Origin of the sequence: Mesorhizobium sp. KR9-304, from assembly GCF_040049215.1 — a bacterium.
Taxonomy (GTDB): domain Bacteria; phylum Pseudomonadota; class Alphaproteobacteria; order Rhizobiales; family Rhizobiaceae; genus Mesorhizobium_K.
Genome location: NZ_JBDZDN010000002.1, coordinates 281,474 through 726,843, shown reverse-complemented (window position 1 = coordinate 726,843; position 445,370 = coordinate 281,474). Strand labels below are relative to the sequence as shown.

The following is a 445,370-nucleotide window of genomic DNA, read 5'->3' as shown; positions in this document are numbered from 1 at the left end:
ACGCACCTAAAAAGCTATGCGCCATGATCTTGATCATCTTGGCCGTCCGAACTGGCCCGAGGAGGCTCGAGTCGACATATCGAAGCGTCCACCTATCGGATCGCAAGTTTCTGTCGTCCGTGAAGCAGATGAAGTCGGTCCGGTCGTCCTTTTCATAGTGCTGATCCGAAAAGGCTTCCGAATAGCCGAATAGACAACTGAAGACGACGCGCCGAGGCTGCGTTTTTGCAGTCTTGCCGAGAAGGCGCAGCATCGATCTCATTGGCTGCCACCCTTGCCCTGTAGTCCGGTCGCCCATCTGATTTAGGCGTCATAGAACAGGTCAGGCCGGCTGTTAAGTGCCGCTTGGTAGGCGACTCCTTCCGCCCCTAAACCCTTCGTTAGGCTTAATGGAGGATAAAGCGGTGGATGCCCGCAAGCCCGTCTTCGCAGACGCTTTTCGGGGGTGTGTATAAGCTGTTCCCGTTGACGCCCATAGTGCCCCATGATATCCCATTCGCATAATCAAGTCCTTGTTCCGGTTACGGGTAGATCGAGCGCGAAACGGGCGGCCATCGGGCCGCGCGATATGCTGGCGCATGGTCCGGAGCGGAACAGGTTTTGCGGCAGGGGCCGCGCTGCGGAGGCGCGGACAAGATGAGCAAATGGGGCCAGGCGGAAACGGCTGTAACGAGTGATGAACCGGTTTCTGTCCAGCGCGGTGAACAGGATCGATGCGAAGGGGCGGGTATCCGTGCCGGCGCATTTCCGCGCGGTGGTGCAGCAACGCGGCTATTCGGAACTCTACGCCATTCGCCAGCTCGACGTGCCGGCGCTGGACGTCGGCGGGCTCGACCTGCTCGACCGCTACGAAGAGAGGATAGCGCTGGAAGACCCGTTCCTGCAGACGGCGGACGACATGTCCTTCTTCGTCCATGGCGACGGCGCCTTCCTCAAGCTCGACCAGGACGGACGCATCACGGTGACGGACTTCATCCGCGAGCATACGGGCATATCGTCGGAGGTGGCCTTCGTCGGCCGCGGCAATTTTTTCCAGATATGGGAGCCCAGCAAGCTCAGCGCCTATGGCGCGGAGGTGAGGGCGAGACTTTCGCAGCTTCGGCAGGGGACGAAGCCTGGGGAGAAACCGGAATGATGGCTGGCCACGGCGGGGGCGACCCCGCGGTTGGCGGACCGGCCCGCCACATTCCGGTTCTCCTTGCCGAGGTGATCGCCGCACTTGAGCCAGCCGAGGGGCAGACGATCGTCGACGGCACTTTCGGCGCGGGCGGCTACACCATGGCGCTGCTTACGGCTGGCGTTTCCGTCGTGGCGATCGACCGCGATCCCGGCGCGATCGAGGCCGGGCGCGCCTTGGAGAAGGAGGCCGGCGGGCGTCTCACCCTTGTGCAAAGCGCATTCTCACATCTCGACGAGGCCGCCGCCGAAGTCGACGGCGTCGTCCTCGACATCGGCGTCTCCTCCATGCAGATCGACGAAGCCGAACGCGGCTTTTCCTTCCGCGCCGATGGGCCGCTCGACATGCGCATGGCGCAATCGGGTCCGAGCGCCGCCGACGTCGTCAACCGCTTCAAGTCGGGTGACCTGACGCGCATCTTCGGCCTGCTCGGCGAGGAACGCCATGCCGGGCGCATCGCCCGCATGATCGAGAAGCGCCGCGAGGCGCGTCCTTTCCTGCGCACGCTCGACCTCGCCGATGCCATCGAGACTCATGTCGGTCGCAAGCCGGGCGAAAAAATCCATCCGGCGACGCGCGTGTTCCAGGCGCTGCGCATCTTCGTCAACGACGAACTCGGCGAACTGGCCAAGGCGCTGTTCGCCGCCGAGCGCGTGCTGAAGCCCGGCGGGCGGCTGGCCGTGGTGACCTTCCATTCGCTCGAAGACCGCATCGTCAAGCGTTTCATCGCCGATCGTTCCAGCAATCCGGCCGGCTCGCGCTTCCTGCCCGAGACGCAAGAGAAGGCGGCGACCTTCGAGAAGCGCGGCGGCGCGGTTTCTCCGTCCGAAGCCGAGATCGAGGCCAATCCTCGCGCGCGTTCGGCGAAACTGCGCGCCGCGGTGCGAACCGATGCGCCGGCCCGCGCGGCCGACCCCTCGATCTTCGGCCTGCCAAGGCTTCCCGAAATCCGGCTTCCGGCTGAGAGGTAGTACCAGTGTTTCGTACCAGCGACATCGTGCTCATCGCCGTCATGGTCGCGGCGGCGGCATTCACCTACAAGACCAAGCACGAGGCCGAGGACCGGCAGGCGTCGCTGCGCAAGATCGAGCAGCAGATACGCTTCGAGGAAGACACGATCGACCTGCTGAAGGCCGACTGGAGCCTGCTCACGCAGCCCTCGCGCCTGCAGAAGCTGTCGCACACCTATCAGGCCGAGCTCGCCCTGCAGCCGCTGGAGGCACACCAGATCGTCGGGCTCGACGAACTGCCGTCGAAGCCGCTCACCATCGAGGATCTGTCCAGCCAGCATCTGGGAGGCATGGCCGACAGCGGCGCTGCGCCGCCCGCGACGGATGGCATCGTCACCGGGGGTGTCGTGCAATGATCTCCTGGCTGCGCAGGCGCAAGATCGAGGCAGCGGCGTCCGCCGGGTCGATCGTCGTCGAGGGCGCCCGCAAGGCGACCGGCGGCAAGGCGAAGAATCGCGTTGTCATGACCATGGCCGTCTTCTTCGGCATCTACGCCACGATCGCCGGACGGCTGATCTATTTCGGCATGCAGGATCCGGCGGATTCGGGCGGCCCGGCGAGCCGCGTCACAGCCTCGCGGCCCGATATCGTCGACCGCAACGGCGAGGTGCTGGCGACCGACATCAAGACCGCCTCGCTGTTTGCCGAACCGCGCCGCGTCGTCGACGCCGATGAAGTCATCGAGAAGCTGGCGACCGTTCTGCCCGATATCGAGGTCGAGCAGACCTACCACAAGCTGAAGAGCGGCGCGGGCTTCGTCTGGCTGAAACGCCAGCTGACGCCCAAGCAGCAGAACGAGATCATCCAGCTCGGCCTGCCCGGCATCGGCTTCCGCACCGAGAAGCGCCGCTTCTATCCCGCTGGACCGACCATCTCGCATATCGTCGGCCTGACCAACATCGACAACCAAGGCATTTCCGGCCTCGAGAAATACATCGACGACCAGGGCCTCGCCGACCTCCAGGCATCCGGGCTCGCCATCGCCAAGGACCTGAATCCGGTCAAGCTGTCTATCGACCTGCGCGTCCAGCATATCGTCCACGACGAACTCACCCAGGCCATGGAGCGCTACCACGCGATCGCCGCGGGCGCCGTCGTGCTCAACGCCAAGACCGGCGAGGTCGTGGCGATGGTGTCTGTACCCGACTACGATCCGAACAATCCCTACAACGCGCATGAGAAGGACCGGCTGAACCGCATGTCGGCCGGCACCTACGAGATGGGCTCGACCATCAAGAGCTTCACCACCGCGATGGCGCTCGATTCCGGTCTTGCCAACCTCGAAAGCCGATTCGACGCCTCGCGGCCGCTGCGGATCGGCCGTTTCACCATCAAGGATTTCCACGGCAAGGGCCGGGTGCTCACGCTGCCGGAGGTGTTCATCTACTCGTCGAACATCGGCTCGGCCAAGGAGGCCGACATGGTCGGCATCGAGGGCCACCGCGAGTTCCTGAAGCGGATGGGCCTGCTCACCCGCATGCGCACCGAACTGCCCGAGGTGGCGACGCCGACCGAGCCCAAGGAATGGAAGAAGGTGAACTCCATCACCATCGCCTTCGGCCACGGCATGTCGACGACACCGCTTCAGACGGCGGTCGGCGCCGCCGCGCTCATGAACGGCGGCAAGCTCATCCAGCCGACTTTCCTGCCGCGCAGCGAGGCGGAAGCCGGCGCCGTCGCCGAACAGGTGGTCGAAGAGAAGACCAGCGCGGACATGCGGTATCTCTATCGGCTGAACGCCGAGAAAGGCTCCGGCAAGCGCGCCGAGGTCCCCGGTTTCCGCGTCGGCGGCAAGACGGGTACCGCCGAAAAGGTGGTCAACGGCCGCTATTCGTCGACGGTGCGCTTCAACGCTTTCCTGGCAGCGTTTCCGATGGACGACCCGCAATACATCGTGCTGTCGATCATCGACGAACCCAAGCCGGAAAAGCCGGGAATGGGCGCAACGTCGGGCCTGAACGCCGCGCCGATCGTGGCCAACATAATCCGCCGCTCAGGCGCCCTGCTTGGCGTGAAGCCGGAATTCGGCCATGAAAGCGGCGCTACGGTCGTGTCCTATCAGTGATTCTGCCGTCTCACGGGCGCAAGAGGGAGCGCCGCAGCCAACCACCGCGACTGGAACTCGATGAAGCTTAGGGACCTTGCCGGTTTGCTTTCCGCCGAAGGCGGCGCTTCCGCCGACGCCGAAGTCACCGGGGTGTCCTCGGATTCGCGCCGGATCGCGCCCGGCATGGTTTTTGTGGCCGTTGCCGGCAGCAAGGCCGACGGCGCGGCCTACGCGGCCGACGCGGCCCGACGCGGCGCCGCCGCGATCGTCGCGGCGAAAGGCGCCGGCCTCGGCGCCCAGACGGCGCCGCTGCTTCTCGTCGACGATCCGCGTCTCGCGCTGGCCAAGCTGGCGGCCCGCATCTTCCCGCGCCAGCCGGAGATCATGGTCGCGGTAACCGGCACGAGCGGCAAGACCTCCGTCGCTGCCTTCACCCGCCAGATATGGGAGCAGGGGGGGCACGCCGCGGCCAGCATCGGCACCACCGGCGTCGTCGCGCCAGGCCGCAACGAATACGGCTCGCTCACCACGCCCGATCCGGTCGAGCTGCACAAGCTCCTCACCGAACTCGCCGATGCCGGCGTCACCCACGCCTCTATGGAGGCCTCCAGCCACGGCCTCGACCAGCGGCGGCTGGACGGCGTCAGGCTTTCGGCCGGGGGCTTCACCAATCTCGGCCGCGACCACATGGATTATCACGCGACGGTCGAGGACTATCTTCGCGCCAAGCTGCGCCTCTTCGACACGCTGCTGCCGAAGGGCGCGCCGGCCGTCATCTTCGCGGACGACCCATGGTCGAAGCCGGCGATCGACGCCGCGAAAGCCGCCGGCCTCAACGTCCTCACCGTCGGCCGCCACGGCGATTTCCTCACCCTGAAGCGCGTCGAGCACGAGCGTTTCCGCCAGCGCGCCGAGATCGTCGCCAACGGCGAATTTTATGAGATCGACCTGCCGCTCGCCGGCGATTTCCAGATATTCAACGCACTGGTCGCCGCCGGACTTGCCGCCGCCACCGGTACGCCGGTCGCCAAGGCGCTCGCCGCGCTGGAGCATCTCAAGGGCGCGCCCGGACGCCTCGATCTGGTGGGCACCACGCCCGCCGGCGCGCCTGTCTATGTCGACTACGCCCACAAGCCCGACGCGCTGGAGAACGTGCTCGCTTCGGTCAGGCCCTTCACCACGGGCCGCGTCGTCGTCGTATTCGGCTGCGGCGGCGACCGCGATCGGGGAAAACGTCCGATCATGGGCGAGATCGCGACCCGGCTAGCCGACCTCGTCATCGTCACCGACGACAATCCGCGCTCGGAGCGCCCCGAGGACATCCGCAAGGCAATTCTCGATGCCGCGCCCGGCGCGATCGAGATCGGCGACCGCCGGCAGGCGATCCGCGAAGCGGTCGCGGCGCTTCATGCCGGCGACACGCTCGTGGTCGCCGGCAAGGGCCATGAGGAAGGCCAGACGGTCGGCGCCGAGACGTTCCATTTCTCCGACCACGAGGAAGTGCGCGAAGCGCTCCGGGAGCGCGGCAAATGAGTTCGCTCTGGCTCGCCGACGAGCTGATCGAGGCGATGGACGGCAGGCCGTTCGGCACGATGCCGAAAGCCGTCACCGGAATCTCGATCGACACGCGCAGCCTCGTTCCCGGCGACGCCTTCTTCGCCATCAAGGGCGAATTCATGGACGGCCACGACTTCGCCACCGCCGCCGTCAAGGCCGGCGCCGGCCTGCTCATCGTCGCCGAGGGCAAGCTGCCGGCGCTCGGCCGGCTTACCGCGCCGATGATCGTCGTGCCCGACGTGCTCGCCGCGCTGGAAAAAGCCGGCGCGGCCGCCCGCGCGCGCTCCGGCGCAAAAATCATCGCGGTCACAGGTTCCGCCGGCAAGACAAGCACCAAGGAGGCGCTGCGCCACGCGCTCTCCACGGTCGGCAAGGTTCATGCGTCCGCCGCGTCGTTCAACAACCACTGGGGCGTGCCGCTGACACTGGCGCGCATGCCGTCGGACTGCGACTACGCGATCTTCGAGATCGGCATGAACCATGAAGGCGAAATCCGGCCGCTGGTGAAGCTGGTCAGGCCGCATGTCGCCATCGTCACGCTGATCGCGGCGGCTCATCTCGGCCATTTCAAGACGCTCGACGACATCGCCGCAGCCAAGGCGGAGATATTCGAAGGCGTCGAGCCGGGAGGGGCGGCCCTCATTAACCGCGACGACCAGCGTTGGGGGCTGCTTGCCAAAATGGCCAAGGCTGCCAGCGTCGACAGGATCGCTGGATTTGGCGAGCATGCCAAGGCGGTCTACCGGCTGACCAATCTCGCGCTCCATCCCGACCATTCGCTGATCACCGCGCGCATCGGTGGCAAGGAGGTCAACGCCCGCATCGGCGCGCCGGGCCGTCACATGGTGCAAAATGCCCTCGCCGTGCTCGGGGCCGCGCACCTTGTCGGCGCAGACGTCGCCAAGGTTGCGCTGTCGCTCGAGAGCCTCAGCCCCGAGCCAGGCCGCGGCAAGCGTCACCTGCTTGGGCATCCGAGTGGCCCGATCACGCTGATCGACGAAAGCTACAATGCCAACCCCGCCTCCATGAAGGCAGCGATGGCGCTGCTCGACGCGACGCCTGTCACGGGCGAGGGTCGGCGGATCGCCGTGCTGGGCGACATGCTGGAGCTCGGCAGCCATTCGGAGAAGCTTCATTCCGCGCTGGCGGGCCTGATCGCGGGGACGCGGACGGACCTCATCCTGCTTGCCGGACCCGAGATGAAGGCGCTCGCCGAAGCGCTTCCCGAAGGGCTCAAGGTGGAGTACAGGGCCGGCGCCGAGGATTTGAAGCCGGTGCTGATGGATACCGTCCGTCCCGGCGACGTCGTCATGATCAAATCGTCTAAAGGCATCGGCTTCTCCAAACTCGTCGATGCGCTCATCCGCCGCTTTCCGGCCGACGCCGGCAACGCCAAGCCGTCCTGATCTGGTCCGGGGGGACTGAAGAATGCTAACCCTGCTTGTCGAATTCGCGGACGAAGTCTCGGTCTTCAACGTCTTCCGCTACATCACCTTCCGGACCGGCGGCGCGCTGATCACTTCGGCTCTGATCGTTTTCATCTTCGGCCCCACCATCATCGCCTCGCTGAGGGTCCGGCAAGGCAAGGGCCAGCCGATCCGCGCCGACGGCCCGCAGACGCACTTCAAGAAGGCCGGCACTCCGACGATGGGCGGGTTGATGGTGCTGTCCGGCATCGTGGTGTCATCCCTGCTCTGGGCCAATATTTCCAGCGTCTATGTCTGGGTGGTGCTGCTGGTCGCGCTCGGCTTCGGCATGATCGGTCTCTATGACGATTATCTAAAGGTCACCAAGCAGTCGCATCTCGGCTTTTCGGGCAAGGCGCGGCTCGCCATCGAGTTCCTGATCGCCGGCATCGCCGCCTATTTCATCATGCGCAACGGCCAGGAGCCGTTCTCCTCCTCTCTGACTTTCCCCTTCATCAAGGATTTCCTGGTCAATCTCGGCTGGTTCTTCATCCCCTTCGCCTGCATCGTCATCGTGGGCGCGGGCAATGCAGTGAACCTGACCGACGGTCTGGACGGCCTCGCCATCGTGCCGATCATGATCGCGGCCGCTTCCTTCGGCGTCATCGCCTATCTCTCCGGCAACGCGGTCTTCGCGGAATATCTGCAGATCCATTTCGTGCCAGGCACGGGCGAACTGGCGGTGATCCTCGGCGCCGTCATCGGCGCCGGCCTCGGTTTCCTCTGGTTCAACGCGCCGCCGGCCGCGATCTTCATGGGCGATACCGGCTCGCTCGCCATGGGCGGGCTGATCGGTACGATCGCGGTCGCAACCAAGCACGAGATCGTCCTCGCCATCATCGGCGGCCTGTTCGTCATGGAGGCGCTGTCGGTCATCATCCAGGTCGGTTTCTTCAAGATGACCGGCCGGCGCGTTTTCCTGATGGCCCCCATCCACCACCATTTCGAGAAGCTCGGCTGGACCGAGAGCCAGGTGGTGATCCGTTTCTGGATCATCGCCGTCATCCTGGCGCTCATCGGCCTGTCGAGCCTGAAGCTGAGGTGACCGTATGATCCCAGCCCGTTCCTTTAGCGGAAAGCGCGTCGCCCTCTTCGGCCTTGGCGGTTCGGGGATCGCGACGGCGCTCGCGCTCAAGGAAGGCGGCGCCGAAGTGCTGGCGTGGGACGACAATCCCGACAGCGTGGCCAAGGCGGCGGGCGAGGGCATTCCGACCGGCGATCTTCGCCCCGCCGACTGGCAGGGTTTCGCCTCGTTCGTGCTGTCGCCCGGCGTGCCGCTCACTCATCCGAAGCCGCATTGGACCGTCGAGCTTGCGCGCGGCGCAGGGGTCGAGATCATCGGCGATATCGAGCTGTTCGGACGCGAACGCGCGCTGAAGGCGCCGGATGCGCCCTTCATCGCCATCACCGGCACCAACGGCAAGTCGACCACGACCGCGCTGACCGCGCATATCCTGAAAGCCGCCGGCCGTGACGCGCAGATGGGCGGCAATATCGGGCGCGCGGTGATGACCCTCGACCCGCTGAAGCCTGACCGTTTTTACGTGGTCGAATGCTCCTCCTACCAGGTCGACCTCGCGCCCTCGATCAACCCGACGGCCGGCATCCTGCTCAACCTGACGCCCGATCATCTCGACCGTCACGGCACCATGCAGCACTATGCCTCGATCAAGGAGCGGCTGGTCGCCGGAAGCGAGACGGCCATCATCGGCGTCGACGACAGCTACTGCGTGCAGATCGCCGACCGGCTCGAGCGCGTCGGCAAGCACGTCATCCGCATCTCCAAGCGGCTGCCGCTGACCGACGGCTTCTTCGCCGACGGCACCGATCTCATGGAAGCGGAGCACGGTCGCTACGTGCGTGTCGGTTTCCTGGAGGGCATAGGTTCGCTGCGCGGCCAGCACAACGCGCAGAACGCACTCGCCGCCGTCGCCGCCTGCCTCAAGGTCGGGCTCGATCTCGGCGAGATCCAGTCGGGGCTCGAGAGCTTCCCAGGCCTCGCCCACCGCATGGAGCAGGTCGGCAAGAAGGATCATGTCCTCTTCGTCAACGATTCCAAGGCGACCAATGCGGATGCGGCCGCGCCCGCGCTCTCCTCCTTCCCGCGCATCTACTGGATATCAGGCGGCCTGCCCAAGGAGGGCGGCATCGAATCCCTGCGTGGATACTTCCCGCGCATCGCCAAGGCTTATCTGATCGGGGAAGCCGCGCCCGCCTTTTCGGCGACGCTCGGAGAGACCGTGCCCTACGAGATATCGGGCACGCTCGACGCCGCCGTCGCGCATGCGGCCAAGGACGCTGCGCTCGATACGACGGGCGAGGCGGTCGTGCTGTTGTCGCCCGCCTGCGCGAGCTTCGACCAGTTCAAGAACTTCGAGGTAAGGGGCGAAGCCTTCAGGCAAGCCGTGAATGCTATCGAGGGGATCAAGCCCATCGGAGGGATAAACTGATGTTGAGCCGTCTCGACACAAGCCCGGTCGCCAATTGGTGGTGGACCGTCGACCGCTGGTTCCTTGCCGCCTTCCTGTCCCTGATGGGGCTCGGCATCGTGCTCTCCTTTGCGGCGAGCCCGGCGGTGGCCGAGCGCATCGGCCTCGACAGCTTCCATTTCGCGACGCGCCAGATCGTCTACATGGTGCCGGCGCTGATCGCGCTCATCACCGTCTCCTTCATGACCGCCCGCCAGATCCGGCGCTTCTCGCTCTTCCTCTTGGGCATGATGCTGGTTCTGATGGTCGCCGTGCTCTTCGTCGGGGTCGAGGTGAAAGGCGCGCATCGCTGGCTCTCGCTCTTCGGCGTATCCATCCAGCCGTCCGAGTTCCTCAAGCCCGCCTTTGTGGTCATGTGCGCCTGGCTCTTCGCCGAGCACAAGCGCCAGCCCGATATCCCCGGCAACCTCTTCGCCATGATCCTGCTCGGCGCGGTCGTTGCGCTTCTGGTTGCGCAGCCCGATCTCGGCCAGACGATCCTTATCCTCGGTACATGGGGCGTCATGTTCTTCATGGCCGGCATGCCGTGGCTCTGGATCGTCGTCATCGGCGGTTTGGGTGCTGCCGGCGCCGTCGGCGCTTACACTGCCTTCCCGCATGTCGCCGGCCGCATCGACCGCTTCCTCACCGGCGAGGGCGACACGTTCCAGGTCGACATGGGCCGCGACGCGGTCATCCAGGGCGGCTGGTTCGGGGTCGGTCCGGGCGAGGGCACCATCAAGCGCCTCATTCCCGACAGCCATGCCGACTTCGTCTTCTCGGTCGCCGGCGAGGAATTCGGCATCGTGCTCTGCCTGCTCATCATGGCGATCTTCGCCTTCATCGTGCTGCGCGGCCTTGCCACGGCGCTGAAGGAGGAGGACGACTTCACGCGCTTCGCTGTCGCCGGGCTGGTCGTCGTCTTCGGCTTCCAGTCGGTCATCAACATGGGCGTCAACCTGCAACTGATGCCGGCCAAGGGCATGACGCTGCCCTTCATCTCCTATGGCGGCTCCTCGCTGATCGCCATCGCCATCTCCATGGGCATGGTGCTGGCATTGACGCGCCGCCGGCCGGAGAAGCGCAAGACGGTCGCCTTCGAGCGCATGCCTCGCGGCGTCCTACCGGCCGAGTAATGCCAAAAGGGACGATCCTTCTCGCGGCGGGCGGCACGGGCGGGCATCTTTTCCCGGCCGAGGCGCTGGCCTACGAAATGGTCGAGCGCGGCTGGAAGGTGCATCTCGCCACCGACGACCGCGCCGAGCGTTTCGCCGGTCATTTCCCCGCTGCCGAAGTGCATCCGATCGCTTCCGCCACCTTCGGGTCGAAGAATCCGTTCGCCCTGGTGCGGTCGTTCTGGACGATCTGGCGCGGCGTGCGGCAGGCCTCCGACGTCATCGTCCGCATCAAGCCGGAGGTCGCGGTCGGCTTCGGCGGCTATCCGACTATCCCGCCGCTTTATGCCGCCAACCGTCGCGGCGTACCTGTTATCGTGCACGAACAGAACGCGGTGATGGGCCGCGCCAACAGGGCGCTGGCAGCCAAGGCCGCGGCGATCGCCGGCGGCTTCCTGCCCGAAGGCAAGGGCCGATACGGCGCGAAGACGGTCGTCACCGGCAATCCGGTGCGCCCCGCGGTCCTGCAGGCTTCCGCCACGCCCTACGCCCCCTCGCAAGCGGGCGAGCCGTTCCGGCTGCTGGTCTTCGGCGGCAGTCAGGGCGCGCAGTTCTTCTCCGACGCCATCCCTGCGGCCATCGCAGCGCTGCCGGCGGAGAGCCGCACGCGTCTCCTCGTCACGCAGCAGGCGCGCGCCGACGATGTGGGACGCGTCAAGGCCGCCTATGCCGAGCTCGGCATGGTTCCGGAGGTGCTGCCCTTCTTCACAGATATGGCGGCGCGCATCGCCGCGGCGCACCTCGTCATTTCGCGCTCGGGCGCATCCACCGTTTCGGAGATCGCCGTCATCGGCAGGCCGGCCTTTCTGGTTCCCTATCCCTATGCGCTCGATCACGACCAGGCGGCGAACGCGGCCGCACTTGCGGAGGCCGGCGGCGCCGAGCTGCATCCTCAGTCGACGCTCACCACCGGGCGCCTAGCCGGCCTCATCGGCGATGCGATGGCCGAGCCCGACCGCCTGGCGGCAATGGCCGCGGCGGCCAAATCGGCGGGGAAACCGGACGCCGCGCGGTTGCTCGCCGATCTGGCAGAGGCTATTGCCTCAGGCAAGACCATTGCCCAGTTGAGGGAAGGAGCGCGGCCATGAAGATGCCGCAGACGATCGGCTTGGTGCATTTCATCGGTATCGGCGGCATCGGCATGAGCGGCATTGCCGAGGTGCTGAAGAATCTCGGCTACCGCGTGCAGGGGTCCGACCAGGCCGACGGCGCCAATATCCAGCGGCTGCGCGAGAAGGGCATCGAGTGCTTCATCGGGCACAAGCCGGAGAACCTCGGCGCCGCCGAAGTCGTCGTCGTCTCGACCGCGATCAAGAAGTCCAACCCCGAGCTCAAGGCCGCGCGCGAGAAGCTTTTGCCCATCGTGCGCCGCGCCGAGATGCTCGCCGAACTGATGCGCTTCCGCCAGGCGGTCGCCGTCGGCGGCACGCACGGCAAGACGACGACCACATCGATGATCGCCACGCTGCTCGATGCAGGCGGGCTCGATCCCACGGTCGTCAACGGCGGCATCATCAACGCCTACGGCACCAATGCCCGCATGGGCGCCGGCGAATGGATGGTCGTCGAGGCCGACGAGAGCGACGGCACCTTCCTCAAGCTTCCCGCCGACATCGCCGTCGTCACCAACATCGATCCCGAACATCTCGACCACTACGGCACCTTCGACAAGGTGCGCGAGGCTTTCCGCCAGTTCGTCGAGAACGTGCCCTTCTACGGTTTCGGCGTCATGTGCACCGACCATCCGGAGGTGCAGGCGATGGTCGCCCGCATCGAGGACCGCCGCGTCATCACCTACGGCGCCAATGCGCAGGCCGATGTGCGCTTCAGCAACCATCGCATGGAGGGGGCGTCGTCGCTGTTCGACGTGTCGATCCGCGACCGCAAGACCGGCGCCGACACGCTGATCGCCGATCTTCGCCTGCCGATGCCCGGCCGCCACAACGTCTCCAACGCGACCGCTGCAATCGCCGTGGCGCACGAACTCGGCATCTCCGCCGACGACATCAGGAAGGGCCTGTCCGTCTTCGGCGGCGTCAAGCGCCGCTTCACCCACACGGGGTCCTGGAACGGCGTCGAGATATTCGACGACTACGGCCACCATCCGGTCGAGATCAAGGCTGTGCTCAAGGCCGCGCGCGACGCCTCGTCGGGCCGCGTCATCGCGATCGCGCAGCCGCATCGCTACACGCGCCTGCACGACCTGTTCGACGAATTTTCCGCCTGCTTCAACGACGCCAACACGGTCGCCATAGCGCCGGTCTACGCGGCCGGCGAAGATCCGATCGACGGCGTCAATTCCGAGAAGCTCGTCCATCGCATCCGTTCGGGCGGTCACCGCGACGCGCGCTACATCGCCGAGCCCTCGGCGATCGCGCCGATGATCCGCGAGATCGCCAGGCCGGGCGACTTCGTCGTCTTCCTCGGCGCCGGAAGCATCACCCAATGGGCCTATGCACTGCCCAAGGAACTCGCCGGGGCGGACGAGGCCGCCGCATGATCAGGGGCGAAGCGCTTCTCGCCCGCCTCGGTGACCGGCTCGCTGGCATTCGCGGCCGCATCACGCCGAATGCGGAGATGGACAAGATCACCTGGTTCCGCGCCGGCGGTCCGGCCGAGGTGCTTTTTCAGCCCGCCGACGAGGACGACCTCGCGGCGTTCCTGACGGCCGTGCCCGAGGACGTGCCGCTCACCGTCGTCGGCATAGGCTCCAATCTGCTGGTGCGTGAAGGCGGTATTCCTGGCTTCGTCATCCGTCTCTCGGCGAAGGGTTTCGGCGACGGCGAAGTCGTCTCGCCAACGAAGATCAGGGCAGGGGCTGCCACGCCCGACAAGCGAGTCGCCGCGCTCGCCTACGAGGCCGGCATCGGCGGGTTCCATTTCTACCACGGCATTCCCGGCGGTATCGGCGGCGCACTTCGCATGAACGCCGGCGCCAACGGCGTCGAGACGCGCGAGCGCGTCGTGGAGGTCCGCGCGCTCGACCGGAAGGGCGAGGTCCATACGCTCTCCAACGCCGGGATGGGCTACGCCTACCGCCATTCGTCGGCGCCCACCGACCTGATCTTCGTCTCGGCTGTCTTCGAGGGCTATCCCGAGGATAAAGAGAAGATCAAGGAGGCGATGGACGCCGTGCAGCATCATCGCGAGACGGTGCAGCCAATCCGCGAGAAGACCGGCGGCTCGACCTTCAAGAATCCGGAAGGCACGTCGGCCTGGAAGGAGATCGACAAGGCCGGTTGCCGCGGCCTGATGATCGGCGGCGCCCAGATGTCGCCGATGCACTGCAACTTCATGATCAACACCGGCACCGCCACCGGCTACGACCTCGAATATCTTGGAGAAACCGTCCGCGCACGCGTGCTCGAACATTCGGGAATCCGCCTGCAGTGGGAGATCAAGCGCATCGGCCAGTTCAAGCCCGGCCGCGAGGTGCAGGAGTTTCTGGGGCTGCTGCTCTGACGTTCCGGATGACCTTGTTCGCAAAGTGATTCAGGGCCGCCGGCTAAAGCTCTGATACTGAATCGAAATCGCCAGCTTCACATCCTTTTCGTTGTTTTTCCCGTCTGAAAGGACGCCTGACTCATGATGCGGACGGCCCCTGTAAAGGGGCCGTCCGCATCGCCCGCTGTCCCGTTGCGAGTCAAAAAAGTCATAGTCGAATCAAGAAAATGCGGCTCGGCGATTTCCACGCTTGCCAGCGAATCAACTCTCTGATTCTTTGGGTCGAGAGCGTTTCCTGATTTTGAGTCGTGCGAGGCGTAGGCCGCGTGTCTGTCCGGGTGGCAGATTCGCGGAGGGGTCGGACTCAATCCGGATTCTGGTGAGTTGCCCGAGGGGAAATGGGGCATGAAGTCGAAGCACGTTGCGGTCTTGATGGGAGGGTTCTCTTCTGAGCGGCCGGTATCATTGTCGTCGGGAAATTCCTGCGCCGACGCTCTTGAAGCGGAGGGCTATCGCGTCACCCGCGTCGATGTGGCCCGCAATGTCAGCTCCGTGCTTTCCGAACTCGGGCCGGATGTCGCCTTCAACGCGCTGCACGGCCCATTCGGCGAGGATGGCACCATACAGGGCATCCTCGAATATCTCGCCATTCCCTACACGCATTCCGGCGTGCTCGCCTCGGCGCTGGCGATGAACAAGTCGCAGGCGAAGAAGATCGCCAAGGCCGCGGGCGTCCCCGTTGCGGAATCCAAGGTGATCGACCGCTTTGCCGTCAAGAACAAGCATCCGATGCCGGCTCCCTATGTGGTGAAGCCGGTGGCCGAGGGGTCGAGCTTCGGCGTCGTCATCGTCAAGGAGGATCAGTCGCATCCGCCGCAGATCATCGCTTCGCCGGAGTGGCGCTACGGCGACATGGTGATGGTCGAGCGCTACGTGCATGGCCGGGAGCTGACCTGCGCGGTCATGGGCGATGTCGCGCTCGGCGTCTGCGAGATCGTTCCGACCGGCCATTCCTTCTACGACTACGACTCGAAGTATGTGCCGGGCGGATCAAAACATGAGATTCCGGCTAAAATTTCACTAAATATTTACCAAAAAATACAGACACTGGCGCTCAAGGCACATCAAGCAATCGGCTGCCGGGGCGTTTCCCGATCGGACTTCCGTTACGACGACCGCCATTCGGAAAATGGCGAGTTGATCTGGCTCGAAGTCAACACCCAGCCCGGCATGACGCCGACGTCATTGGTGCCCGAGATCGCCGCCCACGCGGGGCATTCGTTCGGCGAGTTGTTGAGTTGGATGGTGGAGGACGCTTCGTGTTTGCGTTGAAGACAGGACAGAGCGGGAAGGCCGGCGCGCCGCGGCCCGCCTTCTTCGGCCTGTCCTTGGCGCCCGAATTCCTCTCGTCCGGACGCTTCGTGCTGCCGCGCTGGCTGCGCCGTCCGGCGCGCCTGATTTCGCGTCTGTGCGACGGCGAATACACCCCGCCGCGTCACGTCGGTCTCGTCGCCACCGCTGTCTTCCTGTCGTCGAGCGTTCTCTACGGCGCATGGCTCGGCGGACAAATCCCGGCTGCCGCGCAGGCCGTTACCGCGCGTTTTGGTTTCGCTGTCGACCAGGTCCGCGTCTCCGGCAACAAGGAGACGTCGGAAATCGATATCCTCGAGCAGCTCGATCTCGACGGCTGGACCTCGCTCATCGGCTTCGATGCCGACGCGGCGCGCCAGCGCATCGCCGCGCTGCCCTGGGTGAAGGTCGCCTCCGTCCGCAAGATCTATCCCGACGAACTTGAGGTCCGCATCGAGGAGCGCGAGCCCTTCGCTCTCTGGCAGCATGGCAGCCAGCTCGCCATTATCGAGCGCTCCGGCAATGTCATCGTGCCGTTCGACGGTGGGCGTCATGGCTTGCTGCCCCTGGTCATCGGCTATGGCGCGGCTGAGGGGGCGGAAGGCTTCGTCGGCAGGATCAGGCAGCATCCCGAACTCGCCTCGCGCGTGAAGGGTTTCATCCGCGTCGCCGAGCGCCGCTGGGATCTCCGCCTCGAAAACGGCATCACCATCCGTCTGCCGGAGACCGGCGAGGACGCCGCCATCGCGGAACTGCTGAAGCTCGATCGCGAGGACGGCCTGCTGTCGCGCGATATCGCCGCCGTCGATCTTCGCCTCGAGGATCGCCTGGTCATCAGGCTTACGTCGGAGGCGCTGGAGCGCCGCACCACCTTGCTCGCCGAACAGGCCAAGGCCGCCAAGAAGAAGCCGGGGAAGAGCATATGAGCTGGCTCGGCGGACAGAAGGATGCATCGCAGCGCCGCTCCGGCATCGTCACCGTGCTGGATGTCGGTTCGAGCAAGGTCTGCTGCGTCATCGCCAGGCTTCGCCCGCGCGGCGAGAGCCAGATGCTGCGCGGCCGCACCCACGAGGTGCAGGTCATCGGCATCGGCCACCAGAAATCGCATGGCGTGAAGTCGGGTGTGGTGATCGACCTCAACCGCGCCGAGCATGCCATCAGGCTCGCCGTGGACGCGGCCGAGCGCATGGCTGGCCTCACCGTCGACTCGCTCATCGTCAACCTGACGGCCGGGCGGCTGAAGAGCGAAAGCTATTCTGCAACGATCAACCTCGGCGGCCACGAGGCCGACACCGCCGACATCAAGCGCGTGCTTGCGGCCGGCGCCAAGCAGGCGCTGAAGGCAGAGCGCGAGGTCGTTCATTCGCTGCCGGTCGGCTTCTCGCTCGACGGCGAGCGCGGCGTGCGCGATCCGCGCGGCATGGTCGGCGAAACGCTCGGCGTCGACATGCATGTGCTGACCGGCGACTCCGCGCCGATGCGCAATCTCGAGCTGTGCATCAATCGCGCGCATCTTTCGGTCGAGCGCGTGGTCGCGACCCCCTATGCCAGCGGGCTGGCCGCGCTTGTCGACGACGAGCTCGAAATGGGTGCGGCCTGCATCGACTTGGGCGGCGGCACCACCACCATTTCGGTTTTCGCAGACGGCAAGTTCGTGCATGGCGACGCCATTCCCGTCGGCGGCAATCACGTCACGCTCGACATGGCGAAGGGGCTCTCGGCGCGGCTCGACCACGCCGAACGGCTGAAGGTCATGCATGGCTCGGCACTGCCCGGCAGCGCGGACGATCGCGAGACAGTCACGATCCAGCCGATGGGCAACGATGACGGCGAGGTGCCGCTGCAGGTGCCGCGCTCGGTCATGACGAGGATCATCCGCGCCCGCGTCGAGGAAACGCTGGAAATCATCCGCGACCGGCTCGGCAAGTCCGGCTACGGCAGCGTTGTGGGAAAACGCGTCGTTCTCACCGGCGGCGCCTCGCAGCTTGCGGGCCTGCCCGAGGCGGCGCGCAGAATTCTTGGCCGCAACGTGCGGATCGGCAGGCCGCTCGGCGTTGCCGGCCTGCCCGAGGCCGCCAAGGGACCGGCCTTCGCGACGGCTGTAGGCCTCCTGATCTATCCGCAGGTGGCGGGTTTCGAGAGCCGCGAGGGGAAAATGGCGTCGAGACTGCGTATGACCGGCACCGGCGGGCGGTTCAATCGTATGAGTCAGTGGATCAGAGACAGTTTTTAAAATCAGCGGGGGCAGCCCCATTGGCGGCCGTGGCGGCGACGCGGCAGGAAAGGCAAAGGACGAGGACAATGACGATCAATCTCAAGAAGCCCGACATCACCGAACTCAAGCCCCGCATCACCGTATTCGGCGTCGGCGGCGGCGGCGGTAACGCCGTCAACAACATGATCACGGCCGGGCTTCGCGGCGTCGAGTTCGTGGTCGCCAACACCGATGCGCAGGCGCTCACCATGTCCAAGGCCGAGCGGCTGATCCAGCTTGGGGCGCATGTCACCGAGGGTCTCGGCGCCGGGTCGCAGCCCGAGGTCGGCCGCGCCGCCGCCGAGGAATGCATCGACGAGATCATCGACCATCTCTCCAGCACGCACATGTGCTTCGTCACCGCCGGCATGGGCGGCGGCACCGGCACGGGTGCGGCTCCAGTGGTTGCCCGCGCAGCCCGCGAAAAGGGCATCCTCACCGTCGGCGTGGTCACCAAGCCGTTCCACTTCGAGGGCCAGCGCCGCATGAAGACGGCCAATGAAGGCATCGAAGAACTGCAGAAGTGCGTCGACACGCTGATCGTTATCCCGAACCAGAACCTCTTCCGGCTCGCCAACGACAAGACCACCTTCGCCGACGCCTTCGCCATGGCCGACCAGGTGCTCTATTCGGGCGTCGCCTGCATCACCGACCTGATGGTCAAGGAAGGCCTGATCAATCTCGACTTCGCCGACGTGCGTTCGGTGATGCGCGAGATGGGCAAGGCGATGATGGGCACCGGCGAAGCGTCGGGCGAGGGCAGGGCGATGGCCGCCGCGGAAGCCGCGATCGCCAACCCGCTGCTCGACGAATCCTCGATGAAGGGCGCCCGTGGCCTTCTGATCTCCATCACCGGCGGCCGTGACCTCACCCTGTTTGAGGTCGACGAGGCCGCGACCCGCATCCGCGAGGAGGTCGACCAGGACGCCAACATCATCCTCGGCGCCACGTTCGACGAGGAACTTGAAGGCGTCATCCGCGTCTCGGTCGTGGCGACCGGCATCGACAAGACGGCGGCCGAGATCGCCGCCGCTCCGATCTCGATCCGCCAGGCGCCCGCCAAGCCAGCCCAGCGCCCCGCTGCGGCCGCGGCCGGCGAAGCTCGCCCTGCCGCCGCGCCGATCGAGGCCCCGCGCGCCGCCGACCCTGTCGCCGACGCCATCCGCCAGGCCGAGATCAACGCGGCCGTCATGGCTGCCCGCCCGGCGCCGCAGCCCGTCGACGACTTCCAGCCGGTGAGCAAGTTGTTCCAGCAGCCGCAGCCGGTCCAGCAACAGCCGAGGCCCCCGGTCGCGCCCGTTGCCGACGTTCGTCCTGCCCCGGTGGCGGCGCAGCCGCAGCCGGCCATGGCTGCGCCGCGCATGCCCAAGGTCGAGGATTTCCCGCCGGTCGTGCGGGCCGAGGTCGAGGCCAAGCGCAACCCGGTCGACCACGAGAGCACCGGCCCGATGGGGCTGCTGAAGCGCCTGACGACGGGGCTCAGCCGCCGCGAGGAGGAGCCGGCGCGCCTGCAGCCCGCGGCGCCGCGCGAGCCCAAACTGCGTCAGCCGGCTCCGGAGGCCCGCCGCGTCGCGGCCCAGGACCCGCAGCTCTATGCGCCGCGCCGCGGCCAGCTCGACGAGCATGGGCGGCTTTCGCCGCAGCCGCGCAGCGTCCAGGAAGACGACCAGCTGGAGATTCCGGCGTTCCTTCGCCGGCAAGCGAACTGAGGTCCGGCCAAGTCGCCGGAACGTTCCCGGCGGGCAGAAAACGGTCTGTCCGCCGGCTTGAAAAAACCCGCAAATTCAGCTGGTTATGATTCGTTAAGGGTATGAGTGCGGTAACACAGAGTAAAAAAGCGTGATTTGTTGTCTCCCCTTCGCCCGACTATCTTGCCCTCAGACGAAAGTCGGCGCGTGGGCAGATTCGGGGATGAGATCAGCCCACCGCGTTCAGCAGGAACCGCACTTCGTCAACTGGGCAGCCAGTGGCTGGGAAGGCGGACAAGGCTGAAGGGCGCATGGGGATCGAGTTGCACGATTATCAGACAACAATAAAATCGCGTGTGTCGCTCGAAGGGTTCGGCGTCCACAGCGGCAAGCCAGTTTCGGTCAGCTTCCACCCTGCTGATCCCGATACCGGCATCGTATTCGTGCATTCCGACCAGAATGGGGCAACCCGCGAAATTCGTGCGCTGGTCTCCGAGATCGGCGCCACTGACCTGTGCACCGCGCTCGGCGACCCCGCCGGACATCATGTCGGCACGGTCGAACATGTCATGGCCGCGCTTTTCGGGCTCGGCATCGACAACGTTGCTGTCGAGGTCGAGGGCGACGAGATGCCTATTCTCGACGGCAGCGCGGCCGGTTTCGTCGATGCGATCGACCAGGCCGGCATCGAGACGCTCGACGTCAAGCGCCGCTACATCCGCGTGCTCAAGCCCGTCCGCATCGACAGCGGCGCCTCCTTCGCCGAATTCCTGCCCCATGACGGCACCCGCTTCGAGGTCGAGATCGACTTCGAGAGCCCGGCGATCGGCCGCCAGTCGTTCGACGCCGACATCGACGCAGGCACGTTCCGCCGCGACATCGCGCGCGCCCGCACCTTCGGCTTCATGAAGGATGTCGAGCGGCTGTGGGCCGCCGGCCACGCGCTCGGCTCGTCGCTGGAGAATTCCGTGGTGATCGGCGACGACAGCCGCGTCATCAACATGGAAGGCCTGCGCTTCGCCAACGAATTCGTCCGCCACAAGCTGCTTGACGCCATGGGCGACCTGGCGCTTGCCGGCGCGCGCTTCATCGGCTGCTACCGCTCCTATCGCGGCGGTCACCGGCTGAACGCTGCCGCCCTGCGCCATCTCCTGTCGGACCGCTCGGCCTTCGAGGTCGTCGAGACCAGCCGCCGCGAGCGCGGCCGCTCGGCCGAACTGGTCGCCGTCAGCGCCGCCGTCTACGCGCCCTGGGTGCTCTGATACCCTGTCCTTCGAGCAGGGTGCTCCAAAAGCCACACTTGCCGGTTTTCTTCGCCAACGGTTTGTTAGCGAAATCCGCGCCATAAAAATGCGCCATTGCCGGGCGATGGCGTTGTCGCTGAAAAGCGTTTATGTTTAATCGCCGCATATCGACGGGCCGGCACCGCGTCCTGGGGGACGAAAAGACGCCGGCAGTGGAAATGGCGACGCCGAGAAGGGCTTAATCCAACCATGTATTTCGTGAACAAGGCTCACGCGGGCAGGGCGGTACGGACGGCGTTGACTGTCGCTGCGATCGCATTCGCGCCCGCGCTCCTCGCCGCCTGCATGTCGAAGGAGCCCGACGTCGATCTCGCCACCTATGTCGAGCAGACCGATCCCGCCGACGCGCTCTACAATCAGGGCCTCGCCAATCTGAACGCCGGCCGCCTCAAGGAAGCCAGCCGCAAGTTCGACGCCGTCGACCGCCAGCATCCCTATTCGGAATACGCGCGCAAATCGATGGTGATGAGCGCCTTCACCAATTACCGCCAGGGTAATTACGAAGAGGCGATCAACGCCGGCAAGCGCTATGTGCAGCTTTATCCGTCCTCCGAGGACGCCGCCTACGCGCAGTACATTGTCGGCCTTTCCTATTTCCGCCAGATCCGCGACGTGACGCAGGACCAGAAGGAATCGCGCCGCGCCATCGAGGCGATGGACGAGGTGATCCAGCGCTGGCCCGAATCGCAATATGTCGAGGACGCCCGCACCAAGGTGCGGTTCGCGCGCGACCAGCTCGCCGGCAAGGAGATGCAGGTCGGCCGCTACTATCTCGAGCGCCGCGAATACATCGCCGCAGCCAAGCGTTTCCGCTATGTCGTCGAGAACTACTCCAACACCCGCCATGTCGAGGAGGCGCTGGCGCGCCTTGTCGAGACCTACTACGCCATGGGCCTGACGTCGGAAGCCCAGACGGCGGCGGCGGTGCTCGGCCACAACTATCCGGACAGCCAGTGGTACAAGGATTCCTACGCGCTGCTGCAGACCGGCGGGCTTGAGCCGCGCGAGAATTCGGGCTCCTGGATCTCCAAGGCCGGACAGCTTTTCGGGGGCGACAGCGGCGCCTGACGATCTGGAGCATGATTCCGAAAAGTGCTAGGCGGTTTTCGGAGAAGATCATGCCGAAGCAACTCCCCTAGATGCTGTCCCGCCTGTCGATCCGCGATATCGTCCTGATCGAGCGGCTGGACATCGATTTCTCGCCCGGCCTGTCAGTCCTCACCGGCGAGACGGGCGCCGGCAAATCCATCCTGCTCGATGCTCTTTCGCTGGCGCTCGGCGCCCGCGGCGACGCCTCGCTGGTGCGTCACGGCGCAGCGCAGGGCCAAGTGTCGGCGGTCTTCGACGTGCCGAAGAACCATCCGGCGCGGGCGATCCTCGCCGAGAACGCGCTCGACGACGACGGCGACATCATCCTGCGCCGCGTGCAGACCGCCGACGGCCGCACCCGCGTTTTCGTCAACGACCAGCCGTCGAGCGTCACGCTGATGCGCGACATCGGCCGTGCGCTGGTCGAAATCCACGGCCAGCACGACGAGCGCGCGCTGGTCGACGCCTCGGCGCACCGCGACTTGCTCGACGCCTTCGGCGGCCATGTCGGCGAGGTCGACAATTGTGCCAAGGCGTGGCGCTTCTGGCGCGACTGCGAGCAGCAACTGGCGCAGCACCGGGCCAGGGTCCAGGCGGCCGCGCGCGAGGCCGACTATCTACGGGCGTCGGTCGCCGAACTCGTCCGCCTCGACCCTCAGCCTGGCGAGGAAACCGAGCTTGCCGGCATCCGCACGACCATGATGAGGGCCGAAAAAGTCGCCGCCGAGATCAAGGACGCACAGGACGTGCTCTCCGGCCAGAACTCACCGCTGCCCCAGCTTGCGAGCCTGTTGCGCCGACTGCAGCGCAAGTCCAGCGAAGCGCCAGGCCTTCTGGATGAAGTGGTGAAGTCGCTCGACGAGGCGCTCGTTTCGCTCGACGCCGCGCAATCGGGCGTCGAGGCGGCGTTGCGCGCGGCGGAGTTCGACCCGCAAAGACTCGAGCGCGCCGAGGAGCGGCTTTTTGCGCTGCGCGCGGCGTCACGCAAATTCGCCGTGCAGGTGGACGACCTGACCAGGCTGCGCGATACGATGTCGGCCGACCTTGCCGATCTCGACGCCGGCGAGGAACGTCTCGCCGCACTGGAGAAACAGGCGGCGGCGGCGCGCGATGCCTATGACCGCGCCGCCGCTCGCCTCACCGGGCTTCGCGGCGCCGCGGCGATCGCGCTGAAGAAGGCGGTGATGGCCGAACTGCCGGCGCTGAAACTCGACCGCGCCGAGTTCCTGGTCGAGATTTCGACCGTATCCGACAGCCGCACGGAGACCGGCGTCGACCAGGTCGAGTTCTGGGTGCGCACCAATCCCGGCACACGTCCCGGCCCAATGATGAAGGTTGCTTCCGGCGGCGAGCTGTCGCGCTTCCTGCTGGCGCTCAAGGTCGCGCTCGCCGACCGTGGCTCGGCGCCGACGCTGGTCTTCGACGAGATCGACACCGGCGTCGGCGGCGCCGTCGCCGATGCGATCGGCCAGCGGCTGGCGCGGCTTTCCTCGCGCGTGCAGGTGCTCTCGGTCACCCATGCGCCGCAGGTGGCGGCCCGCGCGGCGACGCATTTCCTGATCTCCAAGTCGGGCGGCAAGAAAAGCGTCTCGACCGGCGTCGCCGAGATGGACCGCGCCGGCCGCCAGGAGGAGCTTGCGCGCATGCTCGCCGGCGCCACCATCACAGACGAAGCTAGGGCGGCTGCCGCACGGCTGCTTGGCGAGACCGGCTGATTAAACGATGACATGCCAACGGGGTCTGTGCCACCATCCCGGTTTCTGATCGGGGGAGGATGGCCATGGCTGGACGCTTGCAGGGCAAGATTGCGATCATTTCAGGCGGTGCGACCGGAATGGGCGAGGCTTCCTCGAAGCTTTTCGCTGCTGAGGGCGCGCGCGTTGCGATCGTAGACCGCAACGAGAAAGCCGCTGCGGAAACCGTCGCCGCGATCCGCGAGAAGGGCGGGGACGCCGCTTTCTGGGTTGCCGACGTTTCCGATGAAGCCGCCGTCAACGCGGCGGTGAAGGGTATCGAGAAGGCTTACGGGCCGGCCAATGTGCTGTTCAACCACGCCGGTACGATCGTCATCAAGCCATTCCTGGAGACGACCTTGGAAGAATGGGACTGGCTTCACGCCGTGAATGTCCGCTCCATGTTCCTGATGACCAGGGCGGTGCTGCCCGGCATGATTTCGACAGGCAAAGGCTCCATCGTCTGCACGTCGTCGATTTCAGCCGTTGCTGCGACGCCAATGGAAGTGCTCTACGACACGACCAAAGGCGCCGTGCATATGTTCGCGCGTGCGATTGCGGTCGAGTTCCGCGATCGCAACATCCGCTGCAACGCCGTTTGTCCCGGCTTCATCCGCACGCCGCACGGCCTGCGCGAGGTCAAGGAATTGCAGGCGCTCGGCGTCGATGTTTCCGACGCCGCGATGACGGCCCAGCAGGGGCGCATCGGCGAGCCGGAAGACGTCGCTCGAGCAGCGCTATTTCTGGCCAGCGACGAGGCGGACTTCATCACAGGCACGCATCTTTTCGTCGACAACGGATTCACCGCGATTTGATCCCGCCAAACGCCGGCGCCTGCATCACCGAGTAAGGTGCGAGTGGCTGAAAGGAACACGCAAAAGCTGGCCCTTGTCTCCGGCTTCAGGCGTTGCCGGCCAGGTAGGCGTCGGTTTTCATGACCTTCGCATAGGTGCCGTCGAGTGCCCCCATGATGGTGGCGTGCACCTGTTCGGGGTCCACCTCAATGCTGCCGAATAACACTTCCTTGGCACCGCAGGCGTCCTCGGCCACCGTCACGTCGAACCCGAAATCCGCCGCCGCGCGCGCCGTTGCGTCGATGCACATTTGCGACATGGCTCCGCAGATTGTCACGTTGCGGATCTTGTTGTCCTGCAGCAGCGTCAGCAAACCGGTCTCGCGGAAACTGTTCGGGTGATGCTTGAGGATTACCGCTTCATCCTTTTGCGGCGCGACAGAAGCATGAATACGGGCGCCGTCGGTGCCGGGGCGAAAGAAGGGCGCGTCGTCAGACGGTATTTCATGGTGAACGTGGACGACCATCTGGCCGGACTTGCGGGCGTGTTCGAGCAGCCTCGCAGCGTTGGTGCTCGCCGTGGCCATCTTGGCGACAGGCCAGTTGCCGTTCTCGAAATAGTCGTTCTGGATGTCGACCAGGATCAATGCGGTGTCGGTCATCTCGTCCTCATGTGTTGTCCCTGCTTCTTAAGCCGGGGCTAGGCGAATTTAGAGTCGCAAATTGCAATTTTCCCGAGTTAGGCGGTTCCGGCAAAGTTGTGCATCGCCTTGCTTAGGACGCAATGCCTGTTCTCGCCTCCGCGAGGCGGACGGAGAAGGATTGACGATGTGGCGACGATTAAGCGCGTGGAAAGATCGGAGGTGACAGCAGACCTCATTCCACCCCTTGAACCCAGGCCTTGGCTGCGCACATAGTCCCCGCCAAATCATCGGAAAACAGCATGGCCAGACCGGCAATATCAGTCGAATCGCTGACCCAGGAAGAGGCCGCCGCCGAGCTTGCGCGGCTGGCGGAGGAAATCGCCGGACATGACCGCCGTTACCATGCCGAGGATGCGCCGACCGTCTCCGATGCCGAATACGATGCGCTGAAGCTGCGCAACGCGGCGATCGAGGCGCGTTTTCCCAAGCTGATGCGCGACGATTCCCCTTCGCGCGCCATCGGCGCCGCGCCCTCCGGCGCCTTCGCGCAGGTCCGGCATTCACGGCCCATGCTATCCCTCGACAACGTCTTCACCGATGACGACGTGGTCGATTTCGTCGCCAGCGTCAGGCGGTTCCTCAGCCTCGCGCCCGAAGCAGAGCTGGTCTTCACCGCCGAGCCCAAGATCGACGGCCTGTCGATGTCGCTGCGTTATGAAAACAGGCGGCTGGTGACGGCGGCGACGCGCGGTGACGGAACCACCGGCGAGAACGTCACCGCCAACATCCGGACGATCGGCGAGATCCCGCAGCAACTGCCGAAGGACGCGCCTGACATCGTCGAGGTGCGGGGCGAGGTCTATATGCGCCGCGACGACTTCTTCGACCTGCAGAAGCGCATGGCCGAGACCGGCCAGACCTTCGCCAACCCGCGCAATTCGGCTGCCGGCAGCCTGAGGCAGAAGAACCCGGAAGTGACGAAGTCGCGTCCGCTCAAATTTTTCGCCTATGCTTGGGGCGAGGCCAGCGAGCCGTTGGGAACGACGCAATACGACGTCGTGCAGCGTCTCGGCGACTGGGGCTTCCGCATCAACGACAGGATGGTCCGCTGCGGGTCGACCGAGGAACTGCTCCGGCGCTACCACGAGATCGAGGCCGAGCGGGCCGAACTGCCCTACGACATAGACGGCGTCGTCTACAAGGTCGACCGGCTCGACCTGCAGGAGCGGCTCGGCTTCCGCTCGCGCAGCCCGCGCTGGGCGACCGCGCACAAATTCGCCGCCGAGAAGGCGATCACCGTGCTCAAAGCCATCGACATCCAGGTCGGCCGCACCGGCGCGATGACGCCGGTGGCGCGGCTGGAGCCGGTGACGGTGGGCGGCGTCGTCGTCGTCAATGCGACGCTGCACAACGAGGACTACATCAAGGGCATCGGCAACAGCGGTCAGCCGATCCGCGAGGGGCGCGACATCCGCGTCGGCGACACGGTGATCGTGCAGCGCGCCGGCGACGTCATCCCGCAAATCCTGGACATTCTGCCGGAGAAGCGTCCCCCCAATTCCGCGCCCTACGTCTTCCCCGATCGCTGCCCCGTCTGCGGCAGCCACGCCGTGCGCGAGGAAGGCGAGGCGGTGCGCCGCTGCACCGGCGGGCTCATCTGTTCGGCGCAGGCCGTCGAGCGCATCCGGCATTTCGTCTCCCGCAACGCCTTCGACATTGAGGGCCTGGGCGAAAAGCAGATCGAGTTCTTCTTCAACAGCGACAAGGCCGCGCTGAAGATTGCCGCGCCGGCCGACATCTTCACGCTGAGACGCCGCCAGGAAGCGTTGCCCGCAACGCTTGATGGCTCGCTCGAACGGCTCGAGAACATCGACGGCTTCGGCGCGGTCTCGGTGAAGAAGCTCTTCGACGCCATCGATATCCGCCGCGAGGTGGCGCTGTCGCGTTTCGTCTATGCGCTCGGCATCCGCCATATCGGCGAGACGAACGCCAAGCGGCTGGCGCGGCATTTCCTGAGCTTCGAGGCGCTGCGCAAGGCCGCGGAGGCGGCGAAAATGCCGGAAGGCAAGGGCGATCCCGGCAACGCCGAATGGCAGGAGATCGTCGGCGTCAACGGCATCGGGGGCATCGTCGCGGAGGCGCTCGTCGATTTCTTCGCCGAAGCGCACAACCGCGAGGCTGTGGACGCGCTGCTTGCCGCCGGCGTCACGCCGCTCGACGAGGAACCGGTCGCCGCCGTATCCTCGCCCGTCGCCGGCAAGACCATCGTGTTCACCGGATCGCTGGAAAAGATGTCGCGCGATGAGGCCAAGGCAATGGCCGAGCGGCTGGGCGCCAAGGTCGCGGGTTCTGTGTCGAAGAAGACCGACCTCGTGGTGGCCGGTCCCGGCGCCGGCTCGAAGCTCAAGCAGGCCACCGAATTCGGCGTCGAGGTCATCGATGAGGACCAATGGTTCGAGCGCATCGGCCACAATGCCTGAGGACCGGCTCAGCCGTGCTCCTGCTTGGCGAAACCGATCGACGCGCCGAAACCTCTTTCGGGTGGCAGCACCAGTCTCTCGCCGACCGCCGCAAGGCCCCTGCCGGCGAAGGCTTCGAGCGAGGCGCAGTCGATGGTGAAGCCGGCGAGGTGAGGGCCGTCCTGCGGATGCGGCGGCGCAACGCCGAAAGCCGCACGGAAACTCGCCGCATCGGCGAGCACGACAGTCCCTCTTGGTGTCCGGAAAGCGATGCGCCCTGGCGCTTCAACGGTGCCTGCGCCACCGATGAAGGCGCGCAGATGGTCGCTGAGGCCGAAAACTCCGTCGCCGGAAATCCAGACATCGCGGATGGCCCGCGCCGTGTTGGCGTGTTCCTGGTATTGCGGCTGCGCGAAATATTCCGGGGCATGGTGCTGGCAGGCGAAATGGCCAAGCCACGGGGCCGCCGGCGTCGAGGTGTAGGCAAGCGAAAAGCCTATCCTGCGCTCCTCGCCGTCAGGCATCTTCGCCATGCGCGAGAAGTCGAGCGGCTCGTAGGTCCGGAGCCCCGCCTCCCGCCATTTGGCGATCTCGGCGGAGGCGCTATTGGTGCCGAGCGCCAGCATCGAGAAACCCTCGTGCCGCGCCAGATAGTCCCGGTTGAAGGCCGAGAACGAGAACTGCCCCGGGCGAGGCTCGACGACATCCTCCGGCCTGGTGACCGCGAGCAATTCAAGATAGCCGCCATGAAGCTGGATCGCCGTGTTGCCCGTGCCGAACGGATGCTGCGCGCGCGGCGTCAGCGTGAAGCCAAGGCCGCCATAGACGTCGCGCATCGAGTCGAGGCCGTTGCCGGCAAGCACGAGATGGTCGATACCCTTCATCCGTTTCTCCACGCCATGTCCTGTCGGCATCGCATCACAAGCTTTGATCGTTGGCTCAAGCGAATTCATCGGACTCGACAGGCCTGCCTACCTATATCTCCGTGCTCAACCGGAACACTACCCATGTCAGCCGAGGTGATCTCCGAAAGCACGAGCGCGGCGGAATTCTGGGCAGGCGTGCGCGTGGGGTTCCCCGTCACCGTGGCCTCGGCGCCGTTCGCGGTGTTGTTCGGGGCGCTGGCGGTCGAGAACGGCTTTACTGTCGCGGAAGCGACGCTGATGAGCGCGGCGGTCTATGGCGGCGCAAGCCAGATGGTCGGCATCGAGTTGTTCGGCCAGAGCATAGCGCCTTGGCTGGTGGTGCTTTCGATCTTCGCGGTGAACTTCCGCCACGTCCTTTATTCCGCGGTACTCGGCCGCCGCGTCGGCCACTGGCCGATCCTCCAGCAGGCGGTCGGCTTTTTCGTGCTGACCGACCCCCAATATGCCGAGGCCGAGCGCAAGGGGGAGGCCGGCGAGACGGTTTCCTTCGCCTGGTACATGGGCATGGGTGCGATCATCTACGTGCCCTGGGTCATCGAGAGCGGGCTCGGCGCCTTCTTTGGCAGCCTCATTCCGGATCCGCATGCCATCGGCATGGATTTCCTGCTGCCGATCTATTTCATCGGCCTGGTGATGGGCTTCCGCACGCGCGCCTACTGGTTGCCTGTCGTGGCGATCAGCGCGGCGGTCTCGATCGTCGCCTTCAATGTCGTGGGGTCACCCTGGCACGTGTCGATAGGCGCGGCCGCGGGCATCCTGTTCGCCGCCGCCCTGCCTGTCCGGCCGGGTAAGCTGGAGGTCGGGCCCGGGGCTCAGGAGGGCGCCGACCTATGAGCGCCACGCTCTGGATCATTCTTTGCGGGGCGGTCGCGACCTACCTGACCCGCATCGGCGGGCATCTCGTGCTGTCGCGATTCGACCGTATCCATCCAAGGGTCGAAGCGGGGCTGAACGCCGTGCCTGCGGCCGTGCTCACGACACTGGTCGCTCCGACAGCGATGACGGCGGGCCCGGCCGAATGGGCCGCGCTCATCGTCGCAGTGCTGATGTCGCTGCGCTTCGGCATGCTGGCGCTGTTTCTGGTCTCGGCCGCCGTTCTCATCGCCGGACGGCAGATCTTCGGCTGAGCGTCAGTCCTTGTCGTCGCGCGGCAGCGGCGCGGTCGCCTTCTCCAGCCAGGCAAGCACCTCGCCGCCGACCATCGGCCCGATCTCGCGCATCACCCGCGCGTGGTACTCGTCGAGCCAGTGCAACTCGTCGCGGGTGAGCAGGCTGGTTCTCAGCAACCGCTTGTCGAACGGCGCGAGCGTCAGCGTCTCGAAACCGTGCATGGCGATGTCGCCGTCGGGTAGTTCTTCCGTCGGGGTGACGAGGATCAGGTTCTCCAGCCTTATGCCGTAGCTGCCCGGTTTGTAGTAGCCGGGCTCATTGGAGAGGATCATGCCGGCAAGCAGCTTTTCCGTGCCGGTCTTGGCCAGCCGCTGCGGCCCTTCATGCACCGACAGATAGGAGCCGACGCCGTGGCCGGTTCCGTGCGCATAGTCCAGGCCAGCCTTCCAGAGCGCCAGCCGCGCGACGGCGTCGAGCTCCGAGCCCCGCACGCCGGCCGGAAAGCGCAGCATCGAGATCTGGAACATTCCCTTGAGCACCAGCGTATAGCGGGTGCGCATCTCGTCGGTCGGCTTGCCGATCGGTACAGTGCGGGTGATGTCGGTGGTGCCGTCCTGATACTGGCCGCCGGAATCGAGCAGGAAAAGCTCGCCGTCCTTCAGCGGCCGGTTGGTAGCAGTGGACACGCGGTAGTGCATGATCGCGCCGTTGGGGCCGGCGCCGGCGATCGTGGCGAAGGAGACTTCGCGAAGCGGCATCTGCGTTTCCTCGCCGGTCGCGCGGCGCATCTGCTCGAGCTTGGTCACCAGGGCGATCTCATCGAGCGTGTCCGGCGCCTGGCCGTCGAGCCAGCAGAGCAGTTTGGCCACCGCCGCGCCGTCGCGGCGATGGGCCGCGCGCGCGCCGGCGATCTCGGCGCTGTTCTTGGTGGCGCGGGGAATGCGGGCCGGGTCGGCCGCGCTGACGACCACGCCGCCATGCTCGGCGACCAGCGTACGCAGCCTGTCGGCCGCCAGCACCGGATCAAGCGCGATCCTGGCGCCGTTCTTTGCCAGCGCGGTGATCTCGGACTCCAGCGCCGATGGTGGGCGCAAATCGGCGAGCTGCGTCAGATAGGCTTCGGTCTTCATCGGCAGCTTGCGCTTGTCCATGAAGAGAAGATGCGGTCCTTCGGCGGCGAGCACGGCGAAGCCGAGCGCAAGCGGCGTGTGGGGCACGTCGGCGCCGCGGATGTTGAAGGCCCAGGCAATCGAGGACGGGTCGGTCAGCACCGCATGCGTCGCGCCGTCCTTGGCGATTGCCGCGGCGAGCCGGGAAAGCTTGTCCCGGGCAAGCTCTCCGGCGAATGCGATCGGATGGATCTCGACCGGTGCAAGCGGCGGCGAAGGCCGGTCGGTCCAGAGCCCGTCAACCGGGTTGGCGGTCAAGGGAACAAGGTCCGCCCCGGATTTTTCAGCAGCCTTGCTCAGCGCCTTGACGTCGCCGATCGTATGCAGCCAGGGGTCGTAGGCGAGCCTGACGCCTTTGCCGAGATTGGCCTCGATCCATTTCGGCGGCGGATTGTCGATCAGGCTCTCGACCGCGAAGGTTTCGGGGTCGGTCTGATCGCGCACCTGCAGCGTGTAGCGGCCGTCGACGAAGATGACGGCGCGGCTGGCGAGCACGATCGCCACGCCGGCAGAGCCGGAGAATCCGGTCAGCCACTTAAGGCGTTCCGAACCGGGCGGAACATATTCGCCCTGGTGCTCGTCCGCGCGCGGCACGATGAAGCCATCGAGGCCGTTTGCCGCGAGCCATTGGCGAAGCTTTGCAACACGTTCGGGGCCGAGCGTCGGGTCGCTCACCTCGTCAAAATCCTGAAACATACGGTTCGGCTTTCGCATCAAAACTGGCCCGGAACCTATCTGTCCCGCGATGCCGTTGCAACGCGATCCGCTTGTGCCAAAACCCGCGGCGCATGCGCGAGGCGGATGGCAGGCATGCATTGTTGGACCTGTTCACCGGGCGGCGAAGCACTTAGCTTTGGGGTTGTGGAGGAGTTGCGATTTCTTTCCGAAAGGGAGAACGACTGTGGCTGCCACCAAGAGCGGATTTTTCCGCACCATCCTCGATACGTTCGTCGAAGCCCGTCAGCGCGAAGCCGACCGTTATGTAAGCGGCGTGCTCCTTTCGCTCGATGACGAGACGCTCCGCACCTACGGATACAGCCGGTCCGAATTGAGCAAGCATCCGAAAAGGTCATTCCTGTAACCGCTTTCAGCGTTTCAGATGGATGGTCACCCAGCCGTCGCGCCATAGGGTGCGGACGTGCCGGAAGCCCTGCCCGGCATAGGCGGCGACAACGGCGTTGCGCTGCCGCTCCAATATCCCCGACAGGATCAGCGAGCCGCCGAGCCTGACCGAGCGCGCCATGTCCGGCGCAAGCCGCATCAGCGGCCTCGCAAGGATGTTGGCCACGATGAGGTCGAACGGCGCACGTTTGCGGAAAACCGGGTCGTGGAAGCCCGCGGCCGTTCGCATCTCGATGTAGCGGGATACTTCGTTCAGCCGGGCATTGGCCGCGGCGACCTTGGTTGCCACCGGGTCGATGTCCGTCGCGAGCACAGGGATATGCGCGAGCTTTGCCAGCGCTATGGCAAGCACGGCGCTGCCCGTGCCGAGGTCGAGCGCATTCCTCGGCTGCTCCCGGCGCACAACCATCTCGATCATTTCGAGGCATCCGGAGGTGGTGCCGTGATGGCCGGTGCCGAAGGCGAGGCCCGCCTCGATCTCGATGGCGAGGTCGCCGGGCCGGCGCCTGTCGCGGTCGTGCGAGCCGTGGACGAGGAAGCGGCCGGCGCGGACGGGCTGGAGCCCCTCGAGCGACTTGGCGACCCAGTCGATGTCCGGAACGACTTCGCGGTCGATCGAAGCCGCGATACCGATCCGGTCCATGACCGCCCGCAGGCGATGTTCGACTTCGTCGACCCCGCCATCCGCGTATAGCGAGACATCCTTGATGCCTTTCGCCTCGTCGAGGTCGAAGACGGAGAGCGGCAGGCCGTCCTCCTCGAAAGCCGCTTCAAGCGCCGGAAACAGGCGATCGGCGCCGGCTGAATCGACCGCGACGTGGAGGCGCGTCTGAGGCATATCAGCCTTCGCCGGCCAGGCGCTTCAGCTTGGCCAGCGCGGAGTCCGGATTTTCGCCGTAGGCGATGGTGCCGGCGAACGCGCCGTCGGCGTCGAGCAGGATGACGGAGGCCGTGTGGTCCATGGTGTAGTCGCCGCCCTCAAGATCGACCTTGCGCCAGTAGATGCCGAACGCCTTGGCCATGGCATGGACCTTGTCCGGCTCGCCGGTGATGCCGGTGATGCGGTCCGAAACATTGCCCACATAGCTGTCCATGAGTTCGGCCGTGTCACGCTCGGGATCGATGGAGACGAAATAGGCGCGCAGATCCTTGCCTTCGTCGCCGAGCTTCTTCAGCCAACCGTCGAGTTCGAACAGCGTCGTCGGGCAGACTTCGGGGCAGTGGGTGAAGCCGAAGAACACCGCGCTCGGATGACCCCGGAAGGCGGCTTCGGTGATCGGCGCGCCCTTCTGGTCGACCAGTTCGAACGGCGCCCCATAGGGCTCGCCGCCGCTGGTCTGGCGATACCACTCGAAGGCCAGGAAGCCGATGCCAGCCGTCATCAGGACGAGGATGCCGACGAGAACGCTGCGCATCATGCTGGAAATCCGATCGGTTTGGGCGTTAGAAGCACCAGGCCAGCCCGGCCTCGACCGTGGCCATGAAGATGCCGGCGCCCTTGTCGATCCAGGAAGCGAAGGCCAAGCCCGTCGCCACGGCGAGCAAGGCCGCGCCGAGCGCGATCTTCGCGACGGTGGAAACCGGCAGTGGCGAAACCTGCTTCATGCGCCAGATATAGCCGTTCGGGGGCGGACAAAAAAGAGCCATGATGCCGCGTGCCCGCGCCAAGCCTTGCAAGACAGCGGCAAAAAACCCAAGTGAAGCCCGACCATTTCAGGAGATTTCGATGCGGCACATGATTTTCACCGGCCTTGCGGCGCTGGCGCTGACCGCGGCTCTGCCGGCGCACGCCCAGCAGGTGGGCGAGGTCGGGGTCGACTGGCTCGGCAACGACATCATCGTGGAGGCGGTGAAGGACCCGAAGGTCGAGGGCGTGACCTGCCATGTCTCCTATTTCGACCGCGGCGTGATCGACCGGCTGCAGAAGGGCAACTGGTTCGAGAACCCGTCCGACACCGCGATCTCCTGCCGCCAGACCGGGCCGATCAAGGTCGGCGACATCGACCTCGACGAGGAGGGCGAGGAGATATTCAACCAGGGCATCAGCCTGATCTGGAAGCAGCAGGTGGTGAACCGCATCTACGACCAGGCCAACGACACGCTGATCTATCTCGCGCATTCGCGGCAGGTGCAGGACGGCTCGGCCAAGATGTCGATGACGACCGTTCCGCTCTACGGCCAGGATGCCGTCTGGACGAACGGCAAGCCGCAATAGTCCGGCTTGCCGCGTGCCCGGCGCCGGCGTAAATCCGCAGGCATGGAACCATCCGAAGACCTGCGCTTCAAGGATCCGGAGCCGCGCATCCACGCGACGGCCGCGCTGAAAGGCTGCCAGCTCGGACGCTACGCCGCGATCGGCGAGCGCGTCGTGCTGCGCGAGGTGAATGTCGGCGATTTCACCTATTTCGAGCGCAACGCCGAGGCGATCTACACGACCATCGGCAAGTTCTGCTCGATCGCGGCCAATACGCGCATCAATGCGCTGGAGCACCCGATCGAGCGCATCACGCAGCACAAGGTCAGCTACCGGCCGAACGAATATTTCCGCTGGCTGGGCGTCGACGGCGACTTCAAGGCGCGGCGGCAGCACAAGAGGGTGCGCATCGGCCACGACGTCTGGATCGGCCACGGCGCCGTCGTCCTGCCAGGCGTATCGATCGGCAACGGCGCGGTGATCGGCGCCAACGCCGTCGTGACGCATAACATTGACGCCTACGAGATCATGGCGGGCGCGCCGGCGCGGCGGCTGAGGCAACGCTTTGCGCCTGAGATCTCCGAGCGCATCGAGGCGCTCGCCTGGTGGGACTGGCCGGTCGCCAAGCTCGCCGACGCCGTTCCCGACATGCAGGCGCTGCCGATCGAGGAATTTCTGGAGCGCTGGTCGGGCGACTGAAAGCACTCAGCCGCCCTTCATGAATTCCGCGAAGGCCTGGCCGTAGGCCGGGTGCCAGCGCGACAAAGCCGGGCGGTTCTCGATGATGTCGCCGATGGCCCAGGCCATGCGGCGCTCGTCGGTGTGGCGCGCGGTCTCGTTGTCGGGGCACAGGATGTAGAAATCGCCGCGGACGAGCGATTCCAGCATGAAGTCGACGACCTGCTCGCCCGTCCAGGCGGCGGGCGCCTTGGTCGTGCCGCCTCCGCTCATGCCCGTGAAGGTGAAGCCGGGGATCAGCAGATGCGCCGAGATTTTCGCGCCTGGCTCGTTGCGCAGCGCATGCGCGAGGCCTTCGGTGTAGGTCTTCAGGGCCGATTTGGAGACGTTGTAGGCGAGGTTGCCGGGCGGCGTGGTGATGCCCTGCTTGGAGCCGGTGTTGACGATCATCGCTGGCGTTTCCTGCTTGAGCATGCGCCCGCCAAAGGCCTGGACGCCGTGCACCACGCCCCAGAAGTTGACGTCGATCAGTTTTTTCCAGGCGTCGAGGTTCTCCCACGGCTTGCCCGGATTGTTGCCGACGCCGGCATTGTTCATCAGGAACGAGACCTCGCCGAATTTTTCGAAGGCCTTGTCGGCGAGCGCGGCGAGATTTTCGGGCGCGGCGACATCGCAAGCGACGGCAAGGGCCTTGCCTTCGCCGCCGGCCGCCTCGGCCGTGGCAAGCGCGGCCGCATCGAGTGCGCTGCCGGCGCGATCGGCGATCACGACATTCATGCCTGCTGCGGCGAGGCGTTTGGCAGCGGCCAGGCCGATGCCGCTAGCGCCTCCCGTGATGACGGCCGTGCGGCCGGGGGCAAGGGCTGGCAGGTTGGTGATCTCGGCAGTCATGGCGTTTCTCCTCGGCTGGGTCGGTTTCCTGATGGCATGGGACATAGGGAGTAGGGAATAGGGAGTAGGGAATAGGGAGTAGGGGTGCGCGCCGGCGATCCTCCCCTGCGAAGCGGGGAGGGGGACCATGCTCCGCATGGTGGAGGGGGCGCCCCCTTCCGTCGCTTCGCAGGGGAGGATCGAGGGCGCGTCATGACGTGTCGGGAGGCCGCAAAGCGTAGATGGCGAGCGCGTGGGCGTGGGCGAGGATCTCGTCGACCTCGCGGATGCGGCGGGGAGCGGTTCTTCCTTGGGCGCCTGCGGCGTCGCGGTAGGCGGAGGGATCGTAGCGCGTCAGACGTCCGCCGGGCGGGCGGCCGGGGCGCAGCGGCGCGGTGCGGCGGCCGGGGGTGGATTCTTTCCGAGTGGCGTCGTGGTTTTGATTTTGCGTGCCTGCGGCATCGCGGTTTTGGTTTTGCGCGCCTGCGGCGTCGCGGGCAGCCTTCCAGCGCGCGAAGCGTTTTGCCTGTCCCGGCAAATCGTCAAGCGCGGCGGCGAGAGCGGCGAGGCGCAAGGCAAGCCGCGAGGCGTCGATCGGGTCGTCGGGAGAGGGCGGCGGCGGCAGGCGGTGGGGCGTGGCGAGGCCGGGCAGAAGGATGCGCGGGGCGGCGTGCGCGGGGACCGTGCGGCGATGGGCGCGCGACGGACGTTTCAGGGGATCGAGGAGCGGCAGGCTCGGGGTGCGCGGGCCGCCCCCTCCACCACCTTCGGTGGTCCCCCTCCCCCGTGAATGGGGGAGGATCGCGGCGGCCGCGTGGTCGGCGGGCGACATCACGATGGCGATGCCGAAGCGGCGGAGCTGTGGCTCCACGGTCGCGGGCCTGGCCTCGCGTTTGCGCGGCGGCGGCAGGGTCACCGCCAGGCCGCGCGCGGCCGCGATGATCAGCCGCCGCGCAGCGGCTTCCGCCGGCCGCAGGAGGCGCAGGATGGCGAGGCGGAGATGGCGGGGCAGGGTGAAGCTGGACTTCACCTCCCCCTTGAGGGGAGGTCGACGCGAAGCGTCGGGTGGGGGTTGCGACGCCTCAGTTACCCCCACCCGGCGGTCTGACGACCGCCGACCTCCCCTCAAGGGGGAGGTGAAGGCGGCTCCGCCGGCGAGCCCGGCCATGCCGATGAGGCCCGCCAGGATGCGCCTCAGCGCCTCGAGATTGTGGTTGATCGCCACCGTTCCGTCCATCGCCGCCTCCTTTCAAGGCGACCGCATTGTCACTGGGGTGGAGAGCGCCGTGGATAAAGATTCTTTGCCGACCGCGCGGGAGCGCGCTATTGGACCTTTCCCGGCGCTTTTCTGTCCACGCGAAAGGCGCCCGAATACGGAGACGCCCGTGGCGGACTGGCTGAAAATCCTCGACGACGAAATCCGCGCCGGCAACAAGATGCGCAAGCTCGTGCCCAAGGTGCTGTCCGATCCCGATATCTCGCTCGACCAGGTGACGGCGCTGTTTTCGGAACTGGAGAAGCAGGCGCAGTTCGTCGAGAAGCTGAAGACCGTGCTCGAAGGGATGGGCCACGACTTCCCTGTGGTGGACAAGGCCCGCGCGCTGGAATCGCGCTACGCCGACCTCGCGGCGGCGGCAGCGGTCAAGCTGAAGGAGATGCGGCAATAGGGCGGGAAACGGTCCCGAAGGCGCGGCCCTACGCCCCGCGCCCCGCCGACACCATCTGCACCTTCGGCATTTTGGACATCGAGGGCACCACGACGATCTGCTTGACCTTGCCCTGCTTGAAGGCCTTCAGGAAACGCGGATAGTCCTTGAAGGCGACGCAGCCATGCGATTCCTCGCGGCCGCCGCGCAGCAGGTAGGAATGCGCCAGGATGCCGTCGCGGCCATGCATCTTGCCGCCGCCGACGGGGGTCATGCGGACCGCCTCGACCCCGTGGAAACGCTTTTCGCGCATCGACAGCCTGTAGGTGTTGGGCGGCGTCGGGCCGTTCATCTTCACATGCACGTAGCGCGGATTGTCGGCCATCTTGCCGATGCCGGAATGCGCCTCGAGCTTGGTGCCGTCGGGCATGTGGACCACGGCGGCCGAAATATCGTAGATCGCGACGCCGTTGCCGGCCTTCGGCGTGTTGAACAGATTCTTGAACGCTCCGACTGCCGGCTTGTCGGGCCGCGCATAGGCCAGCGCCTGCTCAGGCTCACGCCTTTCGGTCCTGGCTGGCTTGCGGGCGGGGGCGGCGGGCTCATCCGCCACTTTCGCCGGTTCGCGCGCAGGCCTGACGTCGGGCTTGGCGTCGAGCTTGGCCGGCTTGGCATCGGGCTTTGCCGGCGGCAGGTCGACGGCTTCCGGCATCTGGTCTTCGCTGGTCACCGGCTCGTCCTCGCCCATGGCGTACGGATCGACGGCAAGCGAGGCCAGCGCCAGCTGGACCGGATTGTTCCAGTCCGATTCCACCGCGGCGTAGGCGATCTGGACACCTTCGAGGCCGGGCGAGGCCGGGGCGACGTCCGCCGCGGCCTGTGTCGGTTGGGGAGCGGGAAGCGCGCTGACCGCCGGCTGGTAGAAACGCTCGGCGATGGGCGCGGCGAAAGCGAACTCGGCCGATCGCTCCGTGTCCAAAATGGCCATGCCGGCGCGCTCGAAGGCGGCGACCAGCTTCTCGCGCGACAGTTTTGCTTCGGCGACTACCTTGCCGAACGGGTCGGCCGGCGGCTGAACGGCTGGAGCTGCTTTCGGTTTCGGCCGCGTCGTCGAGAGGGTGGCGAGGCTTGCCGATTTTTGCGCCGGCGCGACAAGCAACGCGTGGGCGCTCTGCCCGGGCCGGGGCGATTCACGGGCCTGAGAGGGCGTCGGCAGGCCGGCCTGGACGAAGCTGCCGGCGGAGGCGCGCTCGGTCGCCGCCGAATGCAGGCTGGCCAGCGCCGCTACCGACCAGGACGCGAAAAATACCGCCACGCAGGGAAGCGCGACCCAGCGGACGGCGCCGAAAACCTCGCGCGAAAGACTGACTGTACCGCTGCCGGAATCGCTGTCCCCGATCCCCTTACTCACAAACGCCATACGCACTCTCAACCAATCCTGCAGCGCACGTTCCCACTCGCCGCGCGCCGCGACACGTTCCGACGCAGCCGGCGGCTGCGCCCGTTCCTGTTGCCGATCGATCAAAAGGATGGCGAAAGATGGTTAACCAACCTTTTCCCTGTCCCCGATATGCCGGCCTGATGGCCGTCCAAATGCATTTTTCGCGACGAAAATCGCGAGAGAAGCCTGGCTCGGAGCAATTCCAGCCAATCGGGGAGATAATGAGACGGAATCAAGGCGAGCTTGGGAAAGGCCGGTTCAGCTTCGGAAAACCGCCGGATCGGCAGCGGCTCAAGCGGCTCTCACGAACCCGTCCAGCACCTTCTTCTGGCCGGCCTTGTCGAAATCGATGGTGAGCTTGTTGCCCTCGACGGCGGAGACGTTGCCGTTGCCGAATTTCTGGTGGAAGACGCGGTCGCCGATGGCGAAGGGGGAGGGCGTGTCGGAGACGGATTTGGCCACCAGCTCGCCCTCGATGGTGCGCGACTTGACCGAGGTGCGGCCGGCGCCGTAGCCCGAATCGGTCTCGCCGTAGCCGATGCGCTCGACGGCATGGCCGGAGCGCGTGCCCCAGTTGCGGTCGGTCGCCTCGGTGCGGTTTTGCTGGGCGCGCGCCCATCCTGGAGTCGCATAGGTGTTGGAGAAGGCGCCGCCGCCCTTGTCGGCATCGGCGCCGACATTGTCGAAGCGCGACGCGCCGTAAGGGTTGCGGCGGCCCGCGCCCTGGCCCCCCTGGCCGCCGCGCCCGGATGCGAAAGAACCGCCGCCATAAGGATTGCCGTAGCCGCCGTAGGAATTGCCTGTTTCCGCGACCTCGACATGCGCCTCCGGCAATTCGTCGAGGAAGCGCGACGGGATCGTCGATTGCCAGAGGCCATGGATGCGGCGGTTGGAGACGAACCAGATGTGCAGGTGCTTTTTCGCGCGGGTCAGCCCGACATAGGCGAGCCGGCGCTCTTCCTCCAACCCGGAGCGGCCGCCTTCGTCGAGCGAGCGCTGATGCGGGAAGAGGCCTTCCTCCCAGCCGGGCAGGAAGACGGTCTCAAACTCCAGCCCCTTGGCCGAGTGCAGCGTCATGATGTTGACGGCGTCGAGCTCGGCGTTCTGCTCGGAGTCCATGACCAGCGCGACATGCTCGAGGAAGGAGCGCAGCGACTCGTATTCCTCCATGGAGCGGATGAGCTCCTTCAGGTTCTCGAGCCGGCCCGGTGCCTCCGCCGAGCGGTCGTTTTTCCACATGTCGGTGTAGCCGCTCTCCTCGAGAATGGTCTCGGCAAGCTCGGTGTGCGGCGTGGTTTCCAGCGCTGCCTGCCAGCGGGCAAAATTGGCGGCGACTTCGCGCAGTGCCGCGCGCGGCTTGGGCTTCAGCTCGTCGCTTTCGGCAAGCTGCGCGGCGGCGGCCAGCATCGGAATGCCCAGCGCGCGCGCCGTATCGTGGATCTGGCGGATGGTGGCTTCGCCGAGGCCGCGCTTGGGCACATTGACGATGCGCTCGAAGGCGAGGTCGTCGGCCCCTTGCGCGACGACGCGGAAGAAGGCCAGCGCATCGCGGATCTCAAGACGTTCGTAGAAGCGCGGGCCGCCGATGACGCGGTAGTTCAGCCCGATCTCGATGAAGCGGTCCTCGAAGGAGCGCGTCTGGAAAGACGCGCGCACCAGGATCGCCATGTCGTTGAGGTTGTGGCCGCGCCGTTGCGCCTGCTCGATCTCCTCGCCGACGGCACGCGCCTCCTCATCCGAATCCCAGGCGGAGTGTACGTTGACCTTGGCGTCCTCGGGGTCGTTGCGTTCGGTGAACAGCGTCTTGCCGAAGCGCCCCTCATTGTGTGCGATGAGATGCGAGGCTGCGCCGAGGATATGGGCGGTCGAGCGGTAGTTGCGCTCCAGGCGGATGATGGTGGCGCCCGGAAAATCCTTGTCGAAGCGCAGGATGTTGTCGACCTCCGCCCCGCGCCAGCCATAGATCGACTGGTCGTCGTCGCCGACGCAGCAAATATTTATTTGCTGCTCTTTGTTTTCGCTCACGGGCCGTATCGCCGCCTGCGGCGGCTGGCCCTCCGCGGGGGCGGCCTGGCCGGCCGACGCCCGGTCGGGCTTGCGGCCTTCGGCCGAAGGGAGACCACTTGGCCCAGCCTTCGATTGCGGCCTTTGCGAAAGCAGCCTCAGCCACAGATATTGCGCGGTGTTGGTGTCCTGGTATTCGTCGACGAGGATGTATCTGAAGCGGCGGTGATAGTCTTTCAGCACATCAGGGTTTTCGCGGAAGATGCGGATCGGATGGCACAAAAGGTCGCCGAAGTCGCAGGCGTTCAGCGTCTTCAGCCGCTCCTGGTAGGCCTTGTAGAGCTCACGGCCCTTGCCGTTGCCGAAGCTTCGCGCGTCGCCTTCCGGGATGTCCGCCGGGCCGAGCCCCTTGTTCTTCCAGCCGTCGATCATCATGGCGAACTGGCGCGCCGGCCAGCGCTTGTCGTCGAGGTTCTCGGCCTGGATCAACTGCTTGAGCAGGCGAACGACGTCGTCGGTGTCGAGGATGGTGAAGTCGCTCCTCAGCCCGGCGAGTTCGGCATGGCGGCGGAGCAGCTTGACGCCGATCGAATGGAAGGTGCCGAGCCAGGGAATGCCCTCGGCATTGCCTTCGCCGATCAGCGCCCCAATCCTGAGCTTCATTTCTCGCGCGGCCTTGTTGGTGAAGGTGACGGCGAGGATCTGCGAGGGGTAGGCGAGTCCGAGGCTGAGGATGTGGGCGATGCGGGTGGTCAAGACGCGCGTCTTGCCGGTGCCGGCGCCGGCAAGCACGAGCACGGGACCTTCGGTCGTCTCGACGGCGAGGCGCTGCTCGGGGTTGAGGCCCTTCAGGTAGTCGGCCGGCTGGTTGTGCCCCTGCCGCGCAGCCATGGCGCGCGCGGCGATACCGGAGCCGCCGGCCCGCGGCGCTTCGCCCGGGCGCGGTGCGCCCGCGCGAGGGGCCGGCTCCTCGTCGAAAAAAGGCATGTCGTCGGGAAAGTCCACCATTTGTTCCGAATGTAGTGATTCGGGCTGGAAAGACCAGCGGCGTCGCCGTTTTGTTCCGCTGGCGTTATCCACCGGTTTCAGCGGGTAAATGTGACCGAATTGACGCTTGCCGCCACGTCCTACTTGGTCACCGACCTGTTCGGTAGCCTCATCCGTTTCATGGAAGCGGGTTGGTCATCCCCTGGTCGCCAGCGAACAAAGAAATTAGTCCGTAGATCAACGCCAGAGCCGAAGCAGCAAGTAGCATATAGGACCAGCGTCGGGCCGAAATGTAGAAGAGCTTGTGGCTTCGCCGCAGCGTAAACTCGCGTCCCGTTTTCTTGTCTATGACGACCCGTCCCCGGCTCTTCTGCTCAAGATACAGGGCAACGAGATAGCAGCCGATCGCTGCGCCGAGACAAACAAAGAAATAGGAGAATTGCTCTGGGAGACTGAACACAAATCGCGAGGAGAGATCGTAGGTCGTATAACCCACGATGGTTCCGAAAATCGCCGCGAGCGCAATCAACAGTCCTTGGCCCGTCCAAATAACGAACATTCGCGCAGCCCATGCCTATTCAATGGAACTTCAGTCGAGCATCCCAACATGGAAAACGCGCCCGCAAGGGCGCGTTTGACTTCATTTGCCTTGGCGGCGACGGCTACATGCCGTCGTCGGGCTCGTCGCGCGTGTTGCGCAAATTGGTGATGACGCGACGGTTCTGGACCTTGCAGGCCCGCTCGGTGCATTCGCGCACGACGCGTTCCTTGCCGTAGCCCTTGGCCCAGAGGCGGCCGGGCGCGATGCCGCCTGCGATCATGTAGTTCATCACCGCGTCGGCGCGCTGCTGCGAGAGCTGCGTCATCTTGGCGTTGCCGCCCGGATCGTCGGCGAAACCCTGCAGCTTGGCGAACCACTTTGGATATTTCTGCAGGAAGGCGATCTGGTTGTTCACCGTCGCCTTGGCCGTCTCGTCGAGCGCCGCGGAGCCCTCGGTGAAGTAGATGCGGCGGCCGGCGGAAAGGATGAAATCCTCCTCCGAACCGGGTTTCACGTTCTCGAAACCGGCAGCGGGATCGTCGGTGGCGCCGCCGGACTGAGGCGGCAGCGTGTCGCTCGGGCCGGGCGTCAGCCCGCCCGGAGTGGAACAGGAAGCGGCAAACGCCAAAAGGCCGGCGAATACGCCGGCCCGCGCGATCTTCAGTGCAATCTTCATCGCGTCTGGCTCATCCGTTCTGGGCGTCGAGCTGGGGCATGCGGTCGGCGATGTGCGGCAGAACCTGGACGGCGGTGCCGATCGGGCAGCGCTGGTAGAGGTCGATCACATGCTCCGGGAACATGCGGATGCAGCCGGACGACACGTCCTTGCCGATGCTGCCGGGCTCAAGCGTGCCGTGCAGGCGATAACCGGTGTCTCCGCCATCGCCATGGAGATACATCGCCCGAGGTCCCAGCGGATTGGTCGGCGCACCGCCCGCTACGGAGGCCGGCAGGTCGGGCTGGCGCAGCAGCATCTCGGGCGGCGGCGTCCATTTCGGCCACAGCGACTTGCGGTCGATATTGGCGCGGCCGAACCACTGGAACCCGTCGCGGCCGACGCCGACGCCATATCGTATGGCGGTCTGGTTCTCGATAATCATGTAGAGAAAATGGTGCTGCGTATCGACGACGACCGTGCCTGCCGGCTCGCTCGACTTATACTTCACCATCTGCTTGTGCCACTTCTGGTCGATCACGGCGAAGTTGGTGAGCTTGAAGGTGACGCCGTTGTCGACGGCGGTCCCGGCATACCAGGAGGACTTCGATGTGGCCTTGGCAGCTTCGGCAGGCACGAGCCCGGCGCCCGTGGCCGCGCCGGCCAGTGCGCCAAGCATCAGCTCACGACGGTTCAGTTCCATGGGACCCCTCCACGGCAAGATCGGCCATCCGGCCGACGATAAGCCAGTTTCTGTGACACAGCATACAATAAGGACTTTTTTCCGGCAACTTACCGGATTTCGGGGTCGTGGGTCAGTCTGATTTCGCGCACGTGACGCAGGCGGCATTGTCGACTGGCGGTGCGCTTCTCGTTTAGGCCCAGGCCGGTATCAGGCGGCCTTCCGCCGCAGGAGACCCGCCAGAACCGTGCGCATTCCTGAATATGCGGGGCTACCGATTTTCACTTCCCAATCGGTTGTGCGCTTCCGTGGATACTTCACGCTGCGCAAAGCATCGCGGAACGCGTTCGGATCGACACCTACAGTGTGAGCCATGGCTTCGGCGGTTGTCTGTTTGGGGGGCATGACCACTCCTGTGCTTTTCCAGTAACTACATATAGGGACCGACCGTGCGACTCGCCATGAATCAGCCTCAAAGCTCAAACTGAGACGCTAGCTGATTGCGGCAAATCCCGTCCTCCCGCTGTCCTGCGCCGCGCCCGCTGGATGGGCGCATGCGTTCCTGACCTGCGCTTCGATCGCGAAAAAAACTCACCCAAGCGTGAATGGACCCGGCCAGCATTCGGGCTACTTCCTTGCGGTGAGGAAACTAGGAAGAGCGAAAATGACGGCACCTGCGATCACCCAGGCAATGATCGACGCCTATGACGAATACACGCATCTGACGCTCGACCGGCGCGGCTTCATGGAGAAGCTGACAAGGCTCGCCGGCTCGGGCGCCGCGGCGGCGGCCATCGCGCCGCTGCTCGCCGCCAATCCGGCCGCCGCCGAGATCGTGCCGGCCGACGATGCGAGGCTGAAAGGCGAGGATATCACCTGGCCAGGCTCGGGGCCGGGCTCAACCGGCGACATGATGGGCTATCTGGTGCGGCCCGCCGATACGAGCGGCAAGCTGGCTACGGTCATCGTCATCCACGAGAATCGCGGCCTCAACGCGCATATCAGGGATGTCGCGCGGCGCGTGGCGCTCGAAGGTTTCGTCGCGCTGGCGCCGGACTACCTGTCGCCGCTCGGCGGCACGCCGGCCGACGAGGACAAGGCGCGCGAGATGATCGGCCAGCTCGATCCCGCGCAGACGGTCGCCAACGGCGTCGCCACGGTGAATTTCCTGAAGGCCGACAAACTTGGCACCGGCAAGGTCGGCGCGATGGGCTTCTGCTGGGGCGGCGGCGCCGTCAACGATCTCGCGGCGGCGTCGCCGGACCTCGCGGCGGGCGTCGCCTACTATGGCAGGCAGGCCGATGCGGCGAAGGTTCCCGGCATCCAGGCGGCGCTGCTGCTCCACTATGCCGGGCAAGACGAGCGCATCAATGCCGGCATCGAAGCCTACAAGGCGGCTCTGGAAGCGGCCGGCAAGGACTTCACCATTTATGTATACGACGGCGCTCAGCACGCCTTCAACAACGACAGCTCGGCGGCGCGCTACGACAAGGAGGCGGCCGACCTCGCCTGGGGCCGGACGATCGCCTTCTTCAAGGACAAGCTGGGTTAGCCGGCCGCGCCGCGGCTCGGGCCTAGAGAGGCGAACGGAAACGCTTCGCCGCTCTATCTCTTTGTTTCAGCATCGGATTTGTCCGAAAACCGCTGCGCACTTTTCGGTCCGATACTCTAATGGAAGCCCCGTCTCGACCGGGCCTGCTTGATAATGGCGCGCCAGCGGATCATCTCCATCGGGATCGGCTGGTGGTCGCCGGACATGCGGTAGATCTCGTTGTCCAGATTCTTAAGCGCCCGCCAGAAATCATAGTCGCTGAGGCGGTGGTCCTCGGCGAGCCGGTGCGCAACTGCCCCGATATCCTGTTTCATTCGTCCCACGCCGCATCGTGCCCTGAGTATCCGTCCAGGCAATGCCCCTGCAGCGGCAGATTTCCGCCGAGTCGACGGCGCGGATCAATGGCGGTGCGCCCGCTTTTGCACGTTTACCGATCGTAAAGGTTAATTCGGCGCCCGAGTGTTGCACCGCGGCCATAGCGATGCACCGGCAAATCAGGCGGGCAGGGCGACCAGCTTGGCGAGGCCTCCGGAGGCGCGCGGGTTGCGCGGCCTTTCGCCGTGGCCGCGCAGGACAACCTCTACCCTGCCGACCGGCTGCATGGTGACCGCGGTGCGATAGCCGACCGGCATGTCGCGCGCGAGTTCGACCCGGCCGGCCGACAGGATCGTCGAAAGCGCGATCTTCACCATCTGCAAGCCGAAGACCACGCCCGGGCACATGTGGCCGCCGGCGCCGAACACGGGATACTGGAAAGGCGACGGCTTTATCGAGCGCCAGCGTTCCGGCACGAAGCGGTCGGGCTCGGGATAGAGTTCCGGGTCGCGGCCTATGAGATGGCCGCTGATCAGAACGCGTTCGCTATACCGCACCACCTGGTCGCCAAGCGCGGTTGGACGGACGGCCTTGCGCATCTGCAGCGGCACCGGGGGGATGAGCCGCATCCCTTCACGGATGACGCGGTCGAGCAGCAGGAGCTGGCCGATGCGGTCCATGGTCGGCAACTCGCCCTGGAGCGCCCCGTCGATCTCGGCGGTTAGCGCCTCCATGATTTCGGGATGCTGGGTGAGCAGCAGCAGCGTCCAGGTGATGCCGTTGAGGCAGGTGTCGTAGGCGGCGGCGTAGAGGAAGCAGATGATGCCGCAGATGATCGCCGGCGAGGGCGGCGATCCATCGAGATCGGGGTTGTTGACGAGGACGGACAGGAGATCGCGCGCATTGTGGTTGCCGCGCTTCTCGTTGGCCCATTCCATGATCACCTTTTCCTGCCGGTCGGCGTTCCAGACCCAGCGCAGATATTGCCGCCCGGGCAGGACGCGAAACGCCTTGAACTGGCGGGTGATGAGGTCGGTGATCGGCAAGGCGCGGTCGAAATCGCTGCCGAAGAGCAGCGCGACGGCGAGCTTGGTGGTCATCACCGTGACGGCGTGCTGCAGGTCGACCGGCCGGTTGCGCGGCCACGCCGCCATCTCCCCGGCGGCGACGCGCGCCATCTCCGGGCTCATCGCCGCGACGACTGGCCGCTTCAGCGGCGCGATGAACATCTTGCGGTAGTGCTCGTGGCGCTCGCCCCTGAGCCGCGTCATGCCCATCGACAGGCGGCTCGACGCGTGGTTTGGCAAGCCGCCCCAGGTGATCTGCACGTTCTGCCACAGATCGCTGTCGCTCATCACGGTCTTGTAGAGGTCGGCGTCGGCGATCAGACTGACGTGCGAGGCACCGCCCTTCATCCGGAAGGGCAATTCGACCCGTACGAACGGGCCATGCTCGCGATGCAGGGCACGGGTCGCCGAGATCGGGTCGCGGGCGATGCGCGCAAGGAGCGGCAACGAGCGCCATTTGTCGATGTCATGGGCTTTCATCCGCGATTTCACCCCGGCGATGGGTTTGGAGACCCGCCGGAGACGGGATTTGCGAATTAGACGCTTCGTCGCGCAGGAGTCCAGTCGCTGGAGTGGCGCCAAAATCCATCCCCCTGCCTTGCGTGCCCAAAAATGTTGCAGAATGGTGACAATGCAGGCGGAAGCGCGTTGGCGGGCGCATCTATTTGTTGACTCTCTAATATTCGGGAGCGCTTAATTCCTCAATCCAGACGAAAGCTGTGTCTCGGGCTTTGGTTCTGGCGGGGTTACGATCATGCGAGAGCGTTATGAATTTCCCACCGCCGGCTTCGATCCGATCGTCGACCTGCGGTCCATACCGTATGAATTTGGCGTGAACTATCGCTTCAATTGATCGATTTCGGCCGGGGGATCCCGGAAGCGGCCTCAAGGGGTGAATCCCGTGAGGCCGCTTTCTTTTCTTTGAGTCGGGCCTTTCGCCGGCTCAGGACTTGCGCCTGATGCCGATCGAGCGGCCGGCCCGTTCCGGCATGGCGAGCGAGGCGTGTGCGGCGCGCATCGCCGCGACCTTATCCATCACGTCGTCGGGGAAGGGCGCGACCTTCGGCCCGCTCATGTCGATGTGGAGCGACAGGGTCTCCGAGGTTGCCGCCAGCCATCCCTCGGCGTGGCGGATTTCCTGGTAGGCGCGCAGGCGCTTGTCGTCATGGTCGATGAGGTGGAAGCTGACCGTGACCTTGTCACCAAGATGCAGTTCGCGCACGTAGCAGACATGGGCTTCGGCCGTGTAGATGGTGAGCTTGCGCTCGCGCGCGTAGGCCGGACCCATGCCCATGATCTCGAAGGCGTCGTCCGAGCCGCGGTCGAACAGCACGTTGTAATAGGCCATGTTGAGGTGGCCGTTGTAGTCGATCCAGTCCTTCTCGATCTCCATGGCGCGGGATACGAAGGGTGCGGCTATGTTCATTTTCGATCCCGGTTCCGTTCTTCGGCGTGCTGGACAAGCCGCACCAGCCTGTGAGAGTACGCAGCTATAAGCGCTTCACAAGGGGCCGGGATGGCCCAGCCGCGCAGGAAAACGTCGCGCAGGAAATCATGGCTCTCAGCGACCTCAATACCCTGGAACGCAACGAGGCCGGCATCGCGACCGCGCTCGGCATATTGAAGCAGCGCTTCGGAGAGCGCTTCCAGACCGGCCAGTCGATCCGAGATCAGCACGCGCACACCACGACCTATATCCCGGCGCAGGCGCCGGACGGCGTGGCGTTCCCCGAAAGCACGGAAGAAGTGCAGGAAATCGTGCGCGTCTGCGCCGAGCACCGCGTGCCGGTCATTGCATTCGGAGCGGGCACCTCGCTGGAAGGAGCGGTCAACGCGCCGGGCGGTGGCATTTCCCTCGACACGTCGCGCATGAACCGCATCGTCGAGGTCAACGCACAGGATCTGGACTGCACGGTCGAGCCCGGCGTGACGCGGCACGAGCTCAACGACCATTTGCGTGACACCGGCCTGTTCTTCCCGATCGATCCCGGCGCCAACGCCAGTCTCGGCGGCATGGCCGCGACGAGGGCGTCGGGCACCAACGCGGTGCGCTACGGCACGATGCGCGACAATGTGCTGTCGCTGACCGCCGTGATGGCGGACGGCAGCGTGGTCACGACAGGCAAGCGCGCCAAGAAGAGCTCGGCCGGCTACGACCTGACCAGGCTGCTGATCGGATCGGAGGGCACGCTCGGCATCATCACCTCGCTGACCTTGAAACTCGCCGGCATCCCGCAGGCCATCTCGGGCGGGGTATGCCCGTTCCCCAGCGTCGAGCAGGCCTGCGAGGCGGTCATCGCGACGATCCAGATGGGCGTTCCCGTCGCCCGCATCGAACTCGTCAACGCGCTGCAGATGCGCGCCATGAAGAACTACTCCAAGCTCGACTATCCGGAGAGCCCGTGCCTTTTCCTCGAGTTCCACGGCAGCGACGCCGGCGTCGCCGAGCAGTCCCAGACCTTCGGTGAGATCGCCGCCGAGTTCGGTGGCGGGCCGTTCATCTGGACGAGCGTCGCCGAGGAGCGCAACAGGCTGTGGAAGGCGCGCCACGACGCCTACTGGGCGTCGCTGACGCTTCGTCCCGGCGCGCGCGGGCTCTCGACCGACGTCTGCGTGCCGATCTCGCGGCTCGCCGAATGCATCGCCGAGACGGAGGCCGACATCGCCGAAATGGGCCTGATCGCGCCGATCGTCGGGCATGTCGGCGACGGCAATTTCCACACGCTGGTGCTGATGGACACCAGCGATCCCAGGGATATCGATCTGGCGGAAGAGTTCGTCGGCAGGCTGAACGCGCGCGCATTGCGCATGGACGGGACCTGCACCGGCGAGCATGGCATCGGACAGGGCAAGATCGGCTTCATCGAGGGCGAGATCGGCCGCGAGGGCGTCGATGTGATGCGCGCCATCAAGGCGGCGCTCGACCCCGACAATATCCTTAATCCGGGCAAGATCTGGCCGCTGCGGCACGGGACATGACCGGCAGGGTCATCGGACACCATCGGAGGCGGGCCGACCGCTTTGAAAATCGCCACTTTATAGACACGCTGATGCAGATACACTGGCAGCAGGTTTCAGGCACCAATCAGGATCGATGCTGGCACGACTGTTCGTGATCTTCGGTGGACTTTTTGTGCTGGCGCTGACGGCGGCGCTGGTGGCGCCGTATTTTGTCGACTGGTCGACCTACCGCGCCGGCTTCGAGCGCGAGGCGAGCGCCATTCTCGGGCGCAAGGTCACCGTGAACGGCGAAGCGACGGCGAAGATCCTGCCGTTCCCCTCGGTGACCTTCTCCGATGTTGTGGTAGGCGGCGGGCCGAATGGCGAACCGGCGATGACCGCCGAGACCTTCTCAATGGACGCCGAACTGGCGCCACTCTTGAGTGGCGATTTCCACATCTTCGACATGCGGCTGGAGCGGCCGAAAGTGACGATCGACGTCGCGGCGGACGGCGCGGTGGACTGGGTCATGCGCCCGTCGGCGCCCTTCAACGCGAGCCAGATCTCGATCGAGAAGCTGACCATAACGGAAGGCCAGGTCAGCATCCGTCATGCCGCCAGCGGGCGGACCCATCGCCTGACCGAGATCAACACCGAGGTCTCGGCGAAGTCACTCGCCGGCCCGTGGCGCATGGTCGGCTCGATGCGCGTCGACGGCATGCGCACGGCAGTCACGGTCAATACAGGCCTCGCCGACACAGGCGGCGGCGCGATGCGGCTGAGGATCCAGGCCGAACCCGAACTGCAGCAGGTCTCGATCGAGTCCGACGGCGATCTTGGCTTCGACGGGGGCGCGGCGCTGAAATATGCCGGCGACTTCCGGCTCGCGGCGCGCCGGGACCAGGCTCAGGGCGAAAGCCCGCAGCCGCCGGGGTTCCGGATCAAAGGCAAGTTCGCGCTCGACAATGAGCGGCTCGCTTTCGACGAGTTCCTGTTCGAGACCGGGCCTCTCGACAATCCCTATTCGGCGGACGGCAGAGGTTTCGTCGATTTCGCTGCCGAGCCACGCTTCGCGCTTTCGGTCGACGGCGCGCAAGTGCGCTTCGACGAGGCGATCGGCGCCGATGATTCCGGCGGGGGGTTGACGCTGTCGCAACGGCTAGCCGCCCTGCAGGAGGCTCTGCTCGACCTGCCGAAGCCGTCGATACCGGGAACGGTCGAGGTCAATCTGCCGGCCGTGGTGGCCGGCGACACGACGGTCCGCGACGTGCGCCTCTCCGCCGAGCCGGCAACCGGCGGCTGGACGGTGAAGTCGCTTGCCGCGACTCTCCCCGGCCGCACGACGCTCGAGGCGGACGGTTCGCTGAGGACCGAAGGCGAGCTTGGCTTCAGCGGCTCGCTGCTGCTTGCCATCGGCCAGCCGTCCGGCTTCGCCGCATGGGTGTCGCAGGATGTCGACGACGCGATACGGCGGCTGCCAGCGGCGGGCTTCCGCGCCGACGTCGACCTGACCCAGGAGCGCCAGGCGTTCAGCAACCTCGAACTCGGCCTCGGCAGCGCGAGCTTCCGCGGCAAGGCCGAGCGCAGGCAGCCGCGCGACGCCAAGCCGGCGACGGTGCTGACGCTCGAGGGCGGGGCACTCGATGTCGACGGGCTTGCGGCGCTGGCCTCGCTCTTCGTCAGCGACCTCGGCGTCAACCGTTTCGCGGAGGGCGACCTGGACCTGCAGGTCAAGGCCGGGCCGGTGAGCGCCGCCGGGCTGACGGCGCAATCGGTGGACACCGCGTTCAGGCTGCGCGAAGGGTTGCTGGAAATCGACCGGCTGTCGATCGGCGACCTTGCCGGCGCGACCGTGAGCGCGACAGGCACGATCAGGGATTTCCCCGCCAGCCCGTCGGGCAATATCGACGCCTCCGTGGTTGCAGTCGACCTCGCGCCGCTGATCGCGGCGGCTGCCGAGCGCTACAAGGACAATGTCTTCGTCCAGGGCCTCCATTCACGCGCGACTGCATATCGCGGACTGTTCGAGGACGCCCGGCTCGACATCGTGGCGACGGCGGCGGCCAATGGAGACGGCACGACCGGCATTGCCGTCAGCGCGAATGGCAACGCCGGAGGCACGGCGCTGTCAGCGACCGTTTCGGGCAACGGCAACCCCGGACAGGCTGCAGACGGCGAGGTCTCGATCGCGCTGTCGGGACGCAACGAAGACGCGACAAGGCTGCTTGCGCTTTATGGCCTGCCGGTTCTGCCGCTCGGCTTGACCGGCCCGGGCGAGACCGGCTTCTCGTTGAAAGGCAAGCTGTCGGAAGAGCTTGCCGCCTCGTTCAACCTGACGGCCGGCGATTTCTCGGCGGGTTTCGCCGGCACCGCAAGGCTCGCCGAGGGCGGCGTCGCGGTGAAGGGCCGCGCCCGGCTCAACGCTTCCGATATCGAGCCCTGGCTGATGACGGCCAGCGTGGCGCTGCCCGCCATGGGCGCCGGCATCAGGGTCGAGATCGAAGGCGATGCGGACTATGCCGACGGGCTGCTCGTGGTGGACGCGCTGACCGGCACGGTGAACGAGGGTTCTGTCGGCGGCGGCATCAACGCCGCCATCAAGGACGGCAAGCCGCATCTGACCGGTCAACTCACGCTGGACGAGTTGAACCTCGAACCGCTGGCGGCGATGGTGCTCGGCGAGTCTGCGCTGGAGAGCACGGGCAATGGCTGGTCCTCGGCTCCCTTCGCGCCGATAGTGTCGGCGCCGTTCAGCGCCGAGCTCGGCGTGGCTGCGGCGACGCTGTCGGCCGGGCCGGCGGTCACCGCCTACGACGTAGCCCTGACGCTGAAGCTCGACGATGACAGCCTCAGGCTCAGCGACCTCATCGGCAAGCTTTTCGACGGCGAGTTGAGCGGCCTGTTCGAGCTGAAGAACAGTGGCGGCACGGGGCTGTTCTCCGGCCAGATGAAGCTCAGCGGCGCCGACATCAGGTCGGTGCTCGGCGACGCCGGCCTGCAGGGTTCAGGCGACATCTCGACCACGCTTTCGGCGAGCGGCAAGTCGGTCGGCGGGCTTGTCGCGACGCTGTCCGGCTCGGGCTCGGCGGCCTTCCGCTCGCTCACCATCGATGGAGTCAATCCGCTCGCCTTGCCGCAGTTCATCGCCCGCGCCGACCTGTTCGGCAAGGATATCGACGCCGCCAGGACGGCAAGCTTCGCGCCTGGCGTCGCGACGTCGGGCAGTTTCGCCGCCGATCCCGGCGAGGCGGCCTTCACGGTCGCCGCGGGCGTGTTGCGTGCGCCGCCGCTCAAGCTGACCAACCCGGCCGCCACGATTGAGGCAAACCTGCAATCCAACTTCAACACCGGAGAGGTGTCGATCGACGGCACGATCGGCTACGAGCCCGGACAGGAGGCGCTGGTCGGCTCCGATCCGGCCCTGCGCTTCAACCTGCAAGGCCGGGTGGGAGCGACGGTGCGGACATTCGACAGCGAGCCGCTGGCGCAGTTCCTGACGCAGCGGGCGCTGGAGATCGAGCAGGCTCGCGTCGAGGCGATGCAATCGGCGCTGCTCGAAAAGCAGCGGCTGCGGCGCGAGGTGCGCTACTACGCGGCGCTGCAGGAAGAGCACGACCGCGCGACCGAGCAATGGCGCAGAGAGCAGGAAGAAGCTCGCCTCGCCGCCGAGGCCGAAGCCGAGGCGAAACGCAAGGCCGAGGAAGAGGCGCGGCTGAAAGCGGAAGCGGAAGAGCGGGCGCGCCAGGCCGAGGCGGAGAAGGCGCGGCTGGAAGCCGAGGAGACAGCGAGGCGAGAGGCCGAGGAGCGCGCCCGGATCGCGGCCGAGGAGGCGGAGCGCCAGGCAGCGGAAGCGGCACGGCTAGAGGCCGAAGCCGCCGCCAGATCGGAGGCGGAAGAAAAGGCAAGGCTTGGAGCCGAAGCACAGGCGCAGCGCGCAGCCGAGGAAGCGGCGCGCGCGCAAGCCGAGGCGGCAGAGCGCGAGGCGGAAGCCGCGGCGCGTGCCGAGGCCGAAACGCGCGAACGTATCGAGGCGACGGAACGGGCGAGGCAGGAAGCCGAAGAAAGGGCAAGGCAAGAGGCCGCCGCCGCGGCTCTCGCGGCCGAAGCGGCTCGCCGCGCCGCGCAAGATGCCGCCTCGCCTGAACCGAGCGACGAAAGCCCGCCGCGGCCACAAGCCGATGTCGGCCGGCCGGCCGAGCCGGCGCCCAATCCGTTCGCCGATGACGGCTTCATGAAGATGTTGCAGGGAATACAATAGGCGAACCGGCCGGCGGAACCCGTGTGTGGAACCGGCTGGCCGACGGCGCGATCTTCGCCTATGCGTTGGCCGTGACCGCGGAAGCCAGCTTCGCCTGCGCGAGCACGAAAATCCTCAGCGCCGAGGAGAGGTTGGCCTCGCGCGGCCTTGCCGCGTCGACTTCCGCGATCAGTGCCGCAAAGGTGATCCGCCGCGCGGCCGCGATGGCGCGCAAATCGTCGAGGAAAGGCTGTTCGAGCGAAAAGCTGGTACGGTGGCCACGAATGGCGACCGAATGTTTGCGCACCTGGCTCACGGCTTGCCGCGATCGCTCCGTTCGAGCCTGTGGCCTTCGACGAAATCCGAAGCCTTCTCGGCCTGCAGCCGATCACGCAGCTTTTCGGCCTTGGACCGGCCGTGCAGCGCCCGGTTCTCGCCAGCGGCCTGCTCCCTGTCCGCCCGCGCCTTGCGCTTGCGCGCGGTGCGGAGATTGACCACGGTCGACATGGGGCGCGCTACTTCTTGCGGAACGCGTCGAGCGACACGACTTCGGCGCTCTTTGCCGCGGGCGTTGCAGGAGCCGCCGGCGCATCCTTGGCGGCTTCGGCCGACTTCTTCCTGGCGTCGGACTTCCTGGCGGGAGCCGCGGGTTTCGCGGCCTCGACCAGCGGCTTTTCAGGCTTGGCCTCGGTTTCCGTCGCCGTCTTCACATCGAACTCAAGCTCGAAATTGACCGAAGGATCGTAGAAGCCGCGCACCGCGGCGAAGGGGATTTCCAGCCGTTCCGGAACGTCGGAGAAGGACAGGCCGATCTCGAAGCCCGTGTCGTTGACCTTCAGGTCCCAGTACTGGAACTGGATCACGATGGTCATCTGCTCGGGATATTTTTCGCGCAGGCGCGGCGAGACGCGCACGCCGGGCGCGCCGGTCAGGAAAGTGATGAAGAAGTGGTGGTTGCCGGGCAGACCCGTCCGCGCGACCTCGGCCAGAACCTTGCGCATGACGCCGCGCAACGCCTCCTGGGCGAGAATGTCGTAGCGGATGTGGTCTTCGGCCATGCGGTCGAGCGTTCCGTGGAATCGTCCAATAGCTGTAATCAAGCTTGGGGCTGTCGTAAACAATTATAGGAACCGCTCAGCCAAGGGCCGGTTCCAAGTGGCAGGCGCGTAGAGATCATTCGCTCCGTGCTTCAACAGGGCGGAGCATATATCCGGTCGGCCGTTCAGATGGATTTGCGCTTGCCGTAGGCGCGCAGGAAGGTGCGCACGGCGTTTCGCGCTGCTTCGCGCACGCGCTCTTCGCCGAGCTGATCGCCAAGCACCATCGACACGTGCAGGTCGGCGTTGATCAGCGCCAGGAACTGGCGCGCGGCAACGTCCGGATCGTCGACGTCGAGATAACCGCCATGGGCGAGGCGGGCGAAGCGCGCCGCAAGCGCGGCCCACGTCTTGCTTGGGCCGTTCTCGCGCCATGTGTCGAAGAGTTCGGGATAACGCCGGCCCTCCGCCTCGATCAGCTTGCGCAGATATTTGCCGTCGCTGTTGCAGATGCAGTTGCGGTTCAGCCTCACCGCGAAGTCAACGAGTTCGGCTTCGAGATCGGCCGGGTGGTCGGGGAAGGTGGCGAGGGTGGCGAAAATGCCGGCGTTGGCCCGCTCGGTAAGCGCGCGCACGACGGCCACGAAGAGTTTCTCCTTGTCGCCGTGGTGGTTGTAGATGGTCTGCCTGGAGACGCCGGCTTCCGCCGCGATCATGTCGATATTGGCGCCCGCATAGCCCTCGCGGCAGAAGACGTCGGTGGCAGCTTCGAGGATCGAAACGCGTTTCGCCGCATGACCTCGCGGTAGAGGGATGTCAGGAGCAATCGTGGTCGGCGCCATGAATCGTTCATAGCATGGATTGACTAATTGGACAATGCTGTCTAAAAAATTGGACGAGAACGGTGTTCGCGTGGTTTTGCCGGGGGAGCGGCCAAGCGAGGCATCGAGCCTTCCAAGGCGTCGCCCCGGCTACAGATAAGACCTCGCCGGTTCAATTTTAAGGTTTGCAAGTCATGACATCCGGATTCCTCCGCATCGCGATCGTGCTCGGCCTGATCTCGGCCATCGGTCCCTTTGCCATCGACATGTATCTGCCGGCCCTGCCCACGATCGGCGCCGATCTCGGCGCCAGCCCGCTCGCCGTGCAGATGAGCCTGGTCGTCGTCTTCCTGTCGTTCGCCGTCGGGCCGCTGCTCGTCGGGCCGCTCGCCGACATGTATGGCCGCAAGCCGGTCATGTATTGGGGCCTGGCGGTGTTCGCCGCGGCCAGCGTCGGCGCGGCGCTCGCGCCCGACGTCGAGTGGCTGATCTTCTTCCGGCTGCTGCAGGGTCTGGGTTCCTCGACCGGCATGGTGGTGCCGCGCGCGGTCGTGCGCGACCTTCACACCGGGCCGGAGGCGACCAGGCTGATGTCGCTCTTGATGCTTGTCTTCAGCGTCTCGCCCATCCTAGCGCCGCTGACCGGCAGCATCATCATCGAGACTTTCGGCTGGCGCGCCGTGTTCTGGGCGGTGACGATCGCCTCGGTGCTCGCCGCCGTCCTGATGATGTTCGGGCTAGAGGAGACGCGGCCGGCCGAGCATCGCGGCGGCAGCTCCTTCGCCGCCGCCTGGGCCGGCTACAAGTTTCTCTCGGTCCACCGCACCTTCGTCGGCCTGTCGCTGATCGGCGGCTTCGGGATCGCGAGCTTCTTCGTCTATCTGGCGAACTCGTCCTTCGTCATCATCGACCACTACGGCTTCTCGCCGTCGGCCTACAGCCTGTTCTTCTCGGTCAACGCGGTGTCGTTTTTCGCCGTCTCCCAGATGAGCGGCTGGCTGACGCAAAGGTTCGGGCTGAACAGGGTCGTACGGATCGCGGTGTTCGGCTACGCGGCCGTGATCCTCGCGGGCTTCGCGGTCATGGCCTCGGGCTTGGAGTCGCTCGCGCTGATGAGTGTCACCCTTTTCGTCGGCTACGGGTTCCTCGGCCTCGTCATTCCGACCACCTCGGTGCTCGCCATGGAAGAGCACGGCGAGATCGCCGGCACGGCCTCGGCGCTGATGGGTACGCTCCACATGGTGACGGGCGTCGTCGCGATGACCGTGTCGGGCTTCTTCGCCACCGGCGAGCCGCTGCCGATGATGACCGGAATCGCGGTGTGCGCGGCGCTGGCGCTGCTTCTGACGCTCGTCACGCTGAAACGGGAAGGGCGCGTGGAGGCGGTTGCCGCGGCGGCGGAGTAGGCGCGCCACGCTGCCGTCCCCGCCAGGGTGCCGCCTCAGCTCTGGGCGGTAGGGTCTCAGCTTGAAATAAGGGGAATGATCAGCACGAGTACGATCTCGATGAGGGGGATTACGACCACGTAGATGACAACAAAACCCGCAATCCACATCCCGATCTTGACCAGCCAGGACGGATGAGGGGCGGCCTTCCAGGCGAAATATGCGGTCGCGATGCCCAAACACAGGGCGACGATGCCAATGACCGGAGACCGGGTCATTGGAAGCATCAGATCATCAAAAACAAGAAAGATCGCGCCAATGACGATTAGCTGGGCCGTGAGCCCGAATAGAAACGCGCGCTTCACGCGGCCCTCCCGTGCTATCTTCTGCCGGTATCAGGCGACGGCTTTCGTTTGGAGGGCCGCGATTTCCCGGCTTCGGAGCACCCATCATCTGGCAAAGATCGTCCATTGACCAGAGGGTCCTGGCAACGTTCAGGCGCTCGGCGTGCTGACGTGCGACTGCATCGGGATTACCTTCGATACAGGTCGTCCTTGCGCGCTGCGGAAGTAAGAAATCGTCGTGTGAGAAAGTGGAGGTTTCTGTTGCCAGGTACCTCCGAACCCCGCCTGGAGGGGCTAACCCCCAGGACTTGATTCGAGACTATCGCGCCGCATTAAGCAGCGAGACGTGCCTCAGCATAGTTGTCGTTTGCAACTACAAGGTTAGCCCGATAACGGTGGTACAATGCCGGGCAAAAGTACGATCTTTACACCTTCGTCGATCCTATTTCGCCCCCATCAGAAGCCGCCCGAAAGGGTCGGACGGCTTGTGGTGGAGGCGCCGGGTACCGCCCCCGGGTCCGAACGGCTTATTACATCGCCTGTTTATCGCCATAGTCAGACAAGCTGACCTGTCGAATATAGGGAGCAAGGAAAGGAATTGGAAGGGCGAATCCGGGTAGGTGGATAGCCGGGATAAGGCGTTTGCGGCGTGTTCGCCGCGCATGCCTTGCTATATGATGGGACAAACACCGAATCGACGGAACACCATGCGCCAATATCTCGATCTTCTCAGACACGTGCTCGACCACGGCGCCGATCGCAGCGATCGCACAGGCACCGGCACGCGCGGCGTGTTCGGCTACCAGATGCGCTTCGACCTGGCGCAGGGCTTTCCGGTCACCACCACCAAGAAGCTGCACCTGAGGTCGATCATTTACGAGCTGCTCTGGTTCCTGAAGGGCGAGACCAACGTCAAGTATCTGCGCGACAACGGCGTCACCATCTGGGACGAATGGGCCGACGAGAACGGCGATCTCGGCCCCGTCTACGGCAAGCAGTGGCGGTCATGGCCGGGCGGCGAGGACGGCAAATCCATCGACCAGATCAAGAACCTGCTCGTTCAGCTCGAGAAGAACCCCTATTCGCGCCGGCTGATCGTTTCGGCCTGGAACCCGGCCGAGGTGGACGCCATGGCGCTGCCGCCCTGCCACTGCCTGTTCCAGTTCTACGTCTCCGACGGCAAGCTCTCGTGCCAGCTCTACCAGCGCTCGGGCGATATCTTCCTTGGCGTGCCCTTCAACATCGCGTCCTACGCTCTGCTAACCATGATGATCGCGCAGGTGCGCGGGCTGGCGCTTGGCGATTTCGTGCTGACGCTAGGCGACGCCCATCTTTATTCGAACCACTTCGAGCAGGCCCGCGAGCAGCTCAAACGCACGCCGAAGCCGCTGCCGACCATGTGGATCAACCCTGATGTGAAGGATCTGTTCGCCTTCGAGTTCGAGGATTTCCAGCTGCGGAACTACGAAGCCGACGCGACCATCAAAGCGCCGATCGCGGTGTAGGATCTATCGAGATTCAGCTGATGCGGGCCTGCAATGGCGGCTTTCTGCGCTTCCGGTGCGCACCGAATGTACGCTCCGCTCCGGTTCTCGAAATCCACTATTTTCGGCTCCGCCTGAGCTGAATCTCGACAGATCCCTCTGCCTAGGGAGAGCACGGACCATGCGCATCGCGATCTATGTGGCGATCGCCGAGAACGGCGTCATCGGCAGCGAGGGCGGACTGCCCTGGCGGCTGTCGACCGATCTCAAGCGCTTCAAGGCGGGTACGCTGGGCAAGCCAATCATCATGGGCCGCAAGACTTGGGAGAGCTTTCCCAAGCGGCCGCTGCCGGGCAGGCTCAACATTGTGGTGACGCACGACAGGGCGTACGGTGCGGAAGGCGGCGAGACGGCCGGTTCGCTGCGCGATGCGATCGCCCTTGCCGGGATTCGCGCCCGCTGCATGGCGCCTGTCGATGAAATCTGCGTGATCGGCGGCGGCGAGATCTACGCCCAGGCGTTGCCGCTGGCGGACCGGCTCCATGTCACCCACGTGCTCGCAAAGGTCGATGGCGACACGGTTTTTCCGCCGATAGACCCGGCTGTCTGGCGGCTTGTCAGCTCGCAAGACGTGCCGGCGGGCGAGAAAGATACGCATGCGACACGTTACGCTGTTTACGAGCGGCGCACGTCAGTGCATTGAAATCCGCGGAAAAGCGGCGCGTTGAAAGCAAAGCCGCGCATCCCTATAGAGGGTGGAGTAGGGAGGCGCGACGGCTTTTGCCGGACGCGCGGGTCTAAAAGAGTACCGAAAGGACATTCATGCCCTGGAACGACAAGAGCGGCGGTGGCGGCCCATGGGGCAGCGGCGGCAATGGCGGCGGCCCCTGGGGGCAGGGTCCGCGCGGCCCCGGCGGCCCGCAGGGCGGCCCTCCCGACCTCGAAGACATCATCCGCCGCGGCCAGGACCGGTTGAAGAAGGCGCTGCCCGGCGGCGGCGCCAGCCCGGCTCTGTTCGGACTGATCGGCCTGGCGCTTGTCGCCCTCTGGCTGTTCCAGGCGATCTACACCGTGCAGCCGGACGAGATCGCGGTGGAACTGCGCTTCGGCAAGCCGAAGGAAGAACTGTCGCAGCCCGGCCTGCACTTCCACTGGTGGCCTGTCGAAACAGTCGAATTCGCCAATACCGCCGAAAAGCTCGTCGATCTCGGCGAGGTGCGCGGCAATACGTCCTCCGGCCTGATGCTTTCGGGTGACCAGAACATCGTCGACGTGAAGTTCTCGATCGCCTACCAGGTTTCCAACCCGGAGGCCTATCTCTTCAACGTCGCCGATCCCGACGAGATGGTGCGGCAGGTCGGCGAGAGCGCGATGCGCGAAGCCGTGGGCCGCAGACCGGCGCAGGACATCTTCCGCGACGACCGCCAGGGCATCGCCGATGCCGTGCGCGGCATCATCCAGACGACGCTCGACCAGTATGGAGCCGGCCTGACGATCAACGCGATCTCGATCGAGGACGCAGCGCCACCGCGCGAGGTCGCCGATGCATTCGACGAGGTGCAGCGCGCCGAGCAGGACGAGGACCGCTTCGTCGAGGAGTCCAACCAGTACTCCAACCAGAAGCTCGGCCAGGCCCGAGGCGAGGCGGCGCAGGTGCGCGAAGAGGCAGCCGCCTACAAGAACCGGGTCGTCCAGGAAGCCCAGGGCGAGGCGCAGCGGTTCGTTTCGGTCTATGACGAATATGCGAAAGCGCCCGACGTGACGCGCGAACGGCTCTTCCTCGAAATGATGGAGAAGGTCCTGAAGGACTCCAACAAAGTGATCGTGGGGCAAGGAAGCGGGCAGGGGGTCATCCCATACTTGCCGCTGCCTGAACTGCAGAAGAATGCGCCCGCGCCGGCGACGGGAGGCAACCAGTGATGGCAAACCGTCTTCCCTTCATCGCCGTCATCGCGGCGGTCATCCTGTTCCTCGTCTATTCGTCGATCTTCGTGGTCAACGAGCGCCAGCAGGCGATCGTGCTTCGCTTCGGCGAGATCGTGAAGGTCGAGACCGAGCCGGGCATCTATTTCAAGGCGCCGTTCAGCTTTTTCGAAGCGGACAACGTCCAGATCATCGACGACCGCATCCTGCGCTTCGATCTCGACGACATCCGCGTCCAGGTTTCGGGCGGCAAGTTCTACGAGGTCGATGCTTTCGTCACCTATCGCATCTCGGATGCCCGCACCTTCCGCCAGGCGGTCTCGGGCAGCATCGCGCTTGCCGAACAGCGGCTCCGCACACGTCTCGATGCGGCATTGCGCCGGGTCTACGGCGTGCGCGGCTTCGAATCGGCGCTGTCGGAAGAGCGCGCGGCGATGATGCGCGAAGTCGCCGACCAGCTTCGTCCAGACGCGACTTCGCTGGGCTTGCAGATCGAGGACGTCCGCATTCGCCGCACGGATCTGACGCAGGAAGTGTCGCAGCAGACTTTCGATCGCATGAAGGCTGAGCGTCTTGCCGAGGCCGAGAGGCTGCGGGCCCGTGGCCGCGAGGCGGCGCAGCGTATCCGCGCCCGCGCCGACCGCGAGGTGGTGGAGATCGTGGCCGAGGCGCGCAAGGAATCGGAAATCCTGCGAGGCGAGGGCGAAGCCGAGCGCAACGGGATTTTCGCCGAAGCCTTCCAGCGCGATCCGGGCTTCTTCGAGTTCTACCGCTCGATGATAGCGTATTCCAATGCGCTCATCGGCACCGGCACCACCATGGTGCTGTCGCCAGACTCGGAGTTCTTCCGCTTCTTCCGCAGCCCGAACGGCGGAGCGCCGGCCGGCGACGCGGTTCCGCCGGCAGCGCCGCAGGCGGGAACGGCGACCGGCGCGATCCCGGAACCCGGACCCGCCGCAGCGACGCCTGCCCAGTAGGCAGGACCGTTCATGCGGGACTTCATGGCCGCGATAGGCTTGGTCCTCGTCGTCGAGGGCCTGATCTATGGCGGCTTTCCCGGCCTGGCTAAGAAGCTGGCAAAGGAGGTTCTCGGCATGCCGGAGAACCTCCTGCGGATCGCCGGGCTGGTGTCGATAGCGGTTGGCGTCGGCATCGTCTGGCTGGTCAGAGGGTAACGGAGGATTTATCCTCGGTTGGTGGCCAAGGCCGCAAACACGCCTTATTTCTTGCGAACATGACGCCGCCCGCCTTGCCTGGCGGTTCCTCAGAGATGACCGGGAGCAGCCGCATGAAACGTCACCATCCGATGCCTGCGCTGCGCACCGCACTGTGTTGCGCGGCGATGGCTCTGCTGGCCGGCGCCTCGACCGTTCCGTCACTCGCTCAAACCACGCCCGAGGCCGACGCACCGGCGGCGGCCGCCGGGCCGCAGGTCACCCAGGCCGGCCCCGCCTCCGTGGCCGACCTCGCCGAGGGCCTGCTCGGAGCCGTCGTCAACATCTCGACGTCGCAGAACGTGAAGGGGAGCGAGGGCCAGGGCACGGTACCCCTGCCGCAGGCTCCCGAGGGCTCGCCGTTCCAGGACTTCTTCGATGAGTTCTTCAAGGACCGCCAGGGCGGCGGCGGGGGCCAGCAGAAGGTTCAGTCGCTGGGTTCGGGCTTCGTCGTCGACGCGGCCGAAGGCATCGTCGTCACCAACAACCACGTCATCGCCGACGCCGACGAGATCGAGATCAACTTCTCCGACGGCTCCAAGCTGAAGGCCGAGCTTGTCGGCACCGACACCAAGACCGACATCGCCGTGCTCAAGGTCGATCCGACGCTGAAGAAGCTGAAAGCCGTCAAGTTCGGCGATTCCGACAAGATGCGGATCGGCGACTGGGTCATGGCGATCGGCAATCCGTTCGGGCTGGGCGGCACGGTGACGGTCGGCATCGTCTCGGCGCGCAACCGCGACATCGACGCCGGCCCCTACGACGATTTCATCCAGACGGACGCTGCCATCAACCGCGGCAATTCCGGCGGCCCGCTGTTCAACATGTATGGCGAGGTGGTGGGCATCAACACCGCGATCATCTCGCCGTCAGGCGGCTCGATCGGCATCGGCTTCTCGATCCCAGCCGAGATGGCGGTCAGCGTCGTGTCGCAGCTTCGCGAATTCGGCGAGACGCGGCGCGGCTGGCTGGGCGTGCGCATCCAGCCGGTGACGGACGAGATCGCGGAAAGCCTCGGCATCAAGGTTGCCAAGGGCGCCCTCGTATCCGGCATCATCAAGGGCGGGCCGGTGGACAACGGGCTCATCGAGGTCGGCGACGTCATCGTCAAGTTCGACGGCAAGGACATCGACGAGAGCCGCGAACTGCCTCTGGCCGTGGCCGAAAGCCCGGTCGGCAAGGTGGTCGACGTCGTCGTGTTGCGCAAGGGCGTCGAAATGACCGTCAAGGTCACGCTCGGCCGCCTGGAGGAAGGCGAGAAGCTCGCCGAAGGCGAAAACGGCGCGCCTGCCGAAGAGGATGACGGGCCGGTCGCAACCGCGTCGATCCTCGGCATGACCGTCGGCGAACTGACCGACGAGGCGCGCACCAGGTTCGGCATCGAGGCCGATGTTTCCGGCGTGGTGGTCACCGAGGTCGCCGCGGATTCTGCCGCGGCCGAACGGGGCATCGCCGCCGGCGACGTCATCACCGAGATCGCGCAGGAATCCGTCGCGACGCCGAAGGATGTGCTCGACCGCATCGCCGCGCTGAAGGAGCAGGGCCGCAAGAACGCGCTGCTGATGCTGGCGTCGAAGACCGGCGAACTGCGCTTCGTGACGATCCGGATGGATTGAGTCCGGAAGATCGTTCAAGGCGTTGTATTGAAAGCAGAAAAAGGCAGCTATCGTGCTGCCTTTTTCGTTTTTTCCCAGTCTTTGCGGGACAACCTGTAAAGCGAATGCCGCTTCAGATGCGGATGCGTATCCGGGACGTGCGGGTGGTCGAAATCGTTGGCAGGATCGGCGATCATGCCGAGGCGCTGCATGACGGCCGTGGAACGGCGATTGCCGGGAACGGCGAAGGAAACAATCTCGCTGTTGCCCAACGTCTCGAAGCCGAAGGCGACCCATGCCCTGGCTGCTTCGGTCACATAGCCACATCCCCAATACTCCGGCGCGAGACGCCAGCCGATCTCGATCGTTCCATCAGGCAGGCCAGGCAGGTTTTCGGTTTCGAGCAGTCCCGCACAACCGATGCACGCGCCGTCGGCGGCATGCTCGACGGCGGCGAAGCCGTAGCCGTCCTGGTCGATCCAGCCGCGCCACTCGTCCATCCTTGCGTCGGATTCCGCACGGCTTCGACGGAAACCAAAGAACTCCATCACGCGGTCGTCGGAATTGATGCGATGGAAGAGATCGCGGTCGCGCTCCTGCCAGTTGCGCAGGACCAGGCGCTCGGTCCGGATGGGTATCACCGGGCGAATTCCTCCTCGCGGTAGCCTTGAAGATAGAGCAGGGCCGTGAGGTCTGAGTGGTCGATGCGCATCTTCGACTCGGCCGCCACCGCGGGCTTGGCGTGCAGCGCCACTCCCATGCCGGCCAGCCGGATCATGTCGAGATCGTTGGCGCCGTCGCCGACGGCGAGCACGTCCTGCGGGTCGGCGTCGTGGCTGATGGCGATGTCGGAGAGCGCCTCGGCCTTGGCCGCCCGTCCCAGGATCGGCTCGGCGACCTCTCCGGTCAGCCGTCCGTCCGCCACGACAAGCCGGTTGGCTCGGTTTTCGTGGAAGCCGAGTTTTGCCGCGATTTTCGACGTGAACACGTCGAAGCCGCCCGAAACAAGCGCCGTCCACGCGCCGTGCTCGCGCATGGTCCGCACCAGCGCGCGTCCGCCCGAAGCCAGCGTCAGCCGGTCGCGGATGATGCGGTCGACGATGGATAGATCGAGACCCTTCATCAGCGCGACGCGCTCGCGCAAGGCAGGCTCGAAGGCGATCTCGCCGTTCATCGAGCGCGCGGTGATGGCGGCGACACGCTCCTTCAGCCCGACCTCGTCGGCCAGTTCGTCGATGCATTCCTGATCGATCATGGTCGAATCCATGTCGGCGAGCAGTATCTTCTTGCGCCGCAGGGCGGCATCGTGGACGACGATGTCGATCGGCTCCGAAGCGAGCGTCTCGGCGAGCATCGCGGCAGCCTCGTTCCTGCCGAGGCCTTGCGGCAGCGCCAAATCGCAGGCGACATCCCGGCCCAGCCAGGAGATCGCGCTTGCACCGACCGCCTGGGACGCGATAGTCGCCAGCGGCCGCTTCAGACGGCGCGCGGCGGGATGGGATATCAGCGTGGCGACGAGCGGCATCGACAAATCCGGCGGGGAAGGACGCATCAGGAACGCGATCCTGATAGCGGGGCCGACCGCGAGCGGCAAGTCGCGGCTGGCGCTGGATCTCGCCGAGCGCCGCGGCGGCGCCGTCGTCAACGCCGACTCCATGCAGGTCTATTCCATCCTCGACGTGCTGACCGCGCGGCCGGGCGGGGACGATTTGCGCCGCGCGCCGCATCTGCTCTACGGCCACGTCGCTCCCGGCGTCGCCTATTCCACCGGCGCTTGGCTGCGCGATGTGATTTCGCTTGCCGACAGCGGCAGGCTTTCCGGATCGCCGCCGATCTTCGTCGGCGGCACCGGGCTCTATTTCCGCGCCCTGGAAGAGGGTATCTCCGAGATGCCCGACATCCCGAACCAGATCCGCGAACGCTGGCGCTACGAACTGGCCGACAAGGGCGCCGAAAAACTCCACCGCATCCTGATGCGCGAAGACCCGCGGGCCGCGATGATGCTTCGCGCGGGCGACGGCCAGCGCATCGTGCGGGCGCTCGAAGTGCTGGAAACGTCGGGCCGGTCGATCCTCGACTGGCAGGCGGAGCGCGGCAAGCCGCTGATCGACCGAGAGAGCGCCCGCTTCGTCGTCATCGAGCCCGATCGCGCCGATCTCGTCGCCCGCATCGACCGGCGCTTCGACGGCATGATCGAGGCCGGCGCGCTGGAGGAAGTGAAGGCGCTGGCGGCGCTGAACCTCGATCCGCAGTTGCCGGCGATGAAGGCGATCGGCGTGCGCGAAATCCAGGCGGCACTTGCCGGCGAGATCGCCATGGCCGAGGCGATCGAGCGCGCCAAGATCGCAACCCGGCAATACGCCAAGCGCCAGTCCACCTGGTTCCGCAACCAGCTCGGGCCGCACTGGCTCCGGATCGGCGGCGCCGACGCGCCGCAAGCCCGGGATTTGTAAGGTGTTCGCGAGCCTCCGGCAGGCAGGGCGGCCGATGGACGCAGGCTGTCCCGGCGCGGCGCCCATCGTGCCCCGGGTTAACGCTCCGTAAGGCGCATCGTGACATAACCGAGCGGGTATGGTCGGCGGGGAGAATATGCGCCTCCACAAGTCAGAAGCCGCGTTCTTTGTGTTCATCGCGGTCATTCTTGCGGCTGGCGTGATGATCTTCCACGCCTATGACGTGCTGTTTTCGATCGCCAACGGCCTGAAGGAGCCGGAGCGCTACGACGACATCGCCTATCTGTCGAAGCTGCTCTTCATGACGGGGCTGCTGCTCGCCACCACGCTGTTTTTCGGGCTGTTCTTCATCTTCCCGCTCATCCGCAAGCAGGTCAGGGAAGAAAACAAGCTGCGCGCCATGACCGAGACCCTGTCGGCCCGCTCGCTGAACCTCGAGCGCGCGGCGCTGACCGATGCCCTGACCGGCATGCAGAACCGGCGTTATTTCGACGACGCGCTGAAGGAATATCTCGGCGAGTTCCGCCGCATCGAGAAGCCGGTCGGGCTGATGGTCGTCGACCTCGACCATTTCAAGCAGATCAACGACACGCACGGCCACGATGTCGGCGACGAGGTCCTGAAAGCCGTCGCCGGCTGCCTCAAGGACATGACCCGCTACCACGATGTGGTGGCCCGCCTCGGCGGCGAGGAGTTCGCCGTGGTGGCGCCCAACATGGACACGGAACTGCTGGTGCGTTTCGCCGAGCGCATCCGCAAGGCAATCGCCGGCATGGCGATCGTGTCAGGTAACGTCCGGCTCAAGGTCACCGCGAGCGTCGGCCTGGCGGTCTGGGACCGCAAGGAAAGCGCGGAGTCGCTGTTTCGCCGCGCCGACCAGCACCTCTACGAGGCAAAGAAGACCGGGCGGAACCGGGTCTGCGCTTGAGCTTTCCCGCTCCTTCTGCTTGGATTGGGGTACGGGGGCAGCTCATGGAAAAACGTCTGCTGCGTTTAACGCCCGATCATATCGCGCGGGTTGTGGAGGACGCTGGAGAGATCGTCACCGGCCCTTTCGCATCCGGTCGGCGGCCCGCCACGGACGAGGATTACCTGAGGATCGCGGATGACATCCTGCGGGCCGCACAGGACCGGAACAACATATGGGTCTTTGCATACGGATCGCTGATCTGGAATCCCGCCTTCGACTTCGTCGAGAGGCGCAGGGCATTGGCGAGGGGGTGGCGCCGTTCCTTCTGTCTCGGCTGGGACAAGTGGTTTCGCGGAACAGAGCATCGGCCGGGCTTGATGCTGGCGCTCGATCGCGGCGGCAGCTGCAACGGGGTTGCGTATCGCTTGCCGGACGACTCGATCGAGACAAACCTGCTTTCGCTCCTGCGGCGTGAAATCCATGTCATTCCGCACTCTTTTCCCGCGCGCTGGATCACTGTTACGGTCGACGGCGGGACGTTCCCCGCGCTGACCTTTGCGATCGATCGGAATTCCGGCGCTTATGTAGGCAACCTGTCGGTGGAAGAAATTGCCGACGTTTTGGCCAAGGCGGTCGGCCGGTGGGGCTCGATGGCCGAGTATCTGCTCAGCACGGTCAGCCACCTTGAGAAACTCGATTTGCGCGATGCGTATCTGTGGCGGCTTCAGGAACTGGTGGCCGAGCGGATCGAAGCTTCGGCCGTTTCCGGACCCGAAGTCCGGAAACCGTAGTCGGTTCTACGACCCTTAGCTCCGCGAGCCGAACCTTCCGGGCTTCAGCCCGTAGCCGAAATCGATCTCGTCCTGGTCCGGCACCGGACGCGGGGCCGCGGCTTCCGGCTTGCGGTAGCCTGGATCGCCGGGCTGGAGCTGGGCGCTGACGGGCTCGGCGAAGGGAAGGTTGCTCGGCGCCTTCGGCACGTTCCGCAGCCGCTCGACGATCTCGATGAGGTCGACGTCGTTGCCGTCGCCGGCAGCGGCCTCCTCCTCGTGGCGCTTGGACGAGCCGGGCAGGAGACTGGCGTCGAGCCGCTCGAACTTCAGCCGCATGGTGGTGGCCACGCCTTCGCCGAAGGCGATCGCCTCGCGCTGACCCATCGACGACAGAAAGGCCAGGCTCGACGCGGAGGAGTCGGCGATCGCGGAGCGGATGATCGCTTGGTCATGTTCATTGGCCAGCCGCATGGCGAAGAAGGTCGAGCACTGCGACAGGATGGTGGGATCGAGTTCGCCGGGGCGCTGCGTCACCACGCCGAGATAGCAGCCGTATTTGCGGCCTTCCTTGGCGATGCGCGACAGGGCATGGCGCGTCGGCGCGAAGCCGAGGCGCGGGTCGGCGGGCATGTAGCGGTGGGCTTCCTCGCAGAGCACCAGGAGCCTGAGCCTGCCCTCGCTCCACAGTGCGAGGTCGAAGGCCAGGCGCGCCAGCACCGAGCAGACGGAATTGACGATTTCCGACGGCATGCCGGCCATCTCGAAGCAGGTGACCGGGCGGCCGCCATGCGGCACGCGGAAGATCTTGCCGATCGTCTCGTGGATCGTGTCCTCGATCAGCCGCGATGCGAACATGAATTTGTAGCGCGGGTCGGCGACGGCCGATTCGATGCGCGTCCTCAGCGACTTCAGCACCGGCCGCTCGTTCTTGCTCTCGAGGAGACCCATGCGCTCGTCGATCTGCTTGATCAGGTCGGCCATGCGGTAGGGCACCGGCGTGTCGGCGGTCAGCGCGTCGACGCCCCGGCGCAGGAAGGCGCCGCCGGCCGGATTGCGGTAGAGGTTCTTGGCCGTCGGGATCAGGTCGCGCAGCACGTCGACTTCCTCGGGCACCGCCTCGCGGCCGCGGAACAGCACTTCGGTGAACTCTTCCAGCCGGAACATCCAGAACGGCAGGTCGAGCGAACCGGCGTCGACGCGCACGCAATATTCCGGCAGCGAGGCGGCGAACTCGTTGTGCGGATCGAGGATCAGCACGCGCAGGTCCGGCCGCGCCTCGATCGCCTTGCGCAGCAGCAGCGACACGGCGGTGGACTTGCCGACGCCGGTGGTGCCGACGATCGCGAAGTGACGCGCCAGCGTGTCGTCTATGGCGATGCGCGCCTCGATCGTTTCGTCCTGGGAGAGGTTGCCGATGGTGATGGAGTGGCGGCCAGCCAGATCGTAGACGGCCTGAAGATCACGCGTCCGGATGCGATGCGCGATGGCGCCGACATGCGGATAGGAGGTGATGCCGCGGTCGAAGACCGGCGGCTGCGGCGCCTCGCGGTCGCGCACCTCGCCGACCAGTTCGACGCTGACCTCGATGGCGTTGCGCGCGCCTTGGTTCCAGGAGAGATCGGCCTTGCCGATGCCGTAGACGAGGCCCACCGTGCGCGTGCCGCCGAGGTTGATCGAGATCATGCGGCCGACCGTCCATTGAGCGGTGACGGTGCCGTCTTCCTCGTCGGCGAAGGCCGCGATCGTCGCCCGCGCGCCGTCGCACTGGACGACATGGCCGAGGATGCGCTTGTCGTTCTGGGCGGCGTCGCGCCGCTCCTGCGCAACCGCCTCGCCGCGGGAGGTTTCGTGTGCGTACATCCGGTCCTGTCCCTATGCGCCCTGTCCGTCGGATCAGGCTATCCAACCGCGGTTAAGGCCGGATGAGGGGGGATGGTTGAGGAGCTGTTGCGGAGATGGCTAAAATTGCGATGACCCTCGTTCGGCCCTCCCGTATCGGCCTGGGGCTAATCGGCAAAAAAACACGATTGACTCGCCGCGAAGTCCGCCTCTATTGTCCGCGCCCATGAAGAAGACACTCATTCTCGTAGTAGGACTGCGCATGGGCAAGGCGGCGTAACCGCCGGGCGACAGCACCCATGCGCAGACACAAGGCTCCCTCGGGGGCCTTTTTTATTGCCCGAAACAAGACTAAACGACCCGAAATTCGCTGCAGGCGAGCAGAAACGGAACCAGGCCGATGACAAACGGACAGAACGACCAGCGCGAAATGCCAAATCGCGAAATGACGGGCGCGGAAATGGTGGTGCAGGCGCTGAAGGACAACGGTGTCGTCCACCTGTTCGGCTATCCCGGCGGCGCGGTCCTGCCGATCTACGACGAGCTTTTCCAGCAGGACGCCATCCAGCATATACTGGTGCGCCACGAGCAGGGGGCCGGCCATGCGGCGGAAGGCTATGCCCGCTCGACCGGCAAGCCGGGCGTCATGCTGGTGACCTCCGGTCCGGGCGCGACCAACGCGGTGACGCCGCTGCAGGACGCGCTGATGGATTCCATCCCGCTGGTCTGCCTGACCGGCCAGGTGCCGACCTCGCTGATCGGCTCCGACGCCTTCCAGGAATGCGATACGGTCGGCATCACGCGGCCCTGCACCAAGCACAACTGGCTGGTGAAGGACGTCAACGAGCTTGCGGCGACGATCCACGAGGCGTTCCACGTCGCCACGACAGGGCGCCCGGGGCCGGTGGTCGTCGACATTCCCAAGGACGTGCAGTTCGCGAAAGGCATCTACACGCCGCCGCAGACCGCCCCGCGCACCAGCTACCATCCAAAACTCCAGGGCGACCTCGACAAGATCAAGGCCGCGGTCGAGTTGATGGCGTCGGCGAAGAAGCCGGTCATCTATTCCGGCGGCGGCGTCATCAATTCCGGGCCGGAGGCAAGCCAGCTGCTGCGCGAACTGGTCGACCTGACCGGCTTCCCGATCACCTCGACGCTGATGGGGCTCGGCGCCTATCCGGCGAGCGGCAAGAGCTGGCTCGGCATGCTCGGTATGCACGGCTCCTACGAGGCCAACATGGCCATGCACGACTGCGACGTGATGGTCTGCATCGGCGCGCGCTTCGACGACCGCATCACCGGCCGCCTCAACGCCTTCGCGCCGAACTCGAAGAAGATCCACATCGACATCGACCCGTCCTCGATCAACAAGAACGTGCGCGCCGACGTGCCTGTTATCGGCGATGTCGGCCGCGTGCTGGAGGACCTGGTGCGGCTGTGGCGGGCGACCGTGAAGACCGACAAGAAGGCGCTCTACCCGTGGTGGGAGCAGATCGCGAAGTGGCGCGCCCGCGACTCCTTCGCCTACCGGCCGAGCGACGACGTGATCATGCCGCAATACGCCATCCAGCGGCTCTACGAGGCCACAAGGGGCTACGATACCTACATCACCACCGAGGTCGGCCAGCACCAGATGTGGGCGGCGCAGCATTTCCATTTCGACCAGCCGAACCGCTGGATGACGTCCGGCGGGCTCGGCACGATGGGCTATGGGCTGCCGGCGGCGCTCGGCGTGCAGATCGCCCATCCCGACGCGCTGGTCATCGACATCGCCGGCGACGCCTCGGTGCAGATGACGATCCAGGAGATGAGCTGCGCGGTGCAGTACGAGGCGCCGATCAAGATATTCATCCTCAACAACCAGTACATGGGCATGGTGCGCCAGTGGCAGCAGCTGCTGCACGGCAACCGCCTCTCGCATTCCTACACGGAGGCGATGCCGGATTTCGTAATGCTGGCGCAGGCCTATGGCGGCCACGGCATACGCTGCGAGAAGCCCGGCGACCTCGACGACGCCATCAAGGAGATGATCGAGGTGAAGAAGCCTGTCATCTTCGACTGCCGCGTGGCGGCGCTCGCCAATTGCTTCCCGATGATCCCGTCGGGCAAGGCGCACAATGAGATGCTGCTGCCCGACGAGGCGACCGACGAGGCGGTGGCCAACGCCATCGACGCCAAGGGCAGGGAGCTGGTGTAAGTTATGAGAAAAGCAAGCGCGGCGCTGCAGTTAGTCAGAGTTTTTCAGATCGAGATTCAACCATGAACGCACAGCTTCAACCGACCGGCTCCGCCTACTTCATCGCCAAGGAAACCGAGACGCCGGAGAGCCACACGCTCTCGGTGCTGGTCGACAACGAGCCGGGCGTGCTTGCGCGCGTGATCGGGCTGTTCTCCGGCCGCGGCTACAATATCGAGAGCCTGACGGTCTCCGAGACCGAGCACGAAAAGCATCTCTCGCGCATCACCGTCGTGACGCGCGGCACGCCGCACGTGCTGGAGCAGATCAAGCACCAGCTCGAGCGTATCGTGCCGGTACACGGCGTGGTCGACCTCACCGTGCGCGCCAAGGAACTGGGACAGGAGCGGCCGCTGGAGCGCGAGCTTGCGCTGGTCAAGGTCGCCGGCACGGGCGATTCCCGCGTCGAGGCGCTGAGACTCGCCGACGCTTTCCGCGCCAGCGTGATTGACGCCAACACCGAGCATTTCATCTTCGAGATCACCGGCAAGGGTTCCAAGGTCGACCAGTTTATCTCGATCATGAAGCCGCTCGGCCTGGTCGAGATCTGTCGCACCGGGGTGGCGGCGATGAACCGCGGCCCGCAGGGGATGTAGGCCAGCGGTTGAAGTTCGACAAGTCGGGATGTATATACGCCGGATATACATTGCGAGGCCGCCATGACACAGGTGCAGATATCCAAATGGGGCAACAGCTCGGCCATCCGTCTGCCGAAGGCGGTGCTGGATGAACTCGGCCTGAAGCCGGGGCAGTCGGTCGAACTGACCGTCAAGGACGGCAAGGGCATCATCGAGCCGGCGCGGCCCAAGAAGATCACGCTCGAGTGGATCATCTCCGAGATGGATCGTCTCGGGCCTGAAAATTCGCCTGAAACCGTCGAGTGGGGACCCGATCGAGGCGAAGAGATCATAGACGACGAATATTCTCGGGGGGAGATAACGCTCGATGACCTCCTTAAGGGCCGGTGACATCGTCTGGATAGATCTGGATCCCGTCGTCGGCACGGAGCAGGGTGGCAGAAGACCGGCGATCGTTTTGACGGATACCGACTTCAACGCCCGCGAGCATCGCTCGGTCATCTGCCCTATCACGCAAAATGTATCGCCCTGGCCGACAAAGGTTTTTTTGCCCATCGGCATGAAAACACGCGGTGCGATCCTGACCGATCAAGTTCGAAGCGTGCATCGGGACCTGCGCGGTTTCCAGTTCATCGAACACGCACCTGACGATGTGCTTGCGGACGTCCGCGCGGTGGTCGGCGCGATCCTTGGCATAACCGCCTGACCTGGCATGGCGGCACCGGCGCCTGCTCGAACGCGATATAGGCCGCGTCCAACGAATTTGAGGCCGTCATGTCTCCCGATGTCTTCCTTGCGCTGCTCGTCTTCGCTTTCGTGACTTCGGTGACGCCTGGGCCAAACAATTTGATGCTGTTGGCGTCCGGCGTGAATTTCGGGTTCTGGCGGACGGTGCCGCACATGTTCGGCATAGCCGGCGGTTTCGCTACGCTGCTCTTCGGCGTCGGCCTGGGTCTCGGTGCGGTGCTGAAGGCTTACCCCGCGCTCGATCTGACCCTGAAGATCGCCGGCGGCGCCTATCTGCTCTATCTGGCCTGGAAGATCGCGATGTCGCGCTCGCTGGCGGCAAAGGGTGAAGCGAAGGCGGTGCCGATGACCTTTGTCCAGGCGGCCGCGTTCCAGTGGGTCAATCCCAAGGCGTGGGTGATGGCCGTGACGGCAATGGCCGTCTACACAAATCCCGAGGCTCCGTTCCTGTCGATGCTGCTGGTCACAGCCGCCTTCGCTGCGGTCAATTTGCCGTCTGTATCGGTCTGGGCAGGTTTCGGCATGGCGCTGCGCGGCTTCCTCGCCGACCCGGTGCGGCTCAAATGGTTCAACATCGCGATGGGGGTTCTGCTCGCCGCGACGCTCTGGCCGATGCTGCGGTAGGGGCTCAGAACAGCTCGGTCGACGGCCGGGTCAGCATCAGCCAGAAGATCGCGAGCACCGCGAAGAAGGCCGGGAAGCCGCAGGCGAACCAGATGCGGTAGAGCCGGAAATAGCGCTCGGGCAGGGGGCTTCCGGTAAGGGCCGCGTCCCTTGCGAGGTTGCGCAGGCGGATCTGTATCCACACGACCGGCAGCCAGAACAATCCCGTCAGCACATAGAGCGCGATGGAAAGCACGATCCATCCCTCATCGAGGGGCCACCCCACGAGATGGGCGAGCCAGATTCCGGTGATTGGCTGCAGCACAACGGCGGTCGCGGTGAACAGCGTGTCGGCTACGACCACAGTGCCGGCGACGTGGGCGATGGTGCGCGGATTGCCGGTGCGATGGGCCATCACCATGAAGAAGGCGATGCCGGCGCCGGTGCCGAAGAGGATCGCGGCGCCGATGACGTGGACCAGCCGGACGAGATCTTCCATTCAGCGCTCCTCGTAGATCGCCAATGCCGCCAGGGCGAGCGCCATCGAGGGCAGGACCTTGACCAGCGGGCCGAGGGGCTCGGCCCAGAGGCCGGGGACAAGCACGGTCGCGGCGGCGAGGTAGGCCAAGGAAACGGCCACCATGGCGACGAGAGCGGGCGCGGCGAAACCGCGGACCGTCACGGCAAACCCGAGCCCGATGTCGAGCAGGCCCGTCACCGCCGTCAGGACGGCGGCGGTCGCAGGCGACGCTCCGGCCGCTGTGAGATAGGCGGCGGAATCATCGAAGCGGGCGAGCGCAACAACCCCGGACACCAGCCAGAAGAGGCTGAGCGTGCCATAGAGGACCGGCTTGAGCAGATAGAGGCGGGCGAACCACAGGTCCTGCACGCCGGCCGGATTGGCGGCCAGGGTCTCGTCCAGGGTTGCCAGGCGGCGTCCGGCGAGTGTTGCGTGCCCGGCTATGCCTCCTGCCGCGGCGGCGAGCGCGGTGGAGCGGAGCGGCGAGCGCCAGCCGAGGTGGCCGAGAAGGTCGGCCAGCCGCGAGACCGCGCCCGCGACAAAGCCGGGCATTGCGACGGCGGGCGCCGGCGGAAGGCCAAGCCAGCGGCGGTGGCTGGCGATGGCCTCGGCAAGCGTCGCTTCGCCTTCCGCGGCGAGATTGATGTCGCTGCCGGGAGCGATCACGCCGTCGAGCGCGTCGAGCACGGCCTGCGCGACGTCGTCGAGAGCAACGAACTGCATCCGGCTGTCGCCATGGACGAGCGGCGTGACCAGCGGGAAGGCGGCGAGCGCGCGCAGCAGGGCCGAGCCGCCATGCGCATTCCGCCCGACGACGACGGCGGGCCGCAGGATGACGAACGGCACGCCCGAAACCGCCAGGGCAGCGTCCGCCTGCCGCTTGGTGGCGAGGAACGTCGTTCCCGACGCCGGACCGTCGGTGCGCGCCGATATCTGGACGACAAGGGGCGGGGCGGCTTCGTAGAGCGCCTTCATGGCCTTGAGCTGCACCGCCGTCACATCGTCGCGGGCGCCGTCCTGCAGGGCGCCGGCGCAATTGACCAACGCATCCACGCCCGCGAGCAGGGGGCGCCAGTCCGCCGGGGTCGAAAGGCTGGCGATATCGGCCTCGATCCGCTCAATGCCGGGCTGAAGGTCCCGGCGGACCGAACCGGGACGGGCGAGCGCGACGACCGAGTGGCCGCGCCGGGCAAGCAGGCTTGCCACTGCCGTTCCGATGAAACCGTTGCCGCCAAGAATCAGAACCCGCATGACCCACGATAGCGACCAGCGCCCGCAGGGGGCAATCCAGGGGAAAGCGCTCGCCTGGATCAAACGAAACGGGCGCCGGTTTGCTTGCGCGCCGGCCTGCGCGGGCATAGCCTTGCCTCATGTCGCACGATCATGACCACGACCACCATCACGACAACGAACTCGACCCGATGGCCGCGCGGGTGCGCGCGCTGGAGACGATCCTTACAAGCAAGGGGTTGATCGATCCGGCGGCGATCGACGTGATCGTCGATACCTACGAGACCAAGGTCGGTCCGCGTAACGGTGCCAGGGTCGTCGCGCGCGCCTGGACCGATCCCGCCTTCGCCGACTGGCTGCGCCAGGACGCGACCGCGGCGATTGCCTCGCTCGGCTTCGCCGGCCGGCAGGGCGAGCACATGCAGGCCGCGTTCAACACCGACGATACGCACAACCTCGTCGTCTGCACACTCTGCTCCTGCTATCCGTGGGCGGTGCTCGGCCTGCCGCCGGTCTGGTACAAGGCGCCGCCCTATCGCAGCCGCGCGGTCATCGATCCGCGCGGGGTGCTCGAGGAGTTCGGGGTGACGCTGCCAGCGACCAGGAAGATACGTGTCTGGGATTCGACCGCGGAGCTGCGCTATCTGGTCGTGCCGCAGCGGCCCGCCGGTACCGAAGGCTGGAGCGAGGACAGGCTGGCCGGGCTGGTTACCCGCGATTCCATGATCGGGACCGGGCTGGCGCTGGAGCCAGAAAGCGCATGAACGGCCCGCACGATCTCGGCGGCCAGATGGGACTAGGGCCGGTCGCGCCGGAGAAGGACGAGCCGGTGTTCCATGCCGAATGGGAGAAGCGCGCGCTCGGCCTCACGCTCTGCGCGGGTGCGATGGGCTACTGGAACCTCGACGAAAGCCGGCACGCGCGGGAAAACCGCCATCCTGTCGACTACCTGTCGTCCAGCTACTACGAGATCTGGATCAAGGGACTTGAGCGGCTGCTGACGCGCCACGGCTTTGTCAGCGAGCGCGACCTTGCCGAGGCCAGGGCGGTCGATGGCGCACCGCAGCCCAAGCGTGTGCTGAAGGCCGCCGACGTGCCTGCCGCGCTGGCGCGGGGCGGGCCCTGCGACCGGCCGGTCGGCACGCCGGCCCGCTTCAAGGCCGGCGACCGGATCGTGACGCGCAACTTCAGCCCGACGGGCCACACAAGGCTGCCGCGCTACGCGCGCGGCAAGCATGGCGTGGTCGAGGCGGTGCGCGAAGGTTTCGTCTTTCCTGACAGCAACGCCCACGGCAAGGGCGAGAATCCGCAATGGGTCTACACGGTCGTCTTCGACGGGCGTGAGATCTGGGGCGACGACGCCGACCCGACGCTGTCAGTCTCGATCGACGCCTGGGAGAGTTATCTTGAACCGGCGTGAGACGCCGCCCGGAATCGATGCGCCGGTCTTCGCCGAACCATGGCAGGCGGAGGCTTTCGCGCTGACTGTGGCGCTGCACGAGAAGGGCCTGTTCTCCTGGAGCGAATGGGCCGAGTCGCTGTCAACAGAGGTGAAGAGGCCGGATGCGGCAGCCGATGGCAGCGACTACTACGAGCACTGGCTTGCGGCGCTGGAGAAGCTTCTAGTCTCGAAAGGCATCGCTGCTACGCCAGAGGTCGACGCTGTCGCCGCGGCGTGGGAGCGCGCCGCGCATGCCACGCCGCACGGCAAGCCGATCCTGCTGGAGAACGATCCGCAGCGGCGGGCATAGCTGTGGGGGCATAGCCGCGCGCCGGCGAGCGGGCCTTACAGCACGGCTTGCCCGTTCATTCCCTGCAGCCGCCTGATCTCCTCGGCCACCAGTTCCTGCAGGTGCCAGAGGTTGCGGTCGTGGATGCCGTGTTCCGCAAGCTTGGCGACCGTGTTGTAGAGATACGCCGCATTCGACCCGAGATGGCCGCACGCCCGCGCGATGCGCCGTGCGGTTTCCTCCGGCGGAAGCTTCAGAAACGGGAAGCCCGGGGTGGGCGCTGCCCAGAAGGCGAGCGCCCGGATGTGGCCTTCTGCCGTTTCGGCGTTGAGCCAGCGCGTGGATTCGAGGTCGCCCTTGTACTCAGCCTCCCTGTAGAGCATGCGGTAGATGTGTCCGGCGCGGTCCTCGTCGGGCAGGCGGAAGGCGAGCCCGTGGCATGTGCCGCCGCGCTCGATCACCATCATCTGCCCGGGCTGTTCCGGCGAGCCGCGCCAGCGCGGCAGCTCCATGCTGAAGGAGCGGTGCCAGCCGCGCGCCGTGGCGCGCCGCGTCTCGGCCGCCTCGACCTCCGGCTTCCAGATCAGCGAGCCGTAGGCGAACAGCCACAGGGGCTCGCTCCCACATTCGGCATCGATCTCGGCCGCCTTGGCGGTGATCTCTTCGAGCGACAATTGCACCAGTCCAGGGGCCGGGCCGGGATCGGTCACCTCGCGTTCGCAAAGCGCGACAAGTTCGGGCGTGAGCGACAAAGCGCGCTGTTTCGGCATGGCAGCTCCCCGGCCAAGACAGACGGATGCTAGCAAGGAGCTTCGCCGTGTAAAGCGCTTGACACGCATGCCGGGTATGAGTTCACTGTTTGTTCATGGGCTAGGGCTAGGGCTGGGGCCGGTTTGACGACCGGCCTATTTCATGAGACTTTTCTAAAGTTCATGGGAGTTGGGGCAATGAAGAAGACCTACCAAAAACCCACGCTGGTTCGGCGAGAGACGCTGGGCAAGATAGCTGCTACCAATGGCAATGGCATAGGCTCCTTGGTCAGAGGGTCGGAACCATGAAGAAGACTTATGCGAAGCCGATCCTGGTTCGTCGCGAGCGCATGTCCAGCGTCACGGCTTTCGCGGTTGCCCTTTCCGAACAGTTGAACGGCGATAACGGCGGCGCGCAGACCGACTAGCCCAGCCACATAACCGGCCCCGCCACCACGGCAGCACAGGTCGCTCCAAACGCACGATCCCGTTGGGTTTATCAAATATACGATCGCCAGGGCTAGGCGTTGAGAGGCGGCACTTTGCGTCCTTGCCCCCGAAACCCGAATCCTGCCAGTCAGGCTCATGGAATTCTCTCCCCAGCAGGACGGCGCGCTCCAGGCGGTGGCGCGGTGGCTGAAGGCCGGCCGCCCGCAGATCTTCCGCCTGTTCGGTTATGCCGGCACAGGCAAGACGACGCTGGCGCGCTATTTCGCCGAGCATGTCGACGGCCAGGTGCAGTTCGCCGCCTTCACCGGCAAGGCCGCGCAGGTGCTGCGCTCCAAGGGCGCCACCAATGCGCGCACCATCCATTCGCTGATCTACCGCCCGCGTGGCGAGGAATCGGTGGCCGACGAGGTGACCGGCAAGACCTCGATGTCGCCGACCTTCGCGCTGAACCGCCAGAGCCCGGTCGCCCGCGCGAAACTCATCATCGTCGACGAATGCTCGATGGTCGACGAGCAGCTCGGCAAGGACCTGCTCTCCTTCGGCACGCCGATCCTGGTGCTGGGCGATCCGGCGCAATTGCCGCCGATCTCGGGCGGCGGGTTCTTCACCGAGCACGAACCAGACATATTGCTCACGGAAATCCATCGCCAGGCGCGCGACAATCCGATCATCCGGCTTGCGCTCGACGTGCGCGAGGGCCGCGAGTTCATGCGCGGCGACTATGGCACGGCGCAGGTGATCGGCAAGGAGGACGTGACGCAGGAACTGGTGCTCAAGGCCGACCAGGTGCTGGTCGGCACCAACCGCACCCGCCGCCGCTATAATGCGCGGCTGCGCGAGCTCAAGGGTTTTTCGGCAAGCTATCCGCAGGCCGGCGACAAGCTCGTCTGCCTGCGCAACGATCCGGCCAAGGGCCTGCTCAACGGCTCGCTGTGGAAGGTGATGACCTCCTCGCGCGAGACGGTGAAGCCGGGCATCAACCTCCTTGTCTCGCCCGAGGAGGACGATCCCGACCGCGGCGTCGCCAAGATCAAGCTGCTTAAAGCCGCTTTCGACGATCCGGACGAGGACATCCCCTGGCAGCAGAAGAAGCGCTTCGACGATTTCGACTACGGCTACGCACTGACCGTGCACAAGGCCCAGGGCTCGCAATGGAACGAGCTGGTGCTGTTCGACGAGAGCTATGCGTTCAAGGAAACGCGCCAGCGCTGGCTCTACACCGCGATTACCCGCGCCGCGGAACGGCTGACCGTGGTTAGGTGAATCGAATAGGACTATCGGCTTCGGAGCCTTGATGGTGTAGCCGAGCCAGCTCTGCTATTCCACCATTCACCATTCACCATTCACCCGGTCCTCCATGCCCGCAAAACTCTCCGTTAATCTCAACGCCATCGCCATGCTGCGCAACCGGCGCGACCTGCCGTGGCCGAGCGTGACGGGGCTGGGCCGCATCGCGCTTGCCGCGGGTGCGCACGGGCTGACCGTGCATCCCCGGCCCGACCAGCGCCACATTCGCTTCGCCGATCTGCCCGAGATCAGGGCGCTGATCGACGACGAGTTTCCCGCCGCCGAATTCAACATCGAGGGCTACCCGTCAGGCGATTTCCTGGCGCTTGTGGCGGCGGCGCAGCCGGAGCAGGTGACGCTGGTGCCCGACGATCCCGAGCAGCCGACGTCGGATCACGGCTGGGACTTCGTCGCCAACCGAGACATGCTGAAAGCCATCGTGACGCGGCTCAAGAAGTCCGGCGCGCGCATATCTCTGTTCAGCGACCCCGATGCGCCTGAGGAGCAGATTGCGGCGGCAAAGGCCACCGGCACGGACCGGATAGAACTCTATACCGGCCCTTACGGCAGCTGCCATGATGATTCCGGAAGAGCCGCCAAAGAGCTGGAAAAGCTGGGGAAAACCGCCGATGCCGCCCTCGCCGCGGGTCTCGCGGTCAATGCCGGCCACGACCTCACCGTCGCCAACCTGCCGGCTCTGGCGAAAAAAATCCGAGGTCTCGCCGAGGTCTCGATCGGCCACGGTCTCACCGCCGATGCGCTGGAATACGGCATGGCCGGCACTGTCGGGCGTTTTCTCAAGGCATGCGGGTGGTAGTGTCGGGAGGAGCGGAATTGCGTGTGCGCCGAAAGGCAGGTATTGCAACGCAGCATTTGCCAAAGGCGCCGCTTTTGTGTAGAGCCGCGCGCGCTTTGTCGGAGTAGCGTTTATGGTCCAGAAAACAGCCGATAGCGAAGCGATCGGCCAGACGGGACAGAAGGACGCCCCGACCAGGACCGGGCTCTTGATGCTCGGCGCTCTTGGCGTGGTCTATGGTGATATCGGCACCAGCCCGATCTATGCGTTCCGCGAAGCTCTGCATGCCGCGTCCGGCGGCGAGGCGGCCAGTCGCATGGAAGTGCTCGGCGTGCTGTCGCTCATCGTCTGGGCGCTCACGCTTATCGTCACGATCAAATATGTGGTGTTCGTCCTGCGGGCGGACAATGACGGAGAGGGCGGCACGCTTTCGCTGATGGCGCTTGCCCGCCGCGCCTATCCGCGCGCCAGCAGCGCGATCCTCGTCATCGGCATTTGTGGGGCGGCGCTCTTCTTCGGCGATGCCATCATCACGCCGGCGATCTCCGTACTTTCCGCCGTGGAAGGTCTGAAGGTGGCGACGCCGGCCTTCGATCCCTACGTCGTGCCGATCACGCTCGTCATCCTGGCGGTTCTGTTCGCCGTCCAGCGATTCGGGACGGGCAGCGTGGCGAGTGTCTTTGGGCCGGTCACGGCGGTATGGTTCGTTGCGCTCGCCATTTCCGGCATCTCGCATATCGCCGACGATCCGAGCGTCTTCCTCGCGGTCAATCCCTACTATGCGATCGCCTTTCTCGTCGGGCAGGCCGACGTCGCATTCGTCACCATCGGCCTTGTGTTCCTCGCGGTCACTGGCGCGGAAGCGCTCTATGTCGATCTCGGCCATTTCGGCCGCAGGCCGATCGTCATCGCCTGGGTCGCGATCGTGTTTCCTTCTTTGCTGCTCAACTATTTCGGCCAGGGCGCCTTCGTGCTAGCGCATGGCGGCACGCCGCAGAACCCGTTCTTCGAGATGCTGCCGGAATGGGCGCTTCTGCCGATGGTCGGGCTCGCTACCGCCGCCACCGTCATCGCCAGCCAGGCGGTCATTTCGGGTGCCTATTCGCTGACGCGGCAGGCGGTGCAGCTCGGCCTGCTGCCGCGCTTCGAAATCCAGCACACCTCGGAAATGCAGTCCGGCCAGATCTACATGCCGCGCGTCAACCTGCTCCTGGCGCTCGGCGTCATGCTGCTCGTAGTGGGCTTCGGCGCCTCAAGCGACCTTGCCTCCGCCTACGGCATCTCGGTCACCGGCGAAATGCTGGTGACCACGGCGCTGCTTTTTGTCGTCATGCGTCACCGCTGGAAGTGGCGGCTTGCCGCGACGATCAGCCTGATCGCAGTCTTTGCGGTCGTCGACACGGGCTTCTTCGTCGCCAATGCGGCCAAGGTCGCCGATGGCGGGTGGGTCTCGATCTGCGTCGCGCTCATGATGAGCATGATCATGTGGACATGGATACGCGGGTCGAGGCATCTCTTCGACAAGACACGCAAGAACGAGATTCCGCTCGATTTCCTCGCCGGCAACCTCGCCAAGAAGCCGCCGATCCTGGTGCCCGGTACCGCGGTGTTCCTGACCAGCGACCCGCAGAGCGCGCCGACCGCACTCATGCACAGCCTGAAGCACTACAAGGTGCTGCACGAGCAGAACGTCGTGCTCAGCGTGGTCACCGCCCAGAAGCCGGTGGTGCCGGAAAGCGACCGTGCGACCATCGAGACGATCAACGACCTTTTCATGCGCGTGACGCTCAACTTCGGCTATATGGAGCAGCCCAACATCCCCAAGGCGATGGCCATCTGCCGCAAGCAGGGCTGGAAGTTCGACATCATGACGACGTCGTTCTTCTTGTCCCGGCGATCGTTGAAAGCCGCAGCGAATTCGGGCATGCCGCTCTGGCAGGACAGGCTCTATATCGGGCTCGCCCGCACCGCCTCGGACGCCACCGAGTATTTCCAGATTCCAACCGGTCGCGTCGTCGAGATCGGAACCCAGGTTGCGATCTGACGCGGCAACGCGGCGTGCCCCATCGGACGCGCCGGGCTGCAATTCGAAATCCGCGCATGATCCCGAGATGGACTGGAGTCCGGCGCGGGGTCGGTTCAACTTAGCCGGGGAAGGCTGCCTTGTTGGCTTCCAGGAAGGCCGCGAGCGGCCGCGGCTTTCTGCCGGACAGCGTTTCGAGGTCACTGGTGACGGTTGCCAGCCCGCCGGTGCGTGCGGCCGTGTCGAAGGATACCAGGGTCGGGATGAACGGTTCGGGCACGCCGGCCGCCTTCATGCCGCCGGCGAGCTGTTCGTCCGTCACATGTACGACCTGGACCGTCTTGCCAAGGATCCCGCTCGCCAGCCCCGCGACCTCGTCGGTCGTCAGCGCCTCGGAGCCGGTCAGCGTATAGGTCGTGCTGACCGCCGGCGGGTTGGCGAGCGCCCCGGCGATCGCGGCCGCGATATCGTCGCGCGCCGCATGGGGAATGCGTCCATCGCCCGCGGAAGAGTACCACTGGCCGGAGGCGACGGCCTGCGGCAGCGCCATCAGGAGATTCTCCTGGTACCAGTTGTTGCGGAAGATCAGGTAGGGCAGTCCGGTTGCCTTCACGGCTTCTTCGGAACGCAGGTGATCCGGCGCGAAGCTGACCTTCGAGGTCTCCGGATCGGGCAGCGATGTATAGGCGATGCGCTTGGCGCCCGCCTTGGCCGCCGCCGCGATGGCCGCCCTGTGCTGGCGCAGGCGCGTGCCGGCGCCGTCGAGCGCGTCGGTCGAGATGACGAGCACGGTGCCGGCGCCCGCGAACGCCTGCTCGAGCCCGGCAGGATCGTCGAAGTCTGCCTTGCGCACGGTCACACCCTTGGCGGCGAGGTCGGAGAGCTTTTCCGGGCTGCGGGATCCCGCGATGACGCGGGCGGCCGGGACGCCCTGGGCGCCAAGCAGGCTGTCGATGATGGCGCGGCCGAGATGGCCCGATGCGCCGGTGACGAAGATCGTGTCTGTCATTGCCGGTTGTCCTTGCGTTGCGGTTCGGTACAAGCTCTCAAAATGAGACCAGCGCTAGAATAGTAATTGACTGCTCGCGGTAAAGAAGGCAGTTTGGAATGCGCTGGTCACAAAAAAGGAACCACCGATGGATGCCAGACCCGCCTCGGCCCGCCAGAAGATCGAGATCTACCGCGCCAACGCCGGCGAGGGCGGACTTGCGAACTGTCCGATCCGCAACGTGGTGCAGAACGTCTTCGGCAAATGGAGCGCTCTTCTCCTGATGGCGCTTGCCGAGCGACCCTATCGTTTCGGCGAACTACGCCGCCTGGTGCCCGACATTTCGCAGCGCATGCTCACCCAGACGCTGCGCGACCTGCAGCGCGACGGCTACGTGCACCGCGAGGTTTTCCCAACCAAGCCGCCGAGCGTCGAATACAGCCTGACCGACATGGGGCAGGCGATGTACGATTCGCTGCAGCACGTGCTCAACTGGGCGGAGAACAATTTCGACAAGGTACGCGCGGCGCGCCAACGTTTCGACGCCGTTTCCAACTGATTTCCGCCGCTTGCCGGCCGTTGCCGGTGCTGGCGTGCCGGTCGCCTATCGCCCGGGCGCAACGACGGGCAGGTGGGGGGTCAGCGCCGTCAAGCTGAGGGCGATTCCCGTTGACGCGCAAAGCCGTTCGGGATAGTTGACCGAACCGTAACGTACGGTACGGTTCACCCATTGTCAGCAGCAGATTCCGAACAGGCCCCCACCGAGCGCCAGCAGGCGGTGCTCGACGCCGTGCTCGACCTCCTGGTCGAGGGCGGCGACCAGATCACAATGACGGCGGTCGCCAAGCGCGCGAGCTGCTCCAAGGAGACCCTCTACAAATGGTTCGGTGACCGCGACGGGCTGCTTGCGGCGACCGTGCGCTGGCAGGCGTCCAAGGTGCGCGCAGGCAACTACGACCGGCAGAAGCTCGACGCCGAGGCGTTGCGCGACAGCCTGGAAGCGTTCGCCGCCAACTGGCTGAAAGTCATTTCAAGCCGCACCTCGATCGCGCTCAACCGTGTGGCGGTGAGCCACGCGGCTTCCGGCAAGAGCAATCTCGGCAGGATGGTGCTCGAGAACGGCCGCTTCGCCATCGGCGAGCGGCTGAAGCCGCTGCTCGAGGCGGGCAGGGCGGCCGGGCTGCTTGCCTTCGACGATGCGGAAGATGCGTTCCGCAGCTTCTTCGGGCTGGTCGGGCGCGATGTGCAGATCCGCCTTCTGCTCGGCGATCCGCTGAAGCTTTCTGCCGCCGCGATCGAGCGCGACTCAAAGCGCGCCGTCGACCAGTTTTTCACCCTTTTCGAGGCGGGAGGAACCCGCCCGAAAATCCGTTCGCTCTGATAACCAGGAAGGAAACGTATCATGCGTGTCTACTACGATCGCGACGCCGATCTCAATCTCATCAAGGGCAAGAAGGTAGCCATCATCGGCTACGGCAGCCAGGGCCGGGCGCATGCGCTCAACCTCAAGGAGTCGGGCGTCAAGGACATTGCGATCGGCCTCAAGGCCGGCTCGGCGACGGCCAAGAAGGTCGAGGCCGACGGGCTGAAGGTCATGTCGGTGGCCGAAGTCGCCAAGTGGGCGGACCTGATGATGATGGCGACCCCGGACGAGTTGCAGGCCGATATCTATCGCGACGAGATCGCGCCGAACATCCGCGACGGCGCGGCGATCGCCTTCGCGCACGGCCTCAACGTGCATTTCGGCCTGATCGAGCCGAAGAAGACCGTCGACGTGCTGATGGTCGCCCCGAAAGGCCCTGGCCACACCGTGCGCGGCGAATACCAGAAGGGCGGCGGCGTGCCGTGCCTGGTCGCCGTGCACCAGGACGCCTCCGGCAACGCGCTCGACCTCGGCCTTTCCTACGCCTGCGGCGTCGGCGGCGGCCGCTCGGGCATCATCGAGACAAATTTCAAGGAAGAATGCGAGACTGATCTGTTCGGCGAGCAGGTGGTGCTCTGCGGCGGTTTGGTCGAGCTCATCCGCGCCGGCTTCGAGACGCTGGTCGAGGCCGGCTACGCGCCCGAGATGGCCTATTTCGAGTGCCTGCACGAGGTGAAGCTGATCGTAGACCTGATCTACGAAGGGGGCATCGCCAACATGAACTACTCGATCTCCAATACCGCGGAGTGGGGCGAGTACGTTTCGGGCCCGCGCATCATCACCGCCGAAACCAAGGCCGAGATGAAGCGCGTGCTGAAGGATATCCAGACCGGCAAGTTCACCTCGGAATGGATGCAGGAATACCGCGCCGGCCTGTCGCGCTTCAAGGGCATCCGCCGCATGAACGACAGCCACCAGATCGAGGAAGTCGGTGAGAAACTGCGCGCAATGATGCCGTGGATCGGCAAGAACAAGCTGGTCGACAAGGCGAAGAACTGAGCGACACCTTCTGCCGCGCAGACCGGTCCAGGTTTCGATGCTTCGCAATGTGGCGGCTCCCTGCTTCCGAGCAGGGGGCTGTTTCATTCAACTCTGAATGCTGAAATATATATATAGATTTACATGTAAGCTATTCGAATTGAATTTGTTGATTGCTTGAGATTTGACGCGTAATCTTGTTCGCGGCCCAAGGGCCATAGAAACCTGTCACGCATTGCATGACCTTTGGTCGATTCGATCGACCGTTTTGAGGGAGGTAAGCATGCCCAGCAAGCAGGAAAGGCGGGCCGGCGACTTGGTCGAGGCCGGCATCAAAGAGGAAATTGCCAAGAAGGTCATCGAGAAAGTCGGCGAGAAGATTGCCGAGGAGATTGCCGCGGAAGCCTTGCGCAGGATGAAGGGAGACGGCGCCAAGGATTCAGGGGTCACCACCTCGCTGCCGTGCACTGCGACCAACGTCCAAACCCTCAGCGCCAGCAGCAGCGATTGGCAGTGGGAGTGGGAGTGGACAACCGCGGAGGAGGCGGCCTTCGATGTCAGCGGGGGAGCAACCGCCAAGCTTGCCGCGGACAAGCAGCTTGACGCGAAGATAGCCCAGATCAGCGTGAGTTGGGAGTGCGCGGGCGACTGTGTGCCGTTCCTCGAAATGACGAAACGGCAGTACACCTATACTACAACCTCGGCACGCAGCTTCGGAGGAGACACCAGGACTGTTACCTGCACGGCGCAGGTAACGGTATACAGCGGCTGCAAACTGCCGTCGCGCTTCTGACGGCCGCGCGGCGGCGTTCGCGTCTATCCGTAGTGCCAGTGCGGCTTCGGCTCGGTACCGGAGAAGCTGACGCCGCAGCGGTCGAGCTTTCGCCATTTCAGGGTCGAACGGTAGCCGATAGCGTCGGCGGGCACGTAGAGCAGGAATTCGGCCGGGACCCGCGCTTCGGCGGCCACGACCAGTTCCGCGCCATGCGCGTGCATGTTGCGGATCGTGCATTGCACCACCGAGTTCGTGATGCCGGAGAGGATCGCCGCGCCTTTGAGAACGCGCCGCCGGTGCTCCCGCGGCGAATTGGACTCGGCTGGCAGTGCCATCCTGTTTTTCCCTGCTGTTCGTGTGAAGCGGACACTAAGTGGATATGCTTCACGAGCCGTTAATTCCGGCTGCGCAAATCGTTGAATTCTCTGCAAAATCGGAAGGCTGCACGGAATGCGCGCAGCCTTCCCGCAACCGCTCAACTATAGGGCGACCAGCACTGCCGGCGTGGACCGTGATAGGGTTGGTAGGTGTTGTCCCACGCCCGGTACGAACGGTAGCGATCGTAGCACCACCGGACATGCGCCGAACCTCCGTCGCGATAGTACCTTCGCGGCTGCGCATAGTACCTGTATATCGGCACGCCGAGGCCTAGATAGATACCGGGATTGTAGTGGCGGTAGGGGCGGTAGTACCGATAGCGCCAATCGTTGCGACGGCCGTAATAGCCGCAACCGCCGAAGCGATAGCAGTCATACCGGCGATTGTAGCGGCGGTAGTGGATCTGCATCGTGTCCGCTTCAGCCGCCGCCGGCGCGATGGCCGTTCGGCTCGGACCCGAGAGCGGCGCCGCCGCCGCCGGAACGGAAAGGCCTGCCGCAACGCCGAGCGCCAGCATGCCGTTGCGGACATATGAGAAGAAGCGCGTTTTCATGCTCATCCTCCTGGAAACCCGGAAGGCCATTGGCTACGCCCGCCTTCCGGCGAAATGGCAGATTATCGGTCCTGCCGCCTGAACGCAGGATGAACGATGCCGGGATGGCTTCCCGGGATGGCTTGCCAGGGGCGGCCTTGTCATCGGACGCGCTTGCGGGCAAAGGTCGCGTCCATGTCGCTTCGCATCGCCACCTTCAATGTCGAGAACCTGATGAACAGGTTCGACTACTCGGGCTTCCGCAACGAGCTCCGGCAGGATCGGACGCTCGCGCTGTTCGAGATCAAGAACGAGGCGGAATACCGCCTGCTCGAGCAGGCTCGCACCATCGCGCATGCCGACGACACCCGCCAGCTCACGGCGCTCGCCATCGCCGCTGCCCGCGCGGACATCTTCTGCCTGCAGGAGGTCGACAATCTGGAAGCGCTGCAGGCTTTCGAATACGGCTATCTCTTCAAGATGATAGGGCAGGGCTACCGCCAGAAATACACGACGTCCGGCAACGATGCGCGCGGCATCGACGTCGCCGTCATGCTGCGCCCCGAGACCGCACACGGCCAACCGATCGAATTCGTGCGCATGACCAGCCACGCGCATGTCACCTATGCCGATTTCGGTCTGCACACGCCGGAACTCTCGGCGCTCGGCGAGGCCGAGAATGAGCGCATCTTCCGCCGCGACTGCCTGGAGATCGACGTTACGATCGCCGGCCAGCCGCTGACCATCTACTCCGTGCATTTCAAGTCGATGGGCAGCCCGCGCAACGGGCTCGACGGACGCGAGGCGACCATGCCGATACGCCTAGCGGAGGCGCAGGCCGTGCGCCGCATCATCGAGGACCGCTTCGGCAAGGACCACGTCGGCGACAAGCATTGGGTCATCTGCGGCGATCTCAACGATTACCGCGAGCGCGTGCTGATCAAGGGGGAGGCGCACGGCGGCTATGCTTTCGAGCCGGTCGGCGAGGAGCAGTCGAGCGTCAATGTGCTGCTCGACGGCGGCTTCTGCGAGAACATCGTGGAGCGGCGGCCCGTCCTCGACCGCTGGACGCTCTATCACACGCGCGGCCCGCAGGAGCGGCATCTCTGCCAGCTCGACTATATCCTGCTCTCGCCCGCGCTGGCGCGGCACAACGCCAAGGCCATCCCCGAAATCGTCCGCGGCGGCCAGCCTTGGCGCACGCCATTCCCGCCCGGACAGGAAGTCGAGCGCTATCCACGCACCGGCTGGGACCGGCCCAAGGCGTCGGATCATTGTCCCGTCGCCGTCACGCTCGATATGGGCTGAGGGGGCGTTCGGTGAGCACTGCGCTGCCGCTTGGCGTCATCCTGCCGGTCGACGAGATCGATGTCCGGCTCGATCCGTCGCCGCATCCCTTCGAACTCGGCAATGTCGAGGCGATCGCCGCGAACTGGCGTCGCGAGATCATCGAGCGGCCGGCGATTTTCGACGGCACGGTCGTGCTGCTGTCGGAGTTCGGCTACGCGGGCGGCCGGCTCTTCGGCCGCTGCCATGCGGTCAGCTATTCGGCCTTCATGTACTGGCGCAAGGACCGCGCCGGCACCGCCGCTCACGCCTTCGCGCATCCGATGCTGGTGACGCGCGACAACGCGCTGGTGGCGATCCGCATGGGCGCGCACACGGTCAATGCCGGCCGCGTCTATTTCGCCGCGGGTTCCTTCGAGCCGGAGGATTTTCCGAACGGTGTCGTCGATGCCCACGGCAACATGGTGCGCGAGGTGCTGGAAGAAACCGGCCTCGACATCTCGGAGGCGCGCCGCGGCGAGCGTCACTACGCGCTGGCGACCGAACGGGGAACGGTGATCTTCCGCCGCTATTTCCTTGACGGGACGGCCGACGAAATCGCCTCACGCATCCGCGACTTCGTCGCGTCGGAGGCGGAGCCGGAGATCGAGGAACCTGTCGTCATCCGCCATGCGAACGACCTGCCCGACGGCCTGATGCCGCATATGCCTGCCATGATCGGCTGGCATTTTTCCGGAGGCGCGAATTAGGCCGCGTCGCTCTTCGCGTCAGTTTCCTGCGCGGGCTTCACGCTGAGCCGCAGGCCGAGGCTCTTCAGCACGGCTCGGCTTACTCGTGCCGGAGCGCCTCGATAGGGTCGAGCCTTGCGCCGCGCAGCGCCGGGAAGAAGCCGAAGACCATGCCGATTAGCGCGGAAAAGCCGACGGCGAGCAGGATCACCGCCACGCTCGGCGCAAAGGGAATTGCCAGCGCCGCCGCCGCGGCGCCTGCAAGGGAAAGCCCCAGCGCTATGCCGATCAGCCCGCCGAGCAGCGACAGCACGGTCGCCTCGACCAGGAACTGCACCAGGATGTGGCGCTCATGCGCGCCGATGGCGAGCCGGATGCCGATCTCGCGCGTGCGCTCGGTCACCGATACCAGCATGATGTTCATGACGCCGATGCCTCCGACGAGCAGGCTGACGCCAGCCACCGCGCCGAGCATGCCGGTCATGGTGGTGGTGGCGCTTGCCATGGCCTCGGCGATCTGCGTCATGTCGCGAATGTCGAAATTGTCGTCGGCGTCCGGTGCGATGCGCCTGGTGTCACGCAGGATCGCCTCGATGTCGGTCTGCACGGCGGACGTCGCCACGCCGTCGGCGGCCGCGACGAAGATCGAATCGACGTCGCGGTTTCCGGCGATGCGCCGCTGGAAGCCTACGAGCGGCATCACGACGACATTGTCCTGATCCTGGCCGAAGCCCGACGTGCCCTTGGGCTCCAGAACGCCGATCACCCTGCAGGCCGAACGGTTGACGCGGATCGACTGGCCGAGCGGGTCGCCGGAACCGAAGAACTGCGTGCGCACGGTCTGCCCGATCAGGCAGACGTTGGCGCCGCCGCGCACCTCCGGTTCCGTGAATGTGCGACCGAGCGCCGGATTCCAGTCCCGCGCGACGAAATAGTCGTTGTCCGTGCCCGTCACCGGGGCCGAGATGTTCTGCGCGCCGTAGACGACCCGAACCGTCTTCTGCGCCGAGGCCGCGACTGCCTTGGCGTTGTCCAGTCCATGCTTCAGCGCGCTCACGTCGCCGGCGTCGAGCTGCCTTGGCGTGAACGCGGTCGATCCAGCCTGGTCCGGCCGGGCCGGACGGACGACGAGCAGGTTGCTTCCGAGCTTCGCGATGTCCCCGCGAACCTTTTCCGTGGTGCCCGACCCGATCGTGATCATGGCGATGACCGCCGCGACGCCGATGACGATGCCGAGCAGGGTCAGGAACGAACGCAGGGCGTTTCGCCACACAGAGAGCAAAGCGAGGCGCACGGTCTCCCGGAACATCAGGCTGCCTCCAGCTTCATCGTGTCCGAGGCCAGGCGGCCGTCGACGAAACGCAGCGTCCGGCTGGCATAGGCGGCGATATCCGCCTCGTGGGTCACCATGACGATGGTGAGGCCGAGCTCCACGTTCAGCCTTGCCAGAAGGTCCATGATCTCGTGGCTGCGCGCGGAGTCGAGATTGCCGGTCGGTTCGTCGGCGACGAGCAGAGTGGGCCTCGTCACGATGGCGCGGGCGATCGCCACGCGCTGCTGCTGGCCGCCCGACAGTTCGGCCGGCGTATGGGTCTCGCGCCCTTCCAGCCCGACATCGGCGAGGGCCTTCATCGCCAGCTTGCGCCGCTCGGACGAGCCCACGCCGCGATAGATCAGCGGCAGCTCGACATTCTCGACCGCGGTCGTCCTCGGCAGCAGATTGTAGCCCTGGAAGATGAAGCCGACATAGAGGTTTCTCAGCGTCGCGCGGCTGCCGCGGTCGAGCCGTCCAGCGTCGACATCCATGAAGCCGTAGCTGCCGGCGGTCGGCGTATCGAGGCAGCCGATAATGTTCAGCGCCGTCGATTTGCCCGAGCCGGACGGTCCCATGATCGCCACGAATTCGCCGCCGCCGATGGTCAGGTCGACGCCGGCGAGCGCATGGACCTGCGCTTCACCCCTGCCATAGGTCTTCCAGACCTTGTCGAAGGTGATGAGCGGCGTCGGTCTGAGCGCCACGTTCATCAAGACGTCGGCCCGGCGCCGGTTTTCGTGCCGGTGATCACCGTGTCGCCCTCGGATAGCCCGGAGACAATCTCAATGACCTCGCCATCGGTCGCGCCGGTCTTGACCTGCACGGCCTCCGGCGCGCCATCCTTCAGCACGTAGAGCGTGCGCATGCTGGTTTCCGCGTTCGTCCGCTGGCCGTCGCCGGACCGGCCCACGCGCATGCGCGGCATGAACATGTCGCGCAGGCTGAAGCCGCGCCGTTCGGTTGTCGCGGCCGGCGGACTGTAGCGGAAGGCGGCGGCCGGCACGGTCAGCACGCCCTTTGCCTCGCGGGTGACGATCGTCACCGTCGCCGTCATGCCCGGCCTCAGCAGCAGCTCCTTGTTGTCGACGTCGAGGCGCGCATCGTAGGTCACCACGCCCTCGGTGGTGACCGAAGCGAAGGAGATGTCGCGGATGTCGGCATTGAAGGTGCGCTCGGGGAAGGCGTCGACGGTGAAGCGCGCGGCTTGCCCGTCCTTGACACCGCCGATGTCGGCCTCGTCGATCGCCGCTTCCAGTTCCATGTTCTCGAGATTGGCCGCCAGAACGAAGAGTACCGGCGCCTGCATCGACGAGGCGACGGTCTGGCCGGGGTTGACCGAGCGCGTCAGCACGATGCCGTCGATCGGGGCATAGATCTTGCTCTTGACCAGATCGGCGTCCTGCTGCTTCAGCGTGGCCTGCGCGATCGCCAGATTGGCCTCGGCCATGGCGACGTTCGCATGGGCGCGGTCGCGCGTGGCGGTCGCCGTGTCGAGCGTCTGCTGCGAGGTCATGCCGCGCTTGAGCAGCTGTTCGGCGCGCACGAAAGCCTGCTCGCTCTCCTTGAGCGTCGTCTTGGCCTCGATCACCTTGGCCTCGGCCGACTTCACGGACGCTTTCGCGCCTTCGATCTGCGCGGAAAGCCTGGTCGTGTCGAGTTCGGCCAGCACCTCGCCCTCTCTCACGCGCTGGTTTTCCTCAACGGCGACGGAGCGCATGACGCCTGACAGTTCGCTCGAAATGTCGACCTGGATCAGCGGCTGCAGCGTGCCGGTGGCGGAAACCTCGACCGTGATGTCGCCGATCGCGGCCGGCGCCGTGACATAGCTTGCCGGGGTCGTCGATCCGCCGAACTGCCAGTAGCCGAGTCCGGCTGCGGCGATTGCGGCAGCAGCCAGCGCATACATCCAGCCCCTGCCGCGCCGGGGGCGCCGATGTCCGTCGCCCAGCCCCAGCGCCTGCTTCGCCGAGAGCGCGGGGTGTGCCCGAGGCTGGCCGTCCGCCAGCGCCGCGGCTCGATCGTCCTTCAGCTTTCGATCCCGCTCGACTATCTGATCCATTGCGCGCCCGTATCGTTTCCGACTATCCCTACGCGCCGGAAAGCAAGTCCCTACGGTCGACAGGTTGTGCCACGGGGCTGCGATTACAAGTTAAATTTCGCTCATGTTTGATTCGAGGCGGGCAGCAAGTCCATGAAATCGCGCAAATATCTCGTCTACGACGTGTTCACCGACACAGCACTCGCGGGCAATCCGCTGGGCGTCGTTCTCGATTGCGAGGGGCTGGACACGGCGGCCATGCAGGCGATCGCGCGCGAGTTCAACCTGTCCGAGTCGGTGTTCATCCTGCCGCCCGACAATCCGCGCCACCGCGCCAGGGTGCGCATCTTCACTCCCGACTATGAGATGCCCTTCGCCGGCCATCCGACCGTCGGCTCGGCGGTCGCGCTCGCCGAACAGGCGGCGAACGACGGCACCGCCGGCATGTTCGTGCTGGAGGAAAACATCGGGCCGGTGCGCTGCGCCGTCACCAAGGGCGGGGGCGCGACCTTCGCCGAGTTCGACCTGCCCAAGCTTCCGCAGCAGCTCGACCTTTCCATCGACGCCGCCGTCCTGGGCGCGGCGCTCGGTCTTTCGCCGCACGAGATCGGCTTCGAGAACCACCGCCCGAGCCTGTGGTCGGCGGGCGTTCCCTATGTGACCGTGCCCGTCGCCAACCTCGATGCCGCCGCGAGGATACGCTTCGACAACAACGCCTGGATGGATCTCGCGCCGTCCAAGGGCGAGGGCATCGTCGCCTCGGCCTATGCCTATTGCCGTGAAACCGTCCACCACGACAGCGCATTCCATGCGCGCATGTTCGTTCCCGGCAACCCCTCCTACGAGGATCCCGCGACCGGCTCGGCGGCTGCCGCCTTCGCCGGCACGATCCTGCATTTCGACGAGCCGGTCGACGGTCTCCAGCGCTACTGGATCGAGCAGGGCATCGAGATGGGCCGTCCGTCGCGCCTGAGGCTCGAGGTCGACGTCGAGAGCGGCAAGATGGCTGGCGCGCGCATAGGCGGCAATGCGGTGAAGGTCGCCGAGGGCGTGCTGTTCGCCTGAGCCTGGGCTGACGCAGCAACTTCCTGAAACAAATGAAACAATCCACGACGGCCGGCGAAATGCGCCGGACGTCTCCTTTAGCGATCTTGGCGCCAGTCGTCGATGCGACCTCTGCGAGCTCAGCCTATTTGCAGGTGTCCGGCGACGCCGATGTGCAACGAGCACTCCGCGCGCCGCGGGGCTCCCAGGATCGAGGATGGAACAGATGAAGAGCTTTCTCATGCTTGCCGCCACAGCCGCACTCGGCTTCGTTGCGGTCTCTGCGTCGACGGCACCCGCCGCCGCCGCTGGGTGCTATTATAAACTATACCAAGATGGTGTCGGGCTCGTGACCGGAAAACTTGCCATCCAAGGCTACGCCACGGCCATCAAGATGGAGAACGCCTGCGATCGTGCGCGCCGCGAATGCAATCGGCGTCTCGACCGTGCCCGCAAGAGGGGCGACGTCCCGCGTGCCGAGCCCCGCGAGTTGCGTTGCCAACGCAGGCCTACATGACGGGGATTTGCGGAAACCGGCTCCAGGGAGGCGCCGGTTCCGCTCACGATCGGCGAGGTTCCGCATCAAATCCAAGTGCAAGTGAACGTTGTCGGGAGCAGCGGCTGACTGATGATCGCAATGTGCTTAGGCGAGAACGGGCCTTTCGTCGCAGTGTCGGGGCTTTTCCCCAGTCGGTCGGTTAAGGGCTGGACAGGGCGGGGCGCGGTGGCTATATCCGCCGCGACCTCCGGTTCGCCGGGCGCACGGGTGCGTAGCTCAGTTGGTAGAGCAGCTGACTCTTAATCAGCGGGTCACAGGTTCGATCCCTGTCGCACCCACCAAAGCCGCGCAAAGCTCCCATCTCAATTCAGGTACGCAACGACGCCCGTCTTGAGATCGTAGATTCCCGCGGCGATCTTCAGCTTCCCCGCGTTCGCCAGGTCGGAGAGGACCGTGCTCGCGGCCGTCAGCCTGCCGGCGGTGCGTCTCGCGCTTTCCATGGCGGCATTGTCGACAAGGTCGCCGGGGGCTTCGCGCACCGCAAGCGCGGCCGGCAGGATCGGATCGATCATCGGGCCGATGGCGCCCGGGAAGGTCGCATTCTTCGTCATCACGTCGCAGGCCGCCTTGACGGCGCCGCAGCTCGTATGGGCGAGCACGACGATCAGCGGCGAACCGAGCACCGCGGCGCCGTATTCGACGGTTCCGAGCGTCGCGGTGTCCAAGAGATTGCCGGCGTTTCGCGCGACGAAGAGTTCGCCGACGCCGACCCCGCCGAAGATCAGTTCCGGCGGCACCCGGCTGTCGGCGCAACTGATGACCGTCGCCCAGGGAGCCTGGTGCCCGGCCACCGACCCGCGCTGCTTTGCGAGGTCGGTGGAGCAGAGCTCGGGATTGGCGACATAACGCTCGTTGCCGGATTTCATCGCGGCGAGCGCCTCATCGGGCGAAAGCGTGGTCGGTGCGCCATCGGCGGCGCGCGCCGGCCAGGACATGGCGTTGAGTCCGACGGCGAGAATGCCCCCGGCTGCGAATTTCAGCACATTCCGGCGACCGAGCTTTGCGCTTTCGCATTCGCGGCACATGACATTCCCCCCTCGTTTGCGCCCCGGATGGACGCGGCGCTTTCGTGCCAGTCTATCACATCTCGGGCCGTGACCTCCACTGGCCGCCGTCCTCGGCTGTCCGAGCTGAGCTCGATTGGGCGGGAGAATCGGCACGCGTGTTGGGCCGCGCCTTGACCGCCGCGTTGCTCTCCATTCATCTTGCGCTCGCGATGCACGGTCACCCCCACCCGTCGTCGCGCTGACATATCCTCCCACGATATTCGCCAGATCATTGACTGAAAGGATGTACCCATGGGCACCATCACCACCAAGGACGGCACCGAGATCTTCTACAAGGACTGGGGTCCGAAGGATGCCCAGCCGATCGTGTTCCACCATGGCTGGCCGCTCTCGGCGGACGACTGGGACAACCAGATGCTGTTCTTCCTGCACAAGGGTTTTCGCGTCGTCGCGCATGACCGGCGCGGCCACGGCCGTTCCTCGCAGGGCGACAGCGGCCACGACATGGACCACTACGCGGCCGACGCCTCGGCCGTCTTTGAGCATCTCGATCTCAGGAACGCCGTCCACATCGGCCACTCGACGGGCGGCGGCCAGGTCGCCCGCTATGTCGCCAAATTCGGCGAACCGCAGGGGCGCGTCGCCAAGGCGGTGCTGATGAGCGCGGTTCCGCCGATCATGATCAAGACCGACAAGAACCCCGGCGGCCTGCCGATCGAGGTGTTCGACGGGCTGCGCAAGGCGCTCGCCGACAATCGCGCGCAGTTCTACATCGATCTGCCGAGCGGCCCGTTCTACGGCTACAACCGGCCGGGCGCCAAGGCAGACCAGGGCGTGATCTACAATTGGTGGCGTCAGGGCATGATGGGCGGCGCTAAAGCCCATTACGACGGCATCAAGGCCTTTTCCGAGACCGACCAGACCGGGGATCTGAAGGCGATCTCGGTGCCGACGCTGGTCATGCATGGCGACGACGACCAGATCGTGCCCTATGCCGATTCCGCGCCGCTGTCGGCGAAGCTCCTGAAGAACGGCATCCTCAGGACCTATCCCGGCTTCCCGCACGGCATGCCAACCACGCATGCCGACATCATCAACGCCGACCTGCTGGCCTTCATCAAGGGCTGACGGCTTTCGCGACCCGCCCGTTCGCGGTTCGGGGGCCGCGGGCGGGAGGCGTCGTCGTCACCCGGCGGATCGGAATTCGGCCAGCCGCCGTTCGAGCCGCGCCATCAGCCCGTCGAGTTCGAGGTGGTCGGTCTTCCCGAGCTTGGGGCCGGGATGGCGCATCGCCGCCGAGCGCAACGCGCCGCGGCGGTGCAGCACCTCCTTGCGGATGGCGAGCCCGAAGCCAGTCTGCTGCTCGTGCCTGAGGATCGGCAGGTAGATGTCGAAGACGTCTTCGGCGCCTTCCGCATCGCCGGCATGAAACCTGTCGTACACCTCGACCAGCATCTCCGGGTAAGCGAAGCCGGTCATGGCGCCGTCGGCGCCGCGCCTCAGTTCCTGCGGCAGGTGCAGTCCGCCATTGCCCACCAGGATCGAGACGCGCCGCCGCTTGCCGTCGGCTGAAGCCGCGCGAAGCGCCGTGATCTTCGGCAGGCCGGGCGACTCCTCGTGCTTCAGCATCACGAAGTTGGGGAAGGCGTCGATCAGCCGGTTGAGCACGGCGGTCGAGGTGAAGACGCCGGTCGTCTGCGGATAATCCTGGTAGCAGACCGGGATCTCCGGTCCGAGGCGCGCGAGGATTTCCGCCCAATAGCCGTAGATCTGCTCGTCATGCTTGAGGCCCGGGATCGGCGCGATCATCAGCCCGGCAGCACCTACGTCCATCGCGGTCCTGGCGAAGCGCACCAGATTGTCGGTGCCGGGATTGCTAGCCCCGACGACGACCGGCCGGCGTCCGTCGACCCGCCGCAGAACCTTCAGCATGAAGGCGTGCGCTTCATCCGGCGTCAGCTTGGCGGCTTCGCCCAAAACGCCGAGTATGGTGATGCCGTCGACGCCCTTGTCGAGGAAGAATTCGACCAGCGCATCAGTGCCGTCGAGGTCGAGTTCCCCGGTGTCGAGAAAGGGCGTCGGCGAAATGATGAAGACGCCGCGCGTCGCCTCGCTGATCCTGTCCATCCTGTATCCCTGCCGTCTGCCGCACCGCGAGGGATAGGCCAAACCGTGGTTCCCGTGAAGGGCGCAGGATCAGGGCGACGAGCGCCGCAAGCAGGCGAGCCCGGAGGAATCGGAACGGTAACACGATTGAAACCGGCTGACATGAAGACGTTACATCGCCGTCAATAGTGTCGCCGCCTCTTCGCTTCCCCCAAGGAGACCTCCAATGAAATCACAACTCAAGACAATGGCGGCGGCAACCGCGGCGCTGATTTCCGTCGCCTTCCCCGCGGTTGGCCAGGAGCAGGTCGGGCAGGCGACGCTCGTGCGAACCGCCGTCACCGGCGACAGCGGGCCGATCGCCGTGAAATCCCCGGTCTATCGCGACGAACGAATACGAACCTCGGCCAACGGGTTGGGAGAGTTCAGGTTCGCGGACGGCACCAAGTTCGCCGTCGGCGGCAACTCCTCGGTCGTGATCGACCGCTTCATCTACGACAGTTCGAAAACCTTCAACAAGCTGACGCTGAACGCGGCGCGCGGCTCGTTCCGCTGGATCAGCGGCAAGTCGAAGTCGGAGGCCTACGAGATCGTGACGCCGGCCGGAACGATCGGCATCCGCGGCACCAGGCTCGAAATCTTCGTCGGCTCCGGCGGTGTCACCGCGGTCGTGCTTCTCTCGGGGGCCGCGCAGTTCTGCGGCTCCAATGGCTGCCAGGATCTGAGGCGCCGCTGCGATGTCGTCGTCGCCACGCCTAGGGGCGGCGTCAGCGAAGCCTCGCGCGTGAACCGCGACATCTTCGCCACCGTCGGGTCCGACCAGGCGTTTCCATTCCTGTCGGGCAGGCAGCAGCTGTCGAGTGGTTTTCGCAGCGCCTTCGGCGGCAATTGCGGCCTGTCCGCGGCATCGGGAAAGCGGACCGAGCGTGGCGACTCTGACCGTCCAGAACCGCGGAGTGCTCCCGAGCCCGAGCCCGAGCCCGAACCGGACTACGACAACTACTGAGGCCTGACGAACGACCAGGAAAATGAAGCCGGCGCGTCGAAAGGCGCGCCGGTTTCCTTTTGGCCGCTACTCAGGACGGGAAGTCGGTGGTGAGCCCTGCCACTTGCCAGACCGCGATCCGGGCTGCTTAAGCTTGTTGGTCACGACGTCCAGCCCCTGCGCGCCGCAGACGATGTGCAGCGAACGAGTCAAGAAGCGGGCTTCGGCCTGTTCGGAACGGCCGCGAAAATCTCGTCCGAATGCTCGCCGAGCTTTGGCGGCGGCGAAGCGGGGAGGGGAGCTTGCCCATCGACGAGAAAGCCGCCGCGCACCACCGTCAAGGCGCGGCCGTCGGGCAGCACGTCGTCGAAGCGCCGCGTCATTTCGCGCCCCGCCACCTGCGGCTCCGACAGCACCTCGGGGATCGTCAGCACGCGCCCGGCCGGTACGCCGGCGCGGTTCAGCATCTCCTCCCACGCGGAGGCCGGACGCGCCGAAAGCGCCTCCTCGATCGCGGCGTTGAGGTCGGCGCGGTTCTTCTTGCGCGTCTCGCGTTCGGCAAAGCGCGGATCCCTGGCAAGCTCCGGCCGCCCAATCAGCCCGCAGAGCGTGACGAACTGCTCCTGCTTGTTGGCTGCGATGTTGAGCACCCCGCCTCCGGTGCGGAACGTGCCGGAAGGCGCCGCCGTCATGTTCTCGTTGCCCATCGGTTGCGGATCGACGCCGGCGGTTAAAAAATTCGACACCGGCCAGCCGAGCGCCGACAGCGTCGCCTCCAGCATCGACACGTCGAGGAAGGCGCATTCGCCTGATGTCTTCTGCCTGAGCAGCGCCGACACGATGGCGAAGGCTCCGGCGAGCCCGCCGATCGTGTCGCAGACCGGATAACCGACGCGCAGCGGCGCGGTGTCGGCCGTGCCGGTGATGCTCATCACGCCCGACAGGCCCTGGATGATTTGGTCGTAGGCGGGGTTGTCGCGCATCGGCCCGGTCTGGCCGAAGCCGGAGATGGCGCAATAGACCAGACCCGGCCTGACTTCCTTCAGCCGCTCGTAGCCGAGCCCCAGCCGCACCATCACGCCGGGCCTGAAATTCTCCACCACCGCATCGGCCGTCGCCACGAGATCGAGGAAGCGCTCGCGGTCGGTCTCCTTCTTCAGGTCGAGCGTCACCGAGCGCTTGCCCGCATTCTGCGCCAGGAAGGATGCGCCCATGCCGGCGCGGTTCAGCTCGGGCGACGCGCCGAGCTGCCGCGCCAGATCGCCGCCCGAGGGCTGCTCGACCTTGATGACGTCGGCCCCGAGCAACGCAAGCTGATAGGCGCAATAGGGACCAGCCAGCACGTTGGTCAGGTCGAGCACGCGTATGCCGGCGAGCAGGCCGGCGGCCGGTCGAACCTGCTCAGGCATCGCCGGGCACGGGCTCCTGGCCGCGCAGCCGCCGCCGCTCGATATGGCCCCAGATATACGGCGCGACGAGCGCGACAAGAGCCAGCACCAGCAATGTCAGCGACAGCGGATGGGTGAAGAACACCGTCCAGTCGCCGTTCGAGATGGTCATGGCGCGTCGGAACTGCGCCTCGGCCAGCGGCCCAAGGATCATGCCGATGATGACGGGCGCGGTCGGGAAATCGAAGCGCCGCATCATGAAGCCGATGGCGCCGAGAATGTAGAGCAGCACGAGGTCGACCGGCGACTGCGAGATGCCGTAGCTGCCGACGGTGGCGAAGACCAGTATGCCGGCATAGAGCTGCGGCGCTGGTATCTTCAGGAGCTTCACCCACAGCCCGATTAGCGGCAGGTTGAGGATGACCAGGATGACGTTGGCGATGAACAGCGAGGCGATCAGGCCCCAGACGAGGTTCGCTTGCGTCGTCAGGAGCAGCGGGCCGGGGTTGATGCCGTAGCTCTGGAAGGCCGACAGCATGATCGCGGCCGTCGCCGAGGTCGGCAGGCCGAGCGTCAGCATCGGCACCAGAACGCCGGCCGCCGACGCATTGTTCGCCGCCTCGGGTCCCGCCACGCCTTCGATGGCGCCGGTGGTGCCGAATTCTTCCTTGTGTTTCGACAGCTTCTTCTCCATCGCATAGGACAGGAAAGTCGGGATTTCCGCGCCGCCCGCCGGCAGCGCGCCGATCGGGAAGCCGATTAAGGTGCCGCGCAGCCACGCCTTCCAGGACCGCCGCCATTCCTGCGCCGTCATGTAGAGCGAGCCTTTCAGGGGCACGATCTCGTCCTTGCCGGCATAGCGGCGCGAGGCGACGTAGAGCGTCTCGCCGACGGCGAACAGGCCGACCGCCACGATGATGACGTCGACGCCGTCGAGAAGTTCGGCCATGCCGAAGGTGAAGCGCGGCTGGCCTGTCTGGATATCGACGCCGATCATGCCGATGAAGAAGCCGAGGAAGAGCGAACTCAGGCCCCGCGCGGCCGATGAGCCCAGCACCGCCGAGACGGTGACGAAAGCCAGCACCATCAGCGAGAAATATTCGGCCGGGCCGAAGGCGAGCGCGAAGCCCACCACGACAGGCGCGAGGAAGGCGATGCCCAGCGTGCCGATCGTGCCGGCGACGAAGGAGCCGATGGCCGACGTGGCGAGTGCTGCGCCGCCGCGGCCAGAGCGAGCCATCTTGTTGCCTTCGAGCGCGGTGACGATCGTCGCGCTCTCGCCCGGCGTGTTGAGCAGGATCGACGTCGTCGAGCCGCCATACATGGCGCCGTAATAGATGCCGGCGAAGAGGATGAACGAGGCCTCCGGGGCGACCCGGTAGGTGATCGGCAGCAGAAGCGCGATGGTCAGCGCGGGCCCGAGCCCCGGCAGCACGCCGATCGCGGTGCCGAGCGTCGTGCCGAGCAGGCACCACATCAGATTGACCGGCGTGAAGGCGACGGCGAAGCCGCTGGCGAGCGAGTTCAGCGTGTCCATGGCTCAGCCCCCGATGATGGAATCGATGCCGGAATTCAGCACGTTCTCGATCAGGCCCGCGCCGATGTTGACGCCGAGCGCGCGGGCGAAGCCGAAATAGGCCGCCAGGGCCAGCACCAGCGCCATCAGCGCGTCGCGCAACGGATGCCGGCTGCCGAAGCCGAAACAGACCAGCACGAACATGACGACGGACGCACCGGTGAAGCCGAGCGGCTGGATCAGGACCACGTTGGCGACCAGTCCGGCGGCAACGAAGACAAGTGCCTTCCAGTCGGTCGGCGTTTCCTTCTCCTCGTCGGGCTGCCAGCCGCCGCGCGCCGCCGCCCCGATCAGCATCGCCGCAAGCACGGCGAGCCCCGTCGCCGTCATATAGGGGAACACTGTCGGCCCGACCTTTGAGTACATGGGCGATACGGGGATCGCCCATGTCTGCCACAGCACCGCCGCGGCGCAGGCGAGCATGCCGAGCCCGATCAGCAATTCGGGCAGCGCGGGGCGTGGCGGCGCCGGTCTTGTGTCTTCGCTGGTCATCTGTCCCCTCCCGCGGCAGCCGGCCCGCTGCCGTTCATTCCGCTGCAGCCGCACTTTCTCCTATGCAGAAAGGGCGGCCCGAAAGCCGCCCTTTGCTGGCGGACTATGCCAAGCCGAGATCCTTCAGGATAGTCTCGATGCGGGCGGTGTCCTCCGCCAGGAACTTCGCGTAATCGTCGCCCGTCAGCAGGATCGAGGTCCAGTTGCGGTTCTTGCACTCCGTCGCCCAGGCGGCGCTTTCGGCCATCTTGCCGACAAGTGCGACCATCGCGGCCTTGTCCGCGTCGGTCACGCCGGGAGGCGCGAACACGCCGCGCCAGTTGAACAGTTCGACGTCGATGCCGGATTCCTTCATCGTCGGCGCGTCGATGCCTTCCTGGCGCTTGTCGGCGGAGATCGCGAGCAGCCGCAGGCCGCCGGCCTTCACCTGTTCGGCGAATTCGCCATAGCCGGAGATGCCGGCCGCCACCTGGTTGCCGAGGAGCGCTGCCAGCGCCTCGCCGCCGCCCGCGAAGGGCACGTAGGACAGGCTGGTCGCAGGCACGCCGACCGTCTTGGCGATGAGGCCGAAGAGGATATGGTCGGAGCCGCCGGCCGAGCCGCCGGCGACGGGCACCTTGGCCGGATCGGCCTTGAGCGCGGCGACGAAATCCTGCGCGGTCTGGAAGGGCGAGGCAGCGGGCACCACCAGCGCCTCGAACTCGCCGGTCAGGCGCGCGATCGGCGTGACCTCGCCGAGGTTGTTGGCCGACTTGTTGGCGATGATCGCCCCGACCATCACCATGCCGCCCACCATCAGGGCGTTAGGCCGCCCCTTCCACTGGTTGATGAACTGCGGCAGGCCGACGGTGCCGCCGGCGCCGCCGACATTGGTGATCTGCGCGCCCGAGATCAGCTTTTCGGCTCGCATCACCTGTTCCATGGCGCGCGCGGTCTGGTCCCAGCCGCCGCCGGGATTGGCCGGCACGAAGATCTGCAATTGCGGGGCGTCCTGCGCCATTGCGGCGGTGAACGGGAAGGCCGTCGCGACGGCTGCCGCCGCGGTGGTGACCAGGAATTCGCGTCTGTTCAGCATAAGATTTCCTCCAAAATCGCGCCTTTGCGGCGCTGCCAATACGGGGCCGTCTACGAGCCGCCCCAAGCATTGCAGGGATTTTGGCGCGAGTCACCCGGAAAGGCGTTGTTCGAGGATGGACGCGCAGCCTGCGGGCCCTTGCGTCGCCCGTTGATCCAAGTCAACTCTCGCGTGCCCGGGATATGATGTGTTAGGAGTCGATAATACTGGCGGGCTCCGCGGCGCCCGGATGGTCAAGCTGGTTTGTGGGAGGATTGAGTATGAAGTGTCTGGCCAAGCTTTGCCTGACTTTAGGTTTGCTCGCCGTCGGTCCGGTGCAAGCCGCCGACGTGATCTCGGCGTCCGCGCCTGAGCCCGCGCCCGCGAGCGGCTGGACCTTCTCCGTGACGCCCTATTTCTGGGCGGCTGGCCTTTCGGGGCAGACCGCCGCGTTCGGCTCCCCGACCATCGACGTCGACGCCAGCTTCAGCGACATCTTCGACAACCTCGATTTCGCCGCGATGGCGATCGCGGAGGCGCGCAACGGCCCCTACAGTATCTTCGGCGACCTGATCTACACCAAACTTTCCGCCAGTTCGGACACACCACTCGGCATTCTGGCGGATAGCGCGGAGGTCGAGGCCTCGACCTTCGCCGGCCTGGTAGGCGCTGGATATTCCGTGCTCGACGGACCGTCGGGCAGGCTCGACATCGTCGGCGGCGTGCGCGTGTGGTCGGTCGACACAGACATTTCCTTCAGTGGCGGCGGCTTGGGTGGCCAGACTTTCAGCGACGGCGCGACCTGGGTCGACGGGCTGGTTGGCGTGCGCGGCAACTTCGCCTTCACGCCGCAATTCTACGCCATGGGCTGGGCGCTTATAGGCGCCGGCCAGGCGGACCTCGACTGGGACGTCGCGGCCGGCATCGGCTACCATTTCCACGACCGCTATTCGGCGACGCTCGGCTACCGCGCACTCGGCGTCGACTACAGCGATGACGGCTTCCTGTTCGACGTGGTGCAGCAGGGGCCGATCATGGGGCTGACAATCCGGTTTTAAACATGCAGCGACGCCGGCCGACGCGGCCGGCGCGCCATCCCCGGGAGGGAAACATGAAGACATACCGTGCAATCACATTCGTGGCGGCCGCGCTTGCCGGTTGCGCCTTCGCTCAACACGCACAAGCGGCGGGCGACGATATAGGCACGCTGACGCCCGAGAAGGCCGACAAGGCCTTCGCGAGCAAGCCGATCTACTCGCCCTATGCGGGGCGCAACTTTCCGACCCGGCCGCTGTTCGGCGACACGCACCTGCACACCGGGGCTTCTTTCGACGCCGGCGCTTTTGGCGCGCGGCTGACTCCTCGCGACGCCTACCGCTTCGCCCGCGGCGAGGAAATCACGGCGTCGAGCGGCCAGCCGGCCAAGCTGTCGCGACCGCTCGACTTCCTGGTGGTGGCCGATCACTCCGACAACATGGGCATGTTCCCCGACCTCTTCGCCGGCAAGCCGGAGGTGATAGCCGATCCGCAGGCCAGGACATGGTACGAGGAGATCAAGGCGGGACAGGGCGGCAAGGCGGCGCTGGAGATCATCTTCGCCTTCGGCCAGGGGAAGCTGCCCAAGGCGATGATCTACGGGCCGGACACGCGGCCCTACAAGAACGCCTGGCAGGACACGATCAAGGCGGCCGAGGAATACAACGATCCGGGACGCTTCACCGCCTTCATCGGCTATGAGTGGACCTCGAACACCGACGGCAACAATCTGCACCGCAACGTGATCTTCCGCGACAATGCCGACAAGGCCGACCAGGTGGTGCCTTACACCACGTTGAAGCCGCTCGGCAGCGACAATCCGCGCGACCTGTGGACGTGGATGCAGGGCTATGAGGACAAGACCGGCGGCAATGTGCTGGCGATCGCGCACAACGGCAACCTCTCCAACGGCCGCATGTTCCCTCTGATCGAGTCCTTCACCGGCAAGCCGGTCGACAAGGAATATGTCGAGCAGCGCTCCCGGTGGGAACGGCTCTACGAGACGACCCAGACGAAGGGGACCGGCGAGGCGCATCCGCTGCTCTCGCCCAACGACGAGTTCGCGGACTTCGAGCTCTGGGATTTCGGCAACCTCGACGCCAGCGTGCCGAAGACGCCCGACATGTTCGAATTCGAATATACCCGCTCGGCGCTGAAGAACGGCCTCAAGCTCGAAACAGAACTCGGTACCAACCCCTACAAGTTCGGGCTGGTCGGCAGCACCGACGCGCATACCGGCCTCGCCGCGGTCGAAGAGGAGAATTTCTTCGGCAAGACGACGCCGCAGGAGCCGAGCCCCGAGCGTCTGACGGCAACGTTCGTCAAGGACGCCAAGACCGGCATCACGGTGATGGACTGGGAGGTAGGCGCCTCCGGCTACGCCGCCGTGTGGGCGCAGGAGAACACCCGCGAGGCCATCTGGGACGCCATGCAGCGCAAGGAGACCTATGGCACGACGGGACCGCGCATGGCGGTGCGCTTCTTCGGTGGCTGGGACTTCGAGCCGGCCGATGCTGAGAACCGCAACCCCGGCGCCATCGGCTACGGCAAGGGCGTCCCCATGGGCGGCGACCTGACGGCGGCGCCCGAAGGCAAGGCGCCGACCTTCCTGGTCGCGGCGCTCAAGGATCCCATCGGAGCCAATCTCGACCGCTACCAGATCATCAAGGGCTGGCTCGACGACAAGGGCCAAACCCACGAGCAGGTCTACGACGTGGCGTGGGGCGGCGACCGTCAGCCTGGCGCCGACGGCAAGCTGCCGTCGGTCGGCAGCACGGTGGATGTCGAGAACGCGATCTGGACCAACACGATCGGCGCGCCCGAACTGATCGCGGTGTGGAAGGATCCAGGTTTCGATCCGAAGCAGAAGGCCTTCTACTACGGGCGCGTCATCGAGATCCCGACGCCGCGCTGGACGGCCTACGACGCCAAGCGGTTCGGGACGAAGCCGCTCGAAGGCACGCTCATGACTGTCACCGAACGCGCGTATACCTCGCCCATCTGGTACACGCCGTAACAATCTTGACGCCAACGCGTGACAATAAGGAATGATGAGATGATGGATCCAGGAAGAAGTCTGAACGGGACGTTTCGGACCGTTATTGCGGCGCTGGCGCTTTGCGGGCTGGCGGGCGTGACGGGCGCTCAGCCCGCCGCGGCCGATGAGGCCCAGGCGAAGCAAATGTTCAAGGCGATGACCGACTATCTTGCCGGGCAGCAGGCCTTCTCGTTCAAATATGACGCGACGCTCGACATCGTAACCGCCGACATGATGAAGCTCGGCCTCGCGAGTTCCGGCTCGCTGACGCTGCAGCGTCCGGACAAGGCGCGCATGACACGCACCGGCGTGGCCGATGTCGAACTGACCTATGACGGAAAGACCGTTTCGGCGATCGGGAAGCACCTCAACGTCTATACGAAGATTCCCCTGGAGGGCTCGGTCGACGACATGATCGATACGCTCCGCTTCGCCTACGGCGTCGAAGCGCCGGCCGCCGACCTTCTGTCGCCCAACGCCTTCGCGATCATGATGGAGAACGTCACGGCGGCCAAGGACCTCGGAAGCGGCGTGATTGGCGGAGAGGTCTGCAACCACCTGGCTTTCAGAACCGTGGACACGGACTGGGAGGTCTGGATCGCCGATGGCGATGTGCCGCGCCCCTGCCGTTTCACCATCACCAGCCGGATGATGGCCATGGCGCCTTCCTACACGGTGCAGATTTCCGACTGGAAGGCCGGCAAGGATGTAGCCGCCGACGATTTCCAGTTGCAGACGGGCGACGCCAAGGAAGTGAAGATCGAGGAGATGCGCGGGCTGGACGAACTCGCTGGCCTGCTTGAAGAAGGAAACGCAAAATGAGGTCGTCCACCAAGGCGGTCATTGCATCGCTCGCGCTGCTGTTCTGCGCCTCCGACTTCCACGTCGCCGACCGGCAGGTCGGCATGGGCATCTTCAGCCTGGTCTCCGATGCCCAAGCGCGCGTTGGGCGTCCGGCGACCCCCGGCAGCGTCGCCGGCGTCGCCCGCAGGACCACGCGCCGCGTGATCCGCCGCGGCGCCTATATCGGCGCCATTCCCGCCGGCTGTCCGTATGGCAGCTACTACGGCTATAGCCTCTACTACTGCGGCGGCGTTTATTATCAGAGGTCCGGCGGCGGCTACGTCGTCGTCTATTTCTGAGCAACGACGACGTAGAAGCATTGCAAGGGAGCCGCCCGTGTCGTAGGCGGCACCCGGCAATCGTGACCGGCGACGGGCAAACTCGCCGGAACTGATGGTGATCGGGCCAACCCCGGAGGAATGATCGATGGACCCGGCCAGATATTTCGAAAGATGGTTCCAGAGCTATTGCGAGTCCGAGCGTTCGCACTGGCTGAAGGGGACCATGAAGGCCGAACTCAAGATGGCGGCCTACGAAGCCTTCAACGAAGGCATCTCCTTCGAGAAGACCAAGCGGGAGGACGAAGACGATCTGGCCAATGACTGAGCATCGTCGCCGGTAGGCCATGGTGTCCGAGACCCGACCATCGCAACCCGTTCCCGGGCGCACCGACTGATGCTGAAATCGCTGCTGAAGGAGCCGCTCCTCCACTTCCTGCTCCTGGCGCTGGCGATCTTCGCGGTGCACGGGCTGGTCTCGGACGTTGACGAGAAGACGGACAGCATCGTCGTCACCGCGCCGAAGATCGAGCAGATGGCTACGCTGTTTGCCAAGACCTGGCAGCGCTCGCCGACGCCGGAAGAGCTCAAGGGCCTGATCGACGATCATGTGAAGGAGGAAATCCTCGTCCGCCAGGCGCTGGCGCTCGGGCTCGACAAGGACGACACGGTCGTCAGGCGCAGGCTGCGCCAGAAGATGGAATTCCTGAACGCGGCCGAAGCCGAGGCGCTCGAAGCGACGGATGCGGAGCTGCAGGCCTATCTCGACGCCAACCCTGACGCTTTCAGGATCGACGGCGCGCTTGCGTTCCAGCAGGTTTTCGTCAATCCACAGCGACGCGGCCAGGCGACCGGCCAGGACGCCGCATCGATCCTAGAAGTGCTGCTGTCCGATCCGGAAATCGACCGTTCTGGCCTCGGCGACCCCACACTGCTGCCGCCGGATCTGCCGCTTTCCACAACGACGCAGATAAGCCAGACCTTCGGGGCGGAGTTCGCCGAAGCGCTGTCCAAGGTTCCGCCCGGACCATGGACGGGTCCAGTGGCTTCCACCTACGGGCAGCACCTCGTGCGCGTGACGGAGCGCCTGCAAGGCCGGACGCCTGTTCTCGACGAGGTGCGCGAGGCCGTGGCGCGGGAGTGGACGAACGCCAGGCGGCAGGAACTTGAAGACGCGCGCCTGGCGGAGCTGCTCAAGGGCTATTCGGTCACCATAGAGAGCCCTGCCGGCATGGAAGCGCCTGAGTGAGACGGCTTCTTGTCGCGCTGATCTTCCTGATTCCGCTGCTGGCCGCCGCGCCTATGCATGCGCACGAGATCCGGCCGGCCTATCTCGAAATGCGCGAAACGGCGCCGGACGAGTTCGCCATCGTCTGGAAAGTCCCGGCGCTGGGCGAAATGCGCCTCGGGCTTCACGCCCGTCTGCCCGGATCGTGCGTGGAAAGAGCCGAACCGGTTCCCACGCTCGAGGGCGGAGCCTATCTGGAGCGATGGACTGTCGCCTGCGCCGGAGGGCTCAAGGGCGGCGAGATCGGCGTCGACGGGCTCGGCTCGACGATGACCGACGCGCTGGTGCGCATCCAGTACGCGACTGGAGACGCCGAGGTCGCTCGCCTCCTGCCGGAACGGCCCTTCTTCGTCGCGGCCGGAACGCAGACCAGCCTCGAAGTGGCGCAAACCTACTTCCTGCTCGGCGTCGACCACATACTGTCGGGCCTCGACCATCTGCTGTTCGTGCTTGCGCTGATGCTGCTCATCCGCGACCGCTGGATGCTGGTGAAGACGATCACCGCCTTCACGGTGGCCCACAGCATCACGCTTGCCGGCGCATCGCTCGGCTATTTCAGCTTGCCGCAGGCCCCGGTGGAAGCGACCATCGCGCTCAGCATCGCCTTCGTCGCCAGCGAACTGGTCAAGGCGAAGCCGGGCGAGAGGCGGCTTTCCGAAAGCTACCCCTGGGTCGTGGCCTTCGCCTTCGGGCTGCTGCACGGCTTCGGCTTCGCCGACGCGCTCAAGGAGATCGGCCTGCCGCAATCCGACGTTCCGCTCAGCCTGCTGGCCTTCAACCTTGGCGTCGAAGCCGGGCAATTGATCTTCGTCGCGGCGGCGCTGATCCTGCTCGCGGCGGCAAGCGCGCTGGTCAAGATACCGCAGGCGCGGGCACGACAGGTCGGCGCCTATGCGATAGGCACAGCAGCGATGCTATGGCTCGTTCCCCGTGTCATCGGCCTGGCGGCGTAGCCAAAGGCGTCCCGAGCCGTTTTACCGTACGGCCATGGTGGATTTGGCGGGGCGGACATATCGCAGCACGTTGCGGACCACCTGGTCGTGCAGCTCCGGACTGTCGTCGAGGTTGAAGTGGCCCATGCCCGGCTGAGTGGACATATCCTTGTTGTTCAAAGCGCCGGCAAAATCGCTTTCGCCCTTGAAGACATGGCCCCATCCGCCGGACTTGAAATAGAAGTTGACGACATTGCGCACATTGGAGGGCACCATCATAGGCGCGGTCGCGGCGAAGCTCACGATCAGGTCGACCCGGATGCCCTTCTTCTTCAAGGCATTCGCAATGAGGATCGCATTGTTTGCGCCCAGCGAATGACCGATGATCACAACCGGCGTGCGGCCATATTTTTGGCGATGCTCGACGATCGTCTGTGCGACCCCCCGCCAGCCCTGATAGCTGACCAGCGACGCCGTAACACCCTTCTCTTTCAGTTCCACCCTGAGTTTGTCCAGGCCGGCGGAGAAGACGCTGAAGCCGCCGCTAAGGATGTACACGTCGCCCTGGAAGGCGGCCTTAGCCGCCACGGCGTATGTGTCGTCGGCCACTGCCCGCTGGGAGGCATCGGCTCTGATGCCGGTACACAGGACGATTGCCAGGACAAGACAAAAACGAAGCGAAATGCTCGACGGGATCATCCGACTGCCCAGTTGGACTATTGCGGTCGGTTTCTACGAATATTTCAAATCCGGCTTTCTTGCCAGCCGCATCAGCGGTTAGAAAATACGGGGAACGACACGGCCGGTTCTTGCAGCGTAGGAACGGTATTCGTCGCCGAAGGACTTTTGCATCAGCGCCTCCTCCGCCCCGACACGTCCAAAATAGAGCAGGCCCACCCCAGCGATGCCGGACAGGCCCGCCACCCAGTTGGGCAGGAGGAAGGCCTGCGCAATCGCCCACAGCCAGAACGACGAATACATCGGATGACGGACATATCGATACGGCCCATCGGTGACCAGCCGATGCTTGTCCCGGATCTCCAAAGTCACCGACCAGTTGCGGCCGAGCTGGCGATGGCTGGCGTAAAACAGCGCCAGGAAAAGCACCTCCACGGCGAGCCCGCACCAACCCATCCAGGGCCGGAAACGATAGTCCGCAAATCCGAAAACGCCTGTGGCGAGATGGAACGCCGGAATCACCGAGAGGCCAATTCCCGCCGCCGGAAGCACCAGGCGTTCGGACAGCGTGCGCTGCGCGGCAACGATGCGAATCCTGCGCGCGCGCCGCTGGTAGGGGAGCCGTATCACGAACCAGGCAACGAGGCCTGCAAGCCAGATGAACGCCGCTGCGCCCTCGGTCATCGAACTGCTTCCCCATCTGAAAAGACGGCGACGCTCGGGTCGTTGGGTATCGCGGACACCGGATGCGGGCCGAAACAGATCAGGAAAAAGTCATAAAAATATTGGCGCGTGTTGGCTGAAACGAACTGATAGTGGATCCGGAAAAACCTGCCCCTTATGCGCCTGTACATTTCGCGCCCGATCATGCGGGGCAGGTGAATCTTGCGAACGATCGGAAAGGCGGACGGACTGCCCTGCGCTCGCGGCCTCAAGCCCATATCGACTACAGGGTTCGTCTTGTAGAAGTTGATCACGTCCATCAGGCACTGGAACTCTGCCCATTTGAGCGACGTTTCGTCGACCAGGCTCTGCACCTTGGTTCTGTAAGCCTCCGCCGCGGGATGCAGCCCAAACTTCAAGGCCGTCGAGCCCAGCGTCAGCAGGGCGACTTCGGCGCCGCGCCTCGCCATGCCGGGATCGGCCTGGAGGCTCCTTGCCGCAACGTCGAGGATCAAACCGCCGCCCGTGCTGTGCCCGACAAAAATGATCTCGTCGAACTGCCGGGCTTTCACCGTCTCGGTGGCGATTGTTGCATATTGCTCCATCAGCGCCTCGGCCTCCGGCCTGCTGCCCCGGACATACTCCCTGGAAAACGACCATAGATCCATCAGATGCGTGACCGACCATCGTTTACCCAGCGTCGCCAGAAGCGGAAAGAGGGCCAGCAGGGCGATCAGCGTCGGCAGTGCGGGGGTGTCTATGTTCGCAAACCGCAAGGCGGCTGACGCTGCAAGCAGCACCGCCAGGAAGAAGAAGGCGGTCACGGCAAACGGATAGAGAAAATACAGCCCGAACCGCCAGCTTTTTGCGAAAATCGAAAAGGCCGTGCCGCTGAGCCAGTAATCCAGGAAGGCGGCGAGATAGCGGAACACACGCACGGGCAGCCACCGGGCGGCGTCGGCGTCGACGATCGAATCGAGGCCGAAAAACTGGAAGTCCGTGGTCACCTGCCACGAGTCTGCCGCGGACGTCACCACCGTCACGCTGCCGACGTCGGCAAGGGGAAGGGCGATGTCCGTCGTCGATGTCTCGACGCCCCAGGTCGCTTCGAAACGGCGCATTTCGCGCGCAAGACGCTCGAAAAAACTCTTCGGCGTCTTCGGTTCGTAACCTCCGATGAAAAAAATGCATCGACGGGCTATCATGCCGTTCTGCTTGCCTGCGAAACTTTAATAGGTCTCTCCGTTCTATCCATCCAGCGCTACACTTGCACTTTGCATAACCGAAGATTGGCCGGCGCGACAGCCGGGGCGTGCGCTTCCCGGCGCCAAGCGCACAACGTTGGCCGCCGGCGCCGTGCCGACACCGAAGAGCGCGTGCGACCTACCCTTGCGACACGCCCGCTTCGGCAAAACTCGCCATGCCGGTATGGCAGGCAAGCGCCGAACGCACGACGTTGACCGCCAGGCAGGCGCCGGAGCCTTCGCCGAGCCGCATGCCGAGGTCGAAGAGCGGCGCCAGCCCGAGTGCTGCGAGCAGCCCGCGATGGCCGGCTTCCGCCGAGACATGTCCGGCCAGCGCATGCGCCAGCCCTGCCGGGTCGAGCCCTAGCAGGGGTGCTGCGGCCGCCGTGCAGACGAAGCCGTCGAGCAGCACGGGAACTTTTTTGTGCCGCGCGGCAAGCGTCGCGCCCATGATCGCGGCAAGCTCGCGCCCCCCGAGCGCTGCCGCTATCCTGAGCGGATCGCCGAGTGCGGCCTTGTGGAGCGCCAGGCCTTTTTCGATGGCCGCCGCCTTGCGCTTCAGGCCGGCGTCGTCGACGCCGGTGCCGCGCCCGACCCACTTTGCCGGCTCGCCGCCGAACAGCGCCGCGGCAATCGCCGCCGCCGTCGTCGTGTTGCCGATGCCCATTTCGCCGAAGCAGGCGAGGTCGGCATCTTCGGCGACGGCGGCGTAGCCCGCCGACACGGCTTTCAGGAAATCCGCCTCGTCCATCGCGGTCTCCTGCGTGAAGTCGCCCGTGGGACGCTCGACCTCCAGCGGCACCACGGAAAGTTCGGCGCCGGCCGCGCGGGCAAGCTGGTTGATCGCAGCGCCGCCGGCGGCGAAATTCGCCACCATCTGATGCGTCACCTCGGCCGGGAAGGCTGAGACGCCCTGCGCGGTGACGCCATGAGAACCCGCGAACACCACCACCTGCACCTTGTCCAGCTTCGGCATGGCGCGGCCCTGCCAGCGCGCCAGCCAGGCAGCGATCTCTTCCAGCCGGCCGAGGCTGCCTTGCGGCTTGGTCAGCGTGTCCTGGCGGGCGAGGGCGGCCTTCGCTGCCACCTCGTCGCCGGGCCAGAGGTTCGTGCAGGCCGCGCGCAGTTCATCGAAGGATTTGAAGGACATGGAAAAAATGGCTCCGGATTTGAGTCAATGCGTTGAGAGTTTGAATCAGGTGAGGATGGCCGCCGCGACCAGCAGCACGGCGATCTCGCCGAGCTGCTGAAGCGCACCCAGCGTATCGCCCGTCTGCCCGCCGATCTGGCGCAGGCAAAGCGCGCGAAAGCCGTAGAAGACGAGGGCGAGAAGGAAAGCGGCTGCGGCCAGCCCTGAAACCCCGAGCGCCAGCAGCGCCACCGCGCCGGTCGCCAGCGCTGTCATTGCCGTGTCCGCCGCCACGGTACCAGCGCCGGCGGCGAGCCCGTCCTGCCTGGCAGGCGGAACGAGATGCATGAAGGCTGGCAGTAGCGCGCGCGATGCCGCATGCGCCGCGGCGAGCCCGCAGAACACGAAAAACGGGTTGCCGAGCTGGACCAGCGCGCTCCAGCGGATCAGCGCCGACAGCATCAGCGCCGCCGCACCGTAGGCGCCGATGCGGCTGTCGCGCATGATGTCGAGCTTCTGCTCGCGCGTCTTGCCGCCGCCGAACCCGTCGGCCACGTCCGACAGCCCGTCCTCGTGCAGGCAGCCTGTCGTCAGCATCGCTGCGGCGAGCGCCAGCGCGGCCGCGACTTCCGGCGACAATCCGGCCGCGCTTGCAGCCGCATGCACCACGCTTGCCGCCACCGCCACCGCGACGCCGGCGAGCGGCGCCGCCCAGATCGCCTGCGCCAGCGTGCGCGCGCCGAACTCGAGGCGCGGCAGCGGCAGCCGCGTGAAGAAGACGAGGCATAAGGCGATGTCGTCGGCGATCCGGCGCGGCGTCATGTAGAGGTCCTCGCGATGGCGTGGAAGAATGTGCCGCTGACCAGCCCGCGCCGCCCGCCCGAGAGCCCTAGCGGATTGCCCTGGCCGTCGGCGATCTCGACGAGCGGCTCGTCCGTTCGCGGCTCGATCATCTGCGCGTAGTGGAACTCGTGGCCGCGCACTTGCGACCCCGCAGGGCCGAGCGCGGAGTCAGCCGTCAGCTTCGCGCGCCGGTAGCCGAGATTCATCTTGCGCCTGGCGAAGCTGGTTGCGTGGGAAAGCAGGCCGAGCATCTGGTGCCGCTCGCCATCCGCATCCACCAGCCCTTCACCTAGCACCATGAAGCCGCCGCACTCTCCATGCACCGGCCTGTTCTCCGCGAACTCCCGCAGCCCGGCGCGGAAATTCCCGGCGGCTGCGAGTCGTCCGGCATGCAGTTCGGGATAGCCGCCCGGCAGCCAGCAGACGTCGCAGCTTTGATTCGGCCCTTCGTCGGCGAGCGGCGAGAACGGCACGATCTCCGCCCCGGCCTTGCGCCAGTGCCTTGCCACATGCGGGTAGAGGAAGCTGAACGCCTGATCGTCGGCCAGCGCGATGCGTTGACCCGGCGGCGGCAGCGCGGCGGAAAAATCGCCGCCCTGCGGCTCCAGCGGCATCATCAGGCCAAGCACCCTGTCGATATCCAGCGAGCGCTCCATGACATCCGCCAGCCGCTCGATATGCGTGTCGATGTCCGCGTGCTCGCCCGCCTGCACCAGCCCGAGATGCCGTTCGGGCAGGGTGAGGGTAGGGTCGCGCATCACCGCGCCGACCACGGGAATGCCCAGCGCCTCGATCGCATCGCCGGCCAGCTTGCGATGCCGCTCGCTGCCCAGCCGGTTGAGCACGACGCCGGCGATCCTCACCTGAGGATCATACGTGGCAAACCCCTTGGCGATGGCCGCCGCAGTCTGCGACTGTCCGGACACGTCGAGCACCAAAAGCACCGGCAGGCCGTAGAGCCTGGCGAGGTCGGCCGCCGCGCCCGAACGCCCCGGCTCGGCCGGGATGCCGTCGAACAGCCCCATCGCGCTTTCGATCACAACCGCATCCGCATCGTTTGCCGCCTCCGCAGCCAGGGCGCCGAGCAGGCCCGGCGGCATCGCCCAGCTGTCGAGGTTCACGCCGTCGCGTCCCGTCGCCGCCTTGTGGAAGCCCGGGTCGATATAATCCGGCCCGGATTTCGCGCCGGCGACGGCGATGCCGCGCCGCCTCAGCGCCCGCAGCAGGCCGATGGTCACCGAAGTTTTTCCGGAGCCCGAGCGCGGCGCGCCGATGATGATCGCGCGCGCGCTCATCGCCCGAACTTTTCCCGCAGCGAGACGATGTGCCCGATCACGATCAGGGCAGGGGACACGATGCGCTCCCACGCCGCCGCCTCGACCAGCGTGCCCAGCGTAGCCACCACCGTGCGCTCCCCGGGCAGCGTCGCGTTCTCCACCAGCGCCGCCGGCGTGTCTTCGGCGAGACCGCCGGCCTTCAGCGCCTCGACCGTATCGGCCATATGCGTGAGGCCCATGTAGATCACGATCGGCTGGCCGGTGCGGGCAAGGGCGGCCCAGTCCGGCCGGTCGTCGCTCTGCGCGGCAAAACCGGTCGCGAGAATCACCGCGCCGTTGACGCCGCGCATCGTCGCCGGGATGCCCGCCGAGGCGAGCCCGCCGAAGGCCGAGGTCACGCCCGACAGTACCCGGAACGGGATGCTTTCCGCGGCAAGAGCCAGCGCCTCCTCGCCGCCGCGCGCGAAGACCAGCGGGTGCCCGCCCTTCAGCCGCACGACCTTGCGGCCCTCCTTCGCCAGCCGCACCAGCAGCGCGTTGATCTCGCCCTGCGGGATCGACAGCCGTCCGCCGCGTTTTCCCACGAAGAATTTTTCGGCCTGGCTCCCCACCGCGACCACCTTGTCCGAAACCAGCGCGTCGTGCACCAGCGCGTCGGCCTGCGCGAGTGCCGAAAGAACGTCGAGCGTCAGCAGCCCCGGATCGCCGGGGCCGGCGCCGGCCAGCCACACATGGCCGGGCTTGAGCTCTGGGCCGTCATGCGCCAGCCGCGCGACCGCCTGTTCAAGGAAGGCTTTCCCACTCATCCTTGCTGCTTTCTTCGATGACTGACGCACCACTCACGCCTATAGATCGCTCGATGGAAGACGAACCCCCCCAGGGACCCCTCAAACGCGGCTGGACCACCGGCGCCTGCGCCGCGGCCGCCGCCAAGGCCGCGGCAGCGGCGCTGGTGTCTGGCGCGTTCCCCGACCCGGTCGAGATCGCGCTGCCCTCGGGCCGTCGCGTCGCCTTCGCGCTCGCCCGCCACGACCTCCGTGACGGATCCGCCATCGCCGCGATCGTCAAGGACGCCGGCGACGATCCCGATGTCACCCACGGCGCTGTTGTCACCGCCACGGTGCGGCCCGGCAAGCCCGGCACCGGCGTCACCTATGTTCGCGGCGAGGGCGTCGGCCTGGTCACGCGGCCCGGCCTGCCGATCCCGCCCGGCGAACCAGCCATCAATCCGGTGCCGCGCAAGATGATCGCGGCTTCCGTGCGCGAGGCGGCCGGAGAGGCCGCTGACATCGAGGTCGAGATTTCCGTGCCGGATGGCGCGAAGATGGCCGAACGCACGCTCAACCCGCGTCTCGGCATTCTGGGCGGCATTTCCATCCTCGGCACGACGGGCATCGTCATCCCGTACTCCTGCTCGTCCTGGATTCACTCCATCCATCGCGGCGTCGACGTCGCGCGCGCCATGGGGTTCACCCATGTCTCGGGAGCCACCGGCAACGCCTCCGAGCTTGCGGCGCAAAAGCTCCACGGCCTGCACGAGGTGCAGCTCATCGACATGGGCGATTTCGTCGGCGGCATGCTGAAATACATCCGCGACCACCCGGTGCCGCGTGTCACGATCGCTGGCGGCGTCGCCAAGATGACCAAGCTCGCGCAGGGCCTGCTGGACGTTCATTCCAAGCGCGGCATGGCCGATCTCGACGCGTTGGCGGCGGTGGCGATCGAGGCCGGCGCGTCGGACGAACTGGCGGCGCGCATCCGTTCTGCCAATACGGTGGCCGAGGCTTTTTCCGAAGCGACCGCCGAGGGCATTCCCGTCGGCGACGCCATCGCCTCCCGGGCATGGACCACCGCGGCCGCCGTGCTCAAGGGCACCGGCATCGAACTCGAACTGCTCGTCTTCAACCGCGACGGCGAACTGATGGGGCGGAAGGACTTCGCTGCCGCTCATAGCGTGTCCCGCCCGCGAAACCGGCGCTGGTAATAGGCGTCGTAGAGCGAACTCTCGCGAAAATCCTCCGCGCCCAGCCCGCGCCCGACGAAGACGATCGCGGTGCGTTCGATCGGATCGGCCGCCAGCTTCGCCTCGATGTCATCAAGCGTCCCGCGCACGATCCGCTCGTCCGGCCACGACGCCCTGAACACCACCGCCACCGGACAGTCGGCCCCATAGAGCGGCGTGAGTTGTTCGACGATGTCATGGATCGCATGGATCGCCAGATGGATCGCCAGCGTCGCTCCGGTTGCGCCGAAGTTTTTCAGCGTCTCGCCAGCAGGCATCTTCGAGGCGCGGCCCGAAACCCTGGTCAGCACCAGCGACTGCGCCACTTCCGGGATCGTCAGCTCGCGGCCGAGTGCCGCCGCCGCCGCCGCGAAGGAGGGCACGCCGGGCGTCAGCGTATAGGGGATGCCCAGGCGCTCCAGCCGCCTGATCTGCTCGGCCACCGCGCTCCATACGGACAGGTCGCCCGAATGCAGCCGCGCGACATCCTTGCCGGCCTCGTGCGCGGCGACATATTCGGCCTCGATCTCGTCGAGCGACAGCGGCGCCGTATCCACGACGCGCGCGCCGGCCGGGCAGTATTGCAGTAGTTCCGGCGACACGATCGAGCCGGCATGAAGGCAGACCGGGCAGGCGGCGATGAGGTCGCGCCCGCGCACGGTGATCAGGTCGGCCGCGCCCGGCCCCGCGCCGATGAAATGCACGGTCATATGTCGCCACCGAAGGCGAGGGCGCAGGTAACAGCCCCGACCGCGATGCGGGGCCTCGCCAGCCGCGCACCTTCCCCTGCCGCCGCCAGTGCCGCCGCCTCGGAGACTGATCCGACGCCGGCGGCCGCCAGCGATGCGTCGGAATGACTGAGTGTCTTGGCGGACATATCCCTGAGCACCTCATCGTCGACGAGGATCAGCGGAACATTCAGCGCCGCGCCCGCAGCGATGATCCCGGCCTCGTCGCGTTTCATGCGCGCCGTCGCGAGCAGCGAAAGCGCCGCCTTCGTCAGTCCATGCTCTTTCAGCGTCGCCTCGATCGCCGCGACCACCTCGGTCGCGCTGACGCCCTTGCGGCTGCCGATGCCCGCCACGATCACGGCTTCACCCCGGATTTGACCCAACTCCATTGCGTCACCGGCATGGCCGGCCGCCAGCCGCTCATCCGCCCGATCGCCGTTTCGCGCGAAATGGCGATGCGCACCAGCTCGCCGCCGAGCGCGGCATGTTTCGCCAGCAGCAGCGCCTCCATCTCCAGCGTCACCGCGTTGGCCACCAGCCGGCCCCCGGAGGGCAGGGCGGCGATCGCCGCGTCCAGCACGCCGTCGTCGGTGCCGCCGCCGCCGATGAAGATCGCGTCGGGCGCAGGCAGGCCGGCGAGTGCGGCCGGTGCCGCCCCCTCGACAACCCGCAGGTCCGGCACGCCGAAGGCCGAGGCATTGCGCCGGATGCGCGTCGCGCGTTCCGCGTCCGCCTCGATCGTGATGGCCCGCATCGCCGGGTCGGCCAGCATCCATTCGATCGATACCGAGCCCGATCCCGCGCCGATGTCCCACAACAATTCGCCGCGCCGGGGAGCCAGCGCGGCAAGCGTCACCGCGCGCACCTCGCGCTTGGTGATCTGCCCGTCATGCTCGAACAGATCGTCGGCGCGGCCGGGCACGAGCGGCAGCACCCGCGCCTCGCGGGATGATTCAACTTTAACCGCCAGCACGTTGAGGGAATTGACGTCTTCGAGGTCGAAGCCCTGCGCCGTCGCGGTTCGGATACGTTCGTCCGATCCACCCAGAGCCTCCAGAACGGTAAGCTTCGACGCACCGAAGCCGAGGCCGGTGAGCACCGCGGCGACCGCAGCCGGCCCATCCCCGTCCGACGTCAGCGCCAGCACCCGGCGTTTGGGCTGCAGCAGCGGGCGGATCAGGTCGATGGCATGGCCGTGCAGCGATACAGTCTCGACATCCTGCAGCGCCCAGCCGAGCCGCGCCGCCGCAAGGCTGAAGGCCGACGGGGCAGGGACGACCATCATCTCGTCGGCCGGAACATGCCTTGCCAGCGTCGCGCCGACACCGTGCAAAAAGGGATCGCCGGACGCGAGCACGCAGACTTTTTTCCCGCGCAGCGCCACCACCTCGCGCATCGCCGCATCGAACGGGCTCGGCCACGCCCGGCTCTCGCCCTTCACAAGCTCTGCCGCCAGCGCCAGATGCCGCCTGCCACCGAACACGATCTCGGCCTCGCCGATCAGCTTCTTCGCCTCCTCGCCCAGCCCCGCCACGCCGTCCTCGCCAATGCCGACGACCGCGAGCCATTTCGGGGCAAGTTGTTGCTTGTTTGACACGCCGCGCCGCCCCTCACCTGCCTGCCGGCATCCTCTCCCCGTAACAACGGGGAGAGGAGAGATGGCCGCAACGCTGACGACCCCCTCTCCCCGTTCTTGCGGGGAGAGGGTAAGGGTGAGGGGCACTTTTCATACGCGCCGGCAATAGGACTAGACCAAGAGAATGACCGACCGCATCCTCGTCCTCGGCGGCACCACGGAGGCCAGGCAGCTCGCCGGGAAGCTCGCCGCGAAATACGAGGTCACGCTGTCGCTTGCCGGCCGCACCAGGGATCCCGTTCCGCAGGGCGTCCCGGTCCGCGTCGGCGGTTTCGGCGGCGTTGAAGGCCTCGCGGCCTATCTGAGGGACAACCGCATCAAACTGCTGATCGACGGCACGCATCCCTATGCTGCCAATATCTCGGCCAACGCCGCACAAGCCGCGCAGCTTACCGGCGTTCCCGCCATCGCGCTGCGCCGTCCGCCTTGGGAGCAGAATCCCGGCGACCGCTGGACGCTGGTCGGTAACGCGACCGAGGCCGCCGCTTTGCTTGGCACAACCCCGCGAAAAATCTTCCTCGCGCTCGGGCGACAGGAGCTTGCGCCCTTCGAGGCGGCGCCCCAACACGCCTACCTCATCCGCAGCGTCGATCCGGTCGAGCCGCCGCTCGCCGTGCCGCACGCGACCTACATCCCGGCGCGCGGACCATTCTCGGAGGTCGACGATTGCGCGCTGCTCAAAGCGCACGGCATCGACGTTATCGTAGCCAAGAACAGCGGCGGCGACGCCACCTACGGCAAGATCGCCGCGGCGCGACAGCTCGGCATCGAGGTCTTTCTCATCCGCCGTCCGTCGTTGCCGGATCTGCCGTCCGGGGCAGATGTCGAGGAAGTCTTGCGCCTCGCCGATCATGTGCTGACCCCGGGACCGGGGCCCGAAAAGCGCGGCGTATAGACCAGCGCGGCCTTCTCGCCGCGATCGATCACTCGTGTCTCCGCCGAGCCGATGATGATGCAGGTGGCCATGTCGGCCTGCGCCGCGTCCGCTTGGCTGAGCGGGGCCACCTCGATCGTCTCGTCAGGGCGTCCGGCGGCGCGGCCGAAGATGACTGGAGTGCTTTCCGGCAGGATCGTCCGCAACCGCTCAAAGGCTTTGCCGAGCTGCCATGGGCGCGCCTTGCTGATCGGGTTGTAGAGCGCGATCACGAAACCCGCCGAGGCGACCGCATCAAGCCGTTTCTCGATCGTCTCCCACGGCTTCAGATTGTCCGACAGCGAGATCGCGCAGAAATCGTGCCCGAGCGGCGCGCCGATCCTTGCCGCCACCGCCAGCATCGCCGTCACTCCAGGCACGATCGTCAGGTCAACGTCGCGCCATTCCGGCGGACCGGCCTCGATCACCTCGCACACCGCCGCCGCCATGGCGAAGACGCCGGGGTCCCCGCCCGACACCACCGCGACGCGCTCGCCTTCGGCTGCCTTCGTCAGGGCTGCCTGTGCCCGTGAAATCTCCTCGCGATTGTCCGAAGTGACCTTGACCTGGTCGGGCCTCAGCTCCAGCCGGTCGACATAGGGTCCGTAGCCATAGAACCATTTCGCCGCGGCGACGGCCTCGCTCGCCTCGGGGGTCACCTGGTGCGCGCCGCCCGGTCCGAGCCCGATGACGGCGACATGGCCGTTGTCCGTCCGGCTCATGGTTTCTCGGCCCAGCCCGGCACGAGCACGATTGAAAAATACGGCGCCTCGTCGTCCGCTTTGTCGGCCAGCCGCACCGAACTCGTGTTCGCCATCGTGCCGCGCTCGACATAGATCGCCCGCTCCAGCATCCCCGTCGCGGCCAGCGCCCGCCTGATCTTCGGCAGATTGCGCCCGACCTTCATGATGACAGCGGCGTCGGTGTCGGCCAGCCGTCGCGTCAGCTCGAATTCGGAGAGCGTACCCGGCAGTACGGTCAGGATGTCGTCGCCTTGGACGATCGGCGTGCCGGTCTGCGACCAGCATCCCGACATCGCCGTCACGCCCGGTATCACCTCGGTCGGCCAGTGGCCGGCGAGCCTGACATGCAGGTGCATGTAGGATCCGTAGAAAAGCGGGTCTCCTTCCGACAGAACCGCGACAATCCTGCCGGCTTCGAGGTGTTTTTCTATCTTGTGAACAGATTCTTCGTAGAAGCCGAGGATCGCTTCCCGGTACTCCTTGGAATCCTTATGGATTTCCGTGGTCACCGGATAGACCAGCGGCAATTCAATCCACGTTTCGCGCCAGTGCGGCCCGACGATGCCGCGTGCGTTGCCGTTGCTGCCGCGCTTGGCGAAAAAGGCCACGACGTCCGCCTCCTCCAACGCGCGCACGGCCTTCAGCGTCAGCAGTTCCGGGTCGCCGGGACCCGTGCCGACGCCGATCAGCCGGCCTGATTTCGTGTGCATATTCAAAGGCCTGGCCTCGCGAGAGCGTTGACGGCTGCGGCTGTCATGGCGCTGCCGCCCATGCGTCCGCGCACGATTGCCCAGGGGATGCCGAGCTTGCTTTCGGCCAGCGCCTGCTTCGATTCGGCGGCGCCCACGAAACCCACCGGCATGCCGATGATCGCCGCAGGCCTCGGGGCGCCTTTCCCAATCATTTCAAGCAGATAGAACAGTGCCGTCGGCGCGTTGCCAATGGCGACCAACGCCCCACCCAGCCTGTCGCGCCACAATTCGAGCGCGGCCGCCGAGCGTGTGTTGCCGATTTTCTTTGCGATGTCAGCGGTTTGCGGGTCGCGCAAGGTGCAGACCACCTCGTTCTTGGCCGGCAGCCGGGCCACGGTGACGCCGCGGGCGACCATCTCGGCGTCGCAGAGAACCGGCGCTCCGGCGAGCAGGGCCTGCCTGGCAGACGTGACAAAATCATTTGAGAAAACAAAGTGTTGCGCTGCCTCGACCAGGCCGCAGGCATGGATCATGCGCACCGCGACATCGGCCTCTTCGTCCGAGAATCGCTGGAGGTCCGCCTCCGAACGGATGATCGCGAAGGACCGCTCGTAGATCGCATTGCCGTCGTGGATGTAGTCGTAGGCCGTCATTTCCCGCTCTGTCCGAAGGCTTCCGCCAGCGCGGAAAATCCAATCCTGTCAATCGCTTGCGCCGTCGCCTCTTCCGTATGCCGTCCTGCGGAAACGAGTGCCGCGACGGCGGCCAGACCGCCCCGCGCGCCGACATTATCCACAAAGCCGAGCGGTTCATCCCGCGCCGTCCCGTTGACGACAAGTCCGGCCCCACCCGCGCAGCCGACGACGGTCAGGTCCGCCTTGCCGGGATGGGCGCAGCCCTTGGCGCAGCCGGAGACGTGGAGGTGAATCGAGCCATCAAGCAAGCTGCTGTATTCGTTGGCGATTTCAGCAGCGACCAGGCGTGCGGGAAGATGTCCAGATGCGCATTCCGGGGCACCCGGGCATGCCGAGATCGCCTGCCTGACATCGTCGGGAGAGGTGACAAAGCCCAGCGTCTCCGCCTGGTTTTTCAGCGTCTCGGCGTCAATCGCCGTCCCGCAAAGCGCGACCAGTGTCCGCCCCGGCGCAGGACGGATGTCGTCGATGCCAAGCGTTTGGGCCGCTTCCGCCAATGCTTTTAGCAGCTTAGCCTTGGTGTGGCCGAATGGCAGCGCGACACCGAAGGCTAGTCGATCGTCGCGCAACCTTGTGGTGCCGACAAGCGATCCAGCGGCGTGGCCAGAGGGGGGCATCGCGGGGTGCGAGCCTGATAAGCGATTGGAAACACGCAGCAATTGCGCTTCGCTCAGGTCTCTTGCCCGCGCCTCGCGTCCCATCGCGGCGATCTCCGACAGCAGCGCCAGCGCGGCTTCGCTGGCCTCGGTGTCGCCGTGCGCGATGCCCAGCGTCCTTGCCGTCGCAGCATCGCCTGCAATCGCAACCCGCCAGTGCGGCAAACCTTCGACGTGGATCGCCGTCAGCCTGACATCCGCGGCGACCTCGATGAGCGCCGTTCGCCCGCCGCCGTCGATGACCACCGAAATCTTCGGCCCCAGCCGGGCTTCCAGCCCGGCCTTGGCAGTGCCTGCCCGGATCATTTCCGCCAACGTGGTCGGATCCGCGATCTCGTTCGGGTCGAGCCCGGCTAACGCGCCGGTCTGAACCGGAACGCCCGTGCGGGCGGAAATGCCAAGCCGGTCAATGGCTTGCGCAAACAGCACGGCGGAGCTTTCGGTCAGTCCGCGCACCTGAATGCTGCCGCGCGCGGTGACTTCAACCACGCCGTTGCCATGCGCCTGCGCCGCCTCGCACAGACCGCCGAGCTGCGCCGGCGTCAGTCCCCCGGCGACCGGATTCAGCCGCGCCAGCAGCCCGTCGCCGGTCTTCATCGGCGCGGAAAGGGCAGGGCAGGCGCCGCGCCGCGCAAAGCCGCCCGCCATGGGCCGATGTGCCGCCGGCGCGATCATGCCGCCACCTGCAGCGCCCGCGCCTCGGCGATCAGGGCGGCGAGGTCGTTGTCGATCGAATTGCGCAGGGGGTTCCACAGCCCGCGCCGCCGCGCCGAGGCGAACCGCTCGGCGATGAAGGCGGCGGCCTTGGGGTTCTCGCGCAGCATGAAGGCGCGCACCTTCTCGTCGCCGAGATAGGCGTCGTGCAATGCCTCGATCAGTGCGCCCGGAATGGCTCCGGTCGTCTCGGCGTAGCCGATCAGGCGGTCGACCGTTTCGGCGAATTCGGACGCGCCGCGCGGTCCGTGCCGCATCTGGCCCTCGATAAAGCGCGGGTTCGTGGCACGCGCACGGACGACGCGCGTGACCGCCTCGGTCACGGAGCGCGGCCTGGGCTTTGTCGGGTCGGTGGTGTCGAGCATGATGACGTCTGCCTTGCCGCCGAGCAGCGCCACCGCAGCCGAAAAACCGCCGACGAAGGCGACGTCCGCCGATCCCTCCAGGATGTCGCGGCCGGGGTCGTCGCCGGAGTGAACCAGCAAATCAGCCTCCGCCACCCGGCCGGCGAAGGCGCCGGGGGCCGAGACGCCTTCTCCCTCGGCGCCGCCATAGGCATGCGAGGCGGCGTCGAGATAGGCGCGGCCGAGTTCATTCCGTTCCGCCCAGTCGCCGCTCGCCAGCAGGTCTTCCAGGCCCGCGCCGTACGTGCCCGGCGAGGAGCCGAAGACGCGCGCCGGCGTGGTATTTTCCCGCCGCGCGGCTCCGGCCAGCGGATTCTCGGATGCGTTTTCGTCCCGCGCGGCGACCGCCCGGGTCGCCGCGTCGAGCAATGCGATCTGGGTCGGGAACATGTCGCGGAACAGGCCCGATATGCGCCACGTCACGTCGACGCGGGGACGGCCGACGCGTGCCGGCGGCAGAACCTCGATGCCGGTCACGCGGCCGGTCGCCGAATCCCATTGCGGACGGCAGCCCATCAGCGCCAGCCCCTGCGCGATCTCCTCGCCGCCGGTCCGCAGCGAGGCCGAACCCCAGAGGTCGACGACCAGCGAGCGCGGCCAGTCGCCGTGGTCCTGCATGTAGCGGCGCAGGACTTCGGCTGCGGCTGCCTCGCCGATGTCGAAAGCGGTAGGGGTGGGCATGGTGCGCGGATCGGCGGTGAAAAGATTGCGGCCGGTGGGAAGGACATCGGTCCTTCCCCGCGCCGGTGCGCCCGACGGGCCGGCGCCGACATGGCGGCCGTCGAGCGCGGCGATCAGCGCTCCGCGTTCGGCTTCGGCGCTCTGCTTGCGGATAGGCTCATCGTCCGGTCCGGCCCGGCCGTAGATGTGGAGTCCGTCCTTGATGGCAAAATCCTTGAGATCGCAGAGCCAGGCGTCGATGCGGCGCAAGGCCTCGTCGGGCGCGTCGGTCGCGGCGACGCCCGCGTCGGAGGCGAGACCTGTCTTCGCGGCGGTTTCGACGATCAATTGCGCCAGCCGGTCGCGGCGGCGGCGGTCGAGCCCGTCGGCCTGGGCATATTCGTCGACCAGCCGCTCCAACTTCTGCTTGCCCTCATCCAGCCCGGCCGCGGCCAGCGGCGGCGGCAGGTGGCCGAGCGTCACGGCGGCGATGCGGCGCTTGGCCTGCGCGGCCTCGCCGGGGTTCGACACGATGAACGGATAGATGACAGGCAGGGAACCCGTGACGATCTCGGGGAAACAGCTTTGGCTCATCGCCACGGTCTTGCCCGGCAGCCATTCGAGCGTGCCGTGCGCCCCGACATGCACGATGGCGTGGATACCGAGCGCCTTCCGCAGCCACAGGCCGAAGGCGACAAGTTCATGGCGCGGCGGCAGGGCAGGGTCGTGATAGTCGGCGCGGCGGTCGGCCGACCTGCCGCGATCAGGGGCGAGCGCGACCGTGACATTGCCGAAGGTCGCGGCGCGGAAGTGCGAGGGGGCGTCGGCTTTGCCCCAGGCAGCTTCGACGGCTGCCTTTGCTTCGGCCGGCAGTTCCGACGAGAAGGAAAGGTATTCGTCCAGGCTCAATCCTTCGCTGCCATCCTCGATGAGATCCAGCAGCGCGCGTGGCGATTGCGGAATCCCTTCAACGGCATAACCCTCGTCCTTCAGGTCATGCAGCATGGCGAGCACAGAGGAGGGGACGTCGAGGCCGACGGCATAACCGGTACGGCCCGCCGCTCCCGGATAGTCTGGCATCAATATCGCGATACGCCTGTCGGCCCGCGCCGTGCTTTGCAGGCGCACCATCGCCTCGATGCGCGTGGCAACCTGCTCGATGCGGTCGGGCTCCGGCCGGTTGACGAAGGCGCGAAACCCGAGCGCCGGGTCGAGCGCACTCTCTCCCTTGAACGAGAACGCTCCGGCGAGAATTCGCCCATCGAGTTCCGGCATCACGACATGCATGGCGAGGTCGGCCGGAGCCAGCCCGCGCGGGCTTTTCTCCCAGGCCTCGCGGCGCGTGGTGGCGACGATCACCTGCATGACAGGCACGCCGGCGCGGTCGAACAGCGTTTCGGCGCCTGGCTCCGCCCCGGTGGCGAACGCCGTCGCGGTGACGATGAGGGCGGGCCGCAATTCGCGGAGGGCGCTCTCCACGAAATCGGCCGAGGCGGCGTCCTTGAGGCTGGCGACGAAGACCGGAACAGGACGCATGCCCTTGACGCGCAGCGCCTCGCACAGCGCGTCGATCGGCGCGACGTCGGAGGCGAGCAGCATCGAGCGGTAGAAAAGGATGGCAATGACGGGGGCGAGTGGGAAAGGAAGCGCTCGGTCTTGCGCCACCCCAACCCCTGCCGGCTTCGCCGTCAGACCCTCCCCGCAAGGGGGAGGGTAAAGCGTCACGGCCTTCGCGGCCGGATCGTAGAATCCTGCCTTCGGCACTTCGACGGCGTCGACCGCCTCCGCCTCATGCCCCGCCAGCACGGCCAGCCGGCGCATCAGGGCGGTCATGTTCCGGGGCCCGCCTTCGCGGAAATAGGAAAGCAGCACGTCGAGTTCGGCGCGCGGCAGGGTCGAGCATTCGATCAGGCGCGGATCCTCGTCGCGGCATTCGCCGGGCAGCAGCGCTAGCTTGATGCCTCTAACGCGGGCCATCGCCGCGAGCTGGTCGCAGCCGTAGCGCCACCAGTCGTAGCCGCCGAGTATGCGCACGAGAATGACCTTTGCGTGCGCGGCGACGCTGTCGATCCAGAGGTCGACGGACATCGGGTGCCTGAGATCACGCAGGGCGGCGAGCCGCATCGCGGGCAGGTTTTGCGCTTCGGCCTTCCACGCCGCCGCCATGCCCGCGAGATCGCTGTCGGTGAAGGACAGCGCCACGATATCCGCCGGCGCCTGCCTGAGATCGACAGGCTCGACGAGATCGTCGAGCGAAGCGGACGATGTGGTGAGGAGGTGCACGGCGGCGCGTCTCCCTCAGCCGACCAGGATATTCTCGATCGCCTGGCGGTTCAGCCCTTTCAGGCCGATCACCACCAGCCGCGAGCGGCGGTCGTCCCCGGCCGTCCAGGCGCGGTCGTAGTAGTGGTTGACGCGCGGGCCGACCGCCTGGACGAGCAGCCGCATCGGCTTGCCGCAGACCTCGACGAAACCCTTCACGCGCAGCACGTTCTCTTCTTCGGCCGCCGCTGCGACGCGAATGGCGAGATCGTCGGGATTGGCGATCGCGGGAATGTCGATGACGAAGCTGTCGAAGTCGTCGTGTTCGTGGTCGCCCATGCCGTCGTGATGGCTCTTGCGGTTCTCGATGTCGTCCTCGACGGCGAGGTCGAGGCCGAGCAGCAGCGACGCGTCGACCTTGCCGTTCGCGGTCGGCACGATCTTTACCGCGCGGGAAACATGCTCGCCGATCGCGGCGTTGGCGCGCGCCGCGCCCGCCGCGTCGATCAGGTCGCTCTTGGAGAGGATGATGAGGTCGGCGCAGGCGACCTGGTCCTCGAACACCTCTTCCACGGGATCGTCGTGATCGAGCGAATCGTCCCCGGCGCGCTGCGCGGCCAGCGCTTCGAGGTCGGACGCGACCCTGCCGGCAGCGAGCGCCGCGCCGTCGACCACCGCAATCACGCCGTCGACCGTCACGCGGCTCTTCACCGACGGCCACTGGAACGCCTGCACCAGCGGCTTGGGCAGCGCCAGCCCGGAGGTTTCGATGATGATGTGGTCGACCTTTGGCGTGCGCGACAAGATCTGATCGAGCGCCGGCACGAAATCGTCGGCGACGGTGCAGCATATGCAGCCATTGGCGAGTTCGACGATGTTTTCCTCGGGGCAGGATTCGACGCCGCAACTACGCAGGATTTCGCCGTCGACGCCGACGTCGCCGAATTCGTTGACGATCAGCGCGAGCCGCTTGCCCTTGGCGTTTTCGAGCAGATGGCGGATCAGCGTCGTCTTGCCGGCGCCGAGGAAGCCGGTGACGACGGTGCAGGGAACGCGGGCGAGCGATGCGGTCATGCGATATCCTTGATGGTGCCGAGGGGAGGAATGCGGGCGACGAGGCCGCGCTTGAGGCTGTCGGGCCGGCCGCGCCAGGGGATCAGCCCGTCGGTCGAGCCGGCGAAAAGTTTTGCGCCGGCGATGAGGTCAGCGCCGCTTGTCGTCGACAAATCGCCGAACACGTAGCTCCAGCAGTTTTCGCGCAGGATCGCGGCGGAGAGGCGGCGCTTGCAGTTGCCGAGGCATTCGACGGTCGCGACCCGGACCTCGCCTTTGGCTGCGGTTTTGGTATTGGCGGCGAGGATCGCGCCGGGGCGCGGGTGGGCGTCGGAGCCTGATACGTCGCGGCATGTGGCGCAGACGACGACCGTCACGGCCGACAGATCGGCGGGCGCAATGCTTGCAGCCCCTTCGGGGGAAATGTCGTCGGCCTTCAAAGCACGGCTCCTTGCCCGGGACACCCGCCGGGCGGTCGGATCAGTCTTTTGACGGCAGGTCTCCTGGCTTGCGGGTCCTAGCCCTTGCCGCCTTCCCGGACTTGTCCAGTGGCTTTCGGCTCGGGCTCGTCGCTTACAGTTGCGGGGACAGCCGCGGAGTTGGGCTTTTGGCCCGCACCGCATTCCCTCTTAGCCCCTTCCGTTGCGGGAAGGAGACCGTCAACTCAGGATTTAGGCTTGTGCGACGTGGGGAGTCAACGTGCCGCTACGACTTCGCCCGTTCAGCCAGCGCCGCCAGCGCCGGTCCGAGGTCGCCCTTCGGCACGACCTCCATCCGCTCCAGCCCTAGCCATGACTGCATGAGCCGGAATTCCTCCAGCAGTTCGTCAGCCGTCTCGGCGGGCGCGCCAGGCTCGGCATAGGTGGCGAGCACGCGCAGCACGCCGGCCGGGCGGTCGGCCTTGACGTCGGCGCGCGCCACGACCGTGTCGCCGAGCAGGAACGGCAGCACATAGTACCCGTATTGCCGCTTTTCGGCCGGCGTGTAGATCTCGATGCGGTAGCGGAAGCCGAACAGGCGTTCGGCGCGCGAGCGCTCGAAGACCAGCGGATCGAATGGCGCGAGAAGAGCGCGGGCATGGACCTTGCGCGGCATGCGGGCGCCCGCATGCAGATAGGCCGGCTGTTTCCAGCCCTCGACTGCTACCGGAAGCAACTCGCCCGCTTCGACAAGTTCCTCCAGCCTGGCCTTCACGTCGTCCGGCGACAGCCGGAAATAGTCGCGCAGGTCGCCATAGGTGGCGATGCCGAGCGCGCGCGCCGACATGCGCAGCAACTCGCGATGCGCGTCTTCGGGTCTCGGGGCAGGCGCGTTGAAGATGTCTGGCGGGATGACCCGCTTCGGCAGATCGTAGAGCCGCTCGAAGCCGCGGCGCGAATGGGTGGTGATGCGGCCGGCCCAGAACAGCCATTCGAAGGCGTGTTTCTCGTCGCTCCAGCCCCACCAGCCGCCCTTGCCCTTGGCGCCGTCTATGTCGGAGGCGGCCGTGGGGCCACGCGACGCCACTTCGTCGTAGATCGCGTCGATCAGCCGCTTGTTTTCTCCCGCCCAGCGCGCGAGGCCCTTGTAGATTTCGCTCTCGTCATTGGCGCGGGCACGCTCCATGCGCCACTGCATCAGGGGCCAGGTCTCCAGCGGCAGGAAGGATGCCTCGTGCGCCCAGTACTCGAACAAACGCCGCTTCTTCGGTAACGCGGCGTCATCGAGCAGCGACATCGGATAGGGGCCGAGCCGCGAGAAGAGCGGCATGTAGTGCGCCCGCACGACCGCGCTCACCGAATCGATCTGCAGCAGGCCAAGGCGTGCAAGCACGCGATTCAGATGGCGGCGATCGATAGGGCCAGACGGGCGCGGATCGGCGAAGCCTTGCGCGGCAAGCGCGATCCGCCGCGCAGCGGCAAGCGAGAGTTTCTCCCTCATGCGGCAGGCGGTCCGGAAAAGTGATCTGGTGAAAGCGGCGGCATGTTCGGTTGGAATCGCGATTTCCCAACGATCCTAACAGGCTTTTGCGGCAAAGACTGTCAGGAGCATAAAGTGGAGTAAAACACGAAGGAATTCATGGGCGCGAGAAACGCCTGAAGTGCCCGGTTTCGGTCAAGGTTGGTCTTGCTTCAAGGGGACTGCTGCGCTAACCCTCGCCGCGTTGCAGCATGAACCCTGAAACGGTTCAGCGTACAGTCTGTCGCGCTTCCTCAATCGGGTCCCGTGCTGTAAACGAAACTGGATCGTACCCACGGACCTGCGGCAATGAGCGAACTCCTGGGCTCCTACCTGCCCGTTGTCATCTTTATCGGCGTCGCCCTGATTGTCGGCGTCGCCCTGATTGTCGCGCCCTTCCTCGTCGCCTACCGCAATCCCGATCCCGAAAAGCTTTCGGCCTACGAGTGCGGCTTCAACTCCTTCGATGACGCGCGCATGAAGTTCGACGTCCGTTTCTACCTGGTGTCGATCCTGTTCATCATCTTCGACCTCGAAGTGGCCTTCCTCTTCCCGTGGGCGGTGTCGTTCGGCGAGATCGGCATGCTCGGCTTCTGGTCGATGATGGTGTTCCTGGCCGTGCTCACCATCGGCTTCATCTACGAATGGAAGAAGGGAGCGCTGGAATGGGATTGAGCCCCACCGTGGCCCCGACGGGGACGCTCGTCGCGCCCAAGCCCAAGGGTATCATCGACCCGTCGACCGGCAAGCCGGTCGGTGCGGATGATCCGTTCTTCGGCGCCATCAACGAGGAACTCTCCGACAAGGGCTTTCTCGTGACGTCGTCCGAGGCGCTGATCACCTGGGCGCGCACCGGCTCGTTGATGTACATGACGTTCGGTCTCGCCTGCTGCGCGGTCGAGATGATCCATTCGGCCATGCCGCGCTACGATTCCGAGCGTTTCGGCATCGCGCCCCGGGCGTCGCCGCGCCAGTCGGACGTGATGATCGTCGCCGGCACTCTGACCAACAAGATGGCGCCCGCGCTGCGCAAGGTCTACGACCAGATGCCGGAGCCGCGCTACGTCATCTCGATGGGCTCCTGTGCCAATGGCGGCGGGTACTATCACTATTCCTATGCGGTGGTGCGCGGCTGCGACCGCATCGTGCCGGTGGATATCTACGTGCCCGGCTGCCCGCCCACGGCGGAAGCGCTGCTGTACGGCCTTCTTCTCCTGCAGAAGAAGATTCGCCGCACCGGCACGATCGAGCGGTAAACCATGAGCGAAGCGCTTCAAGCACTTTCCGACCATCTCGCCGGCAGGTTCGGCGACAGGATCGCCAAGGCGGAGATCGCCTATGGCGAGCTGACAGTCACGGTCGCGCCGGAGGATATCGTCTCCGTCGTGACTTTCCTGCGCGACGATCCGGCCTGCCAGTTCATCTCGTTCATCGACGTGTCGGGCGCGGATTATCTGACGCGAGCGAAACGCTTCGACGTGAACTATCATCTCCTGTCGCCGCGCAAGAACCTACGCATCCGCGTCAAGGTGATGACCGACGAGGATACGCCAGTGCCGTCTATCACCGGGGTCTACCCGGGCGCCGATTGGTTCGAGCGCGAAACCTACGATCTCTACGGCGTGCTGTTCTCCGGTCACCCGGACCTGCGTCGCCTGCTCACCGACTACGGCTTCGACGGCCATCCGCTCAGGAAGGATTTTCCGCTCACCGGCTTCGTCGAGGTGCGCTACGACGACGAGGTCAAGCGCGTCGTCTACGAGCCGGTCGAACTCAAGCAGGAATTCCGCAACTTCGACTTTTTGTCTCCCTGGGAAGGCACGGAATACGTGTTGCCGGGCGATGAAAAAGCCAAGACGAACTGAGGCGCGACATGGCCGAGACGTCGGTTCGCAACTTCAACATCAACTTCGGGCCGCAGCATCCGGCCGCGCATGGCGTGCTGCGGCTCGTGCTTGAACTGGACGGCGAGGTTGTCGACCGCGTCGATCCGCACATCGGGCTGCTGCACCGCGGCACCGAGAAGCTGATCGAAGCCAAGACCTACATGCAGGCGATCCCCTATTTCGACCGCCTCGACTATTGCGCCCCGATGAATCAGGAGCACGCGTTCGCGCTCGCCGTGGAACGTCTGCTCGGCATCGACGTGCCGATCCGTGGTCAGCTCATCCGCGTGCTGTGCTGCGAGATCGGCCGCATCATGAGCCACATTCTCAATGTCACCACGCAGGCGATGGACGTAGGCGCGCTGACGCCGCCGCTCTGGGGCTTCGTCGACCGCGAGAAGCTGATGGTGTTCTACGAGCGCATCAGCGGCTCGCGCATGCACGCGGCCTATTTCCGGCCTGGAGGCGTGCACCAGGACATTCCCGACCAGGTGATCGAAGACATCGGCCGCTGGATCGATCCGTTCCTGAAGACGCTCGACGACCTCGACAATCTCCTGACCCCCAACCGCATCTTCAAGCAGCGCAACGTCGACATCGGCGTCGTCTCGCTGGACGACGCCTGGGCCTGGGGTTTTTCGGGCGTCATGGTGCGCGGCTCGGGCGCAGCTTGGGATTTGCGCAAGTCGCAGCCCTACGAATGCTATCCGGAGATGGAATTCGACATCCCGATCGGCAAGAACGGCGACTGCTTCGACCGCTACCTGATCCGCATGGAGGAGATGCGCCAGTCGGCCAAGATCATGCGCCAGTGCATCGAACGGCTGCTCGGCAAGGACAAGGTCGGACCGGTTTCGAACCTGGACGGCAAGGTCGTGCCGCCGAACCGCGCCGCGATGAAGCGCTCGATGGAAGCGCTGATCCATCACTTCAAGCTCTACACGGAAGGTTACCACGTGCCGGCCGGTGAGGTTTATGCCGCCGTCGAGGCGCCGAAGGGCGAGTTCGGCGTCTATCTCGTCTCGGACGGCACCAACAAGCCATACCGTTGCAAGCTGCGCGCGCCCGGTTTCGCCCATCTTCAGGCGATGGATTTCCTCTGCCGCGGCCACATGCTGGCCGACGTCGCCGCCGTGCTTGGCTCCCTCGACATCGTGTTTGGTGAGGTTGACCGCTAAAAATGTCAGTTCGCCGCTTAGCAGACGCTTCCGAGCAGCCACCGAGCTTCGCGTTCAGCCGCGCGAACCGCGAATGGGCGCAGCAGACGATCCAGAAATATCCCAAGGGACGCCAGCAGTCCGCCGTTATCCTGCTGATGATGCGCGCGCAGGAGCAGGAAGGCTGGCTGACCAAGCCGGCGATCGAGGCGATCGCCGACATGCTTGATATGCCCTATATCCGCGCGCTGGAAGTCGCGACCTTCTACACGCAGTTCCAACTGAAGCCGGTCGGGCGGCGCGCCCATGTCCAGGTGTGCGGCACCACGCCCTGCATGCTGCGCGGCGCCGAAGCGCTGATGGATGTCTGCCGAAAGAAGATCCACCCCGAGCAGTTCCACCCCAATGCGCGCGGTATGATGTCCTGGGAAGAGGTCGAATGCCTCGGCGCCTGCGTCAACGCGCCGATGGTGATGATCTTCAAGGACACCTACGAGGATCTGACGCCGGAGCGGCTGGAAGAGATCATCGAGCAGTTCGCGGTCGGCAAAGGTCCTGCCGTGCCGGTGGGGCCGCAGAACGGTCGCACGGTGTCGGCGCCGCAGTCGGGACTGACCTCGCTGAAGAGCGAGGAGGGCATCCTCAAGACGACGCGCGAAAAGGAAATGCGGGCGGCTGCGCGTGAGGAACCAGCAGCCAGCCCGGCTGCCGATACGCTCCCGCCGTCCAACGCCGCCAAGCCGCAGACCGCGGCTGCAGAAACAAATCCCGCGCTGAAGTCGCCGTCGCCGGAAAAGGTCAGCCCCGAGGCCGAGAAAGCAGCGAGCGCCCCGGCGCCGGCTTTCGACGCTGTTGCAGCCAACAAGGCCGAGCCTGCCGTCGAGGGCGTCGCGAAGCAGCGCACGTCACGCACGACGGTCGAAAAGCCCTCGCTCGACGATCCGAAGCGGCCAGCCGGCATCGAGAAGCCCGCCTCCGTGGACGATCTCAAGCTGATCTCCGGCGTCGGCCCGAAGATCGAAGGTATTCTGCATTCGCTCGGCATCTACACCTTCGCACAGATCGCCGTCTGGGAGGACGACCACCGGGAGTGGGTCGACAGCTACCTCAACTTCAAGGGCCGCCTCGAGCGCGACGACTGGGTCAGGCAGGCCGACGCGCTGGCGCGCGGCGGCGTCGACGAATACATCCGCGTTTTCGGCAAGAAGCCGGTCTGAGGACGAGAGAATGCTTCAGGACAAGGACCGCATCTTCAACAACATCTACGGGATGTTCGACAAGTCGCTCGCCGGCGCGATGTCGCGCGGGCACTGGGACAACACCAAGGGCCTGATCGACAAGGGCCGCGACTGGATCGTCAACGAGATGAAGGCGTCGGGCCTGCGCGGCCGCGGCGGCGCCGGCTTCCCGACCGGCCTGAAATGGTCGTTCATGCCCAAGCAGAGCGACGGGCGTCCGTCCTACCTCGTCGTCAATGCGGATGAATCCGAGCCCGGCACCTGCAAGGACCGCGACATCCTGCGTCACGACCCGCATACGCTGGTCGAGGGATGCCTGATCGCCGGTTTCGCGATGGGCGCGGTCGCGGCCTATATCTATGTGCGCGGCGAGTTCATCAGGGAGCGCGAGGCGCTGCAGCGCGCGGTCGACGAGGCCTACGAGGCGCGGCTGATCGGCAAGGACAACATCAACGGCTACGACTTCGAGATCATCGTGCACCACGGCGCCGGCGCCTATATCTGCGGCGAAGAGACCGCGCTGCTCGAAAGCCTGGAGGGCAAGAAGGGCCAGCCGCGCCTGAAGCCGCCGTTCCCGGCCAATGTCGGCCTTTATGGCTGCCCGACCACGGTGAACAACGTCGAGTCCATCGCCGTGTCGCCGACCATACTGCGCCGCGGCGCATCATGGTTCTCGTCCTTCGGCCGGCCCAACAATGTCGGCACCAAGCTTTTCTGCATCTCCGGCCACGTCAACAACCCGTGCACCGTCGAAGAGGCGATGTCGACCCCGTTCCGCGAGCTGATCGAGACGCATTGCGGGGGCATCCGCGGCGGCTGGGACAATCTGCTTGCCGTCATCCCGGGCGGCGCCTCCGTGCCGCTGGTGCCGGCCGAGCAGATCCTCGACGCGCCGATGGATTTCGACGCGCTGCGCGACCTGAAGTCGGGTCTCGGCACGGCGGCCGTCATCGTCATGGACAAGTCCACCGATATCGTGAAGGCGATCGCGCGGCTCTCCTATTTCTACAAGCACGAGAGCTGCGGCCAGTGCACGCCCTGCCGCGAAGGTACGGGCTGGATGTGGCGCGTCATGGAGCGGCTGGTGCGCGGCGAGGCGCAGAAGCGCGAGATCGACATGCTGCTCGACGTCACCAAGCAGATCGAGGGTCACACGATCTGCGCGCTGGGCGACGCGGCGGCCTGGCCGATCCAGGGGCTGATGCGGCATTTCCGCGGCGAGGTGGAGCGCCGCATCGACGAGTTCTCGCGCAACGCGCACCGGGCCGAGCCGGTGCTGGTGGCGGCAGAGTAGACGATCGAAGCATGCGGGCCGAAGGTCCGGGATTGGAAACGGCGAAGGCGGGCAGACGGAAACAGACTGGAGACAAGGCCAATGTCGATGTTTTCCCTGCCTGAGGAACTGATGGCTGACATGAAGAAGTTCGAAGCGATGACGGACGAGATGACGGCAATGCTCCCGCCCCAGATGGCGAGCGCCGTCAATCTTTTCGTCCACCCTTTCGCCGGCGCAGCGGCTGCGTCCGCCGTCGGCATCGGGCTTGCGAGCCAGGGTTTCGGCCTGTGGCTGGGCACGGTCTCGGCGATGGTCGAGTCGTCGCAGCGCCTGTTTTCCCCGGTCCATGGCGAGTTCGCCGGCGACATCAGGTCTTTCGAATCCAAGCCGCGCTCGCCCGCTACCAAAGCCAGGTCGGCGACAAAAACCTTGATCGAGGATGCGCAGTCGACCGCGCTTGAAATCGCAGGCGTGGCCGTCGATGGCGCAGGTGCGGCCACCAAGCCTTCACCGGTGATCCCGGCGGTCGCCGATGCCTCCGCAGGCCTGCTGCCGGAGGATTTCCGCCAGCCGAAGTCGATGGCGAAGCCGAAGAAGGTCGACGACCTCAAGGCCATTTCCGGCATCGGCCCGAAGCTTGAGACGGTGCTGAACGGGCTCGGCGTCTGGACCTACGCGCAGATTGCCGAGTGGACGAAAGAAGAGATCGCCTGGGTCGACGATTACCTGTCGTTCAAGGGACGCATTGGTCGCGACGACTGGATCGCACAGGCGGCGAAGCTTGCCGCCAAGCCGGGAGGGGGCAAGCGAAAGGCATGAACCTCGCCCAGCTCAACGTCGCGCGCCTCAAATACCCGTTCGATGATCCGCGGGTGGCCGACTTCGCCGCAAATCTCGACCGCGTCAACGCTTTGGCGGATCGCAGCGACGGTTTTGTCTGGCGGCTGCAGGACGATGGCGGCAACGCCATCGAAATCCAGGTCGATGCCGACCCGATGATGATCGTCAACATGAGCGTCTGGCGCGATGCCGAGAGCCTTGAGCACTTCGTTTGGAATACCGTGCACAAGCAGGTTTACCGACGGCGGGCCGAGTGGTTCTCGCTGATGGCGGATCAGCATCTCGTCATGTGGTGGGTTGACGATGGGCATATGCCCAGTGTCGAGGAAGGCACTGAGCGGCTCGCGCATTTGCGCGCCAAGGGCGACAGCGATTTCGCCTTCGGCTGGTCGCATCTGCCGCAAGTGAAGCTTTGGCAGCAGGCGCGTTGCGCCTGATTGGAAAGAATGTGGAATGGCTAAGCTGAAGGTCGACGGGAAAGAGATCGAGGTACCCGACCACTACACGCTGCTGCAGGCGGCGGAGGAGGCGGGCGCGGAAGTGCCGCGCTTCTGCTTCCACGAGCGGCTGTCGATCGCCGGCAACTGCCGCATGTGCCTGGTCGAGGTCAAGGGCGGACCGCCCAAGCCGACCGCATCCTGCGCCATGGGCGTTCGCGACCTGCGCCCCGGCCCGAACGGCGAAGTCCCCGAAATGTTCACCAACACGCCGATGGTCAAGAAGGCCCGCGAAGGCGTGATGGAGTTCCTGCTGATCAACCATCCGCTCGACTGCCCAATCTGCGACCAGGGCGGCGAATGCGACCTGCAGGATCAGGCGATGGCCTTCGGCGTCGACTCCTCGCGCTACAAGGAAAACAAGCGCGCGGTCGAGGACAAGTACATCGGCCCGCTCGTCAAGACGATCATGAACCGCTGCATCCATTGCACGCGGTGCGTCCGCTTCACCACGGAAGTCGCCGGCATCTCCGAGCTTGGCCTGATCGGGCGCGGCGAGGACGCCGAGATCACCACATATCTCGAACAGGCGATGACCTCGGAACTGCAGGGCAATGTCATCGACCTCTGCCCGGTCGGCGCGCTGACCTCGAAACCCTTCGCCTTCACGGCGCGGCCATGGGAACTGACCAAGACCGAATCGATCGACGTGATGGACGCGGTCGGCTCGGCGATCCGCGTCGACTCCAGAGGCCGCGAGGTGATGCGCATCATGCCGCGCATCAACGACCAGGTGAATGAGGAGTGGATCTCCGACAAGACGCGGTTCATCTGGGACGGGTTGCGCTCGCAGCGGCTCGATCGGCCCTATGTCCGCAAGGGCGAAAAACTCGTCCCGGCGAGCTGGTCCGAAGCCTTCGACGCGATCAAGAAGGCCGTGGCCAAGGCCGCGCCGGACCGGCTCGGCGCGATATCAGGCGATCTGGCGACCGTCGAGGAGATGTACGCGCTGAAGCTTCTCATGCAGTCGCTGGGCTCCGAGAATATCGACTGCCGCCAAGACGGCGCGGCGCTCGATCCGGCGCTCGGGCGCGCGAGCTATATCTTCAACACTACCATCGAAGGCATCGAACAGGCCGACGCGGTGCTGATCATCGGCGCTAATCCGCGCTTCGAGGCATCGGTTCTCAACGCCCGCATCCGCAAGCGCTGGAAGCAGGGCAATCTGCCGGTCGGCGTGATCGGCGAGATCGGTGACACCCGCTACGACTACGAGCAACTCGGCGCCGGCCCGGAGACGCTGAAGTCGCTGGCCGACGGCTCGGGCAGCTTCTTCGAGACGCTGAAGGCGGCGACGCATCCGCTGATCATTGTCGGGCAGGGCGCGATCTCCCGTTCTGACGGCGCGGCAATTCTCGGCCAGGCGGCAAAGCTCGCCCAGGCGATCAACGCCGTCCGCGACGACTGGAACGGCTTCTCCGTGCTGCACACGGCGGCCGCCCGCGTTGGCGGGCTCGACGTCGGCTTCGTGCCGGGCAAGGGCGGCAAGGACGCCGCGGCCATGCTCGGCGAGATCGAAGTCCTCTTCTTGCTCGGCGCCGACGAGATCGACATGACCGCCACCGGCGGCGCGTTCGTCGTCTATATCGGCACGCATGGCGATGCCGGGGCGCACCGCGCCAACGTGATCCTGCCGGGGGCCGCCTACACCGAGAAGTCGGGCACCTATGTCAATACCGAAGGCCGCGTGCAGCAGACCAGCCGCGCGGGTTTCGCGCCTGGCGAGGCCAAAGAAGACTGGGCCATCCTGCGCGCCCTGTCGGACGTTCTCGGCAAGAAGCTGCCCTTCGATTCGCTGGCGGCACTGCGCCGGCAGCTCTACGGCGACTATCCGCATCTTTCCCGCATCGACGAGATCGCGCCGGGCAATGCCGCCGACCTTGCCAGGGTCGCGCGTCTTGGCGGCAAGCTCAACAAGGGCGTCTTCACCTCGCCGGTGAAGGATTTCTATCTCACCAACCCGATCGCGCGCGCGTCGGGCGTCATGGCCGAGTGCTCGGCGCTGGCGAAAAACGGTTTCAAGCAGGCGGCGGAATAGCGATGGAAGACTTCTTCTTGAATTATGTCCTGCCGGTCCTGATCATCCTGTTGAAGTCGGTGGTGATGATCGTCGTCCTTCTGATCGGCGTCGCCTACCTTCTTTACGCCGACCGCAAGATCTGGGCCGCCGTGCAGCTTCGCCGGGGGCCGAACGTCGTCGGCCCGTGGGGCACGCTCCAGGCGTTCGCCGACCTGCTGAAGTTCGTGTTCAAGGAGCCGATCATCCCGTCCGGCGCCAACAAGGGCGTGTTCCTGCTCGCGCCGCTGGTGTCGGCCGTGCTCGCCATCTCGGCTTGGGCGGTCATCCCTGTCAGCGAAGGCTGGGCGATCGCCTCGATCAATGTCGGCATCCTCTACGTCTTCGCCATCTCCTCGCTCGAGGTCTATGGCGTGATCATGGGCGGCTGGGCGTCGAACTCGAAATACCCGTTCCTCGGCGCGCTGCGCTCCGCGGCGCAGATGGTGTCCTACGAGGTCTCGATCGGTTTCGTCATCGTCTGCGTGCTGCTCTGCGTCGGTTCGCTCAACCTCACAGATATCGTGCTGTCGCAGCGCGATGGGCTCGGCACGCGCCTCGGCCTGCCCAACACGCTGCTGGACTGGCACTGGCTGGCGCTGTTCCCGATGTTCATCGTGTTCTTCATCTCGGCGCTCGCCGAGACGAACCGCCCGCCCTTCGACCTCGTCGAGGCGGAGTCGGAGCTGGTGGCCGGCCACATGGTCGAATATTCCTCGACGCCGTTCCTGCTCTTCTTCCTCGGCGAATACGTCGCGATCGTGCTGATGTGCGCGCTGACGACGATCCTGTTCCTCGGCGGCTGGCTGCCGCCCTTCGACTTCGCGCCCTTCACCTGGGTGCCTGGCGTCATCTGGTTCGTGCTGAAGCTCTGCTTCGTCTTCTTCATGTTCGCGATGGTGAAGGCCTTCGTGCCGCGCTACCGCTACGACCAACTCATGCGCCTCGGCTGGAAGGTGTTCCTGCCGCTGTCGCTGTTCATGGTCGTCGCCACCGCCGCCTTCCTCAAGATCACGGGATTTGCGTGATGGGTGCGAGCGGCATCGGCGCACTGGCTGGCGTTGCGATCGCGGCGATCGATTTCGCGCTGCTGCGGCTGCTCGCCTCGCGCGTCGATCTGGACGATACCAAGCGCGTTCTGAACATCACCGGCCTCAGCCAGTTCGTGCTGCTGCCGATCGTGGGCTGGTTCGCCGGCCCGTATGTCATTGGAGAATAGCCATGTCAGCGCTAGCCCAGGCTGCCAAGTCGCTGCTACTCAAAGATTTCGTCGGTGCCTTCTTCCTGTCGATGCGACAGTTCGTTTCACCAAAGGAGACGGTGAACTATCCGCATGAGAAGGGACCGCTCTCGCCGCGTTTCCGGGGCGAACATGCTCTGCGCCGCTATCCGAACGGCGAGGAGCGCTGCATCGCCTGCAAGCTCTGCGAGGCGATTTGTCCGGCGCAGGCGATCACCATCGAGGCCGGGCCGCGCCGCAACGACGGCACCCGCCGCACGGTGCGCTACGACATCGACATGGTGAAGTGCATCTATTGCGGCTTCTGCCAGGAAGCCTGCCCGGTCGACGCCATCGTCGAGGGGCCGAATTTCGAGTTCGCGACGGAAACGCGCGAGGAACTCTACTACGACAAGGACAAGCTGCTGGCCAATGGCGACCGGTGGGAGCGGGAAATCGCGCGCAACATGGAACTCGACGCGCCGTATCGTTGATGGCTTTGGCTCTCCCCGTCGCCGGGGAGAGGCGGTTTCTCCTTCAGGGGAGAAGGACAGGGACAAGCATGGACGCGCCGGTCAGGCTCGTCTAAGGCACAGGCGGCTTCGCGCCCGGGGTGAAAACCGAGGCGGACGCGAGACCGGGACGTTAAACGGGGACTACCCATGCTCAACGGAATTGAAGCGGTATTTTTCTACCTCTTCGCCTTTGTCGCGGTCGGATCGGCCTTCATGGTCATCTCCGCGCGCAATCCCGTGCATTCCGTGCTGTTCCTGATCCTGACCTTCGTCAATGCCGCCGGCCTGTTCCTGCTCACCGGCGCCGAGTTCCTGGCGATGATCCTGCTTGTCGTCTATGTCGGCGCGGTCGCGGTGCTGTTCCTCTTCGTCGTGATGATGCTCGATGTCGACTTCGCCGAGTTGAAGAGCGGCGCGCTGCAATATGCCCCCATCGGCGCCATCGTCGGATTGATCCTCGCCGCCGAACTGATCATCGTGACGGGCGGCTATGCGTTCGCGCCAAAGCTTGCCGGCACGGTCGCCCAGCCGACGCCGCCGATCGCCACCCGGCACAACACGGCGGCGCTCGGCGACATTCTCTATACGGACTACATCCACTACTTCCAGATCGCGGGCCTGGTGCTGCTCGTCGCCATGATCGGCGCCATCGTGCTGACGCTCCGTCACAAGCCGGGCGTCAAGCGGCAGGATATCTCGGCGCAGGTGGAGCGTACGCCCGCCACAGCGATGGAGATCAAGAAGGTCGAGACGGGCAGGGGCATCTGACGATGACGGTCGATATCGGACATTTCCTCACAGTCTCGGCGGTCCTGTTCACGCTTGGCGTGTTCGGCATCTTCCTCAACCGCAAGAACGTCATCGTCATCCTGATGTCGGTCGAGCTCATCCTGCTTGCCGTCAACATCAATTTCGTCGCCTTCTCGGCAGCGCTCGGCGATCTGGTCGGGCAGGTCTTCGCGCTGTTCGTGCTCACGGTCGCCGCCGCCGAAGCGGCAATCGGGCTTGCCATTCTCGTCGTCTTCTTCCGCAACCGCGGCTCGATCGCGGTCGAAGACGTCAACATGATGAAGGGTTGACGGACGCAGCCATGTATCAAGCCATCGTCTTCCTTCCGCTTCTCGGCTTCCTGATCGTCGGCCTGTTCGGCGGATCTCTCGGCGCCAAGGCGTCGGAGTACATCACCTCCGGCTTCATGGTGGTCGCAGCGGTGCTGTCCTGGGTGGCGTTCGTCAGCGTCGGGATGGGCGACGGAGAGGTGTTCACAGTGCCGGTGCTGCGCTTCATCGAATCCGGCAGCCTGCAGGCCGACTGGGCGCTCCGCATCGATACGCTGACCGTCGTCATGCTGGTCGTCGTCAACACCGTCTCGTGCCTCGTGCATATCTATTCGATCGGCTACATGCACCACGATCCGAACCGGCCGCGCTTCTTCGCCTATCTCAGCCTGTTCACCTTCGCCATGCTCATGCTGGTGACGTCAGACAATCTCGTGCAGATGTTCTTCGGCTGGGAGGGAGTGGGTCTCGCCTCCTACCTGCTGATCGGCTTCTGGTACAAGAAGCCGTCCGCCAACGCCGCCGCCATCAAGGCCTTCGTCGTCAACCGCGTCGGCGACTTCGGTTTCGCGCTCGGCATCTTCGGCGTCTTCGTGCTGTTCGGCTCGGTCAACCTCGGCACCATCTTCGCCAATGCCGCAACCTATCTCCCGGCCGCCGGCCACGGCGCCGAGGGCGCTGCCGCCGACGCCGCCGCGCATGGCGAGGCTGTGCTCACCTTCCTGGGCTACCATCTCGACAAGCAGACCGCGCTGACGGTCGTCTGTCTGCTGCTTTTCATGGGCGCGATGGGCAAGTCGGCGCAGGTGCCGCTGCACACCTGGCTGCCGGACGCGATGGAAGGCCCGACGCCGGTTTCGGCGCTCATCCATGCCGCGACGATGGTCACCGCCGGCGTGTTCATGCTGGCGCGGCTTTCGCCGCTCTTCGAACTGTCGCACACGGCGCTGATCGTGGTCACCTGCATCGGCGCGCTCACCGCCTTCTTCGCGGCGACCGTCGGCCTCGTGCAAAACGACATCAAGCGCGTCATCGCCTATTCGACCTGTTCGCAGCTCGGCTATATGTTCGTGGCGCTGGGCCTGGGCTTCTATTCCGCCGCGATCTTCCACCTGTTCACGCATGCCTTCTTCAAGGCCCTGCTGTTTCTCGGTTCGGGTTCGGTCATCCACGCCGTCTCCGACGAGCAGGACATGCGCAAGATGGGCGGGCTCAGGAAACTCATCCCCAAGACCTACTGGATGATGATCGTCGGCACACTCGCCCTGACCGGCGTCGGCATTCCGCTGACCGTCATCGGCACGGCCGGCTTCTTCTCTAAGGACGCCATCATCGAGGGCGCCTTCGCAGCCCACAATCCCGTCGCCTTCTACGCATTCTGGGCGCTGGTCGTCGCCGCGGTCTTCACCAGCTTCTACTCATGGCGGCTGATCTTCATGACTTTCCATGGCAGCCCGCGCGCCAGCCACGAGGTCATGCACCACGTACACGAATCGCCGCCGGTAATGCTGGTGCCGCTGTTCATCCTGGCCGTCGGGGCGCTGTTTGCAGGCGTTCTCTTCGAGGGCTATTTCGTCGGCGAGCACTATGAGACGTTCTGGAAGGCATCGCTGTTCACCCTGCCGGACAATCACATGCTGCACGCCTTCCACGATGTGCCGCTGTGGGTGAAGGTCGCGCCTTTCGCCGCCATGATCCTCGGCTTCCTGGTCGCGTATCAGTTCTACATCCGCTCGCCGGATATGCCCAAGAACCTCGCCGCGCAGCACCGGTTCCTCTACCAGTTCCTACTCAACAAGTGGTATTTCGACGAGCTCTACGACTTCCTGTTCGTCAGGCCGGCCAAGCGGCTCGGCACCTTCCTGTGGAAAACCGGCGACGGCACGATCATCGACGGCCTCGGGCCTGACGGCGTGTCGGCGCGGGTGGTCGACGTGACCAACCGCGTGGTCAAGCTGCAGTCCGGATACCTCTATCACTACGCATTCGCCATGCTGATCGGCGTCGCCGCCCTCGTCACCTGGATGATGTTCGGGAGCCATTAGAGCCATGCTGCATCCACGTTACATGGGTTCCCAATGACCGACTGGCCAATCCTTTCCACGGTCACGTTCCTGCCGCTGGTCGGCATATTGCTGATCCTGTTCATCCGGGACGAGGGGCCGAACGCGCGCCGCAATATCCGGGCCATCGCACTGTGGACGACGATCGCCACCTTCGTGATCTCGCTGTTGATCTGGATCGACTTCGACAATTCCGTGCCGGGCTTCCAGATGGTCGAGAAGTTCGACTGGCTGGATTCAGGCATCTCCTACCACATGGGCGTCGACGGCATTTCGATGCTGTTCGTCATCCTGACGACCTTCCTGATGCCGCTCTGCATCCTGGCGAGCTGGGAAGCGATCGAGAAGCGCGTGAAGGCCTACATGATCTCCTTCCTGCTGCTCGAGACGCTGATGATCGGCGTGTTCTGCGCGCTCGACATCGTGCTCTTCTACGTCTTCTTCGAAGGCGGCCTGATCCCGATGTTCATCATCATCGGCGTCTGGGGCGGCAAGCGGCGCGTCTACGCCTCGTTCAAGTTCTTCCTCTACACGCTGCTCGGCTCGGTGCTGATGCTGCTTGCCATCATGGCGATGTTGTTCCAGTCCGGTACCACCGACATACCCACGCTTCTGACGCACAACTTCCCGGCCAACATGCAGACCTGGCTATGGCTCGCCTTCTTCGCCTCCTTCGCGGTGAAGATGCCGATGTGGCCGGTGCACACCTGGCTGCCGGACGCCCACGTCGAGGCGCCGACCGCCGGCTCCGTCATCCTGGCCGGCATCCTCCTGAAGATGGGCGGATACGGCTTCCTGCGCTTCTCGCTGCCGATGTTCCCGCTGGCGTCGGCCGATTTCGCGCCGCTGATCTTCACGCTCTCGGTGGTCGCGATCATCTACACATCGCTGGTCGCGCTGATGCAGGAGGACATGAAGAAGCTGATCGCGTATTCGTCCGTAGCGCATATGGGTTTCGTGACGATGGGCATCTTCGCGATGAACCAGGAGGGCGTCCAGGGCGCCATCTTCCAGATGCTGTCGCACGGCCTTGTTTCCAGCGCGCTGTTCCTGTGCGTCGGCGTCATCTACGACCGCATGCACACGCGCGAGATCGCTGCCTATGGCGGGCTGGTCAACAACATGCCGAAATACGCCGTGGCGTTCATGGTCTTCACCATGGCCAATGTCGGCCTGCCTGGCACCAGCGGCTTCATCGGCGAGTTCCTGACCCTGCTCGGCGTCTTCAGGGTCAACACCTGGGTGGCGCTGTTCGCCACCACGGGGGTCATCCTGTCGGCCTGCTACGCGCTCTGGCTCTACCGCAAGGTGATCTTCGGCGCTCTCACCAAGGAAAGCCTGGAGGGCCTGCTCGACCTTTCGCCGCGGGAGAAGGCCATCCTCTACCCGCTGATCGTGCTCGTCATCTTCTTCGGCGTCTATCCGGCGCCGATCCTCGATGCCACCGCGACCTCGGTCGAGGCGCTCGTCAACACAGTCACCATTTCTCTCGACGCCGCGCCAGTCGCGGCGGCGAACTGAGGGCGCAACCATGACGCCGGAACTGACTTCCAGCCTCTCCCTGCTGACGCCCGAGCTGATCCTCGCGGTCGGCGCGATGGCGCTTTTGATGATCGGCGTCTATTCCAGCGAACGCGCCTACGGCTTCGTCAACGCACTGGCCGTACTGCTGCTCGTTGCCGCCGGCGGCTGGATGCTGTTTGCCGGCGTGGACGGGAGGGCCTTCGGCGACGCCTTCGTCTCCGATCCCTTCGCGCGCTTCATGAAGCTGTTGACGCTTGTCGGCTCGGCGCTGACTCTGGTCATGTCGACCGGCTTTGCGAGGGAGCAGAAATTCGACAAGTTCGAATACCCTGTCCTGGTGCTGCTCGCCACGCTCGGCATGCTCTTGATGATCTCCGCCAACGACATGATCGCGCTCTATCTCGGCCTCGAGCTCCAGTCGCTGGCGCTCTACGTGGTCGCCGCTATCAACCGCGACAGCCTTCGCTCCACCGAGGCCGGCCTGAAGTATTTCGTCCTCGGTGCGCTGTCGTCGGGCATGCTGCTCTACGGCATCAGCCTCGTCTACGGCTACACCGGCAACACCGGGTTCGCTGAGATCGCCGCCACGCTCGCCGGCGGCGAGCGGCAGCTCGGCGTGGTGTTCGGGCTGGTCTTCATTCTTGCCGGCCTCTGCTTCAAGATCTCCGCGGTGCCGTTCCACATGTGGACGCCCGACGTCTATGAAGGCGCGCCGACGCCGGTCACCGCCTTCTTCGCGGCCGCGCCCAAGATGGCAGCGATGGCACTCATCGTGCGCGTCGTGATGGGCGCTTTCGAGCCGCTTGCCGTCGACTGGCAGCAGATCATCGTGTTCATCTCCATCGCCTCGATGGCGCTGGGCGCCTTCGCTGCGATCGGGCAGAGGAACATCAAGCGGCTGATGGCCTATTCCTCGATCGGCCATGTCGGCTTCGCCCTGGTGGGCTTGGCCGCCAACAGCCAGGACGGCGTGCGCGGCGTCGCGATCTACATGCTGATCTATCTGGTGATGACGCTCGGCACCTTCGCCTTCATCCTGGCTATGCGGCGCAAGGAGGGGAACGTCGAGGAGATCGGCGATCTTGCCGGCCTCTCCACCACCAATCCGGTTATGGCCACCATCCTCACCATCCTGATGTTCTCGCTGGCGGGCATTCCGCCGCTCGCCGGTTTCTGGGCCAAGTGGTATGTCTTCCTCGCCGCGATCAACGCAGGGCTCTATGCCCTGTCGGTGATCGGCGTGCTCGCCTCGGTCGTGGGTGCATACTATTATCTCCGCATCATCAAGATCATGTGGTTCGACGAGCCGGTCGGCGGCTTCCTGCCGATGTCGGGTGCCTTGCGCTTCGTGCTCGGCCTCTCGGGCGCATTCATCCTGTTCTACGTGCTGCCGTGGATCGGCGGATCGGTCAGCAGCTACGCCGAAACCGCCGCCAAGACATTCTTCTGATGGCGTTTTCGCTCGCTCCGACGGCAATCGCGGAAGGTTACCGGCTCGAAGCGCATGACAGTGTCGGCTCGACCAACGCGATCGCGCTTCAGCGTGCATCGGCTGGCGATCCCGGAAAGCTCTGGGTTGTCTCGAAGCGGCAGGAAAGCGGGCGCGGCCGGCGCGGCCGCGCCTGGGCGACGCCCGAAGGCAACCTCGCCGCGACGCTGCTTCTGGTCGAAGCCTACGAACTGAAACTCGCCGCGACGCTCGGCTTCGTCGCCGGTCTGGCGCTTGCCGACGCGCTCGACGCCGTCGTGCCTGACCGGCGCATTGCCATCGCGGCGGACGCGGCCGGGCAGGGGAGAGGGGGTGACCGTTTCGAGCTCAAATGGCCGAACGATGTGCTGGCCGACGGGGCGAAGCTCGCCGGCATACTGCTTGAATCCTCGCTGCTGCCCAGCGACCGAGTAGCGCTTGCGATCGGCATCGGCGTAAACGTCGTGACGCATCCCGAGGACGTTCCCTATCCGGCAACCTCGCTCAAAGCTCTCCGTTTCAACGGTGATGCCGAGACGCTGTTTCTGGCGCTCTCGGATGCCTGGAACGAGAATGTCCGCCTATGGGATCGCGGCGCGGGACTGACGCGGATAAGGCAGCGCTGGCTGTCGCGCGCCGCGGGGCTCGGCTCGGAAGTCGCCGTGCGTGTCGACGGCAACGTCGTGCGCGGCGTGTTCGAGACCATCGACGAGGATTGCCGTTTCGTCATCCGGGCGGACAGCGGTATTGTGAAAATCGCGGCGGGCGACGTGCATTTCGGCGCGGTCGCATCCGCAGGCGCCGCGTGAGCGCGGGCAAGGAACCTAAATGGTAAAATCTTCCGGACCGGAACTCGTCTTCCTGCCGCTCGGCGGCGTCGGCGAGATTGGCATGAATTTCGCGCTCTACGGCTTCGGTCCGGCGAGCAAACGCGAATGGATCGTCGTCGATGTCGGCGTGACCTTTCCCGATGCGACGCTGCCCGGCGTCGATCTCGTGCTCCCAGACATCCGCTTCATCGAGGAGCAGGTCGCGAACCTGCGCGGTATCGTCATCACGCACGCCCATGAGGATCACTACGGCGCGCTGCACGAATTGTGGCCGCGGCTCAAGGCGCCGGTCTGGATGACGCCCTTCGCGGCCGGGCTGCTCGAGGCCAAGCGGCAGGGCGAGCACAACGCGCCGAAAATCCCGGTGACGATCTACCGCGCCGGCGACACGTTCGAGATCGGTCCGTTCAGGATCGAGGCCATACCGGTCAGCCATTCCATCCCCGAGCCCGTCTCGCTTGCGATCACCACGCCGCTCGGCACCGTCATCCATACCGGCGACTGGAAGCTCGATCCCGCCCCCGAGATCGGTCCGATGACCGACGAGGCGCGTTTCCGGGCGCTGGGCGACGCCGGCGTGCTGGCGCTGATCTGCGATTCCACCAATGCGCTGCGCGAAGGCGAGTCGCCGTCCGAGCAGGCGGTGGGGGCAGGCCTGCGCGGCGTCATCGAGAAAGCGCCGGGCCGCGTCGCGGTCACCACCTTCTCGTCGAATGTCGGACGCGTGCGTTCGATCGCCGAGGCCGCGCGCGATTGCGGGCGGCAGGTCCTTGTGCTCGGCCGTTCGCTCAAGCGCATGATCAGCGTCGCCGGCGAACTCGGCTACATGGAAGGTATTCCGGAGTTCATCGCCGAGGAGGATTACGGCTTCATCCCGCGCGAGAACCTCGTCATCATCTGCACCGGCAGCCAGGGAGAGGCGCGGGCCGCTCTCGCCAAGCTGGCGCGCGACGAGATGAAGACGGTGGCGTTTTCACCGGGCGACATCGTCGTGTTCTCGTCGCGCACCATTCCCGGCAACGAAAAGGCGATCCTGGAAATCAAGAACCAGCTCATCGACCAGGGCATCAGGATCATCGAAGACGGCGAGGCGCTGGTGCATGTCTCCGGCCATCCGCGCCGCAGCGAACTGCGCAAGATGTACGAATGGACGCGCCCGCGCATCGGCATTCCGGTGCATGGCGAGGCGGCGCATCTGGTGGCGCAAGGCGCGCTGATGTCGCAGTCGGGCATCCCTGAGGTGGCGCAGGTCCGCAACGGCGACATGATCCGCCTTGCGCCGGGCGCTGCCGAGATTCTGGACAAGGTGCCGTTTGGCCGCATCTATAAGGACGGGCGGCTGGTCGGCGACGACGAGGCGACCGGCATACGCGAGCGCCGAAAGCTTTCCTTCGCCGGTCATGTGGCGGTCAACGTGGTGCTCGACGAGAAATACGCGATGGCCGGCGATCCCGACATCGTCGCGATCGGCGTCGCCAAGCTGAACCAGCGCGGCGAGGCTCTCGAAGAACTGATGCTGACCGCGGCGATCGGCGCGTTCGAAAGCATCCCGCGCCAGCGCCGCAAGGATCTCGATCTCGTGCAGGAGGCAGTTCGCCGCGCCGTTCGCGGCGCCGCAATCGAGGCCTGGGGCAAGAAGCCGCTGGTGACGGTGTTTGTGACGAGGTGAGATAGTGAGTAGTGAGGTTGTGATCAGTGAACGGTATGGGGCGCACTGAGCGGTTGGAGACAGCCGCTAGGGGTCTTATGTTGTACTCACTACTCACTACTCACTACTCACTACTCACTACTCACTACTCACGGAATCCCATGCTTGGACGCCTGAACCATGTCGCCATAGCGGTACCGGACCTCGCTGCTGCGAGCGCTATTTATCGGGACACGCTCGGCGCCAAAGTGAGCGCACCGCAGGCGATGCCGGAGCATGGCGTGACCGTCGTTTTCATCGATACCGGCAACTCGAAAATCGAGCTTCTCGAGCCGCTGGGCGAGGGCTCGCCGATCGCCTGCTTCCTCGAAAAAAACCCGGCCGGCGGCATGCATCACATCTGCTACGAGGTGGATGACATTCTCGCCGCGCGCGACCGCCTCAAGGCGTCAGGCGCGCGCGTGCTCGGCGACGGCACGCCGAAGATCGGCGCCCACGGCAAGCCGGTTCTCTTCCTCCACCCGAAGGACTTTGCAGGCACTTTGGTCGAGCTCGAACAAGCATGACGTGGGTCTCCGTCGCGGCTGTATATTTCATCCTCTGGTGGATCGTCCTCTTCGCCACTTTGCCCTTCGGGTTGAAGACGCAGGACGAGGAAGACGGGGTCACGCTCGGCACCGTTTCGAGCGCGCCGAGAGGCCCGCACATGCTGCGCGCCGTGGTGCGCACGACCATCGTTTCGGCGATCATTCTCGGGGTCTTCTACCTGCTGACCAGAGGGCTGGGACTCAGCCTTGACGACATACCGAGAATTGCCCCCGACTTCAGAAGTGACGTTACGTCATCCACTTAGCAAGTTTTGTCGGCAAACTTTTGATTGCACAAAAAAAAAGCAAGGCACGAGGCCTTGCAATTTGAACGCGTCCGATCTGTTTCCGGTGTCCGGCGGCAGCGAATAACCGCGCCTAGATCGCATCCTCCCAAGACTTTGACCGCGTAGGAGGGCAGATTTTGCTCCGCCCTCTCATTTATGGGGGCACACTAGCCTAAGGCCGGACAAATTGTCACGCGGAATTTTGCGTCGGAAGCGTTGCAGATATGCTGCAATGCACAATTCTAGAGCAAGGCGTGCCCGTCAAACGGACAGCACCAAAACGCCGGGCGGTCACCGCCCGCCTGCGGGTTTCCATTCCGCCACGAAATGGCTATGAAGCGCGTACATGCGTTTCGCATGGCCTGCCGATTCCGGCGCAATCACCATCGCCTTTTCACGGAAGCACAATGCGGCTGTCGCGCTATTTCCTGCCCATACTCAAAGAGAACCCGCGCGAAGCCGAAATCGTCTCGCACCGGCTGATGTTGCGCGCCGGCATAGTCCGCCAGCAGGCCGCCGGCAGCTTCTCCTGGCTGCCGCTTGGAAAACGTGTTCTCGACAAGGTCTGCCAGATCGTGCGCGAGGAGCAGAACCGCGCCGGCGCGCTCGAAATCCTCATGCCGACCATCCAGTCGGCCGAACTCTGGCGCGAGAGCGGTCGCTACGACGATTACGGCAAGGAGATGCTGCGCATCAAGGATCGCCACGAACGCGACATGCTCTTCGGCCCCACCAACGAGGAGATGGTGACGGAAATATTCCGCTCCTACGTGCGCTCCTACAAGGACCTGCCGCTCAACCTCTACCACATCCAGTGGAAGTTCCGCGACGAGGTGCGGCCGCGCTTCGGCGTCATGCGTTCGCGCGAGTTCCTGATGAAGGACGCCTATTCCTTCGACCTCGACTTCGAAGGGGCGAAGGCTGCCTACAACCGCATGTTCGTGTCATACCTGCGCACCTTCACGCGGCTGGGCCTGCAGGCGATCCCGATGCGCGCCGACACCGGTCCGATCGGCGGCGACCTCAGCCATGAATTCATCATCCTTGCCGACACCGGCGAGAGCCAGGTCTTCTGCCACCGCGATTTCCTCAGCCTTCCCGTGCCCGGAGAAGATACCGACTTCGGCAACGACGCCGAGATCGGCGGCATCGTCAGGGAATGGACAACTCCCTATGCCGCGACCGACGAGATGCACGACGAGACCGCCTGGGCTTCGATCCCGGACGGCGACCGGCTGTCGGCGCGCGGCATCGAGGTCGGCCACATCTTCCATTTCGGCGACAAATATTCGAAGCCGATGGGTGCCAAGGTGACCGGACCCGATGGCAAGGACCATTTCGTCTCGATGGGTTCCTACGGCATCGGGCCGACGCGGCTGATCGCGGCGATCATCGAGGCGAGCCATGACGAGAACGGCATCATCTGGCCGGAATCCGTCGCGCCCTTCGATGTCGTGATCATCAACATGAAGGTCGGCGACGCCGACTGCGACCGTCTGTGCGAGCAGCTTTACGCCGCGCACCGGGCAGCCGGGCTGGATGTGCTTTACGACGATACCGACCAGCGCGCCGGCGGAAAATTCGCCACCGCCGACCTGATCGGCATTCCGTGGCAAGTGATCGTCGGGCCGCGCGGCGCGGCCGCCGGAGAGGTAGAGGTCAAGCGGCGCGCCACCGGAGAGCGCGACACAAAGAAGATCGAAACGCTGCTGGCGTCGCTCGGGCCGAAGGGGTGAGCACGGTGACCACAACCGCGGCAGCGAAGCCGGCCGGCGCGGGGCCGTTTTCGGCCTTCGAGCGTCTCGTCGCCTGGCGCTACCTGCGCTCGCGGCGCAAGGAGACCGTCATTTCGGTGATCGCGTCGATCTCCTTCCTCGGCATCATGCTCGGGGTGGCGACCCTCATCGTGGTCATGGCTGTGATGAACGGTTTTCGCGCCGAGCTCCTGACGCGCATCCTCGGCATCAACGGTCATCTGGTCGTGCAGCCGATAGACCTGCCGCTCGACGACTATGAAGCGGTCGCCCAGCGCATCAACGGCGTCGCCGGCGTGAAATACGCCATCCCCCTGATCGACGGGCAGGTGCTGGCGGCCGGAAGCGTAGGGGCGGGAGCGGGCGCTCTGGTGCGCGGCATCAGCGGCGAGAACCTCGGCAAGCTGACAGTCGTCGCCGGCAACATCAAGCACGGCTCGCTGGTCGGCTTCGACCAGTCCGAGGGCGTCGCGATCGGCCAGCGCATGGCAAACAATCTCGGCCTAGTGCTCGGCGACCTGATCACGCTGGTGTCGCCCGACGGCGACGTCACGCCGATGGGCACCACGCCGCGCGTGAAGGCCTATCCGGTGATCGCCATCTTCGAGGTCGGCATGTCGGAGTTCGACACGTCCGTCATCTTCATGCCGTTCGAAGAAGCGCAGCTCTATTTCAACATGGAGGGCCGCGCGCAGACGGTCGAAGTCTTCGTCGACAATCCTGATGACGTCGATTCGCTGCGCGAACTCGTCGAGATCGCCGCTGCGCGCCAGATATTCATCTCCGACTGGCGCCAGCGCAACGAAACCTTCTTCTCGGCCCTGCAGGTCGAGCGCAACGTCATGTTCATGATCCTGACGCTGATCGTGCTGGTCGCCGCGTTGAACATCATCTCCGGGCTCATCATGCTGGTGAAGGACAAGGGACGCGACATCGCGATCCTGCGCACCATGGGCGCAACGCGTGGCGCAGTCATGCGCATCTTCCTGATGACGGGCGCGGCGATCGGGGTCACCGGCACGATTGCCGGCGTCGTCCTCGGCGTCGTGCTCTGTCTCAATGTCGAGCGCATCCGCCAATTCTTCTCCTGGCTGTCGGGCACGGTTCTATTCAACCCGGAGCTCTATTTCCTGAGCCAGCTGCCGGCCAAGATGGAGGTCGGCGAGACAATCTCGGTCGTCCTGATGGCGCTCTTCCTCTCCTTCCTCGCCACGCTTTTCCCGGCATGGCGCGCGGCGAAGCTCGATCCTGTCGAAGCGCTGAGGTACGAGTGAGCGCTCCGATCATCGAACTGAAGAGCGTCGAACGCCACTACGTCCAGGGGCAGCGCAAGCTGACCATCCTGAACAGTGCGGATTTCGCGCTGGTGCCGGGCGAGATGGTGGCGCTGGTGGCGCCTTCGGGCGCTGGCAAGTCGACCCTGCTCCACACCGCCGGCCTGCTCGAACGTCCCGATGCGGGCGACGTCATCCTTGGCGGCCGCGCATGCGGGCGGCTCTCCGACGACGAGCGCACCGCCATCCGCCGCAACGACATCGGCTTCGTCTACCAGTTCCATCATCTGCTTCCCGAGTTTTCGGCGCTCGAGAACATCATGATGCCGCAGATGATCAAGGGCCTGCCGCGCGCGGAGGCCGCGAGCCGCGCGGAACAGCTTCTCGACTACATGCAGATCGGCAAGCGTGCGCAGCACCGGCCGGCCGAACTCTCCGGCGGCGAGCAGCAGCGCGTGGCGATCGCCCGCGCCGTCGCCAACGCTCCTCTCGTGCTGCTTGCTGACGAGCCCACGGGCAATCTCGACCCGCACACAGCGTCCTACGTCTTCGATGCGCTGGCGGCGCTGGTCAAGCAGTCCGGCCTGGCGGCCCTGATCGCGACCCACAACCACCAGCTTGCCGGGCGTATGGATCGCCGCGTCACCCTTGCCGAGGGCAAGGTGGTGCCGCTCTGAGCACGGCCCGACCGTGAGTGCGCCGGCGCGCCAGCAAGCCCGCGTAACTTTCCCTTAACCCTCGCAGCTTCGCGTGTCAGGAGACTGCCGCGCCGTCCTTGACACTTTGAACAAAAACGGAACAAAATGCAAACATACTGAAAACAGGAGGGAATAATGGCTGATCTGCTTCAGGACGTCGTTTCTCTGGTTTGCATGAGCACATTCCTCGTTTCCATGGCGATATGGATCGGCGCCCTTTAGGCGCCGAGTGAATGTGGCGCGTCCCGCATGCAAACCGCGGGCGGTCCCTTCACTTCTCCGTCATTCGATTTCGGGCGGCGGCAAGCGTTAAGCTTTTCTTCCGGCCGCAAAGGCTAGGGTTCCCGCCGAAATCGAATGGTGAGCGCCTGTCCCGACTCGTCCCGGGACAGGCGCTCCTGCGGAGAGTGACCTTTGACGCCCGTCCTGGCGATAGTTCTCGTAACGCTCAACCTTGGGCTCATCTTCGTGCTCTTCGCGCTGCCGCTGGGAGTGCGGACGGTGAGGTTCAGCCGGCTGATCGCTGCCGACCGGGAACGCATCTGGAGCGCGCTCTGGCTGTTCGGCGAAAATGCCGGCTGGTCGGGGCAGCATCTCAAGGCCGAGACGCTCGACGAAGCAGATCTGGTGCGCATCCAGCTCAGCTGGGAGGGCCGCGACGGACGGCCCATCGAGCACATCGTGCGGCTGGAGGAGGTCGTCGAAGGCAGGCGCTTCGCCATGCGGGTGGTGGACGACACTTCGCTCGACTCCGCCTTCTGGTCGCACTATCGCAACGTCGTCGAAGTCGCCGAGGCGGACGGCAAGGTGCGCGTCACGCTGACCCGCACCGACCGTTACCGCGGCGCGGCCTTCCTGATCTTCCGCTACTTCGCGCTGCGCCGCGAGCTCGGGAAGCTGAAGACATGGGCGGAGACCGGGAAATACCGCGACGGCGGCTTCTTCGAGCATCCGGCAAGCCAGATCGGTTTTGCGCTGCTGTCGGTCCTCATCATGTGGCCGATCTTCGGCCTCAACGTCGGCGGCCTGGTGCTTGCAATGGTGCTCACATTGGTCGTGGCGCTGCACGAGCTCGGCCATATGGCTGCCTTCCGCGTCACGGGGCATCGCAAGGTCCGCATGATCTTCGTGCCGCTTCTCGGCGGCATCGCCATCGGAGGACGTCCCTATGACAGCCGCTTCGAGGTCGCCTTCGTGGCGCTGATGGGGGCGGGGTTCTCGGCTTTCCTGGTGCCGCTTGCGATCGCCGCTTGCGATTACGCGGTCGGCGAGGGCTGGCGCTTCTCGGCCAGCGTACTCGCCACGCTCGCCGGCATCGCCGCGCTCTTCAACGTCGCCAATCTCGTGCCGGTCTGGAAGTTCGACGGCGGCCAGGTGCTGCGGCAGATCTGCCCCGGCCCCGTCTCGCTTGCGCTATCGTCCTTCGTGCTGCTGTCGGCGTTCATGGCGCTTGGCTACGCCGCCGGCTTTCCGGCGCCGCTGCTCGTCTCGGCGGGCGCCGTCTTTGCCATTCTCAGTCTCATCACCGCGGGCAGCGCCGTAAAACCCCGCCACGAACTGAAACGCCTGGCCGGGTTCGAGCGCCTGGCGCTCGCCGGGGCCCTGGTCGCTGTCTTTGCCGTCCACGCCTCCGGCCTGCTCTGGGCTTCGGCGCGGCTGGAGGATTGGCGCAGCTATGAAAAGCAGCGCCAGGAACGCAGGCTCGATGCATCCGGGCAAGGCGCCTTCCTGCCGCAAGGCTTCGCGAGGGCTCGCAGCCTCTGATCAATCGCCGAGCGCGATACCTTCGCGGCGTGGGTCTGCGCCGCCCGTCAACCCGTCCGGCATGATCGCAACGCCGTGCAGCCCGGAATTCTGGTCGCCGATCTTGATCTTGTAGCCGAGCGCTTCGAGATCGCCGGCGAGGTTCTCGGCCGTCGTCCCGGCCTCCAGCTCAAAGGTCCCGAAACGGTTCAGCATGTGCGGCATGGAGATCGCCGCTTGCATGTCGAGCTTCCAGTCGATCAGCGCGATCAGCGTCGTCGCAACATAGGGGATGATGCTCGACCCACCGGGCGACCCGAGCGCGTAGAACGGCTTGCCGTCCTTGAGTACGATCGTCGGCGCCATCGACGAACGCGGCCGCTTGCCGGGCTCGACCCTGTTCGCCACCGCCGCGCCGTCCTTTTCGGGCGCGAAGGAAAAATCGGTGAGCTGGTTGTTCAGGATGAAGCCGCCCGCCATCTGGCGCGAACCGAATGCGTTTTCGACCGAGCTCGTCATCGCCGCGACGTTGCCGTCCGCGTCGACGATGGTGAAGTGGGTGGTTGCCGGCATGTCGAAGGCGACGCCGTCGATGCGCGGCTCCGCCCCACCAAGTTCGGCCTTGTCCCAAGACGGCTCGCCCGCGGCGACGGCGTCGTCGGGCAGGGCGGTCGGGCGACGGATCAGCGCCGAGCGCGCCTTCAGGTAATCCGCGTTCAGCAAACCTTTGGGGATGTTCACGAAATCGCTGTCGGCGATGTAGCGCTCGCGGTCGGCGAAAGCGAGTCTGGTTGCGTCGCCGACGATGCGCCAGCTTTCCGGATCCTCCGGACCCAGCGTTGCAATGTCGAACGGCTCGACCATGCCGAGGATCTGGCCGATGGTCAGCGCGCCGGAGGAGGGCGGTCCCATGCCGCAGACCGATAGCCCGCGATAGGGCGCGCAGGCCGCGGGCCGCTCCTTCACCTGGTAGTTCGCCAGGTCGTCCAGGCTGAGGCTGCCCGGATTGGTCGGATGACTTTGTACCGCCGCGACAATCTTGTCTGCGATCGGACCTCTGTAAAAAGCATCCGCGCCACCCTCGGCGATCGTTCGTAGGCTCGCCGCATAGTCCGGGTTGCGCACCACGGCTCCCGCCGTCACAGGAGCGCCCAGCGCATCGAAGAAATAGGCCCTCGTCGCCGGCTGCGTGTCGAGCCGGCCGACATCCTGCGTAATCATCGCATGCAGCCGCGGCGAAACGGCGAAGCCGCCTTCGGCCAGCTTGATCGCGGGATCCATCAGCTCCGCCCAGCCCAGTCTGCCGTATTTCGCATGGACGGTTTCGAGAAGACGCGGCACGCCGGGAACGCCGACCGAACGTCCGCCGACCACGGCATCGAAGAAGCCGAGCGGCTTGCCGTCGGCGCCGAGGAAAAGCGCCGGCGTCGCCGCGGCCGGCGCCGTTTCGCGGCCGTCGAAAGTGGTCACCGTGCCGCTTTTGGCGTCGTACCAGGTCAGGAAGGCGCCGCCGCCGAGACCCGAGGACTGCGGCTCGACCAGCCCCAGCACCGTCTGCACGGCGACGACCGCGTCAGCCGCGCTGCCGCCGGCCCGCAACGCGTCGAGGCCGGCTTGCGCGGCAATCGGATTGGCCGCGACGACCATCTGCCGCGACGCGTGGACGGCTTGCTTCGCGCTGACCGCCGATCGCGATTCGGGCGCCACCGTGTCGGCGGCCTGCTGGGCGAAGGCTGCGTTTGCCTGCGCTGCCAGAAGGAGCGCCAGGGCGATGATCGGACGGACAGCTCTCATCAGCTTGCCTTTCTCGTTTCGTCCCGCCCCTCATGCGCGGCGCCGAATATCTCGACGAAGGCGGCCTTCAGGGCGATGTCGAGGTCGGCCATCGTCACCGGCAGGCCGAGGTCGACGAGGCTCGTCACACCACGATCGGCGACGCCGCAGGGGACGATGCCGGAGAAATGGGAGAGGTCCGGCTCGACGTTGATGGCGATGCCGTGAAAGCTGACCCAGCGCCTTAGCCTGATCCCGATCGCGGCGATCTTGTCCTCGGCCGGCGAGCCGTCCGGCAGTGGCGGCCGGTCAGGCCTCACGACCCAGACGCCGACGCGGTCCTCGCGCCGTTCCCCCTTGACGTTGAAGCGGTCGAGCGTGGCGATGATCCAGGCTTCGAGCGCCGCCACGAAGGCGCGGACGTCTTCCTGCCGGCGCTTCAGGTCGAGCATGACATAGGCCACGCGCTGGCCGGGTCCGTGGTAGGTGTATTCGCCGCCGCGCCCGGCCGCGAAAACAGGAAACCGGTCGGGCTCCACCAGGTCCTCGGGCTTGGCGCTGGTGCCGGCCGTATAGAGGGGAGGATGCTCGACGAGCCAGACCATTTCCGCGGCGCTGCCTTGGCGGATGGCGTCGGCGCGCGCCTCCATGAAGGCCAGCGCATCCTCATAAGCCGTCAGCCCCGGCTCGACCCGCCATTCCACCGGCGCCGCGCCAGGCGCGGGCAGGAAAGAGAGGGCGATCTGGCTGCGTTCAGGCATGAGGCCTCCGGTGCTAGAAGCATCATATGGCGGCAAGCAGGGCCAAGGTCCAGTTCCGGTCGAGTCAGGCGCCAGGACTGGGCGCTGTTTCGGGCTCTTCGATGTTCCGGAGAGAGACTGGTGCGGTCGAGAAGACTCGAACTTCCACGGGTTGCCCCACAGCGACCTCAACGCTGCGCGTCTACCAATTCCGCCACGACCGCACGTGGTAGGAGCCGGAACGGACCGGCCCGCGGCCTGTAGCAAATCGCTTCCGGCGAAACAAGTGCAAAGCCCGCATTATCGCCTGCCGCTGCGAGAGTCTGAAACGGTCCGAAGGCGGGCGTAATTCGTTTGGTATTTTCGGGCTTCGCAGGCTAGACCAGAGCCGCATCGTTCACCCGGCCGCCAGGCCTGTCCTGAAGCGGGAGACGCCGTTGGAAGACCAGCAGGAAGCGACGCCCGACGCCGGTTCGACCGAGGTCCACGCCGATATCTACGGCGAGGACGGCGTCATCCGCGCGTCGTTCCTCGCCCATATCGGCGCGGCAATAGCCGATCGCGACACGATCACGCTGAAGCGCGAGGTCGGCGGCCTGCATCAGTCGGAACTCGGCGATCTCCTCGAAGCGCTGATGGCGGAGCAGCGGCTTGCTCTGGTCGAGCTGCTGGGCAAGGATTTCGACTTCTCGTCGCTCACCGAGGTCGACGAGGCGATCCGCATGGACATCGTCGACAGCCTGCCCAACGCGCAGATCGCGCAGGCCGTGCAGGAGCTCGATTCCGACGACGCCGTCTACATTCTCGAAGACCTCGACCAGGAGGACCAGGACGAAATCCTGGCGCAGCTGCCGTTCACCGAACGCGTCAGGCTGCGCCGCTCGCTCGACTATCCGGAGGAGAGCGCCGGACGCCGCATGCAGACCGAGTTTGTCGCCGTGCCGCCGTTCTGGACGGTCGGACAGACGATCGACTACATGCGCGAGGACCAGAACCTGCCCGAGCGCTTCAGCCAGATCTTCGTCATCGATCCGACCTTCAAGCTGCTCGGCGCGATCGATCTCGACCAGGTCCTGCGCACCAAGCGCGCGGTCAAGGTCGAAGACATCATGCACGAGACCAGGCACGCCATCCCGGCCACGATGGACCAGGAAGAGGCCGCGCGCGAGTTCGAGCAGTACGACCTTCTGTCGGCCGCCGTCGTGGACGAGAACGAGCGGCTGGTCGGCGTGCTCACCATCGACGATGTGGTCGACGTCATCCAGCAGGAGGCGGAGGAAGACCTGCTGCGCATGGGCGGCGTCGGCGACGAGGAACTGTCGGACACGGTGTTTGCGATCTCGCGCTCGCGAGTCCCATGGCTGCTCGTCAACCTCGCCACCGCTTTCATCTCCGCATCGGTGATCAGCCAGTTCGGCGCGACCATCGAGCAGATGGTGGCGCTGGCGGCGCTTATGCCGATCGTCGCTTCGCTGGGCGGTAACGCCGGCACCCAGACCATGACAGTCACGGTGCGCGCGCTTGCGACCAAGGATCTCGACATCTACAACGCCGGTCGCGTCATCCGGCGCGAGGTCATGGTCGGCTTCCTGAACGGCATTCTCATCGCAACGGTGATCGGCGTCGTCGCCGCGGCCTGGTTCCAGAATGTCGACCTCGGCTACGTCATCGCGGCGGCTATGGTCGTCAACATGCTGGCGGCAGCACTCGCCGGCATCCTCATACCGCTGCTGCTAGACCGTTTCGGCGCCGACCCGGCCATCGCCTCGTCGGTTTTCACGACCATGATCACCGACGTGATCGGCTTCCTGGCCTTCCTGAGCCTTGCCAGCTGGTGGCTGCATCTCGGGTAGCGGCACCGACGTAAGGCGCCCTTAGCCGGCCTTGGCGTCTACCATTCGCTCGAATGTATGGGCGTTTGGACAGAAGCCGTCGGCGTGATCAGCCGCCGTGCCTGCGTCCAGTTCGCGCCTGCAGTGGCCCTTGGTCACGCAGCGTGAGCACAGCACTTCGATGTCGCGTGTCGTGAGCGGATCGCGCGCCCGCAGACCTTCGGGGTCGAGTCCGTAAGCCTTCATCATCCGAGCCATCAGGCTCGTGGCGCTTGAGCCATCCGCGACGACCTCGCGCAGTTCCGCCACCGATAGGCCGCATCCCGCTGCGACCGCGGCCACCGTGTCCGGCTCCATCGCCTCGATTTCGCGAAGGTCGGCGAGCGCCGCGCGGTAGTCGCGCCATTTCTCCACGAAACGCTCGAATGCGGCCCTGAATCGTTGGCTGCCCATATGCGCGCCCTCCATGGAGACAGGATCGCACGCGATAGCGGCGCGGACCTTGACCTGGATCAAGCCCAAGTAGCCGTCGGCAATTGACTTTTACGTAAATGCCATGCGAATTTTTGTCGATGAGTCGATCCGGGTCGGGAGTGGTGCGGGAATATTATACGATCACCGAACTGACCCGCGAGTTCGACATCTCGACCCGAACGCTGCGCTTCTACGAGGATGAGGGGCTGATCCAGCCCGTCCGGCGCGGCCGAACCCGGTTGTTCCGGCCGTCCGACCGGCATCTCATCCGCCAGATCATGCGGGGAAAACGCCTCGGCTTCTCGATCAACGAGATTCGCGAGATCATCCAGATGTACAAGGATCCGCCGGGCGAGGTGGGTCAGCTCAAGCTGATGATCAAGCGCATCGAGGAAAAGCGAGAGGATCTGCGGCAGAAACGCCGCGACCTCGAGGAAACGCTGACCGAGCTCGACAACGCCGAGGAGGCTTGCGTCGAGCGGCTGGCCGAGCTCGGCGTCAACACCTGACCGGCCCGGTTCAGATCCAGCGTCTGACGCGCTTGGCGTAGTCGCGGTAGCGTTTGCCGAATTTGTCCGCCAGCCATCGCTCTTCCCGATCGATGGCCACCTTCTTGGTGACGAAGGCCGCTATCAGCGCGACCGGCAGGAACCAGACGATACCCGAAACCAGCCCGACGCCGATCAGCAGCAGCGTATCGGCAAGATAGATCGGGTTGCGCGTGATGCCGAACGGACCCTCGGTCACGAGATGCTCGGGTTGTTTGTTCGGGTTGATCGGCGTCTTGGCCCGGGACATCGTGCGTATGGCGGTGAAGAACAGGGCCGCACACGCCAAAAGCGCGAGCCAGCCGACAGCCACCAATATGTCCGACATCGGCGACCCGAACCAGGGCAGGGGATAGAGCGTGTGCAGGATCACGCTGATGGCGATGCCCGCGACGTAGATCAGCGGTGGCCAGGGGATCACGCCGGCCTTCGGCGCGGGGTGTCCTTGAGGCAGCGCCGGCTGATGTGCCTGCACCGGATGCTTGGCGTGCTTCTTCGCGTCGCTCATTGGCCCCCCTCTTCGAGTAGCGCATTGTCGGTATCCACAGTGCAGCGGCCGGCGATGTCCTCCACCCGGCCGCGCAGTTCGGCGCTCTGCTCGCCCGCAAACACGCCTTCGATCGCGTTCTCGCGCTCCAGCGTGCCGAGCATGCAGACACAATAGCGCGCGCAGAACGCGGTGTCGCGCTGCTCGTTGCATGCCCTTTCGCAGGACTGGATGAAGCGCACCTCGCGGGTTTCCTGTTGCGGCGGAAAGACCTGCGCGAACAGCCAGATGCAGCCGATCAGCACCGGCTGGTGGATGAGGTAGACAGCCAGGCTGTGGCGTCCGCCGAACGCCAGTGGAAGGCTCCACCGCGGCGCCCGCAGCGTGGACAGCTTTGCCAACAGGCCTGTCCGTTGGGCGATCTTCGCCGCCGCGATGCCGGCCAGCACCGCGCCGAACCAAGGGAATATCGGCACGTAGTCATTGGAGCGCGGACGGTTTTCGCTGAGCCCGGTCCACCACCACCAGGGATCGTCGAACAGGCCCGAGCGCAGGTAATGCGGCGCGGCAATCACCGCCGCCGCGGCAATCAGCGTGACCACCGCCGGCAGGCGCAGGAAGGCGAGGCCGAGCACGCTTGCCAGCGCGATCTGATGCAATATGCCGAAGAAGATGAAACCGCTCGGCACGGCGATATAGGTGACGACCGAGATTGCCAGCGCCGCGCCCGCGACCATCGCCAGCCGCCGCCAGTAGCCGCGCCAGCGAATGCCTTTCGCGTGGCCCAGGTACAGGCTGACGCCGACGAGGAACAGGAAGCTGGAGGCGATGCAGCGCGCGAACAGCTTCCAGCCGCCGACCGCCGTCATCGACGCCGGCGCATAGCCGAAGAATTCGAGGTCCCAGGCGAAGTGATAGATCGCCATGGCGACGAGCGCAGCCCCGCGCGCGATGTCGATGGCGTCTATTCGTCCCGTGGATTGCTGCTGCGTCACGTCCGATTCCGAAATCTGGACCTCACCGTTAGCATGGCCGCGAGAGCGACCGCAAAGCGGCGGTCACGGCCGCCGCCCGATCCGATTTGGTCCAGAACGCGGCAAACGATAGCCAACCCGGTTTTGCGCCGCCCGCGCGTCGGTTTCCTGCTATTCGCCGGTGCAGCCGCCTGACACTCTCACGGGCGCAGCGTCTCTTCGGTTTCATGACCACCCAGGTCCGGCATCCAATCTGGTTCTTCGCCGTCCGGCCCGCCGGCGCGCGCACTTTCGCGACGCTTTACGGCCTTGAATCCTTCGCCCGCGCGTCGATCTCTTCCGTCATCCCGATCCAGGCATACGAGATTCTCCGCAGTGAGCAGGGCGTTTCGATCCTGTACACGATCGTCGCGCTGCTCGGCCTGTCGGTTACGCTCTTCATGCCGATGCTGATCGAGCGCTTCTCACGCCGCTGGATGTACACGGCTGGCGTGCTGTCGCTGATTCTCGGCTCGGTGCTCTTCGTTTCCGGAACACTGGCCGGCCAGGTGCTCGGCATGCTCGCGCGGGTGATGGGCGCAAGCGCGCTTGCCATCACGCTCAACCTCTACATCATGGACCACATCCGCAAGACGGAGATCATGCAGGCCGAATCGCTGCGCATGGCCTGGTCGATGCTGGGCTGGACCGCGGGCCCGACGGTCGGCGTGCTGCTCTATTCGCGCTACGGCATCGTCGCGCCGCATCTCGTGGTGATCGGCTTCGCCTGCGCGCTCCTCGTCATGTTCTGGCGCTACCGCCTCTCCGACAATCCGCTGATCCGGCCCGGCAAGACCCGCGCCTCGAACCCGCTCGCCAATATCGGCCGCTTCATTGCGCAGCCTAGGCTGAGGCTCGCCTGGCTCATCGCCTTCGGCCGCTCCTGCTTCTGGACGACGTTCTTCGTCTACGCGCCGATCCTGATGGTCGTCACCGGCGAGGGCAGTCTCGCCGGCGGCATGCTCGTCTCCGCCGGCAATGCACTGCTCTTCGTGGCGGTCTATTGGGGCAGGGCGGGCAAGAGGTTCGGTGCGCGCAACATCATGACGCTCGCCTTCCTCACCATGACCGCCACGCTCTTTGCGGCGGGCTTTTTCGGCGAGCGCTTTCCGCTTGTCGCGGGCTTCTTCCTCCTCGCCTCCGCGCTCTTTGCGATCGCGCTCGATGCGCTAGGCTCGACCGCCTTCCTGCGCGCGGTCCGCGCCTATGAACGGCCGCAGATGTCGGCCGTCTACCGCACCTATCTCGATCTTTCCGAGCTTCTGCCGCCGCTCGTCTATTCCGTGGTCCTGGCCTTCTTCGGCCTCGGCGCGGTTTTTGCGACGCTCGGCGTATTCAGCGCCTTATGCGGCTGGCTGACCTGGCGCTATTTGCCGAAGTCTATGTAGTGAGGGCTTCGTGCTGTTGGCCGACCCACCGATGGAAGCGGGCGAGGTCGTATTCCTCGGGCATCAGCACGCCGGCATTGTGACGCCGGGAATGCAGGCCGCGCTGGTTCAGCTCGCAGACCGCCGCGTCCTCCTCCAGCACCTGCATGCCGAAGCCCCGAATGTTGTCGAGGCCTGCGGGCGGCATCTCCTGCGGCGGGAACAGCCATTCGGCGGTCAGCTTCGTCTGCTCCGGCCCAAGCGGGGTGAGGCGCACGGTGCGCACATAGTCGACATGGCCGACGATGAACATTGACGGCAGGTTCATCGCATAGGTCTGGCCGGCCGCGCGCTCGGCCTGCGTCAAACCCTGGAATTGCGGCCCATGCGAGCGGCCGTCCGTCGACCACGTCTCGGCGCCGTGTCGCAATTTGCCTGAAAATTCCGGCGCGTCATTGTCGGCATGCGCCGCCCAGTCCGGATCGTCATGGCGCGCCATCAGCCCGCGCCCGTAGATGGGCACCAGATGCGACAGGTGCTTGTGCACGCCCGGGCAGTGCAGGCACTCGTTGAAGTTCTCCCAGAAAATCTTCCAATTGCAGTTCATCACCTTGGTGAAGACGTGCCCGCTGACGAGATCTTCCAGCGGCCAGTTCGCCAGGCTCGCCGAGCTTTCGTCGAAGCTCTCTTCGACCGCGCCCTTCGCGTTCTCGTCGAGGTTTACGAAGACGAAGCCGCGCCACTCCTCCAGCTTCACGGCATAGAGCGGATAGTCGGATTTCAGGAAACCGTCTGGCAGCGTCTTCGACGGCACCCGCACCAGGTCGCCCCGCAGGGAATAGGACCAGGCGTGGTAGGGGCAGGTGAGCAGCCGCGCCTTCAGCCGCCCGCTTTGCGCCTGGCAGAGCTGCGAGCCGCGATGGCGGCAAGTGTTGTGGAAGGCGCGCAGGATGCCCGTCTCGTCGCGCACAACCAGCACTTCCTGCGTGCCGACGGTGAAGACCTTGAAGACCAGCGGCTCGGCTATGTCGGCCTCGCGGCAAACCATGAGCCAGCGCCGGTACCAGATCGCGTCCAGATCGCGCTGATATTGGCCGGGATCGAGATAGGCGCTCGCCGGCAGCGTGGCCTCGAGCTGGCGAAGGCCGTGGTAGAGATCCTTTTCGGCGACGTTGGGCATGGAACCGCTCCCTTGCTGCAAGCGGACACTTCGCCACGCCGTTTGTCAATTCCGGGCGGCCGGCGGCTTGCCTGTCGCGGCGCCCGGGATATTGTGGTGATCGGAACGCTTTCCAACTCCATGGTGTCGTATGACTGGCCGTGCAATGTCGCTGACGCCCGAACTTGTCGCGCGCTGCTACCGGGCGATCGAGGATGCCGGACCTTTGCCCGGGCAGGACCATCTGACCGACGGCGACTACGAGGAACTGGTCGAGCGGACGCTCGCGGCCCGGCCGGACCATTCGCCGCTTTGGCTGTTCGCCTACGGCTCGCTCATCTGGAAGCCGGAGATCGAGCATCTGGACGAGCGTGTCGCCATGTTGCGCGGCTGGCACCGCTCGTTCTGCATCAACCAGCCGCGGTGGCGCGGCACGCCCGAGCGTCCGGGCCTGACGATGGGGCTCGACCGGGGCGGAGCGTGCAAGGGCGTGGCTTTCCGCCTGCCGGACGCCGAGCCGCGCGAGCAACTCGCGAAGCTCTTCCGCCGCGAAATGACGGCCAAGCCGGCGACCTACACGCCGCGATGGCTGCCGCTGGAGACCGAAGATGGCGAGACGACCGCGCTGGGTTTCACGGTCAGTCGGCGGGGCTGGGCCTATGCTGGCCGGGCCCGGGATGAGGATACGGCCCGCCGCCTCGCCACCGCCTGCGGGCATTGGGGCTCATGTGCCGACTATCTCTACAACACAGTCGTCAACCTCACGTCGCGGGGCATTCACGACCGCCATCTGTGGCGGCTTCAGGAACTGGTGGCGGCGGAAATTCTGGCGGGCGATAGCGCAGTTGCGACGGTCCACGCCGGTTAATTGGTTTGCCGGGCTGTCGTTTCTGATCTATGGTTTGCGTGTCGACGGTTCCGGAAGGACCGAGAGGGAATGCGGTGCGGGCTCGTCGCCCAAAGCCGCGGCTGCCCCCGCAACTGTAAGCGGTAGCCTTTTCCGAAAGCCACTGGGGCGCAAGCTCCGGGAAGGTGGGAAAGGCGCAAGACCCGCGAGCCAGGAGACCTGCCGGCGACAAGGTTTTTCTCGATGCCCTCGGGTGGAGGGTGAAAGGATTTGGAAATGAACACGGTTACCTCATCGCTCGGCACGGCCGTATCATCCGGTTCGCGCGCGGCTCAGCTTGGCCTCGTCGCCCTGCTCGGCCTCTTCGTCGTCGGCTTCCTCGGCTTTTCGCAGATGGAAGTCGTCCACAATGCCGGCCACGACTACCGGCATTCCATGGCTTTTCCCTGCCACTAAGGGAGACGGATCATGACCGTTTTTCGTAACGCCGTGTTCGCCGCGGCGGCCGCCGGCTTGCTTGCCGGCCTGATCCTTGCCGCCCTGCAGACCTTCGCCACCGTGCCGCTTATCCTGCAGGCCGAAACATTCGAAGGCGCCAGCCAGGCTCACGATCACGGCGCGGCGCCTGCCGAGGCCGCGCCCGCTGCTGCCGCACCCGCCGAATCGCGCGACCACGGCAAGGAAGCCTGGGGGCCGGAGGACGGCTTCGAGCGCTTCGCCTATACGCTCGCGGTCAATGTCGTCAGCGGCATTGGTTTCGCGCTGCTTCTGGTCGCCGCGTCGGAATTCGCCGGCGGTCTCTTGAGCTGGCGCCAAGGCATGATCTGGGGTTTTGCCGGCTTCGCCGTCTTCACGCTGGCTCCGGGCCTCGGCCTGCCGCCCGAACTGCCGGCGATGCCCACCGCCGATCTCTTCGCCCGCCAGGTCTGGTGGACCGGCACGGTCGCTGCGACCGCAGCCGGGCTTGCGCTGATTGCGTTCCGCGGCACGGCGCTGCTCTCGATCGTCGGGGTCGCGCTGATCGTGCTGCCACACATCGTCGGCGCGCCGCAGCCCGAAAGCCACGAATCGCCGATCCCGGCCGACCTTCACCACCAGTTCGTCGTCGCCGCCACGGTCACCAACCTGATCTTCTGGGTGGCGCTCGGCGGCATCGTGGGCCTGGTTCGGCAGCGTTTCCTCGGCCGGGCGGACGCTCTCGGCAAGAGCTTTGCCTGATCCCTCCGGGCAAGGTCTCACCTTCATCATCGGCGGCGCGCGCTCCGGCAAGAGCGCTCACGCCGAGAAGCTCGTCACGGCGCGCCCGGGGCCCTGGACCTACATCGCCACGGCTGAAGCTTATGACGACGAGATGGCGGAGCGCATCGCGGTCCACCGTGTCCGCCGCGGCGCCGGCTGGACGACGGTCGATGCCCCGCTCGACTTGGCGCAGGCGCTTCGCACCGTGCCCGACGATCGGCCGGTCCTGATCGACTGCCTGACGCTGTGGCTGTCCAACCACATGTTGGCCGAGCACGATATCGACGCACTATCGGCGGAACTGGAAGAGGTTCTGGCCTCTCCGCGCGGGCCCTGGTTCGTCGTCTCCAACGAAGTCGGCATGGGCATCGTGCCCGACAATCGACTCGCCCGGCGTTTTCGCGATGCCCAAGGGCGGCTCAACCAGCGCGTCGCGGCATGCGCGGACAGGGTTCTTTTCTTGGTCGCCGGGCTGCCCCTACAGGTGAAATGATGAAATCTGTCGACGACACGCAGGCCCAACGCCACCGCGCCAAGATGGCCAAGCGTAAGGCCGTTCAGGACGCCGAGGTCGCTGGTAAGACGGTCGCGGAAAAGGGCCTGCTGATCGTCAACACCGGCCCCGGCAAGGGCAAGACGACCGCCGCCTTCGGGCTTGCGCTCCGCATGCTAGGCTACGGCCGGCGTGTCGGCGTCGTGCAGTTCGTCAAGGGCGCGTGGCACACTGGCGAGAAGGACGCATTCGCCGCCTTCGGCGACAAGGTCGTGTGGCACACGATGGGCGAGGGGTTCACCTGGGAGACGCAGGACATCAAGCGCGACATCGCCGCGGCAGAGGCCGCATGGGCGAAAGCGCTGGAGCTGCTCGCCGATCCCAGAATCAGCCTCGTCGTGCTCGATGAGCTCAACATCGCTTTGCGCTACGACTATCTCGACCTCGACGCGGTCGTTGCCGCGCTCAAGGCGCGCCGGCCCGACCTGCATGTCGTCGTCACCGGCCGCAACGCCAAGGCCGCGTTGATCGAAGCCGCCGATCTCGTCACCGAAATGGGCGCGGTGAAGCATCATTTCGCCGCGGGCGTAAAGGCGCAGAAGGGCATCGAGTTTTAAAAGAAGCCAAGACATTTTGGCGCCGCGAATGGGCTAAAGATTCGCCGCAAATTCTTGACGATATCGAGCGCGCAACGGGGACGGCGACATGCCTATCGTGTTCGATCTGGTCGGCCAGCAGTGGCAGCGCAAAATCATCGTCCTGATCGTTGCCCTCCTGGGTATCTGTCTGCTCATGGCCAGCGGCTCCGTCTTGCCTGAAAACAATCTCTGGCACGAGGCGATCGAACGAGGCGGCGTCTTCTTTGTCCTGACGGGAATCGTGGGGCGCACGTGGTGCTCGATGTATATCGGCGGCCACAAGCTGCGTAGACTTGTGACCGAAGGCCCGTATTCGCTGACCCGCAATCCGCTTTACCTGTTTTCGGCGATTGCTTCCTTCGGCCTCGGCGCTCAACTCGGCAGCATAGTTTTTGCTCTGCTTTGTACGGCCGCAACGATAGCCATCTTTCTTATCGTGATCAGGCACGAAGAGCGGGCTCTGGCCGGTCTCTTCCCGGCCGAATACGCCACATACAAGGCACACGTGCCACGGCTGATGCCGTCATTCCGCAGCTGGCAGGACGCGGAAGAGATACCCGTTCAGCCGGCCTTGGTTTATCGGACATTCTGGGACGCGATGTTTTTCCTATTCGCCATACCGGCACTCAAAGGTTTGGAAAGCCTGCGGGACGTATGGCTGATTGCGCCTGTTTTTCGGTTCTACTGATAGCGGTCACGCCAACAGCGCAATCCCGACGACCGCCAGCGTCACCATCAGCAGCACATCCGCCATCCAGAACAGCCGCAGCGCCCGCCTGATATCTGCCGCGGTCACCTCGCGCCGTCCGCCTTCGCCCATGAAGGCGTAGTCGCCCGTCACGCCGCCGTAGCTTCTAGGCCCGGCAAGCGCGATACCGAGCGCGCCAGCCATCGCCGCCTCCGGCCAGCCGGCGTTGGGCGAGCGGTGCTTCTTCGCGTCGCGCCATACGGCGCGCCATGCCGCGTTTGCGTCCATTCCGGGCAGGATCGCGGCAGCCGCGACGATCAGCAGTGCGGTCAGCCGGGACGCCGGCAGGTTGATCAGGTCGTCGAAGCGCGCGGCCGCCCAGCCAAAGGCCTCGTGCCTTGTTGTCCTGTGCCCGATCATGGAATCGGCGGTGTTGGCAGCCTTGTAGGCAGCGCCGCCGGCCAGCCCGCCGACCGCCATCCAGAATGCCGGCGCGACCACGCCGTCTGAGAAATTTTCCGCCAGGCTCTCGATCGCCGCGCGCGACACGGCCGCCCGGTCGAGGTTTTCCGGATCGCGTCCGACGATTTTCGACACAGCCTCGCGCCCTGCCGCCAGCCCGCCCGTGTCGAGAGCCTTCGCGACTGCCTCGACATGGTCGGCGAGGCTCTTTTGCGCAAGTAGGGTCGTGCCAAGCGCGATGGCGACAAAGATGCCGAGTGGGTTGAGCAGAAGCAGCCTCTCGAGCCCGTAGGCGATAGCTGCCGGAACCGCTACGATCGCGATCAGTGCAGCCACTCCGCAAAGGCGACGCTTGCCGTCGCTGTCCGTCGCGCGGTTGAGCCGGCGGTCGATAAAGGATATCAGGCAGCCGATCCAGGTGACCGGGTGGCCGATCGCGCGATACAGGCGATCCGGGTAACCGAGCTTCGCCTCGACAGCGAGTGACAGGAAGGCGATCAGGACGGACATGGACGTTCCGGCGAAGGCAATTGCGGCGGTGGCCGATCACGGCGGCAGTCTAGGCCGCGCGCGGTCGCTGTTCCCGCACGTGCCGCAGCCCTGGATCGACCTCTCCACCGGGATCAATCCGCACTCCTATCCGCTTTTCGACCTGCCTGCCACCGCGTTGACACGCCTGCCGGAGGTCTCCAGTGCAGGTAGGCTCCAAGCCGCTGCCACCGTCGCGTACGGCGCGCCTTCGCCGCTCCAAGTGGCTCTCGCGCCCGGCACGCAGATCCTGCTGCCGCGCGTGTTTTCGCTGGTGAAGCCCGGCCGCGCGGTCATCCTCGGGCCGACCTACGCCGAGCATCGGCGCACCGCCTCTCTTTGCGGCCACGCTGCCGTCGAGGTTCGCGAATTTTCCGCGCTCGCCGACGCCGACCTTGCGGTGGTCGTCAACCCGAACAATCCGGACGGGCGCGTGGTTTCCCGTGCCGACCTGCTGGCGCTCGCCGAAACATTGCGCCGGCGCGGCGGCCTGCTGGTCGTCGACGAGGCCTTCATGGATGTAGGCCCGCGCGAGGACTCGCTTTGCGGCGATGTGGGAGAGGGCGGCATCGTCGTGCTGCGCTCGTTTGGTAAATTCTTCGGCCTCGCCGGCGTTCGGCTCGGTTTCGCGGTGGCCGCGCCGGCCATCGCCGAAAGGCTCGACGCCGAGTTCGGGCCGTGGTCGGTTTCCGGTCCCGCGTTGGAATACGGCATCCGTGCGCTCGCCGATCTCACTTGGCAGGACGCGATGCGCAAGCGTCTGACCTCGGACGCTGCGCGCCTCGATGCGGTGCTTGCCGCGCATGGCGTGATCGTCGACGGCGGCACGAGCCTTTTCCGCCACGTCACCGCCGCCGATGCAGCCGGCCTGTCCGACGCTCTGGGCCATAGCGGCATCCTTGTCCGAAATTTCGCCGACCGTCCGGACGAGCTTCGTTTCGGCCTGCCCGGCAATGAAGCCGAATGGCAGCGCCTCCGGGCCACGCTCGCGGCATGGGGCGAAGGAACCGCCGTTGGGGGAGGCGCCGTTCGCGCCGCCCCAAAAGCTGTAGGCGGGTCGCGATGATCTGGGTTTGCCCGCTCTCGAAGGTCGAAGCCACGGTGACCTCCACGCAGGCCGACCGTCTTCTCTCGCTGCTCGCCCCGGGCACCATGATGACCAGACCGGCCATGATTGCCGAGCACAACCATTTGTGGTTGTCGCTGCACGACATCGCCGAGCCGCAGGAGAACATGACGCTGCCGGGCCGCCTGCACATGAAGGCCCTGCTGGACTTCGCCGAGAGTTGGGACCGGGCGAAGCCGCTGGTTGTCAATTGTTATGCGGGGATCAGCCGCTCGACCGCCTCGGCCTACATCATCGCGGCCGCGCTGCAGCCCTCGCGCGATGAACAGGAACTCGCGCAGACGCTCCGCATGGCATCGCCGAGCGCCACGCCCAATCCGCGCCTGATTGCGCTCGCCGATGCCATGCTGGACCGCCGGGGTCGCATGGTCGAAGCGATCCGGTCGATCGGCCGCGGCGCCGAGGCGTTCGAAGGCGTGCCCTTCTCCCTCGAGATCGGCCGGTAGTCGCGCCCGATCGTCGCCAAGCTTTACCTCGGCTCGCAAATACGAAGGGCCTACTTCAGCCACTCCGCGAGCCGCGCCTTCCTGACATCCCTCAGCAGCTGGATAAACCCATCTGCCTGATGCTCGGCCGTCAGCCGGCCCTTCTCCGCCGTCGCGCGCGAGGCTTCACCGACCACGCCATGCGGATTGAGGTCGGGCGCGATCCAGGCGAAGGCATGCATGCCGGTCGGGCGCAGCAGCTCGAACTCCCGTTCCGCACGCTCGACGCTCGACTCGAAATCCTCGGCCTTTGTCATGTCGACGAGGTCCGGCCGGAAATGCAGCATGACGGACGTCTCGAAATCTCCGCCGTGGATGCCGAACCGGTCCTCGATCTCGCTGTAGAGCCCGGCCGGCCGGCCGAAGCGCGACCAGCTGGTCTTCACCGCCAGCATGCCGAAGCGCACCCGCAACTCGCGCGTCACAATTCCCATGATCTCCTCATTGCCGCCATGCGAATTGACGACGACAAGCTTCTTCAAGCCGGCACGCGCGACCGACGCACCAAGCTCCGTCCACGCTTCGACCAGCGTCGTTGCCGGCTGCGTCAGGGTGCCCGGTGCATGCACATGCTCGTTGGATTTGCCGACCGACTGGACGGGCAGGATGCGGATGTCGAGATCGTCGGGCAGCCGCGCGATCACCGTCTCCAGCATGCCGCCCATGATCGTCGCGTCGGTCGACACAGGCAGATGCGGCCCATGCTGCTCGATCGCGGCGACCGGAAGCACCGCGATGGTCTTCTCCGGGTCGATCGCCGCATAGGCGGTCGTCGGAAAATCGCCCCACCAGACTTTTCTTCGCGCCACGCTTGCCTCTCCTTGATGCTGCCGGTTTGTAGAGTGCCGGCCCCGCGCCCGCAACAGCCGGCTACCCCGCCGCGATGACCTCGATCTCGACCTTGAACTCGGGCCGGGTGAACCCCGACACGATCATCAGCGTCGAAGCCGGCGGCGGATCGGCGACCACCCTGTCGCGAACCGTCATGTAGGGCTTCATGTAAGCCCGGTCGGTCACGAACGCATTTATGCGCACCAAATTCTTCAGGCCGAGCCCGGCTTCCGCCAGCACCGCCTCTATGTTGGCGAAGCAGATTTCGGCCTGCGCGGCCGCGTCTTCGGGGATCGAATCGTCGGGCCCGACGCCGAGCTGGCCGGAACAGACGACCAGCCGCCTCCCGGCTGGCACCTCGACGCCGTGGCTGTATTTCGCGAAGGGCGGTCGTAGCGATTTCGGCGTCAGGAACTTGAACATCGGCATCTCCTCTGCCGACAATGGTAGGGCGGCGGTACGCCTGGCATCAAGCGGCAGCATCGTATTCCGGCAACATGGACTCGCGCCCGAAAAATAGGCACCATGCACGCCGAACGGCATGGCGATCGGCTCTTTCCGCTTCACGGAAAGGGGGGCAGCCAGTGGCACATGTCTTGCTTTGAGAACCAAGGTGTCGAATTCCGCGCGCGGGTTGCGCGAGGACAATCAGAGGGTGACGTCATGAACAGGCTTCTTACGATTTCCACGGCGGCTTTCGCCATCTCCGCGGCCACGGCCACCACCGCCTTTGCCGTTCCGGTGACCTTCATGTCCAACTGGCTCGCCCAGGCCGAGCACGGCGGCTACTATCAGTCGGTCGCCGACGGCACCTACGCCGCCTGCGGGCTGGAGGTCACGATCCAGCAGGGCGGTCCACAGGTCGCCGGCCGGCCGTTGCTTCTCGCCGGCAAGATCGATTTCTACATGGGCGGCAACATGCAGCAGGCATTCGACGCCGTGGTGCAGAACATTCCGCTGCGGGTCGTCGCCGCCTCCTTCCAGAAGGAGCCGCAGGTTCTGATGACCCATCCCGGCCAGGGTCTCGACACGTGGGAGGATCTGAAGAACGCGGACCAGTACATCCTCAGCGACGAGGGCGCGCAAAGCTTCCTGCTATGGATGGCGACCGAGTTCGGTTTCGATCCCGCGAAGCGCGTGCCCTACACGTTCAACCCCGCTCCATTCCTCGCAAACAAGAAGTCCGCCCAGCAGGGTTATGTGACGTCCGAGCCCTATGCGGTCGAGAAGGAAGGCGGCTTCGTGCCCAATCAGTTCCTGCTTGCCGACTACGGCTACGACACCTACTCGACCACCATAGAGACGATGCAGGACACGATCGACAAGCGTCCCGAGGTCGTCCAGTGCTTCGTCGATGGCACCGCCAAGGGCTGGTACAACTATCTCTACGGCGACAACAAGGCCGCCAACGAGGCGATCAAGAAGGACAATCCTGATATCACCGACGAGCAGATCGCCTTCTCCATCGCCCAGATGAAGAAGTTCGGCATCGTCGATTCGGGCGATACGGAAAAGCTCGGCATCGGCGCCATGACAGACGCGCGCATCCAGAGTTTCTACGACAAGATGGTGAAGGCCAAGGTGCTGCCCGAAGGCATCGACATCAAGAAGTCCTACACGCTTGCGTTCGTCAACAAGGGCGTCGGCCTCGACCTGAAGAAGTAATCCCGGGTCGCATGCTGCAGGAGATGAGGGCTATGGCCGGCGAAGCGCCGGGCGGGGGTGAAAAACCCCTGCTCGTCCTGCGCGACGTCGGAAAAAGCTTCTCCAACGGCGTCACCGCGCTGCGCAATGTCGACTTGGCGATCGGGCAGGGCGATTTCGTCAGCCTGCTCGGACCTTCGGGTTGCGGCAAGTCGACGGCGCTGCGCCTGATCGCGGGTCTGTCGACGCCGACGACCGGCCTACTCGACTGGCGCGGCGACGCGCGGGGCCGCGCCGACATCGGCTTCGTGTTCCAGGAGCCGACCCTGCTTCCCTGGGCCACTGTCTTCGACAATGTCTGGCTGCCGCTGCGCCTGCGCGGCGTCTCGCGTGACAAGGCGACGCCTGCGATCAAGGAGATGATCGAACGCGTGCATCTCACCGGCTTCGAGAACGCCATGCCGCGCGAACTTTCCGGCGGCATGAAGATGCGCGTCTCGATCGCGCGAGGGCTGGTGACCAAGCCGCGCCTGCTCCTGATGGACGAGCCTTTCGCGGCGCTCGACGAGATCACCCGCTTCAGGCTCAACGACGACTTGCTCGATCTCTGGCAGGACGAACGCTTCACCGTCGTCTTCGTCACCCACAGCGTCTTCGAGAGCGTCTTCCTGTCCAACCGCATCGTCGTCATGGCGGCGCGGCCCGGCCGCGTTTTCCGCGAGATATCAGTCGATGCTCCCTATCCGCGCGACGACGCGTTTCGCACGTCGCCCGACTATGCCGCGCTCTGCCGCGAGGCGTCGGGCGTGCTCGGCGAGGCGATCACGCTTGGCGGAGGTCTTGATGACGGCCATTGAGCCGGGCGCGGCTGCGATCCCGCTCGACCCGGAAGAGGCGCGGCGCGTCCGCGCGGCGCGGCTGGAGCGCATCGGCAAATGGGTGCTGCCGCTCGTCATCATGATCGTCGCCATATGGCTCTGGGACCGCATCTGCGTCTGGAACGAGATCCCGCGCTACATCCTGCCGCGTCCGGGCGAAGTGCTTGCGACGCTCTACACCGACGCCGGCCTCCTGTTCGGCTCGCTGCTGGTGACGCTGCGCATCACCTTCCTCGGCCTCGCGCTGGCGGTTGCCGGCGGCGTTGGCCTCGCCGTTCTGTTCGCCCAGTCGAAATGGGTGGAGATGTCGTTCTTTCCCTTCGCCGTCATCCTGCAGGTGACGCCGATCGTGGCGGTTTTCCCGCTCATCAACATCTATGTGGACAACCAGACGGCCAAGCTTCTGCTCTGCGCCTGGATCGTCGCTTTCTTCCCGATCCTCTCCAACACGACGCTCGGGCTGAACTCCGTCGACCGCAACCTCATCGACCTGTTCAAGCTCAACGGCGCGACGCGCTGGCAGCAGCTCTGGCATCTCAGGCTGCCGGCAGCCATGCCCTATTTCCTCGGCGGCCTGAAGATCGCCGGCGGCCTGTCGCTCATCGGCGCGGTGGTAGCCGAATTCGTGGCCGGTTCCACAGGCCAGTCATCGGGGCTTGCCTCGCGCATCATCGAGGCCGGCTACCGCCTGAACGCGCCGCGCCTCTTCGCCGCGTTGATCCTGATCTCCTTCACCGGCATCGTGATCTTTCTCGTGCTGTCGCTCGCCTCGCATCTCATCCTGCGCCGCTGGCACGAGAGCGCGCTGAAGCAGGAGCGGTGAAACTTCCGGAAATGACAATGCCGCTCGTTCCAGCCTCCGGCCCCTACACGCTCTCCCGCGCGCGACTGCATGCCTCGCTGACGCCGAGCCTCGCCGCACCGGCCGACGCCGACGGCTTCTTCCTCGCCGACATCGCTGTTTCCGGCGGCAAGATAGCCTCGATCACCCCCCACGATCCCGCCGTTCCAGCCGCCATCGATCTTGCCTGTCGCATCGTTCTGCCCTGTTTCGTCGACTGCCACACCCATATCGACAAGGGCCACATCTGGCCGCGAAAACCCAATCCGGACGGCTCCTTCATGGGCGCGCTCAATGCAACAGGCGAGGATCGCGCTGCCCGCTGGGATGCTGCCGACGTATCCCGCCGCATGGATTTTTCGCTGCGCTCGGCCTACGCCCATGGCACCAAGGCGATCCGCACACATCTCGACAGCGTCGCCCCGCAGGAAACCATATCCTGGCCGGTCTTCGAACAGATGCGCGAACGCTGGGCCGGCCGGATCGAGCTGCAGGCCGCGTGTCTCACCGGCATCGAAGCCGCGCGCGACCGGGCATGGTTCGCGGCGCTGGCGAAGCGCGTTGCCGCCGCCAAGGGCGTGCTCGGCTGCGTGAGCTACATGCTGCCCGATCTCGAGGAACTGCTCGACTTCGTCTTTTCGCTCGCCATCGAGCACGGCCTCGACCTCGACTTCCATGCCGACGAAACCGATGACGTGTCTGCCATCTCGCTGAAAAAGATCGGGGAGGCTGCCCTGTGGAACAATTTCCAGGGCAAGATACTCGTCGGCCATTGCTGTTCGCTGGCGCGCCAGCCGGACCGCGATGTGCTCGACACGCTGGACAAGGTGGCGAAGGCCGGGCTCGCGGTCGTCTCGCTGCCGATGTGCAACCTCTATCTGCAGGACCGCCGCCACAACGGCACGACGCCGCGTTGGCGCGGCGTGACGCTGCTGCACGAGATGAGCGCGCGCGGCATTCCGGTCGCGGTCGCCTCCGACAATACGCGCGATCCCTTCTACGCCTATGGCGACCTCGACATGCTGGAGGTTTACCGGATGGCGACGCGTATTTTGCATTTCGACCATCCGGTCGGCGACTGGCCGAAGGCGGTCGCCTCGACCCCCGCCGGGATCATGCGGCTCGACGGCGCCGGAGTGCTCGCCGCCGGCGGCCCCGCCGATTTCATCGTTTTCAAGGGCAGAAGCTGGACGGAATTGCTGTCGCGCCCCGAATCGGATCGCATCGTGGTGCGCGACGGCCGGGCGATCGAGCGCGACCTGCCGGACTATGCCGAGCTCGACGATCTGATGGGGGCCTGATGGACATTGAAGCGCTGAAAGCGGATCTTTCCGGGCTGAAGATCGAGGACAACCCGAAGATCGTCCAGCAGAAGAGCCGCGACTTCTACTGGTACAGCCCGGTGCTCAAGCGCCAGCTCGACCATGTCACCGCCGACCTTGTCGTCTCGCCGAAAAGCGAGGCCGAAGTCATCCGCGTGCTCGCCGCCTGCCACCGCCACGGCGTGCCCGTCACGCCGCGCGGCACCGGCACCGGCAATTATGGCCAGGCCATGCCGCTGTCGGGCGGCGTCGTGCTCAGCCTCGCCGAGATGAACGCCGTCACCGCGATCTCGACCGGGCGCGTAGTCGCCGGTCCGGGCGCGATCGTCGCCGACATCGACCGCGCCACGCGGGCCCATTCGGGGCAGGAGCTGCGGCTCCACCCGTCAACCTACGCCACCGCCTCGATCGGCGGCTTCATCGCCGGCGGCTCGGGCGGCGTCGGCTCGATCAATTTTGGCGGCTTGCGCGATTTCGGCAACGTGCTTCGCCTGCGCGTCGTCACCATGGAGGCGGAGCCTCGCGTGCTCGAACTCACCGGAGAGGACCTGCACAAGGTCACCCACGCCTACGGCACCAACGGCATCATCACCGAGGTCGAGATGCCGCTGACGGCATCCTACGACTGGGTCGACGTCATTGTCGGCTTCGACAGCTTCATGGGCGCGGCGCGCTACGGCAACGCGCTCGCCTGCCAGGACGGCCTGCTCACCAAGCTGGTCACGCCGATCGCCGCACCCGTTCCCTGGCTCTACTTCAAGCGGCACCAGAAATTCCTTAGGGAAGGCCAGAGCATCTGCGTCGTCATGGTCGCGCCGCATTCGCTCGACGCCTTCCTCGCCTTCACGCGCCGCGCCGGCGGTGAGGTCGTTTACAACTCGGCCACCGCTTCGGACGAAGACAAGAAGGGTCTGCCGCCCGCCTACGAGCTTGCCTGGAACCACACGACGCTGCGCGCGCTGCGCGTCGATCCTGCGATGACCTACCTCCAGTCGCTCTACCCGTTCCCCGGCCATCTCGCGCTGATCGAAAAGATCGACGGTCTCTTCCCCGGCGAAGTCTTCTCGCATCTCGAATTCGTGCGCTTCGACGGCAACATCACCGCTTTCGGGCTGAACCTCGTGCGTTTCACCACCGAGCAGCGGCTCGACGAGATCATCCGCACTTTCGAGGCGAGCGGCTGCCCGATCTTCAACCCGCACCGCTACACGCTGGAGGAGGGCGGCATGAAGCAGACCGACGAGATCCAGCTCGCCTTCAAGCGCGAGGCGGACCCGCAAGGCCTGCTCAACCCCGGCAAGATGATCGCCTGGGAAAATCCCTCTTACGACTTCCGTTCCGGCAAGGTGTTTTTGTTCAAGGGGCTGGAGAAGGCCTCATGACGGCAACGGCATGAAAATCCTCGTCCTCTACGCCCATCCCGTCGAAACAAGCTTCAATGCCGCGCTCCACCGGACAATCGTCGAGCGCCTGACCGCCGCCGGCCATGCCGTCGACGATCTGGACCTCTACGCCGAGGACTTCGATCCACGCCTCACCCGGGCCGAGCGGCTCGCCTATCACGATCCGCGCGGACCATATGAAGCCATCGATCCCTATGTCCGCCGCCTGCTTGCGGCCGAAGCCATCGTGCTCTCGTTTCCGGTCTGGAATTACGGTTTTCCCGCCATCCTCAAGGGCTTCTTCGACCGCGTCTTCCTGCCGGGCGTGTCGTTCCGCATGGTCGACGGCAAGGCGACGCCCAGCCTCCACAACATCCGCAAGGTGGCGGCCGTCACCACCTATGGCGGCAGCTGGTTTCGCGCCGTGCTGATGGGCAATCCGCCGAAAAAGCTGATCCACCGGATGCTGCGCCTGACGGTCAAGCCCGGCGCGCCGGTTTCCTATCTCGCGCATTATTCCATGAACCTCTCGACACCGCAGTCGAGGGAAAAGTTCATGGCGAAGGTCGCGGCGAAGATGGATTCTTTCTGATGAGGTGCCCCAATGAGATGCCTGGTCGTCTACTGCCACCCGGTACCGGAGAGTTTCAGCGCGGCGGTCCGCGACACCGTTCTCGCCGCGCTGTCGTCGCGCGGCTGCGAAGTCAGGCTGGTTGACCTCTACGCCGAAGGATTCGATCCGGTAGTAGGCGCCGACGAACGCCGCCATATGGATCGCGCGCCGACCGATCCGAAACTCGCGCCTCATATCGAAAACCTCAAATGGGCACAGGCGATCCTGTTCGTTTATCCGACGTGGTGGTACGGGCTGCCGGCCATGCTGAAAGGCTGGCTCGACCGTGTCTGGGCGACCGATGTCGCCTTCAAGCTGCCGCCCGACGGCGGCCGCATCGTTTCGCTCGTCCCGCATATCGGCCGCGTTGGCGTCGTCACCACGTGCGGCGCGGCATGGTGGATTTCCATGCTCATGGGCCAGCCCGGCCGCAAGACCATCCTGCGCGGCCTACGCGCGCTCTGCGCTCCGCGCACCCGCACGCTCTACCTCGCGCATTACGATATGGACAAATCGACGCCCCAATCTCGCGCTGCCTTCCTGGAAAAGGTGAAGCGCAAGCTCGCCGCGTTTTAGGGCGCCGCTTACATCCTCACCCGTTCGGCCTTCGGGTCGTACATCGGCTTCAGGCTGGTCTGCGCCGCAAAGTGCTCGCCCGCGATCTCGACCTCGTAGGACGAGGCCAGCACATCCGCCTCGCTCTCGCCGGGGCAGGGCACGTAGCCCATGCCGATCGCGCTGCCGAGGAAGTGGCCGTAGTTGCCGGAGGTGACCGTGCCGACGATCCGGCCGTCGCGCACCACCGCCTCGTTGTGGAAGAGCAGCGGCTCGGCATCCTTCAACCGGAACTGCACCAGCCGGCGCGACAGTCCGGCCTCGCGCTTCCTGAGCACCGCATCGCGTCCGAGGAAATCGCCCTTGGCTGTCTTCACCGCGAAACCCAGCCCGGCTTCCAGCACGTGATCCTCGTCGGTGATGTCGTGGCCGAAATGGCGGAATGCCTTCTCGATGCGGCAGGAATCCAGCGTGTGCAGCCCGCAGAGTTTCAGCCCGAGATCCGAGCCGGCATCCTCGATCGCCTCGAAGACATGCACTGCCTGCTCGGTCGAGACATAGAGTTCCCAGCCAAGCTCGCCGACATAGGTGACGCGGTGGGCGCGAGCGAGCCCCATGCCTATCTCGATCTCTTGAAACGTTCCGAACGGATTGTTTTCATTCGAGAAATCGTTCGGGCTCACCTTTTGAATCAAGTCCCTGGACTTCGGCCCCATCAGGCAGAGCACGCTCTCTGCCGCCGTCACATCGGTAATGACTACGAACTCATCGCCGACGTGCCGCCTCAGCCAGGCGAGATCGCGCTGCAAAGTCACGCCAGGCACGACGAGGAAGAAGGCCGTCGCCGACAGCCGCGTCACCGTCAGGTCGCTCTCGATGCCGCCTCTCGCATTCAGCATCTGCGTGTAGACGATCCTGCCCGCCGGCACGTCGACATCGTTGGCGCAGAGCCTTTGCAGGAAGGCCAGCGCGTCGCGGCCCTCGACGCGGATTTTTCCGAACGAGGTCATGTCGAACAGGCCGACGCCGTTCCTGATCGCCATGTGCTCTTCGCGCTGGTTGTCGAACCAGTTCTGTCGCTTCCAGCTATAGCGGTATTCGCGTTCCTGACCCGGCTTCGCGAACCAGTTGGCGCGCTCCCAGCCCGCCACCTCGCCGAACACTGCGCCGCGCGCCTTGAGATGTTCGTGGAGGGGGGAACGCCTGACGCCCCGCGCGGACGCCGTCTGCCGGTAGGGGAAGTGGTCGGCATAGAGCAGACCGAGCGTCTCGGTGACGCGCGCCTTCAGGTAGCTGCGGTTCTTCTGGAACGGTTGCGTCCTGCGTATGTCGACCTCCCAGAGGTCGAAGGGAGCCTCACCATCGTTGATCCACTGCGCCAGCGCCATGCCGGCGCCGCCGGAGGAAACGATGCCGATCGAATTATAGCCCGTCGCCATCCAGTAGCCGGCAAGCTCCGGGGCTTCGCCCAGATAATAGCGATCGTCGGGGGTAAAACTCTCGGGACCGTTGAAGAAGGTATGGATGCCGGCTGTCTCCAGCATCGGCATGCGGTTCACGCCCATTTCGAGGATAGGCGCGAAATGCTCCATATCCTCGGGCAACTGGTCGAAGCAGAAATCCTCGCTTATGCCGTCCATGCCCCACGGTTTCGCCACCGGCTCGAAGGCGCCGAGCATCATCTTGCCGGCGTCCTCCTTGTAGTAGGCGCACTCGTCCGGGACCCTCAGCACCGGCAGCCGCGTCAGGCCCGGGATCGGCTCGGTGATCAGGTAAAAATGCTCGCAGGCGTGCAGCGGGATGTTGACGCCGGACATCGCGCCGAGGTCGCGCGCCCACATGCCGGTGCAGTTGATGACGATGTCGGTGTCGATCGTGCCGCGCTCGTCGCCTTGCGTCCATGACACGCCGGCGACGCGGCCGTTCTTCTGATGAACCGCCGTTACCTTCACGCCCTCGAGAATCCTGGCGCCGCGCTGCCTGGCGCCTTTCGCAAGAGCCATCGCGATGTTCGCCGGGTCGCACTGGCCGTCGAGCGGCAGGTGCACCGCACCGACCACGCCGTCGATGTTGACATGCGGATACATCTGCTTGACTTCGGCCGGCGAGATTTCGCGGACATCCACGTCGAAGGCGCGCGCGACCGTGGCCTGCCGGTAGATCTCGTGCTTGCGCTCTTCCGTCAGCGCTACAGTGATCGAACCGACCTGCCGCATGCCGGTGGCGACGCCGGTCTCGGCCTCCAGCTTGACGTAGAGGTCGGCCGAATATTTCGCGAGCCGCGTCATGTTCTGCGAGCCGCGCAACTGGCCGATCAGGCCGGCCGCGTGCCAGGTCGTGCCTGAGGTGAGCTGCTTCCGCTCGAGCAACACCACATCCGTCCAGCCGAGCTTGGTCAGGTGATAGGCGACGGAGCAGCCGGAAACTCCGCCGCCGATGATGACGGCGCGGGCCTTCGAGGGCAGGGCGGCCATCGATCAGGCTGCCTTGCTGCGATAGGAAGAGGCGAAGCGGCGAAGGCGGGCCGCGGCTTCCAGCAGCACGTCGTCCGGCTGGCAGAGGCTGATGCGAATATGTCCCGCGGCCGCGTCGCCAAAGCTCGATCCCGGCATGACGCCGACCTTCTCGGCGTCGAGGAAATCCCAGGCGAATTTCTCGTCGTCGGGTTCGATCGCGCTGACGTCCAGCATGACATACATGCCGCCCTCGGAACCACGCACCGTGATATCGTTCAGCCCGCGGATAGCGTCGAGGAAAGTCTTGCGCCGGCCGTTGTAGATGCCGGCGATCCGCTCGACCCCGTAGTCGTTCTCCAGCGCCTCGATCGCAGCCCGCGACACAAAATCGGTGAGGCCGTATGTGGTCACGAGATTCAGGCTGATGAGCAGCGAGATCATGCTTTCAGGCCCTGTCAGCCAGCCGATGCGCCAGCCGGTCATGCCGTGGCTCTTCGACATCGAGTTGATGACCAGCGTCCGCTCCGCCATGCCGGGCAGGGCGCGCGGCGACACATGATGCCCGCCGCCGAGCGTCCAGTAGACCTCGTCGGAGAGCAGCCAGAGATCGCGGCTGACGCAAAGCTTCGCGATGGCTTCCAGGCACTCCCGAGAGTAGACCGCGCCAGTCGGGTTGTTCGGCGTGTTGATGAGGATCGCCTTCGTGTTCGGTTTCAACGCCGCCTCGATCGCGGCGGCGCGCGGCTGGAAGCCGTCGGTGGCCTGCGCCTCGACCACGGTGAAATCCGCTTCGGCCGCGCGGAACGTGCCGGGATAGGTGGCATAATAGGGTGCCACCACGACCGCGTGATCACCCTTGTCCAGCGTGCCCTGCACTGCTGCGTAGAGCGCCAGCTGTCCGCCGGGCGCGGCGATTATCTCGGACGCGCTGGTCTGCACCCCGGTGCAGCGCGTCGAAATTTTCGCCATCGCCTCGCGCAGGCGCGGCAGTCCGGCAAGCTGCGTATAATGGTGATGGCCAGACCGCACCGCCGTCACGCAGGCTTCGACGGTTTCGGCAGGCGTGTCGAAATCATGGTCGCCGACCGACAGCATGATGATCGGCTCGCCCGCCTGTTTGCGGGTCATCGCGGCGAAATGCACTTCCCAGCCGCTCTTGCCGGCGGGGACGATGCCGCCGAGACGTTTCGATGGTGTCGGCATGTTAAGCTCTCAGCCTCTCGTTCCTGGGATCCCACAGCGGCTCGTCCTTCTGGACCGTCGCGTGATAGCGCTCTCCGAATATCTCTACCTCGACCGTCGTGCCGGGCTCGGTGAGATCGGCGCGCAGCATGCCGAGCGCGATCGATTTGTCCACCCGGTGGCCAAAACCTCCTGACGTAGTCTCGCCGACGATCTTGCCGCCATGCCACAGCGTCGACATGTAAGGCGCGTCGAACTCGCCGGCGTCGACGACCAGCGTGACGAAGCGCTTCTTCACGCCCTGCTGCTTTTCGCTCTGCAGCGCCGCCTTGCCGCGGAAATCAGGCTTGTCCCATTTGACGAAACGCTCGAGCCCGCCCTGCAGCATCGTGTAGTCGGTCGAGAGGTCCTGTTTCCAGGCACGGTAGCCTTTTTCAAGCCGAAGCGAATCCAGCGCGAGCATGCCGAACGGCTTCAGGCCATGCTTCTGCCCGGCCTCCCAGACCGCATCGAAGATCGCCGGCGTATCCTCGACCTTCGAGTGGATTTCCCAGCCAAGCTCTCCGGCGAAGGAGACCCGCACGAGCTGGCACCACCGACCAGCGATCTGGACCGACTGATGCGACAGCCAGGGGAGGGAAAGGTCGGCGTCGCATATTTCGGCAAGGATCGCCCTCGAGTTCGGACCGGAAAGGATCTGGCAGGCAAAGGCATCCGTGACATTTTGCAGAGTCATTCGAGTCTGTTGCGGAAGATGCTTCTCAAGCCACTCGAAGTCGTGAAGCTCTGCCACGGAAGCGGTGATCAGGAAGAAGAGATCCTCTTCGATCGCCATGATCGACATCTCGGTGACAATGCGGCCCTTGTCGTCGGCGAAATAGCCGAGGCCGATCTTGCCGGGTTTTGGCACGAGGCCCGTAATCATGGTGGAGAGCCATTCCCGCGCGCCTTCGCCCTGCAGCCGGAAACGCGAGAAGCCGGGCAGGTCGAGAATGCCGGCCGCGTCGCGCACTGCGAGGCACTCCTCGCGTACCCGTTTTTCCCATGGACCGTTGCGCCGGAAGGTCAGCGTGCTTTCCTCCGAAATGTCGTCGCCTTGCTTGAAGTACCAGGTCGCGCGCTCCCAGCCATTGTAGGCGTTGAACTGCGCTCCCAATCCCGCGATCCTGTCGTGGATCGGCGACAGCTTTCGCCCTCGTGCGGCGGGCCAGGCATGGCGCGGGAAATTGATCGCGTATTCGTTGCCGTAGATTTCCATGCCCTTGGCTACGGCATAGTCCGGCTCGGCGGCGAAGGCGGTGAAGCGGCGCGGGTCGCAGGACCACATATCCCATTCGGTCTGGCCTTCTGTCACCCATTCGGACAGCACCTTGCCGGCGCCGCCGGCCTGGGCAATGCCGAAGGTGAAGACGCAGGCCTCGAAGGCGTTGGGCACGCCGGGCATCGGCCCGATCAGCGGATTGCCGTCCGGCGCATAGGGGATTGGGCCGTTGATCACCTTGGAGAGGCCGGCGGTGCCGAGGATCGGTACGCGTGCGATTGCGTCGTTGAGATAATGCTCCAGCCGCTCCAGATCGTCCGGGAAAAGCTGGAACGAGAAATCCTCCGGCATCGGGTCGTTATGGGTTGCCCAGTGCGCGCGGCAGTTGCGCTCGTAGGGCCCGAGGTTCATGCCGGTCTTTTCCTGCCGCAGATAGTACGACGTGTCGACGTCGCGCAGCAGCGGCAGCTTGTGGCCGACCTCCTTCGTCCAGGCGGCGAGTTCGGGGATCTCCTCGAACAGGATATACTGATGGCTCATCACCATCATCGGCACCTTGCGGCCGAAGAGCGCCCCGACTTCCGCCGCACGATAGCCGCCAGCGTTGACGATATATTCGCAGCGGATTTCACCCTTGGGCGTCTCGATCGCCCATTCGCCGTTCTCGCGGCGAGCGCCGGTCACCGGGCAGAAGCGGATGATCTTCGCGCCCATGTCGCGCGCGCCCTTGGCCAGCGCCTGCGTCAGCTGCGCCGGGTCGATGTCGCCATCGCTCGGATCGTAGAGCGCGCCCTTGAGCTCATGCGTCTCGATGAAAGGATAGCGCCGCCTGATTTCATCGAGCCCGACAACGTCGATGTCCATGCCCTGATAGCGGCCCATGCCCTTGGCGCGCTGGAATTCCTGCATGCGCTCGCTGGTGTGGGCGAGCCGCAACGAGCCGGTGACGTGGTAGTTCATCGGATAGTCGACCGCCTTCGCCAGCTCGCGATAAAGCTCGGTCGAATAGCGCTGCATGTTCATCAGCGACCAGGAGGACGAGAAGGTCGGCACGTTGCCGGCCGCGTGCCAGGTCGAGCCGGAAGTCAGCTCGTTCTTTTCCAAGAGCACGCAGTCGGTCCACCCGGCCTTGGCCAGATGATAGAGCGAGGACACGCCGACCGCGCCGCCTCCAATGATCACCACACGCGCGGTCGAAGGAATTTCCGCCACTTGCTGTCCTCTTTCGATTGTTCCGCTCAGTACACCGGCGGCGACACGACCCAGATCACCACCGCCGGTTCCTTGCCCGGATTTTTCCAGCGGAACGGCTTTGCCTCGAACCGGAAGCTGTCGCCCTCGCCAAGCCGGTGCCAGACGCCGTCGATCTCAATGTCGAAGCGCCCCGACACGACATAGCCGGCCTCCTCGGTCTTGCGGAGCGCGGCCTTGGCCAGTTCGGCGCCCGGCTCGAAGACGGAGCGCAACATCTCGAAACTACCGCCAAGGTCAGGCGACAGAAGCTCCTCCACCAGCCCGGATTCGCTTGTGCCAAGCGAGCGGCGGCTACCGGAGCGGACCACGACGCCGCGCTCCTCGTCGCTCAGCGCCTGGTGGCCGAAAAACAGGCTGAGCGGCACGCCGAAGAATTCGGCAAACGCCCTGAGGTCGGCCAGCGACGGTACGGACAGTCCGCGCTCGACTTGGCTCAGCCAGCCAACCGACCGCTTCAACCTTGCACCGATTTCGGCCAGCGTGAGGCCGCGCGCCTTTCTCAACGCGCGAATGTCGTGCGCAAGTAGCTGCGTGGCGGACAGAGGATCCTCCGGGAGCAATGAACTCTCTGGCGACATGCCGTTCTCGTGAAAAATTAAGCCAGAATTTCACGAAACCCCAACGCAGTGAAAAAATCAAGTATCCTTTCACGCGTGAAGGAAGATTTACTTGCCCCGCCATCGGCGACAATGCCATCCCTTGAGGTGGCCGGACCGTCGGTGATTTGGCGCCTATCCGGGGCGGGATGACATGCTGGCACGGGACAAGAACAAACCGCTGCTCGACGAGACTGCTACCGTTGACGAGGCGATCACCTCGCGGCGCTCAGTGCGCGCTTTCCTGCCAGATGCGGTCCCTGAATCGATGATCCGCGAGATCCTCGACGTCTCGTCCTGGGCGCCCTCCGGCACCAACATGCAGCCCTGGCGCGTCTATGTGACTTCAGGCGAAACCAGGGAGCGTGTGTCCCGCGCGATCCTCGACTCCGGTCTTCGCGCCGAACACGCGAGGGGCGAGTACAAATATTACCCCGACAAGTTCTTCGAGCCCTACTACGCTCGCCGCCGCGCGGTCGGCTACGCGCTCTACGGCCATCTCGGCATCGGCAAGCGCGACGTCGACCAGATGCGCGCGCAGCACGACCGCAACTTCGTGTTCTTCGACGCGCCGGTCGGCATGATCTTCACCATCGACCGCCGGCTGAACCAGGGCTCGTGGGTTGATTACGGCATGTTCCTGCAGAACATCATGATCGCGGCGCGAGCGAGAGGGCTGCACACCTGCCCGCAAGCCGCCTTTGCGCCATATCACCAGCAGATCAGGCCCGTGCTCGGCATTACGGACGACGAGATTGTCGTCTGCGGCATGGCGCTCGGCTACGAGGATGCCTCCAAGCCGGAAAACAGGCTGCGCACAGAGCGTGCGCCGGTCGACGATTGGGCGGTGTTCAGCCGCTAGCGTTCCGGGTCAGGGACCGCCAAAGATCGAGAATGGCGCCCAATAGCGCGGGTGCGCTTGTGCGCCCCCTGTCGCAATCACGTCGAGCAGCGCTTGGCGGTGGGCGAAAGCCAACGGCTTGCCGGACGGAGCTCCCTTCAGTGCGGCGATCATCCGCGTTGTGATCTCCACCGCGGCATCTGATACGACCGGCCAGTGCGACACGACCATCGTCCTTGCGCCTGCGACGAGGAAGGCTTGCGTCAGGCCGGAGTAGCCTTCGTTGTCGGTCGGGCTCGCCGCGCCGGTGTTGCAGGCCGACAGGACGACCAGGTCCGCATCGAGTTTGAGGGTCGCGATCTCGCGGCTGGTCAACAGTCCATCGGTCTCGATGTTCAGGACGAAGGCGCTCCATATGCTCGGCGGCGAAATGAAATCCCGTGTCGGGGTTAGCGCCAGACCGCCCTCGAACGCATCTTCCATCTCCCGCGGCAGCAGGCCGTGGGTGGCGAAAAGCATGATGTCGTAACGGGCCAGCTCCCCGGAGCGCGAGAGCTCCTGCAGCCGTGCCTCATGGGCGGCCGGCCCGACGAGAATGTCGGTCGATGCGGCCGCCAACGCCCGCCCGATGCCTTGTGCCTCAGAAGCGGACTCCGGCAACGGCGCCAGCGTTTCGATATCGCGCGTTTCCCGCGGCCGCCTGTCCCATGAGGCCAAGGCGCGGTAGTCCGGGTTGCCGATGCCGAGGAAGCGCAATCGGGACGGGGAAGCGGTCCTGGGCTTGCCGAGCAGCGCCAGCGTCGGCAGCACGGTCACTGCATGGCGGCGCACGAACCATGCGGCGTCGGCGAAGGTCGTACCGGGACCCGGCGGCTGGGCAACGAGTGCCTCGAAGGGGAATTTCGCAAGCTCGCCATCCACGCTCAACCAGATATGCGTCTTGCCTGACAGGATGGACTGGATATCGAAGAACAGCGTTTCGTAGAGCTCCCAAGCTGTCTCCAGTACCTGTTTCGAGGGCTCGGCGGCTTCTGTCTTCAGCGTCACCGCGCCGCGTCCATTCGCCACGTTCATCGCGCTTCTCAGTCTGGAGATCAGCCCCTCGGCCCCATGCGACGCGAAATCGAGGTTCCTGAACACGAAGCCGCGGCTGGTCACGCAGAAGACATAGAGGTAGGCGTCATTGCCGGCGATGAACGCCACGTAGGCTTCGTCGGCGTCGAGCCGCGCCTTGACCTCGGCAATGCCCAGAGGTTCAGGCAGAAGCACGTTTTTCAGCCCGTCCATATACTCGCCGAGCAAGGCGATCGAGGCCTCCTGGGTTGCGATGTCCTGATTGAGCACCTCGACGTCCTTCACAGTCAGCAGACCCGCTTTGGCCATGTCCTCGCCCATGCGGACGACGATGTTCCGGGCATAGTCGAGCGGGTAGATACGATCGCTGGTCGTCCAGGCGAGGTTGAAGAGGTCGCGCTCCTGTCCGGGCTGCAGACGGTTTTCCTGAAGCTTGCGAAATGCAGCAATGGAAGCCTTGCCGAGCGCTGCCATCTGCGAGATGCGAAACGCCTCGTCGAGCAGCGCCATCTGGTCCGCCACATCGTTGCGGTGCGTGTCGGCGAGAGCGACGAAATCGCGGAAAGCCGCCGTCTGATCGTCGAGGCTTATGGCCGGGTCCGCGCCGCTGAAGAAGACGTAGCCGACCGAACTCTTCCTTGCCAGCGTCACGGCCTTGCGGGCGCTGTCCAGCGCGTTGATGCCATCGCCGGCAATTGACAGAAGCGCCGCCTGGTCGCGATAGAAATCCTGCATTTCGCGACTGTCGGCGCCGTAGCTTGCCTCGATCTTTTGCGCCATGTCGGCGAGTACTGCTCGAGCCTCGATCCTACGCCCCGCAACGGCATGATCGTAGGCTGCCTGACGCAGCGGCTTCAACGCTGGTTCGAGGGTGGGAAAGGTCTGGTTGCGCGGCGGCGTCAGCCCTGCCGCCGTGGCAGCGTCTGCGAAGGCCAGCACCGCAAGCCCGACAAACCAGAGAAGTCTTGCGCCCGCTGCAAGCCGCATGCGTGACCCCACCATATCCCGCCCGACCTTAGCAGGGTGATCCAAGGCGCACTATCGCGGCGAGCCGGAAATGCGGTGACTACCGAACCTCGTAGCCGACCTCTTCGCTCGCGTGGCAGAGTGAATTCCAGAACGAACGTGCGAAAGACCGGAAGACGTACACGTCGAACTGGTCCACGCCCGTGCGCTGGATCTGCGCGAAGATGTCGTGGTGCACCGTCGACAGGCCCGAGCCGAGCGGAAAGGCCGGCAGCGAGAAATCGATGGCGAAGAATTTGCCCAGCACCCACTCCGCTTTGGAGCCGCCGATCCTGATCGCGGTGCGTCCATGCGAAAGATCGGTGACGGTTCCCGTTTCGGCGGAGACGGCATTGGCAAGGGACGCCGCCAGGCCCTCGTCCTGATCGACGACGAGGAATTTTCCCGGCGCGAAGCCGAAGGCGGCTTTCGTGTCGGTCGAGACGCCGCTGCCCGCGCCGTCGGGGACCGCCAAGCCCATGACATCGTCAATCGCGGAGGTCATCGCGCTCTCGCTCCCCCGCCAGGCGGCGAGCTGCACGATCGAGCCCGGCTCAACCTCGGAAAGGCGAACGCCGATGCCGCCGGGGGCGGGGTGGCTGCCCGGCCGCAGCACCGGCGCAAGCGGCGAGAGCTGGTCAACCATGCATGCGCTTCCCTTCGGGATCGTAGAAATGGTGGCTGACGATCTCGACCGGCCCGAAACGCTTGCGCAGCGGGTCGGAGATGAATGCCCGCGTGCCGCGCAGCTCCTTGCCTGCCTTCACCAGCGCCAGCCCGATATGCCGCCCAAGCGCCGGCGAGTAGCAGGCCGCGGTCATATGGCCGATCGAGCCATGCGGGTTGTCACGGTCGAGTTCTTCCATGATATGCGAGCCGCCGTTGAGCGGTAGATTGTCGAGCGACATGATGCCGACGAGCTGCAGCCGGTCGGGCGCGGTCAGCCCTTCGCGATCCATCATCATCGAGCCGACGAACGGCTTCTTCTTCGACAGCATCCAGTCGAGATGCAGGTCGCGCGCCGTGACACGGCCGTCGATCTCGGCGCCGGTAACGTGCCCCTTCTCGATACGCATCGTGCCGAGAGCTTCCAGCCCGTAAGGCACCAGGCCGAACGCCTTGCCGACCTCGATCAGCGCTTCCCAGACATGGGTGCCGTGGCCCGCGCCGGAATAGACCTCGTAGGCCAGTTCGCCCGAGAAGGAGAGGCGGCAGATCATCACCGGCGCGCCTGATATCTCGCCGTACACGATGCCCATGAAGGGCAACGTGTCGTTATCGACTTTGGCGCCGGTCACGCAGGCGGCGAGGATTTCCCGCGACTTCGGGCCTGCGATCGATGCGCCGGCCCATTGGTCGGTGACTGAGGTCAGTTGAACCTTCAGATCGGGCCAGATCACGTCGAGCAGATATTCGAGATGCTGCATGACCTTGCCGGCGTTTGCCGTGGTGGTCGTCATCAGGAAGTCCTGCTCGCCCAGCCGCCAAGTCGTGCCGTCGTCGAGCACGAGCCCATCCTCGCGCAACATCAGCCCGTAGCGCGCCTTGCCCACCGGCAGCGTCGAGAAGGTGTTGGTGTAGACGCGGTCGAGGAAATCTACGGCATCCGGCCCCTGGACCATGATCTTGCCGAGCGTCGAGACGTCGGCGATGCCAGCAGCCTCGCGCGTCGTCTTGGCCTCACGCACATAGGCCTGCTCGACCGTTTCGCCCGGAAGGCCGTAGATCATCGTTCGATGCCACAAGCCAGCCGAATACATCGTCGCGCCATTGGCGATGTGCCAGTCATGCATCGGCGTCAGGCGTTCCGGCCTGATCTCGCCATAACGTTCAGCCGCGAGCGCGCCGATCGTCACCGGCGCGAAGGGGGGGCGAAAGCGCGTGGTGCCAACCTCGGGGATCTGCTTGCCCAACGCGTTCGCCATGATGGCGAGGCCCGGCACATTCGAGGTCTTTCCTTGGTCTGTCGCCATGCCGAGCGTCGTGTAGCGCTTGAGATGCTCGACCGACTGGAAGCCCTCGCGGTGGGCGAGGCGTACGTCGTCTGCTGTCACGTCGTGCTGGAAGTCGACGAAAGCCTTTCCGCCCGCCTCGATTTCGAAGACAGGGGCGGGGGCAATGTCCAGTTCGTAGCTGATCACATCCGGCACAGCGTCGGCTGTCTTGCCGCCGGCAGCAAGACCTTCGGCGAGGGCAGCCTCAAGCGCGAACGTGCCGTTGAAGCCGCCGGCGCCGATCCAGCCGTCGGCGTTTTTCGGCGGCAGGAAAGCCTGCAGCCTTTCGCTCCATTCCGCCTTCGCGCCGGCCTGGCTAGCGAGATTGATGACCGGCGACCAACCTCCCGACACCAACAGGCAATCCGCCTCGATCGTTCGCGCGTCGCCGCTGAGCGTGCCGGTCTCGGCATGGAAGCCCTGCACCTTGATGCCGGTCAGCGCTTTGCCGCCTTCGGTGCCGACAACCGCGCGTACGGTCAGGATTTCGGCGCCGGTGCGAACCGCGAGTTCACGCGCCGCAGATGATATGTCCGCGCGCACGTCGACAATCGCAACAATGCGGCAACCCGCTTCCCGCAAAGCCAGGGCGGAGCGGTAGGCGCCGTCGTTGTTGGTGAAGACGGCGACCTTCTCGCCTGGCAGCACGCCGTATTCGCCGGCGTAGCGCTCCGCTGCGCTCGCCAGCATGACGCCCGGGCGGTCGTTGCCAGGGAAAACCAGCGGACGCTCGAAGGCGCCGGTCGCCAGCACGACCTTGCCCGCGCGGATCGTCCAGTGGCGGTGGCGCGGTTCGCCCTTGCGCGTCGAAGACTTGTGGTCGGCGACACGCTCCAGCGCTGCGATCGTGTTGCCGTCGTAATAGCCCCAAGCGGTCGTGCGCGGCAGCAGCGTCACGTTCGCCAGTTCGGAAAGTTCATGCGCGAGGCCCGCCACCCATTCATTCGCCGGCCGCGCGTCGATCGTCTCGCCGGACCAGTTGGCGGAACCGCCGAAGCGCGCGGCCTGCTCGGCGACCACCACGCGCGCACCGCTTGCCGCCGCAGCCTTTGCCGCTATCAGGCCGGCCGGACCCGAACCGACTACCAGCACGTCGCAGAAGGCATTCATGCGCTCGTAGCGCGACGAGTCGGGGGCTGCGCTGGCGCTGCCAAGGCCCGCCGCGCGGCGAATGAAATGTTCGCAGAACATCCAGAAGCGCGTACCCTTCAATGGCCCGAATACCGGACCCATGAAGGTCTTGTAGTAGAAGCCCGCGCCGAGGATTTTGCTGCCGAGTTGGTTGACCGCGCCGATGTCGAAGCCGAGCGTCGGAAAGCGGTTCTGGCTGACGACCTTCAGGCCATCATGGATTTCCAGCATGGTCGCCTGGATGTTCGGCTCGCGCGCCTCGCCGCGCAGCACCGTGACCAGTGCGTTGGGCTCGTCGACGCCGGCGGCAAGCACGCCGCGCGGACGGTGATATTTGAACGAGCGGCCGAACAGCGACACGCCATTGGCAAGCAACGCCGACGCCAACGTGTCGCCCGGATGGCCGGTGAAATCCTGGCCGTCGAAGCTGAAGCGGATGGAGCGCGAACGGTCGACCAGACCGCCGCTCATGGCGCGGCGCGGGCTCATGCCGGCGTCTCCGCCTTGCGCCGTCCATGCGGCCTGCCGTGGTCGCGCGCGAAGGCCACGCTCAGGATCTTGTGAGTCACAGTGTTGCGAACGATCCTTAGATGCGCGCGGCAGCCGCCGGAGTGCTGCCAAATCTCATCGTGGTCGCCGGCAGTGTTAACGCGGTCGTAGACATAGGCGTTCCAAGCCGCCTGGTCGGTCGAGGCCTGGTCGGGGCGCGTGCGTCCGCCTTCGCCCTGATAGACGAATTCAGATGAGTCGCGAGGGCCGCAATAGGGGCAGGTGATGATCATCTGTCTCGTCCCTAAAGCAATTCCAGGAAAAGTGCGTAGCGGTTTTCCGTCCGGAATTGCGTAACTTATCTAGTGCAAATTGGGCGTCGCGCCCTGACCCTTGTCGTCGATCAGTATGCCGCGGTGAAAGCGGTCGAGCGTGAAGGCGGCGTTCAGCGGGTGCGGCTCGTCCTTCGCTATTGTGTGGGCAAAGCACCAGCCCGATGCCGGCGTCGCCTTGAAGCCTCCGTAGCACCAGCCGCAGTTGAGATACATGCCGGGCAGGGGGCCGGTCGTGATGATCGGCGAGCCGTCCATAGACATGTCGCAGATGCCGCCCCAGGAGCGCAACATGCGCACACTGGCGAGCCCTGGAAACAGCGCCAGCATCTCCGAGTGCACTTCCTCGACCAGAGGCAGGCTGCCGCGCTGGGCATAGCTGTTGTAGCCGTCGAGCGCGCCGCCGTAGATCAGGCCGCCCTTGTCGGACTGCGCCACATAAAAGTGACCCATGCCGAAGGTCAGCACCGTGTCGAGGATAGGTTTCAGCGATTCCGAGACGAAGGCCTGGAGCACCTGGCTTTCAATCGGCATCGTCTCGAAACCGGCAAGCCTCATGACCCTGCCGGTGCTTCCGGCCACGGCAACAGCCACCTTCTTCGCCTTGATCTCGCCGCGCGTGGTCGAGACACCCGTCACCCGGTCGCCGTCGCGCAGGAAACCCGTCACCTCGCAATTCTCGACGATGTCGACGCCGCGGCGATCGGCGCCGCGCGCATATCCCCAGGCGACGGCGTCGTGCCGGGCTGTTCCAGCGCTCCGCTGCATGACGCCGCCGATGATCGGAAAGCGAGCCGATCTCGAAACGTCGAGCGCCGGCACGAGGCGTCTGACCTGCTCGACCGTCATCAGCTCGGAATCGATGCCCGAGTGGCGCAGCGCATTGCCGCGGCGGACATATTCGTCGAGCTGCCCCGGCGTGTGCGCGAGGTTCAGGCAGCCGCGCTGCGAGAACATCACGTTGTAGTTGAGTTCGTGGGAGAGGTTCTCCCACAGGTCCATCGAATGTTCGTAGAAGCGATGGTTTTCCGGCAGCAGGTAGTTGGAGCGCACGGCTGTCGTGTTGCGGCCGACATTGCCCGAGCCGAGATAACCCTTCTCGATCACGGCGACGTTGGTGATGCCGTGCTCCTTGGCGAGGTAGTAGGCGGTCGCCAGACCGTGGCCGCCGCCACCGATGACGATCACATCGTAACTCGGCTTTGGTTCCGGCTTTCGCCACGCCGGCTTCCAGTCGCGATTGCCGGTCAGCGCGTTCCTGAGCAGCGTATAGGCCGAATATTCCCGCATCATGCCGTGTCCGTTGTGGCAGGCGCCGACTATAGACCTGCATTCTTGCGCGAAGACCAGAATTGCGCCATCGCCTTTCGCATGGCCGACCCAGCCGGATCAAGGCGGCTTGCCCGTCCGCGCATGGGTCTTTATCAAGGGTTGCGCAGGGAAGCGGCCCGGCCCGGGCCGCCGAGTCGCAGAGATACGATGCCTTTCGTCCGCCTTTGGCGCGCACTCCTCCTCTCAATTGTCGCCGTTGCGCTCGGTGTGTCGGGGGCGTTCGCGCAGGGCATCGGCAATACCGGCAATCCGCTGATCGAGCAGCAGCGCGGGATCATCCAGGCATATTCCGCCCGGGCGGACGAACTGGAGAAGCAGATCGCGGCCCATGCCGAGCACGACGGCCAACTCGTCGAGGTCAGGCTCAAGCTCGAAGCGCTGGCGCGCGAACTGCTTGCGAGCGCGGTCGCCTTCCGCCCGCGGCTGGCGGAAATCAATGCGCGGCTCGATCAGCTGGGGCCGGCGCCGCCGGAGGGCCAGCAGGAACTCGACATCGTCGCGGCGGAGCGCGCCGGCCTGATCGCCGAGAAAGGCGAGATCAACGCCGTGCTCGGCCTCGCCGAATCCCTCTCCATCCGCGTCAACGGGATGATCGAGAAGATCGGCACGATGCGCAGCGAGTTGTTCCGCAACGTGCTCACCAAGCGCTACTCGCTCACCGATGCGTTCGACAGCGAGCTCCTGAAGGACGTCAGCGAAGAATATTGGAGCTTCTACCGGGCGGTGTCGTCCTGGCTCCGCTTCGTCGTCCAGTACAAATTCCAGTCCGTGCTTGCAGCGACCTTCTTCGCCCTCGTCGCTGCCGCGGTGCTGCTGGTGGGCGGCAGGCGGGTTTTCGGCAGACTGTTCGTCACCGATCCGCCGGCGGAGGACCTTTCCTACCTCAGCCGCTTGTCCGTCGCGTTCTGGTCCACGCTCCTGCCAACCATGGCGGTCGCGGTCTTCCTGCTCGCCACGCTTTTTTTCTTCAACTATTTCAACGTCCTGCGCGGCGATATCGGAATCTATCTCACTTCCCTTTTCGGGGTCATCGGGATCGTCTTCTGCGTCAACAGGCTGGCGAACGCGGCACTGGCGCCGAAACTGCCGAACTGGCGCCTGATCGCAATCGATTCGCGCACCGCCTGGCAGTTGATCGCGATCGTCACCGCCATGGCGGTGGTGATCGGCTTCAACAGTTTCCTCGCCGTCGTCAACAACACGATGGGATCGCCGCTGTCGCTGACGATCGCCAGGAGCTTCTTGGCCGCGACCATAGTTGGCGTCCTGCTCATCCTGATCGGCCTGCTGCGCGACGAGCACGGCCAGTGGCGGCCGTGGCGCGCCTGGTTGCGCTATACCGCGATCGGACTGGGCGTGTTCATCATCCTGACCGCGCTGCTCGGCTACATCGGCCTTGCAACCTTCGTTTCGATGCAGGTCGTGGTGACGGGCACTGTTCTGATCACCGCCTATATCGGGTTCCTTTCGGCGCGCGCGATCGGCGCGGAGGGCGGATTCGCGGAGACATCGATCGGCCGCTGGCTTGCGGCTAAGTCGACTACGGATGCGACCACGCTCGACCAGATCGGTCTGATCGTCAGCCTGCTCATCAACCTGATGGTGCTGTTGCTCTTCCTGCCGCTGATCCTGTTCATGTGGGGGTTCCAACCCGGCGACATCCAGGCGTGGGCGTATAAACTGGGCGCCGGCTTCAGCATCGGAACCTTCCGCTTCTCGCCAACCGGCATACTCACCGGCATCGTCGTTTTCGTCATCGGCTATTTCGTTACGCGCTGGTTCCAGGCCTGGCTGGACGGATCGGTGATGGCGCGCGGCCGGCTCGACACCGGCGTTCGCAACTCCATCCGTACGGTCGTCGGCTATGCCGGATTGGCGTTGGCAACCCTCATCGCGATCTCGTCGGCCGGCATTGATCTGTCGAGTTTCGCCCTGGTTGCCGGCGGCCTGTCGCTCGGCATCGGCTTCGGTCTGCAGAACGTCGTGTCGAATTTCGTCTCGGGCCTGATCCTGCTCGCAGAGCGGCCCTTCAAGGCGGGCGACTGGATCGTTGCCGGCAACGTTTCGGGCACCGTCAAGAAGATCAGCGTCCGCGCCACCGAGATCGAGACGTTCCAGCGCCAGAGCGTCATCCTGCCGAATTCGGAACTGATCAACTCGGCGGTCGGCAACTGGACGCACCGCAACAAGCTCGGGCGCGTCGACGTCAAGGTCGGGGTTGCCTACGGTACCGACGTGAAGCGCGTCCACGCACTGCTGCTTGATATCGCGAAGAACCATCCGCTTGTTCTCAAGAATCCCGAGCCTTTCGTACTCTTTGCCAATTTCGGGCCGACCGCCCTGGAGTTCGAGGTGCGCGTCTTCCTGGCGGATGTTCTCAACGGCGGCACCGTCCAGAACGATATACGGTTCTCTATCCTGGAGACTTTCGAAGGCGAAGGCATCGAGATTCCTTCCGCTCCGCGCGCGGAGTTCCCCAAACAGCAAGACCGCTGGCCGACGGACGACGAGCGGGACGAGGCCGGGCTGATCGAAGAGAGGGCGCAGGAGGCGGCCGCGATGGCCGAACGGAAGGCGGCAAGACGCAGGGGCGGGCGGCCGCGCAAGCCGGATCCCGGCTGAGAACAGCGAGCGCCGCCCGATTGTGGCATGAACGGGGCATTCAGTTGCCGTTCAGACAACTTCTCCTATAAGGTTCTCGAAAAGGGCAAAAAGCCCTGAAACAGAGGCGGTGGGAACCACCGGTACGGTTATGATGAAGACCCTTGTAGCCATGTTTGCCCTGGTCGCCGCTGGCGCGTCGGCGCAGGCCGCGAGCGCCGTCAATCTTGACCAGGAGCCGCGTACGCTGATCGTCACCGAGGGCGGCAACAAGTCCGAACTCTCGCTGGGCGGAGGCGAGAGCATGGATTTCTGCCCGAGCGGCTGCTTCGTCACCATGCCCAATGGCGATATCGAAGCGCTGACCGGCAGCGAGACGATCGAGATCTCCGGCGGCCAGGCGCGCATCAAGTAGGCCGCCCGCCAGGCACCACATACGACGGTAAGGCCGGGTTCACCTCCCGGCCTTTGTATTTGGGCCGGTTCTGGTCGCGCGGCCTTTCGGCAATGTCGCAAACAGGCTTCAACCTGGCCGCCGCGCCGCCCTATAGTCTGCCCGCAAAATCCCCCTTCGGAGTCGTGGGCAATGGCAGAGTTTCCGGCAAAGGCGAAGGTCGTCATCATCGGGCTGGGCGGCATCGTCGGCGCGTCGATAGCCCACCACCTGATTGAGCGCGGCTGGGACGACATCGTCGGCATCGACAAGTCGGGCATCCCCACCGATATCGGCTCCACAGCCCACGCCTCCGACTTCTGCTACATGACCAGCCACGACTTCCTGTCGTGCTGGACATCGCTCTATTCCATTGATTTCTACGGCAAGCTCGGCCACTACGAGCGCATCGGCGGCCTCGAGGTCGCCCGCGTCGGCGACGACGCGCGCATGGACGAAATCAGGCGCAAGGTGTCCTCCGGCAAGGCCTTCGGCACGCGCGCGCGGCTGATCGATCCCGCCGAAATCAAGGAAAAGTTCCCTCTGATCGAGGAGGGCAAGGTCCAGGGCGGCCTCTGGGACCCGGATGCAGGCCTGGTCATCCCGCGTTCGCAGACCGTTGCCGGCAAGCTTGTCGACCAAGCCGAGAAGTCGGGCAAGCTGAAGGCCTTCGCCAACACGCCGGCGAAGTCGCTGGTCGTCGAGAACGGCCGCATCAAGGGGGTGGTGACCGACCGCGGCACGATCGAAGCCGACTATGTGGTGGTCTGCGCCGGCCTCTGGGGCAGGCTGATCGCCGAGATGGCGGGCGAGGACCTGCCCGTCATGCCGGTCGACCATCCACTCACTTTTTTCGGTCCCTATACGGAGTTCGCTGGCACCGGCAAGGAGATCGGCTATCCGCTGCTGCGCGACCAGGGCAATTCGGCCTACATGCGCGACACCGGCGATCCGACCACGTCGGAGGGCGGCATGATCGAGTGGGGCTACTACGAGGAGACGAACCCGCGCCTATGCCACCCGCGCGACATTCTCGAAAAGCACCAGGCGCGGCTTTCCCCTTCGCAGCGCGACCTCGACATGGAACAGATCATCGAGCCGCTGGAGCGGGCGATCGAACTGACGCCGATTCTTGCCGAACTCGGCTATGACGAGCGGCGCTCGTTCAACGGCCTGCTGCAGGTGACGGCGGATGGCGGCCCGTCGATCGGCGAGAGCCAGAAGGTGAGGGGGCTGTGGTACGCCGTCGCCATCTGGGTCAAGGATGCTCCGGGATTCGGCAAGCTTGTTGCCGACTGGATGACGGACGGGCGCACCGAGATCGATCATGCGAAGATAGACTATTCGCGCTTCTACCCGCACCAGATTCGGGAGGACTTCATCGCGAGCCGCTGCGGCGAGGCGGCGCAGAAGGTCTACAACCCGGCGGTCCATCCGCGCGAACCCTATGCGACCGGCCGCAACATCAAGCGGTCGCCGTTCTACGAACGCGAGAAGGAACTCGGCGGCTATTTCATGGAGCTCGGCGGCTGGGAGCGGGCGCATGGCTATGCCGCCAACGAGCACCTGCTGGAGAAATACGGCAACCGCGTGCCGCTACGTGAGAACGAGTGGGACAGCCGCCACTTCTGGCGCGTGTCGAACGCCGAGCACCTCGCCATGAGCGAGGATTGCGGCATCGTCAACCTTTCCCACTTCCACATGGTCGACATCGAAGGCCCGGACCATGTCGAGCTGCTCGAATGGCTGTGCGCGGCCAGGATCGGGGGCGACGCCAACATCGGCAAGGGCATATACACCCACTTCCTCGACGACGAGGGCATGGTGCGCGCCGACTTCACCGTCTTCCGCCTCGCCGACCGTTGCCGCCTGGTCAACGGCGCCGATGCCGGCCCCCGCGACTTCCACTACATGAAGCGCGTGGCCGATGATCGCGGGCTCGACGTCACCATCACCGACACGTCGGAAAAATACATCACCATCGGCATCTGGGGCCCGAACGCCCGCGACACGCTGAAGAAGGCCGTCGCCGACCCGGCAGGTCTTGATCCGGAGAATTTCGGCTTCGCCGCAATCAAGCCGATAGAAATATCCGGCAAGAACGTGACCGCCTTCCGCATCTCCTATGTCGGCGAGCAGGGATGGGAGCTGCACATGCGCTACGAGGACGGTCTCGCCGTCTGGGACGCGTTGCGCTCGACCGGGGTGATGGCCTTCGGCGTCGAGACCTATGCCAACTCGCGCCGTATGGAAAAGAGCCTCAGGCTCCAGAACGCAGACCTGCTCACGGAATACAATCTGATCGAGTCCGATCTCGCCCGGCCGAAGGTCAAGGATGTCGATTTCCGCGGCAGGGCGAAACATCTGGAATACAAGGCGCGGGACCACCAGCCGGCGATGCTGTGCACGCTGGTCATGACGGACAATACGGACTCGAAGGGCGTCGCCCGATATCCTGTCGGATCGATGCCTGTGATGGATCCGGAAACAGGTGAGACCCTGGTCGACGAACTCGGCCGCCGTTCCTTTACCACGTCGGTCGCCTACGGCCCGACGATCGGCAAGAACATCGCGCTTGCCTACCTGCCGTGGTCGTATTGCCAGGAGGGCCGCAAGCTGACCGTCGAATATTTCGGCGAGGCCTACCCGGTCGAAGTGGCGGCCGTCGGCTACAAGCCGCTCTACGACCCAGACAACCTCAAGCCGCGAAGCTGAGGCGGCCAGCGCCGCGGCCGGGCTGTCCGGATACGCTTGGGGATACACGAGATTGTGAGCGGCGTCCGCTGTTCGTCTGGCGCACAATCCCGCCATGCTACGCCGTGCCCGCATAATGCTTGCGGCTGTCGCCGCAATCCTTGCCGGACCCGCTTGGGCGGCTGAGCCGGTCGATGTCGAACTCGTCCTTGCCGTCGATGTCTCGCTGTCCATGTCGCCCATGGAACTGGAGATCCAGCGCAACGGCTATGCGGCCGCGCTGGTCCATGACCGCGTGCTGCAGGCGATCGCCGACGGCGCTTACGGCAAGATAGCGGTGACCTATTTCGAATGGGCTGGCGTCACCTCGCACAAGGTCGTCGTGCCCTGGACGATCATCGCCAACAAAGCTGACGCCGAGCGCGTCGCGACGATGCTGTCGGCCCAGCCGGCAAACAGCGCGCGCCGCACCTCGGTTTCAGCGGCGCTGGGCTTTGGCGCGGATCTCTTCGCGGAGAGCCAGTACCTCGGCATGAAGCGCGTCATCGACATCTCCGGCGACGGTCCCAACAATCAGGGCGAGCCTGTCGAGATGGCTCGCGATGCGGTGGTCGGGCAGGGCATCACGATCAACGGCCTGCCGCTGATGACCACCGGAGGATTCGCGAACGTGTACGACGTCACCAATCTCGACCAATACTACGCGGACTGCGTGATCGGCGGCCCCGGCGCCTTCATGATCCCGGTAAACGACTGGTCGCAATTCCCCGAAGCGGTTCGCCGCAAGCTGGTGCTCGAGCTCGCAGGTCCGTTGTCGCCGGCCTGGCAAACCGAGGAGGCGGAGAATCCTCCGGTAGTGAAGGCACAGGCGTCGCCGCCTGCCGATTGTCTCGTCGGGGAGAAGATGTGGCGCGACCGCAGCTGGATGTGGGATCAGCGGTAGGGCGACGCTGACGGAGATAAGCGGGAACTACGCCGCCAGCAACTGCTTCCTGTCCAGGCGCTCCTGCTGCGGCGAGCGCGAATAGAGCTCACGGTAGCACTTCGAGAAATGCGACGCTGAGACGAAGCCGCAGGCGACCGCCACCTCCACCACCGGCATCGAGGACTGGATGAGCAGGTGGCGCGCGCGGTCAAGCCGGATCTCGAGGTAATAGCGCGCCGGCGAGCGGCCCATCTCGGTGCGGAATAGCCGCTCGATCTGGCGGCGCGACAGGCCGACATGGCCGGCCACCTCGATCAGCGACAACGGCTCCGAAAGATTGGCTTCCATGAGTTCGATGATCGACAGAACCTTGGCGTTCTGGACGCCGAGGCGGGCCCTCAGCGGCAGGCGCTGTCGGTCCGTCGGGCTGCGCACCCGGTCGGTCAGCACCTGCTCGCAGACGCGGTTGACGAGACTGTCGTCGTAATCCTCGCCGATCAGCTTCAGCATCATGTCGAGCGCAGCCGTGCCGCCGGCGCAGGTGTAGATGTTCTGGTCGACCTCGAACAGATCGGCAAAGACATTCGCCTTTGGAAAAGCCTCCGAAAAGCCTGGCAGGTTCTCCCAATGGATGGCGCAGCGCTTGTTGGACAGAAGGCCCGCGGCGGCAAGTATATGCGCGCCCGTGCAGAGTCCGCCGAGCGCGACGCCGCGATTGTATTCCTCGCGCAGCCAGGCGAAGGCGGTGCGGTTGCTGTAGCTCTCGACATTGAGGCCGCTGCAGACGATCACCATGTCGGGACGGTCCGGGCCAGCCATCTTGCGGCGCTCCTCGTCGAGCGAGGTATTGACGGCGCACTCGACGCCGTTCGACGCCTTCACGGGACGCCCGTCCAAGCTCGCCAGCCGCCATTGATAGGCGTCGTAGCCGAGCATCCGGTTCGCCGAGCGCAACGGGTCGAGCGCCGTGGCAAACGCAATCATCGTAAAATCGGGCACAAGAAAGAAGACGAACGACCGTTTGGTCGGAAGCTTGACGGCGCTCAAGTTGGCAACCCCCGGCTGACTATGCCGCGAACAGAATGTCGCTATCAGCAAAGCGCCATCAAAAACCCTTCAATGTCAAGGCATCGAGCGTTCGCCTTCAGACTAAATTTGCGACATGGGTCGCAAATCGGCAAGTCAGGTAATGGGCCGGAATCTGGCAAAAGAAAACCGCCGCGGGCGCCAAGGAGAACCCTGGGCCGGGCGGCGGTCGAGATGCAGGCAAGCGTCCTGGAGGAGGCGCTCGAACCCGCGCTACGGAATTTGTCTCAGGCGAGGAAGCCCAGACGCGCGCCGGCGACGGCGCCGGTCTGGCCAGGCATCGTGCGACCGAGGCGCTGACGCTCCAGCGCGGTGGTCAGGTTCATCTCGCGGCGATTGCCGAACAGGCGGGACAGGAATTTCATGACACGTCTCCATGCATCAAGGTTACACGGGGTGCCTTCGCTGATGAGGAGTGGGGCATCTCGTTGGATGACGCGGATATAGGCGCGCCTGCCGAAATTATAAGCTGCAAATGCGAAGCGGCGCGACGAAAAAACGACATGCGTGAACTGGCAACTACGTCCTGGTACTAGAAATTTACAAATGGTTACAATGGATTACGGCGTAATTCTCCGCGCCATGCGTCTTGTTCATATGCGTCATGCGAGGCCTGCATGGCTGCCTGGTTCGGGTGCAGAAAAAACAAGGCCTGCCGGATGTCGGGGCAACATGCGGCAGGCCGTTGGTTTTGTCGGTTCACGGTTATTTGGTTCCCGCCCAGGAGCCCACACCATGGCGATAGCCGCTGTCCTTGTCGAAGGCGTCGGGCCAGCCGATGTCCTTCTGCAATTCGATCGGCAACGAACGGATGGTCCGCTCCGTGAGATGGCGGGCGCGAGCCGCGCTGAACTCGGTCGCAAAGCGTCCGATGGATGAAAGAATAGACATTTCCACTTCCCTTCTGTTGACCGAACCAATCCGCTGGTCCGGGCGACCTTGAAATAGGGGCCGCTGGTTTCGACATCATTGCGTATCGAAGGCCTCGCTGTTTCGGCTTTGTTGCTGGTCCGGCCAGAGACGAAACCTTCGATAGCGTTGACTATCTCGCGGATATGGTGTTCAATCAAACGAAATGAACTGATGGTTTAGATCAGTTAATTTGAAGGAACGGACCGCATGAACGCCCCGCTCAATCACCCGCTTCCGCTGCTCGACCTCGATGTCCTACGCACCTTCGTGGCCATCGCCGAGACCGGCAGCTTCACCACCGCGGCGACGGCCGTGTTTCGCACGCCATCGGCCGTTTCCATGCAGATCAAGAAGCTCGAGGACATACTCGGGCGCTCGGTCTTTTCGCGCGACGCCCGCTCGGTGACGCTGACGACGGACGGCGAAATGCTGCTCGGCTATGCGCGGCGGATGCTGGCGATCAACCGCGAGGCCGTGGCGAAATTCATCATCCCCGACATTTCCGGCGTGGTCCGCATCGGCTCTCCAGACGATTATGGCGAACGCGTCCTGCCGCATGTGCTGAAGCGCTTCGCCCAGTCGCACCCCTCGATCGCCGTCGACGTGATCATCGACCAGAGCATCAATCTTCGCCGGAGGATGGACGACCGGGCGCTCGACATCACCCTAGTTACCAACTCCTACAAGAACACGATGGCCGGGGCGGAGGTGCTGCTCACCGAGCCGATCGTCTGGGCAGGCGCCAAGGGCGGGTCAGCGCATCTGAGAGAGCCGCTGCCGGTGTCGATCTGGGAAGAAGGTTGCGCATGGCGCGCCGGCGCGCTTGACGCGCTGGGCCGCGACGGACGCAACTACCGCGTCGCCTATATGAGCGCGCATACGGCCGGCCAGCGCTCGGCCATCATGGCGGATCTGGCGGTGGCGCCGCTGCCGAAGTCGTTCCTCGGCTGCGACATGGTCGAACTCACCACCAAGGACGGGCTGCCGGAGATCGGCAAATACAGCCTCGCCATGTTCGTTGCGCCGGACGCCAGCGCACCGGTCAAGGCGGCGGCCGATCACATCCGGGCCACCTTCGAGGTGTTCAAGGAAACCGGTCGGTTCTAGAGCGACAGGCTCTAATCCCTTGCCCGCCGCGCGGCGTGGCCCTCGCGGGAACGCCGGCGGGGCGTGGCATCTGCCGCCACGCCGTCCTCGCTGACCGTCTTTCTTGGCGGCAGCTTCACCGCAGCCGACAGTTTCGGGAACGGATCGACCTTGTTGGGCAACGCCATCGCGTCAATGAAAAGCTGCTGGAAACCCGGCTCCAGCGCGGTCTCGATCTTCTCGATCTTCGATACTTCCCGTTCGATCTCGCGGCGATGCTCGCGGTTCAGGAGCGCCATCAGCGCGCCGGTGCCGGCGGCATTGCCGACCGCCTTCACTTCGTCGAGCGCGCAGTCGGGGATCAGCCCGAGCACCATCGCGTATTTCGGGTCGATGAATGAACCAAAGGCGCCGGCGAAGCGGATCGTGTCGACCTCGGTCACGCCCTGCTTTTCCATCAGCAGCTTGATGCCGGCGTAGAGCGCGGCCTTGGCGAGCTGGATGGCGCGGATGTCGTTCTGCGTCACCGTGATGCGCGGTTCTCCCGCGCGGCCCTCGCGCAGCAGATAGGAGAAGGTGCGGCCGTTGGTGACGATGCGCGGCGTGCGCGCCGCCAGACTTCCATCGACCACGCCATCCTCGGAGATGATGCCACACAGATACATCTCGGCCACGACCTCGATGATCGCCGATCCGCATATGCCGGTGACGCCTGTTGCCCAGGACGCTTCCTCGAAACCGTCCTCGTCCGACCATTTGTCGACGCCGATGACGCGGTATTTCGGCTCCAGCGTGTCCGGATCGATGCGCACGCGCTCGATGGCGCCGGGTGCCGCCCGCTGGCCGGAGGAGATCTCCGCGCCCTCGAAGGCGGGGCCGGTCGGCGACGAGGCGGCAACGACGCGCGCGCGGTTGCCGAGCACGATCTCGGCATTGGTGCCGACATCGACCAGAAGCATCATGCGATCCTGCCGGTACGGCCCCTCCGACAGCGTCGCGCCGGCGGCGTCCGCGCCGACATGGCCGGCGATACAGGGCAGGGTGTAGAGGCGCGCGCCGGGGCTGACCTCGATGCCGATTTCATGCGCCCAGAACTGCATCGAACCCGAGACGGCCAGCGCGAACGGCGCCTGGCCTAGTTCGGTCGGATCGATGCCGAGGAACAGGTGATGCATGATCGGGTTGGCGACGAACACGCAGTCGAAGATGTCGTGGCGGTCGACGCCGCTCTCCGTGCAGACCTTGCCGATCAGGTCGTTGACCGCGTCGCGCACGGCCTTGGTCATGGCGCCCTGTCCGTCGGGATTCATCATGACGTAGGAAACGCGGCTCATCACGTCTTCGCCGAATCTTATCTGCGGGTTAGGCGCGCCCGCTGAAGCAACGATTCGGCCCGACAGCAGCGAGACGAGATGCATGGCGATCGTCGTCGAGCCGATATCGCAGGCGATGCCGTAGGCCTCGTTCTTCAGGCCGGGGTAGAGCGCGATGATGAACGGCCGCGAGGATTCCATGTCGCGGTGGATGGCGGCGGTGACTGCCCAGTTCTCCTTGCGCAGGATTTTCTGGACCTGCGGCACCAAATGCGGGGCGACCAGGAGGTCTTTCCAGCCCCAGTCCTTTGCCAGCATGGCCTTCAGGCGGTCGAGATCGCCGAGCGGCTTGTGCATGTCGGGCTCGTCGACCTCGACGTAACACATCTGCACCGCCGCGTTGCGCTCGATGACGCGGTCGCTGGCCGCCTTGCGGATGGTCTGCGCGTTGATGACGGTGTCCTGCGGCACGTCGATGACGAGATCGCCTTGGACCGTCGCCGAGCAGGAGAGGCGGCGGCCCTCGGGCAAGCCGCGCACGCGCTCGTAGCGCTCTTCCTTCGGTCCTTTTGGCGAGATGTGGTCGAGCGAGGAGACGATCTTGTGCTTGGCGAAATTGCCTTCCTGCACCGAGACCTGGCAGCGCCCGCACGTCGCCCGCCCGCCGCACACGCTCTCGACATAGACGCCGAGCTGGCGCGCGGCGTCCAGCACCGGCGTTCCCACAGGAAACCGCCCGCGCTTGCCTGATGGCATGAACAGCACGAGCGGATCGGTGATGTTGGGGGGCGGGTTCACGGCAGTGCGGTCAGCCTCTCGCCATCCTGGCTTCGCGACCGCCACGGCGGCGTCCGCCATTGGCTCCGCCATCTCCAGGTGCGTTGACCTGCGTCGGCGCTGCAATAGCTTGGCCGCCTTCGGCCGGCTTGTAGTCCTTGTAGGTCTTGATCCAGGTCATGCAGTCGCGGTCGGTGCCGGCGAGCACATTGGCGGCGCGCACGGCTTCCATCTCCTGTGGACGGATCGGATTCATGATCGCCGAGGTCATGCCGGCGCCGATCACCATCGGGATGAAGCCGGCGTTGATGCCGTGGCGGTGCGGCAGGCCGAAGGAGATGTTGGAGAGGCCGCAGGTGGTGTTGACCTTGAGTTCCTCGCGCAGGCGGCGCAGCAGCGCGAAGACCTGGCGGCCGGCGTCGCCCAGCGCGCCGATCGGCATGACCAGCGGGTCGACCACCACATCATGCGCAGGGATGCCGAAATCGGCGCAGCGCTCGACGATCTTCTTGGCGACGGCAAAACGCACGTCGGGGTCCATCGATATGCCGGTCTCGTCGTTGGAGATCGCCACCACCGGCACGTTGTATTTCTTGATCAGCGGCAGGATCGCCTCGAGCTTCTCTTCCTCGCCGGTGACGGAGTTGACCAGCGGGCGGCCCTTGGCGACCTTCAGCGCCGCCTCGATCGCGGCCGTCACCGAGCTGTCGATCGACAGCGGCAGGTCGACGAGGTTCTGCACGATCTCCAGAGTCTGCACCAGCAGTCCGGGCTCGGTCTCGTTCGGATTGACCGAGGTGACGCCGGCGTTCACGTCGAGCATGGTTGCGCCGCAGGCGGCCTGTTCGAGCGCGTCCTTGATGACGGTCTCGAAATTGCCGACGACCATTTCGGCCGCCAGCTTCTTGCGCCCCGTCGGGTTGATGCGCTCGCCGATCACGCAGAAGGGCTGATCGAAGCCGATGATGATTTCGCGGGTCGCCGAGGCGACGATCGTGCGGGTCATTGAACTCTCCGTGGGATATAAAGACTTCTTTATATCGTTATCTGTTGTGGATCAAGCGGACGGTGGTCACGCGCACTCGCTCAGTGCGCGGTCTTGACCATGTCCACCTGCGTCTCGGTAATGTTGTCGTGCAGCAGGTGTTCGAGGCGATCGGCCACCATCTGGTCGTCGCGGCGGATTTCGCGTTTCCACGGCTGGCGGCCCTTCAGCACGCCCGATTCGTCGACGATCTCGGCGACATATTCTTCCTGGCGGTAGGCCATCACATGAACGCCGGAGACGCCGGGGATCTCCTTGACCTCGTTGATGATGTCGATGCAGAGGCGTTTTCCCTCGGCCTTCTGGTCCTGCGCGCCTTCCAGCCGTTTGATGATCGCGTCGGGGATGTGGATGCCCGGCACGTTGGAGCGGATCCACTTCGCGGTCTTGGCGGAGGCGAGCGGCCCGACGCCGACGAGCACGAATACCTTTTCGGTGAAGCCGAGGTCGGTCGCCTTCTGCATGAAGGTCCGGAACATCGGTACGTCGAAGCAGTATTGGCTCTGCACGAACTGCGCCCCGGCGGCGATCTTCTTGCCGAGATGGATCGGACGGAAATCGTAAGGCGGCGCGAAGGGGTTGACCGCCGCGCCGAGGAAAAGTTGCGGCGGCGTCGTCAGCTTGCGACCGGACAGGAATTTGCCGTTGTCGCGCATGATGCGGATGGTTTCGAGCAGCGAGATCGAGTCCAGATCGAACACGGGCTTGGCGCCCGGCTGGTCGCCGGCCTGCACGCCGTCGCCGGTCAGGCAGAGCATGTTGGCGACGCCCATGGCGGCACCGCCGAGCACGTCGCCCTGGATGGCGATGCGGTTCTTGTCGCGGCAGGCGATCTGCATGATCGGCGCATAGCCCATGCGCGTTAGCAGCGCGCAAATGCCGACCGAGGACATGTGGCAGTTGGCGCCCGACGCATCGACGGCGTTGATGGCGTCCACCCAGCCGTCGAACACCTTTGCGCGGTTGTAGACGTCTTCCGGGTCGGCGCTGTCGGGCGGATTGAGCTCGGTGGTGACAGCGAACTCGCCGCGCCTCAAGACGCGCTCCAGCCGACCGCGCGAGGTGTGGCCGGGCAGGGGTTCGAGCGGCAGGTGGATGCCGGCCGGGTTCTCGTCGCGCTGCGGGATGCGAGGGGAGGTCATGTCTGGGTTCCCGCCTTCGAGGCTTCTCGCGTGGCCGCGGCCTGCGCCGTGACGCGTAGCCACGCGGACGTCTCACGCAGCGACTGGTCGACCGGCTTCTGCACGTTGAGGATGGCGTCGCCCTTGACCATGTTGCGCGAGCCTTCCCACGCCTTGACCCAGACACAGGGCATGTCGGGCTCGACCTCGCAGTTGCCGTTGGCACGGACTCCACCGCACGGCCCGTTGCGCAACTGCTTGGGGCAATTCATCGGACAGGACATGCCGGTCGACGACAGCACGCATTGGCCGCACATGCGGCAGTCGAACATGAAGCCTTTCACGCGCTTCTCGACGAATTTGATCGGAGCCTCGACCCGGCCGTAGCCGATGCCCTTCCACAGCGGATGCAGCAACAGGAACATGTCGGCGAATTTTGCGTAGAACCATTCCAGCGTGCGGCTGTGTCGGATCGACCACAGCCGCACCGCGAAGGAGCGCTGCACGCGCCGCTGCGGCGACACGTCGGCCGGCTTGTAGTCCGACTTCGGCGCCGTCTTCTTGACGATGGCCGCTTGCGTCACGCCGCCCGAGGCAGCGGGGGGAATCGCTTCCTTCGCGTCGCTGGCCGGGCCTTTGGCGGTCGTCGAGATCGGCTGGGTATCAGACATCTTCCTTGCCGCCTGCCTTGGCGAGGGCGACCAGCCGTTCCCGATCATATTTTTTGTCGAGTTCGTCCGCGGCCTTCGCGACTTCCGCTTCGAGATCGTCTCCGACGGCGACGGGAGCGGCTTTGCGCCATTCGGCCAGATAGGCGTCGGTCTCGGCCGCACCCGACCGCATCGCCGCCATGTCGATCGCCTCAGTGAAGCGAAGCGGCAGTTCGCGCTTGGCGTTCTGCCGCCCCTTCTTGACGATGACCTGGGCCGGTATGTCGCGCCAGTAGACGATGATCAGGTCGGCCATTGATGTCTCACGATTTCCAACGATTTCAGCTTTGCCGGAAGCGCAAATGCCCCGCTTCTCATGAGACGACGCTCCCGCATTCAAAAGCGACGTGAGAGCATGACGCAAAAAGGAAAGTGAAGCGGCGTCCAGCTTACCACACGCCCTTGGTCAATCCGGTCCACAGGTAGAACCAGATCGTCGGGTGATACCATTGTTTCGATGGCATGTCCGGCTTCCCAGGCGCGAGCCTCCCATCGAGCGCGTCCTCGACACCTTGTATGCAGATGTCCCGCGAGATGGCGGCGAGCCGCAGGGCGTAAAGCGCGATGTTGTCGCCAGGTCCGGGCCTGCCGCGCACCTGATGCAGTACGCCCCCGGTGTCGACGCCCGCATCGACCAGATGCACGGTGGCGCCGAAGTTTTCCGAGTCGCCGGTTGCCAGCGCCCAGTAGCCGCCGTTCATGCCGCGGTATTTCGGCGTGATCCCTGCGTGATAGTTGAGCACGGGGCAGGGCATGGCGGCGAGTGTGTGGCGCGACAACAGCCGGCAGCCGGCAAGAAGGATGACCGCCGGCCTCAGCCGTTCGATCGTCGCGAGGAATTCCGGCGAATCCGCCGAAGGCACCTCGAGGATACTCTGGTCCGCGCGCGGCGCGGTTTCGAGACCGGATTCCCTGGCGATCCGGTCGGCTCGGCGCGTGAAAAACCGCTTGCCGAGCCGCACCAGAATCATCGTGCCCAGTTGCCCGGCGACCGACAGCCAGCCCTGTTTCCGCGCCCGGCGGGTCAGCAGAGCGCGCTTTGATTCCGGCGTCTCGACGATGACCGTGATCTTGCCGAAGCGATCGGCGAGCGCATTGGCGATTGCCCAGATATGCGGACCGCCTTCCGTGACGACGACGATGTTCGTGCCCACGGTTTGCTCAGTACAGCCAGCCGAGCGCCGCGTGGGTCGCGATGCCCGCAACGCCGATGACGGCCGTGATCACGAGCATCGACGCGACGCCCACCGCCCCACCGATGGCAAGCAGGATGCCGTCGCGTTCGGACAGCGCAAGGCCGAGCAGCGCGGTTGCGAAGGCTGGAAGCCAGTTGCCGAGCGGTATGGGGAGCGTCACCACGATCGCCAGAACCAGCGCGACGCTGCCGATGATGCGGTCGCCGCGCCTGCGCCAGAACGGCCAGTAACGCGGCCGGACGATGCGCTCGATTCTGATCAGCCGGGGAATGATCCACTCCATCATTTTCCGGAACGTCTCGGGGTTAAGGGAACGGTTCGACAGAGCCTCCGGCAGCCAGGCCTGCTTGGTGCCGTAGACCATCTGCGCCGAGACGATGATGAGCGGCAGGCCGAGGATCGCCGAAGCGCCCGGTGGCAGTGGAAGGAGGTTGAAGGCGGCGAACAGCACCAAAAGCGGCGCGAAGCTGCGATTGCCGAGCGCGTCGCGGATGTGACCGATGGAGACGGGGCCGTGCGCGTCGCGAGCGAGCTGGGTGAAGAGTTCGGACAACCGACGTGGACGGCGCCGCCGCGCGGCGCCGTCGATCGACCCGTTCTCGAAACCCGCCGTTTCCGCTCTCATACCCTTGCGCAAAACCCCAATAACGCCGTTCGCCCTGTGTTTCCTCCATCTTGCCGCAGCAGAGGTTAACCCGTGATGACAGGAGCGAACGTAACACATGTGCAGGCTGCAGCGCCGGAATTCAACCCCGCGGCCACATTGCTCACTCAGCGCCTCCGGCGCTTTTTTTGTCAGGCTGGAATTTTCGCGGCTTCGTCCAGCGCGCCGGGCAGGTCGCCATAACCGGTGAAACGCCGCTCAAAGGCCAGGCCCAGCAGCTTGGCCGCGTTCTCCGCGACGCGATCGAGTTCGGGATCGTTGGTCTGGGCGAGATAGACGACCTTCTCGTAGTTGCCGAAATAATCCTTGATCAGTTCCGGATGCCGGTCGAGGCCGAGCGGCTTGATGAAGAACGCATCGAACTGGCGGCAGAGAAAATCGGTCATGTAGAAGGCAGTCATATCGCCATCGGCGACCGCTTCGAAGGCGGCGCTGCCCTGATAGAAGGCGAAGCAGTGGGGACCGGGCACGCGCTCCACGCCATGCCGCTCCAGCACCGCGTCGAGCATTCCGCCGGTGCCGCAGTCGGCATAGCCGGCAAAGATGTGGCGATAGCCCTCCATCCTTGCATCCGTGATCGCCTTGTCCATCGCCGGCGGAATCTTGTCCGGGTAGTAGTGATATTCGGCAGGCAGGCAGGTGAGGTCGACATGGGCAAGTCCCAGCCGTTCCTTGACCGCCAGAATCTCCCGCGCGATCATGCCGCAGGCGATGACCAGCACCCTGTCCTCGGTAACTCTACTGCTTGCCCGTCCGGTGGCCATGGAACTATTATCGCCTGGCTTCGTTCCTGTGCGCGAGTTTATTTAGCTATTGAGGGAGACTTCGTCCATGAAACTGTCGCGTTTTGCTTCCATCGCCGCCCTTCTGGCCTGTGCCCTGGCGGTTTCGGCCTGTGCAAACACCGTTCGCGGTGTCAAGAAGGATGTCACGTCGACCGCCCAAGCGGTCGAGAGCTAGTCGCGCTTCATAGGCGAAAGGTTCGGGCCGCAAATTCGAGGCGGCCCGTCCGTGCCGGCGGGGCTTTCATGCTTCCGGCGGCCACGGCTGCGGACCGCCATCAGGCGGAAGCGCGGATGTTGTGCTTGCGCTTCATGTAGTCCTTGGCGGTCTCGACCGCCACGGCGGCGTCACGGCAATAGGCGTCGGCGCCGACGGCCTTGCCGAATTCCTCGTTCAGCGGCGCGCCGCCGACGAGCACCACATAGTCGTCGCGGATGCCCTTTTCCTTCATCGTGTCGATAACGACCTTCATATAGGGCATGGTCGTAGTCAGCAGTGCCGACATGCCGACGATGTCGGGCTTGTGCTCCTCGATCGCCGCCAGATATTTCTCGACCGGATTGTTGATGCCGAGGTCGATGACGTCGAAGCCCGCGCCCTCCATCATCATGCCGACGAGGTTCTTGCCGATGTCGTGGATGTCGCCCTTGACCGTGCCGATGACCATCTTGCCCTGCTTGGGCGCGCCGGTGGCGATCAGCAGCGGGCGCAGGATGAACATGCCGGCTTTCATGGCATTGGCCGACAGTAGCACTTCCGGCACGAACAGGATGCCGTCGCGAAAGTCCTCGCCGACAATGCGCATTCCCTCGACAAGCGCTTCGGTGAGCACCTTGTAGGGCGGCCATCCGCGCTCGAGCAGGATGTTGGTGCCTTCCTCGATTTCTTCCTTCAATCCGTCATAGAGATCGTCGTGCATCTGCTGCACGAGTTCGTCGTCGGAAAGCTCGGAAAGGATGATCTCGTCGTCGGACATTTTTACTGGCTCCTGATAGCCGCGGCGCGAGTGGCCCGGCGCGGCTCGGAAATCTGCGCCAATACCTATCCCGCAAGGCATTCAAACCCATAGCTGATTTGCGACTTCCTGCAATAGGAAAGCGACTGGAAATCAGGCGTTGCCCTTGTCGGGTTTGCGACAGGTCTTGGCGTTTGCAAGCCGTTTCCACTAGGGTGCATGACTACGATCCGGCCGAAGGGCCGCCCGGTGTCCCACCGTTGGGTGCCCACCGTTTTACCCAGGGATGATTTCGATGAGCGAGAATGCCGTATCCGAACAGGAAGCCTCTACCGCGCGTCGCGGCAGAGCTGCGAGCGGCGGCGCGGCCGCACGCCGCGCGGCGCGTTCGGGCGGCGGTCCCGGCATCCAACAGACCTACATCAAGCGCGCCATCAAGGTCTACGAGGTGCTCGACGAGGAGGGCCTGTCGATCATCGAGAACAACGCCGATACGGTGCTCGAAGAGACCGGCATCATCTTCCGCGACGACCCTGAGGCGCTTGCCATGTGGAAGGACGCGGGCGCCGACGTGAAGGGCGACCGCGTGCATTTCCCGAAAGGCCTGCCGCGTTCGCTCTTGAAGACCGCACCGTCCGTCTACACGCAGCATGCGCGCAATCCGGAACGGTCCGTGCAGATCGGCGGCAACGCCACGGTGTTCGCGCCGGTCTACGGCCCGCCCTTCGTGCGCGATCTTGAAGGCGTCCGGCGCTACGCCACGATCGAGGATTTCCGCAATTTCGTGAAGCTCGCCTACATGGCGCCGTCGATCCACCATTCCGGCGGCACGGTATGCGAGCCGGTCGACGTGCCGGTCAACAAGCGCCACCTCGATATGGTCTACAGCCACATCAAATATTCCGACAAGCCGTTCATGGGCTCGGTCACCGCGCCCGAGCGGGCCGAGGACACGGTGGCGATGGCCAAGATCGTATTCGGCGACGACTATGTCGAGAACAACACAGTGCTGACCTCGCTCATCAACGCCAACTCGCCGATGGTGTTCGACGACACCATGCTCGGCGCGCTCAAGGTTTATGCCCGTCACAACCAGGCTTGCATCGTCACCCCCTTCATCCTCGCCGGCGCGATGAGCCCGGTGACGGTCGCCGGCACGCTGACGCAGGTGCTTGCCGAGGTGCTGGCGGGTGCTGCGCTTACGCAGCTCGTGCGCCCGGGCGCGCCGGTGCTGTTCGGCACCTTCGCCTCATCGATCTCCATGCAGTCGGGCGCGCCGACCTTCGGCACGCCCGAGCCGTCGCTGGTCTCCTACGGCGCGGCGCAGCTCGCGCGCCGTCTCGGTCTGCCGTTCCGCACCGGCGGGTCACTCTGCGCCTCAAAGGTCCCGGACGCGCAGGCCGCCTATGAGAGCGCCAACACGCTGAACTCCACCATCCTCGCCGGCGCCAATTTCGTGCTGCATTCGGCCGGCTGGCTCGAGGGCGGTCTCGCCTCCTGTTACGAAAAGTTCATGATGGACATCGACCAGCTCGGCATGCAGCAGAAATTCGCTGCCGGCGTCGACCTCAGTGAAAACGGCCAGGCGATGGACGCCATCCGCCAGGTCGGTCCGGGCAGCCACTTTTTGGGCTGCGACCATACGCAGGCGAACTTCCAGTCAGCCTTCTACCGCTCCTCGATCGCCGACAACAATTCCTACGAGCAATGGCTGGCCGAGGGCGAAAAGACCGCGCCGCAGCGCGCCAACGAGCTGGCGCGGCGCTGGCTCGAAACGTATGAAGCGCCGCCTCTCGATCCCGGCATCGACGATGGCCTGAAGGACTACATCGCCGCGAAGAAGGCGTCGATGCCAGACGCCTTCACGTGAAGGGAGCCCGATACAGGCCGGGCTAAAGTGGCCGACATCATCCACAAGGAAGTCTGGCGCAGCGCGTTCAATCAGCCGGACTAGGTGAGGTCACCTCGGGCGATTTTGCGCTGCATCAAGGCGCGCGATTTTGTTCGTTAGGAGTATGGCCGGCCAACATTCACAGAGGCCTCCCCATGCAATTGCATCCCACCGGCTACACAAGAACCCAGATCATCCTCCATTGGGTCATCGCCGCGCTCGTCATTTTCCAGATCGTGTTCGGCGAGGACATCGTTCCGGCCTTCCGAGCCTTCATGAAAGGGACCGAACCGACAAGCGACGCGATGCTGCCCGCCAACTTGCACGTCTATATAGGCCTTGCGATCCTGGTCCTGGCCGTTCTACGCGTTGCGTTGCGGATACGCTACGGCGCGCCTCCCGTTCCCGCCGACGAGAGCGTCGTCCTCAAATACGTCGCCATGCTTGCGCATCTTGTCCTCTATGCCGCTATTTTCCTGATGCCGGTGACCGGCGCGCTGGCTTGGTATTTCGGCGTGGAGGAGATCGGCGAACTGCACGAGATCGGCAAGCCGGTCATCATCGTGGTGGTGGCAGTGCATGCCGTCGGGGCTCTGTGGCAGCATTTCGGGGCCAAGTCGGACGTGCTTCGGCGAATGCTGAGGCCGATGGCGTAGGCGCGAACGTAGTCGTATCTTTCGTCATCTCGCATCGTGCCCATCGAAGGAGTGGCTGAAATCCGGATGATCGACGGGATTGCCGGCAAACTGGCCAAACACGGCCTGATGCCGCGCGGCGGCTTCAGTTTCGCGCAGGACGAAGCCGCGCCGCCCGGACCTAGCGGCTTGCCGGCCAGATCCGTTCTGCTCGTGGGGCAGGCGGGTGACGCGCCCTGGCCGCCTTTCCTGCGCTGGCGGCGGACGCAGCCCGCAGGGCTGCAAAATCCGCTCGACACATGGTCGCGCGAGGTCATCGGCTCGGTCGCCGAACAGTTCGGCGCGCGCGCTGTCTCGCCCTCGGATCGTCCTTATCTGCCGTTCCAGCAATGGGCGATGCGCGCCGAGGGCCTGAAGCCGTCGCCGCTTGGCATCCTCATGCATCCGCTATACGGGCTCTGGCACGCCTATCGCGGGGCGCTGCTTTTCGACGTTGAGATTCCGATTCAACCGCCTGACGACGTGATTCACCTTTGCGACCTATGTGACGGAAAACCCTGCCTGAAATCCTGTCCGGTCGGCGCTTATTCCGAGGCGCGCTTCGCCTACCAGGCGTGTCTCGACTATGTGCGCGGGCCGTCCGGCAATCCCTGTCGCGTGTCCGGTTGTCTCGATCGCAACGCCTGTCCCTATGGCACGGCCTATCGCTACCCGCCGGACGAGCAGGCCTTTCACATGGCGGCTTTCATGCGATGAGGGGCAGCACCCAGGGCGGGCGTTACTCCCCCATCTCCTGGATCAATGCGTAGAGGTTGGTGCTGCGCGCGCCGGAGCGGCAATAGGCGAAGACCGGGCCTTTCAGTCCTTCAAGCGCGGCGGCCTGGTCGGCGACGTTCTCTTCGGTGATCTGCCCGCTGATGACGGGGATGTAGCGGAACTCCAGCCCTGCCGCTTTCGCCGCCGCCTTCATGCTGTCGGCCGACGGCTGGCCGGGTTGCTCATTGTCGGGCCGGTTGCAAATCACGCTCTTGAAGCCGGCAGCCTTCACCGCCGCGATGTCCTGCGGCAGGATCTGGCCGCTCACCGAATAATTGTCGCTGATTTGGCGGTATTCCATGATGCACCTCTAATTCGCTTTGGCCGCGGCTGTCGCCGCTCTCATGCCACCGGGAACGGGCTTCGGCAACCGTTATGCGGCGGCTGGCGTTGGTAGCCTGCGCTTGACGGTCCGCGCGAGAGCGATACCAGCCATCATCGCCGCCACGAACACCAGCGCTTCGCTACGGAGCAGCCCCAGCGCCGGGATCGCGCCACCGGGGCAGAAGCCGACGATGCCCCAGCCTGCGCCGAACACTGCCGCGCCGCCGATCAGGCGCCGGTCGATCGCGCTTGCAGCCCGTGCCGAAAATTCTAGGCCGAACAGCGGCGCCTTCAGCCGGCCGAACACCAGCCGGTAGCCGACCAGCGCGGTGACCAGCCCGCCGCCCATGACGAAGGCGAGGCTCGGGTCCCAGTTGCCGGCGATGTCGAAGAAGTTCAGCACCTTGGCCGGGTTGATCATGCCCGAGACGGTAATGCCGAGGCCGAAGAGAATGCCGATCAGAAAAGCGGACACCAGGCTTTTCATCGTTCAACCTGCGATCACGTGGCGGATGACGAAGACGGTGGCAAAGGCCGTCAGCATGAAGGTCACGACCGCCGCCAGCGAGCTCGGCGAGAACCGCGCCAGGCCGCAGATTCCATGCCCGCTTGGACAGCCATTGCCGAAATGCACGCCGATGCCGACGAGCAGACCGCCGACCACGAGCGCGCCGGTCGAAACCGGCACGTCGAACGGAATGACGCCGCCCGCGGCAAGATAGACCACGGGCGCGACGACCGCGCCCGCCAGGAATGCCGCCCGCCATGGCCAATCTGTGGCCGTTGGCGGAATGACGCCGGTCAAGATGCCCGTCATGCCGGCGACCCGCCCGTGCAGCGCCATCAGGAGGACGGCCGAAAGGCCGATCAAAATGCCGCCGATCAGCGACTGGATGGGCGTGAAGTCCGTCATACGATCATTTCCCTAAAGCGATCTAGCTGCCGAGGATAGCACCTTTTATCGCGCCGATGTTGTTCCTCATCATGTCGATATAGGTGGGCGCCGGCCCGTTGGCATCCGACAGCGCGTCGGAATAAAGCGTGCCGCCGATCTTCAGGCCCGTCTCGCTGGCTATCTGCTCGATCAGCCGCTGGTTGGTGATGTTCTCGACGAAGATCGCCGATGCCTTGTCGTGCCTGACCTGCTCGATCAGTTTTGCCACGTCGGCGGCGGAGGCCTCGGCGTCCGTTGAGACGCCCTCGGGCGCTAGGAAGGTGATCCCGTATGCGTGCTGGAAATAGCCGAAGGCGTCGTGCGAGGTGATGACTGCGCGCTTGTCGGCGGGGATGGCGGCGACGGCGGCCTTCACCTCCGCCTCCAGCGCCTCGAGCTTGCCGGTATAGGCAGCGGCGTTTGCCTCGTATGCGTCACAGCCGGCCGCATCCGCCGCGCAGAAGGCGTCGGCGATGTTCTTCACATAGATCTTCGCATTGGCGATCGACTGGAAGGCGTGCGGGTCGGTTGCGCCGTGGTCGTGACCGTCTTCGGCTTCATGGGTTGCTTCGCCCTCATGCTCGACCTCTTCCTCGGCCGTCGCCAGCGTCTCGACCCCCTTGGTCAATTCGACCACCACGGCTTTCGTGGCGCTTGCCTCGACCAGCCGCTGCAAAAAACCCTCGAAGTGAAGGCCGTTCACCAGCACGACGTCCGCGCCGGCCATGACGACCGCATCCGCAGGCTTCGGTTCGTAGACATGCGCGTCGCCGTTGTGGCCGACGAGCGTGGTCAGCGCGATGCGGTCGCCACCGACGTTTTGCGCGAAGTCGCCGATGATCGAGAAGCTTGCGACCACATTCAGCGGCTCGGCCGCGGCGGGCAGGGCTGGCGTTATTAATGTTATAACGCTCAACGCGAAGGCAAGCCGCGACAATTTCTGCATGGTCTTCTCCAGTGCTCGGGTTCAGGCGGTCCGGTGACGGTGGTGGCGCACGCGCGAACGCAGCACGCCGCGCGGGCCCAACAAGATCGAAGCGAGATAGACGACGCCGGCCGACAGGATGATGGCCGGGCCGGAGGGCAGCGATGCGTGGTAGGACAAAAGCAGGCCGGCGACGCAGGAGGCGAAACCGATCACAAGGGCCAGCAGGCACATAGGCTCGACTCTGGATGTCCAGAAGCGCGCCGCCGCCGCCGGCAGCATCATCAGTCCGACCGAGAGCAGCGTGCCCAGCGCCTGGAAGCCGCCGACGAGGTTGAGCACGACGAGGCCGAGGAAAACGAAATGCACGGGCGTGCCCAGCCGGCTCACCGAGCGCAGGAAGAGCGGGTCGAGGCATTCAGCGACCAGCGCGCGCCAGAAGACCGCCAGCGTCAGCAGCGTGACACCGGCAATCGAGGCGATCAGCTTGAGCGCCTCGTCATTGAGGGCAAGCACGGTGCCGAAGAGCACATGCATCAGGTCGACGCTCGAGCCGCGCAGCGACACGATCAGAACGCCGAGCGCCAGTGAGATCAGGTAGAAGGCGGCAAGCGATGCGTCCTCCTTCTGGATGGTGAAGCGCGACACGGCGCCGGCGCCCATCGCCACGACGACGCCGGCGATCAGCCCGCCGATGGTCATAGGCACGATCTCGAGTCCATAGAGCAGGAAGCCGGCGGCCGCGCCCGGCAGGATCGCATGCGCCATAGCGTCGCCGGTCAAGCTCATGCGTCGGAGCATCAGGAACACGCCGACCGGGCAGGAGGAGAGCGATAACAGCAGCGAGCCGGCGAGCGCGCGCTGCATGAAGCCGAACTCGATGAAGGGCGCGATGAAATAGTCGTACATGGTCACGCTGCTCGCGGCCCGGATTCATGATCGTGGCTGTCGTGCGTCTCCCCGTGGTTGTGATGGTGATGGCCGTCATGCGAATGCGCGTGAGCATGACCGTCGTGCGCATGCCCATCCGTATGCTCATGCGGCTCCGGCTCGCACCAGGGCGCGTCGTCGTGCCAGGCCTCGTCGAAGCGGCGGGCTCTGAGCAGGTTCTCCGGCTTCAGCGCCTCTGCCGTCGGTCCCCATGCGATGGGTTGGCGCGCAAGCAGCAGCGTCTCGGGAAAATGCTGGCGCACGAGGTCGAGGTCGTGGACCACCACCATAACCGTCCGCTTCTCGCCGTGCCAGCGCTTGATCAGCGCGACTAGATCGGTGACCGTTCTTGCGTCGATGGCGTTGAAAGGTTCGTCGAGCAGGATGATCTCGGCGTCCTGGACCAGCACCCTAGCGAACAGCGCGCGCTGCAGTTGGCCGCCCGACAGCGTATCAATCGGCCTGCCCTCGAAGCCTTCCAGGCCGACCGCCATCAGCGCCTGCGTCACCGACGCCTTGTCCTCGGCGGTATGGCGGCCGAGCAGCCCGCGCTTCGGCCACAGGCCCATCGAGACGAGGTCGACGACGCGCGCCGGGAAGCTGCGGTCAAGCTCCGACTGTTGCGGCAGATAGGCGATGCGCGCGCCGGGCATCTTCAGACTTTCGCCGGCCATAGGCTTCAGCACGCCGACAATGCCCTTCATCAGCGTCGACTTGCCCGATCCATTGGCGCCGACGACCGCCGTCAGCGATCCGCGCCCGACCGTTCCGGACAGGTGGTGCACCGCCGGATGGGCGTTGTAGCCAAGCGTCAGGTCGCGAAAGGTCAGGCTGGCGTCGGTCATGGGGTTCGGCAACTGCGTCGAGGGGTGTTGGGTATGTGATGTTATTACATTAGTCAACCGGATTTGCGGTTCGACTGGGCCGGGCGCCGGCTGCTTTTTTGCCGGCGCGTCGGATTTCGGCCGCGGCGCCCTTGCGTTTCCCGCCATGCAAAATCTATGGAGAACCGGCCAAACAGGAAGGAAATGCCAATGACCATCCGCCGCATCGACGTCGGTCCGCGCATGAGCGACATCGTCATCCACAACAGCACCGTCTATCTGGCCGGCCAGGTCGGGGAGGGCGCGACGGTCGCCGAGCAGACCAGGGACATTCTGGCGAAGATCGACACGCTGCTCGCCAAGGCGGGCACCAGCAAGTCGAAGCTTTTGCAGACGATCATCTGGCTCGACGACATGGCCAACTTCGCCGAGATGAATTCGGTGTGGGATGCTTGGATCGACCGGGCCAACCCGCCCGCCCGCGCAACCGGCGAGGCAAAGCTCGCCGCGCCGAAATACAAGGTCGAGATCATAGTGGTCGCGGCAGTGGATTGAGCGACACGCGGATAGCGAAATCGAACGGCCGCCCCGTGCGGCCGTTTTGATTCAGATTTGGAAGCCACGACAAAAAACTTCCGCTTCCCCCCAAGGAATGCTCCAAAGCTCTCGTCCTAATCACAAATGACGGCGATGATGCTGGACGAACGCGAGCCATCCGATCTCGATCTGATCGGCAAGGCGCAGAAGGGGGACAGTGCCGCTTTCGGCAGGCTTGTCGAAAGGCACTATGATTTTGTCCATCGCGTCGCATGGCGCTGGTGCGGCCGCAAGGCCGACGCCGAGGACATAGCTCAGGAAGTCTGCGTGCGGCTCGGCCGCGCCATAGGCAGCTATCGCGGCGGCGGCGCCTTTACCACCTGGCTCTACGCGATGACGATGAACGCCGCGCGTGACCTGATGCGCAAGACGAAGCGGGAGACAGCGAAAGCCGAGGCGTTCGGCCTGCACGCGCTGGTCGACGGTCAAGGTACGCCGGAGCCCGACGAGCAGGCCGAAAGGCTATGGTCGGCGGTCAGGAAACTGCCCGACAAGCAGCGCGACTCGGTGCTGCTCGTCTATGGCGAGGGGCTCAGCCACGCGGCGGCGGCCGATGCGATGGCCTGCGCGGAGGCGACGGTCTCGTGGCACATCCATGAAGCGAAGAAGCGACTGAAGGCGCTGATGCTTTCGGCCGAGGAAGATTGACCATGGTCGACGACAACGAACTCAAACGGCTCGGCGGCCTTCAGGCGCCGGCTCCCGGCGCCGAGGCGAAGGCCCGGGCGCTGGCTGCCGCAATGCAGGCGTTCGAGGAGAAAAATTTCGCATCCGTCGCCCAAGGATCGCAAACCCGGCCGCGTCTTACGGATCGGGCTTGGAAGATCTGGAGGGAGATGATGCAAAAGAAACTGCTCGCGACGCCGGCGATCGCCGGATTGCTGGCGCTGCCGATCGCCGGCTATACGGCCTTCTATCTGATGGAGGAGTCTCCGTTCCGTTTCGGCGGCCAGGACAGCGCGGATGGTCCGATGGTGCGCCAGGAGGCGACCTCCACCGAACCCGCCAAGGAGAACAAGGCGGACGCGGAGAGCCGCGATGCGGTGATCCAGATCCTGCCGGAATCCGCGCCTAGCGCGGATGCGCTCGCGAACTACGCCGCCCCGGAAGCCGACGAACTGTCGCGCTCGGTCAGTGGTCTTGCCGCGCCGGCGCCCGCCGAGGCGCCGCGCGGCCGTGTCGGCGCGGTTCCCGGAACCACCGCCGCTTCGAAGATGATCATCGACCAGTCGGCCGGCATGGCGCCCGCAGACGTTCAGCCGCTGGTCGAGGAAAATCGCGACCGCTTCGAGGAATTCAAGACCAATCCGGTGCGCTCGGCGGTCACCGACCCGGTTTCCACCTTCTCGATCGACGTCGATACGGCCTCCTATTCCTTCGTGCGCCGCTCGCTGAAGGAAGGTTTCCTGCCGCAGGCCGACACGGTGCGGGTCGAGGAGATGATCAACTATTTCCCCTATGACTGGAAGGGTCCGGACGCCGCCTCGACGCCGTTCAACTCGACCGTGTCAGTCATGCCGACGCCGTGGAACGAGCACACCAAGCTGATGCACGTCGCCATCAAGGGTTATGACATCGTGCCGGCCGAACAGCCCAAGGCGAACCTCGTCTTCCTGCTCGACGTGTCCGGCTCGATGAACGCGCCCGACAAGCTGCCGCTTTTGCAGTCGGCCTTCCGGTTGCTGGTGTCGAAGCTCAAGCCCGACGACACGGTGTCGATCGTCACCTATGCCGGCAATGCGGGCACGGTGCTGGAGCCGACCAAGGTGTCCGAACGCGCCAAGATACTCTCGGCGATCGACAACCTGACACCTGGCGGCACCACGGCCGGCGAGGCCGGTATCAAGGAAGCCTACAGGCTCGCCGAACAGTCCTTCGTTCAGGGCGGCGTCAACCGGGTGATGCTCGCCACCGACGGCGACTTCAATGTCGGCCAGAGCGATGACGACGATCTGAAGCGCATCATCGAGGAGAAGCGCAAGTCGGGGGTCTTCCTGTCGGTTTTCGGCTTCGGCCGCGGCAATCTGAACGACCAGATGATGCAGACGATCGCCCAGAGCGGCAACGGCACGGCCGCTTATGTCGATACGCTGTCGGAAGCCGAGAAAGTGCTGGTTCAGGATGCTTCCTCGACGCTGTTCCCGATCGCCAAGGACGTGAAGATACAGGTTGAGTTCAACCCGGCCGCGGTCTCCGAATACCGGCTGATCGGCTACGAGACGCGTGCGCTTAACCGCGAGGATTTCAACAACGACCGCGTGGACGCCGGCGAGATCGGCTCGGGCCATTCGGTGACGGCGATCTACGAGATCACGCCTAAGGGCGCGCCGCAGCAGATCGACGATCTTCGTTATGGCCAGGCGGCGACCGACAATGGCGGCGTCGCCAATGCGGACGAATATGCGTTCGTCAAGATCCGCTACAAGCTGCCTACAGAGAACGTCTCGAAGCTGATCGAGACGCCGGTGACCAGGGCCAACGAGGTCGCGTCCTTCGCCGCCGCGGGCGCCGACCAGCGCTTCTCGGTGGCGGTCGCCGCCTTCGGCCAGAAGCTGCGCGGCACCGATGCCACTGCCGATTTCGGCTACGACAGAATCATGGAGATTGCCACTGCCTCCAGGGGAACGGACCCGTATGGCTACAGGTCCGAGTTCCTCTCGCTGGTGCGCCTAGCCTCGGCGCTCGACAGCGGTAACCGGTAGTGGCGATGACGGGCATGTCCTTTCGATCGGGGGGCCGATTGTAGCGGGGGCATGACCGATGGGCGGGTGAGGCAGGCCGGCGGAGAGCGATCTCCGCCGGCCTTTCTCGTGTCCAATGTCAGGAGCGTCAGGTCCCCTCCTGCGCATTGTCCGCCAATTTGGGTATGTATCGCCTCTCATAGACAAGAGGCTGGCCAATGCCGAACGGCAACCTTGACGAATGGGATATCGCGCGCGGCGAACTGCGCGCGATCTCCGCGCCGGAAATAAAGGCGTTCTGGAACGGCTATATCGTCCGCCGGGAGGGCGTCCGCATTGAGCACGGCAGCCTCTATTCGCGCTGGCGCCGGGTGACGGACGATCTCGTGCTGTCGCTCTATCTGACCAACCGCAGCGTCGGCCTGTTCGTCAGGGGACAGCGCGGGGAGCGCTGGGCCACGACCGTGAACCGGTTGGCCGCCTACGAGCCCCAGCTCGGCGAAGCGCTCGGCGCCAGTCTGCCGGGCTATGTGGGCTGCTGTTACATCAGCAACCTGCCGCTGCCCGTCACCGATCCGGCGAGCTGGCCGCAGGGCTATCTCTGGCTGGAAGAACAGGAAGAACGTTATCACCGCGTGCTGAGCGACGCGGTGACTAGCAGCAAGGCTGGAGGTTTCTGAGTCCGATCAGGCCCGCGCGCGGCGGCGTTCGCGCCGCGCTTCGCTCGTCTCGCCGGTCCCGCCGCTCTGGTCGGCCGTCTTGTTGCGCAGCGGGCCGATGCGCGAAACGATCGTCTCGACGGTCGGACGCTCTGCCTTCTTATGTGCGTCGAGTGCCTTCCTCATCGCCGCGAGGTGTGCGAACGAGGTGCCGCAACAGCCGCCGACGATTTTTGCGCCAGCGTCGACCGCCAGCCGCACATAGTCCGACATGAGCTCCGGCGTTCCGGAATAATGGATCTCCGTGCCGCGGAATTCGGGGATGCCGCAATTGCCCTTGACGATGATTGTCGCCTCCGGCTTCGCCGCGCTGATGTCGAGCAGCGAGGACAGGATGTCCGAAGCGCCGACGCCGCAATTCGCGCCGAACGCGACGGCCTTTTCGGACAGTCCTTCGGCGACGTGGTGCACGTCTTTCGGCGCCAGTCCCATCATCGAGCGGCCCGCCGTGTCGAAGGAGAAGGTATAGGTGTAGGGCAGTCCGATCCTGATCGCGGCCGCCGCCGCAGCCTTGGCCTCGGCCGGCGCCGACATAGTCTCGATCCACGCGATCTCGGCGCCGCCCTCCTTGAGGCCGGCGATCTGCTCGGCGAAAGCGTCGACCGCCTCGTCATAGGTCATGGCGCCGAGCGGCTCGAGCAACTCGCCGGTCGGGCCGACCGAGCCCGCGACGATCACCTTGCGGCCGGCCTTGTCGGCGACCGCGCGCGCGATCTCGGCGGCGCGCCTGTTCAGCTCGTGCACGCGCCCCTCTGCATTGTGCAGCTTCAGCCGCTGCCTTGTGCCGCCGAAGGAGTTGGTGAGGATGATGTCGGCGCCCGCATCGACGAAATTCTGGTGCAGCGCGGCGATCTTCTCCGGCGCGGTCTCGTTCCAGAGTTCGGGCGCCTCGCCGGATTCCAGCCCCATGTTGAAGAGGTTGGTGCCGGTTGCGCCGTCGGCGAGCAGGACGCCTTTCTCGGCAAGCAGCGCGTCGATGGGATTGGTCATGGAATTGGGCTTTCGAGGCAATGAGTTCAGATAACGATATAAAGAAGTCTTTATGTGACGTCAACGATCCGGTTGCGGCGGCGGGACGCTGAAATCGGCCTCGGCAAGCATCCTGGCATGGGCAGCCGCCTCATGCGCGTTGACGTCGGCCGCCCGGATCAAATTGTCGAAGTGCCGCGTCAGGGTGCGGATAGGCTCCGTGGCGTAGAGCACCAGATACATGTCGCCGACATAGATCGCCGCGCGGTAGGGGCCGAAGATCGTGTAGGGCACGGAATAACGCAGCCGCCCGTCATAGAGAAACAGCCGGAAGGTCGGGTAAAGGTCGTCGAGCAGCTCGGCCATGTGGTTGAGCTGCTCGCGGCGTTCATTCTCGGGGAAGCCGCTCCAGACGCCCAGTCCGCGTGCGAAGATGTCGAGCGTATGACTGGGCATGCAGACCTCCATGTCGGTCTCCGGCCGCCGGTTGTAGTCGATGCGGAAATGGGTTTCGTCGGCCTGGATTTCCCGGCTCCGGTTGGAAATGTCGGCCTCGTAGTCGATCAGCGCCTGGGTCCGAAGCAAGTCGGGGATGCCGGCCGGCACGTAGCGGATCTTCGTCCCGGCAGCCTCGGCATGCCATTTGGCGATGAGGGTGCGCTCGAAGCCGCCCGAAGCCTCCTCGATCTCCAGGCTTTGCCGTATTTCGCCGGTCAAGCCTTCATTCTGGCTAAGTCCCAGCAGCCAGTCGAGCGACACCTTGTTCTCGGCCGCGATGTTGAGCAGCGTCTCGGCCCGCGGCAGGCGGGTCGAGGCGCCCGACAGCAGCTGCGACAGGGCAGAGCGGTCGATGCCAACCGCGGCGGCAAAGGCCGACTGGTTCTGGTCCGAGCGCTGCAGCAGCAGCTTCAGACGATCGCGGAAGACGCTCGAGAGATCGCGCTTGTCCATATCCGCTCCGATCCGGATTCGATTTCCCTTTACCCAGCGAGAACAAAGCTCTGGGGGAACATGAATCCCTGTATGTGTTCACAATGTATAACACATGAGGATTTTGGTGCGCAAAATCTACAGTTTGTGCGCGTTGTCTCGTTGAGACAGGCCAACTCTCCTGACACAATGCTGTCAGGAATCGTGAGATTCCGGCTAACTGGGGGCAGTGGTCGAGGGCATGCCAGAAAAAAAGCGGGGCGATCGCAGAAAAATCCAGGCCATCGAATGGCCGACGGTCTTTCTCATCATCACTTGTTACGCTGCCTGGGTGGGGGCAGCGGTCTTTTTCCCAACCTATCCCATAACCGCGCTTGTCGTTCTCGGCGTGGTGCTGGCCATGCAGTCGTCGCTGATGCATGAGGCAGCGCACGGTCATCCGACGCGCAAGGGCTGGATCAACGAACTGCTGGTCGGCCTGCCGATCGGCCTCGTCTATCCGTTTCGCCGCTTCAAGGCGCTGCACCTGCGCCACCATGCCGACGAGCGCCTGACGGATCCGTTCGACGATCCCGAGAGCTACTATCGCGCGCTGTGGCACCATGATGAGCTTCCGGCGGCGCTGAAGGTTATTCTGAAACTGAACAACACGATGATCGGACGCTTCCTCATCGGGCCGCCGCTGGCGAACGCTGGCTTCCTCGCCACCGAAGCGAAGATGATCGCGGGCGGCGACGGGGCCGTTCGCAAGGCCTGGCTGCTGCATGCGGCCGGTCTCGCCATCGTTCTGCCGCTCGTCCAGATCGGCTTCGGCATCCCGCTCTGGCTCTACGTCCTCGTGCCGGTCTGGCTCGGCCAGTCGCTGATCTCGGTGCGCACCTTCGCCGAGCATCAGTGGTCCGAGCGGCCCGACGGGCGCACCATCATCATCGAGCGCTCGCCGCTCGCCTTGCTGTTCCTCAACAACAATCTGCACCTCGTGCACCACAAGAGCCCGAACGTCGCCTGGTACAGGCTGCCGAAGCTTTTCCGCGACAAGCGCGAGCAGTGGATCGCGATGAACAACGGCTATGTGTTTCCCGGCTATTTCGCCCTGCTGAAGGAATACGCCTTCAAGCCGAAGGAGCCGGTGGTGCATCCGGCGCTGCGCCGCGCGCCCGAACCCGGCCGTGCCTTCCGCCCGCGCGTCAGGGCGAAGAACCTGTCCGGCTTCGGCACCGCGCCGGTTCCCGCCGAGCCGCCGAAGGAATAACGCGGCAGTTGCGCAGGCACCTCCCCTGCAAGGCGGGAGAGGGGCAATGACCATCGCAGCTCTTCCCATGTATGATGGGATGAGAAGTGCGCAAATCTGCGGTCGGTTGAAGTTTGTTGGACGAATGTAGGGCTACTAGAGGCTTCTAAAGCTTGCCCTTGAGCCTGTGATCTCGCCGCCAGCCCGCAACTCCCCTTGAAGTCACGTAGCAAATTATCAAGTCGGCAACGCTGCGCGAGTCGACAAAGTGTATCAGCGACGACGCTGGTCCCCGTGAGTCAATGAAACACCACAAGCCATCGTCATTCGAAGCCGGCCCTCTTGAGTCAACCTTGCAGACCAGAAGATCGGCAACGCTTCTAGATTCAGAGACGTAGACCAAGACATCTGCGGGTCCACGAGAATCGACCACATGTACGATAGCCATTAGAGGGGTACCCAAGTTGACATTGCGAGACTGACACCTTCTCGCCTGCGGCACAAACCAAAAGCCCGCCGAAGCGGGCTTCTCGTGACGGGTGGGTTTAGCCGACGCGCGGGTCTAGCGGCGTGCCTGCCAGCAGGCATCCGTTCCAGTCCGGGTGATCGTCATCCATCGGGACCAGCGCCTCGGCAAGCATCATCCTATCCCGCCAAGGATCCACGTCGGCAAAACTGCGCACGCCGTAAATCTCATCTCCCTTGGTCGTCTCTACACGTCCGATAACTAGCGACGGCATTGGCTGGTCTTTGTGCGTGACCATTTGGCCTATCTCAAAGGTCCAGGTTTCTGCCTGGACGGGTGCTACAGCGTCAGTTTGAATATTCATTTTCCGACCCCTTTAGTTGCATCGCGTCCAACGCGCGACACGACAAGCATGGCGTGAGTCTCCCGACGAGTCCAGCGGTCTATGTAAGTTTATTTTACATGGTCGCTAGGCGTTTTCGCAATTTCTCCCAGTTCTATAATAGGCGTATTCGCTTACCATCCTTGACATAAGAGGCGCTTTCGCCTTTTCGATATGCCCGTTTGCCTTATTTATATTGAAAGATCATGCAAACTGGCATTTTTAGACTTTTGTCAGCTTCGTTCGGCTGCGCGCTTGCGCCGCCTCGACTGTGCTGCGAAACTCTGCCGCCACGCGATTGGCGCATTCTGCTGAGACCGGCAGCTAACCAAAGGGGGAATAGGGTGGCGGCAGCGTCTTTCACTGCGGGCTCGGTTGAACGGATCAAATTGCGCGCTACGTTTATGAACGGCCTGGCGCTCGCATTCTTTTCGATCGGAATGCTGACGCCGATAGTCGCTGCCTTGGTCTTCGAGACGATCCCGACGTCAAATTTCATTGCAGCATGCATCGTTTTTGCGGTGAGTTCCGTTCTGTCCTATAGTTTGCACGTAGCGGCTGATGAAAAGCTAACCGAGCTCGATAAATGAATGGTCTGAATTGGGTATTGCTTGCGCTCCCGATAGTGGGGGCAGCCGGTATTTTCCTGGCGCTGAAAAGCCACGACAGGAAAATGCCGCTGAAACGACGTCAAGACCAGGAAGATCCGTCGAATCTTGCGAGGTTTGCGGAGTTGGCGGAACAGCAGCAAGCAAAGATGGCTGAGATGATGGCGGCCGCCGTTGAAAAAGTTGTAGCGGTGGTCCCGGCAAATGCCTCTCCTGATCGTCCTGCGAGCACGAAGATGCCTGCCAAGGCGGCCGCGGCGAAAGCCCTTGCGAAGACCTGGAAAAGCCCCCGCCCCGCCACCAAGCCATCTGCAAAAAGGACAGCCGTCAAAAAGGTTGGGTGAACCGGCGCGCGGCTCCTAATTCATCCTGCCCGACAGCCTGCCGCCGATTGGGCATCAGCCGCGAGCGTTCATCCGTGTCGGATCAGGAAAGATCGTCGCCGTTCCCGCTTTGCACGAAGCTCGGCTTCTTGGCTGGCGCCGTTGCCGCGGCCGCTGCAATTGGGGCTGGTTATGTGGCTGGCATAGGTCGGCGTTTTATAAGCTCGGCCAGCAGCGCTTCTTCCTCGCGTGAGCCCATATCGAACAATTCCAGGATGAGCATCGCCAAGTCGTCGCGTTCAATGGGATTGGTGACGTTGTGCGCTGCGCAGTAGGCGGCGAGCACCTTCTCCATCATCGCCAACTGCTTGGGGCTTGCTATACCACGCGGCATCGCCTTCCCCCTGAGGAAGGGCGCAACCTTATGTTATGCTCAGACCTAATGCAAAAGCCACATCAAGCGCCCCGCCCTTGACTGGATAGCGGCCCGTCAATCCTTGGCCGGCCCCGGCGTCGAGTTCATCCCGGAAGAAATGGCTGCGGCGCCGGCGTGAGGCTGCGGAAGGCGGCGAAAGCGCCCGTGCAGCCCACCGAGGGCGAAGGCGGCATCATCGACAACAACGAGATGTAGGCGCTTGCGCGCCGCCGCTTTCCTGCGACACTCGGCGCGACGTACATGGCGCGACATTGGGGGGGTGTGTGATGCCGGGATCCGACGAGCACGATCCAGAGAAGATTGATAAAGCCTTGGCCAAGCTGCTGGAGTCAGACGGGGGCCGCATGGTCGAAGTGCTCTACATGCGGCAAGTCCACGACTATCTTGCGCTCAACAACCAGGTGCTGGGCCGGATCGACAAGAGGCTTTCGCACATTGACCAGGCCATCTGGCTGATCCTGGGATTGGGGATCGGCCTTGCGGTCGCAAAATACTTTGCGTCCTAGTCTCCGTTAGCAATCAGCGGCCGCCTCACAGCCTTCAATTGGGCTTGTCGCCGCCGCCGCGGCCGTGGATCGGGGGGGCTGCTTGCCTGGCTCGCGGCCCCATATCAGGCTATGCCTTGAACTTTCCGAAAATCGGCAGATGCTGAATTGTTAGCCGGGGGGATCGAGGCTTCCGGTTAGGCCCGATCGTACCCCACCCGCGACTCCTACGGTCGGGCCGCCACGTGTCATTTGAGACGGCCTATGAGGAAGCCCTACACAAAGCCGGTATTTGTGCCCCGCGACAAGTTGAGCAAAGTGACAGGCCTTCAATGGCGGCGGTTCGCCGATACGGGTTTCCGGGTGAGCGATGGCTGGGCTAGGCGCGGTCCACGCCCGGCGACCCGATAAGGCCATTGCCATTCTGTCCGATCTGAGCGGCAATCTGCGCCAAGTTCTCGCGACGAACTAGCGTCGGCTTCTCGTACTGCTTTTTCATGTCAAATCCCCATAGCCGTTGGTTTGAAGTCTCACGGATGAGAGTTGCGTCCGTGGCTATTCTAGGATCTCTTCCCTAATAATGATGTCTGAAGGCAGCTCTTGCGCCGTTACCTTGCTGAGAACCTCGCGCCGAACCAGCGTCGGCTTCGTGTAGGTCTTTTTCATTTCCCCAGCTCCCCTGACGGAAAGCCGAAAGTCTCACGGTTCGAGAGCGGTCGTCAATCCTTGTGTAGCGCGCAGAATCGAATGGCACGGCGCGCCTGTTGGCGACGAGACGCATGGTCTTCTCCGATTGAAGGAAGGGCGGGGAGTGGCTATAGAGGCGGGATGACCGCAACGCGGAACCTAGACCAGTACGCTGAACTTCACCGGGCTAAAGCCTATGGGCGCGGGAACAGTCGAGTACGGCGAACAATCGCGCCTTGGATATACTTGGCGGGGCCGCAATCGATCCTCGATTATGGAGCGGGGCAGAGCCAATTGGTTAATCGTCTGATTGCGCCGCGAGCTAAGATCAGGCACCAATATGATCCGGCGATCCCGGCCATCTCGACCATACCCAATGGTTCATACGACATAGTAATCAGCGTCGATGTTCTTGAGCACCTGGATGAGCCGGAAATCGACGCCGTTCTTGCCGACATCAAACGGCTTTCCGACCGCGCTATCCTGGTGGCAGACACCCGCCCCGCTTCAGCCATCTTGCCAAATGGTGAAAACGCTCACGCCACCATACAGCCGTCATCGTGGTGGGCGGGGAAAATCGCGTCGGTATTCCCAGACTCAAAGCAGATTGCCACCGTCGGGTCCAACGCGATATTCACAACATGGCGCCCGCCTTTGTGGCAGACGATTGCCGCCAATATCTTGAAGCCATTTCTTCGAACGGGCGAGCACTAGCTTCTACTGCCACCCCGTCATGTGCAGTTCGGCGCAGTAAAGGTCTTAGTTGGCCACGATAGACATACCCACCCATACATGGTCCCAATAAGTCGCGGTGTCCGAACTGTTGATCTGCCGCCCCGTGCTTTCGTTGGCCGTATCAGTGAACGTAGTCGATCCCAACGTCGTGCCGTCTGTTCGGCTGGCGGGGGCGGAGCCGGTTTTGCCATACAAGGTTATGGTGATTGATGGGTTTGTGTTGCTGCAATAGCCGTGGTCGTTCGACCCGAAAACAGTCACGCTCTCGATCGCGGTCGGTGCCGCCACCGATGTGGACTTGCCTATATGCGCAGCAGCATTTTTTGTATCGAGCGGTGTTGACAAGGCGGTTCCCCTGATGTAGGTGTTGACCGTAGGCAAATAATTACGCGAAGCGTTTGCGTAATTCTTAACCTTATGCCAATTCGCCTTTTTTGTCAAGGTGGGTCAGGCTGGTTCCTTTGCCGTCACAATCTTCAACCATTTCCAGTCCGACCACTTGTCGCCAGACTGCCGAAGATGTGCGTAGCGCTTTAGGTTTTGCCACGATCGGTGGGCGCTCACGCTAGCGACCTGCGGAATAGTCCGGCCCATCTCGAATAGTCGCGACACCGCCTCGTGCCGTAGATCATGAAAATGTAGGTCGTCGATGCCGAGCATGTTGCAGGCGTTCCGCCATGAGAAGTTGATCGTGTCACCCTTGAACGGGAAGATTAGTTCATCATCCGTGCGGGGCGTCGTTTCAAGGATGAGCTGTGCCTCTGGCGTCAATTCCGTCCAGATGTGATTTCCGGCCGCGCCGCGGGGATCCTTCGCGTCGCGTACAAGGATGCGGTCGCCATCAAAGTCCGCCCACCGGAGTCTGACGATCTCGCCTTCCCGCCGTGCGCTGTATAAGGCGAATGCCGCCAGTCTTTCCATCGGAATGCTATCGGCCTTGCGGGCGGCGAAGAACGCCATCAACCGATTCATTTCGTCGAGGGTAGGGCGCCGCTCGCGCTCGTTGCTGCGGCCTACAAACTTGAACTTCTTGGCGACCACCAATGCATCGGACATCGCACGCTCATCGAGCGGATATCCCCACGCAGGACGGGCCACAGCGAAGACACCCGCCAGGAAGGTCATATAGCTCGCTACGGTCGCCGGGCTTCGCTCCTTCGCTAATTCACGGGCCAAGTCGACAACATGCTCTGCGCGGATGGTAGAGCAGCGCATCTGGGCGAGTTTGGTGTCGCGTAGTGATCGAAGAACTTGCGACTTCGTTCGCCCGAGGTGTGCAGCGTCACCCTCATATTTCCGGATCGCGTCCGCGAGGGTCGGGTCGTCGGACTTCTCCAGAGCGCCTGGCGCATCGAGTTCGGCTTCCCGCCATTTGCCCCAAGCCTGTGCCTCGCGTCGGGACTTGAACGTCTTCGCCTCTCGATGAGCGATTTTACCCCCGCGCTTGAGTGTGATCTGGACCAAGAATGACGGCGTGCCGTCCTTCTTATTGCGCTCTATGATCGTCGCCATGATGAAATACAACATACCCCATTTCGGTCCAACATTGTTGTATCATAGCGGAAAAAAGGTGCAACATGATGACACGCGATGACAGGGCGAAACGCCTGAAAGCCTTATGATGAAAGACATTGACAAAATCCATATCGCAGCTCTTCCCATGTATGACTGGGCCGAAGCCCGCGCCGACACCGACGCGGATTGGCGGGCGCTGCGCGCGCGTCTGCTCGCGGCCAGTCTCGACGCGCCTGAAAAGATCGTGCGGCGCAACGCCGAACTGCCCGCCGTTCCCGGTGGCATCCGCGACCGCGCGGGCAGGCTGATCGCCCCTAACCCGGCGACGCTGCCGCCCGACGAACTCGACTTCCCGACGCTGTGGAAGCATCCCGACCTGCTCCTTGCGCAGACCTGCTGGGGACCGATGGAGGAGGGGCTGGAGAAGCACGTCACCGTCATCGGCCAGCCCAGCTACGACGGCATCGAGGGCGGGCAGGGCGAGCTCTATTCCAGCGCTATATTGATGCGGCGACAGGGGCAGGGCCAGCCAGCGCCCGCGGATGGCCGGGCGGCGCTCCCGCTCGACCTTTTCCGCGGCAGACGCTTCGCCTTCAACAGCCTCGACTCCATGTCGGGCCTCATTGCGCTCACTCGCGACTTGGAAGCTGCCGGCGAGAGCCTCGGGATATTCTCCGAGCGCATCCAGACGGGGGCGCACCGGGCCTCGATCGTCGCGGTCGCGGAAGGCAGGGCGGATGTCTGCGCCGTGGATTGCCGCAGCTGGCGCCTCGCCCGGCGACACGAGCCGCGCGCGGCGGATGTCGAGGTCGTCGGCTGGACCGCGCGGCGCAAGGGCCTGCCGTTCATCACCTCGCGCCACACTCCTGCTGAGACGGTCGCGAAGCTGCGCGCCGTCGTGGCGGAGCTCGCCTCAGACGCCCAGTAGCCGCCCGTCGAGGGGATATTTCGACAGTTGCTCGTTGCCGCTTTCGGTAATCAGCACCTGCTCCTCAATCTTGACGCCCTCGCGCCCGCCGAGCCGGCCGATATAGCTTTCCACGCAAAGCACCATGCCCGGCTCCAGAACGCCGTCTGGCGTGTCTTCCGTCCAGTCCGCCGCATGCGGCAGCGTCGGGTATTCGTCGGCCAGGCCGACGCCGTGATAGAGCACGCCGTAGCGCGCCGGAAAGCAGTCGGGCGGCGGATTTTGCGACAGTTCGACCAGTTCGCGGAAGCCGACGCCCGGCCGCAGCAATTCGGTGTTGTGGGCGATCTGGTCGGCGGCGATGCGGAAGAGGTCATGCTGCTCGTTGGAAGGCTGGCCGTCGCCGCAGAGCCATGTCCGCGAGAGATCGGCGCAGAAGCCGTAGGGGCCGATGAGGTCGGTATCGAAGGCGACGAGGTCGCCCGCCTCGATTTTTCGTGAGGAGCATTCCTGGAACCAGGGATTGGTGCGCGGGCCGGAGGACAGCAGCCGCGTCTCGATCCACTCGCCGCCGCGCGCGATGTTGGCGCGGTGAAGCCCGGCCCAAAGCTCGTTCTCGCTGATGCCGGGTCTGAGCGCCGCCTCCATCTCTCCCATCGCAGCCTCGCAGGCGACGATGGCGCGGCGCATGGCAATGATCTCGTCGGGCGACTTGATCAGCCGCGCGTTCTCCATCACGGCGTCGCCATTGCCGACGGCGACGCCGAGGCGCGCCAGTTCCGCCACGCCCTCATGGTCGAGGTGATCGACGGCGATGCGGTTGTTGCCGCCGCAGTGCTCGCGAACAAGGTCGGCAATGCCGGCGGCCCAGCGCGCAACGCGCCGGTCCGACAATTCCCCGCCGTAGAGATACATCCACGAAACCGCCGGCCGCACCTCGTCGACGACATCAGAATGGTCGGACAGATGTTCGCAGGAGAAATAGTCGAACAGCACGACCGGCCCGTCGGTCGCGACGAAGCAGTGGCGGGTCGGGTTGTGCGCGACCCAGAGCTGCATGTTGGTGCTATCCGTCGCGTAGCGGATGTTGACCGGATCGTAGAGCAGCGCGCCGGCGTAGTCGCGACGCTTCAGCTCGGCGCGGATGCGCTCGAGCCGGTATTTGCGCATCGCGGGCAGGTCCGGGGCGGCTATGCCGGCTGCCGCCCATTCCTTCTCGGAGACCTCGCCATAGCCCAGCGCGTGGCTGTTGAGCGCCGCCGCCTTTTGACGGGACTGCGCGCGCAACGCATCGGCGCTCCCCGCCGCGCCTGGCTCGAACGGCATGATCTTGCGGTGGCGCGAAAAGCTGCCCGTCTTCATCCCGGCGGTCCCAACAGGCGACTCCCACTCCGGTCAAGCACGCCGCTCTCCCCGCCCAGGCCGCGCCGCCGCCGGCCTGATTCAGATATCCAGCACCTCGGCGTCGGCGAATTCGGCGCGTTCCTGGATGAAGCGGAAGCGGGCTTCGGGCTTGGTGCCCATCAGCGCGTCGACGGCCAGTTTCGTCGCGGCTTCATCCTCCTCGACATCGACCCGCAGCAGCGTGCGCTTCCTCGGATCCATGGTGGTTTCCTTCAACTGCGCGGCCATCATCTCGCCGAGCCCCTTGAAACGGCCGATCTCGATCTTGCCGCGGCCGGCGAATTCGGACTTCAGGAGCTCGTCCTTGTGGGCGTCGTCGCGGGCATAGAGCACCTTGCCGCCCTGACTGATGCGGTAAAGCGGCGGCACGGCCATGTAGAGGTGGCCGCCGCGCACGAGGTTCGGCATCTCCTGGTAGAAGAAGGTGATGAGCAGCGAGGCGATGTGCGCGCCGTCGACATCGGCGTCGGTCATGATGATCACGCGGTCGTAGCGCAGATCCTCGTCGCGGTATTTGGTGCGGGTGCCACAGCCGAGCGCCTGGACCAGATCCGAAATCTGCTGGTTGGCATTGAGCTTGTCGTTGCCGGCGCTGGCGACATTGAGGATTTTGCCGCGCAGCGGCAGCACGGCCTGGCTGGCGCGGTCGCGCGCCTGCTTGGCGGAGCCGCCGGCCGAATCGCCCTCGACGATGAAGAGTTCGGCGCCGGCGGCGGCGTTCTGCGTGCAGTCGGCAAGCTTGCCGGGCAGCCTCAGTTTGCGGATCGCCGTCTTGCGCGACACCTCGCGCTCCTGGCGGCGGCGCACGCGCTCGTCGGCGCGCGCGATGACCCATTCGAGCAGTTTCGAGGCTTCCTGCGGATTGTCGGCCAGCCAGTGGTCGAACGGATCGCGGATCGCGGAGTCGACGATGCGGATCGCCTCCATCGTCGCCAGCCGGTCCTTGGTCTGTCCGACGAATTCCGGTTCGCGGATGAAGACGGAGAGCATGCCGGCGGCGGAGATCATCACATCGTCGCTGGTGATGATCGACGCCCGCTTGTTGCCGGTCAGGTCGGCATAGGCGCGCAGGCCGCGCAAAAGCACGTTGCGCAGCCCCGCCTCATGCGTGCCGCCCTCATGCGTGGGAATCGTGTTGCAGTAGGAGTTGAGGAAGCCGTCCCCGCCATACCAGGTGACCGCCCATTCGACCGCGCCATGGCCGCCCTGCTTCTCGCTCTTGCCGGCGAAGATTTCGCGGGTGACCTGGAAGTCGCCGCCGAGCGAGGCTTTCAGATAGTCCTTCAAGCCGCCGGGGAAATGGAACACCGCCTTCGGGGGCGTCTGGTCCTTGTCCTTGATGAGTTCGGGCGCGCAGCTCCAGCGGATCTCGACGCCGCCGAACAGGTAGGCTTTCGAGCGCGCCATGCGGTAGAGCCGGGCAGGCTCGAATGAGGCGGCCTTGCCGAATATGTCGGGATCGGGATGAAAGCGTATTTTCGTGCCGCGGCGGTTGTGGACCTCGCCTAGTTGCTCGATCTTGCCCTGCGGCACGCCGCGCGAGAAGCGCATGCGGTAGAGTTGGCGGCCGCGCGCGACCTCGACCTCGAGCTGCTCGGACAACGCGTTGACGACCGAGACGCCGACGCCGTGCAGGCCTCCGCTCGTCTCATAGACCTTGGAATCGAACTTGCCGCCGGCATGCAGCGTGCACATGATGACTTCGAGCGCGGACTTCTTCGGGAATTTTGGGTGCGGGTCGACCGGTATGCCGCGTCCATTGTCGGTGACGGTCAGGAAGCCATCGGCCGAAAATTCGACGTCGATGAAGGTGGCGTGGCCGGCAACCGCCTCGTCCATGGAATTGTCGATCACCTCGGCGAAGAGGTGGTGCAGCGCCTTTTCGTCGGTGCCGCCGATATACATGCCCGGACGCCGGCGCACCGGCTCCAGCCCTTCGAGGACCTCGATGTCGGCCGCGCTGTAGCCCTCGCTGCCGTCTTTCGGCTGGGCGCTGCGCTTGGACGCCGCCTGCAGGATGGGGTCGAGCGGCCGCGCGGCCGCGCGCGGCGCCGTTTTTTCGGCGCGGGAGAACAGGTCGTTGCTATCGTCCATAGGATTCCAATCTGCGAATCGCTTCGGATATTGCCACGAGCGGGCCTTCGAGGAACAGAGAGGTTCGTCACCGCGCCTTACAGTGGCGGCCCGAATTCAACGCGGGCCTAAGCACGACCCTTCATCCGCCACGCGCGAGCCCATGCGCCACCAGCCGGTCGATGATCTCGGGATAGCTGACGCCGCTCGCCGCCATGGCCTTGGAATACATGCTGATGTCGGTGAAGCCGGGGATCGTGTTGAGCTCGTTGACGAGAACCTGCATGTCCTCGGTGACGAAAAAGTCGACTCGCGCCATGCCGTCGCAGCCGAGCGCCCTGAAGGCATTGCCCGCCATCTCGCGGATGCGCCCCTCGATGCCCTGCGCCAGCTCGGCCGGCACTTTCAGCACCGCACCGTCGCCGTCGACATATTTGGCGTCGTAGGTGTAGAAGCCGTGGCTCTCGGCCGGCACGATCTCGCCGGGACGGGAAACGAAGAGGTCGCCCTTGGGGTCTTCAAGCACGCTGCATTCGATCTCGCGGCCACGAATGAATTCTTCGGCCAAGAGCTTGCGGTCGTGCCTGAATCCTTCGGCAAGCGCCGCCTCGAATTCCGTTTCGGTGGAAACCTTGCTGACGCCCACGGACGAGCCCTGCCGGGCCGGCTTGATGAAGATCGGAAGGCCGAGTGCGGTGCGCAGTTGCGCGAAATCCGGCGTTTCGCCCTGATGGATCGTGACCGATCGCGCCGTGGCCAGGCCGGCCGCGTTCAGCAGCCGCTTGGCGACATCCTTGTCGAGGGCCGTTGCCGATCCGAGGATGCCGCAGCCTGCAAGCGGCACGCGCGCCACTTCCGCCAATCCCTGGACCGCGCCGTCCTCGCCATGGAGGCCGTGCAGGACGGGAAACAGGATGTCGATGACAGGCAGTTGGTGCGGCTCGCCGTTGGCCGGGATAGCCATCGCCCGTCCGTATCCGCCCGGCAAGAGGCAGATTTCCGTTCCGCTCGAAGGTTTCGACAGCGTGCCGTCTTCGAAGCCTGCCAGCAGCCATAGCCCTTCGCGGGTGACGAAGACGGGAACGGCTTCGTATTTCGCGGGATCGAGCGCGCGCATGACATTGGTCGCCGAAAGCACGGATACGTCGTTCTCGGCGGAGCGCCCGCCAAAAAGAACAGCGATGCGCAGTTTCGAGTCAGTCACGCCGAGGCTCATAAAAAAATTCCACTTTCCGTCCGTTCGATCAGATCGCGCTTCATCAGATTGCGCTTCGTTCGACAAGGGTTCGATAACCAACATTGCAAGAGGCGTCACGCCCGACAGCCAGAATTGCTGAAAATTTAGGAATTCTCCGTAGCGTGGCAGCACGACAAAAAGAACGGGCAAACAGGGGTTTAGAGGTGCGGGGCAGGGCTGTTACGATGATCGGCATCGCGGCCGTATTCGGCGCGATTTCGATATTCGCCGCCGACCTTTGGGTCAAGAGCGCGGCAAACGCTCGCATAGACCCGATCGAGGTCAGCGTGCCGGTTCCCGACGAGCCGAAGATCGAGTTCAGGAAAATTGTCGTCGCCGCGGCGCCACTGCGCTTTGGCATGGAGATCGACCGCACCCAACTCACGGAAATGTCCTGGCCACAGGATTCCCTGCCGGAAGGCGCATTCGGATCGGTCGACGAACTCCTGGCTGATGGTTCGCGCGTCGTGCTTTCGCCGATCGAGACCAGCGAGCCGGTGCTGCGGGCCAAACTTTCCGGCGCAAACGGCCGCGCCACGCTCTCCAACCTGCTTGCACCCGGCATGCGCGCCGTCACCATCAAGACCGACGAGATCGCCGGCGTCGGCGGCTTCGTGACGCCTGGCGACCGGGTCGACGTGGTGCTGACGCGCGACGCCGGCGCCATCGACGAGGTTTCGGACAACGCTGCGGGCGCTGCCGGCTCGACGATCACCACCGAGGTCGTCGTCGACAACGCCAAGGTGCTGACGGTCGGGCAGGGGGCTGACGAGCGCCAGACCAGCCCGCAGGTTGTCAATTCGGTGACGGTCGAGGTCAGCGTCGACGGCGCCAAGAAGATCGCGCTGGCGCGCAATGTCGGCTCGCTGTCGCTGTCGCTGCGTTCCTCCAACGACGTGAGCGCGGTCGGTGACGGCGTGACGACGATCTCGTCTTTCGGAGGGTCGGTTGCGGCGGGCGCCGCCGATGCGGCCAGTTCGATCATCAAAGCGATGTCGGCGGAGCAGGAAGGACCGAAATTCAAGACCGTGATCGTGACGCGCGGCCTACAGCCGCAATCCTATCAGGTCGTGATGCCTGAGGCGTCGAAGGCGAACGGCGAGAAATTGAACTGAAACCCGGCGGGGACACCGGACAGACACGGATATCGGGGACGGGGAAATGTTTTTTTTGACGGGGAAGACGAGACGGCGGGCATTTGGCTTGCTGACACTAGCGTCGCTGGCGGTCTGCGGGGGCGCGGGCGGCACGCTCGCGCTGACGTCGGGCGCTGCCGCGAATGACGTGATCCACATTTCTTCGGCCAAGAACGCGTCGATCAAGATCGCCAAGGGAAAGCCAAGGACGATCAAGACCAACGTGCCCTTCTACGAGATCGTGATCGGCGATCCCGAGGTCGCCAACGTCAATCCACTGACGGACTCATCCTTCTACGTGCTGGGCAACAATCTCGGCACCACGGGCATTGCGCTTTTCGACGAGAACAAGCAGCTCGTCGGCACCGTCGACATCGAGGTGACGCTCGATACCGACCGTCTGGCGTCCACCATCCGCAGCAGCGTGCCCGGCGGCGAGGACATCAAGGTCAGCTCGGCGAACGGCCGCGTGGTGTTGTCGGGCTCCGCCAACGACCAGGTCGCGGCCGACAAGGCATCGAAGATCGCGTCTAATTTCTCCGGCGAGGAGGAAGTGATCAACTCGGTCAACATCTCGTCGTCGCAACAGGTCCAGCTCAACGTCCGCTTTGTCGAGATCAATCGCCAGGTCGGGCAGGAACTGGGCACCAAGATCGGCGTCAAATATCTCGGCCATGACGGCGGCATCTCGTTCAACTCGAACCCGTCCGCCACGTCCAACGCGCCGGCCGGCCAGATCATAGGCGCGCTCCTCACCAACGGCTGGACGATCGATGTCGCGATCAAGGCGCTTGAGGACCGCGGCGTCGCCCGCCGACTCGCTGAGCCGAACCTGATCGCGCGCTCCGGGCAGAAGGCAAGCTTCCTAGCCGGCGGCGAGGTGCCGATCCCGGTTTCCGGCGACGAGGGCCAGATCACCGTCGAGTACAAGAAGTTCGGTGTCGGGCTTGAGTTCACCCCGACCGTGCTTGCCGACGGGCTCATCTCGCTCGAGATCGCGCCGGAGGTCTCTTCGGTCGACAGGTCGGCTAATATCAATATCGGAAACGGTATTACCGTGCCGAGCTTCGTCGTGCGACGCGCGCAAACCTCGATCGATCTGAAGAATGGCCAAAGCTTCATGATGGCCGGCCTGCTGCAGAGCGAGAACAACATGATCAACCAGAGCATCCCGGGACTTGGCAAGCTGCCGGTGCTTGGGCCGTTGTTCTCGTCCAAAGCCTATCAAAGGCGCGAGACGGACCTGGTCATCATCGTCACGCCTTACCTGGTCAAGCCGATCGACCCGTCCAAGAAGCTGGTGGCTCCCACCGACGAAACGCTTCCGGCGAGTCCCGTCGAATATTTCCTTGGCAACAAGGAAGAGATCAGGGTTTCCGATGCGGGCGTACCTCTGACCAGTCCTGGAGCAATGGCGGCGCAGGTCGGCGCCGGCCATATCCTCGACCTGCCGGGGGAGTAATTCCATGCGGATACAACTCAAATTCGCGATTCTGATAGCTCTGGCGGGCTTTGGCTCAGGCTGCCTGAACGACGCAAACCGCCGCGCAGACGGACTGACCGACGGCGCCGGCAATGCATCGGCCTCGAACTCGGTCATGCAGATGGTCGATCCCTGGCAGTTCGGCGTGCAGGACACGCGGCTGCTGGTGCCGGCCGCGCGCAGCACGGCGTCGGCAAGTGCCGCCGACGACGCGGCCGATGCCAAGACATCGCAGACGACGAGCGGCAGCGGCAACTGATCACAGGACTAGAGCATGGCTACCCCCACCAAGACCAAGCGCATTGTCCTCGTCTCGACCGACAAGGCATTCGTACAGGACAGCAAGGCGGCGTTCGCGGCGTCGGACCTCATCCAGCTTTCGACCGTCGAAAAGAGCGTTGTGGAACTGCGCGGCGAGATCCAGGAGGCGGACTGCGACGCCGTCATCATCGACATGGATGCGGCTAGGCTCGAAGAGATCGAAGCGCTCCAGCGCATCACCCGCCGCCTGGAGGGGAGGGCGCCGATCCTGGTGGTGACCCAGGAATTCAGCGCGGCGGCCGTGCGCATCCTGGTTCAGCTTCAGGTCGCCGACTTCCTGGTAAAGCCGCTGACCACCGCTGATCTCGTGCGCTCCTGCATCCGCGTTCTGCAGGGGCCGGGCCGCGAGCAGAATACGGAATCGCAGATATACACCTTCATGCCGGCCGCCGGCGGCGTAGGCTGCACGACACTGACCCTGCAGACGGCGTTTCAACTGCATCATTCGGTGACACGCGGGGCCTCGACCTGCGTCGTCGACCTCAACTTCCAGCAGGGCGCCTGCGCCGAATATCTCGACCTCGAGCCGCGCTTCGACATCACCGAAATCGAGAACCAGCCCGAACGCCTCGACCGCCAGCTGCTCGACGTGATGCTGTCGAAACATTCCAGCGGGCTCTGCGTGCTCGCGGCGCCGACGCGGCCGTCGGAGATGCGCTCCTTCAACGCCGATGTCGTCGTTCGCATGCTCGATCTCGTGTCGGCCTATTTCGACAATGTCGTGATCGACATGCCGCGCACATGGTTCCCCTGGACGGAGACGGTGCTGCTCGGATCGAACAAGCTCTACGTCGTCACCGAGATGACGGTGCCATGCCTGCGTCACACGCAGCGCCTGATCCAGGCGATCTACGAGACCGTCGGCAAGGAGGTGAAGCCGAACGTCATCGTCAACCGCTTCGAGCAGCGCATGTTCGAGAACGGCGTCAAACAGGCAGACGTGGAGGAAATCCTCGGAGACCATTTCGTCGGCGGCATCTCAAACAACTACCGGCTGGTACGCGAGGCGGTCGACCGCGGCGTACCGCTGCACGAGATCGATCCGAACGCCAACGTTGTGAACGACCTCAAGCGCATCATCCTGCCGGAAGAGGCGGTCTCGGCGCCGAAGAAGTCGCGCTCGCTCTATGACATCGGCCGCGGCCTGCTGAGGAAATCGGCATGAGCAGCAGCCGTTTTTCCGCTCTGCAGCAGCGCGACGCGAAACCCTTGCGGGCAATCGAGCCGGCGCCGAGCCAGCATCAGGCGGTGGTCATCCCGACGACCCGAAAGGTGCAGCCCAAGGCCGAGCTTGGTCCGAAAACGACCAACAAGGTCATCGATGCGCGGTCGCGGATTCACCGCATGCTGATCGAGGAGATCAATTTGGTGGCGTTGGAGCGGCTGCCGAAGGACGAGATGCGCCGCCAGGTGCACGACTTCGTCTCCGAGAAGACGCGCCAGGAGCGCATGGCGATCAACGTCGCCGAGCTGGAAGCCCTGGTCGATGACATCGTCGACGAGATGGTCGGGCTCGGACCGCTGGAGCCGCTGCTGAAAGACCCGGATATCAACGACATCCTGATCAACGGGCATCAGAACTGCTTCGTCGAGCGCAAGGGCAAGCTGCAGCAGGTGCACATCCCGTTCAAGGACGAGGCGCATCTCCTTCGCATCATCAATAAGATCGTCGCGGCGGTAGGCCGGCGCGTCGACGAGAGCGCGCCGATGGTCGACGCGCGCATGCTGGACGGCTCGCGCTTCAACGCGGCGATCCGGCCGGTCGGCGTCGACGGGCCGCTGGTGTCGATCCGCAAATTCTCCAAGAACAAGCTCGGCCTGCACAAGCTCGTCGAATTCGGCGCCATCACGCAGAACATGGCCGAGGTGCTTGCCGCCGCCGTGCATGCGCGCAAGACCACGATCATCTCGGGCGGCACCGGCACCGGCAAGACCACGATGCTGAACGCGCTATCCGCCTTCATCCCCGAGGACGAACGGCTGATCACCATCGAGGACGCTGCGGAGCTTCAACTGCAGCAGCCGCATGTGGCGCGCATGGAGACGCGGCCGGCCAACATCGAAGGGCATGGCGAGCTCAAGCAGCGCGACCTCGTCAAGAACGCGCTGCGCATGCGCCCCGACCGCGTCATTCTCGGCGAGTGCCGCGGCGAGGAAGCCTTCGACATGCTGCAGGCGATGAACACCGGCCACGAAGGCTCGATGGCGACGATCCACGCCAACACGCCGCGCGACGCCATTTCGCGCCTGGAACAGATGCTCGGCATGACCGGCATGCCGATGACGGTGCAGTCGATCCGCAGCCAGATCGCCAGCGCCATCGACATCATCGTTCAGCTCACGCGCCTCTCCGACGGCAGGCGCAAGGTGACCAGCGTCGCGGAGGTGACCGGCATGGAAGGCGACGTCATCCAGATGCAGGAAATCTTCAAGTTCGTGCGCACCGGCATGGAGGCGGACGGCACGATCCTCGGCCATTTCGAGGCGACAGGCATCCGCCCGCGCTTCCTGGAGGACATGCGGGCGATGGGCATCGAGTTTCCCGGCAAGTATTTCGAGCCGGGACGGGCGCTGGAGTAATGAGCGGCGCGCTGTATGTCGTTTATGCCGGAGCGGCGCTGTTCGGCATCATCATCGCGGAAGCGGTCTACATGCTCTATGCGGGCAAGAAGGACCGCCGCGCGGCGATCAATCGGCGCGTGAAGCTGCAGGAGAAGAAGATCAGCCAGGAGCAGGTGCTGATCCAGCTGCGCAAGGAGCGCGGGATCGACGGTCGCTCGTTCCTGTCGATGGATTCGCTCCGCAAGCTGCGCGTCCAGTCCGGCGTGACCATGCCGATGACAAGATTTCTCGGCATCACCTCGGGCGTGGCGCTGGCGATCGTGGCCGCTTGTGTCTCTAAGGGTCTGCCGCCGCTGTTCGCGCTGATGCTCCTTCCGTTTCTTTGCGTGGTCATCCCGCTGCAGGTGCTGAAGTTCCGTCGCAACAGGCGGCACAAGATCTTCGGCGTCCAATTGCCGGAGGCGCTGGAGCTGATCACGCGAAGCCTGAAGGCCGGCCATCCCGTGCCCGTGGCGGTCGGCATGGTCGCGCGCGAGATGCCCGATCCGATCGGCACCGAGTTCGGCGTGGTGGCCGACGAGGTGACCTATGGCTCGGACCTCGTCTCGGCGCTCCACAACCTCTACGAGCGCGTCGGGCAGGAGGACCTGCCGCTGTTCGTGACGGCGGTATCGATCCAGAGCTCCTCCGGCGGCAATCTGCGCGAAATCCTCGACGGGCTGTCGGCGACGATCCGCGAACGCGGCAAGCTGAAGCGCAAGGTGCGCGCCATTTCCACCGAGGGCCGCATTTCGGCCTATATCCTGACCGCGGTCCCGTGCCTGCTCGGCGCCGCGATCATGGCGCTGATGCCGCATTTCTACACCAGCGTGTGGGACGAGCCGATGACCTGGTATCTGCTTGGCGCTTCCGTCGTGTGGCTGATGCTGGGCAACGCGATGATGTTCAAGATGTCGAATTTCAAGTTTTAGGACTGGTCCTGATGGAAGAGATGATCCTTTTCCTCGCCTCGCTGCGCCCGACTTCGCTGATGCCGGTGGCGCTGTTGCTGCTTGCCTGCGGCGGGCTCGTCGTCGCCTGGTCGACGCTGACCGAACGCGGCGAGCAGAACGATGTGAAGCGCCGGCTCAAGGTCGAGACGCAGACGCCGGCGGCCATCGCGGAACCGGACAAAAAGAAAAACGTCGACGCGGTGCGCGAGAAGGCGGCGAAGACCGCGCATGAGTTCTACGCCAAGAGCGACCCGGAGAACGTCGCGCGGCTGCGCCTCAAGCTGATCCAGGCAGGCTTCATGGATCCCGGCGCGGTGGGCACCTTCTTCCTGATCCGCTTCGGCTGCTTCTTCGCCGGGGCGGTCGGCGCTTTCCTGATCAACAACTGGATGGCGAGCGCGGAGGCGACCACCTTCAGCCGCTGGTCGTTCGTCATCATCGCCGGGGCGGTCGGCTATTTCCTTCCAGGCCTCGTGCTTGCACGGCTGATCTCCACCAAGATGCGCGAATACCGCAACGGCTTTCCGGATTTCATGGACCTGATGATTGTCTGCTCCGACGCCGGCATGGCGATGGAAGCCGGCATCGAGCGCGTGTCGAAGGAACTGGCGACGAGCTATCCCGGGCTCAGCCAGAACCTGCAGCTCGTTTCGCTGGAGCTCAGGGCCGGGCGCAGTCTCGACGATGCGCTGAAGTCGCTCGCCGACCGGCTCAGCCTCGACGAGGTGCGTTCCTTCGCGACGCTGCTGCAGCAGTCCAAGGAACTCGGCACCAGCCTGTCGGGCGCGCTGCGCGTGTTCTCCGACGAGATGCGCCACAAGCGCATGTCGCTCGCCGAGGAGAAGGCGCATGCGCTGCCGGCCAAGATGTCGGTGCCGGTGACGGTCTGCATCCTGCCGGTGGTGCTGATGGTGGCGATCATTCCGGTCATCGTGAAGATGACCGCCGAGTGAACTGTCGCAGTAAAAGATTGGTTGCCGCGTAAGCCAATCTTAAGCGCGCTTGGGCACCGAAGTTTAAATGCCTTTGAGCTAATGTCGTGCCGTTACACATGGGCATCGGAATATTCCGAAAACCGGCTTTCACTTTTCGGTTCCGATGCCTGCAACGACCCGGGAAACGGGCGGTGGCGGGACAGGGACAGATGGGCAAGTTTTCTTCCATGAGGATGGCCGCATTGGTTGCGGCCATGATGACCGGCGGCTGCACGACGCAGGGCGTCGACAAGACGGCGACGACCTCGATCGCGCCGGTGACGGCCGACATCAGCCAGGCCGATCTCACCGCCGGCAAGGCGCAATTCCGCGAGGCCAATTACGGGCTCGCCGAAGATCATTTTCGCAAGGCGGTCGAGCTGCGGGCGGACAATTCCGAGGCGTGGATGGGGCTTGCAGCCTCCTATGACCAGCTCGGCCGCTTCGACTTCGCCGACCGCGCCTACGACCAGCTGCTGAAGGTCGCCGGGCGCAGACCGGAGATCGTCAACAACATGGGCTATTCGCAGCTCCTGCGCGGCAACAAGAAAAAAGCCCGGCAACTGCTGAACGAGGCCAGGAACGGTATGGCCGATCCGGCGGTGGTGGACGCGAACCTCGCGCTGCTGAACAAGGGGTGAGGGTGCAGGTTACGACACCCAAACGCCTGTCCTTGTTGCTTACTCCGCGGCGCTGACATACTCGCTGAGCGGCGGGCAGGAGCAGACGAGGTTGCGGTCGCCGGCGACGTTGTCGATGCGCGAGACCGGCGGCCAGTATTTTGCGGCGTTGGCGTCGCCGGCCGGGTAGGCCGCCTCCAGCCGTGAATAGGGATGCTTCCAGTCGCCTGCCAGCGCCTCGGCCGCCGTGTGCGGTGCGTTGACCAGCGGATTGTCCTCGCGCGGCCATTCGCCCTTCTCGACTTTTGCTGCTTCGCCGGCGATGGCGATCATCGCATCGCAGAAGCGGTCGAGTTCCGGCTTGGGTTCGGATTCGGTCGGCTCGACCATCAGCGTGCCGGCTACCGGCCATGACATGGTCGGCGCGTGGAAGCCGTAGTCGATCAGTCGCTTGGCGATGTCCTCGACGCCAACCCCGGCGCGGTCCTTCAAGACGCGCGTGTCGAGGATGCATTCATGCGCGACGCGGCCGGACCGGCCCTTGAAGAGGACCGGGTAGTGCGCCGCGAGGCGGGCGGCGATGTAGTTGGCGTTGAGGATCGCCATCTCGGTCGCCTGCTTTAGCCCGGCCGCGCCCATCATGCGGATGTACATCCAGGTGATCGGCAGGATCGAAGCGCTGCCGAAGGGCGCGGCAGCGACGGCGTGCGCGCTGCCTTCCGCTATGTGGCCCGGCAAATGCGGCTTCAGATGCGCCTTGACGCCGATCGGCCCAACGCCCGGTCCGCCGCCGCCGTGTGGGATGCAGAAGGTCTTGTGCAGGTTCATGTGGCAGACATCGGCGCCGATGTCGCCGGGACGCGCCAGACCCACCATCGCATTGAGATTGGCGCCGTCGAAATAGACCTGGCCGCCATGCTCGTGCACGATCGCGCATATGTCCCTGGCGCCTTCCTCGAAGACGCCGTGGGTCGAAGGATAGGTGAACATTAGCGCGGCCAGCCTGCCGGCATGTTCCTCGGCCTTTGCCCGGAGGTCGGCGACGTCGATGTCACCATCCTCGAGGCAGCGCACCACCACCACCTCCATGCCGGCCATCGCCGCGCTCGCCGGATTGGTGCCGTGCGCGGATGAGGGGATCAGGCAGACGGTGCGCTGTGAGTCGCCGCGCGACAGGTGCCAGCGACGGATGGCGAGCAGGCCGGCATATTCTCCCTGGCTGCCGGCATTGGGCTGCAGCGACACGGCGTCGAAGCCGGTGATTTCAGACAGCCACGCTTCGAGGTCGGTGAACATCGCGCGATAGCCGGCCGAGTGTGCCTTCGGGGCGAGCGGATGGAGGTTGGCGACCGATGCCCAGCTGACAGGCATCATCTCGGCGGCGGCGTTGAGCTTCATGGTGCAGGAGCCGAGCGGGATCATGGTGCGGTCGAGCGCCAGATCCTTGTCGGCGAGGCGGCGCAAAAGCCGCATCATCTCGGTCTCGGAGCGGTTCTCGTGGAAGACCGGCTGGGTGAGGAAAGCCTTGCCGCGCGGGCTTCCCGGCAGCGTGCGGCCGGCTTCGGCCGGAACGCTCGCGCCGAACAGCTTGGCGATGGCTTCGAGGTCGGCCTCGGTGGAGGTCTCGTCGAACGATACGCCGATGTTGTCCGCGTCGATGACGCGCAGCAGGCGTCCCTCGCCTTCGGCGGCAGCGGCGTTCCCGGCGGCCTTGCCCTTCGTCTCCACCGTCACCGTATCGAAGCGGCGGTCGCCCGAAACGCTCAGGCCCGCGGCTTTCAACGCGGCGGCGAGGCGGTTCGCCAGGCTATGCACGCGCGCAGCGATTTCCTGCAGCCCCTCAGGCCCATGCCAGATGGCGTAGGCGGCGGCCATGTTGGCGAGCAGCGCCTGCGCAGTGCAGATGTTGGAGGTCGCCTTGTCGCGGCGGATGTGCTGCTCGCGCGTCTGCAGCGCGAGGCGGTAGCCGGGACGGCCATGCGCGTCGACCGACTGGCCGACGAGGCGGCCGGGCATCAGCCGTGTCAGTCTGTCGGAGACCGCGCAATAGGCGGCGTGCGGGCCGCCAAAACCCATCGGCACGCCGAAGCGCTGCATGGAGCCGACTGCGATGTCGGCTCCGAGCGCCGAGACAGGCTCAGTAAGGGTGAGCGCCAGCGGATCGGCGACGAAGACGACCAGCACGCCGGCGGCCTTGGCCTTCTCGATGGCCGCGCCGTGCTCGCCGTAGACGCCGTGCGTGTCGGGCCACGGCACTAGAAGGGCTGCCGTGTTGTCGTCGATGGTGTCGCCATCAATTTCGATGCCGAGCGGCTCGGCGCGGGTGCGCACGACATCGAGGACCTGCGGGTGCAGCGGGCCCGCGAGCGCGACGCGATTCTTCTTGTCGCGATGGTGACGCACTGCGATACCCACCGCTTCGGCCACCGCCGTCGCTTCGTCGAGCAGCGAGGCCGACGCGACCGGCAGGCCTGTCAGTTCGGTGACCAGCGTCTGGAAATTGAACAGCATCTCCAGCCGGCCCTGGCTGATCTCGGCCTGGTAGGGCGTATAGGCGGTGTACCAGGCCGGGTTCTCGAACAGGTTGCGCTGGATGACAGGTGGCACGATCGTGCCGTGATAGCCTGCGCCGATGAAGCTCTTCAGCACGGTATTGGCGTCCATCTTCGCGCCAAGCTCGGCCAGCGCCTCCGCCTCGGTCGCCGGCGCCGGCAATGCGAGCGACCGGTCGAGCCGGATCGACTTGGGCACCGCCTGGGAAATCAGCGTCTCGATCGACGGCACGCCGACGACGGCGAGCATGGCGCGGGTGTCCGCATGGCTGGGGCCGATGTGCCTGATGGCAAAGCTGTAAGTGGACGCGGTCATGAGAAACCCCCGGTCAGCCGATATGGGCTTTGTAGCCGGCCTGGTCGAGCAGGCCGGAAAGCTGGCTCTCGTCGGCGAGCTTCATCTTCCAGAGCCAGCCGTCGCCGGTGGCCGCGGAGTTGACTAGGGCGGGATCGGCGGAGAGCGCGGTATTTGCCTCGGTGACCTCGCCGTCGGCCGGTGCATAGACGTCGGACGCGGCCTTGACGGATTCGACGACCACTGCGGTGTCGCCCTTCTTCACCTTGCGGCCAACCTCGGGAAGTTCGACGAAAACGAGATCGCCGAGCTGTTCCTGTGCGTAGTCGGTGATGCCGACCGTCGCGACGCCGCCTTCGACGCGGATCCATTCATGGTCTTCGGTGAAATAGGTCTTTGCCATAAGGCTCATCCTTTGCGGTAGCGATGTGGGGTGAAGGGCAGGAGATGGACGTCCAGAGGGACCTTCGTCCCGCGGACATCGGCGAAAAGGCGCGTGCCGGGCTTTGCCAGCGGCGCGGAAACATAGCCCATCGCGACCGGAGCGCCGACGGAAGGGCCGAAGCCGCCGGAGGTGACCCGGCCGACGGTTTTCCCGTCGGCGTCCGTCAGCGCCGTTCCGGCGCGCACCGGCTGGCGGCCTTCGGGCTTGAGGCCGACGCGTTTTTCGGCGGGGCCTTTGGCGACGATCTCGCTGAGCGACTCGGCGCCGATGAAAGCCCCGTGCGCCCGTATTTCCTTGGGGACAGCCCACATCAGCCCGGCCGAAGCCGGATCGGTGTCGGGCGTGATATCCTGGCCGTGCAGGCAGAGCCCGGCCTCCAGCCGCAGGCTGTCGCGGGCGGCAAGCCCGATCCACATGGCGCGCGGGTCGGCGAACAGCTCCTTCACAAGCTGGCGGGCATCGGCCTCCGGCAGGCCGATCTCGAAACCGTCCTCGCCGGTATAGCCCGAGCGGCTCATGAACCAGTCGTGGCGAAGCTCCAGCCCGTGCATGAAGGTCATGGCGTCGGTTTCGATGCCGGCGTTGAGCAGCACGTCCGCAGCGTCCGGCCCTTGGATGGCGAGGAAGACCCGGTCGAGCGGCGTTACCGCGGCATCGAAATCCTTGGTCAGGCTCTTCAGATGCGCCTCGTCGGTCGCGGCGTTGCCGGCATTCGCGACGACCATGAAACGGTCCTTGGCGAGCCGCGTCACGATCAGGTCGTCGATGATGCCGGCCTCTTCGGTGAGGAGAAAGGTGTATTTCGACTGCGAGAGTTCGAGCGCGGCCGGGTCGAAAGGGCAGGCTCGTGCCAGAAAGGCAGCAGCATCCGGTCCCGTCACCTCGAACAGCTTCATGTGCGAGATGTCGAAGAGGCCGGCATGCTCGCGCGTGTGGAGATGCTCTTTCATGACGCCGGGCGGATAGGTGAGCGGCATCGACCAGCCGGCGAATGCGCCGAAACGCGCGCCGGCGGCCTTGTGCAGATCTTCAAGTGGAAGGATCTTGGTGTCTTCGCCGTTCATGACTTCTCCAGAGATGCACGCAAATCGGCCGCAAGCGACCGCTCCGTGCCCCTCTGTCTGAAGCCTGAGAGACTCGCGCAACCGGAACCCTGTCGGCGGCGCTTACACCTTCGGCGCGGGGCTTCCCCCGACTTTCCAGAGCGTCTTTCCCGTCTACGGTTCTTTTGCCTGAGAGATTTCGGGCGATTTCCCCTTCGGCGGCAGCTTTCGCTGCTCTCTCCCGCAAACAGGTAGAGCCTCGTGAAGAGGCCCTCGACGAATCGACGCTAGCCCATATGCGCCGCATTGTCACCTGCCCGCGGCGGAGGCGGGCAGTTGAATTTCGGCCCTCGACCCGCCCGAGAACGAACCGGCAAACAATCGAGGACGCCGAATTGTCGCGCTTTCGTCTGGCCCGCGAACTGGAGTTGACTTAGCATGTCGCGGAAAAGCGCGGCATCAAGAGCGCATTCGGGGAAATTGCGGCAAGGGGAAGACATGCAGATCGGCAAGGGCGGACGGGCGGTTTCCGGCATGTGCCATGCACAGGCCGATCGCATCGAGGTTCGCGGCCGCGACCTGACCTCCGATCTTATGGGACGGGTCGGCTTCACCGACTATTTCTTCCTTCTGCTCACCGGCAAGGAGGCAAGCAAGGAGCAGCGCTTCTTCCTGGACCTTCTTCTGGTGGCGATCGCCGAGCACGGGCTGGTGCCGACGGTGCAGGCGGCGCGCATGACGCTGGCGGCCGATCCCGGCTCGCTGCAGGGCGCGGTAGCCGCGGGCATTCTGGGCGCCGGTCCTGTCATCCTCGGAACATCAGAACTCTGTGGCAGGCTGTTGACGCTGGCCGATGCGAAGGTCGCCGCCGGCGGCGAGCCGGACGCGGTGGCGCTGGCGCTGGTGCGCGGCATACGCGAAGCCGGCGGCAAGGCGCCCGGCTTCGGCCACCCGATCCACAAGCCCGTCGATCCGCGCGCTGCGCGCATCCTGGCCCTTGCCGGGGAACGCGGTGTGGCTGGAAGACACGTCGTTATGGCAGGGCGCATCGAGCGGGCTGTCGCCGAGGTGTGGGGTAGGCCGCTGGTGATGAACGTCTCGATGCCTATCGCCGCAGTCCTGCTCGACCTCGACTTTCCCGCGGCCATGATGAAGGCGATCCCGCTGCTCGCGCGCACCGCAAGCATTCTGGCGCATCTGGCTGAGGAGCAGCAGAACCCGATCGGCTTCCTGATGGCCGGCGCGGCCGAGGCGGCAGTCGTCTACGAGAAGGACGATGCTGCCAATGTTTGAGCCTGAGATCGAGACACGCACGGCCGAAGACCAGTTCCGGCTGGACGATCTCTATTTCCGCCGGCAAGCGGCCTATCTCGTCGACCACTCGCCATTCTATCTTGAGAAGCTTGCGAAGGCAGGATTCGATACCGCCGAGGCGATCGGCGGTCTGGACAGGATCGCGAACCTGCCCTTCACCGAAAAGCAGGAAATCCGCGCAAGCTGCACGGCGGAAAACCCGATCGGCGCCCATCTCGCCGTATCGCGCGAGAAGCTTGTGCGCATCTACTCGACGAGCGGTACGACCGGCACGCCGAGCTACATTCCGCTGACCAGCCAAGATCTCGATAATTGGGTGACGACGTCGGCGCGAAGCTATTCAGCATCTGGAATTGCCGCTGGCGAGACGGTGGTGTCGACCTACAATGCCGGCCCCTTTGTCGCCGGTGCCGCCCTTGCCGCCTTCGACCGACTCGGCATGTGCCACGTTCCCGTCGGCACCGGCAACACCGAACGGCTGATGACAGCGATCCGTCTGCTGAAGCCGACCGCCGCAGTATTGACGCCGTCCTATGCGTGGCATCTGATCGAATGGGCGGCCGAACGTGGCTTCGACCTGCAAAATTCCAGCATCAAGCGGGTCCTGGTTGCGGGCGAGCCGGGCGGCGGCGAACCGGCGATGCGCCAGCGGCTTGAACAGGGCTGGGGCGCCAAGGTCACCGAGGCAATGGGCATCGGCGACATCGGTGTATCGCTGTGGGGCGAATGCGAGGAGCAGGACGGCATGCACTTCGGCGCACGCGGCTTCGTCCATGCCGAGTTGATCGACCCGGAAACCGGCGATGCGCTTGCCATGCAAGACGGCGCGCGGGGCGAACTCGTGCTGACGCATCTGAGGCACCAGGCGGCGCCGCTGCTGAGGTTCCGCACACGCGACCATGTCGAAGTCAGGACTTCGCCCTGCCCCTGCGGGCGCACGGCTATGCGCTTGCGCTGCATCGGCCGCACGGACGACATGCTGATCGTGCGCGGCGTCAATGTGTTCCCGTCGGCGATTCGCGAGATCGTCGGCGAGTTTTCGCCTGATGTCAGCGGCGCTATCCTGGTGAAGCCGGCGGCGGCAGGCGTCAGCCAAGAGCCGCCGCTGCCGATCGTGGTGGAACTTGCCAAGGGCGGCGAACCCGATACGGGCCTTGCCGGCCGGATAAAGGAACGCCTGCGCGCCGCGTTGCTTTTTTCGGCCGCCATAGAGCTGGCGCCGTTCGGAACGCTTGAACGAAGCGAATACAAGTCCAAACTGGTCAGGCATTAAGACCACGGCGGCAGATCGGGAGGAGAGCATGCAGAAACTTCAGTCGCAGGGCGTGCATCACATCACTATGGTCGGCGCGGACAGGCGAACCTCGATCGATTTCTGGGAAGGCGTGCTCGGCATGCCGTTCATCTTCGAGCAGCCCAATCTCGACAAGGCGAGCGAAAGCCATCTCTATTTCGATCCCGGCGACGGAAGGCTGATCACCGTCTTCACCGATGAGAGCCGCAAACCAGCCCCCGAGCGTACGCCGACCGATATCGGCTGCGTTCACCACATCGCCTTTTCCGTCTCGCGCGTCACCTTCCTTCAGGCGGTGGCGAGGCTCGACGAACGCGGGATCAAGCACAGCGGCGTCAAGGACCGCGGCTTCATGGATTCGATCTATTTCCAGGATCCGCTCGGCCTGTTGATCGAACTCGCCAGCTACCGCTTTGAGCCGCCGCAAGGTTTCAGTCATGGCGAGGTGCTGATGGAGGCCCATAATATACGCGTGTCGCGTGGCGACTATGCGATCGCCGAAGTGCATCTTGCCGACGCGATCCAGAACCTGATCGAACGGTCACGTCCGTCCCTATCGGACGACCGCTCGCCGAAGAACCCGTACTGAAACCCGAGGGAGGAACTACATGGCCAAGATCGCAACCAAGGCTGCACGGAAAACCACCGCAAAGAAGGCGCCGGCGAAGTCCGCAAAGGCGAGCAAGCCGGCAAAGTCTGCGAAGACCGCCAAGACCGGCAAGGCGGCAGCAAAGAAGCCGGCAAAGAAGCCGGCCTTGCACCTCAACGTGCTGAAGCCGAGCGTGAACAACATGTCGGTGCGCGTGTTCGTGCGCGCCGCCGGGCTTGATTTCGCGGAAAGCGATGTCTGGGGCTCCACCCGCTCGCCCGAATTCCTGGCCAAGAACCCGGCGCACCTGACACCGATGCTTGAGGAAAAGGGTCTGCCCAACGGGGCGTTGTGGGAGAGCTGCGCGATCATGCAGTACCTCTCCAACAAGCACGGGCTGGAGAAATTCTATCCCAAGGCGCCGGCCAAACGGGCGATGATCGACAGCGCCATGTTCTACCTGATCGGCACGCTCTATCCATATCTGGCGCGCGCCACCTATCCGGCGCTCGGCTTTCCGCAATATGCCGGCGAGGTCGGGGCCAGTGACCTTGAGCCGGGTCACAAGACGACAGCGCAGAAGGCGGCCATGGCGGCGATCGCCGAGCCGCTTGAGGTCTTCCACACATTCTTCATGAGTGGGTCGCCCTTCATCGGCGGAAAAAACCCCTCGATCGCCGATATCCGGCTGGCGGCGACGCTCGAATTCCTTGATGCCATCGACTATGCGCTGCCGGCTTGGGGCAAGACCTACATGGCGGCGATGGAGACGAAGCTCGGCAAGGCCTATTCGGAGCCAGCCGCCGATGTGCGCGGCTATATCGGCTATGTGAAGTCGCAGCAGAAATAGCGGCGTTGCAAGCTCTATCTGCCGGCTCGCATGTGGCCGGCAGATGCACGACGCCCGGCTGCACGCCTACTCTTGGACGAATGTCGGGAAAGAGCGCAAATCGGTCGTTGTGGACCACGGTTTCATGGACCGGAATCCATCCAGAAGCGGAGTTTCAAACTGAAATTGCCCGCTGCGCCGGAAGGGCTTCGGTAACCACGCCCCTTTGCGGTTCATCAAAACTGTCGTGCTAGGGTTCCCGCCAATCGCCGAGGGGACATCGGTGAAGCCAGAGGGGGCTTTGGACATGGACGTGAAAAATGCGTCCGCGCGGGTCGCGGACATCGCATCGAGAAAAAGCATAACGCCGCTGGACGTTCTGGAGCTTCGAAGGCTGATTTTCCGTGACGGTGTGGTCGCGGCGGCGGAGGCGGAGGCACTGTTTGGCCTGGACCGGGCCTGTACTGAGCGATGCGCCGAATGGCCGGAGTTCCTCGTAGAGGCAATCACCGATTACATCGTGCACCAGGAGAAGCCGGCGGGCTACGTCTCGGCCAAGAACGCGGAATGGCTGATCGCCGCAATTTCGCATGACGGCAAGGTCGACACAGTAACCGAACTCGAGCTTCTGGTCAGGGTGCTGGAGAAGGCGAAGTTCTCGACCGAGAAGCTGGTCGCTTTTGCGCTGAAGCAGGTCAAGCTTGCGGTGGTGGACGGGCAGGGGCCGCTGATGCACGGCGGCGAACTCGTTCCCGGCGTCATCGAGAAGGCCGAGGTCGATCTCCTGCGGCGCATGCTCCATGCCTTCGGCGGCGACGGCAACATCGCCATCACCCGCGCCGAGGCCGAGGTTCTCTTCGAGATCAATGACGCGGTCGCCGACGCGCGCAATGACGCCTCGTGGAACGACCTCTTCGTCAAGGCGGTCGCCAATTTCGTCATGTGCGCCTCCGGCTACCAGGCGCCGACACGGGAGGAGGCGCTCAGGCAGGAGAATTTCCTCGACCGGGCCGACGCGGACATCGGCGGCTTCCTGTCGCGAATGGCCTCCACGGGCGGCCGCGAGATGCTGGCGGCCTATCGGCAGTCGATCGACATCGACACCGACTGGGAGGCCCGCAACCAGTGGAGCGACGCCTGCCAGCGGCGCGCCGAGCGCATCGACAATGTCGAGGCGCGCTGGCTGGCCGAGCGGATCGGCAAGGACGGCCGCCTACAGCAGAACGAGCTGGCGCTGGTCCGCTTCATCAAGCAGACCTCGCCGTCCATCCATCCGGAACTCGCGTTGCTGCTTGAAAAGGTGGCATAGAGCGCGTTGCGCCGCCCCCACAGCGGGCGATGGACATGCGATCGAGCTCGCCCTTGTCATCCCTTTCGAGGCGCGTCGACCATCGCGCCGGCTTTGGGCGGGCGCGGGCTGAATCGCGACAGCACGGAAGCCAGCCACGCTTTTAGCCGGCGTTTCATGCGCTCGCGAGGCGACGGCACGCGCGGAACGCCCCCGTCGGCGGCGCGGAAACCGAGCAGGCGCTCGGCCTTACTCATGTCCCAGCGCATCCCCCGGTTGCTCGAGACGAGGTTGAAGATCTCGAACCGGATGCTGTCCGGAGCATGGACGCCGCGGTCGAAGGCGTCGCGGAGGTCTCGATCCGACAGCCATTTCCGCTGCTGCCAAAGGGTGTCGCCCAACTGCAGGCAGGAACGGTTCTCCCCATCCCCCCCGCAGGCGCCGATGCGAAAGCAAATCACCGACAGGTCGCGGGACGCGCTGAAGGATCGCGCTATCCATTCGCCGGCAAGCTTGCTGGCGCCATAGGGATTGATGGGAGCCGGCGCGACGTCTTCGTCGATAGGCAGGTCGGAGTCCCGGTGACCCTCCACGACGAAGCCGCTGCTTGCATAGATGACGCGCTTCGCACCGCCGCGTGCCGCGGCCTCGAAGACGTTCAGCGTCGCATCTATGTTGTTGCGCGCGAGCGAGCGCCAGTCCGCGTCGATGTCGGCGTGGGCGGCGAGGTGGATGATGCAATCGACACCCCTGAAGCGGTCCGCCCACGCTCCCCATTCGGCGAGGTCGACCTGTTCAATGAGATCATCCTGGGGCGGGGCAGCCACGTCGACCAGCAACAGCGTGTGGCGCTTCGATCGAAAATGTGCCGTCAGCTTGCGGCCAACGCTGCCGGCGGCGCCTGTGATGAGGATGGTTTTCGGCATTGCCGGACGTCCGCTGTCGTCGCGCGTCGAGCCTTGATGAATAAGGCGCAAGATCAGCCTGACGCAAGCGAAACCGCGACGTTGACCGCCGCGGCGACCAGCACCGTGTTGAAGAAGAACGATACGACGGCATGGACGAGCGTCAACTTGCGCATGGCGGTTCTGGTGATGTCGACGTCGGCCGTCTGCGCGGTCATGCCGATCACAAGGGCGTAGTAGAGGAAATCGTAGCCGCCCGGTTCGTCGCCGCCGGGGAATTGGAGGCCGCCGCTCAGGGACGCGACGCCCGTTTTCCCGCCGTCCTGGTCCTCGGGCCGCCAGTACATATGGGCATAGTGGATAGCGGTCATGGTGTGGATACTCATCCATCCGAGCGCCACGGAGGTGAGGGCGAGCGTCAGCTGGAACGGATTTGGCTTGTTGCCCTCGTTGATCAGGACGAAAAGAGATCCGACCGCCACCAACCCCGCCACGAAGGTGATGGCGACGATCACCCAGGCGGGTGCGTCGGTGCTTGCCGCGTGCTTTTTCAGGAAATCGGGCGTCATGCGTCGGATTTTGGCAAGTTCCAGAACGATATAGACAATGAAGAACGTGTTTGCCGAAGCCTGGACGGCGATATGCGGCCGAAGCCACAAGGTGAGCGCCAGGGCGAGCAGGCCACCGGCAAGCGCCGTGTAGAAGGCTGCGTAGCGGCGGAGCGAGATCATTGGCGGCTCCGCAGCGCGCGTCTGACCGCCTGGTCGAGCGCTGAGAGGAAGGCCGAGCGGTCGCGCGGCGAGAAGCTTGAGTTATAGCCCTTGCTTTCGCCGGTCTCGCGCAAATGCTGCTTCAGGTCGCGCATCGCCACCGCCATGCCGATCGTTTCGGATGTGAACGGCCTGCCGGTCATGCCGATGACGTGGGCGCCGAGCGCCACCGTGCGCGCGGCGAGCGGAATGTCGGCGGTGACGACGATGTCGTTGGCCGCCGCGTGCTCGACGATCCAGTCGTCGGCGGCGTCGGCGCCTTTGGCGACGACGACGTTGCGGATCATCGGATCTCGCGACGGCCGCAAACCGCCGTTGGAGACGAAGGTGACGATCAAGCCGTGCCGCTCGGCCACGCGGATCACCTCATCCTTGACCGGGCAGGCGTCGGCATCGACGTAGATGGCGGGTCCGGTCATCCGCTTTCGGCGACATGGGGAGCGGCGTGGCGCGCCCTTGCCAGTTCCGCGCCCTTACCGAGCGCGCCGAGTTTTCCCACTGCGACCGCGCGCGACAGTGGCGCCATGCCGCAATTGGTGCAAGGCTGGATGCGCTCGGCGTCGGCATGTTGCAGCGCCGCCTCGATGGTTGCCGCGACCTGTTCCGGCGTCTCGACTGTGTTCGACGCGACATCGATCGCACCGACCAGCAGCACCTTGTCGGGCAGAAGGGAGATCAGCGAGATCGGCACGCGCGAATTGGCGCACTCCAGCGAGACCTGGCTGATCGACGAGGCGTTGATGGCCGGGAAGATCTCCTCGTACTGCCGCCATTCGGCGCCGAGCGTTTCCTTCCACTTCAGGTTCGCCTCGATGCCGTAGCCGTAGCAGATGTGGACGGCGGTGGCGCATTTCAGCCCGCGCGCGGCCCGCTCCAGCGTGGCGATGCCCCATTCCTTGACGTCGTCCATGAACACGTTGAAGGCGGGCTCGTCGAACTGGATCACGTCGACGCCGACCGCCTCCAGTTCCAGCGCTTCCTCGTTGAGAATCTCGGCGAAAGCCATCGCCATGTCGGCACGCCGGCCGAAATGCCCGTCGGCCAGCGTATCGCATATGGTCATCGGGCCGGGCAGCGTCCATTTGAGCCGGCCCCTGACATGCGACCGGCAGAAGGCCGCCTCGTCGCGGTGGACGGGGCGGCTGCGCTTCGGCCGGCCCGTCACGGTCGGCACATCCACGACGTAGCGGTTGTTGCGGATGCCCATCTTCGTCTTGAGGTTCCAGTCGATGCCCTCGACGGTCTCAAGGAAGCCGTGCACGAAATGGGTGCGGAACTGCTCGCCGTCGGACACGGTGGCGATGCCGGCGTCCTCCTGCTCCTTGATCCAGATGAGCGCGGCGTCGCGCTTGGCCTGGTCGAGCGCTGCGCCAGACGGTATCCATTTCGGCCAGAGCTTTTCGGTCTCGGCAAGCCATGCCGGCTTCGGCAGGCTGCCGGCGACGGTGGCTGGAAAAAGCATGGCGAGACCTCCGCTAGGCTCCGATGGGCCGCATCCCCCGTTGCCGAGGGATGCGGTTGGCATAACGCTCGTCAGGCGGGCAACGCTCCGGACTTCTTGGCCGCGAAGGTTGCGAGCACATCCATCAGGACCGGGTTCAGGCAATCATAGGGTTCCAGCCCGGCCGCCTTCAACTGGGCGCGGATGCCCGCCATGCGGCCGGGATCGACGCCGGACTCGATCACCGACGAGACGAAGGCCGCGAAGCCCGGCGGCGACCAGCCATCCTCCTCGAAGCGCTCGGGATGGATGAAGTCGAGGCCCTTGAACGCGTGGTCGCGCTCGACCGGTCCATACATGTGCACGCCGCATTGGGTGCAGGCGTGGCGCAGGATGAGCGCAGAGGGATCGACCACTTTCAGCTTGTCGCCATTCTCCGTCACGGTGACGTTCTCGTGCGGGGTAACCGCAACGACCGAGAAGATCGCGCCGTCCGGCTTCCAGCACTTGGTGCAGCCGCAGGCATGGTTATGCGCGATCTGTCCCTTGATCTTCACCTTCACCGGCTTGCTGGTGCACAAGCAGACCAATGTGCCGCCGGAAAAGCTCGCGCTTTCCTTTGGCAGGCCGTGGTCGATTTTCGGGTGCAGTTTTTCAGCCATATGCAGTCCTCCCTCGGTTGACCCGTGCAACGCCAGGCGCGGGCCGAATGGCCGACGCCGGGTGCCAGGCTTAGTAAACTACGACGCTCCTGATCGACTTGCCCTCGTGCATGAGATCAAAACCCTTGTTGATCTCATCGAGGGTCAGCCTGTGGGTGATCATCGGATCGATCTGGATCTTGCCGTCCATGTACCAGTCGACGATCTTGGGCACGTCGGTGCGGCCGCGCGCGCCGCCGAAAGCGGTGCCTTTCCAGACGCGGCCGGTGACGAGTTGGAACGGCCGCGTCGAGATTTCCTGGCCGGCGCCCGCCACGCCGATGACGATCGACTGGCCCCAACCGCGATGCGAGGCCTCCAGCGCCTGGCGCATGACTTTCGTGTTGCCGGTGCAGTCGAATGTGTAATCCGCGCCGCCGATCTGGTCGGCCCCGCGCTTGGTCATGTTGACGAGGTGGGGGACGATGTCTCCGTGGATCTCCTTCGGATTGACAAAGTGAGTCATTCCAAAGCGTTCACCCCAAGCCTTCTTGTCATTGTTTAAGTCGACGCCGATGATCATGTCGGCGCCGGCGAGCTTCAGCCCCTGGATGACATTGAGCCCGATGCCGCCGAGGCCGAACACGACCGCCGTTGCGCCGATCTCGACCTTGGCAGTGTTGATGACGGCGCCGATGCCGGTCGTCACGCCGCAGCCGATGTAGCAGATCGTGTCGAAGGGCGCGTCCGGGTTGACCTTCGCCAGCGCGATCTCGGGCAGCACCGTGAAGTTCGAGAAGGTCGAGCAGCCCATGTAGTGGAAGATCTTGTCCTTGCCGATCGAAAAGCGGCTGGTGCCGTCGGGCATCAGCCCCTGGCCCTGGGTAGCGCGAATGGCTGTGCAGAGATTGGTCTTGCGCGACAGGCAGGACGGGCACTGGCGGCATTCGGGCGTATAGAGCGGGATGACGTGGTCGCCCTTCTTCACCGTGGTGACGCCCGGGCCGACGTCGACCACGACACCCGCGCCTTCATGGCCGAGGATCGCCGGGAAGATGCCCTCGGGATCGGCTCCGGACAGCGTGAACTCGTCGGTGTGGCAGATGCCCGTCGCCTTGATCTCGACCAGGACCTCTCCGGCGCGCGGACCCTCAAGGTCCACCTCCATGATTTCCAAAGGCTTTCCGGCGGCGACGGCCACGGCGGCGCGGGTTTTCATGAACGGGTCTCCTGCACGATGGGCGGCGAGGGTTTCAGGAATCGCCAGCCGGATCAAGTGGCGGCAATGCGCCCGCTTGATCTTGGCGCGGCGGCGCGCCATGCATAGCGGCCATGATAGCAAACCTTGTCGTCGGCACGATCATCATCGCAATAACCGTCGTCATCCATACGTTCGGACTGATGGCGGTGACGCGCGGCATGGGTTTGCTCACCGACAGGCTGCGCTTGCAGGGCCGCCGCAGCCACATCGTGGCGATGCTTGCGGCCGTGATCGGCGTCTTCGCCGTGCTGACAATCGAGGTGTGGCTCTGGGCCTCTTGTTACTACGCGATGGGCGGCGTCGTCGTCGGGGACTTCGAGACGACGCTCTATTTCTCCACCGCCACCTTCGCCACCGTCGGCTATGGCGACATCGTGGCGAGCGGCGAATGGCGGCTGCTCACGGCGCTCGAGGGGCTAAGCGGGTTCCTGCTCATCGGCTGGTCGACGGCCTATCTCGTCGCGGCAGGCATCCGGGTCGGTCCGTTCCGCGCCGGCGAGCATTTCTAGGGCCGGTGATCCCAGAACTTTCGGCGTGCTTGAGCGCCGACCCGTAAGCGCATAAGCGTGGGGGCGAAAAGGCGAGGGACGCATGTTCGGCAAGATACTGATTGCAAATCGCGGCGAGATCGCCTGCCGGGTCATCAAGACGGCCCGGAAGATGGGCATCGCCACCGTCGCGGTCTATTCGGATGCCGACCGTGACGCGGTGCATGTCGAGGTAGCGGACGAGGCGGTGCATATCGGCCCGCCGCCGGCTTCGCAGAGCTATCTGGTCGCCGACAGGATCATCGAGGCGTGCAAGGCGACCGGAGCGGAAGCCGTGCATCCGGGCTACGGGTTCCTGTCGGAGCGCGCGTCCTTCTGCGAGGCCCTTGAGAAAGAGGGCATCGTCTTCATCGGCCCGAAGCCGAAGGCGATCGAGGCCATGGGCGACAAGATCGAGTCGAAGAAATTCGCCAACGCGGCTGATGTCTCCACCGTGCCGGGTTGGCTGGGCGTCATAGAGGACGCCTCGCATGCCGAGAAGATCGCGGCCGAGATTGGCTATCCGGTGATGATCAAGGCGTCGGCCGGCGGCGGCGGCAAGGGCATGCGCATCGCCTGGGACGCGGCTGAAGTGCGTGACGGGTTCGAGCGGGCGCGCTCGGAGGCAAAGAGTTCGTTCGGTGACGACCGCGTCTTCATCGAGAAATTCATCGTCGATCCCCGCCACATCGAGATCCAGGTGCTGGGCGACGCGCATGGCAACGTGGTCTATCTCGGCGAGCGCGAATGTTCGATCCAGCGGCGCAACCAGAAGGTCGTGGAGGAGGCGCCGTCGCCGTTCCTAGACGAGAAGACGCGGCGCGCCATGGGCGAGCAGGCGGTGGCGTTGGCCAAGGCGGTCGACTACCAGAGCGCCGGCACCGTCGAGTTCATCGTCGACAAGGAGCGCAATTTCTATTTCCTCGAGATGAACACGCGGCTGCAGGTCGAGCATCCGGTGACGGAGCTCGTCACCGGCATCGATCTTGTCGAACAGATGATCCGCGTGGCCGCAGGCGAGAAGCTGGCGTTGAGGCAGGACGATATCAAACTGAACGGCTGGGCGGTGGAGAGCCGTCTCTATGCCGAGGACCCCTACCGCAATTTCCTGCCGTCGATCGGCCGGCTGACGCGCTACCGGCCGCCGGAGGAGGGGCGTTCGGACCAGATCGTCGTGCGCAACGACACCGGCGTGACGGAAGGGTCGGAGATCTCGATGTTCTACGATCCGATGGTCGCCAAGCTCTGCACCTGGGCGCCGACCCGTGCGCAGGCGATCGACGCGATGTCGGACGCGCTCGACAGCTTCGTCGTCGACGGCATCCAGCACAACATGCCGTTCCTGGCCGCGCTGATGCGCCATCCGCGCTGGCGGGAGGGGCGGCTTTCGACCGGCTTCATCGCGGAGGAATATCCCGACGGTTTTCATCCGGTAGCGCCGGACGTGGACGAGAAGGCAGTGCTCGCGACTGTCGCCGCCGCGGTGGAACTCAAGCGCTGCGAACGTCTCGGCAAATTATCAGGGCGCCTCAGACCAGCCGATGCACCGGATTGTCGGGAATGGGTCGTCAAGCTCGGAGCCGACTATCTGACGGCATCGGTCACGGGCGACGGCGCGGCTGACGCCGGGATCGCGATCAATGGAGGCGAGGTCGCGGTTGTCGCCTCCAGGTGGCGGCCTGGCGACCCCGTCTGGCGCGGCACCGTCGGCGGGCGGGAGATCGCCGCGCAGATACGGCCGCGTCTCAATGGCATCAACATCGCTTGGCGCGGCATGTCGGTCGATGCGTTGGTGATGGAGCCGCATGTCGCGCGGCTCGAAAGGCTGATGCCGAAGAAGGCCGCCGCCGACACGTCGAAGTTCCTGCTCTGCCCGATGCCCGGGCTGGTCGTCTCGATCGGCGTCTCCGCCGGTCAGGAGGTCAAGGCCGGCGAGACGCTTGCCGTCGTCGAGGCGATGAAAATGGAGAATGTTCTCAGAGCCGAGCGCGATCTGACGGTAGCCAGGATCACCGCCAAGCCCGGCGATAGCCTGGCGGTGGATGCCGTGATCATGGAGTTTTCCTGATGACGGAGGTGCCCGGTTCGGTCCTTTTCGATCTCGACGGGACGTTGACCGATCCCTTCATCGGCATCACCAGATCGATGCAGCATGCGCTGCGCCAGATGGGGATGGACCCGCCGCCCGCCGAAGAACTGCGCCGCTATATCGGTCCCCCATTGCAGGCGACCTTCATGGAGATATTCGGTGACGAGGCCTTGGCGGCAAAGGCGCTGGGTTTCTACAGACAGCGCTATGGCGAATTCGGAAAGTTCGAGAACGAACTCATCCCCGGCATAATTGACGTGCTCCGGACAATGACCGATACCGGATATGCACTGTTTGTCGCGACATCGAAGCTGGAATCCTACTCGCTCGACATCATCGACCATTTCGGCCTTGCCGGGTACTTTCGCCGGGTGCATGGCTCTGCCCTGGATGGCTCGCGGGCCGATAAGGGCGAACTGATCCGCCACATCCTGCGCGCCGAAGGCCTCGATCCCCAAAAGACGGTAATGATCGGCGACCGGCTGCACGACGCGCACGGCGCCGCCAGGAACGATGTCCGGGCCATTGGCGTGCTGTGGGGCTTTGGCGACCGGGCCGAACTCGAAGGGGCGGGTGCTGCGCGGATCGCGGCCAGCCCGGCCGAATTGCCGGAAATGGTCTGCGCTATGATCGGGCTGACGCGGTCCGCTGGCCAGGTCTAGCGCGACGCCTGGCCAAAACGCGTGGATATACATCTCCGCCAACCCTGTGATTTCCCTATATCTCGAAAAATAACCGGGCCTGCTCATTCACGCCGATTCCGCTTGAGCGATACTTGCGCCATCGCTCTCGCGGGAACCCTGGTCCGGACCGGGGATCAGGGGAGGGCGGCGGCGCCGGATCGGCCGCGCGGAGGTGGCGCGGCTGGGTGATGAGCCCTGAGGTCCGGGCCCTGACCGAGGTCGCGCGGTGAAACAATTCGCTGCGTCCCCTCCAGGTAGGGCAAGAAAGCCGGCGGGGCGCGGGAAACCGGCCACGTACAAATTATTGAGAGGCTCGGCCCCGTGCCCCGCTTCCCGACTTCTCCCTCCGTGGAAGGGAGCGTTCTTTGACAGAGGCCAGACGCTTCGGCGGGCGTGGCAACGGTGAAGCACGCCCTCCGGCCGAAGGCCGAGCCCGCGACCGCGGGTCGCCGGAAGAAGACACCGGTGGTGCTCAGTCCCTCAGCGGCTTTCCCAACCGCCCGGCCAGATCCTGCGTGAACTGCCAGGCGACGCGGCCGGAGCGGCTGCCCCTGGTGGTCGCCCATTCCAACGCCTCGGCGCGCAACCGTTCGGGGTTTACCTCCAGCCCGTGGTAGCTGGCGTAGCCTTCGATCATGTCGAGATATTCGTCTTGCGAGCATTTGTGGAAGCCGAGCCACAGTCCGAAACGGTCGGACAGCGACACCTTCTCCTCCACGGCCTCGCCGGGATTGATGGCGGTCGAACGCTCGTTGTCGATCATGTCCCGTGGCAGGAGGTGCCGTCGGTTGGACGTTGCGTAGAAGATGACGTTCGCCGGCCGGCCCTCGACGCCGCCTTCGAGAGCCGCCTTCAGCGATTTGTAGGACGTGTCGTCGTGATCGAAGGAGAGATCGTCGCAAAACAGGATGAAGCGCCAGTGCGCGGATTTCAGCAATCCCATCAGCTTGGGCAGCGTGTCGATGTCTTCGCGATGGATTTCGACGAGCTTCAGCGGGGTCTCGCCAGTCTTGAGGGCGGCGTTGACAGAGGCATGAACCGCCTTGACCAGCGAGGACTTGCCCATGCCGCGGGCGCCCCACAGCAGCACGTTGTTGGCGGGCAGTCCCGCGGCGAAACGCTCTGTATTGTCGATCAGGATGTCGCGGACGCGATCGACGCCGCGGATCAGGCCGATATCGACGCGATTGACGCGGTGGACCGGCTCGAGGACGCCCTGCTCGGACGACCAGACGAAGCAGTCGGCCGCGGCGAGATCGGCGGCCGGCGGATTCGGCGGCGCCAGGCGGCCGACCACCTCGATCAGCAGATCAAGCTTTTCAGCGAGCGTTTCCAAGGTCTTGTCGGTCATTGCCAACTGTCTTTCAGGGTGTGCAGGCTGCGCTCGGCCCGTGGCGCTGTAACACAGGCGGCCCGGTCCGCAAAGCGGGCCACGACGCGGGATATGCGGTTGCAAACATAGCTTTAGGCTCTATATTCCGGCCACTTTCCGGGCCGGCTTGGGCCCCTTATCATCAGGAGCTTTCGATGTTTGTAACACCCGCATACGCGCAGGGTACCGGCGCTAGCCCGGATATGCTGATCAGCATTTTGCCGTTTGTCCTGATTTTCGTAATCATGTATTTTCTGATCATCCGGCCGCAGCGCGCGCAGGTCAAAAAGCGTGGCGAGATGTTGGCGGCGATCCGGCGCGGCGACACGGTGGTCACCGGTGGCGGGCTGGTCGGCAAGGTCACCAAGGCATCGGATGCCGAACTCGAGGTCGACCTTGGCGGTGGCACCAAGGTGACTGCGCTGCGCTCCACGATCATGGACGTCCGGGTCAAGGGCGAACCGGTCGCCAACGAGAACGCCAAGAAATAACCGCTCTCCAAGCGGAAGGCATGCTACAGAAAGGGGCGAGACGGGAGTTGCCGGTCGCCTAGGACGGAAGACCGACGATGCTCTATTTCTCGCGCTGGAAGACGATATCGATCTGGGTGGTCGTCGCGCTCGGCGTCCTGTTCGCCTTGCCGAACCTCTATCCCCAGTCCTGGCTGTCGTCGCTGCCGGACTGGGTGCCGAAGCGGTCGATGACGCTCGGCCTCGACCTCCAGGGCGGCTCGCACATACTGCTGCAGATCGACCGCAAGGATCTCGCCGACGAGCGGCTGGAGACGACCCGCGACGATATCCGCACGCTGCTGCGCGACGCCAGGATCGGCTACACCGGCCTGACCGGCAGCGGCAATTCGGTTCAGGTGCGCATTCGCGATACAGCCCAGATCGATGCAGCCAAGACCGCGCTCGCCCCGCTGCTTCAACCGGTCGCCTCGAGCCTGTTCGGCGCAGGCACGATCAGCGAACTGTCGCTCGACGAGCCTGAACCGGGCGTCCTGCGCTACACGCTGACCGAGGAAGGACTTGACTATCGCCTGGGCAGCGCGCTGACGCAGTCGATCGAGGTGGTCGGGCGCCGCGTCAACGAACTCGGCACGACCGAGCCGATCATCCAGCGCCAGGGCAACGACCGTATTCTCGTCCAGGTGCCAGGCTTGCAGGACCCGCAGCGGCTGAAGGACATTCTCGGCCAGACCGCCAAGCTGACCTTCCAGATGGTCGACCAGACGATGCCTGTGCAGGAAGCGATCGAAGGCCGTCCTCCGGCAGGGTCGACGGTCCTCTATTCGACCGACGATCCTCCGATCCCATACCTGATCGAGAACCGCGTCATCGTGTCGGGCGAGAATCTCGTCGACGCGCAGGCCTCCTTCGACCAGAGGACTAGTGAGCCTGTGGTTTCGTTCCGCTTCGATACCAAGGGCGCGCAGCGGTTCGGCGCGGCGACCCAGCAGAATGTAGGCAAGCTGTTCGCCATCATCCTCGACGACCAAGTCATTTCAGCGCCCCAGATCCGTGAGCCCATCCTTGGCGGCACGGGCCAGATTTCCGGAAGCTTCAGCGTTCAGGGCGCCAACGACCTCGCTGTGCTGCTTCGTGCCGGTGCGCTCCCCGCCGACCTGACGATCGTGGAAGAACGCACGGTCGGACCGAGCCTGGGCGCGGATTCTATCCAGGCCGGCCAGTTCGCGTCGATCATCGCCGCGGTTCTGGTGTTTGCGTTCATGTTCGCCGCCTACGGCAAGCTTGGCGTAATCGCCAATCTGGCGCTTGCGGCAAACGTCGCGCTCATCATCGCGATCCTTTCGGTTCTGGGCGCGACGCTGACGCTGCCCGGCATTGCCGGCATCGTGCTCACCATGGGCATGGCGGTCGATTCCAACGTCATCATCTTCGAGCGTGTCCGCGAGGAGCGCCGGCAGGGCAGGTCGATCGTGCAATCGCTCGACTCGGGGTTTCAGCGGGCCCTTGCGACCGTCGTGGACGCCAATTTGACGACACTGATCGCGGCGGTCATCCTTTTCTATCTCGGCTCCGGCCCAGTGCGGGGCTTCGCCGTCACGCTGGCGATAGGCATCATCACAACGGTGTTTACAGCTTATACTTTGACGCGCTGGATGATTTCGGTCTGGCTGCGCCGCTACCGCCCCAGCGAACTGCCGGCGGGTCTGGTGAATTATCTTCCGGCGAACCCTTCGGTCCGCTTCATGCGCATGCGCATTTACGCCTTCGTGTTTTCGACGGTAGCCTCCGTGGCCGCCGCCGTCTCCTTCATGGCTGTCGACATGAACTATGGCATCGATTTCCGGGGCGGCTCGTCGATCGAAGTGAAGGCGCTCCAAGGCAACGCGGATGTCGGCGGGGTGCGCTCCGCGCTCGAAGAACTCAACCTCGGCGAAGTTCAGGTCCAGGAGTTCGGCGATCCTTCCGAATTGCTGATACGAATCGGAACCCAGGAGGGCGGGGACAGCGCCGAGCAGTCGGCGCTCAGCAAGGTTAGAGACGCGCTGGGAGCCGACTACGAGTTCCGCCGCATCGAGGTCGTCGGTCCGACGGTATCGTCCGAACTTGCCTGGGCCGGGACGATCGCGGTGATCGCGTCTATGCTGGCCATGCTGGTCTACATCTGGTTCCGCTTCGAGTGGCAGTTCGCTCTCGGCGCGATCATCTCGACGCTGCACGACGTCATCATGATGGTGGGCTTCTTCGTCTGGTTCCAGCTCGAATTCAACCTGACCTCGATCGCGGCCATCCTGACGGTCGTCGGTTACTCGATCAACGACACCGTGGTCGTCTACGACCGCGTCCGCGAAAACCTGCGCAAATACAAGAAGATGCCGATCGAGCAACTGCTCGACCTCTCGATGAACGAAACCCTGTCACGCACGATCCTGACAGGTGTGACAACATTGATGGCGCTGACCGCCCTTTATCTGTGGGGCGGCGAAGTGATCGCTTCGTTTACCGTGGCGATGATCTTCGGCATATTGATCGGCACCTATTCCTCCATATTCGTCGCCGGCCCGCTCCTGATACTTTTCCGGCTGCGTCCAGGTGTCTCCAGCGCGGATAGCAACGACAAGACGGCGCAACTGCCGCCAGCAGCGCAGCCGTCGAAGACGTGACGCAATGGGCGAGGGGATTGTCCTGCGCAAGGCGCATTTCCCCGGCCGCGCGCCGGTGGACGCCTATGGCAACGGCGGCTTCCGTTTCGCCGACATGTCGCATCGGGGCTCGATCCTCTGTCTGCCCTCGGGAATCCACGGCTGGGAACCGGCTGATCCAGCGGCGCTGAGCCTCAAGGATTTCGAGCGCGTCTTCCGGCAGGCCGACAAGATCGAGATCCTGCTGGTCGGCTCGGGCCGGGAGCTGAAGCCGCTGCCGCCGGCGTTGCGCCAGGCGTTCAGGGAGGCGGGCATCTCGGCTGATCCGATGTCGACCGGCGCCGCGGTCCGAACCTACAATGTTCTGCTCGCCGAGGACCGGGCCGTCGCGGCGGCCCTTGTAGCCGTTGACTGAAAGGGGCGAGCTTCGGCCCGTTATGGACCTCGTGCGCGTTGCCGACCGCGACCGCTACCTCGCCGCGCTCTATGCACCTGAAGACAAGCGGGCGGACCTGTTGGCGCTCTATGCCTTCAATGCCGAGATCGCCGGGGTGCGCGACAGGGTCAGCCAGGCTTTGCCGGGAGAGATTCGCCTGCAGTGGTGGCGGGACGTGATCGCAGCGAAAGAGGTCAGCGCGGGGGCGGGACATCCGGTGGCGGGCGCACTGCTGGAGATGATCAAGCGCCGCAGCCTGCCCGAACAGGCGTTCCAGAACTACCTCGACGCACGCATCTTCGACCTTTACGACGACCCGATGCCGACGCGCGCCGACCTTGAAGGCTATTGCGGCGAGACGGCGGCGGCGATCATCCAGCTTTCTTCGCTCGTGCTCGATGGTGCGGCGGCGGCGCGCAGCACGGAACTGGCGGGCCATGCCGGCTGCGCGCAGGCAATCACCGGGCTGCTGCGCCTGCTGCCGCTGCACAGACGGCGCGGCCAGTGCTATGTGCCGAAGGACATCCTGGCTGCGGCGGGGACATCGCCCGAAGAATTTCTGGCCGGCGACGGCGGGCCGAACGCGGTGCGCGCAGTTGCTGCGATGATTGCACTGGCGCGCGAGCATCTGGCTATCTTCGAGCGCGGCGCGACCGAGTTGCCAGCGTTGCTGCGCCCGGCATTCTTGCCGTTGGCGCTGACCGGCGCTCAACTGAACAGCATGCAGGGCAGGGAAAGCGAACTGCTCATGGCCAGCCTCGACATAGCAGCCTGGCGCAAGCATTGGCCGATGTTCCGACGTGCCACGCGGGGATGGGGGTAGGCCAAACGCGGGAAGTTGTCAGGAGATCAACGCTGCTTGTCCCGCGAACCGCAACTTCTCACGGTGTCTTTGCAACAATATACTTCTCACAAATCGTAGTCGGGAAATTTTTGACGCAAATAGCATAACGATTGATTGCGTTGACAACATTTTGTTGAAAGTCTTCACTAAGCCGAATTTCTGATTCCCGCTGGGACTTCTCGATATCCCTCAAATATTCGAATTGCGCTTGAGTGGCCCTAAGTTCGCCTGCAAAAGAACTGCCAAAGGCTGCGGCAGTGACAAGCCCCAAAATCGTTCCCGGGATTATCCGCCTGTCGAAAACCTCTTTCTCTTTCGTGAAAAAATAGGCAACGAATCCGCCGATCAGCGTGATAATGCTGGGGAGGATGACTCCCGCGATGGGTTCTCGGCTGCCGCCAATAAAAATTCCTAGAAAGCAGCCGAATCCCGCAAAACTCGAAATAGTAAAAGCGTCAAATTTATTCTTAAGAAACAAATATGAAAAAACGAATACAAAAACCATCGTCAATACAAGAGGGGCTAAGCCGTAAAGTGCGCCCTCCAGAAGACTGTTCAAAAATATATAAACGACACCCATCGAATCATTCCTAGAAAACGCTCGGATTCATGCCTTCGATGATGATAATCTGATCCGAAGAAACCTTACCGCTCTCACCAAGCTCCTTGAGAAGTTCGCCCACGGAATTATTCGATCCTGGATTAGGCTCCGAGCGACCGGTGGTTTTGGGTTTGGTCGGCACGCATTTATATATGCCGTCCTCCCACTTGCAGTCTGGCGCCACAAAACCACCAATCTGCAGTTGTTGGCTTATTGCGCCTGTTGCTGGGCAGAGCGTGCCCAACACGGACACCCCCACCGCTAAGATAGCGTTTTTCATGACTGCTGTTTCTACCACCGAAGAGATAAAAGGGCGATGTATTCAAAGTAGAAAAGCGTTTCCCTGCCAAGAATTGCTGAGGGCTCTAGCGGTGTCAAGGACATCCGCTCATTCGGATAGATAAGTGACCTCCCTGTACGACAGGCAGTCCTAAGGCAAAACCGGGCCCTAAAGGGATAGGGCTGTATCGGCGGTAATTTATTCCGCCGCTTCGGCCCGCGACGGCTGCCCCAGCCATGCACGGCAGTCGAACAGCGCGCGGGAGGTGACGGCGCGGCGCCTGGCGGCCGCCTTGTCCTTGCCGCGGAAGCGGCCGGCGAAATCCTCCGGCTTGAGCTTCGTGCCGGGCTCCAGCGGCGGGAAGAGGCCGAAATTGACGTTCATCGGCTGAAAGGAACGTTTTCCCGGTTCGTCTTCGGAGACGATATGGCCGCCGGTGATGTGATTGAGAAGCGCGCCGAAGGCGGTGGTGACCGGCGGCAACGAAACCGGCGTTCCCAACCGTTCTGCCGCCGCGAAGCGTCCAGCGAGCAGACCGATCGCCGCGCTCTCGACATAGCCCTCGCAGCCGGTGATCTGGCCGGCGAAGCGCAGCCCCTTGCGGCTCTTCAGCCGCAGCGAACCGTCGAGCAGAGTGGGCGAATTGATGTAGGTGTTGCGGTGGAGGCCGCCCAGCCGCGCGAACTCGGCGCTTTCGAGGCCCGGAATCATGCGGAAAATGCGCACCTGCTCGCCGTGCTTCAGCTTCGTCTGGAAGCCGACCATGTTGTAGAGCGTGCCCAGCGCATTGTCCTGCCTGAGCTGCACGACAGCGTAGGCCTTCACCGTGGGGTTGTGCGCATTGGTCAGGCCGATTGGCTTCATCGGCCCATGGCGAAGCGTTTCCGGGCCGCGCTCGGACATGACCTCGATCGGCAGGCAGCCGTCGAAATAGGGCGTGCCTTCCCATTCCTTGAATTCGGTCTTTTGCCCGTCGATCAAGGCCTGGACGAAGGCATCGTACTGCGCCTTATCCATCGGGCAATTGATGTAATCCTTGCCGGTCCCGCCGGGGCCCACCTTGTCGTAGCGCGACTGGAACCAGCAGACGTCCATGTCGATGGTGTCGAAATGCACGATCGGGGCAATTGCGTCGAAGAAGGCGAGAGCATCGGCGCCGGTTTCTGTCGCGATTGCCGCGGCAAGCGAAGGCGCCGTCAGGGGGCCGGTGGCGATGATTGCCTGGTCCCACTCGGACGGCGGAAGGCCGTCGACCTCTTCTCGCGCGATGGTGATCAGCGGATGGGCTTCGAGCTTCGCGGTGACCGCGGCGGAAAAGCCGTCGCGGTCGACGGCCAGCGCGCCGCCTGCGGGCACCTGGTTGGCGTCGCCCGAGGCCATGATGAGTGAACCGGCGAGTCGCATCTCGGCGTGAAGCAGGCCGACCGCGTTGTTCTCGGCGTCGTCGGAACGGAAGGAGTTGGAGCAGACAAGCTCTGCAAGATCGGCGGTCTTGTGCGCTTCGGTGCCTCGCAGCGGGCGCATTTCGTGCAAGATCACCGGCACGCCGGCTTCGGCCGCCTGCCAGGCGGCTTCCGATCCGGCGAGGCCGCCGCCGATTATATGAATGGGCTTCATGTTCATGGTCGTCGCAATAATGCCTTGACCCCTGCAATGCAATTGCAGACGATTGCGGCGATGCGGCAGAAAAACAGCAAAACACGGCCTGTTTCGGCCCGGATCGCGGGGATTTGCGTCGGCGCTGCATTTGCCGTCAGCACCACGGCGGGCTATTCGCCTGCTGCTGCGGTGGCCGTCACTTCCCCGAAGCTCATCAAGATCTGCCACGGCTATGGCTGCAGCTTCCGCTCCAAGCTGACGCTGGGCTCCGCCGACGGCGCGCGGTTCCGCTCGATCATGCAAGCCGGCGCGAGTTCGCCGAAGGCCGAGCGTGCGGCAATCTCCAAGGCCGTCCAGTATTTCGAGGAGCGGTCGTTCCAGGCGATTGGCGTGCGCGACAAGCCGAAGGCGGATTTCGGCAAGTCGCATGAAAAAGGCCAGATGGACTGCGTCGACGAATCGACCAACACGCGCGCGCTGCTCGTCTATCTCGACGAGCGCGGGCTGCTGAAGTTCCACAAGGTCGGGCGCAATGTCAGCCGCGGCTTCTTCGTTGATGGGCGCTATCCGCACTTCACGGCGATAGTGATCGATCCGGTCGGCACCAAATGGGTAGTCGATTCATGGTACAAGCCGACCGGCGGCGCGCCGGACATCTTCCCCTACGAGCAGTGGAAGGTGCGGGGGCAGTTCGAAAGCGGCGCGTTGGACTGACCGACCTGCGGTCGAATTCCCTAGCCTCAAAAACACAACACCCGCCGGGGGAGGAGATCCGGCGGGTGTCGTTTTGGTGGACGGTTCCCCGGGAGGAGGTAAGGAACCGGCCTATTCGTCATCGCCGGGGAGGAGGTCGGCTTTGACGAAATTCCTTTCGCCTGTTTTCGAAGGGGCGAAACCTTCTTCGGGAACAACGCCCGCCGGGGGAGGAGGTCCGGCGGGCGCCGTTTCAATGGCCAGCTATCGGGAGGAGGTGAAAGCTGGCCTTATCCGTCAGGGTCGGGGAGGAGGTCGACCCTGCCGAAATTCCTTAGATCGACTTGCGGGCGACAGAGGCGATGTCGCTCCGAGCAATGCCGAGATCGGTAAGCTCGCGGTTCGAAAGGCGGTTCAGCTCGGAAACAGTGTCCCGGTAGCGGCGCCAGTTGCGGTAGTTGCGGATCAGGTTCATCGTATTTCTCGTTCGTCTTTGCTTCGTTCTGTCTCTGGGTACGGGTTGTAGATAGGACGCGCCGGCTGGTTTTAAAATGGCTTTTGGTGCATAGCAGCAATGCAAATTGTGCATCGCAACATTAATCGATTTTAGCTGGAGACCACAAATCCGGCCGAATCATCCAAAAGATCGCGAGTTCAAGGGTTTGGCGGTCGGAACCGAGGGTACGGGGAGGGGATGATGGCGAGCTATTCGTCACGGGTACGGGCCGATGCGGCCCGATGGGCGTCGTCGGGCCTCATAGACGGCAAGACTGCGGAAGCGATTGTCCTCGACGTTGAGGCGCATGAGCGCAGGTCGCTGAGTTTCGGATCCATCCTGGCCATCATGGCGGCCTTGCTGTTCGGCGCGGCGATACTGGTCTTCGTCGCGTCAAACTGGGAGGCAATCCCGCGCGTCGCGCGAGTCGGAGCGCTCTTCGCGATCATTTTCTCAGGCTATGTCGGCGGCGCGGCGCTGAAACTGAACGATCATGCCGCAATCGCCGAAGGCGTCTGGCTGATCGCGGCAGCGGCGTTCGGCGGTGCGATCGCGCTGATCGGCCAGATGTACCATCTCTCCGGCGACGAGACGCAGGCGGTTCTCACATGGTGCGCAGGCACGGCGGTCGCGGCCGCGGCGCTGCGCTCGGGGCCGCTGACAATAGGCGCCGTCGCGCTGGCAGCAGCCTGGCTGTTCCTACGTGAGGTCGATTTCTGGCGGGACACCGATTTCCCCTATGCCTTCATCGGGATAGCCGCCGTTCTCTGGCTCGTTTCCTATTGGACGGACAGTGCCGCGTCCCGGCACCTCATCCTTTTGTCGCTGGTGTTCTACGCCGCGCTTCTGGCCGTCGAACACGATAGCGACCTCGTCGGCATTGCGGCTGTGCTGGCCGCGATTTCGGCGGCACTGTTCGCGCTTGCGGTGGTCATGCCGGAGAAGGTCGAACGGATCGTCCGGCTCGGAGGACTGCTGCCGGTCCACGGCCTGGTCGGCTTCCTGACGGGCATGATCATGATCCAGTTCGAGGTGGCCGACGAAGACGGTGCGGGCTTTGCGATAGCCGCAGCCATTGCACTGGCGGGAATCGTTGCGGCGGTGGTGCTGGCCGGACGTGATAGCCGCGGCCTGCGCTGGATCGCCTATAGCGGATTCGCGATCGAGCTCTGCATGATCTACGTGATCATGATCCAGGATATGTTCGGCACGGCCGGCTTCTTTCTGGCGGCGGGCGTCATCCTGGGCCTGCTGGCGCTTGCCATAATCCGCGTCGAGAAGCGCATGAGGGAACCGCGCGTAACCCAGGGAGCAGCCGCATGAGCGGGAAAAAGCTTGTCATGGCAGCCGTGCTTCTCGCGGCTGCGCAGATTGCTTTCCTTTCGTGGATCATTGCCGGCCGCGCCGCGGTTCTGCGCGACGGACAGGAGGTGCTTCTGAAAATCGAGCCGGTCGATCCGCGCGATTTCCTGCGCGGCGACTATGTCTGGCTGAACTACGAGATACGGAACGTGCCGGTGGATATTGTTTCTAATGTACCGGTCGGCACAATCGCCTCAGATGCGTTGCCAATCTTCGTGCGGCTAGGACGGGATAGCGACGGTTATTGGCGTCCAAGATCCGCATCCTTTGGATCGCCAGCGGGTACAGCGCCTACAGGTGAGATCGATATACGCGGTACGGTCAGCGGGTGGTCCATTACGCCGGGTGCCTCGTTCAGCGTCAATTACGGCATCGATCGCTACTACGTGCCGGAGGGGGAGGGCCGCGCCATCGAGGCTGACATACGCGAGCGTCCGTTCGGCATCCTCGCGGCGGTCGGCAGCGACGGCACCGCGCAGATCAAGGCGCTGATGGACGGCGAGACCAAGCTTTACGAGGAGCCGCTCTACTGACACGCGCCGTGCACGAGCACCTTGGGGAAGCTGACGGTAATGCGGCGTCGGGGACTCCATAGCCGCTTCGGCTTGTGTTATTGCTTCGCCCAATCGGAGGGAGATGCGACGATGCAACGAGCGCCCATATGGACGATGCTGCCCTTGATCCTGCTGGCCGCTTGCCAGAGCACGGGGCCTAGCACCGGGCAGAGCGGACAACCAAAGGGTAGACCTTGTACGTCGCGCGTCCAGGATGCGGGTCAGTGCAGTGCCGGCTCAATCTATGTCTTCCCCGAACTGACCAACGTCCGCTAGCCACGCGCAGCCGCGGCATCGCATCAAGGAAGGCGACGCCAAGTCCACGGCCTAGCGGTGCTCCAGCGCTTCGAGCCGGAGGTGCTGGATGAGCATGATCGTCTTCGCATCGATGATGCGGCCGTCGCGGACCTGCGCCATGGCCTCATCGAGCGTAATTTCCAGCACCTCGATGTCCTCGCCCTCGTCGGCCGAGCCGCCGCCATCCGAGATGCGGTCGGCAGGCGTGTAATCGGCAGTGAAGAAGGACAGGCGCTCGGTGACGCTGCCCGGACTCATATAAGGCTCATAGAGGCGACGGATGCCCCGCAGCCTGTAGCCGAGTTCTTCCTCGGCCTCCTTGCGGATCGCCGTCTCGGGATCATGATCGTCGAGCAGGCCGGCACAGGCTTCGATCAGCGGCTCCGGGTGGCCGGTCACGAAGGCCGGATAACGGAACTGCCGCACCAGGAGCACAGTCGAGCGGCCTCTGTCGAATGGAAGGATGACGGCTCCGTCGCCCCGATCGTATGTTTGCCGGATCTGGGTTTCCCAAGTTCCGTCGCTCCGGCGGTAGTCGAAGGTCGTCTTGGTGAGCTTCGCCCAGTCGTCGGACAATATCTCGACCGACTTGATGCGGATCCTGTCCTGCAATGCGGTTCTCCATCTTCGGGCCCGGGGCAGTTAGCTCGGATCGCACCCGCCTGCAACCTATTCGCCGCGCAGGCGTTTGCCGCCCATCATGGACGAAAAACCATTCGACAAGCCGGTGACGCTTGAGCTTGGCCGCATCGGCAGATACCGCCATATTCACACCACGCGCGAGGCAGCCGATTGCCTGATGACCGTCTGGCCGCTGAACCGCGGCGCGCGACACAGGGACGCGGTCGAGACCTGCCTGAAGGTGCTCGACGGCCATCGCTCGACGGCCGATGCGCGGCGCGCCCTTGTCGAGGCAGCCATGGAATCCGACGTGCTAGCGCCGCAAAAGACAAGCCATTGACGGGAATCTGAGGCTGCGGACGCCACTTACGCGCCGCCGGGGTTGAACCGGACGCGATCCGGTGCCAAATCTTGGCTGTTCCATTCCCTTATGTCGCAAGCGCAGTTCGCCGAGGCGTCCTTTACATGATCACCTATCTCGACGCCGCCACGGCGCCGCTTCGCAACACCGGCCAGATCCGGCTCTACGGACCCGAGGCCTTCGAGGGCATGCGCAAGGCGTGCGCCGTGACGGCCGCCTGCCTCGATGAGCTTGCCGGCATGGTCGCGCCGGGCGTCACGACCGAGGCGATCGACAGTTTCGTCTTCAAGTTCGGCATGGACCATGGCGCCATGCCGGCGACGCTTAACTATCGCGGCTACACGAAGTCGTCATGCACCTCGATCAACCACGTGGTCTGCCATGGCATCCCCGACAACAAGCCGCTGAGGGAAGGGGACATCGTCAACATCGACGTGACCTACATCCTCGATGGATGGCACGGCGATTCCAGCCGCATGTATCCGGTTGGCCAGATCAAGCGCGCGGCCGAGCGGCTGCTTGAGGTGACGCATGAATGCCTGATGCGCGGCGTCGCCGCCGTCAGGCCGGGCGTGCGCACCGGCGCGATCGGCGCGGCCATCCAGTCCTACGCCGAGGCCGAGCGCTGCTCGGTGGTGCGCGATTTCTGCGGCCATGGGGTCGGCCAGCTTTTCCACGATGCGCCCAACATCCTGCATTACGGCAGCGCGGGCGAAGGCATCGAGATGCGCGAAGGCATGATCTTTACCGTCGAGCCGATGATCAACTTGGGTCGTCCGCACGTTAAGGTGCTGTCCGACGGCTGGACGGCGGTGACGCGGGACAGGTCGCTTTCCGCCCAATACGAGCATACGGTCGGCGTAACCGCGACCGGCTGCGAAATCTTCACGCTCTCCCCGAAAGGGCTCGACCGGCCCGGCCTGTCCTCGTAGTATTTTTGCGGCGGTCGAGGGTTTGCCGCCCATATTTGCGCGGGTAGGCGATGGCGGGACATGAGGAGGACGAGCGGGGCTTCTTCGCCGAGCGCCCGTCGCCGCGCCTAGTCAAGACCGAACCCGCCAAGGTAAAACCGCATTATCTCGGGCATCGCGAGCGATTGCGCGAACGGTTCGCCGCTTCCGCCTCGGGCGAGAGCTTCGCTGATTACGAGCTGTTGGAGTTGCTGCTTTTCAGGCTGATCCCGCGTGCCGACACCAAGCCCGTCGCGAAGGCCCTGCTCGCCCGTTTCGGCTCCCTCTCGCAGGTTCTCGGCGCCCCGGCGGCACGACTTCAGGAGGTCAAGGGTGTCGGCGCGGCGGTCGCGCTCGATCTCAAGATCGTCGCGGGCGCGGCAAAACGCATGGCGCGCGGCGAGATACAGGGCAGGGAAGTCCTGTCGTCGTGGGAGCAGGTGCTCGACTATTGCCGCGCTGCCATGGCCTTCGAGGAGCGTGAGCAGTTCCGTATCCTGTTCCTCGACAAGAAGAACGCGCTGATAGCCGACGAGGTGCAGCAGACCGGCACGGTCGATCACACGCCGGTCTATCCGCGCGAGGTGATCAGGCGCGCGCTGGAACTGTCGTCGACCGCCATCATCCTTGTCCATAACCACCCGTCGGGCGATCCCGCCCCGTCCCGCGCGGACATCGATATGACCAAGACGATCGTCGAGACCGGCCGGCAGCTCGGCATCGCCGTGCACGACCACATCATCATCGGCAAGAAGGGGTTTGCCAGCATGAAGGGCCTGAAGCTGATCTAAGGTCTGCGCACTCCTAGCGGCCCGTGGGCCGCAACAAAACGGGCCGCGCAAGGCGGCCCTTTTGTCAGTTTTTCCCGGCGCCTGCCTTATTCGGTGTCGGCGGCCTTCTTCTTCGCGGACGCCTTCTTCTTCGGCGCCTCGGTCGCAGCTTCCTCGGAAGCAGCTTCGTCGACCTTCTTGGCTTTCTTCGGCGCGGCCTTCTTGGCGGGCTTCGCTTCCGTCTCCGCCTCGTCGTCGGCCATCAACTCTTCCTTCGACACCTTCTTGTCGGTGACGGAAATCTGCGCCAGCAGGTGGTCGATGACCTTCTCCTCGAACAGGGGAGCGCGGATGGAGGTGATGGCGTTCGGGTTGTTGCGGTAGAAGTCGAAGGCTTCCTGCTGCTGGTTGGCGGGGAAGCGGCGCACCGTCTCGAAGAGCGCGCGCTGAACCTCCTCGTCGGAAACCGTGACGCTTGCCTTCTCGCCGATCTCGGCCAGCACCAGGCCCAGCCGCACGCGGCGTTCGGCCAGCCTGGTGTATTCGGCGCGGGCTTCGTCTTCCGTCGTGTCCTCGTCGGCGAAGCTGCGCCCGGCGGTCTCCAGGTCGCGGTTCACCTGGCTCCAGATGTTGGTGAACTCGGCTTCGACGAGTTTCGAGGGCGCCTCGAACTGATAGGCCGAATCGAGCTGGTCGAGCAACTGGCGCTTTACCTTCTGGCGCGTCATCGAGCCGAACTGGTTTTCGATCTGGCCGCGCACGATCTCGCGCAGGCGGTCCAGCGATTCGAGGCCGAGCGACTTCGCCGTCTCGTCGTTGATCTCGAGTGGACCCGGCTTCGACACTTCCTTCACGGTGACGTCAAAGGTGGCTTCCTTGCCGGCGAGATGCGGCGCGCTGTAGTTGTCGGGGAAGGTGACGGTGATCTGCTTTTCGTCGCCGGCCTTGGATCCGACCAACTGGTCTTCGAAGCCGGGGATGAACTCCTTCGAGCCGAGCACGAGCGGCTGGTCGTTGCCGGCGCCGCCGTCGAACGCCACGCCGTCGATCTTGCCGACATAGTCGATGGTGACACGGTCGCCTTCCGCGGCCTTGCCGTCCTTGGGCTCGTAGCTGCGCGCGGATTCCGCGACGCGCTTGACCTGGTCCTCGATCTCCTGTTCCGGCACGTCGAAGACGGGACGCGTCACCTTGATGTCGGAAAAATCCCTGATCTCAATCGATGGAATGACCTCATAGACGAGCTGGAACTCGAAATCGGCGCCGCCGGCGAGGATCTTTTCGGCTTCCTTCTCGTCCTCGGTCATTGTGACCTCGGGCTGCATGGCGGCCTTTTCACCGCGGTCGGCGATGATGTGACGGGTCTGGTTGGACAGGATGTCGTTGACCACCTCGGCCATGAAGGACTTGCCGTAGACCTTGCGCAGGTGCTGGAGCGGCACCTTGCCGGGACGGAAGCCGTTGATGCGCACCTTGGTCTTGGCGTCGTTCAGCCGGGTCAGCAGCTTGGCTTCCATGTCGCCGGCCGGGACCGTGACCTTGATCTCGCGCTTCAGGCCGGAATTCAGCGTCTCGGTAACCTGCATAGTCAAAACCTTCGTTTCCAGAATAGGGCATCTGTACGGCTCTGCCGTTCAGCCTGCCGGAAATTCGCGCCGGAGTGGCTAGTGGCGTGCGGGTTCAGCGTGCTTGTCCCGGCGGCCGCGGCCGATGGGGATTTTGTTCGCTCGAAACGCGCGGTAGTCTAAGTAAGCCTTTGTTTTTCCTGTTGCTTACCACGCCTACCCATGGCGGTTCTTTCTCTCCCGTCACAATTGCCACGCCTTTTGTCATACGCGGCGCTAATTTTCAACACTTCTTCGCGCCGCTGCACCGACCTCATCTCCACCGCGAGATTGACAGAATGATGGCTCCCATGTGATTGGCGGGCCGACGCGGATGTGGCGGAATTGGTAGACGCCCTGGATTTAGGTTCCAGTGCCGAAAGGCGTGGGGGTTCGAGTCCCTTCATCCGCACCAGCATCAACATGCCGGATTTCTCTCCCGTAAGCGCCCGCGCCCGCTTCTTAAGAAGAAATTCATCACGGTCGGCCGATGCTCCGGTTCTTGCGGCGAGTAAAGAGTTCCGCAGGCGCGGGTTCAGCGCCCAGGCAACGCCCACCGGTTCAGCAGAGCCGGTGGGTTTCCTTTTGGTTCAGGCGCTTCTGCCGCCGCGGGCGTTGCGCAGCCATGCTTTGCCGCGAGAAACGGCATTGGCGAGGCTGGAGGCTGGCACTGCGGATTGGTCAACCCGACCGTGCTGCAGTATTCTTGTTTCGCAACAAGCGCGGGAACGGACTGTCATGATCGTCAAGGAACTCACCGAACAGGAGTGCACGGCCGTCCTGCAGGCATCCAGCCTGGGGCATCTGGCTTGCGCGAAGGACAATCAGCCCTACGTCGTTCCGATCACCTTCGTCTTTGCCGATCACCACATCTACAGCTTTTCCATGCTCGGCCAGAAGATCGAATGGATGCGAAAGAACCCCCGCGTTTGCCTGCAGGTCGGCGATTTCAAGCAAGGCCAGGGGTCGAAAAGCGTTCTTGTCTATGGTGTCTATGAAGAACTGCCGGACCGCATCGGATCGAAACGTGAGCGCGACCATGCCTGGTCGCTGTTGAGCAAGCACGCGAACTGGTGGGAGCCCGGTGCGCTGAAACCCATCACGGCCGCGATTCACCCGGAGCACCTCTTCTACAAGATAGTCATTGAAACAATGACGGGCCGCCAAGCGGTGCCGGAATAGGTCGCCCCGTTCGGCGTTTCCGCCGCCCGGCGCGGGTAACCCTGTTTCGAGGCGTACTCTGGCTCAGGTTGCCAAACCGGGCTATCTTCCGGGTCGGATGCGCTGCAAGTCCTTGTCGGGAGCTGGACAAAAATGAAACAGCACTTGTCGGCGATTCGCACTTTGGCGCTCGCTGCGTGCGTAACTCTGGCGTCGACACCGACGCTTCCGGCCGCGTCGCTCTTTGTTCCCAGCCTGCCAGCGGCATCGTCCGACGTGGTGACGGTGCAGGACAGCGCCAAAATCATCCGCCGCGAGAACAGGCATGACGGCGGCGTGTGGAAGAGGCGCCCAGACCGTCGCGGCCAAATTCATCGGGAAGGTAGGCGCGAAGCGCGCGAGGCGGGGCGCAACAACATCTACCGGCCGAAGGTTGCGCCGAAATACGCCTATGACGCCGAAGGAAACTTCAGGGTCTATGACGGAAACCGCCCGATGCGGGACGACTGGCACTGGTCGGACGACTGGCGCGGGTGGGAAGATCATGGCCACTGGGACGACAAGGGCCACTGGGACGACAGGCATCGGCACCGCCCCCATCAGTACAAGATGAACAGCTTCGGGTACCAGCAGCCGTCGCCGGCACTGAAGCAGGTCCTGACCGCCGTTCCCAACGGGCAATAGCCGCCGCAACGGGTGCACGTCAGCTTTGCCGGATTTTGCATCCTGCCGCCAGAGTATGCGCCAATCAGCGTGAACTCGACGCCGGGGCCGGCCAAGATTGACTGTCTATTGCATTTTGGCCGGTCGGTTTGACGGAAAACTTGATCCGTGAGACCTTCACCCTCGCGCAAGGGGGTGTGGGCGATGAAGAAGACCTATCAAAAACCGACGTTAGTCGCGCGAGAGAGGCTCGAATGCGTCACATCGTCTCCCGCTCCGCCGCCAGGTTTTTCGGGAGCGCGGGACGTATGAAGAAGACATATTCGAAGCCGATGCTAGTTCGTCGTGAGCAACTGATCAGGGTGGCGGCAACGATGGTCATCGACTCGCGGCCCACCGCCGGCACCTGATTCAGAACAAGCCACCACGCCAGCCCCACCGATGGCAGCGCAGGTAGGCCAGGCGGGTCAGTCACTCGGGGTAGCCGTCTGTTTTAGACGTCAGGCCGCAGACTAAGCATGCTCACCCGGAAACCCGTATCGGCGAACCGCCGCCATTTTCGGCTGTCACCTTGCTCAAAATTTCGCGGGGCAAAAATATGGGCTTCGCGTAGGGCTTCCTCATAGGCCAACCTCCAATGACAGCTAAGCGACTACGGGGGCCCGGCTGAGCGCTTTGGGCATTGGATAGGAGGGTCCAGCCGGGCCTAGCCGGTTTGGTACGCCCCCGGCTAACAAATTAGCATCTGCTGTTTTTCGGAAAATTCAAGGCATAGCCTGCTATGGACCCAACGGTCGTTGAGGCAGTAGGCAACTTTATTTCAGCGATATCGTTCTTGTCATTGATGTCCCGCAAAGGCATCAAGAGCCCGCCGCCTTTCCGCCGCCACAAAGCAGCGGCGGGCTCTTCCATCACATCTCGTTGTAGTCGATGATGCCGCCTTCGCCCTCAAGCGCGTGCCGATGCACTGGCGTCTGTTATTCGATGATTGGGCGGGGAGCGCATAAGTCTTTGAAATTATTGGTACGCCCTAGGAGAATCGAACTCCTCTTACCGCCGTGAAAGGGCGGTGTCCTAACCGATAGACGAAGGGCGCGCCTTGGACGAAGCGCCTTATAATTGCGTTGCCGGCGGGCGGCAACCCGTCAAACGCACACTTCCCTAAACTTTTTCGCCGGTGCCTGTGTGCGACGCTTCCGGCGCATCATGCATCTTGGACCGTCTTGCCTGCTGCCCCTCAGGCTTTGCGGCGTCCGCACTTCCAGTTCCAGTCGCGCTCCGGCCCGACGTCGATGTGGATCGAGCCGTGGCAATAGGTGCCGACGCCGCCGCGGCCCGGCATCGCGCGCACATATTTGGCGAGTTCCCACTTGCTGACGCCGGGAAGCTGCACGTCGACTGCGGCGCAATACATGTGCTGCGATTTTTCGGCGCCGCGAACCTTCTTGTTGTACGCGGGGCTGCGGTAGCCGGAAGTCACGACCAGCCGCTTGCCGAAATGGCGCTCGACCTGCTTGAGCATGCGCACCAGCTTGGGCTTCAGGCAGGCGGTGTCGACGCTCTCACGCTGCTTCAGCAGGCCGTTGGGCGCGAGACGCGCCAGGCCGGCAGCGGAGGCCACGTCATACGAGCCGCCCTCATCCTCGTAGACATCGATGTCGCTGTCGTCGTCTATGCCGGATTTGCGCTTGATCTCGAACAGATTGGTCTTGCGCACGCCGGGCAGCGAGAAGTCGCCGGCGCCATCGTCGATACCGTCGTCCTCGGCGCCGAGCGAAGCGAAGCGCAATTCGGCGTCTTGCTTCTGCTTTTCCGCCCCGGCGTCGGGAAGCGTGATGATGGGCTTCGCCTTGGCTTCGCGCACCGGCGTCGGCGCGGAATCGGCTTTCGCCGGGGTCGAACCAAAGAACGAGGAGAGGAAGCTTTTCTTCTTGGGCTCGATCGGAGTTGTGGGCATCGTCCCGGCGGTCAGGATCGGGCCGCCGTTCTCGAGTATTTGGCCGCTCGCCGGAACCTCGGCCGGCTTGGCGACCGCAACCGCCTCGGCCTTTGCCGCTGTCGGCGGCTCGCCCTTGGCGGCAATCAGCGCCGCATCGGCGGCTTTCTGCGCTTCAGTCGTGGGCGCTTTGGCCTCGGCTGTCTTGGTCTCGTCGGGTTTCGCTGCAGGGAGGGTGGCCTGTACCGGCAGGCTGGCGTCGCCTTCGCCTGGAGGCGTGACGCCTCCTGATCCATCCAGGTTCAGGTCGACCGCAGGCGCGCCGGCCTCGGCGCCGGTCTGGGCAAGTTCCATAGACGGCTCGCCGGTCGAAGAACAGGAAGCGAGAAGCACGGCAAGAAGCGCCGCAACGGCTGCGCTGCGTCTTCCCCTTGCTGGGCCCGTTCCTGAATTCAAACGTTCCCCCTGCTCACGTCCGCGCTGCCCCGGGTCTTGCGTGCGTCCGGCGGTCATCCCGACCGTCCCCGGCGCCGACTCAATCTCTACAGCACTGCCCCAGTTTGCAGCCATTCAACAAATCAGACTGCCACCTTTTCGCCCGCTTTGGCCATGCGGGTCAATGTTTGCGGTATCAAAGAATGTTACACGCGAACCTTCACATAGGTACCGGGCGCGTCGCCCAGAACCTTGACTCCCTTGCCGGGCTTCCTCGCCTTCACGCGCCGTTCGTCCTGCTTGAGGATCCATTCCTGCCAGTGCGGCCACCATGAACCCGGCGTTTCGGTGGCCTTGGCGATCCAGTCGTCGAAGCTCCCGACCGGCTTGCCGCCGGTCCAGTACTGGTATTTCTTCGACTGCGGCGGATTCACCACGCCGGCAATGTGGCCAGATCCTGTGAGCACGTAGTCGACCTTGCCGCCGAAAAATTTCGAGCCGAGGAAGACCGAGAGCGCCGGCGCGATATGGTCGTCCCTGGTGGCGAGGTTGTAGATGGGGATTTTGATGTCGGAGAGGGACAGGGTGTGTCCCGCCAATTCCATCTTGCCCTGCGACAGCGTGTTTTCGAGATAGCAGTTGCGCAGATAGTAGGAGTGGTTGGCTGCCGCCATACGCGTCGAATCCGCGTTCCAGTAGAGCAGATCGAAGGGCAGGGGATCCTTGCCGCGCATGTAGTTGTTGACCACGTAAGGCCAGATCAGGTCGCCGGAGCGCAGCATGTTGAAGGCGGTGGCCATCTTGGTGCCGTCGAGATAGCCCTTCCCACCCATCGAGCGCTCGACGGCTGCGATCTGATCCTCGTCGACGAAGACCTTGAGGTCGCCCGCATAGGTGAAGTCGACCTGCGTGGCGAAGAAGGTGGCCGAGCGGATGCGGTCGTCGCCTTCCTGCGCCATCAGCGCCAGTGCGGCGGCGAGCAGCGTGCCACCCACACAGTAGCCGACGGCGTTCACCTCACGCTCGCCGGTCGCTTTCTCGATCATGTCGAGGCCGTATTGCAGGCCCTCGCGGATATAGGCTTCCCAGTTCTTGGCGCCGTGGCGTTCATCAGGATTGACCCAGGAGACGACGAACACCGTGTGGCCCTGCTCGACTGCCCAGCGGATGAAGGATTTTTCCGGGTTGAGGTCGAGGATGTAGAACTTGTTGATCCAGGGCGGGCAGATCAGCAGCGGCCGCTTGAGCACCGTTTCGGTCGCCGGATCGTACTGGATGATCTCGGCGACGTCGCTGCGGCCGACGATCTTGCCGGGGGTTGTCGCGATGTTCTTGCCGACCTCGAAACGCGAATAGTCGGCCTGCCTGAGCTTCAGGTCGCCCTTGCCGGCCGCGATGTCCTCGGCGAGCATCTTCATGCCGCGCACGAGGTTGTCGCCGTTGGAGGCGATGGTCTCGCGGAAAAGTTCGGGGTTGGTCAGGATGAAGTTCGACGGCGAGATCGCGTTGGAAACCTGCCTGACATAGAAGCTCGCCTTGTGGCGCGTGTGCTCGTCCAGCCCGTCGGCCCGCTCGACGAGGTCGTTCGCCCAGCGCGATGTGACCAGATAGACCTGCTTCAGGAAATCGAAGAAGGCGTTCTTGCCCCATTCGGGATCCTGAAAGCGCTTGTCGCCGCGGTCGGGCGCCACGGCCTCGGAAGGCTCTTCGCCTGTCCTGGCGCGACTGATGGCATTGCCCCACACGGTGAGATATCCCGCAAACAGGCGCGTCTGCGCCTCGAGCGCGCGCGATGGATCCGACAGCCAGTATTCGGTGACCTTGGAGAAGGTCTTGACCATGTCCGCCATCGGCTCGGCGACGGAATCTCTGAGTTCACCGCGCTCGCGCGGCTCCACCCAGGCCGAGGCAGCCTTGCCCGCCTGCTCGATCATGCGGGCGAGGTTGAGCGCGAAGCGTTCCGGGTCCTTGACGATATACTGGTCGACATCCGGAGCTTCGCCTGCATCGGCCTTGCCCGGCTCGGCTGCCTTGGCCATGTTGAAAGCGTTCCTCCTTGGTCTACGCCGGCGTCCCGTTTGGAAGCGTCAGATCGAAACCAACGAACTTCGAAATCACGACACCAGCGCGTTTTCTTGACATATTAGCATGGGACGTCCAATGCGTTCTATTGCTGAGGTATGGGCGAAGATATGACATATCGTAAAAGCGGGGGGATTTTCCCTGGTATCGGCGTCGCAGCCGCAGCGTTGGCCCTCTTCGCCACCGCCTGCAGCACCACGACAGTCGACGACGTGGCGATGGCGGAAGGCCGCAGCGGCGGCCCGACGGATACCGGGACCTTCCCCAATCTGAACATCCCGCCGCAGGCGGCGACCGCGCAGTTCACCGAGGATGAGAAGCAGGCAAAGCTCGCGCAGCTTCACGCCGTGCAGCAGCGGCAGAATCCGGGCGCCACCGCGGTAGAGTCGCCCGAAGCCAAACGTAAGCGCCTGCAACTCCTGCAGGATGAGCAGGATGAGACTTTGAAAGTCATCGAGGGTCAGTGACGGCTGGCCGGCGCCGTCAAAAGCGTGGTTGGCGCGCACGATGCCGGATTTAGAATATTTGGGCTGAGAGACTTCCTGGGGGCGTATGGGCTCGCGTCTCGGTGCGGATTGGTGCGGCGGCATGCTGTACCTGTGGGTGTTGTTGTTCGGCATGTTTTCGGCGGCATATCCCGCCGCCGCTGCGGACGAATCCTGCACGGCGGGGTGGCCGGAGCCGGCATTTACTCTTCACATGGCCCGCCGCTCCGACAAGGCAGTAGTCGGCGAGCCGATGACCTTCGAGTGGCGCGTCACCGAAAAGGCGCCGCGCGGACCGGCCGCTTTCGAGGTGCCGGCATATCTCGTTTTCCTGGCGCCCGAGGCCACTCGGTTCGAGGGGCGCGGTTTCTATGCGTTGACGCCCGGCGCGCGCGGGCCTTTCGAGATGAAGTTCGGCCAGAACCGGGTCCGGGCAATCGTCCCGCTGATGACGCGCTTCGCGCAGCTGACCGGCAAGATCGATTTCCTCGCCTATCGCGCAGGGGGCATGGAAATCGAGTGGGCGATTGTTCAGGCCGACCCGTGCGGCGAAAGGATTTCACGTTTTGTTGGCAAGCGCATTGTCGATGTGCTGCCCGGAACGCCGAAGCTCGTTGTGCGCGACGAGTTTGCGGTCGTCACGGCGGACGCCGAGATCGTGCCCAACCAGGGAGCGTTTCTGGCCAGGATCTACGGCAGGTTTGTCGAAGTTTCGAACCGGACGACGGGCGAGGTGGTGCTTCAGACGACCGGACGGGAGCCTGTCTTTTCGCCGACCGGCCGATTCCTGTCGGTGTCGACCGATGAAGCCCAGATCAGCGATGTATTCGACCTTCTGGCCGAGCGGCGGGTGGGAAGGTTCCAAGGCGTCGGCATGTATTGGAGCCACGCCGACAGTTTCCTCTATCTCGATCAGGAATGGGGAGGCGGCATGCAGGTCGTGCGCATGCTGCACGGACGCCGCCACGCTGTCGAGGAAGCGCCGAAGATAGCGCTGCTGACTGGCTTCAAGGAGGATGACACGCCTGAGCCGGACAATCCAATCCATGCCGGTCTGGACCCGAAATCCGAAGACATCGATCCGGGCGAAGGAGCGGGGTCTTTCACCCAAGGCAGCGAGGTCTGGCAGATGCAGATATCGCTGGAGGGCGGTGTCGCGGCATTCATGGCCGGCCTGTCTGATGGCGAAAGCATCGTGCTGGACGAAGAGGCGGCTGGCGTGGTGATCGACCTTGGCATGAAGAGCCCGATGATCGCGACGACCCGGAGCGATGAACTCGACACCATTCTGCGCTCGGACTTTGGCCTGCAGGAGCCGCGGGTTGTGGGATGGAACGCGCACGATCTGAGAAAGACATACGATTATTGGGACACAGAAGTGTTCCGAAAGTTGAGAGATCCCGACGACGTTCCCGAACAAGCTACCCAGGCCACCACCGCCGAAGAGGACGATGACGATGGGTTCATCGAGTTCTCGAAAGAGCCTACGCAGTCGACGCGCACGAATATCGTGGTTGCGGCTTCAGAGCATCAGGCCTCGGGCACACAGGTCCGAAGCGCGATCAGCTTGATCGCCCCGGATTCTAGCCTCGCGGACAGTGTCTCAGACCCTCTCGGTTTTCGACTGGGTGTAGGAGTAAGAACGTTGCGGTCGGGAATCGATGAAGCCGACCTCAGCGCTATTTCGGCTAAACTTGCCGGCCTCTACGACAGCCGGGTGGCGAAGTTCGAAGTCTGGCCAGAGGACGAGCCTCTGACCTACAACACGGAACCGTTTCCGCAGCCATCGCCTGAGATATTTCCCGATGAGCCTGTCTTCATCGACCTCAATCTCGAGGGTCGCGATACCTGGGCGTGGTCGAGTGGCGGCAAGAACTACTGGCTGACCCAGACCATCGAATCCGGGCGGCTGGGACACGGGTTCAGTTTTACGCTGTTGGGCGAAGACAGTGGGGATCTGCGGCATGCGGATCTTCTTGCGGCACCTGGCGCTGGCGCGGAAGCGCTTTACGAAGACGGGCCGATCGGTCTGATCCAGCGCGGTGACCTGCGCGGCAATCTTGGCTCAGGGTTTTCCGATCCCACAATCGTCTCGGTCGTAGACAATCGCTACCTGCTGGTCGCCACGCGTCCCGTCGTCAGGCTTGTCGTGTTCGACCTCAAGACATGGGCGCCGGTATGCGCCGTTCCCGAGCCCTACAACCAGGCTGCCATCGAGCGGCTTGCGCTGACCAATGGTTACAAACATCTCGTTCAGCTTAACCGCGGCGGGGCGGTGGAGGTATATTCCTGCAAGGACGGGACGCGAGTGTTGAGCGGTATTTTCGCCGACGGCGAACTGGTCGTCATGGACAAGGATGGCTATTTCGACGGGTCGGAGGATGCCGCAGCCTACGTCCAGTTGAAGATCCCTGGCATTCCCGGCCGCCAGCTTTTGTCGCAGTTCGGCAGCAGGCTTCGTGAACCCGGACTTGCAAAGTCTGTGCTGCAAGACAGTTGGCGGCCATCGAAACCTGAAATGGTGTTCCCGCCAACGGTGTCAGTGTCCGAAACCGGCTCGGGCGGCGGGCTGCGCGTCGTCGTGCGTGGTCCGCGCGGCCTGCGGTCGTTGCAGATCTTTGCCGGCGGCCGGCGGGTCGAACACGTCGACCTGTCCGGAACGGAGTGGGCTATGGACTTCGCCGCCGACCGACATTCCACTGAAGGCATTCTGACACTGGTCGCAACGGATGCCGACGGCATCACCAGCGCGCCGCTGGAGTTGATGCGCGATCCAGCCAGCTCCAAACCAGCGGGCCGGCTCTACGGACTGACGGTTGGCGTAGACAAATATCCGAACATGACTGGGGCAGACCTGAAATATGCCGCCGCCGACGCGCGGCGCATTGCCGGGATAGTCGGGGCTTCCCGTCGTTACGAGAGCGTGGAGATGGCAACGCTGGTCGATGGGCAGGTCACGCCGGAAACGTTGCGGGGCAACCTCCGGAAGATCATCGGCGGAGCGACGGTCGACGACACCATCCTGCTTTCCTTCGCCGGCCACGGGCTCGTGTCTGCGGCCGGCGGCTTGCGGCTGGCGCTGCCGGAGACTGATCTCGGCGACATCGAGCGCACGACTTTCGACTTCGACGAAATCGGTGCGGTCGTGAGCACCGCGAAAGCGCGCGTCATCGTCCTTCTCGACGTATGCCACGCAGGCGCGTCCGGTAGGGCGAGCATCGCTTCCAGCGACGATGTCGTGCGCCAGTTCAGCACCCAGAGCGGGTCGGGGATCGTGCTCCTGTCGGCATCCAAGGGCCGCCAGTTGAGCCAGGAGAGCGCGGCTGTCGGCGGCGGTCTGTTTTCGGTGGCATTCGAGCGCGCGCTCGACGTCGACCGCTCAGTGACCGATGTGGATGGCAATGGACGCATCAGCCTGGTGGAACTCTACCGGACGGTGAAGGCTACGGTTGCCACCGAAACGGCCGGCAGCCAGACGCCCTGGCTGGCGCGCAACCAGGTGTTCGGCGACTTCGACCTGTTTTGAGCACTAGGCGCACCGCGCACTCGACCCTTAGGCCAAATCGGTATATATCGCGCCGCACCGAGCCAACCGCCTCCGCGCCTGGATTTCTGACATGGAAGAGTTTCACAAGGTCCGCCGCCTTCCGCCCTACGTCTTCGAGCAGGTCAACCGGCTGAAGGCCAGTGCCCGCTCGGCTGGCGCCGACATTATCGATCTCGGCATGGGCAATCCGGATCTTCCGACGCCAAAGGCCATCGTCGACAAGCTGTGCGAGGTCGTGCGCGACCCCCGTACGCATCGCTACTCCTCGTCGCGGGGCATTCCAGGGCTGCGCCGCGCCCAGGCCAACTATTACGCCCGTCGTTTCGGCGTGAAGCTCGACCCGGACAAGCAGGTAGTGGCGACGCTCGGCTCCAAGGAGGGCTTCGCCAACATGGCGCAGGCGATCACAGCGCCCGGCGATGTGATCCTGTGCCCCAACCCGACCTATCCGATCCATGCCTTCGGCTTCATCATGTCCGGCGGCGTTATCCGCTCGCTGCAGGTCCAACCCGACGACGGCTTCATCCCGGCGCTCGAGCGCGGCATCCGGCACTCGATCCCGAAGCCGCTGGCGCTGATCCTCAACTATCCATCGAACCCGACGGCGCTGGTGGCGAGCCTCGATTTCTACAAGGACGTGGTCGCTTTCGCCCGCAAGAACGACCTGATCATCCTGTCGGATCTCGCCTATTCCGAGATCTATTTCGACGGCAACCCGCCGCCTTCGGTGCTGCAGGTGCCGGGCGCGATCGACGTCGCCGTTGAGTTCACCTCGATGTCCAAGACCTTCTCCATGCCGGGCTGGCGCATGGGGTTCGCGGTCGGCAACGAGAGGCTGATCTCCGCGCTGACGCGGGTGAAGTCCTATCTCGACTATGGTGCGTTCACGCCGATCCAGGTTGCCGCCGCCGCCGCGCTCAACGGCGATGGGGCCGACATCGCCGAAGTGCGCGATGTCTATCACAAGCGCCGCGACGTGATGGTCGATTCCTTCGGCCGCGCCGGCTGGGATATCCCGCCGCCGGCGGCTTCGATGTTCGCCTGGGCGCCGATCCCGGAGCCGTTCAAGCATCTCGGCTCGCTGGAGTTCTCGAAGCTGCTGATCGAGCACGCGGACGTTGCGGTGGCGCCAGGCATCGGCTTTGGCGAGCATGGCGACGAGTATGTCCGTCTTGCCTTCGTGGAGAACGAGCATCGCATCCGTCAGGCGGCGCGCAACATCAAGCGCTTCCTTGCGTCGTCGGCCAAGCAGCCGAACAACGTGGTTTCGCTCGCTACGCGGCGTTGATTCAAATTCACCTGGCAAGCATTTGATTTGAGGGGCTTTTCGGCAAATGGCTGAAGCATTGCGTGTGGGAATTGCGGGGCTGGGCACGGTCGGCGCGAGCGTTGCGCGCGTGCTGTCCGAAAAGGCCGCGGAGCTGACCCGCCAGTGCGGCCGGCCGATCGTCGTCACCGCCGTCTCGGCGCGCAGCAAGCGCAAGAACCGCGGGGTCGACCTCTCCAAGGCGAAGTGGTTCGACGATCCGGTGAAGCTTGCCGCGGATGCCGACATCGACGTCTTCGTCGAACTGATCGGCGGCGAGGAGGGACCAGCGCGCGCCTCGGTCAAGGCCGCTCTGGAAGCCGGCCGGCATGTCGTTACGGCAAACAAGGCGCTGCTTTCGAAACATGGCGTGGCGCTCGCCGAGATCGCCGAGAAGAAGGGCGTGCTTTTGAACTACGAGGCTGCGGTCGCAGGCGGCATCCCCATCATCAAAACCATGCGCGAGGCGCTGGCCGGCAACTCCGTCAACCGCGTCTTCGGCATCCTCAACGGCACCTGCAACTACATCCTGACCCGCATGGAAGCCGAAGGGCTGTCGTTCGACGAGTGTCTCAAGGATGCGCAGAGGCTTGGCTACGCCGAGGCTGATCCGACCTTCGACATCGAGGGCCACGACACCGCGCACAAGCTCTCGATCCTGACGGCGCTGGCTTTCGGTACGAGGATTTCGGCCGGCGACGTCTACATGGAGGGTATCTCCAACATCTCCCAGGCCGACATCCGCGCGGCCGGCGAACTCGGCTACCGGATCAAGCTACTCGGCGTTGCGCAACGTACCGAAAGCGGCATCGAACAGCGCGTGCATCCGACCATGGTGCCGACCGCCTCGGTTATCGCTCAGGTGCATGGCGTCACCAATGCGGTGGCGATCGAGACCGACATTCTGGGTGAATTACTGCTGTCCGGCCCCGGTGCGGGCGGCAACGCCACGGCCTCGGCGGTCGTCGGCGACATTGCCGATATCGCCAAAAGCCGGCCGGGATTCCAGCACGGGCCGGTCTTCGGCTGGCCGGCGAAGCAGTTGAAGCCCTACAAGAAGGCACAGATGCGCAGCCACGCCGGCGGCTATTTCATCCGCCTGACGGTACACGACAGGATCGGCGTGTTCGCGGCGATCGCCAAGCGCATGGCCGACAACGACATCTCGCTGGAGTCGATCGTCCAGCACTCCGCCGAGGCCGACGCGCAGAAGACGGTGATCCTTGTGACGCACGAGACGACCGAGGCCGCCGTGCGCAAGGCGACCGACGGCATCACCAAGGACGGCCACCTCACGACCAAGCCGCAGGTGATCCGCATCGAGCGTGCAGGCTGACCGGCGTCCCAACGCACTGGCGCCAATTAATGGCAGCAGACGCGTTTTTGACGGTTTCGGCCTTTCCGATCGTCGCCTATCGTCGCCGCGTGACTGGCGGGCGAAAACCATAGTGGCGGACAAGCGCATCTTCCTCGGCGTAAAGCGATCGGCGACCGGGCTGTGCTGGGAGCACCGGCTGACCGAGCGGCAGGAGATGATCGCGCTAACCATCGCACAGTCGCACGGCGTGCCCGACATCGTCGCGCGCGTGCTTGCCGGGCGCGGCGTGACGCCCGAGGAGACCGAGCGCTTCCTTGATCCGACGATCAAGAACCTGTTGCCCGATCCGGCCTCGCTGACCGACATGGACCGCGCGGCCGAGCGTCTTGCGCGGGCGATCCGCGACCGCGAGAAGGTGGCGATTTTCGGCGACTACGACGTAGACGGCGCGGCCTCCTCGGCATTGCTCAAACGGTTCTTTGCTTTCCATGGCGTCGAGGCGGAGATCTATATTCCCGACCGCATCTTCGAGGGCTACGGACCCAATCCCGAAGCGATGCGCGAGCTGGCCGGCCGCGGCGCGACGCTGATCGTCACCGTCGACTGCGGCACCAACAGCGCACCGTCGACCGATGCCGCGCTGCTGGCCGGCGCCGAGGTGGTCGTGCTCGACCATCACCAGGTCGGCGGACCGCTGCCAGCAGCGGTCGCGGTGGTCAACCCCAACCGCGAGGACGATCTGTCGGGGCAGGGGCATCTCTGCGCCGCCGGCGTCGTGTTCCTGGCGCTGGTGCAGACGGCGCGGCTGCTGCGCCTCGAGCGCCCCGATGCCGAGCAACCGGATCTGCTGGCGATGCTCGACCTGGTGGCGCTGGCGACCGTTTGCGATGTCGTTCCGCTCACCGGCGTCAACCGAGCGTTCGTGGTCAAGGGGCTGCTCGCGGCCCGCCAGCAACGCAACGCCGGCATGGCTGCGCTGGCGCGCGTGGCGCGCATCGGCGAACCGATCAGTACCTTCCATCTCTCCTTCCTGATCGGTCCGCGCATCAATGCCGGCGGACGTATCGGCGATGCAGCACTGGGCAGCCGGCTGCTGGCTACCGACGATCCGGTCGAGGCCGGGCAGATCGCCGAGACGCTCGACCGGCTGAACCAGGAGCGGCAGGCCATGGAGCAAGGCATGCTGGCGGAAGCGCGTGCCGAGGCCGACGCCGAGCTTGCCGGCGGGACGGGGCCGGCAATCGTCGTCACTGCGAGCCCGAGCTGGCATCCAGGCATCGTCGGATTGCTCGCCGCGCGGCTGAAGGAGCATGCGAGGCGGCCGGCCTTCGCCATCTCCTTCAACGCCAACGGCGTCGGCACCGGCTCGGGCCGCTCCGTTACCGGTTTCGATCTCGGAAAGCTGGTTCGTGAGGCGGCCCTTCAGGGCCTTATCGTGAAGGGCGGCGGGCATGCCATGGCTGCGGGCATCACGGTGGAACGCGACCGGCTCGGCGCGCTCAGGGCGTTCTTCGAAGAACGTGCGGCAGCGGATGTTTTCCGATTGCAGGACGAGGAAGTGCTCGATATCGACGCCGCACTTGCCGCAGAGGGCGCAACGCTCAGCCTGCTCGAGACGCTGGAGAAGGCCGGGCCGTTCGGCGCAGGTCACGTTGCGCCGGTCTTCGTGTTGCCGCGCCACAGGCTGGAGGACGCGCAATTGGTCGGTGCGAACCACGTGCGCACCGACCTGAGGTCCGACGGAGGTACGCGCATCAAGGCGATCGCCTTCCGCGCGGCGGATACGGTGCTCGGCGATTTCCTGTTCGCCAACCGCGGCCAGACGGTTCACGTCGCCGGCTCGCTGTCGGGCAGCTATTGGAACGGCAACCGCAAGGTGGATTTTCGCATCATCGACGCGGCGCTTGCTTCTTAAGCGAGCACCGTCTGCAGGCGCTGAAGGTCGTTCAGCTGTGCCATCGTCGTTTCGTAGCCGATGCGGATCGCCTCGTCGGCGCGATGGAATTCGGTCAAGCCGATATGGCCGAGCTTTGGCTGCAGCGACAGATCCGGCGGGTCGCCAGCTAGCCGCGCCCGCGAAATGCGGTCCTGGATGATGTTGAATGCCTCGACCATGACGCCAGTCACGCCGATGCGCGATTCACGGGCGCGGGACTCCGCGCTGAAGCGGGAGGCGGGCGTGGCGTCCTGCTCGACCATCAACTCGCCGGCGCTGTGTTTAATCACGGCGGCGCGGCCGAAGAGGTCGTAATGCAGGTTGACGGCGACGACGAGCGGCTGCTCGTAGGCGCGGCAGACCGAAACCGGCACCGGGTTGACCAGCGCACCGTCGACCAGCACGCGGCCGTTGGCGGCCACCGGCTCGAAGACGCCCGGCAGTGCGTAGGAGGCGCGCATGGCGGTGATCAGCAAGCCGCTCGACAGCCAGATCTCGTGGCCGGTGCGGATTTCGGAGGCGACGCAGACGAAAGGTTTCGGCAGGTCCTCGAAACGCGAGCCGTTCAGATGCTCGCGCAGCCGGGCGTCGAGCTTCAGGCCGCCGAACAGTCCGTTGCCGCCGAAATTGAAGTCGAGTAGGCCGAAGATGCGCCGCTTGGTCAGGCTGCGGGCGAATTCCTCGAGTTCGTCGAGCTTGCCGGCGAGGTAGCAGCCACCTACCAGCGCGCCGATCGATGTGCCGGCAATCATCGAGACGTCGATGCCGGCTTCGTCGAGCGCGCGCAGCACGCCGATATGCGCCCAGCCGCGGGCGCAACCGCCACCCAGCGCCAATGAAATGGCGGCTTTTTTGGGCTGGATCGATTCGGCAACACCACCCGAGGATGACGGGCCGTTGGCTTCCCGAACATCAGGCCTGCTGCGAAATGACGCCCAGTCGAGCATCACGATCTCCCTAGTCCCGCGTCCAGTCTATCTGGATGCCGTATCGAAATGATGAATCTTTGTGCTGCAAAAGTCCAATAGGTTCACGGGCTGGTTTCAATACGCTTCATGCATCGAACAATGGCTCGCTGCCGTCGCCTGCGAGGGAAACCTTGCCGTCGACCATCCCCACCGTCCGATAAAAACAGGAACGCCGTCCCGTGTGACAAGTTGCATCGTGCCCGGCGACTTTGACCTTCAACCATATGGCGTCCTGGTCACAATCCGTGCGCAGCTCGACAACCGCCTGAAGATTGCCTGACGTCTCGCCCTTCTTCCAGATTTTTTCCCGCGAGCGCGACCAGTAGTGGGCGACGCCGGTCCCGACGGTGAGCGCCAGCGCCTCGGCGTTCATGTGCGCCACCATCAAGAGCATGCCGTCGGCGGCGTCGGTGACGACGGCCGTGACGAGCCCGCTTGCGTCGAAGCGTGGCGAGAAGACGGTTCCTTCTTCGAGCGCCTTCTTGTCGGCCGGCGGCTTGGGGAATGTGGTCGTGGTCATTGCATGATCCTGCGGGCTCAGGACAGCGCCGCCCTTCGAAATGGCCTATTCACAGAATGCCGCGTCGGCCGGCAGACAGCAACCGCTTCACCCGCCCGGATCAACCGGCGACGTAGCCGCCCCGAACCATGGTCACGAAGCGCACCTGTTCTTCGGGGTTGTCCTTGAAGGTTCCGGTGAAGGTCGAGGTCAGCGTGGTCGAACCCTGCTTGCGGATGCCGCGCATGGCCATGCACATATGCTCGGCCTCGATCATGACGGCAACGCCGCGCGGGTTCAGCACGTCCTGGATGACGCCGGCGATCTGTGCCGTCAGGGCCTCCTGCGTCTGCAGACGGTGTGCGAATATGTCGACGACGCGGGCGATCTTCGACAGGCCGACCACTTTGCCGTCGGGCAGGTAGCCCACATGCGCCTTGCCGATAATAGGCACCATATGGTGCTCGCAATGCGAATGGAACGTGATGTCCCTGACGATGACGAGGTCATCATAGCCGGCGACCTCCTCGAAGGTGCGGCCAAGCTCGTCGGCCGGGCACATGTCGTAGCCGTTGAACATCTCGCGATAGGCCTTGGCCACGCGCTTCGGGGTGTCGACCAGCCCTTCACGGCTGGGATCGTCGCCCGTCCAACGCAAGAGCACGCTTACGGCCGCCTCGACTTCAGCCTCGGTCGGCCGGTCGGTCACTGGCTTGTCCAGATAGGCCGAAGGCGGCATGATTTTCTTGATGACGGCGTCCATTACCTAGGTGTCTCCCGTAGCTCCCCTCAACGGAGGAACGAGTTGAACGGATCACAGCCTGTCATGGGAAACGCCCCTAGCTGCGAAGTCTGCTCCGATGCGCCTACGCAGGCCGCCTTGTCGATCCCGGAACACCAGCATTATATATGCTCGAAGATTACGAAAGGAAGATGCGGGAGCGGCATCGACCGGTCGCCAAACGGCGACAGATTGGAAAAGAATGATCGATGATGTCTATAACGCGAAAATTCTTGGTTTTGCCGGGAATATCGCGCGCATCGGGAGGCTGGAGCATCCGGACGCCACGGCTACGGCGCATTCGAAGCTCTGCGGCTCGACCGTCACCATAGACCTCAAGATGCAGGATGGCGTGGTGACCGATTTCGCCCATGTGGTGAAGGCGTGCGCGCTGGGCCAGGCTTCATCGTCGATCATGGCGCAGAACGTCGTCGGGGCTTCGTCGGACGAGCTTCGCGCGGTGCGCGAGACGATGAAGAGGATGCTGAAGGAGAACGGCGGGCCGCCTGAGGGCCGTTTCGCCGACCTCAAATATCTGGAGCCCGTGCGCGACTATAAAGCGCGCCACGCTTCCACCATGCTCACCTTCGACGCCGTGGTCGACGCGATCGGCCAGATCGAGAAGAAGCGCCAGGAGCAGGCGGCTTAGGCCACTCCAGTTGAGCCTTTATCCCAGCGACCAGCCAATCGACGAAGATGCGTGCCGCGGGGCTTAGCGCCTCGAAATCCGGCGCGACCAGCCAATAGCTTCCGAACGCAACCGACTCTCGGAATGGCTCTACGAGCGTGCCATCCCTCAACTCCGCGCCATTGATAAACGGGTCTCCAAGCGCCACCCCGTGGCCAAGCGCAGCCGCGTGCGTTGTCAGGTTACCATCGCCGAAGATCGGCCCCCGCTCAGGCCTGAAGCTGTTGGGGGCGGCCACTTCCAGCCAGCGAGCCCAGTAGTCGCGATTTTGCTCGTGAAGCAAGGTGTACGCGGCGAGGTCAGCGACCGTTCTTAGCGGCGGCCCTTTCGCCAACAGATCGGGTGAGAGCATTGGCCTTGCAATGCTTTCGACCAGGTGACGCGCCTGGGTTCTCGGCCATGCGCTTCGCGTTTCGCTGTGCCTTATCGCGAGGTCGGCTTCATGCGTGCGGAACTCTACCAGACCAGGACTGACATCGACGGCAACGTCTATGCGTGGGTGCAGCTCCCGAAAGCTGTTCAGCCTTGGGATCAGCCAGGCGCCTGCGAAAAAGGGCTCGGTGCTGACCTTTACCAGCTCGCTCTGCGGGCTGGCCTGAATCTCGGTGAGCTTCAGATCGATGGCGTCGAAGCTGCGTGTGAGTTGCCTCAAAAGCTCCTGTCCGGCATCGGTCAATTCGACCCGGCGGTGCAGCCGCTCGAAGAGCGGCCGGCCGATCAGCGCTTCAAGCTCCCTAATCTGCCGGCTGACCGCCGCCTGGGAGACAAAAAGCTCTTCCGCGGCACGACTGAAGCTCAAATGCCGGCCGGCTGCCTCGAAGCTCCTCAATGCCGTCAGGGGCAGGCGGCCGCGCCTCATCTCGCATAACCTCAAGTCATACGGGAGCGAAATTATACTCGTTTGAAGCGAAAGGCCAGCCGCGGTCTACTCCTGTCAATCAGGAGCTACGCCATGAACGACTATCTGGACATCTTCAACGACGTCATCCGCCTGGCGACTTTGCAGCCGCGTCATCGCGAACGTCACACCTCGTTTCCGCAGCCTGACGAGCCGCGACGCGTGCGGTTTGTCCCCGCTCCGCGCCGCGTCAACAGGAGTTTCTAGGCAGTCAGTCCTCCGCCAGTAGATCACGCACCATCGGTATGACCTTCGTGCCGTAGAGCTCGATGCTCTTCATCATGTGCTCGTGCGGCAGGGTCCCCGACGAGTATTTCATGTCGAAGCGGCTGGCGCCGAGCACCTTGACGGTCTTGGCGATCTTCTTCGCGACCGTGTCGGGCGAGCCGACATAGAGCGAGCCCATATCGGCCTCCATGTTGAAGCGCTGAATGTTCGTCGGACCCCAGCCGCGTTCGCCGCCGATCCTGTCAAACATTGCCTTGTAGCCCGGCCACAGTTGCGCGCGCGCCTCCTCGTCGGTCCCCGCGACATGGCCCGGCGAGTGCACGCCCATCGGTAGGACCGGCTTCTGCAACTGCTCGGCGGCGCGGTGGTAGAGATCAACGAACTGGCGGAAGCGTACCGGATCGCCGCCGATGATGGCGAGCATCATCGGGAGTTCGTACTGCACGGCGCGGACCACCGATTCCGGGCTGCCGCCGACGCCGATCCAGGTCTTCACCGTGCCGGTCTCGACCTGCGGATAGACGATTTGGTCCTTGATGCCGGGATGGATCGAGCCTTTCCAGGTAATCGGCCCCTGCTTCAGCAAGGCGGAAAAAAGATCGAGCTTCTCGGAGAAAAGCCGTTCGTAGTCGCTGAGCGAGAAGCCGAAGAGCGGGAAGGATTCGGTGAACGAGCCGCGTCCGAGGATTACTTCGGCACGGCCGCTGGAGAGGGCGTCGAGCGTCGAAAAGCGCTGGAAGACGCGGATCGGATCGTCGGAGCTTAGAACCGTCACCGCCGAACCGAGATGGATACGGTTGGTGCGCGAGGCAATCGCCGCCAGGACAACGTCGGGCGCCGAGACGGCGAAATCGTCGCGGTGATGCTCGCCGACGCCGATGAAATCGATGCCGACCTGATCGGCCAGAATGCCTTCGTCGACGACGTTGCGCAACACCTGTGCCTGCGACAGCAGCTTGCCATCAGTGTCGACGGTCACGTCGCCGAACGTGTCCAATCCGAGTTCGATCTGCGGCTTGTCTGGCATGGCGTCCACTTTCGGATTGGCTGGTTTTGAGGAATGGCTCTTGGGGAATCCCGGCGCGATACTTAGGTGTGGCGAAAGCAGCAATCAAATCGCCAAAAGTGAACAGACTGTCGGCGACGATCCAATAGGCACCTCGAAGTGACTGGACATTCGCATCCAACAACGGCGCGCCGGGCCGGCCGGAACTGGCCGGGGCCCTGGCGCCGGACACCGGGGAGGGTGCTCGGCACGTCGCTGGTGCGCCTCTACCAGCTCACGCTTTCGGGCTTCGTCGGCAATTCCTGCCGGCACCTGCCGACCTGCTCGGAATATGCCCATGAGGCGATCGCCCGGCATGGGCTATGGGCCGGCGGCTGGATGGGTTTGTTCCGGGTCATGCGCTGCGGCCCGTGGGGCACGCATGGCATCGACAACGTACCCGAGACGCTTGCGGCTCCTTATCGCTGGTTCGCGCCTTGGCGATACTGGAAAATCGGGTGGCGTGGCGGAGTCGAAGGCGCTGATTGAACTCGCCGGGTTTGTGAAGCATTCGCGCACCCTTTACCTTCGGCAATCCCGCCTCTAAAACGCCGCGTCCGATGATCGGGCACTTTAACTCACCACCCGCGCTCGTTTGCGGGACTGGATAGGAGAAAACCATGCCGAGTGTTTCCCTCAAATTCCCTGATGGTTCCGTGCGCGAATATGATTCCGGCACGACCGGAGCGGCACTCGCCGAATCGATCTCGAAATCGCTGGCCAAGAAGGCCGTCGCCTACGCGCTCGACGGCACGGTGCGCGATCTTTCCGATCCGCTGGGCAAGTCGGGCAGCGTCGAGATCGTCACCCGCGAGGACCCGCGCGCTCTTGAACTCATCCGCCATGACGCGGCCCACGTACTCGCCGAGGCGGTTCAGGAACTCTGGCCGGGAACGCAGGTGACAATCGGCCCGGTCATCGAAAACGGTTTCTACTACGACTTCGCGCGCAACGAGCCATTCACGCCCGACGACTTCCCGGTCATCGAAAAGAAGATGCGCGAGATCATCGGCCGCAACAAACCCTTCACCAAGGAGGTCTGGGACCGTGAGCGCGCGAGGAATGTCTTTCGCGACAAGGGCGAGGCCTACAAGCTCGAACTTATCGACGCCATCCCCGCCGACCAGGACCTAAAGATCTACGCGCAGGGCGATTGGTTCGACCTCTGCCGCGGCCCGCACATGGCTTCGACGGGTCAGATCGGCAGCGCCTTCAAGCTGATGAAGGTGGCCGGCGCCTATTGGCGCGGCGACTCCAACAATCCGATGCTGACGCGAATCTACGGCACCGCCTGGGCGGACCAGGCGCAGCTCGACGCCTACATCCACATGTTGGAGGAGGCCGAGAAGCGCGACCATCGCAGGCTCGGCCGCGAGATGGACCTTTTCCATTTCCAGGAGGAGGGACCGGGTGTCGTCTTCTGGCATGCCAAGGGCTGGCGGATGTTCCAGAACCTCGTCTCGTATATGCGCCGGCGTCTCGGTGACGACTATCAGGAGGTCAATGCCCCGCAGATCCTCGACAAGTCGCTGTGGGAGACGTCAGGCCACTGGGGATGGTACCAGGAGAACATGTTCGCGGTGAAATCCGCGCACGCCTTCACGCATCCCAACGATCCCGAGGCCGACCAGCGCATCTTCGCGCTGAAGCCGATGAACTGCCCGGGTCACGTGCAGATATTCAAGCACGGGCTGAAGTCCTATCGCGACCTGCCGATCCGGCTGGCCGAATTCGGCAGTGTGCACCGCTACGAGGCTTCCGGCGCGCTGCACGGGCTGATGCGCGTGCGCGGCTTCACGCAGGACGACGCGCATGTCTTCTGCACGGAGGAGCAGCTCGAGGCGGAGATCCTGAAGATCAACGACCTGATGATGTCGGTCTACGCCGATTTCGGCTTCGACGAGGTCGTGGTGAAGCTCGCAACGCGGCCGGAAAAGCGCGTCGGCACGGATGCCGCCTGGGATCATGCCGAGGATATACTGCGGCGCGCGCTCGCCAAGATGGCGCGTGAGGACAATCGCATCAAGACAGGCGTCAATGAAGGCGAGGGTACCTTCTACGGGCCGAAGTTCGAATATACGCTGAAGGACGCCATCGGTCGCGAATGGCAGTGCGGCACGACCCAGGTCGACTTCAACCTGCCGGAACGCTTCGGCGCTTTCTATATCGGCTCGGATTCGGAGAAGAAGCAGCCGGTGATGGTTCACCGCGCGATCGCCGGCTCTCTGGAGCGCTTCCTCGGCATACTGATCGAAAGCCATGCCGGCCACATGCCGCTGTGGTTCGCGCCTGTCCAGGTCGTGGTGGCGACGATTACTTCGGATGCCGACGACTACGCGTCAGCCGTCGTTGCCAGGCTCAAGGCGGCCGGGCTGTCGGCCGTGATCGACCTGCGCAACGAGAAGATCAACTACAAGGTCCGCGAACACAGCCTAACCAAGGTACCGGTCATGCTCGTCTGCGGCAAGCGCGAGGCGGAGGAGGGGAGCGTCAACATCCGCCGGCTCGGCTCGCGCGACCAGCACTCAATGACGTTGGATGCCGCGATCGAGGTGCTGCGCGAGGAGGCGACGCCGCCGGACTTGCTGCGCAACCGGGCGGCGTAGGTAGCGACGCGCCGGGGCCTTTCCAGTCCCGGCGCTCACGCCCGGCGCCACGGCTATCGGCAGGTGCGTACAATCGAACTGGTGCCGAAGGACTGCGGCCGGCAGCGCGGCTTGATTACGGGAATGTCAAGGCGCAGAGGCCTGTTCGCCCGGCTGTCAAGCTCGCGGTTGATCTGCTGCCGCTGCTGGTAGTCGAGCCGCCTTTCCCGGTTGTTGAGGTTCTGCAACTCGCCGGGGCTCATCTGGCGGATAAGCGGATCGCTCTGCTGCCCGGCATGGGCCATCGGCGCGGTGGCAAAAAGCGCCGCAACGAGCAAAACCCCAAACTTCGGCCGCGACGGATTGGTCATATCCTCTACGTAGTGCGCCTTGACCTTTCGCCCAAGCCGCTCGTTCACTGCGGGCAAGAATAAATGAAAACCCCGCCGAAGCGGGGTTCTCACGATGGAACTATTCCGGCAGCGATCAGCACATGCCCGCGTCCGCCAGCCGCGAAGTGCAGGTGATGTCGTTGCGATAGCGCGCATTCACGCCATCACGGAAGCCGTCACGGTAACCCTGCCTGTACGCCGTTCCACGCTGCGGGTAATAATCCCGCACCGGCGCGTAGTATCGGGGCTGATAGTAGCGCGGATAATAACCGTCATCGTAGTAACTGTTGTAATATCCGCCGCCATAATAGTTGCTGTTGGCGATCGCCCCGCCGATCACGGCACCTGCTATGAATGCTCCGGCAGGATACCACCAGCCATTATAGCTACGATAGCCATATCGGAAATTGCGGTAGCCGCGATAGCCGCGATACCATCCGTCGCGAACCTGAATCACGTCGGACTGGGCATGCGCGGTCTGGGGGAGGAAAATCGGCGCCGCCGTGGCCTGAAGGGCGCTGGCTGCTGCAATCGTCGCCGCCACTAAACATGTCTGAAGGCATTTCATGATGCTGTCCTCCTGACGAAACTAGTTCCTTACGATTGGAAACGAATGGCCGGGCCAATTGTTCCATTACCAGAAATTGGCGTCCGCGTCTCCATCGACGAAGTCGGGGCATCTCGATTGACGGTGCAGATTGGATGCAATATGCAAATTGTGAAGGAAAACTTGGCTTCTAGCCGACGTGAACAGGAATCGGAGTGCTGATGGCCAACCCCAACCGATCGAGGTTCGATTACATCATAGTTGGCGGCGGCGCCGCCGGATCGGTGCTGGCGGCGCGCCTCGGCGAAGACCGCAATCTCAGGATTCTCGTCCTTGAGGCAGGTCCCGACGACAAGAGCGTATACGTCCGAATGCCGGCAGCGATGGCGTATCCGCTCACGGACCTGAAGCGTACGTGGACATACGATACGGGCCCGGAAGCCGCGCTCGATGGAAGAATGATCTCCCATGTGCGAGGGCGTATGCAAGGGGGGTCCGGTTCGCTCAACGGGATGGTCTATGTAAGGGGCAATCCGCGCGACTACGATGGTTGGGCGGCGAGCGGGCTCGTCGATTGGTCGTATGCGCACTGCCTTCCATATTTCAAGCGCTTCGAAGACTTCGACGGCGACGCCAGCCTGTACAGAGGCACGGGTGGACCGATCCGTATCACCACTCTTCCCGGCAAAATGCCGGTGTACCAGGCATTTCTGGAGGCAGGCCAGCAAGCCGGCCTTCCATACAACGAAGACTACAATGCCTTCGCCCAGGAGGGGGTACACAGGTACCAGGCAAACATCGACAACGGGATTCGGGCGAGCGGCGGGCTGAAGTATCTGCGGCCGGCGGTGCGGCGCGGGAATGTAGAGCTGCGGCTCAATTCACTAGTCCACCGTGTCGACTTCTCGGGGAAGCGCGCCGTGGGGGTGACCTTCGAACACGGGGGCGTGGTTCACTCGGCCGAGGCCGAGCGGGAGGTGATCGTGAGCGGGGGCAGCTTCATGAGTCCGCACCTGCTCATGCTTTCGGGAGTTGGCGACCCCGCCATTCTGAAGGAGCACGATATTCCGGTCGTGGCGGAGCTTCCGGGCGTTGGCCGCAACCTTGCCGATCATCCTGCCGTCTCGGTACAATATCGGGCGCGGCGCCCGGGTGTCTCTCCCATCGTTCACGTCAACGCCGCGCGGATGGCTCGGATCGGATTTGAATGGCTGTTTTTCCGGCGAGGCCTGGGCATCACCAGCCTATGGGAGGTCGGCTCGTTCTTCAAAAGCTCGCCAGAAGCCGACTATGCCAACATCCAGCACGAATTCCTCCCGATGCTCGGAGAACTCATGCACGGCCAGGTCAACATCGAGGAAGGGTTCCAGTACCAGGTATGCCTCATGCGGCCGCGCAGTCGCGGCAGTGTCGGGCTCCGCTCGCGGGATCCACGTCAGTTGCCAAGCGTCGTCAACAACTACCTCGCCGATCCGCAAGACAGGCGCGACTTCATCGATGGGATCAGGCGCACCGACGAGATCATCCAGCAGCGCGGCTGGGATGATATACGAGGCGAGGCGTTGATGCCGAACTTGCGCAGCCTTCCCGACGACGAGATTTTCGAATGGGTCAAGTTGCGGACAGGCACACAATATCATCCGTGCTCGAGCTGCCGCATGGGCCTCGACGATTGGTCAGTGGTCGACCCCAGCGGGCGTGTGCACGGGCTCGATGGGCTGCGCGTCGTCGATGCGTCGATCATGCCGACGATCACGAGCGGAAACCTGCACTGTCCCACAATCATGATCGCGGAAAAGCTGTCCGACGACATTCGGGGCCGGGAGGCCCTGCCGCCAATTCAAGCGCCCTATGCTTGAATTGGCGATCCTGAGAAAAATCTCAATCGGAATCGCCGTGCGCGTTCTGGTCGTCGCGGAAGCGAACGGCGCCTGACGCGCAGCCGGTGTCGCCAGCCTCGAACTGCTCGGGGACGACCTTTCCTAACGCCAGGAACACCGGCGTCCGCGCGGTCCGAGGCGCGCCCTTCAGCGCGCCGTCCGGGTCGATTCGTAGAGGAACCAACTGCGGCGCTCGGCCTCGTCGATCCAGACTTCGATGAGGCTGGTCGAGGCGACGTCGTTGTATGTCTCGCATACGCCGTGCGCGGCGCGCAGAAAACCGGTCAGCTGGCGGTTGTCGTCGGCGAGTTCCGCCAGCATGTCCTGCGGCGTCACATAGTCGGCGTCATTGTCAAGCAGGCGCTGGATGCGGGAAATGTGCCCGATCGAGCGAAGCGTCGTGCCGCCGACCTTGCGGGCGCGCTCGGCAAGCGCGTCGGTGGTCGCGAAGATCTGATCGCCCTGTTCGTCCAGCATCAGGTGGTAGTCGCGAAAGTTTGGCCCAGACAGGTGCCAGTGAAAATTCTTCGTCTTGAGATAGAGCGCAAACATGTCGGCAAGCACGCCGGTCAGCGCGGCCGCGATGTTGGTAGTGGCTTGCGCTCCAAGGTCGGTCGGCGTGTGCAGTGCGGATCCCTGGCGCGAATGAAGCAAAAGGTTATTCATTTCAACTCTCCTTGAGTGGCGATCTTCCCGATCGCCGAGGACCTGGCTGGCGGGATGCCCGGGTTCGGTCTCCCGCCGGACACCGCAACAATGAGGGTCCGCCGGGCATGCATAAATTGGCGCAAGGGATGATTGTCTCATACTTCGGTGTGATCGAGCGCCGGGACGGAGAACACGCCCTAAACTCCCGTATGATTTCTCCGCTTGCCGTTTCGTCATACCGTTCGGGCCCGACTTGGATCGAGGCGCGGAGCGTTGGGAGATGACGATGAGGGCATCGATCGAAGACGCGGTGGCCATCGCGAATGCTTCCCGGCTCGCGATGTCGAGGCTCATGGCCGTTGCCGGCCACGATCTGAAGCAGCCGCTGCAGGTCGCTATGGCTTCGCTCGCCAGCGCCGCCGGTGACAGCATTTCGGCGGACGCCGCTGGACGCCTCCGCATAGCGCTGGACGCAATGAAGCGGCTGGGCAACGAACTCGACGACATCGCCCGGCTCTCCCAGGCGGACGATGCCTTTCGACCTTGCCGTCGCCTGGTTCGGCTGGCCGAGGTCCTGACGACGGTGGATCGCGACTGGCGTTTCTACGCGGAATATTGCGGCGTCGATCTCCAGATCCATCTGCCCGAAATGCTTGTCGAGACGGATCCCCGCATGCTGCTTACGATCCTGCGCAACCTTGTCGGAAACGCCATCAAATACAGCGGCCCCGGCGGGCACGTCCTCGTCCTTTGCCGAACACTCGACAGTGCGGTCAGCATCGACGTTCACGATGACGGCCGGGGCATCGCGGCGGCGCAATTGGGGCGCATCTTCGATGCGTTCGAGCGGGGTGACCAGGCGGACCAGTGCCACGGCCTCGGCCTCGGACTGACGATCGTCCGCCAGACGGCGAACCTCCTGCAGCATCCAGTTTCGGTTCGTTCCGTGGAGAACAAGGGCACCACATTTTCAGTCGAACTTCCCGTCCCTGGGCGGTATTGGAACATGGTGGAAGATATCTGAGGCGGCTACGGACTGCTTTTCAAGGGTGCACGACGATGCGGAATTCCGGTGGAGTCATTCGCCCAACCCGGAGCGAAACCGCGACTGCGGGCAACATGCCTCCGCGCCGTTCCATCGTCCGGCCGGACGTTCGCCGCGTCCGCCCTTCCGCGCCCCCGCGAACGTTTCGCCGGTTGCGGGGTCTTCCATGAGCCGGATGGCATTCAGCGCTGTCGCCACACTTCTGGCGTTGGGTATTTTCCTGATTGACACCTTGTCGCCGCTCGAAGGAGCAATCGCGGTCCTCTACGTACTGGTGGTGCTGATCGCCTCGCGGACATCGCGCCGCGAGGACATTATCGTCGCCGCGATCGCCAGCATCGCGTTGACTATCCTGGCCTATGCCGTCTCTTATGATTTCAATGATGTCGGGTCGCCTGCCCTGCGGGCGATAGTCAGTCTCGCGGCGATCGGCATGGCGACGATGCTGGCCCTGCAGAATCAGGCCGCGACGGAGACGCTGGCGGGTCAGGCGCGACTGCTGAACCTGTCCCACGACATGATCTTCGTGCGCGACGCCACCGGCGTCGTCACCTTCTGGAACGACGCAGCTGAGCAGATCTACGGCTGGTCCGCAGCCGAAGCCAAGGGCCAGATCGCCGACACGTTGCTCGGGACGCAATACCCGGCCGATCGCGCGGCGATCGAGATTGAACTCGTCGAGAACGGCCGCTGGGAAGGCACCCTCGTGCAAAGGACCAGGTCCGGTTCCCGCATCGTCGTCGACAGTCGATGGGCGGCGAGGCGAGACCGCCAAGGCAGAATGACTGGCGTCCTGGAAACGCACACCGACATAACCGAGCGCCAGGCGGCGCAGGATGCGGTTCAGCAGGCTCAGGCTGAACTTGCGCATGCCGCCCGCGTCGCGACGCTAGGCGAGCTTACCGCTTCGATCGCGCATGAGGTGAGCCAACCGCTGATGGCGATCGTGACGAACGGCGAAGCGGGAATGCGCTGGCTGCGCCGCGATCCGCCAGACCTCCACGAAGTGGAAAGCGCGCTTGGAAGGGTCATCGCCGAGGGCCGTCGGGCGAGCGACATCGTCAAGCGTATCAGGGCCTTTCTCAAGAAAGCCCCGTCCCCGCAGAGCGAACTGGCCGTCGGCACGCTCGTCGAGGAGGCGATCGCTCTTGTCCAACGCGAATTCATGCGCGCGAATGTCCAGCTTCGGGTCGACCTCCAGGCCGGTCTGCCCAACGTGAGCGGCGACAGGATCCAACTTCAGCAAGTGCTGGTGAACCTGCTGGTCAACGCCAGCCAGGCGATGGCCGACCATCCAGGTGAGAGGCTGCTTTCCGTCGACGCCTCGTACTCGCACGACATCGGCGTCGAAATCATGGTCCGCGACACCGGACCGGGCATCCCCGAAGAGCATCTCCGGCGTCTGTTCGATCCGTTCTTCACGACAAAGCGGGACGGAATGGGTATGGGTCTTGCCATATGTCGGACAACGGCGGAAGCTCACGGCGGCCGACTGTCGGTCGAAAGCCTGCCCAATCATGGAGCGACCTTCCGGCTCGCGCTTCCGGCAATCGAAGGAGGTGTATTGGAATGACCGGGAACCTGATGACGAAAGCGGCTTCCGCGCAGTCCGAAAACACGCCCTTCGTCGCGATCGTCGACGATGATTCCGGCGTCAGGGCCGCGCTGGACAGCCTCTTCCGTTCGATCGGGCTGGAGACCAGGCTGTTCGGCAGCGCGGCCGAACTGCTTGAGGCGACCCTGCCGCGCGCGCCCGGCTGCCTCATCCTCGATGTGAGGTTGCCCACCATCAGCGGCCTGGATTTCCAAGGCCAGCTTGCGAAGCACGGGATCGAACTTCCTGTCGTCTTCATGACCGGCCATGGAGACATTCCGATGACCGTGCGGGCGATGAAGGCCGGCGCGGTTGATTTCCTCTCCAAGCCGTTCCGGGACCAGGACATGCTCGACGCCGTCACCGGCGCAATCGAGCGGGACAGGCGGAGAAGAGCCGAAAGCGCGCAGATGAAAAGCCTGCGGGCCGAATACGAGACCCTGTCACCACGCGAACGCGAGATCATGGCCCATGTCGTCGCCGGCCTGATGAATAAGCAGGTGGCGGGCCTGATCGGTCTTTCTGAAATCACCGTAAAGATTCATCGCGGCAACGTCATGCGCAAGATGGGCGTCCGCACGCTCGCCGACCTGGTTCGGAAGGCCGAGGCGCTGGGCATCTCGGGTCCCTGAACGGGCGCCTGTCGTACTGCCCTGTGGAGACGCGGCCTTCGGGGCCGGGTTTGTCTCTGACCGCAACGTAGGCGGCGCCGTTTCCAAGCGTCGTACGCATCGCGGCTCACACCATCGTATGAACCGCCGAACCGAATGTTGGATTCTCGTCCGACCGTTCGCAGCCTAGCTTCCCCCTCGCGAACTTACCGCAACTGGAGGCCATGCCTTGAACGGACAAACGTACCCGCCAGAGCTCTGCCTGAACCGCCGTCATGTCATCGCCGCCGGCGCTTTGCTGGCAGCGACGGCTGCAGTCCCGAGAGTGGCATTCGCGCAGACCCCAAACGACGTTTCGAAAGGAGAACATGTTGTGAGCAGCGGCTTCATCAAGACCGAGGACGGCACTGAGATTTTCTATAAGGACTGGGGTCGAAAGGACGCCCAGCCCATTCACTTTCATCACGGGTGGCCGCTGTCGGCGGACGACTGGGACAACCAGATGCTCTTCTTCCTGGCCAACGGCTATCGTGTCGTTGCCCACGACCGGCGCGGTCATGGCCGCTCCACGCAGGTGGATACCGGCAATACGATGGATCAATATGCGGCCGATGCTTCGGCCGTCGTCGAGCATCTCGATCTCAGGAACGCTATCCATATCGGTCACTCGACCGGCGGCGGCGAGGTTGCTCGCTACGTCGCGCGCTACGGTCAGCCGCAGGGCCGCGTCGCCAAGGCGGTGCTGATCAGTTCCGTTCCCCCGCTCATGCTCAAGACCGAGGAGAACCCTGGCGGCACGCCGATCGAGGTCTTCGACGGCTTTCGCAAGGCTCTCGCCGCCAACCGGGCACAGTTCTATATCGATGTCGCCTCCGGTCCGTTCTATGGCTTCAACCGGCCGGGCGCCAAGATCTCCCAGGGCATCATCGACAACTGGTGGCGTCAGGGCATGATGGGAGGCGCACTGGCGCACTACGAAGGCATCAAGGCCTTCTCGGAAACCGACCAGACGGACGATCTGAAGGCAATCACCGTGCCGACCCTTATCCTGCAGGGCGAGGACGACCAGGTCGTGCCCTACAAGGATGCTTCGGTACTCCAGCACAAGCTGATCAAGGGAAGCACACTGAAGCTCTATCCCGGCTACCCGCACGGCGCCTTTACGATTCATGCCGATGTCATCAATCCGGACATGCTCGCCTTCATCAAGGGCTAGAAGTGTGGAGGAGGCGGATGCCACCGTCTCCTCCCTCCTCCCGCGTCTCGGATTTCCCCACAAACCTCCGTATAATTTCATTCGCGGCCAACGTGTCCCATGTAGAACCACAGGCCGCGCATCGAAATCCTCTCGTGCGAGACACGGCACGAAGGACCTTGGACATGCACCACACACCAATAATCGCGATTGTCGACGACGACGACGGCGTTCGCAGCTCGCTGACCAGCTTGCTCAGATCGCTGGGCTACCAGGTTCGCAGCTATGCTTCCGCGCGGGAATTCCTCGATGATCGAGGGGCCGGCGATCCGGGTTGCATGATCACGGACATACAGATGCCGAACATGACCGGCGACCAGCTCCAGGCAGAGCTGATCGCGTCGGGACGCGACTTTCCGATGATCTTCATGACCGCCTTTCCGACCGAGACGACGCGCCAACGCGTCCTGGCGGCAGGCGGCTTCGCGTATCTGGACAAGCCGGTGGAGGGCGACGCTATCACGCGCTGCCTCGCCGAACTGTTCGCCGGTTGATGTGATCTCGCATTTTGACCCCATAATTGGGTGAGTTTACGCCTGGCTTCCCCGCTCGGGAGGACCGGAAAGCGATAGCTGAGAGCGATCCGGATCGAGCCGAGCGATGACGGGGTAAGTTGGGGCAGGGGCCAAATACGGCCTGTTTTGCCAGCCGCACATCGACGTTTATTTCGTGAATGCATTATGTGTGGGATATGGAATTTGGTATGCATCGACCAAACTTGCCAACCGGGAATGGCTAGGTTGAGACATAAAGACAATGAAATGAATGGCTTAGATAGACGATTTTCCGTAGCGCCGATGATCGACTGGACGGATCGGCATTGCCGGTTCTTTCATCGCCAGCTGACGCGGCGTGCGGTGCTCTACACCGAGATGGTGGTGGCGGACGCCGTCATCCACGGCGCGCGTGACAGGCTGCTCGGCTTCGACCCGGAGGAGCATCCGGTCGCACTGCAGCTCGGCGGCTCGGATCCTTCCAAGCTCGCCGAAGCGGCGGCGATCGGCGAAGCGTTCGGCTATGACGAAATCAACCTCAATGTCGGCTGCCCATCCGACCGCGTGCAGTCGGGCACTTTCGGCGCCTGCCTGATGCGGACGCCGGCGGTGGTCGCCGACTGCGTCGTCGCCATGAAGGGCGCGGTAAAGATCCCGGTGACGGTGAAGTGCCGCATCGGCGTCGACGACCAGGACCCCGAGGTTGCACTCGATGCGCTTGCGGAAAGCGTCTTCGCGGCCGGCGCGGATGCACTATGGGTGCATGCGCGCAAGGCCTGGCTCGAAGGGCTCTCGCCCAAGGAGAATCGCGACATCCCGCCGCTCGACTACGGTCGCGTGTACCGTCTCAAGGAAAAGTACCCAGACCGTTTTATCGGCATCAATGGCGGCATCCGCTCGCTCGAGGAAGCGCGTGCGCATCTCGCCCATGTCGACGGCGCGATGCTCGGCCGCGCCGCCTACCAGACGCCTGGCATTCTGAGCGAGGCTGACGCGGAGTTTTATGGAGAGCCGAAGCGGCCGTTCGATCCGAGCGCCCTGCTCGAAACGATGTGCGCTTATGCCGAGCGCCACATCGCCGCCGGTGGACGGCTTGGACACGTCACGCGCCATATGGTCGGGCTGTTCCACGGACTGCCCGGCGCGCGCCGCTACCGGCAGATACTTTCGGTGGACGCCGCGAAGCCCGGCGCCAGGTCGGAAGTGCTCCGCGGGGCCTTCGCCGCGGTAGAATTGGGCGCTGAGCTAGAAGCAGCCTAGCCTTTTCGCTAGTCGCGCAAAACCAGCCGGTCGCCGCGCACGTCGAAGCCCGAGAGTGTGCCGATGAAGTTCATGCCGAGCAGGCTCTGGCCGAGACGGCCTGCCTCTGTCACGAGCAGCGGAAGATCTTTGCGCACGATGCCGCCGACCGCCACCTCGTCGGCTACCACGCGTGCGGCGTTGGTCGTGCCGTTGGCCGTCGAAACCGGGATGTTGAAGACGAGCGCCGAGGGATCGAAACCCACCCGCTGGGCATCCGCGGCGGTCAGCACGGTGGAGGTCGCGCCGGTGTCCACCATCGCGCGGATCGTCCGGCCGTTGATCGAGACATCCGCCTCGAAATGCCCATCCACCCGCTGCCGCAGCGTGACAATCGTACGGCCGTCGCCGTCGGTTACCGAGAGCGGGCTGCCGGGGACAATCCCCCCGCTGACGCGACTCGCCACGTCCTGCAGCTCGTAGCGGTATTCATAGCCCGCCATGAAGACCAGGATCACCAAAAGCCACACGGCGAGCGTCCGCACAGTCTGGCCGAAACGCTGTCCGGAGGCGAGGATGCCGCTTGCCACCAATGCTCCGAGCGCGCCCAGATAGATGAGATTGCCGAAACTGTCGCTGTCGAGACCAAGCACCTCGCCGCTCGAGTCGGCCATGACGAGCACGATCAGCCCGCCGACGACCACAGCCGCTACAATCCAGAACAGCCGCCCCATATCGAATTAAACCACGTCGCGGCGCTCGCGCGCCATGCGCGTGCGCCGCGTCTCGCGGCGGGGCCGCCGCTCCACGGTCTCAAGCCGCGCCGGCAGGAGTTCCATGATCTCGTGGCGCGTCTGCGGGGTCATGTCGAGCCAGCCGGCGATCTCGTCGCGCGTACGTCCGCAGCCGAAACAAAAGCCGGTCTTCATGTCCATCGAGCAGACGAGGATGCAGGGAGATTCGATCGCCATCGGGGTCCGGGTTCCTGGATCACACATGGGACAGGGCCAAGTCCAATGCAAGCCTGCCGCCGACAGGCTTCGTCGCAAGTCACCGTCGCAACCATTGTGCCGGCGCGCCTTCGCGGCTATGCCGCTGCATCTTCTGGTCTGCAGGCATGCTTCATGACGAGCGCTCTTCCTTTCGACGATTTCCGGACCCTGATGTCGGCCCTGCCTAAGGGCGACGAGGCGGCCGCGAACCGCGTGCGGACGTTGTTCGACACGGCCGAAAAGCCTGCCGGCTCGCTCGGCCGCCTGGAGCACATTGCCGCCTGGCTGGCGAAATGGTCGGGCCGCGCACCGCCGGCTATCAACCGGCCGGCGGTCGCGATATTCGCGGGCAATCACGGCGTCGCCGCGCGGGGCGTTTCGCCGCGGCCGGCGGAAGCTACGGCGCGCGCCGTCGAGCTCTGCGCTGCAGGGGGAGCGGCCATCAACCAGGTCTGCCTTGCCTACGATCTCGGCCTCAAGGTATTCGATCTGGCCCTTCATCTGCCGACCGGCGACATCACGCGGGAAGCGGCGCTGGACGAGCGCGACTGCGCCGCGACCATGGCCTACGGAATGGAGGCGGTCGCAGGCGGCACGGACCTCCTTTGCCTGGGCGATCTCGGCGTCGGCAATTCGACCGTCGCCGCCGCGATCCTCTGCATGCTCTATGGCGGCAGCGCCGCTGACTGGATCGGGCCGGGCTCGGGCGCGGATGCGGCGATGATGCAACGCAAGGCCGAGGCGGTCGATGCGGCGGTTGCGCTGCATTCCGCGCATGCCGGCGATCCGTTCGAGATCCTGCGTCGTGTCGGCGGGCGCGAGTTCGCGGCCATCGCAGGCGCGATCATCGCCGCGCGCGCCGAGAAGGTTCCTGTTCTTCTCGACGGCCACGGAGCCGTCGCGGCGGCCTGCCTGCTCCACGCCGTCAATCCCGCGATCCTCGACCATTGCCTGCTTGCCCAGCGGCAGTCCGATCCCGGCCTAGCGCGCGCTGTCGAGCAGCTTGGCCTCGTGCCGATCTTCGATCTCGGCGTGGCGCATGGAGAAGGCGTGGGATCGGCGCTCGCTGCCGGCGTCGTCAAGGCGGCGGCGCTGATCAGTTCCGGCATGGCGGCTGCGGTGCGGGCCTGATCAGCCGCGTTTGCCTGCTGCAACCTTTGTCGGCAGTGCTGGCAGCGCTTGCATGACGCGGGCGGGCGGGAAGATCGCGAGAGCCTCCGTGCCCTCGCGCAGCTTGGAGTGAAGCTCGAACTCGCCTCCATGCAGCGCGATCAGCCCCTGCACGATGGGCAGGCCGAGCCCGGTGCCCTGTTCGGCGCTCTTGATGGCGATCGAGCCCTGGCCGAAAGCCGCCAGGACGACCGGGATCTCGTCCGCCGGAATGCCCGGGCCTGCGTCCCTGACGGCGATGTACTGGCCGCCGCCGGCAGTCCAGCCGACGCGAACCAGAACTTCGGTTCCGGGGGTCGCGAACTTCACCGCGTTGGACAGCAGATTCAGAGTGATCTGGCGCACCGCGCGCTCGTCGGCAAACAGTCGCGGCAAGTCCGCCTCGAACTGCTGGACGATGCGGATGTCCCTGTTGCGTGCCTTCAGCTCCATGAGGTGACAGCAATCCTCAACGACCGCCGTGACGACGATGGGTTCCTCGCTGAGCTGGTAGCGGCCGGCCTCGATGCGCGACAGGTCGAGGATCTCGTTGATCAGGTCGAGCAGGTGCTGGCCGGAGACGTGGATGTCCCTGGCATAGTCGCGATAAGTCTTGTTCTCCATCGGACCGAGCACTTCGTTGGCCATCACCTCCGAGAAACCGAGAATCGCATTCAGCGGCGTCCTCAACTCGTGGCTCATCGAGGCGAGGAAGCGCGACTTGGCAAGGTTCGCCTCCTCGGCCCGGTGTCTTGCCTCGTCCGACATGGATTTCGCCGTGTCGAGCTCGGCGATCAGCGCATCCTTCTCGGAGCGGAAGGACAAGAGCGTCAGCGAGGAGCGGTTCATGTGCCCCGCCACCACCGCGAAGAAGGGCAGCGACATGACGAGCAGCCCCGTCACGATGATCTCCACGGGTGTCCACAGATGCGACGCCAGCAAGACATAGGCAGTAACCGGCAGCGCGAAGGTAGCTGCTAGCGCGCCACGCAGCGACGAGGCGATCAGCGCGGTCGCTGCGATGGCGAGCAAAAGCACGATCGCTTTGATGGTCACGAACTGGTCGAGCTGGCATGTGCCGCAACCGATCAATGCGAAATAGACCCAGCCAACCCCGCTGACGAAATGCGCGATCAGGAAATTGCGCCGCGTGGCCTCGACGTCGAGGAGCGCCGTTTCGGTCCGGTCGGCGTGCCGAGCGACGAGGGCCAGGGCGGCGTAGCCCGAAAGCGCGATCAGCGTCCAGGCGAGGATTTCGTCCTTCATGCCGGCATAGAGGCCGGCGCCAGCGATCGCCAGCACCATCACCGGAATGGCGACGGCGACATTGGCCATCGAACGCGCGTGCAGCTTCAGCAGCTCGCGGTCGAAGCTGAGGTTTCCGGGTTGATGGGCGAGCTGGTCACGCGTCTTCCTGACCGCGCGCGCCACCTCGCTGTTGCGGTGCGGTTTCCTGCGGTCCACAATGATCTTGTCCGCCGTGTTTGAACGTAGCAACGGCATGAAAACTTCAACTTACACAACCGACACACACCAGCCCCGGCAAGCTACGGCGGAATGATTAAGAGATTGTTTGCCATATGGTGAGAATGCGCTCCGCTAAGCGTGGCTGGGCGTGGCGTCAGGCGCAGCCGCGCAGCGGGTGGCGCAGGCTTTGGGATTGGCTGCTCACCGTCGCTATCCTTGGTCTTTTGATCCTGCTCGCGGTTCGGCTCGATCGAACGGAGACGCGCAATCTCGCCGGCCGCGTCACCGTCAACGACGGCGATTCCCTCACCCTCGGCACCGAGCGCATCAGGCTGCGCGGCATCGACGCGCCGGAGTTCGATCAGACCTGCCACAGGAACGGTGCCGACTATCCCTGCGGCCGCCGCGCCCGCGAGTCGCTTTCCGCGCTGATCGGCGGCCGGCCGGTCTCGTGTTCGGGATGGGAGCGCGACAAATACGACCGGCTGCTTGCCACATGCACTGCCGGCGACACTGATCTCAACCGCGGCCAGGTTGAAGCCGGCTGGGCCATGGCCTATGGCGGCTACGAGGCCGAGCAGGAGGCCGCGCGCCGGAAGGGGGCCGGTCTGTGGGCCGGTACGTTCGAGCGCCCGCGCGACTGGCGCGAGATGCATGGCGGCATGGCCGAAAGCGAGCATGCCGCGGCGGGCAGCATCTTCAATTGGTTGCGCCAGATGCTTCGATTTTTCTGATGCAGCCGCTATATGTCTGTTCATGAAGCTTTATGACGGGGGCAGGGCGCCCAACCCGCGCCGTGTGCGCATCTTCCTCGCCGAGAAGGGCATCTCCGTGCCGCTCGTGCCTGTCGACATGGGCGCGATGGAACATCGCGGCGGAGCGGTTGCCGAGCGCAATCCGCTGCGGCGCCTGCCGGTGCTTGAACTCGACGACGGCACGGTGCTTTGCGAATCGGTTGCGATCTGCCGCTATTTCGAAGAATTGCACCCCGAGCCGGCGCTGTTCGGCCGCGGCGCGCTGGGCAAGGCACAGGTCGAGATGTGGCAGCGCCGCATCGAGTTCAACCTGTATTTGCCGGTCAGCTACGCCTTCCGCCACATCCATCCGGCGATGAAGGAATGGGAGATCCCGCAGGTGCCGGAATGGGGCGAGGTGAACAAGCCCAAGGCGCTCGACTTCCTGGTCCTGCTGGACGCGGAACTCGCCCTGCGCGAATTCGCTGCCGGCGACGAATTCTCAATCGCCGACATCACCGGCCTGGTGGCGATCGACTTCATGAAGCCCGCGCGCATCACCGTGCCGGACGAACTGACCAACGTCATCCGCTGGCATCGCGCGCTCGCCGCCCGCCCGAGCGCTTCCGCCTGAATCATGTCCGAGAGCCTGGAAGACCTTACGCGGCGCGCCCGCGCTTGCCGCATCTGCGTCGAGCAGCCGGTCGGTCGGCCGCTGCCGCATGAGCCGCGACCGGTTCTACTGCCGTCGTCGCAGGCGCGCATTCTCATCGCGAGCCAAGCGCCGGGCACCAAGGTGCATCTCTCCGGCATGCCCTTCACCGATGCGTCGGGCGACCGGCTGCGCAACTGGCTTGGCGTCACGCGGGAGGAATTCTACGACCTGAAGAACTTCGCCATCGTGCCGATGGGCTTCTGCTTTCCCGGCCAGGACGCCAAGGGCGGCGATCTGCCGCCGCGCCGCGAATGCGCGCCTGCATGGCGGGCGCCGCTGATGGAGTTGATGCCGCAGATCGAGCTGGTGCTGACGATCGGGCTTTACGCGCAGGCCTGGCACATGGGCGATGCCCGGCGTGGCTCGCTTACCGAAACCGTCATGAACTGGCGCGAAGCGTTTGCTGCGCCGTCCCGGCCAGTCGTGCTGCCCTTGCCGCATCCGTCCTGGCGTAACACCGGTTGGCTGAAGCGGAATCCGTGGTTTGAAATGGATTTGCTGCCGTTCCTAAAAATGGAAATTCGGCGTCGGTTGGCGGCAAGTCGGAGCAAATAGAACCCGCGATAAGCCGGTCGCGGAGAATTTCTTTCTTGTACGCAGGTTCGAATGCTGGGAAAATGGCGCTGCATTTCCCTTCGGAGCTTTTCATGGACCGCCTAGACCGCAAGATCCTGCGCCTGCTGCAGGAGGACGCCACGCTCGCCGTCGCCGACGTCGCGAAGAAAGTGGGGCTGTCGACCACGCCCTGCTGGCGGCGCATCCAGAAGCTCGAGGAGGAGGGCGTCATCAAGCGTCGGGTCGCCATACTTGACCCGGAGAAGATCAACGCGCGCGTCACCGTCTTCGTCTCGATCCGCACCAATACGCACAGCCACGAATGGCTGCGGCGGTTCTCGGAAGTCATCCAGGATTTTCCGGAGGTGGTCGAGTTCTACCGCATGAGCGGCGATGTCGATTACCTGTTGCGCGTCGTCGTGCCTGATATCGCGGCCTATGATGCCTTCTACAAGCGCCTGATCTCCAAGATCGAGATCCGCGACGTGTCGTCGTCCTTTGCGATGGAGCAGATCAAGTACACGACCGAAATGCCGCTCGATTACATGAAGGTCGAAAAGGAAGGCAATGTGCATGCGGGCGCGGGAATCTGATCCCTACGCCTGACCGGTCGGGTGCCCCGCTCGTTCTTCGGGTAGCTCAGGGCGAGCCCGTCACGCGGTCTTCGGCTTCGACTTCTTCGCCAGCCGCTCCAGCGTCTTCGGATCCTTTAACTCGCGCACCGCGCCGTTGCCGATCCAGCGCTCCGTCCTGTCTTGCGAAGCGGCCAGCCGCTCGGCCATTTCCAGCGCCGGTCCGTAGGTCGTCAACGAGCGCTTGCCGATCGTGCGAAGCGCCCAGTTGACCGCTTTCTTGACGAAGTTGCGTCCGTCCTTCGCATGCGCTTCGACCAGTGGCAGGTAGTTGACGAAGGTGGCGTCCGGCTCCTTCTTGCGGTGGACGGTCGCCCAGCAGAGCATCGCAAAAGCCGTGCGGCGCACGAATTCGCGCTGGTCGGCCGCGAACTCTTCGATCAGCTCGCGCCAGGCATCGGTGTCGACGAAGAGGTCGGACACGCCGTCGACGATGTCCCAGGAATCGAACTCCGCAGCCCAGCGACGCGCATCCGCCTTGGTGAAGCGCTTTGGATCGGCCGTCACGGAAGCGATGAACTGCGCCTCCGTGATGCCCGACGCCCAGAGTTCGAAAGCCCGTTCGTGGTTCCGCTTGATCTTCTTGGCGATGTCGCGCTGCACGCCGTGCGAGATGCCGAGCGCCCGGTCGATCCGGATGCCGTAGCGCTTCATGCCTTGCCGGTTCTCTTCAGAGCCGATCGAGCGCAGGTGCGCGATGATCTCGGCAGCTGTGGAGGCGGGCGAGAGCTCGGCCATTGACCGCGATGCTCAGCGCTCCAGGCGCGCTAGCAGCGACGACGTATCCCAACGCTTGCCGCCCATCTGCTGCACTTCCTTGTAGAACTGATCGACCAGCGCCGTCACCGGCAGCCTTGCGCCGTTGCGGTCGGCTTCCTCAAGGCAGATGCCCAGGTCCTTGCGCATCCAGTCGACGGCAAAGCCGAAATCGTATTTGCCTGATATCATCGTCTTGTGGCGGTTCTCCATCTGCCACGATCCGGCGGCGCCCTTGGCGATGACCTCGATCACCCTTTCGAGGTCGAGCCCGGCCTTCCGGCCGAAATGCAATCCCTCTGCCAGCCCCTGCACGAGGCCGGCGATGGCGATCTGGTTGACCATCTTGGTGAGCTGGCCTGCACCCGCCGGCCCCATCAGGCCGACCATCTTCGCATAGGCCTCGATCACCGGCTTGGCCTTGTCGAAGGTTTGCTGGTCGCCGCCGACCATGACCGTCAGCGCGCCGTTCTCCGCCCCTGCCTGTCCGCCGGAGACGGGCGCGTCGAGCGCGGCGAAGCCTCGCGCCGCGGCCTTCTCGGCGAGTTCGCGCGCGACTTCGGCCGAGGCGGTCGTGTTGTCGATATAGATCGCCCCCTTTTTCATCGACTGGAAGCAGCCCGTGGGGTCGATGGTCACCGAACGCAAGTCGTCGTCGTTGCCGACGCAGGTAAAGACGAAGTCCTTGCCCTCGGCGGCCTCGGCGGGTGTTCTGGCGAACGCGCCGCCATGTTCTGCCGCCCATTTCTCCGCCTTGGCCGTTGTCCGGTTGTAGACGGTCACGTCGTGGCCGCCCTTGTTCTTCAGGTGACCGGCCATCGGATAACCCATCACGCCAAGCCCGAGAAATGCAACCGATGCCATATTCGCTGATCCTTCCATGTCGATGCTGCGGCGTTCTTACCGCATTGCGAAAGGAGATTGGAGTCAGCGATGCAGGTGAATGGTGATGCGGCGTTCGATCCACTCGGTGGCGTATCGAAGCCCCTCGACCAGAACCATGTAGATCACGCCCGCCCAGATGTAGGCCTGGAAGTCGAAGCTGGACGAATAGATACGCCGGGTCATACCCATCAGGTCGTAAACGGTGATCAGCGTGACCACCGCCGAGCCCTTGATCATCAGGATGATTTCGTTGCCATAGGGGCGCAGCGCCACGATCAGCGCCTGCGGCAGGATGACCTTGCGCAGCGTCTGCAGATTGTGCAAGCCGAGCGACGCCGCACCCTCCCACTGACCGCGCGGCACGCTCTCGATTGCGCCGCGCAGGATCTCCGCCTGGTAGGCCGCGGTGTTCAGCGTGAAGGCAAGTATAGCGCAGTACCAGGCTTCGCGGAAAAACCACCAAAGCCCGACTGATTCGAACTCCGTCCTGAAGGCGCCGGAGCCGTAGTAGATGAGGAAGGCCTGCGCGAGCAGCGGCGTGCCGCGGAAGAAGTAGACGTATCCGTAGGCGAGGGCCGAAAGCAGACGGTTCTGCGACATGCGGGCATAGGCGACGGGCACCGACAGCAGCGCGCCAAGCACGATCGAGATCACCACGAGGATGACCGTGGTCAAAAGGCCGGACGCGTACCAGGGGATGTACTTGGCGAAGAATTCCGGGTTCCAGGCGCTCGCGAGATACCAGACCATCCCCAAGCCAGCCAGCGCCCACAGTCCGACAGCCACGTGACCGGCGATACGGGATCGCGTCCAGGGACGGGGCGGCGCCGGTGGGCGGTGGGTGTCGGTCGCGACGCTCATCGGCGTGCGTCCTGCTGATTTACAGAGCGCTCGACCACGCCGATGCCGAATGACGATATGATGGCGAGTACGAGGTAGATCAGCGTGGCGAGGCCGAAAAAGAGGAAGGCCTCCTGGGTGACGCGGGAGGCAATGTAGGCCTGGCGGATGATATCGGGAAGTCCGATGGCCGACACCAGCGCCGTGTCTTTCAGCAGGATCAGCCAGAGGTTGGACAGGCCCGGCAGCGCGATGCGGATCAGTTGCGGCAGCACCACCAGGCGCATTGTCTGGCCGCCGGTCAGGCCGATCGAATAGCCGCCTTCGTACTGGCCCTTGGGGATCGCCTTGAAGGCCGACAGGAAGACCTCGCTCGAATAGGATGAGAAGACGAGCGCCAGCGCGATGATGCCCGAGACGAATGCGTTCACGTTGACCGTGGCCGTCGGGTCGACAAGCTGGACGAGCTTCTGCAGCGCGATCTGGACGCCGAAGAAGATGATGAACAGCGTCAGCAACTCCGGTAGGCCGCGGAAAATGGTGGTGTAGATGTTGCCGGCAAGCCTGAGCGACGGCTCGTCCGAGTTCTTCGCCAGCGCGACCAGGAAACCGATCACCAGGCCGACCGGCAGGGTCGCTAGCGCCAGCGATACCGTGATGAAAACGCCGTAAGCGATGTCGTCGAGCCAGCCTTGGGGTCCCCAGGAAAGGAGGGTCCATGCACTCTGCATCGGCTCGCCACGGTCTCCTTGAGAGTGGGCAAAAGAAAAACGGCGGCGGGATTATCCGCCGCCGTCTCTATGTCGGTCAGCCCTCGCCGCCGTAGACGTCGTACTTGAAGTATTTGTCGTTGATTTCCTTGTACTTTCCGTTCGCGCGGATGGCGTCGATCGCGGCGTTGAACTTGTTCACCAGATCGGTTTCGCCCTTACGGACCGCAATGCCCGCGCCGGGACCGTGGATCTCCACGACCGGCGTGATGGCGCCGACCAGCTTGCAGCAGGCGCCGTCTGGCGACGCCAGCCAGCCTTCGAGCACGGAGATGTCGTCGCTCACGGCATCGAGCCGGCCGTTGGCGAGGTCAAGCAGGAACTCCTTGCTCGACGGATAGCCCTTGATCGTCGAGTCCGTATAGGTCTTCTCCGCGTAGTTGTAGTGCGTGGTCGAGGTTGCGACGCCGAGCGTCTTGCCGGCGAGGTCTGCCTTGCTGACGCCGGCGATGGTCGTGTCCTTCGGTGCGGCGACCGCCGGCGGGGTGTTGTAGTATTTGTTGGTGAAATCGACTTTTTCCGCGCGTTCTGGCGTGATCGACATCGAAGCGATGATGGCGTCGAACTTGCCGGCCTGCAGGGCAGGGATGATGCCGTCCCAGTCCTGGGTCACGAACTCGCAGGTCACCTTCATCTCGGCGCAAAGAGCGTTCGCGATGTCGATGTCGAAGCCCACGAGCTGGCCATCGGCGGTCAGGTTGTTGAAGGGCGGATAGGCGCCCTCGGTTCCAATCTTCAGCGATCCGCCTGGCGCGGCGCCCTGCGTTCCCGGCGCGGCAGGCGCAGGAGCGGGTTCGGCAGGCGCAGGAGCGGGCTCGGCAGGAGCAGGCGCGGGCTCGGCAGGCGCCGGAGCGGGCTCTGCGGGCGCCGGTGCAGGTGCGGCCGGTGCGGGCGCCGGTTCGGCGGGAGCTGGCGCCGGTTCGGCGGGCGCGGCGGGCGCGGGCGCTGGTTCGGCCGGCTTTTCTTCCTGCGAGCAGGCGGCAAGCATCAGCGCAAGTGCTGCTGCCGAGGCTGCCAGCGTCATGCGTTTCATAGTGAACATGTAAAACCCCTCATTGTCTGTCGTTCCGGCGAAACCGCGGAACGTCGGCAGCGGCCCTTGCCGCGCCGGTGCCAGATAATCCGCCTCTTTTTCGGGAAAAAGCAATCCCAAACCACGGAAACGGAGGAAAGATATTGCCTGGCTTGGCGGGGCTGGGGACAATTCTGCCGCGCGTGGCAGATTTCCGAGGTTGGCGGGAGTGGCGCCTATTTTCGATCCAGGCCCACCGCATTTTCGATGAAATCCGCGATGGCGGCGATGTCGTCCAGGCCGAAGACGGGCAGGGTGCTGTCGGCAACCGCGTGATCCGCGGCTATCGCCATGACCGTCGGGTCCCCTGCGCTCAGCGGAGTTGTGTCCTTGGCTGCCGTCCGCCGAGCTTCGATCTTGGCGTGGTTCTCGCGCTTATAGCCTTCGACCAGCACGAGGTCGCATGGGGCCAGCCGTCCGAGCACTTCCTCCAGCTTCGGTTCGTACTCGCCGCGCAACTCGTGCATCAGCGCCCAGCGCCGGCCAGACACCACCGCCACCTCGCTCGCGCCGGCCTGCCGGTGGCGAAAGCTGTCGGCGCCTACCTTGTCGATGTCGAAGTCATGATGCGCATGCTTGACGGTCGAGACCTTCCAGCCGCGCCGCGTCAATTCCGCCACCAGCCGCTCGGTCAGCGTCGTTTTGCCGGAGTTCTTCCAGCCGACAATGCCGAACACGCGGTGGATCATGGCTTTCCTCCCAGCACAATCGCCTCCGCCTCGGCCAGATCTTCCGGCGTGTTGACGTTGAAGAACGGGTCCAGTCTTGCGCCTTTGACTTCGCCCATCGGAAAGTCGACGCTTACCGTTTGGTGCTTGTCCAGAAAAGCCGCAACGCTGAAATTCGCGCCCCCAGCCAGGAAATCGCGCAGGTCCGTCGCCAGCGAGACCGGCCAGAGCGCAAACACAGGATGCCGGCGGCCGCCTGACGCCGCGACAGCGATATTTCCCGGGAGGCCGGCGACGGCCTGCGAAAGCCGGGCCGCCAGATTGCGCGGGAAGAAGGGCGTGTCGCCTGCGACGGTCAGCACCCTGGCGCATCCGGTTTCGGCCGCCGCCCATGCCATGCCTGACAATATCCCGGCCAGCGGCCCCGTTTGTCGGCCGGCGCCATCATCTGCAAGCACCGGCAGGCCGTATTGGGCAAACCGGGCAGGGTCGCCATTGGCGCTGATTGCAAGCGGTGCGACCTGCGGCTCCAGCCTATCGAGCACATGCGCCAGCATCGTCTTGCGTGCGAGCAGGCGCAGCGGCTTGTCGCCGCCGCCGAACCTTGTCGCCCGGCCTCCTGCCAGCACGAGACCGGCTATGCCTCGTGAGCGTGTCACGTGGCGCCTTCGCGCCGCGCGGCGTTGATGACCCATAGTGTCCCGAGGACACCGCCCGCCGAAGAAAACAGCATCACCCACAGCAGCGGGAAGGGGCCGGACTGCGCGGTGATCAGAGCGCCAGCCAGCATCGAGAGGGCCGCGCCGCCGCCGATCTGCAGCGCGCCACCGAGACCCGAAGCGGAACCTGCCAGGTGCGGCTTCACGCTGACGACGCCGGCATTGGCGCTGGGCAGCGTCAGGCCGTTGCCGACACCTGTGAAGAAGACAGGGCCGAACAGCGACAACGGATGATAGATGCCGCCGGCAAAGAGTGCGATCGCCAGCACCATGCCGCAAACGGCGACGATATTGCCCGAAAGCATCATGCGGTTGAGCCCGAACACCCTGGCGAAACGCCCCGAAAGGAAATTGCCGAGCATGTAGCCGACCGAGATGATGCCGAAATAAAAGCCGTATTGCGACGGCGTCAGGCCGAGCATTTCGGTGGCGATATAAGGGCCGCCGCCGATGAAGGCGAAGAATGCACCCCCGGTGCAGGTGGCGGTCAGCGCGTAGCCCCAGAATCGGCCCGCGCCGAGAAGTTGCGGATAGGCGCCGAACTGCGCCGCGAGGCTGTCGGAGCGGTTGCGGTTTGTCTCGTTGAGATCGAAGAAGGCGAAGCCGAGCGCGACGAGACCGAAGGCGAGCGACAACCAGAAACCGGCCTGCCAGCCGTAGAGTTCGTCGAGAAAGCCGCCGATCATCGGTCCGACCATCGGCACGACGCTCATGCCCATGGTGATGTAACCGATCTGGCTTGCCGCCTCCGTGGTGCCGACCGTGTCGCGCACGACGGCGCGCGAGATGACGAGGCCGCCAGAGGCGAAGGCCTGCAGCAGGCGGCAGAAGAGCAGCGCCTCCACAGTCGGTGCATAGACGGCGGCGACCGTGCCGACGAGGAATATGGCGAAGCAGACCAGGATGACGGGCCTGCGGCCGAAACGGTCGGAAGCGGGGCCTATGAAGAGTTGCAGCACGGCGGTGGCGGCGAGGTAGAAGGAGACCGCAAGCTGCATCACCCCGTAGTCGGTCTCGAAATGGCGCGCCATGCCTGGGAGAGACGGCAGGAATACGTTCATGGCGAGCGGTCCGACGGCCGCGGCCAAGACGAGCGTGACGAGATGCGGGGAGGCCGGTAGCGGCGCTGACATCAGAGCCCTTCCGGCGCCATGCTCGGGCCGACGCTCTCGGCGGCGGTCTTCGAGCGGCCCACGACCCGCTCGCGATAGAGCATGTAAAGGCCGGAGCCGACGATGATCGCCGAGCCCACGATCATCGCGAGATCGGGAATGTCGCCGAAGATCAGGAAACCGAGCAGGATGGAGAAGAGCAGGCCGGTGTAGCGGAACGGCGCGACGAAGGAGATCTCGCCCGAGCGCATGGCCAGAATGATGAACTGGTAGCCGACAAGCAGAAGCCCCGCCGCGCAGGCAAGCAGGAAGAGGTCGAAGGCGCTTGGCGGCGTCCAGCCGCCCATCGGCTGGATCAGGAACGCACCGCTCACGGTGACCGCGAGCGCCGTCACGGTCGAGATCAGCAGCGTCGGTATGCGTTCGGGTATGCGCTTGGTGGCAAGGTCGCGCGCGGTGCAGAAGCCGACGCAAACCAGCGCCAGCAGCGAATAGACGCTGAAGCCTTCGAGCCCCGGCCTGACGATGATCGCCACGCCCGCAAAACCCACCGCGATAGACAGCCAGCGCCGCCAGCCGACTGTCTCGCCATAGATCAGCGCCGCGCCCATGGTGACGGCGAGCGGCAGCGCCTGCAGAACCGCCGACACGTTGGCTATCGGCAGTTGCGCCAGCGCGATCAGGAAGGTGACCGTCGCCAGCACTTCGCCGGCGACACGGACGAGCACCATCGGCTGCAGGGTCAGGCGCAGATTGGCGAATGCGCCCTGCTGCAAGGCGAGTACGGTGATGAACAGCGTGGCAAAGGCCCCGCGCAGGAACTGCACCTGGCCCATATTCATGATTTCGGACATGTGCTTCGTCACGCCGTCATTGACAGTGAAGCCGGCCATGGAAACCGTCATGAACATCGCGGCGCGCATGTTGGGCGAGAGCGGCAAGGGGGCATTCCGTCGTTGCGACAGCCCGGATGTATCAGCCGCCGGCTGCCGCGCAAACGGAAAGCTTTGGGCCAATCGTGGCCCACCCGAACGTCAGCCGCCGGTCACGCTCATGTGGCGCGAGACGGCCGGCCGGCTGGTGCGCCGGTCGATGATGAAATCGTGGCCCTTCGGCTTGCGGCCTATAGCCTCGTCGATGGCGCTGGCCAGTTGCTCGTTGCCTTCGGATGCCCTCAGCGGCGCGCGCAGGTCGGCGGCGTCCTCCTGGCCGAGGCACATATAGAGCGTGCCGGTGCAGGTCAGCCGCACACGGTTGCAGCTTTCGCAGAAATTGTGGGTCATCGGCGTGATGAAGCCGAGCCGTCCGCCCGTCTCCTTCACCTCGACATAGCGCGCCGGCCCGCCGGTCTTGTACGCAATGTCGCTCAGCGTGAACTGGCGCTCCAACTCGGTCCTCAGTAGCGACAGCGGCAGATACTGGTCGGTGCGGTCGGCGTCGATCTCGCCCATAGGCATCGTCTCGATGACAGTCAGATCCATGCCGCGGCCATGCGCCCAGCGCAGGAGTTCGGGCATCTCGCGATCGTTGAAGCCCTTCAGCGCGACGGCGTTGAGCTTGATCTTCAGCCCGGCGGCTAGCGCCGCGTCGATGCCCTCCATAACCTTGGCGAGGTTGCCCCAGCGCGTGATGGCATGGAACTTGTCGGCGTCGAGCGTATCCACCGACACGTTGATGCGCTTGACCCCGGCATCGGCTAGTTCGCCCGCGAATCTGGCGAGCTGCGAGCCGTTGGTGGTCAGCGTCAACTCGTCGAGCGCGCCGCTTTTCAGGTGGCGCGACAGCTGGCGCACCAGATGCATGATGTTCTTGCGCACCAGCGGCTCGCCTCCGGTCAGCCTCAGCTTCCGGACACCCTTCTCGATGAAAACGGTGCAGAGCCGGTCGAGCTCTTCCAGCGACAGGAGATCCCGCTTCGGCAGGAAAGCCATGTCCTCGGCCATGCAATAGGTGCAGCGGAAGTCGCAGCGGTCGGTGACCGATACGCGCAGGTAGGTGATCGTGCGACCGAACGGGTCGATCATGTCCATCGCTGCATTCCAGTTGCTGCACTGCCCGGCTTGTGCCGGGCGAAGCGTTATATACAGCCATGTGATACGATCTGGCTATCGGTTCAAGGCTTTCGCTTAGTCTGTAGCCGATTTCCGGGGTTTCGCCTGTCCGGGAAGCGGCGTAGAGAGCCGTTCTCAAGAGCAAGGGATGTCGGATGAACGCGCCTAGGGAATTGAGGGTCTCGAAGGACCGGCGGACGCTGACGGTCACCTATCACGACCACGAGCCGTTCGAGCTTTCGGCCGAGCTGTTGCGCGTGACTTCGCCTTCGGCCGAGGTGCAGGGCCATTCGCCAGAGCAGCGCGTGACGGTGCCTGGCAAACGCAACGTCGCGATCTCGCGGATCGAGCCGGTCGGCAACTATGCGGTGCGCATCGTCTTCGACGATTTCCACGATACCGGCATCTTCACCTGGAACTATCTGCACCAGCTCGGCCACGACAAGGACGGCGTCTGGGCCGCCTATCTCGCCTCCTTGCAGGAAAAAGGCCTGTCGCGCGGCTAAATATTGCCCGTGTCACAGTGTTGTCATCGCGAGTGGGCAGGGACCCCCGCATTCGGAGGGAAGCCGTGTCAGCCATCGAAGCGCCAGAAGCCGAAACGCCGGCAAGCACCGTTGTCGAGACGGTCGCACAGCTCGAAGCCCTCTACGGCCATCCCGGCGAGACCTCGTTGGTGAAGGAAGTCGACCACATCATCCCCGAATACGCCGCGTTCATCGAGGCGTCGCCTTTCGCAGCACTCGCCACCAGCGGGCCGGAAGGGCTCGACTGCTCGCCGCGCGGTGATCTTGCCGGTTTCGTGCGCCTGCAGGATTCCAGAACGCTGCTGATGCCAGACCGGCGCGGCAACAACCGGGCGGATTCGCTGAAGAACATCGTCCGCGACCCGCGCGTGGCGCTGCTTTTCCTGGTTCCGGGCTCCGGCACGACGCTCAGGGTCAACGGCCGTGCGCATATCAGCATCGAGCCGAAACTGTGCGCCTCCTTCGCCGTCGAGGGCAAGCCGGCGCGTTCGGTCATCGTGATCGGGGTGGAAGCGGTCTATTTCCAATGCGCCCGCGCTATCCGCCGCTCAGATCTCTGGAACCCGGAAAAGCATGTCGATGCAAAATTGCTGCCGACGCCCGGAAAGATACTGGAGGTCACGAGCCGCAATGCCATCGATGGCGAGGCGTACGACCGCGAGTGGCCGGAGCGCGCCAAAACTTCGATGTGGTGAGTTCCGCCGGTCCGGGCATCCCTCGCTCACCTTGATGTGATGCGGCGTCTGTAACAAGTTCGGCCGATCGCACGTATATCGCGGCAGGAGACGGAACCGCCGCATGAAGCCCTGGACCGATAGATCCGGAAATTTCTCGCCGCTGAAGGCAGCCGTGCTCGTCGGCGCTTGCCTGCCGGCGCTCTTGCTTGGCTGGGCGGCGGCCGACGGCACGCTCGCGCCTGCCGGCTCGCTCGGTCCGCTCGGCGCGCGTCCGATCACGGAGGCGATCCACCAGACCGGCGACTGGGCGATCCGCTTCCTAATGATGTCGCTTGCCGTGACGCCGCTGCGGCGCATCGCCAACTGGCCGAAGCTGATCATGGTCAGGCGCATGCTCGGGCTCGCCGCGCTGTTCTACGCGCTCGCGCACCTGACGCTCTACGCGATCGACCTCAAGCTCGATCTCTTGCGCGTCGTTTCCGAAATCGCGCTGCGCGTCTATCTCACCATCGGCTTCGTTGCGCTTTTGGGCCTGATAGCGCTCGGTTCGACCTCTACCGACGCCGCCATCAGGCGGCTGGGCAAGAGGTGGAATCGTCTGCACAAGATCGTCTATCCGATCGGCCTGCTGGCGGCGCTGCACTTCTTCATCCAGTCCAAGGCGGACGTCTACGAGCCGACGCTGATGGCCGGCTTCTTTCTGCTGCTGATGTTTTATCGCCTGGCGCACTGGCGCGGCTTTGCGCTGGCGTCTCCGCTCGTCCTGGTGGCGATCGCGATCCTCGCCGCGCTGGGCACGGCAGCGATCGAATATGCCTGGTACGGCATCGCCACCGGCGTGCCGCCTGGGAGGGTGCTCGCGGCGAACCTGCAATTTTCTTTTTCCATCAGGCCGGCATGGTGGGTTCTTGCAACCGGGCTCGGCGCGACGCTGCTCGCCCTGGCAAGACCGTGGTTGAGCAGGCAAGATGCCGCGCCGCGCGGCAGGCGGGCGGCGAGGGCGGCCGCTGAGGCATGACCCGGAAAAGTTTGCGGACTTTTCGGAAAGATCACGCTTAGTCCGTGTTCAGCACCTCGACGACCCGGCGCATCTGATCGCCGAGCGTATCGCATTCGGCCGGGGTCGACTGGCTCATCGCCTTCTCGATCAACGCACTGTGGACTTTCAGCGCCTTCATCAGCAGCTTTTCGCCCTCGGCGGTAAGGGTTAATCTCAGCACCCGCTTGTCCTTGGCGTCGCCCTCGCGTTTGAGCAATTTCCGCTTCTCCATCTGCGGCAAGAGCATGGTGATGTTGGAGCGGCCGACGAGCAGTTTGCGGGCCAGATCGTGCTGCGACATGCCTGGGTGCCGGTAAAGGTTCATCAGCACGTCAAGCTGCGCAGGCTTCAGGTCAAGCGGCGCCAGGGCCACGGCGACCGCCCGCTCCACCGCATGGCAGGCGCGCGCCACCGCGACCCAGTTGCGAAAACGAGGATTGTCCCAGGGGAGGCTTTGAGAAAGCTCTTGTTTATTGTTCATGGTTGAACTATTATGTTCACAGTTGAACTATTTTGCGGTGGATAGGTATCATGACATCAATCGGCGTCAAGGTCATCCGCGGCCTGTTCGGTGCTGCCGAGCGGGTCGCGCCGCAAATCGGCGGAAAGGCGGCGTTCCAGCTGTTCTGCCGAACGCCAAACCCCAAGCGTCTTTCCGAAGGCGAAAAGCGCGCGATCGACCGTGCCGCCGGTTTCATGGAGGAGGCCCGGCATCATCGCCTCCGGGTCGGCAGCCGCTGCGTGATGGTGCATGAGTTCCGCCCCCGTCAAGGCAGGGAAAACGCCGGGACCGTGCTTGTCCTGCACGGCTGGCGTTCGCGCACCGAATATATGAAGTCCCTGATCGAAGCCCATCGCGACGCAGGTTTTCGCGTCATGTCGCTCGACCTGCCCGGTCACGGCGGCTCTGTGGGCCGCCGGCTCAACCTGGCCACCGCGGTCAGGGCGGCGCATGTCGCCGGCGAATGGTTCGGGCCTTTCGCGGCCGTCGTCGGCCACTCTTTCGGCGGCGCCGTCGCGGTCAACGCCGTCGCCGGCTCGATCGTCGGCATTCCACCGCTCGCCGCTTCGAAGCTCGTGCTCATCGCCGCGCCGAGTTCGATACCGGTCCTCTTCAAGGATTTCGGCCGATACCTGAACCTTGGGCCGCGCACCCAATCCGCCCTCGCCGAAGAGGTGCGCCGCATCGCCGGACGCCCGCTCGACGAATTCATCGGTTCGCGGCAGCTGGCCGAAACGCCGGTGCCGACATTGGTCATCCACGCTCCCGACGACCGGGAAGTCCCGGCGGACCACGCCGAACTTTTCGCGCAGGCCGGCGACCATGTGCGGCTGCGCTGGGCGCCGGGATTGGGTCACCGCCGCATTCTTTCCGACCCCGCCATCGTCGAGGAGACGCTGGGCTTTGTCGCCCGTCAGGCCGTGACAGCCCACTAGAGCACACCGGCCGAGCCACCTCCGGTTGCATTCGTGAAACGAAAACAGCGCCGCCGCGTTGTCGTCCTGTGGCAATTCCCTGGGATGATGGAGCAAGGCGATGAACAAGAAATACGACCGAACCGATCAGGAACGCGACCAGTCGCGCCGCCTCGAACAGGGCGAAGCCGAAAAGCAGAAGGCCCGGCAGGATGGCATGCCGAACCGGGGCCAGCCGCAGCCGGACGAGGAGCCGCCATGGCAGCGCGGCGATTCGGGTGACAAGGTCGTCGACGAACCGTAAGCTTGCGCACTGCCGACGTTGGGAATTAGCGGCATGAATTGATGGGGACCTGCAACGGTCACGAGGATGTGAAGCCGTCGCGCAACACTGTGCAGGAAATTTATGGGACCTTAACGTTATCGATATGAATCGGTAATGTCTCGCCTTACATCCGCCTTGCATAGGATGATGCATTCATGCGGCAAATCGAAATGGATCATCGATGAAACTCTTCGCGAGGAAGGTTGTCCTGCTCCCCGTCGTGCTTGCAGGGACGTTTGCCGTCGGGATGCCGCAGGTGCAGGCGCAATCGCTTTTCGAGCACCTTTTCGGCGGTGGTGTTCGCAACCAGCGGATGGATGACAGCGGCTACATCCGACGTTCCGGCCGTTCTGGCGACGGCCAGTACGACGGCGAGGGCGATGGCTACAGGTTCGGGAAACGGCCCGCTCGCCCGGTGGCCCGCAAGCCCGCAGCCGTCTCCAAGATCAGCGCCCCTTCCTACTATAATTACAAAGCCCCGGCGCTCCAGCGCGTCGATTTCACGCCGCTTGCCGCGATCGGCCAGTCCGCGTCGCTCGACCAGGCGACGGCCGGGACGGCGTTCCGCGAAGCAGTGACGGGCCTCTCCGGCTACGAACTTTTCGCCGAGCCCGAAATCGCCAAGGCCCTGGTCGAATACTACTCCGACAAGCCCGACTTCATCTGGGTCACCGGCAACGAGGTCAACGAACGCGGCCGCGATGCGGTGCGGGTGCTGGGGGAGGCGGACAGCCATGGCCTTTCACCTGCCGACTATGCCATCTCTGTTCCATCGGCTTCGATGTCAGCCGGCGACGCGGCTGCCCGCAAGAGCGAGCTGATACGCTTCGAGATGGCGCTTTCGGCGCGGGTTCTGCGTTATGCGCATGACGCGGAAGGCGGCCGCATAAATCCCAACAAGCTCTCGGGCTATCACGACTTTCCGGAAAAGCCGTTCGACATGGTCGACGCGCTAAAGGTTCTCTCGCTCGCGACCGACGTGCGCGGATGGCTGGAGGCGCGGCATCCCAACAACGATGAATACAACGCGTTGCGCGTCGAGCTCGAGGCGTTGAAAGCCAGCTCCGAGAACGACATCGTCGTTGACCCCAAGCTCCTGCTGAAACCCGGTCAGACCAATCCCGAGTTGGGCAAGCTTCTCCACCTTATCGCCCGCGATCTCGACGATGAGATGGGTGGCGACTATGGCGAGTTGCTCGCGCGGACCGTGAATAGCGAAACCTATGGCCAAGAGCTGGTGCCGGTCGTCAAGGCTTCGCAGACCAGGGCCGGCTTGACGGCGGACGGCGTCATCGGCCCGCGCACGGTCGCGGCTCTTGCCGGTACGTCGAAGGCCGAGCGCATCGACAAGGTGCTGGTAGCGCTCGAACAACTGCGCTGGCTGCCGCGCGACCTCGGCGAGACGCGCGTCTTCATCAACCAGCCGGCCTTCACGGCCCGGTTCATCGACAAGGGCGTCGAAAAGCTCAACATGCGCGCCGTCGTCGGCAAGCCGTCGAACCAGACGAGCTTCTTCTACGACGAGATCGAGCAGGTCGACTACAATCCCTACTGGGGCGTGCCGCAGTCGATCATCGTCAACGAAATGCTGCCGCGCCTGCGCAACGACCCGGGCTATCTCGACCGCGCCGGCTATGAGGTGACCGACGCCAAGGGCCGGAGCATCTCGTCGTCCGCGATCAACTGGTGGGCTTACGGTTCCAAGGTGCCCTACAACGTGCGACAGACGCCAAGCGAAGCCAATGCGCTCGGCGAGCTGAAGATACTCTTCCCCAACAAGCATGCGATCTACATGCACGACACCCCTCAGAAGGCACTGTTCGATCGCGACATGCGCGCCTTCAGCCACGGCTGCGTGCGCCTCAAGGACCCGCGCGGCATGGCCGCGGCGGTGCTCGGCACCACAGTCGAGCATATCGAGGCGAAGCTGAAGCAGGGCCACTCGACCGAGAAGACGACGCTGAAGATTCCAGTCTACGTCGCCTATTTCACCGCTTGGCCGGACAAGCACGGCAAGATCGAATATTTCGGCGATGTCTACGAGCGCGACGCCCGCGTGAAGCTAGCCATGGAAAAGACGGACGCCGTCCGGGTGCCGAGCAGCTGACGAAGCGAGATCTTGGTGGGCGATGCAGGGATTGAACCTGCGACCCCACCCGTGTGAAGGGTGTGCTCTCCCGCTGAGCTAATCGCCCGCCGTCGGCCCCCAAGGTCGAACCCATTGGCCGAAGCGCGCCGCGATATAGGCCACGGCTCGCTTCGAAGTCAAGAACGCTGTCTGCCGTCCGTCGCCGCGATGAGGTCTTGCGCCAGCGCGATGGTCAACTCGTCGAAATGCGAGATCACCTTCGATGGCTCGAACTCGCGCACATGCCTGTCGGTATAGCCGAAATCGACCGCCACCACGGGGATTCCCGCCGCCTTGGCCGTATCTATGTCGGTCCTGGAATCGCCGACCATCACCGCCTGCGACGGATTGCTGCCGGCTAGTCCGATCGTCTCGGTGAGATGGCGCGGGTCGGGCTTGCGGTGAGCAAAGGTGTCCTGGCCGCAGATCGCCGCGAAGTAGCCGCTCATGCCGAGTTCGACCAGCAGGCGCTTGGAGAAGGCTTCCGTCTTGTTGGTGCAGACCGCCAGCAGGTAGTCGGCCGTGCGGAAGCGGTCCAGCGCCTCGACCACCCCGGGATACGGTTTCGACTGGCCGGGGATGTTGGAGCCGTAATGTTCCAGGAACAGCGCGAAAAGCCGATCGTGCTCGTCCACCGGAAGCGCCTTCTTCTGCGCCTGATAGGCCCTTTCGATCATCACGCGGCCGCCGTGGCCGACGAACTGGCGGAAGCCGGCCGGGTCGGTGCGGGCGACGCCGCCGGCAGAGAGCGTATGATTCAGACTGTCGAGCAGGTCCGGCGCGGTGTCGACCAATGTACCGTCGAGGTCGAAAACGATAATCGGCTTGCTCATCTGAATATCGGTCCTGCCTGTTGAGATGCCGCGAAGTCTCGGCGACCGTTGGCCGATACCCCGTGCCGCGCCGCCGTGCAAGGCGCGGCCGCCAGCCTTTGCCGTCCGGGCCTTTGCCACTTGGGCCAAAGATGCTAGGAGCGCCCGACATTTTCATGGGTGGCCGACAGGCGATGGATGCAAAGGGGTTGAAGATCGAGGCGGCGCGGGCGGCGCTCGCGCATGTCGAGGACGGCATGCGGCTCGGCATCGGCACCGGATCGACCGCCGCCGAATTCGTGCGCCTGCTCGCCGAAAAAGTCTCCGGCGGCATGCGGATCATCGGCGTGCCGACGTCGGAGCGCACCGCGGCGCTTTGCGCCGAGCTCGGCGTTACCCTTTCCACGCTCGAGGAGACGCCCGAACTCGACCTCACCATCGACGGCGCCGACGAGGTCGGGCCCGGCCTTGACCTGATCAAGGGCGGCGGCGGTGCGCTGCTGCGCGAGAAGATCGTCGCGGCCGCGTCGGCCCGCATGATCGTCATCGCCGACGAGAGCAAGCTGGTGGATGCCCTCGGCCGCTTTCCGCTGCCGATCGAAGTCAACCGTTTCGGCCTCAGGGCGACCGAGCTCGCGGTCGCCCGGGCGGCGTCGAACCTTGGCCTGTCCGGCCCCCTGACATTGAGGGTGACGAACGGCCAGCCTTTTGTTACAGACGGCGGGCATTTGATCCTGGATGCATCTTTTGGCCGCATTCCGGATACAAGAGCGCTGTCGAATGCTCTTCACGCCGTACCGGGGGTCGTCGAGCACGGACTGTTCCTGGGCATGGCGCAGCTTGCGGTTATCGCCGGCTCGGGCGGCATCAGGACCATCCAGGCAAACTGACAAACCAGGGAGTTCTTCCGACATGACTTTGGTCCACCGCGTTCGCCGAACCGCAGCCGTCCTGGCAGCGTCGGCCTTCGTCGCGCTCGCGTCGCAGTCCTACGCTCAGGAGATCGCCGAATCTCACCTCAAGGCAGCCCGCGCTGCGATCACGGCGGTCAAGGCGACCGACACCTACGACATGATTCTGCCTGCCGCCGCGCAGAAGCTGAAGCAGGAACTGATCCAGCAGAATCCCGACCTGACCGACGTGATCATTGCGACGGTTGACGAGAAGGCCCTCGCGCTCGTTGCCCGCCGTGCCGATCTGGAGCGTGAGGCAGCGATCGCCTACGCCAAGATATTCTCGGAGCCGGAGCTCATCGCCATCGCAGCCTTCTACAACAGCGACCCGGGCAAGAAGCTGCTCGCGTCCGGTCCGATCGTCGCCCGCGAGGTGGTCAAGGCCGCCGAGATCTGGCAGCGCGGCATCTCGCGCGACCTCGCTACCGAGGTCGGCAAGCAGATTTCGGACATCGTCGATGCACAGGTGAAGGCTGAGGCTGGCAGCGCCGCGCCAGCGCCGGCGCCCGAAGGAGCCGCGCCCGCCCAGGAGGGCGAGGCTCCGGTGCTGCAGGGGCTCGACGCGCCGCTCCAGTAAGCGCCGGACACTTTCCCGTGTCCCAATAGGAAGTCAAAGCCCGGCCAGATGCCGGGCTTTTCTTTTGAACCATTGCCTCCTAACTGTCATCCGCAGCCTGCGGAGACCGAACCATGCCCCGATACGACTACGATCTCTTCGTCATCGGCGGTGGGTCGGGCGGCGTACGCGCCGCGCGTCTGTCCGCGGCGCTCGGCAAGCGGGTGGCGATTGCCGAGGAATATCGCTACGGCGGCACCTGCGTCATCCGCGGCTGCGTCCCGAAGAAACTTTTCGTCTATGCATCGCAGTTTCCCGAACATTTCGCCGACGCTGCCGGCTACGGCTGGACGGTGCCCGAGACCAGCTTCGACTGGCCAACGCTGATCGCCAACAAGGACAAGGAAATCGGGCGGCTTTCCGGGCTTTACCAAAGTGGCGTCGAGAAGGCGGGCGGCGAGACGCTCCACAGCCGCGCCACACTGATCGACGGGCATACGGTGCTCATCGAGAACGAGAACCGTACAGTCACCGCCGAGCACATTCTCATCGCCACCGGCGGCCGCCCGAACCCGCACGCCGCGCTTCCCGGCCACGAACACTGCATCTTCTCCAATGAGGCCTTCGACCTCCCCAGCCTGCCGAAGTCCATCGTGATTGCCGGAGGCGGCTACATCGCGGTCGAGTTTGCCAACATCTTTCACGGGCTCGGCGTCGACACCACGCTCATCTATCGCGGCAAGGAGATCCTGCAGCGTTTCGATATGGATCTGCGCCACAGGCTGCATGAGGAGATGGCGGCGAAGGGCATCCGCATCCTTTGCCACACGATCTTCGAAAACATCGACAGGCGCGATGACGGCAGGCTCGCAGCGACGCTCAACAGCGGCCACGTGCTCTTCGCGGATCAAATATTGCTTGCCATCGGCCGTATCCCCAACACCGAAAATCTGGGGCTGGAGGCCGCCGGCGTGAAAACCGGCGTCAGGGGCGAGATCCTGGTCGATGCCCATTCCCGCACCAATGTCGGGAATATCTGGGCGATCGGTGACGTGACCGACCGCGTCCAGCTGACGCCGGTAGCGATCCACGAAGCGATGTGTTTCGTCGAGACCGCCTTCAAAGGCAACCCGACCGCGCCCGATCACAACTGTATCGCCACCGCCGTCTTCTCGCAGCCCGAGATCGGTACGGTCGGCCTGTCGGAAGACGAGGCTTCGAAACGTTTCGCCAACCTCGAAGTCTACAGCGCGAGCTTTCGGCCGCTGCGCTACATCCTCGCCGGCCGGCAGGAGAGGATGCTGACCAAGCTTGTCGTCGATGCCGGCACGCGGCGGGTGATCGGCGCCCACATTCTGGGGCCTGACGCCGGCGAACTGGCGCAGCTTCTGGGCATCGTGCTCAAGGCGGGGCTCACCAAGGACGACTTCGATCGCACCATGGCCGTGCATCCGACCGCCGCGGAAGAACTCGTCACCATGTACAAGCCGACCTATCTGGTGAAGGACGGCGCGCGCCAGGATTGCTAGGCAGCGGGTGCCTTCACCCGCGCTGTCCGGCGCGAGATCTGCTGGTCGGCGAGCACGCCAATCAGGATGACGGAGCCCATCACCGCGAAGTTCAGCGAGCTCGGAATGCCGAGCAGGTTGACGAGATTCTGCAGCACCTGCAGCAGCACGGTGCCAAGCACGACGCCGACGATCGAGCCTTCGCCGCCGCGCAGCGAACAGCCGCCGAGCACCGCGGCCGCGATCGCGTAGAGCTCGTAGAAATTTCCGTGCGAGGAGGGCGATATCGAGCGGGTGTACATGGCGATGAAGACCGCAGCCACTGCCGTCAGGCCGCAGCAGATGACATAGGCTGCGATCACGATGCGCGAGGTATGGATGCCGCTGTAGCGCGCCGCCTCCTCGTTCTTGCCGACGGCGAAGAGATAGCGGCCGAATACCGATTTGTGCAGCACGACGCCCATGATGACGGTGATGACCAGGAAGGCGACAAGGCTGTGCGGGATGCCGTAGAGGCGGCCGGCGGTCAGCCATTCGAGCGTCGGAAAGGTTGCGCCGAAAGGGAAGCCAGCCGTCGCATCCTCGGTGTAGTAGCGCGCGATACCGCGATAGATCAGCAGGCCGCAGAGCGTCACCACGAAAGGCTGCAGCCCGAGTTTTGCGACCAGGAACCCGTGCAGCAGCCCGATCAGGCAGCCGATCGCCACCACGATGACGAAAGCAATGCCCGGGCTGACGGTTTCACCCGCCACGAGGTCGACGAAGATCACGCCGAGCAGCGCGATGATCGAGCCGACCGACAGCTCTATCCCGCCCGAGATGATCACGAAGGCCTGGGCAACCGCGAATATGCCGAACAGGCCGATCAGGTTCGCCGTGTTCGACAGGTTGATCGGCGACAGGAAGCGCGGATTGATGATGGCAACCACGGTGCCGACCACGAGGATGAGGACGAGGAGCCAGAGGTCCTTGCGGTTGATCATCTGATACCGGCTCCGATGAGGGCAGAGGGCGTCATGCCGCGATCCTTCCGACCGCGAGCGACAATATCGCCTGTTCGCTGAGTTCGCCGCGCTCGAGGAAGCCGGCGATGCGGCCTTCATGCATAATCGCGACGCGGTCGCTGACGCCGATCACCTCCTCCATGTCGGACGAGATCATCAAAATGCCGACGCCGTGGTCGGAAAGCTCGCGCATCAGCCGGTAGATCTCGCTCTTGGCGCCGACGTCGACGCCGCGCGTCGGCTCGTCGAATATCAGGATCTGGGGGGACATCGACAGCCATTTGGCCAGCACCACCTTTTGCTGGTTGCCGCCCGACAGCGAGCCCGCAACGGCCGAGACCCCGCGCGTACGGATGTCGAGCCGGTCGCGCTGCTTCAGCGCGTCTTTCTCCTCGGCGCCGAAGTCGATCAGTCCGCGTTTTGCGTGAGCCTCGAGATTGGCGAGCGTGATGTTCTCGCGGATCGGAAAATCGATGATCAGGCCCGACCGCTTGCGGTCCTCTGGCACCAGATAGACGCCTTGCCTGATGGCCGCGCTCGGAGATGCGATAGAGGCGCGTGCGCCCTTGATCCTGATCTCGCCGCCCTTCAGCGGGTCGAGCCCGAATATGGTGCGCGCCAGTTCGGTTCGGCCGGAGCCGACCAGCCCGGCCAGGCCCAGGATCTCGCCGCGCCTGACCGACAGGTTGACCGGCTGCTCCGGCCGGTAGCCTGTCCTGACGTCGACAAGCTCCAGCATCGCCTCTCCGGGCGGTTGGGCGGGCGGGCGGTACAGAGTCTTCAGGTCGCGCCCGATCATGTGACGGATCATCGTCTCGGCATGGATCTCGCCTTTGCCGAGTTCGGCGACCCGCCTGCCGTCGCGCAGGATGACGACGCGGTCGGCCGAATGCTCCACCTCGGCCAGCCGGTGCGAGATGAAGATGACGGAGACCCCTTCGGCCTTCAGCCGCGTTATGATCTGCAACAGCCGCTCCGTCTCGGAGGCGGTCAGGCTCGACGTCGGCTCATCCATGATGACGAGGCGCGCCTTCAGTGACAGCGCCTTGGCGATCTCGACGAGTTGCATCTGTGCGAGCGACAATGACGCAACGGGCGTGTCGGCGGAAAAGTCCGCGCCGAGCTGCTTCAGCAGCGGTTCGGCCCGGCGGCTGAGCTCGCGCTCGTCGATCAGCCTCAGCGGCCCGCCCTTCAGCGGCTCGCGGCCGATGAAGATGTTTGCCGCCGCGCTCAGGTTCTCGAACAGATTCAGTTCCTGGTGCACGAAGGCGATGCCGCCGCGCATCGAGCCGCCGACGGTGAGCCGCTCGGTTGCGACGCCGTCGAGCTCGATCGTCCCTGCGCTCGGTGCGACGACGCCGCCGAGGATCTTCATGAGCGTCGACTTGCCCGCCCCGTTCTCTCCCACGAGACCGATCACCTCGCCCTGGCTGACGGAAAGGCTGATGTCGTCCACGGCCCTGATGCCGGGATAGACCTTCGAGATTCCCGTCATCTTCAGGAACGGATCGGGCATCGCCGAACTATGCTGATTGGTTCGTCGGATGACAATACGCGCCGAACAGGCCGGCTGGGAGATAGCGCCGGCCTGCTCGCTCCAAGGCGTCAGCCGCCGCTGATGCGCGACTTCAGTTCCGCCTCGAATGCGTCGACATTGGCCTTGTCGATCATCTTGGTGGGCACGATGATCAGCTTGTTCTCGGGCACGACCGACTTGTCGCCCTCGAGATACTTTGCCATCAGCTTCATGCCCTGGTAGCCCCATTCATACGGGTCCTGCACCACGGTGCCTGCGATCGTGCCCTCGCGCACGCCGCCGAGCGTGATCGGATCCTCGTCGAAGGCGATCACGGTCACTTGGCCGAGCTTGCCGGACTCCTTGAGCACCTCGTAGATGCGCGGCGGATTGTACGAATAGAAGCCCACCATGCAGTCGATGTCGGGGTTGGCGGCCAGCGCGTCCTCGACGTTGCGCTTGGCGCGCGTCATGTCGATGTCGTCGCCGCGAACATCGATCAGTTCCACCTTGGAGCCGGCGATGACCGACTTCATGCCTTCGATGCGCTCGCGCGCATTGTCGGCGCCCGGCAACCCGACGAAGCCGATGCATTTGCCGCCCTCGGGCAGCGCCTTCAGTGCGATCTCGCCCGCCTGCTTGCCGGCATCCGTGTTCGACGAACCGATATAGGCGATGCGGTTGGTGTCGGGCGCGTCGCTGTCCGTGGTGAAGAGCGGCACCTGCGAGCCGATCTTGTTCAGCGAGTCGGTCGACGATTTCGGATCAACGGCGCTCACCATGATCGCCGATACGCCGCCCGCCACCAAATCTTCCATCAGGCGCTGCTGCACGGCGGCGGCGGCCTGCTCGGGATATTTGAGCGACAGCTCATAATTGGGCAGTTCGCCCTGCGCCTTCTTCACGCCGGCCTCGGCGAGCTTCCAGAAGTCGGATGCGCCGTTGACCACGAAGGCGAGCTGCTTCTTATCCTGCGCCGTTGCGCCGGTCGCCAGCAATGCGGCGGTCACCAGCAGGGCGCTTGCAAGTCTAAGCTTCATGAATTCCTCCCATTCCGTTGTTGGTTGGCGGAAACGCAGCGGCATATAGGGCAGGGGATTGCGACAGGAGCCCCTTCAGGGCGTCCTTGGGCGAAACCCGTTGCGCGCCCTCCAACGCGCAGTCCTCGCCGTTTCAAGTTTCCGCGGCCAACTAAGCGGACCTCTCCAGGAGAGTCAATATTGTCTGACAAATCCTATTATTCAGGCCTGAAGCATATTGTTACCTGCGCATGCAGTTGAAGCGACCCGTGCAATGCGCGCGGGTCGCAATATCCGATCGGTTCGTATGGGCGAATGTCAGATATAGATGCCGCGTCCGTGGCAGGCCTTCTGCACCGCGATCGTTCGCTCAGTCGGGCCGCCGAGATCAGTCACGATGAATGCGCCCTCGACAAGCATGCCTATGAATGGCGTGTCACCGCTACCGGAGTTCACATAGCCGCAGACCGTCACTCCACCGGCGTCGCTCTGGGCGATCATGGTCCGGATGGTCGCTGTTGGCGTCAGCCTGGCCCGCAACGCACCCTCGACCGCGGCGCGATCCGCATCCGTCAGGGTGACCGCCGCTCCGGCTGCCGTGCTCGGCGCAGGTTTTGGAGCCTGTGGCGTCGACGTACATGACGCTACGGCCAGAAGCACCAACAGCGCAGGAATTTTCCTCATTTGCAGTCCTCCCTGACGCAACGAGCATCGCCGAACACGCGTGGCAGCGCAAGAGCGGCTGCCCGCCAGGCGCCCGGTATCAGGCTCCCATAAACCGTTTGGGCGCCTTCCCGACAGCCGTTCCAGTAGACGATCCAGCCGCCGAAATTGAACCTGGTCGGACCAGAAAACTGCTCGCCAATCGCTGCAGACGGCGTACGATATCTTTGAAAGACTTATCCGACGGAGTTGGGAAAAGTGGCCGCCGCGAGCTTCAATACCCACCGGGTCCCGACCTGCGACGAGCTTGTTTCGGCTATGCTTTCGGGTCATCCGCTCGGCCAGCCGGTTTCGACGCATAGCGTGATGATGCAGCTTCGGGCCACGGCGGCCGGCATCGGCTATAGCGACGACGCCATCGTCGCTTCCATCGTGCGCATCGCAACTGGTCGGACCATGGCGGTTTCATTCGATCATCGCGAAAACGCTGACATTGCAGCTCCGCGCCTGAGCACGTCGGGCGCTTCGGCCTGAGCACGTGGCACAACCGGATTATCGCGATTCGCGCGTCAGGCTGAGATAGGTCGGGTCGAACTCGGACAATTCTGCAAGCCGCTCGAAATCGCGGATTTTTACCTTGCCGTCACGCCACTCGACCAATCCTGCTGCGCGCAGTTCCTGCAGCTTGCGGTTCACATGAACGACCGATAGCCCGAGCACGTCGCCGAGCTGGGCCTGAGTCACCGGAAATTCGAAGCCATTATCCGACGCCACGCCCGCGACCTCCAGCCTGACGTAGAGTTCGCAGATCAGATGAGCGAGATGCTGTTCGGCCGAGCGGCGGCCCAGACAGGTGATCCAGGTGCGCTGGATGGCGCCGTCGATCGTGGTCGATAGCCAGAACATGCGCGCCAGGTGAGGGTTTGTTTCCGTCACCTCCTTGATCTTCTCATGCGGGACGAATGCCACCTTGCAGGCGCCGAGTGCAATGACGCTGTGATCCATGACCTTCAGCATCATCGAGTGCAGGTCGACGAAGTCGCCCGGCACATGCACCGCCGTTATCTGCCGCTCGCCTGAGCGCAACGACTGGCTGCGCGCGGCAAACCCGGCCGTGACGAGGCAACTTTCCCTCGGTCTGGAGCCTTCGATGACGAACTCTTCGCCTGCCGCAAAGACTGCGGGGCGCCCCGGAAGCTCGCTGATGATCCTGATCTCGTCATCGCTCAGACTGTCGCGACGTTCGAGACTGCGCAGAAAAGCAGCCGTTTGAACCATGGGCAATGAACTACCGACGGGCGTTTATGTTCCAGTCGCAGGCGAGAACGGTGGGTTGGGACACCAAGGCGGTGCCAGGCGGTGCAGCAGGATCGGGGCGTGGCGAGGATGAGAGCGTCGTCGATGTAACGGGGCGGCCTGTGAATCTCGGGCAAGCGGAGCGATAAGTGTCGCCTCGGCACCCGCCCGTGCTTATATGGCGTGGAAAGAGACTCTTCCGCCCATGCGCTTCGAAAACGCCTTTCTCGACGAGATACGCGACCGCGTACCGATTTCATCTGTAATCGGCCAGCGCGTCTCGTGGGACAGGAAGAAAACCAATGCCTCACGTGGGGATTATTGGGCCTGCTGCCCCTTCCACGGCGAGAAGAGCCCGAGCTTCCATTGCGAGGACAAGAAGGGCCGCTACCACTGCTTCGGTTGTGGCGTTACCGGCGACCATTTCAAATTCCTGACCGAACTGGAGGGTATCGGTTTTCCGGAAGCCGTGGAGCGTATCGCAGCAATCGCCGGAGTACCCATGCCGGTGCGTGACGAGCGGACTGAACAGCGCGAGAAACAGCGCACCAGCCTGATCGACGTCATGGAACTGGCCACGAAATTCTTCCAGGACCAACTGCAGTCGGCGGCCGGCGCAAAGGCCCGTGCCTACCTGCGCGACCGTGGCCTGACGCCGGCGACGCAGCAGTCCTTCCGCCTCGGCTATGCGCCCGAAAGCCGCAATGCGCTGAAGGAGTTCCTGGCATCGAAAGGCGTCGAGAAGGCGCAGATGGAGGCGTGCGGGCTGGTCCGCCACGGCGACGACATCCCGGTCTCCTACGATTATTTCCGCGACCGCATCATGTTCCCGATTCCGGATTCTCGGGGCCGCATCATCGCCTTCGGCGGCCGCGCCCTGTCGCCTGACGCGCTGGCGAAATACATGAACTCGCCCGAGACCGAGCTCTTCCACAAGGGCAACGTGCTCTACAACTACGTGCGCGCCCGCAAGGCCATCGCTCGCGGTGGGACGGTGATCGCCGTCGAAGGCTACATGGACGTGATCGCGCTGGCGCAAGCCGGCTTCGACAACGCGGTCGCGCCACTCGGCACGGCGCTCACCGAAAATCAGCTCGAGCTTTTGTGGCGCATGTCCAGCGAGCCGGTGCTCTGCTTCGACGGTGATTCCGCCGGCCTCAAGGCCGCTTGGCGTGCCGCCGACATGGCGCTGCCCGCCATCCAGCCGGGCAGGACGGCGCGGTTCGCGCTGCTGCCCGAGGGCAAGGACCCCGACGATCTGGTCAGGACCGAAGGCGCGGAGGCGTTCCGGCAGGTGCTGGCCGACGCCCGGCCGCTCGCCGACCTGCTCTGGATGCGCGAGACGTCGGGAGGCGTTTTCGATACGCCCGAGCGCAAGGCCGAGCTTGAGAAGACGCTGCGCGACCTGACGGCTCGCATCAAGGACGAGAATCTGCGTTTCCACTACGCCCAGGAAATGCGCGAGCGCGTACAGACCTTCTTCGGCAGAGCACGGCAGAAGCCCCTCAGGGCCGGCGAATGGGAAAGGCGCGGCGGCCACGGGCAGGGGTCCCCCGCGCAGGGCGGTCAATTTGCACGGCCAGGCGGAGCGGCAAGCCGCTTCGCCGTGTCGGAGAGCCTTGCCCGCTCGGCCATGGTCAAGCGCGCCGGCGGGGTCATGCCGCTCAGGGAGGCGGCGATCATCGTGGCGCTTGTCAACCACCCGTCGCTGATTGACGAGAATTTCGAGCATACCGAGTTCCTCGAACTATCGCATCCGGACCTGCGCCAGCTTCACACGACGATACTTGATGCGATGGCGCATGACGCGGCGAACGGCCGCGGCGAGGTTCTGGCGCGCATCGCGGCGGCGGGACAGCTCGACGGCTGGGAGCGCGCGGTCGGGCTGATCCGCAAGGCGCGGCTCTGGCCCGTTCTGGAGGACGCCGCACTCGACGATGCCCGTGAAGCTTTCGCGCAGGCGCTGCACTTGCACCGCAGCGCCGGCACTCTACATAAGGAATTGAAGGCGGCCGAAATGGCGCTGGCGACCGAACCGACCGATGAGAATTACCGTCATTTGGTCGAAATTCAGACGCAGTTCCGAGATGTGCAGGCCACCGAAGCACTGATCGAAGGTTTCGGCGTACCCTCCGGCAGGGCCGGGCGGGGTCTGTGAGCATTTGATTCGCTTTTTTAGCGCGAATCATGCGACAGGCGCTTGACCTTTGGCGAGAATGGCTGAATCAGGTCGATTCGAAACGTAACCTGCGAAAGCCCCAACCACCCTAAAAGGGCGAAAATCGACAGGATAATAGCCGGTTCAGTGGACAGGGATGGGTACCCGCCCCATTTGACAGTGTTAATCGGGACTTAGGATACGCACGGAGACTGGCTCGGAAGCGCGGGTTCGGCGAGTGCGTCTGGTTATTCGGTTCGGGTCTGCTCGGGGCCACGCAACCGCATGGAGAAGCTAAAAGTATGGCGACTAAGGAAAAGGAAGAGGCCGAAACCGAACGCGAAGGCACCACAGATGGGCCCTTGCTCGACCTTTCCGACGATGCTGTCAAGAAGATGATCAAGGCCGCCAAGAAGCGCGGCTACGTGACCATGGACGAGCTGAATTCGGTGCTGCCCTCGGAGGAAGTGACCTCCGAGCAGATCGAGGACACGATGTCGATGCTCTCGGATATGGGCATCAATGTCGTCGAGGATGACGAGAACGCCGATGAAGGCGAGGCGGAGGCCGCACCGGCCGATGCCGAGGAAGACGCCAACGAGCTGGCCGAGCAGACGGGTACCGCGGTTGCTGCCGCGCCCGTCAAGAAGGAGCCTACGGACCGCACCGACGATCCCGTGCGCATGTACCTTCGCGAGATGGGCTCGGTCGAGCTTCTGTCGCGCGAGGGCGAGATCGCCATCGCCAAGCGCATCGAGGCCGGCCGCGAGACGATGATCGCGGGTCTTTGCGAAAGCCCACTGACCTTCCAGGCCATCATCATCTGGCGCGATGAACTGAACGAGGCCAAGATCCTCCTGCGCGAGATCATCGATCTCGAAGCGACCTACGCCGGTCCCGAGGCCAAGCAGGCTCCGGTCGTGGCGCCCCGCGAGGAAGAAGCGAAGCCCGCGCTGGACGAAAGGGGCCGCCGGCCCGCGGCCCGCGACGACGATGACATCACCAATGTCGGCGCCGACATGCGCGGTCTCGAAGAGGACGACGACGACGACGACGAGGCGAGCCTGTCGCTTGCCGCCATGGAAGCCGAGCTTCGTCCGCAGGTCATGGAGACCTTCGACGTCATCGCCGACACCTACAAGAAGCTCCGCAAGCTTCAGGACCAGCAGGTCGAGAACCGGCTGTCGGCTTCCGGCACGCTGTCGCCCAGCCAGGAGCGCCGCCACAAGGAGCTGAAGGACAATCTCATCAAGGCGGTGAAGTCGCTGTCGCTCAACACCGCGCGCATCGAGGCGCTGGTCGAGCAGCTTTACGACATCAACAAACGGCTGGTGCAGAACGAGGGCAAGCTGTTGCGCCTCGCCGAAAGCTACGGCGTGAAGCGCGAAGCTTTCCTTGAGCACTACCAGGGCTCGGAACTCGACCCGAACTGGATCAAGTCGATCTCCAACCTTTCAGCCAAGGGCTGGAAGGAGTTCACCAAGAACGAGAAGGAGACGATCAAGGCGCTGCGTTCCGAGATCCAGAACCTTGCCACCGAGACGGCGATCTCGATCCTGGAATTTCGCAAGATCGTCAACCAGGTCCAGAAGGGCGAACGCGAAGCTGCGATCGCCAAGAAGGAAATGGTCGAGGCGAATCTTCGCCTGGTGATCTCCATCGCCAAGAAGTACACGAACCGCGGTCTGCAGTTCCTCGATCTGATCCAGGAAGGCAATATCGGCCTGATGAAGGCGGTGGACAAGTTCGAGTACCGCCGCGGCTACAAGTTCTCGACCTATGCGACCTGGTGGATCAGGCAGGCGATCACCCGCTCGATCGCCGACCAGGCCCGCACCATCCGCATCCCGGTCCACATGATCGAGACGATCAACAAGATCGTACGGACGTCGCGCCAGATGCTGCACGAGATCGGCCGCGAGCCGACGCCGGAGGAACTGGCCGAAAAGCTCGCCATGCCGCTTGAGAAGGTCCGCAAGGTCTTGAAGATCGCCAAGGAGCCGATCTCGCTCGAAACGCCCGTTGGCGACGAGGAGGATTCGCACCTCGGCGATTTCATCGAGGACAAGATGGCGATTCTGCCGATCGACGCGGCTATCCAGGCGAATTTGCGCGAGACGACGACGCGCGTGCTCGCCTCGCTCACGCCGCGCGAAGAGCGCGTGTTGCGCATGCGCTTTGGCATCGGCATGAACACCGACCACACGCTGGAAGAAGTCGGCCAGCAGTTCTCGGTGACACGCGAACGTATCCGCCAGATCGAGGCCAAGGCGCTCAGGAAGCTCAAGCATCCGAGCCGCAGCCGCAAGCTCAGAAGCTTCCTGGACAGTTGATCCGGCACTATCGAAATAAGAAAAAAGCCGCCTTTTCGGGCGGCTTTTTCCTCGGTCGGATCAGAACTCGACCTTGCTGACCACGGCGCGGTGATCCGAAGGCCACGGCGTGACGACGATGTCCGCCTCAGGTCGCTTTTCGCCGACCACGGCTGTGCTGAGAACCTTTAGGCTTGGTGCCCGCGCGAACACGAAATCGATGCGGTCGAGATGGGCTTCCGGGTCTGCGGCGTCGGTGGTCGGGGTCCAGGTGATACCTGGCTTGGCGGCGGCGTCGGGGAAGATGGCGCGGAACGTATCGATGAAGCCGGCGGCCTCGAGCTTCGTCGTGCCGGGCCAGGCGACCGCGAGCGGCTGGGATCCTGCCTTGACGGTCGCATCGGTCCAGTCGCGATGCGAAGGCTCGTTGAAGTCGCCGGCGATAAAGACCGCAGCCGCATCCCTGGCTTCGTTGGCGTCGGCGATCAGCGCATCGAACGATTTTCCGCGCGTCGCCTCGGCTGACTTGACCGCTTCGTCCGCCGCCTTGAAGAACGGCGCGTCGCCATATTCGATGCCGAGCAACTGGTAGGGCTGGTAGGGCGCGTCGTCGAGATTGACGGAGAAGACGTAGACCATACGGCCGCCGACATCGATCGCCACGCCGAGATCGTCTTGCGTCGGCTTGACGATAGGGTAGCGCGAGACAATGGCGTTCGCCCAGATCGCCGGATTGCTTTCGGTCTGGTCATAGTAGTGGAAGCCCAGCGCCTCGGCGAGTTTGGCGGCTACCGACGTCCCTCTGGGCGGGCAGGAATCCGCCGTGCAAGGGTCTCCTTCCAGCCGGGTTTCGGAGACCGCAACGATATCCGCGCCGGCGGCCTTGATCACCGCCACGGTCTCGTCGATGGGCTTGTTCTCGTTGCCGCCTCCGCCCCAGATATTGTACGCCATCACGGTCAGTTCGGTCGCCTGCGCGGCTCCGGACATTGCGAGAATTGAAGCGACCGCGATCGCTGTCGTCCTTAAAGTCATTTCGGTATCTCCCCAGTCGATGCCGGACAGATATTTCGGCGTGATTGCAGTGTCATGACATGATTGGCAGAACGCACGGCAAGGCGCGCGACGGAAGATGTCAGCCCCGGCGCGCCGTGCTATATTTTCCATCATGAACGAGCACATCCCGAACATGCATCCGGATTTGCCGGGGACGTTCCAGGTAGCCGAAGGCATGCCGCGCCGGGCGTGGACCGTCGCGGAGATCGAGGCGATGGTCGAGGCGGGCATTATCGGCGAGGACGAGCGGTTCGAGCTGATCGGCGGGGACGTCGTGCCGTTGTCGCCCAAGGGCGCGCGCCACGAAATGGTAAAAATCGAACTGAACCGGCATCCACAAGCAGCTAGGCCCCGAGGGTTATCGCAGCGTGGCCGAGTTCGGGGAGGACGAGACGATGACATCGGTCCGCGTCCCGTCCATCGAAGTCTGCCTGTCCAGGTTGGGACTTCGCCCGGCGTGAGCTTCGTTTGGCCGAGCTGACCGTCTGGTACAACACGCGCTGCCCGGTCTGCGACGCCGGCATCGCGCACCAGAAGAAGCGGCTGATCGAGGCGGTGAAGGCGGGGCGGATCGTTTTCCGCGACATCAACATCGAGCCCGACGCGCTTGCCGGGCATGGCGCCTCGCTTGAGGACATCCGTCGCAGGCTCCATGCCACCGACGCCGGCGGAAAATTGATCGTGGGCGCGGATGTCGCCATCGCCGTCTGGCGCGCCACGCCGGGCGAGGGCTGGCTGGCATCGCTGCTCGGCAATCGCGTTGTCTTGCCGCTCACGCGCTTCGTCTACGACCGCTTCGCTGATCTGCTCTACGCCTGGAACCGGCGCAACGGGCGTTGGTGAGCGTCGCAGCCATGCGGGTAGAAGTCGGCTTCGTCCTGTGCCAGCGCGCAAAAATCCGCCTGAATTGCCGGCTTGATAACGGGTGGGGACCGTAGCAACTTGCCTGCGGTTGGCGGGAGCAGGCGGTGGAGCCGCAGAGCACGTACGAATACGACGCCTTCATCTCATATCGTCGCTCCGACGGGACGCGCGCGGCGCAGCGCTTGCGCAAGCTGCTCAAGTCGTACCGGTTGCCGAAGAGCCTGCGCGAGGGTCGCGCCAGACGGCTCGCGATCTTTCTGGACACGGTCTACGAGCGCGGCGCTTCCGATTTCTATGAGAAGACGATTCGCCCTGCGCTGATGGCGTCGCGTCACCTTGTGGTCGTCGCGACGCCCGATGCCGTTCAACGACCGGAGGGCGAGGACTGGATCGCGCGCGAGGTCGCCGATTTCTCGAATGGCCCCCGTGCCGGAAATGTCATCGTTGTCAGGGCGATCGGGGATCTCGACGATGTCATGCCCGCCGACATCGGCGTGCGCTATCCGCACGTGCAGATCGTCGACATGCGCGACGACGGCTGGATCGCCCGGCTGCTGCCGCAGCGCGCCTCCCGGATCGCCGACGAGAGGCTGAAGATCGTCGCGCCGCTTTTCGACATTCCGCTCGAGCTGATGCCGGCGTTGCGCCGTGAAGAAGAACGCCAGCAGATCGGCCGCTTCGGGGCGCTGGCCGGAGCCGCCGCGGCAGTCGCGATAACTGTTGTCGGCCTTTCGCTTTATGCGCTCGCCAGTCAGTGGCGCGGGCAGCAGGCCTTGCGCGACAGCTTCAGTATCACCGAGGACACCATCGTTGGGATCGTCATCCAGTCGAGTTCGGCGGATGGAATCCCTTACCCGTCGCGCGAACTCATCCTGCAGAATTGCGATGTTGCAGGCCGGCTGGCGTCAGCCACGGACGTCAAACCGAAGCCGGCGACCAGCGCTGCCTGCCAGATCGAAGAAGCGTTTGTGATTGCGTTTGCCGGCGACACCGGCGACAGGACCAAGGGCGCCGAAAAGGTCGCCGCCATTCTCGACAGCACGGAAGCGGCAATCCCGGCGGAGGGCATTCTCGACACTGGACTGGTATCGGTTCTGAGGGCCGGCTACGGATCGTGGATGGCGCTACGGCGCACTCTGCCCGATGTGGAACTCCGCACCGGCGCGGAAAAGCTGGCTGCGCTGGAACGCCGTTTGGCTGCTCGAATGACTTCGTATTCGTTCGAGGCGGAAGCCTACAGGCGCGCATTCGACGCTGTACTCGTCGCGGCCGGCGAATTGGAACAGAAGAGCATGACTGCGGAGGCCGCTCGAGCCTATGCGGCCGCGCGAAAAGATGCGGCGGCGGCCATTGAAGCCGTCTTGAGGACAGGCCGAGATGCGCTGCCAGCGGAGCAGGTTGGGCCGATATGGACCGAGCTTGCGTGGATGTACTACACGGCCGCGTCAAGTCAGGCAGCGATCCTGTCCAAGACCGCTGATGCTGCCGAGGGCAGGAGCGCGATGACCGACGCGGCGAACGTCTACCGTCGCGCGCCCGCTTCCGCGGATAGGGCGGCCGTGCATGCCGCGATAGCCCATTTGAACCGGTTCTGGGGCGCCTGGGAAATGCATCAGGACGACGGCGCGCCCAAGGAGCCGCTGTGGGATTGTCTGTCTGCAGCCAAAGCCTCGGAGGAGGCGGACGCCGCCGGCGATCACGCCGACCGCGCCAGGGAAGCGCGCGACAGTTGCGTCGAGCTGTTGTCGGAGCTGATATACGCCGCCGCCCGCGACGCCGCAGCTAAGCCGGATCTCAAGGAAGCCTCGATCGCGCTGCGCGAAGCTGCGGATGGCGCGCTGAAGATAGCCGGATATCAGCCGCCGCTCGATGCCTGGGGGCAATTATTGCCGATGGTCATCTTGAGCGACCTGGCGGCGTCGTACGAGGCTGAGGGGCGATCGGACGATGCCGAAGCGGCGCGCATTGAAGCGGCTGCATTGTTCAAGCCCTTCAACGGAAGCATGGACACCGCCAAGATCACAGCGGCCCGGGTCGAGGCCATAGAGGGCGCGTGGCAACGCATCTGGGACGGGCACAATGCGCGGATCGATGGCTATCGCAATGCCGCCGCGAAAAGCGAAAACGCCGAAGCCGTCGGGTTGCTGCGGAAACTGCTTGCGGAAGACGACGCCTGGGACGCACTGATGGCGGGGGTGGATGACTGGGATCACGTCTATCAGGCCGATGTCCGCCTCCAGCTTGCAGGGCTGATGTCGGCGGCGGGCGACCATGCGGGCGCGCAGGACGAGACGGCGAAGGCCTACAGCAGGCTGGAACGGTTCGGCGGCAAGTTCGACCTTAAGGAAGGCTGGCTCGCGCGCGCCAATGTCGTCTGGGCCCAGCTCTCCGCGTGGAAAGGCGCGGCCCCCGTTACCGATGTGATCGAGGCGCAGCAGCCCAGCGTGCCCGCCCAGCAATGACTGAAGAAAGGAGCCTGAATTGGTCCTGGACTTCCTGCGCAGCTTTACGCTGAGCGCGCTCGGGCTTCTCCTTGTTTTCAGCGGTCTGGGCTACGCGGCCTCCGCCCTGCTGTTCAGGGCGCCTGCACAGACCTTCCACCTTCGCGGCGCGAACTTCACCATCCCGGATGGATGGTCGTGCGAGAAGGAAGATACAGAGGTCATCTGTGGCAAGCCGACGAGCAAGCGCGATGCCCTGATCATCACCACCACGAAGACGATCGGCGTGATCGACACGCTGGAGCGCTACCGGGAGCACCTCGGCACGCCGCAACCTATAACCTACAATGACGGAAGCGCCGGCATGTCCGAGGTCCGCTATGTGAGGACGGAACTCTATGGCGGCCGGGCATGGGTCGACGGGATGCACCACGGCTCCGAGGTTCCAAACTATGACACCCGTTACCTTGCCACGGTGGCCGGCCCGACGGCCATTCTCATTACCTTTTCGTGCAAGGCCGACGTCTGTGAATCCTACAAGTCGCTGGTCGACGCCTTTGTCGGTTCCCTCGACCCGCGCGACACGAGTGCCCTGTGAGGACATCCAGGACAGAGGGGTCGGTTCGAGGCGCCCCATGAGGCATTTACCCCCCCCAATCCCTTCCGGCCACGTTGGACGTCGTCGCACGTTCTGGACAACGTACTCGTCACGATAACCCCGCTGTAGGTGCGCCAAGATGGCCGATGAAACACAGTCCTCGGCGGCATGGCCTGGGCGACGTCGCAACTCATCTTCCAGCCGCCTCTCACCAGGCTCTTTGGCCGCGGGTTTAGTTTCGAGATTCCGTCAGGCTGGGAGTGTTTCCGCGAGCGGACCCGCACCGATTGCCTCAAGGTCGCCGACGAGGCGGAAAACGCGTATCTTGTCGCGCTCGTCCTCACCGCCCGCGACGGTTCCGACCCCACCGCGGGATGGTTGGAGCAGCTGCGGTTGCCTTTCACGAAACAGGCCGAGGGGACCGAAATCAAATCGACGATCGTTCATGCGGGAACGAGTTCGATCGATGGGCATGAGTGGGTGGATGGAACCCACGACAACATGATTGCAATCGGCAAAAGATCCCGTGTGCTGGCGACGACTAACGGGATGCACATGATCGTTATCGTCCTATCCTGCGCTTTCGACAGTTGCGACAGCGTGCAGCCGACTTTCCAGACGATCGTCCGGTCGATAAACGTATCGCCGTAGCCGGCCATGGCATGGCCATTGCGGCAACCGCTCGGAGGGGTCGCCGCCCACTACTGCACGGCTATTGCGATGACCGCCTCCGCGTGGATAGACATGCCAGGCAACCCGTTGATTTCATTCGACCGCGAAAATATTTCGCGCCTGTTTCTCCACGCAGATCAATGCTGCGCGATACTTGGCCATCGCTCTCGCGGGAACCTGGTGCGCACCGGGTATCAGGGAGGGTGGCGGCGCCGGATCGGTCGCGCTAACGGTGGCGCGGCTGGGTGATGAGCCCTGAGGTCCGGGCCCTGACCGAGGTCGCGCGGTGAAAGAATTCGCTGCGTCCCCTCCAGGTAGGGCAAGAACGCCGGCGGGGCACGGGAGACCGCGCCACGTACTAACAATTGAGAGGCTCGGCCCCGTGCCCCGCTTCCCGACTCCTCCTTTGCCAAGGCAGGGAGCGTTCTTTGAAAACGGCCAGACGCTTCGGCGGGCGTGGCGACGGTGAAACGCGACCACTTCTATCGAAGGCAAGCGCGCGACCGTGGGCCGCCGGTCGGCCGCGGACCCCGGACTTGACGCCAGCGGCGAGGAATGGCTTGCTCGGTATATGAGCATCGAATTCCTCCTCACCACCCTGATCATCGTCGCATCGCCCGGAACCGGCGTCGTCTATACGTTGGCGGCCGGCCTGTCGCGGGGATGGCGCGCCAGCGTGCTTGCCGCTTTCGCCTGCACGCTCGGCATCGTGCCGCATCTCATCGCCGCGCTGACCGGGCTTGCAGCGCTGCTCCACGCCAGCGCACTCGCCTTCGAGATCGTGAAATATCTGGGCGTCGCCTATCTGCTCTACATGGCCTGGCAATCGCTGCGCGAGAACGGCGCGCTGAAGGTCGAGGCGGGCGCCGACCAGCGCTCGGCGCTGAGGATCGTCATCGACGGCGTGCTGGTGAATATCCTCAACCCAAAGCTCTCGATCTTCTTTGTCGCCTTCCTGCCGCAGTTCATATCGCCCGGCGAACCGCACCAGTTGCTCAGAATGCTGGAGCTGTCCGGCGTGTTCATGGCGGCGACCTTCGTCATCTTCGCGCTCTACGGCGTGTTTGCCGCCGCCATGCGCGACCGGGTGGTCGGCAGCCCGTCGGTCATGGCCTGGATGCGGCGCACCTTCGCGGCAGCCTTCGTCATGCTGGGGGCGAGGCTGGCGTTGACCGAGCGCTAGAGTGGCTTGGCAAGAGAAGCTCGTCGTCCCGACCAAGGGGCAGGGGCTCTACGAATTCACCGAAAAGGTCGAGGTCTTCGTCCGCGACGCCGGCATCGACATCGGGCTGCTGACGGCCTTCGTCCGGCACACGTCGTGCTCGCTGCTCATCCAGGAAAACGCCGATCCTGACGTACGCCGCGATCTCGATGCCTTCTTCAGACGGCTCGTGCCGCCGGCCAACGATCCTGCGATGCGCTATCTCGTGCACCGTAGCGAGGGCGCCGACGACATGCCGGCGCACATCAAGGCGGCGCTCACGGCGACTTCGCTCTCGATCCCGGTGACCGGCGGCCGCCTGGCGCTCGGCGCCTGGCAGGGCATCTATCTTTTCGAGCACCGCGACGCGCCGCACCGGCGAGAGATTCTGCTACATCTTGGCGACTAGCCCCTGCTTTCAACCGCAGGGTCGAGCCTGCGCGGTCATCTCGACGCGCGCGAGGGAACGCTCTAACTTGAGGGGACAACAGAGGGCGGGAGCGCGATGTCATTCCTGAAACGTCTTTTCGGCGGCGGCGGCTCGGACGAGGGCGCTGCCGGCAAGCCTGCCAAGCAGATCGAGCACAAAGGCTTCACGATCGCCGCCACTCCCTACAAGAATGACGGGCAGTACCAGACCTGCGGCGTAGTCTCGAAGGAGATCGGCGGCGTTCTGAAGGAGCACCGTTTCGTCCGTGCCGACCGCTTTGCCGGCCTCGACGATGCCGTCGACGTGTCGCTCCGCAAGGGCCAGCAGATCGTAGACGAGCAGGGCGAGCGTATTTTCGACTAACGGGCAATGCACGAACGAGACAGGCGCCGGATCCGGCGCCTGCCTCTTTGTTGTCAGGCTGCAGCTTTCAGGCGGCTGCGGCGACGTCTACCGGCTTGGCAGCCAGCGCCTCTATGCGGGCGGTTGCCTTGTCGAGCGCGGCGGCTGTCGCTTCCGGCCCCATGCCGACGCCTTCGACGCGGATGACCACGACATCGGTCATGCCCAGGAAGCTAAGTACGCTGCGCAAATAGGGGATGGCGTGATCCATCTGTACCGCTGCCCCCTCGGAATAGACGCCGCCCGAAGCCAGCACGACATAGACCTTCTTGCCGGTCACCAGGCCTTTCGGGCCGTTCTCGCCATAGGAGAAGCTCTTGCCCGCGCGGGAGATGTGGTCGATCCAGGATTTCAGCGTCGAGGAGATGCCGAAATTGATGAAGCCGGTGGCGAGAATCACCGTGTCGGCGGCGAACAGTTCGTCCAGAGCGCTGTCGGAGACGGCCACCACCTCGGCCTGGCGCGGCGTGCGCGCATCGGCCGGCGTGTAGATGCCGGTCGAGTAATCGGCATCGATATGCGGCAGCGGATTGGCGACGAGGTCCCTTACCACGAGCGTAGAAGCAGGGTTCGCTTCGCGCAGCTTGGCGGCGAGTTCGGTGGCGACGCGCGTCGAATGCGACGCCGCACCGCGCGGGCTGGAGGTGACGAGAAGAATGGAAGACATTGGCTTAACTCCGGGGACGGGGTTGATGTTGCCGCCAATGTGGGTGTTCCAATCCATTCGAAAAACTGGTATATTCTCTATTCAATCCATCCGCAAATTAGATAGATCATGCAACCCAACCCAACCCTCGATCAATTGCAGGTCCTTGTCGCCGTTGCCGACACCGGCAGCTTCTCGGCCGCCGGGCGCAAGCTCAACCGGGCGCAGTCGGTGATAAGCTACGCCATCGCCAATCTGGAGGCGCAGCTCGGGCTGAGGCTGTTCGAGCGGGAAGGCACGCGCGAACCCACGCTTACGACCGAAGGCAAGGCGATGCTCACTGACGCGCGCCGCATGGTCGGCGTGCTGAGCGACATCCGCGCCCGCGCCGAGGGGTTGACGCGGGGATTGGAAGCGGAGTTGGTCATAGCGGTCGACGTCACGACGCCATCGCCGGCGCTGACCACGGTGCTTGCGGCATTCGAGGCGGAATTTCCATCGGTCGGTCTCAGGCTGAATGTTGGCACTCTAGGCATCGTCTCGGAGCAGTTGCTGAGCCATGGAGCCAATCTGAGTATCGGCGGCCAGCCTGTGGCGATCAGCGACGAGCTTGTGGCTGTGCGCATCGGCGACGCGTCGATGACGCCCGTGGCCGCACCCCGCCATCCGTTGGCGGCCTACAAGGGCAGGGTGCCGCTATCGGTGGTGCGCGAGCACATCCAGCTCGTCATCTCCGACGTGTCGCAAATGACCAAGGGCAAGGATTTCGGCGTCTTCGCCTATCGTACCTGGCGCATGACCGACATGTCGATCAAGCGCGATCTTATCCTGTCCGGCCTAGGCTGGGGTGGCCTGCCGACCTGGATGATCTTGGAAGACGTGGCGGCGGGACGGCTCGCGGTGCTCGATCTCGAGCCCTATCCGGAGCGGCCTTATCAGCTGCATGCCTTCTATCGGGCCGACTCGCCGCCCGGACCTGCCGCAAGCTGGCTGATCGAGCGGTTCAAGCAGGAACTGCTGAAGGTTTGTTCGACCTTGCCGGTCGTTCCGCAGCGCGGCGCCAGCGCGGCCTGAGGCGGACCGGCAGGTAGTCAGCTAGGCATCACTGCGCCGCTGGCTGCTCCGGCGCCGGTGCAGCCGGTTCGGGCGCGGCGGTTTCGGGCGTGACCGGTTCGGGTGCGGCTGGCTCCGGGGCCGGCTTCTCCGCTGCTACCTTCAGCTTGGCGAGGCCTTTTTCGTAGTCGGCGCCGATCCAGCGGTCGAACATCAGGCCGAACCACTTTGCCGGGATGCCTTCGAGATCGGCCTTGAAGCCCCAGGTCGCCTTGGTGCCTGATGTCGAGGGCACGAGATCCCACGTCGCGATCGATTTACCCCGCATGCCGAAATCGAGCGCGAGCTCCACGAAATTCGGCGGCTCGTATTTGATGATCGTCTGCGAGCCGCTGCCGACATCGTCATTATCCGACGTCCAGTTCATCTCCTGGCCGGTGCCGCTCTCCGGCCCCTCGAACGTATATTTGATGTTGGGATCGAGATCCGCCCAGGGTGAGAACTCGTTGAATCGTCTCAGATCGCCGACGATGGCGAACACCTTGTCGGGGGGCGCGGCGATCTCGATCGAACGGGTCACGACCGCTCGGGCGGGAAGCAGGAACGATCCGCCGACTATGATGATGGCGATTGCCGCGATCAGGTAGAAAAGCCATTTCAGGACGGTCAGCATGCCTGCTCCTCCTTGGGCCCGGCTGTCGTACAGCCGCTTTCGGAGGATTGCCGCCGCCTTACCGCGCGTCAAGCCACGACTGTGGGCGACGCCGGCTCAGCAGCCCTTTCACATCTTGTCGATAACCGACTGTACGCCCTCGGTGGGCGCGCCGTCGGTCGAACCGGCGACGAGGATTGCCGGCACGATAGCCTCCGCGGTGTCGACGACCAGCGGGCTGACAAGGTGGCCGGTGTGGATGAAACCCTCATCCCGCATGTGGTCGAGCAAGGCCAGCATCGGGTTCCAGAACCCGCCGACATTGCCGAAGACGATCGGCTTGCGGTGATGGCCGAGCTGCGCCCAGGTCATGATCTCGACGATTTCCTCGACCGTGCCGATACCGCCCGGCAGTGCCACAAAGGCGTCGGATTTCTCGAACATCATGTGTTTGCGCTGGTGCATGTTCTCCGTGACGACGAGGTCGTCGAGGCGCTGCAGCGCGGCTTCAGTGGCCTCCTTGGTCATCAGGAAGCGTGGAATGATACCGGTAACCCTGCCACCGGCGCGCAGCGCGCCATCGGCGACCGCGCCCATGATCCCCTTGCCGCCGCCGCCATAAATCAGCTCGAGGCCGGCCTTGGCGATGGTGCGTCCGAGCACATGGCCGGCCTTTAGGTAGAGTTCGTCCTTGCCAGGCGACGAACCGCAGTAAACGCAGACGGATCGAATCGTGTTCATGCAACTGATTGGTGATTTTAGACGTAGTCAGGTCAAGACCTTATAAGGGTCTTTTCTTGTCGCTCCGGGCGAAACAGGTTAGACCCGCACAAGGGGGCGAGGATCGGTCCTTGGGGCAGCGAATGGCAGTTACGACGAACAAGGCAGTGCTTTTTCTTTTAGGTGGCGTCGCCGCGGCGGCGGTGGTTGCCTATGGGGCAGGCATGTTCGGTCCGCCCAGGCAGCCGGAAACGATCGCAGCACTTCCCGAGGCCGGCCCGACGGATCACAAGGACGCCCGGCTGCCTGGCGGGGATCAGCCCGCGACTGCACTTCAGCCGCCGACGCAGCCCTCCGCTCCCGAATCCTCCACGCCCGCCGCGCCAGAGACCACTCCGACCGCGCCCGCCGCTCCCGAGAGCGCAGGCAAACCGTCCGTCGTGCCGCCTAGCTTCGACGTGGTGCGTGTCGAGGGCGACGGCTCGATCGTGATCGCCGGCATGGCCGCGCCCAGTGCGAAGGTCGACCTCCTGGTCGGCTCCAATGTGATCGGCAGCGCGACCGCCGGCGTCGACGGCACGTTCGCCGTCGTTCTCGACGACCCGCTGAAGCCCGGCGACTACCAGATCGTTCTGCGCGCCACCGCCCCTGACAACGTTGTCGCGATGTCGGTCGAGACGGCGGTCGTGTCGGTGCCCGAAACGCCTGACGGTCAGGTGCTGGCGCTGGTCGAGGAGCCCGGCAAGCCGTCGCACATGATCACGCTGCCCGCGCCGCAAGCACCCGCCGCTGCGGCTGCGAAGCTGCCGGAAGCGGCTGCGCCGCCGGCAACACAGACGCCGCCGGCAGTCGAGACCCCGGCCGCGGCGGAGCCAAAGCCGGAAGGCGAGATGCAGGCCGCCTTGCCTAAGCACTCCGAGCCGGCGCCGTCGTCTGCGACGCCGGCTCCCGCAGGACCGTCGATCAGAGTGGAAGCCGTCGAGATCGACGGCCGCAAGATATTCGTGGCCGGCACCGCCGAACCCGGGCGCATCGTACGTGGCTACGCCAACGAGATTCTGCTCGGGGATGCAAAAGCCTCGCCCGACGGAAGCTATCTGATCGAGGCCGAGCGCGACCTGCCGGTCGGCGACTATATCATCCGCGTCGATTCGCTGGAGCCGGACGGCGTCAAGGTCGCCGCCCGGGCTGCGGTGCCGTTCGAGCGCGAGCCCGGCGAGACGATCGCGGCGGTCGCGGCGCCTGCGCCGCCAGCTGCGGAAGCGCCGGCCGCCGCATCGGCGGACCCCTCGACCGATTCGGCCGCGGCGCCGGAAGCTCCAGCCCCAACGACAGAAGCTCCCGCCGCGGCCACTGAGGCGCCGGCTTCTGCCGCGCCGCCCGCCGCCGCTCAGACTCCAGCTGCGCAGCCTGCGGCTGGCGTTGAATCTCCTGCTGCTGCTCCGGCTGCTCCGGCCCAGATATCTCCCACGCCGGAGACCCCTGCTGCGGTCGCCGAGGCGCCCGCCACGCTGACGCCGCCAGCCGGCGGCGGGGCCGACACGCCAGTGCCGGCAACGGAAGCACCTGCTGCGGCAGACGCATCAGGTTCGGTACCCGGCGCAACCGCACCGGCTGCGGGGCTGCCAGCCGCGGCTTCTGTGACGCCTCCGACCGCCGAAGCACCGGCAGCCACCGCAGAAGCGCCGGCTACCCAGGCGCCTGCTGCAAGCGCGCAGCCGGGTGCAGCCGAGTCGCCGGCCGCCGGGCAACCCGCTACCGCCGAGGCTCCTGTGGCCGAAGCACCTGAAGCGCCGGCCACAGTGACGCCACCAGTCGCGACTGCGCCTCCCGCCGATGCGGCTACCGCCACCGATGCGCCCGAGGCCGCCCCGCCCGCCGCTGCGGAGGCAGAAACCGATATCGCCGCAGCACCCGCGCAAGACGGCGCTCTTCCCGCGCCGCCGGCGGCCGGCGTCAGCGAAGTGCTCGCGCCAAAGCTGCAGTCGGCCGGCGGTGCGGTCATCATCCGCCGCGGCGACACGCTGTGGCGCATCTCGCGGCGCGTTTATGGGCGCGGCGTGCGCTACTCGACGATCTACCTCGCCAACCAGTCGCAGATCGAGGATCCTGACCGCATCTGGCCGGGGCAGGTGTTCAAGGTTCCGAAGAAGTCTGACGACGGCAAGGCCGATGCCGACTACTCGACCCTCGGCAACCGCCTGACGACGGCGCCGGAACAAGGAACGGAGTAGATTTTTCTCATTCGCTTGCTCCAAAAGCTTTCATCGTCTATCGTCGATAAACGATGAATCAACCGAGCCCTAACCTTTCTAACCTCCCGGACAGCCGCTCTCGCCGGCTTGCGGCGGGGTTCGCTGCTCTGTCGCATCCGGCGCGCATAGAGATCGTGCGGCATCTCGCGCAGCAGGAATCTTGCTGCTGCGGCGACGTCGTGCAGAAATTCGACCTCGCCCAGTCGACGGTCTCGCAGCATCTCAAGATACTCGTCGAGGCGGGGCTGGTCACATTCGAACCGGACCGCCGCCGCTCGCGTTACCGCCTCGACCGTGATGCGCTGTCGGGCCTATCGGACCAGGTCTCGACCCTCGTCAACTCCTGCTGCCGCTGATCTGCACAACGATATAAGGCACGCCACATTGGCCACCCAGCAATCCGTTTCCGGCGATTCCGGCTCGACCTTCAGCGCGCTCAAGAGCCTCTGGCCCTACATGTGGCCGCCGGACCGGCGTGACCTGAAGCTGCGCCTCGTCTGGGCGACGGTGCTTCTGGTTGTCGCCAAGTTGGTGCTGGTTGCGGTGCCCTATTTCTTCAAATGGGCAACCGACGCGCTGGCCGGCGATCACGCCGCTGCGCCGCCGCTGCCGGATTTCCTGCTCGCGCCGGTGATGCTGGTCGTCGCGTACAATGTCGTCAGGATCGTGCAACTCGGCTTCAACCAGCTGCGGGACGCGCTGTTCGCGCGGGTAGGCCAGCATGCGGTGCGCCAGCTCGCCTTCCGCACCTTCGTCCACATGCACGAGCTGTCGCTGCGCTTCCACCTCGAGCGCCGTACCGGCGGCCTGTCGCGCATCATCGAGCGCGGCACCAAGGGTATCGAGACGATCGTGCGCTTCACCATGCTCGCGACCGCGCCGACCATCCTCGAATTCGCGCTGACCGCCGGCATCTTCGCCTTCGCCTACGGCTGGGTCTACGTGGCGGTGATCGCCGTCACCGTGTGGCTCTATGTCTGGTTCACGGTGAAGATCAGCGACTGGCGCATCACCATCCGCCGGGAAATGAACGACAGCGACACCGACGCCAGCACCAAGGCGATCGACTCGCTGCTCAATTACGAGACGGTGAAGTATTTCAACAACGAGGCGATGGAGGCCGAACGCTTCGACCGTTCGATGGCGCGATACGAAAAGGCCGCCACCATGACGTGGGTGTCGATCGGCTGGCTGAACTTCGGCCAAGGCCTCATCTTCGGCGCAGGCATGACCGTCATCATGGTGTTATCCGCCCGCGAGGTGATGGCCGGAACGCATACGGTTGGCGACTTTGTCTTCGTCAACGCCATGCTCATGCAGTTGTCCCAGCCGTTGAACTTCATCGGCATGATTTACCGCGAGATCCGCCAAGGCCTAACCGACATCGAAAAGATGTTCGACTTGCTCGGCATAAGGCGCGAGGTGGTCGACAGGCTAAGCTCGCAGCCGCTTGTCGTTAACGAGGGCAGTGTCGAGTTCCGCGACGTGCATTTTTCCTACGATCCGGCGCGAGCAATACTGAAGGGCGTCAGTTTCGAGGTGCCGGCCGGCAGGACGGTTGCGATCGTCGGGCCTTCGGGCGCGGGCAAGTCGACCGTCTCGCGTCTGCTCTTCCGCTTCTACGACATTCAGTCGGGAGGGATCCTGATCGACGGTCAGGACATCCGAGACGTGACCCAGGAAAGCCTGCGCGCGGCGATCGGAATGGTTCCCCAGGATACCGTGCTGTTTAACGACACCATCGCCTATAACATCCGCTACGGCCGCGTGAGCGCGCCTCCCGAAGAGGTGAAGAGGGCGGCCGAACTGGCCCAGATTGGCTCATTCATCGAGCGCTTGCCCGATGGATACGAGACCATGGTCGGCGAGCGCGGCCTGAAACTCTCTGGCGGCGAAAAGCAGCGCGTGGCTATCGCCCGCACCATCCTCAAGGCGCCGCCGATCCTGATTCTCGACGAGGCGACCTCGGCGCTGGACTCGCATACCGAGCAGGAGATCAAGGCCGCCCTCGACCTCGTCAGCACGGGCCGGACTACCATTGTGATCGCGCACCGGCTCTCGACGATCGTGTCGGCTGACGAGATCATCGTCTTGAAGGATGGTCAAATCGTCGAGCGCGGCCGGCATGCCCAACTGCTTGCCGAGCGCGGCCTCTACGCCTCGATGTGGGACCGCCAGCGCGAGGCCTCCGAAGCCGAGGAACGGCTGCGCCTCGCGCGCGAGGAGGACGAGGACGGAGTCATCGTGCGCCGCCGCACGCCCGAGGTCGCGCCGGGCGAGTAGCTGCGTGAATCCCTTGACCTCAACTTAGATTGAGGTCGGAGAAATCCAGTCTCGAATCCGCCACCGGTTGGTCGGTCGGAGATTCGTGGATTGGAGAAGGCCAAATGAGTTTTTCGAATCAAGGGCATACGGGCGAAAGGGTCTATCGGCTGGACAGGTTCGTCGTGCCGGTCACGGCGTGCCAGGAATTCCTGATACGCGTCGGCCAAACCCACGAGATTCTCCGCCGGCAGGCAGGCTTCCTGCAGGATTTCCTGCTCGAAAGCCCCGGCGAGGACGGCGCGACCATTGTCGTTACCATGGTCGAATGGGACAGCCGGGAGACCGTCGACCGTGTCGTGCCGATCGTTCAGGCCGCGCATCGCGAGATGGGTTTCAGTCCGAAGGAGACGATAGCGCGGCTCGGCATCACGGCCGAGATCGGCATCTACCAGGCGATCGAGCGGCGCGGTCTTGCGGCGGCGTGACGGCTCGCCGCGGCGTGGAACCATTGTCGCGTTGCGGGGGGTGGCCGTTTCCGCTAATCAGGCGCCAGCCCTGAAACGGAGCGTGCTCCCGCACGATGAACCCCGCGCAATGAGTCTCGTCGATACCGTCAGGAACGCGTTCGTTCCCATACACAAGGAGGGATACCCGTTCATCGGCGCCTTTGGCGTGGTCACGCTGCTCCTCGGCCTGTTCTCGACCAACCTGTTCTGGATCGGGCTCATCCTGACGGCCTGGTGCGCCTATTTCTTCCGCGATCCGGTGCGCGTAACGCCGACCGACGACCGGCTGGTCATCAGCCCGGCCGACGGCGTCGTGTCTTCGGTTGGGCCTGGCATTCCGCCGCGCGAGCTCGGACTCGGTTCGGGCGAGATGACCCGAATCTCCGTCTTCATGAACGTGTTTTCCTGCCATGTGAATCGCGCGCCGGTGCGCGGCAGGATTACAAAAATCGAGCACCGGCCAGGAAAGTTCCTCAACGCGGAACTCGACAAGGCGAGCGAGGAAAACGAGCGGAACGGCCTTGTGATCGAGAGCCCCAACGGCGTCGTCGCTGCCGTGCAGGTTGCCGGGCTGGTCGCCCGGCGCATCGTGTGTTGGGCCGAGACCGGCGGCAACATCGCCATCGGCGAGCGTTTCGGCCTCATTCGCTTCGGCTCGCGCGTCGACGTCTTCCTACCCAAGACCGTGACGGCGCGCGTCGCCGTCGGCCAGACGGCGGTGGCCGGCGAGACTGTCATCGCGGAGTTCGGCGGCCCGGCGGCGACGCCGCTGGTTCGCATCGACTGATGGGATTCAAACCTTTCCCACCGCATGGGGGGAGCGGACCGCGCATCCGCGAGATTCCGCTGCGCATGGTTCTGCCCAACCTGGTCACCGTGCTGGCGATCTGCGCCGGGCTGTCCGGCATCAGGCTGGCCTTCGAAGCCCGCTTCGAGACGGCCGTCGCGATGGTGCTTTTTGCTGCCTTCCTCGACGGCATAGACGGGAGGCTTGCGCGCATGATGAAGGCCACGTCGAAGTTTGGCGCGCAGATGGATTCGCTCGCCGACATCGTCAATTTCGGCGTCGCGCCGGCATTGGTGCTCTACGCTTTCATGCTCGATCGCGCGGGTTCGCCCGGCTGGATCGCGGCGCTGCTCTTCGCAATCGCCTGCGGCTTGCGCCTCGCACGCTTCAACGTGCTCGACGAGGACCTCGAGCGCCCTGCCTGGCAGAGCGAGTATTTCGTCGGTGTGCCGGCGCCGGCCGGCGCCGTTCTCGTGATGCTGCCGATCTATCTCGCTTTCATCGGAGCCTACGAACCGAGCCGAATGGCGGCCTTCGTGGCGAGCGGCTTCACCATCCTCGCCGCCTTTCTTCTCGTCAGCCGCATCCCGGTCTATTCGGGCAAGAAGCTGAGAGTGGCGCGCGACCGGGTCATGCCCCTGATCCTCGTCGTCGCGCTGTTTCTCCTGCTGCTGTTCAGCTATCCGTGGCAGACGCTGTCGGCAGGCGTGCTCGCCTATCTGCTCTTTCTTCCGCTTTCGGCGCGCGCCTATCTCAGGCGAACGCAGATCGAGGAGGCCAAGGCCGCCGACGCGCCGGTCGCGGACGACAAGCCCGGCGAGACACCGGAGATCTAAGCCGCTAGGCTCAGGCCGAGGCTTTCCATCGCCATGCGCCGAGCCGACACATAGTCGGTCTTGCCGGAGCCGAGCACCGGTATCTCCTTAACCTTGACGATGTCGCCGGGCACCATGATCTCGGCGGCGCCGGCCTGCTTGCCGTAGCGGCGCAGTGCCTCCGGCTCGGCTTCGTCGGCCGTGGTGACCAGCACGATGCGCTCGCCGCGCCGCTTGTCCGGCACCGAAACGGCGGCGTGGCTGTCCTCCGGCCAGAGCGCCTTCACCAGCATCTCGACCGCGCCGAGCGAGATCATCTCGCCGGCGATCTTGGCGAAGCGTTTTGCCCGCCCACAGACGGTGATGAAGCCTTCGCGATCGACCGAAACGATGTCGCCCGTGTCGAGCCATTCGCCCTCGAGCGCGTGCAGTTCGCCCAGGCGTTCCGAACTGATGTATCCCATCATGCGGTTCGGCCCGGAAATCAGCAGCCGCCCGCCTTCGGAGATGCCCTCGACAGGCTCGATCCTCATGCGCATGCCGGGCAGGAGCCGGCCGACCGTGCCGTCGCGGCTGTGCGCGGCCGTGTTGACCGCCACGACGGGCGCAGCCTCCGTCAGGCCGTAGCCCTCGACGATCTCGGCGCCGAACCGTTCGCGCCAGGTTTTTCGCGTTTCCGGTTTCACCGCCTCGGCGCCGGCGACGACAAAGCGCAGGCTCGAAAAATCGTCGTCCTTGGCCGTGCGCGCATAGGCGGCGAGGAAAGTGTCGGTGCCGAACATCACCGTCGGCCGGATTTTGCGGGCGATCTCGGGAACGATCTTGTAGTGCAGCGGCGAGGGGTAGAGGAACAACTGCACGCCGTTGACGAGCGGCAGGATAGTGCCTCCGGTCAGTCCGAAAGAATGGAAAACAGGCAGCACGTTGAGCAGTTTGTCCGTGGGCGAGAAGGAGATGCGCGCTTCCGCCTGCATGACATTGGCGAGCAGGCTCCTGTTTGAGAGCACGGCGGCCTTAGGCGCGCCCTCGGACCCGGAAGTGAACAGGATGACCGCCGGCTTGTCCGCACCCTGCCGGTGGAGCGCAAAGCGCCAGAGCAGCGCGGCCATGAGCTTCTCGAAGATGCCAACGCCGGCGCGGATGTCCTCCAGCCAGAGCAGCTTGGCCCCGCCTTTTTCCACAGCCTCGACAATGTCGGCGAGACTTGCTTTCTCGACGAAGGCTTTCGATGACACGACGGTGCGGATATCAGCCGTCTTCACCGCCGCGGTCACGCTGGCCGGACCCGCGGTGTAGTTCATCATCGCGGCGATGCGGCCGGCGGAGGCAAGGCCAAGCAGTGACAGCACGACGCCGTTGGTGTTGGGCAGGAGCACGCCGACCGCCTCGCCCGGGCGGGTGATGGCCTCAAAGCGCCGGCCTAGCACGCGCGCGCCGATGAGCAGCTTGCGGTAACTCAGCGCGCCGGTCACGACGTCCTCGACGATCGGCTTCGACGGTCCAAACAGCTTGGCGCCGTCGCGCACCGCCTCGAACAGGCTGCGGTCGAGGCCGGCGCCTTGAAGCCGCGCTTCGGCCAGGCGGTCGAACAGCGCGTTGGATGCGGTGATCACCGACGATCCGCCGGCGCGTTCGACAAGCTCCGTAATTGTCATCGGCGCGAGCGCCATGATCGAAAGCTTCTGGAACCAGTGGCGCGGCGCTTTTTTCGCGGGCGTCAGCGAGAAGGGCAGGAAACGCCCGCCGGAGACGAAGACGGGCACAACCCTTGCGTCGGCCTGGAGCGCGATGCGGGCGACGGCGCGAAACAGACGGAAGGATTTGGTGTCAGGCTCGACACTATCAGGCAGATAAACCGCGAGCCGTCCCTTGCCCTTGAGCACGCGCACCAGCCGGCGGCTGACAAAAATATGCTGTGCGTTGAAGGTGATCGTGCGGGCCAACTCGCGCCACGGTTCGAGCCAGATCGATGTCGCCGAACGCTCATCGAGGATATGCAGCGTCTGCTCCGGCAGAAGCGACAGCATCAGCGCCGGGTCGAGCTTCGACTGATGCCAAACGATGTAGATGACGGGAGCATCGACCTTTGCAGCCGCCGCGATCCGCGTGTCGCCGATTCTGTAGACGAGTTTCAGCGGAGCGTAGAGGAATGCCTGCCGAAAACCGATGCCCAACCGGAACGACAATGCAATGGCGGCCAAGACCCAAAGGGCAAGCAGGCCTAGCAGTATGGAACCGGACAGGATCATGCCGCTTCTCCCTATCCCCCGCGCGGTTCTTGGCGTCCGCGTCGGCATGAACGTAGCGGAACGGAGACGGAGGTCAATTGCCTGTCCGGTTTCGGGACACATGAGAAGCGTCGGGTTTCCTGTGCCGAGCCTGACAATACTGTTCGTCCGTTGGGAGAGCAATGTGTGGTGCAGTGAGGTGAGGCCAAGTTTTGCCGTTGCCACGCCCCGTTTCCGGTTTGGCCGTTTCAAAGAACGCTCTTCGCCGCCGGGAAGAGAAGTCGGGAAGCGGGGCACGGGGCCGAGCCTCTCAATTATAGTTACGTGGCGCGGTCTCCCGTGCCCCGCCGGCGTTCTTGCCCTACCTGGAGGGGACGCAGCGAATTCTTTCACCGCGCGACCTCGGTCAGGGCCCGGACCTCAGGGCTCATCACCCAGCCGCGCCACCGTTAGCGCGACCGATCCGGCGCCGACGCCCTCCCTGATACCCGGTGCGCACCAGGTTCCCGCGAGAGCGATGGCAAAAGTATCGCCTGAGTGGAGGCGGCGTGGAGAAACAGAGCCGAATTATTTCCCGGTTTGAACGAAATCAACGGGTTGTTCGGAGAGGCTATCCAAGCCGGAGACCTCCACACCTCGGTGATGACATCCGTCTGAACCTGATCATTGCCCTGACACACGGGTGCGCCGGACCATGTTTCCTCGTCTACTGTCAGTGCCTATAGTGACGCACTAAACAATGCGAGGTTCTCGATGGATTCCGCCACGCTGAAGGCTACGCAGGCGCCGCTGAAGGACGCCTACCGCAACGACGCCGGCAAGGCGCTGATCACGCTGCGCGCCAAAGGCTCGGTTGATGACGCCAAGATCGCCTGCAAGGTCGAGACCGGCAGGGCGATCGCGGAAGCCGGGCTGCATCCGGCAACCGGCGGCAGCGGCATGGAGCTTTGCTCCGGCGACATGCTGCTCGAAGCGCTTGTCGCCTGCGCCGGCGTGACGCTGAAGGCGGTCGCGACCGCGCTGGAGTTCCGGCTGGACGGCGCGGCGGTCGAGGCCGAGGGCGACCTCGACTTTCGCGGTACGCTCGGCGTTGCCAAGGATGCGCCGGTCGGCTTTCGCGCCATCCGGCTCAACTTCAAGCTTGAAACCGACGAACCGCAGGAGCGTATCGACTCGCTGATAAAGCTGACCGAGCGCTACTGCGTCGTGTTCCAGACGCTGAACACGCGGCCGGAACTGCGAGTTGCCGTGGACGCGGAGCGCCCGGTCGCCAAGATGTGACCGCTCTGTGCGACGACGGTCGGGTCACCCCACCCGGCCCTTCGGGCCGCTCTCCCCCATCGAGGGGAGCGCGAGGGCACGTCCCCGCCGGCCGTTATCGACCCGCGCCCGGCCAGCATCCGGTTGAAATGCGAGATAGGGCAGGGCAGAACGTCCGCCAGGAGGATCAGGACATGCCGGCCTCGCGCCTCACCACGATCGGCTTCGACGCCGACGACACGCTCTGGCAGAACGAACGGTTCTACCAGACGACGCAGGCGCATTTCCTGGAGTTGCTCAAGGACTACGCCGACCCCAACGAGTTGCCCGACCGGCTGCTCCAGGTGATGCTGCGCAACGTCGGCCACTACGGATTCGGCATCAAGAGTTTCACCCTCTCCATGGTCGAAACGGCGGTCGAGGTGACCGAGGGCAGGGCGCCTGGCACGGTGATCGCGGAGATCCTCGCGGCCGGGCGCGAGATGGCAGCGCATCCCGTCGAGACGCTGCCGCATGCCCGCGAGACGCTTGAAGCGCTGGCGGACAAATACCGGCTGGTGCTGATCACCAAGGGCGATCTGTTCGACCAGGAGCGCAAGATCGCGCAATCGGGTCTCGGCGAACTGTTCGAGGCTGTCGAGATCGTCAGCGACAAGAACCGCTCGACCTATGAGCGCGTTTTCGGTCGCCACGGCGACGGGCCGGAAAGGAGCATGATGATCGGCAATTCGCTGAAGTCCGACGTGTTGCCGGCAATCGAGGCAGGAAGCTGGGGCGTCTATGTCCCGCACGATTTGACCTGGGCCTACGAGCACGCGGATGCGCCCGCCAGCGAGGCGCGGTTCAGGCAGGTCGCCGATCTCGGCGAGGTCGCCCCGCTGATCGACGAGATCGAGCGGGGCTAGGCAATTCCAGCAAAGACGCCGTCGGGTTTCGCTTCCGGGGTTGCGAGTGCCAGCCTATTCCGGCAGGCGGTGGGAGACGAAGCGGCCGGTCTTGACCTGGTAGATCTTGCCGGTCTCCGTCAGCGCCGGATCGACGAGCCGCATGATATGCCCGGCGGGCTCGGAGGGATGCGGCAGCGTATCGGGGTTCTCGCCAGGCATCGCCTGGGCGCGCATGGCGGTTCGCGTGCCGCCGGGGTCAAATGCGTTGACGCGGAGCGCCATGTTGCGCGTCTCGTCGGCCCATGAGCGCATCAGCGCCTCGACGGCAGCCTTGGAGGCCGCATAGGGCGCCCAGAAGGCCCGGCCGGCATGAGCGGCGCTGGATGTCACCACGACGGCGCGGCCGGCTTCGGAAAAGCGAAGCAGCGGGTCGACCGAGCGGATCAGGCGCCAGGTCCCGGTGACGTTGACCGCCATCACCTTTTCGAAGGTCTTCGCCTCGACATGGCCGATCGGCGAAATGACGCCGAGCACGCCGGCATTGGCGACCAGAAGGTCGAGCTTCTTCCAGCGGTCGTGGATCGCCCCGCCGAGCCGGTCGATAGCAGGCATGTCGGTCAGATCGAGCGGCACCAGCGTCGCTTCGCCCTTGCCTGATCTGGCGCGCTCGGCCTTGATCTCGTCGTCGAGTTCCTCCAGCCCGCCGACCGTGCGCGCCACCGCCACCACATGCGCGCCCGCCGCGGCCAGCCGCTTGGCGATGAAATAGCCGATGCCGCGCGAGGCGCCGGTGACCAGGGCGATGCGGCCTGTGAGGTCGGGAATTGTGAGGTCTGGGGCAGGGGTCATCTGGTCATCCCGATCTGGCGAGGCCTGAGGCCGCACCAGATAGGACGAATCCGCGTCAGGCGAAACCCTGCCGGCGTATCCTGCTTGCCATTCCGGCAACTGCTCGAATTTTTTGAACGGCCATGTCGAAACGGCCCGACGCCGTTCGTCATTTGAGAAAGCATCTGATGGAGAGACAGATGGGCAGAACCGTTGCAATCCTGATCGCCCGGCTGATTTTCGCCGGGCTCTTCGCCATGGCCGCGAGCTTCAAGTTCGCGGGCATGTCGGATACGGCCGCCTACATCGCGGCGGCCGGCTTCCCGTTTCCGCTGCTGCTCGCCTGGCTGGCGGCCATCTTCGAGGTCGCGCTGATGCTCGCCTTCCTGACCGGCGCCTTTTTCTCGGAGGCAGCGCTGCTCGCCGGGGTCTATGTGATCTTCCTCGCCTTCGCCTTTCACGGCCCGTCGCACTGGGAAGGCAACCAGGCCGAATTCGGCTTCTTCGTCGACCACTTCACCTTCCTGGCCGGGCTGTTTTACGCAGCGGTCCACGGCCCGGGAGACAAGTTCGCGATGCGCAAGGGTTTGATCTGGCGGAGCTAAGCCCGGCGGGCGGGCTGGCCGTGGGCATTACTGCCCGCCCGCCGCCAGGATCGACAGCGTGCGGACGTTGTCGGCGCCCTCATGATCGAGCAGCCGGGTCGGATACTCAGCGGTGAAGCAGGCGTCGCAATATTGCGGCTGGTCATTGTCGCGGCGAGCCTCGCCGACCGCGCGGTAGAGCCCGTCGATCGACAGGAAGCCCAGCGAATCGACGCGAATGAACTCGGCCATCTCCTCGACCGACATGCGCGATGCGAGCAGCTTCGAGGTCTCCGGCGTGTCGACGCCATAGAAGCACGACGAGCGCGTCGGCGGCGAGGCGATGCGCATGTGGACTTCTTTCGCGCCGGCCTCGCGCACCATCTGTACGATCTTCTGCGAGGTGGTGCCGCGCACGATCGAGTCGTCGACCAGCACAACGCGCTTGCCCTCGATCATGCGGCGGTTGGCGTTGTGCTTCAGCTTGACGCCCATGTGGCGGATGGAATCGGTCGGCTGGATGAAGGTGCGGCCGACATAGTGGTTGCGGATGATGCCGAGTTCGAAGGGGATGCCCGCCTCCTGGCTGAAACCGATGGCGGCCGGCGTTCCCGAGTCCGGCACCGGCACGACGATGTCTGCCTCAACAGGGCTTTCGATCGCGAGTTCGGCGCCGATGCGTTTCCTGACGTCGTAGACGTTACGCCCCTCGACGGACGAATCCGGGCGGGCGAAATAGACATATTCGAAGACGCAGAAGCGCGACTTCTGCGGCTCGAACGGGAAATGGCTTTCGATACCCTTGGGCGTGACCACGACCATCTCGCCGGGCTTCAGGTCGCGCACGAAGCGCGCGCCGATGATGTCCAGCGCGCAGGTTTCGGAGGCCAGTATCCAGGCACCGTCGAGGTCGCCGAGCACCAGCGGGCGGATGCCCAGCGGATCGCGGCAGCCGATCATCTTTTTCGACGTCAGCGCGACCAGCGAGAAGGCGCCTTCGACCTGGCGCACCGCGTCGATGAAACGCGAATTGATGTCGCGCTCCTTGCTGAAGGCGACGAGGTGGAGAAGGGTCTCGGTGTCGGAGGTGGAGGAGAAGATCGCGCCCTGCTTCTGCAGCGCGCGCTGCACGGTCATGGCGTTGGTGAGATTGCCGTTGTGGGCGATCGCCAGCCCGCCTTCGGAGAGTTCCGCGAAAAGCGGCTGCACGTTGCGCAGGCCTGAGCCGCCGGTGGTGGCGTAGCGCGTGTGGCCGATGGCGCGGGTGCCCTTCAGCCGCTCGATTACTGCGGGCTTGGTGAAATTGTCTGAGATCAGGCCGACGTGGCGTTCAACATGGAACTGCGAGCCGTCATAGGAAACTATGCCGGCGGCCTCCTGACCGCGATGCTGCAGCGCGTGAAGTCCCAGCGTGACGATCGCGGCGGCATCCTGCCGGCCGAATATGCCGAACACGCCGCATTCATCGTGAAAATGATCGTCGGCCTCGGCCAGCAAGGGAGCGTCTGCCATCGGGCGTTCTCTCGTCAGAAAACCGACATATAGGGCAGCGCGGCCTTCCGCGCCACCATCACTCAATCACAGCCTTATTACCCGGTTACTCGGCAGGCGGCGCCGATTCGTCTGGGGCTTCGTCGGGCAGTATTTCGAGCGGCCCTTCCTGCGGCAATTCTTCGGGCATGGTTTCGGCCGGCGCTTCCGCCGGAGCCTGTTCCGTGGCCGGCGCTTCGGCCGGCGGCGGTTCCGTCGACGGCGCTTCCGGATCGGGCTCGGCTTCGCCGGGCGACAGGCGCTTCAGGATCGAGTTCTCGGGATCGTCGGGCAGCAGGCCTTCCAGCGTCGCGCCGATCGATTCGAGCAGGGGGCGCGACTTGGCGTTGGCGATCCAGGCAGGCGTGTTTGCGCCGACCAGCCAGTTGAAGAACAAGAGGCCGACCGCCACGACCAGGATGCCGCGCGCCGCGCCATAGAGGAAGCCGAGCGTGCGATCGAGCGCGCCGATGCGGGAATCGATGATCCAGTCGGCGATCTTCATGGTGATCAGCGTCACGACGATCAGCGCGATGACGAACACGACGCCGGCGGCCGCGACCATCGCGATCTGCTCGTTGTCGATGTAGGGCTGCACATAGGGCAGCACGAGCGGATAGAAGAAGAATGCCGCCGCCGCCGCCGCTAGCCATGACGCTATCGACAGGATTTCGCGCGACAGGCCGCGCACCATGGCCAGCATCGCCGAGACGAGGGTGAAGCCGACGAGAATTCCGTCAAGCAGCGTTATCGGCATTTAGCCCCACTCCATGATGACCGGCGTCACTCGATGTCTTCGGCGCGATTGCGCTTTGACCCGGCTATGCGAATCACAAGGTCGGTCAGCGTCCCCGGCTGGAAGGACTTCCCAGCCATCAAGCCTACCGGTTCTTCGCTCCCCTGCGGCAGAACCGCTTGCCCGAACCCCAGCTTCTCGGCCTCCTTGAGCCGTTGTTGCGCATGCGCGACCGGCCGTATGGCGCCCGAAAGGCTGATTTCGCCGAAATAGACGCAATCGGCGGGAAGGGCAAGTCCGGTCAGCGACGAGACAAGCGCCGCCGCCACCGCAAGATCGGCCGCCGGTTCCGAGATGCGGTAGCCGCCGGCGACGTTGAGATAGACATCATGGGTGGCGAAACGCACGCCGCAATGGGCCTCCAGAACGGCCAGAACCATGGCGAGCCGCGGCTGGTCCCAGCCGACGACGGCGCGGCGCGGCGTGCCGAGCGGCGAGGGCGCGACCAGCGCCTGGATCTCGACCAGCACCGGCCTTGTGCCTTCCATGCCGGCGAAAACCGCCGCGCCGGGCGCCTTGGCGTGGCGCTCGCCGAGGAACAGCTCGGACGGGTTGGAGACCTCGCGCAGGCCCTTGTCCGACATCTCGAAGACGCCGATCTCGTCGGTCGGCCCGAAACGGTTCTTCACCGCGCGCAGGATGCGGAAATGATGCCCGCCTTCGCCCTCGAAATAGAGCACGGCGTCAACCATGTGCTCGACGACGCGCGGGCCGGCGATCTGGCCTTCCTTGGTGACGTGGCCGACGAGAACAACGGCCGCACCTGTGGATTTCGCGTAGCGGATGACTGATTGCGCCGAGGCGCGGACCTGCGTGACCGTGCCGGGGGCCGAATCGGCGAGATCGGTCCACAGAGTCTGGATCGAATCGAGGATGACGAGATCGGGACGCCTGCCTTCCGAGATCGTGGCAAGGATGTCCTCGACATTGGTTTCCGCCGCCAGTTCGACCGGAGCGGCGGCGACGCCGAGCCTCTGGGCGCGCAGGCGCACCTGGGCCACCGCCTCTTCGCCCGAGACATAGACGACGCGATTGCCCCGTGAGGCGAGAGCCGCGGCGGCCTGCATCAAAAGCGTCGACTTGCCGATGCCGGGATCGCCACCGACAAGGATGGCGGAGCCGCGCACGAAGCCGCCGCCGGTCGCCCGGTCGAGTTCGGCGATCCCGCTTGCGATGCGCGGCGCATCCTCGATCTCGCCCGACAGCGAGGTCAGCTCGACCGCGCGGCCCTTGCGCGGGCTGCGCAGGCTTTGCGGCCCGGAGCCTATGCCGCCGGCCGTGCCTTCCTCGACCAGCGTGTTCCACTCGCCGCAGGCTTCGCATTTGCCGCCCCAGCGTGGGGTGACGTTGCCGCAGGACTGGCAGATGAACTGGATGCGGGACTTAGCCATTAGTGAAGCGGCCGCAAAAGATAGGCCTCTTTGTTTCGGTAAACTTCGAGCGCTTCGGCGAGGGTGTCGAAATAGGTCAACCGCTGCTCTGTCCTTCGCGCCCACACATGTCTAAGTGTCCAACACGCGCTACTGAACATGTTCGCTGCAACCCCTTCTTTATTTTCAACGATGTCCTCAAGTTTGACTGCGTCGAAAAGGGCGTCTAACGCGCGATCTATTGCAACTGACAGATCATACCGGGTGTGATCGTGCATCATGTGGAGTGCAGCGTTTAGCGCCGTACGTGAAGAATCATGGCGTTGCTCGTCCAGAACTCTTTCAAGCGCATCCTTCAGGTAGAATACGTGCCGTTCCTCGAAGATGTCCCAGATTGTGAACATACATGTGATCGCGGCGGCACGCGTATAGTCATTGACCTCGTCAGGCAAAAACCGTTCCACCAAGGCCACGTTACCCGCCGTCGGTTCGCTCGAAAGACAAAGCACGTATATCGCCGCGTGAGCTTCGGGATCGAAGACTGAGCCTGGCTTCGCGAGAAATGCGACGACCTGCTCACGCTCCTTCGTCGTAAGCTTGTGGTTCTTGTGCTTTATCTTATGGAACAGGTCACTGAAAGCCACGTCGCGCCCTTCGAGGATTCCACTACTCATACCTGTCCGGCAGGTGCGAATCCTCGGCGAGATCGAAGAAGCGAGTGAACTCGCCCTGGAAGCCGAGGCCGACGGTGCCGGTAGGGCCGTGGCGCTGCTTGGCGATGATGACCTCCGCCTTGCCGCGCGCCTCGTTCATGTCGGTTTCCCACTGCGTGTATTCGAGCGTGCCGGGCTTCGGCTCCTTGTTCCTGAGGTAATATTCCTCGCGATAGACGAACAGCACCACGTCGGCGTCCTGTTCGATCGAACCCGATTCACGGAGGTCGGAGAGCTGCGGGCGCTTGTCGTCGCGGCTCTCGACCTGACGCGACAACTGCGACAGCGCGACGATCGGCACGCTGAGTTCCTTGGCGAGCGCCTTCAGCCCGGTGGTGATTTCGGTGATTTCCTGGACGCGATTCTGCGCGGCGCGCTGCGACGTGCCCTGCATCAGCTGGATATAATCGATGACGATGACGTCGAGACCGCGCTGGCGCTTCAGCCGCCTTGCGCGGGCGGCAAGCTGCGCGATCGAGATGCCGCCGGTCTGGTCGATGAAGAGCGGTATCTTCTGCATCATCTGCGAACAGGCGACGAGCTTCTCGAAATCCGTCTCGGTGATCTCGCCGCGCCTGATCTTGGAAGAAGGGATTTCGGTCTGTTCCGAGATGATGCGGGTGGCAAGCTGCTCGGACGACATTTCGAGCGAGAAGAAGCCGATGACGCCGCCATTCGCGGCCTTGAACGAACCGTCGGCCTGCTGCGCCGGTTCATAGGACGAGGCGATGTTGAAGGCGATGTTGGTGGCGAGGGACGTCTTGCCCATGCCGGGGCGGCCCGCGATGATGATCAGGTCGGACGGCTGCAACCCGCCCATGCGCCGGTCGAGATCGCGCATTCCGCTGGCGATCCCGGACAGGTGCCCGTCGCGCATGAAGGCGGCGTTGGCCATGTCGACGGCGGTCTTCACCGCATCGGTGAAGCTCTCGAAGCCGCCATCGTAGCGGCCGGTCTCGGCAAGTTCGAACAGCCGCCGCTCGGCGTCCTCGATCTGGTCGGAGGGCGACATGTCCACCGGCGCGTCATAGGCGATGTTGACCATGTCCTCGCCGACCGTGATCAACGCGCGGCGCGTCGCGAGATCGTAAATGGCGCGGCCATAGTCGGCCGCGTTGATGACGTTGACGGCCTCCGACGCGAGACGGGCGAGGTAGTGAGCCACCGTCATGTCGCCGACCTTCTCGTCGGCCGGCAGGAAGGTCTTGATGGTTACCGGATTGGCCATCTTGCCCATGCGGATGAGCTCGGCCGAGACCTCGAAGATCTTACGGTGCAGCGGTTCGTAGAAATGCGCCGATTTCAGGAAGTCCGAGACGCGGTAGAAGGCGTCGTTGTTGACGAGCATCGCGCCGAGCAGCGCCTGCTCGGCCTCGATGTTGTTCGGCGCCTCGCGGTAGAGCGGTGTCTCCGCGACGGCGAATTTGCGCGCTGCCTCTGCCATGCTATTCCGATCCCCTGTCCGAGCCCTGCCGTATCAGAGTCGGCGGCGGAAACACCTTTCTTGTCTGCGCGTATCCCAATCTCCCCGCAGTCCACAGGTCGAATTTTCAATCCGCCGAATCTGGGTTGACTCGAATCGCGCAACGAAGGTTATCGCCTCGAGGGGAACAAAACAAGAATATGATGCACAAGGCGGCGGCATCGCCACACATTCACTGACAAGTTTTCCGGCTTCGTCACCGCCGACAACAGCTTTGATATCGATGGCGATCGAAGGCGCGAATTCGAGGCGGGAGCAGGTTTGCAGTATTCCTGGTGACATGAACCTGCACCGCGGAAATCCTGATCCCTATCGCCTCACTCCGCCGACGGCTTCGTTTCTTCCCATTTCGTCACGAGTTGTGGCTCGATGCGGAAGATGATGTCGCCTTCCTCGCCGGGGATGACGATCGTATCGCTCTGCGGCCTCACCGGCTTGTTCCCTTGCCGGCGATTGTAGCGGATTATGTCTTCACGCAGGAAGTCGCCGATCTGCCGGCCGGTGATCATGCCCTTGTCGCCGAGCTGTATCTTGCCGGACAACACATCGATCAACTTGGCGGTGAAGATGCTGTCCGCCGGCACCTCCTCGTTTTCCGACCCCGCGGTCAGGACGCGGCGTACCGGATTGGCGTGCAGATGCGCAGACCAGCCGTCGTCCTCGTCTTCGGAGCGTGTTTCGATCATGCGGATCGCCGCACCGGAGAAGCAGCTGTCGAATATCCACATCACATGCTTGGCATCGACCGTCTCCGACCATTCCTCGATGCGGCGCAGGTTGAGCGCGGTGTTGCGGAAAGGCGCCGCGGGGTTCATCGCCGGCGCATCGGCCGGCACGAACCATGCTGTCTTGCGGCCGAAGGTCTCGGTGGTCGCACCGTGGCCGGCCAAATAGATCAGAAGGCGCGCATTGGGCTTGGCGCCATGGCGGTTGATGAAGGATTCCAGAGCCGTCTCGAGTTCGTCGCCCGTCGGGTCGACAACCCGCTCCACTTCGAAACGATGCACCTCCTCGAGCACGCGGCCGAGCCTGTCGACGTCGTTCTTCACCGATGGCAGGTCGCGCCAGGCCTGCTTCTCCTGCACCTCGGCATAGTCGCTGACCCCGATCAGCAGAGCGAAGCTGCCGTCCTCGTAAGTCGGCGCATAAATGCCGGGCTCCTTTTCATAGAGCGCGACCGCAGCCCGGCTGCCGGGATCGTCCTCAGGCGCGTCGGAATCCTCGGAATAATTAAGGACGACGGGTTTGACGGAGTTGTCGATGTAAGCGGGAATCTGGCGACCTTGCGTCGCCTCCATGACGGCGTTCCTGACGGTTCGGAAAAGCGCTGACTGGTCGAGATTCTTTTGCGCAAGCGCGTTTGCTACGGCGGCCGCGAAAGGGCTGTTCTCGCCTTCGCCGTCCAGCGCCGTCTGGCCGGCCTCCGTGGCGAAAAGGATGGCGGTGCCGGCAACACCAGAGCCTTCGTCGGAATTCACCGGCGCCAATCCCCGTGTGAGGCCGCTCGTCAGGAACGGATTGTCGCGGCTGGCGTCGATCATGAAGAAGCTCATGCCGTTCTTGTTGGCCTCGACTGTCTGGTTGATCAGGTCCGACAGCGGAACGCTGTGGCTGAGCACACTCTCTTCGCTGTCGGTCGGCGCCTCTGCGCCAAGCACGTAGTCCACGCCCGCGACCTGCAGTCCTTGTCCGGCATAATACACCAGTGAAATTGTATCGCCGGAACGGGTGAGTGCGCGCGTATGCGACGTCATCGCATCCTTGAGTTCCACGCTCGTCGGGTCGAGGATGACCTGAGTATCGAAGCCGAGATCGATCAGCGTCTTGGCGATGAGTTTCGCGTCACTCCGGCTGTTCTTGAGCGATGGTGCGAAAGTGTATTCGCCGATGCCGATGACGAGGGCGAGCCTTGGCCTTGTGTCGGGCACGTAGCCGGTCGCGTTTTCAACGCGCAAGCCTGCCCAGGCGACCGACAGCGCCAGGCCGAGCCCGCAGAGCAGCACTGCGGCAAAACGGATGATCCCCAAGCCCAGAGCCATGCCGAAAGCCTACTCGCCACGGAACAGTGAAGCAATGCGGCAGGACCGAATTGTGGCCGCCCCGGTCTTGCGATGCGTTAAGCTTTCGGGAACAGCAATCCCGATCAAACGGGCAGTGCCGCATGCAGGCATAAGGCTCCTGCTTCATGGGAGAAAGGCATTTGAACCCCGTTGCCAAGGCGCTCTGGTTTATCGAGAGCCATCTCGACAAGGACATCACGCTCGACGACGTCGCCGAAGCCAGCGGCGTCTCGCGCTTTCACATGTCGCGCGCGTTCGGCGACGCATTGGACAAATCCGTCATGCGCTATGTCCGCGCAAGGCGGCTGACCGAAGCCGCGCTGCAACTTGCCGATGGCGCGCCCGACATATTGTCGGTCGCGCTCGACGCCGGCTACGGCTCCCACGAAGCGTTCACCAGGGCGTTTCGCGAGCAGTTCGGGCTGACGCCTGAGCAACTGCGCAGCGAAGGCCAGATCGAAACAATCTTGCTCGTGGAGGCAAATCTGATGGACACTGATCAAACCCGCGCGAAACTCGAGAAACCGCGCTTCGTTGATGCCAAGCCGATGATGGTCGCCGGGATCGGCGCACGCTTCGAGTACGGCAATATGGACGGCATCCCGGCACAATGGCAGCGCTTCAATCAGCATATAGGCAGTATTCCGGGAGCGATTGATGGCGCGGCATACGGCGTCTGCACCGCCAGCGACGCCAACGGCTTCGACTATATTTCGGCCGTCGAGGTGAGCAGCTTCTCCGACCTCGATCCGACCTTCATGCGCGTACGCATTCCGGCCCAGCGCTATGCGGTGTTTTCGCATTGCGATCACATTTCTACGATCCGCACGACGATGCGCGCGATCTGGAGCGAATGGCTGCCGCACTCGGGCCGTGAGATCGAGGAATCGCCGACGCTGGAACGTTACGGCCCGGAGTTCGACCCGCGCTCGGGCAATGGCGGCCTGGAGGTCTGGTTGCCCGTCAAGCGCTGACTGGAAGATCGCCGCCTCAGCTTTCGACGGGCAGCCGGTCGCCCCAGTCCAGCCGCCTTGCACGCCTGAACAACTCGCCGTCGCGCTTGCTGACGATTTCGTCGTTGGCTGCGCCGTCGGGAAAGCAGAGCTTCAGGCCGATCCGCCCTTTGGCCGTTCTGGGCGGCGCGAGAATGCGAGCCGCGCGGTCGGCTGCAGGCTCGCGGGACGCCGCGAGGTAGATGAACTTTTCGTCCTCCCACGGCACGTCCGCACCCTTGGTCAGCCGGTGCAGCCGCGAGCGGGCGACCCGGCGCGAGAAGTGGCACCAGTCGGGTGCGGCGAGCGGGCAGGTTTCTTGATGCGGGCAGGGGGCGAGGATATGCGCGCCCGCCGCGATCAGCCGGTCGCGCGCGGCCAGGATGCGCGCCCAGCCGGCCGGCGTGCCGGGTTCGACAATGAGGAGCATGCCTAATGTCAGCGTCCAGAGCCGGTCGAGCAGCGGCCCGATCGCGTCAGGCTGAAGCTCGTCCAGCACGTAGGACAGCGTCACGAGATCGGCGTTCTCGACGGTGGGCATCGATTTCGTGGCGTCGCCGGCCAGCCATTCCGCCGCCGGCAGCGCCGCGTCCGCGGCAAGCGTTTTGCCGGTGTTGCGAACGGCTTCGCTCGCCTCGATCATCGTCGCCTTTTCGAGACCTTCCCAGCAGTCGGCCGCCGCCCAGAGCACCGAGCCGGGGCCCGCGCCGATGTCGATCAGGCTTGCAGGCGCAAAATCGGGGGCCGCCTCAGTGACGTAGCTCATGCTGGCGCGGATCGCCGCGTAGGTCGCCGGCAGGCGCGCGGCCAGATACGCCTTGACGGCCAGGACTTCGTCGAGGTGAAGCCGACCGTCGCGCGTTTCGCTGCGGTAGCGCTGAGAAAGCCGCTCCGACGCGGCGCGCAGCTGTTCGAGCGGTGTGCCCTGAAGGAAGCGGTCGACGGCCTGCCGGAGCGCGGAGGGCAGTTCCATGGTCCAGCGGCCTCAGACCGTGCGCGGCGCGAACAGGATGACCGATGCGCCAGCGATGCAGATCGCGGCCCCCGCAAGATCCCAGCGGTCCGGCCTGATGCCTTCGGCGAGCCACAGCCAGGCGAGCGACGCGGCGATATAGACGCCGCCATAGGCCGCGTAGGCGCGGCCGGCAGCGCTGGTGTCGGCGAGGGTGAGCAGCCAGGCGAACAGGATGAGCGAAGCCACGCCTGGGATCAGCCACAGCGGCGACTTGTCCAGCCGCCGCCATGACCAGAAGGCGAAGCAGCCGGCGATTTCGGCAACAGCGGCTGCGATGAAGATGGACAGGGTCATGGAGGGCTCCCGGAAGGTGGAGCCAGTTTCGGCCAGATCGGCGATTCAGGCAAATGGCCGCTTCCCCCCGTCAACGGGCAGGGTGGACAACCGCCGAAGGAGATTGGACGGATGGGGTCGGGGCGACCGGCACCTGTCTGCTTCTTCAGGCCTTCTTGTCGACCTGGCTACGCTTGGGCGCTGCGGCCTTCCTCGGCTTCGGCTTCTCGGCCTTCACCTTGTCCGCCTTCATTTCCGGCTCATGCGCGGAGCCGTGCAAGGCCAGCGCCTTTTCGCACTTCTCGATATAGCCGCGCGTGATCGGCACGGTATCGTTCTTGCGCGCCAGCTGGATCTGGAGAACCACCAGGTCCTGCCAACGGAAGGCGGCCTCCGACCCGGCGAGATAAAAATCCCACATGCGGCAGAAGCGCTCGTCGTAGATCTCCTTTGCCCGGTCGCGGTTGGCGAGGAAGCGCGCCCGCCAGTTCTTCAACGTATCGGCATAGTGGAGCCGCAGGATTTCTATGTCGCTGACGACGAGGCCGGATTTTTCAATCGCCGGCATGACCTCCGACAGAGCGGGGATGTAGCCGCCCGGAAAGATGTATTTTCGGATGAAGGCGCTGGTCGCATAGGGCGGGCCGCTGCGGCCGATCGTATGCAGCAGCATGACGCCGTCCGGCTTCAGCATCTGCGCGCATTTGTCGAAAAAAGTGCGGTAGTGGTTGATGCCGACATGCTCGAACATGCCGACCGATACGATGCGGTCGAAGCGTTCGGAAATGTCGCGGTAGTCCTTGATCTCGAAATGCACATGGTTGTCGAGATGCTCGGCCTGGGCGCGCTCTGTCGCGACCGCATGCTGCTCGGTCGACAGTGTGACGCCGAGCACTTCGGCCTCGAAGGTCTTGGCGAGATAGAGCCCGAGCCCGCCCCAGCCCGAGCCGATGTCGAGTACGCTCTGGCCCGGCTTCATCTGCAGTTTGGCGGCGATATGGCGCTTCTTGGCAGCCTGCGCCTCCTCCAGCGTCATGTCGGGCCGCTCGAAATAGGCGCAGGAATACTGCATGTCCTCGTCGAGGAAGAGCCTGTAGAGTTCGCCCGAGAGGTCGTAGTGGCGCTGCACGTTGCGTTTGGAGCGGACTGCGGTGTTCACCTGATGCAGGCGGCGGAAGGCGTGGCGCACGCCTTCGATCGCCTTCGACCACATGGCGTCGATGCCGCCCGGCCCCATATTCTGGAAAACGACGCGCAGTAGGTCGAGCGTATCGCCCTGGACGATATCGAGATCGCCATCCATGAAGGCTTCGGGAGCGGCGAGCATCGGATCGAAAGCGATCGCGCGTTCGGCGCGTGACGTCTTGATCAGGATGTGGACGGGATCGCCGGTGCCGTCGCCGAACGCGTGCGTCACGCCGTTGGGGCCCGTTATGCACAGATTCCCGGTGCGGACCAGGCCGGCGACGACACGCTGCAGCAGTTTGTTCACGGCACAGACCCCACTCCAACAGGGAACGGTTGGCCAGTGTGCCGAATTTGTCGCGGTTTGAAAAGTTCCCTCTGGCACAAAAGCTGCCTCAGGCATCGGGCCAACTGCCGGCTCCTGCCAAGCAAAACGATGCTTGCCGGCAACCAAGATCGGACATGCCGCGCCGGAAGAACAGGCCTGTGCCAAGGCCCAGAAAGCAAAAAGCCTGGGACGACCCCAGGCTTTCCGCGGTTTAGGTGGCGCAGACGGTCAGGCTTCTTCGCCGGCGGCCTCTTCCTCGTTCGGATCGAAGAACGCGTCGGGGCGGGCGTTCTCGTTGATGTCATCGCCGTAGATCGCCTCGGCAGTGGTCAAGGTCTCGCCCTTGGCCTGGCGCTCGGCCTCGTCCGCCGTGCGAGCGACGTTGAGCGTCACGGTGACCTCTACCTCGGGGTGCAGCGCGATCGCCACATTGGTCAGGCCGATGGCCTTGATCGGCTGGTTGAGCAGGATCTGGTTGCGGTTGACGCTGAAGCCTTCAGCCGTGATCAGGTCGGCGATGTCGCGCGTCGAGACCGAGCCGTAGAGCTGGCCGGTTTCGCCGGCCGAGCGGACCGCGACGAAGCTCTTGCCGTCGAGCGTCTCGGCGACCTTGCTGGCTTCCGCCTTGCGCTCGAGATTGCGCGCCTCGAGCTGTGCGCGCTGGCCCTCGAATTTATGCTTGTTGGCCTCGTTGGCGCGCAGCGCCTTGCCCTGCGGCAACAGGAAGTTGCGGGCAAAGCCGTCCTTGACCTTGACGGTGTCGCCCATCTGGCCGAGGCGGGAAATGCGTTCGAGAAGAATGACTTCCATGGTTCTGTCCTTTCGATGCCCGAAGGCCCCAAATCGCCCGAAGGCTTGAATCAAAAGACGAGGTCAGGAAGCAAGGGCGCCTGGCGCCGGTTTCGCTGTCCTGCCTGTCTGGCAGTTAGGGCGGCCATGACCCCGAAAAGTGCAGACTTCTCGGACAAGATCATGGGCAAGTGAAGCGCCCAACCCGGGATTTAATATGTGCTGCCGACCGCGCCCGTCGCGGAAGGAGCCGGCGCGGACGAACGCCCGCGCCGGTAAGCTCGTTACTTCACGATATAAGGCAGGAGCGCCAGGAAACGCGCGCGCTTGATCGCCTTGGCGAGTTCGCGCTGCTTCTTCTGGCTGACCGCCGTGATGCGCGACGGCACGATCTTGCCGCGCTCGGAAATGTAGCGCTGCAGGAGACGCACGTCCTTGTAGTCGATCTTCGGGGCATTGGCTCCGGAGAACGGGCAGGTCTTGCGGCGGCGATGAAACGGACGCCGGGTCGGGATCTGGTTGATGTCGACCATTATTCTGCAGCTCCTTCAACAGCTTCACGCGGGCGGCGCGGCGGGCGATCGTCGCGGTCGCCAAACGAACGCGGACCACGATCGCCACGGTCGCGGTCGCCGAAGCTGCGCGGGCCGCGATCACGGTCGCCGAAGCCACCGCGGTCGCCACGCTCGGAGCGCTCTTCGCGCTTCTGCATCATGGCGGAGATGCCTTCCTCATGCGCCTCGACCTTGACGGTCATGAAGCGCAGCACGTCTTCGGAGAGGCCCATCTGGCGCTCCATCTCCTTCAACGCCGCCGGCGGGCAGGTGAGGTCCATGAGGGTGTAGTATGCCTTGCGGTTCTTGTTCACCCGGTAGGTGAGGGACTTCAGTCCCCAGTTCTCAACCCGACCAACGCTGCCGCCGCCAGCGGTGATGACGCCCTTGTACTGTTCGACAAGCGCATCGACCTGCTGCTGCGACAGATCCTGCCGGGCAAGGAACACATGCTCGTATAGTGCCATTGTTCTCTAGCCTTTCGTTTCACGTCCCTGTCCGGTTCCCGCGGCAAAAGCCTCTGCAACTTGTCTGATCCTTCGGGAGCCTGGTGGGCTGCCTCGGGAGAGAAAGGCGCATTCGAGACGGTCGAGAGCGGAGACACGGGAGGCCGAAGCGCCTGCGGCTTCATCAAGGAGGCAACGCCTCCAACCCTCCGTTCAGCCCCCAGCAGGACCGGCAGATTGCGGCGGGCTATATAGGGGAAGGCCGGAAATGGCAAGCCCTGGGCGGTTACACGCCGGCCGGCCTGGGCAGGTTGGGGAAAAAGCGCTTCACCGTCCGCTGCTTGCCGAACAGCGCGTCGTACTGCAACAGCCGGAAGTCGTTGATCAGCGGGTCGATCAGTTTCTCCTGCGACCAGTCGGGCGTCGAGCCGGCCGGCGAGATCAGCACATGCCGCTCGATGACGTCGTATTTGGCGTCCACGCGGCCGAGGAAGCCTGTGTAGTATGGATGCTCGATGCCCGCCGCCTTGAACAGCTTCAACGGGATCAGCGACGGGCTGATCGCGCCGATATCCTTCATCGCGCCGTTCCTGTTCGACCAGACGACAAGCGGTGTCTCCCGGTGCAGGGCGAGCGCCTCCGGTGGCTCGCGCCGCTCCGGAACGGGCTCCTTGAGGAAGCCGGTCTCCGTATAGCCCTGGTTCAGCGGCGGCAAATGGTCGCCGAAGAAGACGATCACGGTGTGCCGGTCGCGCTTCGACGCCCAGTCCATCAGCCGTTTCAGGCTATGGTCGGCGTCGGCTATGCCCTCGGCATAGGAACGGATCGACTGGCGTGTCCAGTAGCTCGCGACCGAATCCACCTTTACCTTCGGGTCGCTATAGCGGTTCGGCTCATAAGGGCCGTGCCCCTGCAGGCTGACGGCGAAGGTGAAAAAGGGCCGGTCAGTTGCGTCCGACCGCCTGATGATTTCGTCGGTCAGCGAATCGTCCGACACCAAAGGCCCGCGCGAGGCCATCGGCGGCAGTTTCTCGATCGAGAGGAAGCGGTCGAAGCCGAACGCGTCGTAGACGTGCTCGCGGTTCCAGAACCAGCCCTCGAACGGATGAATCGCCGTCGTGTCGTAGCCCTGCGAGCGGAAGAAGTTCGCCAGCGACGGCACCGGCCCGCGGACATATTGCTGATAGGGAATGCTGCCATAGGGCAGGAAGGCGTTGGTGAAGCCGGTCAGCGCCTCGAATTCGACATTGGCGGTCATGCCGCCGAACTCGGGCGAGAACATCGAGCCGGAACGGACGGAGCGAACGGTCGGCATCGGGTCGGGCGTGATCGTCGTGCCTGGAAGCAACGTCGGGTCCCAGAACGATTCGCTCATCACCACGATGATGTCGGGCTTGTCGTCAGGCATGGCAACGCCGGTCGGGCCGGGCCGGATGGCGTCGAGCACGTCGTCCTCATAGCTCGGCGGCGCCGTGACCTTGGCCATCGGAACGTTGAGCGCGAATGCGATGGCAAAGCCGTTCGACGCATAGTTCTCCTTCTGGTCCCACATGATCGGGATGATCTGCAGCCGGTCGCGGGTCCAGGAGAAGGTGGCGAAATCCATGATGGAGGCGAAGAACGCAAGCGCCGGCAGAACGATGGCGAGCCTCGCCACGCGCATACGCCAGCGGATCGCCGGGAAGCGCCGGCGCCAATGCCGCCAGAGCGCGACGAGCAGCAGAAGCGCGACGACGCCGCCAACGCCGATCATGACTGCCGCCATAGGTCGTTCCTTGACCAAAAGCGGAGTCAGTTCGACGATCTGGCGGGAATAAAGGAAGTCGGTCGGATAGAGAGGATCGCCGAGATAGTGCGATTTCTGGTGGCCGATCGCAGCCAGCAGCAATGCGACGGGCGCGATGAACAATATGCCATTGTGACGGCGCCCGAACAGGGCATCGAAACCGATAAGCAGCAGCGCGAACAGCACGATGGTGGTCCAGCCCGGACGGAAAGGCTGCTGGAAAAAATTGAGGGTCTGCTGCAGCGAGCCGCGCGCAATGAGTTCGACCAGAAAAACCAGGACGGCCGAAAGGAGGACTGTAATCGTAAGCGACCCGGCGCGTTCAAGCGTCCGCCGCTCGCGCCAGCGGAACCCGCTGCGCCCGGTATCGGTCTCGTCCGCCGCGGGCGATATGACCGCATTCTGCTTTGCCAACTCAAGATCCTCAATGCGTCTTAGGACTGCAATCTACCTGTCATGGTTCCGTCACAAAAAACCAGTCCCTGTGTCGGAAATGAGAAGCCGGCGTGGTTTTTTCCGGGTCAGTTTTGGCATGTGGAATGGCTTCGGCAATTTGCTGCTGCCCTTGACTTGGCCATCCTGCTTGTTTCAGAGGCAGGCGTCGCAACGAAACCGGGACCCCAAGCATGGCCATCGCATTCACGTTTCCGGGGCAGGGCAGCCAGGCTCTGGGCATGGGCAAGGATCTTGCCGAGGCGTTTCCCGAGGCCCGGAAAGTGTTCGAAGAGGTCGACGACGCGCTCGGCGAGAAGCTGTCGAAGCTGATCTGGGAAGGCCCCGAAGAGACGCTGACGCTCACCGCCAACGCGCAGCCGGCGCTGATGGCGGTCTCGATGGCGGCGATCCGGGCACTGGATTCGCGGGGCTTTGTGCTGAAGGACAAGGTCGCCTACGTGGCCGGCCACTCGCTCGGGGAATATTCCGCACTTGCCGCGGCAGGCATGTTCTCGGTCGCAGACGCGGCGAAGCTTCTGCGCATCCGCGGCAACGCCATGCAGGCTGCCGTTCCAGCGGGCGTCGGCGCGATGGCGGCGATCCTCGGGCTGGATGAGCCGGCCGTCGAGGCCGCATGCGCCGAGGCCGCGCAAGGGTCGGTGTGTCAGATCGCCAACGACAACGGTGCCGGACAATTGGTGATTTCGGGCGAGAAGGCGGCTGTCGAGCGCGCCGCGAAGCTCTGCACCGACAAGGGCGCCAAGCGCGCGCTGATGCTGCAGGTTTCGGCGCCCTTCCACTCGGCGCTGATGGCGCCGGCGGCCGACGTCATGCGCGAAGCGCTGTCGAAGGTCGCCAAGCAGGCGCCGGCCGTGCCAGTGGTTTCCAACGTCGTGGTGCAACCGCTCAGCGACCCGGACGAGATCGTCAAGCGGCTGGTGGAGCAGGTGACCGGCCGCGTCCGCTGGCGCGAGACCGTCGAATGGTTCGGCGCCAACGGCGTGACGGCGCTCTATGAAGTCGGCGCCGGCAAGGTGCTTTCGGGCCTGGCGCGCCGTATCAACCGCGACGTCGCTACCGCCGCGATCGGCACGCCTGCCGACGTGGAAGCGGCGCTGGCGGCGCTTGGTTAACTGCGAGGGTAGGGATGCTCACCAAGCGGCAAACGATCAAACTATGGTTTTTGACGGTTGCCGCATTTTTGGTTTGGACTTTGGGCGGATGGCTGGTTCTTCAGCATCAGCCTGACGGCAGTCCGTTGATCCAGTGGTATTCCGGGGCTGCTGTAGGCATACTGCTGTTTGGTGTTCTGCTTACGTTTTCGATAGTCTTCTCCAGCTTGTTCCATCTGATGTTTGTCGCTACACGCGCCGACGACATCGTCCGGAAAAACGGGCACGTCCTGTATTGTGTTTTCTGGAGAGAACTGCAGGACCACATCGACAATTGCGTAAAAGCCAGCCCGAAGTGAGGGAAACATGTTCGAACTGACCGGCCGCAAGGCACTCGTGACAGGCGCTTCCGGCGGCATCGGCGAGGCGATCGCCGAGATGCTGCACGCCCAGGGCGCGATTGTCGGCCTGCACGGCACCAAGGTCGAGAAGCTCGAGGGCCTTGCCGCCAAGCTCGGCGACCGGGTCAAGATTTTCCCGGCCAACCTCTCCAACCGCGACGAGGTCAAGGCGTTGGGCCAAAAGGCCGAAGCCGAGCTCGAAGGCGTCGACATATTGGTCAACAATGCCGGCATCACCAAGGACGGCCTTTTCGTGCGCATGTCTGATGCCGACTGGGATTCCGTGCTGGAGGTCAACCTGACCGCCGTGTTCCGCCTGACGCGCGAACTGACGCATCCGATGATGCGCCGCCGCTTCGGCCGCATCATCAACATCACCTCCGTCGTCGGCGTCACGGGAAATCCCGGCCAGACCAACTATTGCGCCTCGAAGGCCGGCATGATCGGATTCTCGAAATCGCTTGCGCAGGAGATCGCCACCCGCTCGATCACCGTCAACTGCGTCGCTCCGGGTTTCATCGAATCCGCCATGACCGACAAACTGAACGACAAGCAGAAGGAGGCGATCATGGCGGCGATCCCGACAAAGCGGATGGGAACCAGCGCCGAGGTGGCATCCGCCGTCGCCTATCTCGCCTCCAACGAGGCCGGCTACGTGACCGGGCAGACCATCCACGTCAATGGCGGCATGGCGATGATCTGATCCACAGGGCCTTTTCGCCTTGGACCTCAGGGTTTTTTCGTGTAATGCGCCTCTCAACCGGGCGCTTCGCCAGGAACCCGGCCGGGAGCGTTGCGTTTCCGGCGGGCCATATCTTTGAACTTGATTAGCGCCGTTCGGGCGGCTAACGAAGACAGACACTAGTAAGGCGAGGATGCCCAAATGAGCGACACCGCAGAGCGCGTCAAGAAGATCGTTGTGGAACATCTCGGCGTCGATGCCGAGAAGGTAACCGAGCAGGCGAGCTTCATCGATGACCTCGGCGCCGACAGCCTCGACACGGTCGAACTCGTCATGGCGTTCGAAGAGGAATTCGGGGTCGAGATTCCCGACGACGCCGCCGAAACCATCCTGACGGTCGGCGACGCCGTGAAATACATCGACAAGGCTTCGGCCTGACCCCTTTCGCAGTCCCCGGCAGTTGAGGAGCGCCCGCCATGCGGCGTGTCGTCGTTACCGGCATGGGTCTCGTCTCGCCCTTGGGCGTTGGCGTCGAGCATAGCTGGCGCGAGCTCCTGACCGGGCGCAGCGCCTGCACGCGCATCACCAAGTTCGACGTCACCGACTATGCCGCCAAGATCGCGCATTCCGTACCGCGCGGCGACGGCAGCAACGGGACGTTGAATCCCGAGAGCGTGCTCGAGCCCAAGGAACTGCGCAAGATCACCGACTTCATCCTCTATGGGATCGCGGCTGCCGACGAGGCGCTGAAGGATTCCGGCTGGGAGCCGAAGACGGAGGCCGAGCGCTGCGCCACCGGCGTGCTGATGGGCTCGGGCATCGGCGGGCTGGAAGGCATCGCCGAGAACGCCATCATCCTGAAGGAACGCGGGCCGCGCCGCATCAGCCCGTTCTTCGTTCCGGCCAACATCATCAATCTGATATCCGGCCAGATATCGATCCGGCACGGGCTGAAGGGTCCGAACCACGCGGTCGTCACCGCTTGTTCGACCGGCGCGCATGCGATCGGCGACGCCGCTCGGCTGATCATCTTCGGCGATGCCGACGTGATGGTGGCGGGCGGTGCCGAAGCGCCGATCACGCCGCTCGGCGTCGCCGGCTTCGCCGCCTGCAGGGCGCTGTCGACCGAGCGCAACGACCAGCCGGAGAAGGCGTCGCGCCCCTACGACCGCGACCGCGACGGTTTTGTCCTAGGCGAAGGCGCCGGCGCCGTCATCCTGGAAGAGCTGGAGCACGCCAAGGCGCGCGGCGCTAAGATCTATGCCGAGGTGGTCGGTTACGGCCTGACCGGCGATGCCTACCACATTACGGCTCCGGCAGAGGACGGCGACGGCGCATTCCGCTGCATGACGGCGGCATTGAAGCGCGCCAATCTGACGCCGGCCGACATCGACTACATCAACGCCCACGGCACCTCTACGATGGCCGACACGATCGAGCTCGGCGCGGTCGAACGCCTAGTCGGCAACGCGGCCTCGAAGATATCCATGTCGTCGACGAAATCGTCGATCGGCCATCTGCTTGGCGGTGCGGGGGCGGTCGAAGCGATTTTCTCGCTGCTCGCCATTCGTGACAACATCGCGCCGCCGACCATCAACCTCGACAATCCCGAGCGCGAGACGGCCATAGACCTGGTGCCCAACAAGCCGCGCGCGCGGCAAATCGATGTCGCGCTGTCAAACTCCTTCGGCTTCGGCGGGACCAACGCATCGCTCGTCTTCCAACGTTACAATGGCTGAGCGCGCCCGCCTCGCCGTCAATTTTGCCATATTCGGACTTAGGCTTCCGGTCGTGCTCTCGGGGGAGAGTCGTTGCGGCAGGCAGATTGAGGCGACATGAGCATGAACCCTGCAGACAATGGGGAATTCGGCCGGCGGGCCATGCCGGCGCAGCCGATCGTTCCGAAGACGGCGAGCGAGGCTCTGCGCCCAGAACTCGGCACGCCGCCGCCGAAACGCTCGCGCGCTTCGCGCAGCCAGATCGTCGTGTTCATGAATTTCGTTGTCACCTCGGCCATTCTCGCGGTGATCGTGGCGGGTGTTGCGCTTTATGTCGGCAAGCGCGAATTCGATGGCCCTGGTCCGGCGAAGACCACGACCAATTTCATGGTTCGGCCCAACACGAGCGTCGCCGAGATAGCGGACCAGCTCGAGAGGCGCGGCCTGATCAGCGATTCGCGCATCTTCCGCATTGGCGTGCGCGCCTATGACAAGGGCAGCGTGCTGAAGGCCGGCGAGTACGAGATCAAGGCCGGCGCCTCCATGCGCGATATCGTGGACCTCCTGGAAAGCGGCAAGTCGGTGCTCGCTTCGCTCACCATCCCCGAAGGACTGACGGTCGAGCAGGCGTTTCAGCGCATCGCCGAGCATGAGGCGCTGACCGGTGACATGCCGGCCGAGATGCCGCCGGAAGGCAGCCTGATCGCCGACACCCAGCGCTTCACCCGCGGCGCCACGCGCCAGCAGATTATCGATAAGATGGTGGCCGACCAGACGCGGCTCGTCGAAAGCATCTGGAACCGACGCGTCTCCGGCCTGCCGATTGCCGACATCAACGAGTTCGTGACGCTTGCCTCGATCGTAGAGAAGGAAACCGGCGTCGCCGACGAGCGCTCGCGAGTCGCGGCCGTCTTCATCAACCGGCTGAACAAGGGCATGCGGCTGCAGTCCGACCCGACCATTCTTTATGGCCTGTTCGGCGGCAAGGGCCGGCCGGTCGACCGCCCGATCTTTCAGTCCGACATAGACAAGCCGACACCCTACAACACCTACGTCATCAACGGTCTGCCGCCTGGGCCGATCGCCAATCCCGGCCGCGAGTCGCTGGAAGCCGTCGCCAATCCGTCGAAGACCGGGGATCTCTATTTCGTCGCCGACGGCACTGGCGGCCATGTCTTTGCGGTTACGCTCGAGGAGCACAACGAGAACGTCGCCCGCTGGCGGGCAGTTCAGAAGAAGCAGGCCGCCGAGGAAGCAGCCAAGGCCGAGGCGGCTGCCGAGGGCGGCGCCGCGCCTGCGGCAACGGCGCAGTAGAAGCTGTCCGGCAAGGGACCGCTGCCAGGCGCTCGACAAAGCCAAGCTACCGTGAGAATGGTCGGGCACGTAGGGGACGCAAGGATCATGGCTTTGCAGAGCATGACCGGTTTCGCGCGCGCCGTTGCTGATCACGACGGCACGTCGATCGCCTGGGAAGTCAAATCCGTCAACGGCAAGAGCGTCGAACTTCGGCTCCGCCTGCCGCCGGGCTTCGAGCGGCTGGAGCCGGCGCTGCGCCAGGCCGTGCAGAAGCGCTTTTCGCGCGGCAATTTTCAGGCGACGCTGACCATCGGACGGGCCGCCGGACTGCATCCGCAACCTATCGTCAACGAAGCCTTCCTGAAGGACATCGCGGGCCTGGCCCAGCGTTTGCAGGACCAGTTCGGCTTCGCCCCGGCAAGCGCCGACGGGCTCCTGTCGCTGCGCGGCGTGCTCGACGTGCCCGAGGCGATCGAAAGCGAGGAAGCACGAACCGCGCTGGATGCCGCGCTGCTTGGCGCCTTCGAGAAAGCGCTGGCAGGGCTGGAGGCAGCGCGCCGCGCCGAGGGAGCGGCGCTCAAGGTTCTGCTGCTTGGCCATATCGACGCCGTGGATGCGCTCACGCTGCGGGCCGAGGCCGATCCGTCGCGCGATCCGCTGGTGATCCGCCAGAAGCTCGCCGAGCAGGTGCGCCTTTTGATGGACACCTCCGCCAACCTGGACGAGAGCCGGCTGCACATGGAAGCCGCATTCCTCGCAACCAAGGCCGACATACGCGAGGAGATCGACAGGCTGAAGACCCATGTCGCTTCCGGCCGGGCGCTGCTCGCGTCAGGCGGCGCGGTTGGGCGCAAGCTGGATTTTCTGGCACAGGAATTTAATCGCGAATCGAATACGCTCTGCTCGAAGTCGAACGCCGCGGCCGTGACCGCAATCGGGCTGGAGTTGAAGGCGGTGGTCGATCAGTTCCGCGAGCAGGTTCAGAATCTGGAGTAGGAGATGGCCGTCAAGGATGCCGGTTCCCGCATTCGCCGCCGGGGGCTGATGCTCGTCCTGTCGTCGCCCTCGGGCGCCGGCAAGTCGACCATTGCGCGAAACCTGCTTGAGAAGGACCACGGTTTCGAGCTTTCCGTCAGCGTGACGACCAGGCCTCGCCGGGGAAGCGAGATCGAAGGCGTGCACTACCATTTCCGCACGATGCAGGAATTCGAGGTCCTGCGCGATTCCGATGCCCTGCTCGAATGGGCCGAAGTTCACGGCAACTGCTACGCCACGCCGCGCGCGCCAGCCGAGAAGGCGATGGCGGAGGGGCGCGATATGCTGTTCGACATTGACTGGCAGGGCGCCAAGCAGCTCAAGGAAAGGATGCGCGGCGACATCGTCTCGATCTTTATCCTGCCGCCGTCGATGGCGGAGTTGAAGGCGCGCCTCAAGCGCCGGGCCGAGGACCAGGAAACAGTGATCGAGACCCGGCTGAAGAACGCCCGCATCGAGATCGAGCATTGGACGGAGTATGATTTCGTCGTGATCAACGATGATCTTGACCGCGCTTTCGGCGAGGTTCGCTCGATCGTAACCGGCGAGCGGTTGCGCCGCGACCGCCGTCCTGGGCTTTTCGACTTCGTATCGGGGCTGCTCGACGAGAAGGTCTAGGTCGCCGGGCTCAGACAGCGTTCGCGAGGTTGACGAACTCTGCCACGCTCAGTGTCTCTGCCCGTCTTGTACCGTCGATCCCTACCGCATCCAGCAGACTTTCGCCGCCGAGGCTCTTGAGGCTCTGGCGTAGCATCTTGCGGCGCTGGCCGAATGAGGCTTCCGTGACCCGGCCGAGCTTCTTCACATCGGCGGGCAGGGGCGTTTGACGCGGCACCAGGTGCACCACCGACGAGGTCACCTTGGGCGGCGGCGTGAAGGCCTGGGGCGGCACGTCGAAGACGATCCTCGCATCGGTGCGCCAGCCGACGAGTACGCCAAGCCGCCCGTAAGCGTCGGCTCCGGGTTTCGCCACGATGCGCTCGGCGACTTCGCGCTGGAACATCAGAGTCATGGATTGGTAGAAGGGCGGCCAGTCCGGCGTCGTCAGCCAGCGGACCAATAATTCGGTGCCGATGTTGTAGGGCAGGTTGGCGACGATGCGAACCGGTCCGTCTCCTGCAAGTGCCGCGAAGTCGGTCTTCAGCGCGTCGCCCGGGATGATTTCGAGCCTATCGGGATAATGCGCCGCGACCTCGGCCAAGGCTGCCAGGCAGCGCTCGTCGCGCTCCACTGCGATCACGCGCCTTGCCCCGTGCATCAGGAGCGCGCGGGTCAGGCCGCCGGGGCCGGGGCCGACCTCGATGACGGTCGCCTGAGAAAGGTCGCCGGCGGCGCGCGCGATCCTGCCAGTGAGATTGAGGTCGAGGAGGAAATTCTGGCCAAGCGATTTCTTGGCCTGCAGGCCGTGGCGCTCTATGACGTCTCGCAGCGGCGGCAGCCCGTCGATGCTGGCACGAACGCCTCCGTCGCCCTGCATGCTCCGATCGCCCTGCAAAGAGTCAGCGTTTGACGATCTTGGCTTTCTCGCGCAGTTCCGCGGTGTACTTCTTGCTCAGCTCCTCGCCGGCCTTGTCCCCCGCGCCTTCGGTCTGGAACGTCAGCTTGGCGACGCGGTCGTCGGAAACCTCGCGGCTGGAGCAGATGCCGATAAATTCTACGCCGATGGAGGTTTCACGCACGCTTGTGGCTCCGCCGACCTTGGTGTTCTTGATCTGCTCGGCCCAGTCCGACGGCAGTTCCGGCGCAAGCTTGCGCCCGAGATCCTTCACCGTGACGTCCAGAAGCCCCTTGGCGAATTCGCGGGTGTTGTTGCACCCGTTGAAACGCGCCCGCATGGCTTCCGCCTCGCGCTTGCGCTTCGCCATGTTGCCGCGCTCGCCAGCCGGCACGACAAAGATCACCTGCTGGAGCATATACTCCATCGCGGTCGGCTTGGCGCCGCCTTGCTGCAGCATGCGCCGCACCACATCCTGCTCGGACATGGTGCCGGCATCGCGCCGGCCCCGCGAAACGAGCGCCTGGTTCCAGCTCATCTGGGCGCGGATGAATTCCTTGAAGTGCGACTTGGTCACGCCGGTCTGGGCCATGATACCGTCAAGCTGCTTGACCGTCATCTTGTTCGATTTGGCGAAGTTGCTGTAGGCGGTGGCCACCTGGTCGTCCGAAATCCGGATACCCAGCCTCTGCGCTTCGCCTAGCCTCAACACCTGGTCGATCAGCTCTTCTTCGGCCTGCTCGTTCAGGTTTCCCTTGCGGCGCTGCAGCTTCATGAACGCGGCGCGGCGCTGGATATCGTAAGATGTGATCGCAGTCCTGTTGACGATGACCGCGATCTCGCTTGCGGCCGCCGGCCTCGACAGGAAAGCCACGCCAGCCGGCGCCGCCGCAATCATCAGCGCAAGGCCCGCTGACGTGAGGCATTTCCTCGTCGAAAACATTGCGTGCAGTTCCTGTCCCTCGGATTTTTTCTGTTATCGGGTGCCACCGTTCCATGCCTTCGCTATGCGGCGAAAGAATGTCGGCTAGCCGGCCTCAGAGGCCAGAGACGCTATCAGTCGCCGATCCGAAGTCGCCCAACGTGCGGAAGGAAATATTGAACCCTATGTTCTGGGTCGCTTCTCCAGTATCGCGGTCGCGGTCTTCGGCAAACGTCATCAGATAGGTGAAGCACTCGTCGTCGTAGGCGAAGCCCAAAGAGCTCTTCACCATCACGCTCGTCTCGAAATCATAGGTGCCCGATCCGAACACGCGCCAGTTTTCATGGAGCCGCGCCGATCCCCCGAGCGACAATTCCCTGCGGTCTTCGTCGAAGCCATAGAGTTCCTGCGCCTGGATGAAGGCATACATGGCCGAAACCGATATGGCTCCACCGGTGTAGCCTGCCTTGACCTCACTGCGTCTAACCTCGAGTGTCTGCTCGTCCAAGCGGGCGCTGGCCGAAGCCGACAGACCGTCTGGGGAAGCAAAGCCGATCAAACCGACGAAGTCGGATGTATCCGTCTCCAGGCCGGAATAGGCGCCTGCATTGACGAGGTCGGGAGCGGCGAAAGAGTTTTCGCCGGCCAGATGGTAGGACTGGCCAACAATGCCGTTGGCAATCCAGCCGTTGCCGAACGCCCCCGAATAGCGGAAGCCGACATTGGCGCGGGTGCCGCCCTCGATGCGGTCGTAGCCCGAGAATTTGTCACGCTCGAACAGGCTCGTCGCGTCGAAGACGAAGCTCTGGGCGTCCTCGTTGGGTATGCCAAGCTTTTCACTGTACGGCTCGTCGTTGCGCGCAAAAAGCTGCGCCATCGGCTCGATCACGTGGTTGGAATTCTCCGAGGCGAACAGCAGCGGGAAGCGCAGCTCGAGGCCTGCTGTGGCAAGCAGGCGATGGTAGGCATCCCTGATGTCGGTAAGCACTCCGATCTGTGGGTTGCTAGCCATGTTCTCGATGGCGGTGACCGATTCGGACGAATAGTTGACGCTTGTCGTGTCGGCCTGGAAGGCGAGCAGCGGGGTCATCACCAGCCCGCCGTCCGAGACGAAGGAGCGCTTCCACTCGCCTTCCGCGGTCAGGCGGCTTGAGGTGTTTTCGATGCCGTTGACGGTTTCGACAAAAGCAGGGTTCACCTCCGACAACGTGTAATCCAGCTTGTCTCGGCTGATCACGCGCGCATTGAGATCAAAGTTCAGCTCGCCGCCGAACACCGGCTCGTCAGGCGTGTAGGAATAGTCGAAGCTCGGCAGGACCCAGGGCTGCTCCTGGTCACGGGCGTCAAAATTCTCCGTGCCATTCGGATTGGTGTTGAGGTTCGATTCCTGCACGTCGAAATGCATGCCGCGCAGGTCGAAATAGTTACGATCGTCGAGCCCGGTCAGGTAGACTTCGGAGCGGTAGACGAAGTCCGTGTAGTCGCCGATCCCGTACGTACGGGAAAAATTCTTGTCGGTCTGGACGAGGACGTCCCATCCGAAATCCCAGCGCGAGTTGAGCGCGAAGCGGCCCGAGGTTCCCATCATGCCGCGGAATTCGTTGGGATCGCCGTCCGGACCCGAATCGACCGTGTTTCGGTCGAAAGCTTCCGGGTTGGCCTGGTTGATGCCGGCGAGCGTTACGGTGTACTCGCCGTTGTTGAAGCGCTGGCGCCATTCGGCTTCAGCCAGGAAGCCCTGTTCGGTGTAGCCGGTGCCGGTGACGGTCAGGTCGTAGGTCGGCGACAGCGCGATGTAATAGGGGATCGAAACGCCGACACCGAGGTCGCTCCGGAAGGTGACGCCCGGGAACAGGAAGCCCGACTTCCGTTTCACCGTCGGATCCGCGATCTCGAAAGACGGGAAGTTGCCAAGCGGCAGGCCGAAGAACTCGAAGGACGAGTTCTCGAAGCGCACCGTCTTGGTCTGCTGGTTCCAGATGATCTTCTTGGCCTTGATCCGCCACGGCGGCGCCTTGTCGGGCTGATCCTCGCAAGGTTCGCAGGCGGTATAGACACCGTTGTTGAAGGTCGTCAGGAAGCCGCCGCGCCGTTCTCCGCTCTCCGCGGCGAAATAGGTCTTGTCGACAGTCTCGACGCGCAACGCATTCACGAAACCGTCGCCGAAATCGTCCGTGATGTCGATCTTGTCGGAATAGACCGTCGTGCCCTGAGGGTCGACGATCTGCACGTCCCCGGTGGCGATCAGCCGGCGCGAGCGGCGGTCGTAGGTGACCTGATTCGCAACGAGCTTGTTGCCGCCGTAATCGATCCTGACGCTGCCCGACGCTGTGACCGTCTCGTCATTGTTGTCGTAGATCAGCGTGTCGGCCTCGAGCAACATCTCGGAGCCTTCGGGCACATCGGGCGCGATATCTGCGATGGTCTGCGCGAAGACCGGCGCGGGAATGATGGCGGGGGCGAACAGGCACGAAAGCGCAGTCGCGCTCAGCAAGCGCGCCAACCTAGCCGATCTGCGGTCCAACGTTGCCGCGACCCCCACTAACCGTCCTCCTTGTACAGCAGGAACGTTACCCCGAAAAACATCGCCACGACAACCGGAATCCAAGCCACGATGAAAGGCGGCACAAATCCCGCATTTCCAAACGCTTTGACAAGAACGGATACAACATAAAGCAGAAAGCCTGCGAAGACGCCACCCAGAATCATCGTCGCGGATTGCCCCATCCGCGCAAATCGCATCGAGACCGTCGCGGCGATCAGGGTCATGGCCACCAGCAGCAGCGGCAGCGCCATCAGAGTGTGGAACTGGGTCGCGAAAGTGCTGGCTCTCAGGCCGAAGGACCGCGCCACCTCGATCTTCTTCGGGAGTTCGTAGAAGGGAATGGTTTCTGGCCGCGCTAGGCGCTCTTGGACGAATTCCGGCTTCAGATTCGTGGCGATCCGGTCGGTTTCCAGCCGCGGAAGCTGGTTGCCGTCGCGAATCCGCCCGACGTCGTGCAGTTCCCAATAGCCGTCGCGCAGATAGGCGCGCGCCGCGTCGCGCCGCTCGATGATGTCGCCTTCCGCATCGAGCGAGAAAAAGGTGACGTCAGCGAGTTCCAGCCCCTGGTTCAGCACCGCCCGCGCGCCGATGATGGTGTCGCTGTCGGCTGTCTTTTGCCTGAGCCACGGCGCCGAGAACGCGTTGACGGCGTTGGATTTGCCGGAACGGAACTCGCTCTCCAGCATCTCGGATCGGGAAATCGCATGCGCGGCCAGCGGATTGAGCACGCCGACCGTCAGCAGCCCCAGCAACAGCGCGCCGAAGCAGCAGGGCAGCAGGAACTGCCAGGCCGAAATGCCCGCCGAGCGGACGATGACCAGTTCGTACTTCCGATTGAGCGAGACCAGGGTGGCGATCGCCGCGATCAGACCGACGAACGGCACGGCCTGCAGCATGATCGTCGGCACGCGCAGTGCCGAGATCGTGAACGCAAGCCCGAGGGTGAAACCGGGTACTCCCACGGTGCGGCTGGAAAATTCGGTGAAGTCGATCAGCGTGATCAGCGCGTAGACGCCGAAGAAATACCAGGTCGTGATCGTCGCGTAGCGGAAGAAGAAGTAACGGTTGAGTGTCCAGCCCATCAGGCAGACCCTCCGGCCGCGGCGTCGCGTCGCCTGGCCCGCATGAACATCATGCGGTCGCCGAGTTGGCGCAGGCCCGAGATCAGCCGGTCAACCAGCGTGACCGGCAGTTCCATCGTGCGGTTGGTGACGATGAACCAGATTGAGATCGCCGAGCAGGTCAGCGGGATCGCGTAGACTGCCGGCCAGAACGAGGGTGTCACCTGGACCTGATTGGCGGCATAATATCCCATCCAGCGCACCAAAAGAGCTAAGGTCACGGCGGTCACCAGCGGATTGATGCGGCCTTCACGATGCGACCGGGCATTGCCGATCACGGCTAGCGCAATCAGAGCAAAAACAATCGCATAAACCCATTCGGTGAACCTCCGGTGCAACTCGGCCCTGAACGACTGCGGGTTCCTGTTGAAGACCGGGTCGTCAGGACTCGGATTGAAGAGGTAGGGCAGGCTGCGATCCTTTGGATAGAGCCTCGGCGTGCCCGACGTGGCGGTGAACAGCGACAGGTCGAAGGCGTAGGAGAGAAAGCGGATGACCGAGATGTCGTTGCCCGGTAGCTTCCGGTGAATCTCGCCGTCCTGCATGATGAGCACGGTTTCGTCGCCTTTCTCGACCACGTTGCCGAACCTGGCGTAATAAACGAGATCGGTGCCCTCGGTACGCGAATCGGCGACGAAGATGCCGCCGAGCCGCCCGTCGGGAAGCCGCTCGCCGATCTGGATGAACAGCCCGTCCTCGATCTTGCGGAAGGTGCCTTCCTGGATGACCAGCGACAGAAGGTCGGCGCGAGCGGCGGCGATGAGTTCGCGGCCGCGCTGGCGGGCCAGGGGATCGAGGCCGTTGTCGATGGCGAAGGAAACCAGGCTGGCGAGGACGGCGAGCAGCATCACCGGCCTGATGATCGTCATTTTCGAGCCGCCGGCGGCGCTGATCACGACCAGTTCCGAATCGTTGTTCATAGCCGTCAGCGTCTGGGCAATGGCGATGACGGCCGCGAAGGGCATGACGACCGGCAGTATCGACGGCAGGATGAGCGCGGCGATCTCGAAGAAAGACATCGCCGACTGGCCACTGTCCGTCACCAGGTTGACGCGGGCAAGAATCTGGGTCGTCCACACGATTGTCAGCGTCCACGCCAGGGCTGCACAGAAGAGCAGCAGAGCGCGCCGGAATATGTAGCGTTCAATGACCTTCATGAAATTCGGATTTCGTTCCTGGTGGGCTGGCGTTTGCCGCACGGCCTGGGTGGGCCGTTGCGCCCGCCAAACTATCTGCCCGAGGCTCTCGGCACAATCGGTGCCGCCGCCGCTTGAAGCGACCACACTCGCGGAGATCGGCTAATGAAAGGCGAACGAAGGCGGTTAACGAACTGTTGACCGCCTGCGTCGGAACTTATTCGGGCTTTTCCAGGTCCTGGCTGTCTTGCCAAACGGCCCAAAACCGCCAAATGTCCGCAACGAACGATCTCCCCCGAAATTCGACAGGCCAGATCCGACAGGCCGTCACACATCAGAAATCCGACAGGAACACCATGACGCCGAGACCATCCATCAGCTTTGCCAAGCATGCCGCTCCGAAAAAGGGGAGCGTCGTCCTTCTGTCGGCGGAAGGGGCCGGCCTGAGCGGTATAGCGAAGGGCTACGATTCCGGAAAAGCGCTGGAGCGCGCCTTCGCGGTCGCCGACTTTACCGGAAAGTCCGGCTCCACGATCGACGTGATCGCACCACAGGGCTCCACGCTCGACCGCCTGCTGGTCGTCGGCGTGGGCAAGCCGGCGAATCTCAAGGAATACGACTGGCTGAAGCTCGGCGGCGTGATTGCCGCGCAGTTCCGCAAGGCGGCCGACGTGACGGTCGTGCTCGACCTGCCGGATGCGAAGACGGATGCCCAGGACGCGGCGGGTCTGGCGCTGGGAATCCTGCTCAGGGCCTACAATTTCGACAAGTACAAGACCAAGAAAGAGGACGGCGACGGCAAGCCGGCGGAGCAGAAGCCGTCGAAGTTCACCATCCAATGCGCCGATCCCGCGGCTGCCAAGAAAGCGTTCGCCGATGCCGACGCGGTGGCCGACGGCGTCACCCTGGCGCGCGATCTCGTCAACGAGCCCGCCAACAAGCTCGGACCGGTGGAGTTTGCCGCCGAGACCAAGGCGCTGGAAAAGCTCGGCGTTTCCGTCGAGATCCTGACGGAGAAGGAGATGGGCAAGCTCGGCATGGGCGCGCTGCTCGGCGTGGCGCAGGGTAGCCCGCGCGGCGCCCGGCTGGTCGTCATGCGCTGGAACGGCGGCAAGGCCAAAGACAAGCCGATCGCCTTCGTCGGCAAGGGCGTCACCTTCGACACCGGTGGCAATTCGATGAAGCCCGCCGCCGGCATGGAGGATATGAAGGGCGACATGGGGGGCGCGGCCGCCGTCACCGGCCTGATGCATGCGCTCGCCGCACGCAAGGCCAAGGCAAACGTCGTCGGCGTCGTCGGCCTTGTCGAGAATTCCGTCGATGGCGCGGCCCAGCGCCCGGGCGACATCGTCACCTCGATGTCGGGTCAGACGATCGAGGTGCTGAACACCGACGCGGAAGGGCGCCTCGTGCTCGCCGATGCGCTCTGGTACTGCAACCAACGCTTCGAGCCGAAATTCATGGTCAATCTGGCGACGCTGACCGGTGCGATCATGGTGGCGCTCGGCCAGTTCCACGCCGGCCTTTTCTCAAACAACGACGAGTTGTCCGGGCGCCTGACCGAGGCTGGCCTGACGACACAAGAGAGGCTCTGGCGCATGCCGATGGGGCCGGACTACGACAAGCTGATCGATTCCAAGAACGCCGACATGAAGAACATCGGCGGCCGCTTCGGCGGCTCCATCAGCGCGGCTCAGTTCCTGCAGCGTTTCGTCAAGGAGACGCCCTGGGCGCATCTCGACATCGCCGGCACCGCCATGGGCTCGCCATCCAACGAGATCAACCAGTCCTGGGGATCGGGTTTCGGGGTTAGGCTGCTCGACCGACTGGTGCGCGACTATTACGAGGGGTGATGGTCGACGACGCGAAAGGCGGCCGTCGCCCGATGTCTGGTAGATCCGTCGCGATCAGGACGCTTTCGCTCGCCGAGATCGGAACCTTGGTCGACTGGGCCGCGGAAGAAGGCTGGAATCCCGGACTGCATGACGCAGTCGCGTTTCAAGCCGCCGATCCCCAAGGTTTCCTGGGCGCTTTCGTCAAGGACCAAATGGTCGCCGGCATCTCGTCCGTCGACTATGGCGGCTTCGGATTCATCGGGCTCTACATCTGTCGGGCGGACATGCGTGGCCAAGGCTATGGCAGGGCCGTCTGGGATGCAGGCATGGCAAGGCTGGCGAACGCAACAGTCGGCCTCGACGGGGTACCTGCTCAGCAATCCAACTATCGCAGCATGGGATTTGTGCCTGCCTATCGTACATATCGCTTCAGCGGCCGGCTCGACGCGAAGGGTTCGCCTTCGGGACTTGGTGAGGTCGAACCGCATCTGCTGCCGGCCCTCGGCGAGTTCGACCGGCGCTTCTTCCCCGCGGCCAGACCCGCCTTCCTGGAACGGTGGGTTGCGCGGCCGCACATCGCGTTGGTTCAGGTAGGCGCCGCGGGCATCCAGGGTTATGGCGTCGCGCGGGAGTGCCGCGAGGGCTTCAAGATCGGTCCGCTCTTTGCGCTCGACGAGACCACGGCGACAAACCTGCTTGCCGCCCTTTGCGCGCGATGTCCGGGCGAAGTCCACATCGATGTGCCGGAGGGCCAGGGGGAGTTCGCCGATCGATTGCTGAAGGCCGGGTTTTCCCGGGGATTTGAAACCGCGCGCATGTATCGTGGTCCGGCCCCGGACGTCGACGGGGCGGGAATATTCGGCGTCTCCACGCTTGAGCTCGGTTAGGCGCGCCGCACATGGCGTTCCGGCATCCATTCGATTTCCCTGACAATCCGGGCTAGAATAGAAGCTGGGCTTCGTGTTAGGAGCCGCCGTCCCTATATCAGGGGCGAAAAAGGTAGCCGGTGCGTGTCGATACCGGCGAGGTTCTGGATCAAGACAATGACGAAATGGTCGCCGCATTCGTGGAGAGAAAAGCCCATCAGCCAAGTTCCGTCCTATCCGGACGCGGCCGCGCTGAAGGATGTCGAGGGCCATCTTGCGACCTTTCCGCCGCTGGTTTTTGCAGGTGAGGCTCGCAAGCTGAAGAAGCAGCTCGCCCAGGTCGCCGCGGGCAATGCGTTCCTACTCCAGGGCGGGGACTGCGCCGAGAGCTTCGCCGAACATGGCGCGGACAATATCCGCGACTTCTTCCGCGTGTTCCTGCAGATGTCGGTCGTGCTGACCTTCGCCGGCGCACAGCCGGTGGTGAAAGTTGGCCGCATTGCCGGCCAGTTCGCCAAGCCGCGCTCGTCCGACAATGAGACAAAGGACGGCGTGACGCTGCCCAGCTATCGTGGCGACATCATCAACGGCATCGAGTTCGACGCCAAATCGCGCATTCCCGATCCGGCGCGCCAGGAAATGGCCTATCGGCAGTCGGCGGCGACGCTCAACCTGCTGCGCGCCTTCGCCCAGGGCGGTTATGCGAGCCTCGAGAACGTGCATCGCTGGATGCTGGGCTTCGTTTCCGACAGCCCGCAGGGCGAGCGCTACGAGGCGCTGGCCAACCGCATCACCGAAACCATGGATTTCATGAAGGCGGTCGGCATCACGTCGGAAACCAACTACGCGCTGCGCGAGACCGATTTCTACACCAGCCACGAGGCGCTGCTGCTCGGCTACGAGGAGGCGTTGACCCGCGTCGATTCCACTTCCGGTGATTGGTACGCGACCTCTGGCCACATGATCTGGATCGGCGACCGGACCCGTCAGGCCGACCATGCGCATGTCGAATACTGCCGCGGCATCAAGAACCCGCTCGGACTGAAATGCGGCCCGTCGCTGACGCCGGACGGCTTGCTGCAGCTCATCGACCTCTTGAACCCGGAGAACGAGCCCGGCCGGCTGACGCTGATCGCACGCTTCGGCTCCGACAAGGTGGCGGAGCAGCTGCCGAAGCTGGTGCGCGCGGTGAAGAAGGAAGGCCGTCAGGTCGTCTGGTCGTCCGATCCGATGCACGGAAACACGATCACTGCCGCCGGCTACAAGACCCGGCCGTTCGACCGCATCATGAAGGAGGTGCAGACCTTCTTCGAAGTGCACCGCGCAGAGGGTACGCATCCGGGCGGCATCCACATTGAGATGACCGGCAAGAACGTCACCGAATGCACGGGTGGCGCGCGCGCGATCCGCGACGACGAGCTGCAGGACCGCTACCACACGCATTGCGATCCGCGCCTCAATGCCGATCAGGCGATCGAGCTCGCTTTCCTGGTGTCGGAGCTTCTGAAGAAGAATTCCAGCCAGGTCCATACAGTCGCGGCGGAGTAGTTCGAGGCAGCATTCGGAGCGCAAAGGCGCCGGACCTCCGGCGCCTTCTCTTATTTATGCCGGTTTAACCTGCGCTAGCCTTCGGAGATGGGCGAGCCTCGGGTCATCCGTTGCATGGAAAGAGTGGGTGGGGCCAGCCATCAGTCCTTTTTGTAGAGCATCCAGTTCTTACCGGCGCGCTCCGGCAGCGTCGAGAACCGGGTGACTCGGTTGCGGCCGGTCACCTTGGACCGGTAGAGTGCCTGGTCGCATTTCGAATAGAGATCTTCGGGGCCTTCAGCCTCAGAGGCCATGCACACACCCATCGAGATGGTCACCGAGCCGTAATGGGTGTTGGTCTGCGTATTGACGAAGGGCGTCTGCTCAATCAGCAGGCGTATGCGATCGGCGATCCCGAAGGTTGCCTCCTCGCTGGCTCCCTCGACGATCAACGCGAATTCCTCGCCGCCGGTGCGGGCGACGAACATGTCCGCGCGAATCGAGGAGCGGAATATGTCGGCGATGCTTTGCAGCACCTTGTCGCCGACCGGATGGCCGAAGCGGTCGTTGATGTCCTTGAATCGATCGACGTCGGCGAGGATCAGCGCCTTGAACAGGATGCCCCGGTTGCTGTTGTAGATGCCGGCGATCTCGCGGTCGAAGGCGCGCCGGTTCCAGATCTGTGTCAGCGGATCGGTGTTGGCTAGGCGCTTGTACTCCTCGAGCTTCGACTTGACGCTCTCCAACTCGGACGACTTGTCGCTCAGCGCGCTCACGACCTGCTTGCCGTGATCGATGGTGGAAGTCGTAGCGATCGACATCACCTCAACGATCTTCTGCAGCAGATCCTTGCTGACGAGGCTGCGGCTGTTCAGCCCCTCGGCGGTCTGGTCGAGCATGCGCCCGTATTTCTCGACATGGTTGCGCTCGTTGCGCAGGATCGCGGCGATTTCCTCCAGCTCCTTTGCGATCGTTTCGCGGGCATGCTCGACGATACCGGTGGCATGGTTGTCGGCGAAATATTTGCGGCCGATCCGGTCGAGTTCGTCCTGCGTCGGACGCTTGCTCAGCGAAACGACCTCGAGGCTGAGTTCGTGATTGGAGCCGGACAACGCCTCGTAGAAGATCTCGTAGTTGCGGGGCAGCGCCACGACCCCCAACTGCCGCATCGTGAGGACCACCGAACTCGCAAGGTCCGTAGCCCCGTCCACCGTCGCGCTTGCAGGCTGCATACTCGTTCCACCTTGCATGACTGTCGCGCGCCGATAGCGGGCGGAAATCGGTTGTCGGCTTTGGTTGCCGGCGGGACGCCAAGCGGAAGGACGGACAGGTCGCGAAGAGTTGCGCGCCCCCGTGCACTCCCCGCTTCCCGCAACCATAAGGAAAAGCAGGCTAAATTTTCCTTAATTGAGAGCGGTTGCCGCGACGGTTTCCGCGACGGTATCCTGCGTCGCAACTGCGCAGCGAAGGTTCTTGAGGTTACCATTCCGATCTTGAGGCATGTCGCAAAATCATCGGCAACAGTGCCGAACTTCTGCAATGTATGCACCGAGTTCAACGGGAGTAGCTCATGACGGCTTTGAGGAGGGGATCATGTCTTTGCGGAGCGGTGCGCTTCGCCGCTTCGGGGCCGCTCAGGGGCGTGGTTTATTGCCACTGTTCGCAATGCCGCAAGCAGAGCGGCCATTACTACGCGGCCACGAATGTCGCCGTCGTTGATCTGAACGTAGAGGGCGGTGAAAAAATCACCTGGTACGAGGCCTCGGATTTCGCGAAGCGGGGATTCTGCTCGATCTGCGGCTCGGCGCTGTTCTGGAAACACAACGAGGCCGACGAAATCTCCGTCATGGCCGGCGCATTCGAGCAGCCGAGCGGCCTCAAGGCCGAAGCGCATATCTTCGTCGTGGACAAGGGCGACTACTATGAAATCACAGACGGCCTGCCGCAGTTCGAGCGGTCGACGCCCGACATCAAGGTCGCCGGCGACTGAACTCCACGGCGACCCTGCAAACCATGGCAAGCGGCGGTAAAATCAGTTCCCTTTTCGGCCTATCATGCTGTAAAGCGTCGCCTTCCGCCGATTTGAGGGGACTTCATGGAACGCCTGATCAAGGCTTGGCAGAATTCGGTTCGCGCCTTCCGCAAGCTTTCGGTGTCGGAAAGAGCCTTCCAGCAGGAGTTGGGACTGCTAGCCGTCGCCATTCCGGCAGCCTGGTTCCTGTCCACCTCGTGGCGCGGCTACTGGCTGCTTGTCGGCGCGGTGTTGCTGCTCATCATGGTCGAGGTGCTGAACACCGGCATCGAGGCTGCCTGCGACGCCGTCTCGCGGGAGTTCGATATCGACATCCAGCTCGCCAAGGATTGCGGCTCGCTCGCCGTGCTGATCTCGGTGGTCCTTGCGATGATCGTGTGGGGCCTGGCGATCGTCGAGGCTGTTTCCGGGGGAACGCTTTAGCGGCGCGCTTATCCGCGACCGCCTTTCACTAGTGCTTCGATCCGCTCCAACTGGGCCGAGAGCTGCGCGACATCGTCGCGCATGCTGACGATCTCGCTGTGCCGCATCTCATCCAGCTTTTCGTGAAGCGCCATGATCTCGATCTCGGCCTTCAGGTTGACCTCGTAGTCGTGCGCGGCGTCGAGCCGGTCGCGCTGGCTCTGCCTGTTCTGCGACATCATGATGACCGGCGCCTGCAGCGCTGCAACCATCGACAGGATGAGGTTGAGGAAAATGAACGGGTACGGGTCGAAACCTTGATGTCCGAGCAGCCAGACGTTGCCCAGCGTCCACAGAATCAGGAAGACGATGAAGGATATGATGAAGGTCCAGGAGCCGCCGACCCGGGCGATCGCATCGGCGAAGCGGTCGCCAAAGGTTGCCTCGCGGGCAGCCGCCGCGTTGACGTCCTGCGAAATCGGCTTGCGCTCGATGGCGCTCTCGAGGACGCGGCTTTCCCCTTCGCTCAGGGTTTCCGGCCGGCGTTCCAGCCAGCGGCCAGCAAGATCGGCAACGGTTTTCGCCATAGATCCCTCCATGCACGACTCGGCTTGGCAGGCCCTGCCTCCTTATAGGAGTATGGCCGTCGGTCAGAAAGCCGAAGTATAGGGTTCGGAACATGCCAAGCTTCAAGAAAATCCGGGAACGTGCCGCCAGGCGCAAGGGCGGGGAAGCGGCGTTGCAGTCGCTGCTCGGGCCGAAGCCGGACAATACCGCGGTGGCAAACGTTCCTGATAGCCGCATCCTGTCGACCATGGCCGAGCGCATCTTCTCGGCCGGCTTCGTCTGGAGCGTCATCGAAGCCAAATGGCCGGGTTTCGAGGAAGCGTTCCTCGGCTTCGAACCCAAGACGCTGCTCTTCCAGCCGGAGGATTTCTGGCACGACCTCACCTCCGACCAGCGCATCGTGCGCAACGGCCAGAAGATCATGTCGGTGCGCGACAACGCAGCCTTCGTCGACCGTATCTCCAAAGAGCACGGCAGCTTCGGAAAATTCCTGGCTGCATGGCCGGCGGACGACCAGGTCGGGCTGACGGACTATCTCGGCAAGCATGGCAGCCGGCTCGGCGGCGCGACCGGACGATATTTCCTGCGCTGGCTGGGCTGGGACACCTACATCGTCTCGCCAGACATGGCCGCCGCCTTGCGTGACGCCGGGCTCGACATCGCCGAGACGCCCAGTTCGAAGAAGGATATGCAGAAGGTACAGGACCAGATCAACGCATGGGCCAAGGAGACCGGCCTGCCGCGCGCCCACATCTCGCGCATCCTCGCCATGTCGATCGGCGAGAACAACCCACCGGAGACCCTGCAGGCGTATATGGGCGAATAGCAGCGGGAGTGGCCCAAGGAAAGCGCCAGCCATCGGCATTGCGGGCAGCAAGGCGCCGCGCTACATCGCTCGCCATGGCCAAGAAAACTGCCCCAGACGTGCTGCGCATCGCGCTTGCGCAACTGAACCCCACGGTCGGCGACATATCCGGCAATCTCGCCAAGGCGCGCGAGGCGAGGGCGGATGCCGCGCGCCAGGGTGCGGACCTTATCCTGTTCACCGAGCTCTTCATCGCTGGCTACCCGCCTGAAGACCTCGTGCTGAAGCCAGCCTTCCTCGCCGCCTGTGAAAGGGCGGCGAGCGATTTCGCCAAGGACACGGCGGACGGCGGACCGGGTGTGATCATCGGCACGCCGCTGAAGCGCAAGAGCGGCGTGCACAATTCGGTAATCGTGGCGGACGGCGGCAAAATCCTCGGCGAACGCTTCAAGGTTGACTTGCCGAACTACGGCGAGTTCGACGAAAAGCGCGTCTTTCAGGCTGGTCCGGACCTGCCGGGGCCGGTCAACTTCCGGGGCGTCAGGCTCGGCATCCCGATCTGCGAGGACATCTGGGGCGATCTCGGCGTCTGCGAGACGCTGGCGGAAAGCGGCGCGGAAATCCTGCTGGTGCCGAACGGCTCGCCCTATTATCGCGGCAAGGTCGACGTGCGCCACCAGGTGGCAATCCGGCAGGTGATCGAATCGGGTCTTCCCCTGCTTTGGGCCAATCAGCTCGGGGGCCAGGACGAGCTGATTTTCGACGGCGCCTCTTTCGCCATCCAGGCCGACAAGTCGCTCGCCTTCCAGATGAGCCAGTTCGAGGAGGCGCTGGTCGTCACCGAGTGGAAGCGCAACTCCGACGGCTGGGTCTGCGTCGAGGGGCCGATGTCGCGGATCCCGGAGAAGGAGGAGGCCGACTACCGTGCCTGCATGCTCGGCCTGCGCGACTACGTGAACAAGAACGGCTTCAAGAACGTCGTGCTCGGCCTCTCCGGCGGCATCGACTCGGCGATCTGCGCGGCGCTCGCGGTCGATGCGCTCGGCGAGGAGCGGCTCCGGGCCGTTATGATGCCCTACCGCTACACCTCGAAGGATTCGCTGAAAGACGCCGAGGACTGCGCCCGTGCGCTCGGCTGCCGCTACGACATCGTGCCGATCTTCGAGCCGGTCGACGGCTTCAGCCATGCGTTGACGCAGCTCTTCGAGGGCACCAAGGAGGGAATCACCGAGGAGAACCTGCAGAGCCGCGCGCGCGGCACGATCCTGATGGCGATCTCCAACAAGTTCGGCTCGATGGTGGTGACGACCGGCAACAAGAGCGAGATGTCGGTCGGCTACGCAACGCTTTATGGCGACATGAATGGCGGCTTCAATCCGATCAAGGACCTCTACAAGATGCAGGTTTACGCGCTGGCTGCCTGGCGCAACACAACGGTGCCGCCCGGTGCGCTCGGTCCGTCGGGCGAGGTGATCCCTGAGAATATCATCGACAAGGCGCCATCGGCGGAGCTCAGGCCCAACCAGACCGACCAGGACTCGCTGCCGCCCTATCCGGTGCTGGACGACATCCTCGAATGCCTGGTCGAGAACGAGATGGGCGTCGACGAGATCGTGGCGAGGGGCCACGACCGCGACACGGTCCACCGGATCGAACACCTGCTCTACGTCGCCGAATACAAGCGCCGGCAGGCCGCCCCCGGCGTGAAGATCACCAGGAAGAATTTCGGCCGCGACCGGCGCTATCCGATCACCAACCGGTTCCGGGACCGGGGATAGGGTTTCGGACGAGGCCGGCCAGTCCATGGAAATCTCTCACGATCTCGCGCGGCTCGACTTCCAGGCGACCTCCGATCTGCTGAAAGGCAGCTACTGGGGCGCACAGCGCACGGATGAAACAAATCGGCGCGCCTTCGCAAACTCGATTTGCGTGATCGCGCTGATCGCCGGGCGCCAGGTCGGCTTCGCGCGCGCTTCGGGCGACCGCGCCGTTTTTGCTCGTATCTCGGACGTGGTCGTCTGGCCGGAGCATCGCGGCAAGGGCATCGGCAAGGCGCTCGTCCAGGCGCTGCTCGACCACCCGGAACTGAGCTCGGTCTCGACGTGGATGCTGAATACGTCCGACGCGCACGGCCTCTATGCGCGCTTCGGCTTCAAGCCGGCGACCGACGGCAACGAGATGCGGCTCGACCGGCCGGCGGCCGGGTGATCGGCTTCCTCGCCTTCCTGCGAGACAATGCGCGCCGGTTGGCCGGCGGGCTGCTGTTCACCTTCTTCTCTTCCTTCGGACAGACGTTCTTCATTTCGCTCTCGGCCGGGCACATCCGCGAGGAGTACGGGCTGACGCATGGCGGCTTCGGCACGATCTATATGATCGCGACGCTGGGCAGCGCCTTCACGCTGCCCTATCTGGGGCCGATCGTCGACCGCTACAGCGTGCGCGCGGTAACGCAGTTCATCGTGCCGATGCTGGCGGCTGCCTGCATCGTCATGGCGCTCTCGCACCATGTCGCCCTGCTGCTGCTCGCCATCTATCTGCTCAGGCTGTTCGGGCAGGGCATGATGGTCCACAACGCCTACACCGCCACGGCGCGCTGGTTCTCCGCGCAGCGCGGTCGTGCGCTGTCGGTCATCATCCTTGGCCACAATGCCGGCGACGCGGTGTTTCCGATCCTCTTCGTTTCCCTCGCCGGGCTGGTGGGCTGGCGCGGCGGGTGGCTGCTGGCGGCAGCATCACTCGTCCTCGTCGCATTGCCCCTCATAGCATCGCTGGTCGCGGTGGGCCGCAAGCCGCGCTCGACCGATCCGGCGCCACACATCGTCGACGCGCGCGACTGGACGCGCGGCGAGGTGCTGCGCGACCCGCTGTTCTACCGGCTTATGCTCGGCGTCATGGCGCCGGGTTTCATCGTGACCACGGTCTTCTTCAACCAGGTGTATCTCGTCGAGTTGCGGGGCTGGTCGCTCGGCGTGTTCGCATCGTCCTTCGCCCTTCTGGCGCTGGTCAACAGCGTTTTCACGCTTGTTGCCGGCCAACTCATCGACCGGTTTTCCGGCTTGGCGCTGTTGCCCTTCGTGCTCGTCCCGCTAGGCGTCGCCTGCCTGATCCTGGGGCTGGTCGAGGCGCAATGGACGCCATTCCTGTTCATGGCTTTCCTCGGCTTCTCGAACGGGCTGTCGACGACGCTGTTCGGGGCAGTCTGGCCGGAGGTCTATGGGCTGAAGCATCTCGGCGCGATCAGGGCGCTCGTCTTTTCGGCGATCGTCTTCGCTTCGGCGGCGGGACCCGGCGTTACCGGCTACCTGATCGACCAGGGGGTCAGCTACCCCGGCCAGTTGCTGGCGATGGGCGTGTATTGCTTCCTGGCGTCGGTCCTGCTCTTCGACATGTCGCGGCGCGCTCGGGCACGAACGGCATAACATAGTTGCCGCGATCACCGGACGCGGGGTCAACCGCCGATCCCTTCCCAAGCCGGAGGGTATGCTCTATGCCTCGCCGCCGGTGCGGTGGCGATTTGAGTTGTAAGTTCTCGATCCTTCGGATACGGCCCCGCAAATGCCTGTCACTGTTCGTTTCGCACCGTCGCCCACCGGCAACATCCACATCGGCAATGCGCGCACGGCGCTGTTCAACTGGCTGTTTGCCATGAAGAACGGCGGCAACTTCGTGCAGCGCTTCGACGACACCGATGTCGCGCGGTCAAAGCAGGAATATGCCGATGCGATCCTCTACGACCTGCACTGGCTTGGCATCTTCCAGGACGCGACAGAGTACCAGTCGCGGCGTTTCGACATTTATGGGGAGGCCGTTGAGAAGCTTAAGAGGGCAGGGCAGCTCTACGCTTGCTACGAGACGCCGGAAGAACTCGATCTCAGGCGCAAGATCCGCCGCACGCGCGGCCTGCCGCCCGTCTATGGCCGCGAAGCACTGCAGTTTAGCCATGCACAGATCGCGGAGTACGAAGCCGACGGACGCAAACCGCACTGGCGATTCCTGCTGCCCAATTTCCGCAACGACCCTTTCGACACGGAAAGAACGGAGGTCGGCTGGACGGATCTTGTGCGCGGCGAAGAAACCGTCGATCTCGCCTCTCTCTCCGATCCGATCCTGATCAGGGAGGATGGGACGTTCCTCTACACGCTGCCCTCGGTCGCCGACGACATCGACATGAACATCACGCATGTCATCCGCGGCGATGACCACGTCACAAATACTGCCGTACAGATCGCGCTGTTCAGGGCGCTCGGCGCCGAGCCGCCCGCCTTCGGCCATCACAACCTGCTGACGGCCTCCACGGGCGAAGCCTTGTCCAAGCGCACCGGCGCCTTGTCGATCGCAAGCCTGCGCGAATCCGGGCTGGAGCCGATGACCGTGGCGTCGCTTGCTGTATTGACCGGCACGTCGGAAAACGTCGTGGCGGCGTCCTCCATGACAGAGCTTGCCAAGCGCTTCGATCTCGCAACGGCTTCGAAGTCGGCGGCGAAGTTCGACCCGGAAGACCTGAACGCGTTGAACCGCGACCTGCTGCGCCAGATGCCGTTTTCAGAGGCGCGCGACCGGCTGTCCGCGTGGGGCATATTGGGCGACCAGGCCGAGCCGTTCTGGCTTGCCGTGCGTGGCAATCTCGACAGGCTTGCGGACGCCACAGTCTGGTGGCGCATCGTGAAGCAGGGTCCGGAGGCGGCGCCTGAACTCTCGGAGGACGACACGGAATATGTCCGTAAGGCGTTTGACATGCTGCCTCCGGAGCCCTGGGACGGCGGCACCTTCAAGGTCTGGATCGACGAGGTGAAGGAACAGACCGGGCGCAAGGGCAAGATGCTGTTCGCGCCGATCAGGCTTGTCCTTACCGGACAGGATTCGGGTCCGGAGCTTGCTGATCTGTTGCCGTTGCTGGGTCGGGAAGGAATACGGGCCCGACGACCCTGATCCGCTTGTCGTCGCCGGTCGCCTTCGACTTGTTGACCCTGGGTGTCACGGCCATGCGCCGCAGCGCCTCCGCGTCGAGCCCGCCGTCGAGATTTGCCAGCGTTTCCGGATCCGCCGCAGCGTCGGGTCGTCCGCTCGGGTAGGGAGTCATGGGCTGAGTTTGAACTGGTTTTTCCGCAGGCGGATTGCCGGCGACGACACTGAAATTCCTGGCCTCGTCGTTTCGGGGCGCATTGCAGGCGCACCCCGCTGGGCTCGGCGTTCCGCTCTGCTTGTAGAGCCAGGCAGCGGGCAGGTCGGAATACGGCGCGCCCGACAGGCCCGAGACCATGTCCTGCGATTCCTGGCTCGGGCGGTGATAATAAATCTGCACTTCCGTGCCCGGGCAGCTTGACTGGCAGTTCTGCTGGTCCCGCTCGAAATCCCAAGGCGACGAGGCGTTGGATATCGGGAAATAGTAGCCATCGCAGGTGCGCACACAGAGCGTCCGGTAGTTGCCCGGCGGGGCCGAATAGCGGATGCGGCCGCCGTCGTTCACCCAGCCGCCTTCGATCGATTCGGGAACACGCCGGACGTTTTGTTCATCGTAACGGCGAAAGCTGGGGTCGCCGAGTTCGTCGATCGATCCGCGTTGCCTTATGCCGCCGCCGAAGATCTGGTCGAACAGATTGCTGCTGCCCTCCACGCCGCGCGGTGGGCGCCGCTCCGCCACTGCCTGGTCGCGGCAGCCATTGGCATTGAGCGCGGCCACGATGCTGGAGCGCGAGCGGCCGGCACCGGCACTTGCGGTTTTCGATCGCCTGCGCTCGAGCGCTTGGAGGTTGCGCTCCATCCTGTCGATCTTGACGTTGATTGCGCTGCACGAACTGGAGGCCCTGCCGAAAAGCTTGAAGCCGCATCCCGCGCTGCGCGCTTGGCGTCTGGCAAGCTGGATCTGCTCCTGCTGCCTGGCGATCGCGGCTTCCTGCTTGCGCGAGGGAGCCGCCGGACGGCTGCCGGCGGTGGCGAGTTCGGCTTCGAGCTGCCGGCAGACGCGCGAGGCGGCGAGCGAGGTGTCGGGCAGCAGCGATGCGAGCGCGACCGCAATGGCGATCAACGCGGCATGCCTGCCAAGCCGTCGCGGCCCTGCCGTCATTCGGCGCGATCCCTTCAGATGCGGGCGAGACTCTACCTGCCGCAAGGTTAATCCTTCGTTCGGACTTTGTCGTCGGGCCGGATCAATACCGCTCAGGGCAGCGCCAGTTCCTGCGTCCGGTGCGCGCCTTCCGCGACGGCCAGCGCCGTCATGTTGACCACGCCGCGCGAGGTTACCGATGGTGTCAGGATGTGGGCGGGCTTATCCGTGCCGAGCAGGATCGGACCGACATGCAAAGCGTCCATCATCTGCTTCACGGTGGTGAGCGTGATGTTGGCGGCATCGAGGTTCGGGAAAACCAGCAGGTTCGCCTCGCCCTTGAGCTTCGAATGCGGGAAGACGCGCTGGCGCAGCGCCTCGGAAATCGCAGTATCCGCGTGCATTTCGCCGTCGAATTCGAGGTCGGGTGCGATATTGCGCAGGATGGCGGCGGCCTCGCGCATCTTGATTGCGCTCGGCGCATCGCGTGAGCCGAAATCCGAGAAGGAAAGCAGCGCCGCCTTGGGTTCGATGCCGAAGCGTCGAATCTCTTCGGCGGCCAGCACCGTCATCTCGGCAATCTCCTCGGCCGTCGGATCGATGGTGACGTAGGTGTCGGTCAGAAAGATGACGCCGCGCTGCGTGATAAGCATCGATAGCGTTGACAGGTCGCGATCGCGAACGCCCTCGCGTCGGCCGATGATGAGAGTGACGTTGCGCAGATGGCGCTCGAAGCGCCCCTCCAGTCCGCAGATCATCGCGTCGGCATCGCCTCGTTTGACGGCAAGCGCCGCGATTACCGTCGGGTTGGCGCGCACCATCAGGCGGGCGGCCTCCTGCGTCACGCCGCGTCGGCCAGTGAGCTCGATCAGCAGGTCGACATAGCTGCGGTAGCGCGGATCGTCCTCCGGATTGATGAGCTCGAAATCGGTTCCTGGCCTTATCCTGAGGCCGTAACGATTCAGTCGGACGTCGACGACATTCGGGCGGCCGATCAGGATCGGCTCGGCAATGCCTTCCTCCAGCACGACCTGTGCCGCGCGCAGCACGCGCTCGTCCTCGCCGTCGGCGTAGATCACCCGCTTCGCCAGGGCGGCCTTGGCGATCGAGAAGACCGGCTTCATGACGAGGCCGGAGCGGAAGACGAAGCGGCTGAGCTTGTCGATATAGGCGTCGAAGTCCTCGATCGGCCGCGAGGCGACGCCGCTCGTGCAAGCGGCTCGGGCGACGGCAGGCGCGATCCTGAGGATGAGACGCGGATCGAAGGGCGATGGAATGAGGAAATCCGGGCCGAAGGTCGGCGTCTCCTCGGCATAGGCGCGAGCGGCGACGTCGGACGGCTCCTCTCGGGCAAGCGCGGCGATGGCGCGAACCGCCGCCATCTTCATTTCCTCGTTGATGGCGCGCGCGCCGCAATCGAGCGCCCCACGGAAGATGTAGGGGAAGCAGAGGACATTGTTGACCTGGTTGGGAAAATCCGAACGGCCGGTGCAGATCATCGCGTCGGGGCGCGCCTGGCGGGCAAGTTCGGGCATGATCTCGGGCGTGGGGTTCGCCAGCGCCAGGATCAGAGGCTTCGGCGCCATGTCCTTCAACAGGTCGGCGCTCAAGACCCCGGCCGCCGACAGGCCAAGGAATACATCGGCGCCAGGGATGACATCGGCCAGGGTGCGGTGAGGCGTGTCCTTTACGTAGGGGTCCTTCCAGCGGTCCATTTCGTCGACGCGGCCCTTGTAGGCGACGCCGAAGCGGTCCGTGACCCAGATGTTGTCGACCTTGGCGCCGAGCGACACGAGCAGATTGAGGCAGGCGAGCGCCGCGGCGCCGGCGCCCGAGGTGACGATCTTGATGTCGGGCAGGGCTTTTCCTGCAAACTCCAGCCCGTTCAGGACGGCCGCGGCGACGATGATGGCGGTGCCGTGCTGATCGTCATGGAAGACGGGGATGCCCATCTTCTCCTTCAGGCGCTCTTCCACCTCGAAACATTCGGGCGCCTTGATGTCTTCCAGATTGATGCCGCCGAAGGTCGGCTCCAGCGCGGAGATGGTGCTGACCATGCGCTCGATGTCGGGCGCATCTATCTCGATGTCGAACACGTCGATGCCGGCGAACTTCTTGAACAGGACAGCCTTGCCCTCCATCACCGGTTTGGAAGCAAGCGGGCCGATGTTGCCGAGGCCGAGTACGGCGGTGCCGTTGGAGACGACGCCGACGAGGTTGGCGCGGCCGGTGTAGTCGGCTGCGAGTTCGGGATCGTCGCGGATGGCCAGGCAGGGAGCCGCGACGCCCGGCGAATAGGCGAGCGCGAGGTCGCGCTGGTTGCCGAGCGGCTTGGTTGCCTGGATCTCCAGCTTTCCGGGGATCGGGTATTTGTGAAAGAAGAGCGCCGCCTGGTCGAGGTCGAAACGCGCGTTTTTCTGCTTGTCCGTCTCCATCCCGTCCGATCCCAGTCCGATCCCTTTGGCCAAAGCGTGGCGCGTCAGGCGTTCTATCATGCGTGGCCGGATTTGCGAGGCTCGCGGCCGCAAAAAGCGGTGATTGGCGGAGGCCGATAAAACATGACGATTCCAGTTGGTTGGCGCGACCGGCTGCGAAATCGAGTCAAGTGGCTGACGTGGCGATTCAAAAGGCGCTGACGTAAAGGCCGCCGTCGACACGGATGTTCTGGCTGGTGAGGTAGCCCGCATGAACCGAGCACAGGAAGGCGCAGACCTGCCCGAACTCCTCGGGCGTGCCGAGCCGCTTGGCCGGGATTGTGGAGGCCTGCTCGGCCTTCCTCTTCGCTGCGGCGGCGGCGTCCTCCACCGAGCCTGGCTCGTGGGGACCGCGCAATCGGTCGGTGTCGAGCTTGCCGGGCAGGATCTGGTTGATGGTCACGTTCTTGTCGATGACCGTGCGAGCGACCCCGGCCAGGAACGAGGTCAGGCCGGCGCGAGCGCCCGAGGAAAGGTCGAGGCCGGGAATGGGCATATAGACGGACAGCGAGGTGATGTTGACGATGCGGCCGAATTTGCGCTCGGCCATGCCTGATATCACGGCCTGAATGAGTTCGAGCGGCGCGACCATGTTGTTGGTGACACCCTTAAGGATCGCTTCGCGGTCCAGCTCGCTGAACGGCCGGTAGGGCGGGCCGCCATTGTTGTTGACGAGAATGTCAACCTGCGGCGCTGCCGCGAGCAGCTTCTTCTGGATGGCGGGATCGGCCACGTCGCCCGGCACTTCGACAACGCTGACGCCGAACCGATCGCGAATCCCGGCCGCGGTGCGGGCGAGCACTTCAGCGTCACGGCCGTTGACGACGAGGTCGCAGCCGGCCTCGGCGAGCGCCACGGCGCAGCCTTTGCCCAGGCCGCGGCTCGATGCGCAGACGATGGCCTTCTTGCCGCGAATGCCCAGATCCATGACCGTTCTCCTGTTTTCCTGAGTGGGGAGGCTAGCGTGGGGATGGCTGGGACCGCAACCCGAGGCCGGTTGGGCCAGCGCAAAGCGCGTTTCACCGTTGCCACGCCTGCTTTCGCATCTGGCCTTTGTTTGATGGGTGGGAAGCGGGGCACGGGACCGAGCCTCTCAATTGTTAGTACGTGGCACGGTCTCCCGCGCCCCGCCGGCGTGCTTGCCCTACCTGGAGGGGACGCAGCGAATTTTATCACCGCGCGACCTCGGTCAGGGCCCGGACCTCAGGGCTCATCACCCAGCCGCGCCACCGTAGCGCGACCGATCCGGCGCCGTCCCCTCCACGCTCATCCGGTTCATGACCCGTGTTCCCGCGAGGGCGATGGCGCAAGTATCGCTCAAGCGGAATCGGCGTGAATGAACAGGCCCGATTATTTTTCGCAGTCAAAGGAAATCAACGGGTTGGCCGAGATGTATATCCACGCGCTGTGGGATATTCCCGGCTGCACCCCTGCGATTTGCCGCAATCGTAGCCATTCGACATCGAATACGGCGCCGCCGAGCGGGCAGGGCCAGGGATAGAGCGCGCAGTTCGGGTGAAGCGGGACCCGTGTCACACGCCTGTTGCATGAATCGGGGCATAGGCTCGTGCAAACGCAACGGTTCTGGAAGACGATGCCGGGCGCAGCAACAAAACAGTTCCGCACCTTGTTCATCTCCGACGTCCACCTCGGCTCACGGGCGGCGAAGGCCGATTTCCTGATCGACTTCCTCAGGCATCACGAGGCGGAGACGATCTATCTCGTCGGCGACATCGTCGACGGCTGGCGGCTCAGGCGCTCCTGGCATTGGCCGCAGAGTCACAACGACGTGGTGCAGAAACTGCTGCGCCAGGCCCGCAAAGGCACCAACATCACCTATATCGCCGGCAACCACGACGAATTCCTGCGCATGTTTCAGGGCGTGCATTTCGGCGGCATCGTCGTAGCCGACCGCGCGGTCCACGTCGCGGCGGACGGCAAGCGCTTCCTGATCATCCACGGCGACCAGTTCGACACGGTGGTGATGAACGTCCGCTGGCTCGCCTATCTCGGCGACAGGGCATACGACTTCGCCATGCTCACCAACCGCCTGATCGCGCGGCTGCGCAGGCTGTTCGGCCTGCCTTACTGGTCGTTTTCGTCGTGGGCAAAGACAACAGTGAAACAGGCCGTGAACTTCATCGGCGCGTTCCAGGACATCCTGACCGACGAGGCGCGCCGGGCCGAAGTGGACGGCGTGATCTGCGGCCATATCCATCACGCGGCCATCGAAACCTTCGGCGATGTACGCTACATCAACACCGGCGACTGGGTCGAAAGCTGCACGGCGGTTGTCGAGCATTTCGACGGCAGGATGGAAATCGTGCATTGGCCTCATGTGCATGCCGAAACCCCATCACTTCCGGAGAGTTTCGTGCCTGTCCTCATCGACGGGCGGCTGATCGACGGACGCGCGGTCGAGGCCGCGTGAAAGCAGCGCGAGATGTCCAGATGCATGCCCGCGGCAACGCACCGCTCGAATCCGGATTCGGTAACGCCTAGACGCCAGAGCCAGCCGGAACGGCATGCCTCGAAGCTCGGCATCCTCGGCGCTGCATGCGTTCCGCCGGCCGCATCGATTGGGCCAGCAGGTTTCGCAGCCCCCGCTTGCGTGATATTGGCTCGCGATACTCGGCGACCCGACCCGAGCAGCGCAAGCCGGACCTTTCCCCCTTCATGTCACTGCCGCCTCTCCAGCCCGACCAGCTCGTCAAGCCCAGCCACTTCGACCTTCGCCTGTCCCTGATTTTTGCCGCCATCTTCATGCCGCTCGGCATCCATTTGCCCTATTTCCCGCTCTGGCTGGAAGGCAAGGGGTTCAATGCCGAGCAGATCGGCATCATACTGGCCGCGCCGATGTTCCTGCGCGTGGTCACAGCGCCGGTCATCACGGCCCTGGCCGACCGGGCAAAGGATCGGGCGAACGTGCTGATTGCCGTCGCGGCCGTGGCGGTCGTCGCCTCGCTCGGCTATTTCCTACCGCCGACCTATGCCGGCGTGCTCGCCGTATCGCTTCTGCTCACCGTGTTCTGGACGCCCCAGTCGCTGGTGGCGGATTCGCTTGCGCTTTCCGGAGTCAGGCGGTTCGGCTCCAGCTATCCCAGGATGCGCATCTGGGGCTCGCTCATGTTCCTGGCAGGCAGCCTCGTGGGGGGCATGGTGCTTGCCGCGACCAGCGCCGATGCTGTCCCCGCCATGATTTCGGGCGGGCTTTTCCTGGCGCTCGCCGCTGCCCTCTTGACGCCGCGGCTCGGCAGACCGCGCCGCGCGTCTCCGCTTTCGGCCATGGAGCTGCAGAAGGCGCCGAAGCTGTTCAGCGCCTATTTTCTCCTGTTCGTGGTCGGCGTCGGAATCATCAACGCCAGCCACGGCTTCATGTTCGGCTTCGTGTCGATCTACTGGAAGGGGATCGGCATCAGCGACACGGAGATAGGCCTGCTGTGGGCCTGGGCGGTGACGGCGGAGGTCCTGATATTCCTCGTCTTCAACAGGCTGTTCGGGTCGATCTCCGCGAGCGCCGTGCTGTCAATCGCCGGGGGAGCCGCGATCCTTCGATGGATCGCCTATCCCCTGATCGAGCCGCTCGGCCTCGGCGTGCCTGGCTTCTTCGCGGTGCAGAGCCTGCACGCGCTGTCCACCGGCCTGCTGCTCATCGGATTGCAGAAGATGATCGGCGAGACGATGCCGGAAGAGCGCACGGGCGCCGCGCAAGGCGTGGCCTTCTTCTCGACGGGTTTCTCGATGGCGGCGGTGACGCTGCTGTCGGGGCCGCTCTACGAACGGCTGGGCACGACCGGCTTTTACGTGATGGCGGTGGTTGCGCTGATCGGGCTGGGTTTCATCGCGGCGGCGGCCTTCAGCCCCAGAGCTCCGGCTCGGGCGGCCAGACCAGTGAGCCGCGGTAGGTAAGTCCCGGCGTGCGGTCGCGCGCCAGGAGCAGGGGACCGTCGAGGTCGACGAAGTCGGCGCCCTGGGCAAGCAGCACCGCCGGCGCCATGGCCAGCGACGTGCCCACCATGCAGCCGACCATAATGCTGAAGCCGAGTTCGCGGGCGCGCTCATGCAGGAGGAGCGCGGCGGTCAACCCTCCCGTCTTGTCGAGCTTGATGTTGATGGCGTCATAAAGCCCGACCAGCGCCTCGAGCCCGTCGACGTCGTGGACGCTTTCGTCGGCGCAGACCGGTACGGGGTGCGCAATGCTTGCGAGGATCGCATCCTTGCCGGCGGGCAGAGGCTGTTCGACCAGCGCGACGCCAAGCTGCGCCGCGACGGCGAGGTTTTCGCGGATGTTGTCGTCGGTCCAGCCCTCATTGGCGTCGAGGATCAGCCGGCTTGCCGGCGCTGCTTCTCGCACGGCGCGAATGCGGGCGATGTCGCCCTCACCGCCGATCTTCACCTTCAGCAGCGGCCGCGCAGCGTTTTCGCACGCCTGGGCCGCCATGGCGTCAGGCGACGCCAGGGAGAGCGTGAACGCCGTTTCGAGGGGTGTCGGCGTGCCGGCGCCGAGCCGTTCGGCGACGCGGACGCCGCTGACCTTGGCCTCCAGGTCCCAAAGGGCGCAGTCGACGGCGTTGCGCGCCGCGCCGGGTTTCATCACCTCAAGCAGCGCGTCGCGGCCGATTCCGGCGGAAACCGCAGCCGACGCCGCCTCGATCTGGCGGCGCACGCTCTCCATGGTCTCTCCGTAGCGTTTGTAGGGAACGCATTCGCCGCGCCCGGAGTTCTCGCCCTGCGCAATGGTGCAGGTGATGATCTCGGCCTCCGTCTTCGACCCCCGGGAGATGGTGAAGGTTCCCGCGATAGGAAAACGTTCCTCGGCAACCGAAAGGACACGGTTCATGTATATCTGCTCCGGAGACGCCCGATGGCGTGGCTGTCAAAGTGACAGCGGTGGCGCGACCGGTTAAGACGATTCATCATGCAGATCAACGCCCAACGGGAAGCAGGCAAGGGCGGCGGCCAGCCACCGAACCTGGATCCGCGCGTGGAAACGCGCGAGGAGGGCAGCGTGCTGACCTGCCGGCTTGCCGGCAACTGGACGACACGCCGGGTGGCAGCCGTCGACAAGGCGATGCGGGCCATACCGGCGCGCAACGGCTTCCAGTCGCTGGTCGTCGACATTTCGGGTGTGGGCAGAATGGACACGGCGGGCGCCTGGCTGATCGAGCGCCTCGTCTCGACGGCGCGCGCCAAGGGCATCGAGACGCGCGTCGAAGGCGACACCGAAGTCTCGCGGATTCTTCTCGACGCCGTGGGAGACGCCGCGCGGCGGAGGGACGGCGGCGGGCCCGGGAAGCGGCCGGGTTTCATCATCCTCATTCTGATGGCGCTCGGCGAACGCGTCTACGAGATGCGCAACGATTTCCTGGCAGCGATGAACATACTCGGCGCCACCATACGGGGCGGCCAGATGAAGCTCGGGCGCGGCCACGGCATCAACATGGCGGCGATCTTCAGCCAGATCGACCGGATGGGCGTCGGAGCCATTCCCGTCGTGGTGCTGATGTCGGCAATCGTCGGCGCGATCATCGCGCAGCAGGGTGCATACCAGCTCTCCTATTTCGGCGCGGACATCTTCGTCGTCGACCTCGTCGGCATCCTGGTGCTGCGCGAACTCGGCGTGCTGATGACGGCGATCATGATCGCCGGCCGCTCCGGCAGCGCCATCACGGCCGAGATCGGCTCGATGAAGATGCGCGAGGAAGTCGACGCGCTCACCGTGATCGGGCTCAACCCGGTTGGGGTGCTGGTGTTTCCGCGGCTCGTCGCGCTGGTGGTCGCGCTGCCCTGCCTGTCCATATTGGCCAACTTCGCCGCGCTCGGCGGCGGTATTCTCGTTTCATGGTTGTACTCGGACATAGCGCCGATCCAATTCATCGACCGGTTGCGGATAGCGATCGACACTTCCACGATCTTCGCCGGGCTGATCAAGGCTCCGTTCATGGCGCTCATCATCGGCATCATCGGCGCGGTGGAAGGTCTGAAAGTCGGCGGCAGCGCCGAATCGCTCGGCAAGCACGTTACGGCCTCGGTGGTGAAGTCGATCTTCGTGGTGATCATCCTCGACGGGGCCTTCGCCGTATTTTACGCGGCAATCGACTTCTAGGCTGTGGCATGATGACAGAAGCGGCAACCATCGAAATGCGCAAAGACCAGCCGGCAGGCGCGGGCGGCGGTATCGTGCTTTCGGTGCGGGACGTCACGGTGGCCTTCGGCGACAATGTCGTGCTCGACCACCTGTCGCTCGAAGTCAGGCAGGGCGAGATCCTCGGCTTCGTCGGCGCCTCCGGCGCGGGCAAGTCGGTCCTGCTGCGCACCGTGCTCGGACTTACCAAGAAGCGGTCGGGCACGATCATGCTGTTTGGCGTCGACCTCGACAAGGCGAGCGAGGCCGAACGGCTCACGCTCGACATGCGCGTCGGCGTGCTGTTCCAGCACGGAGCGCTGTTCTCGGCGCTGACGGTCCTGGAGAACATCCAGGTGCCGATGCGCGAATATCTCGATCTGCCGCAGGCGCTGATGAACGAACTGGCGCAGTTGAAGGTCGAACTCGTCGGGCTACCGCCCGACGCCGCGCTAAAATATCCAAGCGAGCTTTCCGGCGGAATGATCAAGCGCGCCGCCCTGGCGCGGGCGCTGGCGCTCGATCCCGAGATCGTGTTCCTTGACGAGCCGACGTCCGGTCTCGATCCGATCAGTGCTTCGGAGTTCGACGAACTCGTGGTCAAGCTGCGAGACACGATGGGTCTCACCGTCTACATGGTCACGCACGACCTCGACAGCCTGTTTTCGACCTGCGACCGCGTTGCCGTGCTCGGCAACAAGAAGGTGCTGGTCGAGGGCACCATCGAGGACATGCTCGCCAGCGAGGAGCCTTGGGTGAAATCCTATTTCAGGGGCAAGCGGGCGCGCCAGCTCGATCTTGCCGCGCGCGCGTAGGGCGGAGCTATAAGGCGGAATGGAAACCAGAGCCAACTACGTCATCGTCGGCATCTTCACGCTGGTCGCGATCGTGGCGGCGTTCGCGTTCGTCTATTGGGCGGCGGCAATCGGCGACCGTGGCGAAACCGCCGCCTTGCGCATCCGCATTCCGGGCTCCGCGTCCGGGCTCGGCCGCGGCAGCGCCGTGCTTTTCAACGGCGTCAGGGTCGGCGACGTCAAGCGCGTCTACATCGACGTGCTCAACCCGACGGTGGCGATCGCCGACGCCGAAATCGACCGTCTGACGCCGATCACCAAGTCGACGCAGGCCGATATCGGCATTGCCGGCCTGACTGGGCAGTCGAACATCGAAATGAAGGGCGCCGACCTCAACGAACCGAACCTGCTCGACGAGGCCGAGCGGGACGGGCTCGTGGCGGAGATCACCGCCAACCCATCGGCGGTGACCAACCTGCTGCAGACGGCGCAGAACATCTTCACCCGGGCCGACAAGGTGCTGTCGCAACTCGAGGGGTTCACCCAGGACGTGCGCGGGCCGCTGACGCAGACGGCCGAGAACGCGAAGAAGTTCTCCGATGCGCTGGCCGCGAACGCCGACGGCATCGACAAGTTCCTGTCGAGCGTGTCGGCGCTTTCGGAGGAACTCGCCGGCGTCTCCGGCAAACTCGACGGCACGCTGAAGGCGGCGGAGGAACTGCTCAACTCGGTCGACCGCCAGAAGATCGAGAACATCGTCGGCAATGTCGAGACGTTCACCAACAGCCTGAAGGAGCAGAGCACGCGCTTCGACGAGATCGTTGGCGGCGTCGACAAGGCGGTCTCGTCGATCAACGATTTCGCGCAGAAGGCGGAACAGACGCTGTCGAAGGTCGACGGCGTGCTGGAAGGCGTCGATACGGAAACCGTGCGCGTCGCGCTATCGAACATATCGAAGGCAAGCGCCAGCGCCGACAAGGCAGCGGCCGACATAGCGGCGTTTACGGGCAAGCTCAGCCCGCGCGCCGAGGACATAGACAAGGTCATCAGCGACGCCAAGGAGATTTCCGGCAGGCTGAACGCCGCCTCGACGCGTGTCGACGGCATATTGGTCAAGGTCGACAAGCTGCTCGGTTCCGGCGAGGCGGAAGGCGTGATGGCCGACGCCAGCGAGACGCTGAAATCGTTCAAGCAGGTCGCCGATACGCTGAACTCGCGGCTGGGAACGATCATGGATGGGCTGGGCCGATTCTCCGGGCAAGGGCTGCGCGATGTCGAGGCGCTGGTGCGCGACAGCCGCCGGTCGATCAACCGGATCGAGCAGGCCGTCAGCGACCTGGAGCGCAATCCCCAGCGCATCATCACGGGTGGAGACGGGACGGTGCGCCAGTATGACGGCCGCATCCGGCGTTGACATTGGCGGCCGGGGTCCGCAAGAAATCGGGAGAGAGATCGCCGGCTTCGAGGCGGCGTCTTTGCGGGGACGAATTTTGAGATCAGTCGCGCTGATATCGGGGGCCGTGACCCTTTCGATCCTGCTCTCGGGCTGTGCGCTGCTGGGCGCCGGATCGAAGCCGCTCGACACCTACGAACTGACTGCGCCCGCCGCGGGCGACGGCAGGGGGCGCAGCTACCGGCAAATCCTGATCGCGGAGCCTTCGGCGCTCAAGGCGCTCGATGGCCAGAACATCGTGATCTCGACGGCGCCGGGCAATATCCAGTACCTCAAGGGCGCGCAATGGGCCGACCGGCTGCCCAAGGTCGTCCAGGCACGGCTCGCCGAGACGTTCCAACGCTCAGGCGAATTCAAGGGTGTCGGCAAGCCCGGCGAGGGGCTCGCCATCGACTATCAGGTCATTGTGGAGATCCGCGCCTTCGAAGTGCGCGTGGATGGCGGCGCGCGCGCCGATGTCGAGCTGTTCGTGCGGCTGCTCAATGACCGCAACGGCACGGTGCGCGCTGAAAAGGTCTTCACCGCCACGGCGCCGGTCACCGGAGAGGGCAACGACGCCTATGTCGGCGCGCTCGACGCCGCCTTCGGGCAGGCGGCGGTCGAGATAGTCGACTGGACGGGGAAGATTATCTGAAGCCGGGCGAGCTCCGCGCCTCGTTCCGGCAATACCCAAAGAAAAAGGGCGGGATCATCCCGCCCTTTTTCGTACAATCTCAGTCGTTTACCGCAGCCGGCCGGCGGCGTGGGCAAGCATGGTGTAGACCTTGCCGGTGTCCGACGTCAGGTAGGTCTGCGTCATGACATTGTCGCGGTCGTTGCGGGCGACGTCCTTCAGCAGGCGCTCGAAGTCCTCGCAGTAACGGTCGACCGCGGCGCGGAATTCGCCGTCCGACTGGTACTTGCGGCGGATCTCGTCGAAGGTCTGCTGGCCCTTCAGCGTGTAGAGGCGGCGCGTAAACACATCGCGCTCGCCGCGGCGGTAGCGATCCCACAGCTCGATCGACGCTTCGTGGTCGATCGCCCGGGCGATATCGACCGACAGCGAGTTCAGCGACTCGACCACCTGCAACGGCGAACGCTGGCTCGGCGTCGGACGCGGAGCCTCGGCAACCGCCACCGGCGCTGCGTCCTCTTCACGAGAGGCGCCGGACAAGAGATCGCGGACCCATCCGCCCTGCGGGGCGCGCTGCCGCTGGGCAGCGGGCGTTTCGGCCGGGCGGTCGGTGGTCAGCGTAGCCGCCCGTGCCGGAGTCTCGGCTACCGGAGCGGCAGGACGCCTGGCAGGCGCCGCGGGCGCCGCCACCGGCGCAGGCGCCGCACGGCGAGGCGGTTCCGCGGCGCGGGGCGCGGCGGGAGCCGCCGGACGAGGAGCAGCGGCGGGAGCCGCCGGGCGCGGAGCCGGGGCCGCTTGACGCGGCGCCGGCCGCGCTTCGGACACGTCCGAGTTGCTGCGGCCCGATTTGGCGACGATCGCCGACAGTTCCTTCAGCGCGTTGATCTGCTCGCTGACGGCGCGCCGGATGGCCGTGGTCGATTCCTTGGCCTCCAAGGGCAGCTCGAAGACGCCCTTCTTGATCTCCGCGCGGGTGTCTTCCAGCTCGGTCCGGATCGCATTGGCCGTGCGGCGCATGTCCTCGGTGGCGTCGCTGAAGCGCGAGGTTGCAGATTCGATGACCTCGGCAAAGGCTATGCGCATCTTGTCAGTGGATTCCAGCGTGCGGCCTTCGGCCTTTTCCATGGCACTGCCGACGAGGTTCTCGAAGGACCGCATGACACGCTCGAGATCCTCTGACTTCTTGACCAGGCCAACCGCCAGATCCTCCAGCGAGGACTGCCGCTCGAGCGTGTGCTCGAGGTTGTTCTGGGCGGAGCTGAGAAGGTCCGACGCGCTGGCGAGCAGGCGGCTGTGCGCCTCGAACTTGGTGGCGATCGAGGCGACCTCGCGCAGCGTGCCGGAGGACAGCTCGGTCAGTCGGGCCGTGTTCTGGTCGACCAGGCGCGCCGAGCTGGCGAAGGTCTGTGCGGCCTTCTCGGTGCTCGCCGCGAAGCTCTGAGTGCTGCCGGTCAGATGCTCGTCGACATTGGCGAGGTTCTGCGCCGCAGCCTCGATCAGCTCGTTGAGCTGGGAACTCGACGAAGCCAGCTTTTCGATCAGGCCCGTAACTCCCTCGGCGAGGTTGCTGCGCGCGCCTTCGACGGCCGACAGCGTCTCGGCGGTACGGTCGGTCAGGGCAGAAACGGATTCGGCGGTACGGCTGGCAAGCGCGTTGACCGATTCCGCGGTGTGCTCCGACAGGGCGGACAGCGTCTCGGCGGTGCGGTTGGCGAGCGCGTTGACCAATGTCGCGTTCTCCGCGCGCAACCGCTCGGTCGAGCGGGTGGTGACGTCGTCCAGCGTCTTTGCTAGTTCGTCGCCGGTTTCGCTGAACCGCTCGACCAGGGGCCGCGCCGTTTCGTCGAGGATCTTGGTGATCTCGGCAGAACGCTCGGCGAGCATGGCGTTGAGTTCGCGCGTGTTGGAACCGATCGTGCGAGCAGCCTCGTTGGTGCTCTGGCCGATGTGCTGGCCAACCGCCGCGAAGGTCTCGGAGATGACATTGGCGCGCGAGATAAGCTGAGCCTCGGCCTGTGCGATCTGCTCGCTGAGCTTCTGTCCCATCGTCTCGGCGCCAACGGCCAGGCGGTTCTCGGCATCCTCAACGTGAGCGTTGACGCGAGCGGCGACGGCCTGCGCGCCGGCCGCCAGCTTCTCGTCCGCGATGGATAGGGTTTCCTCGATGGCGCGCGCGCGGGCATCGAGTTCCGCGGAGGTCTGCTGCGTGCGCGCAACGATACGCTGCTCGGTTTCGCCGAAGGCGCTGATGATGCCTTCCGCGTGCTCGCCGATCGCCATGGCGCTGTCGCTGATTTTCGCGGCGAGGCGCTGCTCGGCCTCGTCGAACAGGCTGCTGACTTCGAGCGCGCGGCCCGAAAGGACCTGCGTCGTCTCGTCGACGCGGGCGGCGACCTGCCTGTCGACGGCGGCAAACACGTTGCCGATTTCCGAAGCGCGGCTCGACAGGACGCTGGCCGTGTCGCTGACGCGGTTGGAGAGGCGCTTGTCGGCTTCCTCGAAGTTGAAGATGATCTCGCCGGCCTTGGTGCCAAGCGCTGCCGCGCTGTCGGCGACGCGGTCGGCCAGACGCTGGTCGGCCTCGTCGAAAATGCGGCCGAGTTCGCCGGCCCGGCTCTCCAGCTTGTCGGCGCCGTCGGCGATGCGTGCAATGAGGTTCTCGTCGGCCTTGTCGAAGATGCGGCCGAGTTCGGAAGCGCGGGTGGCGAGCGCGTCGGCGGATTCGCTGATACGCATGCCGAGCCGCTGATCGGCATCGTCGAAATTGCGCAATATGTCGCCGGCGCGCGCGGCTAGCGACCCGGCGGTCTCCATCGCGCGGGCGACCAACTGCTGATCGGCTTCGTCGAAGACACGCGAGATCTGCTCGGCGCGGCTGGCCATGCGGTTGGCGATCTCGTCGCCATGGGCGACCAGAGCCGTCGACGTATCCTTGGCACGGGCGGCGAGCCGCTGGTCGGTCTCGTCCATGACGCGGGCGATGTCCTCGGCGCGAGCCGAGATGAGACCCGCCACTTCCTCGCCGCGTGCCAGAAGCGAGCTGGCGGTGGCTTCCGTGCGGGCGGCGATCCTGCCGTCGGCCTCGCCAAACGCCTTGGCGATGTCCTCGACCCGGGCGAGCAGGGCAGCGGAGGTCTGCTCCGCGCGCTCGGCCATCCGCCGGTCGGCTTCCGTAAAGGCGTTGCCGGCCTGCTCGTTGAGGACGTTGGTGACTTCAAGCACCTTGTCGCGCAGGGCGCCGGCCATGGACACGGCGCTCTTCTCCAGCACCTGGCGAACATTGTCGACGCCGATATTCAGCGCCCGCTCCATGGTGCCGGTGCGCTCTTCGATGACGCCGGTCTGGCGACGGAAGGCCTCCTCGATCTTCTCGACGTCGGCTGCAACCGCCTGCGAGATGTCGACGCGCTTGCCGGCGATCGTCTCGATATGCGCGGCGATGGCGGCATCGATCTCGCGACGCGCCTCGGCGAGCTTGCCGAGGTCCTCGTCGAGGGCTTTCGCCATCGTGTCGCGTCCATCGGAAAGGCGGGCGACGTGGCTGGCGACAACGTCGTCGAAAACGGCACGGCCTTCGGCGACCTTCTGCAGATCGGCCTGCAGCGCCCGCGACAGGGTTTCGCGGCCTTCCGCGATCTTCTGGACCTGGCCGGCGACGAGCTCGTCGACATTGGCGCGCGCTTCGGCGAGCTTGTCGAGATCGGCCTGAAGGGCACGGGTCAGGATGTCGCGTCCCTGCGCCAGCTTTTCCACCTGGCCGGCGACGAGCCCGTCGATTCCGCTGCGGCTCTCGGCCAGCTTGTTCAGGTCGTCTTCGAGCGCCTTGGTCAGTATGTTGCGGCCTTCGGCGAATTTCTGCACCTGTCCGGTGATGAAGGCATCGATCGTGCCGCGGCTGACGGCCACCTTGCTCAGGTCCTCCTCAAGCGCCCTGGAGAGGATCTCGCGGCCTTCGGCGATCTTTTCCACCTGGCTGGCGACGATCGTATCGATGTTGCCGCGCGTTTCGGCGAGCTTGCCAAGGTCGTCCTGCAGGGCGCGCGACAGCGCCTCGCGTCCCTCGGCCAGCTTCTCGACATGGCCGGTGACCAGCGCGTCGACGTCCGCGCGGGCGTCCGCCAGCTTGTTCAAGTCGGCTTCCAGAGCGCGCTTGAGGATGTCGCGGCCTTCCGCGAGTTTCTCGACCTGGCCGGCGACCAGCCCGTCGATGCTCGAACGGCTCTGCGCGAGCCTCGCAAGGTCGTCTTCAAGGGCCTTGGTCAGGCCGGTACGGCCAACGGCGAACTTCTCGACATGGCTTTCCAAGAGGCCGTTGATGCCGGCAAGATCGGCCTCGAGAGCCTGGGCAAGCGTTTCGCGTCCGCGGTCGAGCCGCTGCAACTGCTCGGCCACCATGCCTTCGACGACCTGCCGGCCTTCCTTGAGCTTCTCGACGTCGCTTTCCAGGACCTGCGCGATCGAATTGCGTCCATCCGCGAACTTCTGGATCTGGCTTTCGACCAGATTGTCGATGGCCGACAGGTCGGCTTTCAGCGCGCGCGAGAGGATGTCACGGCCTTCGGCGAGCTTCTCGACCTGGGCGGCGACGATGCCGTCGATGTTCGTGCGGGTCTCCGACAGCTTGGAAAGGTCGGCGTCCAACGCCCGCGACAGAATATTGCGGCCCTCGGCAAGCTTGCCGACATGTCCGGCGACCATTTCGTCAATATTTACGCGAGTTTGCGTAAGCTTCTGCGAGTCTTCCGCGAGGATTTTCGAAAGACTGTCGCGGCTGGCCGACAGGCGCTCGAGCTGGCTCGACAGCGCGGAGTCGATCGATGCGCGCTGATCGTTGATCTTGCGCAGATCCTCTTCCAGGGCGCGCGAGATCATGTTGCGGCCCTCGGCGAGCTTCTGCACCTGGGTGCCCACGGCGGCGTCGATACTGGCGCGGCCCTCGGCGAATTTCGCCAGGTCGGACTGCAGTGCGGCAGCCATGCGGTCGCGGCTCTCGGCGAGTTTGCGGGTATGGTTCTCCACCGCATGGTCGATGCCGACGCGCGCTTCGCTGAGCCGCTGGATGTCGGCGTCGAAGGCGCGCGAGACGACATGGCGTGCGTGGTCGAGCCTGCCGGCGAAATCGGTCGCCCGCGCATCCAGCATCGAAGAGGTCGACTGGACGATGTCGGACATTTCGGCGCCGATGCGGGACTTGCCCTCATCGATCATGCCGAACAGGGTTTCCTTGCCTTCGATGAAGGTCGTGGCGATTTCCTTGGCTCGTTCGACCAGCGTCTCGTTGATCTGGCGGGCCCGCGCTTCGAGCGCCGCGTTGAGCTTCGCCGTGCCGGTATCCAGCGCATGGGCGCGGGTCTCGAATTCGCTGATCAGGCCCTGGCCGCGCTCGGAGAGCGTGCGCTCGATGCTGTTCAGGCTCGCTTCGAATTCCGAGCTCAGCGTCCTTGCGGCGCCGCCAAGCAGCGAAACCATGCCCGAAGTGCGGTCGTCGAGCAGGTCGGTCAGCGAGCGGGTGAGATTGTCCGTGCTGTCGGTCAGCTTGGCGATGCGGGTGTCGAGCAGGCTGGCGAAGGCCTCGCCGGAGGTGGTCAGCCGGTCGGTGATGGAATCGACGCGCGAATCCATCGAATCGAACAGATGCATGCCGCTTTCATTGATGCGATCGATCAGCGTGTCGCCGGAATTGGTGATCGTCATCGACAGGTTGGTCGAAGCGTTCAGGATCGAGTCGCGTATGATGTCGGAGGCTTGGCCGATCTCGTCGCGGAGCGTCTCGTGCGCTCCGGTGATGGAGGCGCGAACGCGCTCGGCATGGGTGACTACCGCCTCGCGCTCGCTGCCCAGGCCGTCGACCAGGGCGCGGATCCGCGCCGCGTTCTCGGAATAGGAGCGTTCGATCTGGTTCACTTCGGTATGCACGAGCGTTTCGAGCTCGACGGCGCGCGCAAGGGTGCGTTCGATGCCTTCGCCCATAGCCGCGACTTCGCGGCGGACGGCCTGACCGACCGTCATGACGCGGTCCTGGGCCAGATGTTCCGGCTCGGCGAGGCGGAACGCCACCTCGGTCATCGACTGCGCGGCGAGGCGCATCTCCTGAGCACGGCGCACCATGGCCGCGAAGGCGAAGATCAGCACGACGGGCAGCAGCGCGCCGAGCACGAACATGGTCCATTCAGGGCGGTCAAAAAGCTGATTGACGGATCCGGTCCGCCAGATATCCGGCCCGAACAGCCGGTCGGCGAGCAAGGCGGACGCAACAAGCCACAGAACCGAAAGAAGGGCGGCAACCCAATAGACGGTCCGCGATGCCCGCTTGTTGAGGCCGTGCAGGATGGAACGAAAATCCTTCTGGCGATCGTCGTTCGCCGGCGCGAATGTCGCCGGCTGGTTGGCGGCTGGCCGCTCGATCGGCCTGTCCACGGGCCTGTCCACTGGCCTGTCCATGGGGCGGTCCACAGGACGGTCGACTGGCCGGAAATCCTGCTCCTGCTGCCCAGTACGGGCGCCGGGGCGGGCACTGGAGCGGGCAGGCTGGCCGTTACGGCCTTCGCGCACAAGTTCGTCCGCCGCCTGCGAGATCTGGGCCTCCAGGTCGTCCATAGAGACGGAAACGTCCGGGTTGTTCCGGGCTTCCGAAAGGTCGAGATCGAGAGCGCTTTCGAGCTCCCTTGAGACATCGTTCTCGATTGTCCTGGTCGTGGTCGGTTTTTTCGCCATGCCGCCGTTACCCTCTACTCAATGTGCGCAATCGCAATGATCTGGGACAGAAAATGTCCGCGCACGAGGCTTTTATGGACCCGCCGTATCGTAGTGACACATACAGGTAAAGGAAACCTGCAATCCGGCTGATGTGTAAAAGTTTAAACATAAGGTTAACACTGAACCGCTTTGCGGCGAATTTGCGCCGGGTTTCAGGCCTTTCCCCGGTTAACGCCTTGTCCACGCCGAGCCCCTATTCTGACAGCCGGTCGAATGTCCCGGGAGAAGGTCTTGGCTATTTTGCGCAATGGTTACGAGAACGTCGCCTTCTCGATGCCGGGCGGCGAGGCCTCCCAGCCGGGCCGGTCGCGACCGATCGACCTGGCTCAGCTGTCGCGGCAAACCATGGGAGATCGCGAGTTGGAGCGCGAGGTTCTCGGCATGTTCAAGGAACAGGCGCTTGCCGTCCGCAGCCGGATCGACAAGGCGGATATCAAGGAACGTCTGTTCCTGGCTCACGCCCTGAAAGGTTCGGCACGCGGGGTAGGGGCCATGGCGATAGCCGAATGCGCCGGGGCGATCGAAAACAGCCCGACGGACCGTATCATACTGAAGCGCCTGGCGCGCCTGATCGACGAGGCCTGCGACTTCATAGCGTCGATCAATCGATAGAGAACCTCAGGATCGCCGGTTTGCGCCTGCCGAGGGCGGTTGCGTGCCGCAGTTGACACGCAGCGCGGAGTCATTATCTCGGAAGGCCAATTCCGGGACTGCTTCATGACAAAGCTCACCTACATTGCCCCTGACGGCACGCGTTTCGACGTCGAAGCGGAAAACGGTTCCACCGTCATGGAGAACGCCATCCGCAACGCCGTTCCGGGCATCGAAGCCGAATGCGGCGGCGCCTGCGCCTGCGCGACGTGCCATGTCTATGTCGATGAGGCGTGGACCGGGATCGTGGGCGAGCCCGAGGCGATGGAAGAGGACATGCTCGACTTCGCCTATGACGTCAGGCCGAATTCGCGGCTTTCCTGCCAGATCAAGGTCAGGGACGAACTGGACGGGCTGGTCGTGACCGTCCCCGAGCGCCAGGGCTGACCGCCGGAGCGCCGGCCGCGCCATAGCGCTTCAATCTGGCCGATTGCCGCCGGCGCCCGTCCCCGGCTAGGGTCTGTCGAGCAGCAGGGTTTGGAGCCTGACGCGTCAATCCAAGAGGGCCGGGCATGACCATCAAGACCGACGTGGTGATTATCGGCGCGGGGCCGGTCGGCCTGTTCGCGGTGTTTGAACTCGGGCTCTTCGACATGAAGTGCCACCTGATCGACATTCTCGACCGTCCAGGCGGCCAGTGCGCCGAGCTCTATCCGGAGAAGCCGATCTACGACATTCCGGCGCTGCCGTCCGTCACCGCGCAGGGGCTGGTCGACCGGCTGATGGAGCAGATCGCGCCGTTCAAGCCGGAATTCACATTCAACCGCATGGTTTCCGGGCTCGAGAAGCTGGAGGACGGCACTTTCCGCGTCACCACCGACGAGAATGAGGTGTTCGAGGCCAAGATCGTTGTCATCGCCGCCGGCGGCGGCTCCTTCCAGCCCAAGCGCCCGCCGATCCCCGGCATCGAGGCCTTCGAGGGCAAAAGCGTCTTCTATTCCGTGCGGCGCATGGAGGAGTTCCGCGGCCACGACCTCGTCATCGTCGGCGGCGGCGATTCCGCGCTCGACTGGACGCTGAACCTGCAGCCGGTCGCGAAAAGCGTGACGCTGGTCCACCGGCGGCCGGAATTCCGTGCCGCGCCCGACAGCGTCAACAAGATGTTCGCCATGCACGAAAGGAAGGAACTCGACTTCCAGGTCGGCCAGGTCTCGGCCATCAAGGGGAGCGACGGCCAGCTCGAATCCGCCACGATCAAGGGGCCGGACGGCGATGTCGAGGTCCCGTGCACACGCATGCTGCCGTTCTTCGGCCTGACCATGAAGCTCGGGCCGATCGCGGAATGGGGGTTGAACCTCCACGAGAACCTGATCCCGGTCGACACGGAGAAATTCGAGACCTCGATGCCTGGAATCTTCGCCGTCGGCGACATCAACTGGTATCCCGGCAAACTCAAGCTGATCCTGTCGGGCTTCCACGAGGTGGCGCTGATGGCGCAGGCGGCCAAACGCATCGTCAGCCCCGGCGAACGTATCGTTTTCCAGTACACGACCTCTTCCACCAGCCTGCAGAAAAAGCTCGGAGTGGCGTGAGGGGTCCCGACCGACGGTCCGCCCGCGCCCGTTTCCCCCCTTTGATCCGGATCAAGGTCTTTCGCGAAGACCTGTCCTAGGGGAATATCCAGTTGGACGGTTTCGCCTGGGGAGGATGGGGGAAATGCCGCAGGAATTGCCGCGCAGCGGAACGCCGGCCATGCCGACGATGCCGAAGGTCAATGCGCTAACTGCGGCGGACCTGCGCGCCTGTCTGGCGCAAGGGATTTCCGACTTCGCCCGCGCGCCGCTCTTCGGCCTGTTCTTCGGCGCGGTGTTCACCGTCATCGGCATGGTCATCGTGCTTGCGCTCACCTACTGGCACATGCCCTGGATGATCTATCCCTTCGCGATCGGCTTCCCGCTGATCGGCCCCTTCGCCGCGGCCGGGCTCTACGAGGTGAGCCGGCGGCTGGAGAAGGGCCTCCCGCTCGACTGGCCGCAGGTGCTGTCGGCGGTCTGGGCGCTGCGCCGCCGCGAGTTCTCCTGGATGGCGTTCGTCATGCTGTTCGTGTTCTGGGTGTGGATGTACCAGGTGCGGCTGCTGCTCGCGCTCATCCTCGGGCGGATGTCCTTCTCCACCCTGGAGAAATTCCTGTCTGTCGTCTTCACCACGGAGCAGGGCTGGATATTCCTCGCAGTCGGGCACCTGGACGGCGCGGTCCTTTCGATGATCCTGTTCTCGATAACGGTCGTCTCAATCCCGCTCCTGATGGAGCGCGAGGTCGACATCGTCACCGCCATGATCACCAGCGTGAAGGCGGTGCTGGCGAGCCCGCTGCCGATGCTCGGCTGGGGCGTCTGCGTGACGGTCGCCGTGCTTCTCGCCTGCGCGCCGTTCTTCCTCGGGCTTCTTGTCGTGCTGCCGGTGCTCGGCCATGCCACATGGCACATCTACCGCCGCGCGGTGGAGCCTGCCTGAAGCGGGACCGAGGCCGACCGCCGGTCCGCTAACCCGCGATCTTACCGGCCTCGATCATCCTGATGCGCTGGCGCATCAGCTTCAGCATGCGCTTCTCGTAGCTGGCGCCTTCGATCGTGTCGAACTTCGCCTGCGCCTTGTCGTGCTTATCGAGAACCTTGTCGGCTGTCGCCGTTGCCTTCTGTGCCGCGATCGCGCAGGATTTCTGGCGGCCAAGCCCGACAAGCTTCCTCTCGAGCTCGCGCGCATGGTTCTGGGCTATGACGACGTGCTGCTCCTCGTGGCGCTTGATGTCGTCCGAAAGCGTGTCCCAGATCAGGCGGACGTCCTGGTCGGCCTTGCCGCGCTGGCGCCAGCGCGGAAGAATGACCTTCGCCTTGACCGTGACGGTCGCCTCGGTGATGCGGCAAGAGCCGCTCTTCTCCGTGTAGCCGAGCCGGGTGTTGAACTGCATGCGCGTGGCGCCGGGATGGCGCCGGCCGGTGCTCTTCACATGCGGGCCGCGCTCGTTGAGCTGTCTTTCCAGCTCTTCGAGCGTCGTGCCACCGACGGAGAAATAGCTGTAGGTCTTCGCGAGGTTCGCGGCCGCCGAAGGAAGCGCCGTCAGGCCAAGCAGGGATACTACGAGAAAGATGCGCGTCATGGCTTCGCCCAGTTTCGAAAAGCTTGCGCCAGCCGGCGTGGCCACGCAACGGAAATCGCACGCAGGCGCTCGCTTTCTCGACCCGCTGGCGACACCGCCCCAATGCCGTCAATTTAAGCCGTTGATTTTCGGGCACGCAGGTCGCATGGCTCACGCGCGAAATTCGAGCCGGGACAAATGGCAGCAAAACGTTGGATGCTGGCGCATGGACGCCATCTCGACCTCGACGGCAAAGCGCTGGTCATGGGCGTGCTCAACGTCACGCCGGACAGCTTTTCGGACGGCGGCCGGTTCGACACGGTCGAGAACGCTCTCAGCCAGGCCCGCCGCATGGTTGGCGAAGGTGCTGACATCATCGATGTCGGCGGCGAGTCGACGCGGCCGGGGGCGAACCCCCTCACAGCGCTGGAAGAGCAGCGGCGTGTCCTGCCGGTGATCGAGGCGCTGGCGGCGGAGGGCGCCTGCCTGATCTCGGTGGACACCTACCGCGAACAGACCGCGCGGCTCGCCGTCGCGGCAGGCGCGCATATCGTCAACGACGTCTGGGGGCTGCAGCGCGAACCGGACATCGCCCGCCTGGCCGCCGCCACCGGAGCAGGGCTCGTCGTCATGCATACGGGGCGGGAACGCGAGAAACTCGCCGACGTGATCGCCGACCAGTTCGCCTTCCTCGGCCGCTCGTTGGAGATTGCCGAGGCTTGCGGGGTCCAGCGCGACCAGATCGTGCTCGATCCCGGCTTCGGCTTCGCCAAGGACCCCGAGGAGAACCTGCAACTGATGGCGCGCTTCGAGGAACTGCACGCCTTCGGCCTGCCGCTCCTGGTCGGAACCTCGCGCAAGCGGTTCATCGGTCACGTCACCGGGCGCGACGCGGACGCCCGCGATGCCGGCACGGCGGCGACCAGCGTCATCCTGCGGCTCAAGGGAGCCGCGCTTTTTCGCGTGCACGATGTCGCAATCAACGTGGATGCGCTGGCCTTCGCGGATGCTATGCTTGCGCGCCAAAGACCGGCGCCTGGAACCTGACCGACATGTACCTCATCCGGATGAAGAACTGCGCCTTCTTCGCGCGCCACGGCGTGCTCGACGAAGAGGAGACGCTCGGCCAGCGGTTCTACGTCGACGCGGCCCTGACCGTCGATCCCGGCCGGGCGCTCGAAGATGATTCCATCGAGGGCACGGTCGACTACGGCGTTGCCTTCCAGGTGATCGAAAGGATCATCACCGGCGAGCGGCGTTTTCTGATCGAGGCGCTGGCGCTGGAGGTCGGCAAGGCGCTGACCCTGCGCTTTCCCCAGATCAGCCGCGCCGAGATCACCGTTCGCAAGCCGAACGCACCGGTGCCGGGCGTTCTCGATCATGTCGAGGTGACCGTTGCCTGGCCCGAATAAAGAGCGGGCCTATCTCAGCCTCGGCGGCAATCTCGGCGATCCCGCCACGTCGATGGGCTCGGCGCTGAGGATGCTGGACGCCGATCCGGGGACGGAAGTGGTGGCCGTCTCGTCGCTCTATCGCACGCCGCCCTGGGGCAAGACCGATCAGCCGGATTTTCTCAACGCCGCGGCCGAGGTGCTGACCGAGCTTTCGCCACGCGGCCTGCTGGACGCCTGCCTCGACGCCGAGCGGCGGTTGAAGCGCGTGCGGCAGGAACGCTGGGGGCCGCGGCTGATCGACATCGACATACTGGTCTTCGGCGAGCGCACCGTGCACGAGAGCGGGCTGGAAATTCCGCATCCGCGCATGCTGGAGCGCGCCTTCGTGCTGACGCCGCTGGCCGAGATTGCGCCGGACTTCGTGGTCAAGGGACGGCGGCTTTCGGACTATCTCGCGGAGATCGACACCGAGGGCATCGAGCGGCAGTCATCGGGCCGCGACTGGTGGAGAGCTTAGGGTCTGTTCCCAGTCAGCCGGCGAAGCCGCCGCTGTCGAGAAAAGCCTGTTCTTCCGGCGTGGTCTCGCGCCCAAGCGCGCGATTGCGATGCGGGAAACGGCCGAAGCGCTCGATGATATCGCGGTGTTCGATAAAATAGCTGATGTAGCCTGGGGCGTAGAGCGCGCACTGTTCTACGGCAAAATGCTGGTCGGCCAAGCTCTCTGAGTGCTCGAACGGTATCAGGAAGAAGGGGCGCAGTTCTTTGTCGACGGCTGAATGATGGCCGGCCTCGAGCGCCTTGCGTGCGAAGTGGCGGGCCAAGGGGTCGGTCGCGAACATATGGGCGGTGCCGCGAAAGCAGTTGCGCGGGAACTGGTCGAGCAGGATCATCAGCGCCAGCGCGCTTTCAGGGTGGCCGATCCAGTCGTCGAGCTCGCGCCGCGCCGCCAAGAAATGCAGGTCGCGGAAGCGGTCATGGAAGCCGGCGTCGAAGCCGGCATCCTTGGTGAACCAGGCATCTTCGCCGGCGTCGCGCCAGAAATCGACGACTTCGGCAGCTCGGGGGTCCAAATCCTCCGCCATGTCAGGCTCCTTCCCCGGCGGGAGCGGTTCTGCCTCCGAGCGCGTCGGCGGCACCTTCGTTCATCGCCTGGCCGGGGCGCCTGGGCGGCGTCAGCGGCGTCGGCGTCGGCTCGGGAATGTTGCCTTTCATCAGACGGCGCCCAGCCTGGAGGCCGCCCGAAATCTGCAGTTCAAGCCGCTCCGCGTCCCTTCGCCTGACGTCCTCGATGACCTCGGCTACTTCGGCCTGATCGACACCGAGCTTCTCCAGAGTCGCGCCGCCGAACAGCAACGCGGATTCGAATGTCTCGCGGATCTGGTAGTCGACGCCGACGTTCATGAGTCCGATCGCCGCGCCGCGGTCGTAGGCGCGCGCCAGCACCGGTACGAGCGGAAACTCCTCCTTCAAGTTCTCGGCGATCCTGACGGCGGCTTCCGCCTTGTCGACGCAGATGAGCACCGCCCGGGCACGGCCGGCGCCGGCGGCGTGCAGAATGTCGAGGCGGGTGCCGTCGCCGTAATAGACCTTGAAGCCGAAATCGGCCGCCGCCTGGATCATCTCGACGTCATTGTCGATGATCGAGACATCGACGCCGCGCAACAGCAAAGGCTGACTGACGATCTGGCCGAATCGGCCGAAACCGATGATCAGGACGCTGCCGTTCAACCCGGATGCGATGTCGACCCCTTCGAGCGTCTGCTCGTCCTTGGGCGTGACGGCGCGCAGGACCGCGATGGCGAAAGGCGTGAGGATCATCGAGACGATGATGATGGCGGTGAGTATCGCATTCGCCTCGCCGTCGATGATGCCGACTGAGGCGGCGGCCGAATAAAGCACGAATGCGAACTCGCCGCCCTGCGCCATGACGACGGCGCGCTCCAGCGCGTCGCGATGGCTGGACCTCCATCGCGCGACCGCATAGATGCCGACCGCCTTCATGACCATGTAGGCTGCGACGCAGATTGCGACCGTCCGCCAGTTGGCGGCGACGACCGTCAGGTCGAGCGACATGCCGACCGCCATGAAGAACAGGCCGAGCAGGATACCGCGGAAGGGTTCGATGTCGGCTTCCAGTTGATGCCGGAAGGTCGATTCGGAGAGCATCACGCCGGCGAGGAACGCCCCCATCGCCATGGAAAGCCCGCTGAGTTGCATGGCGAGCGCGGAGCCCAGCACCACAAGCAGGGCGGCGGCGGTCATGACCTCGCGGGCGCGGGAGTCCGCCAGCATCCTGAACAGCGGGTTGAGCAGATAGCGGCCCGCGACAACGAGGCTGACGATCGAGGCGACGCCGATCGCCACGCCGACAAGCCGCTCGGAAACGGTGATCTCCTCTCCCGCCGGCGCCAGGAATGCAACCAGGGCCAACAGCGGCACGATGGCGAGATCCTCGAAAAGCAGGATCGAGACTATTCGCTGCCCCCTGGGCGTCGAGACATCGCCTCGTTCCTCGAGAATCTGCATGACGATGGCGGTAGATGTGAGCACGAAGCCCGCGCCAGCGACGAAAGAGACTGCAACCGGGAAGCCGCCGATTACGCCGACGCCCGTCAGCAACAGCGCGCACACGCCCACCTGCATGGCGCCGAGCCCGAATATCTCGCGCCTCAGACCCCACAAGCGCGAAGGCTGCATTTCCAATCCGATGATGAAAAGGAACATCACCACGCCGAGTTCGGCAACGTGCAGTATGGCCTCGGCTTCCGAGAAGACGGCCAGGCCGAATGGACCAATGACGAGGCCGGCGGCGAGATAGCCGAGAATGGAGCCCAGGCCCATTCGCCTGAAGATCGGCACCGCCACGACGCCGGCCGTCAGCAGCGCCACCACCTGAACCAGTTCGCTGCCCGTTGCTGCTTCCGCCGCCATGCGCCGTTCCGAATGCCTGGATTTGCGCGCTAAGCGCGCCGGATGTTCGAGCGTTCAAAGATAGGCGCTGGCAAAGCGATCGAACAGCCCCGAATCAATGCGGCCTTAGCGGCTCCGCGCTCGGCTCGGTCGGTATCAGGCGCTATTGCCGCGCTATGGCGCCGACGGCGGCGCCGTCCACACGCTTCAGGCTCATGCCGATGACCGGAACCATCGCATCCTCGACGCGCACCGAGACGGTGACATTCATCGTATCGTCGTCGGGCAGGCGCGCCTGCATGACGCCGCGCAATTCATTGCGGTTGATGGCGAAGACGACCTTGCGCCCGTCGACCACATTGCCGGAGATGATGTCGAGGCCGGAGCCTTCGGCGCCGTCCATGAACTTGCCCCGATAGCCGGCGGAACCGCTTTGAACGACGCTTGCCGACATCTTCTGCATGAAGACGCCGACGCGGCAGCCGCCGTCGAGCGTCATGCCGAGCTTTTTGGAGGGCGTCGTTCCCGCGAAAGTGCAGTTGAACTTCGTGCCCTTGTATTTGCCGGCGACGATCTCGCCCGCGCCGGCCCAGGAGCCTTCGACCGACTGGAAGAACGTCCGGTCGCGTTCGCCAGCCCCGGCCGGTGCAGTCATGCCCGCCGCGATGGCCACCGACGCAACAAGCGGCAGGATTCTGGACTGGAATGCACGTTTCATCGAGGGACACCCGGCAACGCATGAGAGGGGAACAAGCTGCCCAAACCATGACCAGAAATGGTTAATGGACCGTCTATCGCGGCGCCGGTTGAAGCCTGGAAGGAGCGGCTGGCGCTGGCTACCCTATGCTTCGCCGGCTCCGGCTTTCTTGCGCGTGAAGGAGGCCAGCGCCGACAGGAAATCGGTCATTCCCGGACGCTTCAGCGCGGAAAACGGCAAGGGACGCGTAACCTCCATGGCGGCAACGCCGATGCGGGCGGTCATCATGCCGTTGACCACGCCTTCGCCGAGCTTGGCCGAGAGCCGCGCGGCAAGCCCCTGTCCGACGATCTGGTGCACGAAATCGTCGCCGGCGGCGATGGCGCCGGTGACCGCGAGATGCGCCAGCACGCCGCGCGCAAGGCGCAGGAAGCCCAGTGTGCCGGGACGTCCTCCATAGAGTTCGGAGAGCCGGCGGATCAGACGGCCCGATTCGAACAGCACATAGGCGATGTCGACCAGCGCGCGCGGGCTTACGGCGGTGACGAGCGACACGCGCTTGGCCGCGTCGAGGATCATCTGCTTTGCGCGGGCATCGAGGGGGGCCAGCAGTTCCGTCTCGGCGAGGCGGACCAGATTGGCGCCGTCGATGATATCGTTCTCCAGCCCCTTCAATGTGCGCCGGCCAGCCGCGGTCTCCGGCTTGCCCGAAACGAAGTCCGAAAGCTCCGTCACGACGGCGCGCGCAACCTTCGGATCATCGCGCGCAATTGCGTCAAGCGCCCTGGTGCGCAGCCTTTCGACCGAGGCGAGCCGGGCGATCGCCATCATCTCGCGCAGAAGGATAACGAGCAGGGCCAGTGCCGCCAGCGCCGCCAGTCCGGCGGCCAGCCAGCCCAGCCATTCGGCGCGCTGGAAAAGCTCGCGGATGAGCTGATCGGTCCACAGGCCGACAGCCAGCGACAACAAGGCGCCGAGGGCGGCGAGGAAGATCGTGGCGAGCCATGAACGCCGCTTCGGCGCGGTCGGCGGCGGCGGAACCTCGTCGAGGGGATCGGTCTCGTCGAACACGTCGATCTCTGCCGGCGTGACGACGACCGCAGTCTTGTCGAGCGCGCGCGGCTTCCTGGGCGAGGCATCGGCTTGCGGGGCCGGCGTACGTCTCTCTTCCGGCTCGATGCGGAATGCCGCCGGTTTGCGGGGGGCGCTCATGCGAGATGGTCTCCGATCAGGAACTGCAGGGCCCGATCCAGCCTGATATGCGGCAGCGACAGCTTCAGGCCGTCGGCGTCGCGTTCGAGCTTTGGCGGGCGGAACCGGACGAAACGGATCGGCGGCTCGGGCTGCCGCTTCGCGTCGGCGGCTTCTTCAAAGATCGAGTCAATCCTTGCCGGCAAGTCTCCGGGAAATATGGCGGTTTCGGTTTTCCCATCGAAGCTCTCGCCGCCTATCGTCTCGCCCATCAGCGGCGTGCCGATGATGACGGGCAGCGTCTCGCGTCCCTGCCGGACCGTGCCTTCGCGTGTGGCGCGGACCGCCGCCATCGCCAGTACGTCGACCTGGGCGCCGGTAAAATCCGCCCGCTTGATGGCGCCGTCGGCCAACCGCCGAACGATCGCCTGCAGCCGGTCGTGGCTCTCGTGATGGAGGTGATCTGCCTTGGTGGCGGCGATCAGGATGCGGTCGATGCGCCGGGAAAAGAAATCGGTGAGGAAACCGCGGCGGCCGGGGCGGAAGCAGGCGAGGATATCGGTCACCGAGCGCTCCAGATCCGCAACCGCGCCGGGGCCGGCATTGAGGGCCTGCATCGCGTCGATCAACACGATCTGCCGGTCGAGCCTGGCGATGTGCTCGCGGAAAAACGGCTTCACCACATGTGTCTTATACGCCTCGTAGCGGCGTTCCATCATCGCGTGCAGGGAGCCCGAACGAGGCCGGCCGTCGGCGAGTCGGCGCATCGGTGCGAATGTGAGCGCCGGCGAGCCTTCGAGATCACCGGGCATGAGGAAGCGGCCCGGGGGGAGAGTCGACAGCGCCCGCTCGTCGAGCTTGCAGGCCCTGAGGTAGGCGGTGAAGGATTCCGCCAGCCTGCGCGCCGCCATCTCGTCGGCGTCGGCCCTGGGATCCACGGTGTCGGCCAACCGACGCCAGTCCCGCGAAAGGCCGGCGCGGACCGGCAGTTCCGCCAGTTCGAACGCGTCGCGGGAGAACTCGGCATAGTTCTTGCCGAGCAGGGGGAGGTCGAGAAGCCATTCGCCAGGATAGTCGACAATGTCGACCGACAGCTTTCCGCTCGAAATCAGGCGGTTCCAGCCAGAGGCCGATTCGAACTCGATGGTCAGCCTGAGTTCGGATATGGCCCGGGTCGAGTCCGGCCATGCCCGGTCGTCGACAAGAGCCGCTATGTGATCCTCATACTGGAAGCGCGGCACCGCGTCGTCGGGCTGTTCCTCCAGATAGGCGCGCGAGATGCGCCCGGACTTCTGCGCCTCAAACAGCGGCAGGCGGCCGCCATGCATCAAATTGTGCACGAGCGCGGAGATGAAGACGGTCTTTCCGGCCCTCGACAGGCCGGTCACGCCCAGCCGGAGCGACGGTGAAAACAGGCCCGCGGCCCGGCCCGACAGCGTATCGAAGGCGATTTTCGCCTCGTCCGTGAAGCTGGTCAGTGCTGTCGCCAAAATACCTTGCCCATGGTCCTTGACCGCTCGATATAGCGACTGCGGATGCGTTTGTAATGGCGACCCTGTCAGTGACCGGCGGCTGTGTGGAAAGCCTCGAGATACCCATTTCCGAGGGCTGCCCGTTTCAGGCTGCCCGGAAAATCGATGACGGCCAGCCCCGAGGTCGGAAATCCGGAACTCAACGAGGCTCTCGCGTCGGCGTTCCCGCTCCCGGAAACGGCAGTGGCGAGATCCTCCATCATCGGGTTGTGACCGATGACGAGAACCGCCCCGCTGTCCGCGTTTTCATGTATCAGCGCGAGATAGCCGGCCGCATCCTCGCTGTAGAGCTTGTCGCAGAACAGCACGCGGCCGGTATCGGCCTGGCCGGCGATGCCCTCCAGCGTCTGGCGCGCGCGCACGGCGTTGGAGCAGAGCGTGAGGTCGGGCACATAACCCTGGCTGCGCATTTCCGCGCCGACCGCCTCGGCGTCGGCGCGACCGGATGCGTCGAGCGGCCGGTCGAAGTCGCGCATGCCCGGCAACGCCCAACCCGCCTTCGCATGCCGCAACAGAAACAGTCTGCTCACGATTGTTCCTCCCGGCGTGACGCCGCCATACCGGGCATTTAGCGATCCGGACGGGCCGCCGCAATATGCCGGTAGACAGGTCGAATCCAGCATCGATCAGCAGCGCCCAATTTCCGTCACGGAAGCCGTGCATGTGGCGCCGAAAGTGGCATGAGCCTTGCTTTTGACAATTGCGTGAGCGCTGCGCGGAATGATCTTGTGCCGGTATGGCTGCCCGAATATATAGGCGCCCGAAACGGGTTAAGTGGGGTGAGTCGAATGAACGATTTCGTTACTTCCGATTATGTGCCCTCCGACGACGAGCCGTTCATGAACGAGCGGCAGAAGGCATATTTTCGGGCCAAGCTGGTCGCCTGGAAAAACGACATCCTTCGCGAGGCCCGCGAGACGCTGGAAATCCTGCAGCAGGAAAACGC

Annotated in this window: 435 protein-coding genes, 5 tRNA genes, 1 other RNA gene and 3 riboswitches (2 of these 444 running past the window's edge); of the genes, 248 read left to right on the top strand and 193 right to left on the bottom strand. The window is 64.6% G+C overall.

Annotated features, from left to right (window positions below; genetic code table 11):
• Nucleotides 1–253 carry the 5' portion of a glycosyltransferase domain-containing protein gene (locus ABLE71_RS15830; RefSeq protein ID WP_348784390.1) on the bottom strand. It extends 884 nt beyond the left edge of the window, so the window shows 253 of its 1,137 coding nt (coding positions 1–253); it begins with the start codon at nucleotides 251–253; its stop codon lies off the left edge, out of view.
• Nucleotides 254–676: 423 nt separating this feature from the next.
• Here ABLE71_RS15830 and mraZ point away from each other — a divergent pair, with 423 nt between their 5' ends.
• The 20 genes from mraZ to ABLE71_RS15730 all read left to right on the top strand — a co-directional run bounded on the left by mraZ (nucleotide 677) and on the right by ABLE71_RS15730 (nucleotide 24,577).
• Nucleotides 677–1,135 (top strand): division/cell wall cluster transcriptional repressor MraZ, encoded by a 459-nt coding sequence (mraZ, locus tag ABLE71_RS15825; protein WP_348784389.1) that lies wholly within the window; start codon nucleotides 677–679, stop codon nucleotides 1,133–1,135.
• Nucleotides 1,132–2,148, top strand: coding sequence for a 16S rRNA (cytosine(1402)-N(4))-methyltransferase RsmH (gene rsmH, locus ABLE71_RS15820; RefSeq protein ID WP_348784388.1), 1,017 nt, complete (start codon nucleotides 1,132–1,134; stop codon nucleotides 2,146–2,148). The genes mraZ and rsmH overlap by 4 nt, the downstream gene beginning before the upstream one ends.
• A 5-nt stretch (nucleotides 2,149–2,153) precedes the next feature.
• Nucleotides 2,154–2,543 (top strand): hypothetical protein, encoded by a 390-nt coding sequence (locus ABLE71_RS15815; RefSeq protein ID WP_348784387.1) that lies wholly within the window; start codon nucleotides 2,154–2,156, stop codon nucleotides 2,541–2,543.
• Nucleotides 2,540–4,252, top strand: a complete 1,713-nt coding sequence (locus tag ABLE71_RS15810; RefSeq protein WP_348784386.1) for a penicillin-binding protein 2 — start codon at nucleotides 2,540–2,542, stop codon at nucleotides 4,250–4,252. Before ABLE71_RS15815 ends, ABLE71_RS15810 begins: the two co-directional genes overlap by 4 nt.
• Before the next feature lie 60 nt (nucleotides 4,253–4,312).
• Nucleotides 4,313–5,767: a UDP-N-acetylmuramoyl-L-alanyl-D-glutamate--2,6-diaminopimelate ligase gene (locus ABLE71_RS15805; protein WP_348784385.1), complete on the top strand. Its 1,455-nt coding sequence runs from the start codon at nucleotides 4,313–4,315 to the stop codon at nucleotides 5,765–5,767.
• Nucleotides 5,764–7,197: a UDP-N-acetylmuramoylalanyl-D-glutamyl-2,6-diaminopimelate--D-alanyl-D-alanine ligase gene (locus ABLE71_RS15800; RefSeq protein ID WP_348784384.1), complete on the top strand. Its 1,434-nt coding sequence runs from the start codon at nucleotides 5,764–5,766 to the stop codon at nucleotides 7,195–7,197. The genes ABLE71_RS15805 and ABLE71_RS15800 overlap by 4 nt, the downstream gene beginning before the upstream one ends.
• A 22-nt stretch (nucleotides 7,198–7,219) precedes the next feature.
• Nucleotides 7,220–8,302, top strand: coding sequence for a phospho-N-acetylmuramoyl-pentapeptide-transferase (mraY, locus tag ABLE71_RS15795; protein ID WP_348784383.1), 1,083 nt, complete (start codon nucleotides 7,220–7,222; stop codon nucleotides 8,300–8,302).
• A gap of 4 nt (nucleotides 8,303–8,306) precedes the next feature.
• The gene (gene murD / locus ABLE71_RS15790; protein WP_348784382.1) at nucleotides 8,307–9,707 is read left to right on the top strand and encodes a UDP-N-acetylmuramoyl-L-alanine--D-glutamate ligase; all 1,401 of its coding nucleotides are present in this window, start codon (nucleotides 8,307–8,309) and stop codon (nucleotides 9,705–9,707) included.
• A complete protein-coding gene (gene ftsW / locus ABLE71_RS15785; RefSeq protein WP_348784381.1) occupies nucleotides 9,707–10,861 on the top strand; it encodes a putative lipid II flippase FtsW in 1,155 nt (384 codons plus the stop codon). The genes murD and ftsW overlap by 1 nt, the downstream gene beginning before the upstream one ends.
• Nucleotides 10,861–11,988: an undecaprenyldiphospho-muramoylpentapeptide beta-N-acetylglucosaminyltransferase gene (murG, locus tag ABLE71_RS15780; protein ID WP_348784380.1), complete on the top strand. Its 1,128-nt coding sequence runs from the start codon at nucleotides 10,861–10,863 to the stop codon at nucleotides 11,986–11,988. The genes ftsW and murG overlap by 1 nt, the downstream gene beginning before the upstream one ends.
• On the top strand, nucleotides 11,985–13,400 hold the full coding sequence (murC, locus tag ABLE71_RS15775) for a UDP-N-acetylmuramate--L-alanine ligase (protein ID WP_348784379.1): 1,416 nt from the start codon (nucleotides 11,985–11,987) through the stop codon (nucleotides 13,398–13,400). Before murG ends, murC begins: the two co-directional genes overlap by 4 nt.
• Nucleotides 13,397–14,362 (top strand): UDP-N-acetylmuramate dehydrogenase, encoded by a 966-nt coding sequence (gene murB, locus ABLE71_RS15770; protein ID WP_348784378.1) that lies wholly within the window; start codon nucleotides 13,397–13,399, stop codon nucleotides 14,360–14,362. The genes murC and murB overlap by 4 nt, the downstream gene beginning before the upstream one ends.
• Nucleotides 14,363–14,749: 387 nt before the next feature.
• On the top strand, nucleotides 14,750–15,676 hold the full coding sequence (locus tag ABLE71_RS15765) for a D-alanine--D-alanine ligase (protein ID WP_348784377.1): 927 nt from the start codon (nucleotides 14,750–14,752) through the stop codon (nucleotides 15,674–15,676).
• Nucleotides 15,664–16,620, top strand: a complete 957-nt coding sequence (locus tag ABLE71_RS15760; protein ID WP_348784376.1) for a cell division protein FtsQ/DivIB — start codon at nucleotides 15,664–15,666, stop codon at nucleotides 16,618–16,620. Before ABLE71_RS15765 ends, ABLE71_RS15760 begins: the two co-directional genes overlap by 13 nt.
• Nucleotides 16,617–17,927, top strand: coding sequence for a cell division protein FtsA (ftsA, locus tag ABLE71_RS15755; protein ID WP_348784375.1), 1,311 nt, complete (start codon nucleotides 16,617–16,619; stop codon nucleotides 17,925–17,927). The genes ABLE71_RS15760 and ftsA overlap by 4 nt, the downstream gene beginning before the upstream one ends.
• Nucleotides 17,928–17,995: 68 nt before the next feature.
• A complete protein-coding gene (ftsZ, locus tag ABLE71_RS15750; RefSeq protein ID WP_348784374.1) occupies nucleotides 17,996–19,657 on the top strand; it encodes a cell division protein FtsZ in 1,662 nt (553 codons plus the stop codon).
• A 290-nt stretch (nucleotides 19,658–19,947) separates the two neighbouring features.
• Nucleotides 19,948–20,898 (top strand): UDP-3-O-acyl-N-acetylglucosamine deacetylase, encoded by a 951-nt coding sequence (gene lpxC / locus ABLE71_RS15745; RefSeq protein ID WP_348784503.1) that lies wholly within the window; start codon nucleotides 19,948–19,950, stop codon nucleotides 20,896–20,898.
• Between the two features lie 231 nt (nucleotides 20,899–21,129).
• The gene (locus tag ABLE71_RS15740) at nucleotides 21,130–22,008 is read left to right on the top strand and encodes an outer membrane protein assembly factor BamD (RefSeq protein WP_348784373.1); all 879 of its coding nucleotides are present in this window, start codon (nucleotides 21,130–21,132) and stop codon (nucleotides 22,006–22,008) included.
• 71 nt (nucleotides 22,009–22,079) lie between these two features.
• Nucleotides 22,080–23,744 carry a DNA repair protein RecN gene (gene recN, locus ABLE71_RS15735; protein WP_348784372.1) on the top strand — a complete coding sequence of 555 codons (1,665 nt, stop codon included), beginning with the start codon at nucleotides 22,080–22,082 and terminating at the stop codon, nucleotides 23,742–23,744.
• Nucleotides 23,745–23,809: 65 nt separating this feature from the next.
• Nucleotides 23,810–24,577: an SDR family NAD(P)-dependent oxidoreductase gene (locus ABLE71_RS15730; protein WP_348784371.1), complete on the top strand. Its 768-nt coding sequence runs from the start codon at nucleotides 23,810–23,812 to the stop codon at nucleotides 24,575–24,577.
• 85 nt (nucleotides 24,578–24,662) lie between these two features.
• Here ABLE71_RS15730 and ABLE71_RS15725 read toward each other — a convergent pair whose 3' ends face one another.
• A complete protein-coding gene (locus ABLE71_RS15725; RefSeq protein ID WP_348784370.1) occupies nucleotides 24,663–25,217 on the bottom strand; it encodes a cysteine hydrolase family protein in 555 nt (184 codons plus the stop codon).
• A gap of 281 nt (nucleotides 25,218–25,498) precedes the next feature.
• On the opposite strand from ABLE71_RS15725, the gene ligA reads away from it, so the two are divergent.
• Nucleotides 25,499–27,679, top strand: coding sequence for an NAD-dependent DNA ligase LigA (gene ligA / locus ABLE71_RS15720; protein WP_348784369.1), 2,181 nt, complete (start codon nucleotides 25,499–25,501; stop codon nucleotides 27,677–27,679).
• An 8-nt stretch (nucleotides 27,680–27,687) separates the two neighbouring features.
• Here ligA and ABLE71_RS15715 read toward each other — a convergent pair whose 3' ends face one another.
• Nucleotides 27,688–28,542 (bottom strand): VOC family protein, encoded by an 855-nt coding sequence (locus ABLE71_RS15715; protein ID WP_348784368.1) that lies wholly within the window; start codon nucleotides 28,540–28,542, stop codon nucleotides 27,688–27,690.
• 123 nt (nucleotides 28,543–28,665) lie between these two features.
• Between ABLE71_RS15715 and ABLE71_RS15710 the strand changes: the two genes are divergently transcribed.
• Both ABLE71_RS15710 and ABLE71_RS15705 read left to right on the top strand, forming a co-directional pair.
• Nucleotides 28,666–29,418, top strand: coding sequence for an AzlC family ABC transporter permease (locus ABLE71_RS15710; protein WP_348784367.1), 753 nt, complete (start codon nucleotides 28,666–28,668; stop codon nucleotides 29,416–29,418).
• The gene (locus ABLE71_RS15705; RefSeq protein WP_348784366.1) at nucleotides 29,415–29,711 is read left to right on the top strand and encodes an AzlD family protein; all 297 of its coding nucleotides are present in this window, start codon (nucleotides 29,415–29,417) and stop codon (nucleotides 29,709–29,711) included. The genes ABLE71_RS15710 and ABLE71_RS15705 overlap by 4 nt, the downstream gene beginning before the upstream one ends.
• A gap of 3 nt (nucleotides 29,712–29,714) precedes the next feature.
• Here ABLE71_RS15705 and ABLE71_RS15700 read toward each other — a convergent pair whose 3' ends face one another.
• On the bottom strand, nucleotides 29,715–31,559 hold the full coding sequence (locus ABLE71_RS15700) for an aminopeptidase P family protein (RefSeq protein WP_348784365.1): 1,845 nt from the start codon (nucleotides 31,557–31,559) through the stop codon (nucleotides 29,715–29,717).
• A 205-nt stretch (nucleotides 31,560–31,764) separates the two neighbouring features.
• Here ABLE71_RS15700 and ABLE71_RS15695 point away from each other — a divergent pair, with 205 nt between their 5' ends.
• Nucleotides 31,765–31,944, top strand: a complete 180-nt coding sequence (locus ABLE71_RS15695) for a hypothetical protein (RefSeq protein WP_348784364.1) — start codon at nucleotides 31,765–31,767, stop codon at nucleotides 31,942–31,944.
• Nucleotides 31,945–31,950: 6 nt separating this feature from the next.
• Here the strand turns inward: ABLE71_RS15695 and ABLE71_RS15690 are convergent, their stop codons facing one another.
• From ABLE71_RS15690 to ABLE71_RS15680, 3 genes are read right to left on the bottom strand one after another with little or no spacing between them, the layout of a single operon-like run.
• Nucleotides 31,951–32,823: a 50S ribosomal protein L11 methyltransferase gene (locus tag ABLE71_RS15690; protein WP_348784363.1), complete on the bottom strand. Its 873-nt coding sequence runs from the start codon at nucleotides 32,821–32,823 to the stop codon at nucleotides 31,951–31,953.
• A gap of 1 nt (nucleotide 32,824) precedes the next feature.
• Complete coding sequence (locus ABLE71_RS15685) at nucleotides 32,825–33,403, bottom strand: SCO family protein (RefSeq protein ID WP_348784362.1); 579 nt, start codon at nucleotides 33,401–33,403, stop codon at nucleotides 32,825–32,827.
• Between the two features lie 25 nt (nucleotides 33,404–33,428).
• Nucleotides 33,429–33,632 (bottom strand): hypothetical protein, encoded by a 204-nt coding sequence (locus ABLE71_RS15680; RefSeq protein ID WP_348784361.1) that lies wholly within the window; start codon nucleotides 33,630–33,632, stop codon nucleotides 33,429–33,431.
• A gap of 88 nt (nucleotides 33,633–33,720) precedes the next feature.
• Here ABLE71_RS15680 and ABLE71_RS15675 point away from each other — a divergent pair, with 88 nt between their 5' ends.
• Complete coding sequence (locus tag ABLE71_RS15675; RefSeq protein WP_348784502.1) at nucleotides 33,721–34,200, top strand: CreA family protein; 480 nt, start codon at nucleotides 33,721–33,723, stop codon at nucleotides 34,198–34,200.
• Between the two features lie 42 nt (nucleotides 34,201–34,242).
• Complete coding sequence (locus ABLE71_RS15670) at nucleotides 34,243–34,878, top strand: DapH/DapD/GlmU-related protein (protein WP_348784360.1); 636 nt, start codon at nucleotides 34,243–34,245, stop codon at nucleotides 34,876–34,878.
• Nucleotides 34,879–34,884: 6 nt separating this feature from the next.
• Here ABLE71_RS15670 and ABLE71_RS15665 read toward each other — a convergent pair whose 3' ends face one another.
• The gene (locus tag ABLE71_RS15665; RefSeq protein WP_348784359.1) at nucleotides 34,885–35,748 is read right to left on the bottom strand and encodes an SDR family NAD(P)-dependent oxidoreductase; all 864 of its coding nucleotides are present in this window, start codon (nucleotides 35,746–35,748) and stop codon (nucleotides 34,885–34,887) included.
• Nucleotides 35,749–35,938: 190 nt separating this feature from the next.
• Nucleotides 35,939–36,964 (bottom strand): hypothetical protein, encoded by a 1,026-nt coding sequence (locus ABLE71_RS15660; RefSeq protein ID WP_348784358.1) that lies wholly within the window; start codon nucleotides 36,962–36,964, stop codon nucleotides 35,939–35,941.
• Between the two features lie 148 nt (nucleotides 36,965–37,112).
• Between ABLE71_RS15660 and ABLE71_RS15655 the strand changes: the two genes are divergently transcribed.
• The gene (locus tag ABLE71_RS15655; RefSeq protein WP_348784357.1) at nucleotides 37,113–37,394 is read left to right on the top strand and encodes a hypothetical protein; all 282 of its coding nucleotides are present in this window, start codon (nucleotides 37,113–37,115) and stop codon (nucleotides 37,392–37,394) included.
• Between the two features lie 28 nt (nucleotides 37,395–37,422).
• On the opposite strand, the gene ABLE71_RS15650 is transcribed toward ABLE71_RS15655, so the two are convergent.
• The 5 genes from ABLE71_RS15650 to ABLE71_RS15630 all read right to left on the bottom strand — a co-directional run bounded on the left by ABLE71_RS15650 (nucleotide 37,423) and on the right by ABLE71_RS15630 (nucleotide 43,704).
• Nucleotides 37,423–38,793 (bottom strand): tlde1 domain-containing protein, encoded by a 1,371-nt coding sequence (locus ABLE71_RS15650; protein WP_348784356.1) that lies wholly within the window; start codon nucleotides 38,791–38,793, stop codon nucleotides 37,423–37,425.
• A gap of 312 nt (nucleotides 38,794–39,105) precedes the next feature.
• The gene (locus ABLE71_RS15645; RefSeq protein WP_348784355.1) at nucleotides 39,106–41,826 is read right to left on the bottom strand and encodes a UvrD-helicase domain-containing protein; all 2,721 of its coding nucleotides are present in this window, start codon (nucleotides 41,824–41,826) and stop codon (nucleotides 39,106–39,108) included.
• A 157-nt stretch (nucleotides 41,827–41,983) separates the two neighbouring features.
• Nucleotides 41,984–42,364 (bottom strand): hypothetical protein, encoded by a 381-nt coding sequence (locus ABLE71_RS15640; RefSeq protein ID WP_348784354.1) that lies wholly within the window; start codon nucleotides 42,362–42,364, stop codon nucleotides 41,984–41,986.
• 103 nt (nucleotides 42,365–42,467) lie between these two features.
• Entirely contained in the window at nucleotides 42,468–43,022 is a 555-nt protein-coding gene (locus tag ABLE71_RS15635; protein WP_348784353.1) for an OmpA family protein, read from the bottom strand.
• Between the two features lie 10 nt (nucleotides 43,023–43,032).
• Nucleotides 43,033–43,704, bottom strand: a complete 672-nt coding sequence (locus tag ABLE71_RS15630) for a L,D-transpeptidase (RefSeq protein WP_348784352.1) — start codon at nucleotides 43,702–43,704, stop codon at nucleotides 43,033–43,035.
• 643 nt (nucleotides 43,705–44,347) lie between these two features.
• Here ABLE71_RS15630 and ABLE71_RS15625 point away from each other — a divergent pair.
• Nucleotides 44,348–45,235, top strand: a complete 888-nt coding sequence (locus ABLE71_RS15625) for a dienelactone hydrolase family protein (RefSeq protein ID WP_348784351.1) — start codon at nucleotides 44,348–44,350, stop codon at nucleotides 45,233–45,235.
• 116 nt (nucleotides 45,236–45,351) lie between these two features.
• Here ABLE71_RS15625 and ABLE71_RS15620 read toward each other — a convergent pair whose 3' ends face one another.
• From ABLE71_RS15620 to ABLE71_RS15610, 3 genes are all read right to left on the bottom strand, one after another.
• Nucleotides 45,352–45,549, bottom strand: a complete 198-nt coding sequence (locus ABLE71_RS15620) for a hypothetical protein (RefSeq protein ID WP_348784350.1) — start codon at nucleotides 45,547–45,549, stop codon at nucleotides 45,352–45,354.
• A gap of 180 nt (nucleotides 45,550–45,729) precedes the next feature.
• The gene (locus ABLE71_RS15615) at nucleotides 45,730–47,097 is read right to left on the bottom strand and encodes a cytochrome P450 (protein WP_348784349.1); all 1,368 of its coding nucleotides are present in this window, start codon (nucleotides 47,095–47,097) and stop codon (nucleotides 45,730–45,732) included.
• Nucleotides 47,098–47,560: 463 nt separating this feature from the next.
• Complete coding sequence (locus ABLE71_RS15610; protein ID WP_348784348.1) at nucleotides 47,561–48,043, bottom strand: thioesterase family protein; 483 nt, start codon at nucleotides 48,041–48,043, stop codon at nucleotides 47,561–47,563.
• Nucleotides 48,044–48,171: 128 nt separating this feature from the next.
• Between ABLE71_RS15610 and ABLE71_RS15605 the strand changes: the two genes are divergently transcribed.
• Entirely contained in the window at nucleotides 48,172–49,596 is a 1,425-nt protein-coding gene (locus ABLE71_RS15605; RefSeq protein ID WP_348784347.1) for an FAD-linked oxidase C-terminal domain-containing protein, read from the top strand.
• A 115-nt stretch (nucleotides 49,597–49,711) separates the two neighbouring features.
• Nucleotides 49,712–53,815, top strand: a complete 4,104-nt coding sequence (locus tag ABLE71_RS15600; RefSeq protein ID WP_348784346.1) for an AsmA-like C-terminal region-containing protein — start codon at nucleotides 49,712–49,714, stop codon at nucleotides 53,813–53,815.
• Between the two features lie 58 nt (nucleotides 53,816–53,873).
• Here the strand turns inward: ABLE71_RS15600 and ABLE71_RS15595 are convergent, their stop codons facing one another.
• The 4 genes from ABLE71_RS15595 to ABLE71_RS15580 all read right to left on the bottom strand — a co-directional run bounded on the left by ABLE71_RS15595 (nucleotide 53,874) and on the right by ABLE71_RS15580 (nucleotide 55,673).
• Nucleotides 53,874–54,110: a ribbon-helix-helix domain-containing protein gene (locus tag ABLE71_RS15595; protein ID WP_348784345.1), complete on the bottom strand. Its 237-nt coding sequence runs from the start codon at nucleotides 54,108–54,110 to the stop codon at nucleotides 53,874–53,876.
• On the bottom strand, nucleotides 54,107–54,301 hold the full coding sequence (locus ABLE71_RS15590) for a DUF4169 family protein (RefSeq protein WP_348784344.1): 195 nt from the start codon (nucleotides 54,299–54,301) through the stop codon (nucleotides 54,107–54,109). The genes ABLE71_RS15595 and ABLE71_RS15590 overlap by 4 nt, the downstream gene beginning before the upstream one ends.
• A gap of 8 nt (nucleotides 54,302–54,309) precedes the next feature.
• Nucleotides 54,310–54,852, bottom strand: a complete 543-nt coding sequence (locus ABLE71_RS15585; RefSeq protein WP_348784343.1) for an SspB family protein — start codon at nucleotides 54,850–54,852, stop codon at nucleotides 54,310–54,312.
• Nucleotides 54,853–55,016: 164 nt separating this feature from the next.
• Nucleotides 55,017–55,673, bottom strand: a complete 657-nt coding sequence (locus ABLE71_RS15580; protein ID WP_348784342.1) for a TetR/AcrR family transcriptional regulator — start codon at nucleotides 55,671–55,673, stop codon at nucleotides 55,017–55,019.
• 173 nt (nucleotides 55,674–55,846) lie between these two features.
• Here ABLE71_RS15580 and ABLE71_RS15575 point away from each other — a divergent pair, with 173 nt between their 5' ends.
• On the top strand, nucleotides 55,847–57,058 hold the full coding sequence (locus ABLE71_RS15575) for a multidrug effflux MFS transporter (RefSeq protein WP_348784341.1): 1,212 nt from the start codon (nucleotides 55,847–55,849) through the stop codon (nucleotides 57,056–57,058).
• Nucleotides 57,059–57,114: 56 nt separating this feature from the next.
• Here ABLE71_RS15575 and ABLE71_RS15570 read toward each other — a convergent pair whose 3' ends face one another.
• Complete coding sequence (locus ABLE71_RS15570) at nucleotides 57,115–57,402, bottom strand: hypothetical protein (RefSeq protein ID WP_348784340.1); 288 nt, start codon at nucleotides 57,400–57,402, stop codon at nucleotides 57,115–57,117.
• Between the two features lie 226 nt (nucleotides 57,403–57,628).
• Nucleotides 57,629–57,989: a transfer-messenger RNA gene (ssrA, locus tag ABLE71_RS15565) on the bottom strand.
• Between the two features lie 99 nt (nucleotides 57,990–58,088).
• Here ssrA and ABLE71_RS15560 point away from each other — a divergent pair.
• The 6 genes from ABLE71_RS15560 to ABLE71_RS15535 all read left to right on the top strand — a co-directional run bounded on the left by ABLE71_RS15560 (nucleotide 58,089) and on the right by ABLE71_RS15535 (nucleotide 63,618).
• Complete coding sequence (locus tag ABLE71_RS15560; protein ID WP_348784339.1) at nucleotides 58,089–58,886, top strand: thymidylate synthase; 798 nt, start codon at nucleotides 58,089–58,091, stop codon at nucleotides 58,884–58,886.
• A 160-nt stretch (nucleotides 58,887–59,046) separates the two neighbouring features.
• Nucleotides 59,047–59,568 carry a dihydrofolate reductase gene (locus ABLE71_RS15555; protein ID WP_348784338.1) on the top strand — a complete coding sequence of 174 codons (522 nt, stop codon included), beginning with the start codon at nucleotides 59,047–59,049 and terminating at the stop codon, nucleotides 59,566–59,568.
• Nucleotides 59,569–59,687: 119 nt separating this feature from the next.
• Nucleotides 59,688–60,785 (top strand): FtsH protease activity modulator HflK, encoded by a 1,098-nt coding sequence (gene hflK, locus ABLE71_RS15550; RefSeq protein WP_348784337.1) that lies wholly within the window; start codon nucleotides 59,688–59,690, stop codon nucleotides 60,783–60,785.
• The gene (locus tag ABLE71_RS15545) at nucleotides 60,785–61,765 is read left to right on the top strand and encodes a protease modulator HflC (protein WP_348784336.1); all 981 of its coding nucleotides are present in this window, start codon (nucleotides 60,785–60,787) and stop codon (nucleotides 61,763–61,765) included. Before hflK ends, ABLE71_RS15545 begins: the two co-directional genes overlap by 1 nt.
• A 12-nt stretch (nucleotides 61,766–61,777) precedes the next feature.
• The gene (locus ABLE71_RS15540) at nucleotides 61,778–61,963 is read left to right on the top strand and encodes a DUF2065 domain-containing protein (protein ID WP_348784335.1); all 186 of its coding nucleotides are present in this window, start codon (nucleotides 61,778–61,780) and stop codon (nucleotides 61,961–61,963) included.
• Between the two features lie 113 nt (nucleotides 61,964–62,076).
• The gene (locus tag ABLE71_RS15535; RefSeq protein ID WP_348784334.1) at nucleotides 62,077–63,618 is read left to right on the top strand and encodes a DegQ family serine endoprotease; all 1,542 of its coding nucleotides are present in this window, start codon (nucleotides 62,077–62,079) and stop codon (nucleotides 63,616–63,618) included.
• 47 nt (nucleotides 63,619–63,665) lie between these two features.
• Here the strand turns inward: ABLE71_RS15535 and ABLE71_RS15530 are convergent, their stop codons facing one another.
• Nucleotides 63,666–64,238 carry a GNAT family N-acetyltransferase gene (locus ABLE71_RS15530; protein ID WP_348784333.1) on the bottom strand — a complete coding sequence of 191 codons (573 nt, stop codon included), beginning with the start codon at nucleotides 64,236–64,238 and terminating at the stop codon, nucleotides 63,666–63,668.
• A complete protein-coding gene (gene serB / locus ABLE71_RS15525) occupies nucleotides 64,235–65,122 on the bottom strand; it encodes a phosphoserine phosphatase SerB (protein ID WP_348784332.1) in 888 nt (295 codons plus the stop codon). Before serB ends, ABLE71_RS15530 begins: the two co-directional genes overlap by 4 nt.
• On the opposite strand from serB, the gene miaA reads away from it, so the two are divergent.
• From miaA to ABLE71_RS15510, 3 genes are all read left to right on the top strand, one after another.
• Nucleotides 65,106–66,050, top strand: coding sequence for a tRNA (adenosine(37)-N6)-dimethylallyltransferase MiaA (gene miaA / locus ABLE71_RS15520; RefSeq protein WP_348784331.1), 945 nt, complete (start codon nucleotides 65,106–65,108; stop codon nucleotides 66,048–66,050). The genes serB and miaA overlap by 17 nt on opposite strands.
• Nucleotides 66,051–66,186: 136 nt before the next feature.
• Nucleotides 66,187–66,978: a GGDEF domain-containing protein gene (locus ABLE71_RS15515; protein WP_348784330.1), complete on the top strand. Its 792-nt coding sequence runs from the start codon at nucleotides 66,187–66,189 to the stop codon at nucleotides 66,976–66,978.
• Nucleotides 66,979–67,022: 44 nt separating this feature from the next.
• Nucleotides 67,023–67,751 (top strand): gamma-glutamylcyclotransferase, encoded by a 729-nt coding sequence (locus ABLE71_RS15510; protein ID WP_348784329.1) that lies wholly within the window; start codon nucleotides 67,023–67,025, stop codon nucleotides 67,749–67,751.
• 15 nt (nucleotides 67,752–67,766) lie between these two features.
• Here the strand turns inward: ABLE71_RS15510 and ABLE71_RS15505 are convergent, their stop codons facing one another.
• On the bottom strand, nucleotides 67,767–69,593 hold the full coding sequence (locus ABLE71_RS15505; protein WP_348784328.1) for an ATP-binding protein: 1,827 nt from the start codon (nucleotides 69,591–69,593) through the stop codon (nucleotides 67,767–67,769).
• Between the two features lie 379 nt (nucleotides 69,594–69,972).
• Between ABLE71_RS15505 and ABLE71_RS15500 the strand changes: the two genes are divergently transcribed.
• The 5 genes from ABLE71_RS15500 (at nucleotide 69,973) to ABLE71_RS15480 (ending at nucleotide 73,757) form a co-directional block, all read left to right on the top strand.
• Nucleotides 69,973–71,769 carry an acetolactate synthase 3 large subunit gene (locus ABLE71_RS15500; RefSeq protein WP_348784327.1) on the top strand — a complete coding sequence of 599 codons (1,797 nt, stop codon included), beginning with the start codon at nucleotides 69,973–69,975 and terminating at the stop codon, nucleotides 71,767–71,769.
• A 62-nt stretch (nucleotides 71,770–71,831) separates the two neighbouring features.
• On the top strand, nucleotides 71,832–72,404 hold the full coding sequence (gene ilvN, locus ABLE71_RS15495) for an acetolactate synthase small subunit (protein ID WP_348784326.1): 573 nt from the start codon (nucleotides 71,832–71,834) through the stop codon (nucleotides 72,402–72,404).
• A gap of 63 nt (nucleotides 72,405–72,467) precedes the next feature.
• On the top strand, nucleotides 72,468–72,776 hold the full coding sequence (locus ABLE71_RS15490) for an AbrB/MazE/SpoVT family DNA-binding domain-containing protein (RefSeq protein WP_348784325.1): 309 nt from the start codon (nucleotides 72,468–72,470) through the stop codon (nucleotides 72,774–72,776).
• Entirely contained in the window at nucleotides 72,754–73,092 is a 339-nt protein-coding gene (locus ABLE71_RS15485; RefSeq protein ID WP_348784324.1) for a type II toxin-antitoxin system PemK/MazF family toxin, read from the top strand. The genes ABLE71_RS15490 and ABLE71_RS15485 overlap by 23 nt, the downstream gene beginning before the upstream one ends.
• A gap of 68 nt (nucleotides 73,093–73,160) precedes the next feature.
• Nucleotides 73,161–73,757: a LysE family translocator gene (locus ABLE71_RS15480; protein ID WP_348784323.1), complete on the top strand. Its 597-nt coding sequence runs from the start codon at nucleotides 73,161–73,163 to the stop codon at nucleotides 73,755–73,757.
• A gap of 4 nt (nucleotides 73,758–73,761) precedes the next feature.
• Here the strand turns inward: ABLE71_RS15480 and ABLE71_RS15475 are convergent, their stop codons facing one another.
• Together ABLE71_RS15475 and ABLE71_RS15470 are read right to left on the bottom strand one after the other, a co-directional pair.
• Nucleotides 73,762–74,235, bottom strand: coding sequence for a DUF2269 domain-containing protein (locus tag ABLE71_RS15475; protein WP_348784322.1), 474 nt, complete (start codon nucleotides 74,233–74,235; stop codon nucleotides 73,762–73,764).
• A complete protein-coding gene (locus tag ABLE71_RS15470; RefSeq protein ID WP_348784501.1) occupies nucleotides 74,236–75,507 on the bottom strand; it encodes an SDR family oxidoreductase in 1,272 nt (423 codons plus the stop codon).
• A gap of 119 nt (nucleotides 75,508–75,626) precedes the next feature.
• Here ABLE71_RS15470 and nthA point away from each other — a divergent pair, with 119 nt between their 5' ends.
• The 3 genes from nthA to ABLE71_RS15455 are packed head-to-tail and all read left to right on the top strand — an operon-like array spanning nucleotide 75,627 to nucleotide 77,237.
• Nucleotides 75,627–76,250, top strand: coding sequence for a nitrile hydratase subunit alpha (gene nthA, locus ABLE71_RS15465; RefSeq protein WP_348784321.1), 624 nt, complete (start codon nucleotides 75,627–75,629; stop codon nucleotides 76,248–76,250).
• Complete coding sequence (nthB, locus tag ABLE71_RS15460) at nucleotides 76,247–76,906, top strand: nitrile hydratase subunit beta (RefSeq protein ID WP_348784320.1); 660 nt, start codon at nucleotides 76,247–76,249, stop codon at nucleotides 76,904–76,906. The genes nthA and nthB overlap by 4 nt, the downstream gene beginning before the upstream one ends.
• Nucleotides 76,893–77,237: a nitrile hydratase accessory protein gene (locus tag ABLE71_RS15455; RefSeq protein ID WP_348784319.1), complete on the top strand. Its 345-nt coding sequence runs from the start codon at nucleotides 76,893–76,895 to the stop codon at nucleotides 77,235–77,237. Before nthB ends, ABLE71_RS15455 begins: the two co-directional genes overlap by 14 nt.
• Before the next feature lie 35 nt (nucleotides 77,238–77,272).
• On the opposite strand, the gene ABLE71_RS15450 is transcribed toward ABLE71_RS15455, so the two are convergent.
• Nucleotides 77,273–77,986, bottom strand: coding sequence for a gamma-glutamylcyclotransferase (locus tag ABLE71_RS15450; RefSeq protein ID WP_348784318.1), 714 nt, complete (start codon nucleotides 77,984–77,986; stop codon nucleotides 77,273–77,275).
• A 284-nt stretch (nucleotides 77,987–78,270) separates the two neighbouring features.
• On the opposite strand from ABLE71_RS15450, the gene ABLE71_RS15445 reads away from it, so the two are divergent.
• The 4 genes from ABLE71_RS15445 to ABLE71_RS15430 all read left to right on the top strand — a co-directional run bounded on the left by ABLE71_RS15445 (nucleotide 78,271) and on the right by ABLE71_RS15430 (nucleotide 82,542).
• A complete protein-coding gene (locus tag ABLE71_RS15445; protein WP_348784317.1) occupies nucleotides 78,271–78,393 on the top strand; it encodes a hypothetical protein in 123 nt (40 codons plus the stop codon).
• A 157-nt stretch (nucleotides 78,394–78,550) separates the two neighbouring features.
• Nucleotides 78,551–79,678, top strand: a complete 1,128-nt coding sequence (locus ABLE71_RS15440; RefSeq protein ID WP_348784316.1) for an ATP-dependent RecD-like DNA helicase — start codon at nucleotides 78,551–78,553, stop codon at nucleotides 79,676–79,678.
• A gap of 94 nt (nucleotides 79,679–79,772) precedes the next feature.
• Nucleotides 79,773–80,519, top strand: a complete 747-nt coding sequence (locus ABLE71_RS15435) for a pyridoxine 5'-phosphate synthase (RefSeq protein WP_348784315.1) — start codon at nucleotides 79,773–79,775, stop codon at nucleotides 80,517–80,519.
• Between the two features lie 190 nt (nucleotides 80,520–80,709).
• The gene (locus ABLE71_RS15430) at nucleotides 80,710–82,542 is read left to right on the top strand and encodes a potassium transporter Kup (RefSeq protein WP_348784500.1); all 1,833 of its coding nucleotides are present in this window, start codon (nucleotides 80,710–80,712) and stop codon (nucleotides 82,540–82,542) included.
• Nucleotides 82,543–82,642: 100 nt separating this feature from the next.
• Here the strand turns inward: ABLE71_RS15430 and ABLE71_RS15425 are convergent, their stop codons facing one another.
• Entirely contained in the window at nucleotides 82,643–83,530 is an 888-nt protein-coding gene (locus ABLE71_RS15425) for an NmrA family NAD(P)-binding protein (RefSeq protein WP_348784314.1), read from the bottom strand.
• A gap of 127 nt (nucleotides 83,531–83,657) precedes the next feature.
• On the opposite strand from ABLE71_RS15425, the gene ABLE71_RS15420 reads away from it, so the two are divergent.
• From ABLE71_RS15420 to ABLE71_RS15405, 4 genes are all read left to right on the top strand, one after another.
• The gene (locus ABLE71_RS15420) at nucleotides 83,658–84,068 is read left to right on the top strand and encodes a helix-turn-helix domain-containing protein (RefSeq protein WP_348784313.1); all 411 of its coding nucleotides are present in this window, start codon (nucleotides 83,658–83,660) and stop codon (nucleotides 84,066–84,068) included.
• Nucleotides 84,069–84,239: 171 nt separating this feature from the next.
• Nucleotides 84,240–84,890, top strand: a complete 651-nt coding sequence (locus tag ABLE71_RS15415) for a TetR/AcrR family transcriptional regulator C-terminal domain-containing protein (protein ID WP_348784312.1) — start codon at nucleotides 84,240–84,242, stop codon at nucleotides 84,888–84,890.
• Between the two features lie 21 nt (nucleotides 84,891–84,911).
• Nucleotides 84,912–85,931 (top strand): ketol-acid reductoisomerase, encoded by a 1,020-nt coding sequence (gene ilvC / locus ABLE71_RS15410; RefSeq protein ID WP_348784311.1) that lies wholly within the window; start codon nucleotides 84,912–84,914, stop codon nucleotides 85,929–85,931.
• 262 nt (nucleotides 85,932–86,193) lie between these two features.
• Nucleotides 86,194–86,703, top strand: coding sequence for a hypothetical protein (locus ABLE71_RS15405; protein WP_348784310.1), 510 nt, complete (start codon nucleotides 86,194–86,196; stop codon nucleotides 86,701–86,703).
• Nucleotides 86,704–86,726: 23 nt separating this feature from the next.
• Here ABLE71_RS15405 and ABLE71_RS15400 read toward each other — a convergent pair whose 3' ends face one another.
• The gene (locus ABLE71_RS15400) at nucleotides 86,727–87,020 is read right to left on the bottom strand and encodes a PilZ domain-containing protein (protein WP_348784309.1); all 294 of its coding nucleotides are present in this window, start codon (nucleotides 87,018–87,020) and stop codon (nucleotides 86,727–86,729) included.
• Between the two features lie 140 nt (nucleotides 87,021–87,160).
• A complete protein-coding gene (locus tag ABLE71_RS15395) occupies nucleotides 87,161–87,616 on the bottom strand; it encodes a BA14K family protein (protein ID WP_348784308.1) in 456 nt (151 codons plus the stop codon).
• A gap of 174 nt (nucleotides 87,617–87,790) precedes the next feature.
• Here ABLE71_RS15395 and ABLE71_RS15390 point away from each other — a divergent pair, with 174 nt between their 5' ends.
• Together ABLE71_RS15390 and ABLE71_RS15385 are read left to right on the top strand one after the other, a co-directional pair.
• Nucleotides 87,791–88,903 carry an endonuclease/exonuclease/phosphatase family protein gene (locus tag ABLE71_RS15390; protein ID WP_348784307.1) on the top strand — a complete coding sequence of 371 codons (1,113 nt, stop codon included), beginning with the start codon at nucleotides 87,791–87,793 and terminating at the stop codon, nucleotides 88,901–88,903.
• A gap of 11 nt (nucleotides 88,904–88,914) precedes the next feature.
• A complete protein-coding gene (locus tag ABLE71_RS15385) occupies nucleotides 88,915–89,631 on the top strand; it encodes a hypothetical protein (RefSeq protein WP_348784306.1) in 717 nt (238 codons plus the stop codon).
• Between the two features lie 79 nt (nucleotides 89,632–89,710).
• Here the strand turns inward: ABLE71_RS15385 and ABLE71_RS15380 are convergent, their stop codons facing one another.
• Genes ABLE71_RS15380 through ABLE71_RS15370 form a run of 3 tightly spaced genes read right to left on the bottom strand, consistent with a single transcriptional unit; the run spans nucleotide 89,711 to nucleotide 92,984 of the window.
• Nucleotides 89,711–90,919: an ABC transporter permease gene (locus tag ABLE71_RS15380; protein WP_348784305.1), complete on the bottom strand. Its 1,209-nt coding sequence runs from the start codon at nucleotides 90,917–90,919 to the stop codon at nucleotides 89,711–89,713.
• Entirely contained in the window at nucleotides 90,919–91,635 is a 717-nt protein-coding gene (locus ABLE71_RS15375) for an ABC transporter ATP-binding protein (protein ID WP_348784304.1), read from the bottom strand. The genes ABLE71_RS15380 and ABLE71_RS15375 overlap by 1 nt, the downstream gene beginning before the upstream one ends.
• On the bottom strand, nucleotides 91,635–92,984 hold the full coding sequence (locus ABLE71_RS15370; RefSeq protein WP_348784303.1) for an efflux RND transporter periplasmic adaptor subunit: 1,350 nt from the start codon (nucleotides 92,982–92,984) through the stop codon (nucleotides 91,635–91,637). Before ABLE71_RS15370 ends, ABLE71_RS15375 begins: the two co-directional genes overlap by 1 nt.
• Before the next feature lie 132 nt (nucleotides 92,985–93,116).
• Here ABLE71_RS15370 and ABLE71_RS15365 point away from each other — a divergent pair, with 132 nt between their 5' ends.
• The 3 genes from ABLE71_RS15365 (at nucleotide 93,117) to ABLE71_RS15355 (ending at nucleotide 94,847) form a co-directional block, all read left to right on the top strand.
• Nucleotides 93,117–94,028: a PhzF family phenazine biosynthesis protein gene (locus ABLE71_RS15365; RefSeq protein WP_348784302.1), complete on the top strand. Its 912-nt coding sequence runs from the start codon at nucleotides 93,117–93,119 to the stop codon at nucleotides 94,026–94,028.
• A 196-nt stretch (nucleotides 94,029–94,224) separates the two neighbouring features.
• Nucleotides 94,225–94,524: a hypothetical protein gene (locus tag ABLE71_RS15360; RefSeq protein ID WP_348784301.1), complete on the top strand. Its 300-nt coding sequence runs from the start codon at nucleotides 94,225–94,227 to the stop codon at nucleotides 94,522–94,524.
• A gap of 247 nt (nucleotides 94,525–94,771) precedes the next feature.
• Nucleotides 94,772–94,847, top strand: a tRNA-Lys gene (locus ABLE71_RS15355).
• 21 nt (nucleotides 94,848–94,868) lie between these two features.
• Here ABLE71_RS15355 and ABLE71_RS15350 read toward each other — a convergent pair.
• Nucleotides 94,869–95,591 carry a carbonic anhydrase gene (locus ABLE71_RS15350; RefSeq protein ID WP_348784300.1) on the bottom strand — a complete coding sequence of 241 codons (723 nt, stop codon included), beginning with the start codon at nucleotides 95,589–95,591 and terminating at the stop codon, nucleotides 94,869–94,871.
• A 273-nt stretch (nucleotides 95,592–95,864) separates the two neighbouring features.
• Between ABLE71_RS15350 and ABLE71_RS15345 the strand changes: the two genes are divergently transcribed.
• Complete coding sequence (locus ABLE71_RS15345) at nucleotides 95,865–96,701, top strand: alpha/beta hydrolase (RefSeq protein WP_348784299.1); 837 nt, start codon at nucleotides 95,865–95,867, stop codon at nucleotides 96,699–96,701.
• 57 nt (nucleotides 96,702–96,758) lie between these two features.
• Here the strand turns inward: ABLE71_RS15345 and ABLE71_RS15340 are convergent, their stop codons facing one another.
• Nucleotides 96,759–97,700, bottom strand: a complete 942-nt coding sequence (locus ABLE71_RS15340) for a dihydrodipicolinate synthase family protein (protein ID WP_348784298.1) — start codon at nucleotides 97,698–97,700, stop codon at nucleotides 96,759–96,761.
• A 205-nt stretch (nucleotides 97,701–97,905) separates the two neighbouring features.
• Here ABLE71_RS15340 and ABLE71_RS15335 point away from each other — a divergent pair, with 205 nt between their 5' ends.
• Complete coding sequence (locus ABLE71_RS15335; protein WP_348784297.1) at nucleotides 97,906–98,685, top strand: FecR domain-containing protein; 780 nt, start codon at nucleotides 97,906–97,908, stop codon at nucleotides 98,683–98,685.
• Nucleotides 98,686–98,873: 188 nt separating this feature from the next.
• On the opposite strand, the gene ABLE71_RS15330 is transcribed toward ABLE71_RS15335, so the two are convergent.
• The 4 genes from ABLE71_RS15330 to ABLE71_RS15315 form a co-directional block, all read right to left on the bottom strand.
• Nucleotides 98,874–100,073, bottom strand: a complete 1,200-nt coding sequence (locus tag ABLE71_RS15330; RefSeq protein WP_348784296.1) for a CoA transferase — start codon at nucleotides 100,071–100,073, stop codon at nucleotides 98,874–98,876.
• Nucleotides 100,066–101,589 (bottom strand): tripartite tricarboxylate transporter permease, encoded by a 1,524-nt coding sequence (locus ABLE71_RS15325; RefSeq protein WP_348784295.1) that lies wholly within the window; start codon nucleotides 101,587–101,589, stop codon nucleotides 100,066–100,068. Before ABLE71_RS15325 ends, ABLE71_RS15330 begins: the two co-directional genes overlap by 8 nt.
• Before the next feature lie 3 nt (nucleotides 101,590–101,592).
• Complete coding sequence (locus ABLE71_RS15320) at nucleotides 101,593–102,120, bottom strand: tripartite tricarboxylate transporter TctB family protein (RefSeq protein ID WP_348784294.1); 528 nt, start codon at nucleotides 102,118–102,120, stop codon at nucleotides 101,593–101,595.
• A gap of 103 nt (nucleotides 102,121–102,223) precedes the next feature.
• Nucleotides 102,224–103,195, bottom strand: coding sequence for a tripartite tricarboxylate transporter substrate-binding protein (locus ABLE71_RS15315; RefSeq protein WP_348784293.1), 972 nt, complete (start codon nucleotides 103,193–103,195; stop codon nucleotides 102,224–102,226).
• Between the two features lie 260 nt (nucleotides 103,196–103,455).
• Between ABLE71_RS15315 and ABLE71_RS15310 the strand changes: the two genes are divergently transcribed.
• From ABLE71_RS15310 to ABLE71_RS15280, 7 genes are all read left to right on the top strand, one after another.
• The gene (locus ABLE71_RS15310; RefSeq protein WP_348784292.1) at nucleotides 103,456–104,232 is read left to right on the top strand and encodes a hypothetical protein; all 777 of its coding nucleotides are present in this window, start codon (nucleotides 103,456–103,458) and stop codon (nucleotides 104,230–104,232) included.
• A gap of 53 nt (nucleotides 104,233–104,285) precedes the next feature.
• On the top strand, nucleotides 104,286–106,226 hold the full coding sequence (locus tag ABLE71_RS15305) for a DUF3604 domain-containing protein (protein ID WP_348784291.1): 1,941 nt from the start codon (nucleotides 104,286–104,288) through the stop codon (nucleotides 106,224–106,226).
• Nucleotides 106,227–106,265: 39 nt separating this feature from the next.
• Nucleotides 106,266–107,069 (top strand): DUF2092 domain-containing protein, encoded by an 804-nt coding sequence (locus ABLE71_RS15300; RefSeq protein ID WP_348784290.1) that lies wholly within the window; start codon nucleotides 106,266–106,268, stop codon nucleotides 107,067–107,069.
• A complete protein-coding gene (locus tag ABLE71_RS15295) occupies nucleotides 107,066–107,389 on the top strand; it encodes a hypothetical protein (RefSeq protein ID WP_348784289.1) in 324 nt (107 codons plus the stop codon). The genes ABLE71_RS15300 and ABLE71_RS15295 overlap by 4 nt, the downstream gene beginning before the upstream one ends.
• A gap of 127 nt (nucleotides 107,390–107,516) precedes the next feature.
• A complete protein-coding gene (locus tag ABLE71_RS15290; RefSeq protein WP_348784288.1) occupies nucleotides 107,517–107,696 on the top strand; it encodes a hypothetical protein in 180 nt (59 codons plus the stop codon).
• A 69-nt stretch (nucleotides 107,697–107,765) separates the two neighbouring features.
• Nucleotides 107,766–108,617 (top strand): peptidylprolyl isomerase, encoded by an 852-nt coding sequence (locus ABLE71_RS15285; protein ID WP_348784287.1) that lies wholly within the window; start codon nucleotides 107,766–107,768, stop codon nucleotides 108,615–108,617.
• 53 nt (nucleotides 108,618–108,670) lie between these two features.
• Nucleotides 108,671–109,609, top strand: a complete 939-nt coding sequence (locus ABLE71_RS15280; protein WP_348784499.1) for a HupE/UreJ family protein — start codon at nucleotides 108,671–108,673, stop codon at nucleotides 109,607–109,609.
• 21 nt (nucleotides 109,610–109,630) lie between these two features.
• Here ABLE71_RS15280 and ABLE71_RS15275 read toward each other — a convergent pair whose 3' ends face one another.
• The 7 genes from ABLE71_RS15275 to cobA all read right to left on the bottom strand — a co-directional run bounded on the left by ABLE71_RS15275 (nucleotide 109,631) and on the right by cobA (nucleotide 116,228).
• A complete protein-coding gene (locus ABLE71_RS15275) occupies nucleotides 109,631–110,287 on the bottom strand; it encodes a lipase (protein ID WP_348784286.1) in 657 nt (218 codons plus the stop codon).
• 78 nt (nucleotides 110,288–110,365) lie between these two features.
• The gene (locus ABLE71_RS15270) at nucleotides 110,366–110,950 is read right to left on the bottom strand and encodes a protein-S-isoprenylcysteine O-methyltransferase (protein WP_348784285.1); all 585 of its coding nucleotides are present in this window, start codon (nucleotides 110,948–110,950) and stop codon (nucleotides 110,366–110,368) included.
• Complete coding sequence (locus ABLE71_RS15265) at nucleotides 110,947–112,134, bottom strand: lipase (RefSeq protein ID WP_348784284.1); 1,188 nt, start codon at nucleotides 112,132–112,134, stop codon at nucleotides 110,947–110,949. The genes ABLE71_RS15270 and ABLE71_RS15265 overlap by 4 nt, the downstream gene beginning before the upstream one ends.
• A 178-nt stretch (nucleotides 112,135–112,312) precedes the next feature.
• Entirely contained in the window at nucleotides 112,313–113,323 is a 1,011-nt protein-coding gene (cobT, locus tag ABLE71_RS15260) for a nicotinate-nucleotide--dimethylbenzimidazole phosphoribosyltransferase (protein ID WP_348784283.1), read from the bottom strand.
• Between the two features lie 45 nt (nucleotides 113,324–113,368).
• Entirely contained in the window at nucleotides 113,369–114,124 is a 756-nt protein-coding gene (gene cobS, locus ABLE71_RS15255; RefSeq protein ID WP_348784282.1) for an adenosylcobinamide-GDP ribazoletransferase, read from the bottom strand.
• The gene (locus tag ABLE71_RS15250) at nucleotides 114,121–115,440 is read right to left on the bottom strand and encodes a cobyrinate a,c-diamide synthase (RefSeq protein WP_348784281.1); all 1,320 of its coding nucleotides are present in this window, start codon (nucleotides 115,438–115,440) and stop codon (nucleotides 114,121–114,123) included. The genes cobS and ABLE71_RS15250 overlap by 4 nt, the downstream gene beginning before the upstream one ends.
• Nucleotides 115,437–116,228, bottom strand: a complete 792-nt coding sequence (gene cobA / locus ABLE71_RS15245) for a uroporphyrinogen-III C-methyltransferase (protein WP_348784280.1) — start codon at nucleotides 116,226–116,228, stop codon at nucleotides 115,437–115,439. Before cobA ends, ABLE71_RS15250 begins: the two co-directional genes overlap by 4 nt.
• A gap of 53 nt (nucleotides 116,229–116,281) precedes the next feature.
• On the opposite strand from cobA, the gene ABLE71_RS15240 reads away from it, so the two are divergent.
• A complete protein-coding gene (locus ABLE71_RS15240; protein ID WP_348784279.1) occupies nucleotides 116,282–117,406 on the top strand; it encodes a cobalt-precorrin-5B (C(1))-methyltransferase in 1,125 nt (374 codons plus the stop codon).
• Here ABLE71_RS15240 and cobM read toward each other — a convergent pair.
• From cobM to cbiE, 3 genes are read right to left on the bottom strand one after another with little or no spacing between them, the layout of a single operon-like run.
• Nucleotides 117,370–118,134 carry a precorrin-4 C(11)-methyltransferase gene (gene cobM, locus ABLE71_RS15235; RefSeq protein ID WP_348784278.1) on the bottom strand — a complete coding sequence of 255 codons (765 nt, stop codon included), beginning with the start codon at nucleotides 118,132–118,134 and terminating at the stop codon, nucleotides 117,370–117,372. The two genes, ABLE71_RS15240 and cobM, sit on opposite strands and share 37 nt — an antisense overlap.
• Nucleotides 118,131–118,544, bottom strand: a complete 414-nt coding sequence (locus ABLE71_RS15230) for a cobalamin biosynthesis protein (protein WP_348784277.1) — start codon at nucleotides 118,542–118,544, stop codon at nucleotides 118,131–118,133. The genes cobM and ABLE71_RS15230 overlap by 4 nt, the downstream gene beginning before the upstream one ends.
• Nucleotides 118,511–119,752, bottom strand: coding sequence for a precorrin-6y C5,15-methyltransferase (decarboxylating) subunit CbiE (gene cbiE, locus ABLE71_RS15225; protein ID WP_348784276.1), 1,242 nt, complete (start codon nucleotides 119,750–119,752; stop codon nucleotides 118,511–118,513). The genes ABLE71_RS15230 and cbiE overlap by 34 nt, the downstream gene beginning before the upstream one ends.
• 163 nt (nucleotides 119,753–119,915) lie before the next feature.
• Between cbiE and ABLE71_RS15220 the strand changes: the two genes are divergently transcribed.
• The gene (locus tag ABLE71_RS15220; RefSeq protein ID WP_348784275.1) at nucleotides 119,916–120,686 is read left to right on the top strand and encodes a cobalt-precorrin-6A reductase; all 771 of its coding nucleotides are present in this window, start codon (nucleotides 119,916–119,918) and stop codon (nucleotides 120,684–120,686) included.
• Here the strand turns inward: ABLE71_RS15220 and ABLE71_RS15215 are convergent.
• From ABLE71_RS15215 to ABLE71_RS15180, 8 genes are all read right to left on the bottom strand, one after another.
• Nucleotides 120,641–121,426, bottom strand: a complete 786-nt coding sequence (locus ABLE71_RS15215) for a precorrin-3B C(17)-methyltransferase (protein WP_348784274.1) — start codon at nucleotides 121,424–121,426, stop codon at nucleotides 120,641–120,643. The genes ABLE71_RS15220 and ABLE71_RS15215 overlap by 46 nt on opposite strands.
• Nucleotides 121,423–122,157, bottom strand: coding sequence for a precorrin-2 C(20)-methyltransferase (locus ABLE71_RS15210; protein ID WP_348784273.1), 735 nt, complete (start codon nucleotides 122,155–122,157; stop codon nucleotides 121,423–121,425). Before ABLE71_RS15210 ends, ABLE71_RS15215 begins: the two co-directional genes overlap by 4 nt.
• A 2-nt stretch (nucleotides 122,158–122,159) precedes the next feature.
• Nucleotides 122,160–122,792, bottom strand: coding sequence for a precorrin-8X methylmutase (locus ABLE71_RS15205; protein WP_348784272.1), 633 nt, complete (start codon nucleotides 122,790–122,792; stop codon nucleotides 122,160–122,162).
• The gene (cobG, locus tag ABLE71_RS15200) at nucleotides 122,789–124,165 is read right to left on the bottom strand and encodes a precorrin-3B synthase (RefSeq protein ID WP_348784271.1); all 1,377 of its coding nucleotides are present in this window, start codon (nucleotides 124,163–124,165) and stop codon (nucleotides 122,789–122,791) included. Before cobG ends, ABLE71_RS15205 begins: the two co-directional genes overlap by 4 nt.
• The gene (gene cobN, locus ABLE71_RS15195) at nucleotides 124,162–127,551 is read right to left on the bottom strand and encodes a cobaltochelatase subunit CobN (protein WP_348784270.1); all 3,390 of its coding nucleotides are present in this window, start codon (nucleotides 127,549–127,551) and stop codon (nucleotides 124,162–124,164) included. Before cobN ends, cobG begins: the two co-directional genes overlap by 4 nt.
• Nucleotides 127,552–127,566: 15 nt before the next feature.
• Nucleotides 127,567–128,604, bottom strand: a complete 1,038-nt coding sequence (gene cobW, locus ABLE71_RS15190; RefSeq protein WP_348784269.1) for a cobalamin biosynthesis protein CobW — start codon at nucleotides 128,602–128,604, stop codon at nucleotides 127,567–127,569.
• Nucleotides 128,601–129,023, bottom strand: a complete 423-nt coding sequence (locus ABLE71_RS15185; protein ID WP_348784268.1) for a DUF1636 family protein — start codon at nucleotides 129,021–129,023, stop codon at nucleotides 128,601–128,603. The genes cobW and ABLE71_RS15185 overlap by 4 nt, the downstream gene beginning before the upstream one ends.
• A 35-nt stretch (nucleotides 129,024–129,058) precedes the next feature.
• Nucleotides 129,059–129,259, bottom strand: a riboswitch (cobalamin riboswitch).
• A 29-nt stretch (nucleotides 129,260–129,288) separates the two neighbouring features.
• Nucleotides 129,289–130,503, bottom strand: a complete 1,215-nt coding sequence (locus tag ABLE71_RS15180) for a winged helix-turn-helix domain-containing protein (RefSeq protein WP_348784267.1) — start codon at nucleotides 130,501–130,503, stop codon at nucleotides 129,289–129,291.
• Between the two features lie 327 nt (nucleotides 130,504–130,830).
• On the opposite strand from ABLE71_RS15180, the gene ABLE71_RS15175 reads away from it, so the two are divergent.
• The 25 genes from ABLE71_RS15175 (at nucleotide 130,831) to ABLE71_RS15055 (ending at nucleotide 156,160) form a co-directional block, all read left to right on the top strand.
• Nucleotides 130,831–131,196 (top strand): NADH-quinone oxidoreductase subunit A, encoded by a 366-nt coding sequence (locus tag ABLE71_RS15175; RefSeq protein ID WP_348784266.1) that lies wholly within the window; start codon nucleotides 130,831–130,833, stop codon nucleotides 131,194–131,196.
• The gene (locus tag ABLE71_RS15170; protein WP_348784265.1) at nucleotides 131,187–131,777 is read left to right on the top strand and encodes an NADH-quinone oxidoreductase subunit B family protein; all 591 of its coding nucleotides are present in this window, start codon (nucleotides 131,187–131,189) and stop codon (nucleotides 131,775–131,777) included. Before ABLE71_RS15175 ends, ABLE71_RS15170 begins: the two co-directional genes overlap by 10 nt.
• Nucleotides 131,778–131,780: 3 nt before the next feature.
• Nucleotides 131,781–132,386 (top strand): NADH-quinone oxidoreductase subunit C, encoded by a 606-nt coding sequence (locus ABLE71_RS15165; protein ID WP_348784264.1) that lies wholly within the window; start codon nucleotides 131,781–131,783, stop codon nucleotides 132,384–132,386.
• Between the two features lie 8 nt (nucleotides 132,387–132,394).
• Nucleotides 132,395–133,585 (top strand): NADH-quinone oxidoreductase subunit D, encoded by a 1,191-nt coding sequence (locus tag ABLE71_RS15160; RefSeq protein ID WP_348784263.1) that lies wholly within the window; start codon nucleotides 132,395–132,397, stop codon nucleotides 133,583–133,585.
• A gap of 2 nt (nucleotides 133,586–133,587) precedes the next feature.
• The gene (locus ABLE71_RS15155; RefSeq protein ID WP_348784262.1) at nucleotides 133,588–134,781 is read left to right on the top strand and encodes an NADH-quinone oxidoreductase subunit E; all 1,194 of its coding nucleotides are present in this window, start codon (nucleotides 133,588–133,590) and stop codon (nucleotides 134,779–134,781) included.
• Between the two features lie 10 nt (nucleotides 134,782–134,791).
• Nucleotides 134,792–136,096 (top strand): NADH-quinone oxidoreductase subunit NuoF, encoded by a 1,305-nt coding sequence (gene nuoF / locus ABLE71_RS15150; protein ID WP_348784261.1) that lies wholly within the window; start codon nucleotides 134,792–134,794, stop codon nucleotides 136,094–136,096.
• 81 nt (nucleotides 136,097–136,177) lie between these two features.
• Nucleotides 136,178–136,897: an NADH-ubiquinone dehydrogenase gene (locus tag ABLE71_RS15145; protein WP_348784260.1), complete on the top strand. Its 720-nt coding sequence runs from the start codon at nucleotides 136,178–136,180 to the stop codon at nucleotides 136,895–136,897.
• Entirely contained in the window at nucleotides 136,894–137,355 is a 462-nt protein-coding gene (locus tag ABLE71_RS15140; RefSeq protein ID WP_348784259.1) for a DUF3291 domain-containing protein, read from the top strand. Before ABLE71_RS15145 ends, ABLE71_RS15140 begins: the two co-directional genes overlap by 4 nt.
• Before the next feature lie 16 nt (nucleotides 137,356–137,371).
• Nucleotides 137,372–139,453: an NADH-quinone oxidoreductase subunit NuoG gene (gene nuoG / locus ABLE71_RS15135; protein WP_348784258.1), complete on the top strand. Its 2,082-nt coding sequence runs from the start codon at nucleotides 137,372–137,374 to the stop codon at nucleotides 139,451–139,453.
• A 2-nt stretch (nucleotides 139,454–139,455) separates the two neighbouring features.
• Nucleotides 139,456–140,499 (top strand): NADH-quinone oxidoreductase subunit NuoH, encoded by a 1,044-nt coding sequence (gene nuoH, locus ABLE71_RS15130; protein ID WP_348784257.1) that lies wholly within the window; start codon nucleotides 139,456–139,458, stop codon nucleotides 140,497–140,499.
• Nucleotides 140,499–140,690 (top strand): hypothetical protein, encoded by a 192-nt coding sequence (locus tag ABLE71_RS15125; protein ID WP_348784256.1) that lies wholly within the window; start codon nucleotides 140,499–140,501, stop codon nucleotides 140,688–140,690. Before nuoH ends, ABLE71_RS15125 begins: the two co-directional genes overlap by 1 nt.
• 2 nt (nucleotides 140,691–140,692) lie before the next feature.
• Entirely contained in the window at nucleotides 140,693–141,184 is a 492-nt protein-coding gene (gene nuoI / locus ABLE71_RS15120; RefSeq protein WP_348784255.1) for an NADH-quinone oxidoreductase subunit NuoI, read from the top strand.
• 168 nt (nucleotides 141,185–141,352) lie between these two features.
• On the top strand, nucleotides 141,353–141,973 hold the full coding sequence (locus ABLE71_RS15115; RefSeq protein ID WP_348784254.1) for an NADH-quinone oxidoreductase subunit J: 621 nt from the start codon (nucleotides 141,353–141,355) through the stop codon (nucleotides 141,971–141,973).
• A 2-nt stretch (nucleotides 141,974–141,975) separates the two neighbouring features.
• Nucleotides 141,976–142,284 (top strand): NADH-quinone oxidoreductase subunit NuoK, encoded by a 309-nt coding sequence (gene nuoK, locus ABLE71_RS15110; protein ID WP_348784253.1) that lies wholly within the window; start codon nucleotides 141,976–141,978, stop codon nucleotides 142,282–142,284.
• Nucleotides 142,285–142,295: 11 nt separating this feature from the next.
• Complete coding sequence (nuoL, locus tag ABLE71_RS15105; protein WP_348784252.1) at nucleotides 142,296–144,308, top strand: NADH-quinone oxidoreductase subunit L; 2,013 nt, start codon at nucleotides 142,296–142,298, stop codon at nucleotides 144,306–144,308.
• 33 nt (nucleotides 144,309–144,341) lie between these two features.
• Complete coding sequence (locus ABLE71_RS15100) at nucleotides 144,342–145,847, top strand: NADH-quinone oxidoreductase subunit M (protein ID WP_348784251.1); 1,506 nt, start codon at nucleotides 144,342–144,344, stop codon at nucleotides 145,845–145,847.
• 10 nt (nucleotides 145,848–145,857) lie between these two features.
• Entirely contained in the window at nucleotides 145,858–147,300 is a 1,443-nt protein-coding gene (gene nuoN / locus ABLE71_RS15095; RefSeq protein WP_348784250.1) for an NADH-quinone oxidoreductase subunit NuoN, read from the top strand.
• Nucleotides 147,300–148,127: a biotin--[acetyl-CoA-carboxylase] ligase gene (locus tag ABLE71_RS15090; RefSeq protein WP_348784249.1), complete on the top strand. Its 828-nt coding sequence runs from the start codon at nucleotides 147,300–147,302 to the stop codon at nucleotides 148,125–148,127. The genes nuoN and ABLE71_RS15090 overlap by 1 nt, the downstream gene beginning before the upstream one ends.
• A 19-nt stretch (nucleotides 148,128–148,146) precedes the next feature.
• On the top strand, nucleotides 148,147–149,817 hold the full coding sequence (locus ABLE71_RS15085) for a ribonuclease J (protein ID WP_348784248.1): 1,671 nt from the start codon (nucleotides 148,147–148,149) through the stop codon (nucleotides 149,815–149,817).
• A 140-nt stretch (nucleotides 149,818–149,957) separates the two neighbouring features.
• On the top strand, nucleotides 149,958–150,362 hold the full coding sequence (mce, locus tag ABLE71_RS15080) for a methylmalonyl-CoA epimerase (protein WP_348784247.1): 405 nt from the start codon (nucleotides 149,958–149,960) through the stop codon (nucleotides 150,360–150,362).
• Nucleotides 150,359–150,649: a DUF1467 family protein gene (locus tag ABLE71_RS15075; RefSeq protein ID WP_348784246.1), complete on the top strand. Its 291-nt coding sequence runs from the start codon at nucleotides 150,359–150,361 to the stop codon at nucleotides 150,647–150,649. The genes mce and ABLE71_RS15075 overlap by 4 nt, the downstream gene beginning before the upstream one ends.
• Before the next feature lie 428 nt (nucleotides 150,650–151,077).
• Nucleotides 151,078–152,406, top strand: a complete 1,329-nt coding sequence (gene proS, locus ABLE71_RS15070) for a proline--tRNA ligase (RefSeq protein WP_348784245.1) — start codon at nucleotides 151,078–151,080, stop codon at nucleotides 152,404–152,406.
• 5 nt (nucleotides 152,407–152,411) lie between these two features.
• Nucleotides 152,412–153,698: a lipoprotein-releasing ABC transporter permease subunit gene (locus tag ABLE71_RS15065; protein ID WP_348784244.1), complete on the top strand. Its 1,287-nt coding sequence runs from the start codon at nucleotides 152,412–152,414 to the stop codon at nucleotides 153,696–153,698.
• Nucleotides 153,695–154,375, top strand: a complete 681-nt coding sequence (locus ABLE71_RS15060) for an ABC transporter ATP-binding protein (protein ID WP_348784243.1) — start codon at nucleotides 153,695–153,697, stop codon at nucleotides 154,373–154,375. Before ABLE71_RS15065 ends, ABLE71_RS15060 begins: the two co-directional genes overlap by 4 nt.
• A gap of 435 nt (nucleotides 154,376–154,810) precedes the next feature.
• Complete coding sequence (locus ABLE71_RS15055; RefSeq protein ID WP_348784242.1) at nucleotides 154,811–156,160, top strand: site-2 protease family protein; 1,350 nt, start codon at nucleotides 154,811–154,813, stop codon at nucleotides 156,158–156,160.
• Here the strand turns inward: ABLE71_RS15055 and ggt are convergent, their stop codons facing one another.
• From ggt to ABLE71_RS15040, 3 genes are all read right to left on the bottom strand, one after another.
• Complete coding sequence (gene ggt, locus ABLE71_RS15050) at nucleotides 156,161–157,933, bottom strand: gamma-glutamyltransferase (RefSeq protein WP_348784241.1); 1,773 nt, start codon at nucleotides 157,931–157,933, stop codon at nucleotides 156,161–156,163.
• The gene (gene lipB / locus ABLE71_RS15045; RefSeq protein ID WP_348784240.1) at nucleotides 157,933–158,673 is read right to left on the bottom strand and encodes a lipoyl(octanoyl) transferase LipB; all 741 of its coding nucleotides are present in this window, start codon (nucleotides 158,671–158,673) and stop codon (nucleotides 157,933–157,935) included. Before lipB ends, ggt begins: the two co-directional genes overlap by 1 nt.
• A 118-nt stretch (nucleotides 158,674–158,791) precedes the next feature.
• A tRNA-Leu gene (locus ABLE71_RS15040) sits at nucleotides 158,792–158,876 on the bottom strand.
• Nucleotides 158,877–159,089: 213 nt separating this feature from the next.
• Here ABLE71_RS15040 and mgtE point away from each other — a divergent pair.
• Entirely contained in the window at nucleotides 159,090–160,505 is a 1,416-nt protein-coding gene (gene mgtE, locus ABLE71_RS15035) for a magnesium transporter (RefSeq protein WP_348784239.1), read from the top strand.
• A gap of 21 nt (nucleotides 160,506–160,526) precedes the next feature.
• On the opposite strand, the gene ABLE71_RS15030 is transcribed toward mgtE, so the two are convergent.
• Nucleotides 160,527–160,937: a DUF6455 family protein gene (locus tag ABLE71_RS15030; RefSeq protein WP_348784238.1), complete on the bottom strand. Its 411-nt coding sequence runs from the start codon at nucleotides 160,935–160,937 to the stop codon at nucleotides 160,527–160,529.
• A gap of 143 nt (nucleotides 160,938–161,080) precedes the next feature.
• On the opposite strand from ABLE71_RS15030, the gene ABLE71_RS15025 reads away from it, so the two are divergent.
• A complete protein-coding gene (locus tag ABLE71_RS15025; RefSeq protein WP_348784498.1) occupies nucleotides 161,081–161,467 on the top strand; it encodes a MerR family DNA-binding transcriptional regulator in 387 nt (128 codons plus the stop codon).
• A 10-nt stretch (nucleotides 161,468–161,477) separates the two neighbouring features.
• On the opposite strand, the gene ABLE71_RS15020 is transcribed toward ABLE71_RS15025, so the two are convergent.
• Nucleotides 161,478–162,014, bottom strand: coding sequence for an isoprenylcysteine carboxylmethyltransferase family protein (locus tag ABLE71_RS15020; RefSeq protein ID WP_348784237.1), 537 nt, complete (start codon nucleotides 162,012–162,014; stop codon nucleotides 161,478–161,480).
• Nucleotides 162,011–162,988 carry a DUF1624 domain-containing protein gene (locus tag ABLE71_RS15015; protein WP_348784236.1) on the bottom strand — a complete coding sequence of 326 codons (978 nt, stop codon included), beginning with the start codon at nucleotides 162,986–162,988 and terminating at the stop codon, nucleotides 162,011–162,013. Before ABLE71_RS15015 ends, ABLE71_RS15020 begins: the two co-directional genes overlap by 4 nt.
• Before the next feature lie 206 nt (nucleotides 162,989–163,194).
• On the opposite strand from ABLE71_RS15015, the gene ABLE71_RS15010 reads away from it, so the two are divergent.
• On the top strand, nucleotides 163,195–164,394 hold the full coding sequence (locus tag ABLE71_RS15010; protein WP_348784235.1) for an MFS transporter: 1,200 nt from the start codon (nucleotides 163,195–163,197) through the stop codon (nucleotides 164,392–164,394).
• On the opposite strand, the gene ABLE71_RS15005 is transcribed toward ABLE71_RS15010, so the two are convergent.
• Nucleotides 164,387–165,553, bottom strand: a complete 1,167-nt coding sequence (locus ABLE71_RS15005; protein ID WP_348784234.1) for an aromatic ring-hydroxylating dioxygenase subunit alpha — start codon at nucleotides 165,551–165,553, stop codon at nucleotides 164,387–164,389. The genes ABLE71_RS15010 and ABLE71_RS15005 overlap by 8 nt on opposite strands.
• A gap of 130 nt (nucleotides 165,554–165,683) precedes the next feature.
• Here ABLE71_RS15005 and ABLE71_RS15000 point away from each other — a divergent pair, with 130 nt between their 5' ends.
• From ABLE71_RS15000 to ABLE71_RS14975, 6 genes are all read left to right on the top strand, one after another.
• On the top strand, nucleotides 165,684–166,400 hold the full coding sequence (locus tag ABLE71_RS15000; RefSeq protein ID WP_348784233.1) for a gamma-glutamylcyclotransferase: 717 nt from the start codon (nucleotides 165,684–165,686) through the stop codon (nucleotides 166,398–166,400).
• A gap of 28 nt (nucleotides 166,401–166,428) precedes the next feature.
• Nucleotides 166,429–166,621: riboswitch (cobalamin riboswitch) on the top strand.
• A 34-nt stretch (nucleotides 166,622–166,655) separates the two neighbouring features.
• Nucleotides 166,656–166,835, top strand: coding sequence for a CbtB-domain containing protein (locus ABLE71_RS14995; RefSeq protein ID WP_348784232.1), 180 nt, complete (start codon nucleotides 166,656–166,658; stop codon nucleotides 166,833–166,835).
• A 12-nt stretch (nucleotides 166,836–166,847) separates the two neighbouring features.
• Nucleotides 166,848–167,597, top strand: a complete 750-nt coding sequence (locus tag ABLE71_RS14990) for a CbtA family protein (protein WP_348784231.1) — start codon at nucleotides 166,848–166,850, stop codon at nucleotides 167,595–167,597.
• The gene (cobU, locus tag ABLE71_RS14985) at nucleotides 167,590–168,111 is read left to right on the top strand and encodes a bifunctional adenosylcobinamide kinase/adenosylcobinamide-phosphate guanylyltransferase (protein WP_348784230.1); all 522 of its coding nucleotides are present in this window, start codon (nucleotides 167,590–167,592) and stop codon (nucleotides 168,109–168,111) included. Before ABLE71_RS14990 ends, cobU begins: the two co-directional genes overlap by 8 nt.
• Nucleotides 168,111–168,728, top strand: coding sequence for a cob(I)yrinic acid a,c-diamide adenosyltransferase (cobO, locus tag ABLE71_RS14980; RefSeq protein WP_348784229.1), 618 nt, complete (start codon nucleotides 168,111–168,113; stop codon nucleotides 168,726–168,728). Before cobU ends, cobO begins: the two co-directional genes overlap by 1 nt.
• Nucleotides 168,729–168,816: 88 nt before the next feature.
• Nucleotides 168,817–169,437 carry an isoprenylcysteine carboxylmethyltransferase family protein gene (locus tag ABLE71_RS14975; protein WP_348784228.1) on the top strand — a complete coding sequence of 207 codons (621 nt, stop codon included), beginning with the start codon at nucleotides 168,817–168,819 and terminating at the stop codon, nucleotides 169,435–169,437.
• 6 nt (nucleotides 169,438–169,443) lie between these two features.
• Here ABLE71_RS14975 and cbiB read toward each other — a convergent pair whose 3' ends face one another.
• A complete protein-coding gene (cbiB, locus tag ABLE71_RS14970; protein ID WP_348784227.1) occupies nucleotides 169,444–170,409 on the bottom strand; it encodes an adenosylcobinamide-phosphate synthase CbiB in 966 nt (321 codons plus the stop codon).
• On the opposite strand from cbiB, the gene cobD reads away from it, so the two are divergent.
• Together cobD and ABLE71_RS14960 are read left to right on the top strand one after the other, a co-directional pair.
• Nucleotides 170,408–171,493, top strand: coding sequence for a threonine-phosphate decarboxylase CobD (gene cobD, locus ABLE71_RS14965; protein WP_348784226.1), 1,086 nt, complete (start codon nucleotides 170,408–170,410; stop codon nucleotides 171,491–171,493). The genes cbiB and cobD overlap by 2 nt on opposite strands.
• Nucleotides 171,490–171,999, top strand: coding sequence for a tyrosine phosphatase family protein (locus ABLE71_RS14960; RefSeq protein ID WP_348784225.1), 510 nt, complete (start codon nucleotides 171,490–171,492; stop codon nucleotides 171,997–171,999). The genes cobD and ABLE71_RS14960 overlap by 4 nt, the downstream gene beginning before the upstream one ends.
• Nucleotides 172,000–172,049: 50 nt before the next feature.
• Here ABLE71_RS14960 and ABLE71_RS14955 read toward each other — a convergent pair whose 3' ends face one another.
• On the bottom strand, nucleotides 172,050–172,847 hold the full coding sequence (locus ABLE71_RS14955; protein WP_348784224.1) for a creatininase family protein: 798 nt from the start codon (nucleotides 172,845–172,847) through the stop codon (nucleotides 172,050–172,052).
• A 61-nt stretch (nucleotides 172,848–172,908) separates the two neighbouring features.
• A complete protein-coding gene (locus ABLE71_RS14950) occupies nucleotides 172,909–173,292 on the bottom strand; it encodes a RidA family protein (RefSeq protein WP_348784223.1) in 384 nt (127 codons plus the stop codon).
• Nucleotides 173,293–173,532: 240 nt separating this feature from the next.
• On the opposite strand from ABLE71_RS14950, the gene ABLE71_RS14945 reads away from it, so the two are divergent.
• From ABLE71_RS14945 to ABLE71_RS14915, 7 genes are read left to right on the top strand one after another with little or no spacing between them, the layout of a single operon-like run.
• Nucleotides 173,533–174,534 carry an ABC transporter substrate-binding protein gene (locus tag ABLE71_RS14945; protein ID WP_348784222.1) on the top strand — a complete coding sequence of 334 codons (1,002 nt, stop codon included), beginning with the start codon at nucleotides 173,533–173,535 and terminating at the stop codon, nucleotides 174,532–174,534.
• Nucleotides 174,535–174,566: 32 nt separating this feature from the next.
• A complete protein-coding gene (locus ABLE71_RS14940) occupies nucleotides 174,567–175,370 on the top strand; it encodes an ABC transporter ATP-binding protein (protein ID WP_348784221.1) in 804 nt (267 codons plus the stop codon).
• Nucleotides 175,357–176,214 carry an ABC transporter permease gene (locus ABLE71_RS14935; protein ID WP_348784220.1) on the top strand — a complete coding sequence of 286 codons (858 nt, stop codon included), beginning with the start codon at nucleotides 175,357–175,359 and terminating at the stop codon, nucleotides 176,212–176,214. The genes ABLE71_RS14940 and ABLE71_RS14935 overlap by 14 nt, the downstream gene beginning before the upstream one ends.
• Before the next feature lie 17 nt (nucleotides 176,215–176,231).
• The gene (locus ABLE71_RS14930) at nucleotides 176,232–177,533 is read left to right on the top strand and encodes a cytosine deaminase (protein WP_348784219.1); all 1,302 of its coding nucleotides are present in this window, start codon (nucleotides 176,232–176,234) and stop codon (nucleotides 177,531–177,533) included.
• A complete protein-coding gene (locus tag ABLE71_RS14925; RefSeq protein ID WP_348784218.1) occupies nucleotides 177,533–178,936 on the top strand; it encodes an FAD-binding oxidoreductase in 1,404 nt (467 codons plus the stop codon). Before ABLE71_RS14930 ends, ABLE71_RS14925 begins: the two co-directional genes overlap by 1 nt.
• 10 nt (nucleotides 178,937–178,946) lie before the next feature.
• Nucleotides 178,947–179,528 carry an NAD(P)H-dependent oxidoreductase gene (locus tag ABLE71_RS14920; protein ID WP_348784217.1) on the top strand — a complete coding sequence of 194 codons (582 nt, stop codon included), beginning with the start codon at nucleotides 178,947–178,949 and terminating at the stop codon, nucleotides 179,526–179,528.
• 12 nt (nucleotides 179,529–179,540) lie between these two features.
• Complete coding sequence (locus ABLE71_RS14915; protein WP_348784216.1) at nucleotides 179,541–180,125, top strand: NAD(P)H-dependent oxidoreductase; 585 nt, start codon at nucleotides 179,541–179,543, stop codon at nucleotides 180,123–180,125.
• 8 nt (nucleotides 180,126–180,133) lie between these two features.
• On the opposite strand, the gene ABLE71_RS14910 is transcribed toward ABLE71_RS14915, so the two are convergent.
• The 4 genes from ABLE71_RS14910 to ABLE71_RS14895 are packed head-to-tail and all read right to left on the bottom strand — an operon-like array spanning nucleotide 180,134 to nucleotide 186,835.
• Nucleotides 180,134–182,578 carry an FAD-dependent oxidoreductase gene (locus tag ABLE71_RS14910; protein WP_348784215.1) on the bottom strand — a complete coding sequence of 815 codons (2,445 nt, stop codon included), beginning with the start codon at nucleotides 182,576–182,578 and terminating at the stop codon, nucleotides 180,134–180,136.
• Between the two features lie 3 nt (nucleotides 182,579–182,581).
• The gene (locus tag ABLE71_RS14905; RefSeq protein WP_348784214.1) at nucleotides 182,582–183,763 is read right to left on the bottom strand and encodes a pyridoxal phosphate-dependent aminotransferase; all 1,182 of its coding nucleotides are present in this window, start codon (nucleotides 183,761–183,763) and stop codon (nucleotides 182,582–182,584) included.
• A 1-nt stretch (nucleotide 183,764) separates the two neighbouring features.
• Entirely contained in the window at nucleotides 183,765–186,215 is a 2,451-nt protein-coding gene (locus ABLE71_RS14900; protein ID WP_348784213.1) for an FAD-dependent oxidoreductase, read from the bottom strand.
• 26 nt (nucleotides 186,216–186,241) lie between these two features.
• On the bottom strand, nucleotides 186,242–186,835 hold the full coding sequence (locus tag ABLE71_RS14895; RefSeq protein ID WP_348784212.1) for an XRE family transcriptional regulator: 594 nt from the start codon (nucleotides 186,833–186,835) through the stop codon (nucleotides 186,242–186,244).
• A 172-nt stretch (nucleotides 186,836–187,007) separates the two neighbouring features.
• Between ABLE71_RS14895 and ABLE71_RS14890 the strand changes: the two genes are divergently transcribed.
• A complete protein-coding gene (locus ABLE71_RS14890; RefSeq protein ID WP_348784211.1) occupies nucleotides 187,008–187,715 on the top strand; it encodes a nitroreductase in 708 nt (235 codons plus the stop codon).
• 9 nt (nucleotides 187,716–187,724) lie between these two features.
• On the opposite strand, the gene ABLE71_RS14885 is transcribed toward ABLE71_RS14890, so the two are convergent.
• The 5 genes from ABLE71_RS14885 to ABLE71_RS14865 all read right to left on the bottom strand — a co-directional run bounded on the left by ABLE71_RS14885 (nucleotide 187,725) and on the right by ABLE71_RS14865 (nucleotide 195,009).
• Nucleotides 187,725–189,755, bottom strand: a complete 2,031-nt coding sequence (locus ABLE71_RS14885) for a CHAT domain-containing protein (protein ID WP_348784210.1) — start codon at nucleotides 189,753–189,755, stop codon at nucleotides 187,725–187,727.
• Nucleotides 189,756–189,834: 79 nt separating this feature from the next.
• On the bottom strand, nucleotides 189,835–190,419 hold the full coding sequence (gene soxG / locus ABLE71_RS14880; RefSeq protein ID WP_348784209.1) for a sarcosine oxidase subunit gamma family protein: 585 nt from the start codon (nucleotides 190,417–190,419) through the stop codon (nucleotides 189,835–189,837).
• Nucleotides 190,412–193,387 carry a sarcosine oxidase subunit alpha family protein gene (locus ABLE71_RS14875; protein ID WP_348784208.1) on the bottom strand — a complete coding sequence of 992 codons (2,976 nt, stop codon included), beginning with the start codon at nucleotides 193,385–193,387 and terminating at the stop codon, nucleotides 190,412–190,414. Before ABLE71_RS14875 ends, soxG begins: the two co-directional genes overlap by 8 nt.
• A complete protein-coding gene (locus ABLE71_RS14870) occupies nucleotides 193,384–193,680 on the bottom strand; it encodes a sarcosine oxidase subunit delta (protein WP_348784207.1) in 297 nt (98 codons plus the stop codon). Before ABLE71_RS14870 ends, ABLE71_RS14875 begins: the two co-directional genes overlap by 4 nt.
• Before the next feature lie 69 nt (nucleotides 193,681–193,749).
• Nucleotides 193,750–195,009 carry a sarcosine oxidase subunit beta family protein gene (locus tag ABLE71_RS14865; protein ID WP_348784497.1) on the bottom strand — a complete coding sequence of 420 codons (1,260 nt, stop codon included), beginning with the start codon at nucleotides 195,007–195,009 and terminating at the stop codon, nucleotides 193,750–193,752.
• Nucleotides 195,010–195,198: 189 nt separating this feature from the next.
• Here ABLE71_RS14865 and ABLE71_RS14860 point away from each other — a divergent pair, with 189 nt between their 5' ends.
• The 4 genes from ABLE71_RS14860 (at nucleotide 195,199) to ABLE71_RS14845 (ending at nucleotide 201,722) form a co-directional block, all read left to right on the top strand.
• Nucleotides 195,199–197,673: a mechanosensitive ion channel family protein gene (locus ABLE71_RS14860; protein WP_348784206.1), complete on the top strand. Its 2,475-nt coding sequence runs from the start codon at nucleotides 195,199–195,201 to the stop codon at nucleotides 197,671–197,673.
• Nucleotides 197,674–197,803: 130 nt separating this feature from the next.
• A complete protein-coding gene (locus tag ABLE71_RS14855) occupies nucleotides 197,804–198,067 on the top strand; it encodes a hypothetical protein (protein ID WP_348784205.1) in 264 nt (87 codons plus the stop codon).
• 171 nt (nucleotides 198,068–198,238) lie between these two features.
• Entirely contained in the window at nucleotides 198,239–200,800 is a 2,562-nt protein-coding gene (locus ABLE71_RS14850) for an FAD-dependent oxidoreductase (RefSeq protein ID WP_348784204.1), read from the top strand.
• 115 nt (nucleotides 200,801–200,915) lie between these two features.
• Nucleotides 200,916–201,722: a DUF1194 domain-containing protein gene (locus tag ABLE71_RS14845; RefSeq protein WP_348784496.1), complete on the top strand. Its 807-nt coding sequence runs from the start codon at nucleotides 200,916–200,918 to the stop codon at nucleotides 201,720–201,722.
• A gap of 27 nt (nucleotides 201,723–201,749) precedes the next feature.
• On the opposite strand, the gene ABLE71_RS14840 is transcribed toward ABLE71_RS14845, so the two are convergent.
• From ABLE71_RS14840 to ABLE71_RS14830, 3 genes are all read right to left on the bottom strand, one after another.
• Entirely contained in the window at nucleotides 201,750–202,688 is a 939-nt protein-coding gene (locus ABLE71_RS14840) for a GlxA family transcriptional regulator (RefSeq protein WP_348784495.1), read from the bottom strand.
• Between the two features lie 329 nt (nucleotides 202,689–203,017).
• Entirely contained in the window at nucleotides 203,018–203,155 is a 138-nt protein-coding gene (locus ABLE71_RS14835; protein WP_348784203.1) for a hypothetical protein, read from the bottom strand.
• Between the two features lie 340 nt (nucleotides 203,156–203,495).
• Nucleotides 203,496–203,681 (bottom strand): hypothetical protein, encoded by a 186-nt coding sequence (locus ABLE71_RS14830; RefSeq protein WP_348784202.1) that lies wholly within the window; start codon nucleotides 203,679–203,681, stop codon nucleotides 203,496–203,498.
• A gap of 228 nt (nucleotides 203,682–203,909) precedes the next feature.
• On the opposite strand from ABLE71_RS14830, the gene ABLE71_RS14825 reads away from it, so the two are divergent.
• Nucleotides 203,910–204,809: a LysR substrate-binding domain-containing protein gene (locus tag ABLE71_RS14825; protein WP_348784201.1), complete on the top strand. Its 900-nt coding sequence runs from the start codon at nucleotides 203,910–203,912 to the stop codon at nucleotides 204,807–204,809.
• An 11-nt stretch (nucleotides 204,810–204,820) separates the two neighbouring features.
• On the opposite strand, the gene ABLE71_RS14820 is transcribed toward ABLE71_RS14825, so the two are convergent.
• The 8 genes from ABLE71_RS14820 to ABLE71_RS14785 all read right to left on the bottom strand — a co-directional run bounded on the left by ABLE71_RS14820 (nucleotide 204,821) and on the right by ABLE71_RS14785 (nucleotide 212,378).
• Nucleotides 204,821–206,857, bottom strand: a complete 2,037-nt coding sequence (locus tag ABLE71_RS14820; protein ID WP_348784494.1) for an ASKHA domain-containing protein — start codon at nucleotides 206,855–206,857, stop codon at nucleotides 204,821–204,823.
• A gap of 52 nt (nucleotides 206,858–206,909) precedes the next feature.
• Entirely contained in the window at nucleotides 206,910–207,884 is a 975-nt protein-coding gene (locus ABLE71_RS14815; protein ID WP_348784200.1) for a methyltetrahydrofolate cobalamin methyltransferase, read from the bottom strand.
• Between the two features lie 80 nt (nucleotides 207,885–207,964).
• Nucleotides 207,965–209,065, bottom strand: coding sequence for a methylenetetrahydrofolate reductase (locus tag ABLE71_RS14810; RefSeq protein WP_348784199.1), 1,101 nt, complete (start codon nucleotides 209,063–209,065; stop codon nucleotides 207,965–207,967).
• Nucleotides 209,062–209,715, bottom strand: coding sequence for a methylenetetrahydrofolate reductase C-terminal domain-containing protein (locus ABLE71_RS14805; protein ID WP_348784198.1), 654 nt, complete (start codon nucleotides 209,713–209,715; stop codon nucleotides 209,062–209,064). The genes ABLE71_RS14810 and ABLE71_RS14805 overlap by 4 nt, the downstream gene beginning before the upstream one ends.
• Nucleotides 209,708–210,010 (bottom strand): virulence factor, encoded by a 303-nt coding sequence (locus tag ABLE71_RS14800; RefSeq protein WP_348784197.1) that lies wholly within the window; start codon nucleotides 210,008–210,010, stop codon nucleotides 209,708–209,710. Before ABLE71_RS14800 ends, ABLE71_RS14805 begins: the two co-directional genes overlap by 8 nt.
• 133 nt (nucleotides 210,011–210,143) lie before the next feature.
• A complete protein-coding gene (locus ABLE71_RS14795; RefSeq protein ID WP_348784196.1) occupies nucleotides 210,144–210,908 on the bottom strand; it encodes a formyl transferase in 765 nt (254 codons plus the stop codon).
• A gap of 7 nt (nucleotides 210,909–210,915) precedes the next feature.
• Nucleotides 210,916–211,575, bottom strand: a complete 660-nt coding sequence (locus tag ABLE71_RS14790) for an exopolysaccharide biosynthesis protein (RefSeq protein WP_348784195.1) — start codon at nucleotides 211,573–211,575, stop codon at nucleotides 210,916–210,918.
• A 170-nt stretch (nucleotides 211,576–211,745) separates the two neighbouring features.
• Entirely contained in the window at nucleotides 211,746–212,378 is a 633-nt protein-coding gene (locus tag ABLE71_RS14785; RefSeq protein ID WP_348784194.1) for a DUF1638 domain-containing protein, read from the bottom strand.
• 67 nt (nucleotides 212,379–212,445) lie between these two features.
• Between ABLE71_RS14785 and ABLE71_RS14780 the strand changes: the two genes are divergently transcribed.
• The gene (locus ABLE71_RS14780; protein WP_348784193.1) at nucleotides 212,446–212,574 is read left to right on the top strand and encodes an EncA/B family entericidin; all 129 of its coding nucleotides are present in this window, start codon (nucleotides 212,446–212,448) and stop codon (nucleotides 212,572–212,574) included.
• 100 nt (nucleotides 212,575–212,674) lie between these two features.
• Here ABLE71_RS14780 and ABLE71_RS14775 read toward each other — a convergent pair whose 3' ends face one another.
• Entirely contained in the window at nucleotides 212,675–213,373 is a 699-nt protein-coding gene (locus ABLE71_RS14775) for a B12-binding domain-containing protein (protein WP_348784192.1), read from the bottom strand.
• A gap of 274 nt (nucleotides 213,374–213,647) precedes the next feature.
• On the opposite strand from ABLE71_RS14775, the gene ABLE71_RS14770 reads away from it, so the two are divergent.
• The 3 genes from ABLE71_RS14770 (at nucleotide 213,648) to ABLE71_RS14760 (ending at nucleotide 216,634) form a co-directional block, all read left to right on the top strand.
• Nucleotides 213,648–215,222, top strand: coding sequence for a trimethylamine methyltransferase family protein (locus ABLE71_RS14770; RefSeq protein ID WP_348784191.1), 1,575 nt, complete (start codon nucleotides 213,648–213,650; stop codon nucleotides 215,220–215,222).
• Nucleotides 215,223–215,398: 176 nt separating this feature from the next.
• On the top strand, nucleotides 215,399–215,899 hold the full coding sequence (locus ABLE71_RS14765; protein WP_348784190.1) for a cytochrome b/b6 domain-containing protein: 501 nt from the start codon (nucleotides 215,399–215,401) through the stop codon (nucleotides 215,897–215,899).
• A 66-nt stretch (nucleotides 215,900–215,965) separates the two neighbouring features.
• Nucleotides 215,966–216,634 carry a hypothetical protein gene (locus tag ABLE71_RS14760; protein WP_348784189.1) on the top strand — a complete coding sequence of 223 codons (669 nt, stop codon included), beginning with the start codon at nucleotides 215,966–215,968 and terminating at the stop codon, nucleotides 216,632–216,634.
• A 22-nt stretch (nucleotides 216,635–216,656) separates the two neighbouring features.
• Here ABLE71_RS14760 and ABLE71_RS14755 read toward each other — a convergent pair whose 3' ends face one another.
• The 6 genes from ABLE71_RS14755 to aztA all read right to left on the bottom strand — a co-directional run bounded on the left by ABLE71_RS14755 (nucleotide 216,657) and on the right by aztA (nucleotide 220,652).
• On the bottom strand, nucleotides 216,657–216,995 hold the full coding sequence (locus ABLE71_RS14755) for a TIGR01244 family sulfur transferase (RefSeq protein ID WP_348784188.1): 339 nt from the start codon (nucleotides 216,993–216,995) through the stop codon (nucleotides 216,657–216,659).
• A gap of 72 nt (nucleotides 216,996–217,067) precedes the next feature.
• Nucleotides 217,068–217,505 (bottom strand): DUF6691 family protein, encoded by a 438-nt coding sequence (locus ABLE71_RS14750; RefSeq protein WP_348784187.1) that lies wholly within the window; start codon nucleotides 217,503–217,505, stop codon nucleotides 217,068–217,070.
• 3 nt (nucleotides 217,506–217,508) lie between these two features.
• A complete protein-coding gene (locus ABLE71_RS14745) occupies nucleotides 217,509–217,931 on the bottom strand; it encodes a YeeE/YedE family protein (protein ID WP_348784186.1) in 423 nt (140 codons plus the stop codon).
• A 22-nt stretch (nucleotides 217,932–217,953) separates the two neighbouring features.
• A complete protein-coding gene (aztC, locus tag ABLE71_RS14740) occupies nucleotides 217,954–218,898 on the bottom strand; it encodes a zinc ABC transporter substrate-binding protein AztC (RefSeq protein WP_348784185.1) in 945 nt (314 codons plus the stop codon).
• Between the two features lie 21 nt (nucleotides 218,899–218,919).
• Nucleotides 218,920–219,786: a zinc ABC transporter permease AztB gene (aztB, locus tag ABLE71_RS14735; RefSeq protein ID WP_348784184.1), complete on the bottom strand. Its 867-nt coding sequence runs from the start codon at nucleotides 219,784–219,786 to the stop codon at nucleotides 218,920–218,922.
• 2 nt (nucleotides 219,787–219,788) lie between these two features.
• A complete protein-coding gene (aztA, locus tag ABLE71_RS14730; protein ID WP_348784183.1) occupies nucleotides 219,789–220,652 on the bottom strand; it encodes a zinc ABC transporter ATP-binding protein AztA in 864 nt (287 codons plus the stop codon).
• A 189-nt stretch (nucleotides 220,653–220,841) separates the two neighbouring features.
• Between aztA and ABLE71_RS14725 the strand changes: the two genes are divergently transcribed.
• The 4 genes from ABLE71_RS14725 (at nucleotide 220,842) to ABLE71_RS14710 (ending at nucleotide 224,589) form a co-directional block, all read left to right on the top strand.
• The gene (locus ABLE71_RS14725; protein WP_348784182.1) at nucleotides 220,842–221,186 is read left to right on the top strand and encodes a RidA family protein; all 345 of its coding nucleotides are present in this window, start codon (nucleotides 220,842–220,844) and stop codon (nucleotides 221,184–221,186) included.
• Nucleotides 221,187–221,312: 126 nt separating this feature from the next.
• Entirely contained in the window at nucleotides 221,313–221,876 is a 564-nt protein-coding gene (locus ABLE71_RS14720) for an RNA polymerase sigma factor (protein ID WP_348784181.1), read from the top strand.
• Between the two features lie 2 nt (nucleotides 221,877–221,878).
• Nucleotides 221,879–223,930, top strand: coding sequence for a VWA domain-containing protein (locus ABLE71_RS14715; protein ID WP_348784180.1), 2,052 nt, complete (start codon nucleotides 221,879–221,881; stop codon nucleotides 223,928–223,930).
• A gap of 197 nt (nucleotides 223,931–224,127) precedes the next feature.
• Nucleotides 224,128–224,589: a hypothetical protein gene (locus ABLE71_RS14710; RefSeq protein ID WP_348784179.1), complete on the top strand. Its 462-nt coding sequence runs from the start codon at nucleotides 224,128–224,130 to the stop codon at nucleotides 224,587–224,589.
• A gap of 6 nt (nucleotides 224,590–224,595) precedes the next feature.
• Here the strand turns inward: ABLE71_RS14710 and bmt are convergent, their stop codons facing one another.
• Both bmt and ABLE71_RS14700 read right to left on the bottom strand, forming a co-directional pair.
• Nucleotides 224,596–225,618: a betaine--homocysteine S-methyltransferase gene (bmt, locus tag ABLE71_RS14705; RefSeq protein WP_348784178.1), complete on the bottom strand. Its 1,023-nt coding sequence runs from the start codon at nucleotides 225,616–225,618 to the stop codon at nucleotides 224,596–224,598.
• Nucleotides 225,619–225,678: 60 nt separating this feature from the next.
• A complete protein-coding gene (locus ABLE71_RS14700; protein WP_348784177.1) occupies nucleotides 225,679–226,548 on the bottom strand; it encodes a helix-turn-helix transcriptional regulator in 870 nt (289 codons plus the stop codon).
• 220 nt (nucleotides 226,549–226,768) lie between these two features.
• Between ABLE71_RS14700 and ABLE71_RS14695 the strand changes: the two genes are divergently transcribed.
• Nucleotides 226,769–227,779, top strand: coding sequence for a fatty acid desaturase (locus ABLE71_RS14695; protein WP_348784176.1), 1,011 nt, complete (start codon nucleotides 226,769–226,771; stop codon nucleotides 227,777–227,779).
• 524 nt (nucleotides 227,780–228,303) lie between these two features.
• Here the strand turns inward: ABLE71_RS14695 and ABLE71_RS14690 are convergent.
• Nucleotides 228,304–228,498, bottom strand: a complete 195-nt coding sequence (locus tag ABLE71_RS14690; RefSeq protein WP_348784175.1) for a hypothetical protein — start codon at nucleotides 228,496–228,498, stop codon at nucleotides 228,304–228,306.
• A gap of 295 nt (nucleotides 228,499–228,793) precedes the next feature.
• Nucleotides 228,794–229,105, bottom strand: a complete 312-nt coding sequence (locus tag ABLE71_RS14685; RefSeq protein ID WP_348784174.1) for a hypothetical protein — start codon at nucleotides 229,103–229,105, stop codon at nucleotides 228,794–228,796.
• 87 nt (nucleotides 229,106–229,192) lie between these two features.
• Between ABLE71_RS14685 and ABLE71_RS14680 the strand changes: the two genes are divergently transcribed.
• The gene (locus tag ABLE71_RS14680) at nucleotides 229,193–229,558 is read left to right on the top strand and encodes a hypothetical protein (RefSeq protein WP_348784173.1); all 366 of its coding nucleotides are present in this window, start codon (nucleotides 229,193–229,195) and stop codon (nucleotides 229,556–229,558) included.
• A gap of 169 nt (nucleotides 229,559–229,727) precedes the next feature.
• Here ABLE71_RS14680 and ABLE71_RS14675 read toward each other — a convergent pair whose 3' ends face one another.
• Nucleotides 229,728–229,895: a hypothetical protein gene (locus ABLE71_RS14675; protein WP_348784172.1), complete on the bottom strand. Its 168-nt coding sequence runs from the start codon at nucleotides 229,893–229,895 to the stop codon at nucleotides 229,728–229,730.
• 344 nt (nucleotides 229,896–230,239) lie between these two features.
• Between ABLE71_RS14675 and ABLE71_RS14670 the strand changes: the two genes are divergently transcribed.
• Together ABLE71_RS14670 and ABLE71_RS14665 are read left to right on the top strand one after the other, a co-directional pair.
• The gene (locus tag ABLE71_RS14670; protein ID WP_348784171.1) at nucleotides 230,240–230,479 is read left to right on the top strand and encodes a hypothetical protein; all 240 of its coding nucleotides are present in this window, start codon (nucleotides 230,240–230,242) and stop codon (nucleotides 230,477–230,479) included.
• A 912-nt stretch (nucleotides 230,480–231,391) separates the two neighbouring features.
• On the top strand, nucleotides 231,392–231,859 hold the full coding sequence (locus ABLE71_RS14665) for a hypothetical protein (protein ID WP_348784170.1): 468 nt from the start codon (nucleotides 231,392–231,394) through the stop codon (nucleotides 231,857–231,859).
• Nucleotides 231,860–231,904: 45 nt separating this feature from the next.
• Here the strand turns inward: ABLE71_RS14665 and ABLE71_RS14660 are convergent, their stop codons facing one another.
• The gene (locus tag ABLE71_RS14660; protein ID WP_348784169.1) at nucleotides 231,905–232,225 is read right to left on the bottom strand and encodes a hypothetical protein; all 321 of its coding nucleotides are present in this window, start codon (nucleotides 232,223–232,225) and stop codon (nucleotides 231,905–231,907) included.
• Nucleotides 232,226–232,327: 102 nt separating this feature from the next.
• A complete protein-coding gene (locus tag ABLE71_RS14655) occupies nucleotides 232,328–233,407 on the bottom strand; it encodes a site-specific integrase (RefSeq protein WP_348784168.1) in 1,080 nt (359 codons plus the stop codon).
• 94 nt (nucleotides 233,408–233,501) lie between these two features.
• Here ABLE71_RS14655 and ABLE71_RS14650 point away from each other — a divergent pair, with 94 nt between their 5' ends.
• On the top strand, nucleotides 233,502–234,323 hold the full coding sequence (locus tag ABLE71_RS14650; protein WP_348784493.1) for a PhnD/SsuA/transferrin family substrate-binding protein: 822 nt from the start codon (nucleotides 233,502–233,504) through the stop codon (nucleotides 234,321–234,323).
• Here ABLE71_RS14650 and ABLE71_RS14645 read toward each other — a convergent pair.
• From ABLE71_RS14645 to ABLE71_RS14635, 3 genes are all read right to left on the bottom strand, one after another.
• Nucleotides 234,309–235,664, bottom strand: coding sequence for a Xaa-Pro peptidase family protein (locus tag ABLE71_RS14645; protein WP_348784167.1), 1,356 nt, complete (start codon nucleotides 235,662–235,664; stop codon nucleotides 234,309–234,311). The two genes, ABLE71_RS14650 and ABLE71_RS14645, sit on opposite strands and share 15 nt — an antisense overlap.
• A gap of 81 nt (nucleotides 235,665–235,745) precedes the next feature.
• Nucleotides 235,746–237,800 carry a DNA topoisomerase IV subunit B gene (gene parE, locus ABLE71_RS14640; protein WP_348784166.1) on the bottom strand — a complete coding sequence of 685 codons (2,055 nt, stop codon included), beginning with the start codon at nucleotides 237,798–237,800 and terminating at the stop codon, nucleotides 235,746–235,748.
• Nucleotides 237,801–237,921: 121 nt separating this feature from the next.
• Nucleotides 237,922–238,995: a D-alanine--D-alanine ligase family protein gene (locus tag ABLE71_RS14635; RefSeq protein WP_348784165.1), complete on the bottom strand. Its 1,074-nt coding sequence runs from the start codon at nucleotides 238,993–238,995 to the stop codon at nucleotides 237,922–237,924.
• Between the two features lie 206 nt (nucleotides 238,996–239,201).
• Between ABLE71_RS14635 and cpaB the strand changes: the two genes are divergently transcribed.
• The 8 genes from cpaB to ABLE71_RS14595 all read left to right on the top strand — a co-directional run bounded on the left by cpaB (nucleotide 239,202) and on the right by ABLE71_RS14595 (nucleotide 247,125).
• Nucleotides 239,202–240,131 carry a Flp pilus assembly protein CpaB gene (gene cpaB / locus ABLE71_RS14630; protein ID WP_348784164.1) on the top strand — a complete coding sequence of 310 codons (930 nt, stop codon included), beginning with the start codon at nucleotides 239,202–239,204 and terminating at the stop codon, nucleotides 240,129–240,131.
• Between the two features lie 106 nt (nucleotides 240,132–240,237).
• On the top strand, nucleotides 240,238–241,614 hold the full coding sequence (locus ABLE71_RS14625) for a type II and III secretion system protein family protein (RefSeq protein WP_348784492.1): 1,377 nt from the start codon (nucleotides 240,238–240,240) through the stop codon (nucleotides 241,612–241,614).
• A 4-nt stretch (nucleotides 241,615–241,618) separates the two neighbouring features.
• Nucleotides 241,619–241,894, top strand: coding sequence for a hypothetical protein (locus ABLE71_RS14620; protein ID WP_348784163.1), 276 nt, complete (start codon nucleotides 241,619–241,621; stop codon nucleotides 241,892–241,894).
• A gap of 15 nt (nucleotides 241,895–241,909) precedes the next feature.
• Entirely contained in the window at nucleotides 241,910–243,121 is a 1,212-nt protein-coding gene (locus ABLE71_RS14615; RefSeq protein ID WP_348784162.1) for a response regulator/pilus assembly protein, read from the top strand.
• Entirely contained in the window at nucleotides 243,118–244,536 is a 1,419-nt protein-coding gene (locus tag ABLE71_RS14610) for a CpaF family protein (RefSeq protein ID WP_348784161.1), read from the top strand. Before ABLE71_RS14615 ends, ABLE71_RS14610 begins: the two co-directional genes overlap by 4 nt.
• Entirely contained in the window at nucleotides 244,536–245,489 is a 954-nt protein-coding gene (locus ABLE71_RS14605; protein WP_348784160.1) for a type II secretion system F family protein, read from the top strand. The genes ABLE71_RS14610 and ABLE71_RS14605 overlap by 1 nt, the downstream gene beginning before the upstream one ends.
• A gap of 11 nt (nucleotides 245,490–245,500) precedes the next feature.
• Nucleotides 245,501–246,463 (top strand): type II secretion system F family protein, encoded by a 963-nt coding sequence (locus tag ABLE71_RS14600; protein ID WP_348784159.1) that lies wholly within the window; start codon nucleotides 245,501–245,503, stop codon nucleotides 246,461–246,463.
• A gap of 191 nt (nucleotides 246,464–246,654) precedes the next feature.
• The gene (locus ABLE71_RS14595) at nucleotides 246,655–247,125 is read left to right on the top strand and encodes a tetratricopeptide repeat protein (protein ID WP_348784158.1); all 471 of its coding nucleotides are present in this window, start codon (nucleotides 246,655–246,657) and stop codon (nucleotides 247,123–247,125) included.
• 39 nt (nucleotides 247,126–247,164) lie between these two features.
• Here ABLE71_RS14595 and gcvP read toward each other — a convergent pair whose 3' ends face one another.
• Genes gcvP through gcvT form a run of 3 tightly spaced genes read right to left on the bottom strand, consistent with a single transcriptional unit; the run spans nucleotide 247,165 to nucleotide 251,460 of the window.
• Nucleotides 247,165–249,972, bottom strand: coding sequence for an aminomethyl-transferring glycine dehydrogenase (gene gcvP, locus ABLE71_RS14590; protein ID WP_348784157.1), 2,808 nt, complete (start codon nucleotides 249,970–249,972; stop codon nucleotides 247,165–247,167).
• Nucleotides 249,973–249,985: 13 nt separating this feature from the next.
• On the bottom strand, nucleotides 249,986–250,354 hold the full coding sequence (gcvH, locus tag ABLE71_RS14585) for a glycine cleavage system protein GcvH (protein ID WP_348784156.1): 369 nt from the start codon (nucleotides 250,352–250,354) through the stop codon (nucleotides 249,986–249,988).
• A 5-nt stretch (nucleotides 250,355–250,359) separates the two neighbouring features.
• A complete protein-coding gene (gcvT, locus tag ABLE71_RS14580; protein ID WP_348784155.1) occupies nucleotides 250,360–251,460 on the bottom strand; it encodes a glycine cleavage system aminomethyltransferase GcvT in 1,101 nt (366 codons plus the stop codon).
• Between the two features lie 146 nt (nucleotides 251,461–251,606).
• Nucleotides 251,607–251,693: riboswitch (glycine riboswitch) on the bottom strand.
• Nucleotides 251,694–251,937: 244 nt separating this feature from the next.
• Between gcvT and ABLE71_RS14575 the strand changes: the two genes are divergently transcribed.
• The 5 genes from ABLE71_RS14575 to ABLE71_RS14555 all read left to right on the top strand — a co-directional run bounded on the left by ABLE71_RS14575 (nucleotide 251,938) and on the right by ABLE71_RS14555 (nucleotide 256,774).
• Nucleotides 251,938–252,732, top strand: a complete 795-nt coding sequence (locus ABLE71_RS14575; protein ID WP_348784154.1) for a citryl-CoA lyase — start codon at nucleotides 251,938–251,940, stop codon at nucleotides 252,730–252,732.
• Nucleotides 252,716–254,026: an AMP-binding protein gene (locus tag ABLE71_RS14570; RefSeq protein WP_348784153.1), complete on the top strand. Its 1,311-nt coding sequence runs from the start codon at nucleotides 252,716–252,718 to the stop codon at nucleotides 254,024–254,026. Before ABLE71_RS14575 ends, ABLE71_RS14570 begins: the two co-directional genes overlap by 17 nt.
• A 28-nt stretch (nucleotides 254,027–254,054) precedes the next feature.
• Entirely contained in the window at nucleotides 254,055–254,636 is a 582-nt protein-coding gene (locus ABLE71_RS14565) for a VOC family protein (protein WP_348784152.1), read from the top strand.
• Between the two features lie 19 nt (nucleotides 254,637–254,655).
• Complete coding sequence (locus tag ABLE71_RS14560) at nucleotides 254,656–255,486, top strand: glutathione S-transferase family protein (RefSeq protein ID WP_348784151.1); 831 nt, start codon at nucleotides 254,656–254,658, stop codon at nucleotides 255,484–255,486.
• A 286-nt stretch (nucleotides 255,487–255,772) separates the two neighbouring features.
• Nucleotides 255,773–256,774, top strand: a complete 1,002-nt coding sequence (locus tag ABLE71_RS14555; protein WP_348784150.1) for a hypothetical protein — start codon at nucleotides 255,773–255,775, stop codon at nucleotides 256,772–256,774.
• Nucleotides 256,775–256,830: 56 nt separating this feature from the next.
• On the opposite strand, the gene ABLE71_RS14550 is transcribed toward ABLE71_RS14555, so the two are convergent.
• The 6 genes from ABLE71_RS14550 to ABLE71_RS14525 form a co-directional block, all read right to left on the bottom strand.
• On the bottom strand, nucleotides 256,831–257,679 hold the full coding sequence (locus ABLE71_RS14550) for an NAD(P)-dependent oxidoreductase (protein ID WP_348784149.1): 849 nt from the start codon (nucleotides 257,677–257,679) through the stop codon (nucleotides 256,831–256,833).
• 53 nt (nucleotides 257,680–257,732) lie between these two features.
• Complete coding sequence (locus tag ABLE71_RS14545) at nucleotides 257,733–258,389, bottom strand: DUF1345 domain-containing protein (protein WP_348784148.1); 657 nt, start codon at nucleotides 258,387–258,389, stop codon at nucleotides 257,733–257,735.
• On the bottom strand, nucleotides 258,386–258,847 hold the full coding sequence (locus ABLE71_RS14540; RefSeq protein ID WP_348784147.1) for a YaiI/YqxD family protein: 462 nt from the start codon (nucleotides 258,845–258,847) through the stop codon (nucleotides 258,386–258,388). The genes ABLE71_RS14545 and ABLE71_RS14540 overlap by 4 nt, the downstream gene beginning before the upstream one ends.
• Entirely contained in the window at nucleotides 258,844–259,890 is a 1,047-nt protein-coding gene (locus ABLE71_RS14535) for a methionine synthase (RefSeq protein WP_348784146.1), read from the bottom strand. The genes ABLE71_RS14540 and ABLE71_RS14535 overlap by 4 nt, the downstream gene beginning before the upstream one ends.
• Before the next feature lie 71 nt (nucleotides 259,891–259,961).
• Nucleotides 259,962–260,531, bottom strand: coding sequence for an S-(hydroxymethyl)glutathione synthase (gene gfa / locus ABLE71_RS14530; RefSeq protein WP_348784145.1), 570 nt, complete (start codon nucleotides 260,529–260,531; stop codon nucleotides 259,962–259,964).
• A 70-nt stretch (nucleotides 260,532–260,601) separates the two neighbouring features.
• Nucleotides 260,602–261,729: an S-(hydroxymethyl)glutathione dehydrogenase/class III alcohol dehydrogenase gene (locus ABLE71_RS14525; RefSeq protein WP_348784144.1), complete on the bottom strand. Its 1,128-nt coding sequence runs from the start codon at nucleotides 261,727–261,729 to the stop codon at nucleotides 260,602–260,604.
• Nucleotides 261,730–261,842: 113 nt separating this feature from the next.
• Between ABLE71_RS14525 and ABLE71_RS14520 the strand changes: the two genes are divergently transcribed.
• From ABLE71_RS14520 to ABLE71_RS14510, 3 genes are all read left to right on the top strand, one after another.
• Complete coding sequence (locus ABLE71_RS14520; RefSeq protein WP_348784143.1) at nucleotides 261,843–262,280, top strand: potassium channel family protein; 438 nt, start codon at nucleotides 261,843–261,845, stop codon at nucleotides 262,278–262,280.
• A gap of 82 nt (nucleotides 262,281–262,362) precedes the next feature.
• Nucleotides 262,363–264,366 (top strand): acetyl/propionyl/methylcrotonyl-CoA carboxylase subunit alpha, encoded by a 2,004-nt coding sequence (locus ABLE71_RS14515; RefSeq protein ID WP_348784142.1) that lies wholly within the window; start codon nucleotides 262,363–262,365, stop codon nucleotides 264,364–264,366.
• The gene (locus tag ABLE71_RS14510) at nucleotides 264,366–265,049 is read left to right on the top strand and encodes an HAD hydrolase-like protein (RefSeq protein WP_348784141.1); all 684 of its coding nucleotides are present in this window, start codon (nucleotides 264,366–264,368) and stop codon (nucleotides 265,047–265,049) included. Before ABLE71_RS14515 ends, ABLE71_RS14510 begins: the two co-directional genes overlap by 1 nt.
• Nucleotides 265,050–265,542: 493 nt before the next feature.
• Here ABLE71_RS14510 and ABLE71_RS14505 read toward each other — a convergent pair whose 3' ends face one another.
• Nucleotides 265,543–266,421, bottom strand: a complete 879-nt coding sequence (locus ABLE71_RS14505; RefSeq protein ID WP_348784140.1) for an ATP-binding protein — start codon at nucleotides 266,419–266,421, stop codon at nucleotides 265,543–265,545.
• Between the two features lie 176 nt (nucleotides 266,422–266,597).
• Between ABLE71_RS14505 and yajC the strand changes: the two genes are divergently transcribed.
• From yajC to ABLE71_RS14485, 4 genes are all read left to right on the top strand, one after another.
• Complete coding sequence (gene yajC / locus ABLE71_RS14500; protein ID WP_348784139.1) at nucleotides 266,598–266,933, top strand: preprotein translocase subunit YajC; 336 nt, start codon at nucleotides 266,598–266,600, stop codon at nucleotides 266,931–266,933.
• Between the two features lie 77 nt (nucleotides 266,934–267,010).
• Nucleotides 267,011–269,575 (top strand): protein translocase subunit SecDF, encoded by a 2,565-nt coding sequence (secDF, locus tag ABLE71_RS14495; RefSeq protein WP_348784138.1) that lies wholly within the window; start codon nucleotides 267,011–267,013, stop codon nucleotides 269,573–269,575.
• Nucleotides 269,576–269,579: 4 nt separating this feature from the next.
• The gene (locus ABLE71_RS14490; RefSeq protein ID WP_348784137.1) at nucleotides 269,580–269,969 is read left to right on the top strand and encodes an Mth938-like domain-containing protein; all 390 of its coding nucleotides are present in this window, start codon (nucleotides 269,580–269,582) and stop codon (nucleotides 269,967–269,969) included.
• 22 nt (nucleotides 269,970–269,991) lie between these two features.
• Nucleotides 269,992–270,813, top strand: a complete 822-nt coding sequence (locus tag ABLE71_RS14485; protein WP_348784136.1) for a phytoene/squalene synthase family protein — start codon at nucleotides 269,992–269,994, stop codon at nucleotides 270,811–270,813.
• A 58-nt stretch (nucleotides 270,814–270,871) separates the two neighbouring features.
• Here ABLE71_RS14485 and ABLE71_RS14480 read toward each other — a convergent pair whose 3' ends face one another.
• The 3 genes from ABLE71_RS14480 to trmFO form a co-directional block, all read right to left on the bottom strand.
• Nucleotides 270,872–271,414, bottom strand: coding sequence for a hypothetical protein (locus ABLE71_RS14480; RefSeq protein WP_348784135.1), 543 nt, complete (start codon nucleotides 271,412–271,414; stop codon nucleotides 270,872–270,874).
• Between the two features lie 10 nt (nucleotides 271,415–271,424).
• Nucleotides 271,425–271,715, bottom strand: coding sequence for a hypothetical protein (locus ABLE71_RS14475; protein ID WP_348784134.1), 291 nt, complete (start codon nucleotides 271,713–271,715; stop codon nucleotides 271,425–271,427).
• Between the two features lie 198 nt (nucleotides 271,716–271,913).
• Nucleotides 271,914–273,338: a methylenetetrahydrofolate--tRNA-(uracil(54)-C(5))-methyltransferase (FADH(2)-oxidizing) TrmFO gene (gene trmFO, locus ABLE71_RS14470; protein ID WP_348784133.1), complete on the bottom strand. Its 1,425-nt coding sequence runs from the start codon at nucleotides 273,336–273,338 to the stop codon at nucleotides 271,914–271,916.
• 54 nt (nucleotides 273,339–273,392) lie between these two features.
• Between trmFO and ABLE71_RS14465 the strand changes: the two genes are divergently transcribed.
• Nucleotides 273,393–274,028, top strand: coding sequence for a hypothetical protein (locus ABLE71_RS14465; RefSeq protein ID WP_348784132.1), 636 nt, complete (start codon nucleotides 273,393–273,395; stop codon nucleotides 274,026–274,028).
• 313 nt (nucleotides 274,029–274,341) lie between these two features.
• Here the strand turns inward: ABLE71_RS14465 and ABLE71_RS14460 are convergent, their stop codons facing one another.
• Nucleotides 274,342–274,482 (bottom strand): DUF1127 domain-containing protein, encoded by a 141-nt coding sequence (locus ABLE71_RS14460; RefSeq protein ID WP_348784131.1) that lies wholly within the window; start codon nucleotides 274,480–274,482, stop codon nucleotides 274,342–274,344.
• A gap of 222 nt (nucleotides 274,483–274,704) precedes the next feature.
• On the opposite strand from ABLE71_RS14460, the gene ABLE71_RS14455 reads away from it, so the two are divergent.
• A complete protein-coding gene (locus tag ABLE71_RS14455; RefSeq protein WP_348784130.1) occupies nucleotides 274,705–275,826 on the top strand; it encodes a DUF2157 domain-containing protein in 1,122 nt (373 codons plus the stop codon).
• Complete coding sequence (locus ABLE71_RS14450) at nucleotides 275,823–276,398, top strand: GDYXXLXY domain-containing protein (protein ID WP_348784129.1); 576 nt, start codon at nucleotides 275,823–275,825, stop codon at nucleotides 276,396–276,398. The genes ABLE71_RS14455 and ABLE71_RS14450 overlap by 4 nt, the downstream gene beginning before the upstream one ends.
• Nucleotides 276,399–276,746: 348 nt before the next feature.
• Here ABLE71_RS14450 and ABLE71_RS14445 read toward each other — a convergent pair whose 3' ends face one another.
• A complete protein-coding gene (locus ABLE71_RS14445; protein WP_348784128.1) occupies nucleotides 276,747–277,328 on the bottom strand; it encodes an NUDIX domain-containing protein in 582 nt (193 codons plus the stop codon).
• A gap of 85 nt (nucleotides 277,329–277,413) precedes the next feature.
• Between ABLE71_RS14445 and ABLE71_RS14440 the strand changes: the two genes are divergently transcribed.
• From ABLE71_RS14440 to radC, 3 genes are all read left to right on the top strand, one after another.
• Complete coding sequence (locus ABLE71_RS14440; RefSeq protein WP_348784491.1) at nucleotides 277,414–277,677, top strand: DUF982 domain-containing protein; 264 nt, start codon at nucleotides 277,414–277,416, stop codon at nucleotides 277,675–277,677.
• Nucleotides 277,678–277,802: 125 nt separating this feature from the next.
• The gene (gene map, locus ABLE71_RS14435) at nucleotides 277,803–278,630 is read left to right on the top strand and encodes a type I methionyl aminopeptidase (RefSeq protein WP_348784127.1); all 828 of its coding nucleotides are present in this window, start codon (nucleotides 277,803–277,805) and stop codon (nucleotides 278,628–278,630) included.
• Between the two features lie 50 nt (nucleotides 278,631–278,680).
• Nucleotides 278,681–279,439: a DNA repair protein RadC gene (radC, locus tag ABLE71_RS14430; protein ID WP_348784126.1), complete on the top strand. Its 759-nt coding sequence runs from the start codon at nucleotides 278,681–278,683 to the stop codon at nucleotides 279,437–279,439.
• A gap of 86 nt (nucleotides 279,440–279,525) precedes the next feature.
• Here the strand turns inward: radC and tig are convergent, their stop codons facing one another.
• On the bottom strand, nucleotides 279,526–281,004 hold the full coding sequence (gene tig / locus ABLE71_RS14425) for a trigger factor (RefSeq protein ID WP_348784490.1): 1,479 nt from the start codon (nucleotides 281,002–281,004) through the stop codon (nucleotides 279,526–279,528).
• 348 nt (nucleotides 281,005–281,352) lie between these two features.
• On the opposite strand from tig, the gene ABLE71_RS14420 reads away from it, so the two are divergent.
• From ABLE71_RS14420 to ABLE71_RS14410, 3 genes are all read left to right on the top strand, one after another.
• Nucleotides 281,353–281,437: transfer RNA gene (locus ABLE71_RS14420), tRNA-Leu, on the top strand.
• A 323-nt stretch (nucleotides 281,438–281,760) separates the two neighbouring features.
• Nucleotides 281,761–282,204 (top strand): pyridoxamine 5'-phosphate oxidase family protein, encoded by a 444-nt coding sequence (locus tag ABLE71_RS14415; protein WP_348784125.1) that lies wholly within the window; start codon nucleotides 281,761–281,763, stop codon nucleotides 282,202–282,204.
• A gap of 132 nt (nucleotides 282,205–282,336) precedes the next feature.
• On the top strand, nucleotides 282,337–282,867 hold the full coding sequence (locus ABLE71_RS14410; RefSeq protein WP_348784124.1) for a hypothetical protein: 531 nt from the start codon (nucleotides 282,337–282,339) through the stop codon (nucleotides 282,865–282,867).
• Between the two features lie 1,000 nt (nucleotides 282,868–283,867).
• On the opposite strand, the gene ABLE71_RS14405 is transcribed toward ABLE71_RS14410, so the two are convergent.
• The 3 genes from ABLE71_RS14405 to phaC form a co-directional block, all read right to left on the bottom strand.
• Nucleotides 283,868–283,942: transfer RNA gene (locus ABLE71_RS14405), tRNA-Glu, on the bottom strand.
• A gap of 141 nt (nucleotides 283,943–284,083) precedes the next feature.
• Nucleotides 284,084–285,136 (bottom strand): YcbK family protein, encoded by a 1,053-nt coding sequence (locus ABLE71_RS14400; RefSeq protein WP_348784123.1) that lies wholly within the window; start codon nucleotides 285,134–285,136, stop codon nucleotides 284,084–284,086.
• 287 nt (nucleotides 285,137–285,423) lie between these two features.
• A complete protein-coding gene (gene phaC / locus ABLE71_RS14395) occupies nucleotides 285,424–287,256 on the bottom strand; it encodes a class I poly(R)-hydroxyalkanoic acid synthase (protein WP_348784122.1) in 1,833 nt (610 codons plus the stop codon).
• Nucleotides 287,257–287,409: 153 nt separating this feature from the next.
• On the opposite strand from phaC, the gene ABLE71_RS14390 reads away from it, so the two are divergent.
• The 5 genes from ABLE71_RS14390 (at nucleotide 287,410) to recJ (ending at nucleotide 295,870) form a co-directional block, all read left to right on the top strand.
• Nucleotides 287,410–287,766, top strand: coding sequence for a hypothetical protein (locus ABLE71_RS14390; RefSeq protein ID WP_348784121.1), 357 nt, complete (start codon nucleotides 287,410–287,412; stop codon nucleotides 287,764–287,766).
• Nucleotides 287,767–287,887: 121 nt separating this feature from the next.
• Nucleotides 287,888–291,310 (top strand): caspase family protein, encoded by a 3,423-nt coding sequence (locus ABLE71_RS14385; RefSeq protein ID WP_348784120.1) that lies wholly within the window; start codon nucleotides 287,888–287,890, stop codon nucleotides 291,308–291,310.
• Nucleotides 291,311–291,401: 91 nt separating this feature from the next.
• Nucleotides 291,402–292,619 (top strand): LL-diaminopimelate aminotransferase, encoded by a 1,218-nt coding sequence (locus tag ABLE71_RS14380; RefSeq protein WP_348784119.1) that lies wholly within the window; start codon nucleotides 291,402–291,404, stop codon nucleotides 292,617–292,619.
• Nucleotides 292,620–292,665: 46 nt separating this feature from the next.
• Nucleotides 292,666–293,973, top strand: coding sequence for a homoserine dehydrogenase (locus tag ABLE71_RS14375; RefSeq protein ID WP_348784118.1), 1,308 nt, complete (start codon nucleotides 292,666–292,668; stop codon nucleotides 293,971–293,973).
• Nucleotides 293,974–294,082: 109 nt separating this feature from the next.
• Entirely contained in the window at nucleotides 294,083–295,870 is a 1,788-nt protein-coding gene (gene recJ / locus ABLE71_RS14370; RefSeq protein WP_348784489.1) for a single-stranded-DNA-specific exonuclease RecJ, read from the top strand.
• Here recJ and ABLE71_RS14365 read toward each other — a convergent pair.
• From ABLE71_RS14365 to folE, 3 genes are all read right to left on the bottom strand, one after another.
• Nucleotides 295,867–296,838 (bottom strand): patatin-like phospholipase family protein, encoded by a 972-nt coding sequence (locus ABLE71_RS14365; protein WP_348784117.1) that lies wholly within the window; start codon nucleotides 296,836–296,838, stop codon nucleotides 295,867–295,869. The two genes, recJ and ABLE71_RS14365, sit on opposite strands and share 4 nt — an antisense overlap.
• A gap of 106 nt (nucleotides 296,839–296,944) precedes the next feature.
• Nucleotides 296,945–297,379: a phosphoribosyl-AMP cyclohydrolase gene (hisI, locus tag ABLE71_RS14360; RefSeq protein WP_348784116.1), complete on the bottom strand. Its 435-nt coding sequence runs from the start codon at nucleotides 297,377–297,379 to the stop codon at nucleotides 296,945–296,947.
• A 100-nt stretch (nucleotides 297,380–297,479) separates the two neighbouring features.
• Nucleotides 297,480–298,121: a GTP cyclohydrolase I FolE gene (gene folE / locus ABLE71_RS14355; protein ID WP_348784115.1), complete on the bottom strand. Its 642-nt coding sequence runs from the start codon at nucleotides 298,119–298,121 to the stop codon at nucleotides 297,480–297,482.
• A gap of 220 nt (nucleotides 298,122–298,341) precedes the next feature.
• Between folE and ABLE71_RS14350 the strand changes: the two genes are divergently transcribed.
• Nucleotides 298,342–298,788: an iron-sulfur cluster assembly scaffold protein gene (locus ABLE71_RS14350; RefSeq protein ID WP_348784114.1), complete on the top strand. Its 447-nt coding sequence runs from the start codon at nucleotides 298,342–298,344 to the stop codon at nucleotides 298,786–298,788.
• Here the strand turns inward: ABLE71_RS14350 and ABLE71_RS14345 are convergent.
• Entirely contained in the window at nucleotides 298,721–299,686 is a 966-nt protein-coding gene (locus ABLE71_RS14345) for a LysR substrate-binding domain-containing protein (protein ID WP_348784113.1), read from the bottom strand. The two genes, ABLE71_RS14350 and ABLE71_RS14345, sit on opposite strands and share 68 nt — an antisense overlap.
• A 93-nt stretch (nucleotides 299,687–299,779) precedes the next feature.
• Here ABLE71_RS14345 and ABLE71_RS14340 point away from each other — a divergent pair, with 93 nt between their 5' ends.
• Nucleotides 299,780–299,932, top strand: coding sequence for a hypothetical protein (locus tag ABLE71_RS14340; protein ID WP_348784112.1), 153 nt, complete (start codon nucleotides 299,780–299,782; stop codon nucleotides 299,930–299,932).
• A gap of 4 nt (nucleotides 299,933–299,936) precedes the next feature.
• Here ABLE71_RS14340 and ABLE71_RS14335 read toward each other — a convergent pair whose 3' ends face one another.
• Nucleotides 299,937–300,980 (bottom strand): LLM class flavin-dependent oxidoreductase, encoded by a 1,044-nt coding sequence (locus ABLE71_RS14335; RefSeq protein ID WP_348784111.1) that lies wholly within the window; start codon nucleotides 300,978–300,980, stop codon nucleotides 299,937–299,939.
• A gap of 138 nt (nucleotides 300,981–301,118) precedes the next feature.
• Here ABLE71_RS14335 and yidD point away from each other — a divergent pair, with 138 nt between their 5' ends.
• Nucleotides 301,119–301,487 (top strand): membrane protein insertion efficiency factor YidD, encoded by a 369-nt coding sequence (yidD, locus tag ABLE71_RS14330; protein ID WP_348784110.1) that lies wholly within the window; start codon nucleotides 301,119–301,121, stop codon nucleotides 301,485–301,487.
• A gap of 131 nt (nucleotides 301,488–301,618) precedes the next feature.
• Complete coding sequence (gene thrS / locus ABLE71_RS14325) at nucleotides 301,619–303,604, top strand: threonine--tRNA ligase (RefSeq protein ID WP_348784109.1); 1,986 nt, start codon at nucleotides 301,619–301,621, stop codon at nucleotides 303,602–303,604.
• Between the two features lie 53 nt (nucleotides 303,605–303,657).
• Here the strand turns inward: thrS and ABLE71_RS14320 are convergent, their stop codons facing one another.
• Nucleotides 303,658–303,954, bottom strand: a complete 297-nt coding sequence (locus tag ABLE71_RS14320; RefSeq protein WP_348784108.1) for a hypothetical protein — start codon at nucleotides 303,952–303,954, stop codon at nucleotides 303,658–303,660.
• Between the two features lie 115 nt (nucleotides 303,955–304,069).
• Nucleotides 304,070–304,543: a BA14K family protein gene (locus tag ABLE71_RS14315; RefSeq protein ID WP_348784107.1), complete on the bottom strand. Its 474-nt coding sequence runs from the start codon at nucleotides 304,541–304,543 to the stop codon at nucleotides 304,070–304,072.
• Nucleotides 304,544–304,743: 200 nt separating this feature from the next.
• On the opposite strand from ABLE71_RS14315, the gene ABLE71_RS14310 reads away from it, so the two are divergent.
• Nucleotides 304,744–306,381, top strand: coding sequence for a choline dehydrogenase (locus ABLE71_RS14310; protein WP_348784106.1), 1,638 nt, complete (start codon nucleotides 304,744–304,746; stop codon nucleotides 306,379–306,381).
• Nucleotides 306,382–306,403: 22 nt separating this feature from the next.
• Here ABLE71_RS14310 and ABLE71_RS14305 read toward each other — a convergent pair whose 3' ends face one another.
• Together ABLE71_RS14305 and ABLE71_RS14300 are read right to left on the bottom strand one after the other, a co-directional pair.
• The gene (locus ABLE71_RS14305) at nucleotides 306,404–306,586 is read right to left on the bottom strand and encodes a hypothetical protein (protein ID WP_348784105.1); all 183 of its coding nucleotides are present in this window, start codon (nucleotides 306,584–306,586) and stop codon (nucleotides 306,404–306,406) included.
• On the bottom strand, nucleotides 306,550–307,068 hold the full coding sequence (locus ABLE71_RS14300) for a DNA starvation/stationary phase protection protein (protein ID WP_348784104.1): 519 nt from the start codon (nucleotides 307,066–307,068) through the stop codon (nucleotides 306,550–306,552). The genes ABLE71_RS14305 and ABLE71_RS14300 overlap by 37 nt, the downstream gene beginning before the upstream one ends.
• 268 nt (nucleotides 307,069–307,336) lie before the next feature.
• On the opposite strand from ABLE71_RS14300, the gene ABLE71_RS14295 reads away from it, so the two are divergent.
• The 6 genes from ABLE71_RS14295 to dusA all read left to right on the top strand — a co-directional run bounded on the left by ABLE71_RS14295 (nucleotide 307,337) and on the right by dusA (nucleotide 313,309).
• On the top strand, nucleotides 307,337–308,074 hold the full coding sequence (locus ABLE71_RS14295; protein WP_348784103.1) for a HAMP domain-containing sensor histidine kinase: 738 nt from the start codon (nucleotides 307,337–307,339) through the stop codon (nucleotides 308,072–308,074).
• 187 nt (nucleotides 308,075–308,261) lie between these two features.
• Nucleotides 308,262–309,668, top strand: coding sequence for an ATP-binding protein (locus tag ABLE71_RS14290; RefSeq protein WP_348784102.1), 1,407 nt, complete (start codon nucleotides 308,262–308,264; stop codon nucleotides 309,666–309,668).
• The gene (locus ABLE71_RS14285; protein ID WP_348784101.1) at nucleotides 309,665–310,321 is read left to right on the top strand and encodes a response regulator transcription factor; all 657 of its coding nucleotides are present in this window, start codon (nucleotides 309,665–309,667) and stop codon (nucleotides 310,319–310,321) included. Before ABLE71_RS14290 ends, ABLE71_RS14285 begins: the two co-directional genes overlap by 4 nt.
• A 352-nt stretch (nucleotides 310,322–310,673) precedes the next feature.
• Nucleotides 310,674–311,516: an alpha/beta hydrolase gene (locus tag ABLE71_RS14280; protein ID WP_348784100.1), complete on the top strand. Its 843-nt coding sequence runs from the start codon at nucleotides 310,674–310,676 to the stop codon at nucleotides 311,514–311,516.
• 164 nt (nucleotides 311,517–311,680) lie between these two features.
• Nucleotides 311,681–312,049, top strand: a complete 369-nt coding sequence (locus ABLE71_RS14275) for a response regulator (RefSeq protein WP_348784099.1) — start codon at nucleotides 311,681–311,683, stop codon at nucleotides 312,047–312,049.
• 267 nt (nucleotides 312,050–312,316) lie between these two features.
• The gene (dusA, locus tag ABLE71_RS14270) at nucleotides 312,317–313,309 is read left to right on the top strand and encodes a tRNA dihydrouridine(20/20a) synthase DusA (protein ID WP_348784098.1); all 993 of its coding nucleotides are present in this window, start codon (nucleotides 312,317–312,319) and stop codon (nucleotides 313,307–313,309) included.
• A gap of 8 nt (nucleotides 313,310–313,317) precedes the next feature.
• Here dusA and ABLE71_RS14265 read toward each other — a convergent pair whose 3' ends face one another.
• Both ABLE71_RS14265 and ABLE71_RS14260 read right to left on the bottom strand, forming a co-directional pair.
• Entirely contained in the window at nucleotides 313,318–314,022 is a 705-nt protein-coding gene (locus tag ABLE71_RS14265) for a TIGR02281 family clan AA aspartic protease (RefSeq protein WP_348784097.1), read from the bottom strand.
• Between the two features lie 6 nt (nucleotides 314,023–314,028).
• Nucleotides 314,029–314,259: a DUF1289 domain-containing protein gene (locus ABLE71_RS14260; protein ID WP_348784096.1), complete on the bottom strand. Its 231-nt coding sequence runs from the start codon at nucleotides 314,257–314,259 to the stop codon at nucleotides 314,029–314,031.
• Nucleotides 314,260–314,412: 153 nt separating this feature from the next.
• On the opposite strand from ABLE71_RS14260, the gene ABLE71_RS14255 reads away from it, so the two are divergent.
• Nucleotides 314,413–315,411, top strand: coding sequence for a nicotinate-nucleotide--dimethylbenzimidazole phosphoribosyltransferase (locus ABLE71_RS14255; protein WP_348784095.1), 999 nt, complete (start codon nucleotides 314,413–314,415; stop codon nucleotides 315,409–315,411).
• On the opposite strand, the gene ABLE71_RS14250 is transcribed toward ABLE71_RS14255, so the two are convergent.
• Entirely contained in the window at nucleotides 315,412–316,932 is a 1,521-nt protein-coding gene (locus tag ABLE71_RS14250) for a HAMP domain-containing sensor histidine kinase (RefSeq protein WP_348784094.1), read from the bottom strand.
• A 77-nt stretch (nucleotides 316,933–317,009) separates the two neighbouring features.
• Here ABLE71_RS14250 and ABLE71_RS14245 point away from each other — a divergent pair, with 77 nt between their 5' ends.
• The 4 genes from ABLE71_RS14245 to ABLE71_RS14230 all read left to right on the top strand — a co-directional run bounded on the left by ABLE71_RS14245 (nucleotide 317,010) and on the right by ABLE71_RS14230 (nucleotide 319,493).
• Entirely contained in the window at nucleotides 317,010–317,630 is a 621-nt protein-coding gene (locus ABLE71_RS14245) for a thermonuclease family protein (protein WP_348784093.1), read from the top strand.
• Between the two features lie 22 nt (nucleotides 317,631–317,652).
• Nucleotides 317,653–318,264 carry a glutathione S-transferase gene (locus ABLE71_RS14240; RefSeq protein WP_348784092.1) on the top strand — a complete coding sequence of 204 codons (612 nt, stop codon included), beginning with the start codon at nucleotides 317,653–317,655 and terminating at the stop codon, nucleotides 318,262–318,264.
• 3 nt (nucleotides 318,265–318,267) lie between these two features.
• Nucleotides 318,268–318,900, top strand: coding sequence for a uracil-DNA glycosylase family protein (locus ABLE71_RS14235; RefSeq protein ID WP_348784091.1), 633 nt, complete (start codon nucleotides 318,268–318,270; stop codon nucleotides 318,898–318,900).
• Between the two features lie 92 nt (nucleotides 318,901–318,992).
• The gene (locus ABLE71_RS14230) at nucleotides 318,993–319,493 is read left to right on the top strand and encodes an Lrp/AsnC family transcriptional regulator (RefSeq protein WP_348784090.1); all 501 of its coding nucleotides are present in this window, start codon (nucleotides 318,993–318,995) and stop codon (nucleotides 319,491–319,493) included.
• Nucleotides 319,494–319,553: 60 nt separating this feature from the next.
• Here the strand turns inward: ABLE71_RS14230 and ABLE71_RS14225 are convergent, their stop codons facing one another.
• The 10 genes from ABLE71_RS14225 to moaA form a co-directional block, all read right to left on the bottom strand.
• Entirely contained in the window at nucleotides 319,554–320,270 is a 717-nt protein-coding gene (locus ABLE71_RS14225) for a DNA alkylation repair protein (RefSeq protein WP_348784089.1), read from the bottom strand.
• Between the two features lie 12 nt (nucleotides 320,271–320,282).
• Nucleotides 320,283–321,152 carry an NAD(P)-dependent oxidoreductase gene (locus ABLE71_RS14220; protein WP_348784088.1) on the bottom strand — a complete coding sequence of 290 codons (870 nt, stop codon included), beginning with the start codon at nucleotides 321,150–321,152 and terminating at the stop codon, nucleotides 320,283–320,285.
• Between the two features lie 63 nt (nucleotides 321,153–321,215).
• A complete protein-coding gene (locus ABLE71_RS14215; protein WP_348784087.1) occupies nucleotides 321,216–322,034 on the bottom strand; it encodes an ABC transporter permease in 819 nt (272 codons plus the stop codon).
• Nucleotides 322,031–322,744: an ABC transporter permease gene (locus ABLE71_RS14210; RefSeq protein WP_348784086.1), complete on the bottom strand. Its 714-nt coding sequence runs from the start codon at nucleotides 322,742–322,744 to the stop codon at nucleotides 322,031–322,033. Before ABLE71_RS14210 ends, ABLE71_RS14215 begins: the two co-directional genes overlap by 4 nt.
• A gap of 76 nt (nucleotides 322,745–322,820) precedes the next feature.
• The gene (locus tag ABLE71_RS14205; RefSeq protein WP_348784488.1) at nucleotides 322,821–323,522 is read right to left on the bottom strand and encodes an ABC transporter substrate-binding protein; all 702 of its coding nucleotides are present in this window, start codon (nucleotides 323,520–323,522) and stop codon (nucleotides 322,821–322,823) included.
• Between the two features lie 509 nt (nucleotides 323,523–324,031).
• Nucleotides 324,032–324,544, bottom strand: a complete 513-nt coding sequence (mobB, locus tag ABLE71_RS14200; protein ID WP_348784085.1) for a molybdopterin-guanine dinucleotide biosynthesis protein B — start codon at nucleotides 324,542–324,544, stop codon at nucleotides 324,032–324,034.
• The gene (gene mobA / locus ABLE71_RS14195) at nucleotides 324,541–325,182 is read right to left on the bottom strand and encodes a molybdenum cofactor guanylyltransferase MobA (protein ID WP_348784084.1); all 642 of its coding nucleotides are present in this window, start codon (nucleotides 325,180–325,182) and stop codon (nucleotides 324,541–324,543) included. Before mobA ends, mobB begins: the two co-directional genes overlap by 4 nt.
• Nucleotides 325,179–326,375, bottom strand: coding sequence for a multidrug effflux MFS transporter (locus tag ABLE71_RS14190; protein WP_348784083.1), 1,197 nt, complete (start codon nucleotides 326,373–326,375; stop codon nucleotides 325,179–325,181). Before ABLE71_RS14190 ends, mobA begins: the two co-directional genes overlap by 4 nt.
• On the bottom strand, nucleotides 326,375–327,295 hold the full coding sequence (locus tag ABLE71_RS14185; protein ID WP_348784082.1) for a DMT family transporter: 921 nt from the start codon (nucleotides 327,293–327,295) through the stop codon (nucleotides 326,375–326,377). Before ABLE71_RS14185 ends, ABLE71_RS14190 begins: the two co-directional genes overlap by 1 nt.
• A 93-nt stretch (nucleotides 327,296–327,388) precedes the next feature.
• Nucleotides 327,389–328,384, bottom strand: coding sequence for a GTP 3',8-cyclase MoaA (gene moaA / locus ABLE71_RS14180; protein WP_348784081.1), 996 nt, complete (start codon nucleotides 328,382–328,384; stop codon nucleotides 327,389–327,391).
• A gap of 176 nt (nucleotides 328,385–328,560) precedes the next feature.
• On the opposite strand from moaA, the gene ABLE71_RS14175 reads away from it, so the two are divergent.
• From ABLE71_RS14175 to ABLE71_RS14165, 3 genes are all read left to right on the top strand, one after another.
• Nucleotides 328,561–328,911, top strand: a complete 351-nt coding sequence (locus tag ABLE71_RS14175; protein ID WP_348784080.1) for a DUF971 domain-containing protein — start codon at nucleotides 328,561–328,563, stop codon at nucleotides 328,909–328,911.
• A 65-nt stretch (nucleotides 328,912–328,976) separates the two neighbouring features.
• Nucleotides 328,977–329,627, top strand: a complete 651-nt coding sequence (locus tag ABLE71_RS14170) for a pyridoxamine 5'-phosphate oxidase family protein (protein WP_348784079.1) — start codon at nucleotides 328,977–328,979, stop codon at nucleotides 329,625–329,627.
• Between the two features lie 103 nt (nucleotides 329,628–329,730).
• Complete coding sequence (locus tag ABLE71_RS14165) at nucleotides 329,731–330,627, top strand: protein-methionine-sulfoxide reductase heme-binding subunit MsrQ (protein ID WP_348784078.1); 897 nt, start codon at nucleotides 329,731–329,733, stop codon at nucleotides 330,625–330,627.
• A 37-nt stretch (nucleotides 330,628–330,664) separates the two neighbouring features.
• Here the strand turns inward: ABLE71_RS14165 and ABLE71_RS14160 are convergent, their stop codons facing one another.
• Entirely contained in the window at nucleotides 330,665–331,129 is a 465-nt protein-coding gene (locus ABLE71_RS14160; protein ID WP_348784077.1) for a MarR family transcriptional regulator, read from the bottom strand.
• Between the two features lie 50 nt (nucleotides 331,130–331,179).
• Here ABLE71_RS14160 and ABLE71_RS14155 point away from each other — a divergent pair, with 50 nt between their 5' ends.
• From ABLE71_RS14155 to ABLE71_RS14145, 3 genes are all read left to right on the top strand, one after another.
• Nucleotides 331,180–332,085 (top strand): alpha/beta hydrolase, encoded by a 906-nt coding sequence (locus ABLE71_RS14155; protein ID WP_348784076.1) that lies wholly within the window; start codon nucleotides 331,180–331,182, stop codon nucleotides 332,083–332,085.
• Nucleotides 332,086–332,185: 100 nt separating this feature from the next.
• Nucleotides 332,186–332,368 carry a hypothetical protein gene (locus ABLE71_RS14150; protein ID WP_348784075.1) on the top strand — a complete coding sequence of 61 codons (183 nt, stop codon included), beginning with the start codon at nucleotides 332,186–332,188 and terminating at the stop codon, nucleotides 332,366–332,368.
• A gap of 202 nt (nucleotides 332,369–332,570) precedes the next feature.
• Nucleotides 332,571–334,496: a L,D-transpeptidase family protein gene (locus ABLE71_RS14145; protein WP_348784074.1), complete on the top strand. Its 1,926-nt coding sequence runs from the start codon at nucleotides 332,571–332,573 to the stop codon at nucleotides 334,494–334,496.
• A 13-nt stretch (nucleotides 334,497–334,509) separates the two neighbouring features.
• Here ABLE71_RS14145 and ABLE71_RS14140 read toward each other — a convergent pair.
• A tRNA-Val gene (locus tag ABLE71_RS14140) sits at nucleotides 334,510–334,584 on the bottom strand.
• A 70-nt stretch (nucleotides 334,585–334,654) separates the two neighbouring features.
• Nucleotides 334,655–335,350 (bottom strand): phosphoglycolate phosphatase, encoded by a 696-nt coding sequence (locus ABLE71_RS14135; protein WP_348784073.1) that lies wholly within the window; start codon nucleotides 335,348–335,350, stop codon nucleotides 334,655–334,657.
• A gap of 173 nt (nucleotides 335,351–335,523) precedes the next feature.
• On the opposite strand from ABLE71_RS14135, the gene rpiA reads away from it, so the two are divergent.
• The 3 genes from rpiA to gor all read left to right on the top strand — a co-directional run bounded on the left by rpiA (nucleotide 335,524) and on the right by gor (nucleotide 338,367).
• Nucleotides 335,524–336,219 carry a ribose-5-phosphate isomerase RpiA gene (gene rpiA / locus ABLE71_RS14130; RefSeq protein WP_348784487.1) on the top strand — a complete coding sequence of 232 codons (696 nt, stop codon included), beginning with the start codon at nucleotides 335,524–335,526 and terminating at the stop codon, nucleotides 336,217–336,219.
• A gap of 22 nt (nucleotides 336,220–336,241) precedes the next feature.
• Nucleotides 336,242–336,859 carry a DUF2059 domain-containing protein gene (locus tag ABLE71_RS14125; RefSeq protein WP_348784072.1) on the top strand — a complete coding sequence of 206 codons (618 nt, stop codon included), beginning with the start codon at nucleotides 336,242–336,244 and terminating at the stop codon, nucleotides 336,857–336,859.
• A gap of 113 nt (nucleotides 336,860–336,972) precedes the next feature.
• Nucleotides 336,973–338,367, top strand: a complete 1,395-nt coding sequence (gor, locus tag ABLE71_RS14120; protein WP_348784071.1) for a glutathione-disulfide reductase — start codon at nucleotides 336,973–336,975, stop codon at nucleotides 338,365–338,367.
• On the opposite strand, the gene ABLE71_RS14115 is transcribed toward gor, so the two are convergent.
• The 4 genes from ABLE71_RS14115 to ABLE71_RS14100 all read right to left on the bottom strand — a co-directional run bounded on the left by ABLE71_RS14115 (nucleotide 338,364) and on the right by ABLE71_RS14100 (nucleotide 342,569).
• On the bottom strand, nucleotides 338,364–339,326 hold the full coding sequence (locus ABLE71_RS14115) for an ABC transporter permease (protein ID WP_348784486.1): 963 nt from the start codon (nucleotides 339,324–339,326) through the stop codon (nucleotides 338,364–338,366). The genes gor and ABLE71_RS14115 overlap by 4 nt on opposite strands.
• Nucleotides 339,327–339,360: 34 nt before the next feature.
• Complete coding sequence (locus ABLE71_RS14110) at nucleotides 339,361–340,866, bottom strand: sugar ABC transporter ATP-binding protein (RefSeq protein ID WP_348784070.1); 1,506 nt, start codon at nucleotides 340,864–340,866, stop codon at nucleotides 339,361–339,363.
• An 89-nt stretch (nucleotides 340,867–340,955) separates the two neighbouring features.
• Nucleotides 340,956–341,906, bottom strand: coding sequence for a sugar-binding protein (locus ABLE71_RS14105; protein WP_348784069.1), 951 nt, complete (start codon nucleotides 341,904–341,906; stop codon nucleotides 340,956–340,958).
• A 297-nt stretch (nucleotides 341,907–342,203) separates the two neighbouring features.
• Nucleotides 342,204–342,569 carry a hypothetical protein gene (locus tag ABLE71_RS14100; protein ID WP_348784068.1) on the bottom strand — a complete coding sequence of 122 codons (366 nt, stop codon included), beginning with the start codon at nucleotides 342,567–342,569 and terminating at the stop codon, nucleotides 342,204–342,206.
• 237 nt (nucleotides 342,570–342,806) lie between these two features.
• Between ABLE71_RS14100 and ABLE71_RS14095 the strand changes: the two genes are divergently transcribed.
• Nucleotides 342,807–343,082 carry a hypothetical protein gene (locus ABLE71_RS14095; RefSeq protein WP_348784067.1) on the top strand — a complete coding sequence of 92 codons (276 nt, stop codon included), beginning with the start codon at nucleotides 342,807–342,809 and terminating at the stop codon, nucleotides 343,080–343,082.
• Nucleotides 343,083–343,100: 18 nt separating this feature from the next.
• Here the strand turns inward: ABLE71_RS14095 and ABLE71_RS14090 are convergent, their stop codons facing one another.
• Nucleotides 343,101–343,826, bottom strand: a complete 726-nt coding sequence (locus ABLE71_RS14090) for a Crp/Fnr family transcriptional regulator (protein WP_348784066.1) — start codon at nucleotides 343,824–343,826, stop codon at nucleotides 343,101–343,103.
• A gap of 223 nt (nucleotides 343,827–344,049) precedes the next feature.
• On the opposite strand from ABLE71_RS14090, the gene dnaG reads away from it, so the two are divergent.
• Nucleotides 344,050–346,002, top strand: a complete 1,953-nt coding sequence (gene dnaG / locus ABLE71_RS14085) for a DNA primase (RefSeq protein ID WP_348784065.1) — start codon at nucleotides 344,050–344,052, stop codon at nucleotides 346,000–346,002.
• A 302-nt stretch (nucleotides 346,003–346,304) separates the two neighbouring features.
• A complete protein-coding gene (gene rpoD / locus ABLE71_RS14080; RefSeq protein ID WP_348784064.1) occupies nucleotides 346,305–348,335 on the top strand; it encodes an RNA polymerase sigma factor RpoD in 2,031 nt (676 codons plus the stop codon).
• 60 nt (nucleotides 348,336–348,395) lie between these two features.
• Here the strand turns inward: rpoD and ABLE71_RS14075 are convergent, their stop codons facing one another.
• Nucleotides 348,396–349,349 (bottom strand): endonuclease/exonuclease/phosphatase family protein, encoded by a 954-nt coding sequence (locus ABLE71_RS14075; RefSeq protein WP_348784063.1) that lies wholly within the window; start codon nucleotides 349,347–349,349, stop codon nucleotides 348,396–348,398.
• Nucleotides 349,350–349,482: 133 nt separating this feature from the next.
• Between ABLE71_RS14075 and ABLE71_RS14070 the strand changes: the two genes are divergently transcribed.
• From ABLE71_RS14070 to ABLE71_RS14035, 8 genes are all read left to right on the top strand, one after another.
• The gene (locus tag ABLE71_RS14070) at nucleotides 349,483–349,851 is read left to right on the top strand and encodes a hypothetical protein (protein WP_348784062.1); all 369 of its coding nucleotides are present in this window, start codon (nucleotides 349,483–349,485) and stop codon (nucleotides 349,849–349,851) included.
• On the top strand, nucleotides 349,839–350,213 hold the full coding sequence (locus ABLE71_RS14065) for a DCC1-like thiol-disulfide oxidoreductase family protein (protein ID WP_348784061.1): 375 nt from the start codon (nucleotides 349,839–349,841) through the stop codon (nucleotides 350,211–350,213). Before ABLE71_RS14070 ends, ABLE71_RS14065 begins: the two co-directional genes overlap by 13 nt.
• A 125-nt stretch (nucleotides 350,214–350,338) precedes the next feature.
• Nucleotides 350,339–352,696 carry a hypothetical protein gene (locus tag ABLE71_RS14060; RefSeq protein WP_348784060.1) on the top strand — a complete coding sequence of 786 codons (2,358 nt, stop codon included), beginning with the start codon at nucleotides 350,339–350,341 and terminating at the stop codon, nucleotides 352,694–352,696.
• A gap of 19 nt (nucleotides 352,697–352,715) precedes the next feature.
• The gene (locus ABLE71_RS14055) at nucleotides 352,716–353,273 is read left to right on the top strand and encodes a hypothetical protein (RefSeq protein ID WP_348784059.1); all 558 of its coding nucleotides are present in this window, start codon (nucleotides 352,716–352,718) and stop codon (nucleotides 353,271–353,273) included.
• A gap of 168 nt (nucleotides 353,274–353,441) precedes the next feature.
• The gene (locus tag ABLE71_RS14050) at nucleotides 353,442–353,924 is read left to right on the top strand and encodes a hypothetical protein (RefSeq protein WP_348784058.1); all 483 of its coding nucleotides are present in this window, start codon (nucleotides 353,442–353,444) and stop codon (nucleotides 353,922–353,924) included.
• Between the two features lie 592 nt (nucleotides 353,925–354,516).
• Nucleotides 354,517–355,128: a LysE family translocator gene (locus ABLE71_RS14045; protein WP_348784057.1), complete on the top strand. Its 612-nt coding sequence runs from the start codon at nucleotides 354,517–354,519 to the stop codon at nucleotides 355,126–355,128.
• 1 nt (nucleotide 355,129) lies between these two features.
• Complete coding sequence (locus ABLE71_RS14040) at nucleotides 355,130–355,555, top strand: secondary thiamine-phosphate synthase enzyme YjbQ (protein WP_348784056.1); 426 nt, start codon at nucleotides 355,130–355,132, stop codon at nucleotides 355,553–355,555.
• 96 nt (nucleotides 355,556–355,651) lie between these two features.
• Nucleotides 355,652–355,939 carry an HlyU family transcriptional regulator gene (locus ABLE71_RS14035; RefSeq protein WP_348784055.1) on the top strand — a complete coding sequence of 96 codons (288 nt, stop codon included), beginning with the start codon at nucleotides 355,652–355,654 and terminating at the stop codon, nucleotides 355,937–355,939.
• A gap of 67 nt (nucleotides 355,940–356,006) precedes the next feature.
• Here ABLE71_RS14035 and ABLE71_RS14030 read toward each other — a convergent pair whose 3' ends face one another.
• A complete protein-coding gene (locus tag ABLE71_RS14030; protein WP_348784054.1) occupies nucleotides 356,007–356,645 on the bottom strand; it encodes an FMN-dependent NADH-azoreductase in 639 nt (212 codons plus the stop codon).
• A 108-nt stretch (nucleotides 356,646–356,753) separates the two neighbouring features.
• Between ABLE71_RS14030 and ABLE71_RS14025 the strand changes: the two genes are divergently transcribed.
• Nucleotides 356,754–357,698, top strand: coding sequence for a LysR family transcriptional regulator (locus ABLE71_RS14025; RefSeq protein WP_348784053.1), 945 nt, complete (start codon nucleotides 356,754–356,756; stop codon nucleotides 357,696–357,698).
• Between the two features lie 28 nt (nucleotides 357,699–357,726).
• Here ABLE71_RS14025 and ABLE71_RS14020 read toward each other — a convergent pair whose 3' ends face one another.
• On the bottom strand, nucleotides 357,727–358,350 hold the full coding sequence (locus ABLE71_RS14020; RefSeq protein WP_348784052.1) for an SRPBCC family protein: 624 nt from the start codon (nucleotides 358,348–358,350) through the stop codon (nucleotides 357,727–357,729).
• Nucleotides 358,351–358,458: 108 nt separating this feature from the next.
• Complete coding sequence (locus tag ABLE71_RS14015) at nucleotides 358,459–359,070, bottom strand: TIGR00730 family Rossman fold protein (RefSeq protein WP_348784051.1); 612 nt, start codon at nucleotides 359,068–359,070, stop codon at nucleotides 358,459–358,461.
• A 122-nt stretch (nucleotides 359,071–359,192) separates the two neighbouring features.
• Here ABLE71_RS14015 and ABLE71_RS14010 point away from each other — a divergent pair, with 122 nt between their 5' ends.
• The 6 genes from ABLE71_RS14010 (at nucleotide 359,193) to pssA (ending at nucleotide 365,698) form a co-directional block, all read left to right on the top strand.
• On the top strand, nucleotides 359,193–361,283 hold the full coding sequence (locus ABLE71_RS14010; protein WP_348784050.1) for a LysM peptidoglycan-binding domain-containing protein: 2,091 nt from the start codon (nucleotides 359,193–359,195) through the stop codon (nucleotides 361,281–361,283).
• Between the two features lie 53 nt (nucleotides 361,284–361,336).
• On the top strand, nucleotides 361,337–361,660 hold the full coding sequence (locus ABLE71_RS14005; protein ID WP_348784049.1) for a metalloregulator ArsR/SmtB family transcription factor: 324 nt from the start codon (nucleotides 361,337–361,339) through the stop codon (nucleotides 361,658–361,660).
• 100 nt (nucleotides 361,661–361,760) lie between these two features.
• The gene (locus ABLE71_RS14000) at nucleotides 361,761–363,587 is read left to right on the top strand and encodes an ABC transporter ATP-binding protein/permease (RefSeq protein ID WP_348784485.1); all 1,827 of its coding nucleotides are present in this window, start codon (nucleotides 361,761–361,763) and stop codon (nucleotides 363,585–363,587) included.
• Nucleotides 363,588–363,691: 104 nt separating this feature from the next.
• On the top strand, nucleotides 363,692–364,054 hold the full coding sequence (locus tag ABLE71_RS13995; RefSeq protein WP_348784048.1) for an antibiotic biosynthesis monooxygenase: 363 nt from the start codon (nucleotides 363,692–363,694) through the stop codon (nucleotides 364,052–364,054).
• Between the two features lie 109 nt (nucleotides 364,055–364,163).
• Nucleotides 364,164–364,862: a phosphatidylserine decarboxylase gene (locus ABLE71_RS13990; protein WP_348784047.1), complete on the top strand. Its 699-nt coding sequence runs from the start codon at nucleotides 364,164–364,166 to the stop codon at nucleotides 364,860–364,862.
• Entirely contained in the window at nucleotides 364,862–365,698 is an 837-nt protein-coding gene (gene pssA / locus ABLE71_RS13985; protein ID WP_348784046.1) for a CDP-diacylglycerol--serine O-phosphatidyltransferase, read from the top strand. Before ABLE71_RS13990 ends, pssA begins: the two co-directional genes overlap by 1 nt.
• On the opposite strand, the gene ABLE71_RS13980 is transcribed toward pssA, so the two are convergent.
• Nucleotides 365,695–367,926, bottom strand: coding sequence for an AMP-binding protein (locus ABLE71_RS13980; RefSeq protein WP_348784045.1), 2,232 nt, complete (start codon nucleotides 367,924–367,926; stop codon nucleotides 365,695–365,697). The genes pssA and ABLE71_RS13980 overlap by 4 nt on opposite strands.
• A gap of 732 nt (nucleotides 367,927–368,658) precedes the next feature.
• Here ABLE71_RS13980 and ABLE71_RS13975 point away from each other — a divergent pair.
• Both ABLE71_RS13975 and ABLE71_RS13970 read left to right on the top strand, forming a co-directional pair.
• On the top strand, nucleotides 368,659–369,186 hold the full coding sequence (locus ABLE71_RS13975) for an OsmC family protein (protein WP_348784044.1): 528 nt from the start codon (nucleotides 368,659–368,661) through the stop codon (nucleotides 369,184–369,186).
• A gap of 173 nt (nucleotides 369,187–369,359) precedes the next feature.
• Nucleotides 369,360–370,070: an HAD family hydrolase gene (locus tag ABLE71_RS13970; RefSeq protein WP_348784043.1), complete on the top strand. Its 711-nt coding sequence runs from the start codon at nucleotides 369,360–369,362 to the stop codon at nucleotides 370,068–370,070.
• A gap of 54 nt (nucleotides 370,071–370,124) precedes the next feature.
• Here the strand turns inward: ABLE71_RS13970 and ABLE71_RS13965 are convergent, their stop codons facing one another.
• Nucleotides 370,125–370,901: an SDR family NAD(P)-dependent oxidoreductase gene (locus tag ABLE71_RS13965; RefSeq protein WP_348784042.1), complete on the bottom strand. Its 777-nt coding sequence runs from the start codon at nucleotides 370,899–370,901 to the stop codon at nucleotides 370,125–370,127.
• Nucleotides 370,902–371,080: 179 nt separating this feature from the next.
• Between ABLE71_RS13965 and ABLE71_RS13960 the strand changes: the two genes are divergently transcribed.
• Complete coding sequence (locus tag ABLE71_RS13960; protein WP_348784041.1) at nucleotides 371,081–371,485, top strand: DoxX family protein; 405 nt, start codon at nucleotides 371,081–371,083, stop codon at nucleotides 371,483–371,485.
• A 27-nt stretch (nucleotides 371,486–371,512) separates the two neighbouring features.
• On the opposite strand, the gene purF is transcribed toward ABLE71_RS13960, so the two are convergent.
• The 6 genes from purF to ABLE71_RS13930 form a co-directional block, all read right to left on the bottom strand.
• A complete protein-coding gene (purF, locus tag ABLE71_RS13955) occupies nucleotides 371,513–372,976 on the bottom strand; it encodes an amidophosphoribosyltransferase (protein ID WP_348784040.1) in 1,464 nt (487 codons plus the stop codon).
• Nucleotides 372,977–373,061: 85 nt separating this feature from the next.
• Entirely contained in the window at nucleotides 373,062–373,751 is a 690-nt protein-coding gene (locus tag ABLE71_RS13950) for a CvpA family protein (protein ID WP_348784039.1), read from the bottom strand.
• A gap of 26 nt (nucleotides 373,752–373,777) precedes the next feature.
• Nucleotides 373,778–375,181, bottom strand: a complete 1,404-nt coding sequence (radA, locus tag ABLE71_RS13945) for a DNA repair protein RadA (protein ID WP_348784038.1) — start codon at nucleotides 375,179–375,181, stop codon at nucleotides 373,778–373,780.
• Nucleotides 375,181–375,834: a hypothetical protein gene (locus ABLE71_RS13940; protein WP_348784037.1), complete on the bottom strand. Its 654-nt coding sequence runs from the start codon at nucleotides 375,832–375,834 to the stop codon at nucleotides 375,181–375,183. Before ABLE71_RS13940 ends, radA begins: the two co-directional genes overlap by 1 nt.
• A complete protein-coding gene (locus ABLE71_RS13935) occupies nucleotides 375,827–377,317 on the bottom strand; it encodes a replicative DNA helicase (RefSeq protein ID WP_348784036.1) in 1,491 nt (496 codons plus the stop codon). Before ABLE71_RS13935 ends, ABLE71_RS13940 begins: the two co-directional genes overlap by 8 nt.
• Before the next feature lie 356 nt (nucleotides 377,318–377,673).
• On the bottom strand, nucleotides 377,674–379,395 hold the full coding sequence (locus ABLE71_RS13930; RefSeq protein ID WP_348784035.1) for a caspase family protein: 1,722 nt from the start codon (nucleotides 379,393–379,395) through the stop codon (nucleotides 377,674–377,676).
• A 161-nt stretch (nucleotides 379,396–379,556) separates the two neighbouring features.
• Between ABLE71_RS13930 and ABLE71_RS13925 the strand changes: the two genes are divergently transcribed.
• On the top strand, nucleotides 379,557–380,390 hold the full coding sequence (locus ABLE71_RS13925; RefSeq protein WP_348784034.1) for an AraC family transcriptional regulator: 834 nt from the start codon (nucleotides 379,557–379,559) through the stop codon (nucleotides 380,388–380,390).
• Between the two features lie 16 nt (nucleotides 380,391–380,406).
• Here the strand turns inward: ABLE71_RS13925 and ABLE71_RS13920 are convergent, their stop codons facing one another.
• The 7 genes from ABLE71_RS13920 to ABLE71_RS13890 form a co-directional block, all read right to left on the bottom strand.
• The gene (locus ABLE71_RS13920; protein ID WP_348784033.1) at nucleotides 380,407–381,381 is read right to left on the bottom strand and encodes a small ribosomal subunit Rsm22 family protein; all 975 of its coding nucleotides are present in this window, start codon (nucleotides 381,379–381,381) and stop codon (nucleotides 380,407–380,409) included.
• A 12-nt stretch (nucleotides 381,382–381,393) separates the two neighbouring features.
• Nucleotides 381,394–381,717, bottom strand: a complete 324-nt coding sequence (locus tag ABLE71_RS13915; protein WP_348784032.1) for a YnfA family protein — start codon at nucleotides 381,715–381,717, stop codon at nucleotides 381,394–381,396.
• Between the two features lie 145 nt (nucleotides 381,718–381,862).
• A complete protein-coding gene (locus ABLE71_RS13910) occupies nucleotides 381,863–383,188 on the bottom strand; it encodes a cyclopropane-fatty-acyl-phospholipid synthase family protein (RefSeq protein ID WP_348784031.1) in 1,326 nt (441 codons plus the stop codon).
• A gap of 249 nt (nucleotides 383,189–383,437) precedes the next feature.
• On the bottom strand, nucleotides 383,438–384,019 hold the full coding sequence (gene rplI, locus ABLE71_RS13905) for a 50S ribosomal protein L9 (RefSeq protein ID WP_348784030.1): 582 nt from the start codon (nucleotides 384,017–384,019) through the stop codon (nucleotides 383,438–383,440).
• A 263-nt stretch (nucleotides 384,020–384,282) separates the two neighbouring features.
• The gene (gene rpsR / locus ABLE71_RS13900; protein ID WP_348784029.1) at nucleotides 384,283–384,531 is read right to left on the bottom strand and encodes a 30S ribosomal protein S18; all 249 of its coding nucleotides are present in this window, start codon (nucleotides 384,529–384,531) and stop codon (nucleotides 384,283–384,285) included.
• A complete protein-coding gene (gene rpsF, locus ABLE71_RS13895; protein WP_348784028.1) occupies nucleotides 384,531–385,019 on the bottom strand; it encodes a 30S ribosomal protein S6 in 489 nt (162 codons plus the stop codon). The genes rpsR and rpsF overlap by 1 nt, the downstream gene beginning before the upstream one ends.
• Nucleotides 385,020–385,284: 265 nt before the next feature.
• Nucleotides 385,285–387,087 (bottom strand): LTA synthase family protein, encoded by a 1,803-nt coding sequence (locus ABLE71_RS13890; protein WP_348784484.1) that lies wholly within the window; start codon nucleotides 387,085–387,087, stop codon nucleotides 385,285–385,287.
• Nucleotides 387,088–387,410: 323 nt separating this feature from the next.
• Between ABLE71_RS13890 and fabD the strand changes: the two genes are divergently transcribed.
• The 8 genes from fabD (at nucleotide 387,411) to gmk (ending at nucleotide 394,081) form a co-directional block, all read left to right on the top strand.
• Complete coding sequence (gene fabD / locus ABLE71_RS13885) at nucleotides 387,411–388,352, top strand: ACP S-malonyltransferase (protein WP_348784027.1); 942 nt, start codon at nucleotides 387,411–387,413, stop codon at nucleotides 388,350–388,352.
• 14 nt (nucleotides 388,353–388,366) lie between these two features.
• On the top strand, nucleotides 388,367–388,690 hold the full coding sequence (locus ABLE71_RS13880; RefSeq protein WP_348784026.1) for a hypothetical protein: 324 nt from the start codon (nucleotides 388,367–388,369) through the stop codon (nucleotides 388,688–388,690).
• A gap of 7 nt (nucleotides 388,691–388,697) precedes the next feature.
• A complete protein-coding gene (gene fabG, locus ABLE71_RS13875) occupies nucleotides 388,698–389,435 on the top strand; it encodes a 3-oxoacyl-[acyl-carrier-protein] reductase (protein WP_348784025.1) in 738 nt (245 codons plus the stop codon).
• 180 nt (nucleotides 389,436–389,615) lie between these two features.
• Nucleotides 389,616–389,852, top strand: a complete 237-nt coding sequence (locus ABLE71_RS13870) for an acyl carrier protein (RefSeq protein WP_121581544.1) — start codon at nucleotides 389,616–389,618, stop codon at nucleotides 389,850–389,852.
• Between the two features lie 38 nt (nucleotides 389,853–389,890).
• Complete coding sequence (fabF, locus tag ABLE71_RS13865; RefSeq protein ID WP_348784024.1) at nucleotides 389,891–391,153, top strand: beta-ketoacyl-ACP synthase II; 1,263 nt, start codon at nucleotides 389,891–389,893, stop codon at nucleotides 391,151–391,153.
• Nucleotides 391,154–391,249: 96 nt separating this feature from the next.
• Nucleotides 391,250–392,446, top strand: a complete 1,197-nt coding sequence (mltG, locus tag ABLE71_RS13860) for an endolytic transglycosylase MltG (protein WP_348784023.1) — start codon at nucleotides 391,250–391,252, stop codon at nucleotides 392,444–392,446.
• An 87-nt stretch (nucleotides 392,447–392,533) separates the two neighbouring features.
• Nucleotides 392,534–393,424: a YicC/YloC family endoribonuclease gene (locus ABLE71_RS13855; protein ID WP_348784022.1), complete on the top strand. Its 891-nt coding sequence runs from the start codon at nucleotides 392,534–392,536 to the stop codon at nucleotides 393,422–393,424.
• A 3-nt stretch (nucleotides 393,425–393,427) separates the two neighbouring features.
• A complete protein-coding gene (gmk, locus tag ABLE71_RS13850) occupies nucleotides 393,428–394,081 on the top strand; it encodes a guanylate kinase (RefSeq protein WP_348784021.1) in 654 nt (217 codons plus the stop codon).
• A 10-nt stretch (nucleotides 394,082–394,091) separates the two neighbouring features.
• On the opposite strand, the gene rsmA is transcribed toward gmk, so the two are convergent.
• From rsmA to lptF, 5 genes are all read right to left on the bottom strand, one after another.
• Nucleotides 394,092–394,940, bottom strand: a complete 849-nt coding sequence (rsmA, locus tag ABLE71_RS13845; RefSeq protein ID WP_348784020.1) for a 16S rRNA (adenine(1518)-N(6)/adenine(1519)-N(6))-dimethyltransferase RsmA — start codon at nucleotides 394,938–394,940, stop codon at nucleotides 394,092–394,094.
• Between the two features lie 22 nt (nucleotides 394,941–394,962).
• The gene (locus tag ABLE71_RS13840) at nucleotides 394,963–395,901 is read right to left on the bottom strand and encodes a peptidylprolyl isomerase (RefSeq protein ID WP_348784019.1); all 939 of its coding nucleotides are present in this window, start codon (nucleotides 395,899–395,901) and stop codon (nucleotides 394,963–394,965) included.
• A gap of 94 nt (nucleotides 395,902–395,995) precedes the next feature.
• Nucleotides 395,996–398,263 (bottom strand): LPS-assembly protein LptD, encoded by a 2,268-nt coding sequence (locus tag ABLE71_RS13835; protein WP_348784483.1) that lies wholly within the window; start codon nucleotides 398,261–398,263, stop codon nucleotides 395,996–395,998.
• Nucleotides 398,264–398,421: 158 nt separating this feature from the next.
• Nucleotides 398,422–399,510 carry an LPS export ABC transporter permease LptG gene (lptG, locus tag ABLE71_RS13830; RefSeq protein WP_348784482.1) on the bottom strand — a complete coding sequence of 363 codons (1,089 nt, stop codon included), beginning with the start codon at nucleotides 399,508–399,510 and terminating at the stop codon, nucleotides 398,422–398,424.
• Nucleotides 399,507–400,703, bottom strand: coding sequence for an LPS export ABC transporter permease LptF (lptF, locus tag ABLE71_RS13825; protein ID WP_348784018.1), 1,197 nt, complete (start codon nucleotides 400,701–400,703; stop codon nucleotides 399,507–399,509). The genes lptG and lptF overlap by 4 nt, the downstream gene beginning before the upstream one ends.
• A 335-nt stretch (nucleotides 400,704–401,038) precedes the next feature.
• On the opposite strand from lptF, the gene ABLE71_RS13820 reads away from it, so the two are divergent.
• The 3 genes from ABLE71_RS13820 (at nucleotide 401,039) to ABLE71_RS13810 (ending at nucleotide 404,931) form a co-directional block, all read left to right on the top strand.
• Nucleotides 401,039–402,535 (top strand): leucyl aminopeptidase, encoded by a 1,497-nt coding sequence (locus ABLE71_RS13820; RefSeq protein ID WP_348784017.1) that lies wholly within the window; start codon nucleotides 401,039–401,041, stop codon nucleotides 402,533–402,535.
• Between the two features lie 32 nt (nucleotides 402,536–402,567).
• Entirely contained in the window at nucleotides 402,568–403,404 is an 837-nt protein-coding gene (locus ABLE71_RS13815) for a GNAT family N-acetyltransferase (protein ID WP_348784016.1), read from the top strand.
• 156 nt (nucleotides 403,405–403,560) lie between these two features.
• Entirely contained in the window at nucleotides 403,561–404,931 is a 1,371-nt protein-coding gene (locus ABLE71_RS13810; protein WP_348784015.1) for a 3-deoxy-7-phosphoheptulonate synthase class II, read from the top strand.
• Nucleotides 404,932–405,071: 140 nt separating this feature from the next.
• Here the strand turns inward: ABLE71_RS13810 and ABLE71_RS13805 are convergent, their stop codons facing one another.
• Nucleotides 405,072–406,142 carry a GGDEF domain-containing protein gene (locus ABLE71_RS13805; RefSeq protein ID WP_348784014.1) on the bottom strand — a complete coding sequence of 357 codons (1,071 nt, stop codon included), beginning with the start codon at nucleotides 406,140–406,142 and terminating at the stop codon, nucleotides 405,072–405,074.
• 338 nt (nucleotides 406,143–406,480) lie between these two features.
• On the opposite strand from ABLE71_RS13805, the gene ABLE71_RS13800 reads away from it, so the two are divergent.
• Nucleotides 406,481–406,900, top strand: coding sequence for a GFA family protein (locus ABLE71_RS13800; protein WP_348784013.1), 420 nt, complete (start codon nucleotides 406,481–406,483; stop codon nucleotides 406,898–406,900).
• Nucleotides 406,901–407,005: 105 nt separating this feature from the next.
• A complete protein-coding gene (locus ABLE71_RS13795) occupies nucleotides 407,006–407,365 on the top strand; it encodes a diacylglycerol kinase (RefSeq protein WP_348784012.1) in 360 nt (119 codons plus the stop codon).
• Between the two features lie 8 nt (nucleotides 407,366–407,373).
• Here ABLE71_RS13795 and ABLE71_RS13790 read toward each other — a convergent pair whose 3' ends face one another.
• Nucleotides 407,374–407,931, bottom strand: coding sequence for a DUF1003 domain-containing protein (locus ABLE71_RS13790; RefSeq protein ID WP_348784011.1), 558 nt, complete (start codon nucleotides 407,929–407,931; stop codon nucleotides 407,374–407,376).
• A gap of 92 nt (nucleotides 407,932–408,023) precedes the next feature.
• On the opposite strand from ABLE71_RS13790, the gene ABLE71_RS13785 reads away from it, so the two are divergent.
• The 5 genes from ABLE71_RS13785 (at nucleotide 408,024) to gltX (ending at nucleotide 413,645) form a co-directional block, all read left to right on the top strand.
• Nucleotides 408,024–408,737: a DNA-3-methyladenine glycosylase I gene (locus ABLE71_RS13785; RefSeq protein WP_348784010.1), complete on the top strand. Its 714-nt coding sequence runs from the start codon at nucleotides 408,024–408,026 to the stop codon at nucleotides 408,735–408,737.
• A gap of 74 nt (nucleotides 408,738–408,811) precedes the next feature.
• On the top strand, nucleotides 408,812–410,494 hold the full coding sequence (locus ABLE71_RS13780) for an NAD+ synthase (protein WP_348784009.1): 1,683 nt from the start codon (nucleotides 408,812–408,814) through the stop codon (nucleotides 410,492–410,494).
• 25 nt (nucleotides 410,495–410,519) lie between these two features.
• Nucleotides 410,520–410,924, top strand: coding sequence for a GNAT family N-acetyltransferase (locus ABLE71_RS13775; RefSeq protein WP_348784008.1), 405 nt, complete (start codon nucleotides 410,520–410,522; stop codon nucleotides 410,922–410,924).
• Nucleotides 410,921–412,135, top strand: a complete 1,215-nt coding sequence (locus ABLE71_RS13770) for an MFS transporter (RefSeq protein WP_348784007.1) — start codon at nucleotides 410,921–410,923, stop codon at nucleotides 412,133–412,135. Before ABLE71_RS13775 ends, ABLE71_RS13770 begins: the two co-directional genes overlap by 4 nt.
• Nucleotides 412,136–412,271: 136 nt before the next feature.
• Nucleotides 412,272–413,645 carry a glutamate--tRNA ligase gene (gene gltX, locus ABLE71_RS13765; RefSeq protein WP_348784006.1) on the top strand — a complete coding sequence of 458 codons (1,374 nt, stop codon included), beginning with the start codon at nucleotides 412,272–412,274 and terminating at the stop codon, nucleotides 413,643–413,645.
• Here the strand turns inward: gltX and ABLE71_RS13760 are convergent.
• The 3 genes from ABLE71_RS13760 to ABLE71_RS13750 form a co-directional block, all read right to left on the bottom strand.
• Nucleotides 413,563–414,780, bottom strand: coding sequence for a DUF2865 domain-containing protein (locus tag ABLE71_RS13760; protein ID WP_348784005.1), 1,218 nt, complete (start codon nucleotides 414,778–414,780; stop codon nucleotides 413,563–413,565). The genes gltX and ABLE71_RS13760 overlap by 83 nt on opposite strands.
• A 92-nt stretch (nucleotides 414,781–414,872) precedes the next feature.
• Nucleotides 414,873–417,194: an NADP-dependent malic enzyme gene (locus tag ABLE71_RS13755; protein ID WP_348784004.1), complete on the bottom strand. Its 2,322-nt coding sequence runs from the start codon at nucleotides 417,192–417,194 to the stop codon at nucleotides 414,873–414,875.
• Nucleotides 417,195–417,381: 187 nt separating this feature from the next.
• A complete protein-coding gene (locus ABLE71_RS13750) occupies nucleotides 417,382–418,161 on the bottom strand; it encodes an SDR family oxidoreductase (protein ID WP_348784003.1) in 780 nt (259 codons plus the stop codon).
• Nucleotides 418,162–418,569: 408 nt separating this feature from the next.
• Here ABLE71_RS13750 and ABLE71_RS13745 point away from each other — a divergent pair, with 408 nt between their 5' ends.
• The 3 genes from ABLE71_RS13745 to ABLE71_RS13735 all read left to right on the top strand — a co-directional run bounded on the left by ABLE71_RS13745 (nucleotide 418,570) and on the right by ABLE71_RS13735 (nucleotide 421,142).
• Entirely contained in the window at nucleotides 418,570–418,734 is a 165-nt protein-coding gene (locus ABLE71_RS13745; protein ID WP_348784002.1) for a hypothetical protein, read from the top strand.
• 93 nt (nucleotides 418,735–418,827) lie between these two features.
• Nucleotides 418,828–419,664 carry a UDP-2,3-diacylglucosamine diphosphatase gene (locus ABLE71_RS13740; RefSeq protein WP_348784001.1) on the top strand — a complete coding sequence of 279 codons (837 nt, stop codon included), beginning with the start codon at nucleotides 418,828–418,830 and terminating at the stop codon, nucleotides 419,662–419,664.
• 245 nt (nucleotides 419,665–419,909) lie between these two features.
• Nucleotides 419,910–421,142 (top strand): MFS transporter, encoded by a 1,233-nt coding sequence (locus tag ABLE71_RS13735; protein ID WP_348784000.1) that lies wholly within the window; start codon nucleotides 419,910–419,912, stop codon nucleotides 421,140–421,142.
• Here ABLE71_RS13735 and dgcA read toward each other — a convergent pair.
• Nucleotides 421,090–422,073, bottom strand: coding sequence for an N-acetyl-D-Glu racemase DgcA (gene dgcA / locus ABLE71_RS13730; RefSeq protein ID WP_348783999.1), 984 nt, complete (start codon nucleotides 422,071–422,073; stop codon nucleotides 421,090–421,092). The genes ABLE71_RS13735 and dgcA overlap by 53 nt on opposite strands.
• A 78-nt stretch (nucleotides 422,074–422,151) precedes the next feature.
• Here dgcA and ABLE71_RS13725 point away from each other — a divergent pair, with 78 nt between their 5' ends.
• The 4 genes from ABLE71_RS13725 (at nucleotide 422,152) to ABLE71_RS13710 (ending at nucleotide 426,238) form a co-directional block, all read left to right on the top strand.
• The gene (locus tag ABLE71_RS13725; RefSeq protein WP_348783998.1) at nucleotides 422,152–423,339 is read left to right on the top strand and encodes an ABC transporter permease; all 1,188 of its coding nucleotides are present in this window, start codon (nucleotides 422,152–422,154) and stop codon (nucleotides 423,337–423,339) included.
• 11 nt (nucleotides 423,340–423,350) lie between these two features.
• Entirely contained in the window at nucleotides 423,351–424,172 is an 822-nt protein-coding gene (locus ABLE71_RS13720; RefSeq protein WP_348783997.1) for an ABC transporter ATP-binding protein, read from the top strand.
• A 19-nt stretch (nucleotides 424,173–424,191) separates the two neighbouring features.
• A complete protein-coding gene (locus ABLE71_RS13715; RefSeq protein WP_348783996.1) occupies nucleotides 424,192–425,565 on the top strand; it encodes an MlaD family protein in 1,374 nt (457 codons plus the stop codon).
• Nucleotides 425,566–425,671: 106 nt separating this feature from the next.
• Nucleotides 425,672–426,238 carry an ABC-type transport auxiliary lipoprotein family protein gene (locus ABLE71_RS13710; RefSeq protein ID WP_348783995.1) on the top strand — a complete coding sequence of 189 codons (567 nt, stop codon included), beginning with the start codon at nucleotides 425,672–425,674 and terminating at the stop codon, nucleotides 426,236–426,238.
• Nucleotides 426,239–426,325: 87 nt separating this feature from the next.
• Here ABLE71_RS13710 and ABLE71_RS13705 read toward each other — a convergent pair whose 3' ends face one another.
• Nucleotides 426,326–432,931 carry a kinesin gene (locus ABLE71_RS13705; protein WP_348783994.1) on the bottom strand — a complete coding sequence of 2,202 codons (6,606 nt, stop codon included), beginning with the start codon at nucleotides 432,929–432,931 and terminating at the stop codon, nucleotides 426,326–426,328.
• Nucleotides 432,932–433,246: 315 nt separating this feature from the next.
• Between ABLE71_RS13705 and ABLE71_RS13700 the strand changes: the two genes are divergently transcribed.
• The 4 genes from ABLE71_RS13700 to ABLE71_RS13685 all read left to right on the top strand — a co-directional run bounded on the left by ABLE71_RS13700 (nucleotide 433,247) and on the right by ABLE71_RS13685 (nucleotide 436,078).
• Complete coding sequence (locus ABLE71_RS13700) at nucleotides 433,247–433,585, top strand: Hpt domain-containing protein (protein WP_348784481.1); 339 nt, start codon at nucleotides 433,247–433,249, stop codon at nucleotides 433,583–433,585.
• A gap of 105 nt (nucleotides 433,586–433,690) precedes the next feature.
• Nucleotides 433,691–434,011 (top strand): 2Fe-2S iron-sulfur cluster-binding protein, encoded by a 321-nt coding sequence (locus ABLE71_RS13695; protein ID WP_348783993.1) that lies wholly within the window; start codon nucleotides 433,691–433,693, stop codon nucleotides 434,009–434,011.
• Between the two features lie 125 nt (nucleotides 434,012–434,136).
• On the top strand, nucleotides 434,137–435,156 hold the full coding sequence (locus ABLE71_RS13690) for an NAD(P)/FAD-dependent oxidoreductase (RefSeq protein ID WP_348783992.1): 1,020 nt from the start codon (nucleotides 434,137–434,139) through the stop codon (nucleotides 435,154–435,156).
• A gap of 124 nt (nucleotides 435,157–435,280) precedes the next feature.
• The gene (locus tag ABLE71_RS13685; RefSeq protein ID WP_348783991.1) at nucleotides 435,281–436,078 is read left to right on the top strand and encodes a DUF2189 domain-containing protein; all 798 of its coding nucleotides are present in this window, start codon (nucleotides 435,281–435,283) and stop codon (nucleotides 436,076–436,078) included.
• A 28-nt stretch (nucleotides 436,079–436,106) separates the two neighbouring features.
• Here ABLE71_RS13685 and ABLE71_RS13680 read toward each other — a convergent pair whose 3' ends face one another.
• Nucleotides 436,107–436,721: a DUF922 domain-containing protein gene (locus tag ABLE71_RS13680; protein WP_348783990.1), complete on the bottom strand. Its 615-nt coding sequence runs from the start codon at nucleotides 436,719–436,721 to the stop codon at nucleotides 436,107–436,109.
• A 177-nt stretch (nucleotides 436,722–436,898) separates the two neighbouring features.
• On the opposite strand from ABLE71_RS13680, the gene folP reads away from it, so the two are divergent.
• The 3 genes from folP to folK are packed head-to-tail and all read left to right on the top strand — an operon-like array spanning nucleotide 436,899 to nucleotide 438,611.
• Nucleotides 436,899–437,747 (top strand): dihydropteroate synthase, encoded by an 849-nt coding sequence (gene folP / locus ABLE71_RS13675; protein ID WP_348783989.1) that lies wholly within the window; start codon nucleotides 436,899–436,901, stop codon nucleotides 437,745–437,747.
• A gap of 5 nt (nucleotides 437,748–437,752) precedes the next feature.
• Entirely contained in the window at nucleotides 437,753–438,112 is a 360-nt protein-coding gene (folB, locus tag ABLE71_RS13670) for a dihydroneopterin aldolase (protein ID WP_348783988.1), read from the top strand.
• Nucleotides 438,096–438,611, top strand: coding sequence for a 2-amino-4-hydroxy-6-hydroxymethyldihydropteridine diphosphokinase (gene folK, locus ABLE71_RS13665; protein WP_348783987.1), 516 nt, complete (start codon nucleotides 438,096–438,098; stop codon nucleotides 438,609–438,611). The genes folB and folK overlap by 17 nt, the downstream gene beginning before the upstream one ends.
• Before the next feature lie 13 nt (nucleotides 438,612–438,624).
• Here folK and ABLE71_RS13660 read toward each other — a convergent pair whose 3' ends face one another.
• From ABLE71_RS13660 to ABLE71_RS13635, 6 genes are all read right to left on the bottom strand, one after another.
• Complete coding sequence (locus ABLE71_RS13660) at nucleotides 438,625–439,176, bottom strand: DUF924 family protein (RefSeq protein ID WP_348783986.1); 552 nt, start codon at nucleotides 439,174–439,176, stop codon at nucleotides 438,625–438,627.
• Nucleotide 439,177: 1 nt separating this feature from the next.
• The gene (locus ABLE71_RS13655) at nucleotides 439,178–441,025 is read right to left on the bottom strand and encodes a monovalent cation:proton antiporter-2 (CPA2) family protein (RefSeq protein ID WP_348783985.1); all 1,848 of its coding nucleotides are present in this window, start codon (nucleotides 441,023–441,025) and stop codon (nucleotides 439,178–439,180) included.
• A gap of 142 nt (nucleotides 441,026–441,167) precedes the next feature.
• A complete protein-coding gene (locus ABLE71_RS13650) occupies nucleotides 441,168–441,659 on the bottom strand; it encodes a hypothetical protein (RefSeq protein WP_348784480.1) in 492 nt (163 codons plus the stop codon).
• A 186-nt stretch (nucleotides 441,660–441,845) separates the two neighbouring features.
• Nucleotides 441,846–442,913 (bottom strand): TIGR01620 family protein, encoded by a 1,068-nt coding sequence (locus tag ABLE71_RS13645; RefSeq protein ID WP_348783984.1) that lies wholly within the window; start codon nucleotides 442,911–442,913, stop codon nucleotides 441,846–441,848.
• Nucleotides 442,910–444,382: a YcjX family protein gene (locus ABLE71_RS13640; protein ID WP_348783983.1), complete on the bottom strand. Its 1,473-nt coding sequence runs from the start codon at nucleotides 444,380–444,382 to the stop codon at nucleotides 442,910–442,912. The genes ABLE71_RS13645 and ABLE71_RS13640 overlap by 4 nt, the downstream gene beginning before the upstream one ends.
• A gap of 68 nt (nucleotides 444,383–444,450) precedes the next feature.
• Nucleotides 444,451–444,954: a histidine phosphatase family protein gene (locus tag ABLE71_RS13635; protein ID WP_348783982.1), complete on the bottom strand. Its 504-nt coding sequence runs from the start codon at nucleotides 444,952–444,954 to the stop codon at nucleotides 444,451–444,453.
• Between the two features lie 258 nt (nucleotides 444,955–445,212).
• Between ABLE71_RS13635 and dksA the strand changes: the two genes are divergently transcribed.
• Nucleotides 445,213–445,370 carry the 5' portion of an RNA polymerase-binding protein DksA gene (gene dksA, locus ABLE71_RS13630; protein ID WP_348783981.1) on the top strand. Its footprint extends 259 nt past the window's final position, so the window shows 158 of its 417 coding nt (coding positions 1–158); the start codon lies at nucleotides 445,213–445,215; its stop codon lies off the right edge, out of view.

Bases quoted from the DNA above. Each gene is read 5' to 3' on its own strand.
- ABLE71_RS13680 (WP_348783990.1), bottom strand. From the start codon at position 436,721: ATGACGCGCATCTTTCTCGTAGTATCCCTGCTTGGCCTGACGGCGCTT.
- ABLE71_RS14400 (WP_348784123.1), bottom strand. From the start codon at position 285,136: ATGGAACTTGCCCAGACCGGCGCCGAGGCCGGCGCGCCTGCGGTCGAC.
- ABLE71_RS14190 (WP_348784083.1), bottom strand. From the start codon at position 326,375: ATGTCAGCGCCGCTACCGGCCTCCCCGCATCTCGTCACGCTCGTCTTG.
- murG (WP_348784380.1), top strand. From the start codon at position 10,861: ATGCCAAAAGGGACGATCCTTCTCGCGGCGGGCGGCACGGGCGGGCAT.
- ABLE71_RS14595 (WP_348784158.1), top strand. From the start codon at position 246,655: ATGGGCAAGTTTTCTTCCATGAGGATGGCCGCATTGGTTGCGGCCATG.
- mltG (WP_348784023.1), top strand. From the start codon at position 391,250: ATGAGCATGAACCCTGCAGACAATGGGGAATTCGGCCGGCGGGCCATG.
- ABLE71_RS15485 (WP_348784324.1), top strand. From the start codon at position 72,754: ATGACCTCCTTAAGGGCCGGTGACATCGTCTGGATAGATCTGGATCCC.
- ABLE71_RS15440 (WP_348784316.1), top strand. From the start codon at position 78,551: ATGGAATTCTCTCCCCAGCAGGACGGCGCGCTCCAGGCGGTGGCGCGG.
- ABLE71_RS14380 (WP_348784119.1), top strand. From the start codon at position 291,402: ATGGAAGAGTTTCACAAGGTCCGCCGCCTTCCGCCCTACGTCTTCGAG.
- ABLE71_RS15160 (WP_348784263.1), top strand. From the start codon at position 132,395: ATGGCCGAGACGTCGGTTCGCAACTTCAACATCAACTTCGGGCCGCAG.
- ABLE71_RS13755 (WP_348784004.1), bottom strand. From the start codon at position 417,194: ATGGAGACGGACAAGCAGAAAAACGCGCGTTTCGACCTCGACCAGGCG.
- ABLE71_RS15435 (WP_348784315.1), top strand. From the start codon at position 79,773: ATGCCCGCAAAACTCTCCGTTAATCTCAACGCCATCGCCATGCTGCGC.
- ABLE71_RS13725 (WP_348783998.1), top strand. From the start codon at position 422,152: ATGCAGATCAACGCCCAACGGGAAGCAGGCAAGGGCGGCGGCCAGCCA.
- ftsA (WP_348784375.1), top strand. From the start codon at position 16,617: ATGAGCTGGCTCGGCGGACAGAAGGATGCATCGCAGCGCCGCTCCGGC.
- ABLE71_RS14635 (WP_348784165.1), bottom strand. From the start codon at position 238,995: ATGAGCCTCGGCGTGACTGACTCGAAACTGCGCATCGCTGTTCTTTTT.
- ABLE71_RS14035 (WP_348784055.1), top strand. From the start codon at position 355,652: ATGTCATTCCTGAAACGTCTTTTCGGCGGCGGCGGCTCGGACGAGGGC.
- ABLE71_RS15115 (WP_348784254.1), top strand. From the start codon at position 141,353: ATGCTCAACGGAATTGAAGCGGTATTTTTCTACCTCTTCGCCTTTGTC.
- fabF (WP_348784024.1), top strand. From the start codon at position 389,891: ATGCGGCGTGTCGTCGTTACCGGCATGGGTCTCGTCTCGCCCTTGGGC.
- ABLE71_RS14755 (WP_348784188.1), bottom strand. From the start codon at position 216,995: ATGGAATACCGCCAAATCAGCGACAATTATTCGGTGAGCGGCCAGATC.
- ABLE71_RS14235 (WP_348784091.1), top strand. From the start codon at position 318,268: ATGTCCGAGAGCCTGGAAGACCTTACGCGGCGCGCCCGCGCTTGCCGC.
- ABLE71_RS14545 (WP_348784148.1), bottom strand. From the start codon at position 258,389: ATGATCTCGCTCCGCCGCTACGCAGCCTTCTACACGGCGCTTGCCGGT.
- ABLE71_RS14885 (WP_348784210.1), bottom strand. From the start codon at position 189,755: ATGCGGCTTGCAGCGGGCGCAAGACTTCTCTGGTTTGTCGGGCTTGCG.
- ABLE71_RS14000 (WP_348784485.1), top strand. From the start codon at position 361,761: ATGTGGCCGCCGGACCGGCGTGACCTGAAGCTGCGCCTCGTCTGGGCG.
- ABLE71_RS15810 (WP_348784386.1), top strand. From the start codon at position 2,540: ATGATCTCCTGGCTGCGCAGGCGCAAGATCGAGGCAGCGGCGTCCGCC.
- tig (WP_348784490.1), bottom strand. From the start codon at position 281,004: ATGCAGGTTACCGAGACGCTGAATTCCGGCCTGAAGCGCGAGATCAAG.
- ABLE71_RS15445 (WP_348784317.1), top strand. From the start codon at position 78,271: ATGAAGAAGACTTATGCGAAGCCGATCCTGGTTCGTCGCGAGCGCATG.
- cpaB (WP_348784164.1), top strand. From the start codon at position 239,202: ATGATCGGCATCGCGGCCGTATTCGGCGCGATTTCGATATTCGCCGCC.
- ABLE71_RS14935 (WP_348784220.1), top strand. From the start codon at position 175,357: ATGACGGCCATTGAGCCGGGCGCGGCTGCGATCCCGCTCGACCCGGAA.
- ABLE71_RS15700 (WP_348784365.1), bottom strand. From the start codon at position 31,559: ATGTTTCAGGATTTTGACGAGGTGAGCGACCCGACGCTCGGCCCCGAA.
- ABLE71_RS15480 (WP_348784323.1), top strand. From the start codon at position 73,161: ATGTCTCCCGATGTCTTCCTTGCGCTGCTCGTCTTCGCTTTCGTGACT.
- ABLE71_RS14890 (WP_348784211.1), top strand. From the start codon at position 187,008: ATGCTGGCACGGGACAAGAACAAACCGCTGCTCGACGAGACTGCTACC.
- mce (WP_348784247.1), top strand. From the start codon at position 149,958: ATGCTTGGACGCCTGAACCATGTCGCCATAGCGGTACCGGACCTCGCT.
- ABLE71_RS14230 (WP_348784090.1), top strand. From the start codon at position 318,993: ATGGACCGCCTAGACCGCAAGATCCTGCGCCTGCTGCAGGAGGACGCC.
- rsmH (WP_348784388.1), top strand. From the start codon at position 1,132: ATGATGGCTGGCCACGGCGGGGGCGACCCCGCGGTTGGCGGACCGGCC.
- ligA (WP_348784369.1), top strand. From the start codon at position 25,499: ATGGCCAGACCGGCAATATCAGTCGAATCGCTGACCCAGGAAGAGGCC.
- ABLE71_RS13915 (WP_348784032.1), bottom strand. From the start codon at position 381,717: ATGACCCTGTCCATCTTCATCGCAGCCGCTGTTGCCGAAATCGCCGGC.
- ilvN (WP_348784326.1), top strand. From the start codon at position 71,832: ATGAACGCACAGCTTCAACCGACCGGCTCCGCCTACTTCATCGCCAAG.
- gor (WP_348784071.1), top strand. From the start codon at position 336,973: ATGCCCCGATACGACTACGATCTCTTCGTCATCGGCGGTGGGTCGGGC.
- nuoG (WP_348784258.1), top strand. From the start codon at position 137,372: ATGGCTAAGCTGAAGGTCGACGGGAAAGAGATCGAGGTACCCGACCAC.
- ABLE71_RS15490 (WP_348784325.1), top strand. From the start codon at position 72,468: ATGACACAGGTGCAGATATCCAAATGGGGCAACAGCTCGGCCATCCGT.
- ABLE71_RS14685 (WP_348784174.1), bottom strand. From the start codon at position 229,105: ATGAAATTTGACGTCGGGATCGTCTCGAAGACCAAGGCAGCGACTATC.
- ABLE71_RS15610 (WP_348784348.1), bottom strand. From the start codon at position 48,043: ATGAACATAGCCGCACCCTTCGTATCCCGCGCCATGGAGATCGAGAAG.
- proS (WP_348784245.1), top strand. From the start codon at position 151,078: ATGCGGCTGTCGCGCTATTTCCTGCCCATACTCAAAGAGAACCCGCGC.
- ABLE71_RS14260 (WP_348784096.1), bottom strand. From the start codon at position 314,259: ATGGCGATCGAATCTCCCTGCATCCTCGTCTGCTCGATGGACATGAAG.
- ABLE71_RS14815 (WP_348784200.1), bottom strand. From the start codon at position 207,884: ATGACCCGCACGATCGTCGCCTCGGCGACCCGCGAAATCATCATCGGC.
- nthB (WP_348784320.1), top strand. From the start codon at position 76,247: ATGAACGGCCCGCACGATCTCGGCGGCCAGATGGGACTAGGGCCGGTC.
- mobB (WP_348784085.1), bottom strand. From the start codon at position 324,544: ATGATCCACCGCGTGTTCGGCATTGTCGGCTGGAAGAACTCCGGCAAA.
- ABLE71_RS14465 (WP_348784132.1), top strand. From the start codon at position 273,393: ATGCGGCAGAAAAACAGCAAAACACGGCCTGTTTCGGCCCGGATCGCG.
- ABLE71_RS15540 (WP_348784335.1), top strand. From the start codon at position 61,778: ATGCGGGACTTCATGGCCGCGATAGGCTTGGTCCTCGTCGTCGAGGGC.
- aztA (WP_348784183.1), bottom strand. From the start codon at position 220,652: ATGACCGACGCCAGCCTGACCTTTCGCGACCTGACGCTTGGCTACAAC.
- ABLE71_RS15125 (WP_348784256.1), top strand. From the start codon at position 140,499: ATGGGTGCGAGCGGCATCGGCGCACTGGCTGGCGTTGCGATCGCGGCG.
- ABLE71_RS15625 (WP_348784351.1), top strand. From the start codon at position 44,348: ATGACGGCACCTGCGATCACCCAGGCAATGATCGACGCCTATGACGAA.
- ABLE71_RS15275 (WP_348784286.1), bottom strand. From the start codon at position 110,287: ATGATCCCGTCGAGCATTTCGCTTCGTTTTTGTCTTGTCCTGGCAATC.
- ABLE71_RS13980 (WP_348784045.1), bottom strand. From the start codon at position 367,926: ATGATCCTGTCCGGTTCCATACTGCTAGGCCTGCTTGCCCTTTGGGTC.
- ABLE71_RS14520 (WP_348784143.1), top strand. From the start codon at position 261,843: ATGATAGCAAACCTTGTCGTCGGCACGATCATCATCGCAATAACCGTC.
- ABLE71_RS15000 (WP_348784233.1), top strand. From the start codon at position 165,684: ATGACTGGCCGTGCAATGTCGCTGACGCCCGAACTTGTCGCGCGCTGC.
- ABLE71_RS14525 (WP_348784144.1), bottom strand. From the start codon at position 261,729: ATGAAAACCCGCGCCGCCGTGGCCGTCGCCGCCGGAAAGCCTTTGGAA.
- ABLE71_RS15325 (WP_348784295.1), bottom strand. From the start codon at position 101,589: ATGGACACGCTGAACTCGCTCGCCAGCGGCTTCGCCGTCGCCTTCACG.
- ABLE71_RS14805 (WP_348784198.1), bottom strand. From the start codon at position 209,715: ATGTCTGATACCCAGCCGATCTCGACGACCGCCAAAGGCCCGGCCAGC.
- ABLE71_RS13880 (WP_348784026.1), top strand. From the start codon at position 388,367: ATGCTCACCAAGCGGCAAACGATCAAACTATGGTTTTTGACGGTTGCC.
- ABLE71_RS14240 (WP_348784092.1), top strand. From the start codon at position 317,653: ATGAAGCTTTATGACGGGGGCAGGGCGCCCAACCCGCGCCGTGTGCGC.
- ftsZ (WP_348784374.1), top strand. From the start codon at position 17,996: ATGACGATCAATCTCAAGAAGCCCGACATCACCGAACTCAAGCCCCGC.
- ABLE71_RS14800 (WP_348784197.1), bottom strand. From the start codon at position 210,010: ATGGCCGACCTGATCATCGTCTACTGGCGCGACATACCGGCCCAGGTC.
- ABLE71_RS15740 (WP_348784373.1), top strand. From the start codon at position 21,130: ATGTATTTCGTGAACAAGGCTCACGCGGGCAGGGCGGTACGGACGGCG.
- ABLE71_RS14410 (WP_348784124.1), top strand. From the start codon at position 282,337: ATGAAACAGCACTTGTCGGCGATTCGCACTTTGGCGCTCGCTGCGTGC.
- murC (WP_348784379.1), top strand. From the start codon at position 11,985: ATGAAGATGCCGCAGACGATCGGCTTGGTGCATTTCATCGGTATCGGC.
- ABLE71_RS14485 (WP_348784136.1), top strand. From the start codon at position 269,992: ATGGACCTCGTGCGCGTTGCCGACCGCGACCGCTACCTCGCCGCGCTC.
- ABLE71_RS14165 (WP_348784078.1), top strand. From the start codon at position 329,731: ATGAAGCCCTGGACCGATAGATCCGGAAATTTCTCGCCGCTGAAGGCA.
- ABLE71_RS13975 (WP_348784044.1), top strand. From the start codon at position 368,659: ATGGATTCCGCCACGCTGAAGGCTACGCAGGCGCCGCTGAAGGACGCC.
- ABLE71_RS14285 (WP_348784101.1), top strand. From the start codon at position 309,665: ATGACCGGGAACCTGATGACGAAAGCGGCTTCCGCGCAGTCCGAAAAC.
- ABLE71_RS14765 (WP_348784190.1), top strand. From the start codon at position 215,399: ATGCAATTGCATCCCACCGGCTACACAAGAACCCAGATCATCCTCCAT.
- ABLE71_RS14930 (WP_348784219.1), top strand. From the start codon at position 176,232: ATGCCGCTCGTTCCAGCCTCCGGCCCCTACACGCTCTCCCGCGCGCGA.
- ABLE71_RS14655 (WP_348784168.1), bottom strand. From the start codon at position 233,407: ATGTTGTATTTCATCATGGCGACGATCATAGAGCGCAATAAGAAGGAC.
- cobW (WP_348784269.1), bottom strand. From the start codon at position 128,604: ATGACCGCATCGCTCGCCCGCGTTCCCTGCACCGTCGTCACCGGCTTC.
- cobO (WP_348784229.1), top strand. From the start codon at position 168,111: ATGAAATCTGTCGACGACACGCAGGCCCAACGCCACCGCGCCAAGATG.
- ABLE71_RS15560 (WP_348784339.1), top strand. From the start codon at position 58,089: ATGCGCCAATATCTCGATCTTCTCAGACACGTGCTCGACCACGGCGCC.
- cobG (WP_348784271.1), bottom strand. From the start codon at position 124,165: ATGATCGCGCCGGCGGCACATCGGCCCATGGCGGGCGGCTTTGCGCGG.
- ABLE71_RS13735 (WP_348784000.1), top strand. From the start codon at position 419,910: ATGTCACTGCCGCCTCTCCAGCCCGACCAGCTCGTCAAGCCCAGCCAC.
- ABLE71_RS15020 (WP_348784237.1), bottom strand. From the start codon at position 162,014: ATGAGCGACGCGAAGAAGCACGCCAAGCATCCGGTGCAGGCACATCAG.
- radA (WP_348784038.1), bottom strand. From the start codon at position 375,181: ATGGCTAAGTCCCGCATCCAGTTCATCTGCCAGTCCTGCGGCAACGTC.
- fabG (WP_348784025.1), top strand. From the start codon at position 388,698: ATGTTCGAACTGACCGGCCGCAAGGCACTCGTGACAGGCGCTTCCGGC.
- gmk (WP_348784021.1), top strand. From the start codon at position 393,428: ATGGCCGTCAAGGATGCCGGTTCCCGCATTCGCCGCCGGGGGCTGATG.
- ggt (WP_348784241.1), bottom strand. From the start codon at position 157,933: ATGAGAGCTGTCCGTCCGATCATCGCCCTGGCGCTCCTTCTGGCAGCG.
- ABLE71_RS14715 (WP_348784180.1), top strand. From the start codon at position 221,879: ATGGTCGACGACAACGAACTCAAACGGCTCGGCGGCCTTCAGGCGCCG.
- ABLE71_RS13840 (WP_348784019.1), bottom strand. From the start codon at position 395,901: ATGTTTTCGACGAGGAAATGCCTCACGTCAGCGGGCCTTGCGCTGATG.
- ABLE71_RS15705 (WP_348784366.1), top strand. From the start codon at position 29,415: ATGAGCGCCACGCTCTGGATCATTCTTTGCGGGGCGGTCGCGACCTAC.
- yajC (WP_348784139.1), top strand. From the start codon at position 266,598: ATGTTTGTAACACCCGCATACGCGCAGGGTACCGGCGCTAGCCCGGAT.
- folP (WP_348783989.1), top strand. From the start codon at position 436,899: ATGGCAGCAAAACGTTGGATGCTGGCGCATGGACGCCATCTCGACCTC.
- ABLE71_RS15395 (WP_348784308.1), bottom strand. From the start codon at position 87,616: ATGAAAACGCGCTTCTTCTCATATGTCCGCAACGGCATGCTGGCGCTC.
- ABLE71_RS14075 (WP_348784063.1), bottom strand. From the start codon at position 349,349: ATGACTTTAAGGACGACAGCGATCGCGGTCGCTTCAATTCTCGCAATG.
- ABLE71_RS14310 (WP_348784106.1), top strand. From the start codon at position 304,744: ATGGCCAACCCCAACCGATCGAGGTTCGATTACATCATAGTTGGCGGC.
- cbiB (WP_348784227.1), bottom strand. From the start codon at position 170,409: ATGTCCGTCCTGATCGCCTTCCTGTCACTCGCTGTCGAGGCGAAGCTC.
- ABLE71_RS15295 (WP_348784289.1), top strand. From the start codon at position 107,066: ATGAGGTCGTCCACCAAGGCGGTCATTGCATCGCTCGCGCTGCTGTTC.
- ABLE71_RS15640 (WP_348784354.1), bottom strand. From the start codon at position 42,364: ATGTTCGTTATTTGGACGGGCCAAGGACTGTTGATTGCGCTCGCGGCG.
- ABLE71_RS13805 (WP_348784014.1), bottom strand. From the start codon at position 406,142: ATGCAGCCTGCAAGCGCGACGGTGGACGGGGCTACGGACCTTGCGAGT.
- trmFO (WP_348784133.1), bottom strand. From the start codon at position 273,338: ATGAACATGAAGCCCATTCATATAATCGGCGGCGGCCTCGCCGGATCG.
- ABLE71_RS13785 (WP_348784010.1), top strand. From the start codon at position 408,024: ATGCCAAGCTTCAAGAAAATCCGGGAACGTGCCGCCAGGCGCAAGGGC.
- ABLE71_RS14255 (WP_348784095.1), top strand. From the start codon at position 314,413: ATGACGAGCGCTCTTCCTTTCGACGATTTCCGGACCCTGATGTCGGCC.
- thrS (WP_348784109.1), top strand. From the start codon at position 301,619: ATGCCGAGTGTTTCCCTCAAATTCCCTGATGGTTCCGTGCGCGAATAT.
- ABLE71_RS15090 (WP_348784249.1), top strand. From the start codon at position 147,300: ATGGCGTTTTCGCTCGCTCCGACGGCAATCGCGGAAGGTTACCGGCTC.
- ABLE71_RS15500 (WP_348784327.1), top strand. From the start codon at position 69,973: ATGACAAACGGACAGAACGACCAGCGCGAAATGCCAAATCGCGAAATG.
- ABLE71_RS14895 (WP_348784212.1), bottom strand. From the start codon at position 186,835: ATGTCGCCAGAGAGTTCATTGCTCCCGGAGGATCCTCTGTCCGCCACG.
- ABLE71_RS14680 (WP_348784173.1), top strand. From the start codon at position 229,193: ATGAATGGTCTGAATTGGGTATTGCTTGCGCTCCCGATAGTGGGGGCA.
- ABLE71_RS14030 (WP_348784054.1), bottom strand. From the start codon at position 356,645: ATGTCTTCCATTCTTCTCGTCACCTCCAGCCCGCGCGGTGCGGCGTCG.
- ABLE71_RS13970 (WP_348784043.1), top strand. From the start codon at position 369,360: ATGCCGGCCTCGCGCCTCACCACGATCGGCTTCGACGCCGACGACACG.
- ABLE71_RS15400 (WP_348784309.1), bottom strand. From the start codon at position 87,020: ATGGCACTGCCAGCCGAGTCCAATTCGCCGCGGGAGCACCGGCGGCGC.
- ABLE71_RS15680 (WP_348784361.1), bottom strand. From the start codon at position 33,632: ATGGCTCTTTTTTGTCCGCCCCCGAACGGCTATATCTGGCGCATGAAG.
- ABLE71_RS14875 (WP_348784208.1), bottom strand. From the start codon at position 193,387: ATGAGCCCGCGCCGCGCCATGAGCGGCGGTCTGGTCGACCGTTCGCGC.
- nuoN (WP_348784250.1), top strand. From the start codon at position 145,858: ATGACGCCGGAACTGACTTCCAGCCTCTCCCTGCTGACGCCCGAGCTG.
- ABLE71_RS14450 (WP_348784129.1), top strand. From the start codon at position 275,823: ATGAGCGGGAAAAAGCTTGTCATGGCAGCCGTGCTTCTCGCGGCTGCG.
- ABLE71_RS14390 (WP_348784121.1), top strand. From the start codon at position 287,410: ATGACATATCGTAAAAGCGGGGGGATTTTCCCTGGTATCGGCGTCGCA.
- soxG (WP_348784209.1), bottom strand. From the start codon at position 190,419: ATGGTTGACCAGCTCTCGCCGCTTGCGCCGGTGCTGCGGCCGGGCAGC.
- ABLE71_RS13855 (WP_348784022.1), top strand. From the start codon at position 392,534: ATGGCTTTGCAGAGCATGACCGGTTTCGCGCGCGCCGTTGCTGATCAC.
- ABLE71_RS15600 (WP_348784346.1), top strand. From the start codon at position 49,712: ATGCTGGCACGACTGTTCGTGATCTTCGGTGGACTTTTTGTGCTGGCG.
- ABLE71_RS13990 (WP_348784047.1), top strand. From the start codon at position 364,164: ATGAGTCTCGTCGATACCGTCAGGAACGCGTTCGTTCCCATACACAAG.
- ABLE71_RS14610 (WP_348784161.1), top strand. From the start codon at position 243,118: ATGAGCAGCAGCCGTTTTTCCGCTCTGCAGCAGCGCGACGCGAAACCC.
- ABLE71_RS14650 (WP_348784493.1), top strand. From the start codon at position 233,502: ATGAAAGACATTGACAAAATCCATATCGCAGCTCTTCCCATGTATGAC.
- ABLE71_RS14100 (WP_348784068.1), bottom strand. From the start codon at position 342,569: ATGAGGAAAATTCCTGCGCTGTTGGTGCTTCTGGCCGTAGCGTCATGT.
- ABLE71_RS13950 (WP_348784039.1), bottom strand. From the start codon at position 373,751: ATGCCGATAACGCTGCTTGACGGAATTCTCGTCGGCTTCACCCTCGTC.
- ABLE71_RS15630 (WP_348784352.1), bottom strand. From the start codon at position 43,704: ATGGAACTGAACCGTCGTGAGCTGATGCTTGGCGCACTGGCCGGCGCG.
- ABLE71_RS15505 (WP_348784328.1), bottom strand. From the start codon at position 69,593: ATGTACGCACACGAAACCTCCCGCGGCGAGGCGGTTGCGCAGGAGCGG.
- ABLE71_RS14505 (WP_348784140.1), bottom strand. From the start codon at position 266,421: ATGACCGACAAGACCTTGGAAACGCTCGCTGAAAAGCTTGATCTGCTG.
- ABLE71_RS15575 (WP_348784341.1), top strand. From the start codon at position 55,847: ATGACATCCGGATTCCTCCGCATCGCGATCGTGCTCGGCCTGATCTCG.
- ABLE71_RS14845 (WP_348784496.1), top strand. From the start codon at position 200,916: ATGCTTGCGGCTGTCGCCGCAATCCTTGCCGGACCCGCTTGGGCGGCT.
- ABLE71_RS14825 (WP_348784201.1), top strand. From the start codon at position 203,910: ATGAACGCCCCGCTCAATCACCCGCTTCCGCTGCTCGACCTCGATGTC.
- ABLE71_RS13660 (WP_348783986.1), bottom strand. From the start codon at position 439,176: ATGGCGGAGGATTTGGACCCCCGAGCTGCCGAAGTCGTCGATTTCTGG.
- ABLE71_RS15545 (WP_348784336.1), top strand. From the start codon at position 60,785: ATGGCAAACCGTCTTCCCTTCATCGCCGTCATCGCGGCGGTCATCCTG.
- ABLE71_RS15710 (WP_348784367.1), top strand. From the start codon at position 28,666: ATGTCAGCCGAGGTGATCTCCGAAAGCACGAGCGCGGCGGAATTCTGG.
- ABLE71_RS15665 (WP_348784359.1), bottom strand. From the start codon at position 35,748: ATGACTGCCGAGATCACCAACCTGCCAGCCCTTGCCCCCGGCCGCACG.
- gfa (WP_348784145.1), bottom strand. From the start codon at position 260,531: ATGGCTGAAAAACTGCACCCGAAAATCGACCACGGCCTGCCAAAGGAA.
- ABLE71_RS14940 (WP_348784221.1), top strand. From the start codon at position 174,567: ATGGCCGGCGAAGCGCCGGGCGGGGGTGAAAAACCCCTGCTCGTCCTG.
- rpiA (WP_348784487.1), top strand. From the start codon at position 335,524: ATGGATGCAAAGGGGTTGAAGATCGAGGCGGCGCGGGCGGCGCTCGCG.
- ABLE71_RS14090 (WP_348784066.1), bottom strand. From the start codon at position 343,826: ATGGTTCAAACGGCTGCTTTTCTGCGCAGTCTCGAACGTCGCGACAGT.
- ABLE71_RS15685 (WP_348784362.1), bottom strand. From the start codon at position 33,403: ATGATGCGCAGCGTTCTCGTCGGCATCCTCGTCCTGATGACGGCTGGC.
- ABLE71_RS14555 (WP_348784150.1), top strand. From the start codon at position 255,773: ATGGACGTGAAAAATGCGTCCGCGCGGGTCGCGGACATCGCATCGAGA.
- ABLE71_RS14720 (WP_348784181.1), top strand. From the start codon at position 221,313: ATGACGGCGATGATGCTGGACGAACGCGAGCCATCCGATCTCGATCTG.
- ABLE71_RS14675 (WP_348784172.1), bottom strand. From the start codon at position 229,895: ATGATGGAGAAGGTGCTCGCCGCCTACTGCGCAGCGCACAACGTCACC.
- gcvH (WP_348784156.1), bottom strand. From the start codon at position 250,354: ATGGCAAAGACCTATTTCACCGAAGACCATGAATGGATCCGCGTCGAA.
- ABLE71_RS14745 (WP_348784186.1), bottom strand. From the start codon at position 217,931: ATGACGGACTTCACGCCCATCCAGTCGCTGATCGGCGGCATTTTGATC.
- ABLE71_RS15180 (WP_348784267.1), bottom strand. From the start codon at position 130,503: ATGAGGGAGAAACTCTCGCTTGCCGCTGCGCGGCGGATCGCGCTTGCC.
- ABLE71_RS15145 (WP_348784260.1), top strand. From the start codon at position 136,178: ATGTCGATGTTTTCCCTGCCTGAGGAACTGATGGCTGACATGAAGAAG.
- ABLE71_RS14550 (WP_348784149.1), bottom strand. From the start codon at position 257,679: ATGCCGAAAACCATCCTCATCACAGGCGCCGCCGGCAGCGTTGGCCGC.
- ABLE71_RS15800 (WP_348784384.1), top strand. From the start codon at position 5,764: ATGAGTTCGCTCTGGCTCGCCGACGAGCTGATCGAGGCGATGGACGGC.
- ABLE71_RS15270 (WP_348784285.1), bottom strand. From the start codon at position 110,950: ATGACCGAGGGCGCAGCGGCGTTCATCTGGCTTGCAGGCCTCGTTGCC.
- rsmA (WP_348784020.1), bottom strand. From the start codon at position 394,940: ATGCAGGGCGACGGAGGCGTTCGTGCCAGCATCGACGGGCTGCCGCCG.
- ABLE71_RS15290 (WP_348784288.1), top strand. From the start codon at position 107,517: ATGGACCCGGCCAGATATTTCGAAAGATGGTTCCAGAGCTATTGCGAG.
- ABLE71_RS14300 (WP_348784104.1), bottom strand. From the start codon at position 307,068: ATGAATAACCTTTTGCTTCATTCGCGCCAGGGATCCGCACTGCACACG.
- ABLE71_RS14110 (WP_348784070.1), bottom strand. From the start codon at position 340,866: ATGCCCGATCCGTTCCTGAAGATGACGGGAATCTCGAAGGTCTATCCC.
- ABLE71_RS14700 (WP_348784177.1), bottom strand. From the start codon at position 226,548: ATGGACAAGCGCGATCTCTCGAGCGTCTTCCGCGATCGTCTGAAGCTG.
- ABLE71_RS13935 (WP_348784036.1), bottom strand. From the start codon at position 377,317: ATGGCAGAGGCAGCGCGCAAATTCGCCGTCGCGGAGACACCGCTCTAC.
- ABLE71_RS15370 (WP_348784303.1), bottom strand. From the start codon at position 92,984: ATGGATCAGATAGTCGAGCGGGATCGAAAGCTGAAGGACGATCGAGCC.
- ABLE71_RS14025 (WP_348784053.1), top strand. From the start codon at position 356,754: ATGCAACCCAACCCAACCCTCGATCAATTGCAGGTCCTTGTCGCCGTT.
- ABLE71_RS15075 (WP_348784246.1), top strand. From the start codon at position 150,359: ATGACGTGGGTCTCCGTCGCGGCTGTATATTTCATCCTCTGGTGGATC.
- ABLE71_RS14920 (WP_348784217.1), top strand. From the start codon at position 178,947: ATGAAAATCCTCGTCCTCTACGCCCATCCCGTCGAAACAAGCTTCAAT.
- ABLE71_RS14785 (WP_348784194.1), bottom strand. From the start codon at position 212,378: ATGGCCACCGGACGGGCAAGCAGTAGAGTTACCGAGGACAGGGTGCTG.
- ABLE71_RS14770 (WP_348784191.1), top strand. From the start codon at position 213,648: ATGAGCGAGAATGCCGTATCCGAACAGGAAGCCTCTACCGCGCGTCGC.
- ABLE71_RS13820 (WP_348784017.1), top strand. From the start codon at position 401,039: ATGACGCCGAGACCATCCATCAGCTTTGCCAAGCATGCCGCTCCGAAA.
- ABLE71_RS14540 (WP_348784147.1), bottom strand. From the start codon at position 258,847: ATGACCGGACCCGCCATCTACGTCGATGCCGACGCCTGCCCGGTCAAG.
- ABLE71_RS14475 (WP_348784134.1), bottom strand. From the start codon at position 271,715: ATGAAAAACGCTATCTTAGCGGTGGGGGTGTCCGTGTTGGGCACGCTC.
- ABLE71_RS14335 (WP_348784111.1), bottom strand. From the start codon at position 300,980: ATGCCAGACAAGCCGCAGATCGAACTCGGATTGGACACGTTCGGCGAC.
- folB (WP_348783988.1), top strand. From the start codon at position 437,753: ATGTACCTCATCCGGATGAAGAACTGCGCCTTCTTCGCGCGCCACGGC.
- ABLE71_RS14905 (WP_348784214.1), bottom strand. From the start codon at position 183,763: ATGCCGACACCATCGAAACGTCTCGGCGGCATCGTCCCCGCCGGCAAG.
- ABLE71_RS15555 (WP_348784338.1), top strand. From the start codon at position 59,047: ATGCGCATCGCGATCTATGTGGCGATCGCCGAGAACGGCGTCATCGGC.
- ABLE71_RS14840 (WP_348784495.1), bottom strand. From the start codon at position 202,688: ATGATTGCGTTTGCCACGGCGCTCGACCCGTTGCGCTCGGCGAACCGG.
- ABLE71_RS15005 (WP_348784234.1), bottom strand. From the start codon at position 165,553: ATGCCCAACGTCGCCGAAAAGGATCTCTACCACGGCCTTCGCCAGCTC.
- ABLE71_RS14620 (WP_348784163.1), top strand. From the start codon at position 241,619: ATGCGGATACAACTCAAATTCGCGATTCTGATAGCTCTGGCGGGCTTT.
- ABLE71_RS13740 (WP_348784001.1), top strand. From the start codon at position 418,828: ATGCCGGGCGCAGCAACAAAACAGTTCCGCACCTTGTTCATCTCCGAC.
- ABLE71_RS15645 (WP_348784355.1), bottom strand. From the start codon at position 41,826: ATGGTGGACTTTCCCGACGACATGCCTTTTTTCGACGAGGAGCCGGCC.
- ABLE71_RS14790 (WP_348784195.1), bottom strand. From the start codon at position 211,575: ATGAGAGCGGAAACGGCGGGTTTCGAGAACGGGTCGATCGACGGCGCC.
- ABLE71_RS13800 (WP_348784013.1), top strand. From the start codon at position 406,481: ATGACGGCTTTGAGGAGGGGATCATGTCTTTGCGGAGCGGTGCGCTTC.
- nuoK (WP_348784253.1), top strand. From the start codon at position 141,976: ATGACGGTCGATATCGGACATTTCCTCACAGTCTCGGCGGTCCTGTTC.
- ABLE71_RS15335 (WP_348784297.1), top strand. From the start codon at position 97,906: ATGAAATCACAACTCAAGACAATGGCGGCGGCAACCGCGGCGCTGATT.
- ABLE71_RS15650 (WP_348784356.1), bottom strand. From the start codon at position 38,793: ATGGCGTTTGTGAGTAAGGGGATCGGGGACAGCGATTCCGGCAGCGGT.
- ABLE71_RS14870 (WP_348784207.1), bottom strand. From the start codon at position 193,680: ATGATCATCACCTGCCCCTATTGCGGCCCTCGCGACTCATCTGAATTC.
- ABLE71_RS15590 (WP_348784344.1), bottom strand. From the start codon at position 54,301: ATGTCGACCGTGGTCAATCTCCGCACCGCGCGCAAGCGCAAGGCGCGG.
- ABLE71_RS13775 (WP_348784008.1), top strand. From the start codon at position 410,520: ATGGAAATCTCTCACGATCTCGCGCGGCTCGACTTCCAGGCGACCTCC.
- ABLE71_RS15730 (WP_348784371.1), top strand. From the start codon at position 23,810: ATGGCTGGACGCTTGCAGGGCAAGATTGCGATCATTTCAGGCGGTGCG.
- ABLE71_RS15715 (WP_348784368.1), bottom strand. From the start codon at position 28,542: ATGAAGGGTATCGACCATCTCGTGCTTGCCGGCAACGGCCTCGACTCG.
- ilvC (WP_348784311.1), top strand. From the start codon at position 84,912: ATGCGTGTCTACTACGATCGCGACGCCGATCTCAATCTCATCAAGGGC.
- moaA (WP_348784081.1), bottom strand. From the start codon at position 328,384: ATGGACATGATCGACCCGTTCGGTCGCACGATCACCTACCTGCGCGTA.
- ABLE71_RS15230 (WP_348784277.1), bottom strand. From the start codon at position 118,544: ATGGAGTTGGGTCAAATCCGGGGTGAAGCCGTGATCGTGGCGGGCATC.
- ABLE71_RS13695 (WP_348783993.1), top strand. From the start codon at position 433,691: ATGACAAAGCTCACCTACATTGCCCCTGACGGCACGCGTTTCGACGTC.
- ABLE71_RS15345 (WP_348784299.1), top strand. From the start codon at position 95,865: ATGGGCACCATCACCACCAAGGACGGCACCGAGATCTTCTACAAGGAC.
- ABLE71_RS14265 (WP_348784097.1), bottom strand. From the start codon at position 314,022: ATGGGGCGGCTGTTCTGGATTGTAGCGGCTGTGGTCGTCGGCGGGCTG.
- ABLE71_RS14215 (WP_348784087.1), bottom strand. From the start codon at position 322,034: ATGAGCGTCGCGACCGACACCCACCGCCCACCGGCGCCGCCCCGTCCC.
- ABLE71_RS15635 (WP_348784353.1), bottom strand. From the start codon at position 43,022: ATGAAGATTGCACTGAAGATCGCGCGGGCCGGCGTATTCGCCGGCCTT.
- ABLE71_RS14220 (WP_348784088.1), bottom strand. From the start codon at position 321,152: ATGGCATCGGTTGCATTTCTCGGGCTTGGCGTGATGGGTTATCCGATG.
- ABLE71_RS13795 (WP_348784012.1), top strand. From the start codon at position 407,006: ATGGAACGCCTGATCAAGGCTTGGCAGAATTCGGTTCGCGCCTTCCGC.
- ABLE71_RS15085 (WP_348784248.1), top strand. From the start codon at position 148,147: ATGGTAAAATCTTCCGGACCGGAACTCGTCTTCCTGCCGCTCGGCGGC.
- ABLE71_RS13940 (WP_348784037.1), bottom strand. From the start codon at position 375,834: ATGAGTAGTGGAATCCTCGAAGGGCGCGACGTGGCTTTCAGTGACCTG.
- gcvP (WP_348784157.1), bottom strand. From the start codon at position 249,972: ATGACCGCGTCCACTTACAGCTTTGCCATCAGGCACATCGGCCCCAGC.
- ABLE71_RS13655 (WP_348783985.1), bottom strand. From the start codon at position 441,025: ATGGCGGCGGAAGCAGCAACGGGCAGCGAACTGGTTCAGGTGGTGGCG.
- ABLE71_RS15310 (WP_348784292.1), top strand. From the start codon at position 103,456: ATGAAGTGTCTGGCCAAGCTTTGCCTGACTTTAGGTTTGCTCGCCGTC.
- radC (WP_348784126.1), top strand. From the start codon at position 278,681: ATGGCGGGACATGAGGAGGACGAGCGGGGCTTCTTCGCCGAGCGCCCG.
- ABLE71_RS14565 (WP_348784152.1), top strand. From the start codon at position 254,055: ATGCAGAAACTTCAGTCGCAGGGCGTGCATCACATCACTATGGTCGGC.
- ABLE71_RS15030 (WP_348784238.1), bottom strand. From the start codon at position 160,937: ATGGGCAGCCAACGATTCAGGGCCGCATTCGAGCGTTTCGTGGAGAAA.
- ABLE71_RS14150 (WP_348784075.1), top strand. From the start codon at position 332,186: ATGAACAAGAAATACGACCGAACCGATCAGGAACGCGACCAGTCGCGC.
- lipB (WP_348784240.1), bottom strand. From the start codon at position 158,673: ATGCCTGAACGCAGCCAGATCGCCCTCTCTTTCCTGCCCGCGCCTGGC.
- ABLE71_RS15450 (WP_348784318.1), bottom strand. From the start codon at position 77,986: ATGCCGAAACAGCGCGCTTTGTCGCTCACGCCCGAACTTGTCGCGCTT.
- ABLE71_RS14010 (WP_348784050.1), top strand. From the start codon at position 359,193: ATGGCAGTTACGACGAACAAGGCAGTGCTTTTTCTTTTAGGTGGCGTC.
- ABLE71_RS13690 (WP_348783992.1), top strand. From the start codon at position 434,137: ATGACCATCAAGACCGACGTGGTGATTATCGGCGCGGGGCCGGTCGGC.
- ABLE71_RS15250 (WP_348784281.1), bottom strand. From the start codon at position 115,440: ATGAGCGCGCGCGCGATCATCATCGGCGCGCCGCGCTCGGGCTCCGGA.
- pssA (WP_348784046.1), top strand. From the start codon at position 364,862: ATGGGATTCAAACCTTTCCCACCGCATGGGGGGAGCGGACCGCGCATC.
- fabD (WP_348784027.1), top strand. From the start codon at position 387,411: ATGGCCATCGCATTCACGTTTCCGGGGCAGGGCAGCCAGGCTCTGGGC.
- ABLE71_RS14775 (WP_348784192.1), bottom strand. From the start codon at position 213,373: ATGTCCGACGACGAGATCATCCTTTCCGAGCTTTCCGACGACGAACTC.
- phaC (WP_348784122.1), bottom strand. From the start codon at position 287,256: ATGGCCAAGGCAGCCGAGCCGGGCAAGGCCGATGCAGGCGAAGCTCCG.
- ABLE71_RS14645 (WP_348784167.1), bottom strand. From the start codon at position 235,664: ATGAAGACGGGCAGCTTTTCGCGCCACCGCAAGATCATGCCGTTCGAG.
- ABLE71_RS15405 (WP_348784310.1), top strand. From the start codon at position 86,194: ATGCCCAGCAAGCAGGAAAGGCGGGCCGGCGACTTGGTCGAGGCCGGC.
- ABLE71_RS14250 (WP_348784094.1), bottom strand. From the start codon at position 316,932: ATGCCGTTGCTACGTTCAAACACGGCGGACAAGATCATTGTGGACCGC.
- ABLE71_RS14245 (WP_348784093.1), top strand. From the start codon at position 317,010: ATGGTGAGAATGCGCTCCGCTAAGCGTGGCTGGGCGTGGCGTCAGGCG.
- ABLE71_RS14155 (WP_348784076.1), top strand. From the start codon at position 331,180: ATGACATCAATCGGCGTCAAGGTCATCCGCGGCCTGTTCGGTGCTGCC.
- ABLE71_RS13920 (WP_348784033.1), bottom strand. From the start codon at position 381,381: ATGGAACTGCCCTCCGCGCTCCGGCAGGCCGTCGACCGCTTCCTTCAG.
- ABLE71_RS14960 (WP_348784225.1), top strand. From the start codon at position 171,490: ATGATCTGGGTTTGCCCGCTCTCGAAGGTCGAAGCCACGGTGACCTCC.
- ABLE71_RS14050 (WP_348784058.1), top strand. From the start codon at position 353,442: ATGGCCTGGGCGACGTCGCAACTCATCTTCCAGCCGCCTCTCACCAGG.
- ABLE71_RS14480 (WP_348784135.1), bottom strand. From the start codon at position 271,414: ATGGGTGTCGTTTATATATTTTTGAACAGTCTTCTGGAGGGCGCACTT.
- ABLE71_RS15515 (WP_348784330.1), top strand. From the start codon at position 66,187: ATGCGCCTCCACAAGTCAGAAGCCGCGTTCTTTGTGTTCATCGCGGTC.
- ABLE71_RS14350 (WP_348784114.1), top strand. From the start codon at position 298,342: ATGATCGATGATGTCTATAACGCGAAAATTCTTGGTTTTGCCGGGAAT.
- ABLE71_RS14175 (WP_348784080.1), top strand. From the start codon at position 328,561: ATGAACGCGCCTAGGGAATTGAGGGTCTCGAAGGACCGGCGGACGCTG.
- ABLE71_RS14535 (WP_348784146.1), bottom strand. From the start codon at position 259,890: ATGCTTTTTCCAGCCACCGTCGCCGGCAGCCTGCCGAAGCCGGCATGG.
- ABLE71_RS14105 (WP_348784069.1), bottom strand. From the start codon at position 341,906: ATGAAGCTTAGACTTGCAAGCGCCCTGCTGGTGACCGCCGCATTGCTG.
- dnaG (WP_348784065.1), top strand. From the start codon at position 344,050: ATGCGCTTCGAAAACGCCTTTCTCGACGAGATACGCGACCGCGTACCG.
- ABLE71_RS13790 (WP_348784011.1), bottom strand. From the start codon at position 407,931: ATGGCGAAAACCGTTGCCGATCTTGCTGGCCGCTGGCTGGAACGCCGG.
- ABLE71_RS15320 (WP_348784294.1), bottom strand. From the start codon at position 102,120: ATGACCAGCGAAGACACAAGACCGGCGCCGCCACGCCCCGCGCTGCCC.
- ABLE71_RS13700 (WP_348784481.1), top strand. From the start codon at position 433,247: ATGCCGGGCGGCGAGGCCTCCCAGCCGGGCCGGTCGCGACCGATCGAC.
- ABLE71_RS13995 (WP_348784048.1), top strand. From the start codon at position 363,692: ATGAGTTTTTCGAATCAAGGGCATACGGGCGAAAGGGTCTATCGGCTG.
- ABLE71_RS14160 (WP_348784077.1), bottom strand. From the start codon at position 331,129: ATGAACAATAAACAAGAGCTTTCTCAAAGCCTCCCCTGGGACAATCCT.
- ABLE71_RS15210 (WP_348784273.1), bottom strand. From the start codon at position 122,157: ATGCACACGAAATCAGGCCGGCTGATCGGCGTCGGCACGGGTCCCGGC.
- ABLE71_RS13715 (WP_348783996.1), top strand. From the start codon at position 424,192: ATGGAAACCAGAGCCAACTACGTCATCGTCGGCATCTTCACGCTGGTC.
- dgcA (WP_348783999.1), bottom strand. From the start codon at position 422,073: ATGAACCGTGTCCTTTCGGTTGCCGAGGAACGTTTTCCTATCGCGGGA.
- ABLE71_RS14515 (WP_348784142.1), top strand. From the start codon at position 262,363: ATGTTCGGCAAGATACTGATTGCAAATCGCGGCGAGATCGCCTGCCGG.
- ABLE71_RS15100 (WP_348784251.1), top strand. From the start codon at position 144,342: ATGACCGACTGGCCAATCCTTTCCACGGTCACGTTCCTGCCGCTGGTC.
- ABLE71_RS14375 (WP_348784118.1), top strand. From the start codon at position 292,666: ATGGCTGAAGCATTGCGTGTGGGAATTGCGGGGCTGGGCACGGTCGGC.
- ABLE71_RS15675 (WP_348784502.1), top strand. From the start codon at position 33,721: ATGATTTTCACCGGCCTTGCGGCGCTGGCGCTGACCGCGGCTCTGCCG.
- ABLE71_RS14015 (WP_348784051.1), bottom strand. From the start codon at position 359,070: ATGAACACGATTCGATCCGTCTGCGTTTACTGCGGTTCGTCGCCTGGC.
- gcvT (WP_348784155.1), bottom strand. From the start codon at position 251,460: ATGAACGGCGAAGACACCAAGATCCTTCCACTTGAAGATCTGCACAAG.
- ABLE71_RS15140 (WP_348784259.1), top strand. From the start codon at position 136,894: ATGAACCTCGCCCAGCTCAACGTCGCGCGCCTCAAATACCCGTTCGAT.
- ABLE71_RS15725 (WP_348784370.1), bottom strand. From the start codon at position 25,217: ATGACCGACACCGCATTGATCCTGGTCGACATCCAGAACGACTATTTC.
- mraY (WP_348784383.1), top strand. From the start codon at position 7,220: ATGCTAACCCTGCTTGTCGAATTCGCGGACGAAGTCTCGGTCTTCAAC.
- rpsR (WP_348784029.1), bottom strand. From the start codon at position 384,531: ATGGTCGACATCAACCAGATCCCGACCCGGCGTCCGTTTCATCGCCGC.
- ABLE71_RS14605 (WP_348784160.1), top strand. From the start codon at position 244,536: ATGAGCGGCGCGCTGTATGTCGTTTATGCCGGAGCGGCGCTGTTCGGC.
- ABLE71_RS15620 (WP_348784350.1), bottom strand. From the start codon at position 45,549: ATGAAACAGGATATCGGGGCAGTTGCGCACCGGCTCGCCGAGGACCAC.
- map (WP_348784127.1), top strand. From the start codon at position 277,803: ATGATCACCTATCTCGACGCCGCCACGGCGCCGCTTCGCAACACCGGC.
- aztB (WP_348784184.1), bottom strand. From the start codon at position 219,786: ATGTACGACTATTTCATCGCGCCCTTCATCGAGTTCGGCTTCATGCAG.
- ABLE71_RS14385 (WP_348784120.1), top strand. From the start codon at position 287,888: ATGCTGTACCTGTGGGTGTTGTTGTTCGGCATGTTTTCGGCGGCATAT.
- bmt (WP_348784178.1), bottom strand. From the start codon at position 225,618: ATGACCAATCCCATCGACGCGCTGCTTGCCGAGAAAGGCGTCCTGCTC.
- ABLE71_RS13780 (WP_348784009.1), top strand. From the start codon at position 408,812: ATGGCCAAGAAAACTGCCCCAGACGTGCTGCGCATCGCGCTTGCGCAA.
- mraZ (WP_348784389.1), top strand. From the start codon at position 677: ATGAACCGGTTTCTGTCCAGCGCGGTGAACAGGATCGATGCGAAGGGG.
- ABLE71_RS13965 (WP_348784042.1), bottom strand. From the start codon at position 370,901: ATGACCCCTGCCCCAGACCTCACAATTCCCGACCTCACAGGCCGCATC.
- ABLE71_RS15375 (WP_348784304.1), bottom strand. From the start codon at position 91,635: ATGAACGTGGCGCTCAGACCGACGCCGCTCATCACCTTCGACAAGGTC.
- ABLE71_RS14925 (WP_348784218.1), top strand. From the start codon at position 177,533: ATGGACATTGAAGCGCTGAAAGCGGATCTTTCCGGGCTGAAGATCGAG.
- folE (WP_348784115.1), bottom strand. From the start codon at position 298,121: ATGGACGCCGTCATCAAGAAAATCATGCCGCCTTCGGCCTATCTGGAC.
- rpsF (WP_348784028.1), bottom strand. From the start codon at position 385,019: ATGGCACTATACGAGCATGTGTTCCTTGCCCGGCAGGATCTGTCGCAG.
- ABLE71_RS15470 (WP_348784501.1), bottom strand. From the start codon at position 75,507: ATGCGGGTTCTGATTCTTGGCGGCAACGGTTTCATCGGAACGGCAGTG.
- ABLE71_RS14415 (WP_348784125.1), top strand. From the start codon at position 281,761: ATGATCGTCAAGGAACTCACCGAACAGGAGTGCACGGCCGTCCTGCAG.
- ABLE71_RS15420 (WP_348784313.1), top strand. From the start codon at position 83,658: ATGGATGCCAGACCCGCCTCGGCCCGCCAGAAGATCGAGATCTACCGC.
- ABLE71_RS13760 (WP_348784005.1), bottom strand. From the start codon at position 414,780: ATGACGGCAGGGCCGCGACGGCTTGGCAGGCATGCCGCGTTGATCGCC.
- ABLE71_RS14575 (WP_348784154.1), top strand. From the start codon at position 251,938: ATGCAGATCGGCAAGGGCGGACGGGCGGTTTCCGGCATGTGCCATGCA.
- aztC (WP_348784185.1), bottom strand. From the start codon at position 218,898: ATGCAGAAATTGTCGCGGCTTGCCTTCGCGTTGAGCGTTATAACATTA.
- ABLE71_RS15175 (WP_348784266.1), top strand. From the start codon at position 130,831: ATGAGCGAACTCCTGGGCTCCTACCTGCCCGTTGTCATCTTTATCGGC.
- ABLE71_RS15805 (WP_348784385.1), top strand. From the start codon at position 4,313: ATGAAGCTTAGGGACCTTGCCGGTTTGCTTTCCGCCGAAGGCGGCGCT.
- ABLE71_RS14365 (WP_348784117.1), bottom strand. From the start codon at position 296,838: ATGCTCGACTGGGCGTCATTTCGCAGCAGGCCTGATGTTCGGGAAGCC.
- ABLE71_RS13645 (WP_348783984.1), bottom strand. From the start codon at position 442,913: ATGAGCGCCCCCCGCAAACCGGCGGCATTCCGCATCGAGCCGGAAGAG.
- ABLE71_RS15285 (WP_348784287.1), top strand. From the start codon at position 107,766: ATGCTGAAATCGCTGCTGAAGGAGCCGCTCCTCCACTTCCTGCTCCTG.
- ABLE71_RS14760 (WP_348784189.1), top strand. From the start codon at position 215,966: ATGATCGACGGGATTGCCGGCAAACTGGCCAAACACGGCCTGATGCCG.
- nthA (WP_348784321.1), top strand. From the start codon at position 75,627: ATGTCGCACGATCATGACCACGACCACCATCACGACAACGAACTCGAC.
- ABLE71_RS14850 (WP_348784204.1), top strand. From the start codon at position 198,239: ATGGCAGAGTTTCCGGCAAAGGCGAAGGTCGTCATCATCGGGCTGGGC.
- ABLE71_RS14830 (WP_348784202.1), bottom strand. From the start codon at position 203,681: ATGTCTATTCTTTCATCCATCGGACGCTTTGCGACCGAGTTCAGCGCG.
- ABLE71_RS14045 (WP_348784057.1), top strand. From the start codon at position 354,517: ATGAGCATCGAATTCCTCCTCACCACCCTGATCATCGTCGCATCGCCC.
- ABLE71_RS14340 (WP_348784112.1), top strand. From the start codon at position 299,780: ATGAACGACTATCTGGACATCTTCAACGACGTCATCCGCCTGGCGACT.
- ABLE71_RS15300 (WP_348784290.1), top strand. From the start codon at position 106,266: ATGATGGATCCAGGAAGAAGTCTGAACGGGACGTTTCGGACCGTTATT.
- ABLE71_RS15215 (WP_348784274.1), bottom strand. From the start codon at position 121,426: ATGAGCCGGACGGACAACGGCCATGTCGCCGTCATCGGGCTCGGACCG.
- dusA (WP_348784098.1), top strand. From the start codon at position 312,317: ATGAATGGCTTAGATAGACGATTTTCCGTAGCGCCGATGATCGACTGG.
- ABLE71_RS14995 (WP_348784232.1), top strand. From the start codon at position 166,656: ATGAACACGGTTACCTCATCGCTCGGCACGGCCGTATCATCCGGTTCG.
- ABLE71_RS13960 (WP_348784041.1), top strand. From the start codon at position 371,081: ATGGGCAGAACCGTTGCAATCCTGATCGCCCGGCTGATTTTCGCCGGG.
- ABLE71_RS15580 (WP_348784342.1), bottom strand. From the start codon at position 55,673: ATGGCGCCGACCACGATTGCTCCTGACATCCCTCTACCGCGAGGTCAT.
- ABLE71_RS14315 (WP_348784107.1), bottom strand. From the start codon at position 304,543: ATGAAATGCCTTCAGACATGTTTAGTGGCGGCGACGATTGCAGCAGCC.
- ABLE71_RS13815 (WP_348784016.1), top strand. From the start codon at position 402,568: ATGTCTGGTAGATCCGTCGCGATCAGGACGCTTTCGCTCGCCGAGATC.
- rplI (WP_348784030.1), bottom strand. From the start codon at position 384,019: ATGGAAGTCATTCTTCTCGAACGCATTTCCCGCCTCGGCCAGATGGGC.
- ABLE71_RS15265 (WP_348784284.1), bottom strand. From the start codon at position 112,134: ATGATAGCCCGTCGATGCATTTTTTTCATCGGAGGTTACGAACCGAAG.
- ABLE71_RS13835 (WP_348784483.1), bottom strand. From the start codon at position 398,263: ATGTTGCTCGAGGCCGACACGCTGATCTACGACAACAATGACGAGACG.
- ABLE71_RS15330 (WP_348784296.1), bottom strand. From the start codon at position 100,073: ATGCCTGAGCAGGTTCGACCGGCCGCCGGCCTGCTCGCCGGCATACGC.
- ABLE71_RS15425 (WP_348784314.1), bottom strand. From the start codon at position 83,530: ATGACAGACACGATCTTCGTCACCGGCGCATCGGGCCATCTCGGCCGC.
- ABLE71_RS15390 (WP_348784307.1), top strand. From the start codon at position 87,791: ATGTCGCTTCGCATCGCCACCTTCAATGTCGAGAACCTGATGAACAGG.
- rpoD (WP_348784064.1), top strand. From the start codon at position 346,305: ATGGCGACTAAGGAAAAGGAAGAGGCCGAAACCGAACGCGAAGGCACC.
- nuoH (WP_348784257.1), top strand. From the start codon at position 139,456: ATGGAAGACTTCTTCTTGAATTATGTCCTGCCGGTCCTGATCATCCTG.
- ABLE71_RS15615 (WP_348784349.1), bottom strand. From the start codon at position 47,097: ATGAAAGCCCATGACATCGACAAATGGCGCTCGTTGCCGCTCCTTGCG.
- ABLE71_RS14275 (WP_348784099.1), top strand. From the start codon at position 311,681: ATGCACCACACACCAATAATCGCGATTGTCGACGACGACGACGGCGTT.
- ABLE71_RS14710 (WP_348784179.1), top strand. From the start codon at position 224,128: ATGCCGAACGGCAACCTTGACGAATGGGATATCGCGCGCGGCGAACTG.
- ABLE71_RS13750 (WP_348784003.1), bottom strand. From the start codon at position 418,161: ATGGATCTGGGCATTCGCGGCAAGAAGGCCATCGTCTGCGCATCGAGC.
- ABLE71_RS14750 (WP_348784187.1), bottom strand. From the start codon at position 217,505: ATGAAAAGCCTGGTGTCCGCTTTTCTGATCGGCATTCTCTTCGGCCTC.
- ABLE71_RS14835 (WP_348784203.1), bottom strand. From the start codon at position 203,155: ATGAAATTCCTGTCCCGCCTGTTCGGCAATCGCCGCGAGATGAACCTG.
- ABLE71_RS14125 (WP_348784072.1), top strand. From the start codon at position 336,242: ATGACTTTGGTCCACCGCGTTCGCCGAACCGCAGCCGTCCTGGCAGCG.
- ABLE71_RS14865 (WP_348784497.1), bottom strand. From the start codon at position 195,009: ATGCGGGAATATTCGGCCTATACGCTGCTCAGGAACGCGCTGACCGGC.
- ABLE71_RS14005 (WP_348784049.1), top strand. From the start codon at position 361,337: ATGAATCAACCGAGCCCTAACCTTTCTAACCTCCCGGACAGCCGCTCT.
- ABLE71_RS15365 (WP_348784302.1), top strand. From the start codon at position 93,117: ATGAAATCGCGCAAATATCTCGTCTACGACGTGTTCACCGACACAGCA.
- cobD (WP_348784226.1), top strand. From the start codon at position 170,408: ATGGACGTTCCGGCGAAGGCAATTGCGGCGGTGGCCGATCACGGCGGC.
- ABLE71_RS14455 (WP_348784130.1), top strand. From the start codon at position 274,705: ATGGCGAGCTATTCGTCACGGGTACGGGCCGATGCGGCCCGATGGGCG.
- ABLE71_RS15240 (WP_348784279.1), top strand. From the start codon at position 116,282: ATGGAAGACGAACCCCCCCAGGGACCCCTCAAACGCGGCTGGACCACC.
- hflK (WP_348784337.1), top strand. From the start codon at position 59,688: ATGCCCTGGAACGACAAGAGCGGCGGTGGCGGCCCATGGGGCAGCGGC.
- ABLE71_RS14910 (WP_348784215.1), bottom strand. From the start codon at position 182,578: ATGGCCGCCCTGCCCTCGAAGGCCCGCGCCGTCATCATCGGCGGCGGA.
- ABLE71_RS15350 (WP_348784300.1), bottom strand. From the start codon at position 95,591: ATGTGCCGCGAATGCGAAAGCGCAAAGCTCGGTCGCCGGAATGTGCTG.
- ABLE71_RS14570 (WP_348784153.1), top strand. From the start codon at position 252,716: ATGCTGCCAATGTTTGAGCCTGAGATCGAGACACGCACGGCCGAAGAC.
- ABLE71_RS14510 (WP_348784141.1), top strand. From the start codon at position 264,366: ATGACGGAGGTGCCCGGTTCGGTCCTTTTCGATCTCGACGGGACGTTG.
- ABLE71_RS15510 (WP_348784329.1), top strand. From the start codon at position 67,023: ATGGAAAAACGTCTGCTGCGTTTAACGCCCGATCATATCGCGCGGGTT.
- ABLE71_RS14950 (WP_348784223.1), bottom strand. From the start codon at position 173,292: ATGTTCAAGTTCCTGACGCCGAAATCGCTACGACCGCCCTTCGCGAAA.
- recN (WP_348784372.1), top strand. From the start codon at position 22,080: ATGCTGTCCCGCCTGTCGATCCGCGATATCGTCCTGATCGAGCGGCTG.
- ABLE71_RS14690 (WP_348784175.1), bottom strand. From the start codon at position 228,498: ATGCCGTCGCTAGTTATCGGACGTGTAGAGACGACCAAGGGAGATGAG.
- ABLE71_RS14725 (WP_348784182.1), top strand. From the start codon at position 220,842: ATGACCATCCGCCGCATCGACGTCGGTCCGCGCATGAGCGACATCGTC.
- ABLE71_RS14020 (WP_348784052.1), bottom strand. From the start codon at position 358,350: ATGCTGACCGTCCTGAAATGGCTTTTCTACCTGATCGCGGCAATCGCC.
- ABLE71_RS14135 (WP_348784073.1), bottom strand. From the start codon at position 335,350: ATGAGCAAGCCGATTATCGTTTTCGACCTCGACGGTACATTGGTCGAC.
- ABLE71_RS13685 (WP_348783991.1), top strand. From the start codon at position 435,281: ATGCCGCAGGAATTGCCGCGCAGCGGAACGCCGGCCATGCCGACGATG.
- ABLE71_RS13705 (WP_348783994.1), bottom strand. From the start codon at position 432,931: ATGGCGAAAAAACCGACCACGACCAGGACAATCGAGAACGATGTCTCA.
- ABLE71_RS15380 (WP_348784305.1), bottom strand. From the start codon at position 90,919: ATGTTCCGGGAGACCGTGCGCCTCGCTTTGCTCTCTGTGTGGCGAAAC.
- ABLE71_RS14670 (WP_348784171.1), top strand. From the start codon at position 230,240: ATGCCGGGATCCGACGAGCACGATCCAGAGAAGATTGATAAAGCCTTG.
- ABLE71_RS14490 (WP_348784137.1), top strand. From the start codon at position 269,580: ATGGGCGAGGGGATTGTCCTGCGCAAGGCGCATTTCCCCGGCCGCGCG.
- secDF (WP_348784138.1), top strand. From the start codon at position 267,011: ATGCTCTATTTCTCGCGCTGGAAGACGATATCGATCTGGGTGGTCGTC.
- ABLE71_RS15220 (WP_348784275.1), top strand. From the start codon at position 119,916: ATGACCGACCGCATCCTCGTCCTCGGCGGCACCACGGAGGCCAGGCAG.
- ABLE71_RS15305 (WP_348784291.1), top strand. From the start codon at position 104,286: ATGAAGACATACCGTGCAATCACATTCGTGGCGGCCGCGCTTGCCGGT.
- ABLE71_RS14695 (WP_348784176.1), top strand. From the start codon at position 226,769: ATGCCAGAAAAAAAGCGGGGCGATCGCAGAAAAATCCAGGCCATCGAA.
- ftsW (WP_348784381.1), top strand. From the start codon at position 9,707: ATGTTGAGCCGTCTCGACACAAGCCCGGTCGCCAATTGGTGGTGGACC.
- ABLE71_RS14145 (WP_348784074.1), top strand. From the start codon at position 332,571: ATGAAACTCTTCGCGAGGAAGGTTGTCCTGCTCCCCGTCGTGCTTGCA.
- ABLE71_RS15585 (WP_348784343.1), bottom strand. From the start codon at position 54,852: ATGGCCGAAGACCACATCCGCTACGACATTCTCGCCCAGGAGGCGTTG.
- ABLE71_RS15205 (WP_348784272.1), bottom strand. From the start codon at position 122,792: ATGACGGCCTACGACTACATCCACGACGGCAATGCGATCTACGAGCGG.
- cobM (WP_348784278.1), bottom strand. From the start codon at position 118,134: ATGACCGTGCATTTCATCGGCGCGGGGCCGGGCGCGGCCGACCTGATC.
- cobA (WP_348784280.1), bottom strand. From the start codon at position 116,228: ATGAGTGGGAAAGCCTTCCTTGAACAGGCGGTCGCGCGGCTGGCGCAT.
- ABLE71_RS14345 (WP_348784113.1), bottom strand. From the start codon at position 299,686: ATGAGGCGCGGCCGCCTGCCCCTGACGGCATTGAGGAGCTTCGAGGCA.
- ABLE71_RS14780 (WP_348784193.1), top strand. From the start codon at position 212,446: ATGAAACTGTCGCGTTTTGCTTCCATCGCCGCCCTTCTGGCCTGTGCC.
- ABLE71_RS15315 (WP_348784293.1), bottom strand. From the start codon at position 103,195: ATGCTGAACAGACGCGAATTCCTGGTCACCACCGCGGCGGCAGCCGTC.
- ABLE71_RS15670 (WP_348784360.1), top strand. From the start codon at position 34,243: ATGGAACCATCCGAAGACCTGCGCTTCAAGGATCCGGAGCCGCGCATC.
- ABLE71_RS13650 (WP_348784480.1), bottom strand. From the start codon at position 441,659: ATGACTGCACCGGCCGGGGCTGGCGAACGCGACCGGACGTTCTTCCAG.
- ABLE71_RS13720 (WP_348783997.1), top strand. From the start codon at position 423,351: ATGACAGAAGCGGCAACCATCGAAATGCGCAAAGACCAGCCGGCAGGC.
- ABLE71_RS15765 (WP_348784377.1), top strand. From the start codon at position 14,750: ATGAAGTCGAAGCACGTTGCGGTCTTGATGGGAGGGTTCTCTTCTGAG.
- ABLE71_RS14855 (WP_348784205.1), top strand. From the start codon at position 197,804: ATGATGAAGACCCTTGTAGCCATGTTTGCCCTGGTCGCCGCTGGCGCG.
- ABLE71_RS14975 (WP_348784228.1), top strand. From the start codon at position 168,817: ATGCCTATCGTGTTCGATCTGGTCGGCCAGCAGTGGCAGCGCAAAATC.
- nuoF (WP_348784261.1), top strand. From the start codon at position 134,792: ATGCTTCAGGACAAGGACCGCATCTTCAACAACATCTACGGGATGTTC.
- ABLE71_RS15155 (WP_348784262.1), top strand. From the start codon at position 133,588: ATGTCAGTTCGCCGCTTAGCAGACGCTTCCGAGCAGCCACCGAGCTTC.
- ABLE71_RS14860 (WP_348784206.1), top strand. From the start codon at position 195,199: ATGCCTTTCGTCCGCCTTTGGCGCGCACTCCTCCTCTCAATTGTCGCC.
- ABLE71_RS14615 (WP_348784162.1), top strand. From the start codon at position 241,910: ATGGCTACCCCCACCAAGACCAAGCGCATTGTCCTCGTCTCGACCGAC.
- murB (WP_348784378.1), top strand. From the start codon at position 13,397: ATGATCAGGGGCGAAGCGCTTCTCGCCCGCCTCGGTGACCGGCTCGCT.
- gltX (WP_348784006.1), top strand. From the start codon at position 412,272: ATGCCTGTCACTGTTCGTTTCGCACCGTCGCCCACCGGCAACATCCAC.
- nuoI (WP_348784255.1), top strand. From the start codon at position 140,693: ATGTCAGCGCTAGCCCAGGCTGCCAAGTCGCTGCTACTCAAAGATTTC.
- ABLE71_RS14210 (WP_348784086.1), bottom strand. From the start codon at position 322,744: ATGCAGAGTGCATGGACCCTCCTTTCCTGGGGACCCCAAGGCTGGCTC.
- lpxC (WP_348784503.1), top strand. From the start codon at position 19,948: ATGGGGATCGAGTTGCACGATTATCAGACAACAATAAAATCGCGTGTG.
- lptF (WP_348784018.1), bottom strand. From the start codon at position 400,703: ATGAAGGTCATTGAACGCTACATATTCCGGCGCGCTCTGCTGCTCTTC.
- ABLE71_RS14225 (WP_348784089.1), bottom strand. From the start codon at position 320,270: ATGGCCGAGCTCTCGCCCGCCTCCACAGCTGCCGAGATCATCGCGCAC.
- ABLE71_RS15660 (WP_348784358.1), bottom strand. From the start codon at position 36,964: ATGGACGGAACGGTGGCGATCAACCACAATCTCGAGGCGCTGAGGCGC.
- cobT (WP_348784283.1), bottom strand. From the start codon at position 113,323: ATGTCCTTCAAATCCTTCGATGAACTGCGCGCGGCCTGCACGAACCTC.
- ABLE71_RS14320 (WP_348784108.1), bottom strand. From the start codon at position 303,954: ATGACCAATCCGTCGCGGCCGAAGTTTGGGGTTTTGCTCGTTGCGGCG.
- nuoL (WP_348784252.1), top strand. From the start codon at position 142,296: ATGTATCAAGCCATCGTCTTCCTTCCGCTTCTCGGCTTCCTGATCGTC.
- ABLE71_RS14990 (WP_348784231.1), top strand. From the start codon at position 166,848: ATGACCGTTTTTCGTAACGCCGTGTTCGCCGCGGCGGCCGCCGGCTTG.
- serB (WP_348784332.1), bottom strand. From the start codon at position 65,122: ATGCCGCTCGTCGCCACGCTGATATCCCATCCCGCCGCGCGCCGTCTG.
- ABLE71_RS15605 (WP_348784347.1), top strand. From the start codon at position 48,172: ATGGCTCTCAGCGACCTCAATACCCTGGAACGCAACGAGGCCGGCATC.
- cobS (WP_348784282.1), bottom strand. From the start codon at position 114,124: ATGACGCCGCGCCGGATCGCCGACGACATCGCCTTATGCCTCGTCTTC.
- ABLE71_RS14915 (WP_348784216.1), top strand. From the start codon at position 179,541: ATGAGATGCCTGGTCGTCTACTGCCACCCGGTACCGGAGAGTTTCAGC.
- ABLE71_RS14460 (WP_348784131.1), bottom strand. From the start codon at position 274,482: ATGAACCTGATCCGCAACTACCGCAACTGGCGCCGCTACCGGGACACT.
- purF (WP_348784040.1), bottom strand. From the start codon at position 372,976: ATGGCAGACGCTCCCTTGCTGGCCGAGGCCGACGATCATTTTCACGAT.
- ABLE71_RS14810 (WP_348784199.1), bottom strand. From the start codon at position 209,065: ATGACCTCCCCTCGCATCCCGCAGCGCGACGAGAACCCGGCCGGCATC.
- ABLE71_RS15280 (WP_348784499.1), top strand. From the start codon at position 108,671: ATGCATGCGCACGAGATCCGGCCGGCCTATCTCGAAATGCGCGAAACG.
- ABLE71_RS15010 (WP_348784235.1), top strand. From the start codon at position 163,195: ATGACCACCCAGGTCCGGCATCCAATCTGGTTCTTCGCCGTCCGGCCC.
- ABLE71_RS15170 (WP_348784265.1), top strand. From the start codon at position 131,187: ATGGGATTGAGCCCCACCGTGGCCCCGACGGGGACGCTCGTCGCGCCC.
- parE (WP_348784166.1), bottom strand. From the start codon at position 237,800: ATGGACGATAGCAACGACCTGTTCTCCCGCGCCGAAAAAACGGCGCCG.
- ABLE71_RS14820 (WP_348784494.1), bottom strand. From the start codon at position 206,857: ATGCCATCAGGCAAGCGCGGGCGGTTTCCTGTGGGAACGCCGGTGCTG.
- ABLE71_RS15690 (WP_348784363.1), bottom strand. From the start codon at position 32,823: ATGCCTCAGACGCGCCTCCACGTCGCGGTCGATTCAGCCGGCGCCGAT.
- ABLE71_RS14290 (WP_348784102.1), top strand. From the start codon at position 308,262: ATGAGCCGGATGGCATTCAGCGCTGTCGCCACACTTCTGGCGTTGGGT.
- murD (WP_348784382.1), top strand. From the start codon at position 8,307: ATGATCCCAGCCCGTTCCTTTAGCGGAAAGCGCGTCGCCCTCTTCGGC.
- ABLE71_RS15475 (WP_348784322.1), bottom strand. From the start codon at position 74,235: ATGGAAGATCTCGTCCGGCTGGTCCACGTCATCGGCGCCGCGATCCTC.
- ABLE71_RS15165 (WP_348784264.1), top strand. From the start codon at position 131,781: ATGAGCGAAGCGCTTCAAGCACTTTCCGACCATCTCGCCGGCAGGTTC.
- ABLE71_RS14070 (WP_348784062.1), top strand. From the start codon at position 349,483: ATGAACGAGCACATCCCGAACATGCATCCGGATTTGCCGGGGACGTTC.
- ABLE71_RS13930 (WP_348784035.1), bottom strand. From the start codon at position 379,395: ATGGCTCTGGGCTTGGGGATCATCCGTTTTGCCGCAGTGCTGCTCTGC.
- ABLE71_RS13870 (WP_121581544.1), top strand. From the start codon at position 389,616: ATGAGCGACACCGCAGAGCGCGTCAAGAAGATCGTTGTGGAACATCTC.
- ABLE71_RS15340 (WP_348784298.1), bottom strand. From the start codon at position 97,700: ATGGACAGGATCAGCGAGGCGACGCGCGGCGTCTTCATCATTTCGCCG.
- ABLE71_RS13810 (WP_348784015.1), top strand. From the start codon at position 403,561: ATGACGAAATGGTCGCCGCATTCGTGGAGAGAAAAGCCCATCAGCCAA.
- hisI (WP_348784116.1), bottom strand. From the start codon at position 297,379: ATGACCACGACCACATTCCCCAAGCCGCCGGCCGACAAGAAGGCGCTC.
- ABLE71_RS15535 (WP_348784334.1), top strand. From the start codon at position 62,077: ATGAAACGTCACCATCCGATGCCTGCGCTGCGCACCGCACTGTGTTGC.
- ABLE71_RS15430 (WP_348784500.1), top strand. From the start codon at position 80,710: ATGCTCGGCGCTCTTGGCGTGGTCTATGGTGATATCGGCACCAGCCCG.
- ABLE71_RS15360 (WP_348784301.1), top strand. From the start codon at position 94,225: ATGGAACAGATGAAGAGCTTTCTCATGCTTGCCGCCACAGCCGCACTC.
- ABLE71_RS14560 (WP_348784151.1), top strand. From the start codon at position 254,656: ATGGCCAAGATCGCAACCAAGGCTGCACGGAAAACCACCGCAAAGAAG.
- ABLE71_RS14945 (WP_348784222.1), top strand. From the start codon at position 173,533: ATGAACAGGCTTCTTACGATTTCCACGGCGGCTTTCGCCATCTCCGCG.
- ABLE71_RS13745 (WP_348784002.1), top strand. From the start codon at position 418,570: ATGAACAGGCCCGATTATTTTTCGCAGTCAAAGGAAATCAACGGGTTG.
- ABLE71_RS14295 (WP_348784103.1), top strand. From the start codon at position 307,337: ATGAGGGCATCGATCGAAGACGCGGTGGCCATCGCGAATGCTTCCCGG.
- ABLE71_RS14600 (WP_348784159.1), top strand. From the start codon at position 245,501: ATGGAAGAGATGATCCTTTTCCTCGCCTCGCTGCGCCCGACTTCGCTG.